This window comes from Desulfosporosinus acididurans, from assembly GCF_001029285.1.
Taxonomy (GTDB): Bacteria; Bacillota; Desulfitobacteriia; order Desulfitobacteriales; family Desulfitobacteriaceae; genus Desulfosporosinus; species Desulfosporosinus acididurans.
This window is the reverse complement of the sequence record NZ_LDZY01000004.1, coordinates 1-374,595: the sequence shown is the minus strand read 5'-3', so window position 1 is coordinate 374,595 and position 374,595 is coordinate 1. Positions and strand designations below refer to the sequence as shown.

Sequence of the window (374,595 nt, the reverse complement as noted above, 5' to 3'; positions counted from 1 at the left end):
CAAACGCAGTTTGCGAAATTTGGTCAATGAACTCGGCTCAATAACTGCCTCTTCTGGTGCCATATGAAGAAAATACTTAAAAGACATGTCATATTTTGAACGCTCAACTACATCAACATCCGACAAGTCATAGATAGTCTTCAACAATAAATATTTGAACATCCGAATAGGGTCGATGGCATTTCGACCGTTATCAAGACAATATTTATCTTTAAGTTCGTCATACAAAAAAGAGAAGTCAACCAGTTCGTTCATTTTTCTCAATAGATTATCCTTTGGTACGACTATATTATATATATCCATAAATGGACTGAGGATCATTGATTGTTGTTTTTGAATCATAGAACTCACCTACATGAAATTGATACTATAATTATAAAACAAAAAAGGTATAACTTCCTCTATATTATGAGGTGTTATACCTTTTTACTATAAGGACTTTTTCAGTGGCCTCCGTTGATGCTGGGAGTATTTCCGTGTTTAAGTTGTTGTGGAATGGACGATTGTTGCTGAATTTATTCATTGTTTATCACAGTTACCAATCGTTTATAAATAAAACCTGACATAAGCTTATTACCCTTATCATTGAGATAAAGAACGTCTTCAAGCAGTTCACTTAAATTAGAATGAAACTAACCTATTTCTGACACAAGACTAATTCAACGCAAATTCTTAACAAGGATACCACAATCAAGGCAAATTAGTATAAGAAATAATATCAATTTCATCTCACTTCACGTCCCATCACATTATAGCGACACTAATATTGGTAACCTCTATGTTAACATTGCAGCAGCTTACTTATAAAAGAAATACCCCTCACTTGGAGAGGTATAGTAAGAAGGAATAGATTGAATGGATAGACAAGCTGCATGCTGATCCTGATAATAATGGTAAAGCAGACTTGTGATGCTTCTATGATCATTATGTGAAGAATTTATCCAGTTTTTAAGCCCCCCACGCTCTATGTCAATCGCTGCAAAAGCGAAGTGATTTTTGGTTAAGATCCTTTTTTATCTACCTCTACATTTGTTTAATGGAATTGGTGAAATAGGGCATACTAGGACTTGATTTACATAATTACATTACGGACTTGATCTAAGATACAATGATGTTTAAATGTCTCATAAACAGGTGTTTCTCTTTTTGTGTCGAATTTAGTTATATGATCAAAAAAAGATTTTATCATTTATTAAAGGAGAGAAATTATGAGTTATCAAATTACAGGTGCTATTGTTAATGATGAGGGTGTTAAATATGCTATAGTTTTGGTCAATCATGATGTTGTACAGAATATTAACCAAAACGAAGAAGCTATAAATGCATATCTCCATATTTTCCCAGGAATGCCTATCATCCTATTGGGCCGTGATTGGCAGGGAAAATCTACTTATTACGGGCAAAAAGACATTGTCGATTATATTTCTAAAATAGATCCTCAAAGAATTCCCTGGAGACGGTATATAATCTCAGATTAATTGTGTTATCAGTATTCGTTTTAAGTAAACTATATACTTATTTGTCATAAATTAACGTTTTAGAATAAACTCTTTTGCAAAAACTAAATTCAGTTTATGTAAAGGAGATAAGAACATGGCAACCTTAGGTAAAAGCAACAATACAAATTTCTTACCAGAAAAGAACTCTCCCAAACCGGGAATCATAACCCCAAAAACAAAGGTTATAACCAAAAAGACAGATATTCTCACGAACGAGAATACAGATCCGAGTCACGATTAAACGTATGACTCATCTAACAGAGCAGTTTTGTCTGCTCTGTTTTTCATAATTAGCCAAGTTAGGTCTCCCCTGCTTCTGGCAAATATACTAGAACTCCTTAATCAATGAACTTTCTTTGGACATGCTGAATAATCTATATTAAGCATTATGTATCATTATAAACATCCTTTACAAAGGAGCGAACGAGATGATTATTTCAGCTCTACTCATTATAATTTTTTTATTGTCAATAATTATCCAGGAATTTAAGGAAATCAGAAAATTGCTCCTGTCAGCATGTACTCCCTTTAACCAATATCATTTTTAGTTTTTAAATCCTTAGACACCATTCCTAGGCTTCTATCATTAATTTCAAGGCGTACTGAACTCGTCTTACCTTCAGAGTAGCCGCTTACTCTCCCATAGTAAAATAAATATAAGATCTCCGCGTCCGGAGATCTTATTGCGCAATGTCCCATAGCCTTTTTGATTTTTGTCTATAGGACAAAACTTACATTATAAAATTTAAGGTTATTTCCTTTTGTGAATTCTTGAAAATAGAAAAACGCCCCTTTGGGAACGCCTCTGTTCTCAATTGGTAAAAATTACAGTAGCATTATAACACGGTAGGTCATGCATGTAAATATTGCTTTTTATTATCTTTAAAGAAGCTGAAAAACGCTTATTTTTGGCATCTTTAGATTGAATAAAGGAGAACCACTCCTACTTGAAGAGTGAGCCTTACGATTGGATAAAAAACACTATAAATAACATTGTCCCTCCTTAACATAGATGTTTAACTTAACATACAATGCAAAAAAGGAGGGATGGAATTTTGAATCACCGCCATGGTTATGATCATTCACACGATTCTACGTGCTCCGTCTTAAAGGAAGGATCTACAGGTCATGATGTTATAAAATTACAGGAACTCTTACTGGCAAACGGTTATTCCCCAGGAAAAATTGATGGAGTTTTTGGGCCAAAGACAAAATCGGCAGTATTATCGTTTCAAGCGAAAAACAACTTGGTTCAGGATGGAATCGTGGGAAAGCATACATGGAGCGCTCTCGGGGTGCACTGTGGCTCACCGGCAATCGATCACTGTCCCACTCTTTATGAAGGGACTACTGGTCCGGCAGTCATCAATCTTCAAGGGATATTAAAACAAAAGGGATTTTACACAGGAATGATTGACGGAGTTTTTGGGCCAATTACTAAAACAGCAGTACTCGCGTTTCAATCAAGCATGGGATTAGTTCAAGATGGAGTTGTTGGCAGGAAGACATGGAGTGCCCTCGGGGTTCATTGTTTCTAAGATCGCCGGGATATAAAGGAAAGAGAGGAGAATCTAATCTACCTCTCTTTTTCATGATCACACTTGGATTTACCATGTATTTCAGTTGCCAATTCCTCAGAGAATTCAGTGGAAAAATTTCTCTGATAATGACGATCAATTGCTAAGCCCCGTTTTTTTAAAACGCTTTTTTCTGATATCTGAGTTCTAAATATTCTCATCCCTAAATAGATGAGGGAATAGATTATGACCATGACAATACCTGTGACCAGTCCGGCGCTCTGTCCCGGAATAAACGGCATACTAATAAAAACCAAAATCATACTGATTAAAGCAAACCAAGAGGTATAGGGAAAGCCAGGCATCTGGCATTTTCCATGGGGAGGGCATCCTTTCTTTGTCCGGAAACGAATGTGGCAAGCCATAATAACTGCGTAGGTAAAAAGAAGAGCAAAGCCGCCGGAAGTGATTAAGACAAGGTAAACTCTCGGAAACAAGTGGCCAAACCCCAACCCTAAGAGCATAGCCATACCGGAAAATAAGATTCCGCGATAAGGAACTTCAGTCTTATCCCTCAGCCACTTAGGAGCATGTCTTTCGTCGCTTAAAGACCTAATCATGCGGCCTAGGCCAAAGACTGCGGCCAACATTGCAGAAAGGCTTGCAGAAATCAGCACCCCATTAAGCGCAGTGCCAGCCCACAATATTCCTCTCCGATTAAGAGACATAACCATCGGGCTCATATTGTCACTGAGTGCGGCTGTAGGAACTAAAGGCAAGAGGACAGCTGCATAGAGAATATATAACCCAACAAGGGATAAGACAGTATAAGCAATCGCTTTCGGGATTGTTTTTTGTGGATTCTTGACCTCTGAGGCAGCTAAACCTATAATCTCAAAACCGGCATAAGCAAACATAACAATTAGCATACTACCGGCGATTCCTTTCAGTCCTCCGGGCATTAATGGCTCATGTACTAATTCTCCGGCTCCAATCGGCCGTGTTCCTGGGATAATACCTACAATAAGAACAATCCCTAAAATAATGAAAAACACAATAGCTATTAATTTTATTGAGGAGAGACCACTTTCAAGCCTGCTTAGCCAATGTGAACCAAGAAGATTTAAGAGTGTAACGCCTACGATAAGAAAGGTTCCTATTAGTCCTATGGGTAGATTAGGAATCCATTGCCCCAAAAGAATTGGGATAGCCGTAGCCTCACTGGACATAGAGAAAATTGTACCAGTCCAGTATACCCACCCTACGACAAAACCCGTCCCCTCACCCAGCTCTTCCGCTGCAAAGGTGCTAAAGGATCCGCCGTAAGGATTAGCTACCGTCATTTCTGACAAAGCGAAGAGGATAAAATAAACTAGAATTCCGGCGAAAATAAAGGATAGTAAAATAGAAGGCCCTGCGGCATTCATTGCAACCGATGTTCCCAAGAAAAACGAACCCCCGATAACGCTTCCTAAAGCCATCATAGTCAGATGCCCCGCAGACATACCTCTATCTTTATTCTCCATAATATTCTCCCCTAATTTCATAGATTTTGATTTTTTCGAATCTGTTATCACTCAAAGTCAAAGAAAATCATTCTTCTTAAGCAATAAACCGAAAAGCAATAGTTATTATTCCCGTAAATTTATAATGTATTTTCAAAAGAAAAGCCGGCAAAGGTGTCAATCACCCAGCCGGCTTCTATACTCCGCTCCATCTCATTAATTCTCATGTATTTCCCGATTTACTGTGATAGATTATTGCTAGTTTTCATACCTACGTCCCCCCAAAAAAAGGGACTGTCCCGAAAAACAGCCCCAGGTAAATAACTCGTCAAAATAATGTCTTTCCTCTTATTCTTCCTCAGGTGTATGATAAGGAACACTTGTTACTAAAATGTTCTTGTGCAATAAAAGCAATAGCTTCATCAGTTGTCCCGTCTGATTGTGCAAGAAATTCTGCCATATCTTAGGCGGGACAAATTCCGGAATGACCAATGTTACTGTTGTAAAGTTAGGGTCTTTTTCGAGAGTGTCCAAGTAACCTAACAAATCATGAACCGTAGCTCTATATGGAGAATCTACAATATCTAAATCGATTTGAATATTGTTTTGTTTCCAATGTCTTTGGAGTTTCTCAGCCCTTTCCTTATCCGAAGCTATGTGTACAGCCGATATTAAGGGCGTTAGCTCATAGCCGTATTGAAGAGCCTTAAGAACAATTCTGTTTAAATCAAATACAGGAATAACGATCTTGCTCCGATATTCAGAAAGCTCAACATTAGAACGACGATTGGCAATTCTGGCAATCTCCTTATTAAATGCTTCGATGTCTTCTTTAGTTGGTTTAATAAGGGTAATTTCACGTTTGTAAACTTTCGAAACAACATGGAAGAAGAACATAAGTAAAGGAATGATTATGGCAACTAACCATGCACCTTCCATAAATTTAGTAATCAAGAAGATAATAAAGACCAAAAATGATATTAGTCCGCCGAATAAAAAGATTATCAAATCTTTGTAGTAACCCTTCGGTCTAGTCTCAATACAATGTTTAGCTAAACCAAAGCCTGTCAGTGAAAAGCTGATAAAAACGCCAATAGCATATAAGGGCAGCATGCTGTGGGTATCACCATCAAAGATAACGATTAATATAATTCCAATAATACTCAAGGTCCAAATTCCTGCACTATAAACCAAACGATCGCCTAAGTTTTTGAAATAACGGGGAGCATACCCGTCACGAGCCATGAGACTTAAGAGAATTGGCAAACCCACGAAAGGCGTATTGGCTGCGATGACCAAAATAATTCCGATACCTGCCATTAAAATATAATACATAATTGTTCTGCCGAAAATTAACAGTCCGAGTTGATTAATGATTGTATTGTCATCACTGGGGACTAAATGATATTTACTCGCCAGAAATACCAAGCCTATTAGACCGACTGCGACGATAGAACCAAGGATAAATAAGGTATGAATGGCTCGTTTCTGGGCAGGAGCTTTGAAAGCGGTTACACCATTACTTACTGCCTCTGTTCCCGTTAAAGCCGTTGTACCGGCTGCCATGGCTTTAAGAAAGAGAAATAAGGTCAAACTCTGAGTATTTGCCGCAATGATAGCATGAGAATAGGGCATAGGAGTAATTCCATAAATAAAATACTTAATTAAGCCAAACCCAACCAGGCTAAAAATGCTGATGATATACATATATACAGGTATAGCAAAAAGTTTCGCTGATTCTTTAAGGCCCCGTAAGTTGACCACGGTCATAAAAATAATAATAATACAATCTGCTAAAACTTTATGGGGGGTCGGTTCCAACCAACGGAAGATTCCGGTCAGATTCTCAACGGCCGAACTAACGCTAACTGCAACTGTAAGAATATAATCAATGCTCAGACTCGCACCGGCCAGCAAACCTGCTTTTTCCCCCAAATAGGCATTGGCAACAGTGTAGGAGCCTCCTCCTTGGGCATATTTTTGAATAGTACGCCGGTAGAGCATTAAAATGCTTGCAAGAAGCAATACAATAGCACCTGTGACCTTCATGGACGCTGCATAACCAGCAGTTCCAGCTAAGATTAGCACGTATAATATTGCATCCGGAGCATAGCCCTGAGAAGAAATGACATCAGATCCGAAGACCGGAATCCCGCCGAAAACTCCAATTTTATGACTTTCCGCACTCTGTGTTTCAAGAGGATGCCCGAATATTAATGTCCTTAGCTTTAACCAAAATAACTTTTTACTGGCAGAAGCCATACTATTCCCCTCCGATCTTTTCCTTTATTGTGTCTTTCTTTTTTATAGTGTCTCTCTTTTTTCATTTTTACCCATGCAGCTGCTAGAAAAAAACTAAAATAATTTTTATAATAATCGGTACCCTACCCCTGGTTCGGTGATAATATGGCGGGGGCGTGAGGGGTCAATTTCAATTTTACGGCGAATTTGCCCCATAAATACTCTTAAATACTGAGTATCATTTTCGTATGCCGGCCCCCAGACAGTTCGCAATAGAAATTTATGGGTCAAAACTTTACCTGCATTTAATCCCAGATTTTTCATAAGCTCATATTCCGTCGGAGTCAGCTTAATTTCGCTCTCAGATACTCTGACCTGGCGATGAGATAAATCAAGCACTAAATCATTGAATTTTAAGATCGGTTCTTCTTCAACTCTTTCCGAATGACGTAAGGCTGCTCGCATTCGGGCCAGCAATTCACCCATACTGAAAGGCTTTGTTACATAATCATCCGCTCCATTGTCCAGGGCAGTGATCTTATCCGCCTCCTGTTCTTTAACGGATAAAATGATGATTGGAACCTTTGACCACTCTCTTATTTTATTGAGAACGTCAATTCCATTAATATCTGGCAGCCCTAAATCCAAAATCACAAGATCTGTACTGTTTAAGGCAACTTCGTCTATACCGGCCTGGCCCGTTCCTACTTCTCTCACCACATACCCATGACTGGTTAAACTGACCCTCAGAAATCTGCGAATCTGTGTTTCATCATCGATGATTAAGATCCGATGTCCTTTCGTATCTATGTTAATCTCCTCCTTCGACTTGAACTTGATCGGAGAGATCATAATCTAAGGGTAAATTAAAGATAATGGTTACGCCGCCGAGTTCATTATTTTCGGCCCAGATATCCCCATTATGAGCATCAATAATTCCTTTGCAAATCGACAAACCTAAACCTGAACCACTGACTTGAAGCGGAGAGCTTAGTCGATAGAACTTGTCAAATACCTTACTCAAATCTGTTTCAGGAATAGGATTTCCCCGATTGGCTACAGCAATTTCTAAGGTTTGTCCAACTTGCTTGACACGAATGAGGATTTTGCTTGCCGGCTCCGAATACTTAACCGCATTGTCCAGCAAGTTGACTAATACTTGCTCTATCAACGCATAATCCGCTTGGACTAAGGGCAACCCTGCTGGAATCTTTATATCAAGGAATCGTTTAGCCAGAACGATATCTAAACGGTTAATAGCCACACCAATAATATCCTGGATATCGCACCAATCTTTATGCAGTTTGAGCATTCCGCTTTCCAGCCGGGCCATATCCAAAAGATTATTGACAAAGCGATTCATTCTTTCAGCACCTTGCAAAATCGTCTGTAATAAATCATTTCTTGCATCCGGCGAATAGACAGAATCATGGTCCTCCAAGAGTCCTGTGGCTGCACCGATAATTGAGGATAGCGGTGTCCTTAAGTCATGGGATAAAGAATTGAATAAAGCCGTGCGCAGGCGTTCAGATTCAGCTAAAGTATGAGCTTGTCTTGCTTCGTCAGCTAACTTTATGCGATTGATTGCCAGGGCAGCCAAACCGGCAAAAGCATCTAAAAAACGGATTTGTTGAGGATTAACGATTTCTTTTTGCTGAAAAAAACAAATTCCCAATACTCCTTGGGTGCCTTGCTCAGTAACTAAAGGGAGATACAATCCTTTGGCCGTCCCTAAAGTCTCGGTTCCTTTTCCAGCTTTTTGTCCTCTCTCATAGACCCAAGTGGCCACTGTCATTTCACTTTCAGTCATAAAATGATCCGTCGTTGAACATTGGCCCATAACTAAATTATTTCGTTCATTAGGCAGCAAAATAACAACCTGACCATCTAACGTTTCGCCAATCTTGCGGGCAATACTGTCCAAAACTCTCTCTAACTTATCAACTGCTGTTAGATCACGGCTAAGAGAATATAACGCAGAAGATTGTTGCTCACGCTGCCGGGAATAATTAATCTGATCTGTTAAACGACCGGAGAGAGTTCCAGTAACAAAACCGGCAAACATTAAAATAGCAAAACTTATAACATAACGAAAATCATAGACCCCAAAGGTATAGAAAGGCGGCACAAAGAAATAATCGAAGCTAACTACACCCATCCCTGCGGTAATAACAGCAGGTAACTTACCCCAGCGGGCCGCGATAAGAAGAACAGGCAGCAAATAAAGCATGAGAATATTAACCGTACCCAGAAAAGATTCGATAGGCGCCACTGCAACTGTCAAAGCTATCATCATTACAATGGACATCAAATAAGGTACTGTTGCCCAAGGCCATCGAGGGGAGATGCGACTTTTAGAAGGATTGTCATCCGTTTCAATTGTTTTAAGCTTCAGTTCTCGTTCTGATACTTCCTTTCGCCCAGATATAACGTGGACACTGATACCATGACTCTTGCGAATAACTTTATCAACTATAGAACCATGCAATAATTCCCGAAAACGAGTTCGTTCCGGTTTCCCGACAATAACTTGAGAAACATTACGCTTACGAGCCAATTTCAGAAGTTCTTCAACGATGTCATCACCATAAGGAGTAACAATTTCTGCGCCCAATTTTTCAGCCATACGCAGGTTTTGTTCAATACTATCATTTTCAGCTTCATTCTGGGGCATTTTACCTGGGAGAGCCACATGGACAGCCAACCATTCTGCGTTTTGCCGTGCTGCCATTCTTTTCGCAGTTCGAATCAGTTTGACAGAAAAAGGATTGCCACTTACACATACCATGACCTTTTCTCCTGATGGCCAGGGACCTGCAATACCATGATTCCGCATATATAATTCCATCTGGCAGTCCACTCGTTTGGCAGTATAACGCAAAGACATTTCCCGCAAAGCATTAATATTTCCGGGACGAAAGAATTTCTGAATCGCTTCTGCAGCTTCTCCGGGGACATAAACTTTGCCCTCTTTAAGTCTCTGCATCAGCTCACCAGGTGTAATATCCACCATCTGAATTTGCGAAGCCATTTCCAGAATGCGATCAGGCACGGTCTCCTTTACTGTAACTCCTGTTATTTGAGCTACAACATCGTTAAGACTCTCTAGGTGCTGAATATTCAATGTGGTATAGACATCAATTCCTGAAATCAATAACTCTTCGATATCCTGATAGCGTTTCTTATGACGCAATCCGGGGATATTTGTGTGGGCTAATTCATCAACGACTACCAGTTGAGGTCGATGCGCTAAAAGGATGTCTAAATCTACTTCTTCAGAGTGGTTGCCCAGATATTCTTGGGTTTTAGCGATCACGGGAATGCCTTTAAGCAAAGCCTCAGTTTCCGCCTGCCCATGAGTTTCAACGAAACCAACAACCACATCCACACCTGCGGTTAATCGTTCCCTTGCTGCTTCTAACATGGCATACGTCTTGCCCACTCCGGCAGCCGCACCCAGAAATACAGTCAGTTTTCCCTGGTCTTTCATGATTGAATCACCTGCACACAAAACTTTCGCGTAAAAGGCAAATTATATAAAGAATAGCAAAATTCAAATGCTGACTTATTATAGCCTAAAACTCCATAAAAATTGTCTAAATATCAACCTGCAAAGCATAAAGAATATATAAAGATCCCCAGAACATTTAAGCAATTATTCTATCAATTTTCTCGTAATTTTTATTGTTTCTCCCCTTGTTCCTTCATTATCTGATCCATAAAATTTAATCCTTTCTCGCGGGGAGCTCTTAGTATAATACCTGTTTTCTCAATATTTGACAATATCCCTAACCAATAAACTAATTGTACTTCCAATAGTATAGTAATTGAACCGAGAGTATTCACCTGCCAAAAGATTGTGTAAGAAAATACATGGACTCAATTCAGAATATAAGGTAAAATATTCGTTGGAGTCAGTTTACTGCATTATGTACGTCAGAATATGGAGGGCCATAATATGTTGAAAGATAATCCTAATAAAATATGGGTCGTTGCAAAACCATTCCAAGCGAATAATCCTGAATATACCCAATATAACGAAGTTGCAGAGGCACTATCCGATTTTGACGATTGGACAGATGATACTGAAAATATTGCGGGTTGCGAAGTATTGTTCCGGGGAATTACTTTAATGCAATCGTTTAAAGGTAACGTTAATGGTGGACTTTGCGAGCAAATTCACCCCGATTGCTCTGTCAGAAAGAATTTACCTAATTCTGAAGAAATCCTTAATTGCGAGGAATGCGTTACAAAGTTAATATTAGACCACGTTGAATAGGACTTAATTTATACCCAAGGCTCTCAGACGAGAGCTTTTCTTTTTTCTGTTGTCTTTTTTTCATAAGTTGAAGTGGAAGTCTTACGATTGGATAAAAAGACAGGGCTGCTACAATATAAATCTATAATAGTAATTTGCCCAAGTGTTTTTTGGGGGAGATAAGCAGAAAAGGCCCGAAAGGCGTCAGCACGTCCTCTCAGGCTAATTTTTTATGCTTATATTATCTATAACTATTTATCAAAACTCCTAATTGTTCAGATCCTCTTAATAGTTATTTGTTGGTACTATGCTGTTTATTGGGCAGCTTTCGATCAGGATTTCCTTTTCCCTGATGTTTCTTATTTTGCTCAGCCTTCTCCTGAGCTTGAAGTATTTTATCTAAATTATCCATGGTTAACCCCTCCTTGAAATTTGAACCCTTCTTACTTTAACCAAACCACAGAATTAAAATGCTTGGGAGCAAAAATTTATCGAAGAAGGCTAACCAACAAGATTAAAGATAAAATAGTACTTTTACTTCATTTTTTGCTTCAAATTCTAAGCAGACGTCTTCTTGTTTGGGATTATAATTGACATTGATGATATCATCAAGTTTTATCCAAAAAACACTCGAATCAGCTCCCCATACAGAAACTTTATCATCAGCAAAATCAATGTTGGTCACTATTCCGAAATCCATGGTACATTCTACAACACATAAAACCTCTAAACACTTTAAGTTCTGACCCAAAAATTTTTGCTTAAGAAATTTTACGAATTCTATTTTAGAGGATAAGGTCAACAATCACTATTCCCCCTTATAACTATACATTTTCGTTATGACTTGTTATCCCTCTACAAATCATCATACAACAACTCGGAGCGATAATCCAAGATATAATTTGAATTTCATTCTCCTTTAACCGATCGCAAAAAAAAATCCCCTCTTCAGGGGGGAATAAGGAGGAGGAAAGAAAAATGAAAAAACCTTTATGTTAACCGCTTAAGAGCGAGGAGTTTTCTGTTTGCTATGTTGTAACTATCATAAAATATAATTGTTACTCTTCCGTGATCTTTATATGAAGAATCTGTTAAGAATTAAAAAATTTTATTACAAAGCCCAATGTAAAATACAACCAGACAATTCTGTTCATCGAAGAGCTTATTCACATTTTAGGACAATCACACGTACTATAATCTGAAAACAGATTCCTAAGGGAATTCGTTACAGAATATTTAGCGAGTGAGGAAAACCTATGGCAAAAAAAGTGTATAAGCTCAAACAAGATAAGGCTGACGAGAGGGATAAACTATTTTACACTTCCCTCTATAAGCAAATGCCCCTTCCCCACGTTGTAGATCTGCGCAGCGGATGTTCCCCTGTTGTTGATCAAGGTGAATTAGGCAGTTGTACTGCTAACGCAATTGCCTCTGGATTACGCGAATACCTGGAACTTCGCAGCGGAAAATTGACACCACTGAGCCGCTTATGGCTTTATTGGGGGGAACGCAAACTGGAAGGAACAGTGGCTGACGATTCGGGAGCTAGTATTCGGGATGGTATGAAGGTTCTGCATAAGTTCGGCTGTTCTCCGGAAAGTGATTGGCCCTATGATATTACAAAATTCAAAGAAACCCCGCCCATTATTTCATTTATTGATGCTCTTCATTTTAGAATTAGTGAATATCACAGGGTGCAGAACTTATCTGACCTCAAATCTGCTTTAGCAAAAGGGTACCCCGTCGTCATCGGCATCAAAATCTATGAAAGTTTTGAATCACAAGCGGTTGCCGAAAACGGAATTGTACCACTCCCTCAAAAAGACGAACAATACCTTGGTGGGCATGCAGTATTAGCTGTAGGATATAGAGACGATAATGATAATTCAGGGATAGTTATCTGCCGCAATTCCTGGGGGGAAAATTGGGGAGCTAATGGCTATTTTTTTCTTCCCTACGGCTATTTCGCTGAAAATGTTTTAGATATGTGGACTGGAAAATGATCCGTTATTAGTGAATTCTATCGCGCTGAAGGTATGGGAACCAAATGGCCCAAATGCCAAAACAGATCCCCGGCTGCATATACCGGGGATCTGTTTAATCTTAAAGTACTAAATTTGGGCTATATCAATAGTATCTGCCCAATTAGCGAGTTCTCCTCGAAAGTTCTTTGTTAGGGATACTATCTTACAATAGGGTTGACCTCTAAAATGCTCCATATAGGGAACAAAACCGCTCTTTGAGCTAGGAATATCAGTTTGCCCTGAATGACCAATGCAAATTACCTTGCAGGAATCGTGTACTCGGGTAAATATTTTTCGCAGTTCAATCGCTGTGAAATTCTGGCATTCATCAATGATAATTACCATATCTTTAAGGTTGGTCCCTCGTAAAAATAAGGGGCTTTTAGGATAACACCATATACCATCCATAACCCGCTTAACGCTGACCTTTCTGCGAATAGCCTCATTAGCCAAGACTTCTTCATTATAAATACACTGAACCGGGTTTTCATTGATTTCCAAAAGAGCATCAATCAGGGGCTGATGATAGATACTCTCCTTTTCCGATTGAGTTCCCGGTCTGAAACCCATAATAGATTCTTGAACCGGATTAAAGATATAAGTAAGCGGCTTTTTCAAAATCTTAGCACAAGCAACAGCCAAGGTTGTTTTCCCAGTTCCGGCTTTCGCATTAACCATTACTAATTGATAATCAAAGATGGCATCCACGTATTCACGCTGTTCAGATGTTAATCTCGGGGCCAGACCAAACAATAGATTATTTTCCGGAAGCGGCATAATTCTCACCTAATCCTTGTAGAATTAATTTCAAAAACTAAAAGTGCAGCTCTAAGTGTAGCAAACTATTTTTTCCTAAGAAAGAATATCAGAATCGAAGTGTTTATAGATAACTTCAACATAGTTTCGAAATTTTCCTTCTCCGAAGTTTTAGTGTCGTTTATATCTTTTTAGATTTTGTCAACTTCGTTTGTTTTATTCTAACACTCACTCAAAATGTGTGGGCGCTTTCTTTGGTCAAGTTATAGTTCTTCGCAATATAAAACAAAAGGTTGCAACAACCATTTTCATGGGGTTTGTTGCAACCTAGGATCCCTTAACATAATTATTTTATCCATATGAACAAACCATTTATTGAATATGGCTTAATTTGCCAATTCAAAAACTCCTTTTAAGGCATTATATATGAAAACTTCCCCAGATTCAATAGTATAGTACATACCAATGATATCAATTTCCCGCTTATTATACTTTTCAACAATAAAAGGATACGTTAATAAGTGTTTAATTTGTTCTACGATATTGATTTGCTCTGTTAACCATTCTCTCTTCATTATATCGTCTGGATCGTCCAATTCTTTTAAAACTCTCGTTTTAACTGTTTGGGCAAGCTCAAGCCACTTTTTAGTAACAGGCAATTCGGTAAGTTCTTCATCTGAAAGATAGATCGAGCCGCATCCTCCGCAATTCGAATGACCGCAAATGATGATCTGTTCGACCTTCAAAACATTTACTGCGTATTCGATACAAGCGGTGGTGGCTGACATTGGAGCCTCTTGTTCCAGGACATGATGATATTGAGGAACGATATTGGCGATATTCCTGACAACAAATAATTCCCCCGGTAAAGACTTGGTAATTAGTTCCGGGACAACTCGAGAATCAGAGCAGCCAATAAATAAAGTGTGAGGCTGTTGACTTCGCTTTAAGCGACAAAATAAGTTTTTATGCTCCTCATAATCTTGAGTTCGAAATTTTATTAAACCAGCAATTAAATTATTCATATTAGCACCTCCCAAAATCAAGGCTTCAATTCTTCATCACACCTGCAGATTAGCATTCAAGTTGTTATTAGTCAATCTCCGATATTATAAAGCAAAATGATCATGATCAGGTATTTTTATATCATTGCCGTTATTGCCGCTCCCAAATTCAAGTCCTGTTTAAAAAACCCTAGTTTTAAGCAGAAGGCTCTAAATTCATAATTGAAAAATTCGTTAATGATCCTAAGAGAAAAACCAACGACAACTTGTCGCTGGCTTCAAAAAATATGTGAAAATTTGTCGTTAATTTTTTCATTTACATTTATAAGAAGAAACCATTTCTTTTGCCGCAGCTTTGATGGTCTCAAGCTTATAGCTTTTATTTTTTTGAGTGACTCCAATTAAGTCAAATTTTTCAGCTTTCACTGCCAGAAAAAGTCGTTCGAGGGAAGTAAGGCATGAGGTAAGTCCATTTCCGCTTCCCCCCGCAGCTGCTATTTCTATGATCGGTTTGCCTTCCAAGTAAGACTTCTCTCTAAAGGCTTCACAGCGGCGAAGACGATCCGTAAAGGCTTTAGCTGATTCGCTCATCTCGCCAAAATATACAGGGGTCACGAAGACAAAAGCGTCAAAACCAGCTAAAGAAGCGTGCAGTGCTTGAAATTCATCTTGGACTTGACATTCATGGTCATTACGACAGGGTCCCCATCCACTGCCACAAGCATGACAATGACCGATCTTTTGCCGGTTTAGATTGACTAACTTCGCATTTCCTCCGGCTTCGAGGACACCCTCCTTGGCGGCATTCCCACAGGCTGCCGTTAATCCATCTTGATTAGGACTACTCGTAAAAATTATAACATTCATCAAATCATCCTTAACCTTTCAATTACCATGTTACTTTATTGTATCAAGAAAATAATGTCTTTAAAAGTGTATTTTCTAGCATAACTTTGTACTTTTTATGTTTTATTAAAAAGTATGTATCTTTGTTCTTCTAGATCCAATATTCGGTATATTGAACGGCGCTGTCATTGTTTGAACCTTGATTAGGACTCTAAATTTAGATAATAGAAACATTTAAAAGTAAATATTGTACACATAATAAACAAGCGCAATACTTGCTGGAATTGTAATTGCCAAAAGGTAAGCTACAATGGTTGGCTTAATTAGCTCCTCCCAAACAGTCTTCTGTCTCATTACACCATACTCCTTATTGTTTCTCCTGTGATTCTTCAGCTGCTTCGGTGGGGGTAGAGTCTCCCACCGAAGTCTCGATGTTCAGCTTTAGCTGAACGAGTTCACTCTTTTAACTGAGTCCCTTCCATAATTCCACGATTATGAAATACCTCATCAACTTCGAGGGTAAGCTGACCTCCTTTTGCGTTTTTCCGACCATTTGTCCCGTATTTCGGTGTCTGATCATCATCGACTACGCTAACTACACCTGCAGGCTCCCATGGTTGACGATTTAATTGCGAAGCATGCTCTTTGTCATTTTCATTGCCCACTGCTATACCTCCTCAGCGTCCTTATTTCAAGTTAAAATCATAAATCACCGTCAATTTATGATTTCCCTCATAATTTAAAATTAGTCACTTTTTTTGTTTTAGATATCTCGTGAATTTATAGTATCCAAAAATGCCCTTTCAGGCATAATATAAAGGCGTTTGTATTTTAAATAGAGGGCTGAGGCTGATGCTATGAGTATTCAACAACAATTGCATGACTCCCAAAAGACAACGTTAGACTCTTTAAGATTTCCCGAATTGCTATTTGTAGAGGATCAACTCCATGAAATACTTAATAAAGCTGATGGTTTAATTCAAAAAACTTGTGTTACTTTATTAAAATCAGGCGGTAAACGAGTACGTCCTTTACTGACGCTTTACAGTGGAATGTGTTTTGGCCCCCTCAACTCTTTAATGATTAAAGCTTCAGTTTCCGCCGAAATGATTCACATGGCCTCTTTAATTCATGATGATATCATTGATAAATCTGAAACAAGACGTGGTAAACCGACAATAAATTCAATCTATGGTGACCATGCAGCCATTCTCACGGGAGATTACCTCTTTGCCGAAGCGTTCAATATACTCTCTACAGAACAGTTATTAAAAACTATGCGCTTCTTTATCGAGGCAATTCAATCCATGTGTGCGGGAGAAGTGAATCAAGCCGCAGCACAATTCTCCGATACTATTGAAAAGGAACAATATTTTAAGCGAATCGCTCAAAAAACAGGAATTCTTTTGGCTGCCTGCTGCCAATCAGGTGCCCTATTAGCAGATGCTGGTGCCGAGGAAATCGAAGCCTTTCGCGAATTCGGACTAAACATTGGATATGCGTATCAAATCACTGATGATATTCTCGATCTGAGCGGCAGCACGGAATCTTTAGGTAAACCTGTGGGAAGCGATCTACTTAATGGCAATATAACACTGCCCCTCATCTATCTTATGGATAACCCGGTTTACGGTAATTGGCTGCGGGAGATTTTGATCTCTCATAAAATTAACTGTCAAGGACTCCATAGTATCTATGAAGCCTTAATAAGTTCCCGCTCTCTTGAGAAAGCCCAACTCACAGCTACACAGTGTATTGACAAAGCAAAAGCCTGTTTAGGCAAAATTCCTGCGAGTCCGTATCGAACAGCGCTCATAAATCTCTCTGACTCCATTTTGCTGCGAACATCTTAAAGACGCTTATGCTTTCGTAACTGACAACACAGCCAAAAAAGAACCCTTACACCTACACCATTACTCTTGAGCAATTGTTTAGTTATTACGCGTATTTCCCGATCCTGACTTTTGCCGTCCGATAAGTACATCGCAAGAAGGCCTTGAACGACAGCTCGTTCAAATTTTACAAACCGAAGTGATGCTGCCTGTTCAAGGGACTTTCTGACAAAAAGTTTCAGGCGAGCAGCTACCCTCTCCGAACCGGCATAATAAGCCACAAAATTTAACTGGCCGGTTTCATGATCTTCACGAAGATCGATGAAATAGTCCAATAAAATATGCAAGCCGCAGATCCACGGAAAGTAAGCTTGATGAATTTCAGTAACGTCCTCTTCCCGCAAGTGAGGATCCTGAGAAGCCGCATACAAACAGAAAATTCCTAAGGTTGAACCTGTTGCGGCCGCAAATTCCCAGGCGGTAATTGCCGGATACAGTTTCGTATAAGGCTCAATCCATTGAAGCATGACAGATTCTCGTTGGGCGGCGGCTAAATGTTTATAGGTTTGCAGCTTTGAATAAAGCCGAGCCAAATCTAAAACTGTCTCTTGAACGAGATCATAGGATGGCAAGTCTTTTAGGCTTGCTTGACAAGTCCTGACTAATTGCTCGAGATACCCTCCATCCTCCTGATAAGGATAATACCTGTAATAATCTGATAAATCGGACTTTGGCAGCAACGCTTCCTCCATAGCCAGATGTAATTGGGCAAAGGCCATTTCATTCTCTACATCTAAGCTATCTACTAAATTATCCAGATAGTCGCTTATAGTCTGATAAGCGACTATAAACCGTACTGTCGCTCTCAGATTCGCACCGGGATATAAGGCATAGATACTGCCTCCTTGACAGTGAAACGCTTTGAGACGAATACTTTCCTGAGCCTGACTGCAAAGACGAGAATCAGGAATAAGTTCGGCTCGCTGCAGCCAGGTCATAAGTTCTTCTTTAACTACGGGAAAAACCTTTGTTACAAAATTATAAATTAAGGCTGCCCGATTGACAGATCTTTTTTTGACTATGCTCATTCCTCGTTCTCCTTGTTTTGTTTAAGGTGTTGACTTCAGATATAGTCTTGCCAAATATCTGCCTTTCTCAACCTTCTTCCCGCCTGCTGCCCCTTGATACTTTGCTCAGTCCAATATTTAGAAAACATATTCCTAAAGGGAAGGGGCATACTAAAATCATTATGACAGAGGGGAGGTTGACTATGAACACAACAAAACCTGAACTGACAGCCAAAAACCTGGCCATTTTAAATGATCAACTTGGTGCTGAAGCATTGCTTGTTCACAAGTTCGCTCAGGCATCCCAAACCGTTCAAGACCCGGCAGTCAGCTCGCAGCTATCTTCAATTTCTGAGCTGCATCGTAAACACTATGATACCCTGCTCAATTATCTAAATTCTCATCAATAAATGAAACTAACGTTTAAACGAATTGACGAGAGCAGAAACCTTACCAGAAAGGGGTGATTTAATTGGCCACACAGACCACAATGTCAGAACAAGAAATCATCACTGACCTGCTGACAAGTGAAAAACATGTTACATCAACTGTAAATACCTTCATCACGGAATCTACCTGTGCCAATTTAAGACAAAACCTTAAGACGATTCTCGATGAAGAGCATAACATTCATGAAAATCTTTACAACATCATGAATTCAAAAGGCTGGTATCCAGCGACTGACGCTGAAGCTCAAGAGGTTCAAAAAGCAAAGGATAAATTCAAACCCCTTCAGTAATTAGATAAAACATACCTATTTATGCCAATATAACTGAAGGCGACACTTAGAGTCCTACTTTCTAAACGTATAAAGAAAACTTGGCTGGCGCCAAGCCTTGCGCAGGCGGCTGCCTAGTTGCCCTTATGCTTAGAAAGTATATAACGCAAGTTTATACTTTCTGATAGTACAAAAAAGACGGGGTGCAGTTAACCCCGTCTTTTTATAGTCTCTATCCAATCGGAAGACTCCCGCTTCTACAAGTGGGAGTGGTTGTTGTTTACTCAGCTTTATCCAGATTAACTGCTTTATTTTCCGGAGGATTCGGCACGCTCTCGTCACCTTGACTCGCTGTCTTAAATTCTTTAATCCCCTTACCTAAAGCTTTCCCCACATCCGGCAATTTTCCTGGACCAAAAATAACTAAGGCAATAACTAGAAAAATACCTGCCTCCAAAGGGGACACTAAACCAAACGTTGTCAGCATCTGATCCACCTCCATAAAATTTTGACTATAATACACTAGAAAACTATAACGGCTTGAAATTAGAACATAGTACAAGTTAATCCTATCGTATTACGAAACAACAAGCAATATGTTTTTTGTGGAAAGTTAGAAAAAGACTGCATTAAAGCAAGTCTTTTTCTAAAGTTTCTCCATTATAACCATCTCTTCGAGTTATAACTTGCCTTATCAGGTAATTTACTTTTCGTTAAAGATTTCTTCATAAGCGAGATATAAGTTCCAAATGACCTCCCATAATTCACCTTGAGCCACAGTAACATTCAAGCCAAGTTCCTTGGCTTCTTGATGACCTATGGGATATCCATGGGAAAAATAACCCTCAGTTAATGCCCGAGCCACCCTTTCAATACGTTCCGGAGAATCCTTGAACATGTAGTTTGACATCAATATTTCCGCATATTGACGTGAAGCCTTAATTGTTTTTTCATAATCACCAATAAGCCAAGGGTCAAGCTTATTGAGCATTGGCGTAGCCAAAAATGAAACAACTTCAGGATCACCGCTGGTAGTAATTGATCGCTGCAAATAATCAAAGCAATGCCAAACGGCTTGAACCGGTACAAGAATATCCTTATACACGGGATGTTTAACGAGAGGATCAATAGGTCCCAATTCAGAAAGAGGACCCATGATGACCTCATCAGCCCCGAGAACCATCATCGATGCGGCGGATTTAGCCGCAAAAGGGACAATAATAGAAAATTCCTGGCAAAACTCGCGAATTAACATAACCACTTTATAAGGAGTATCTACAGTTCCGCCATAACTATGCAAGATCAAATCAATTTTTGGAGTCGGTCCAATCTTCTTCAGTTGTTTATACAGTGGTACTAAAATAGAATCATCCAGTGGAGAATATGAAAAATAGACTAAGACTTTGGAATTCCTCAACCCTTCTAAACGTTCAAGCAGATTAACACGTTCTTCTTCGTTCAAACCAAGTCCCCTCCCAGCCATCCTCACGTACCATATTATTCCAATATGTGTTTGGTCGTGAATGTCCCGAGATCAGGAATAACGAAATGACAATTAGGAGGGTTTCTTGGGCAAGGTTACATTAACCTTTGATTTTTCATGACAGCTTTGGCAAAAATCTTCCCCGCCAAGACCCTTTTTTTCATGACAAGGGTAACATTGTTTCCAAGGCTGCTGATTATTATCGACCGCATAGCCATGACCATGTGGTCCGTTAATCCAAACATCTTTAGGAATTGAAGCGTGTGGATTAGAAGGATCATGGTTTTGCGAAACAATGATAACAGCAACTAAAGCCCCAAACAAAGCCACGGTAATGATCGTTCTTAATATGCGTTTTCTGTCCATAGATTTAAAACACCCCTGTCGAATCACACTTCCCGGCATTTATAAAAGTATCGTTACGCTGGCAGCCCAGTTGGCACCGACACTCTGGCCTTTCTAGAGGGTTTTTATGACTAAGCGGGCTTGTTCAAGAGTATTATCGATATCGGCATCAGTGTGTGCCGTCGATAAGAAAACTGCCTCAAACTGGCTCGGGGCTAAGTAAATCCCCTTTTCAAGCATGCCACTGAAGTACTTGGCAAACCGTTCAACGTCTGATGTACAAGCACTTGCATAATCTTTAACAGGTCCCTCAGTAAAAAAGACAGAAAACATGGCCCCGAGAGCATTGACCCATACGGGGAGCCCAGCCTCTTGGGCAATACGTTTTAAGCCTTCCGCCAGGCGAGACGTCTTACGATTAAGATCCTCATAAACACCGGGATGTTGTAATAATTTAAGAGTGGTCAATCCGGCATTCATGGCCAAGGGATTTCCTGATAACGTCCCCGCTTGATAAATAGGGCCACTGGGCGCTATTTGCTCCATGTAACGTTTTTTTCCGCCGTAAGCCCCTACCGGCAGACCCCCGCCAATAACTTTGCCCAAACAGGTTAAATCCGGATCAATTCCGAAATATGCTTGAGCGCCGCCATAACTGATGCGAAAACCCGTCATGACTTCATCAAAGATCAGCAATGAGCCATACTCTTCCGTCAAACGGCGGACACCCTGCAGGAAGCCTTCTTCCGGCAAGACCACACCCATATTGCCTGTAACCGGCTCGAGAATTACCCCGGCAATCTCTTCCCCTTCACGTTGGAAAATTTCCCGAAGTCCTTCCAGATCATTATACTTTGCCGAAATGGTTGTCGCTGCAGTTTGCGGCGGGACACCGGGAGATGTCGGCACACCGAAAGTCAGGGCACCGCTCCCAGCCTTGATTAAAAGCTGATCAGAATGTCCATGATAACAGCCTTCAAATTTGACAATCTTGGTTCTGCCGGTAACACCTCTGGCCAGACGCAATGCACTCATCGTGGCTTCCGTCCCGGAGTTAACCATGCGAATCATTTCCATTGAGGGATATGCTTTCAGCACTTCCTCAGCCAGATCAGTTTCGACTTCCGTCGGCGCACCGTAACTTGTTCCTCGTTCAGCCACTCGTTTAATCACTGCCACGACCTCAGGATGAGCATGACCAACTATGAGCGGTCCCCAGGAACCTACATAATCCAGATAACGATTGCCGTCAATATCCCAGAGATAAGCACCCTCAGCCCGATCAATAAATACAGGATCTCTACCTACCGATTTAAAGGCTCTTACCGGGGAATTGACACCGCCGGGAATAACTCTTTTGGCTTTAGCAAAGGCTTGGCTGCTTTTTTCATCAACAAACGGCAAGTGAATGACCCCCTTTTACGAATCTAAAACGACTCTTCTTCAAGAAAATACTGCATGCTGCTCTTTTTCAATTCAGCTGTACTAAAAAGCATAGAATATTCTGTAACGCCGGTTGCTTGAGAAATTCTCTTCATAACCTCATCACAATCCTCAATGGTCTTCCCATGAATCATCGTGAAGACATTATACGGCCAATCAGGCAAAGTTGGTCTTTCATAACAATGACTCACTTCTTTAAATTGAGCCATTATTTTACCGACCTCTTCTGCGCGGGCAGGTTCAACCTGCCAAACGCCCATTGAATTGGCGACAAAACCGGCTTTTTGGTGCCGCAATACCGCACCAAAACGACGCAAAACCTTAGCTTCCAATAAGCTCTTGGCACGGGAAATCAGCTTTTCTACCGTCCAGTTAAGCCTTTCAGCCAAGACAGTAAACGGAGTTGAAGAATCCGGTAAATCCCCTTGAATAATTTGAATTAGAGCTACATCATCATGTGTTAAATCATAGGGTTGACGGCTTCCACTATGAGTTACAGCTTGATCTCCGTTTTCCGCAGAAATTAACGGTTCTTCCTGAGTATCCTCTTCGTCGCTAAAATCAAAGTTTACATTAATTTTGAACAAGTGCGTCGCAGGTAGGTTATAGACCTCAGAAATATCCAAATCCTTGCGTATTTTGTGAATAATCTGCTCTGCAGCTTCTTCTGAACGGGCTATCAACGTAAACCATACATTATAGTCATGATTGCGAACATAATTATGCGTTATACCTGGGATTTTATTAATCAATTTGGCTAGAGCCGGAATTTTCTCTTCCGGAACTTTTGCTGTGCACAAGGTACTAAAATAACCTAACTTCCGAGAATCAAAAACCCCGCCCAGACGACGGATAATTCCTTCCCGGCGAAGTTTTTGAATTCGCAAGAAGGCATCCTCTTCTGTCGTACCTACAATTTGACCAAGAACTTTGTAGGGATGAACATCGATAGGAAATTGTTTCTGGATCTCGTTAAGTAAAGCACGATCGGCAGAATCCATACTAAACCCCCTTCCTTCCCTGATCCGGGCACCACGGCTCCTCAGCCATATAGTCCCCATCATTATGGCAAGCATTTGTTGTATGCCAAGATACTATCACAAACGCCCCTCCTCATTTAACCAACGTGCAACATCAAGAGCATGATAAGTGATCAGCAAATCAGCTCCCGCGCGTTTCATACTGACCAAAGCTTCCATTACGATACGTTTCTCATCAATCCACCCATTGGCAGCTGCGGCTTTTACCATAGAATACTCCCCGCTGACATTATAAGCAGCAACAGGCAGTCCAAATCTTTCTTTGGTGCGATAAATGATATCGCCATAGGCCAAAGCGGGCTTAACGATAATTAAATCCGCACCTTCCTCAATATCTAATGCTGTCTCCAGCATGGCTTCATTGCCGTTAGGCGGATCCATTTGATAGGTACGACGATCCCCAAATTGAGGCGTTGAACCTGCCGCTTCGCGAAAGGGTCCATAAAACCCTGAAGCAAATTTTGCCGAATAGGCCATGATGGGTATATGGGCATAACCCTCCTTATCCAGCAAATCACGAATGGCGGCAACTCTTCCATCCATCATGTCGGAAGGGGCTACCATATCCGCCCCGGCACGGGCATGAGAAAGAGCAGTTTGAGCTAAAAGGTCTAACGTCGGATCGTTCAAAATCTCGCCTTGTTCAATCAAGCCGCAATGTCCATGGTCGGTATATTCACATAGACATACATCCGTAATAACATACAGCTCAGGATAATGTTTTTTGGCGATACGCACAGCCTCTTGGACAATACCATGCTCCGCATAGGCCCCTGAACCAACACTGTCTTTGCTCTCGGGTATGCCAAACAGCAAGATCGCAGGTATCCCTAATTTCACCACTTCATCCAAAGCTTTTACAAATTCGTCCAGTGAAAAATTATATACGCCCGGCATTGCAGAAACTTCCACTCTCGTCTTCTCACCCGGCATAACAAACATCGGATAAATCAAATCATCAATACGAAGATGATTTTCCCTAACCATCTTCCGAATTGTCTCACTTGCCCGTAAGCGCCGCGGGCGTCGTTTCAGATCCATGCCACTTACCTCCCAAAAATACTTTATCCTAATACTAGGCATTTTCCTGCTCCGAAAATTTATCGTCCTCAAAGGGAAATGGCCTCGCCCACAAGAGTAACCCATCGCATGAAAAGGAGTCTTTCTGTTCTCCAGTGAACTCGTTCAGCTACAGCTGAACATCGGAGCCGCTCCCACTTGTAGAAGTGGGAGTCTCACGAGTCATTTCATTCTCTTAGTTTTCTCTTACCCCAATCTCCTCGTCTGTCAGATAGCAAGCTGGGTCAGATTCCCAGAAGTCTCCTGTCACGGCCTCTGCTCGAGTCCGGAAGTTACCGTTACACATATCCAAGTACTTGCAGGCAGCACAGCGGCCTTTCAGCAAGGGCTTCCTATCTTTAAGCCCGGCAAGAATCGGCTGCGAAACATCTGTCCAAATATCGCCGAATTTACGTTCCCGAACATTGCCGAAGGTAATATGCTGGGTAAATTGGTCAGGATGCACATACCCCATAGGGTCAACTTCGCCGAAGGCAATTCCTGAACGGTTTCCTCCGTTAAGGCCAATCAGGCCCTTAATCCTTTCAGCCTTCTCCGGGTCATCTTTAAGCGCTTGGACGTACATGTACACTCCATCACAGTGATTGTCAACGGTTAAAATTTCCTTTTTTAATCCTCGTTCTTCAAAATCCCGCGTACGGCGAATGATTGTCTCCATAGCCCGGCGAGATTCTTCCGGAGTGACATCATCACTGATCATTTTGCTGCCGCGTCCTGAATAAACCAAATGGTAAAAGCAGACTCTGTCTATATTTTCGGCTTCGATAAAATCAAAAATGCTATCTAATTCCTGCAGATTATGATGATTAATTGTAAAACGAAGCCCTACGCGCTGGCCAACGGCAACACAGTTTTGAATGCCCTCCATGGCTGCCTTAAACGCGCCTTCTTTACCCCGAAACTTATCGTTAACATCTTGAAGTCCATCTAAGGAGATCCCCACATAGGACACGCCAATTTTTTTCAGCCGTTTGGCAACCTCAGGGGTGATTAGTGTCCCATTGGTTGATAAGGTTGCCCGTAATCCTTTGGAAATCGCATACTCTGCCAGTTCGAAAAAATCGGGACGAATTAAGGGTTCTCCGCCTGAAAATAGAATAACCGGGCATTTAAAGTCCGCCAAGTCATCAATAAAATGCTTGCCCTCTTCGGTCGTCAATTCTCCTGTATATTTTTGAGCGTCAGATTCCATATAGCAGTGAGCACATTTTAAATTGCAGGTACGTGTCGTGTTCCAAACGACGACAGGACCGGAGCCCGTCGTTGTGCCATGTTTTGCTCCCTGGGAACTCTGACTATAGCGCAAGGAATCTCCGAAATACTCAGTATCAAATAGAAGCTTAGTAACACTAATCATGTTTTTTTCCCTCCAGTAAGGCTTCAACAAGTCCTTGAATGGTATATTCTGAAGCTTCTCGATGGATTGTCAGGCCCATTTCCCGAGCGGTAGCACTCGTTATCGGTCCAATTGAATAAAGCAAAACATTCTGCAATAACTCTGTTTTTCCGTCGAGTAATTTAATAAAGTTCTTCACAGTTGATGAACTTGTAAACGTCACCCTATCAATTTCCTTACTTTGCAGCATCTGTTGCAGATCTGCCCGATTGGCACCGCCGAGAATTGTTTTATAGGCAGGAACATCCCAAACTTCAACGCCCATGGCTTTAAGGGAATCAGGAAGAATAGTTCTGGCTTCTTCAGCCCTGGCCAGTAAGACCTTATCCCCTGATTTAACGAGATGCCTTAAACCTTCGGCGACCTTTTCGGCCCGATACTCTTCAGGTACGAAGGCCACTCGCAGTCCTCGTTTCTCCAGGGCCGCTTTTGTCGCCGGGCCGATAGCGACTAGCTCTAAGCCCGCTAAATCCCGGACATCTCCTTGTTGTTCCAAAAGTTCGGCAAAAAACGCTTCAACTCCGTTGACACTCGTGAAAATAAGCCATTGAAAACTCTGCAAATCTTTGAGAGCTTTCAATAACAAAGACGCGTCTGTTGGCGGGGCAATCTCGATCGTCGGAAACTCCCAGGCCTCTCCGCCCAGACTCTCTATTGCTTGAGATAACTCACTAGCTTGATGACGAGCGCGGGTGACAATAATTCTCTGGCCAAATAATGGCTTCTTCTCAAACCATTGCAGTTTTTCCCGCAAAGAAACGACCTCGCCAACAATAATAATCGAAGGATTGGTAAATCCTTCTTCCTTAACTTTTTCGGCAATGGTCCTTAACGATCCCACCAGGGTGCGCTGTTCCGGCCTTGTTCCCCATTGAATGATACCGACAGGAGTAGTCGGTTCTTTGCCGTTCTCCATAAGTTTTTGGGCAATTAACGGGAGATTCTCCATTCCCATGAGAAATACAAGCGTCCCGTGGGATCGGGCAATATGATTCCACTGAATCGCGGTTTCATTTTTGGTCGGATCTTCGTGACCTGTTATGACGGCAAAGGATGAGGTTAAGTCACGATGAGTGACGGGAATTCCTGCATAAGCCGGAACTGAAATAGCCGACGTAATCCCCGGAACTACTTCGAAGGGAATCCCTGCATCCAATAAAGCTTCGGCCTCTTCTCCCCCTCGGCCAAAGACAAAAGGATCCCCGCCTTTAAGACGGGTAACAATTTTCCCTTCAAGTCCTTTAGTTACAAGCAGCTGATTAATCTCATCCTGCTTAAGAGTATGACGATCCGGCGATTTTCCAACATAGATAAGTTCACAATCCGGGCGTGTCAGATTCAAAAGCCTCCGGGATGCCAAACGGTCATAAACTAAAACATCCGCTTTGGCAATACATTCAGAGCCTTTAAGGGTAATTAGCTTTGGATCTCCCGGACCGGCACCGACTAAATATACATATCCTTTATTCAAAACAGAACACTCCTATCTATGCTGAAAATGCTTTCGTTCTTAACGAATTTCCGCTAAAATTTCTGCGGCTCCTAAGCTAAGCAATTGACCTGCAACTTCGACTCCAACCTTCTCAGGATCAGTCCCTTTTCCCTGTGCTTTGAGCAAACGATTGCCATCGAGACTAGCAACCATTGCTTTTAGGTGAATCTCTCCACTCTTATTCTGTCCCAAAGCACCAATGGGAACTTGACAGCCGCCTTCAAGCCTGCGCATTAACGCTCGTTCCGCGCAAACGGCTTTTTCGGTCTCAGGGTGATTAAGATGAGCTAACAAGTCACGAATATCGTTTCTGTCTTCAGCAATTTCAACAGCTATGGATCCTTGACCCACTGCCGAAAGCATTATATCTTCAGCTAAAATTTGGGTGATCCGCTCTTCCCATCCTAATCGTTTTACCCCTGCCGCAGCCAGTACTATCCCATCCATTTCCGACTCCTGCAGTTTGCGCCAGCGTGTTTGCAGGTTCCCCCGCAAATCTGTAAAGCGCAGATCAGGTCGGTAATGTTTAAGCTGAGACTTCCGGCGCAGACTGCTAGTTCCCACCAAAGCTCCTTCAGGCAGTTCTTCCAGAAGTGTTCCACTCTTGCTTAAAAAAACATCCCTTGGTTCTTCTCGTTCGCAAAAAGCGCAAATATCTAAGCCTTGCGGCAAAATCGTCGGTAAATCCTTAAGGCTGTGAATGGCCATATCTAATTGATTACTTAACAATCCGTGTTCCAATTCTTTCGTGAATAACCCTTTATCTCCGATCTTTGCCAGGGGTACATCTAATATTTTATCACCTTTAGTCTTCATCGGCACAAGCTCAAAACTAAGGTGAGGATAGAGCAGCTCGAGTTGGTGCTTCACCCACTCCGCTTGCCACATGGCTAATTGACTGTCCCGAGTTCCGATTCGAATGTTCTTCATTCTGCCCTCCCATGACGCACAGGCCCAAGATGCTGATTCACGATGGTCATTTGCCGTTTCGTTTCCTCCTCAACATCTAGGTCAAAAAGATTTTGCAAAATTTCTGTATACAGATGTCCCTGAGATGTGGATGCATACTCTTTAAGATTGGTAATTGGTAAATGTAAGAGCTGATTGACAATGGAGTTAGCCATTGACCTGACAATCTTCTCTTGTTTCGGCGTTAATCCACCTAACCGATCTAAGGTACGTTCGAGTTGGATATCTTTTATTTGTTGACCTTTTTGCTGTAAAGCAACTATAGTTGGAACAACAAACAATGAATTGTGCCATTTCACGAAACGATTCATTTCCTCATCAATAATCTTTTCGGCTTTAAGAGCAGCTAGTTCGCGTTCCTGATGATGATGGTCGATCACTCCCCGTAAATCATCGATATCGAACAAAGTAATATTCTCAAGCTCTCTGACCGCAGGATGGATATCACGCGGAACAGCTATATCAATGAGCAATAAAGGACGGCCATCACGTTTTTTCATGATCGTCTCCATCCGCTCAGGCTGAATCACAAAATGAGTCGCTGCTGTGGCCGAAATCACTATATCCACAGTCTCCAGATATTTATCCATTTCATCAAAGCGTACAGCTTGTCCCGCAAATTCATTAGCTAAGGAGAGCGCTTTCTCATAAGATCGATTGGAAACCATGACTGTCGATGCTCCGGCCGCTACTAAATTTCTAATGGTCAAGGTGCTCATTTCGCCGGCACCCAGAATTAAAATTCCTTTGCCTTGCAGCTCACCATACTGCTGCTTGGCAAGTTCAACCGCCGTATAGCTGATGGACACAGGATGTTGATCAATTTGAGTCTCCGTACGAATTCGTTTGCCCACGGAAAGGGCTGTTTGAAAGAAGACATTAATGGCCTTGTTCGTAACCTCTGCGTCATTAGCTTGCTGATAGGCATTGGCAACCTGTCCAATGATCTGAGTTTCTCCTCGAACCATTGAGTCTAAGCCTGCCGTCACCCGAAAAAGATGGCGGATAGCATCATAAAGGGTATGAACATAGAGGTATTGACTTAAAACTTTCTCATCAATACCGTGATGAACCGACAAAAATTTTTTAATCGAGGCGATACCGATCTCAACATCTGTTGTTGCAGCATATACCTCAGTACGATTACAGGTACTGAGGATTAATACTCCCTCAAGCCCCGGATAACTCTTGAGCGTTTTTAAGGCCTCCTGAATTTGGGAGGGATGAAAACTCATTTTTTCTCTGATTTCCACAGGTGTACTTTGATGGTTTAATCCAACAGCGACAGGAAACACTGTTTAATCACTCCTTCCGCTTCGGATAGACGATCCTCTTGAATAAGTTTTCTAACTTCGCCGTCCGTTATACGATCCCAAAAAACGCTCCGTTTTTCGGGAGGTAAGCTTGTTTTTACTTTGGTACGCCAGACTTTCAATAAGGACAGATACTCCTTCATCTCCGAGCCATAAAGCGCTTCTAATTCTTGACGAATTTGCCGAGCTACAATGGGACTGCTTCCTCCTGTCGAAACGGCAATATTTAAATCGCCCCGTTCCATGATGGAAGGAACAATAAAGCTGCATTTTTCAGGATCATCCACAACGTTTACCGGACGATAATGAGTTTTGGCATCAAGTGATACTTGTTGATTAACCTCTTCATTCTCTGTACAAGAAAAAACAAGGCAGGCTTCTCCAATATCTTCTGGGGAATACTCTTTTTCCAGCCAATAACATGTTCTGTCATCAACTAAGGTTCTCAATTCCGGCAAAACTTTCGGGGAAACAATACGAACAACAGCACCATGACTCAAGAGGGTTTGAACCTTCCGCAGAGCAACGTTGCCTCCTCCGACGACCAAGACAGACTGATCTTTCAAATCCATAAAAATCGGATAATACTGCGGCATAAAACACTGTCACCTTCTCCAACTTTCTCTAGATATAATTCGCCCTATTTAGACATTTCCCCTGCCCAACCTTAAGATTTCTCATAGTAACTAAATACTTTTCCTATTGAGCATAAGAGTGTAATCCAGGTAAGAAGTAGTTAACGCCAAAAAAAGTAAAGAGTACGGCTGCAAAACCCAAAACCGCCATCCAAGCCGCACGTTTGCCTTTCCAGCCATACATCAAGCGGGCATGTAAATAAGCTGCATAAATAATCCAAGTAATCAGGGACCAAGTTTCTTTGGGGTCCCAGGACCAATAGGTGCCCCACGCATAATTTGCCCAAATTGCTCCGGTAATAATGCACAAGGACAAAAGCGGAAAAGCAAACCCAACAACTTTATAGGACAATTCATCCAGAGTCTCCAAATCCGGAAAACGTGCTATGATTCCCTGAGGTTTTGCTTCCCATCCCTTGCCTTCTTCTTTCAGCTTAAGAAGGTACATAACCCCTAAGCCAAAGGAAATAGCAAAAGCTCCATAGGCCAACATAGCTGTCACAACATGGAAGGTGAGCCATTGGCTCTTTAAAGCAGGAGGAATTGCCTGGGCTACCCGTTCTTCAGGGCCCATGCTCATGATAATAAACATCAGGAGCATAACAGGAATAGGCATTACGAAAGCGCCCAAAGACCTTAACTTATAGCGGAACTCAATATACAAATAAACTGCCATGATTCCCCAAACAAACGTCATCAGGAATTCATAGCCGTTGGACAGCGGCGGATGTCCTGAAATCACCATGCGAATAATAATCGCTGCAGTATTAGCAATTAAGCCAAGGCAGGCAACGGAGGTTGCCAAAGTACCAATCAGGTCTTTTTTCAAGCCAATCCAAACCCAATATAATATCATACAAAGAATATAAGCCATGACCATAACATCAAAAGCAGACGATTCGAGATTTTGTAATCCCAGATTCACGATTCAATCCTCCCTTTCACGGACAAAAATAGCCACTATTTTGCTCGAATTTCTCGAACCAAGCGATCAAATACCTCTTTAACGCCTCCGACGACCTTTCCCGTTGAAACACCCATCGTTATCTCGCCTTGATTACCCTGTTCTGCCTGAAAAATCCCCGTTACAAGGATTGAGCGCCAATAAAAGGACAATATTAAACCCAGGAGCAATAAAGCACATCCTAACCAAATGACCATAACCCCAGGATCTTGTTTTACTTGTAAGCCGGTAAAGCCGGAGTTTCCATCGAGGGTGAGCTTATAGGCACCTTGAATATCAATAGTTTGTCCAAAATCAAGTTGTCCGGATTGTACCGCATTTTCCGACATGCCTTTAAACACTTCGAAAAGCATGGAAGGTTTTTGAGGATCGCTGGTTATAGCCGATGCAACAAGATAGAGATCTGTCCCCGGCGCTTGGAAATAATTACCACCTCGATCTTCCAAGATAACAGGTACCTTTTGCCCTTTAATGTCCGCTGTTAAATGAACGCCATTTATAAAACTAGATTGATAGAAGGTTACTCCTTGGTAGGTAAAAGGATGATTCACGGATATAGTATGGCGGGCCATGACCTTGCCATTTTCCAAAATACTCAGATCTGTGTACCAATTATCCCTCTGACCATTGGCTAAGAAACGATCTTCTGCTGAATTAATCAGAACATCAAAGTTTTCTTTAACTGTTCCATGGGATACTTGTATCGAATGAATAGGAACGGTTGTCCCAACCCCAGCCATTAAGAATCCTTTAAAGCCCATTGAAGAGCCTATAAAGGCTCCAACCACCAAAACGACAAAAGACAAGTGAGTAATAAAAGACCCCCAATTTCCCCAGCGCCGCTTTATAGCGATATAACTCCATTGCTTATCGTTTTCCTCAAAGATAACTTTAAATCCTCTGCTCCGTAAAACCTTTTGCACGGAATTTCGAAGGGATTCACTATCCCCTTTCCAAGTCTCTTGAATCTTCTTAGGTATGTTCGTTCTGTTTTTAGGGGGCTGAAGTTTGAAGGTACGATTATAAATTCCTTGAAACCTTTGAATACTGCAAACGATCAGATTAATACACAGGAAGCCTAATATCAGACGAAACCAATATGTACTATAAAGATGGGTAAATCCTAAATCCTGCCATATCTTCCCCACCGCTTGGGCCTTATCGGGATCAACATCTGCTTGAGGAAATAAGGTTCCTACACCTGAAAAAAAAGCAATAACTCCCAACAAAACCAGCCCTAATTTCATGGAACTGAAGATGCGCCATATTTTGTCCACGGCACCCTCTTGATGTTCCTTCATTTGATTTCCTCCTTATCAAGCCTCTGCTGCCGCCAGTGAACTCATTCAGCTAAAGTATCACACAAAAGCCGGGTCTATCGAACCTTACTTAAATGAAAGGCTTTATAAACCCGACTTATTAGCTCTCCACTACGAGGCCATAGATCCAATGTAACCCTCATTTGTACTAGTTTATCATTTCCAAAACCGGAATTCAAGCAAGCGCAACCGCCAGGGGGCTTGAGAGAAGGCGGCCTCATCATATGACTTATATATTATGTCATATGTAATTTAAAGCCTTCCACAGTAACCATGCGGAAGGCTAATTTGCTAAAACATTTAAAATTTACGAATGGCAATGAACTCGGCTAAATCTTCTAAAGCCTTGCGAGATGAAACCTTCGGAAGATCTTGAAGGTGTTTTTTGGCTTTGTTAATATAGGCATCGACAATCCTCATGGACTGATCAATTGCGCCTGTCCCTTTAATCAATTCAATTGTTTCCGCGACTTCAGCGTCAGTTTTATCAGCCTTCCTCAACAACTCATGAAGAGGCGAACCGCTGGGAAATGATTGCAGGGCCAGAATCATGGGTAAGGTCATTATTCCCTGGCGAAGATCTCCGCCAATCGGTTTCCCAAACTCTGACGGTTTAGCCGTAATATCCAACACATCATCAACAATTTGAAAGGCCATACCCAGAGAATGTCCGTAAGCTCCTAAAGCCCAGACCTGGTGTCTTGGAGCCTCAGAAACAAGAGCCCCCAACTTGCAGCAAGCGGAAATCAACAAGGCTGTTTTCCGTTTGATCCGAAAATAGTACTGCTTTAAGTTCTGCTCCACATCAAAGGAAGCTTTAATCTGTTGGATCTCACCTTGGCACATTTCCACACTTACCTCGGCCAAAATGCGGGAAACCTCGGGATGATTTATTTGCGAGATAAGAATTAAAGCTTTAGCCAGCAAATAGTCCCCTGTTTCCACAGAAACTATATTTCCCCAATTGGCTTTAACCGTTGGCCTGCTCCTTCTCGTCAGGGAAGCATCCACAACATCGTCATGGACTAAGGTAGCCATATGAATAAGCTCTAAAGCCATGGCCACAGGTATAAGCTTATCCAAAGAATAAGCATAAAATTTTCCGGCTAAGAGAGTAAAAGCCGGACGTAATCGTTTGCCTCCGGCAGTTAACAAATGAATACCGGAATCCTGAAGAATCGGATAGTCCGTCTCCACAAATTTGGTAAGTTCCTTTTCAACCCGCTGAAGATCTGAATTTATCTGATTAAAGAGCCAGAGTTGTTTCAAAACCGATTCACCTGCTCGCACCCTTTTCTTCATAAGATACCATATCTGATGGCAGTTCCGCTAGCGGATCTGCTGGATTTTCATCCTCAAACGTCAACAATTCTTCATCAGTTTCAGGCTTTTCTTTTTCCTTTTCACGTTGTGCCTGAGGTGATTTGTCCCCAGGTTTATAGTCTGAGAAATTCAACGCTTTATTCAAAGTATTACTGGGGGTATCCATTGTATTCTGAATTTCCTTGGTAACATCTTGAGTCGCTTTGCGAACCTCATAGACTATTTTGCCGATTGTTCGGGCAATTTCCGGTAGGTCCTCTGGCCCAAACAAAATCAATGCAATACCCATAATTAGGAGGATTTCTGTAAAGCCCATTTTTCTGCCCCCTTTATCCCATAACCTAACTTTCTTTAATGGCTTTTCCTGTTCTCTCAAGATTATTAAATCTCAACTATCATCATTGAAGTCATAATTCCTTTTCTTTAATTTTCACTGGCTGCGAGGGCTTTTGCTCTCTTCCGGGCAACAATGTATCCCAGCCAAATACTGATTTCAAAGAGCAAATACATAGGAGCCGCCATCAAAAACTGTGTAAATAAATCCGGTGTCGGGGAAATGATTGCTGCCAAAATAATAATGATCAAAAGGGCCCAGCGTCTTTTCTTTGCTAAGGTTCTAGGTGATAACAAGCCTATGCGGATTAAGATTAAGAGAACGATCGGGAGCTGAAAGACAAGCCCGAAGGTTCCCAGAAAGGTTATAAGGAAACCTAAGTAGGAAGTTTTCGTCACAAAAGGTGTTGATTGCACCGCACCGCCGCCAGCATAAAGCAGAAACTTAATCCCCACCGGCAAAACAACAAAGAAGCAGAGAGCCGCACCACAAATAAAGAGAAGGAGAGAACTGGGAACAACCAAATAGAGATATTTTCTTTCGTTTTGCTTTAAGGCCGGCAGTATAAACGCCCAAACCTGCCATAAAATAACGGGAAGAGCTAAGGTAACCCCCACCAAAAGAGAAACCTTCAGCTTGACTAACATGGGTTCCATCGGCGTTGTGGTAATAAAGGTGATATTTTTCAGTCGGGTGACGGGGTGAGCCAAATAGGCAAAGGTCTGATCACTGAAAAACCATCCCAAAACAGTTCCTATAGCTATAGCATATGCGGCAATAACAAGTACTTTACGAAGAGCGAGAACATGTTCCAAGAGCGGCATATTGCCATCTCCACGTGATCGCCTGCGCATCAGACTACACTTCCTTCCCGTAGACCTTTAACCGCTCATAATGAGTATTGCGTTGAATAGCCTGGTATCCCGCATCTTCAATGCAGCGAATAATTTCCCGTAAAGGAACGCGAGTTTGCACTCCGGCCGCGCGCACAACATTCTCTTCGAGCATAGTGCTGCCAAAATCATTGGCTCCAAAACGCAAGGCTACTTGGGCCATCTTGGCCCCTTGGGTAACCCAGGAGGCTTGAAGATTAGGAACATTATCCAACATTAAGCGCGCCACCGCAAGAGTTCGCAAATACTCTACGCCGGTACTGCCTTCTCCGCCCAATTCCGTATTCGAGGGCGCGAAACTCCAGGGGATAAAGGCGGTAAACCCTCCCGTAAGGTCCTGAGCCTCTCGCGTGTGGAGCATATGCAAGATACGTTCCTCATAGGTCTCAACATGGCCGAACATCATGGTTACCGTAGATTTCATACCCAGCCGGTGAGCCGTGGTCATCACATCCATCCACTGCTGCCATTTTATTTTGTTCGGACTAATGATTTGCCTGACGCGATCGTCGAGGATTTCTGCTCCCCCTCCGGGAATGGAATCCAGTCCGGCAGCTCTGAGGCGGCCAATAACCTCCTCTAGACTTAACTTTGACTTTTCTGCCAAATCCCAGATCTCCGGCGGACTGAAAGAATGAATATGAATATTAAAATGAGCTTTAATATCACGCAGCATCTCTTCAAAGTACTCCAGCCCTAAATCAGGATGCAATCCACCCTGAATAAGAAGCTGCGTTCCGCCCACCGCTACTGTTTCTTTTATCTTAGCATGTAAATCTTCTCTTGACAAAATAAATCCTTTAGGATCACCCGGTTTACAATAAAAAGCGCAAAACTTGCATTGGCAGGAACAGATATTAGTGTAATTAATATTTCGGTCGATAACAAAGGTAACAGCTTTATCCGGATGCATTTGATGGCGGATGAGATCGGCTCCCTGCCCCAAGGATAGAAGATCGGCGTCTTGTAACAAGCGAACACCATCAGAAAGGGATAAACGTTCTCCGGCTATACGTTTCTCAATAATCTTTAAAGTCTCTAAATTCATGCCTGCTCACCCTCTCTATCCTAGTTGGTCTTCAAGACACGATAAAGAGTATCCCTTTCCACAGCATCTCTTCCGGCCTTTTGAATCATAGTAATGAGAGCGCGTTTGCTCATAACTTGACTTGTCTGCGCTCCAGCTGAATGAATGATTCGCTCTTCAACAACTGTTCCGTCAAGATCATCGACCCCAAAAGCCAGGGAAACTTGGGCCAACTTAGGCCCCAGCATAATCCAAAATGACTTAATATGATCAAAATTGTCCAAGAGAATCCTAGATACGGCTAACATTTTAAGGTCTTCAAAGCCGGTAGTGCTTTCGACTCCCAATTGCCCTTCTAATTTTGTGTTTTTCGGATAAAAGGGCATTGGAATAAAGGTTAGAAAGCCATGAGTACGATCCTGTAAGTCCCGAAGCTGGAGAAGATGATCAATTCGTTCCTCGGCAGTCTCAACGTGACCGTAAAGCATGGTGGCGTTTGTGCGCATCCCTAAACTATGAGCTGTTTCTTGAATTTCCAGCCAGCGCTGCCCGGAAACTTTTTTCTCGCATATTTTAGCACGGACCCGCGGTGCAAAGACTTCTGCCCCCCCTCCCGGCAGTGAATCAAGGCCCGCTGCCATCAGCTTCTGCAGAACTTCCTTGACTGAAAATCCAGTGATTTGGGTGAAATAATCCACCTCTACGGCGGTAAATGCTTGGATACAAGCCTGGGGCAAAATCCTCTTTACCCTCTGCAGCATCTCCAAATAATACTCAAAGGGGAGATCCGGGTTTAAGCCCCCGAGGATGTGAATTTCCGAAACCCCTTCTTGAGTTGCTTCTAAAGCTGCTTTTTCGATATCTTCAAGAGATAACGTAAAGGCCTGAGGATCTTCCTTTTTAACTCCATAAGCACAAAAATGGCAAAGATTCGTACAGACATTCGTGTGATTAATATGCCGGTTGACGATAAAATACGTTTTGTTGCCATTTTTTTGCTCACGTATCAGGTTGGCCATATATCCGAGAGCCAAAATGTCTCGGCTTTTCATTAGGCGGACGCCGTCTTCAAAATCCAGGCGCTTACCTTCTTCAACTTTTTGGATTAGATCATATAATTCGCTTTGCTTAAATAATGAAGTCAGTTCCTTCCCCTCCGTTTCTTAATGCAAAATAATTAAATCCAGAACTGAAAACACAAAGAGCATTACGCTCAAATAACCATTCAAATTAAAAAAAGCTACTCCGACCTTAGAGAGATCGCTGGCCGAGACAATTCGATGCTGGCGAAAGAGCAGAAACACCGCAATCCCTACACCTAAATAATAAAGCCAACTCATGGACATCACAACTCCCACCGCTATAAAGAGCAAAGGAGCCAGAACATGTAAGAATGCTGAAATTTCCAACCCTCTCTGAACCCCAAAAATCGCCGGTATTGAATTCAACCCTTCCTTACGGTCAAAGTCTACATCCTGACATGCGTAGACAATGTCAAAGCCCGCTACCCAAGTGACGACTCCCAATCCTAAAAGAATTGGCGTCAAAGCCCAATGTCCCGTCACCCCGATCCAGGCTCCCGCAGGAGCTAATCCCAGAGAAATCCCGAGGACGAAATGACAGGCCCAAGTAAATCGCTTGGTATAGGAATACAGGACTAAAAAAAAGACAGCGATGGGCATTAACCACAAGGCCAGCAAATTGAGTTTATAGGCAGAGTATCCCAGCAATAAAAAAGATAGCACAGTATAGCTATAGACTTCCACAACATTAAGCTGTCCGGCAGGGATCGCACGTTGAGCAGTTCTGGGATTTCGCGCATCGATGTGACGATCGATCAGGCGATTAAGAGACATTGCCGCTGTCCTCGCCCCGACCATAGCTAACGTAATCCAAAACAATTTAAGACCTGAGGGAATTCCTCCGGAGGCTAAAAAAGCACCTAAATAGGCAAAAGGTAAGGCAAATAACGTATGCTCAAACTTAATCATTTCCAAAAAAACTTTTAATTTATGCATTGTCTACTCCATCCCTGCAATTAAACCTTAAATCTCTGGGAGAGGTCTTCTTGCCGATAACTGTTTAACCATGAAATTATAAAGCTCACGAAGAGGCTGCAATTGAAGTTGTGTTCCCGTGGAAATTTCTGTAAGGATATCATTGGCCTTCTGAAGAATTGACTGAATAACAGGCTCTTCAAGGTGCTGCTTTGAAGCTCCCCAAGCCATACCCAACTGTAAACCAAAAGCTTCAATCTGCTGTTGCAGCGGAAGAGAAACTGCGGCTAATTCAGCACTTAAGCGGGCTGCGCTTGCTGTCAGGGACGCACATTCCTTTTCAATAATTTTCAGCCATTCGTCTTTTGATAGCTTCTTGTCACGCGAAAGCCAGCGAGAAATCCCGCCTTCACTCATAGTTCCAATCACTTGAGCCAAGGGAGCAAGAAATTGCAGCAGCTTTTCTTGACAAAGATGCAAAAAAAACTCCCCATATAATAAATCCCCAACCAAGACCGGAAACTGACGAAGTTCTTCAGCAAGATCACTATCATCTTTCATCAACTTGTGAACTTGATTCGCCATATAAATAAACTGGATGATCTCTGCTAAGGCATCTGATTTTTCACCTTGATCTCCGCAGGATCGGCTGACTGCTAAGACGATAGCCGGGCAAACAGTTTTATCCAATTCATTCATATCTAAATGAACCAATTCTTCAAAACTTGCAGGTTTAAAATTAATTTCTTGGCGCAATCGCGCCTGTACCAAGTTCAGCTTCTCCACGAAACTGAATTCTAGCGGCATCATGTTATCGCTCCTTGTTCTCCATTCAGACATTAACCTATTACTTATTCTAGATATTTAGTAAAAGTCCTGCCCAGTTATTTATTCTTACAGATAATATGACATTATTATTCTTATTGTATGTAAAACGCCACTCGAAATATAATAGACCTTGCAACTTCTTCAGTTACAAGGTCTATCTAGTACCCTTCAGAAAGTCAAACTTTTGCTTGATATAAGTCAGAATTTCTTTATCCGCACTCGTTTTAGTCCGGAGTAAAATAAATATCCCTCCTAAATATTTACCGCTTTCTTAGGATCCTCTACAATTCCTCGCTTAATTTCTGTTGCTGTCATATGACCCGCTTTGAAATGATCCGTCAGATAATTACATGCATCCCAGGGATTGACACGGTCCCCGCAAGTAAAGACGTCAACTGCCGCATATCCAAGTTCCGGCCAAGTGTGGATGGCTAAGTGAGATTCTGATATAACAACTACCCCACTTACTCCTTGAGGACTAAACTTATGAAACGCTACCTCACGCACCTCAGCACCTGCCTCCAGGGCTGCGTCGACCATTAATGCTTCGACTTTTTCCCTATCGTTTAAAATGTCGAAACTACACCCATAAATTTCAGCCAACACATGACGTCCAAGAGAATTTGCCAATTGTGATCTTTGCCCCCTTTTCTACTAAAAACATGAAGGAATCTGAGCAAACCACATTCTTAAAATGGGTCCTCCCAAATTTCCATCAGGTTAAATTTTAGCACAAAGTTTGGTGTTGTCAATAAAAATTTATACATATTCGTGATATCCTTGAATAGTCTATAATTTTCTCGGGATAAAGTTAGTTAATGTCTATTTTCCTTCGAATTACTCTAATATTCATTACTTATCATATGTAAGGCAATTAATCTGCGCACATCGTCCACACCACTGTTTCGACAAAAACTTTTCAGACATTGTTAAACCCCTTTTTGAACTTTTATTAATTCTGCGAGAATGCAGACTGCAATCTCTTCAGGAGTTTCAGCTCCAATATTCAGGCCAATGGGGGAATAGAGTTTTTGCAGAAACGCCTTAGGTATGCCTTCCTCTTCTAATTCAGTTTTCAAAGCCTTAACTCTCCTGCGGCTGCCGATCATACCGACGTAAGCAGCCTGTTGCGTAATCACCTTTTTTAAACATACCTTATCATAACGATGACCTCGAGTAACGATAACAACATAGGTTTCCGGTGTAATCGTCAGGGAATCCAGAACTGCTGCAAAATCGTCACAAACAATACGGTCTGCCATAGTAAACCGCACCGAATTAGCAAAACTTGGCCGATCATCAACAACAGTTATCTCATAACCGAGGATTTTGGCCATGGCTGCCAGAGGTAAAGCAATATGCCCAGCCCCTAAAATCAACAATTCTACCGAAGAAGACGGTGGTTCAAGCAACAAGCGATAAGCGGCCTTTGACCTTGTACCATCGATAAAAGTCAACTCAGAATCTAAATTCATAAGAACCGCTTTGGAATATTTGATTGTGCTTTGAGCATAAGCTAACCCTGCTTGATTAAGATTTTCCTGGCCAAGATCACCAACAACCTCTCCGGTATTACTTAGAAACAACTTTTTCCCGATCAACTGTTTCACGGGGGCTTCCAGAACCGTCATTAAGAGCGGGAAATTTTGCTTTTCTAAAGCATTAAGATAGTCCTGGTAAAACTGAATTTGTTCATTGGGACACTGGGAACCCAAATATTCAATTAAGAGTCCCATCACGCCTCCGCAGACCATCCCCTCTTCTTGGGCAATATCTGCGGTCATATTCAAAGTATGTAATTTCGTTGAACGAGATTTCAATACATTAAGGGCTTCCCGCCGAGCTTCAGCCTCCCCGCATCCGCCGCCAATAGTTCCCACCGTTGTTCCATCAGCATAAACCAACATTTTCACTCCAGGCTTACGCGGAGTTGAGCCTAAAACACTGCAAATTGTAACCAATGCCGCCTCAATATTTTGTTCTAATACCCTCTTTAATCCCTGGAAAACCTCTTGCTCCATTAGCTCCCCTCCCTGATCAACTTGTTATTCGTTTAAGAGCATTTTATTATTATATCAATAAATCCTTTGCTATACACTCACTTATTCATCCCATCGTGAAACTCTCACTTCTTGACCTCTTCACAAGAATAGGATACCATGCAGGATAGAGACAAACATGATTAAATATTTAGTAAAAACACTTTTTAATCACTAATGTAATGTATTGGAGGCTATCCTATGGAAAAAATCAAAGTTCAGGATGCTGTCGGTGCAGTCTTAATTCACGACATGACGGAAATCATTCCCGGAGTTGTCAAGGGTCCGCGTTTTCGCAAAGGACATATCATCCGCAAAGAAGATATCCCCGTTCTTCTCGGAATGGGGAAAGAACATATCTATGTCTGGGATCAAACACCAGGGCTCATCCATGAAAACGAAGCGGCTGAGCGCCTTGCCCGATCGGTTAGAGGCCCGGGCCTAAATCTCGATGAACCCAAAGAAGGAAAGATCAACCTTACAGCTGCCTTCGACGGACTTCTTTACGCTTCCGAAGACGGTATCTTAGCTTTAAATACCCTTGAAGACGTAGTCTTGGCCACTATCCATAATTATCAGCCGGTAAAAAAAGGAGATAAAATTGCCGGAACTCGTGTTGTTCCACTGATGATCGATGAAAAGGTGATCCTTGAAGCAGAACGAATTGCCCAAACTTTTCCTAATCCGATTCTTGAAGTTCGCCCTTTGAAGACCTTCAAGGTTGGAATTGTCACAACAGGAAGTGAAGTCTTCCACGGACGGATAAAAGATAAATTTGGTCCCGTGCTAAGAAGAAAAATCGAAAACTGGGGATCAATCGCCCTTGAACAAACATTTGCCAGCGACGATGTATCTATGATCCAAAGCGCAATCCGGGATCAACTTAAGCATGGTGCAGAGATGATTCTGGTTAGCGGGGGAATGTCTGTTGATCCTGACGATGTCACCCCCACTGCCATCAAGGAAATGGGAGCTCAGCTGATCACTTATGGCGCTCCTGTTTTACCCGGCGCCATGTTCTTACTCGCTTATTTAGAAGATGTCCCTATTATGGGCTTACCCGGCTGCGTTATGTACTCTAAAACTACCGTATTTGATTTAGTTGCTCCCCGTATCCTTACTGGAGAACATCTTACCCGCCTGGATATTGTTAAGCTTGGTCATGGAGGTCTTTGCCTGGAATGCCCGACCTGCACCTACCCTCGCTGCTCCTTCGGCAAGTAAGTGGTTCTTCTTAAGCTGTACAACTGTTTCCCAACTATTGATATGCACTATAATCAAAAATAATGGCCGAGGGCTGAGAAGTTCTAAGCCATTTTTTTATGTTGAATTACAATTACATACAGCGAATTATACGAATTGGCAAATTGTCTATATAGGATAACTATGGATAATAATTTATCAATTTTGATTTTGCCTCATGCCAGTTGAAAAGCTCTTTGATTTTAACTGATATACGTTTTTAGTAGCAATTCAGAGGCAGGATGAATATCCTAAATTACTTAACATCTCTTTAAGGAGGATTGGGTATGAGGATAAAAAGCTTCCTGCAATTCTACATAAAAACTTTTCTGGCCCTTGCAGCCCCTTTTATGATTCTTACGTTCTGTCGCTTGCTTCTGCAAATAGAGACGAAACTACTCATTTATGGATTTACCTTTGCCGTAATTGCCAGTTTCTTTCTCACGCTTAATTTAAGAGAAGTACCTTTCGTCGTTGAATTCGAAAAACGTCGAGAGTACCTAACTAACCTAGAAACAAAATTGGCAAAACTCGGCTTTACTAAAAAATGCACTGAAGGATTCCTAACAATCTTTGAAAACAAAGACTCCTCATTTCTTAACCGAGAAATTAAAGTCTATCTATTCCGCGACACAGCTCTCATCATAACCCCTAAGAAATATCAGCCTTTTTTAGACAGAGATCATAGAACAAAGCTTTCCTTACTCTTTCGGTACTTTGCCTGATAGTGACTTCCTTGTATCCCAAAGAATGACTTAATTGTTTTCTCTCCTTCAGTTGACTTTTTGGCCTTAGCCTGAAAAAGCCGAAGCAAAGTTCCCTAACCTCGCTTCGGCTTTTAGTATGGATTTATCAATCGTTAACACACTACGGCATCAGCCTGCTTGCAAGCCATAATTTGCGCACAAGGCTGCAAGTCCTCCGGAGAATCCGCTCCCGATCGCATTAAATTTCCATTCTCCCTGATGGCGGTAGAGTTCACAGACCACTAGAGCAGTCTCAACGGAAAAATCCTCTCCTAAGTCGTATCTCATGATTTCCTGGTCGTTAACCTCATTAATAACACGAACATAGGCGTTGGAAACTTGACCAAAGTTCTGACCGCGGGCAATCGCCTCGTGAATCGTTACGGTAAAGGCTATCTTCTCCACATGACTGGGCACGCTTGCCAAATCAATTTTAATTTGTTCATCATCACCCTCACCTTCTCCGGTGAGGTTATCTCCTGTGTGCTGTACAGAGCCGTCTCCGCCTACGAGATTATTGTAAAATATGAAGTCTTCAATTCCCCCGGCACGACCATTTTGGTCAAGCAAAAAGGCCGAGGCATCAAGGTCAAAATCTGCTCTGCCTGAATATTTATTGGTATCCCAGCCCAGCCCCACAATAATCTTCGAAAGCCCTGGATTTCCTTTTGTTAAATCAATTTTTTGTCCTTTTTGCAAACTAATCATGCTAAACACCTCATTATTTTAGTGAATCAAACATCCAATCCAAAGTCTTTGCATAATCCAGCGAGTCCATTTTGATATCCACTGCCGATTGCGTTAAATTTCCACTCTGCACTGTTACGATAGAGTTCTCCTACTACAATGGCTGTCTCAACTGAGAAATCTTCACCAAGATCATAGCGGATGATCTCTTCGCCTGTCTCCTCGTTAAGAACACGGACATAAGAATTGGAAACTTGTCCAAAGTTCTGGCGGCGTTCCGTGGCTTCATGAATCGTAATGCCAAAGGAGATCTTAGCCACACTGCTTGGTACTGCAGAGAGGTCGACTTTAATTTGCTCATCATCACCCTCTCCAACTCCGGAACGGTTATCTCCCGTATGAACTACAGAACCTTCAGGGCTTGAGGTATTATTAAAGAAAATAAAATTTTTGTCCTCGGCCACTTTTCCCTCAGCATTTAACATAAACGCAGAAGCATCGAGATCGAAATCATTGCCGCCATCATACTTATTAACGTCCCAGCCAAGACCAACCACAATCTTTTTCAAACCAGGATTTCCTTTAGTTAAATCTACTTTCTGACCCTTTTGTAAACTGATAGCCATAGTAATATCCCCTTTCAACTATACTTATTGATAACGGCGAATAATTTCGCTTAAAGATGCGTCTCTAGTCGCTTCGCCAATAGCTGCGAATTTCCATTCTCCTGAATGGCGATAAACCTCAGCCACAATTAAACTAGTTTTCCCAGAATAGTCTTCTGTTAAATTAAAACGGCAAAGCTCTTGTTCATTACTGGAATTCACCACTCGAATGAAAGCATTGGCGATGTGCCCAAAATCCTGTCTCCGTCTGACACAGTCATAGATATTAACAACAAAAACAATTTTGTGAACTTCGCCAGGCACTCTGGATAAATCCACATGGATTTGCTCATCATCCCCTTCTCCGCCACCTGTGAGATTATCCCCGCTATGTTTAACACTTTTATCCACACTTTGAAGATTCCCAAAATAAACCAAGCGGTCTTTAGATGTGAGCTTATCGTTGGCATCCAGCAGCAGGGCTGAAGCGTCGCAATCAATCTCCGCAGGCTTGCTTCCTAAGAGATTACCTAAAAAGCCTCCCGACTTTGTCTTTGCGACTTCATCCCATCCCAAACCAACCATGATTTTCGCCAATCCCGGATTTCCTTTTGTCAGATCAATCTTTTGTCCTTTTTGTAAGTTTATAACAGCCACGACTCATCCTCCATTCCAAATTTAGGATATTTTACTTTCCTTATCATTGTCTTTAGGATTATTTTTGCCAGCCAGCGACTTGATGAAATGTAAGAGAAATGTGCTAAAAAATACGACAACTAAAATCACAAAAAATAGCGAATCAGGGACAATATAACCGAACACAGAGGCCATCATTTTTACACCGATGAGACAGATCAAAATATAGGCCGTTGTTTCAAGTTCAGGGAACTTCTCAATTAAAATGAGGAAGATTCGGGCAACTCCCCGCATCATTAGAATCCCGAAAACAGCCCCGAGAAATAGTACCCAAACCTTCCCGCTTACTCCAAAAGCAGCTAAAACACTATCAACACTAAAAGCAATATCCATCATTTCTACCTGAAGGACAGTTCCCCAAAAGCTTTTTGACTTTCCTTCAACAGGAGCGTCTTCTTCCTCACTGTTAAAGAAGAAATACTTCGCCGACATCCAGAGCAAGTAAAGAGCTCCTATCATCTTAATCCAACGGATCTGAACCAGATAGACTCCAAAACCAATAGCTAAAAAGCGAAAGAGATAAGCACCCCATATGCCATAGAAGAGAGCTTTCTTTTGCTGTCGCTTGGGTAATTCCCGCACGATAACAGCTAAGACGAGAGCATTATCGGCCGATAATAATCCTTCCAAAATAATTAAGGAACCGATAATCCCGAGGCTTACAGGGTCTGAGATAGTCGCCAGTAAAGCGTGGAGTGAGAAAAATTGAGCATAACTTTGCGATATCCCCTGAAAAAACGTTGAAACCGAATCCAATTCGAACCACTCCTATTGTCACAAGTTAATTATCGTTTAAAAATTTGTTTTTTAAATTCAATTAGCGTTTTCAATACCTTTGATTTCATTTTGATAATATCACAAGAAAGAGGCGCAAAACAAAGAGTTTAGGATGTTCACATAACTTTCACATTTTTCCTCCATTATGTTATTTTAACCATTACTTTAACACAAGAATACATTTTAATCTATATTCTTACAATGTTTACCACATCTTATTGTACTTTATATGAATACATTATACAACTTCCCATTAAACAAGTATCCTCTGAACGACGTTTTGCAAAATTTCTTCCGCAGCACTTATTCCGCTTGTCGTAGTAAATTGGATTCCTTTTGTGTCAATTCTTTTTGTTGCAACCCCCCCGGTTTGAGATTGCAAATACAGTTCGCCGTGAGACGGTGCATAAGCTGCATCAGCTTTTTGCAGCAATTCAAGATCTAAGAGGGAATCTCCGGCTGCCACAAGAGTACTTAGGCCTTCTTTTTCCTGAAGATATTGAATGGCAGACTTTTTACTGACATGGCGCGGAATGAGATAAAGCTTTCTCCCTTGGAGCGAAAGATTCCAATGCATCTTGCCGGCCCAAAGTGTAAATTCCTCCAATTCAGGAAAAGGGATTTTGCTGCGATCAACAATACAATAATAGAAAAGGTCATCAGCCAGTTTGTCTGAGTCTTTGAGTACCCAGGAAGGATGAGATATTTCCCGGAACCTTCTGAGCAAATCCCGGGCCTCAGCACAATAATCCCATCCTGCTAGTACCTGTTTTTCCCAGCCTTTATCTTCGCGACCTTCTTTAATTATGGTTCCGCCATTACTCGTCACTGCATAACGGGGATATATTCCATAACCTTGGAAATTAACCCGAGAATATTGTAGCTTCGTCCTCGTGGTAACAGGTACGAAGAGAATCTGCCGGGATATTTCTTTTAAAAGCTTGAGAGCGCTTGGAGACATATATGAAATATCTTGATTATCTAACTGTTCAACGGATAAAAAAGTATCGGCCTGGAGAGAAGGAATTATGGAACGGCGAGAATAAATTAAAGTTTGGTCAAGATCGCTGGCAAATAAAACAGATTTCGTCATGGCAATTGTTTAATGATGCCGCAGCAGGCATAGGTCAATCCCGGAAATACTTCAACAGAAACTTGTCTATCCTTGGCCAGCAGTTGAATATGTTTCAAGTTTGGATTATCGGGATTGTTGACCAAGATTCTTTCAGGCAGCCGTCGTAAAAGCACCCGCGTTGTTTCCCCAAGGCCGGGTTTAATCAAATTGATATCTCCGATTCCATAGGTTTTTTGGATCAACTCCAAATCCTTCTGACCTTTCCAGGTTACCTCAGGTTTCTCCGGACGCAGATTCCATAAGTCTTCACTGTCGAGTCGTTTAAATTGTTCTGAGACGGTATCGACAAAAAGACTTGAAACATTTTCGGCCTCCAGTTCTCGATAATATCTCGCTCCATGGAAATCCCGTTCTCCTATTAAATCCTTTCTTAATACTGTTCTGCTGATCAGACCAGAGACCGTAGCGTTTAAGCAGGCACTCGGAATGAGAAAGTCTTCTCGAGTCCCGAAAGTTTTTACGCAATGCCCTGGGTCTGTGAGAACGGCTAAATCACTATCGAGCTTATATCCATACTTTTGTTCAAAGTCCAAACAAGCTTCCTGGAGGGTCTTGGTTATGGCTCCTTTTCCAGTCCACCCGTCGATAAACTGAAGTTTATAGTTAGGGTGTTGTTGGAGTATATAGGCAAGTGCATTCTCATCCATACCCCTCCCGCGGATAATTGAAATACTGTAGTGCGGAAGGGTTAAATTACGTTTTTCAAGCAGATAACGTTTAATTAACACCCCAATCGGCGTTCCGGCACGTGCTAAGGACACAAGGACCGTTTGAGGACCATTTCTGTGCAGAATTTGTTCAGAAACAATCCCCACTGCTTCAGCAACTTTAGAGGAGCTCTCGCGCAATGATTGATGGAAAAGCCGGAGATAGTCTTCTCCGGGTTGGTATTCAATAGGCAGCATTTCCGAATAATGTCCCCCAGATTGAATCAAACGCTCCCGGGTCTTTAAATCTGTTTCTCGAATCAGACCATTGAGGTTTTTTAAGAGAAAAATGACATCCTGTGGACTATAACTTCCCATAGGCAAAGGATCAGGGATTGGCTGCCGGGGGATTCTTATGGTCACTCAAAAATCTCCTTTCTGGCGAAGAAATACCAATAACGAATACAGCGCGGAAAATACCCTTAGCTTGAGCTATTTGCTGGAGAGGGTATAACCTTTCAGGACGAACTTCCCTTTCCATAAAAAAATAGACTTCATCATAATAATTTTCCGGCAAATTATAGATATAATTGATAATTCCCGGATCCTCAGGGCATGGGAAGCTGCATCCGTTTTGAATTGCGTAATCGGTTCCGGCTTGAGAATAAATAGGGCTTCTCGTCGTAGAATGGAAGCTTACGCCCTCTCCCATGTAAGTAGAGATCAACATCGGAAAATACATAAATTCTCCGGTTCCCAAACAAAGTGTCTTTGTTCCTTGGCGCATAAGTTTAAGCTTTCCGCCGATTTTACGCGCCAAGGAGATACACTTCAGATGGTTACTCCACGACAGGCCGAACCTTCCCGTCAGTCTGAGATAAGGCGTTTTATTCAGCCAGCCGCTGGAATCCTGAGAGTAAACAGCTGCAAGCTCCGACTCAGCAAACGGATAGTATTGTGAGATAAAGTGACGTTCAAGCAATGGTTTTCCCTCTTCTTGTGACAGCTGACCAAAAATCCGAGGTTCCCAAGAAGGATTAACATTAGCACTTTGTCCTTTTGTCGAATCGCTATACTTAAATTCCCCTCCCATTAGGGATAAGGCTTGGATTTTTGTACCCAGTTCTAATTCCACCTGTTTAAACCTTGCCCGATGTTCCGCTGATCTCCAGTCCAATAAAGAAAGAATTACATAATTCTTCTTCGGGTATTGACGATGAATAGCCCGAATAATATTAAGGACAGTATTTCCTGTCGTCAGCTCGTCATCAATAAAGACGATTCTAGAGGCCGTTTTTAGGTCAGTGCTGTTCATGAAGTAACAGCGGTGATTAACTGCATGGGAATGCTCTTCACGAAAATCGAGCTCAGATTTCAGGCAAGGGATTTCTTCCCGTGTCGTATGTAGGTAACAAGCATTGTCAAAGAGACTGAAAACAGACTGTCCCAAAGCTGTTGCCGTTTCCGCAAAGCCGATAAACAAGGTTTTCTCAGGAGAGGCCATAAGAGGTTTTTGGATTAATAGTTCAAAAACCTCAAACATCTGTTGTTTAGTCTTTAGGGCCTGAATTATCCCCGCGTAGCAAGGGTGCTCGATACTTAAAAGCACCTTAGCGTATTGAACAGCCAGAGCAGCGCCCGTCAGCAGCGGCAATAAGGGATTAACAGGAATATGTTTGCCGAGGACCTTACTGACAAATAAAAACCTTCGCCGCCTATTTTTTCTCAACGCTAAGGCAAACAAAGCGTCTGGGTTCAAATCAAATGGGTTGCTTTGAAGACAGATTTCTAAACTAAGCTCTTCTGCCTTATATTGATACGTCTTGGGTAAGTAAGCCGACAAAATTCTGTTGTTCATGAAATACTCCATAATTTTTTGCTCGAAGTAAAATTTTCTGTGCCCACTGATAATGCGGCTTGGGTTCATTCATTTTATTGGTATAGTGGCTCTTGATGACACCTTGCTGACCATAGGCCTGTTCTAAAATAGCCAAGGCATCCAGATACTCTTCATGACCTACCACATATAGTGATTGAACAGGGATCAGATGACTGGGATGAATAATTGTTTTACCGATAATTCCGTTTTCCTTATCTAAAATAACCTCACGCATTAAGCCGTCCACATACTTGTTTAAGAGCTGACCGCGAACCTTAGTGCCAGGGATGCCTTGATGTGTCTTTTGAAACTCTTCAAAAGGGCTTTTACGCAGCAGAGGTTTTAAAACTCGGCCTTCGCCTGTAAAGTATTCCCACACAGGCCCGGAAACTACATAACCGCTCTCTGCACGGCCGAAAAAATTGAGAATATCGGCAATACAATCACGAATGACTGTGATATCGTAAATGGTTACATCAGGCCCCCGCCGAATCCCAAAAAGGCCGGAAAAGTCTGTTGCTCCTATCCGCACATTTAAAATATAATCCTGATACAAATCAAGAAGCCTTTTGATTTCTAACAATTCGCGGCTCCGAGTTTCGCGATAAATAGCTTGAGGAGTTTCGATAATCGGCATCCCATAGAACCGGTCAGAAGATTGATGGTTCAGGTCTCGAAGAATTTCGAGGTAACGAAAGCTATCGGAAGAGAATTTCGGAAAAACAAAACCAGTTATCAATTTTGAAAACTCTTCCAGCTTATTAAAAAGTCTAAGCATCTGATCAGGATCACGAACTCGAATAAAAATCAAAGGAAGATCTTCGCTGGATAACTCCCCTTCTTCAAGCGCCAAAGCAAGTCTCTGCACTTGAGCAGTCAGGTTTTCTTCGGCAAAAGGTACTTCCGCGTCTCCTATGGAATCTTCCAAACAAAATACGGTTGAAGCCAAACCAAGATTCTTTTTTATAATAATATCCTGAGCGATGGTTTCTCGCGTCCCAGGCATATAAAGCGTCCCGCCAAGAGCAAATGCAAGGGCAGAACGCGGGGTGTATTTATCGAAAGACTCCGGCGCTTTGAAAAACGTCATATCCAGACTCTCGCGTGCTAGATAATTAAAATGTCTCACCTTGTCCCCCTAACTAACTATCTCTAATCCTTCCTTCATAACCCAGAGTATCTGACCCGAAGGATCGGTTTTCATCCTTGCCAATGATGCCGCATCAGCGACACGGATATCTTATTAATGAATTCTAGCTCACTATTTTAAATCCCTTCTTTTGGCAAGCTCAATTTTTCCTCTTCTCAAGTATAAATTCCTAATTTCTATCCAGTGAACTCGATTTCTCCTACTCAATTTGAAGAATTAAGTTCATGAAATTCGCATAAAAAGTCGCCAATTGATGAATTCTTATTAACAATTGATAAATTGCCTTTGCAAAGATTGCAGATCGCGTAATTCCGGAAGTAAAATAAGAAAACATAGGAGATACTATGGACCCAAAATTACTGACTCGGTTTAAGGAATTTTATACCCTGGAAACGTTTCAAGTTGCCTATTATCAAGAACAAATTAATGCCTCAACCGATGAATACTATTGCTATGCCTTTGAAAAGATGGCCCAAATTGAGAGCGGTCATGTCGCATTTTTTGCCGAAGAGCTTGACAAGGCAAATGTGGAATTACCCGTGATCAAGGGGCCAGTGTTTAAACTTGCAGGCACTCTTCTGGGAGACGTAGTTCGTGCATCAGGTTCACATAACACCTGCAAGTTTGGAGTAGCTTTAGAGAATAAAGCCGTAGAAACATATCAAGCGTTTATTCATGAGTGTATTGATAAGAAGTATGCAATTCTGCGCCGAAATCTCATGGAATATCGCCTCGATGAAGAATTCCATAGTCTTTGGCTCCAGAGTTATATGAAAAATCATCCGAATTAATTGGTCTTGTAAATGATCTGGCCGCTTTCACTTCCGCTAAAATACAAGAGCTTCCGACAAGCTGCCTCTGGAAAATCGCTTGGAAAAGAGTAGGACACTATCAACTTCTGCAGAACTTCCTTTAAGAATTTGATCTGCTAAAATACGCCCAATCGCCGGGGCATGCATAAACCCATGACCACTTAACCCACTGGCTGCGAAAAAGCCTCTAAGTTCAGGGACTTCGCCGAGAATCGGATGGAAATCGCCAGTTTGTTCGCGAATTCCTGTATAGGTCCGCAGCCATTTAATATTCAGGGCAGAAGGAATTGCCTCCATTGCCGCCAAAAAAAAGTCTTCTGCCAAGGATTTATCGATAGTCTCCTTCATGCCTGGCCGTGTATCGTTATCGGTTCCCCCCAGTAATATTGTCTTCCCGCTGGCTTCCTGATGGAGATAAAAGCCGGAGGCCAAATCAACAATCAATGGAGCCGCTGGCGGCACGTCCTTAGGATTAGTACAAACGTATACTTGGCGGCGAAAGGGCTGAACGGGCAGCTTTATTCCGGCAGTCGCGGCCAGCCCAGCTGCAAAAGGACCGGAGGCATTCACAACCTTAGGACTGCAAATCGTGCCTTTTGTAGTTTCAACACCTTGAATTGAATCACCTTGAGTAATAATTTTGGTAACTTCCTGTTCAAAACTGACGGTAACTCCTCGTCGGCGCACCCAAGCATAGAGAGCAACCAAGACGGCATAGGGGTCTGCATAGGCGTCCCACTTGCCAAGTGTTCCCCCCAGATAGCGGCCTTGCTGCAAATATGGGAAATTTTTCTCCAAGTCTGCTTGAGAAAACAAGTTAACCGGAATCCCCTCTATTTTTGCTTGTTCTGCAGTATTTTTCAGCTCACTCCAAATCGATTCCTGAGAAGCCAACATTAAGTATCCTCGTTCCCGGTACCAACAAGGGACATCAAATACCGTTTCGAAATTGAGGAAAAAATCCCGGCTTTGGAGACTCAGGTTCCGGAGAAGCGGGCTCGTGAATTGATAACGAATGCCTCCGGTACAGGTACCGGTTGAACCCAAGCCCAGTAATTTTTCTTTTTCTAAAACAATAATTGAACATTGCGGATCAAGCTTTAAAATGTGATAAGCAATGCTTAAGCCGATAATGCCGGCACCAATTATAATCACGTCCGGGTTCGGCTGTTTGCTGTTTTGGTTCATTGATATCTCAACCACCTTTAACATATATTAAGTGTTTTTAGTTCATTTTTATCCAATCGTAAGACTCCTACTTCAATACGTGGGAGTAAATCGCATATCTTGCTTCGGTGGGGGTAGCGCTCACTCTATCTTCAAAATTATTAGCGCACTTTTTTCAGACGGTTCTTATAGATATAGTTCGGCAAGTGAACCCTCTCTTCCTGCGACAAAGATGCTGAATTTTTCGAATCATCATGATAAATCATTTCTAGTTTCTGAATCAGTACGGATGGCGCGGACAAAAAAATATAAGCCCTGTCCGCAGACAGAGGCTTATAAAGAGCATACAGTGATCTACCTTGCACCTTTATAGATAGCTTAATACCTAAAAATGATCTTCCGACCATCATCAAGCAGGTCACAACCTATAAAAATGGTTCGTTCGACTATACAAGATATCTACCCAACCCTATACAACCTTACGGCTGCATATGACCAGTCAATTCATAGCTAAGCAAGTTTCCTTGTATATCTATGAAAAAAAGTCAACACCCAGTATAATCTTAGCTCGACCTTTTATAATAAGTTGGAACCCTATAACAATCAATAATAAGCAAGTAAAATCGACTGCCATAAAGCTTTTCCCCGCCATAAAAGATCTTCCCGCCGACAATAGACAAGCGTTTTATCACCTGAAAATTATCTTTGGCCGACCCATATAAATCCGTAGAGAACCTATATGAATCTTGGCTCGACCACTGTATACCCTTGATACTATAGTGCTCAATTCCAAAATAACTATACATAAATTTGTCTTTATTTTAATCTTTATTTTAATCTTTATTTTAATCTTTATTTCAAAGTTTATGTTCCTTCAAGAGTGTATAAAATCCGTGCCTCAGATGATAAGCATCATCTCAGGACAATCGTTAGATGATTTATCCAGTTTTATCTTTAAGGTTCATACACTTTCCGAACGTTATAAAAGGTATCTCGTTCAACAGCTGTTAAACCAACTTCATTAATCATACGAATCAGTTCTTGTTCAGTTTGTTCTTGCGGACTTGAGGAACCGGCAGTGTGGTAAATTTTTTCCTCCCGAACTACTCCATCCAGATCGTTGGCGCCAAAATTGAGGCACATCTGCGCAAGCTGTAAACCGGAAGATACCCAATAGGCTTTAATATATTTAAAGTTATCCAGGATTAGGCGTGCTGCGGCAATAACCTTTAACGTCCGCACAGCACTGGCCTGAGGCAAATAGTCAAACTTTGTATTTTGGGGATGGAAGGCCGTAGGAATTAAGGCGTAAAAGCCGCCGGTTTCATCCTGCAGCTCACGTAGAGCCAGAAGGTGATCAATTAACTCTTCATCCGTTTCAATTATTCCAAAGAGCATATTCGCATTTGTGGGTATCCCTAATTGATGAGCAACCCGATGAATCTCTAACCAACGCTCAGCGCTTAATTTACCTGGGCAGATAATATCACGCACACGCTGACTAAAGTTTTCGGCTCCCCCGCCGGTAACAAAACGGAGACCAACCTGTGCTAAGGTTTTAAGAATTGTTTCTACGGGAACTCCCTCTATTTGAGCGAAGTAATCATATTCGGCGGCAGTAAATGCCTTGATGCTGACTTGGGGTACGCTTTCCTGGACTTTTTTCAGCATTTCTACATAATAAGAGAAAGGCAGCTCAGGATGAATTCCTCCTACCATATGAATTTCGTTAGCACCTAAGGCAGCAAAATGTTTGGCACGCTCCACAACCTGTTCAATACTCATGGTATAAGCACCTTTTTCATCTAAATCTTTACCAAAGGCACAGAAACCGCAGCGCACTTTACAAACGTTGCTATAGTTAATATGGGCATTGTTATTGAAATAAACTTGATCGCCAACTTTAGCATGACGTACCTCATTCGCTAAGTAACCTAACCCGGTGAGGTTGTTTGTTTGCAATAGACTTACACCATCAACGCGATCCAAACGTTTTCCCTCATTCAGTTTTTTGTATATATCGTCCAATCCGGACAGAACAGAGCGAAATTGCACTTAAATTCCTTCTTTCAATACTCTACTAGACCAACAAAAAAAGCAGGTTAAAGAAAAAATTAATCGAGCTTATTACCACCCGATCAAAATTATCATAGAACCATTATAATTGTATCGCTTATAGAATTGTATTGTCAAATCATGCATTTTACCTATGCCAGATATAACCCTGTTAAACCATAACTATTAAATTTAAAAATTTATTCCAGTCAGTATCTCTTTAAGCTTTTCAAGTTCCTCTTTATTCAATGTAACACCCTTTCCCATCTTCGTATGGTCCGGCGACCATTCTCGCAGATCATACTTTGGGGTCTTATCGTTCCAGCTAACAAGATTGAGTTCTTTTTTCCAGCCTTTCGGTGATTCCGCTAGAACCCCGATTATCTCTTTGATTTCGAATTTGATATCCGCCATTTCATTACCTCCATCTCAACAAATGATAATACTTAACTTATCCAACCCTAAGACTTCCACTTCTAGCGTCCATCCTTCAGCACGATAGCATTTGTTATAGGCTTGGCGCTTTGGCTAAACGAATTCACTTCCATTATCTGAATTACCCAGTATTTTTACATTATACCTGACGCACATCATTTATAGAAGAAAAAAGAGCCTTTTAAGGCTCTAGAATTGTTTTAGTAAACACTTATCATCACTCATTCGTTGACAATAATTAAACATCTTTCTGCCATTGGTATTAGGAATTTCGACATAACATTCGCTACATTTATGAACTGTTTTTAATATTTTATCCTTATCCCTTTCGTCTCTAATTTCTTTCCAAACGTCAATAAGGACATCTTTATCTACTAGTTCGCAGTGCATTAGTAAATCCCTCCTTTCCTCATAATTATTTCGGCAAGAGGAAAGAAATTCCTTTATTTATCTTGGAAATTTTTAAATAATCACCCGATTACTTGCAGTTCTTTGGGATAATGATTAAGAACCTCACAGCCGTCCTTAGTGACCATCACAAGGTCTTCAATTCTAACGCCAAACTCCCCTGGTAAGTAAATTCCCGGTTCAACGGAAAAAATCATCCCAACCTCAAGGGGGATCTCTGAGGCAAGACTTACATCAGGAGGCTCGTGACATTCAAGTCCGATTCCATGACCAAGACGATGGGTAAAGTACTTACCATAACCGCCCTTAATAATTATATCTCTCGCTGTTTTATCGATTTCCGAGAGCAATACTCCTGGCTTTATTCTGGAAATAGCAGTTTCATTGGCAAGTCTCACAAGATCATAAACCTGACGTTGCTGATCGGAAACTGTTTTATAAAAAACCGTCCTTGTCATATCACACCAATAGTGGCTTAAAGGGGTAAATATATCAAAAATCACACTGTCGCCTGCTTGGAGTACCGTACTGTCACTATTATGGTGGGGGTCCGCACCATTTGCGCCAAAACAAACGATTTGAGTCCCTTCACAATCCGCCCCATTTTTTAGAAAATACTTATTTACTTGCGAAGCAAGATAGTTCTCTGTCACTCTATCGTCGAGCAGAGAAATAATCGATCCCATAACTTGATCATTGATGCGGGAATTATTACGCATGAGCACAATTTCAGGTTCATCTTTCATCATTCTCGCCAGATCTACAGGTGCGGAGCCGTGAACAGGCATAATATCCTTCCTCAGCTCCATTAACCCGATTAAGAACTTGCTGTACCAGAACTTGTCAATTCCCAATTTTCCCGGTTTGACTGTTTTGGCAAGATCTCTGACAGGATTATCGCTGTCAGTATGACAAACCAAAGGTAAATCGGGCATGCTCTTCAGCCCAAAAATTTCATTGCCAAACAGGACAGCTTTGCCTGAATCATCCAGATATAGGGCAATCATACGTTCATGAGGCTCAACCCAATAGCCTGTCAAATAATAGAGGGAGGCTGTCGACGACACAATGATCTGTGTAATACCCTCTTTTTTCATGTTGCTGATAACACCATCAATACGTTGCTTTTTCATCTTTCTCGTCTCTCCAGTTCTATTTTTGTTTCTTAGGCTTCTTTAATCTTACATATTAAATGTCCCATCCTACTGAAAGAAAAATAGGACAGGCAGCCTGTCCAACAGCAAAAACCCTCGTCTAAACCAAAAAATGTTGGATATTCATAAACGCCATTGCTAACATCCGGAAATACGCTAGGCTTTACTAAAGCTTTTAGTCAATCGTAATGGTAGAATCCGCCCCTTCAGCGATAGATTTGTTGTGGAATTCACAACTCTCTATTCCTCGAATAGTTTCCGGAGATAAAGTTCTCGATTAGTCATAAAACCTTTCGTTATTTGATAATGAGACGTATTTTCATAGTCTGTCTCGGTGATCGGTGAGGTGTCGAAATCGAGAATTTGTGCTCCCGGGTAAGCTAAGATTATTGGAGAATGGGTAGCAATTATAAACTGCGATTGGCCGTCTCGTTCTAATTCTTTGATGATACTCAAAAAACTCAATTGACGAATCGGGGAAAGAGCCGCCTCAGGTTCATCCAATAAATATATACCTCTTTTACCAAACCTATTAGAAAATACAGACAGGAATGACTCCCCGTGTGATTGGGCGTGGAGAGATTTGCCTCCGTAAGGTTCATATGCCTCTGGACCGAGACTATCAATATGTGAGGCAAAATTATACAAACTTTCCGCTCTGAGAAAAAAACCATTTGCGATTTTCGGTGCCCAGGAAAGTCTGATAAAGTCGCCTAAGGCCGTTTCCGAAGCCGCCATCTCATAAACGTTATTTCTGCCTCCCCCAGCTGTGTTAAATTCACATTTATAAGCGATGGCTTCCATTAACGTCGATTTGCCCGTACCATTCTCACCAACAAAAAACGTCACATTGCTTTTAAAATCAATAGATTCTAATCCTCTAAGTGCAGGTATGGAAAATGGATATGTCTTGTCATCTGATATTCGATCATTTAAGAACGTTAATTTTCTCAAGAACATCCTTCAATCTCCTAACTCCATGGCACTGATACTTCAAAGCAAAGCTCCGCTGTCTAATATTGCTTCATACTCAAGGGCCCTCGCAGCTAAAAACAATTTTACTACTTGTTGCTGGTAATTAACAGTATAACAATCCCTAATTTATAGTATCCGATTGACAATTCACTGTAAACAAAACCACTCTCTTAATTGATTAATTACAGTTATGATTGTAGCTTCCATAAAAAATATATCACTATGTAATGCACCTTCAATATAGTTAAGTTTCGTATCTGTATGAGATAATTCCTGGCATGCTTCCCTGATCTCAGGAACATCCCGTGAGCCAAAAATTATTGACGATCGCTGTCTACTGTTTGGTTCCCATACAGGAAGCCCTTTCAGAATATCAAAGACCTTTTCAGGAGAATCCAACCGTACTCTATAATTCCTTAAATCTTTGAGTACTTTTCGAGTTGTTTCACTATAGTCTTGACTAAGCGCCGGTGAAATTCCAATCGCAAAATCTGCCCTGCTTAATAGGGATAGACGACCGCCTAAGGAATGCCCGATAGCGGCCACTTTTCCAAAGCGACGGCAATGATCGACTGCTGCTTCTACATCCAAAAAAATTCCCTGCTCTAAATTGAGCACATTCTCTCCATGTCCATGCAGATCAATAGCACAAGTTACTAACCCTAGTTCTGCAGCTCGCCAGGCAAGTCCTAATTGTTCCTCCTTACATCCGCCATAACCGTGAACAATTACTGCTGCACCGGAGGGATTGGAGGGAATATTTATGATACTAGGAATGTTAATTCCGTTGTATTGAATTGTTTGTCGTTCGGTGAACATTTCTTGACCACCTTTCTTAAAACCTTTTTAGCCAGTCCAGAATTCTATCGACTGTCTCCATATACCTTTGCCCGATTAATAAGCCTGTGTGAGTTTTATTACAAAGGCCTGTATACTCGGCCTTGATCTGCTCAGCAGTCGCCCTGCCTCTTTTCTCATCATCATCACTATTCACTGCTTTAATCACAAGGCTGGGGCAAGTAATCAAACTGCCGTTTATCGAAATTCCTCCATTCGCAGTGAAAGGAAATATAGCATTTCTCGCCTTTGAGGATTCCATCGCCAAATATTTCTTTTGAAAAGCAATGTCATCAGCTGACTCATCAATACTAAAATACTCTTCACGGGCTGGGGCAGGTTCAACAATTTCCGATATAATACTGAGCGGTTCTGTGTAGGGTGCTATTTCATAGACTTCTTTACTTATGCTTGTATCTATTAACACTAAACCGGCAAAGGTTATTGTTTCGGCTAACTTTTGACAAAGGATTCCTCCCATGCTGAATCCAATGATTATTGGAGGTTCGGCACATTGAGCAGTTATCTCTTTAATATCATCCATATAATCCCTGTAGGTTACCTTCGTCAAATCCAACACCCTGCTCTTATAGTGACTCCTCATGTTCATCATATAACATTTCCACCCTTCTTTAACAAAATGCGGAATGAATTTGCTCCACATCCAGCTTCCGGTGTATGCACCATGAACAAAAAGTAGAGGGGGCCTTTTTGTAGTAAATGAAAGTGCTTCACCTTCATAAATCTCTAAGAATAAGTCATTTTCTCCAACATATTTTTCGCTATGATTAGGTAATGTTTTAATAAAATCTACCATCATTCATCACTCCATTTTAGTTTGATATCAAACTATTTTCTTAAAAAAATTTATAAGTTCTTATGAATTTTGTTCAAAATTCTTACTAGCTCCTCCTTTTCATTTTCTGAAATGTCAAAATATAAGGTGTTTAATACCTCCCTTGATATTGCATTGAATATGGGTTTCAATTCACTCCCTTTTGATGTTAAAGTCACATAAACAACCCTTGTATCTACTGTGTCTCTTTCTTTTGTCACATAGCCAAATCTGACCAGCTTATCAACAAGTGTCGTAACTGTAGACTTGTCCCTGCCAATCTTCCCCGCAATCTCCGCCATAGTTAATCTAGGGTTCTTAAATAGGGCATTGATGATATCACCATGTGAAGTTACGATACCTTCAACCCCATATTTTGTCATCTCTGATACAATAAACCTGTTTGCCTTTTCCCTGATCTTGGAGATTAAGGATACAACATCGTTTGTATTCATACGCATATTATAGTTTGATATCAAACTAATGTCAAGGAACTGCAAAATTAATGCTTATTATTCATTCCAATACTTCCGGTGGAATTTTAATTAGTATAATGCCTTAACGCTCAATTAACTTTGCCAATTGGGCAAGTTTAGAAATCGTTTTCCAGTTCCGTGTAGTAGTCAAGACATTAAGTTTATATAGATTATTAGCAAGCTTAGAGTTACGAATACTATTATAAAACAGAAGATAAACATCTCGGCCAATAATCTTGAATTGATCAGTTTGGCTTTTATAATCATTCAATTGCTGGATTCCTTCTTCCGAAGGAGGCTGAATTAGTAAACCGATATAAAGGCTCTCAGCCTTTGATGCCGACTGAGCTTCCCTTGCTTCTTCCTCCGAGAAGGGACAGTTATTGATAATCTCTTCTAATTCCATTGACGTTCTTAAAATAACCGGAATAGAAAAACCGAATTCCTCTTCAAGCTTGTCTTCAATCAGCTGACGTAACTGTTTCTCTTCTTGATTAGACTCAAATAAGACATTCCCACTTTGAATATAAGTCTGTATCTTTTTAAGGCCCATATTCTCAAAAGTAAGTTTCAAATCAGCCATCTTTATTCTATTTTTCCCACCTACGTTAATACCGCGCAATAATGCGACGTAGATAGTCATTTTGTCACTCTTCTTTCAAAATGAATTATCTGTTCCATCCCTACTTACTCTCAAAAGATCAACAACTACTCTACCTTCTGCTATATAATCATCAGAAATACCTGTTAAACATTCGATACTTAGCAGCAGCAAACAAAGAAGTATGACTGCTGCTAAGCAGCTTTAAACCTTGGTTATAATTGACAATTTGGCAACAGTTTTCTAATCCTGTTCTGTTAAAACCAGAGGACCGTTTTTAGTAATAGCAATTGTATGCTCATACTGAGCCGATAAACTACCGTCGGCTGTCCGTGCTGTCCATCCGTTTTCATCGATTGTCAGATTATAGGCGCCAATATTAATCATCGGTTCGATGGTGAAAACCATCCCTTCTGAAAGCTTAACGCCTCTGTTGGGGTTTCCGTAATGGAGCACTTGCGGATCTTCATGCATTTTTTGGCCTATACCATGCCCTGTAAAATCACGCACTACAGAAAAACTATAAGACTCGGCATGAGCTTGAATCGCGTGTGAAATATCACCAAGCCGGTTACCAATAACAGCTTTCTCTATTCCAATATAAAGGCACTCTTTCGTCACATTAAGAAGCTTGTCAGCTTTTTCGGAAATTTGCCCTACCGGATAAGACCATGCGGAATCAGCTAACCATCCATTGAGATTAACTACCATATCAATAGTGACAATATCGCCTTCCTGGAGAGGAGTTTGAGTTGGAAACCCGTGGCAAATTTCATCGTTGACCGAAGCACAAGTCGCGAAAGGATATCCCTTGTACCCCTTTTGCTCAGCCTTCGCCCCGTGAGAATTAATAAAGTGATCTGCAAAGTGATCGATTTCCATAGTAGTTATACCCGGACGAATAATCTCCCGGAGCTCCCTGTGACAGGCAGTCAATATTTTACCCGCTTGAGCCATCAGCTCAATTTGCTGCGGGGTTTTCATGATAATCAATTTAATACTCCTCCTAATTCATCACACATTTACTAGTTTCTTTTGAGCCAACTCAATCTGCTCCGTATATAGTTTACAACGGTTCGCCATTTTTCGTAACCCATTATTTGCACAACCCTTTATTACCACCTCAACCAATCGTTAATACCTCGCCGAGAGAAACCACAATGTCTCTCAGATAAGGGCAGCAAATAGTCAGTCACAAAGTTCCGTTAGAGTAAAGCATTTAATAACGTCTTAGGCATAGATTCCAAGGAGACTTGTTTCTCTACCGCCCCAATTTCCCAGGCAATTTTAGGCATTCCGTAAACTACCGACGTTCGTTCGTCCTGACCGATAGTTCTAGCTCCTTTTCTTCTCATTTGAAGAAGGCCCTTAGCGCCATCGTAACCCATACCCGTTAGAATAATACCTATTGAATTTTTGCCGCATTCCTTAGCCACTGACTCAAATAAAATATCGACTGATGGACAGTGTCCATTGACTTTATTCCCCTGAAAGATTTCAATTTTATATCTTTCGCCGATTTTTTTAATCCTCATATGTGAATCCCCAGGAGCTATAAATACCTTACGGGGTTCTAAATAATCACCATTTTCAGCTTCCTTAACGTGGAAAGGGGTCTGGACATTAAGCCGTTCGGCAAACATTCGCGAGAACACCGGAGGAATATGTTGAACAGCTAAAATCCCCGGCATTGCTGCCGGTAAGTTTTTCAGTAAGTTATATAACGCTTCGGTCCCGCCAGTCGAAGCCCCAATGGCAATAACTTTATTATAGTCAACTTTCAGGTTTCTATTTACCTCATTATGAGAAATCAGTTTTTCAGGTTCATGAGTAACTTTTGCTTTGGCTGCAACTTTTATTTTCGCAATGAGTTCATAAAGGAAACTTTCAATATCTTTAGGCGACCGAATATCCGGTTTGGTGACAAAATCTACCGCACCAGCATTTAAAGCATCCAGAACAGCTTCACTAACCGAACTAATTACAATTACAGGTAAGGAATACTGAGGAAGCAGCCGCCTGATAAACTCAATTCCATCCATTTTGGGCATTTGTACATCACAAGTCATCACATCAGGGTTGAAGGCCAAAATCTTATCACGGGCATCAAAAGGATCAACAGCCCGGGCAACAACTTCAATTTGTGGGTCCGAGGTGATTCCTTTAGCTAACACTTCACGGAATAATAAACTGTCATCGACTATTAAAACTCTAATCTTCTTACCTATTGTCATATATACCTCGCTTAAATTTGTAAAGTCTATTCTTTGCGATAAACGGCGGGCATAATATATTTAAAACGTGTCAAATCACGATTAAGGGATTCCGAATGCCCTATGAAGAGATAACCTCCATATTCCATGTTAGCATAAAACTTATCCACTAATTCATTTTTTGTGCGTTGATCAAAATAAATCATAACATTACGGCAGAATATCGTATTAAATTTCCGCTTAAATGGAAACACGGGCTCCATCAAATTGAATTTTCGATATATGACTTCTTTTCTGATTTTATCAGTTAGAATATAATGATCAGTATCGTAGTTATTAAAATAGTTCATTCGCCAATTTGCCGGTAAACTAGCTATCCCTTCATGAGGATATATTCCTTTTCTGGCGATATTCAATACTTTATCTGATATATCGGTAGCTAAGACTTTACTGTCCCAAAATGCCTTCTCTTTGCCAAAAAACTCATCTAAAATCATAGCTAATGTATAGGCTTCTTCGCCGGAGGAACAAGCTGCACTCCAGATGCGGAGGTCTTTATCCCGAACGGTTTTTCTTAGATAAGGAAGTACTTGATCCCTAAAAAAGTGAAAATGATCAGCTTCTCGCATGAAGAAGGTGTGATTTGTTGTGATTTTTTCAATTAGGGTAGCCATTGCTTTCCCACTTGTATCATTTTTAAGATATCGGAAATAATCTGTAAAGTTGTTAAATCCCTTCTCCAGTAGAACATTGTGAAGTCTTCCTGTCACTAAGGATTGTTTTTCTGCCTTAAGATGAATCCCATAATTCTCTTTGATATAACCGGCCAACCGCCAAAATTCGTCATCCGTGATTTCAATCATATGATCCACCTAACCCATAATTTCAGGAGAGCCTCACAACTTTCCTGATAATACACTTCCAGCAAAGGTTCATTTGTAGAGTCCTGATTCAATAGCTTGCCATCCTTAAACTAAAAAAGCCTTTTCGCATAGCGATAAAGGCAGATGAAAACGTTCGGCGGCTTGGCGGTCTTCAGGTTTATCTGTTAAGACCCATAGCTTTGCGTCCTTATCTTTCGATAAGTTTGCCTTTTGCATACGAATATTAAACTACTAGATCATTTAGTCAAAAAAAGTACAATAATATCGTACTTTATAGGTCTATCGCAAAATTATAGATTATTTGCGTTTTTTTGTATAATTACTATATCAAATTATCGATATATGTCAATCGGTCTACAATATTGATCCATAGATCGATCCTATTCTATTATAGATATAATTATGATATTCTGTTGCCAAGCGTATATAAGATAAAAAGCAAATACTTAACTTATTTGTAGTATTTGCTTTTTATCTTTTTTTACTTTTTGAATCTTTTCTTTACGTTCCTTGCTTTCAGGTTGTAAGTGCTCAAGACCAACCTCAGCTAAAATAGTTTCGAGAGTTTTAATTTCCTGTGCTGTCATAGTTTCTAAGTTTTCCTCCTATGCTTAGCATATGCCAAATTAATAAACAATTTCGTTGTTTATTAATAGTATAACTCCCGAATATGAAGTAACTGTTAAAAGAAGCTAAGTTTTTGTTTAAATTTATCAATTTTTGACAAACTCCTGGTCAGTTAGTGAAATTCTTGGAAAACCATTGTTGGTAGCTGCCGCTTCTGAGTGGGCTTGCTCAAAAGAAAAGGATATGCCATTTTGCAACGATTTGCCCGTTTTCATATATTTACTTTGCATATACACAGTTATCGTGGCACAACAATTAAATCCTTATTTCATTATAAAATTACTTTCTTTGACATTATTCTGTTTAAACATAATTAAGTCTCTCCCACCCTTATTGTAGTTGCTTAAATATTTATTTTAATTCAGTTAAAATTCAGATTAATAATTAATAATATTATAAGACATTTAGATATAGTTCTTTCCCGAACGGCTTGGGACAATGTTCTATGCCCAAATTGAAGTAGATTGGAGGCGTTACTTTGCAAAACAACAACATAAGATTAGCATTGGATACTATTATGTTTATTAACCTAGTCCTTGTTATGACAGTTTCTAGAGGAGCATTTCATGAAGTAGCCGGTATCGGAATGGGATGTCTTGTATTAACTCATAGTTTAATCAATCTACAATGGGTCAAAAAGGTTTCTGCACGATTATTTGATGCGCAACTTCCAAGCAAAACACGTTTCACCTACTTGATGAACCTTTTGCTATTGGGATCAATGCTGCTGACGATAGTAGGCGGTATATCAATGTCGCAAGTATTATTTCCCGGAATTGGTCTTCGTCATTTCAGGCAAATTCATTCACTAACAGCCAATATCTTACTCGTTTTAGTCGGTATTCACATGGGACTTCATGGGCAAAGGCTTTTGTCAAATATCAAACGGATATTTAATACAACCTTTCAAAAAATGATTGGAAACATTGCAGTATTTCTATTAGTTTCCTTTCTCTTGTTCGGCGGATATAAATTAATTTCAGATCACGTCCCAAATGTTGAGTTACAACAGCAGGCCCCTAATAATCCAAATTTAGGCTTAGATTCCGGAGCTGGCCGCCGACACAACACCGGCAATACTAGAGGACCTCATAAACTGCAACCCCAAAGTGATGGCAGGTTCAAAAATGAGCATAGAAATTCCAGCCCTATTGGTTTCATTCTTAACTCCGTAATAATTTTAGCAATTGCTGTAATGACACATACATTTAACACTAGGCATTCTAATAAATAGTTAACCAGGGCCCGCCCCCACTTATAAGAAGTGGGGGTCTTAAAAACTGGATAAACTAATAATCTAGCTGCAACTGAAAAAAGTCGAACTTTAGGCTAGGTGAAATGAAACTTGTGATCAAGTACACTATTATAACAAATATGAACTGCGAGGCAACCAGATAGTAACACAGGTACCTTTTCCCCGCTCACTTTGAATCTCAATGGTACCTTCGTGGTTCTTAACAATGGACTGGCAAATTGATAATCCTAAGCCACTGCCTCCGCCATCACGTCTGCGGGCCCCATCAGACCTATAAAAACGGTCAAAAATATGGGGCAAATCCTGAGGATGAATGCCAATTCCTGTATCTTTGATGACTAACTCTACTCCTTCATCCCCTCCCAAACTGACTTTATCTCGTAAAATCAATTCTATTAGTCCTCCGGCAGGTGTATAACGAATGCTATTATGCAAAAGATTTTTCAATAACCGTTCTATAGCCAAGGGGTTACAGTCTACTCGTATGTCTTTTTCTAAACTAATAATTATGGAGACTTGAGTTTTTTCTGCAAAATCCCCAAGTTCACTGTTCACCCTTTGCAGAATCGGTCCTAAGGCTACAGATTCTTCAAATTGCATGTGCAACCCGCTGTCAAATCTAGCCAATGCTAACAGATTGTCTGTTAATGAACTCATATAGTCCACCTCTGTCAGGCATCCCTTTAAAGCCTGTACGTATTCCTTCTCGCTGCGCTTCTGACGCAGGGTGATTTCCAACTCAGAACGAAGTGCACTTAATGGAGTTCGCAAATCATGCGCAGCGTCATTGACAAACCTGGTTTGAGTCGTAAAAGCAGCTTCTAACCGTTTTAACATTGCATTTAAGACGTCCACCAAATGGTTCAAAGTGGCATCTCGTATAGGAACATCGATCCTCGATGTTAACGTATTGGCATCAATTTTCTTAGCCACAACAATTATCTTGCGTAATGGTTTAAAGGTACTCCACACCAAATAAGCGGAAATAACAGCAACAACCATGACAGCGCCAAAGGAAATCATAAGTAAGATTTTTCGCAGGTTATAAAGCATATCGGCATTATTTGTCACAGGCGAGGCGACTTGAAGTACATAATTTCCATCTTTGCCATTAGGCAAAGGCCAGTATAAAATACGCATTCCACCTTCTTCGGGCCAAAAAGGACGCATCCAAATAGGCAGCGAGGGTGCGTTCAAATGCTCGCGATGCCCATGAGACCCGTGACGCCCATGTGAAGGCTCATATGCAGAATTAGAGAAAGACCCGAGGGAGTCAGTAAAACTTTCTCTCCCTTTTAATGCTAACTGCAACAAATCATCGTCTACAGGAAGAACCCCTTGAGTCGAAGAATATACAATCTTGTCTTGGTTATCAATCACTTGGATATATAGTTGTTGCTGCGCTTCCTTACTAGTTGATAATTCTTGAGTCCAACCTTTTTCAGACCAATTGCTAGCAATTGATTGAGCCAAAGAAGTTAGTGATGAGTCAAGGCTGCTTTTCAATAAATAATCCGTTGTCATATAGGAAGCAAAGAGTGCAGCAAAAAGTACCGTAATAAACACACTGCCGGTGATTACAGCAAGACGCAAAGGTAAGCTGTTTTGCCACAAACGCAATCATTCTACCTCCAAACGATAGCCAACACCACGCATGGTTTTGATCCATGCGCGATTGTCAATTAATCTTAGTTTCTTTCTCAAATTTTTTATCTGAGCCTCGATCGTATTATCTGAAGCATCCCAAGGATCCTGCCAGCATTGTTCTGCCAAAGTTTCCTTACTCAGTATCTGACCTGAATGACGGATAAAGACGTCCATCAGTTCATATTCCAGCCTATTCAGCATTACTGAACGCTCACGATAAGTAAGAAGCCTGGTCTGAGGATTAAGTTCCAACGTTCCTGCTTTTAAAAGAGGAGTAATGTTGAGACTTCCACGACGTTGCAAAACTTCTATCCTGGCTAATAACTCAGCGAAGGCAAACGGTTTACAAAGATAATCATCTGCACCAGCCTTTAGCCCAGTTACTCGATCGGATACAGCATCCATAGCTGTTAACATAAGTATAGGAACGGTGCAATTATTTTGCCTCCATTTTTGCAGCAAATCTTCGCCCCGCATATCAGGTAACATACGATCCAAGATAATTACACTATAATCACGATGGAGATAAAATAGCTCTGCTTCGTTCCCATCCACCGCACGATCAACATGATAACCTTCCTCAAATAAACCACGCACTAAAATTTCCCCTAAATGAATATCGTCCTCCACCAGCAAGATTCTCATCATCGCCCTCCCACATAGCCAATACCTCTCCGTTTTCTCCCCCATCGAAGCAAGGTATGAGAACCATTCCCACATTTATTTGTATAATCATCATAACTCAAATCCAAAGTATGGAAAATAGTTAATTTCTCCTGACCATTAAATGTTTTGAGTTACATATCTTTACTATAGGCTGCTAAACTGAAATTAAGCTGAAGTGAACTCGTTCAGCTAAAGCTGAACATCGAGACTTCGGTGGCCCACACCGAAGCAGAATACGGGAGACCCACTCCCACTTATAGAAGTGGGAGCCGAAACAACGGGGCCGTGAGAAACTAAGTTTCAACACGGCCCCGTTTTACGATTGGGTAAATTGTCAACAATCAGCCTAACCGCTTGTTTTGTAGAATACTATTACATATATGGCCTATGAATTCGCAAAAAACTAAGGGGTATCGCAAGGCGATACCCCTTAGTTTTTTGCAAGGCGCTGCTCTTCCTTATGTACTATCCAAGTTTGTTGTCAGGCAATAAATCTTTAAAATTCTCGGCAAACTGCATGGCAACTGTTTGTACTTCCGCCAGCTTTTCCGGTTTTAGCAAAGCAATCATTCTAGGAATAAACTGCATAATATCATCCTGTGTCAAATTGCCTTCCGCCAGCTTCTTAAAGTTTTCGGCAAGTAAAACTTTTGCTTCTTCTACCTTTTCAGCTTGAACTCTTTCTAAAATAAAACTCAAAAATTGTTCCTGTCCGTTATTCATAGTAACCTCCATCAAGTTTATAACATTCCATAGTATACCACAATTTAATCATGTAAAACTTATCATGCTGCAATATTGAGCAGGCACCTTCCTTATTTTAATCTGGGATATTTTACAATTTTGCTTCTTTTACGGATATAGTCATTATTTTATGAGGCCAAGCAGCTAAAACAGCTCCTAATAAGACACAGGCGGCGCCAATACTTTGAGTAAAATTCAAATATTCACCCAAGAAAATATAAGCTAAACCCACAGTTAACACTGGCTCTAGCGTACTGACAATTGAGGCTGTTGTCGGTCCAACTTTCTGAAGTCCCCAAAAAAACGTTAAGATTGCTATAATGGTTGATAAAATTGCGATCCCCAAAATGTCCATCCACGTTATAGCAGCGATATTCCATGTAAATCCCTGAATCAAACCCGTTATCCCATAAGTTACACACGCTGCACTTGTAATGATTGCAGAGCTGAGCAACGGGCTAACCGAATTTATTATGCGATTACTTGTTAGAATATAGATCGAATAAATTGCCGCCGCACCCAAAGAACAGAAGATTCCGAGTAAATTCAAGCCTTCAAAGCTTACTCCTAAAACAAGAATTAAACCCAAAATGGAAAAAAGTAAACCGCTGACTTTACTAATAGATAGTCTTTCCTGTTTAGTTGCTAAAGCCAAGATTGTCACCAAAACAGGATATACATAAAAAATAAGAGAAGCCATGGAACTTGGTATGAATTTTACCGCTGAAATATATAACCCGGCTTGCCCTGCATAAACGACACCACCAAGTAACCAAAGTCTAAAGAAATCGCGTTTAGTTAAATGCTTTATACTTTTTCCCAAAATAACTAAACTCCAAAAGGCTATCGCTCCAATAAAAAACCGAACAAACAGAACCGTTGCCAAATTTGCTCCGCCTGCAAAAACAAATTTACCAAAAATTGGATAGAAAGCAAAGCCTAATGCTGAAATAATAATTGCAGCAATTCCACCACCGTGCCCTTTACCCCTCACGTTATTCATTTTGCCACCTCAGTATTTAGTTTTCATCAAATTATACTACCATATATTATTGGGTGATGACAATTTAATATCTAAAAAATCCGAGAATACACACGTTTTCTTAAACTTCTGATCGTCCAAAATGAATTAATCACCCATACTGCCCGCCCTGTAAGGGTTCTTCTTTATCAGCCGAAATGATAGGGTCTAAGTAGACAAGGCCTCCCCATATTGCCAGATCACAAAAAAGGAGTGGGGCTAATCCAGGAGCACCATAAAATACTCTTCTCCAACTAAATCCTCCTGACACATCTGCCGAAAGGTGAAGAATAAAACCCAATAAACCAATTAACATACTCAGTACCATGGTTATAGCCAAAAGCCTTGAAGTCATTTTATCTGTGGAAGAAAACGCCTGAAGGAAAACAACACTTGCAGCAAAAAATCCTATATAAACAGGAAACCATGTGTAGAAATTGCCGAATCGAGTACTGGCATGATCGAAAAAGGCTACTAGGGCCGTAGCAAAAAACCAGAAGCCTGTGGCCATGAGCAGCCAACGTGTTTTTTGCGTCAGTCCATATCTTTTTAATCTTGGGCGATCATCCATCCCAGTAATAGCACCAATAATCCCCAGAGCTATGAAGGCCAAAGGGGCGAAAACAGGATTACCACCTACCAATTTAGTTAGGCTAAAGGAATTACCACCTATTACACCCGTGAAATGAAAGATAAACCCCAGTACTCCAATACAAATACCAAGCAAATTAAGCCCCATATGCAGACTATTTATAATGCCTGGCTTTGGTTTAAACAAGAGAAGAAGAGCTGCAATAGCTGCAAGCGGACAAAATACAACTGGAATCCATTCGTAAACTGGCGAAAAAGCATCCGCTGCATGGGCAATCGTAACATCTAAAAATACAATCAAATAATTCAGTACAAGAAAAAGTAAAATTAAACGAGTTTTTGCAATCGAAAGCTTAATTGGCTCTTTAGTTATCCATTTGTAAGAGAAGACTGATGCTATATTTGATTTCAAAACTCATTCTTCCTTTCAACTTTTCTACATTCCAGCTATGTTCAACTACACACATTTTTACTTTTTAAGTGCAGCTACATAATCGCCAATAGCTTTAATTTGAGGATCACTTAATTGTCCTTGAAAACCTGGCATACCTCCCTTACCCGATTTAACGATAGTCTGAACCTTGGCTGAGTCGGACCAACTACCTATATTAAGGGCAGGTCCGCTCGCCCCGGAACCGTTAGAGCCATGACAGGCTGAGCAATAAGTGTTATATAAATTTACACCGCTTACTTGAGTCGTGCTGGAAGACGTGGAAGATGTATTTGAGGAAGGAGTTTGATTCGACTGGTTAGACGGGGGAGTTTCAGCGGGCTGAATTGACCGTGTTAATACTACTACAGCAATAATTGTTACCGCGATGGAAATAATTAAGTTTCTCCAGGCTTTTGTTTGAAGCATTTCTTCACCAACCCTTTTTAAAGTTCTTCTCTATAAAATTAGATCATCTCCCTAGGTGCTTGCCCGCTAGCTCATAATTATGCATCATCAATACATCAATAACGATCCAAATACTTTATTTATATAAATTGCACCAAATTAATCCAGATTATGCTATAAAATTCAAAAGTTGTAGGATGGGGAATTAGAATAAAAGTCTAATACTTTTGAAACACTTAATACTATGATGAAAATAATACGATTGAGCGAGGGGGTTAACAAATGCAATTAGCAGCCCATGAGGCCCATGACCTACATGAATTAACACTCAGCTGTGTAAACTCAATTACGAATATGGCTTTTTTTCTTAGTCAACCCTCCAGGTTCCTCCCTTAAACAATACCCTGCCAAATTATACTCAATCACAAGCAGACGACCAATCTGTGACTCCAAGGACTCAGGTAAGTTCGCTAAATGACAGGGAGATAGCGACGTCTTATATGTTAACGTTAAAAAGAGCTGGCCGTGTGAATATGCTTGGTCTGCAATGGAAACGAGTAATCCGGGGGTACGTGCCTTTTTAGAGGATGCATTTAAAATGTCATCCCATCATGCCTATGACGTTTGGCAATGGATGGTCAAAAAAGGATATTATCCTTTGGAGGCTGCCGATCAAACCGTAATGCATACCCTTGGACAAATGTATAATGTTGTCCAAGGTCCGGCAGCAACTTTACAGTGAACTCGTTCGGCTAAAGCTGAACATTTTGGATAAAACAAAAACACGAATAAGCACTCTCATTTGAGAGTGCTTAAAGTTTACTACCATCTTTTGGATCTTCGAACCATACCTCTTTTTGCTAGGCAATGCGCCTTGTCTCGATTCTTGTCCCTTTTGTTAATTAGCGAACTCTAATTTTTTCGCCAGGGTAGATCCGGTTAGGATTACAAATTTGAGGATTTAATGCCATTAATCGATGAACGTGTGTCCCATAATTCTTAGCAATTATATGAAGCGTTTCGCCTCTGCGTACATAATGATACATTTCAAATTCCCTCCTCATAATGATTACGCTCCATAATATTCCATCAGCAATTTGTTCGGTGTTTGACCGGGTTTGCCCTTTTTTTCTTATTTCCTGCATATGTCTTACTTAGTAGTCGTATGCTCATTAATATGTTCAAGCCCTTGGCTATACAAACCTAAAACGTGTTCATCGTCCAAAGCATAATAAACCATTTTTCCCTCACGACGAAATTTTACCAGCTTATTGCCACGCAACACACGTAATTGATGCGAGGTTGCCGATGGACTTAGGTTTAAGAGTTCTGCTAAATCGCAGACGCATAATTCTGCTTCGGCAAGAGCATCAATAATTCTTACTCGCGTCGGATCAGCCAAAGTTTTAAACAATTCGGCTAAATCTTCTGCCTGCACATGAAGAATGAGTTTATTGTCCGAATTCAATCCTATTCACTCCTAATGATCAAAAATATCTGCTTAATAATTATAGCATTTACAAGCAAGTTGATTTGCAACGATACGTCAACGATAACTATATGGCTAAAAAAAGAGCATATTAATGTACAAAAAAAGCTGTGTATGGACACAGCTTGCAATTATTAACGTACCATCATAATATCAATTTTATCAGCCGGCACTATTATAAATTTAGACTAGTACGCTTTCTTGATTCCTGTTAATTGACTGGAAAAGTCGTCAAGGGCGACTAAATCTTTAGGGCTCAGGTCATGAAGAGATGTTTTGCCCAAGCTGCGCAAAACTTGTTCCATTTCTACAACCATCGAACGCAAAACATTAGCAACCCTCTCAGCACTTACCCCTATATCCAACTTATGGTTATATTTTGACACATAGCTTACAAGAGTTGTCGGGGGTTCCCAGGGTAAAACCTTCTTATGTTGTTTATTGACCATAGCGTATAAAGGGAGGGTCCCAAGATAAATAGCATCAGCGCCCAGTGCGATGGCTTTAAGACAACTTCCGGGATTGAAATATCCGCCTGCTACAATCAGGCTAACTTGGTTTCTTACTCTTTGATCGTTCAAATATCTAACTGCCCGAACTAAGGCATGCAGGCTTGGAATTCCAAAGTCATCTTGAATCGTCGGATTTGAGGTTAATGCACCACCCTGCGCACCGTCAATTGCAATAACATCAACCCCATATTCCAAAGCCTTTGCCAACTCTTCTTCTATTTTTTCAGTTGCCATCATTTTAATTCCAATAGGAATACCCTGAGCTCTTTGACGAATCTTACTAAAAAAAGTTGACCAATCATTTTTACTCCGTATGCCAGGAGGTGCCGGCATTCGACTTATACCTTCATTCCGAGATAACCCCATGAGTCTTCGAGCCTTTCCTTTGATTTCCTCCGGAGCAACATAATAGGCTCCCATTTGTGCCCCTTGTCCAACTTGGATTTCTAACATGTCTGCAGCCAAAATTTCCTCGTCTTTTCGTAACCCCCATGGCCAATTGGAAATTTGCAGAATATATTTACCTGCTTCCCGCCGCTCTTCTTCTAAGTACGGACCTTCACCGGAACAGATTGCAGTACCGACCGTTTTTGCTCCTCTGGCCAGGGCCCTTTTGGCTTTTTCACTTAAAGCTATACCGTATGCCATCCCAGAAATAATCAACGGAATTGGCAATATTAACGGTTTACTGGCCTTCTTACCAATCACAACCTCCATATCGATCTTTGTATTACCGGGCTTAGAAAGATCAGTAAGCTGTGGTGGTATGAACATTATATTATCGTAACCATCAAACTTTTTAGGCGTTCCTATTGGTCTTGTAATAGCAGTCCCCTGAGTCGCTCTAAGGTTGATTTCCATGATGTTATGGATATCTGCACGTTTAATAGCTGTCCACAACTCCATAATATTTTGGTTATATTCATCTGTTGTTATTGTGGTAACCGCATCCGCAATCTTTTTCTGAATCCGCTTACGTAAAAGAGGCTGCACAGATAAAGCCGCTAGTGGTAATGCAGCTAACATTATTCTCCGATTTCTAGTTTTTGTTTTTCTTGTTTCGTTTCGATGTTCTATTGCATACCCAGTCGCTATTAACGCCGACAAGGAACCCAAAACCTTAAGTCTATTAGCTTTCATTTTTAGTACCTCCTTGAAAGTAAAAATTCAGCGAGCCAAATATTAAAACACCAAAGCGGCTTTACTATTTCTTATGATCGCAGCACTCTCTTAGCCAGCAATAGTTTTATTTTGCATTTGACTAAACCAGCCATTAAATTGAACGATTACTGTTAGAGTTTGCCCCCAATCAGTTGTCCTATTCGTCTTAGTTTCTTTCCAGGCAACAGAAACGGCGATATGATTTTAATCATATCGCCGCTAACCTGGAACAGTTCCCTTCGTTGTTCGGGTTCTGTTTGATAATCGAAGGAGCATGCTAATCGCCTTATTCTTGTTTACTTCCATATTTATGAACCTGGATATCTAAAGAAAAAACTAAACCTTTCGGAACGATTGAACATATTTGAGGAATTAGAGGATCAATTTTCTCAGCTAAGTCAACAATTTCCAAGATAATGGGCAGATCAGAAGACAATTCCAAGAGGCGTGCAGTATGAAGTACCTTATCCTGTCCATAACCTTCGATTCCTCGACTGACCGTGACACCTCCAACCCCTTTTTCTTTGAGCCAAAGGACTAAATACTGATAGAGAGGTTTGTTCTTATATCGTTCACTTTCTCCCAAATATACTTTCAGCAATTTCGCTTTCCCCAACATATTTAGAGTCCCTCCTTTTGTATGAAATTTATAAAATCCGAGCTAAGCCAACTCCTAAGGCGGCCGCAGCGAATCCAACAGTTACAGTTAAAAGAGTATAAAGCGCTGCTGTGAGTAAACTACCTCCTTCCAGTAACATAATCGCTTCATAACTAAATGTTGAAAAAGTCGTGTAGGCACCAAGAAACCCAACGCCAATACCAAGGCGCAATAATGGACTTAGGGTTAATCTTTCAATGAATAAAATATTCAAGAATCCCAATAAAAACGCACCAGTTACGTTGATAATAAACGTACCTAATGGAAAACCATGACTCCACTTAGTAGATACCCATAAGCCGAGACTATAGCGCGACAATGCCCCTAGAGCGCCTCCTAAAGCTATGACAAAAATATTCAACAGTTTTGCTCCTTCCTTAAAAACCAAAAAGACTCCTACTGAAAAAGTTTCAGTAGGAGCCATCAGCGTTATGCAATAGCGAGCCCCATCGCAAGTAAGGTTAATCAAACCCAACTCATTGTCTATGATAACCGAAAATGCCCATTTAAGCAAGTGAAGATATTTCCGCCAAGCCAGCCAGAAAAAAAGGTCGGCTAAATGCTGCCATATCCCTTTGACAAAACGTATCTCCTCGTTATTTGTCATCATACTATTTGTAAGCTTGCTCCAACATTTTCTTATCTTAAAGTCAGTAAACCTTACCCAACAGTATTAGCGGCATTTTTCACGACGGTTACCAATTCCTCCCTTTTCGTGCCGCTAACGCAAACATCATAAAAGCCCATGTCCTTAAGAATTTTAACATCATTTGGCGGAATGACTCCCCCAATGACAAAGGCAATACTTTTATCAATGCCTTTGTGTTTCGCTAATTCCAAGAGGTGTTTTCCTGTACGCAAATGAGCGCCCGATAGTGAGCTGACACCAATAATTTGTACATCTTCTTCTATCGCTGCTCTGAGTGCATTTTCTGCAGTGGTGTTGCCCATATAGACAACTTCCATACCTTCTTCCTTTAAAATGGTACTCACGACGATGATTCCGCGATTATGTGTCTCGGGTCCGAGGCAACACATTAAAACTTTAATTTTCCTATCTTCCAACGATTGTCCACCCCTTTCACTTAAAATACACTGGGTCGTTTCCAAAGGCCAAATACTTCTTTGAAAATCTTCCATTGTTCACCAACCGTACAACCTGCTCGAGCACAATTCACAGTATATTCCATGACGTTCTTACCCTCTCTGCAAGCGATCCTTAATTCATTAAGAGCCTTTTCAACCTCATCACTATTTCTATTCTTTCTGTGATCCTCAAGACGTTGTAATTGTCTGGCCTCACATTCCTCAGGATAATGGAAGGCTTCAAAATCTTCTCCTTCACCACTTTTTTGGTAATTATGACCGACAATTTTAATTTCACCTTTTTCGATTCGCATTTGCTCTTTATACATATAATTGTATATTTTCCGGCTGAGATAGCCGTTGGCAATAGCTTCCACATAGCCCCCTTGGTTTTCAATCTCTGTGATCTCGGCTAAGATTTTCTCTTCCATCTGATTGGTCAAAGCCTCTACGTAATAAGAACCTCCCAATGGATCAACAACAGCGGTAACTCCTGTTTCATGTTCAATAATTTGTTGTGTCCGTAAAGAAAGCAGGGATGCTTCCTCGGAAGGAACCGAAATTGCCTCGTCATACGAATCGACATGCAAAGACTGGACTCCGCCAAGAACAGCAGCCAGCGCCTCAAAAGCCGATCGAATAGCATTGTTATAGGGCTCTTCCCTGACTAAGCTTATACCGGAAGTCTGTAGATGACACCTCATCCAGGTTGAGCGATCGTTCTTAGCATTATACTTATACTTAAGGATTCTGTACCATAGTCTCCTCATCGCCCGTAGTCTGGAGACCTCCTCGAAGATATCCATCCCTCCAGACCAGAAGAAGGCTAATCTCTCAGCTGCCCAATCCACTTCATAACCGCGGCGGATCATTTCATCCAAGATTGCCATCCCGTGAGTTGCTGCTACAGCCATCTCTGTAACGCCGGATGTCCCAAATTCTCGGAAATTGTAACCATTAAGCGTAATGAAATTCCATTTTGGCACATTCTTACGGATGAATTCAATATTGTCACACTCAATCCGGAAACAATCTTTAGGTGGAATATATTCAGAAGAATTACGAACGAGTTCTTCCAGCGTCAGATCATTTTGTGAACTGCCTTTAAGTTGATCCCAAGGTACCCCTCTTTTTTCGGCCATGACCAAATACATCGGAAAGAGGCAGGCAGTATTGGAAGGGTAGTGCGTAACGATGGAGGAGGTTTCTTTCGCAATATCAATCCCTTCATAAAGCAATTCCCAGTCATGAACATGGTTGACACTGACTCCACAGGATCCAACGGAACCTTGTGCCATTGGGTCGTCACAATCATACATTTGAATCGTTGGCATATCAAAAAGAAGATTAATTCCTGTAGCTCCGTGATTCAGCAAATACCTTATTCGGGCGTTCGTGTCCTCTGGACCGCCGAAACCGACCAATTGACGTTGGGTAAAGGTCCGGCCGCGATACATATTACTGTGAATTCCCCGAGTAAACGGAGCTTCGCCCGGATTTCCCAGTTGTTCACCGTAATCCGTATTGGCAATATTCAATGGAGTATAGATCATTTCCCGTGGAATTTCAGAACCCAGAACTGTAAGAGGAATATTACTCCAATTTTCAAGATCCTTAGGTTTAACCCTTTCCTTTTTCCATTGATTAAGACTTTCTTGAACTTTGGCGAGATAAGTTGGGTCATAGACTTGACAATTATCAGTTTCCTTCATAGTCTCTTTAAGTATCTCTAACGTTGTTTTCTGTTGCTTACTTTGCATAATTATTCACCTTCCTCAATGTGTATTGGTAAAAAGCAATTGCAGAATTTCATCCGCGGCATGATAAGGATTTAAATTCTCCTCTCGAACTCTTTTTAAAATAGCTTTAACTTCGTCAACTTCTAGAAAACTTTTATGCAAGTGGTTCTTCAAGCCTTCTTCTATAGCACCATAGCAGGCATGTTCACGCTGCAGATAGATCTGTTGTTCTTTTAATCCCGATTGACATAAAAATGTTCTGTGTCTGTGAATGGCTTCATAGAGGTCTGAAATCCCTCGGTCATTAAGTGCTTCCGTCAAGACAATTTCCGGAGTCCAGTCACTTTCTTTCTTTAAATAGAGCATCATTTGCAGGTCATCAACAACATCTCGAGCACCTGGAAGATCAGCTTTATTAACGACTAACACATCGGCAATTTCTAAGATCCCAGCTTTTAAAGCCTGCATCTGATCGCCCAGTCCCGGAACAGAAACAACAATCTTTGTGTCAGCATAACGAATGATATCTGCTTCCATTTGACCCACTCCTACGGTTTCGACGATTATAATCTCTTCCCCATAGGCATCCATCAGTTTAATAATTTCACTTAACCTAGGGGCCAAACCGCCTAGAGCACCACGGGTGGCTAAACTCCGCAAGTATACACCGTCATCTTTATAAGCCCACTCCATTCGCACTCGATCCCCCAAAAAGGCTCCTCCGCTAAAAATACTGCTAGGGTCTACACAGAGCACACCAACACTATAATCTTCACTTCGAAAATTACGAATCAATTTATCAACTAAGGTGCTTTTTCCAGCGCCGGGAGGACCAGTAACCCCGAGAACATAAGCTTTGCCGGTCAGGGGATAAATTGCCTTCATAATATCGAGCGATTTAGGGCTATCGTTCTCGACCATCGTGATTAGCTTACTAAGAGCTATGCGATCTTTTTGGATTAAGCGTCCAATAAGTTTTTCCATCTCTGCATCTCCAATAACATAACTTTGCAAATAGGCGTTTGCATGATCTCTAAATAAAATACCCGCCATTGATATCGATAACTGCACCTGTCATGTAGGATGCAGAATCAGCCGCGACAAAGGCAACGACATCAGCAATTTCAGCCGGTTCCGCCAAACGGCCGGCAGGAATCTTGGCAATGAGTGCCTGAAGTTGTTCTTCAGGATATTTCATCATCATGTCCGTTTTAATATAGCCAGGGGCCAGTGCATTACAGGTAATTCCTTGGGACATATTCTCAACAGCTGTAACTTTAGTTAAGCCGATTAAACCCGATTTTGTTGACGCATAATACCCTGTTCCAAAGATACCTAGTCTAGCCGTAAGCGATGAGATATTGACAATTCGGCCATAATTATTTTGTCTCATACTAGGCAATACAGCTTTAGTACAGATGAAAGGCCCGGTAAGATTTACATTCATTACTGCATTCCAATTCTGTATATTGCCTTTATGGATCAAACCATCTCGATTAATACCGGCATTGTTAACAAGGATATCGATCCGTCCGAAACGTGTTATGATTTCCCCAACCATCTCATTGACTTCACTTTCTTGAGTCACGTCCGCAAGAAAAACCTCAGCGTCTGTTCCCATTTTACGAAGTTCTAAGACAGTCTCATGGGCTTTTACCTCATTCAGGGAGATTTCGTTAATTGCGAGTTTAGCCCCCTCATTTGCTAAGGCGAAAGCAATTGCTTTTCCTAATCCCTGACCGCTGCCTGTTACTAGAGCAACTCTATCTTTAATTTTCATAGATTACCTTCCTTTCAACTATTTCAAATTACCTCGAATAATTCACGAGTCCCTTAATCCACAACTTGTTTTCCGGAAACAAAGAACGCACACACGAAGATTCCAATAATCGATAAGATGATCGCGACACTCAAGGCATAGACCCAAGATCCTGTTGCATTAACGATAAATCCTGTAACGATCGGCGCAATAATGCCGGCAATAGTCCCAAAGGTATTCATTATGCCGGATATTAAGCCTGCATTTTTGGGCCCAAGATCAATAGGGAGCGCCCAGAAAGATGAAAAATTCATAGATAGGAAGGAGACTGCGAGGGTAATCCACAAAACAGCCATTCCTCCGGTTGCTGCCATCGCCCCAAGGTAAAGGAATAAAGCGCTCCCTCCAAAGGCAGCGTACATAATATACTTGCGAGCACGGGTTACACCGATTTTAGGTATCATGCGATCTGAAATATACCCAGCCAAGTTTGTTATTATGAAGGCTCCAAGATATGGCATCATTCCGTAAATACCCATTTTTAAGATGCTAAAATGACGGGCCATAACAAGATATCCTGGAAGCCAGGTTAAATAAAGATACCAAGAATAGTTCTGAAAAAAGTAATTGATAGCTAAAGCCCAAACAGGACCTGATCTCAGGACAGCACTCATGTTGTTAGAATGCTCTTTCTTAGCCCCATGCCCCGCCCCAATTAGCTCTAATTCCTCTTGATTGACTTTAGGGTGATCTGCCGGACGATCTTTGGCATACCATAACCAGAAAAAAGTCCAGATAAGGCCTAACAGACCTGCAAAATAAAAGACTGCCGGCCAGCCGAAAGTGTTAATTATCCAGGCACTAATTGGCACTGAAACGGCTAGGCTTAAAGCCATTCCTGATAAATTCCAAGCTTGCGAACGTGCTCTTTCTTTAACAGGCACCCAATTGGAAGCCATAGCCGTTTCCGCAGGAAATGTCACAGCTTCGCCAAACCCCATAAATGCTCTGACGATCCATAAGCTGTTTAGACCTCTAGCAAAGGGTGTAGCTGCAGTAAATATTGACCACCAGGCTACACCCGCTGCTAATACTCGTTTGCCGCCAATTTTATCCGCTATCCATCCAGCAGGGATTTGCAAAACTAGATAACCTACAAAAAAAGCTGAAAGAATCGAGCCCCATTGGGCAGTATTCCAACCATGTTCCTTCATAATCGTTACAGAAGCTACGGAAAGGTTGGCTCTATCCATATAGGCAATGACAATACTTAAAAAGGTTAGGATTACAATGTTAGTACGAACTCTAGTGGGTTTTGTTTCCTTGGCTTTAGACGCAGCATCCTTCGGATATGGTTTTAATGGCAGTTCATTCAAGTAGTTTCACCCCCAAAAAATTTTCATCTTTAGAGCGCGCTCAGCAAAATCTATTGCAAAAAGCGCGCCAGTATATTCTTAATATTCAGATAATAAATAGTGCACTTATTGCTGCATTTTCCCGGCAATTGAAACAAACAAAAAAAATTAGCGATGCCTCATTGCATCGCTTTAGCTCTTTTTACAGGAAAATTCCTGATGCTCTGACTAATCAGTGATGCTTCTTGGCATCACTGAACTTTGGTTTTCATAAAATTTCAGCTTTCGAACAACGGTAGATTGATTAATACCTAACATCGAAGCAGCTTTCCTTGTACTCTTGGTCAAATGATAGGCTTGTAAGATCATTTTCTTCTCTGTTTCGGCTAAGGCATCTTTTAAAAGACTAAGCGGAGGCGAATCTAAAGCAGTTGTTTCTTTGGAACCATTAAATAAGGAAGGTTCGATCCATTCATCAGGGCTTAAAATCACCATTCGTTCAATGCTATTTTCTAGTTCCCGAATGTTTCCCGGCCAATCGTGCTCAGTAAAAGCTTGCATGAGTTCAGGAGGAATTTTACGATTAAGGTTATATTTCTTAGAAAATTTTCGAATGAAGTACTCCACTAACATAGGAATATCAGTTACACGTTCACGGAGAGGCGGAACATAAATATTTACAACATTTAAGCGATAGAAAAGATCCTGCCGAAACGTTCCCTCTTTAACCATTTGTTCTAAATTTCGGTTTGTCGCTGTGATCAGCCGTACATCAACAGGAATGCTCCGCGTCCCACCCAGGCGGGTAATCTCCTTCTCTTGGATCACTCTTAATAACTTAACTTGAAGGTCAAGAGGAAGTTCACCTACTTCATCGAGGAATAAGGTTCCATTTAAAGCAAGTTCAAAGATTCCAGGTTTTCCCTTCTTTGAGGCCCCTGTGAAGGCTCCTTCTTCATAGCCAAATAGTTCAGACTCTATCAGACTTGGTGAGAGAGCTCCACAATTGATTTTAATGAAAGGTCCAGTAGATCGTTTGCTTGCTTCACGAATCATCCGTGTTATAATTTCCTTGCCTACGCCCGATTCCCCAGTAATTAATACATTTGTATCCACTCGCGCCACGCGAATGGATAATTCCACTACTTTTCGGATTTCAGGGCTATTAAAGATAAAGCCGTCCTCAAGTGCTTTTATTTTTAAGCGGGATAGTTCAGAGCGATAGGTATCCATCTCTTGAGAAAATTTATGAAGATTTCGTCTTAAGGAATTTAGTTCAGTGAGGTCTCGTATATTGGCAATTACACGTACTACCTTGCCATTAGTATTTAAAACGGGGGTCCCTGTAAACAGAATTTCTCTACCATTAATTTCTTGAATCATAGTAGAAGAGTGAAGGGTTTGGAGTACTTTGGATGTGACAAGTTCCGATAAGTAACCATTTGTTACAAGTTCTGTTACAGATCGTCCTGTAAAATTCTCTTCAAGGGGAATACCAAGCATTAATCGGTAGGCCTTGTTCATGCGGATTATGCAGCCTTTACCATCTGTAATTACTAAACCATCAGCCGAAGAATCGATCAAGGCGCTGAGTTCGCTATTCAGCTCTTGAACAGAATGTAATTGGTGAGAGACCAATTCTAGGTCAGTAATATCTATAAAAGAGCCTACTGCTCCGGTTATTTGTCGATTAATTATAATAGGAGTGCGATTGGTTAATACTGTTTTATCTCCAATCTGCATCTTAACTCCATATTGGGGCTTAGCACTATATAAAACATCTTTGATCTTAGACAAAGGAATAAGTTCATTAACATCACGCCCAATAATTTCTTCCCCGCATACCATAAATTTCTTGGCAGTTTCGTTGATAAACGTTATTTTCCCATTTATATCAACAGCGATGATTCCACTATGGATTGAGTCAAGCACAGCTCGAAGTTCATTCATAAGAATTCTTAGATTCTTACCCTCAGTACTTTCATAGCCCATTAAAGTTCCCCCAATCATAAAGTATAGAATCCCGTGCCTCCAATGATGAAGAAGCCATCACCTTGTAACGTTTACAAGGGATGGCTTTCTGTTTTTATCATCATTTTTCCTGCATTATCTCGTTATTTATTCTCGCTTTATTATCCTATAGAATTAGAATTCTTAGACCCTTATCTACCCGTTCCCAAGAATCCAAGAAAGTTTATCTACTTTAAGGCCCGCTCCAAGAATGGATCAGGTGGATTTGAATCTGATATCTACCTTTTATATATTCTAAGTGTAACTCGCTGATATGAGTATCCTATGAAAAAGTTACAAATATAGAACTTCCCTTACCATTATATGTCTCGATCCTTGAATTTTTAATAATCCAACTTCATTCGTTCCTGACCCTTCTCTAAGAAATACATTTCAACTATCTAATTGAAAGATTATATTAGAGTTTGCCCTCAATTAGTTGTCCTATTCGTCTTTGTTTCTAAGCCTGTAACTTTGATTTTGGAGAAGAAATCGCCTCATCTGTCCATGCCTGATTCTTACTTGAGACAATGGGGTTAACTCCTTTCCTGATAGATTATAATTATCCTTTTCCAGGCAACAAAAACGGCAATATGATTCTAATCACATCGCCGCTTAACCTTAAACCATACAAAATAACATCATGGAGTTGAAATATTTCCCCTTCTATGTAAATCCGCAATAACTTCACCTTGCGAATTTACCGCTAAATATAATACATCCTCAAATGAGTTAGCGCCTATTTTGTTAATTTGTTCCTGTATCCATGCCTCATCATGCTTTGTACTCTTTAATTTATCATGATCAATTTCTCCATCGACGATAATTTCCACAAAGGGGCCTTGTCCTTCCGGCGAAAGATCAGGCCCCTCTACTAGATCGATTTTTGACACTGATTGATATTCCTGTTTTGGGAGAATGCTTAAATTTCCTGTTGGTTCCAAAATAGCATATTCAATATCCGAATAAGAAAAATAGCCCTTTTCCCGCAATAGCATCATGAGGACATCTAGATTAACCTTTGTTTTTCTCAAGTTTTTTCGAAACATAATTCCTTTACGGATAAGCACAATCGGTTCACCATTAGCAATTCTGCGGAATAGCCGGTATTTAAGAGCAAGTATTGCTGCTAAGACAGAGACTATTGCAAAGAGAATAAGGGTATAACAAGAGAAAAACCAATCCTGAATAGTTCGGGCCGCAATCATATTAGCTGCAAGATTTCCCATAGCTGCTCCTGCTACCCAATTAAAAAAAGTCAACTGCGTCAATTGTGTGCTTCCAATAAAACGCACTAAAATTAACAACACCAAAAATGTGACTATCGTACTAATTGATAAAAGTCCCCACAATAGTATCATACTTTTTATAGGCGTCCTTCCCTGCGTAACATGTTTAACCTTATGAAGCTTTTTGCACGGAATACTCAACATTTACCGATCCCCACAGATTAGGATTGGTCAAGTAAACTTTATCTAATTCACTATGACTCTCATTAATCTTAACATCATAGATGTGAGGAGTTTCTCCATTGACTCTACTATTCTCATAAGAAGAATTTATTATGCAACAAAGCTATGGTGAATGGCGCATGGGGCTTAGCCCATTCTTACTTAGAATAAGAGCTCTTCATTAAAGGTAGAAAAGCTAATTACATGTGTTCTAATTCATCTAAACTGGAACCGCTGCGAATCTTTTGTCCATGGATATGTATTGGTTCTGCTACTGGGTATTTTGATCCAGTGATGAATACATCAATATCTCGGTATTTCCCTGCAAACTCCTTTTCGATACCTTCATAAAACATCTGATGCATTGTGAGGATATCTATTTCGGTTATAGTTCTATTGTTAAGCAGCGTGAACATTCGCAATGTTTGGGCTGCCAAGCCACATGATGCTTTTTTCGGCACTACCAAAACTCAAGAGGTTGATACTTCCATACCACACAATCCTTTGGTCAATCACTACATATTTCTGCACTCGCGTTCTTGTCGTTGAAATCTCCAATCGTCCGGGTTATCACGATTACTCTCACTTTATCTTTCTGCGGCGAGAAGACTCCCAGTATGCGTTACAAATATAAAAGACCCTCTTCAGGTCTCTTATTATCTCTTATAAACTTCTCCACGAGGAGCAATTTTGATAATACTAATTAATATGTTTTCATCATCTTTGCTAAATACTACTCTGTAATTACCTACTCTCAATCTGTAGTCATCAATATTTCCTTGCAGTTTTTTCACATCCCCAAACGGAAGTTGGTTTATTGCATTAATGATTCTAACTTGAGTATTTCTATCTAATTTTTTTAAGTATTTAAGACAATCTTTTTCATACCTAATTTTGTATTTCATCTTTGGTTATCCCCAATTCTTGTAGAAGTTCATCTTGGTCAATAAATTGACCTTTTGCTTTTACTTCATCAAGATGGGACTGTTCTTCCGCTGTGATAAATTCATGTTCGGACTCATTAATTTCATCCCATTTCTTTTGGCTTTCTCTATCCTTTAAAAACTCCGCTAAATCGATAATTGTTTTAATATTTTCAGGTTTTAACTCATCTTTTAAAATCTGCTCAATCTTTTGCGCTAAAGTCATACCGAATCCCTCCTTAAATTTTACTTTCGTTCCATTTACAATTACTTACATATTATATCATAAATAAATTGAAGATCTATTAAGAATACTCATTATTAATTCGTTAGCAATGTTTGGGCTATCAAGTCGCATGATACTTTCTTCAGCACTACCAAAACTCAAAAGATTGATACTCCATTCTCCGATCGTCAAGCCGTTTTGGACTCTTTCTTTTATTCGCTGTTCCCAGAGCTGCAGAGTTTTAGCTGTGGATTTCAACCTAAAAACCTCCCATCTGATCACTTGTCCTTAGTGTATCAGATGGGAGGTTGGGCTACACGACGGTGTTTGTTCCATCGCTTACATTCTTAAATCTATTTACCAGCATAAACAACTTGAGATAGATGACAACATCAGGAATATACACAAAGAAAATGACGCAAAAAAGAGACCCGCCTAACTTCCGATTAGACGAGCCACTATGTTTTAAAAGGTTTGTTGGGCATTTGTTGGGCATACAAACCAGTTATTTCAGCTATTTCATCAATACTCGTGCCTTTAAGCAGTAGCTTCTTGGCAGTTGCCATTTTTCCTCGAGCATATGACCGACGAAGGAGGGAATTCGCGTGCACAGGACCCGCAGTTATTTTTCGCGAAGCATGAGCGATAAAATAACTAACAGACCGCATTCCTGCGATTGAGGGGCCACCGTGTGCTTATGCCCTCGTACTTCGGTTCGGTACCACAGCATACCCCCCCGCTCGGATATATTGCCGGAGAGGTCCCCACCCGTAACTGCGGGCTTAGCGCAGTTAGCTAGCCGAGGCTACGTGGTAAGACCCTCTGCGCGGAGATAATAATTAGTGGACGACGGTTCAAAAGGTCCACCACAATCCCTGCTATCCTGTGTGATATACCCCATATTGATTAAAGCTTTCAATATTCCCTAAGCTTTTTCAACCTAAGTCCTAACCTATCCATGATTTTCTTTACATTTTGTCTGTGCATACTTGTCTGAATGAAATGTAGAGCAGTTAACAACTTTATTTTTTCTGCCTCTTGTTCACCGGTCGGAAATATTGCTGACCCTCGCGAAATATTATTAATGACCCACTGGATACATGTCCGCCATCGTTCGCTTGTTAAAGGGGGACTGTAGCAACAATGATTCCCATCATCATTACCTTTGATATTTTTGTATGTTTACTAATATTGCTGTTACATTAATGGAGTTATCTTATGTTAAAATAACAATTCACAAAAACAGTAGAGAATGACTAGCTTTTGCTCCGGGGACCATTCTACGTTCCACAAACTGCAATAAAGAGCGTCCTCTTTTTCGAAATCCCTATGTATATATATTATTAGCAACACAAATCAGTCATGCAAAATAGAATTAGAAAGGATGATCATATTGTCAGAAGAACCAAGGTAAACACCTAAGCAGGAACCCTCTGGTTTATGACGAAAATATCAAATAAATACCACAATATGTATAGGAGTGGTCTCATGGAGCAAACAACGGTTGCATCTAGTTCGAAAAAAGGTAGAATGCTCGAAATGTTTATGTCAACCGCTTATACCGGCGAACAAAACCCTTACGACAAAAAGGACTTATTCAATTAAGCAAAGCTTCTAAAATAATTGCGACATGGGACATTAAGCTTGGTGAATTTAAAGTGTCCGAAAAACTTTCTCCTTCAGAAAAACAAATGGCAAGGAAATTTTCCGAACTACCAAACTTAGCTGAACAACAACACCAAGTTAGAGCAAAGAGCACGACCACCCGAATTGATCCTAAAAGGATCATTATTCGGGAAGAGGTAGAGAAAGTGTTAAGTAAAATCTCGAATTCCAAATTGACAAAAGAGCTGTTAGAGGAATGGATAAGTACGCTGGGCGATAGGTATGTTGCATTATTGTATGACACTGGGAAACCCTGATCATTTTGCTGATGACTTTTATGGTTATACATTTTAGCCATAAGCTATGTTAAGGACATTATGCTAGATTTAAACGACCAACGGGTTCTAGACCTGCTGCTGGAACCACACCATAAGGCTTATTGGGATCGATATGATGATCATACACTTCTTAGAATGCTCAAAATTGTGCCATTGAAGGCACAAAGAGAGGGGAATCTTGTTACCATCACTCAATCTAATCAAGTGGTGTTTGAACATTTGTGCGATGAGGCATATTTATTCGCTCAAAAGTATTTTACTTACAGCTTCATAATTCAGCCTCGTACCGAGCTACTTAACGTAAAAATGATAATGAACTATAAAAAAACACCTTACTGAATTGATTTCAATAAGATGTTTTAACCTTCATTTGACCGCCACTTGACCGACTACTTAGAGAAACTTAGGGTATTTTACGGGTTTTTAATTAATTTTTGTCCAACCCCCAAATAATAAAAAACCCGCAAAATCCGCTTGCTGTGCGGTTTTCACAGATTTCACTAAATCTTAAATTGGTCGGAGCGACACGATTTGAACGTGCGACCTCTACCACCCCAAGGTAATTTCTTGCGTTACGCAATATAGCATAAGAGTTGCCAGTGTGTCGGGATTTCCTTCATTGTCACTACGGCCCTTATTTATTGCGTTTAGATAAACATACACATACATATACATATCCTACAAATGAATTATGATAAACTGTTGGGCATTTTGTTGGGCATACTTCCATGCTCAAGCCCAAGATTATAAGCTACTTCTATCTTTATTCTTTTAGCCAAGCAAGTTGATGCCTCGTATTCTAAAAATAGCTTTTTACCCTCCGGACCAAGAAAGTCCATTATTCTTTGTCCGAGTTTGATTGCCTTATTTAGATGTTCTTGGTATTCGGTATATTCCTTAGAATTTTCAAGAGCTATCTCATAAAGGTTTTCTTCTGTGTTAGACTCACCCATTTGCTTTATCCTCCCTTTACCAAATAGGACTTTAGTCCCGAGCCGCTATTTACTTCGCTAATTGAAGCAAGTTTACCATTTTCGATAGGTCGAAATCCACAAAACGATGTCGAGAGAGTTGTTAAGTTTTATTAGTATATACCCATATTTTAAGACAAAAGGACCATGTTTTTATCCAGAAGGAATTCAAAGGAAAGATGTGGAAGAATTCTTTTGGTGATGTGATGGGAGCGAATCGAATAAAGCAAATACGTAAGAAACAAAAGGTTACCCAAAAAGAACTTTCAGAGATGAGCGGGATAGCCCAAAGTGAGTTGAGTTTGATCGAGAACAACAAAAAGACCTGTAATGTAGAGACTGCTAAGAAAATAGCTAAAGCCTTGGGGTTCTCAGTGGAACATGTTTGGCCAGACTAATTAAGAAAATATTAGTTCTGGCCAAAATTTTTTTTGCTCTTTTTTAGTCATAAATATTAGTCTTCACTAATATTCTATACCACACAGTAACACACCAAGCGCCCTAAAAACACCTAGTATCATACAGTGTACTACGCGCCATGGACAAAACTTTGTGGAGGTGAAGTTATGAATATTATGCAGAGAAATTCAGAACTCTGTCCAATTGTACGAAGAAGGAGAACATTTTGGGACGACCCCGGCATAGCTAAAAAACTGGATGCGATCCCTGAAGGCGAACGGGGCGTGGTCATCAGGATGGCCCTAAGGAGTTATTTCAACATTAATCCTGGAGCAACCCCTCCCCCTGATTCGGCGCAGGGAAATGCCGAACAGCTTCGAGCGATTTTTCAGCAGATTCTCGCTACCGATGTTAGCAATCGGTCTCAGTCGTAACAGCGGTTCCCTTGTTTCTCCTTTAACCCTCTTCTTCTGATTATTTTTAGTAGTATTTATGCATGTTTGAGAGCTTGTTTTGGTCAAATCTATTTGACCAGTTGTTTGACTAGTCAGTTGACCAGTTAGTTGACCATCCTGAAGGCGGTGAATAACTTGGACCTGGGACTCGGCAAGGTTATCTCTGAGACGCGAGAACAAATCCTCTATGCCGTAAATCATTTACCAAAAAACTCAATTCCGGCTGCATTCGAGGACTCAATAAAGATTATCTGGCGACACGAGGACATGGTTCCTATGATTATCGAGAAGAAACTACTTACCATAAATGGAATGCCATATCTAGAACAAAAATTAAGTAAGCGCGAAAAACTTCGTCAATCTACCGAGTTTATTAAAAAATTCTTTGGAAATGAACCATTAGAAACCGAGAGAAACGAAGGTTGGTTTTTTATTATTCACATTCCGCCGGGAATTAGGTATACGGATTTTCTCAAGGAACAACAGAGATTTGCGGATGCGGTAATGGGTTCTTGTCTCATCGAGCGAGAGGGAAAGGCAATCAAAGTATGGCTTTCCAATCTGCAGCTTAAGACGATGTACCATTATCAATTCGATCCCAATGAGTACCAAGATCATTATCTGCCTGTACCTTTCGGCATCAGCTCTAGGGGTCCAATTATCAAGGATATAGCTGATACTCACTGGTTCTTTGCAGGTGAAACTCGTTACGGTAAATCAAACCTAATTCATTGCATTGTTTATAGCCTTCTTTTGGCCAGCTCAAAGAATAAGCAAAAATCCTATATCTGCATCGTTGACTTAAAAAGAATTGAATTTCCGGAGTTTGATGAATGGGCTTGGAGGGTAACGGATATTAAGGGAGCCGTATTTATGCTCTTAAAGATTACCGAAGAAATTAAAAGGAGAGAAGGTTTATTCGCTAAGGCTCGCGTTAGAAAAATTCAGGACTATATTTACAAAGGTTATGAGTTGCCGTTTATCGTCTTGGTTATAGACGAACTTCATAGGCTTCAAGATACTGCAAGTCAAGAAATGCTTAAAACCATCCTTGCTGTAGGTGCTGGATTTGGGGTAATTGTAATCGGATCTACCCAGAGACCCAGCAGCACTATATTTGAAAAAGTAAAATTCGGTGATCTAAAGGCTAACTTTGACGGTAAAGTATCTTTCAGGGCATCAACTTCTACTGACTCACAAATAATACTCGACAACCCTTCGGCCTCTTATCTACCCAATATCAAAGGCAGAGCAATATTTCAATGGGATTGCGAGGTCGAAATGCAAACATTCTATTTTCCATTAAGCCCAAAAGAAGAGCCTCAGCTTAATAAACTTCTTGCCGAATTAGGACAACCGCGTTTTGTAGTAAAAAGGAGTGAGCCAAGCGATGTTAAACCACAAAAAGGGTTATTACCGGGACCAAAAAATACTCGCGCTCCTGGAGGACCGTTACTGCTTGACGACAGATCAAATTCGTATTTCGGTTTTTAAAATGCAAAAAAATGATGATATGTGTTATCGTCGTCTACGAGTCTTATCCGGAAATGGCATTAAGAAGAAGCAGAAAACACCTAGAATTAAACGAGATAGATTTTCCAAATATGAACCTTACTTCTACTGGCCTGCTGACATGAAGCGCCCCGATCAAATAGAGCATCGAATAGGGGTTAACTGGCTATATGTATGGTTTGAGAACTGGGCTACAAGAACTGGCGCAGAATTAAAATTTAAAGGCGAGCCAAAGGAATACGAGCCATTTGTCCGGCCTGATGCATTTGTGTCTCTACGCTCTTCAGTTAAACCTCATTTATTCTTCGGAGAGTTCCACCGACACGAAAGTGGTAATGAATTCGATAAGATGCCCAAGTACACATCTCTTTTCCAAAATATCATAGAGTTGAAAGCTCAAGGAATTAGGCCCTACTGGTGGGTAGAGTTGCGAGATCAGAAAATACCCACGCTAACAGTAATTACTACCGGACCCAAGAAACCCATACTTAAGCGATTAGTCAACGAAAATCCACTCGGCATTCCTTACGAATTATTAACCCTTGATGAATTGAAAGAGAGGTGTGTGCAATGGGCGCAGCCGTAGTTGAAGTCTTTGGACCAGGTAAACCAGGTTTTATTGTAACACTACTTCTAGCCCTAACCATTGGAGAGTTCTTGGTTGAGCAAACATTCCATTCCACAAATCGTAATGATCGAATACCGTTCCTCAAGGCCGGATCGGGAATAGCAGCAGTATTAATACTCCTTACTTATCTAGGAATTCTAATTGGCAAGTATGTAACATGGTCAACTAAAGGCACCTTAAACTAGGAGGTGACGATCATGGCCTGGCTGACTGAGATTTTCATAATAATCATCGGTGGAATGTTTGGATATTACACCCTTATTGCCTTGGGTAATAAACATCGAGCCCAAATGGTGAAGGTTTTCTTAATTCTTATGGTATCTATATCAACTCTGCAACACGCAGGTCCTGCTGTCGCCAGAATGGGTGTACATTATAACGAAGTACGAGACGATGTCCAAAGCCTAACTAATGCCATCAATTCTGTAGGTGATGCACGAAATAAATTAAACGAAGTAACTGGCAACATAGGAAATTCCTCTATTGTAAACTTTGGCTCAAATCCAAAACTACCAGCAAAATCCTTAGCCGAAATGTTTACTGGCGGACATCTTGAATGGCCCATATCCGGGAAAGTTGTGATATCACAAAGCTTTAGCCCTCCCGATCATCATGGGATCGATATAGCGACGCCCGAAAGGACTTCCGTTATGGCAGCCCGTGACGGTTGGGTACGAGAGACCGGGGTAGATCCATCCGGGATTTATGGAAACTATGTAATGATTGACCACGGTGGCGGTTGGCAAACGCTTTATGCCCATTGCTCGGAACTTAAAACAAAACAAGGCAAGAATGTTTTTGCCAAAGATGTAATCGCATTATCCGGAGATACTGGAAACTCCACCGGCCCGCATCTACATTTTGAGGTCCGCTTTGGTGGTAAGACAGTTGATCCAATGGCGTATTTGAAGTAGCGAGGAGGATTGAATATGCGAGTGAAAATTAACAGCGTTCCTATAATTGATGAACAAGAGAGGTTGTTCCTTGAGATCAAGAAGAATTTTGCCCGGATCATTGAAGAGTACAGAAGAAAGCACTGGTTCAAGGAGTTAATTTCCGAGTTCACTGGCGGCGAGAATCTAATAGATATGGACAGGATTAGGGCTCTGCTTTGGTACTGGAAGCTCATATTTCTGCTCAAATCCTTACGAATATCCCTCATTTTCTTGAAGCCAGATCTAGAAACCGCCGAAAGACTAATATATGTATTAGAAGAATTGCGGGATAGATTGGAGGCTGAATGATGGAAATCGACATGGATGAAATGATTTTCTATATAGCTAAAATAACCGGCATTCACTTCATCTTGGTCGCTTCCGTTCTGGATGCAGAGGAAATGTTCCTGCAGTCAAAAGGTTTATTAGAAGGAGGTCGATAATATGTTCTTAGTCCTCAAAAAGTCCTCTATCAAGCGTACTCTTGCCCTCTCTATTCTGATGATCATTGCAGGCTTCGCCCTAGCTAACCCTCTCCAAGCAAGTGCAGCCTCTCAAGTAGTTTACCTCTACCCCTACCAAACAAATAACCCCGTTCAACCAAGCGGACTCTTATGGTGGGAATCACATCCAGAACTCGGAGCGTACACAATGGCCCAGTGGGATAGATTGCTAGGTGCGCAACTAAAAGTGATTGCAGTACCAGAAGATCACGGTTATATCCTAGCCAAGAACTTTCAAAGTGGTATGCTTGGCAATAATATCGGTAATTGGGTTGTTTACAAACTACGGAAGAGGATTCAGGACAAAATGAAGCCTGGGGAAACGCCTAAGCAACAGCCGGTAACAGATGATCCCTTTGTCTATAAGCGCAAGGTCGGGAATACAACTGAAGAGATTAAGATCCCAAAGTCAATTATCAATGATCACTTCAAAGATAATGACAACTTTGATAAGTTCATGGATACCGTAAAACGGCACTTAACCGATAACGAACTGATTAGGGATGTTAATAAGAAAGAGGCACCGTTGCCCGAGGATAAGATAACAGTTCCGGATCAGCCCCATGATCAGCAGCAATTGCATGCGGCAGGAAATGCACTTATGCTCGGTGGAGTCCTCTTGATGATTCTGAAATTAGCGCCCTTATTGGCCTTGTAAAGTCGAAAAACCATTAAGAATGTCACAAAGCAGGAAAATGATAGATAACATGGAAAGCTAAAACAATTATTTTGATTGGAGGAACTTTTTAAATGAGCAGGAAGAAAAATAACGACCAAAAAGCAAAAGAGTCAATCATGAACCTTTGTACTTCAGCAGGCATGAATACGTGGTTTATTGCAAAAGTGCTAGGTTCACCAGGAATTCATTATGGAGCTTTTCATGCAGAGGGTGTAAACATCTATAAGTTCGACAAGGTTCAACCAGTATTACAACAGACCAATCAATGGGGAAATTTCTCGGAGGCATCTGTAGATTTTTATGCCCAGAAAACAGTATTGGCCCTTAAGGGAGTTTCTAATGGCTGCACAATCACTATTTTGGAAAAAGGAAAGGACTTAGTTCCATTATTACAATCAAATACGAATATTTCAGTTCAGATCATTGAAAGACCTTGGTGGAGGAAGATTCTTGGATTTCGGTCTAAGACTAAATGGAAAATGGCTGTGGCCACAATAGTCTATATCTTACTTATTGGTAAAGTGGTCGGTACCTTTACAGGCAGCGGATCTTCCGCATCGACGACAAGTGCATCATCTACAGTTTCAGAACCTGCAAAAACTCCGGAGCAAATAGCAAAAGAAAAAGCCGACGCATTAAAAATTACAGATTCAGATAAAGAATTATTGAAAAAGTCTTATGCTTCATTTGATACCCAACAGAGAGATCAATTTGATAAAATAAAGGAGAAGTATAAAAATCTATCTAATTCCGAAGTAGCAGACATCAGCACTGATTTTGCAAGACTTTCGACAGAAGAAGCTGCAGTAAAGAAGAAAGAGGCCGAAGAGAAGGCCGCTGCAGATGCTAAGGCCGCTTATAAGAAATGGGTTGATAGTCAGTTTAGTGCTTGGGATGGATCGAATAGATATTTGGTAGATTTGCTAAAGAAAAACTTAAACGATCCCAAAAGCTTTGAGCATGTCGAGACAAAATATTGGGACAGAGGAGATTATTTAATAATCAAAATGTCCTATCGGGCAAAAAATGCTTTCGGAGGATTGATTCTGCAAAATGTAACCGCCAAATCAGATTATAAGACAGATACAATTAGCATAATATCGCAGAATGATTAAAATATGCCGTTATTATAAGCCTTCAGCTTGCGAGCTGGGGGGCTATTTTTTATGCCACTCCTTCCTTGACGTTACTGAATTTCCATGCTATTATTCATGTATACATTATGTAAACACGTTAACCAATGTAAACATAGCATGAATAAAGGATTAAATGTATACATTAATTTTAAGGAGGCATCAATTATGTCTGACGAAGCGAAAAATAAGCCACCGCTATACTCCGTTCGTACCAACGATGAGGTCATGGCAGACGTTTCCGCATTAGTGGAGCGCACCGGGTTAAGCCAAAAGGATCTCTTCTCGGCCATGGTCACTCAATTCAAGGCTAATTTGCTGTCCGGAAGTGAAATCGAGCAGACCGAAGACATGCAGCAGCTGCGTTATCACCTATCTCACGCCGAGTCGATTTTCAGTAACATGGTGCAAAAGCTCCGTGACCTGAAAAACAGCTACACTCAAGGACTCGAGCAAGAGAAGAGAGTACATCAAAGCGTTGTCGACCAGGTAGAGAATGGCCGACTTCAAGCTGAAGAAGAACGCGATAAGTCCCGGTTGGAACTAGCTGAAATCCAAGAGCAAATGAAAGAACTGGCCGAAAGAAACAACGAGCTCGAAGCGGTCAACAAGTCGAATCGAATTACCATTGATCTTCTGACTAGCCAGAACGAATCCCTTGAACATAGGATCAAGGCTGTAGATGAGCTTGAGGCCGAAGTCCAGAGACTCCGCTATCTCCATGAAGAATCTCAGCGTCAAATTGAGAAGCTCCGCTCCGAGGCCATTCAACACCATCATGCAATCGAAATTAAAGAGCAGTCCATTGTATCCCTGGAAAAGAGCCATGCTAACGAATTAGCTTCCGTCCAGAAGATGGCCGATCTGCAGATCCATGCGGCTAGTATGGAAGCCAATAATCGCGTACTTGAAGCCACGACCAAATTGAAGGATGAATATACCGCCAAATTAGATGCCCTCCAGGAGAAGAATCAATCATTAACGGCTCGGGTCCACGAACTGGAACTCGGTAAAACAAAACGCAATTAAACGCAAAAAAATCCCTCCCCCGCAATAAAAGCGAGAGAGGGATTTCTTGTTAATGCGGCAACCGGCATTGTCGCTTTTATTATGCGGTTTATGCAGTCTATTGAGTTGGAGCCTGTGCTTGCTGATCCATCTGAGCTGGTTGAACGGGTTGCGGAGATAGAGCCCCTTGCGCCGCCTGAGCGACTTGGGTTATTGCTTGATTAACGGCATCACTGGCCGCTTGTTGAGCAATAGGTATAACTGCCTGGGTGACTGCATTAGTTACGGCAACCTGGACAGCCTGGTCAGGAGGAACTGCGGAAGCTACTGCAGCTACCTGTTCTTCTTGCTTGGGTGTCGTATTCCAATATGCATTATTAACAGCGAATTTACCAGCTTCGATCGCGCCCTTAACAGCATCCTCCAGCTCCGGAGTTGGTGTGAATCCTTCAAGTTTCAATAAATTCATAGCAATATCAAAGGCTTGTTATCAAAGGCTTGTTGCTTACGCTGGTCCTCTGTTAATTGGCCACTATCACATAATTGTTGTGCTGCGTGAACACCGGCCTGAGCGGTTTTAAGGATCTTATCAATAAATGATTCGGCGGGAGCCGGAATTATCAGCTTTCCAAATGCGTCGTTGGCTGTTTTTACTCCATCAATAACAGTGTCGGCAGTGTTTAAAATTGACTGAGGGTTTTTTCCCTTGGATGTTACATATCCAATACCCCAGCTTACACCGGCAACACCAACCAAGGCTAAAATGGCTATTAGAAACATGATTAGATTAGTATTCGAAAACATGGTTTTCCCTCCTCAATAATTTTGGCGAATGAGAAAGCAGGCCATTTCTGACCTGCTCGTTTTATTTATCCTGCCTGCCGGGACAGGAAAGTTTGCATTTTTGCTTTGAAATTATTTTTTTAGTAATAACCTGAAAGTTTCTCTTCCTCTCGGGGTGATAAAGGTTTGGGTTCCGGCCCATTTATCCCTTTGCTTTTCTTTAATTTCGAATAATGCAGGTACATAATCGGCATAGGGCTTCAGATGGCCTTTGGTATCCCTATATACATAACCCTTACCTAAAAGCCAGTTGATAAAAATATGTTCCTTGATTTTCAATTCTTTAGCAGTATCTCGGAAATTCGTAAGCAGATTTTTGTCGACAAGAGCATCGAAGTATTCTGCTTTTGGCCGCATAAGTTGATTTTGGTCCCATAAATCCGCCGCAAGTCTAAGTGCCTGACCAAATGTTTGGGGAACATTAAATTGGGGTACAAATTCTCTCGACTTAAAATAGGTTTCTTCAAGCAGATCAAATTGTTCCCATGCTCTGTCGGTGTCGAGGATCTTGCAATGACGATTTGCTCCTCGTTCGGTCCAAAGATACAAACTCCTTACTTTGCTCGGATTTTGTACAACGCTTTCAGCGTATTGCAAAAATGCTTTCAATTCTTCACCTTGAACAAGATGATAGTGCCTTCCTATTGTGAAATGCGCCTGATTTCTTTGAAAGTTTTCGGTTATCCTTCTTGGTTCGGTCTCATAAACTTCCGCCAACTGCTCAGTTATTAAAATCCTTTGGCCTTTATACTCAATAGGAATCAGCTCATTCACGTGTCTCATCCTCTCTTTTGCACATTAAAAGAGGACCAGATTAAATCTGATCCTCAAGAGAGGTTAGAGGTGTGTCTCACGACATGACATAACCCCAAAATTTACAAATTGGCAAGCGCTTGCGAATTCCTAGCCCAAATACTTACCGACCGCTTGGGCAGTATCATACTTTGTTTTCCCGGATAACAATATTTCATTTGGATGTCCCGTAGTAGGTCCGCCAACAACAATCAGCTTTTGGGCGCTCATCGCTTCCTTAGGCACCGAATGATCGTCAGGACGAATAAATATAGCACAATCACCATTCTTGACTGCAACATCTGCGCCGGACCAGTAATCCTCTTTGGTATAAAGTAAAACTGCAACATCTAACACTTTGCCAACCCCATCCTTCTTTGTTTCGCCATACGCTACACCCAAGGCTCTGGAAAAACCTTTACAAATCGCTTCTGCTACCGTTTCATTCCATGAGTCTTTATGCATTAATGCCTCTTCAACTGGGTTTGAAATAAAGGCTATCTCGGTCAATACTGCCGGATAGCCTATAGTCTTACCAAGCACCCAATAGTTCGCGAATTTTACTCCCCGATCCGTAAGCCCCGTCGCCAAAACAAGTTCCTTTTGAATTTCCCGGGCAATCTTTTCGCCCACTCCGCCTGGCGCTAAGGCGTATGTTTCAATCCCGTGAGCTTCAGGAGCGGCAGAATTGGCGTGGATCGAAAGAAAAGCATCCGGCTTAAATGAGTTTGCTTGATCCGTGATATCTTTAAGATCGCCATCCTGAATAGCAAGTATGTCCCATCCATTATTTTGTAATTTCTGGGCTATCTTTGTTCCAATAATGCAAGTCTCTGCGGCCTCTTGATATCCATCCGGTCCGACAGCTCCGGGATCATAGGTTCCATCGTTCTTCGGTCCGTGGCCATAGTTAATTACTCCTCTTGGCATAATCTTCCCCCTCCTATTCGGCAGAATTTTTATCCTGAAGGACTGCAAGAGCCTTATAGAACACCTTAGGTATTTTAACGCCCATGCGCCCTCCGTTTTCTAAAATACTGAATGTCTCGTTGACGATGAGCGCCCAGAGCACTGCATTACGCCAGAAGTCTGAGCCGCCGAGCATGAAGTCGATCTTATCCGCCACAACAACCAGGGTTATGATAAATGTTTTCTTAGCAATTCCTCGCAGGCCTCGAGAACTGCTAAGTTCTCCCCCAATCCATGCAGCTGCTACCCCGCTTGCATAATCGATTACGATAAAAATCACGAGAGTCTGAAATAAATAATCCAGTCCACCAACAAGCCAAGACAATATCGCTCCGACCGTTACGGCTATTCTTTTTGTGTTTTCCATCCTGGGATCCATCGCCTCCTTTACGGGCATAAATTAAACCCCGTTAGGAGCGGGGATTACAGTTGCTCACTGGCAGTCGGGACAATGTCCGCCTTTGCCTTTATTGTACCACTGGAGAAGACTCTGAACATTTTCCGACTCGTGACCGTTATTTTGATCTCGCTAACGGTAGGTGTAGCAGCTAGATTAGTGGTATTAAGCCTTGCGCGATATTTCAATTTATACCCGGTAAGATCCATGCCTGCGGATATCCCAGGGATATTTGAATCGAGAACATTTACCGCCTGCCAAGCCCCCCAAGTTGTACCGCCATCAGGTGATAATGCCGTTTCAATGACAAGGCTTGTGCCTGTGCCTCCATTTTCAGTCCGTGTCAGCTTTGCCGACTGAACTTCTCCGCAAGGAGAGAGATCAACCGGTTGAGACTCGTATATTCCTCCGCCTTCATAATAAGCTGTTGCATGAGCGGCATTCAGTAAGTAGTCAATGGACTGATTTCCATCTAATGTGTCATCCCAAATAGTGGTATCATCAAGGCTTCTTGTCTCGTCGGCCACAGCGTTCACATCATCCCATGATGAATATAATGCTATTGCCAGGTTGGGCATTCTAATCCTCCTCTCTAATTCAAATTATCCCTAACAAATGTGAGGGACCGTAATAACTTAGTCTTAAGATTATGGCTATTGCAATGCTTCAGGATGCCAAGGTAAGATTGGACGCTGTTGTTTACTTCCTGCATGCCTATCTCTCCTCTGGCATACGAACGTTGCAGATATCGCAACCTACGTTTCATCTTAAGAGCACTCTTTTTCCGGAGCTTCTTATGAGTTGGCCAGACGCGAAATCCAACAAACTCGATACCTTGCGAGACGCTGCGAACCATAGTTTTATTGTTTAGCTGAAGGTGGAGTTGGTGCACCACGAATTCATCGATTTGCTCCTTAAGTGCCCAGAGATACTTTTTGTTCCCATGAAGTACTACAATATCGTCCATGTAGCGAAGATAAAACTTAACGTGAAGGGTTTGCTTAGCGTACTGGTCCAGCTCATTGAGATACAGATTCGCAAACATTTGGCTCGTCAGGTTGCCGATCGGCATCCCAACCCCGCCAACTCGATCTGACTCAAATTGATGATCTCCAAGCGGAACACCAAACTTCGTATGTTCACATCGAGCGATAGTTTCTAATAACCAGAGTAGATCTTCGTCGCCAATGCGTCTGCGGAGGATTGCCATAAGTACGTTATGGTCAACTCGATAAAAATACTTAGATATATCTAGTTTGAGCGCATAGAATTGCGAGTGCCGACGGTGCATGTAGCGCAACCAGTACTGCAGCCTATTCACGGCTCTATGCGTCCCTTTATCGACTCGGCAGGCATATGAGTCCTGAATAAAACCCTTTTCGAAATACGGATTCAACACTTGGTAGATTGCCCATTGCACCACCCTATCCTTAAAGGGCAATGCCATGATAAGACGCTTTTTGGGCTCATTGACAAAGAATTCTCGATATTTACCAACTTCATAGGTCTTCCAGATAAGTTCGTTCTGAATTTGAATCAAGTTTTCCTCGAGGTGATTCGTGAATTTCATAACCTCGATGCGGTACCTCTTTCCCTTACGAGCCTCAAGGTAAGCCTGATGTAGATTTTCAAAATCATAAATTTTCTCATATAGGCCGCGAATCTTATGCAATAATTTCAGGTCCTTCCTTTTTGTGTCGACGCCATGCGTGGCCTCTTTCGAATTCTACTCGCGACGGTCATGGCAATTAAATATTTTTCCTTGCGGAAGGGAAATGGACCCCTTTGTCCTCATTGCTCTGGATTGAATTCCATAGAATGCAAACTTCTGGCTAAGTTGAGGGTAAAGCGGAGCGAAACCCGATGTTCGTGTTCACGTTCGACCGGGGGTTGTTCAGGTTCAAATTGAACACGCCAGCGTTGGAGCCGTTGTTCCAGTTGCCGCCACGATACGGGAGCTTATATGGCCCATTCCCCATAGAGTGTGATAACTGTTTTATTGTTTAACGGATTTCATCCAACCACCGAGCATCTTGCCTATCTCGGCAAGCATTCGACTCCAGTTTTCATATTTGCGGAGCGGTAAAAACATGAACTCTTTGTCTGCCGATAAACGTATTAGCGTGCGCAAGGTATCGATTTCAACGTCAATGTCCTGGAGGGTTGTTTTCTTGTAATAACGTTTGTTGGCCGTGATGATGAGTCGAAGCAACGCATACATAGATTCTTTAATATCCGATGCGAGCGCATACTTTTCGCTCTTTGGAAATTGCCTAAGGCATATGTTGCCGTAAAGGATCATGTCGTAAGTTTTTTGCAAAATTTTAAGTTCTTCCAATGCTGCAGGCTCCTTTTGCCATTCTTTGGGGTCGAAAGAGGGCGCTCTATCGAGCGCCCAACAGATTACAGGGTTTTAGATTCCAGATTTACAGGACGAAAGCGGAGCGAAACCCGAGGCTCGTGTACACGTTCGACCGGGGGTTGTTCAGGATCAAATAGAACACGCCAGCGTTGGAGCCGTAGCCCCAGTTGCCGCCACGATACGGGAGGCGTTCGCCGTTATTTCGGAATTGAAAAAGGTCACCACCATGGGCAGAATCAATCGGGAATAGACCAAGAGCTTTTGCTATATCAGGAACAGTGACGCCAGCATGAGCCGTTAAGGCTTCAAAAGCTTTTGACCCATACGGAGTATCATCCACTTGTGCGTTCACAATTGATGTAGCTAGTTCGATGCTTGCGGAATTGGCTGTAGGGGCAGCGGTATAATCGTATTTGAGTGTGCTATCTGTTCCAAGGGCAACGAGCGACCCATCTTGCAGAATCGCTTTCCACTCTGCACTTGCAGCGGATTGGTCCTTTGTGTTATCCGCAGCATTATTATCGACGAGAATTTGGATCTCACCATTATTAAGGCGCAAGCCTCCGACCCATTCCCAAACATTGCCGTTCAAGTCATAGATCCCAAAGGGACTACCGTCATGAGCCCAGGAAATTGGCCCAGATCCAGTAAGCACTCGCCCAGTCTTAGCTGGAGTTGGATCTAAATAACTGGCAATGCCCTTTTCCGATGCAACACTGGTGTCCGTTCCATAGCTATTATTTCCTCGAGGCATAAAGCCCTGCTTCTTTGTGGAAAGAGCGATAGCGGACCATTCTGCATTAGTCATTAAATGCCAACCAGCACCCTTTTGTTTACAGGCTAGAAGAGCATTATCGAAATTGATACTATTGCCCGGATCCATGCGTTTAAGGCTTAGTGCCCGTAACGTGGCTCCAGCTCCAACAGTGATATTTTGATATTTTGAAATGTGAAGAATCGGTTTTGTAGAGTTATTAACGGTAAACGCCGGATGAAACTTTTGGGAAGTTCCAACTCCGAGATCGGCGAGAGTCTGTACTGGAAATACAACCATCACTGATGGATTACCTTGATCGTCATACATAACGGTATTTCTAGCAAGGCTCGCGTCCTGCACGCGTTCGCGCCAGGAACGCTGCTCTGCCGCATCAGTTATTACGCCGCTCCGCTGGAATCTCTCGGTAAGTGCAATCTCAATATCATTGATCTCTTTTAATAACTGCCCTTGCGTATAAGGTCCACTAATGTATTTCATTAAATCATTCCTCCATTTTCTGCCGGAATTTCAGGTACCGGAAACTTCTCTGCAAAGTTTCTTCGCAAGTCAGACTCAAACACCGGGAGATAAGCAACCGCTGCAGATTCATCACCTTTTACCGAAGTCTCGCCGCTCAGCTCGACACCCTCATCTGAAAAGTTGACTTTAATTATGGTCGTGTCTCCATCATTTATAAATTCATAGGTCATACTTCCCACACCTCCACTTTAATACTCGCACCTTCACTAATAGCGAAAATAGGGACATAAATCCCTGGATCAAACTTAATTTCAACCGCTGCTCCAGGCTCAAGAGAAGTACCCGTTTGTTGGCTGACTCCGGAGGCTCCGACCTTGCAGCGGAGTACTGGATCCGTGTTCTTAATGAACAGCATTCGACGATTAGACTTAGCTGACGCTCCCGCGAAGACCTCGGCAGCCGTGGCAATGACTGTTTTTAAACCGGTAAGCGGGGGAGCGTTTGTCGTCTCCAGGTCCGTTAAGGACACAGAATTTATTTCTGTAACGACAGGTATTTTACCCCCGACCGCTGCGGCCCCGATGTCAACCTTCAGCCTGCCTCCTACGGCTTCCAGCTCTGCTATTTGTTCGTTTCCCTCTGAGTCTAGAATTGCATTTCCGCTAGAATCTACAAGCAAGGCGTAGACTTGTGATTTACCGACCAATTGGCGTGCGGCTGTCGAAAGCATATTAGCGCGTGTTTTGGGCAACCTGCTTCACCTCCTCTCTTAAATAAGGACACATTATACTTCCCAAACGGATACTTGAATACTGGCCCCTTCGCTAATGGCATAAGTCGGGACGCTGACCAAGGGGTCAAATTGAAGCTCTACCGCCGCACCCGGCTCAACCGGGTACCCACCCTGTTGGGTAACGCTGGATGATCCTATCCTAAAGCGGAGAGCAGGGTCCTCGTTCTTGATAACCATCCGGGATCTTCCGCTCTTGGCAGAAGCGCCGGCAAAGACCTCAGCTGCTGTCGCCGTGACCGTCTTAGTCCCAGTTAACGGTGTAGCAATCGTTGTCTCTCCGACCTGGATGGATGAGACCTTTGGCTTTGACGTGGTATCTACTCCCTTGACCCAATCTGATACGTTTTCCCATAGATCCCTCAGTGTTCCAAGCGTAATTGTTGCCATGCGTTTAATTCACTCCTTTTACACAACTTCAACGTCTGTTCGAGTTCCCACAAACGTGGTATCGGATTTAAGATAGGGAATTCCGCTTCCCGAAAACTCAATATCTACACTGGAATCTCGAGCGTTGTATCGACATTTGAACCCTCCGCCGATGGGGATGACCACAGATCCGTTAGGTTGATTCTGTGCCTCGATTTTTAGGGCTAAGGCTGCCTCAATCTCATCGAAAGCGGCATTGATTTTCAAGGCTCCAGTATAGAGGCTATCCCCCGGCATATTCAGGTCGATTCTTTCCACTTATTTCACCGCCCCTACTGTTTATTGGCCACAAGGGCTTCTAATTGTTCAATCCTCTGCCGAAGTTCAGCGTTTTCCTCTTTTATGGAAGCCACGTCTTCAATGGTCTTTTTCAAGACCTTCTCATCTTCCGTGGGATCAAAAATTAAAGCTCCGCTATGTGGGCATCGTCGTTGACTAGGCAAACCTAGCACCTCCCTCCCATAAGAGGATACAAAAGGCAGGTCTATTGACCTGCCTTACTTGATGATATTTAGGAACCGCTTCGCTCTTGGCCTAGTAAGTTGACTTGTGCTCGTAAGTTCTACCTGAGCCCTGAAGGTCGTTGCGGGAGCACCTAACGTTTCGGAGAATGAATATCTCGTAAAGACTTGATCCAGCTGTTCTGTGGTAACTGAAGAGGGAGTGACCCATGTTGCACCGTCATCCGTGCTGAATTTGACGACGACATTGGAGCCTGATGGAGATGTAATATCAAGCACCTGCCTGACCGTTGTGTATTCCTGCGAAAGAGTTACTAATCGACTCACATACTTGGCATATAGCGCATTCTCAAACCCGATAATATATGGCGAGGAGGTGCTCACAACAGGTGTCAAGTATTTACTGCTGAGCAGCGTCGCCCTTACTTTTACCTTTGTAGCTAGGAAGGATAGCTCTCGTTCGACATAAGGACTGATCGGAACATAGTCTCCGTCGTTGAGAGAAATCTCCCATATTGCATCAGTTCCTTGTGAAAGGAAATCATTCACGACTAACAGAACGCGATCGAATTGAGTTCCGGCTGGCGCTGTCCATGGGGCAAAATCAAGCACGCTGCTCGCTTGGAACGCACAGGCATAAACTTTGAATTTCAAGTCTTTTGTTTGATGGTCTGTCCATGTTAACGCATTGGATGAGCTGAAAAGCACTCCAATTACATAGGGTTGACGTGTAACCCAGGCGGCTGTTTTCAGATCTTGTTTCCCGAGCTCCGCAACACCTAAGGCATACACATTGCTATGGGAAAGGATCACAACGCAATACTGCTCTTCAGCGCGACAAAAAGCTGGTTTCGGGAACGATACAACCGTCTCAATGTCTGCAGTGGCAGAGGCGGTAATTTGAGATGGATCAAGAAGTTGTTGGGTCAAAACGTCCTTTCCAGGGAAGCCGTTGACCATATTACGGATCTGAACTATCACCTGAGTCGATAAATCTTTGGCAGTAAAGTATAATCCTACTTTTGATACAAAACAGCTTTGCGGTACCGAAAAACTCTGAGCCAAAGGGTCGACCGGTTGGATATGAACCTCTCTGGTCAAAACTGTCGTTTCGGTAATCTCCTTACGTCCTTCTGCCTGGTAAGTACAATTGCCCTCGTTGTTAATGTTGGCAATCGTAATGAGTCGAGTCCCGGTGCGGGTACCTTCTGGGATTACAAAGCTACATTTAAACTTCCCGGAGGCATCAGCTCTAATGGATCCGGATGTAGTACCAGCTAATGTTCCTTCAAGTGGCTGAAGAACCACCGGCTGACCATCAAAGTATCCCAGTAAATTATCCGCATTAGGCTCATAATTTGAACCAGTGATGATGAGTTCTTTCTGCCTCATATACATGATAGTTTCATCAAGTATTTTATCTGTTACAACCTGTTGTTGGGTTCCGCTGTAATCCCCCCAGCCTCGAAGATCACCGGCACCAAGTTCTTCATATCGTCTGCGTTCTTCTTCTGCCCAGCTTTCTCCCTGATGGTACCACCAACGACGCAGCGTAGTATTTACCACCTCTTTTTCCTCAACGACGATAGTTCCTTGCTCAATCCAGTTATCTACAGGAGGGTTAACATTCGTTAAGGTGATTCGGTTGAAGACAGCATAGGGATTAATTAAGAGGCTATCGGTGGCAAACTCCTGGCTAACGACAACATCATGCCCAAGAACCTTTCCCGTGGCTATGCTATCCCATAATTGGGCTGTCGTAGATGCGGGAGCAATCATTATCTCTTGAGGGGTGTCAGCAGCGCTCAATGTAATCTCGCTTCGATCTAGATCATAGCCAAGTGTGAAGCCCGGAAAAGTTGTATCTGCTTTTCCCAGTGTAGCAAAGCTATCCGTAAAAACTCCTTTAAGATCTGTCGGAGACTCACCCTGCATTGCTTCATTGTCCAATCCTTCGACCGCTTGATTATATTCGATATCTTCAATTCGCTTAACCAACTTCTGAATATCTTCCATAGAATAACGAACAATAGAAAAGGGGTTAACTACGGCATTTCCGCTATTCGCCGGGAGTGTCATCGTTCCCAGGGGAAGCATCTCCTTGGTTGATGCTTTCGGAGGTACTACGAATTGCTCGAGGTCACTCTGCCCTTTGATAATGGTAATTGTCCCATCCTTATCCATCGCCACAAGATCCTTGCGGGCAAGATAGAAATCATAGTCAATCTGGAATGTCGTTCCGTTCACGGGATTATCACCTGCAGGAGAGAAGTCTGCGTAATAATCTTCAGCGCTATTTGTGAGCTTGTAGTCCGTATTAAGCAACATCTGCTTGTTATAGCGCCAGGTCACGCTGTACGTGGTTCCTATGGCTGGTTCTCCGCCGTTAAGTGACCAATCAACGCTATTATTAGTTAGCTGATAGTCGGAGCCCTGTTGGTACGTTGTTCCACCTTGAGAAACAGACACGATGGACACAACAGGAGTTTTTGGCAAAAGGTCTGATCCTCCCGAAACATTACCCCTGGTAATATTCTGGGTGACTTCGACCACCCCTACCAACCGAGTAATCTGCTTAACCGGCTTATTGTTGAGCTTATAAAGGTTTGTTCCGTTTGCGTACACTTTTGGCTCATTGAGTACAGTACGTGTTTCCAGGGCTTTATCTACGAGCATTTTAAGAGCTGACACAAGCGCCCGCTCAAAACCTAAGACATAGCCCTTTCCTGGTTCTATGGTAAGCTCCACTCGAGTCTCATCGTAGTCTTTGGACCACATTCCAAAACCGCTCACCTTGTAGTTTCCGGATTCATCATAAGTTCTCCGAGCAAGGATAGGATTAATTCCATCCAGCTCAGGCGGGGCGACTTGAGTCACCGGTTGGCCATCGTTTAGGCGGATGATCTTAATTGCCGAGCTGTCATTAACTACCCAACTTGGAGCGATAACTTTTCTGTCCATGCCAGGTAAGCCAAAATTATCATACCCAACTGCAGGGTCAAGCAAGGTCGGGTCTTGTTCATAGGTCACAATCTGTTCATTAAGCTTAAGGCCAATGTACTCCTCGCCCGCTCCGACGATTGTTAGCGTAGTTTCTGAAGTATCGTGAATGATACCATCGGCATAGACAGAGCCTGAAGTGATTCGGGCACTCTTTTTGTCTTCTGAAATATAGAGTTGGCATCCGTCAAGAATATGGCCGGAACCAAATATTGCATCCCCAAGACGCTTGTCTCGGTCCATCGACATAGATTGAATTTCGTTCACTTCCGCACACTGCAGCCTTCTGCCTGGTTGGGCTAGTAGGGAGGCCCATTTCTTTGCCGGATCAAACCGGTTAGGGTAGTTGCCCACACGTTTTCACCTCACTTAAAATTCAATGATGAATTCCACAAGCTCTTTTTGATCTTCTGCTCGTGGAATTGGTGAACGATTATTAACTGCAGCTAAAAATCCAAGGTCTGACACCTCGGTCGGCAAGAGAACCAACTTACCAGCATCAACATTAGCGTTTCTGGTAACCCCTAAGAACGCACCGGTTTGCCGATAGGTTACAACCGGAACTTCATCATAGCGCAGCCAGGCGGCTGCATAGACCCATCTTGCCTGTTTTGTCCTAGCGTCGGCAACTGTCACTGGCATCCATTTTTGACCGAGATGCTCGATAGTACCATTCGGATCAGGAACAACGAGCGTAAGCGTCTCTGCTTTTTTGAGGGCTATTAGCCCGTCAAGCGCTGTCGTACTCGGGTCCACTTGCGGCGGTGTATCGGTATCGCCCCAAGATGAGTTTTTCCCAATACCTACCCAGGCGTTGGCCGCTTGAACAACTTGAGCTGCCTGCCAGATCCGCATTCCGATAACTGAACCTGTATAACTTGGCATGTTTTAGCCCACCTCCACTTTAATGCTGCTGTATTGAGCCTTCATATTAGTCTCCAAGAAAGAAACTCCAGGCTCTAAAAAACTAACCGCTCGCGACCATTCATTTCTGATGGGCTCTGCGGCCACTGTTATCCCGACTTGATTTTGCTCGATGCTTAAGGACTGGGGTACCTTTGACTTAAAGCTATATCCGTTCCAGATATTATTAATTGCCGGAGAGCTAACCGGACCGGTTTCAAAAAGAGCAGAGAACAATTCAGTCCCATCAGCTTCCTCGTCCAGACTGGCATCGTCGACGAGGAGATCATCAACGTTTTGAATAATATCCAAAGCGCCGAACTCGGTAAACTTTAGGAGCAGGCCATCATATGCAACCACGGGAGCTGTCTTCGGGCTTGCCCCTATAACAGTAAGCTTATCCTGCCGGTTGAGACTTAGGACCACCTTGCGCCTTATTTCCGAGCCCGATAACATCCCATCATCACTCGGAAAGATTATTCCAGGGTATAGAGCTTGGCTGCCGGTTAATCCACCAATCTCATGACCAATATACTCCGAAACCTTTACCGAAAACCAATAGAGAAACCCAGAGGCGCTCATAATATCGATCATTCGTCTTGTAACTTGGATATCCTCAGGCTTAATGATGACATCGGTAATCAAGGGCGCATAATGAACTCCATCAGGGAATACCGCGTCACTTCCCGATAATGTATATCCGGCTTCAGGCGATGCTCGATAGGTTTCAAAGAGATCGATGCCCATATCTTCGGCTAATTCTCTATTAAGAACTCTGGTTCCGCGCAATTTCGCAAACATGTCATCTCTTGATTGAGCCCCGAGTTCATTTTGCCAGAGATATAAATATTCATCAGGGCAAGTTGAGAGAAAAAACACTTGCCAAAGATAGCTAATGCCATCGGGTATGGCGGGACCTATAGCCCTTTGAATTGCCTGCATAGTTGTAGATTTTCGATAGAATTCAGGAAGATACTTTGTTAAATCGATCATATAATGTTCACCACCGGATCAAGGACACTATCTTCTTCCAGGTTAACATTTTCACTGGGTAATAATACCTTGGCTCCTATCGCTCCAGCAGCGTTTAGTAATGATACGATTTCATCTAAGTCAGCCGTTCCTCCTTTACCGATAGAAGTTAAATATTTATTAGCCACATCAATGGCAGCTTCTTGAGTAATTCCGCCGACTATCAAGATAACAAAACGAGTCGTGACAAGATTTACTGGTCGAACAATTACGTCTGTTCCAGAAACCTTTTTCTTGTCGATCGCTCCTGTTACTTCTTGAACCAATGCTGTTAGTTCATTCGGGTCTCCGGCAATATAGACGTCCGTAGTACCAAGTCCTCGGGCTTTATCGAAGGCCTTGGCCCATTGAACACCTGGGACCTGAAGCGCCCACCGCTCATAATCCGTATAATTCCCGCCTTTTTCCGGGTTTTGTTTAAGGAAGAGTGCCGCCTTTCGTAACGTTTCATCATCTTCTTCTGGAGCAGGATTAATTCCTAGATCACCAGCTGCGAGTTTCAGGTATTTACCCGAGGCTGTGCTAATGAAAGCTTGCTCAATCATGCTTTCGAAGATAGCATACTGCTGCGCTAATTCAAGGGCAGCAGGGGAGAGAGCGTCCCAAATAATAGAGCCCTCCGACTTGTTGACGTCAGAGGGCACGTTGCTTAGTAGTCTTGACATTATCGATTCATACGTTTGGGTCTCATACATCGACTGTCACCTCCCCGTATACGGTCATTACGGTAGCCTGTGCCTTGATGATATCCTCAAACGTAATGGATATTGCTTTAATATCAGTGATATAGGGGCTTATTAACAGGGTTTCTTTGATAGTTCTCTCTAGTTCGCTTTTAACACTTTCACGACTTAACCCTTTGTTAATAATTGATTCAAATTCTTGGCCATAGTTCCAAGAATAGATCAAATACTTATAGCGTACGGTCTTTAACGCTTTCCAGGCCCAAACCTTAACGGCTTCTTTGCCCGTAACAACGACATTCTTACCGTCAACCAGCACAAAGTCTTCGTTCTCGTAGTCCCACGCATATTCTTTAAGAAGGGGAAGGTACGTCGTCGAAGCATCAATTGTAGCCTGCACTATAGCGTCAACCTGAATAGTTTCAGAAGGAAAAATACTCGTGCTCATAGGCTGACTAACCTCGCTAAAATAATATAAGTTTGTTCATCCAGTGTGGGTATCAAGGCCACGGTATCATCTTTTTTAAGCCCATCAGTTAGAGTCAAATCTCCGCTTTGCTTGTGATCGGTATCAATATTGATTCCCGTTAACGTGTGACTATGAGAGCCATGGTCCCCAACTGAAGCTGAGTCCGTCGGCCCCAGGCTTCCATTTTCGCTAAATTGAAGATTTCCGCTTGCGCTATATTTTCGTTTGTAATCCGGCAATAAATAATCAGCTACCAGAAGATTGTCCTTGCTTATCTGTAAATCTCCAAGCTTAACCGTTAACGGATCCTCCGAAACAACAATACCGATCTGGACATAAGGGGTATTGTATTTGGCTCCTTGCTCTCTCATATGGTTAATAAGCTTACTGTATGGGTTTTTCACTAAGAATCACCCCTTGCTATCCATCTGATTTTTGTAGCTGAGATTGAGGGACATCGTATATTTTCCGGTTGCTGGTTCCCATGTATGGGTATCGCCATCGACATACATCACAGCGTTTTGTAGATTGCTGATGTAGAATATCTTGGTATTCACGGCATAACCAGTCCTACATTCCCAGTTCCCTAAGGCTTGAATAGTTACATCTTGCTGTATGTCACTCAGCATTCCGGTTGCAACCACATTGCTGTCTTTATCTGCTTCTTTAACGTAATTTTCTTGAATTAATCCATACTCATTTCTCCAACTGTCGTTTCCGACTTCACCGACATAGTTATTCTTATCATCATAGATTTTAACTTTATTAACCATGCCATCGAGTGTATCTCGGTAATTTGTGCCTATCATGTTATTGGTGGGATCGTCGATCTGAGAGATTAGAGTGTAATTGGCTATAACCTTTCCCTTTTCAATGACGCAGAGTTTAGTCCCATCCATAACAGGGATGTACTGTTTTCCGTTCTGCTTTGATGCTTGAGTATACATTTCCATGATTGCTTCATAGCCGGTTTTCTGGGCAATAAGTCGTTTTACCTTTATTCCTGTACCGGCAAGATCGCCAACCTCAACCCCAAGTTCTTCGCAAATCTTTCTCGTGGCATCTTCTGGTGTAATATCAACAAAATTAAAGGTCACCTTTGATTTTGTTAAGTAAATTAAGTAATCATAAGCCATGAAGGGGAGGCTTTCGGAGGCCGAATCTATCTCCCGGTTCCATGTAACACCCCTGAATATTTCTTTACCGTCTAATACTACCCAAACCTTTGAGCCTGGCCTAATTTGTGTTCGGGGTTGATTTCTGTCCCAAATAGGGTAGGTAAATGTGACATCCAATTTTCGCGCCGCTTGTGCCTTGTCACCAGTATTACTAATGCTTTTAACCACATTGGTGATATCTGTAACTTTGTTATCGTAGAGCACGAAAATCTTTATCATAACTGGAGCACCTGCCCCGGATAAATTAAATTAGGATTTTTAATGCTATTTTTAGTGGCGAGATACGAATATTGAGATCCGTCACCCAATTCTTTCTTGGCTATCCCCCACAGCGTATCTCCGGATTTTACGGTATAGGTTTTAGGAGTAACCTTTTCGACAGGCCTTATGACTTGAGGAGTAGAAACTTCCATAATGGACATCGTATTTGTACTAACGGATGTTGTTTTCGTGCTAATTACCTTGTATTCTTTTAATTCCAGGCTAAAATACACATCACCCGTTCCATCACGCGTTCCATACTGAAAGCTCTCAATCGTGCATTCCGTATTGATGGCCCCTGTTACGATATAGCGGATCGGCTTTCCGCTAAGCATCCATTTGTCGATGAGATCTGTACATTCTTTTGGAGAGGGGAAGGGGTTGTACTGGCAAAATGGGTATGAATGGTTCGGGAAAAATGATTCTATCGGAGGTATCTCTGCCAATTTGGGCTTTCCTATAAAGCTAACTTCTCCCAGACCTTCAACGATGGCCGTGCTGTTGTTTAGTGACTTTTTAATATCATATTTCGGAGGCGGTACAGGCAGGCGAAGTTTTTCATTATCCTGAATCAACCAAAATTCCACAACTTCGCCTCCTTACATATTTTCGGCCACAGCATCAAGCTCTATCAACAGTTTATTGACAATCTTATCAATGTCCGCTTCTTCTCTCACAATTAAAGTCTTAGCCAAGCTTTCGATTACTATGGATTTAGCTTTGCTCAATGCGCTACTTCTAGTAGTTCCGCTAGGGTTTTCGCTAGAAGGATGTTGATCTTTACGGCTTTTCCGGAGGGATGCAATATATCCATCATAAGCATTTCCCTCATTGCTCTGTTCTGTCCTTGCTGGTATCAGACTACGCCTGATACTTTGTGTCTGATTCAACGCCTTATGATTAGGTATTATCTGGCTACCCCTTGGTAAATTAAGTATTTCCGGACCGCGTTCCCCAACCCATAGCGGTCCACCTCTCCAGTTGTCGGTTCCGTCAGCTGCACCGCTAATCCTTTGATTGCTCCCAACCCCGGTGTTATTGCTTGGTTTAGCACTCAATGCAATATGGGCAATGCTAGGTATCTTTACGCCGATTATGCCTAGAACTCCGTTAAGCTTATCAGACAACCAGTTAATAGCGTCAATAGCTATGTTTACGCCTGATTTGAATGCATTCCCAATTACTCTTCCTACCTCGCTGGCTTTTGCACTAACTGTATCCCAATTCTTATAGAGCAATATCCCGGCTCCAATCAATAAGCCGATACCCGTGATGATGAGTCCTATTGGGTTTAAATTCATTGCAAGATTTAGGGCTAATTGCGCAGCTGTTAGTGCAATTGTTACTCCTTCTGATGCAAGCATAACTGCCTTATACACGCCAAAAGCAATAGCTATTCCCTCGACAAGTGGCCCTAATGTTGACCAGTTATTCTTGAAAAAGTTATAAACCCCGGTCGCTTTATCGAGCACTGACCCCAATATATCCCTTATCTTTGGTATTCCGGTATCAGATACCCAGGTTATAACCGGTTTAGCGTCTTCAAAGGCTTCCTTCAGATATTTCTTTAGGGTCGGCAATTTGCTCACTACAAAGCCTATTCCGTCAGCGATTTTTAACCCAAGCTTGTCCATCTGAGGGCTGTATTTATCGATCAACTCAATGACAGAGGTTAATGTTGGCTTAAGCCTTTCAAGCATTCCAAGGCCAACATCCTGGACCTTTGAGCCTAATTTTCCTTTAATTGTGCTTAGTAGACCGGTTCCACTGTTGGCCTGTTCTGAAGCTCCGCCTTTAAAGAATGGGTCTAGTTTTTTACTAAGGAGCATTTGATAGGCTTTTGTTGTTTCATCACTGGTTAAGCTATCATTTTTACCCTTACCAACAAAGCCTTTAAATTCATCTGCGGAGATCTTGAACCCGAATTCTTTCATCCGTTCAAATTCGCCGTTCTTAGCATCAGCCAGGGCTTCCATAGCGTCAGAAATAGTTTTGCCGGGGTTTAAGGCAGCCATGTCTTCAGAAAGCTTTACAAGGCCCATTGACGCCTTGGTATCTCCGCCCATGATATTAACAGCCCGCGCTCCAGCGCCTACAACATCAGAGGTAGTGAAGGGGGTTGCATTCGCGTTATCCCTAAGCTCCTTGATATAGCTATCACGCATGCTGGTAATCTCAGCATCGCTTTTTCCTTGATTACTAACCCCGATAAAATGCTTCATGGCGATCTGTTGTTGCTCTAATTCGGCACCGCTTTTTATCGCAATACCAGCTGCAGCCCCAATGCCAACTCCTCCGATTGCTATCCCTGTTGCCAATCCTTTTAGTGCCGAAAGCTTACTACCGATACTACTTATTACGCTACTGGCAGAGTCTCGGATCCTGACTACTGGCGCGACAGCTCTACGGCCCAATGCATTAAGTTCATTCTGGATTCTACGTCTTTCACGAGCCGCATTATCCCTTATAGCAACCTGAGTCACTATTCTGCTCCTCAAGGGATTAAGCGCAGTTCTTACCTGAGCAATGGTTCTAGTGGCTGCCGTGGCGTTGACGCGTACTTGCATTTGTTGCCGCAATTGTCGTTGGGTTGCCGCTACATCTTGCCTAAAGGCTGATTGTTCGCGCCTAACACCTTGTAAGGTGGCGCTCATATTATCCCTAAGAGTTAGAACGGCTCCTATTTGATGGGTTGCCATTTGTTCTCACCTCACATGAAAAGGTCACTTGCCGAGATAGACTAAGTGACCTTGTTTCCACGCTTCTGCCCTTTCCTCAAACGCCAAATTCATGCTGGCCTTGAGGAAAATCTTTTCTTGGTTCGTTAAGTTCAAAAGGTAATCCAAAGCAAATCCTTTCTGGAGATAGTAGTGTACAAAACTCAGCTCTGAATCACCTTTGATTAGTTTTTTACCGCTTCAACAATACTGACATGGCCGGATCCATAACCTGCAAATTCAATAATTTCTTTCGCAAGCGTGTCAATTTCTCCGGAATCCAAGATTTGATCCAGAACTTCATATCCTGTGGCCCCGTATGCAGTTTGTAAGTCCTTATCCTTAAAATTCGGCTCAACCACGCACTCGTACACCAGGAAGTTGTTTCCTTCTCCTTCGCTTAGCTCATAGCTGTCAAGGATAATTGAGCGACTTGGCTTTACAATGGTTACTGTAGCATCAAGGGACTGAACGTATAGCTCTCTGGTTTCGGACTTTTTAGATTTTATCTTGTCAGCATTAGCTATTAAATCACTAATGCTGAGCTTTTTCTTTGGCTCGTTCAAGCCCTTTCTTTTATTTTTCATAATTGACGTTTTCCTTTCTTACAGAACTTCAATTGTGTCAATAAAATCAGCATCACTCGGGGTGAAACCAAATTTATATTCTTCCTCTAGCTTTTTCGCCTTTTCGAATTGCATTAACGTCAATTCAGTAAACCAAATATTGCCGATAGAGACCCGCTCGGATTGCTTCCCAACAGTATCGGGGTCCTTAATTTTTCCCACGAGTGTACTGCGAGGATCTTCGCCTTTTTTCCAGGCATCCAGCATCTTTTTCTTACCGCGACTGAATACCTTCTTCACCTTCATAGTTCCCTCGCCCTTGAGGCTGACAAGCTTAGAGTCCTCATCCATGTCGATGATAACACTTTCCCTATTCGGGGTTACCTTGGCCTCAAAGCTTTCTAGTTCAAATACAAGTTCACCGTCCCACCAAATCTGCCCCCAGGACCCATTAATTTGGTTATTTCCTCGAATTTTTGCCATAGCCAATCCCTCCTTACACTATTAGCATTGAGAAGTCTAGGTCTTCCATGGCATCTAAGGGGCTCCCGCTCGCTTTAACGAAGACATGACTTCCAGTGTTATATTCTTTAATCTGGGCAGCAGTTAATGCGCTTGTATCCAGACCAGTTGACTGAAGATATAACGCCTGGGCGTCAACATCAATCTCGGCCAATGCCGTGAAGCTCGGATCCAATACCTCATCCCTCTGGAGAAGCTTGAAATAAGCATTTATGGCAGTTATGAACAGTACTTTGTTGTCATAGAAGTTATTGACTTGTCCGACATACTCGGAATCAAAGGTATCACGAATATCATCGCGCATAAGGTCAATAGCCTCCATGATTTTGATCTTTTGGAACTTGGCACCCTTGGAGACTGTTGTCGTGGTTAAGCTATTTACACCACGGCCAATCTTAATATTCTCACCGTCATTGATCAAAATCAGCTTTCCGGCATCAATATCGGCATCTGGAGTTTCTGTTTCGGTAATGCTATCGACCTCCGGGAGGGCATAATACGTTGAACTTCGAGTGAATGGAAGCCCGGCCAAAATACCCGCTATCCTGCAGCAGTATTCCGCTGTCGTATAGGTTTTTCCATCAACTACAATGTCATCGGTGGAAAAATTAATGATTCCCTCATGGTCGGAAACGCTATTCGGCAAAACGGCCTTAAACGTCTTTCTGTCTACGTCACGACGCGACTTAATCCACGACGAGATATTCGCTACATCTGCTATAACAATTCCCGGAACAGCAAGGTAATTCCATTTCTTATTAGCCAGCCTGGATAAGGCAGCATTATAATCTACGGCATCGGCTGCCACTCTTTCAACGATAACCTTGGATGGCGTTCCGAGAAAGGTTTTTTGAATGTAATCCAAATTAGCTGCAGTCCAATCGGCAGAGGCTACTTCAGATACATCCGCATAAATCTTCGTGTCGAAAGTCGTCTTTGTGGAGTCTTTTAGGATCAAGGCGACGATGCCTCTTGCGCTCCTGGTAATTGCGGTTACTGCTAGTGTCTGAAACCGAATAGTGATCTGTGGCAGGCCCATCATTATACCTCCTTAATTTCTATATCTTGAACAAGCTGCACGGTGTCCTCCGTATAGCCAAGGCTGTCATCGAGACGCGTGATAAGGACCCATTCGCCATTAATTTGCACAACGTCGACATCGTTAAGGAATTCTAGGTCAAACTTAAACTGTAAAACATTGTCGATTATTTGATGCCTCTTGTGCTGAAGGGTAATTGTCCGTTCTCCAATTCTAATGAGATTGAAGAACGTCAGATTAAGTTGATCCAGCATCTTTAGATTGGCCAAATCCGTCTTTTCTGCCGAGAAATAATGTATGTTTACGGTTAATAATTTCTCTTCATAGTCTAGATAAGGCGTGTCAGTAACAGGGATAATTTGGACAAAAAAAGCAGGTGGTTTAAACCCGCTCAGCTCTTCATTGGCTAGTACGCTGATATTTTTTACTTTGGCATTCATCTGATCAATGACAGCCTTTTTGATGTCCACATACCCAATCATAATCTTAATTCCTCCAATGCCTTACCGACAAAAGCGCTTAATTCGTTATCGAATTCAGACTCCTTCTTGTCGACAGCTTTTTCCAGCATATGGACACCAGGATAAAAACCGAATTCACCGTATTGATTTTTTATCATGTGCCCGTTTTCGAGTAAGTGGGATAGCTCGGCATCATTGGTCACTTTTGATTCAATAAAATTTGCGGTAGCCCTCTTTTTCCCCTTGGTAGAGGTTTTCCATTGTTTTTTTGTGTAACCGGTATCTTCCGGAGTATCGTTCTTGGCCTGACTTTTCACGTCATTGGCCTGCTTGCGCATAAATTTCTTAGCTTCACTTGGATATTCTCGTTCAATAACCCTAAGAAGATCCCTCTCAAATTCGGTTAAACCGCTAATTTCAAAACTACTCATTATAAACACCTTCTTCAATGAGCGTGCAATATAAGTGAGTTTCAATGTTTAATTCTTTGTCGTTATCAACATGGTCAATGTTGTAAGTTTTCCCGCCATATACAACTCGCATGGTCGTATCAATGTCCGAGCGAAACCTAATAACGATTTTATAAAAAATTTTTGCCGTTTTTTTCTCTGCCGCTTGCTCTAATTGCCCTCGTATGTTGGCATTAGCAAACTTTGCCCAAATCTTTTTATAGAGTTGCCATTCCTTTGTTTCTTCTCCAACTTCATTCTTTACCCGGACATATTTTTGGACCTCAATCTTGTGGCGCAATTCTCCCGCTTTAATCATACGACTAACATCCCCAATGCTTTAGCGTGAAGCTGGCCAATAAGACTTTTGACCCCTATGTCATTGCCTGGGATATTCCCCATCTGGGCAGGATCATCGAACCATCTCACGGCTAAAGTTGCCGCCAACATTTTGGCTGTTGGATCGATTGTCAAATCTGAAGCCCAGTCATGGCCGGTTGCCGTTTTAATGAAGTCTTCAACAAAAGGCAGTAGAATGTTGAGCTGGGGGTAATCTGCCGGGTCGGGCAATCGCAGCATATCCGCTGCTTCCTGCGGGGTAAGAAGGCCCACTTAAATCACCTGCTCTTAACTATTCAACCTTGTTGTCACTTTCCTGAATATCGACAGAATAAGGAATCACAAGAATTTTCATTCCGATTCGTTTCTCTTGTTCTTCCATTCTTTTTATCAATAAATCATTTTCGTCTTGGGTCAAACGCCTATTTGCCTTAACAATAATCACATTGTCTTTTTGGGTGAGCTCAGTTGCTAATTGATCCTTAACCGGCGTTGGTGATTTTGCTTCAGCCTCTTTTGTTCCTGCCAAAGAATTTACCTCCCCTAAACAACTGAGCGCGGATCCTAATCCACGCTCAGTCTCAATCGAATAACTAAATTATACTGCCGCTACCTTCTTAATACGGGTAAACCCTCGATACTTAACAACATTGCCTCCAGCCCAAACAGAGCTCCGGAAGGCTAGTTGCCCAGATTTAAACTTATAGTCGAGAGATTCCAGAACCTCAATTTGTGAGAACACTGGCAGCTCATAGATAGAAGGAGAACCGTAAGTCATAGTATAGGCGTCAACTGCTGTATTAGCTTCGCTCAAGGCAGCACACGCACTATTGATGATGAAATTCACGGCATAACTGCGATCAGAAGAAATGGTTCCTACATTTCCATTAAGAGTAATGTTGTAGAGTTTCTGACCTGTCGATGCTCGAATAGCAGCAAAGGCGGCCAAGTCCTTCTTGTTGAGGAATAAATATTGGCCTCCTTCAACATTCTCATCTCCGCCATAGGCAAAGACAATTTTGTCCAAGGTGGTTTCATCGATTTCAGAAATACCCAAATCAACATCTGCAACCGGCATAACATTAACCGGAGCTTTATAGATTCCTACCAATTGATTCGCTCCACCAGCCCCAACAATAATTTGTGCAGCCAACTTTTTACGAATTGCAACAATCATGTTTGCGGCTACGCGAGATTGGTAATCCGCATTGGGGAGCTTTTTAGCCTCATCGGTCAGTTCGCTGTAGGCAGTAATTTTGGCCTTCTGGATACTGACGTAATCAAATGTCGGATCTGCATCCGCATAGTCTCCGGTCTCAGTTGTGTAATCTCCCGTTCCGGAAGACACTTCGAAACCCTGAGTATAACTCTCGCCACCAGCCATAGGGATAGCATTGACGACATCAACGACTCCGGAAACTTCATTGAATTTTGGGATTAGGATATTGCTATACTTTGCTTGTGTCACTAAATTACTTGCCCCTATGGTTACGGCACGAAGTTCCGGGAAATCCTCAGCTGTAAAAATAACCGGCTTCCGATCCTTCAGGTCTTGACCACGTTGCTCGCATTTCTGTAAGTATTCTTTCGCCCTTTGTTCCTCGCTAACGCCAGGCGCTAGGTTGTACGCAAATTTACCAAAGGATCGAGTTTCTCCTTGTGGTTGAGGCTGAGGAGGTTGACCTTGCCCGGAACCAAAGTTTGCCCCTACAATCGGGTCTGCGGAACCGCGTTGCTCTCCCTCTAAAGGCCTGGAAGAATCGAATTGCGGGTTTTGTTGGGACCTTTCCTCATCCTCAATCTTTTGAAGCTGCGATTCAATATCACGTATTTCGGCATCTAAGGCCTCGACTTGCGTGCTAATGCCGCGTACTTCGTCCAGACTTTCGCTTTTTAAGCCTTTTTCTTTTAAGGCCGCGCGGACATCTTGTTTTTGTTTTAATAATTTTTTGAGCCAATCTTTCATTTCTTAATTACACCTCTCCTAAATTAAATTTAGTTTTGCTTTCATAAGTTCAAGCTCGCTCTTTTCGTTCTCCAACGTCGACCGGGCATTCTCCAATGCCTTTTTCGCATTCTCCAATGCGGATTGGTCATTACGAGCATTTATATCAGTGCCGGTATATGCTGGATAATTTACGGCACTAACTTCACGTACCTTTGCGATCTTTAAGATATGCCTCGTTGGCATGTCGGTATCAAGATCTTCCCACCGTTCCTCGGAGACATAAAAAATAAAGCTCATTCCCGTTATGTCCTCGCGGTTCACTGCGGAATATAAGCTTTTTGCTTCAGCATTATTTTCTATATCAAGGTTTGCTCTGATAAAAAGGCCCTGATCATCCAGATTCAGCTGCAGGGTTGATTTACTATTATTCCTGCGGCTCCTTGCCAAGGGGATATCCCATAGCTCGTGGTTTGCAGTGAATAGAACATCGTCGAAATCGCATCCGTCGAACGCGCCGCGTTCAATAATTTCATTAAACCAGTCACCGATAGATGTTTTCTGGTCATAAACTGCGGCATGGCCTTCAATAACTCCTCCTTCGCCAACCGCCCGAATATCTGGTATCCCGAAACTTCGGATCACCATTTCGTCCTTTCTAGGCAAATCTTTTTTCTTACCCATTATTTTTCCCTCCGTTTCCATTCTTCGATTGGTTCATCTGGTATTCGTTAGCCAAGCTTGCGTCGATATGATTAAGGCTTTGTGTTCTAACGTCTCCGCCCTCGATCGGCGGGTATCCAAGAATCTCAAGTTTCTGATTAATGGTAAGCAACCCTTGATCGCCCGCTACTTTGATCAGTTCAATTTTAGAAGCAGTGCTTAGATACGAAAGATTCTTTTGGTAAAAAACAATCTCATTTCCCGCCGCTAATTCTCGGGCAGAAAAAAGAACCCGGCTGAAATTTCGTCCAAGGCTCATGATTATAGGTTCAATTGTTGTTTGAAAGAATGCTTCGTATTGGGTATCCGTATAATCGCCGGTTAAGATCGGCATCGATACTCCATAATAATTTAAGACTTTTTGTTGAACAAATGACAAGGTATCCTTGTCTGTCACCTTTGGGTCCCGCTGAATCGGAATGTATTCGCCTTTTAAATCCATGGCGACAATGCCTGATTCATTATTCTTGATAGCATTTTCAAAGCGCTGCCGCTCTGCTTCCTGTTTCTCATCGTCGAGCATAGTTTTAATACTTACTATCCCACGAATAGAAAGGCTTTCCCTGATGGCTTTTTCTAAGCCCTGGATTATTACGTCGTTTACATCTAAGGTTTTCTGAATCGCATCATTGTCCGGTTGGCCGTTGATGCCACCGCCCATTGATGCATTAATACTAAATTTTTTACGAACATGAATAATGTTCTCATAGGGTAGGGTGTAGTCTTCTCCATTGCGAAAGGTCAATCGGATAAACATCTTTCCCGTTATATCCTGGATGAATTCAACAATCATCGGTTGCAATGGGTAGAGTCCAGTATAAGTGCGATTGATCATCCCATTTGCCTCTATTGCGTCGAACGTCGGATAAATAAACGCATTGTAGTTTAAGAACAGCAACCAGATTATTTTCTCCAGGAAACTGCCGGTATCCATAATTTCATTGGGTCCATATTTTAACAATCGATTAATATTACTATTTACCACGTTTCTCATTCCGTAAGCATCGGTCCGTATGTGCTTTGGTTCTAACTTGCTAACTTCAGTCGCAACGCGATCTATGCAATTTTGGACAAGGTCATGCGAATAGATGTTTTGCCCAAACAAACCAAAAATAGGGACCTGGCCTTCAAGAAAATTAAAATAATCTTTTTGACCAGTATCTCTTTGCTTTCCGGCAAACAAGCTTTTAATTACATCAATAAAAGCCACGGCCCCGCCCCCTATTTTAGAAGATTAATAAAATCGTTACGATAACGAGTGTATGTTGCATAAGCGATAATCTTGGCCACGCCACCGTCGATTCTCTTATCTGTCTTAATCTTTACCGGCATTATAAATTCCCGGCTATCCACGCTAAATCCCATATTTCCCAAGCACCACATATCGACTGGGTTGGCATTATAATTAACCAGGCCGCCTCTTAGATCTTGCCCCAAGAGTTTCATCGGGCTCGACATGTGATGACGTTCCTGGGGAATGCGTTCTAAGTCAAATCCCATGTCTTCCATCTCTTTGGCCCAGTATTTTGCCAGCGCATTATCATAGCCGACCTTGTAGGGTCGAATCCCAAACTGCTTGTAAATGCGGATGAACCATTTCGTGATTAGGCTAAAATCGTTCTCGTTGCCAGGGCTGACCTCAACCAAGCCATCGGCTACCCATTTTTGATAATCCGACCCTTCGTCTTTTTCCTTGGCCTTCAATTTGGCCTCGGGAATAAAATATTTGCTTAAGAAATATTTTTTAGCGCTGCCTTTACGCATAAGCATGATCTTTGCGCTCGCCAAGTCGGTAGTTTCAGCAAGGTCAACTCCAGCCATACCGAAATGTCCTCGAAAATCTTCCGGGTTAAATATATCAAGGTTCATATATTCGTTTTCCATTAACCATGCTGCAGCTGTGTTTTGCTTCAGATTAAAATCCTTAGCCAGCACAAAGGCTCGTGTTTCAGTATTAGTTTTTGCCAAATCAACCCACTTGCGAAGATAACTCCACTTTTTGATAACGCCAAGTCCCGGATTACTTTTGTGCCAGGATTGTTCATTCTGCCAAACCTCTGCTTCGTTGTCTTGTGTATATATCCAGATAAGCCAACGTGGTTGTTCGGCTTCACCGGCCAAGACGCTTCTGGCTTCTTTCATTCTTTTGTCCAGGTACCCGTCATTCGTGAATCCTTCTGTTGTGAGTTCAAAATAAAGGGGTTCTTCCTGAGTTGAAAGAGCCTGCTGAATTGGCATAACAAGTTCGTTGTTTTTCATTTCATGAACTTCGTCAACCGCACCGACAGCAATATTTCGTCCTTCCTTAGATCCTGTTCGAGCCGTTAACTTTCGGATACTGCCTTTATTTTGATAACTGAACTTTCCAGTTTTTATTGGCTTTCGTGGATTACCAAAATAAATGCCGGTTAAATTCTTTCGAGTCTTACGTTCTAACGATTTGCTTTCCTCGCGCATGGAATTAATCGCCTGGAACATCAAATCCGCTTGCTGATCGTCATTGCTCGCGCAAAGTACTTTGCATCCTTTAGGCCCACAAAAAAACTCAGCTAAGATAAGAGCTGAGACAAAGGGGGTTTTACCGTTTTTCCGTCCAACGACATAAAGTATGTCTTGGTATAACCGGATCCAGCGGCCTGCTTCTTCATCGAAGATTTTAAATCCATAAATCGCTTCAGCAACAGCCTTCTGGAATAGTTCCAAAATGAAAGGCTTTCCGGCAAATGGTGCCTCGAAGTGCTTACAGTGGGTTTCGATAAACTTAATTCGCTTATGGGGATCCTCAAGCTCGAAACGAATATCCGGATTACCAAAATGCGATTGAAGGATATCCAGCATCTGTATGAGCTCATGGCCGACGATAATTTCTCCTGATTTACATTTACCAATGTATTCCTTGAGAAAAGAATGAATTCCATTTGAGCTGTCGCTAAGCGCGTTAAACATGTTCTCTAATTCTTTTCTGGCCATCCTTGCGGATAGTCTCTTTGCAATATTCTCATGCCAATAATCTGCTGGCATTGGTGAATGCAACTTAGAAAATCAAGAACATCCGATGGGTGCTGGACTTTCAGCTTTGCGAATTCATTCCACGCAGTAATAAGGGCATCCATTACTTTTCCTTCTTGATCTGTTAGCCCATCGACCCTTTCTGGCATTTACATTCACCTCTTCTATTCAAACTCATCTAAGCCATCGTCAGGCTCAAGAACATTTTTACTCAACACGCCATTTAGGGTTTTGATGATCACTGCGTAGCTATTAACGTTTTTAAGAAACTGTTTGGCTGCCTCCGTTTGTTTCTGGCGATCCCTGAATTGAGGGTGAATTTTGATCATCCCGGTTTCGGCCATCAGCTCACGCAGCTCTCGATTTTCGGCATAAAGAAAGGCCGCATCATCTATGAGGCCTGACACCAATTGCGCTTTCCCGGGCTCAACATCTTTGAAGATTTCGATCAACTTAGCCCGTTCTCTTTGAAGTAATTCTAATTTATCCATATTTCCCAAAACCTCTTAGGATTTTCAATTTTTTTGGTCTGTGCCTTTCCTATATCCCCTATGCGGTCCCGTTCGGGACCCCCAAAACGGCTTGGTGGGGGGGTGCAAATAATACCTAAGGTGAATAATCGTTGAACCATTTCTCAATATATCCTTTCCATTCATCCCTTCTATAGCGTCTGTCTTCATCCATTTCTAATCTCCTTAAACACTCATCCTTTTCGGTGTCACAGAAGATAAGTTCTGCTCCAAGGTCCTCTGCAAGCCGCTCCCGCTTGAATTTATCTGCATAGCCGCCAATAATCCAGGCATCATTCCATTTGCCAAACCTTGTCTTGATGTTATCAATAAGTAAGTTATGAGCGCCAATTACATTGGCAAAGAGATTGTCAGGCTTATCATAGGCAGGCAGCATTGATATGGAAGAATAGAGTCTATCCATATCAATAACGATATCACCACGAAGCATGTTCTCGCGTACATACGAATGCTTCCCTGATAAAGGCGCTCCATAAACAATGTAAATACTTCGCCCTTGCTTAGATCCAAAACGATGATGCCGCTTATTATGGCAATCATGATCTCGTACTTTTACGTTGTCAGGATTAAGCGAGATGTTTGCATCATTAACATTCTCCGGTGTAAGTTCTATTGGACAATGGTCTACTTCGCACTCTTTTGGATTAGCGATGATTTTACCACACGATTCACACACTGCACCCCGCTCAGAAATAATAGTGGCCCTAAACCTTTGCCACTTATCCGATGCATAAAAGCTTTTAAGTATAGCATATTTAGCCATGCAACAACTCAGCTTTCTTTCCGGTGAGCTCTTCCCAGCGTTTAACAATCACGTCACAATATTTAGGATCAAGCTCTAGTGAATAACAAATCCGATTTGTTTGTTCACAGGCTATTAGTGTGGAACCGCTTCCTCCAAACGGGTCAAGGATAATGTCATCTTCTTTACTGGAATTTCCAATAAAGTATCCGCATAAACCAATCGGCTTCATGGTCGGATGCTCACCATTTCTGAGCGGCTTATCAAACTTAATTAAAGTAGTTTGCTTCCGATCTGAATACCAGGCATGGCCCGCTCCATCTTTCCATCCATAAAGAATCGGCTCATGCTGCCATTGATAATCCTGTCGACCAAGAACCATTGAGTTCTTTACCCATATCAAGCATTGGCGTAAGCAGTAACCGGCCAACTTAAATGCACATCTAAAGTTATAACCTTCGCTATCTGCATGAAAGACATAGATAGCCGCTCCCTTCTTAGAATATTCATGCATTTGGGTAAAGGCATCAACTAAGAACTGTAAGAACTGATCGTCTGTCATTTTGTCGTTTTGGATCTTAAGCTTATCCTTGGTAGCTCCCTCATAATCAACATTATACGGAGGATCAGTAAGTATAAGATCCGCTTGTTGGCCGCTCATTAGGCGAGAGACATCTTCGTTAGAAGTGGAATCCCCACACATTAGCCGATGCTTTCCAAGTGACCAAATATCGCCACGATGAGTAACGGGTTCTTTAATATCGGCTACCGCTTGATCAACATCAAATTCATCTTCCTCAATTTCAGAGGATTGATTTAATTCAAACCCAAAATCAGCCATCGAAAAATCCAGGTCAAGTTTTCCGAGTTCTTCAAGTTCAACTCCGAGTAAATCAAAATCCCAATCTGCAAGTTCTGCAGTTTTGTTATCAGCTAACCTGAAGGCTCTGATTTGCTCATCGGTTAGATCGTCGGCAATAATACACGGTACCGTGTTAAGCCCTAGTTGTATAGCGGCTTTGTATCTTGTATGACCGCATACAATTTCATTATCTTTATCAATTACCAGAGGAACCTTAAAGCCAAATTGTCGAATGGAGTTTGCCACAACATCGACCGCTTGATCATTTTTTCGAGGGTTATTTTTATAGGGCTTAATGCCGCTTATATCTAAATCACGAACAATCAAAACAGTTTCTCCTCTTCAATTTTCTTTCTAAGCTCTAATAATTCTCTCTCGATCTCAATTTTCATGGGGTTATCCGACCAGTTGCCCTTATCTTTATTTTTTAGCAAAATACTGCATGCTGCTACATCTGGTGGCATATGCTTTCTGGTCTTCTCAGTAAACTTGGTCTCTTTTCCATCGACCATTCTAATAGAAGTCTTGATCTCTTCATAATCGTAGCCCAACGCTCGTTTAAATAACGCGTTTTCAAGTTCGGTTATTGCAAATTCTTTGCCCTTTTTTAGGGCATTCAAAAACTCCGGATATCGTTGTTTGTACTCGTTCATCGTACTTTTGCTAATTCTTAAGTTTTTAGCTATTTGTTCTTCAGTCAAACCGTCCCGTGCCCATTTTTCAATAAGCATTAACTTTTCTTTGACTTGCGGCCACTTGCTGTTCGCCATGGATGTTACCACGCCTTTGTATCTGGGTGTAGTTCTTTCATTTCAAAAAATAATTTGATCGCTTGAACATTTCCGCGCTTGCATTGATTGATTAATGCCCGCCATACCTCGGCTAATTCACCATTCGTATATCGATCAAGTTGGCTATTTACAAAGTCAACGTACCTCGCGTCATTCATCCATTTCCAAAGAGTTTTAGGGGTAATTCCTACCTCTGCGCATTTCTCTTTTTTTGTTCTCCTATCCTCGGGATCTAATAGCAGTTCGGCCATTTTTATTTGTTTCGCGTGAGGTTGCCATTCATTACTTTTTCTTACCTTTTCCCTTGGTTTTTTTGACACTATCACCACCCGCCAATAAAATATCTGGCACCTCTTGATCAAAGCCGCTCCAATCGATGCCGAATCTATCCAGGATGCTCTTGAAATCTTCTACATCATGGTTTTCAAGCCTTAACCCTCTTTCGCCGATACCAATATGCCTCAATTCGTGAAGCATTAAAATCTTTTTTTGGTTATCACTCATGTAATAAATATTAGGTTCAAAGAAAGTGACGATAAAATCAAAAGGAAGGTAAGCGGTGTATGTACCATTAACCTTCCTGCAATTTGCATTAACTTGCCTTCCTTTGTCTCGCTTGGCTTCGTAGCTGCGGACATAGCCGATCCTTACTCCATATTCCTTAATGAAGCTTAGCTCAGGCATGGCATTTATAACCTTTTCGCCCATGGTCTTTAAATCATCCGCAACTTCGTAATCAATAAGGCTAAGATCTTTTCTAAGATTTCTAATAATCTCTGATTTTTCTTCTGTCCTTAAGTCTTTATATAACTTTGTTAGCGCCTCTAGCGCTGCACAAGAATCTCCACATTTAATAATGCACTTTTGGCATAATAATTGATCATCCAAATACAACACCTACTTAAAGGAGTCTGATTTGCGTCAAAGTTAACCGCGCCTTATTTGCCTAATGCCACCGCGACGACGATCGTAAGCATCATGACGCATGAGCTTCTCAGTCTCCCTAAAAGAGGTCTCGATGTCTTGTTTCTTGTCCTCGGAGGTATACGTGAGCATAAGCTGCCGATATACTTCCGGTTGTTTGCATCTAATAGCTTCCCCGACCTTGACCATAGAGGTGTTCCCCCTTTCCGTAACGAAACATAAAGTTTTCGAATAGCCGCTCCCAAGACTAAAAGGATGATTGCTAAGAAGATTATTAATCGCATAAAGCCGCTCCTTAAATAGAAAAAGCGCCCCCTTCGGAACGCTTTTAATAAACATTTTTCGCATTGTAGAAATCATAACACATTAAAAAGGTACTGTACAGGACATGGTTTCGGGCATCATTCGGGCACAAATCGGACATTTTCACTTAATGCATCGGCTCCAAAAAGCATAATCTTAAGTTTATTGACCATTCGACTTTTGTTTCTTCTAACGGTTTTTTCATCGCATCCAAGGCTTAGTGCAATATCTTCGATGGTCATTCCATCAAAATATTTCATCGGAATTATGTCATGATACTTATCGCCCTTAATAACCTCGAGCGCCCGATCAATCCTTAATACTTCCTGTCTGGTTCGCATCATACTCGACTTAACGCCCTGGGTGTATTTGTCTAGATCTAGGCCATGGCTGCCGGTGCTCCTGGTCGAATATATAACAATATCCTTTGAGCGGCCACTTGGTGGAGCGGCAGAGGCTTCCGGATCATAAAGGAATTCTTCGTCCTGCTCGACCTTTAATTTTAATGCTTGATAATTATAAAGCAGGATCTCCGTTTCTCTAAAATAATTTCGTTCGACAGGCGGATCTTGCATGATTGCCTTGGCGCTCTCCTTGGCCGCTTTGTTAACGGCTGTTTCAATTATTTTAAGAACTTCATTATTCAATTTCAATACCGCTCACTCCCTCAGTGCTATCACTATCAGGGCTTAATTCTGCCAATTTTCTATGACTTTCTCTCTGACGCCATCGGCATCTTTGTCTAAGCTTCCGGATCATAGGCATTCGGTGAATCTTGCGATAGTTATTATCCATATTGAACCTGTACCATTTCGGCTTAGTAATAATATCCTTGAAATTCTCCAAAAACTCTTTAAGTTGTTTAGCTATCTTTTCAAGCCCTGGGGTAATAGCATTCATGATGTTGGCTACGGCCTCTTTGTAAGCTTCTCCCCATTGATATCCGATATAATCAAGGATAAAATCCCGGATCGTTATGAATCTAGTTGCCTCATTCAGTATTGGAGATACCAAGCGCTTATCGGCATCACAAAGCAAAATAATTCTCTCTGTCGTTTCCGTCCCGACCGTCTCCTATCTGTCAATATTTAATACACAAGTTTTCCACAGAGTTATCCACAAGAGTATACACACATCTGATCATTGAGTTCTTTCCCAATATCATAAAGCAATTGCCAGAAGTGATGATATTCGCCTTTATTAGAGTAACCGCCATGAAGCGTATAGGTCCGTGGTTTTTTCAGGTTATGTGATTGATAATCCATATAGCGTTTAGCTTCCTCAAGGATGAAGAAATAAGCAATATCTTTCCAATCTTCAAGTTCCCAGGCCATAGCTATCCATTCTATTCCATAAGCCTTGAAGTAATCCTTATAATCAAGAATTTGAACCTCTTGGCCGGTTACATCTTCTATTTCTTCAAATTCAAGTTGACTAAAAGGCTCTATCGGAATTGGGCACTCTTCATTATGATAATCATACCAGCCTTTAATGGCCTCAATATCACTTTTAAACCACATGCCATATTCACTATCCCAACAAAACCGTAGGTCATCGCTGTCGTAATATTCTGCTGTATCTTCACCAAAAGGAACATAGCTGGGATTATATGATTGAACAACGTGAATTGGCTGAGGAGTGCATACATTGTCATGGGCTCCAGGGTAATGATTTTTAGAAAATAGTTTCAGGAACTTCTCTTGTTCGTCCGTAAGGTTAATTGTAATTTTAGCCATCTATTTTTTACCCCCGATCCGCTCCCACCGGCACTCATCGATCTTTGGATATCCACATGTCTTCTTTTCTGTACACTTATTACATTGGCAACTCCCTGTTTGAGTTTTGCCTTTGCAATTGCGGCAATTACACAACTTTCAGCACCTCAATCCTTTTAAGTTCGATCTCTCCGGACATAAACCACCCAATAATTGTTTGTATGAGATACCGTAACCGTCTTTCATCGATGGCCACGGCGTTTGATCGGCCTTCTTTGAAAACAAGCTTGTTTTCAGCGGCATTTTCACCGGAATAATATTGGCCGTTTAGAACCAATAAATGTTTCATTATTTCCCTCCTTAAGGATTCAAATTGGCAAGCGCTTGCTAATTTGAAATCATGCTGGTCTTTTCCAATCCCAGAATCCCTGTGCTCCTTTGGCCGGAAAAGGCGATTGGAAAGATTGAATATCTTCAAAGATCCAGGCATAACGGCCAAGCGTGTAATCCCCGAGCGGCAATTCCTTTTCACTTAAGGTCTCCAGAAACGCATCGTCGATCAATTTACAATCGACAAGATTACCTGTAGCCAGGACACAACCAACCGGCAGCCGCTCCAAGGCGAAAGGAAATAGGAGGTTGTTAATAGTTCTTAAAGTTTTGGGAGCCATAAGTTTCATCGTCTCAATGACTGGCTTCCTGGCAGCGTGAATAGCCACTTCTCCTCGTATCTTCGTACTCCAGCCTCGTGTCTCGATCTTCTTATGCTTCTCGGCCATTAAGGATGCCCAAGGCTGCCATAATGTTAACGCTCTCAATTAACCATCCTCCTCTTTTAGGGATAATATTTACCTTGTAAACCTCCGCTCAAAAAGAATGTCTGCCTGCTTACCTCTTCGACTTCTCCTTTTTTTTGGTGCTTTTGCTCACAAGTCCTTGCTTGTTTCGCAGCTCCTTTTTCGCCCCAGTGAGCATCAGGGTTCCATCCCGCACCACAAACTCCGCATGTATACCATTGCTTTTTAATTGCTGGATGCTGATTCCTGCAAATAATCGCTTTACTTTCAGTCTCCCATGCCTTTTGACATACCGGGCATTGATAGTAGGTATCTATCCTCATGTCGGCTCCTTTAGGCAATTCCGCTCAGAAGCAATATCATTTGGCTTGTTGCCTTAACTCGATAGTTTTCAAGTTCTTCAGCCTTAACATATTTGCGTCCATAAATTTCTTTCATATCTCTCCAAATATCCCAGGGGATTCTGAAGTAGTCTTTAAATTCAAAAGAAACCAAGACAAACGCTAATGCTCCTAATCGATAATGCTTTTCTAACCCCTCGAGTTGTTCCTGGGTTAACCGGCTCCGCTCAATACGATCGTGATCCGTATGTTTTGCCTCAAAGACAATTGCCCTGCCACCTTTAACGGTTCCTTTGTAATCCGGTTGAGCTGCTTTTTCAAAGCAAGCGATAAATCTCCCCGGCTGCTTCACTATTGGCCTTAAGACCTTCATGGGTTCTGGAGTTTTTTCTATACGAGCTAATCCTTGCTCATTATAAAAATCACAAGCCGCAGAAATAAGATTCTCAAAGTATTCACCAACAACCTTTGACCGCTTGCCCTGGAGCTGCCTTTTTGGATCCTTACAACGCTTTATGGCTTCATAAGCAGTTGGATCATGGTAAAACTCAGCGTTCTTGCGCGGGTCTATATTCACTTAACTCACTCCCCAGGAAGGTCGAGATTCTGCGACCGCTCAAAAACGATGTCCGCAATATCCCGAACAGGTATTCCTAATTCATTGGCAAGCTCGATCTCGGCCTTCATACCTTCGCTCGGGTTCTGGAGGCCGAATACCCATACTTCGTCGCACTTCTTTAATAGTTCAATGCCAAGTTCCATCCCTATTTCGCGTTCTTTGGGAATGAGATCGTTTAGAAATTGAGTAAAATAAACATGCGGTGCGATAGGCACGACATTATAATTAATGGCATCGCGGCAGTATCCTTGAGCCTTGATGATATTCCGCTCTATGTCTCCGCGAAGAGGGCTGCAGATATAGACCAATTGTTTCTTGGATTTATTCATCAATTCCCATCCTCTCATCCGCATCTTTAGCCATCACCATTAACGAGCAGGTCACTATCCCAACAAGCGTCCCAATAAACCCGCCAAGGAATAAACCAAATCCAAACATCATCAGCGCTTCCTCTCTTTCTCGAAATCAAAAGGGGATATCATCGTTTAAATTAACTTCATGTCCATAAGGATAATCAGACGATGTGGTTGACCCACCCGCTTGTCCTTCTTTCGGGCTTAGGAACCGCACGTTCTCTGCAATTACCTCGGTCACCCATCGACGTTGTCCGTCTTGAGCGGTATATGAGCGGATCTGAATCCTACCGTCTACTGCCGCTAGTTTTCCTTTAGCTAGGTGATTCGCACACAACTCTCCAAGCTGCCGATAGGCAACGCATGGGATAAAATCTGTTTCGCGCTCTCCTTGGGAATTTTTAAAATTACGATCAATGGCCAGAGTAAAATTTGATACGGCAACTCCGGATGGAGTGTATCGTAATTCGGGATCTTTCGTTAGGCGGCCAATTAATACGACTCTGTTTAACACAACCTTGCTCCTCCAAACATCTGAGCTTTTCGCGCCTCAAACTCTTTCTCGGCCTTCTCCATGTACAATCCAAGAAGTATATTCAAGTCACTCTCGACAACCTTCCACATGGATTCAATGTTGTCAGAACTTTCGTAAACAGCTTCAATTTTATTAACATCTTCATCCAAAGCTGCATTTTCGCTGGAGCATTCCGGGCATAAACAATTTTCTGTTGGCGGAACAATTAGCTCTCCGCATTCCCTGCAGAATGTCACTGATGTTATCTCTTTTTGCCCGCCCAAATTTTCCTCATGATCGTTCCGCTTACCATCTTTAGCACAATCACTCTCAGGAATATGCTCCAATTGATTATCAGCCTCGTTTTTCTTCTCTGCGAGGTTTTTGTGATATTCTTCATCCCGTTTTAGTCCATAATCGCAAAGATAACGCGCGATAGTCGATCTACCCATGTTGTACTTTTTGGCAATTTCTTCATTGCCCATGGTTTTGATATCTTCTGCTAACTGCTCTTTTGTTGGCTTATTAATCACTGCGTTTTTATTACCTTTCAAACTCTCCGCCGCCTTCCAATAATCTTGGTGGTTCATAATTGGAGAACGTTCAGGAACATATTCCTCGGGTTGGGTTATGGGATTTCCGTCCTTGTCCACAAAATAGCGAACACACGGTGATGCTTCAGTTTTGGTTTTATCACGAACTAGGTTGTCGATTAGGACAGTTCCGTAAGATCTGCCTTTGTGGTTGGCCATGGTTTTTCACCTCACAAATAAAATTTCTCGTACTTGTCTGATGGCACCCGTGGCGATCCTGAAGGCATGTTCCCCGGATCCTTGTTACGCTTGTGTTCTTTTTGGCTTTTACGCTCCGCTTCACGGGCTTCAACTTGAGATACTGATAAGACCCCAGCTTCTCTCCAGTCCGTCAATACCGCTCGAAGATATTTCATATTGCGGACGCTAGCATAATCACACTGCTTCAGCGCCTCGACCACTAAATCATCAGGATGCTGGCTACCTCGAGTCGAGAACTCATCACACCAGGTCATGATTTCTCTAGACTCCCCAGGAGAAAGCATACGTCCCCAATTCTTCTCAGCCCAGATAAGAGCTCTAGTTCCTACGGCCATGTTTCCTTCGTTTGGCTCTGTATTCTCACTTTTTTCCGTGGCGTTGTTGTTCTCGTCCGCGGATTCGTTTTGAGGCAAACAACAATCATCATTCATGATAGGGGATTCAACATTCAATAAGAGGGATTCAGCCGGGCTCGTACTAACATTTAAATTGCTGGTTTGTGTCTCTAAATTTTTAGGTATGTCCTTGCCGTTTATTTTCGCGGCTTGTTCACACCTAGTTACGGCTTGGTTATCTTCAGGCATATTAGGAAGATTGGACTCCGCTTCTTTCGGATGGGGTTTCTGATGTTTTAAGAAGTTTACGATCTGAATGCACGAAATACCATCAACTGTATAACGGACTATGAATTCAGGTTCTAATAAGTTCAAAAGTTCATTGACATCGCAGTCATCATAAGGCAGAACTTCCGCTTTTATTCGCTTGGGTCGATCTTCTAGCTTGCCTCTGCGATCAGCTAATCCCCATAATCCTATAAATAGGAGACGGGCCAGAGGGGGAAGCTCTCCTAGTTGATCGTTAGCGAAGAAACTCGGTTTTATATTTCTTGCTCTGGCCATTTTTACACCTCACTTGAATCATCACAACCGCTCCGACATTTTACCTAGCAGCCCTTTTACAGCGTTCTTGTATTTATCATGCTCACCAGCATCGATTTCCTCCAGAGTCCTTAGCAAGTCCCCAAATCCCTTTACTAAGGAATCGAAATGAAGTTTAAACCTAATAGGAGCGGTGCCGATCGGCTGGGATGCCTTAGCTTCGAGTTCTTTGTTTCTCTCCCTTAGTTCCTCGAGCTCACGCTCTACGTCTTCAGGGACCTTTTCAATGACCTCGGCAGCTGTTACTTCAACCGGTTCATCCAGTTCCTTTGTCAGTTTATCAACTAAGTTCCTGGCCTCTTTAAGCTCAGCCTGTAGGCGACTTACCATTTCATCAGAAGCGCCGCTATCCTTAGCCTCTTGAAGTAGCCCGGCCAAGCGTTCTGCCTCGTCCTTTGAATGCCGTCGCTCTTTCTCGAGGGTTTCTTGAAGGGTTTTAACATCAGATTTAAGACTTTGTTTTTCCTCGAGTAATTCTCTGACTTCCTCGGCCTTTTCATCAGCGATGCGTTTTGAGCTTTCGGCATTGCTTCTATCCTTGATCCAGTTAGACTCAACCTCTCTAAGCCTTTCCTCCAGCTCTTGCTTTTCTTTAATGGCTTGCTGCAGTTCACGAGTAGACATGTCGTCAATGTTATGCTCCTCTATGAACGCTTCTCGATCTTCCGGAGGGATCCCCAGGAGTGCAACGGCCTGCGTATAACTCAAATTGGCAAGCGCTTGCGATTTTGCGTTGTCGCAGAAGAAAGTAATTTGGTTGGACCCATACTCTTCGAAGATTCTCATCAAGTTACTGGCGGTTCTCTGGGAGTAGTCGACGGACTTTTCGAGCCATTCTCCCCATTCACCATGACCAATCATAGTTTTGGCTTCAACTAGGCGTCGTCCAATTTCAATACTGTTAAAGAGAACCATCTTTCGAGTCTGTTCTTTAATGCTGTTGATCTCAGCTGCAATGATAGATGGTGATCTCTCGAGGGAAAGTTCGTTCATGGAATTTCCTCCTTCTTAGGCTGGTATGGTGACAAGACCTGTTTTTTCTGACTTTTTCTTGTCGGGTACCTTTACATCTTGAGTTTCAATCTTGAGACCGGACTCTTTTGCCCAGGCTAAAATCTCGCTGTTAAGCTTGGAATCAGTCCTGACAGAAGCATTTCTGTCGATCTTGGCTTGAACTAATTGATTATCCTTAATCTCAAGGCAAGCGGCCAGCTTCCCCTTATCGTCGGCCACCAAAACAATCCATTTAGAGTTGTCTTTCATGGCTTGCCCATAGGAAGCAACGCAGTTATGCAATTTATGTCCGGCTTCTAGCAGCTCCATCGATTCCTTAGGCATAAAGAACTTTAACCGCTCCTTTTGCATCGACAGGCGCTTAATGATGTGATCCGGTACATTAAACGTAAGATTCTTATGGGTTTGCTTTTTGTGCCTCAGTGACATCCAGTTATGAAGTTCCCGGAGTCTCACGGATTCAGCCATTAAGGCTTCCCGATTTTCCTTGTTTAATTGCTGGTATAAATTGATGCAATCCCACAGCTCCATCTCTACGCAGTTTTCAACCATGCGTACAATTCCTGTTTCTTGATAAATAGGTTTCATTTCCTTAAGGAAATTGGTTAAGTCGCTACTTAAAACAAACCGGACTCGAGTATCATTGCCAATGTTTCTAAGGGACTCGAATAATCGCATGGCATAATCATGGTTTTCACAAATCTCAAATGACTTGGCCAGAATGTTTATATTAAACGGGTCTTCATTGAGTGATCGCCGAACAGAAGGGAGATTTGGGAGACCTGAAGCTATTATCAAAGCTGTAACCATGTTTTTCTTCTGACGTGTTAACGATAAGACGTTGTCCATAAAGTAAGTATTAAATGTGTCACCAGTGAGCATTTTTTTCTTCCAGAAACCCTCGATATTTTGAGTTGGCTCACGGTACTCAACGGGCAAGTTTGGGGCATCTGGGCAGGCTGATCGATAGGCAATGTTTAAGAGTGGGAGTAAAAAGGTTCCGTGGAATTGCCCAGGGCTGACATACATGGATGGAATTTTATAACCAAGGTGCTTTTCAAGCTTGTTTTGGATGGTCGTTCTCAGGACTTTTAGGATATTATTTAGTTCTTTCTTTTGATTTGTATTGGCAAGACTGCAGGGTAAAAAGAACTTTAGAATACTATCAAATATTTCAGACTTAAAAGGATTACCGAGTTCAATTGGGTCGTCTTTATTAATCACAAGTGTTGCCCTCTGCTTAGCGATATCAAACCTAAAAACTTCTTTATGATCCCCCTCATGGAGGTGTAAATAGTCACTAAAATAGACTGTTTTACTTGATACCTCGAACGTGACTATTTTTTTAAATTCCTTCACGGATAGACGTATTTTGTTCGGTGCTCGCTCGCTGCGCTTGAGGTAAACTACATTCTTTTGATGGTGATGGCCACAAGATGGGCAAGTGAAGTAATTACCACGTTCATACCAACTCATACTTCCGGGTATTTTTCCCCAAGCTGAACTAAAGACCTGATCGCATTCTTCGCAGAAATATTGAAAATGATGTAATCCATTTTTCAGGTAGTCTAAGTCTTCAGCATAGGAGGAAAACATTTGAGGTATTACTAATTCCGCTATTAGCACCTTTACCACCTCCTATAGCAAATCCTCAAGCTTGATATCGAAATCGGCAGCCGCTGTAACACTTTTAGGCTTTTCCGTAACGTTTTGAGCGGGTTTAGTAACGATTACGGTAGGCTTTGCATCAATTCCGAAGTATTTCAAAACAACCTCGAAGCCTTCCTGATCCGTGAGCACTGCACAGTTTCCGTTCTTTTTCTTTTCGGCCACCTTGCGCATTTCCTCGAGGCTTTTGGCTACGGTCTTATCCGTGTTTATTATCTTTTCCGCATCGGTTGGGTTATCGTTCAAATGCTGAAGTAGGAATGAACCAACAACTTGGATATAAGAGTTATTGTTGTTTTTAGTCATTTCCGACTGCAGCTTTTCAATGGCTTTTGTCAGCATGATCTATTAGCTCCTTTCCTCAAAGTTTGGGTATTTCGTTCCACGTCCGGCCATCTAATTCGCGGCCAGCTTTTTTCTTTCCGACCTTTTTTAAATAGACAACTCTGTCTCCGTGAAATCCATGTCCTCCAGCAAAATTCAAGCGACGAATATTTGGTTTTTCCTCGGGTATGTTCTGCCAATCGGGATCATCTTGATCACGGTCATAGAAAGTTTTCCACTCTCCCCATTGTTTAAAGAAATACGGTATGCCAGCTGCTTGGCATTGATCCCTTAGCCCGCTTGCCCAATCAGGATGCATTGGTCGCGCTCCAGGACCTGATTCTCCACCCGCAATAACCCAGTCTAGTTTTGGCCTGTTATCTAGTATGGTAAAGGGAACTGACACGGTACCTGATAATGAGTGAATGAAGGCATCGACTCCCATTGGTTCTATCCGTTCCAAATTAATCGGTCCTAATAATGGTTCACAGCTAACAAACCTAACAAGTACGGGAGCCCGTAGTAGAAGAGGAATTCTTTTATTCGCTGCACCTTGGTTCTCTGCCGAAACACCAAGCCAGACATTGGAACGAAATGTTTCAACCCTAAATTCCTGACTATCCATCCAAATAAAGAACTCCAACATTCTTTCAGGCCTTTTAGTCAAAATCATAAAGGTATGTTGGGGAAGAGTGACCATTCGTGCCCATACTGCCCTAATAAATTCGAACGGCACATCCTCGTGAAACAAATCGCTCATGGAATTTACAAATATTCTTCTGGGTTTCTTCCACTTCGATGGTTCATCTAGCTTCTCGGGATGAAGGACCACTCTAAAAGGATTATCTGCTGGGTACCCACAACGCCCGGCTAGACGTTTGCTCATTCTCTCGGCGTAACAATTACGGCAACCTTCAGATACTTTGGTGCAGCCCGTAACCGGGTTCCAAACAGTATCCGTCCATTCAATACTTGTCTTAGCCATTTCTTCTCCGCCTCCCTCGGCTACCAAGCCACTTCCAATAACGAAGGCTTACAAGAAGACTTGCGTCAGCGATTCTAAAAGCTTTCTCCTCGTTTCCTGATCGCATTTCTTCAATTGCCCACTTTCTCAATTCGTGATAGAGGGGAGGATGAATACTTTCCTCCATGTAACTCGACCTCCGTTTAAGAACTTTTAGAGTAAGGCGCTCTATCGAGCGCCCATCAGATTACAGGTTATTAGATTTCAGGGATCTGGACAAAAGCGGAGCGAAACCCGATGTTCGTGTTCACGATCGACCGGGGGTTGTACAGGAACAAAGAGAACACGCCAGCGCTGGAGCCGTAGCCCCAGTTGCCGCCACGATACGGGAGGCGTTCGCCATCGGCATCGGCGAAGATATATTCTGTCAGGTCAGCGTTGTCCGAGGGGTACAAAGCAAGTTCCTTTAATACATCCGGTATTTCAACATCTGCTCCCAGGTTGGAAAACTTGCATCCATTCCAGCCCTCTGGTTTTTCTGTGGTGACCTTTAATCCGTTTTCATCCTCGGTGTATTTAAACGTTTTTCCATCTACTTTTATAGGCTGCCATTCATGGCTCGTTTTCGACTGGTCTATATGTTTGGCGGCATTGTTGTCAGGTATTATTTGGATTTCACCGTCTAAAAGCCTTAAGCCACCGACCCATTCCCAGACGTTTCCGTTCAGGTCAAAGATTCCATCCGGTGTGTGGTCATGGGACCAAGTATCTGGGCCGCTCCCTGTGAGAACCTTACAATCGTCAAAGCAAATGCCTTTCTCGTCTCGATGGGAATAATCCGATCCTCCGTAATTGTTGCCGCGAGGAAGCGTACCGTTTTTCTTGCACCACAATGCGATCGCAGCCCATTCGGCATTTGTTATAAGGTGCCATCCTTTGCCCTTAGACTCACAGGCCTCCTTGGCTTGATCAAAGGTTAAGCTGACAGTTGGTTTCTGAAAGGGTAGGCTATACGCTTTGCCGTTTACGATAATGTTCTGGAATTTTGAAATGAAGATCTCCGGCACTTCAACCCCATCGATAATAAATGCCGAACAGGTAACTTCTCTGCCTCCAGAAATAACATCAGAATATTTAAACTTTGGCACTCGCACCATCATACCCGGTTTTCCGGAGTTATCGAAAATTACAGTCGTGTTCATAAAAATCCTTCTTTCCATTTTTAATTTTGGGTTTGAGGAAATTATTTATGTCTTGAATGACCCTTTTTCTTCCGTCGACTCTTAGGATAATTGCGATACTTTTCAGCCCTAGATTTAACCCCTTTTTTCACTTTTAGTTTCGGCAAAATAGGAGTGAAGGCAAGTCTGGTTTTTCCGTAAGCCCAATATCCCTCTGGGCATTTTTCGAGAACCACACCGCAGCCAGGAGCCTTACAAAATGACCTTGTTTTACCAGGTTCGAATTCCATGGCTCTACCGCACACACAGGTTGGGATTAACATAAGAATCACACTCCCTGCGTAGCAATCGCCTTTAATTTCCGGCAGATAACCGTTTGGTCTATGCCATAGATCTCGCCGATGTCCTTAAGAGATAATCCTTTCTCTCGAAGTTTTGCCATATCTTGAATGTCATCATCAGTAATCTTATTGCGAACTTTACTTGGCCTGTCGCTTTGAATTTTTTCGAAAGCTGTTTCCGGCATACAGTTTCCGAAGATAGAAACTACAAGGGCATAATAGTTTAGTCTTACAGTTTCTGTGCAGGAAAGCGCATACAACTCTTTTCAACCCCTTTCTTGTCACTGGGGAGAATAAAAGGTACAATAGTCTTGATTAATTTTCTTGTGGAGCCGTTTTACGGCTCTTTTTTATTTTCCGGAAAAGCGATGCAGGGTATTGGTCAAAGCGCTCATTCCTTTCTACCGCAGCCTGCCGCCAGAACGCAATAACATCTGCCAGCGTTGATGATGCCGCTGCTTCTTTTTCCTCCATTGATAATCGGAAACTATGCGTTTAATGCGGTCGGACCTAAGGAGTAATTGGCGGAGCGTTTTCATGACTTCACCTCCCTCGTTAGGGTGTAAACATTGATATGTCCTTGAATCAAGAAGGTATCAAGCGATTTTTCCTCTCTGGAGGGCTAAATAACACCGCTCCGCGATATCAACCGCTTCACGAAGGCTTGTCCTCTTGCCAAAGATGGAGCGGTTGATTCTTATGTCAGAGGACGCTAGTTCAAGGATAAGACGGAATTCCGAGTCGGTTAGAGTTCCCAGGGTTGATTCAAGTATTGTTCTTAGCAATAATCTCGCCCCTTTCTCATGCCACGTTTAGTTCCGCTTTTGCCTCTTCCTCGGAGTCAAAACACCCGGCAAATTCTCCATCAATCCAGAGTTCGACGTAGCCCCGCTTCTGGATGATCGTGTATGACATGGCATCACCTCCTTGAAAATATTTACAGGATTCTCCACCCTTATGTCGAAATGGTTGTTGTCCAGACTTCCAAATTCAGAAGAGAGGAGGTGTTAGATATGGGATTTGATATCAACCTCAAGGATGTTCAGGAATCGATTTTAGCTAAGGTACGTCAAAATGTTGGAGAAGAAACCGGCCCACAAAATATGGTTAATTCAATAGCTTTAATAGCCTCTAATGTATGTCGTGACTTTTTGGAGGAAAATAACAGATTAATTTGGGAAGAACTTAAAAATCTTAAAGTTGTTGAGTAGACCGGTTAATTTTAGCGGTAATATTTTTGATTAACTCATCAATGTCAGCTTCATGCCGAACTGAAACTTGCCCTTTCAGTTCGGCTATTTCTTTTTCTAAAGATGATAATCGTTTGTCAAACTCCCGTTCTTTCTGATCCTCTCTTATACCTAAAAGATAGTCTGCTGAAACATCAAAGAAGTCTGCAAATTTCAGTAATATTTCTGCATCCGGAGTACGCGCCCCGGTCTCATAGTTACCGATAGAACCACGCGCAATACTGATTTTCTCAGCCAACTCATCTTGTTTTAAACCCTTTGCTAATCTAAGACCTCTTAAGCGCTTTCCAAGGTCAATTCGAAAATCATTTGCTTTTATAGTTTCCACCTCCCTTAATGGAATACCAAGGTTTTCGCAAACTACCTGTTCTCCTACTCTCGATAAACCTAAACGCCTTGCTTAGATTGGACCGTTTCAGATCCCATTAACTATGTTAACTTACACAACTTTTTTCTTTGATAAGTACTCTTTCAATGTTGAGCCACTCAACTTATGAGGAAAAAAATATCGGTTTAATTCAGTTTGTTTAATGTCAAGTAGATCGGAAAGAGTGTCTACTTCTTTTACATCAAATAATTGAAACCCATTGATTTTGTCGCAGAAATTATTAGTTGTAATACCTAACTCGGTACTAAGTTTATCGTATGAGGATTTCTTCTCGCGAATCAAACCCTTAAGGGCCGACAATTCCAAATATTTTTGTTGTTTCTTTTTTGTCATAAATTCACCCCCTAATGAGTATAATGTTTAGTTACTCAACCTCTTGGAAATACTATAAATCTTTATGTTGAGCGTGTCAACCATTTTATCAATATATATAATAAAAAATATTATATTAATGTTGATAAAATCAACACAGTTGCATATAATGTACGTTAAGGAAATAACATTATGGATGGGGAGTGTCATGAATAACAAGGCCTTCGATCAAGAGAAATTTGCGGAGCGATTGATAAAGCTAATGACCGAAAATAACGACACAATATACAGTCTAGCCGAGTATTTACACCTTAGTCCAAGTGCCATTAGTCGATATACATCAGGAAGTATGAAACCTAAGATTCTTACCATTGATGCTATATCCACAAAATACAGGGTTAACCCAACTTGGTTAATGGGATGTGATGTAGATAAATACTTGGAAACTGACAAGTCAACCAGGACATTTAAACGTGTCCCTTTGGTTGGAACTATAGCTGCAGGAATACCAATTTTAGCTCAACAAAATATCGAAGGATTTGAATTCGTTCCAGAAGACATTAATGTTGATTTTTGCCTTCGTGTTAAAGGCGATAGTATGACGGGGGCAAGGATCTTGGACGGAGATATTGTTTTTATTAGGCAGCAATCGGAAGTTGAAACGGGCGAGATTGCTGCCGTGATGATAGATGGAGAAGCAACTCTTAAGCGAGTCTATAAGATCAATAGCAGTATAATACTTCGACCCGAGAATCCGAATTATCCCGAACAAGTATATTCCAAAAGGGATATGAAGGATGTTTCTATATTGGGTAAGGCAATTCGTTTTCAATCGGAGGTGAGATAATATGGCTAGTTTTACTCATAGATCAAATGGAAGGTGGCAAGCAAGAATTGTTATTGGTAAGGATGAGAATGGAAAGACATTAACTAAATATCTTACTCGAGACTCTTTAAGAGAATGCAAGCAAGCCGTTTCAGAAATTGAGCAAAGGAAAGTGACAATGTAAATGGCAAGCATAAAAAAACGCCCAAACGGATCGTATCAGGCTACAATCTATGTGGGAAGGGATGATGATGGCAAGCAACTTTTCAAGTACGTTACTAAGTCCACGATGAAAGAATGCAAGGCCGCAGCCAGGGAGATTGAGCAGCAATTAATTGATGGGTCATTATCTCAAGTTGATAACATTAGAATTGCCGAATGGATTAAAAATTGGATCGATATCCATAACAAGCAATATAGCCCAAGCGTTATTGTTTTGTATAAGGGATATTTGAAAAATCATTTTCGCCCGTTCTTTAAGCAAATGAAATTCAAGGATCTGAGAGAAATTCACATCAAAAAATTGCAAAACGAACTCCTGGGAAAAATGTCTTCCACTAGCGCACGAAGAGTAATGTCTTGTTTAAGGCCAATATTATACGATGCGCTAAAGAATCGAAATCCAATGAAAGACGTCAAGTTGCCAAAGGAGGAAAAAGTTGATTATTCTGATGTCCCAACAACTGAAAAATTCCGAGCGATCCATAGCGCAGTCAAGGGTACCAGAGATGAACCAATTATTCTTCTAGCCGGTTGGTGTGGATTGAGACGTGAAGAGATATTCGCGCTAAAACCTAACGACTTGAATTTCGATAATTGTACGATCAGAATTGATGAAGCATATGTCATTAATGATCAAGGTAAATATGAAATTAAAACTACTAAGTCAGAAAATGGACTTAGAACCGTTGCCGCCCCCCCTTATCTTATGAATCTGATAAACGATGTAATTAAGAATGGGTTTACGCTCACCAAGAAAGAGCGAAAAGTTATTGAAATCACTGAGATAAAAAACAAGGAAGAAAAGCTTATCTTTCCGATGCGTCCAGATTCCTATACCAGTTATCTAGCCAAACTCGTAAAAGACAAAAAAATACCGAAGACAAGATTGCACTTCCTCCGGCATTATCATGCCACTTGGCTTTATGAAAATGATGTACTAGATCATTTAGCAGCCGAGCGACTGGGACACGATATTAAGGTTTTAAAAGCGATATATCAACATCTTGGAGTTCAAAAGAAAGAAACAATTAACAAAAAAATTATAGAACTCCAACAACAGGAAATCAATTAAATTATACAAAATGAGACCATTTCTCCAAATGGTCTCTCTTTATTTTCAGTTGGGCATTTGTTGGGCATTCCCATTTTCCTTGCCTAACAAAATGGCCGACGATCCGCATAAATTATGGTCGGAGCGACACGATTTGAACGTGCGACCTCTACCACCCCAAGGTAGCGCTCTACCAAGCTGAGCCACGCCCCGATTGTTTCTCCAAAAGAAGACTTATACAGATTAACATATTAAAGAAAGAAATGCAACCCCAAGCCAAACTCATTTTATCCTTTTTTTCTATTAAACAAGCAAATTATCAAGCAATCCTCTCTCTGCCTCTAGGTTTGACCAATTATCTCAATTTTTCGGACCCCGGTGATTTTACCAAGTCCGTTCAAGAGATCTTCAGGGATGTCATCCATTCCTGCTGTTTCCAAGGAAATTGAAACATTGGCAATGCCCTGAAGGGGAATTCCCTGATTGATGGTTAAGACATTTCCTTTTAAGGAAGCAATAAAATTCAGGACATGAGAAAGCACTCCGGCTTTGTTTTCCAAAATCAGAGAAATGGTTAAGATTTTTTCGCGGCTGGCTTCATAAAACGGAAACACGCCGTCTTTATACTTATAGTAGGCGCTTCTGCTTAAACCTACTCGTTCAACTGCTTCATTAATCGTATAGACATCTCCTTTTACCAGGAGTTCCTTTGCCTTTGCAGTCTTCAAAATGGCTTCAGGCAGTATGTCTTTACTAACTATTAAAAAATCGTTCGTCTTGCCAACCACCAAATCTCACCTATCTCTCGATCATCCTAAATGTCCAGGATTATTATAAGCTAATTAGTACAAGTTTTGCAAGAACTCAAACTTATTAACGCACCGTCTAAACCTTTTGTCCTGATAGGACAAGAGGTCAATTCTCAAAAAAGTCAGCCAGCCATAGAAAACAGGAACGTCAGACACAGCCTTCAGGCGCTCTAACGTTCCTGTTTTGCACTTCAGCATCAACAAATGATAACCGATAAATACCTAATGAATATCCACGTTTTGGGGTTAGATTCTCGTGGTTAAATAATGATGCAGATCAGCCCGCCGTTGCCATCATTAACTATCCGCTGTAATGTATCTTGCAGTTTGTGCTGGGCATTTTCCGGCATCTTGTAGAGTTTATTTTGGATTCCTTCCCTGACTAAATCATGCAGTGATTTGCCGAAGATATTAGAACTCCAAACCTTTTTAGGATCGCTTTCAAATTCATCGAGAATGTATTTCACCAGTTCCTCTGCTTGTTTTTCAGTACCAATCAACGGGGTGATTTCAGTCGTGACATCTGCCCTGATGATATGGAGGGAAGGAGCACTCGCTTTGAGCTTGATGCCATAATGCCCTCCTTGCTTAACAAGTTCAGGTTCTTCCAAGAACATTTCTTCTAATTGGGGAGTTACAACGCCATAGCCATTGACCCGAACTTCTTCGATGGCGACGGACATTTTATCCCATTCCCTCTTAGCTTTGCTGTAATCCTGAACTATACGCAGCAAGGAGTGATCCCCTTCTATTTCCAGCCCTGTAAGCTCCTGTAAGACTGATTTAAAGAGGCCCTCGACAGCAGTCATTTCGATATTGGCTACGCCTGTACCTAGGTTCATTTCCTTTAAAAGAACATCTTGAGCATACTCGCATTCTGCTAAAGCATCCAAAGCTTGATCAATATCCCGCAAGCGGCGAACACCTTCGATAGCTTTGCGGACGGTATCTTCAAAAGCCGACCGTACCGGATGGGAACTTTCAAGTTCTTCAACCCATTTCGGCAGATCAATATTAACCTCAGCCACCGGGAACTCATAAAGTACTTCTTCGAGAATCTGAGTGATATCCTCTTGGGTCATATCCAAGCAGTTCACTGCGAGAACCGGAATACTGTATTTTTCTTCCAAATCACGACATAATTCCATGGTATTGTCCGCATAAGGACGAGTCGTATTCAATAGTACAACAAAGGGTTTTCCAAGTTGACGAAGCTCGTAGATGACTCTCTCCTCGGCATCTAAGTAAGCTTCCCGAGGAAGATCGGTGATCGAACCATCGGTTGTAATGACAACCCCAATGGTCGCATGGTCGGTAATAACTTTGCGAGTGCCTAATTCCGCTGCCTCCTGGAAAGACATGGGTTCATCGCTCCAAGAGGTCTTCATCATACGTGGTTCTTCTCCATCTTCGGCCTCATAACCTATAGCGCCCTCAACGCCGTAACCCACACAATCCACTAAACGTACATTCATATGGATGGAGTCTTTGACGACGATTTCCACGGATTCCGAGGGAATAAACTTCGGTTCTGTCGTCGTAATCATTCGACCTGTCCCGCTTTGAGGAAGCTCATCTTTAGCCCGTTCCCGCTCAAAGGCATCTTGAATGTTGGGTAGGACCAGGAGGTCCATGAAACGTTTGATGAAGGTGGACTTACCTGTGCGGACTGGCCCGACGACACCGAGGTAAATATCGCCCCCCGTACGTTCTGCGATATCCCTAAAAATGTCTAGTTTTTCCATTAGAAATTTCCCTCCCTTTTGAGTGCTGTCCCAAAAATTGGGGAAGGGCCTCCACCTTATCTCCCCTTCCACCTCCCTGTAACTCGTGGATACCCGATAACTGGACTAGCACATTAAGCAATATAATTATATTGAGGTTTTTCCGGAAATATGACAGTAGAAAAAAACACAGGGCAGGATTTTTATCCTGCCCTGTGCTGTAAGCAAATTGTTTTCACTTACTTAAACCAACTCATTTCTACGACTTCCTCAAGTTCATGCTTCTTCCCGCGCATCATCAAATCTGTAACAGCAATTTTTGGATCAGCGCCTTCGAACAAGACCTTGTAGGCTTGTTGAGTGATCGGCATGGAAATATTCTTTTCTAGACTGAGTTGATAGGCTACTCGAGTATTTCTAACCCCCTCAACAACCATACCTACGTCATGAAGAACAGTATCCAGAGGTTTCCCCTGTCCAAGAGCAACGCCCGCTCGCCGGTTGCGGCTATGTTGGCTCGTACACGTCACAATTAGGTCACCAACACCGGACAGCCCGGCAAAGGTAAGAGGATGCCCACCCATGGCTACTCCCAAACGAGCAATTTCTGCCAGCCCTCGGGTCATTAAAGCAGCCTTTGTGTTATCCCCAAAACCTAACCCTTCGGCAATGCCTGTACATAAGGCAATGACGTTTTTTAAGGCTCCCCCAAGTTCCACGCCGATGACATCGGGATTGGTATATACTCTGAATTTTGGGGTCATCATTAAATCCTGAACTTTTTCAGCAATCTCAACATCGGAAGCCACCACCACGGTTGTCGGAATATCTCTGCCGACTTCCTCCGCATGACTAGGCCCTGATAAAACAGCAATAGCCTGCTCGGTCAGTTCTTGTTTCAATACTTCCGAAAGACGATTATGTGTTTCTTCTTCCAATCCTTTAGCCGTATTAACCACAATTCCGCCCGGTCTTAAGTTAGGTTTTATAAACTGAGCAGCCTCGCGAATATTGTGGGAGGGGACACTCAAAATCACGAGATCAGCGTTCAGTTCTGTGACATCTGTGGTGGGTGTGAGTCCTGAAGGCAAGACAACTCCCGGTAGATAGCGCACATTTTCACGGAGCTTGCTCATTTGTGCCATTTCATCAGCCTTCCGGCCAATCAATGAGACTTGATGACCCGCTTTGCTCAAGAGAACAGCCAAGGCACTTCCCCAGCTCCCAGCTCCATAAACCGCAACTTTCGACATTAACCTACCTCCTAATTCGATGTTAAGTACTCGATATTCGAGGTTCGATTAGGTGGGTCCTGAACGAGTTCACTTCCTAATCAACTCTTCTTATTCCCAAATTTATTTTCAGTCCCGTGTAGTAGCCGTTTGATATTCGAGCGATGAAGAACTATCACAATTGAAGCCCCAACTAAACCAAAAATCCGATAAGCCAGGGGCTCTCGAAAGAGGAACACTGATATGGCCACTGTAAGAGCCGCAACAATCGATCCCAAGGAAACGTAGCGTGTTGCCCAAACAACGAGAATAAACAACCCGACAGCCAGCAGCATAACCTTGGGCATCAAGACTGTGATAATTCCAAATCCTGCAGCTACTCCTTTACCGCTTGGCCGAAAAGCAAAAAAAGGATTCCAACTATGACCGGCCATAGCCAATAATCCTCCTGCAATGCCGCCCCAGGCACCAAAAGCCCAATAACCCAAAGCCGCCGCTGAAGCTCCTTTCATAAAATCGCCGAACAGCACAGCAATTCCCAATTTTACGCCTAAAAGGCGAAAGGCATTGGTGGTACCAACATTTCCGCTGCCATGCCGCCGGACGTCAATTCCTTTAAGGAGACCTGCGAAATAAGCAAAAGGTATTGCTCCAAGAAAATACGCTAAGATAAATATCAAGTAGCGTAACATCACTTACTCCTTCTCTTCATCTTTTTGACGAATTATAATTCGGATCGGTGTTCCTTCAAATCCGAAATGTTTCCGCATTTGATTCTCTAAATAACGTTTATAAGAAAAATGCATCAATTCCGGATCATTGACAAAGAAAACAAACGTAGGTGGTTTTACACTTGCCTGGGTAAGATAAAGCACCTTTAATCTCCGCCCTTTATCTGTTGGAGGGGGATTGAGATGAAGCCATTCGCGCACCAAAGTGTTTAAGGTCGCAGTTGTTACTCGCGTAGAATTCTGCTCGGTTACAAAATCAACGAGCTCTAATATTTTATGCACACGCTGCCCGGTTTTTGCAGAAATGAACATAGTAGGCGCATATTGCAAAAACCCCAATTCTTCGCGAATCGTCTTTTCAAATTTGTTAATCGTCTTATCGTCTTTTTCCACGAGGTCCCATTTATTGACCACGATAACGATGGCTTTACCGGCATCATGGGCATAGCCTGCTATTTTTTTATCTTGTTCTGTGACACCTTCTGTGGCATCAAGGAGCATAAGAATCACATCGGAACGATCAACGGCATGTAAGGAACGCACGACGCTGTATTGTTCAGTTAGTTCCTCGATACGACCTTTGCGGCGCATACCGGCAGTATCAATAAGAATATAATGTTTTCCTTCATACTCAAAGGGAGTATCGATAGCATCTCGGGTCGTTCCAGGGATGTTGCTGACGATAACTCGTTCTCTCCCCAGCATATTATTGACTAAGGATGATTTTCCCACATTAGGACGTCCGATAACTGAAATTCGAATAACGTCAGGGTCATAATCCTCCCCAGCATTTTCCGGCAAATTGGAAACAACCATATCCAACAGGTCACCCATATTCATGCCATGAACCGCTGAAATAGGAATCGCTTCCCCAAGCCCCAAGGCCAGAAAGTCGTAGAGTTGTCCCTCAGCCTTTTCAAAGTCTTCAACTTTATTTGCCGCCAACAACACTGGTTTACCTGAACGCCGCAGAGTACGCGCAATCAAATCGTCATCAGGCGTGGGCGCCAATTGGGCATCTACAACTAAAATTACCACATCAGCCTCTTCCACAGCAATCTCTGCCTGTTTGCGCATCTGTGAAGCGATAGGCGTCCCTTCAGCTTTAAACTCGATCCCTCCGGTATCAATCAAGGCAAACTTGCGGCCCAACCACTCAGCATCCCGATAGAGACGATCCCTCGTTACTCCAGGTTTATTTTCGACAATGGCTACAAGCCCTCCGGCTATACGATTAAAAAGAGTTGATTTGCCAACATTAGGACGTCCGACAATTGCTACCACTGGCTTACTCAAACTGTTTTCCCCCCCAAGCTATATCCAATGACCTGTTCTAAAAACGCTGTTCCATGATTTTCAACAATTTTAGCCCGGCCGTTAACCTTTTCTTCTAACCATTGAACACTGTAATCATCGAGAAAGATCGGCTCATCCGCTTTCAGCATAACCCGCGGAATAAGAAAGTCATCCCCCGCCAAATCACCCAGTTGAAGGGCAATATCTTGAGCAGTCAGTAAACCGGCTACTGTCACCGAGGATCCGAAAAAGTCATTGCGAATGGCATGAACGGATATCGTTAAGCCCCTCACGTGATCCATTAATTTCCGAGACCATTTCTCAAAAAGCCCCTGGGCCGAAGTTCCGGTGACAAGATGCACATGTCTTTGAGAAATTGAATTTGGCAAATAGGGCCACCCTATTTCCAGTTCCGAAATAAACGTTCGAGCCATACCCACTCCGTTTTCTAATTGGGGAAAATCGTCATAAACTGAAGTTTCAGGAAACTCCCGTCCTGCTAAAACATAAAACTCATCGGCAAAATAAACCAAATGCTGTCCTGTTCGCTTATAAAAATCCTGCTGCCACAGTTCAGCCTGATCCAATATATGAGCTGCTTCTGCGGGAGTAAATCCACGCAGGGACGTTAAATGTTCCCGATAGCGGGTTAATCCCACGGGAACTACGGCGATTGACTGCACTGACGGATAATGTTCCCCCAGCTTCATAATTGTCTCCGTCAGCACCTCTCCATCGTTATGCTCAGGAACTAAGACAATTTGAGCATGAATAGCTATGCCTGCCTCCGTTAGGCGTTGAATTTGCTGAGGCAGTTTCCCGGCTTGTGGATTCTTCATTAGCTTGACACGTATTTCCGGATTCCAAGCATGAACAGAAATATAGAGCGGGCTAAGATGAAAGTCAATAATCCTCTTGATTTCTTCGTCACTCAAATTCGAGAGTGTAATGAAACTCCCTTGAGTCATAGAAAGCCGATAATCATCATCTTTATCATAAAGTGTAGCCCGCATCCCCTTTGGCATTTGAGCTACAAAGCAAAAGGTACAATTATTACAACAGAGTTTCGTTCCTTCTGAGCTAATAGTTTCGACGTCTATACCTAGAAATTCCCCTGGAGCCTTCTCGATTTCCAATTCCCATTCTTCGCCATTACCTTTTTCGATAAGTAACGTGAATTCCTCATCAGAAATGCCATACTGGAAATCAATAACATCTCTCAATTCCTCACCATTTACAGCCAGAACTCGATCCCCGACCTGAATTTCCATTTCTTCTGCGATACTGCCTGGGCTAACCCCCGCAATCACCAGACCTTTAACCAAACGTTCCATCCTCCTAAGCAATCAGAGCAGGGAATATTATCCCAGTTCTTTACTGCCTTACAGTATACTATATTTAGATTGCACATGCTACCTGAGATCTTGCTCCTTTGAAAGGTCAAAAGTTCCTTCATCACGGGCAGATATTAGACTATCAGAAGCTGGAATTGCCCTTACTTCACGTGAATCAGCCTTCCATTTTAAACCTAAGAGCAAACCCGCCCAAACAGTCAAGAAAAGCGTACCAAAGTTCCAAATAAAAGGGTCCGGCAAATCTACGTGCCTTAGAATCCCCTCATAGACAAATCGTTCTAAGCCTTGATCCCATAGAACGCTCCCAACTAAGGCTAAAACTGTTCCCCAGTACGTTTTCGCGGTTAACCAGGCAACTGACACGAGAGCTAGGGCGAAAAGCCAAGAACTGAATGGAAGAACTCCAGGATCATTGACTAGGAATAAGGTTTCTATACTTATGACAAAACTTGTTGAAACCAAAGGCCAAACTCTGCGCCGAGCACGTTTCCAAGCATATCCGCCCACGAAGAGGATAACAGCCAGCCGAGCATAATGGTAATGCCAAACACTTGATGAACCGAGGATTAGCTCAAAAACCTTTCCTCCAAGCCAGATCGCCAATAATTTCAAAAAAAACCAACGTGATCGTTGCTTTTCCACAAAGGTTACAAGGGTTATACCTAAGAGAATCCATTCTCCATAAGGAAAATTCACTGAGAACTCCTCCTCTAATGGGAAAACCTATACTTATTATTCCCACTTAGAAAGAGATTACACCGGGACGTTGGATATACCTGGGTTGTTGCTTTTATTGTTGTTTTGGGATTTTTGGCAATAACGAGTGACGTTTAAAATCATGCCTAGTTCTGTCAAAGTGATAACCAAGGAGCTCCCGCCGTAAGAAATTAAGGGCAAGGTTATTCCGGTAACGGGTAAAACACCTGTTACAACGGAGAGGTTAATTGCTGTCTGAATGGCCAAAGAAGAGATAAGTCCAAAACCTAAAAGACGGCCAAAACGATCCGGACATTTCCGTATAACATAGAAGGCGCGGGCGAAAAGAGCCGCAAAGAGAGCAATTAAGAAAAATGTTCCAATAAGCCCCAATTCTTCTCCAACCATAGCAAAAATCATGTCCGTATGGTTTTCAGGAAGAAAACCATATTTCTGCAGACTCCTTCCCAAGCCTACTCCAAACACGCCTCCTGAACCGAAGGATATCTCGGCGTTCGTAATTTGATAACCAATGTCGCTGGCATATTTCCACGGATTAAGCCAAACTAAAATTCGCTGCCATTGGTAACCATGAATAAAATACATCAAGGGAATTCCGAGAGCGGGAACTGCAGATACAAACCACAGAGTCGGGATCTCTGTCTGCAGCAGCATAACGGCGCTTGTCAAACCCAAGACCATAACCGTTCCAAGGTCCGGCTGTTTGTATACGAGAGCCAAAACCACACCGGTAAGGGGCAAAAGTATTCCTAAAGGCACACGCCAGTCTTTCCCCTTTTTAATTGGATAACGATCCAGAATATGAGCGTAAAAAACTACAAGCGTCAATTTTGTGATTTCTGAAGGCTGAATTCGCAAACCGGCAAATGAGATCCAACGGGCTGAACCTTTAGCTGCGATCCCTGCTCCTGTAAAGAGAACAGCAACAAGCAGCAATACGCTCACGATAATTCCCAGGCCTGCAAAGCGGCGCCAGAACGTGTAAGGCAATTTGATGGCAATAGCCGCAAAGACGGCGCCAATACAAACCCATTTAAGCTGCTGCAAAACGTAATAATAGGAATTTTGATTGGTATTAAAGCCAAGAACCGCTCCGGCACTCAAAACCATAATCAAGCCAAAAGCGAGAAGCACCAGGGTTAAAAATAAAATGGGAAAATCAATAGGTGAAATCGGTTGCCGTTTAACCAGTTTAATCACCTTCCTGTCCTCTTTCTACCCGTATTAGCTGCATGGGGGTTTAGAAGGAAATGACTCCCTGCATTAATGAGCAAGAAGTCATTTCGAAACCAAAATTTTTATACCAACGAACACTATTAGTCGTTATTATTTTCTGAGGAAAGCTTTTCACCTACTGCGTCTCCAATGGTCATGGCTTTAACCTCCGGTTGTTCAGCCATAGCCTGTTGATCTTGGGCTTTGTCAGCGTCTGCAGCTGCTTCACGAATACTAAGGCTGATTCGTTTTGCTTCAGGGTTAGATTCAATAACCTTAGCATTGACCATATCTCCCGCTTTAAGTACCTCTTCAACTTTATTGATATGCTTGTTGGAAATTTGGGAGATATGAATCAATCCGTCCACACCATCCTCAAGCTGTACAAAGGCACCAAAGGTCACAATACGAACAACTTTTCCCGTTACCGTCGATCCCACGGGATATTTTTGTGCAGCTTGGGCCCAAGGGCTTTCTTTAAGTTGTTTCAATCCTAACGATATCTTGCCGGTTGCCTGATCAAGCTTTAACACTTGAACTTCGACCTTATCCCCAACATTCAATATCTCTGATGGATGCTTTATCCTCGAATATGCCATATCTGAGATGTGAAGGAGTCCATCAAGCCCGCCGATATCAATAAAGACGCCAAAATCGGCCATTCTGCGAACTTCTCCCGTAACAATGTCACCTTCTTGGAGAGTCTCCAACAGATGTTTTCGTTTTTCTGCTTTTTCTTCTTCCAAAATACTCTTCTGGGAAAGAATAACTTTTCGTTTAGCAGGTTCAAACTCCAACATTCGCAAACGCAAGGTTTGCCCTAAGAATTGATTTAAGTCTTCAACATAGCCTAATTGTATCTGGGATGCCGGAACAAATCCGCGCATTCCCACATCAACAACCAAACCACCTTTAACCACTTCAATAACTTTAGCCTGGATTTCTTCCTTACTTTCTGCTAATTTCTTGAGGTGTTCCTGAGCATTTGCTTCATCAGCTTTACGTTTTGACAGGACGGTATGCCCTTCTGAGTTCTCCACACGGATAACAACCGCCGTTATTTCATCGCCAATGGAAACCACATCTTCGGGGTTTGTTTGGCGGGTTACCTTTAGCTCTGACAAAGGGATTACTCCCTCAGACTTCCAGCCAATATCCACGAAGACCTCATCATTCGTAATTTTTACAACCTTCCCCGTGACATGAGCTCCAAGATGAAGTTCCTGAAAACCCTCGTCCCAACTGGCCATGTCCATTCCGTCATCATTCATTTCCGACATTTTCTTAAAAACCTCCTCAATTATCCAATCTGGAGTCGAAGCTCCGGCGGTTAAGCCCGCACTCTTGGCTTCGGCAAACCAGTCAGGTTCTAATTCATCCGCTGTTTCGATAAGATAGGTTTTTGTGCTTTCGGCACAGATGCTTGCCAATTTTCGTGTATTGGCACTGTTACGCCCACCGACAACAACCATAATGTCTACAAGCCCCGCCAACTCACGGGCGGCCTTCTGACGTTCTGCAGTAGCATTGCAAATTGTATCATGAACGGTTAAATGCTCCGAATGGTGTTTTAATTCCTCGACAATCTTGCTAAAACTTTCCGCCAGCTGTGTCGTTTGAGCTAAAACTGCTAACTGAGAGTAAACAGGAAGCTCACGAGCCTCCTCCACTGTCTGGATTGGGATGGCTTGTTCACCTGCCCAGCCCAGAATTCCCTGCACCTCCGGATGGAGTTTGTCTCCAATGACAATGACCTGCTGTCCCTTTTGAGCCGATTCAGCCGCTAAGCGCTGAGCTTTTTGCACAAAAGGACAGGTAGCATCGACGATCTTGACACCTTTTTTCTCCGCCTCCAGATAGACACAAGGAGCTACGCCATGGGACCGAATAATTAAAGCCTGGGCGGCTTTTGTTTCTTCCAGCCCATTAATAACTCGGATTCCTCGCTCTTCTAATCGTTTCACAACCTGTTGGTTGTGAATCAATGGTCCAAGTGATACTGCCGATGATATTTCAACGGTTCGTTCTGCCATATCTAAAGCACGTTTTACGCCAAAACAAAACCCGGCTTTATCTGCCCGTTTGACTTTCAAAACAAGACCCTCCCACAAAATTATAAGAACTTGTCCCTTACTCTTTCTCTACTCTTGCTCAAAAATCCTGCTATATGAACGAGTTTTATGTATAATGACACTTTTCGATTCTGTCTAAGGTTCTTTCGAAATTAGCCTGCCCTATCTGCTAAAAAAGATGCGACAAAATAAGCGGCGTTCCTATTCATAGCCGCTTATTCTGTTCGCATCCCCTATCAGAAGCAAATGTTTGTTTACTGGGCTTTGGGCAGCTGCAGGTCCAAGACAGCCTGCATAATGCGGTCGGCAATCCATTCTCGCCGATTGTCAATCCCTGCCGGGGCCTTAAGCATTTCAGAGGTTAAAGGCTTGCCAATAACAACAGAAATCTTTCCCCAGCCTTTTGTGAACATATGTTTCGTTCCATTGACCTTTATAGGAACGATGGAGGCCTTACTTTTTTCCATTAAAAGGACCATCCCGGGCATCCCTTTTTGTATTGTCCCGGTTTTTGAACGTTTTCCTTCGGGGAACAAGCCCAACACTTGCCCTTCCTTCAGAATTGCCAAGGATTGTCTGATGGCATTCATATCACCCTGTCCTCTTTTCACCGGGAAAGCTCCCAAAGTACGAAACAGCTTTCCTAATATAGGTAAAGAAAACAACTCCTCCTTAGCCATAAAACGAACAGGACGCGGCAGACTGGAGGCCGCCACAACAGGATCCCACATACTGACATGATTAATCGCCAAAATCACCGGGCCTTCAAGAGGCAGATTCTCAACCCCCTGAATTTTCCACCCCATTAGTTTGAATTGCAGGCGAAACATTCCTTTAGCAACGTTGTATAACGTCATTACTATCCCTCCTGTGCTAAACGAAGGATTTTTGTGACAATATCCTCCACCTTTAAGCCAGTGGTATCCAGAATTTTCGCGTCTCGGGCAGGCTTTAAGGGAGACACTTCCCGCTCCATGTCCTGACGATCACGTCGCTGCATATCTTGGAACACTTCTTCAAAGGAGACATTTCGGCCGGAATTCTGGAGCTCAATCCACCGGCGCCTAGCTCGTTCGTCAGCTGAAGCCGTTAAAAAAATTTTGAGATCCGCCTCGGGCAGTACATGAGTGCCGATATCCCGGCCATCCATAACTACTCCGCCTCGAGCCGCCTCCATACGTTGAAGCTCTACTAACCGTTCTCTCACCTTTGCATATGCAGCTACAGTAGCAACAGCTCGGGAAACTTCCGGATTTCTAATGGCTTGGGTTACATTTTGACCATCACACCATACGAGACGTTCATCGGAATGGTCTAACATCACCTCAGTTCTTTGAGCAATTTGACTGACTTTTTCTTCATCGTTAATAGAAATTCCGCTTGACAAGGCTTTATAAGCTATGGCCCGGTACATGGCACCAGTATCGACATAAAATAAATCCAACCCTTTGGCCACGAGTTTGGCAACCGTACTTTTCCCTGCTCCGGCAGGGCCATCAATAGCAATTTGCAGGTCACTTTGTTTTCTATGTACCACAATTATACTCCTGTCTGTTCAAAGAATATTCATAGTCTTATAAAATCAGGACGATCTTGATGTATCCTATTAAAGACCTATTTTTTAAAATACTATTAAACAGATTATAACATACGACTTTGAGGCCAAACAATCCTTCGTTTTTAATGAAGAAATGGAGTCTTTCGATTGGATAAAACGAGAAAACAGAACTGAGACCACTTTCTTTCGCGGCCTCAGTTCTGTATGCATTTTTGGGGTCTGCCCTAGATTCTCCTAAACTATCAGGGCCTGGCTTTCTTATTATTTTGGGAAGATAGTTCAAATTTATAGCCATTAATCATTGAAGAAATCGTTCCGTCGTCATCTAAAATGTCTTGACGGAAAACCATATACAAGTGTCCGATTAAGAAAACAGCGAATCCCCAGGCCAAAAAATGGTGTAAATTGCGCACCTGATACTCATTTCGCAAAAGAGGAACCACCCAGCCAAAAAGGGTCTGAATTGTTCCGTTCGGATCACTTCCCCCACGCATCGCCAAACCCGTCAACATTATGAGCAAACCGCCGAGCCATACAAAAAAGAAATACATTAACTGAGCAAGGGCATTATGGCCCACGTGCTCCGCGTGTTCTCGAGTCATGAATGTATAATATTTAAACGTTGTAACAGCATCCCGCCAAAACTCTTTCTTCCAAAGTCTCATTTTAGAATACTCATTGCCTGCCCAAAACCAATACAAGCGAAAAAGCATGTTGGCCATGAAAATAAAGGCAAATATGCCATGCCAATAACGGACTCTTCCCATAAAGAAATGTCCAACAGCTTCGCCCGGAGTATCTAATATAGGATGTCCAATGTACATTCCCGTTAAAAAAAGAATCGTGATGGCCAGAGCATTAACCCAATGAAAAAAGCGCACAGGAAATTCCCAAACATAAACCTGGCTGCGAAGAATACTCATCTTAAGAATCCTCCTTAAATCACTCGAACTTTGAGAACTTCATTCCCTTGAGGATTTAACAAATGAGTGGCACAAGCTAAACATGGGTCAAAGGAGTGAATCGTTCGCAACAATTCTAAAGGCTGATCTTGTCGGGCAAGGGGGGTATCCAATAATGATGCTTCATAAGGCCCCTTTTGACCGGATGCATCTCGAGGAGAGGCATTCCAGGTTGTCGGTACAACCGCTTGATAACTACTAACCTTACCTTGGTTGATCTTGACCCAATGCCCTAAGGCCCCGCGAGGAGCCTCAGCAAAGCCGACGCCTTGAGCTTGAGAAGGCCACTTTTCCGGCTCCCATTTTTCACCGTTGAAGGTCTGACTATCACCGGCTTTAATATTGGCTACTAGATCATTGTAAAAACCGGCAAGATGATTTACCAGAAATTTAGACTCTAAAGCCCTGGCCAAAGTCCTTCCCAAGGTCGAATAAAGAGCCGTAACCGGCAAATTCAAGCGATGAAGGGCATCATCAACCAAACCCTTGATTTCTTGATTACCTTTGGCATAGGCTACAACAAAGCGGGCCAAGGGGCCCACTTCTACCGGACGCCCCTTCCAGCGAGGTGTTTTTATCCAGCTATACCCTTTACTCTCGTCTAAATTGCTATATGGCGGAAGCGGCCCATTATAAGCGACTTCAGTTTTTCCTTGCCAGGGATGCAGTCCAGCTTTAGGATCATCATAACGATACCAGGAATGGGGAACAAATTCTTGAATTTGCAGAGGATCTTTGAGATTAACCTCCTCTACTTTACTTAAATTACGATCGAGAACAACTCCCCCGGGAAATAGAAAACTATCCGGTTCGCGAATATCAACCGTTGGAATACCACCATAAGCCAGATAATTTCCCACGCCTCCGCCATAAAGATCCTGTTTATAAAAGTTTGCGATGGCAAAAATGTCCGGTATAAGTACCTGGTCAACAAAAACCTGAGCTTCATCAATTTTAGTTTTTACTAAATCCAAACGTTCCATATTAATAACGTCATTATCATTCATATTAAGAGTACTGGCCATCCCTCCAACCAAGTAGTTGGGATGGGGGTTTTTTCCGCCGAAAATGGTATGAATCTTCGCTATTTCTTTTTGCCAGGACAAAGCGTCGAGATAATGGGCAACGCCAACTAAATTAGCCTCCGGAGGAAGCCGATAAGCCGGGTGCCCCCAGTAGGCATTGGCAAATATGCCGAGCTGCCCGCTTTCCACAAACGTTTTAACCTTATTCTGTACATCTCGGAAATAGCCATCTGAGGACCTTGGCCAATCAGAAATAGAACGAGCTAAAGCACTTGCTTGAGCAGGATCAGCCTTGAGAGCACTTAGGACGTCGATCCAGTCGAAACCATGCAAATGGTAAAAATGGATCACGTGATCTTGGACAAACTGGGTTGTTGTCATAATATTCCTGATTAAGTTGGCATTTTTGGGAATACGTATATCTAATGCATCTTCAACCGCCCGAATTGAAGCTAAAGCATGAATATGAGTACATACTCCGCAAATTCTTTGCACAAAGGCCCATACATCACGCGGGTCTCTGTTTTCAACAATTTTTTCGATTCCTCGAAAGACTGTACCGGCACTGATTGCATCGGTAATCCGATTACCATCAACTACTGCCTCAATTCGTAAATGTCCTTCAATTCGGGTAATTGGGTCAACGACGATTCTTGTGGTCATGGTTTGCTTCCTTCCTTAGCCTTTTTTTCGCCATGTTTCACAACTGCTGTCATTCCAGCATGAGCTACCACTGCAAGACCGGCGACACCGACCACATCCATCCCAACCTGATCGACATCCTTGCCAAGGGCATTGTTCGGTATTTTCGCCAAATGCGTATAGAAGGGAGTATTGTCAAAAAAGTTGTTTTCCGAACATCCTATACAAGGATGCCCCGATTTTATGGGATAGCTTACACCATCATTCCATTCAGTGATGGCACAAGCATTATAGGTCGTGGGACCTTTGCAGCCCATTTTATAGAGACACCACCCTTGTTTTGCTCCGGCATCATCAAAGGACTCAACAAACTGACCCGCGTCAAAAAATGCTCTCCGCACACAATTGTCGTGGACGCGATGTTCGTAGAATGCCTTAGGCCGTCCTTGATTAGTCAGCTCCGGGATTTCTCCGTAAGTAAGATAGTGTACAATGGTTCCCGTGATTACTTCAGCAATGGGAGGGCAGCCGGGAACGTCAATAACTGGCTTGTTTTTTATAACTCGCCGTATCGGCACAGCTTCTGTAGGGTTAGGATAGGCCCCTTGAACACAAGCGTTTGTAGCACAAGAGCCATAGGCGATAACGGCAGCCGCTCCCTCAGCGGTTTGCTTAAGTATATCCGTTGTAGATACACCGCCAATAGTGCAAAAGACTCCTCCGTTCCCTAAAGTTACGCTGCCTTCAACAACCAAAATATAACCGCCAGGATGATCCTTCATCGTTTTCAAACGTACTTCTTCAGCTTGCTTACCCGCGGCTGCCTGAAGAACTTCCATATAGTCAAGTGAAATCATATTAAAGATCAGATCAGAGACTAATGGATGCGATGAGCGCAAAAACGATTCTCCACAACAGGTACATTCCTGCAAGTTTAGATAAATAACCGGCAAGCGAGGTTTCGACTGTAACGCCGAAACGATTTTTGGAAACTCTGTGGCCTCTAAACCCAGCATCGCTCCCATAAGAGTGCAGAATTTAAAGAAGTCTCTCCTAGATACTCCTTTGCGGCGAGCCCATTGGTAATAGGTTTCAGATTTCGACAAATAGTCTCCCTCCCTCAGTCTAAGCATAGTGGTCTTGGATTTATGTTCATTAGTGTTTGCCATGAAAAGAAAATTATTCCAAAGAACTAGGAACTAGGAACTAGGCAGTGAAATAATAAAGGCGTTCTCGCACCACTAGTATGACAGTGGAGTGAGAACGCCTTTATTTAACGGATAAACTCTTACAACCTGGTTAAACAAATTTAGCAGCAATTAAGGTTGCAATAATATTGTTTAAGGAGTGTAGTGCAACATTAGGATAAAGAGATTTGTATTTATCGTAAAGATAAACTAAAGCGATCCCAAGAATAAAGCGCGGGATGAAACCGTAAGCCTGAAAATGGAGTCCCGAAAAGATTGCTGCGCTAATAACAGCAGCTGTCCATTTACCGCAATAAGTTCTTAGACTTCCAAAAATAAGTCCCCGGAACATGGTTTCTTCCACCAAAGGAGCTAAAACGCCTGCCAGAATTAGATTTAAAAACAAGGTAACTCCCGAAGATTGTCCCAGAAGTTTAGTATAGACATCTGTCGTGGGCGGAGACATTCCTTGTTTATATAAGAAAATAGCATAGGCAATATTAAAAAGCCAGCTAATCCCATAAATCCCCAAAATATTCGGCAGGGCCTTCCGCAGAAAAACCGGCCGCCGCCAGCCAAAGTCGGACCATTCCCAATGTCGTAGTTTTTTAAGCAGCCAAATCAAAAGAAAAAAGGAAAACTGAGTTAGAAAAGCATTTAAATACATCAATACCCGTTCATTAGGCCACCACTTCATCAACCAAACTGTTCCCAGAGCCAGGATAATATAAATCACGGCAATTCCAATCATAACTGTCAGTAAGTCGACCCAGTTTAAGGTGCGTTTTCGCTCAGGAGGTTCAGAGCACTCAGAGTGTTCGTGATTTTCAAGTCCTTCGTCCATATACACTCTCCCTTTTATGGTTTTGACACATAGTTTATTGGCAAATATCTCAGACTAACTCTCAAGGGAGGAATAGATATGCATTCCAATGAAACAACACTACAAGTTTACCATCGTTATTTTAAAATTCCCGTAGAACACTATTTAAATACCGTTACTGATTTTTTAGATCCCTGGGACGAACGCGCATACCAGCACTTTGTTCAGCAATACCTTAAAACAACCGATGATCATGGCATCGTAGGCATGGTTCGTCAAGATAAGGATGAAAACTATATTTATCTTGATGCAGCAGTACGGTACCCTATAATCCAGCAGGCAACCATCGAAAAGGTGTCGGATTAAATGCTCTAACTTAAAAGAAGCTGTTTCAAGTCTTGGACACTGGAAACAAAATAATCCGGAGCTGCAGCTTCCAACTCATCAAGAGTCCCGTAGCCATAGCCGACAGATATAACCTTAATATTGTTTGCTCTGGCACCCTTAACATCATAGAGACGGTCACCGATCATTACCGTTTTCGACCGTGCTTGGGGAGAAACACTTTTTAAAACTTCACGGATTAAATCTTCCTTTTCCACAAAGTTCCCACTCAATTCGCTGCCCATGATTTCAGAAAAACTATTGTTCAAAGAGAAATGCTGCAGAATTTTTTCGGCAAAGACCTTCGGTTTTGAAGTAGCCAAAAGGTGTTGACAACCTTTTTCCTTTAACAAGTCCAATAATTCAGGAATACCGGAGTAAACCATATTTTCATACATTCCAATCTCTTGGAAACGCTCTCGGTAGAAGGTGACAGCCTTTGTTATTAAGTCCTCATTCTTTGACTGAAGGAGAACTTGAAAACTCGCTTTTAAAGGCGGCCCAATAACCCACTCTAACTCGTCTTCATGGGGATAGGCAAAACCGAGTTTTTGAAGCGCATACTGTACAGAGCGAGTTATTCCTGGTTTAGGGTCAGTTAACGTCCCATCAAGATCCCAGAGCAAATAATCAAAACGCACAATTGGACCTCCTCGTTTTTTCCTTATATTACCCGGATGAAATTCCTCAAAATGGCTAATCTAAAATGTAAGAAAGGAGGATAAACTATGTTCTGGCAAAGACAACACTACCATTCGCATGGATTACTCTTTATCCTTAGCCTCATTGCAGCCTTTATGTTAGGCCGCAAATCCGAACAATATGGATACACCATTGTTTCACGAGGAAGTAATTACTCAGATTCGGATGACAACGATAATGAGATGGGGATGATGAATGATTCCCAAGCAGAGACTAACTATCAAAGTTAATTAGCAAGGGAACTAAACCTTAAGCCCGCCACATAACCTTACTATACTAAAACTATCAAGCAAGCGAATATAACCCATGACTTTTACTATACCTAACTTAACACTAATTTACCAGCCAAAATCAAAAACTCCGAGTCATTCTCGGAGTTTTCATCTTTTTTTAGCAGCAGCAATGTGCCAATGTGTCAATTCTTTCGGCACAGTATCATAGAACAACCTTCTTGATAATTTCTAAAAAATCAGGAAATGAGACATCTGCCGCAGTCATGTTTTCCACACTGACTCCTTCCTGAGAAAGCATACCGGCTACAGCCCAAGCCATGGCTAAGCGATGATCGCCAAAACTGCTCGCTTCTCCGCCTCGCAGCGTTCTTTGACCGTGGATTCTCATTCCGTCAGGCAATTCCTCTATCTTGGCACCTAAAGCATTCAAGCCTTCTGCAACTCGTGCGATACGATCGGTTTCCTTGACCCTTAATTCCGATGCATCCCGAATGACTGTCTCTCCCTCCGCCAGACTTGCGGCTAAGGCTAAAATTGGAATTTCATCAATCAGACGTGGAATCAGATCTCCCCCAAGCTCAATTCCTTTCAAATGTGACGGCCTAACTCGTAAAGTCGCTCTTGGTTCACCACATATTTCCGAACTCTTCAGAAATTCAATGTCTGCTCCCATGGCTTTTAGAACATCGATAATTCCAGTGCGTGTCGGGTTTATTCCAACTTCCGGAAGAAGAAGCTCGCCTTTTTCAACCAAACTTCCTAAAACAAGAAAAAAAGCTGCAGAGGATATATCTCCCGGGACAGAAACCTCCTGACCCGTTAATCTTCCGCCGCCCTGAAGTTTCACTAAGTTACCGCTGCTGTGAACTTCCACACCAAAACCTCTGAGCATCCGTTCTGTATGATCTCGTGAACGAGAGGGCTCCTGTACACTCGTCTCACCCTTTGCTCTTAAGCCAGCTAAAAGCAGAGCGGATTTGACTTGGGCCGAAGCAACCTCGGTCTGAAATGATTGCCCCTGCAGATAACCGCCTTGCATCGTGATTGGTGCCAAATTTCCTTCTCTTCGTCCCAAAATACGGGCGCCCATTTGCTTTAGAGGCTCTGTAACACGCCGCATGGGGCGTGAACGCAGAGAATCGTCTCCTGTCAAGGTAACAGAAAAGGGACTACCTGCCAACACGCCCAACATGAGCCTGAACGTCGTCCCAGAATTACCCGCATCTAAAATATTGGTCGGTTCTCGCCACTCGTCCATACCTTGACCATGAAGCCAAACTTCAGTTCCTTGTCTTTCCCAAGCTACGCCTAGTTCTCTTAAACATTTTAGGGTGCTTAAACAATCTTGACCCAGTAAGAAATCCGTAACATGGGTTTCCCCAAAGGCCATTCCGCCCAAAAGCGCTGCCCGATGAGAGATGGATTTATCTCCGGGGACTCGTATTTCACCCTTAACGCCGGTGATCGGCTTAACAAAAACGCCTCCCATTGGAATTCCCCTTTCCACTGCAGCATATCGCAGAACTATTATTACGTTAACGTTAAGAATTATAATTATATCTATCCAATCGTAAGACTTCCACTTCTACAAGGAGAGTGGTTCCCATATCAAAGAGCCGCTCGAATCGTGTGGGCAATCCGAAAGACGTCAGCTATTTTCTCCCCATCTCCTTGCTCAAGGTATTCCCGGAATTCTTGAAGCCTCTTTTCCCAAAGGGTCAGACCCTCGAGAATCGTCTCGGAATTTCTAACCATGATTTCCTTCCACATCTCAGGGGAGCTGTCTGCAACACGTGTCATATCCCGAAAACTTCGTCCTGCTAAAGATAACAACGATTCCCCGTCAGAGGAAGCATCTTTAGCCGCTAGAGACAAAGTAACTGCTAAGATATGGGGAATATGACTCACCATAGCAACTTCACGGTCATGATCCAAAGGCTCTCTGAATTCTACCCTGGCCCCAAATCCCTGAACAAGTTGAACAATTTTATCCACAACGATTTCCGGGCAATCCGCTGAGGGAGTTAAAACGTAAGGATAACCGCGGAAAAGATCTTGATTGGCCGCTTCAAAACCAGACTGTTCAGAACCCGTCATGGGGTGACCGCCAACATAATAAACCTCAGACCCGCTTAAACCTTCTTGATATTTTTGACAAACCTCAGACTTTATACTCCCGACATCTGTGACAATGGCTCCTTGAGGAAGTTTTAAGGCGAAATGATTAAAGCCTCCAACTAATTCTTTAAGCGGAAGGGCTAAAACAACAAGATCAACATCCAGCTGCTCCGGTAGTTCTGCCCAGCCTTCTTGGATCCAGCCTCGACGAATCGCTTCAATAATACTTGATTTTTCAGGATCAACGGCAACAACCTGCCAGCCGAGCTGGTGTAACGCACCGGCCCAGGAACCGCCGATTAGTCCTAAGCCAAAGATGCAGGCCTTCGGAATCCGAAGGCCTGACCATCCGGGTGTCAACATGACCGCTGCAGGTTTCAGCACAAACTCACATCCCCTAGTGAACGACCAAGGGCTTTGCTTAATCCGATTAGATCATCCATCATCAGTTTAAACGTTTCCGGAGTTAACGACTGCTTCCCATCAGATACTGCCTTCTCCGGCTGAGGGTGAACTTCAACGATCAGGCCATCGGCACCGGCTGCCAAGGCTGCTTTAGCCATCGGATGAACTAATTGCCAGCGGCCTGTTCCATGGCTGGGGTCAACGATAACCGGTAAGTGAGACAGAGAATGCAGTGCCGGGACCATAGTCAAATCAAGAGTATTGCGAGTATACGTCTCAAAGGTGCGAATTCCGCGTTCACAGAACATGACTTGGTAATTGCCGCCATCCATAATATACTCTGCCGCCATCATCCACTCTTCTAAAGTTGCTGAAGGACCTCGTTTCAAAAGAACAGCTTTACCGCATTTGGCAACTTCTTTAAGCAGATTGAAATTTTGCATATTCCGGGCACCAATTTGCAGAATATCGGAGTAATGGGCGACCAGAGAAACGTCTCGGGCATCGATAACCTCCGTCACGACCAGAAGTCCTGTTTCTTCCCGAGCATCTGCTAAATAGCGCAGTCCTTCTTCTTCCAACCCCTGGAAGGAATAAGGAGATGTTCGCGGCTTGAACGCTCCGCCGCGCAAAAAGGTTGCCCCCGCTGCGCGGACAGCATGAGCCGTTTCGATGATCTGCTCTCTGCTTTCCACGGCACAGGGTCCAGCCATCATATGAACGTGATGGCCACCAATTTCATGGTCACCAATGCGAATAATACTGTCTGCGGGATGAAACTCGCGGCTGACTAATTTATAAGGCGCTAAAATGGGCACAACCTTCTCGACCCAAGGCAAAGCTTCTAAGTCAAGAGCCTTAAGTCGAGTGCGATCTCCAACCGCACCCATAATTGTCTTCTCGACTCCTTCAGATAGATGAATTTTAAAGCCCTCTTCCGTCAATCTTGTGGAGACTTCTTCGACCTGCTCAGGTGTAGCACCCTTTTTTAAAACAATAATCATTTGCGACCTACCCCTTTCAACCATACTACTTTTTTACTCGTTTATTCACTTACTACCATCCTGCTTAACCTAAGTTTAACCTAAACTGTTTGATATCTCTCGAAAAAGTTCTTATCCTACCTCCTTTGACACAGGCAGCTGCCAAGCTGCTGCACTTATGCTTAAAAAATATATCGCATAGCATCATGGGAGGCTGATGATAGTTACAAAAAAACACCCCAAATGAAGAGGGTGCTTTTACTCCGTTTATAACTGCGCCCATCCTACTATCCTACGATCCTTTATTTGTCCTTTAAGGATTCCCCATTTAATAAATACCATCCTACCTAAGCTTTGCCTAACAAAGCCAATTCATTCATCACTAGAGTAATAAATTGAAATCATCTTACCACATAAGAGGCTGCCCCTACAACCCCTTGAGAAAAATTAGATTATTCAATCGTTTCCAAAAGATCCTTTCGTAAGCTTGCAGCTTCTCTGAGAAAAATATGCCGAATTTCCTTTTGCGTACAGGATGTATTAACATGAAGCAAGACACGAATGCAGCGAGGCAGAGAACCGGGCACCGGTATTTCGGTGGCACAAAGCAAAGGAACTAACTGCCAGCCGATCTCCCTGGCGCTGGACGCGGGAAAATCCGCATTTAAGTCTGACGTCACGGTAAAAATCGCACTAACCAGATCTTCAGTGTTCAGTTTATTTTCTTTAAGGATCAACTGCAAGAGTTCCTTCGTTGCCTCTCGAATCTCTCCTGAATCGTTGTTCATAACGGTGGTTGCACCGCGTATTCCACGTACCATTTCTGTTCCTCCTTTAATCCTTGGGAGCAACGCGGTGCCCCAGCCCTACAGCTACTTCATCTAAATGAAGAAGCCCAATACCAAAGAAGACAGCAACACTCAAATGGTCGTCTTGACGTGCAATTCCGATTTTACCACCAATATTTAAACCCATAGCTTTATTCATAATTTGGCTTAAGGCCTCACGTGTGGCACCTGCCACAGCACCTTCGTCTCCATGGGTTTCGTGAATAGCCCCTTCGCGTTTAGCCGCTACGATAGCTCGTTCTACAATCTTGCGTACTGAATTAATATACTCGCCGCCATAATCAACAGCAGCAGTTTTAACACCCTGTTTGTGATAGAGCTCCTTAAGGTGAGTTTCCTCGTCTCTGCTCTCTGTCATGGCCATTTTTAAAGCGGCAAGGGCGATTTTCTTACTTTGTGCCATCATTCCGTCCTTCCTTTCTTATCATGCTTTAATAACTCCTACCATCCTGCCCTCCTTCTTCTTCAAGGCAAATTCATCGCCTAATGATTGCATTATAGTCCACCGATTGCGGATTTGCAATATTACGGGCTAACCTGGAAGGTCTGAACAGATCCTGGTAAGACAATCACTTGAGTCTGATGCGGCTCTTTTAATCCGCCGTCGTTCTTAATAATCTGAACCCGTATTATCTGGGATAAGCCCGTGCCATCCAGCTGAATTTGGCCCCTTTGAGCAAGTACCTTCTGTTCTCCCTTCGTCAGAGTCCCTATTTCCTTGCCATTTTGCAAGACACGAATGGACGCTGCAGGAATTGACTTTAAAGTTAATTGCCATAATTTTGTCGACTTACCGGCAGCTAGAGAAGTCAAATCCAAAGGGGGGGACTCTACTTTCGAGGCGACAGATATGTAGAATTGCAGGGGATCACGAGCAACACTTAACTGCATAACAACAAGTATTACGGAGGCCAGGACCATGACCCGGATAATTCGCCGTTCTCCATTTTGAACATTGCTCCAAAGCTGTTCCATCATTGATACTTTTCTACGCACAAACACCACCTCAAAAAAAGTTTATGCGTCAAGTATCTTTATCAGACCAGAGAACAGACTTCTTCACCAGCTGCGCGTCCGGCGCGAAAACCCATGGCGAAAGCAGCCTGTAAATTATAACCGCCGGTTATTCCATCAACATCAACCACTTCCCCTGCCCAGTACAGCCCCTCGATTCGTTTGGAAGCCATGGTTTTAGGATTAATTTCTTTAACATCGATCCCGCCGGCCGTGACAATTGCGGTCTCAAGAGAGAGGGTATCAGTTATAGTGAGAGTTAACCCTTGCAGTAAAGCAAGCAACGTTTTTCGTTCTTCTCGATTGATTTGATGGACAACTCGTTCAGAATTAATTCCGCTTAACTGAATCATCACCGGGATCAAGCTTTGGGGCAGAAGGTCTTCAAGAGCATTTTTAAATTGTTTATTGCTGTACTTTTGAAAGTCCCTTTGCAGACGCAGATCGAGTTGTTCCCTGCTCAAAGCCGGTTTTAAATTAATCCGCAGCTGAACAGTCTCCCCCTTACGTATTTCTTCGCCTGCTTGCCGGCTTAAGGTTAAGATAATGGGGCCAGATACTCCGAAATGTGTAAAGAGCATTTCCCCAAACTCAGTAATTTTTTTCTTTCCTCCGATCCACAAAGAAGCTTCAACATTCCTTAGTGACAAACCTTGCAATTCCTTGACCCAGGTCTCGGCCGTTTTGAGGGGGACTAAAGCCGGTCGCGGAGTAATCACGTGGTGTCCCAGCTTACGGGCAAAGCGAAAGCCATCACCTGTTGATCCCGTTGCCGGATAGGAAGCTCCTCCTGTACAGATAATCACACTCCGGGCTAAAAACCGCTTTTGACCCGTTCCTTGGACACCGATAACACGGTCATTCTCAACCAGAATATCCTCGATAGTAATGCCGGTAAGAATCGTAACTCCCATTTCAGTCAAATACGCAGTCAAAGCCTTGTTGACACTTTCTGCATCATCAGAAACAGGAAAAACACGCCCTCCGCGTTCAACTTTAGTCTCTACTCCATAGCGAGCAAGAAAATGTCGTAAGGCTGCATTATCGAAATCCCGGAGGATTCCATGCAAAAACCGCCCGTTGCCTGGATAGTTACGAATAAAATCCGAGACATTCTCTTCATTAGTGACATTACAGCGTCCTTTACCTGAAATGGCAATTTTTCTGCCCAAGCGTTCTTTTTTCTCAAGCAAAAGAACCTTTGCACCGTTTTTCGCGGCTTGACCAGCCGCCATCATGCCGGCAGCGCCTCCGCCGACAACAATTACCTGATAGTCCTTCATCCTAATTTCCTTTCATTCACTTGTCATTAGATTATCTGTATCTCTTGATCCGTTTATTTAAATTAACATATACTTTAATTAGTACGGTTTTTCTTCCCTATCTTAATAGAAGGTCCGAGTTTTGCCCTTAAAACCTGACTGTGCTAAAATTATCCCTACTCAAACTATTTACATAAAAGGTCTTCTTTATAAACAATTCAGGAAAACCTTTTGCGCTTCACTGAGTAGGCCATAAAAATTGAACAAAACTAAATATTTAGGAGGAATGTTTCATGAGTCTTGACAACCGCACCGCTATTTTAGCCCGAATTTCCGCTTCAGTTGCCTGTAATGCCCTTGCTTCTCTTCGTGTAGCGATTATGGAGGCTTTAGAAATGGGTATCAATAAGGCAGACATTAACGAGGCCATAAACTTAGCCTTAGAAATTCAGCAGCAACCCATTAACCATGTAACTCATCTTACTGAACAGCTTTTACGCGAACCCATGAAAAAGCCCCACGAACACGATGCTCATTGCACTTGCGGATGCGGCGGTCACCATGTGTAAGCAGGGGCGCAAGGTATGGTAAGCTTTTATCAAGCAATTCAATCCATTCATACTCCGCTGATTGATTATTTCTTTATTCTGCTTAGCTTTTTAGGCAGCGAGCCAAGTTATATTTTTCTAATTACCGTCATCTATTGGAATATTGATAAGCGTTTTGGTTTTAGACTGGCTATTTTATTTCTGACGTCTATGGGTTTAAACGGATTTTTTAAGGGTATATTTAATGCCCCTCGTCCCATTGGGCAACCTGGTATTCGCTCTCTCTATCTTTCTTCGGCAACAGGCAGTTCTTTCCCAAGCGGACACAGCCAAGGAGCGGCTACCTTTTACCCCTATGTTTGGAACCGTTGGCGGTCCCGCAAAATCTATCTGGGTATTGGTACCTTCATGATCCTTGGAATTGGCTTTTCCCGCCTTTATCTTGGCGTACACTGGCCTCAAGATGTCTTAGGGGCCTATTTGCTGGGGGCTGTGGTGGTTATCGGGTTTCAAAAGATTGATGAACGATTTTTAAAACTTCAAATGTCCCTAGGTTTAAAACTCTTCATATCCTTCTTAGTCCCCCTGCTGTTTCTCTTGCTGTATCATACCCATCAGGGGCTGCAAATGGTCGGTTTTGTTATCGGTTTCACCTGCGGACATTTTTTAGAAGATTATTATCTTGACTACCGTGAACGTACCCCTCTAGTCCCCTCGATCTTCAAAACTTTTCTTGGCCTTTGCATTTTAGGACTCTGGGTCTGGATCTGGCATCCGCTTACCCGCATGTATCCTTGGATCTATCTTCCCGTCCTTACCGTCGGCGGATTATGGACGTCCTTCGGGGCTCCCTCCCTCTTCCGGCACTTCAAATGGGAAAACCCGTTAAAGGAAGAAAGAACTTCGTCCCTTGGGGTCACTCGTTGAACAGACCAGACATAACTCCGAATTGTCAAAAATACGTTTTCCACATTGTTTACAATACAATGGGCTGCCTTCATGAATCAGTACCTTACCCGTTAAAAACCGATAATTTAACATTTTAGTAGAATAGGACAAAGCTTCAATGCGGCAGACCTCGAGACAACGATTACAATGGACGCATTTCTGAGGCTCAAGGATAAGCCGCTGGGATACTATTTTATCTTCCAGCGGCGACTCCTTGGCCGCCGGATCAGGATCCCATTCCTCTGTTTTTTGCAGAGCACCCTGAGGACAAATCGAGGCACAAACGCCGCAATTCGTACACATCTTAGAAACGGATAAAACTCTGAATGGTATCTTGTCATCTTCGTCTTTTTCCAGAGCCCGCAGCAAACTCTGTCGACTCTTAGGAATTGGATAGGTCTGATCGGCCGTTAAATTCGGTAACCAATGTTCAACCTGTTTCATGCTTTTTTGGCGCCAATTATCCAAGGAAAAATTTCGTTCAAACGATTTAGACGCTCCCATACCCTTAGGACCTTTGTTTACTTCGCTATCATCCGGCCGTACTTGAATATAAACCTGAGGATGATCCGGCCAGAACGAATGCACTTGCTTAAAGGCCTGGACACTGACGGAACAGGCTGTACGATCCTCGCAAGCTGAACAAACTCCTGTAAGCATGGTTACAGGTTTTTTCTTCGCCCAAAGAATTAAGGTCATCCAACCATCTATATCAAACATCCCTAAACAAGGAATCTCAAAACCTCCGGGAAGAGCCTTGGGGCAATTTAAACGGATTTCATTGGTTTCTTCTAGATACTCATAGAACTTATCAATTTGAACATCAACAAAACCATCACTTGGACAAACGGCCATACAAGCCCCACATTCAGAACATTTCTGGGCATCGAGCTGCCGGTATTCAGAAATAGCTTGGTAGGGACAAACTTCAATACATAACCGGCAAGTATTCGTATAAGCCTTTTTAGTATTAAGACAATTTCCGTTGTGATAAACAACTTGGCAAGTCATATTTAGGCCTCACTGTTCTATACTTTTTCGTTCCAAACAACAGTCTGTTCTAAAACGCTCTGAAGTAAAAGAGGCGGGAAACACATCATCTAGTGTTTCCGCCTCTGTTATTTGTACTTACGAAGCAAATCTTTTGCCAATTCATTCTCCACACCAACTAAGTGATCCAGCATCAATTTCTGAGCTTGTTCAATATCGTGCAATCGTATCGCTTCGTAGATGGCAAAATGTTCATCATACAATCTCTGCGGCTTGTTTCTATCAGATGCAAGTATATCACGGCTGGTTTTTAAAGTTATGCGCATGGTATCTGAAATCGTGTTCATTAGACGTATCAAGATCTTATTGTGGGTAGCTTTAGCGATGCAATAATGAAAATTGTGGTCAGCTTCTTCTCCGGTTCGTTCTAATTGAAGATCAGTTCGCATAAGTTCCAGATGTTTGTGCATCTCGGCGATCTCATCCTCTTCTGCTCTCTCCGCCGCTAATCCGGCAGCTTGCACCTCAAGAACCTTTCGAGCTTCATAAAGTTCTAAATCCGAATCTTTTTCAATAAACAGCATCCATGCTAAAGGAGCTACTACGGAATCAACGTTAACCTGTCTGATATACATCCCTTCTCCGGAACGAACCTCGATAAGTCCCATTAATTCCAGGGCACTTACAGCTTCACGGATTGAGGATCGACTAACTTTAAATCGGTCAACTAACTCACGTTCCGATGGCAAACGATCGCCGGGTTTTAGATGACCATCGATGACAAGTTGACTAATTTGATCAACAATTTGCTCATAAATTTTTTGGGTTTTTATGGGTTTTAAAATCACCCTATTCACTCCTTGTTAACACTTTCTCCGCCAATAGCTGACAACTCACAATTTTATAGTCATATTCTATCATACTTTTTAGTTTAGCATGAGTATCGGCGAAAATCCAATATCTTCTATAATAAAAGAGGAAACACTAAGTCAATTAGTGTTTCCATTTAGTTTACCGTCCTCTAAATAATATCAAACCATAATAGTTTTAGTTAGTGGTTAAAATTACTTAGATCCTTTTTTACCGGCACGATACGATTCAGCCAGGATTTGAACCGTATGCATAACTTGTTCCTGAATACCTGCATTTTCGACCCCGCTCTGCAGCTGTAATCGACAAGCAGGGCAGCCGGTAGCTACAGTATTCGTTTGAGTTTGAGAAATATCGGCAATTTTACGATCCGAAATCTTAACCGAAAGATCCGGGTGAACCAGACTAAACGATCCAGCCATACCGCAGCAACGTCCAGGCTCTTTCATTTCAATCAATTCTACTCCGGGAATACTTTTAAGAATCTCTCGTGGTTCTTTATTAATACCTTGTCCACGATTTAAATGGCAGGGATCATGATAAGTCACTTTACGGTCAACGCGGCCTAAGCCTTCTTTCTTAAAGGGTACTTTGTGGATCAGAAACTCCGAAATGTCATAAGATTTTTCCGACCACTTCTTGGCCAAAGCGCTGAATTCCGGATCATTCTCCAAAAGCTCCATAAATACATGTTTCCAAGCTGTTCCTCCTGAAGAACAAGCAACAACTAAGGCATCTGCACCCAATCGTTCAAAAGCTCGTAAGTTTCGTCGTGCAAGCGCTCGGGCTGACACAGTGTCTCCATTTACTGATGCTGGTATCCCACAACAGCCTTGTCCTCGAGGAATAACAACTTCAATATTATTTTCTGTCAAAACTTCAACGACTGCTTTACCGATATCCGTGTAAAAATAGTTAATCATACATCCTGTAAAGAAAGCGACCCTCATTTTGGGATTTTTAACCTTGACAACTTCGGGCAGCTCAGAGCGCAAAGGACGTTTAGCGAGCATAGGGAATACTTTTTCTGTTCCTATGCCAATGTCAAAACGCATCCGGGCAAGGCGGTCACTTTTGTGAGGTAAATGTTTCAAAGCGACCCCTTGAAAAACGCTGCCTGTTTTCATGCCAAAATCAAAAAGGCGCTGCATTTTCAAGGCTGTAAAGGCGATCTTTTTCACAGGATGCAGTCCCTTTTTACGAACCGCTTCTGCCCTAGCCGCTAAAATAATTTTGTCAAAACGAACTCCACATGGACAATTTTGATTACAAGCCATGCATGTGGTACAAAGAGAAAAACGCTCAGCCATGCCTTCAGTCATTTCTGCCTCGCCTGAAAGAATAAATTCTGCCAGGCTTATTTTCCCTCGTGCAACTCCAACTTCCTGGCGCGTCTCCTTATAAATTGGGCAAACGGCCTGACAGTTACCACATTTCATGCATTTATGGAGTTCCTCGTTAATCGAATCCAAAGAATCATATACGGACACGATTAATCCCTCCTTACAATTTTGCCAGGGTTCAACATATAGTTAGGATCCAAGGCTTCTTTGAGCGCCTTCAAGGCTTCTACTCCCGCTTCACCAAATTCCAAACTCAAGAAGTCCATTTTGGCAACTCCGATTCCATGCTCACCCGAAAGAGTACCGCCCAGCGCAATAGCCCCATGGAAAATTTCGTCGACGGCGAGATGAACCCGCTTCATTTCGTCCTCATCACGTACATCCGTTAAAATCGTTGGGTGCAGGTTTCCATCTCCTGCGTGCCCAAAGGTTGCTATTTGAAGGTTATACTTATCAGCAACTTTACGGACTATTTTAAGCATTTCAGGAATCTTACTCCGCGGAACAGTAGCGTCCTCGAGAACAGTCGTCGGGCGTTTCTGTGCCAGAGCAGGAAGGGCACTGCGGCGTGCAAGCCAGAGAAGGTCACGTTCCTGATCGTTTTTAGCCACTTTAACTTCAACGGCGCCTTCTTCTTTTAATATACGTTCCACTAATACGGACTCACGTTCCACAACTTCTTTGTAACCATCCACCTCACATAAGAGTACGGCTTCAGCAGTCAGAGGAAGTCCGGCATGAACGAAATGCTCTACAGTTTGAATGGTCACGTTATCCATGATTTCCAGGGTCGCTGGAATGATCTTATTGCGAATAATTGCTGCTATGGCATTGCCTGCCTTATCAAGGTTATCAAAAACACCTAAAACGCTTTTTCTTGTCTCGGGAGCCGGAATCAATTTGACGATCATTTCAGTAATAATTCCCAAAGTTCCCTCTGCACCGGTGAAAAGAGCCACTAAATCATAGCCCGTAACATTCTTGACAGTTTTTCCGCCCCAGCGAATGACCTTTCCATTGGCCAGAACAATCGTTAACCCCATGATATAATGCTTGGTAACACCATATTTAAGGCCTCGTAATCCTCCGGAACATTCGGACACCGATCCGCCCATAGTGGCTGTAGTGACGGTTCCCGGATCAGGGGGATAAATCAGGCCATGTTTGGCTGCTTCGTCATTTAAGGTCTGTATAATAACACCCGGTTGCACGGTAGCTGTTAAATTATCCTGATCAAATTCAAGAATCTTATTCAAGTTGAGCATTGAAAGAACAATGCCCCCCTGAATGGGAACAGTTCCCCCGCTAAGGTTAGTTCCTGACCCCCGGGGGTAAATTGGAACTTGATGACGCTGAGCAATTTTCACGACCTCTGCAACCTGTTCTGTAGATATGGGCGAAACTACAACATCCGGCTTTTGATGTTTCAAAGCCGCAGTTGCATCGTAGGCATAGGTCAGTAAATCTTCCTGTTCTGTAAGAACATTTTCTCGACCGAGCACTTGCACAAGTTCTTCGACAACTTCACGAGCTAACATTTTTTTGTTTCCCCCTTTTAATGTCTGATTGTCAGACCACACAAAAGCTAAATATAAAAAAATCTTCATATCTTTGATATATATAATAATAATCTAACTGTATTGAAATTTCAATATGAGAATTTTAGATAAATAAGTTGACAAATTTATATAGTAACATTGTTAGGAAACTTGCTTATTGCCGGCATTAAAAAGTGGGAAAGGGTTAACTTTACCCCTTCCCACGTTCTGTTAAATTAATAACACTTAGTGTAAGACAGGCATCATACCAGGCAAGAAGTAAGCCTGAATATAAGTCATACACATAATAATTACCAACATGAACACCGAGTGTTTAATTGTAAAGCGGAAGAGATCTGATTCTCGTCCAACCAAATCGGTAGCTGCGGCAGCAACGGCGATGGATTGCGGAGAGATCATTTTTCCTACGACACCACCAGAGCTGTTGGCAGCAACGGTAAGGATAGGATTGATTCCCACTTGAGTAGCAGTAACACGCTGCAATTGTCCGAAAAGAGCATTGGCTGATGTATCGGATCCAGTTAAGAAAACGCCGAGCCATCCTAAGATTGGAGCGAAGAACGGGAAAGCATGTCCAGTAAGAGAGAAGAATAAGCCAAGAGTGTAAGAAAGTCCGGAATAGTTAGCAATATAAGCGAAACCAAGTACCGAACCAATGGTGATAATTGGATAGATAAGGCTCTTAATAGTAGTTCCGGCAACCTTACTAGCTCGGGCAGGACTGATTTTGAGAATGATCATGGTGATGATAGAAGCGAATAAAATGACTGTTCCAGTTGCCAGGAAGAAATCCCATTTATAATTGGCACCATAAATAGTCGGCTTATTGACAATCGGTGCAGCTTTATAAACTAAGCCATCGAGACCAGGCCAATGAGGAATCATGATAAACCATTTAAGCTGCTTCGTAACAAAATCTTTGAAAGGATTAGAACCCCAGATTCCAACCATAACTGTAAGGACAATGAATGGAGACCAAGCCTTTAAAACCTGACCACCGGTGTATTTTTTGTGTTGCTCGATTTTGGCATTCTTTTCGTTCGGGAAGCGCCAAATATTCTTGGGTTTCCAGAATTTCAGCAGGGTAGCCGTACAGATTAGAGAGAAGATTGAGGCAATAATATCAGGAAGCATAGCTCCGAGATAGTTAGAGGACCACCATTGCGCAACGGCAAAGGTAATACCGGAAACGGCAATTCCAGGGAGTACTTCTTTAGCGCCTTTCCAACCAGCCATGAGAATGATCAAATAAAGAGGAACAAACACGGAGAGAAATGGTAATTGTCGCCCAATTGCGGCTGCGATGATATTTTGATCAAATCCTGAAGCAGCTTGAGCTGCAATGATAGGAGAACCAATTCCTCCAAAAGCAACCGGGGCAGTATTAGCAACTAAGCAAATGCCTGCAGCATAAACTGGTTCAAAACCCAATCCCACCAAGATGGAAGCGGTAATAGCCACTGGAGTACCAAATCCTGCAGCCCCTTCGAGGAAGGCGCCGAAAGAAAATGCAATCAAAAGAGCTTGAAGACGACGGTCATCAGATAAAGAGGCGATTGAACTTTTAATAATATCGAACTGACCTGCTTCAACTGTCAAGTTATATAGAAAAACTGCGGCTACAATAATCCAGGCGATCGGGAACCATCCATTGATTACACCGAGTATACTTGCTGAAATAGCAAGGCCAACTGGCATTTTGTAAACGAGAATAACATCAATAATCGTAAATAAGAGCGTAGTAGTACCTGCAATATGCCCTTTCATTCGCTTAATAGCAAGAGCCCAAAATAGATAAAAAATAGGCAGAGAAACAGCAAGCGCAGTTAATGGAATGCTATTTCCAAGGGCAGCGTAATTCTGTGTCCATGGCATTTGTTTAATTCCACCTTTCATTTAATTATGTCTAGAGCGTTTCCAATTAAGAATTAACTTATACTACGTCACCCTCCTTCATAAGCTGAGATTATAGGAAATGGCTGACTGTTTGACTGTCAGACCATTAACCCGTTAATATACTACCTCTAAAGAACGAAAATTTCAATATGCTAATAAATTCTTTGTTTAACTTATTATCTAATTTTAATAGTTTTGGATGCCTATTCCGAATTTTTAGAATATATGATAAAAAAATATACAAGAGTTATATTCGGAAAAATACCCTTTCTCATATATCTTGTATCTTGTTTTATTATTTAAATTTACAGAGCTGAAAGTAAATATTAAAAAGGTTTTATTTAATATTTACTTTCAGAACTATTTCAATATTCAAAACTCTGTTTCATATCCAATATGTACATTCAAGAAATGTGTTATTCTTTACCTCCCCCTTAGAATAATATAATATTGAAAAAATTACAATATGTTGGGATCTTTGTGAATAAATTATTTAATAAATTATCTAATTATTTTTAATTTTTAATATTGTTTAAATTGTAAGACATTGTTTAAATCTAATAATCTTTAGCGCAAGTATTTTTGTTCTATAGCTTTAAGTTCCTGTTGAAAAGATTGACTTAAGCGAAATAACAAGCGCTCCATGTCCAAGCGATGCAAAGAAATACTTTCGGGACTTAAAAATTCAATCTTACGAAATTCCGGTTTGATTAATAATGGCAATAAATCATCGAGATCTTCTACCCTAAGCGTAAGAATAATAGGGGCAAATGCTGACTCTTGGGTTCTTCGTCCCGAACCTTCAGTAACTGTGTAGACATCTAGACTCAAATCAACATCCTCTATCATAATTCCCTGTAGTGGGACATTTCGTAAAACGGCAACTTGCTGTTCCCTCGTTGCTTCAGCTACTTGTTCTTTACTTTTGCTTCCGAAAAAAAAGCGTCCGCTGTGTGCCTCACCACGATAATCTAAACGAATCCTCACACGGACATGTTCCGTTAGAAGTTCCTCTCCGATCCGTATTTTCATCTCTGATCTCTCCGTTCTATCTAAAGCTACATTTTTTTAATCTTTTAAGCAAAATATTCTCCATAGGGATTATTTTCTCCTGCCTAATTTGCTATATGCTCACACTTTGTGGACATACTAAACTTATTATTAGGAAAAGGAAATGCTGTCAAAGGAGATTAGGATATGCGAAAAACTGTAGTTGCAATATTTAAAGGCCCTCAACAAACAAAAGAAGCAATTGAAGAGATCCAAGGAGAATCCTTAGCCAATAGTAAAATCTCTGTTGTTGTTCTAAGCGATTATCTGCATCAAGGAGAATTTAAAGAAGAAATTGCTAATGAACTTGCCTACTATCCGAGCGAAATTAATCTTGACAAATTTAATGCTTGGCTTGTTCAAGCTCCCCCTTTTAACGTTCCCAATCTTGGCGAGGTGGCAGCAGCCGGACCTATAGCCAACCTGTTGATGCATCAACCCCAGGGACGTGGATTGACAGAAGCCCTCTTAGTCTATGGTATCTCTGCAGAACGGGCTCGTCATTATGAGCACGAAGTTAGAACCGGACACTGGCTTGTCCTTATCACAACCAATCATGAAAAGCAGAATTCAGTCGCCAATGCTTTAGGAGCTTATGGAGGAAAAGACATTGAAAAATGGAATACCTCCATAGATCATCCTCTATATCCTATTGGTTAAGACAGCCCAACTAATAAGCGGAGCCTTTTTACTTCCTCAATGGTTAAAGATCGATAGTTTCCTGCTGAAAAATGCTCCCTATCCAGGGTTAAGGGTCCATAAGCTATACGCTCTAATTGAACTACAGGATAGCCGACAGATTCAAACATTCTCCGTACCTGCCTATTTTTCCCTTCATGAATCGTGACTTCGAGAATTTCAGGAAAATGTTGTTTATGATCCATCGGCTTGCCTTGTCTGAAACCGCTCCTGCTGATAACTTTAGCCGGAGCGGTTTTGCCGTCTTCAAGCTCAACCCCTTTTCTTAACTGTTCCAGAGCTTCCCGTTCCATCGGACCCTTAACCCAAACCCTATAGGTCTTATTTACTCCGTAGGAGGGATGCATTAGGCGATGAGCTAATTCTCCATCGTTTGTCATAATCAGCAAACCTGAAGTATCATAATCTAACCGACCCACTGGATAAACTCTAACTGGAACATTTTTCATTAAATCAACAACAGTTGCTCTTCCCCGAGGATCTCGAGCACTCGAAATTACTCCTGCCGGTTTATTAAGCAAATAATAATGCAGTTCCTCAGCCTTTTTAACGGGAACTCCATCCACAATAATCTCATCTTCGGCACAGACCTTAGTACCTAAAACAGCTACTGTAAAACCATTGACTTTCACTCGACCTTCTTGAATTAATTTTTCAACTTGGCGGCGCGAGGCAACTCCAGCTTGAGCCAACACTTTTTGCAGCCGTTCGCCTGATTCTGGTTTTTTTTCATGTTTGGATTTAACCTCCATGAAGCATCTCATTCCTTTTCACTATTATCCTCTTTAAATGCTTTTACCCAGTTTTAAAACCCTCAAGTTCACTTAGTCTTTCTTAAATTTTGGTTGTTTGAGAGCAAAAACCCCAGGTCCGATTTCAGGGTAAGCTTCTTCAACCTTTTTCCAAAAAAGTTCATGTTGTTGGGTTTTGGGAAGTCGAATAAAAAAATCTCCCGGAAATTGCGAGAGCACTCTGACCGGAGATTTCTCATCACTTATATCCAACACCTCGGAAAGGCGAAAACCCACACGATGGGCATAATAAAATGTCATAGGTTCCGGGTCGCTTAACACCAGAACACTAGAAGAAGGTGTGTGATCCTTTATCCACTCTGCCTGGGTCAAGTATTCCGGATCCCATTGATATTTGGGCTTTAAATATGAATAAGATCCTCGGTTGAGTACAATTAAGAGCAGAAGAACAAAAACGAGTTGGAACCTTTTACATCCTTCTAAGGCGTAAGCACCTAATAAAGCAGCCAGAGGCATAATAGGAACAAGATAATAATCCAAGGGAATACGAACACAGATTATGCCAAGATAAAGCAAGGCTATGATTAACCATGCCAAAAGGGCTATACGTCCATAAAATCGCTGAAAAAATAACCTTAACAAACCCATTCCCGAAAGAAAAAGAACGCTGTCTGTTAAACCAAGATGTAAATTTTTCAGAAGTGGTTTCCAATTCAAATGTTTAGAACCTGCAACTTGATTGGTTATTATTCCGGATACAAATTGGCTTGAGGAGCTGACATTCATATGTACCCATAAATAATATACCATAGGGAAACCAAGTGCAATCAAGCTATAGCTGATAAATTTCCTCCGATCCGCTTGCCTCCAAGGATAAAAACCGAACAGCAGAGCAACAGGAAACAACATCAACTGAGGCAGCTTGGCTAATATTGCCCCTGCCATCATAACTCCAATCATCCAGACTCCTTGTTTCTCAAGCGACTTCCTCCAACGAATAATAAGAGCCAAAGCCCAAATACTTAAAGCTTGAGCCATTGGCTCGGGCATTACCACCCTTCCGTAATAAATTGAAAGAGGCAATAAAGTATAAATCGCTGCCGCTAAAAAACCTGCTCTCTCGGAAATCAAATGTTTCCCCAAATCATATAATCCGTAAATTGCCAGCAAGGATAAAGCTACAGCCCAAAGCCGCCCCCAGATATCCGCCCAGCCAAATAATTTCCATGTCCACGATAATAAATAGGGGAATAAGGGGAATTCTAATTCAACATTTTGAGGTACTACACCGTCATAATTCAGCTGAGGTATCAGGACATTAGGGAAATTCGTCAGATGGCTGAGCATATGAACTGCGATACTGGCCGTATCAGCCTGCCGCCATCCTTGATTATCCAGTAAGGGATTTGTAATCCCCTTGAGGCGAAGGAGTAAAGCAACCCCTAGGATGGATCCCGACAAACACCACCTTACTCTTCGACCCATTCGACAAGACTCCACCTTTGCCGTTTAATCTGGTAGATTAACTGAACATAGCCCCAAATCGTAGCCCAAATTTTCATTTTGCTTGCACCTTGTTTTAATTCGTAATGAAGTTTTAGCGGAACTTCTGTCACACGATCTGCAAAGGGGGCTATTTTCAAGAGCAGTTCCACCATTCCGGAAAAATTACGGCTCTGAATTATGTTCGGTCCGTATTGCCTTGTTCCTTCTGCCAATAAGGAAAGCCGATATGCACGGTAACCACAGGAATAATCATGGACACCTCTGATTGGAAGGAAAAAATTCATAACTTTTCCTGCTCCCCAAGAAAGTAATTTTCTCAGCCAGGAAAGGCCATATTGCTCTCCGCCCTTAGTAAATCTTGAAGCGATGGCTAAGTCTGCACCGGACCGAATCGCCTCCAATAGCAAGGGAATGCGGTCAGCTGGTTGTGTGTTATCAGCATCCATCGTTATAACCAAGTCAGGAAAATCATCCGGAGCATTTATCAAGGAAAGCTGATGAGTTGTATTGTAGTTTAAAACGTATTGAAATCCACTGTTTAAAGCTGCTCCTAAGCCTTGATTTTGAACATGGTTAACTTGGTGCACCGTTGAATAAATCCGAGTATACCTCGCAATTACCTCCGGTGTCGTGTCAGTACTTCCATCATTAACTACGATAATTAAATGAGGAAGATCAGCACAGGTCTCTTCAATATTATCAAGCAGCACCGGAAGAGAACCGGCTTCGTTATAGGCTGGTAAAAGAATATAAAGCATACTAACAAATTCCTCCTTTCGGATATTGTTAGTATGCGCAAAAATTACTCATTAAAACGTTTTTGTAACAATCCAAATCGAAGCAATTAAGCCTATAAAATCGGCCAATAATCCCAATTTAAGAGCATAGCGATACTTTCGTATGCCTACCGATCCAAAATAGATCGTTAACACAAAAAATGTTGTGTCTGTGCTTCCTTGAAGGGTAGACGCTAAACGTCCTATATAAGAGTCAGGACCATATTGGTTTATCAGTTGAGTCGCTACTCCAAGGGCACCCGATCCGCTTAAAGGACGCATTATTGCTAAAGGAATAATTGCCGCGACGTTGGAATCCAATCCGAAATAAGCAAATATCGGCTGCAGCCAATGGGCCAGGATGTTCAAAGCTCCCGAATCAACAAAGATTCGAATTGATACCAACATGCCAATTAAAAACGGAAGTATGCGAACACCGGTATTAAACCCTTCCTCGGCTCCTGCCACAAAGGATTCATAAACAGGTACTTTACGTAAAAAGGCAATCACCGGGATAAACAAAAGAAGCAGCGGAATCGCCCAACGTGAAATTTCAGCAATTGCCTTCATTTGGCTGCCCTCCTACGTAAAAGATAATCCACAATAATAGCCGAGGTCATAGCACACCCCGTTGCAACAATAGTTGTTCCGATAATTTCTGTTGGATTAGCCGAATTAGCCTTCAGCCTTACCCCAATAATTGTCGCGGGTATTAGAGTTATACACGAGGTGTTTAGGGCGAGAAATGTTATCATCGCAGGACTTGCCGTTTCCGGCGTGGGATTTTCCTTTTGCAATTCCTGCATAGCTTTTAGTCCAAAAGGAGTCGCTGCATTTCCCAATCCCAAAATGTTGGCGCTTAAGTTCATAATTATGGCTCCAAGAGCCGGACTATCCGGTTTTAGGGTGGGGAATAAGAGGCGAACGACGGGCCCAAAAAGACGAGCGATTCCCTTTACAATTCCCGCTTCTTCGGCTAAACGCATCAACCCTAACCATAAACTCATTACTCCGATAAGTTCAATGGCTACCTCTACCCCTAATTCGGCAGCTTTCATAGCCGAAACTGTGACAATTTCTATCTGTCCATTAATTGCTGAAATCAAAATGCCAATGACTAACATAATCAGCCAGATGAGGTTAACCATAGCCCACCCCCCTTGAAAAAATCTATGAAAAGGGCGGACAAAAAAGAACGAGATCTTCTCGTTCTTTTATTGAATATTGCCTATGTATTTGGGCGGCTAGAACTTATTCTCTGGCCAGTATAATTTCATCTGAAGTCTTCTTCTTTTTGTGAAGCATTCCTGACAGTTTGTCTAAAAGATCTGGAACCGTATCTAAGATACGATCGATGACGACATTGCTGTCGACAGGCAGCAGGCGGATGGTTCCATTGCCAACGACTAAGAAACCGACGGGTTGTACGGATACTCCGGCACCTGCGCCGCCTCCAAAAGGAAGTTGGTTTGCCGAATCCCCTGAATTATTTCCGTTCTCTTTTTGCTGATCGGGCGGGGAAAATTCGCTGCCCCCTGCTGCAAAACCACACGCTACCCGTGATATTGGAATAATAACGGATCCATCATGGGTTTCTACCGGGTCACCAATAATGGTATTAACGTCAACAATTTGCTGGATACTTTCCATGGCTGTTTTCATCAATAATTCTATAGGATGATTACCCATGCTACTACCCCCTTCTAGCCCGCTTGAAACTACGCACAGCTTTAAATCCAACAAAAATAATATGACCGATTCTTAATTGGAATATGCATTGGATATCACATAAAAATCCTTCTTTTTTAAATTGTGGAACGACCACAAGTTCAGGATTCTTAGCCTCCACGATAACTTGTTTGTAGAGACGGGCCAGGGCAAATCCAAACAGGCTCCAAAAAGCTCCCGCAGCCATCGCTGTTTGAGCCGCATCCTTGAAGCCAATCTCAATTCGCCATTTAATAGTTTTGCAATGGATTCCGCCATAAAACTTGTTCTTTAGCCAAACTAATCGATGAACATAAATTTGCAGCTTAGGCCAAAGCCGATAGATCCATCCTCCGCGGAAATATCGAAAACGTACGCTTGATTTTGCTTTTCGCCTGCCGCCCTTTCCTTCAGCGACTTGATCTACTTCTAATTCCGGACCTTTTTCCCATTCCAATTGGAGTGTTGGAATTTGATATTGAGTATGCCAAATCCCATGTAATGCTCGAAAATCAATTTCCAGATGATCTTTTTCCTCCACTCGCCGATAGCGAAAATCAACCTCCGCTTTTATTGCTAAGCTTAAAAGAAAAAGAATCGTTAACGCGAGTAAAAAGGCTAAAACTCGCACAGTAACCCCTCCGAACCAAACACTATCGTCTAAATAATTCTCTAAATAACTAAGATGTCCGAAGGAAGGTCATATTATGCTAAAGATTCCTTCTCGTAACAATTATTTCCTATAAGAGCTCTAAAAATTCTAAGGGATGGTTAATTAAAGATTGGGCACCGTTTTGGCTTAACTCCTCTCTCCTGCGATAGCCCCAAAGAGCTCCCACCGCGTACATCTTGGCAGTAGCTGCCGTTTGCATATCAACGCCTGAATCTCCCAGATAAATAATCTCAGCCTGAGGGATATTTAATTGCTTGCTGATATAGAAAGCGCCTGTGGGATCAGGCTTCCTAGGAATATCTTCCCTAGGTCCCAAAACAACTTCAAACTTCCAATTCGCAAGAAGAGCTGACACAACTTTTTGAGTCAGTTCATCGACCTTATTAGACAGAACGCAAAGCTTGAGTTTACGTCTTGTCAATTCATCAAGCAGCTCAGGGATACCCTCATAAGGTCTTGTTTTTTCAAGGCATCTCTCGCGATATTCCTTCATCATCAGATCGAAACATTCTGTAATGAAGGTTTCTTCTCTGGATTGTTCAGGCAAAGCTCGACTAACCAGATTTCTGATCCCATTTCCAATAAAGTATTTATAATCTTCCAGGTTGTGCACTTTCATGTCTAAGGTTTTCAAAACCAGGTTCATTGAATCAGCAATATCCTCAAGGGAGTTAACTAAGGTCCCATCGAGATCAAAAATGACAGCTTTGTAGGTCATGATAGAATTGTCCTCCTTGTTTCATTGAATAATTTAAGCGAACTTATAATTATAGCGTATTTAATACTAACTATGGAATATCCAAGGTGCAATCATGATCTAGACCCTGAGTTAAAGAATAATGCTTAACAAATTGCCAAAATCATCATTGCCTACTAATTGTCTAAAAAACTACGGATAATCGACCACTGACAAATTTTTTCTTCCAGCTTTATAGTGTTGGCAGGACTAGTTGAAGGCAATTGCTTGAAGCTTACATTGGTGAAGTCAAATCCTACCTGTTTTCTAAATGTTGCGTAAGCCTTCGATCCATTAAACACCACCAGCTCCAGGTTTGTATAGGTATTGAATAGCTGATGGAAATCATTCGCTTTTTCACCCTTGATCTTGGAATCTAAACTTCCTTCTCTGTGACAGGTAGCAATAACATCCCACAAGGCAATTCTCTTACTCCTAATAAACTCGATTCTCCGGATATAATCAGACTCCAGAGACGCGGAAAAAATAGTATATATAATCCTCCAGAACTGATTCCGAGGATTGGCATAATATTGTTGTTCCCTTAGAGACTGTACACTGGGCATTGAACCGAGAACTAAAATGCGGGACGTATAATCAATTATCGGCAGAAATGATTGGAGAGACGTCTTTGTCAAATGATCCCCCATCTTTCTAACTAAAATTCAGGAAACCAATAAAGAAGAGAGTCCTTTCCATTTCCAGAAAGTCTCCCTTATCATAAATCTTTCTAATCACTTATTACTTAGCTATCGTTCCAAACCGCTGCAAGGGCCAATATCTTAAAACTGCTTTTCCTTCGACCTCTTTGGCGGGCAAAGCTCCCCAATAATGACTGTCGAGACTATGATTGCGATTATCGCCAAGTAAAAAATATGAATCTTTGGGAACAATTACAGGACCGTAATTATAATCAGGAGCTTCCATTTCGAAGGGTTCTGTCAAAGGCTGACCATTAAGATAGACCTTTCCGCCCGTAATTTGAACTTTATCTCCCGGCAAGCCAATAACTCGCTTGATCCAATAGTCGCCACTGGAATCCAAGTTCTTGGGAGGGTTAAAAACAATGATGTCGTCCCTTTGTATTCCAGTGAATTTATAAAACAACTTGTCTACAATCACTCTATCCTGTTCATGAATGGTAGGCATCATCGATGGCGTCGGTATTGTTGCCGCTTCCACCACATTACTTCGTAAACCCCACGATAATATAAAGGCAAATATCAGAATTTCTGCAGTTTCCATTATTGCCCTGGTTAAACTTCGCTTTTTCGCCAAAAAAAATTCCTCCTTTCAAAGATCTCCACCAAGTTAATTCGCTGTCTTTAAAAAATCCCCTCTAATTTTAATGTTGTTGTTTTAAGCCATATTATTGTTTCTTCTCATGCAGACTCTTTCTTAGATTGCATTAACTCTTCAAGATATTGGGCAAAATAATAAGGAGGTGATTGTATGAAATGTAATGTTGGGAAAACTGAGCAAATTGTTAGAATTATCATAGGAACAATTATTATACTTTTAGGTTTGGCCTTCAAAAGCTGGTGGGGGATTATCGGACTCCTGGGAATAGCAACAGGATTACTGCGATATTGTCCGGTAAGCGCTATTTTGGGAATCTCGACCTGTGAAGTCCGAGACAAGAATTAATGTTTTAATAAAATAAAGGCTACCCTAGAACTGTAAATTCTGTTATACTTTCATTAATTGAATTTGATCCTTCGGGGCAGGGTGAGATTCCCTACCGGCGGTGACGATTGCATGTGCAATTCAGCCCGCGACTCGATGCGTCTTTGACGATGCATCGACTGACTTGGTGAAATTCCAAGGCCGACGGTAAAGTCCGGACGAGAGAAGGTTAAAACTAGGTTTAGCCAAGCTGCTATCCTGGTTCCTCGTATATGCCTCGTGAAAAGAATTGTTTCTCGGGGTATTTTTCATGCACAATTTTCTCTTTGTGACATGTGAAGGTTCAATTCAAATACATGCAAAAGATATGGAGGGTTTGAATTTGATACAAAAAAAGCAATCATCTCCTTGGGCCATTTGGTGGATCGCCCTTGGAGCAGCCATGTGGGGACTTGACGGTGTCTTTATTGTTACATTGCTCCACTATGTGACGTCCTCTCAAATTGTCTGGATGGAACATTTATTATTGTTCCTCTTCGCTGCTCCGGTGCTTATTTGGAAACGTCAGGAACTGCGCCAATTAAAGCTCGCTGACTGGTTAGCCGTCATATTCATCAGCTGGGGCGGATCTGCTATAGCTTCGATCCTGTTTACTGCCGGATTTACTTACGGCAACCCGAATGTTGTTCTCATTCTGCAAAAACTGCAGCCTATTTTTGCCGTCCTGCTTGCCGCCTGGGTACTTAAGGAGCAACTGCGGAAAAACTATTGGAAATTATTTATTGCTGCACTCATCGGTGCCTACTTACTCACCTTTGGCCTGCACATTCCAACTACCGCTGCTAATACCTCACAGCTAATTGGGTCCTTATTTGCCATCGGTGCTGCCGCACTTTGGGGGGGATCTACAGTGATGGGTAAACATCTCGTTGGCAAATTGTCGTTTACTACTTTAACGGCACTTCGCTTCGCTGTTGCTCTGCCTTTGTTGACAGTAATTATCTTAGTCCAACATCCAAACTGGCTTATCATCGGTCAAGCCCTTAGTCTGGCACCTGTTTGGGCAAACCTTTTGTTTCAAACGCTCGTACCAAGCCTTGTAAGTTTACTTCTTTACTACCGTGGGTTAGATGGCGTCAAGGCCTCTCATGCCACCATCGCGGAACTTGCCTTTCCTGCAACTGGCTTACTTCTTAACTGGCTGATTTTACATCAGACTATTGATCTGGGACAATGGGTTGGTTTTGCCATAGTTTGGATAGCCGTGCTTCTGTTATCCCGGATGAGCCGCGAACCGGAAGCAATAGGACTAAACCTTGAATCATCTGCTCAGCAAGCAGATTTAGCAAGCAAATGAGAGTTGGGAATATATGAAGTGAAGATTGGCGATTACTGAGTCCGTTGCATAATGAAAATCTATCCTTTTTATAAACAAGACCCTGCATATAAGTGGAGGATTTAAGCCACTATTTATGCAGGGTTTTGTTAACTTCCTTTGCTTATCCAGTTTTTAAGACCCACACTTCTATAAGTGGTGGTAGGTCCTTCGATAACTTCAGGTGGGGTAGAGTCCTCCTTCGCCGCTAAGTATTCCTATTGGGAAAGGCAGCTCGGCAATAATGTCCACTGGACATTATTGTATCTGAAGCCCCGATGTTCAGCTTTAGCGTAAACGAGTTCACTAAGAGTTTATATTTATTATGCGAAACATGTTTATTAAAAATTTAATATGAAGGAAAAATACGGATATTAAACCAACAACCTTTACTTTTCACATGAGTTTTTAGATGCTAAGATTTAAACCATAACTTGTCCATGAACATTGCAGCGGAAAACCTAAAAAGTGATAAAATTCATTAGGAGGCAAAAATGCAGCAGAATTATTCATCTAAAAAATGGAGTCAAACACTTAAGCTTTTAGCAGCCAGTACATTTATCTTTACAAGCCTGGTAACTTTCACACCGACAGTTCAGGCAGCAACCCTTATGAGATTTGGCTCAACTGGTAATAATGTCGTAACCTTGCAAAAGGAATTAGTTAATTTGGGATATACTGTTGGCCCAATCGACGGAATTTTCGGTTCCAAAACATTTTCAGCTGTCGAGAATTTCCAACAAAATGATCATCTCCAAGTAGATGGAATCGTTGGCCCGCTGACTCAAAGCGCCTTAGATAAGGATCTAACTACCCAAGCTCCTGCCACAAATTCCTCTCAAATTGATGGGATCATTGCCAAAGCCAAAAGTCTGCTTGGAACACCGTATTTATGGGGAGGCACTACTTCTAGTGGTTTTGACTGTTCCGGTTTTACTCAATATGTTTTCGCTTCCCAGGGGATTAATCTGCCTCGTACCAGTCAGGATCAGGCAAAGGTCGGAACTTCAGTATCCTATGGAGACCTGAAACCTGGTGATTTAGTCTTTTTCTCCACAGCTGGAAACGGAACCATTGACCATGTAGGTATTTATCTCGGTAACTCACAATTCATTAGTGCTACAACTCACAAAGGTGTGGCCATTTACCCACTGACTTCATCCTATTGGCTAAACGCCTATAAAGGGGCTCAAAGGGTTTTATAATTTTACACAGAACAAAGTGAACTCATTCAGCTATAGCTGAACATCAGGGCTTCGGTGACGAAAGTGTCCTGTGGGCACTGGATAATATTCACAAAGGACCGGGTATCCGGTCCTTTTAAATTAGTAATTATAATCCAGAACAGATGCCGCCCTTTCAAGGATGATGGATCAGTCGTTTCTATCCTATGGTTCCAAGCTTATGATTCCAAGAAGCTGGGCGAAGCAGTGAGTATGGCAACAGGGTGCTGTTATCACCTTTGGCGGCGTTTATTTGTCCTTGTGTAAGAAAAATGCTCTTACTTAAATCAGCTCCTCTTATGTCTGTGTCACGAAAATCAGCACCGATAAAATCTGTACCGCTGAGGTCGGCTCCTCTCAGGTCTGCAGCAATAAGAAAAGCTCCCCTTAAATTAGCCCCTCTAAGATCAAACTTCCTTAAATCTTTGCCAATAAGATCAGCTCCCCGTGAAAATGTCTTTCGCCGCCCTGCATGAACTTTTTGCTCCAGGCAGGCATCAGTGCGTAGAAGTTCGCTGGCTTTTAGGAGCAATACATTGGCATCAGCTCGAAGGGCAGCAACGTCAAGTCCCAGAACTAAATCCGGTCTCAGCTGCGTCAAGGTCTCTATCTCTTCAAGCATAGTGCTGATTCCGCCATGAATAGGAAAGGCAGCCTTTAAAGTCAGCGCTTCAGTTAAATACCAAAGTAATTCATGAAGCTGCCGCATAATTAGAAATACCTCAAACATTTGTTTTGCCGATTCCGAGGCTGTTCGCCAATCCTTTCCGGCATAGCTGACCTGGGAAACCTTCTGACCGGCGCCAGAGCAGTCAAAAGCAAGACATCCTTTTAAGCCGCGTTCCTGAAGATCTTTATGAATGCGGCAACGAAAATCAGATTGCAGGTTAAGACAAGGCTGACCAGCCTTTTTGTCGATCGGAAAACCTTCTGAAGCCGAAAAATAGAGTGCAACACAGCACAAACCAAAGCAATTTTCACAGTCGGCTCGAAGTTTAGGGAGAATTATATCTGTAAATGTGGATGGATATTCCCGATTGAAAGATATTTTGTTAGTATTTTGGGGGCCAATTTGCTTTTCCATTGTGCATACCTCGTACTTACCTCAGATTTTCATCGATAACTTACCCACTAAAAACAGCCCTTCAAAACGGGCTGATTAGATGTTACCGCTGAGTAATGTTACTTCTGGCATTTTGGACAATAGACCGTTGTACGACCAGCCAAACGCAGGCGTTCTAAAGTTTTACCACAAATACGACAGGGCTTTCCCCCTCTGCCATAAACCTGGAGAGCCTGTTCAAACTGTCCCTTTTCTCCATTGGCATCTCGGTAATCTCTAAAAGAAGTCCCTCGGGCATCAATACCCGCTTGTAAGACGTCTTGTATTGACTTATGCAGCTGCTTGATTTCCTCTTCCGAAAGAGTATTGGCCTGCCGCTGCGGAGATATTCCCGCTCGAAATAAAGATTCATCTACATAAATGTTCCCTAATCCGGCAAGGACACACTGATCCAACAAGGCAGCCTTAAGGGCAACTCTTTTCTTGGCTAAATGATCCTTGAGCACGATTGGTGTAAATTCAGGTTCCAAGGGTTCCGGGCCAAGCTTACTTAGTGAGGACTCTTGGATACAGAGTGACGTTGGAATAGCTTGTATTCTGCCAAATTTTCGGACATCCGAAAAATGCACTTCGCCATGCTCCAAGGTAAAAACTACATGAGTATGCTTTTCCGGTTCTCTATGATCCGGATAATAATTTAGCCGCCCCGTCATACGCATATGGGCAATTAAGGTCATCTCCTCATCCAAGCGGATGAGGAGATATTTTCCCCGCCGGTCAAGACGTGTTATACGTCGTCCCAGGACTAGTTCTTTAAAACCTTTATCCTTCCAGCCGCAGACAGCGGAGGGCCAAATGAGAGATATGTCTTTTATCCTTGAATCTTTAATGTGTGCTGCTAAAGTTCGTCGAATAGTTTCAACTTCTGGTAATTCTGGCATGATTACTCCTTGTTATCATTAGGCTGATATGGTTTCATATCATACCAATTTGGTCCGACTTTGCAATCGACAGTCATGGGAACTGATAAAGGAAAAGCATTTTCCATAGTTTCTTTTAAAATCAGAGCTACCTTCTTCAAATCTTCCGGAGCAACTTGGAGCAGCAGTTCGTCATGGACCTGCAGGAGAACAGCAGCTCGATAGGGTTTTATTCCTTCTGCGACTTGAATCATCGCCAATTTCATAATATCTGCCGCTGTTCCCTGAACCGGCGTATTCATAGCAATCCTTTCTCCAAGCTGCCTTTGGACTCTGTTAGCATGATATAATTCGGGAATCCGGCGCAGGCGATTAAATAAAGTACGGACTTGTCCATCTTGTTTAGCTTGAGCGACTATACTTTCCAAATAGTATTTTACGCCGCTGTAACGTTTAAAATATTGTTCTATATAAAACTTAGACTCTTTGCGGGGAATTCCCAAATCCCTGGACAAGCCGAACTCGGTTAAACCATAAACGAGCCCAAAATTGACAGCCTTGGCGCTTCTGCGCATATCTGAGGTAACTGCTTCCAGGGAAACTCCAAAAACTTCGGCAGCAGTTCTCGTATGAACATCTTGACCTAAGGCAAAAGACTCGCAGAGCAGGGGATCTTGCGAATAGTGGGCCAAAATACGCAGTTCAATCTGAGAATAATCTGCCGAAAGAAGGAGATAGCCCGGTTCAGTTGCATGGAAGATTTTTCTTAACTGCCGCCCTTGTTCCAAGCGAATAGGGATGTTTTGCAAGTTCGGCTCCGTACTGGACAGTCGTCCCGTTGCCGTAACGGTCTGCTGAAAGGTCGTATGAATTCTGCCCTCTTTCTCTTGGGCAAGTAGCCCATTGACATAGGTTGACATAAGTTTATTCAGCTGGCGATAATCTAAAATTTTCTCGATAACCGGATGGGCCGAGCGAAGCTCTTCCAACGTCTCAGCATCTGTGGAATATCCCGTTTTAGTCTTTTTAGCGGCGACTAATCCGAGTTTTTCAAACAATATCGTTCCTAACTGTTTCGGAGAATTAATGTTAAAGGACGATTCGGCTAAATCATAGATGTCTTGTTCCAACTGTTTTAAGGTAATACTGATTCCTTCACCGAAATGTTTCAATTGCTCAATATCAATGCCAATCCCTTGACGCTCCATTTGAGCCAAGACCAGACTTAAAGGCTCTTCAATCGTATGCAGCAAATCTTCCAAGCCCAAATTTTCGATGTCCTTTTGATATTTCGGAGCAACTTGAGCCAGGGCTGCAGCCTCCTCTGCGATACTATCAAAAGCGTCTAGCATAGGAACATATTCTTTGACTAAATCCAGGGGAGTAAACTTCGTGCGGGACGCTTGAATCAAATAGGATGCTAAGCCAAGGTCAAAGGACACTCCCTTTAAGCACTTATTCTCGTTCCCAAGTAATAAGTCCACCGTTTTTGAATCAGCCAAAATCTTGGGAACTTGTTCATTTGCCAACAGCTCCAGCCATGCCTCAGAAACCTTTGAGGATACTTCTTCGCGGGACAGTTTAAAAGACTCCCCTGAAACAGCAACTCCCCACTCAAGCCAACGTCCTCCTTGCAGCCCAGTTCTCTCATAACGGCAAGTCAACGTAAGGGCGGTTTTTGAGTTTTGCCATTGTTTAATCTGAGTTAGCCAGCCTTCTTCAGAAAGTTCACGGACCGGCCAGGTCGCTAGAGACATTTCTGCAGTATCCTGCCTTGCCTCTTCATCCTTGGAATGACGTTCCTGCCATATACGTGTGACATTTCTTAGATCGTATTTATTTAACGCGGGAAGAACTTTATTGGCTTGAGGCCGCCGATAAATAAAGTCCTCCAAGGAAAATTCCAGAGGAATCTCCGTTAACATCGTTGCTAAGGTTTTACTTAATCTTGCTTGGTCTGCATATTCCTTTAAACTGCTTTGCAGTTTTTTCCCGGAGACCTTCTCAGCGTTCGCTAAAACGCCCTCGACTGTTTCATATTCCCAAAGCAATTTTAGGGCAGTTTTCTCCCCAACACCTGGAACACCGGGAATATTATCGGAAGTATCTCCCATCAAGCCTTTTAAATCAATAATTTGGTGAGGACGCAGCTGATAACGCTCCCATAAAGCATGCTCATCATAGCATTCAACCTCGCTGATTCCCTTCTTCGTTAAATAAATATGAGTCTTAGGCGAGATCAGTTGTAAAGCATCTCTATCACCGGTGTAGACCTGAATCTGCATCCCCTGCGCTTCAGCTTGCTTTGTCACGGCCGCGATGAGATCATCAGCTTCGTAGCCTGCAAGTTCCAGCATCGGCACGTCCAATTCGGCGAGAATTTCTTTGAGATAGTCAAATTGCGGACGCAAACCTTCCGGAGTAGCTTTTCTTTGGGCTTTATACCCTGCGTACTGCTCTATACGCACCGTTGCCTTGGTTTTATCGAAAGCCACCACCCAGTAGTCCGGATGTTGTTCTTGTTCTAGACGAAATAACATCGTCAGAAAACCCTGCAGCACATTGGTCGGGCGTCCATCGGATGTTGTTAGTAAAGGTAAAGCATAGAAAGCGCGATTCGCTAAGCTGTTTCCGTCTAATATCAGCATTTTCGGCATCGTGAAAACCCCTTTCTCTTCGCACTTTACTATATCATACCCACTTGTTTCTAACAAACACTACTACCCTTCCCGAAGTTCTCAACTTCCTGTTGATTTTTTTTGTTGTTTTTTGCTCTAGGATCAAGTGCAGTGCTACAATAAAGTTAACATTAGTTCACAAAAACTACTTCTTACATTCATCAGAGCCATTTAAAATTTCGACACCGAAAGGAAACCTAGCGTGAAATATAAGAATATGTATCTTTTGTTCAGTGTGCTTATTACTTTTTTCCTTCTCCTCTTTAGTACCCTCAAAGGCATATTTATAGGTTTTCCCCTGATTCTATGTTTTTTAAACTTTGCCTGCATTGCACATCAACGCGGATATCCCCTTCGAGAGATTATGGGAATGTCATACCGGGGCGGCAAAAAATCTCTCCTTGTTTTACGTATTCTTGTTCTGGTAGGTGCTATTACCTCTCTCTGGATAGCCTCCGGAACGACCCCGGCCATTCTTTATTATGGAATGCTCCGGATGAATCCCCACTTATTCATTCTGTACACCTTTCTGATCAGCTCTGCAGTTTCCTTTTTGCTGGGAACCTCCTTCGGCACCGTCAGCACGGTTGGCTTAGCTTTGATGATCATGGCGAAAGGCGGTCACATTAACAGCAACATTGCGGCAGGAGCCATTATTGCCGGATCCTATTTTGGTGACCGCTGCTCCCCCATGTCCTCAAGTGCAAATTTAGTTGCTCATTTAACTCATTCTGACCTGTATGCTAATATTAAAGGCATGTTTCGCACAGGGATGTTACCCTTTCTTCTCTCTGTTCTAGCCTATCTTGGATTATCAATCTCCCAGCCATTACGATTCACCGGGACTACGATGATTAACGAGATTTCTCTTCTATTTACTCTTCACTGGATTGTTTTGCTGCCTGCCCTGGCGATCTTGGTGCTTGCTGTTTTTCGAGTTGACGTTCAAATCTCTATGGTTGTCAGTATTTTGCTGGCCATTTTTATTAGTTTAGAAGTACAACATTATCAAATTCTTGAAATACTGAAATTTATTCTATTTGGCTTCACTCTTCACGCTGGCAGCCCTCTTTCCGCAATTCTCCAGGGCGGTGGTATCCTATCGATGTGGAAAGTATCTGTGGTTATTTACGTATCCTGCTGTTGGGCCGGTCTATTTGCTGAAACAGACATTTTAAAGGATTTAAATGAATTTCTTAGGACGATAAATTCACCGTCCGCAAGATTTCTGATGACGACACTCATGAGTCTTCTCACCTCAATTCTCGGCTGCAGTCAAACGATCTCTATCGTTTTAACCCATTCCTTGATGAACGACGTTTATACCAATGGTCAATCATCAAGGACTCAATTAGCTCTTGACTTAGAAAATACGTCAGTCCCCTTAGCAGCTGTCATCCCCTGGAACACTGCAGCCTTTGTTCCTACTGCCACACTTAATGTTAGTTTGATGGGATTCATCCCCTATGCCTTTTATCTTTATCTGTTGCCACTGACTCAAATAATCTTTTCTAGCCTAATCAAATCTCTATCATCACCAGTACATCGTTTGAGGAGCGAAACAAGGTATGGGAACCGCTCCCACTTGTAGAAGTGTGAGTCTTATGATTGAATAACCTTAGTCAACAAGTCAAGACACTGTTGTCTCGCGACTCAAAGCAAGGTTAATCGTTAATATGGATACTTAAAGTTTTTAGGCGAGGAATATTTGGAGAAAACAATAAGGACTCTGTATACATCACTGTGTTCAGAGTCCTTTACAATGGCCATTATTCAGATGTTTCTGTAAGGGGGAGCCAAACGCAAAACGCAGTTCCTTCGTCAACAACACTATCGACCCTTATTGTACCGCCGTGAAGTTCCACAATTGATTTTGTAATTGCTAAGCCAAGCCCTGAACCCCCGTATTTTCGAGTTCTGGAAGAATCGCTGCGGTAAAAACGATCAAACAATTTTGGTAAATGTCTCTCAGAGATCCCTGAACCATTATCACGGATAGACAGTTCCACGCCGCCTTTGACATTAATTAACGAAACTATAAGTTCACCTTTTGCAGAGTCGGTGTGTTGAACCGCATTATGAAAGAGATTTAAGATAACTTGTTTAAGACGGTCAACATCAAACCAGCCTCTTAAATCAGACGCCAGTTCTAAGATAACCTTCCGGTCTCCGGCCAATAATCTTAGCTGAGGCGCCATTTCCTTAATAACATCGTCTAAGACAACTTCTTTTCTCTGAATATTGGGTGAGCGATCAAGTTTAGCCAATAAAAGAAGGTCTTCGACCAACTTCTTCATACGTTCCGATTCTACGTACATACTCTTTAAAGAACGATCAAGCATATCTGGTTGATTTACGGCACCGCGCAATAGCACCTCTAAAAAGCCATGAATAGCCGTCAAGGGAGTTCGCAGTTCATGAGAAGCGTCAGCAACAAAGCGGCGCATTTGCTCTTTGGACTCTATTTCCGCATCGAAGGATGACTCGATCCGCTGCAGCATCCCATTAAAGGAATTAGCCAAATGATCGATCTCAACTTGACCTTGATCAACCGGTATACGTTCAGCAAGATTTCCGGCATCAATTTGTTCCACCTTGTCAACCATGTTTGATAGAGGGACAAGTGTTTTTCTCAGCACCGGAATAAAGGTTAATATCCCAATGACAAGAGCGATTAGAGAAACCCCAAGGAAAACAAGCAGTTGATGCAACATCATATTCTTTAGAGGTTTTGTACTGATACTCACCTGAATTAATTCCTGAGTATGATTTTTTGTGCGAATTGTCTGGAGAACGATAAGCTGCTCATTTTCCCCTGTTGGATTGACAATTTGATAGGATAAATGATGCTCATTGCTTTGCAAAGCATTCTTATAATCTTCCTCTGCTAAACGAGGGGATGTTCCCCCATCCCCGGAGCCATTCGTAAGCTCTGTTAATGTCCCCTTCTGATCGATAAGGGCAATGTGGGCGTCTTGAAGCAAAAAGAAAGGCCCATGACGATGAGGCCCCAACGAACTTGAATCTGGAACATCTATGGTATCATGAACACTTTTGGCCATCATCATCCAAGCATCAGGGGGCAGGGACTGAATCTGGCTCTGAATGCTTTTGGCCTGATTCTGATAAATAAATCCCTGCATAAAAATGTATTGCAAGAACCCAATAACGATTAATAATCCAGCCAAGAGCATAAGGGAACTGGACAAGAGCTGAAAGCGCAGGGAATTAGGAACTATATAACGTCTCAGCCGAGTTTTTATGGTCATGATATGTCAACTCTGTATCCCGCTCCGCGTAACGTTCGAATTAGGCGGTGTTCTTTGTCATTAAGTTTATCTCGCAAAGACCGAATATAAACCTCCACAATATTTTCGTCTCCCCCGAAATCATAACCCCATACTTTGTCTAAAATTTTCGCTTTACTTAAGACGATACCTTGATTCAGCACCATAAATTTGAGCAGCTCATATTCTGTAGTTGAAAGCTCCAGTACGCGCTGTTGATAGAGAATTTCTTTACGCCGGTCATCGATTCGAAAGTCTCCGATGACTACCTCTCCCATAAGATTTGGGAATTGATTGCGTATTCGCGCTTGTATACGCGCCAAAAGCTCCTCAAAACTAAATGGTTTCATCATATAATCGTCCGCGCCCAAAGTCAGTCCCTTTACACGATCGTCAACTTCATCTTTAGCAGTGAGCATAATGATCGCTACATTTTCGGTTTTTTTAAGCATTCGGCATACTTCAAAACCATCCATGCCCGGCATCATAACATCCAGGATAATAATGTGAGGTTGAAACTCTTTAGCAAGGGTAACCGCTGTCATTCCATCTTGAGCCGTTTGGACCTCTAAGCCTTCATTCAGAAGTCCCATTTCTAAAAACTGCAAAATATTAGGTTCATCATCTACAAGAAGTATTTTTATACCTTTTAAGCTCTGCATTCCTAAGTCCTCCCAATCATAGAACCTTTATTCAGACATCATTCTCAAAGTTTTTAATTTATTTTCCTATATGCAGCTGAATTAGTACTGAAGAGTTCCTGAAAGTTTGCTGAAGAAATAGTGTATAAAGTATATATATATAATAAAATAGAGCCCCTAAAGGCTCTTGAAAATTTCATTTTGGTGGGCGAGGGGGGACTTGAACCCCCACATACTCACGTATATCGGATTTTGAGACCGACGCGTCTGCCATTCCGCCACTCGCCCAAATCATATTCGCAATGAATTAATACGACTTAACTATAATAACTTATTTGAACACTTAAGTCAAGCTTTTTTTAGGAATTAAATCGATTTTTCTTGGAACGGACCAATAGCCCGAAGCTTCTGATACCGTTTCTCCTGCAGGGCTTCAGGAGACTCTGTCCGCAGACGGACGAGGTACTTGGCAATAACCGCTGACAATTCATCAGCTGTCTGTCTTGAATTATAATGAGCTCCGCCTTGAGGTTCCCTGATTACTTCGTCAGCGACTCCCAATTTCAACAGATCTTGAGCTGTGAACTTCAGGGCCGCCGCAGCTTCTTTAGCCTTTGAGGTATCTTTCCAAAGAATAGATGCGCAGCTTTCCGGAGCAATGACAGAGTAAAAGGAATTCTCCAGCATTAAAATAACATTTCCTACCCCAAGTGCCAGTGCACCGCCGCTTCCACCCTCTCCGATAACCGTACTGATCACAGGAACATGGTACCCGGACATAGCCAACAAACATCTTGCAATAGCTTCACCTTGTCCCCGTTCTTCAGCTGCTAAATCGCAGGCTGCACCAGGTGTATCAATAAAGGTCAAAATCGGTCGTCCGAACTTCTCGGCCTGATCCATTAAGCGCAAGGCTTTGCGATACCCTTCAGGATGGGGCATACCGAAATTGCGCTTAATGTTTTCCTTGGTGTCTTTTCCTTTAACTTGAGCGACCACCGTCACAGGTACACCACGGAAAAGGGCCATTCCGCCGGCAATAGCCTGATCGTCAGCATACAGCCGGTCTCCCTTGAGTTCAATAAAATCGTCAAATAAGAGCGGCGCATAATCGTAAAAGTTTGGTCGCTCTGGATGTCGGGCAATCTGGACTTTTTGCCACGGTTCAAGATTGCCGTAAATTTCTTTCTTAAGAAGAGAGACTTTTTTCTCTAAGGTCTCTACTTCACGGGAAAGATCAATATCTTTTTCAGCAGAAAACTTTTGCAGTTCCGCTATTTTCCGTTCAAGCTCTATAATAGGCTTTTCAAATTCAAACAGTTGCGCCATGCTGAACCCCTTCCTGATGGTACCGCAACAAACGTGCCAGTGTAGACCGCATTTGAGCACGTTCTACAATGAGATCGATCAAACCGTGCATTTGGTTAAACTCTGCCGTTTGGGCTCCCGCCGGCAATTCTTGCCTCATTGTCTGCTTGATGACTCTTGGTCCGGTAAATCCTATTAAAGCATTCGGTTCAGCAATTAAAATATCACCAAGAGAAGCATAGCTGGCCGTAACCCCTCCAAAAGTTGGATCTGTAAGTACCGAAATATATAACAAATGATTGGCAGCTAAACGTCCCAAAGCTGCACTTGTCTTAGCCATCTGATAGAGTGAAAGGATTCCCTCCTGCATTCGGGCACCGCCGGAAGTAGAGAAAATAACAACGGGCAGGCGTAAATCAATCGCCCGTTCAACTGCCCGAGCAATCTTTTCCCCAACTACAGAACCCATACTGCCCATCATGAAATTAGCTTCATTAAAAGCTAAAACAACAGGAACTCCCTCAATCATAGCCCGGCCTGTAAGAACCCCTTCAATCATTCCCGCCTTTTCCTGAGCCTCAAGAAGTTTCTCTTCATAACCGGGAAACTCTAAGGGATCAAGAGTAAGTATTTCCGAATCCCATTCTTCAAAGCTGTTTTCATCAGCTAGCAGCGCTAAACGAGCTCGACCGGAAATCCGAAAATGATAGAAACAAGTTGTACAAACTCGTGCATTTTCCTCAAGATCTTTAATGAAAAGTACTTCACCGCATTTTGGACATTTTACCCACAGCCCGTCAGGCAGTTCTTTCTTGACAGTTTTAGGTTCTTGGCGTGTACCTACAGCCGTCGTACGCTTGGGAGCAGGAGCCGATTGAATCGTAACGTATTTCGTTCTTCGGAAGATATCTTTGAACATAGTTAGCTCCCTATTGCGCCGGTAATAATTTCATAGGCTTCATCGGCTTCAGATTCAGGTACAAGAATTTCCACAGAAGCATGATCCCCCAAATGAGCAGAACCAATGGGTCTTAATTGAACAAGCATTCCTTCGTCTGTGAGAATTGTTTTATATTTTTCCGCAATTAACTTGTTGGGTGCAATATAAATGACGGTCCACACAGTAATAGCCCCCTTATTAAATCCGTATTATGATACCATAGCCCAATTAATTGTGCAACAAAGGGCCCAATTATAAATCCTCATCATGAACTTCTGAGCGAAGATTAGAGAATTTGGCCATTAAAGCTTTTTCCACATTAGGTGTTACAAAATCTGATACTCCGGCATGTAAGCTGGAAGCCCATTTTATAGCACTTGAACTAATAAATGAATATTTGCTTTGCGTCATTAAGAAAACAGTTTCGATATCAGGAGCAATTTTTTTATTCATCAGGGCCAATTGAAACTCATATTCAAAGTCAGATAAAGCGCGCAGACCTCTCAAAATTGCCACAGCACCACATTTACGGGCAAATTCCACTGTTAAGCCTTCAAAAACACGAACATTTACATTGGGCATATCTTTTGTAGCTTCAATAAGCAGCTCCATTCTCTCGCCAAGAGTAAACAGGGGCGTCTTTTTACTGTCAGCTGCTATGGCAATCGTTACCCCTTCGAAGAGTTCCTTGCCACGAATTAAAATATCAAGATGTCCATTCGTAACCGGATCAAAGGTTCCCGGATAAATCGCTGTTCGCACATTCAATCTCCTTTATTTCAGGATACCAAGATATCAGGATATTTTCATGGGTTTCGCCTTAAAACACAGAAATCCTGCTAACAAAATTATTTCGGTGAAATTTTTCCTGGTTTCCAGACAACATTACTTTTACCCAGAACCCTAAGCAAAGCATTTCGTAATTCCTCATCATCAGTTACCCAAAACTCACGATTACCCTCAATAACCTTCTGATTATCCGCAAAATAAAAATAAACTGGCTGATTCCCTGGATAACGTCTCAAAATTTCCAAAACGTCCGCCATGTGGTTGCTTTCATTGCTGGAAAATCTTAAAAAAAGCCGCTGCCCCGCATCTTGAGCCGAGGAATTTGGAGATTTAGTCTCATATACAAGTTCTGCAGAGGGTTTAAGTTCTTCTAGGCGGGTAATCCTCTCGGCAAAGATCTTCTTTTCATCATCGCGAATATTGTACCTGCCGGCTACAACAACCACTTGGTCATTATTCAAGGACCGAGTGAAGGCAAAGACTCGCGGGAACACTAAGACTTCAATTCCGCTGGTCAAATCTTCTAAAATAAAGCTCGCCATCATTTCGCCCTTTTTAGTTACTGTTTGCCGTAAGCTGGTCACTAGACCTCCAAGAACAACTTTTTTTTCTTCTTCGCTTTCAAGGCAAGTCAAAATATCCGAAGAGACAAAAGGCTTTAGTTGTGGAATAACCGTCGAAAGGGGATGACCGCTTAAATAAAGGCCCAAATATTCGCGTTCCATCTCCAGAATTTCTCGTTCATTAAACTCGGGCAGTTCAGGCAGGGTAATTCCTTGGTCCATATCTTCGGTTAGATCAAAAAGGGAGAATTGACCATTATTCCGATCTTTTTGCCGCCGCTGAGCAGTGTCCAGAACCTGATCGAGAACTGCCAAGGCCTGAACCCGAGTGCCAAAGGAACTCATGGCTCCCGACCGAATTAAGCTTTCCAGAACACGTCGGTTTAAGACCTTTTGATCCACGCGCATACAGAAATCATAAAGAGATTTGAAGGGGCCGTCTTGTCTGACTTCCAAGATTTTTTCCAGCACATTGACTCCAACATTGCGGATGGCCCCCAGTCCAAAACGAATGGCCCTTTTTTCTGTGGAAAATCCTATTTGACTGTACTGCACATCCGGCGGAAGAACTTCAATTCCATTTTGTTTGGCATCCTGTATATAGAACGATATTTTATCGGGAGAACCCATGACACTGCTTAAAAGAGCTGCCATAAATTCTAAGGGATAGTTTGCCTTTAAATAAGCTGTCTGATACGAGATCACAGCATAAGCAGTAGCATGCCCTTTATTAAAACCGTATTCCGCAAACTTGGCCATTAAATCAAAAATTTCTTCAGCCTTTTCACTGGTTAAACCGAGGCGAAGGGCCCCCGGAATAAGCCACTGTCCCTTTTCATCCTGCAGGCCGTAAATAAAGTTCTGACGTTCCTCAGCCATAATCTCCTTTTTCTTTTTTCCCATAGCCCGTCTTAACAAATCTGCCCGCCCTAAAGAATAACCTGCCAAATCTCTGGCAATCTGCATAACCTGTTCCTGATAAACGATAATTCCGTAGGTTGATCTAAGTATGGGTTCTAATTTGGGGTGTAAGTAGGTGATTTGGCCCCCATGCTTGCGGCGAATAAACTCGGGGATCTGATCCATAGGACCCGGCCGATATAATGCTCCCACTGCAATAATATCCTCGAAACAGGTTGGTTTTACTTCTTTGAGGACGGCTCTCATCCCACCGGACTCAAACTGAAAGATCCCAGTGCTGTTTCCTGAGGCAAGCAGTTGATAAGTTTTACGATCATCTAAAGACAGCGCCCGCAAATCAAGTTTGATCCCCTGAGTTTCCTCTACCCGTTTCACTGCCTCTTGGATGATAGTTAAATTTCTCAAGCCGAGAAAGTCCATCTTTAACAACCCAATTTCTTCAACTATTTTCATAGGAAATTGAGTCATTACAAAATCCTCTGAAGTTCTCTGCAGAGGCAAATGATTCATCAAGGGATCTTTAGAAATCACGACCCCTGCGGCATGGGTAGATGCGTGCCTCGTCATACCTTCAAGGGATTGGGCCAGCTTATAAAGCCTCCTAATTTCTTCATCCTCTTCGACCATTTGAGCTAAATCCGGAGACACCTGCAGAGCCTTTTCCAAAGTTATACCCGGATCTGAAGGAATGGCCTTGGCAACTTTATCCACACGGGCCAAAGGAATCGCCAACACCCTCCCCCCGTCTCGAATAGCTGCTTTGGCCCCCATGGTTCCAAAGGTAATAATCTGGCAAACCTTGTCTGAACCGTATTTTTCCGTCACATAGCGAATAACTCGCTCACGGCCCTCCGGGTCAAAATCTATATCAATATCCGGCATAGAAATTCGCTCCGGATTTAAAAAACGTTCGAACAACAAATCATGACTAAGTGGTTCAACGGAAGTGATTCCAAGCAAGTACGCGACCATGCTGGCAGCAGCAGAGCCCCGTCCCGGACCGACAGCTACCCCGTTCTCTCTGGCAAATCGGCAAAAGTCAGCAACAATCAGGAAATATCCCGAAAAGCCGGTCTGAGAAATAATTCGAAGCTCATAGTCTAAACGATCACATTCATTTTTAGTCATTTGGGGATAGAAGCGCGGAAAAGCCTCTTGGCATTGAGCTTCCAGATATCCGTCTAAGGTGTATCCGGGGGGAACGTCAAAAACCGGCAAGAAATTTTCGCCAAACTTAAAATCTACCTGACAACGTTCGGCAATTTTAACAGTATTGTCTAAAACCTCAGGATGTTCTCCAAACAGCAGGGCCATTTCTTGTTCTGATTTAAGAAAAAGTTCCTGACTTGAAAACCTCATTCTCGAGGTATCTGTTAAGGTCTTGCCGGTTTGGATACTCAGCAGTGCATCTTGGACAAGAGCATCGTCACGATTTACATAATGCACGTCATTAGTTGCTGCAATAGGAATTCCCGTGAGTTCATGAATCTTCCATATTCCCTGCATAACCTTTAGCTGTTTGTCAATTCCATGGTCCTGAATTTCAAGATAAAAATTACCTTTGCCAAAAATCCTTTCATAATCCAGCGCGCTTTGAACTGCCATTTCTAATTGATCATTAAGGAGAAAATCTGCCACTTCACCGGCCAAACAGGCACTAAGGGCAATAATTCCGCGGGAATAGTTGTGCAGAATTTCTTTATCTACTCTAGGCTTATAGTAAAAGCCTTCAATATGAGCCATGGATACTAAGCGGATCAAGTTACGATATCCTTCTTCATTCTCCGCGAGAAGAACTAGATGGTAGTTTTTATCATCTCTTCCCGGAACTTTATCCGTCCGCTTATTGGGCGCAACATAAACTTCACATCCGATAATCGGCTTAATGCCCATTTTGCGGCACGCTTTGTAGAAATCAACGACTCCATACATTACCCCATGATCGGTAATTGCCAGTGCCGGCATATTCAATTCAGCAGCACGCTTGACTAAATTATTAATGCGGGCAGCTCCGTCAAGCAGACTGTACTCCGTATGGTTGTGGAGGTGAACAAACATCACATATCTCTCCTCAAGATATTAGCAAAGGCCTTGAAAAATTCAAGACCCGTCATTTAATAATTGTTGATTCATTTGTAACTTGTAACTTTGTCAAGGGATAAATTCATCTTCAATTAAATTAATGAACTGCTTTCATTCACCAGTTTTTTATCTCCGATACGTGCTGTCATCAGACCTTTAGCAACTATTTCATTTTCAACCCCACCTTAACTTCTACTTCAATATTACAATGTTTCTTAGCTACCAAGAGAAGTTTAGCAGTAACGGTAATTTCCGTCCCTACGGGTATGGGCTGAAGCTGATAGAGGGTAAAGTTTTCGGTAATTGCGTTGAGTTTGTATTTCTTGCGAAGCCCGATATATCCAGCCATGTTCATGACTGTAACTATAACACCACAACTGGCTGATCCGTAGTCATCCACCATGGCATTGGTAATTTCACCTTCAATGGAAAGATGTTCGGAATCATCAACAAACCGAAATCCGCTTAACACTAGATTATCAACGGTCTCTCCGAACTGAGGCTGTTTCTGGACTTGCTGATAAGCTTCAATGACATCTTGTAAACTAACAATGCCTATTAACTTACCCTGATCCGCTACGACCGCAATTTCCCATCCTTCCCAAACCATAATTCGCGAAATATGGGTTACAGGATCATCGCGGCCAACCATAAAGGGATTGCCGTTCATAACGTCCTTGATCGGAGCTTTGAGATCCTCCCCGGCAACATCAACCGCCGTGACAATTCCCACAAGATTCATGTCATTATCAACGACTGGAAAACGGCTATGGTCTGTACTTTGGGAAAGATTCCGCCAATCTTCTACGGTAGCATCAACATTCAAATACTTAACATCTTTGACCATAATATCTTCGACTAAAATGAGTTCTTTTTGAATTAACCGATCATAGAGAGCGCGATTAATCATCGAAGTCACGGCAAAGGTATCATAGGGTGATTGAATAATGACTAACTCACGCTGCCGCGCCAAAGCTACAACGTCTTCGTCAGGTTCTAAGCCTCCTGTAATTAATAAGGAAGCATTATGTTCTAAAGCCAGAATCTGAGCATCATGACGATTGCCCATAATGCACAAAGCATTTTCTTCCAAATAACGCCCCATTGCATCAAGCTCCATAGATGCAATAACAAATTTATGAGGGGAGCGATCGAGATGCTCAAAGCCACAGATAACAACACCTTCGGCGATCTGAGACACTTCGCGCAACGTTAAATCCTCGATCTGGCGTTCCTTAACCCCTTCAATTCGTATGGTACCAACTTTGGGAATTGAGCGAACTAACCCCTTAGCCTCAGCTTCTTTAATGGCACGATAAGCTGTCCCTTCACTGACGTCTAAGGCTTTAGCAATAAAACGGACAGAAACCTTACTTCCGATAGCTAAATCTTCAATGAATGTTAATATTTGTTGATGTTTTGTCAAGTGATAACGCTCCCCACCTATTACTATACAATCATTGATTATACCATATGATTGAAGATCGAACTAGCTTATTCGTTTCTATCTTTAAGATTTTCCCGTCTCCGCCGTTGGGTCATTAACCCGCCGATCTTGCCGGCATCTTTGGCGTTTAAGGAGTGCCATCCTTTGGTCTTAACTTGCTCTAAAAGTCCCAATTCTGCGGCTATTTCCATTTTCAATGGCTCTAAGGGGTCTGTTCGCCTTACTCTTGGTTTTGCTGATTTCATCTTATATTCTCCCCCTGCTCATGGTAAATGCATCTTCTTCATAATGCGGACAATTTGGTCCTCTATCTCCTAGCAAATGTTCTAAGCGGCAACGTCCGTCAACTCCGTAAAGGCAACGAAGCGCACACATTTTTCTGGTCATGTTCTCATCTCCTTTTCTAAAAGTTTTACCCTTTTTAAATAAAAATATCCCGCCTGATCTACAAGCGGAATATTTCAGCAAAATTATTGTTCAGTATTTATTTTATTTAATATGTTCTATGTATATGGACTAAGCTATTTCAAAAGATTCCCCTGCTTTAAGTACTATGCCCTTCGTCTCAGGTACTCTGCGCTGCAGCATGCGCAGGAACTCGTTAACATCTTGGTTGATAAGGGGAAAAGTATTGTAATGCATGGGGATAACTACTTTGGAACGCAGTAATTGGGATGCGTGGGCCGCTTCTTCGACGCCCATGACAAAGTTATCACCAATAGGCAGCATGGCGACTTCCAAAGGATGCCGCAAACCAATCAGCTCCATGTCTCCAAATAACCCGGTATCTCCGGCATGGTAAATCCATTTCCCTTCTATTTGAAGAAGAAAACCGCAGGGCGGGCCGCCATAAATCATAGGCCCTCCTGCTGTTTCTTCAATCCCTGAACCATGAAGTGCCAATGTAAGCTTAACCCATCCGAAAGGAAAAAGATATTTCCCTCCAATATGCATACCATGAGTTGCTGCACCTTGACTTTGGCAATAGGCTGCCAGCTCATAGACTGCAATAACTGGAGCACCTGTTTGTTGCGACAATTCTACAGCATCGCCTAAATGATCGTGATGACCGTGGGTAACCAAAATAGCATCAAGCTGTTTAAAGTCTTCAGGTTTCGCTGTAGTACTTGGGTTCCCTCTCAGATAGGGATCAATGATGATTTTTCCCGCCTCGCTCTCAATTTCAAAACACGAATGTCCGTGGAAACGAATATTCATTCTTTAACCTCCATCTGATCGCTTTAACGCGCTGAATATACTTGAAGTACTTCCCACACTGCAGGATAACTTAAATTCATTTCCCAAAGGGCTACTCCTCGAATGCCCTTACTTAAAGCAAGATCCAGCTTATCCTTCAAGCTGCGAGGATCTTCAAAATAAACAGTATGTTTAACACCCATAGTTTCATAGCGAAAATGCAAGCCGTGTTGTCTTGAATCCCAAAGGATGGGGGCGCCATAACGTTTAGCAAGGTCTACTGCCCTTTGGTAACTGATGCTCTGCGCCCCGCCTCGTTCTGACCAATCATAGCCATAAAGAGGAATACCCATATAGATTTTACGGGCCGGGATATTTGCTAAAGCATAGTTTAAACTCTCATTGACCCAAGGCAAGGAAGCTACTGATCCCGGAGGACTTGCCGGCCAATGCTCTTCATAAGTCATGATGATAACCTCATCAACAACCTGGCCGAGAGCCTGATAGTCAAAGACACCTTTCCACGGATCAAGAGGTTCACTCGAGGACTTTGCCGGAACATCAATAGTAACAATATAGTTCGCTTGATGAAACAAAGTTGACCATCTTTGGATAAGCTGAGTGAAAAGATATCGGTCCCCAGGACTCGTCTTTTCCAAATCTAGATTGACTCCATCAAACTGATACTGTGCCAGAAGATTCCGTATGTTCCCCCAAGTATAATCGGCGAATTGTCGGTCCCGCACCAACTGGGTCATTAAATCTGTCGAAAAGAGTCCCCTCTGTGTCAAGTTGCTGACGGTTAAAAAAACCTTGATCCCCTTGGCATGGGCTTCGGTTATTATTTTTTGACTGGGTCGGCCCTGAAGTGTTCCATCATTCTGAATGGATACTTGAAAAATATCCAACTGATCGATAGTATTTCCGTAACGTGCTAAATATGGGTAACCCTTTACTTGTTCCGTCAGACCATTGTAAAAGGCAAAAACATTCAATGGCATACTTATACCCCCTTTCCGATCATCATATGCATCGCGGGGGGTATAAGTGTGAAGAAAACTATAAAGAACAGATTCGGGATAATCAAGATTTTATTTTGAGTGACGTCTGCCAAAAACCGCCAGCATCGCAGTTCTGCGCATTAAAATAATCACCAGGAGCGCAAAGACAAGGATGAGAATGGCTAAAGCCATAATCCATTGTCCTTTAGCTCCTAAGACTGCAGAAATCCCGAAACAAGCACTGATTCCATACATTGACAAAACCGCCTGACGCTGGGTAAGTCCCGCGTCAAGCAGGCGATGATGCAAATGTCCCCGATCGGCGGTGGCCACGGATTGACCTCTAAGTTTACGGCGAATAATAGCAAAGGTTAAGTCCGTTACCGGCATGCCCATAACGAGAAGCGGAAAAACCACGCCTAAAATTGTCGCGGTTTTAAGCAATCCGTAAATGGAAAGGCCACCAATAATATAGCCAAGAAACATACTACCGGAATCCCCCATAAATACCTTTGCCGGGGGAAAATTAAACAATAAAAATCCCAGCAGTGATCCAGCTAAAGCCAAGGTCAGATGCGCTGCAGGACTACTGATTCGATTAGCCGACCAGAACAATAGCAGTGCCGCCATAAAACATATCCCTGCGGCAAGACCGTCTAAACCATCAGAGATATTGACCGTATTAACCAGGCCAACGATCCAAAAGAGCATTAAAGCAAAACCTATAGTACTAAGCCAAAAACCTGTGAAATTAATCTGCCCGATTATAGGCAGGGAAATAAAATCCATGGAAAAATTAAAGCCAAAGAGCAACGCCGCTGAAACAATTTGCCAAAAGAGCTTTACGAGCGGACGAATTTCCCATATGTCATCACATACACCGACCACCATAATTAACGTACTGCCTAAAAATAACCCCCAGAATGATAGATCCCATTTTTGAGTTAATGCAGCCGCCAGCCAAAAACCGGCGTACAAGGCCAATCCGCCTAAGCGGGGAATAGGCTTTTTATGAACGTGACGCCCTCCCGGATAAGCAATAGCCCCCCATTTTTGGGCCAGTTTCATCGTCAGCGGTGTACAAACAACTGCAATTACTAAGGCCAAGGCAAAGGTTATTATATAGGCCATGATTATTCCTCCGCAGTCTTAGGCTCAAGCTTATCACGCAGCATTGTCGGTTGGCGCAGTTCCAAACAAGAACAGGAAAAGGTTTGAGGAAGCATAGCCATCGCGCTTAACAAAATTCTGCCGGCGAAATTGGACTGATTATAAAAAATATCAGCTAATTCCTCGTGTTCCCAATCCTTGATGATACCTTCAGCATAGTTAACAACAAGCTGGACCGTAGCGTAATGGGCTCCGATTTCTCGGGCCAGATATACTTCCGGACACATGGATTGTCCGATGATATCACCGCCCATCTGTTTAAACATCTGAACTTCAGATGGACTTTCAAAATGACGCCCGTCCGTACAAACATAAACCCCTCGTTCAAAGACATAGCGCGGTGGCTGGTTTTGTAAAACGGTCTCATGTAAGAGCTTAATCAAGTCCGGGCAAACTGCATTGCGCATGGTTAACAGATAGGGAAGTCCGATGGATACATCTTTCCGCATTGAAAAATCCAAATAATCGTGAGGAATAACAATATCACGAGGTTTTAGCAGATGATTAATTCCCCCGACCCCGCCCTCAGTTAAAACCACGTGGACCCCTGCTTGATGAAAAACCCAAAAAATTTGCTGAGAAGCCTGAGTTCTGGTGACTCCCTGTCTCCAGCCATGCATCCGGCATGTTAAAGCCTCTTTGCCTGCATAAGAAAAATGGGTAAATTCCGGCGACGGCCCATAAGGAGTATCAAAAATCAAGGCCTCACCCAGCACCTTTGTTCCGGGTATTTTTAAATCTTTAGGAAAGGAAATCGAATTAGTACTTGAACCACATATTAACCCTACGTCAACGTTGGGTATCATAGTTTCTCCCCCTTTTTAAACAAGATTCGGAAAGCCCCATTGACGCAATACTTCATAAACAACAACAGCTACTGAATTGGATAGATTTAGGGAACGCGCTTCCGCACGCATCGGCAGTCTTATAGTCTTGTCCGGGTAACGGCCCAAAATTTCGGGTGATAATCCTTTCGTTTCCTTACCGAAAATTAAATATCCCCCCGGTTCATAAACCATGTCAGTGTAGGAACGGCCACCTTTTGTCGTTGCTAAGTAACGGAGTCCGTCAGGGTTTTTTTCTTCAAAATCGTTAAAATTGTCATAATAGTAGATATCAAGAAGGTGCCAATAATCTAAGCCGGCACGCTTTAAATGCTTATCGTCAATGCTAAAACCCAATGGTTTAACCAGATGGAGTGCAGCTCCTGTTGCAGCGCAAAGCCGAGCCACATTCCCCGTATTAGGCGGGATTTCCGGCTCAACCATTACTATATTAAGTCGATTGTTCAAAACCTGGTTCCCCTTTCAATGACACCCGGAACAATTTCCATGGCACCCGGGTGAACACGTTCCGCCGCTGTTTCCTTTAGTCACTCCGGGACTTGAAAATTTGGATAATTGTTTGAAAAGTCCTTTATGTCCGCAGCTCGGGCATGCTAGGGACTCTCCATTTTCGCCTAATCTGCATAATTCTGTGGTAAGCAAGCCACAGCTTGGACACTTGAATTCATACATGGGCAATTTAATGCAGCCTCCCACTACTTAAAGCTTATTTCAGATCTTATAAAAGGTTTTGCTTATGATTACCTATTATAACCTGAAATTATTGCAAACCCAAACTTTTGTCTGTTTTTTTCCCCTTTATTTCCCCTTTATTAGAGAATTAAATATTGACCATATAAACTTTACTAAATATATCGTCTATCTATCCCCCGCAGGACAGATATTTTATATAATTACACCAGAATATTACAAAACAAGGTATCTGTTATATAAAACTTCCTTGTAATTATTGTTGTTCTAAGTTATGATAATGTTTATCGACCTTATTAGATTGTTTAAAGAGGTGTAAAAGGATGCTCACTCCAGAAGATCGCAAATTACTTAAAATTATAGCTAAAGACTGCCGCTATACACCGGAAGAACTTTCACTGCAAACCGGCTTATCTGCGGAATACATCAAAAAGCGGATCAAGGACTGGGATAAAGAAAAAATTATTGCCGGTTATCAACCTGTAATCAATTGGGAGCGAACGGGCGAAGAAAAAGTTTCCGCTCTTATCGAAGTAAGAGTTCTCCCTCAACGCGGTTATGGTTTTGACAAAATTGCTAAACGGCTGCAAAAATTCCCGGAAATCAAATCATTAATGCTTATGTCCGGCGGATATGATTTGGCGTTACTTATTGAAGGCAAGACGATGCAAGATGTTGCTCTTTTTGTTGCAGAAAAACTAGCCCCCCTTGAGCATATCCAGAGTACGGCCACTCATTTTGTGCTGCGCCGCTATAAACAGGACGGTGTAGAACTTATGGGTGAGGAAGAGACACTTCAACGTCTCGTGATCTCACCGTGAAGCGTTATCTAGCGAACCATGTTGCCAATATGCCGCCTTCAGGAATCCGCAAATTTTTTGATCTTGTTGCCACGATGAAAGACGTAATATCTCTAGGAGTCGGCGAACCTGACTTTGTAACTCCCTGGACTGTGCGGGAAAGCGGTATATTTTCCCTTGAGCAGGGGCAGACGATGTATACCAGCAACGCGGGACTTTTTGAACTGCGGGAAGAGCTGGCCCATCATTTAAACGTTACTATGGGCCTTTCCTATGACCCCCTTAAAGAAATTTTGATTACAACCGGTGCCAGTGAGGCTGTTGATCTCGTTATGCGCGCTGTCCTTGAACCGGGAAATATTGTTTTAGTGCCAGACCCCTCTTACGTATCTTACGGACCCTGCGCAACTTTAGCGGGAGCCAATGTTCGCTATGTTCCGACCCACGCTGAAGAAAATTTCCGTTTGCGGGTTAAGGACCTGACCCAAGCCTACTCACCCGAAGTCAAGCTCTTAGTATTATCCTACCCTAATAACCCGACAGGGGCTATTATGCAGCGCGAAGACCTCCTGCCCATAGCCGAATTTGTCAAAGAGCATGATTTGCTCGTGCTGGCCGATGATATTTATTCCGATCTTACCTATGAAGGCACTCATACTTCATTTGCCAGTTTACCGGATATGCACGACAGAACACTCTTCGTCAGCGGTTTCTCCAAATCATACGCCATGACAGGCTGGCGAATCGGCTACGTTGCCGGGCACCCTGACCTAATCAGCGGAATGACCAAAATTCATCAATATACCATGCTCTGTGCCCCAATCACTGGCCAAATTGCCGCTCTTGAGGCTTTGCGCTCTGCTTCCGAAGCTAAAGACGAAATGGTCGCCGCCTATGATCGTCGACGCCGGCTTATGGTCCATGGTTTTCGATCCATGGGTCTGGATTGTTTTGAGCCCCTGGGTGCCTTTTATGTCTTTCCCGATATATCGAAAACGAAATTATCCTCGGAGGCCTTTGCCGAAGAACTCTTAAAAGAGGAAAAAGTCGCTGTCGTCCCCGGGACCGCCTTCGGGCCATCCGGTGAAGGATTCATTCGCTGTTCCTACGCTTATTCTCTGGAACAGCTTGAAGAAGCATTACAGCGAATCGGTCGGTTTGTTGAACGGAGATTCTCCCTTTGAACGTCATCTTCCATTACTTCTTCCAGATATGGAGTCAATATTGGTGGAAGGGCTCTTTCTTTATCTACCAGCCAAGATTTAAGTCTAGGATCCTGCAGGTTACGCAAAGCGAGAAAGGCATTTCGCTGCAGGATACCTTTACCACGCCATCCGGCTGCCGTATGAAGAAAACGCTCTCGAAACTCCCCTTTGGTTAAATTCAATGTATCCACTAAATCGACACCGCGCTTTTTCCCCGCTGCCGATACCATCCGCGTCTCTTCCTGAAGCCGTTGTTGATTATGAGGGCAAGCTTCCTGACAAGTGTCGCAGCCAAAAATTCGATTTCCTAAACCTATTCTCTCGCCTGGCGTTAGCACTTCTTTGCTCTGAGTGAGATAAGAATAACAACGTTTAGCTGCAAAGATCTCCTTACCAAGAATTTGGGCAGGGCAAGCTTGAATACATTTACGACAAGAACCGCACTTGTCTAAAATCATTTCATCGCTGGGAAGTTCATGATTCAGCAGCAACAACGCTAACCCCACAAAGGAACCGTAACCAGGTATAATCAGTTGCTGATTTCGGCCGATCCAACCGAGCCCTGCCCGAACCGCAAAGGCTCTTTCAACTAAAGGTCCCGTGTCGACCTGCCAGCGAATAGCTCCGGGCCAATGGTTTTCTGCCATTATCTCAGCGAGCTCTTTTAATTTCTGATTAATTACCCGGTGGTAGTCCTCCCCGATGGCCGAGCGGGCTAAAATGCCCTCTCCCTTCTCGGGAGCGACCGTAAGAGGAAGCTCATAACCTAACGCAACAACGCCCCGACAATCCTGCCACACAGCCTTGGGATCAACCCTCTGCTGAATTATTTGACTCTCAAAAGGGGTGGACACACCTTGTTCAAGGCGATCCTGTAATAAACCATTAAGCCCCTTAATCGGTTGGGCAGTGGTAAACCCAACTGCTATAAACCCTAAATCTAAAGCCCATTTCCTAAGCTTCTTTTTCCAATCTTGCCATTCCTCCAAGCTCAATAAACCATCCTCCCTAACAAGGCAAAATGTGATCTTGCATCAGTATTTACATTTTAACTCACTTTTCTCAAACTAAACATCCTTGATATTTCTAATGCTAAAGTGGCTCTGTCAATTAAACTGTGGAATGAAAAGGAATGACATGTCTGCTTTCCCGCCTAATATTATAAAAAAAGGCGCAGCGTTGTGAACTAATAATTTCACAACGCTGCGCCCTTTTAGAAGTATTTCATTAAGAAAACACAAGCGGAGCGTGATCCGTTTTGGCAGAGTCAACTGTAACAACCTTCGATTCATGTAGTCTATCCTCGCCTGCCGCTGGAATGTGACCTGACCAGCTAAGCTAACGACGACAAGCTCGTGGAACAATACCTAGATGTCGATGACGACCTTGCCGTGCACGTGCCGGCCGGCTTGAAGCTCGACCGCCGCGCGGATCTGCTCCATCGGGAAACTTGCTGCGATGGGCACATGGAGCTGGTCCGCCGCGACCAGGCGAGCAATCTCTTCTATGGCGCCGGGGGCGGCGTTAGCACCGTTTGCCGGCGTGATCCCGTCGACCTGTGCAGCGATGGTGGTGATGCGCTCGTCCGGAACGCCAAGTTCCCGTGCCGCCTGCATCGTATCTGTCCCGTATAGATCGATCGCCGCAGTGACGCCGGCAGGAGCCATGGCGCGAAGCCGGTTGACCATGCCGTCGCCATAAGTGACCGGCTCGGCCCCGAGGGCACGCAGGGCATCGGCAGATGTCGACGATCCCGTTCCGATCACTCGCGCGCCCGCGAGCCGAGCGAGCTGGACGGCGAACACGCCGACCCCGCCTCCCGCGCCGCCAATAAGTACCGTGTCGTCCGGGCCAAGGTTGACCACGGCGAGGGCGGCAGAGGCCGTGCAGCCCGCGATAGTAAGGGTGGCGGCGGTACGGTCATCGACCCCGTCGGGGGTGTGGTACGCGACAACGCCCGCCGCGATGGTTCCTACCACCTCTACTACTACGTAGTCGGCTACCGCGCGGGAGAAGGCGCCGCCGAACACTCGGTCGCCGACCGCGAACTCGGTCACGCCTTCACCGACCTGGTCCACGATCCCGGCATAGTCGGTTCCGAACCCGGACGGCAGGCTCAAGCCGAATCGAGCGGCGGTGTCTGCGTCGGAGGTCATGAACCAGTCCATCGGATTCAGTCCGGCCGCGGTGACGCGCACGCGAATCTGCCCCAATCCGGCCTGCGGCACGGGTACTTCGCGGACGTTGAGGACATCAGGACCACCGAATGACTCGAGCTGGACCGCTCTGCTTACAAAATTACACATAAAAATTCTCCTTTAAACTTCAAAATTAACGCTATAAGTTACATGTTTTAATTATCGTAATTTGTTAAATTTATAATATCACATCACACTATAAAAACACAATATATTTAACCTGTAACTTGTCACAAAAAAAATACAAAGGAGCATTGCTTCCGCTCTCAATTTGACCCTGTTTTTATAAAGTATGGTCAAATTCTTGAAATACCAATAACTAACGCCCTCAACAATCCTATTAGGAAAGCCAAGGGCGAAAAAATGTTAACTTATTTTTTGGAGCTTTGTCAAACTTCGATTCATTTATTAGGATTTTTAAGTCCTCTTATCAGAAGATTTATAACAGATTCTATGTTCTGTTTCCGATTTGGATCTTCAAATGTGTTTGGATTGATAAAAACACCGGTTGCAAAATATACGGTTCTTGCCGCTTGACCAGGAGATTCCGTGAAAAATATACCTTCCGAAATTCCTTGAACTATGATCTCTTTGATACGATCAATACCTTCTTCTATACTTTTTTCTATTACTTCCATTGAGCTGTGTGCTAGTTTGATGTAATTTGCAAACATTTCCGGGTCATTAACGCTACTTCGACGTTTAGCTTCCGCAAAGTCTTCGAGTAAATGAAAAAGTTTAATATCAGCAGGATTATCTTCTTTCAAAATATCATTTGAATGGGCATGCAAACTTGTGAGCCAACGTTCTGTAACAGCATTCCAAAGGTCAGTTTTTCCATTATAATATCTATAAAGGGCAGCATGGCTAACCTTTAATAGCTTTGCTACGTCAGTGATATTCGCTTTGTCTGGTCCGAAACGGCGAATAACTTCTTCTGTTGCATTGAGGATTATTTCTTTATCTAACGAGACCTTATCCAAATTCATCACCTCTTATATTATACAGTAGTAGTTTTTAGTGTCCCTCTCCAAGGGCATTTGTTTTTGAAGCACCGGTAAAACCACTCAAACGATGTTGAAAAACACCCCTGCACAATACAAAACTACGTTTCCTTGACTCAAAGAGGTCGATAGTTTGGCCTTAGCCAACGCTCAGCTTAATCTTGAGAAGGCTTATAAGAACTTCTTCCACTTCAACGTTCGCAGAACGTAAGTGGTGGGAGCATGTTCACTAGTTTGTTCCTCTTATTTACTTTTCAAGTATACCATTTATAGTTCCAAGTTTCAAATTACACAAACTGTAATTATATTATATTTAAAAATTAATAAATATTAGTCACTTGCAGTCTGGACTTCCTTAATTGTCCTGCTGTCTAATGCCCTACAGCAAGTAATTTTTAGGCATATACCTTCCTTTCTCAATCCATGTACTGCGTACATAGAGTTGTACATAAAAAAGCTCATATAACCCTTTATTTATAAAGGGTTGTATGAGCTTTGTGAGCCGCCAAAGTTTATGTGGCCGGTTTATTTGAAATATCTGTCTAATAATCCTTTGAAAGCTTTACCATGTCTAGCTTCATCCTTGCACATTTCATGAACCGTATCATGGATAGCATCGTAGTTCAGTTGTTTTGCTTTGGTGGCGATTTCTTTTTTGCCTTGGCAAGCTCCATATTCGGCTTCCACTCTAGCTTCTAAATTCTTTTTAGTGTCGGCAAACACTACTTCGCCAAGCAGCTCGGCAAATTTAGCAGCATGTTCTGCTTCTTCAAAAGCAATTCTCTTATAAGCTTCTGCAACTTCAGGATAACCTTCTCGGTCTGCTTGACGGCTCATAGCTAGGTACATACCAACTTCAGTACATTCTCCGGTAAAATTAGCTCTTAAACCTTCAAGAATTTCTGGATCAACACCCTGGGCTACTCCAATTTTATGCTCATCAGCCCATTGCAGAAGGCCGTCTTTTTTCTCGGAGAATTTGTCTTTAGAAGCTCCACATTGCGGACATTTTTCCGGAGCCTCATTCCCTTCAAAAACATAACCACATACTGAACATACAAACTTCTTAATCATTTAAATTAACCCCCTCAAAGTTGTTATCAATTAATTTATGTTCTTATTTTACAATTACTTTAAATAAAAATCAAGGGGTTTTGAAAAATTTTTTTACATTTTAACCTCTAAGACTTTTACTTCTTCAAGTAGGAGCGGGTCCCCTACCAAGTTCACTCGCCCCCTCGCACATCCACTTTAACATCATAAAGTGTGCTTGCCGAAGCTCGATCAGTCAAACGTTGAGAAGTAAGAGCATTAACCGATGATGTTCTAGAATTCCCATTCCAAAACAGCCCTTCGGTAACAACAACTCCGCGGGGAACCTTAGTCGTTGTTTTAAGAATGAAGTTAACTTCACCACGTTCATTAAAGGCAAGCACCTGCTGAAGATCCTTTAAATTCTTTGCCAGAGCATCCTCCACATTCATTAAAAGATAGGCTGTTTTCTTCTTCTTTAATAAATCTTCTCGCTCATTAGACGATGAATTCAAAGAATACAAATTAGGACTACTCATCAGGAAAAATGGAGTTTTATCTCCATGAGGTTCGATATAGCGGGGCAGAGGGGCTGGTTCCTGGGGATTATAAAGTTCGATTTTTCCCGAAGGAGTCCGGCTATCAGTTCGACCCTAAGCCCACAAGTGTCAGGACAATCATAAGGACAAACTGATCTCTTAACCTCTGAATGCATAATGATCCCCCTAACACCTAATTTATCCACTGATCCACTACCAAAAACCTTTATGGATTTGTGAATAGAATCAGGCTAATTCTGTTTTACACGAATTAGCCTGATCACTTTTTTCTATAGATTCCTGCAGCCTTTATTTGCTGGCTCTAAAAAAGGCATAGGTCATCGGTTCTCCCTCTTGAAGGATCTCAGCCGCAATAACATCCGCCAAAAAGAGGGTATGAGTTCCCGCATCGAGTTGGCCTACCACTTTAGCTTCCATTGTAGCAAGTACATCATCAAGCAGCAAAACACCCGATTCCCCGCGATGAACTGCTACTCCTTCAAACTTATCCGCGTCACGCCCTGAACGATATCCGAACTTACGAGCATAGTCCTGACCTGTTTGGCTTAAAACGGATACTCCAAATCTCCCGCTTTTTTGGATTAGTTCATGCGTAAAATTTGATTTATTAATGCCAATCGCTAATCTCGCCGGATCCGATGTCACTTGAAAACATGTATTGGCACATTGTCCATTATCTCTTCCATCGGCTTCAGCCGTAATAATATAAAGGCCATAAGAAATCTTATAAAGTGCTTGGCGAATGACCTGGGGACCGTCCGATTGAGACGAGGCAATCTTCGCTGCCGATTTGACATTTGAGGTTGCGTTCAATTCAGGGTCACCTGTTACCAGCTCAAAATTACTAGCATCAACACTACAAACAGGGCAAACTTCAGGCGGATTATCGCCCGTATGTATATAACCACATACGTTGCATCGCCAACGCTTCTCCATAAAAGCACCTCTTTTTTAGCAGTAATTATAAACTTATCGTCGCTACCGGTCAAGACATATTTTTCCTTTTAGAGCTCAATCTTCACTCTATTCAGATAAGATATTTAATTGTCTCACAAGGTTAAATTCCTTATAGCTGCCCCAAACGCTGAGCATCTCTCAGTAAATAAGTCTGGTATTCTGCTTCCAGAAAGGTGGTATCATTCAAACAATACTCTGGGCATCGTATAAGGACTCTGCGCACCTGTTCTTTAAATCGTCCATAGCTCTTACCTCTTAAGCCTTTTTCCTGAACAAATTGAGTGAATACCTTCCAATCCAGAGTCTTTATTCGCTCAGTTATCCATAACGAAGCAGCCCTTACCTCACTTTGAATTCTTGTATACCGTTCAAAATTATCCCAGTATACTTGCCTTCCGCCTTGAAGATCCGCCAGCCACAGTTTTAGTAAATTTTCGACTCTAAGAGGATCAAAAAACTGGCCGTTCCAGCCAATCTTCCAAGCGAAACAGCGTGCTTTAAAGGATACCTTCCGCCAATCAGCTTCTCCTCTCAATTCCTTTCTAAAGGTACGAGACCCCAGACTATGATGCCTTACGAGATATTCAACTTCTTGTTCCCCATGAGCCCCCCCGGGAAGAACCATACTCCAACGAAAGCGGGAAAAAATTTCCCGCGAAAGCCGGGCACTTTCTTTATCGTGAGGAAAATAATGTCCTTTCTCTCTGCCGACGGTTTGCCATCTTCCCAGATCATGAAATAAAGCTGCTAAACGTAAAGTTATCTGCTCTGGGCTATACTGAACCACCTTCAAAGTGTGATCCCACACATCTTTAGTATAAAAGCGATTTTGGGCCAATCCTTTAAGCCTGAATAGTTCAGGAATATATAGTTGGAAAAATCCAATCCGATCTAATAGTGAAAGGCTCTGAGCAATATTCTCTAAAACCAAGATTTTTCCCAATTCTTCAGTAACTCGTTCTTTGGAAACCTCTGAAAGTTGAGGGACAAAGATAACTGCCGACTGCCAGGTCTCATTCTCTATACTTAAGCCGTATTTAACAGCAAAGCGTATCATTCGCAAAACCCTTAAAGGATCTTCCTCAAATCGCTCGGAAGGATTGCCGCAAGTTCGTAAATACCGATTTCTCAAGTCACTCAGACCCTGAAAAGGATCCTCTATTTCCCCTGTGTTAACATCTTGATAGATGGCATTAATCGTAAAATCACGACGCAGAGCATCCCTTTCAAGCTCACCGGGGAAGGAGACTAAGTCTAAGCGATCCGACTCCTGAAACAAACTTATCGTTTGTAGTTTTGCGCCCAGCAAATGAGGTGTATAGCCCCAATGGGTTAAAAGGTTAAAGATTTCTTCAGGGGGCAGGGCAGCGACAGCATCCACATCTTTGTTAGGTATTCCCAGTTCTGCATCTCGCACTGCACCGCCGACACAATAAACAGGACAAATTAGGCTTAGACGTTTTAAAACTTCCTGTTGAAAGGATGAGCCAAGCATCAAGTCCCCCCCATTTAACCTTTAAAATCACTGTCAAGCCTCAAGGCCAAAATTAACAAAACACAGAAATTTTGGGGCCAACACAGATATGCCAAGGGCTTTCCGGGCCATGTTCCCCGTCAAGATCCGAGGTTATGAGCCGATCAGTATGAATCGTTAGTTCTGAGATCTGAAATTCTTTCATTTTGGGGGTACTTACCTGTTCTCCGCGTAAAACTCTCAGAAGAATTCGAAGAGTTTCCGGCCAACCAACAAGTGGGACCATTAAAATATCCAACTTTCCGTCAGACAAAGACGCTCTGGGCATTAGTTGCCTAATTCCCCCAACGGAAAGACCATTAACAGCTAGAAAAAGAATAATTTCTTCACTATAATGCTTTCCATCAAGATCATACTCTACTCCGAAAGGCCGGTATGAAGGAAGCGTCTCAATCCCTTTCAGAAAATAGGCTAACTGACCCAAAGAGTTTTTTACTCTCAGGTCCACTTTTTGCGAAACATCTGTTAAAAGTCCTGCACTGGCAACATTAACAAAATAACGATTATTGACCATACCCGTATCTATATTGTAAATATTTCCTCGTCCAATTACCTTACAGGCTTCAGGAACACTTTTAGGCAGATGGAGAGCATAAGCCAAATCATTGGCTGTTCCTACAGGCAAAATTCCTAAGGCTGGACGTTGGGATGCCGGAATTTCTACCAAACCATTAACCACTTGGTGAATACTCCCGTCTCCTCCGGCAATTACCAGACAATCAACATCACTGCTTTGTAAAGCAGTCTCTTCAATGTCTTCCGGAGAACAGGCTCGATGAATACATACATCATGTCCGCTTTCTTGAAAAATACGTATCACCGAATCTAATTGACCTGTTAACTTACACCGTCCAGCGTAAGGATTATAGATTAAACGCAAGCGTTTATTCGACATTGTTATAAATCCGACTCCTCTTCCATAGTTAAACCACTTACTTTTTTATTCCCATACGCCAGCGGCGAATCTTCGTGTTCAATAAATGCGCATTAAAGAAAAATACTCCTGCTAAAATAACAGCAATTAGGCCGCTTTCAATTAACACGGCTCTCGTTTCCTCAAAAGGAAAACCTTTTGCCAGCAAATAAACCATCGCCAAATTGGCCAGGGGAAAAAGAAGCGATTCTACAGCTAAGCCTCTGAGAATAATAATCCATAAATCTATACTTGTCTTTTCTTCTGACAAAGCTTTAGTGGCTAAAAACCCCAGAGCAAGAAGTACTCCCGCCAAAAAAGCCGGCAATCCGTACTTGGCGATGGCAACAACAATATTAATGTAAGTACCCAGACCCCATAAAACCGCACCTAAGATAATGGATAGCAACTTATTAACCATCGAACCGCCTCCATTTGAATTCAGTAAGCCCCCGCTCAATTCCTAAATGCGGCTTACGACCAAGGTCATAGACAACGTTATTTCAGATTTTCCGGATTCAACACTTCCAGTTCCGGTAAAACAAAACGGCCATCTTTGCGAATTAACTTTTCATCAAAATAAATCTCACCACCGCCATAATCCGGTCTTTGTATACACACCAAGTCCCAGTGAACGGCTGATTTGTTGCCGTTGTAACAGTCATCGTAGCAGGAACCGGGGGTGAAATGAAAACTTCCATCGATCTTCTCGTCAAAAAGGGTGTCCAGCATTGGGTTTAAGATGTATGGATTTATTCCGAGGGCAAATTCCCCCACATACCGTGCCCCTTCATCGGTATTGAAGACATCTTCAATCCGCTGCGTATCATTGGCGACGGCCTTAATGATTTTACCGTTTTTAAAATCCAAGACAATTTTTTCATAGGTAAATCCTTGAAACAAAGAAGGGGTATTATAACTGATCCGCCCGTTTACCGATTCCTTAACAGGCGCTGTATAGATTTCCCCGTCAGGAATATTCATGCGTCCGTCACATTTAATCGCCGGCATTCCTTTAATCGAGAAGACTAAATCAGTACCCGGTCCAACAATTCGTACTTGATCGGTTTTCTCCATCAAGTCCTTGAGCAGGTTCATCGCCAAGGACATTTTACCATAATCTAGGTTACAGACGTCAAAGTAGAAATTTTCAAATCCTTCCAGACTCATGGATGCTAACTGTGCCATAGAAGCGTTGGGATACCGTAAGACACACCAACGAGTGTGGGGAACGCGCTGTTCAGTATGCACCTTCTTTTGATAAAAGGATGAATATGATTTCAGAGATTCACCGGGAACGTCTGCCCACTCGTTAGCGTTTTCTCCCGCCCGAATTCCTATATAGGCCTGCATTTCTTTCATTCTTGCAAGGTCCCAGCGGGCCATGGCCTCAGCTTGCTCGACCGTGAATTCTTTTAATAAGTCTCGCATTAGAGTATGATTAATGACAGATACAAAAGGCACCCCTCCAGCTTGATAAGCATGCCGTACAAGAGCCTGGGCAAGTGGAATACCTGTTCCAATGACTTCAATAAGAATTTTTTCTCCAGGTTTCAGGGCGATAGAATAATTAATTAAAGAATCGGCTAGTTTTTCAAAACGCGGATCTTTCACGATAGGGCCTCCTTAGACTAAAATCATAGTTATAATGGTTTTTGATGTCAATCGCTTTGTTCTACTGACATGATATCCTTAAATTGCTCATTGCTGTGCACAATGATCTCAATAACAGAAATGATTTTAAGGTCATTTACCAGTAAATAGTTTGTATGTATATTCTTCATACCTTAGCATTTTCCTTTTTATTAACGCATTATGTCCGAAATGAACCTTTAATACACTTCAATTTATGTTGATGAAGATGGAGGCCGCTATGAACTCAGTCAATACCTTATGGGAATATCGTTTACAACCGGAGGATGCCGGTCAAAAATATCTTTCTATCTTAAAACATAAATTTCATTTTTCGCTTAAAGTTTTACAACATTTGAAACAAGGAGAACGGGTCTGGGTAGACGGATGTTTCACTTACTTAACTGCACGGGGCAAAGAAGGTCAACTTCTCACTATCCAGCTTTTTGCGGAAGAAGAATCGCCAATTCAGGGCGAAGATCTGCCCTTAAGTATTCTCTATGAGGATGATTATCTTTTAGCTGTCAACAAACCTGTTGGACAAGTTGTCCACCCCAATCGACGTTACCCTAATAATACCCTGGGGAATGCAGTCATGGGTTACTGGGAGCGCAAAGGAGAGCAGAGACTTTTTCGCCCCATTCACAGAATTGACCGCAATACTTCCGGGGTCGTGATCATTGCCAAAAATCAATTTGCCCATCAGCAACTTGCTTGGCAGCTAGAGCGCGGTCACATTCACAAGCGTTACTATGGCTTTGTCCACGGGTACCTGCGCGCAGACAGCGGGACTATTAATTCTCCAATTGGTCTTGCTCCCAATAGTTTTATCAAGCGCCAAATTCAAGAAACTGGAGAACCATCACGAACAGATTATCGAGTCATTCGCCGTTATTCTGAAGCGTGCTTGCTTGAATTTATCCTAGAGACTGGGAGGACGCATCAAATTAGAGTCCATTGTGAAAGCATAGGTCATCCCCTGCTGGGAGATGACCTTTATGGTGGAGACACCTCACTCATAAACCGTCAGGCCTTACATTCTTCAGTTTACGCCTTTCTGCATCCAGTCACCGGACTTCCTCTCGTTATTCGCGCCCCTTTCCCCGAAGATCTTAGACATTTGCTCAAGGCACTAAACAAGGCTAAGGAATAGGTTTAAACTCTTTAAATCCCTTAGGTTGTCCTTTAAGGCAAATGCAAACTAAAAAATGATCCGAATTTATTAAAAAGAGTGGATAACTTCTCCCATAGAAGCATATCCACTCTTTTACAAAATCATATTTTTATTCGATTTTTAAGCCCCGATGTTCAGCTTTAGCTGAACAAGTTCACTGTTTTCTTTGTTACTGTTCTAAGTTGATGTCTAAAACTAAACTATGCTCGCGAAAGCACTCTTTAAGCTTAAGGAAAGTTCTTTAATACACTCTGGCCCCAATTCCGGACACCCTAACTCTACCGGTTTTTCACTATAAAAACCGTGAAAATCCGAACCGCCTGTAATCACTAAGTTATGCTTCTGTGCATAATGCAGGGATTGGCGTCGGTCAGTGTCATTATGGCTGGGATGAAAAACTTCGATCCCGCCAAGTCCTTCTTCTGCCCACTCATCAATGGCATCAAAATTATCCAGTTGTCCCGGATGGGCAAGAATAGGGATTCCTCCTGCTTCTCTAACAGCCTGAATCGCCTCTCGAACATCAACGTATTCTAACGGAACAAAGGCTTCACCTTGGGGGTGCGTACTACTTCCACGGTGAAAAAGTTTTTTATATAGGTCATCATAAATGGCCTCACAATACCCCTTATCCAATAAGGCATGCATTAAATGCTGTTTATAAACGCCAGTCCCCCCAGCATACTTCAGAACATCCTCCCAGGTTATTTCATACCCCGCCGCAAGAATCTTAAGGAACATATCGTAGGATGCTTGCTTCCTGCTTTCAATTAAAGGCGTACAAAGACGATCCAGAGAAGAATGGCCCGGTTCGATATATAAACCCAGAATATGAGCTCTCTTGTTCCTCTCGTAATCGTAAGCTGATATTTCTATGCCCGGAACGATGGTAACACCTAAATCGGCTCCCAGGCACAAAGCATCGTTTAACCCCTTTGTGGTATCATGATCTGTAATGGCAAGATGAGTAATTCCCTTTTCTTTTGCCTGTCTGATGACTTCATCAATACTTAAGGAATTATCAGAAATTTTCGTATGAACATGTAAGTCAATCATAGTTTCTAATCATCCTTTATAATCATTTTTTCTCAATAACTGTTAACTTTTAATTCCTTAAAAATACGGTTAATGAGATGCTCGTTCCAACAAAGTTACAAAAAGCTACTATAAGTGATCAGTGTCCGGCTGCACAGCCGTCTATCATTTAGCTAGCTTATTGTTAACGCTAAAAGAATCGCAGCAGAAAAAAATAATGAAATGCTAATGCTGCAAGAATCAATACCACGGTCCGAACAATCGTAATAGCCCTTTTTAAGAACGAATTTTGATTGTTACCAAAGTTCTCCTTCAATAAAACAACGTCTTCAGAAAAAACCGAAGCCTCATTCTCTGTCATATAGGACGTTAATACTCGACAAATGCTCTTTGACTCTTCTCTTATTATTTCTTCATATTGAAGCATAAAATCACCCTTTTATCCATTCGTGAGACTCCCATTTTAAATAGGAACCGATGTTTTTTATCTGCAAATTACGCGTCAAACTTATCTCTCAGGCAAAGGGGAAGATATTCGCGAGCCTCTGTCCATATTAACGGCGAGCGAAAAGCAGCTACTAATAATTTACCAAAAGGTGATCTGTCCTCATTGTTTCTTCGAATAAGAACTTCTCCCCCACGTTGTTCGAGAAAAATCCTGGCGGCGGCAATGTCCCATTGATGGACATTAGACGAAATAAACAAATCATATTCACCGTTGGCAACTTTACATATTTCCAGAGAGGCGCAGCCCAAATATCTATAGGCCTGGGCCTGGGACAACATCCCCATGACATCCATACCCAAACTTGCGAATTCTCTCATAGTTCTCAAACTAATACCAACAACCGCCTTGCTCAGCTTATCATGGGAATCCGGCAGAGCGTCTAAAGGGAGTCCATTGATGATTGCTCCTTCACCATGACCTGCGCTAAACATCTCGCTATTGGCGACATCATAAACTAAACCAAAAATCGGATTTTCATTTTTATATAAAGCGAGGGATATGGCATAATCCTTGCCAAACCTATAATAATTGACCGTACCGTCAATAGGGTCGATAACCCACGCATAATCATCATTATGCTTCGAACAAATCTGTTCCCTGCTTTCCTCAGCAAGGATATTATGATCTGGATAGTTACTTAGAATAGCATCAATGAGGTATTTCTCAATAAGTAAATCATGTTCTGTGACCAGGTCCATCTGAGACGTCTTTTCCTTAACCTTAATGACGGATTGTCGGCGCTCTTGTTTCAGCTTCGACCCCGCAGAATACATTAAGAGTTTAGCGAAGTCATACATTTCTCGTTCTTCGACGTTCATAAACACTTAATTCCTTTCACCATGGAGATAGCTACAACCTGAAAACAGGCCAATGATCATGGCGGTTAAACTCCGAAAAGTTATCGAATTTTCTAACTTCAGCCTGTTTAATCCTAAAGGGTAAGGGAGCATTGAAAAATCTCCTGTTTGTTTCTGAGACAGCATCAGCCATTATGCGTCTTTCTTTTCCTGATAACTCTTCCTCTAGATAAAACAAACTGATATGTCCCTGAAACCGTCGTTTTCTCTCAACACCTAGTTGTTTAAGATTGTTATCATCGTAAAGATAGTCTCTGACTGCCTGCAGCCCTGAATAATCACCTTCGTTCAGCGGCGAAACGATAGCGGCTATGACACCTTGGGGAAAAACAGATAAGCCCTTAATTTCATAGCTTAACGATCCGGTACTAGACATATGAGAAAACATCTGATGACAGGCCAGCAGAAATTCGTCTTCACGAGAATCTCTAATCCTCTGCTTAAAAACATCGCCGGATATCAACCGGCCTATGGTCATATGAAGGGCAATCGTAGGAGCCCAGACTATCCCTGGAAAGGGGATATTCCAAAATAATTCTTCTCGAATATCGCTAAGAAATCTATAGGAATCAACATTTTCCTCGTCATCTAAATATGTTGGCGTGATTAAAGTATAGCCTGAATAAGGAACCGGCTCCCAAAGGCCCTCCGTAGACTCTTTGAATTTTCCCAGAGTCTTCATTTGGCGAGCATATTCTCTAATCGCTTTTTCCGCAAGTACCATTTCAACATATTCGAGATACTCGGTATAATTCATTTCCATAAATCGCACCTCGTCTTGCTAAACATCATTTGTGCGCCTCCATGACTCTTACCACAATCGGAAGTGCCCCACTGCTTTTAAAAAAAACCGATCTCACAAGCTCCATGAACTAGTATTGATTAAGTTCAACAGCAAAACTAATCCCATGTTGTTGAAAGCCCAGCTTCTGATAAAACGCATGGGCTTGCAGCCTTTTCTTATTGCTGGAAAGCATAAGCTTGTAACAATTTCCCTCCTTAGCTTCATCCATAATAAAGTGCATCAGCATACTGCCTATACCAGAGCCTCTGTAATTCGCAGCGACAATCACACTTTCGGCAAGGGCAAGCTTAGTTCCTCTATGGCCCAAATTTTCCAAGATGATCAAACTGCAGGCAGCGATTATCTGGTCGCTGTCTTCAACTACAAATACTTTGTAATAGGGATACTCCTTCATTTTCTGCCATATGGTTACGGCTTCGCCGTAATCGATCTTCTCCTCGCCGTCCATGGCTTGTAAAAGATTTACTATACTTGACAGATCTTGCTCCCTAGCTTGTCGGATTAACATACATTATCAACTCTTTCACTATAGGCCTTATAATCTGATTGAAATACTGTGCTCCCGCCCACAAGGGTTTTCCGAAGGATCGGATAGTCCTGATGCATTTCCACAACAATTAAATCTGCACATTTACCGACTTCAATGGTACCGACCTCAGCGTCAATTTTTAAAGCCTTAGCGGGATTTAAGGTTACCATCTTAACCGCCTCATTCAGCGCGATTCCTTCCTGCGTTAAAGAAAAAACTGCCGGAAGCATAGCACTTGGCAGGTAATCGGAACAAATGATATCTGCCGCATGATTGAGAATAGCATCTATCGCTCTCATATTGTTGCTGTGGGATTTTCCGCGAATAATATTAGGAGCTCCCACAGAGACGTGAATTCCTTTTGATGCCGCATAGACTGCTGTTTCCAAATTAATAGGAAATTCACTGACGATCCCTTCACATTCCAGGAGGGTATCAATTTTCTCTTGAGTATCATCGTCATGAAAAGCTAAAGGAATCCCCTGATGTTTGGCAATCTTGGATAGTTCCGTAAGTTTGGCCCAATTAATTCGTGATTGGTTTTTGATGGTTTTATCGACAAAATCGTCAAATTCCCGCTCTTTTTTGCCATAAGATTGGAGAGTAAAAATTTCAAGTGCTTCAGCATCTCTAAACTGTCCCTGCCCCGGCGTATGATCCATATACGACATTAAATCAATGCTCTTGTTTTTAATAAGACCTTCCAAGGCTTTAAGCCCGGCAAGAAACGTCAATTCGTAGCGCAGATGAATCTTATGATTAATCATAGAACGAGCATTTTTAAGGGTGTTGATGCTATTTATTACACCGACAACCATCTCTTGATTTCTTACTCCCCATTCGTCACTTAAGCTAAGAGAATGAAACATAGTTGTAATACCGCTGACCGTAAGTTTCTTCTCTAACTCATAAAAGGCCATATGAATGGGGAATAAAGTATTGGGCCGTGGCTGGATTTCCTTTTCGATAGCATCGCTGTGAAGATCAATCATCCCCGGCATAACAAAACATTCTTCGGCATCAATCATCGTCAGGTCTGAATAACACTTCACTCTGGAAAAATCACTTTCCGCTACCTCGATGATTCTATTTCCTTCTAAAATTATGTGCCCTTTGCTAACCTTCTCAGGCAGAATCATTTTGGCATTGTAAATGCAAATCTTTTTTGTTCTCACGTCAAATTTACTCCCTTTTAAATCCTTATTTCCAAACCTCTTAATTTACGACTTCATCCTTCTTTATGTCATTTTTGAGGGAACATCAAGGCCTAGCCAGTGATCTGTAATCAATAATTTATGATTCATGATTTGCTCTCTGTACTTGTTCGGGCTAAGCCTTTTTCAATAATATCTTACTTTTCAAATTGGTGGAGATCGTTTCGAGTACTAGAGCGAAAGCTATAATAAAATAGGTAACCAGTCCTATTTCCCTCAGATCAAAATAAAAGCCGCTGTCCATAAACAAATCAAAGCCGATTCCAGCTGCCCCGGCAGCAGCGCCCATGGCAACAGCATTGGCGAAGTTGATTTCAAATCTCATAAACGTCCAGGACAGCAAGGAAGAAACGGAGGAAGGTATAACCGCTTGAAAAATGATCTGCCACCAATTCGCCCCGCTGGCCATCAAGGCTTCAATAACGCTTCTGTCCAATTCTTCAAAAGACTCGGAATAAGCCTTCGTCAAATAGCTGACAGAGTGAAAGGTTAAACCAATAACGGCAGCCACACTGCCCAGGCCCGCCGCCACGGCAAAGATCAAAACCCATAAGATGCTGGGAACTGCACGAATAAAAGCGACAAAACCCTTGATAATATTGGTAACTTGTTTTGGCGCCAAATTCTGGGCGGCCAACAATCCCAGGAGCATAGCAATGATACCGCCAAACAAGGTCGTTAAAAATGCCAAGCCCATGGTTATTAAAACTTCGTAAAATGCGTCCCACAAGCTAAGCCGGTGAGCTGCAGGATGGAAAAATATAGTTTTGAAATTATTGAGAGTATCAGCCATTGCCTTTCCCATATCCACACTCGTGTAATCAATGGTGGCCAGGGCATAGATAGTCAACAGGGATAAAACAAGCAATAATATCCACATGGTAAAAGACTCCCTAGTCAAGGGTTTCGAGGGTATAATTGCTTCCTCAATCTTCTTCACATAATCACCCTTCTGATAGTATTGGAAACCATTTCAATAAGAATTACAGTAATGACAATTAAAATCACGACAAGGCTTGCGGCATGAAAATTAAAACTCTTATAGTACAAATCAAAGGAAAACCCGATTCCTGTGCCTGTTAGAAGACCAACTAAGGTGGCATCACGAATATTCGTGTCAATCATAAATAATATCCAACTGATCATCTGGGGGAGACTGGACGGCAAAACTGATTGAAAAATTATATGGGAATAGCTGGCCCCGGTAGCTGACAAGGCTTCAACGGAGTCGTTGGACACTTCGTCAATGGTTTCAATAAAGGCTCTTGACAGAAACCCAAACGATCCTAAAAAAAGAGCCAAGTAGCCTGTAATTGAGCTTTGACTAAAAGCTAACATTAAGACCATGGCCCAAGCGACGAGAGGAATGTTGCGAAAGAGTGAGGCAATGCCCCGGGCAACCAGACTAAACACTCTGTTCATCCTTGTGGTTCGGGAACCAACCAAAGCCAAAAGCGTTGCGAAAACCGTGGCAACTGTCGTTGCCGCAATAGACATCAGGATCGTATCCCATAATTTTCGCAGTACATCAGGCAATATGGTCAGTGACTTACCATCGGGATAAAAATTGGAACCTCCCCAGATAAAAGCCTTAAGAAGACTGGTAAACCCTTTCGACACATCATACTGGGTAATGACGACCGAGCCAACGGTAACCACTATTAATAAGGAAAAAAATATCAGACTGTCCTTTTTGCGTTTAGCAAAAATATCAGATTGCATAGCGTTCTCCTAATTCAACCATGAGATCATTGGACTCCGACCCATAAATTTCTGCGATTTTTTCGGCAGTTAAAGCACTTGGGGAGCCGTCGAAAACGATTTTTCCCTGATTGACACCGATAATGCGATCCGAATATTTGAGAGCAGCACTGACTTGATGCAAATTAACAATAACTGTTATGCCCATCTGAGCAGAAACATCTCTGAGGTGATCCATAATAATTTTGGCTGAATTGGGATCTAAGGATGCAATGGGCTCATCACATAAAATCAGCTTGGGATCTTGAATTAAAGCCCTGGCAATACCAACCCGCTGCTTCTGACCGCCGCTTAGTTGGTCACAGCGTTTATAGACCTGGTCATGCAAACCTAATAAGTCAATAATCCTCATCGCTTGTTGTTTTTCTTCTGGGCTATACCGTCCCATTACCCCGGCAAGGGTGGATTTGTAACCTAACCTGCCATGAAGAACATTCTCAATGACTGATAACTTATCAACTAAATTATAATGCTGAAATATCATGCCGATCCTTGTTCTCAGCTTTCTCAGGTCTCGTTTCTTCAGTTTCGAAATAAGGACTCCATCAAAGGAAATCTCGCCGCTGGTCGCTTCAATCATCCGGTTAATACAACGGAGAAGGGTGGATTTCCCGGCACCGGATGGGCCTATAACAGAGATAAACTCTCCCTCCGCAACCGAAAAATTGATGTCTTCCAGGGCCGGTGCCGCACCATGATAATACTTGGTGACATGTTTTAACTCCAACAAAGGTTCACAAAATTCTCGGTTCACACCTAGTTCCAGTTTCATTCATAGTCCCCCTTTCTTATTGGGAGAGAGGCGTCAAGGCAACGCCCCTCTCCCCCAAACCTTAACTACTTAATTGAAAAACAATAATTACTAGTTACTTAAACTATTGCTTCTATTTTGAATAGCCAAGAACTTTTCTCATGGGATCGTACCAGGAATCATCAACTTTCAAGAAGCGGTGGGGCTGGACAAAGACAGATCCTTGAGAACCTTTCGGAGCAAATATCTTGGTATCCTTTGTTGTCTCATCAGAGGTAAGTGCCTGAGTTATTTCGTCCAGGGTTTTTTGACTCAGCACTGCGCTGTTGGCTTCAAGGGGTGTGTTAAAGACCGGTATGGATTTAATGATCTCAAATTGAGCGCCGGCAAGAGTGTTAAATGGAGCATCGGCACCCTGTTTAACTGTATATACAGCCCCAGTCTCATTGTCTTTTCCTGAGCTGAGAGTTACATATTGGGCTACATCAAGATCATCAACTGCTGAAACATCAGATTTGCCCGTAAGTACATTTACTAAGGACAATTGGTGTGAGCCGGCAAAGAGAACTTGGCTGAAAAATTTTCCGCTCCCGCCTTGGGCCAGGTCATCTTTGGTAAGACTTTTCCACTTGTCCTGACTGTTGAATTTCCCCAGTATTGCTGCGGCAGGCATATTAAAACCGGATGTCGAGCTGGTGGAAACGAAGGACATTTTTTTTCCTGCTATGTTATCAATGTCGTAACTGTCACCCGATTTGTACTGATCTTCATTGCCTTTTTTTACGAGAAAACGGCTGTGGTAAAGGGCATCGTTCAAAGTCCCTGAATCTCCGCTTTCCACCACCAAAGGTATGACCTTGGGATCTTTAGCATGTGAGACAATGTATTCATTCGGTCCGAAATACCCTAATTGAGCGTCTCCACTTTCCAAGGCTGAAATGGCTATAGCATAATCAGTAGTCAATTTATTTTCAACTTTTTTTCCTGTTGCTTTTGCGATGATCTGGTCAAATTCCTCACGAAAAGCCTTTTCATTATCTCCTGAATTATTAGGCAGCCAGGCGATGGTAATTGTTGCAGGCTCTTTAACACCTGAACCTGAACCAGAATTTGCAGATGAGCTTGAAGAAGCGGCAGTGCCGCATCCCGCCAGCAGGGAAGACATTAGAAGAACTGCCATGACCGATAAAGTGGCTTTTTTCACGTTTTTTATTCTCCTCTCGATGTTTAAAATATGATTGCGATGTCCATAAGCCTTATCTGTATTTTACCTAACAATAATTATGTTCCCATTAAACAATTGTAATATTTAGGTTAAATTTGAAGATCATGTAATATCCCATTACTCATTGTATAAACCCGAGTACAGAGGTTTTCCATAAATTCCAGGTCATGAAAGATTCCCATCATCGTTGTTCCTTCTCGTTTCAATTGCTCAATCAGTTCCCGCACTTTTATTTTTGAAGCATGATCCAAACTGGCAGTAGGTTCATCCAGAAGCAGTAACCTAGGACGCTTGACCATAGCCCTGGCAATATTTAAGCGCAGCTTTTCACCGCCGGAAAAGGTTCCGGGATAACAATCCCATAATTCTTTGTCCAATTCAAAATGTTCCAGCATTCGCTGAGCTTCCATATTGGCATAATCTTCACCAGATCCCATTTCTAAAACGGCTTGTTTTACCAGTTCCCGTGCGGTTGTCCGCGGCATTATATTTAGAAACTGTGATACGTAACCGATTTCATGTTTCCGAAGATAGATCATTTGTCGTTCTGAGAGTTCTGCTAAATTTACAAAGCCATATTTTTGCGAGTTATACCAAATTTGTCCATTCTGGGGTACATAAGTACGATATATGCACTTAAAGACCGTTGATTTTCCGCTGCCGCTTTTCCCTGTAATCCCGACGAATTCACCTCCTTTTAGGTTAAGGGAAATATCATGAAGCGCTTCGATGTGCTTAGCTAAATTGTGAATGATAAAGGATTTGGTTAAATCCTGGACAACTAATATTTCTTCCATTTACGCACCTGCTTTTTTATACTTCTCTAGAAATTCATGGATAGGAAGATAAAAATCATTAAGCCTTTCTTTAATCATTTCATAGGACCAGTCCCACCACTTAATCTCCTCAAGTATTTGAACAGACTCTTCAGAAAATCGTTTCTTGATGGGTTTAGCCTCCACTCCGACTACAACAGTATAGGGATCCACATCCTTCGTAACCACTGCACCACTGCCTACCACCGCTCCATTGCCGATTTTCACACCAGGCATAATGATGGCAGCATGTCCAATCCAAGTATCATGGCCAATTACGAGCCTCTGCTCCTTCCTCCATTGAAAGAACTGTTCATCATCGGATTCTGCCAAACCATACTTCCTGCGGCGGTAGGTAAAATGATGCAGGGTAGGCCTATCCATGGGATGATCGGTAGGTCCGATTCTTACCATCGCCGCAATATTGGCAAATTTGCCGATTTCGGCGTTTTGGGCAATGCAAAAGGGCCCTGTATAGGAAAAATCAGCCAATTTGACATTTTCCAAGACGTTATAAATCCCTACTTCTGTATACTGACCCAATTCAACATTGTCCAGCTGGCAGTTCTCATGAATACAAGGTTTCTGACTAAGCCTTTCGATCATAATTATTTCATCCGACCTTTCCCAACTTACTCAACCTTCATGCTGAATACGATGTTGTTTGCTTTAACTTCCCGTCAATGATTACCGCGGTAATAACTGGATAATTCTCTTCAATCATTTGTATAATCAAGAGGTCTGCTTTTTTTCCTTCTCTGATGGAGCCGATTTCCTGATCCAGAGAGACTGCTTTGGCCGGATTTAGGGTTACTAATTTGAAAGCATCGACAAGACCAAATTTATGCGTTTCATGAAGCATGAACACAGCATGCAGCATCCCAGGCGGATAATAATCACTGCAGAGGATGTCAATAGCGTTCGCTAGGATTGCTTCAGCTGCAGATAAATTTCCACTGTGGGAACCTCCCAAGAGAATATTGGGGGCACCTGCCATGGTGAATAATCCTTTCTTTTTGGCTTTTTGAGCTATTGCCAAAGAGATGGGAAATTCACTGATTGTCACTCCCCAGCTTTGTACCAAGTCTAATTTTCCGACAGTGTCATCATCATGGGACGCAATAGCGATACCCTTTTCCCGAGCCAGTTCTGCGATTTGCCGAATCCCATCAATCGTTACTTTTTCCTTCCTTTGATGACGGTCAATAATTTGATCAATCACCTGATCCTCTAAATCGTTATAGCTTTTGACCATATTCCTATAAACCTCTAAATCCCGGTATTGTCCCTGGCCAGGTGAATGGTCCATGAAGGAAACAAGTTGAACCTTTTTCTCCTCGATATACTCCTTTAATTCCTCCACGTCGTTAACATTGTCTATTTCAAACCGGGCGTGAAATTTATGTCGTATCAAGTAATGGTTGGTTCCAGTTCCGGCAACTAAATCGATGAATTTCCGAACATTTTCAGGATTGCGGATGGGTTTGCGCTTATACTCAGTGTCTTTAAAAAGGGATAAAGAATGGAACATAGTGGTAATTCCATGAGAGACTAACTGTCTCTCAGTTTCGCGAAGACTCATTTGAAAATCCATTAGGCAGGTCGGTCTTGGTGCTGCCATTGTCTCAATATAGTCCGAGTGAATATCAATAAACCCCGGTGCGACATAGCCGCCTGCCCCGTCAATAACTTGAATGTCTTCTTGAAGTTCCTCGGTTAGAGCGTCTTCACCTTGGGCCACGATCTTGAAAATTCGATCGTCTTTGATCAGAAGGTCATACCCTGTCAAGATTGACTCTTCCGTAATGATCTGAGCATTAGTGATTATAAACATATGCTATCTCCTTCATCTGCTAGCACTTATAACAAGGATTGGACAAGTTTCTGAGTATAACCATGCTGGGGATCTTCTAAAATTTGATCCGTTAAACCTTGTTCAATTACCTGTCCGTCAAGCATAACAAGAGTTCGATCAGCCAACATTCTGATAACACCTAAATCATGAGACACGATAATCATAGAAATCTTTAACTGTCTCTGAATGCTCTTGATTAAATCCAGGACACTGGCTTGAACGGATAAGTCCAATCCTGTCGTGACCTCATCGAGGAGCAGCAGCGGCGGATTGTTCGACAAAGCTTTAGCAATTTGAACCCTCTGCTGCATCCCTCCCGAGAAGTTCTTAGGAGCTTCTTTCATACGGTAGACAGGGATATTAACGTGCTCCAACAGTTCTTCCCCGCGGACCTTCATCTGTCCCACATTCCTGTTTCCGGCTGAAATCAGCTTCTCGGCGATATTTCCAATGGAGGAGAAATTCATCTTGAGACTCATGAGGGGGTTTTGATACACCTTTCCCATGAGATGATTCCTTATATAGCGTTTCTGCTGTGAAGATTCCTCGAAGACATTTGTTTCACCGCCTTTATAGGAGGCAATATAAGCTTCGCCGCTGCTTACTTCCTGGTCAAAATAAAGGCACTCCATCATCGTCGACTTACCGCTGCCGCTTTCTCCCACGATTCCTAAAATCTCTCCCGCATAAACTTCAAAGGAGATATCCCTGCAGGCATATACCGTACCACAAACGGGACAATAATTTTTCAGCAAACCCTCCCCTTTTGCCCCACGGCAATTGACACATCCTTGACCATATTGTTTATTAATATTTCGCACCGCTAAAACAGGCCGTTCGGAATCATCCATATTGCAATCCCTCATTCTTTTGAAATTCCATTCATTCTTTGCAGGCAATAGCTGGTGTCATTGCATTGATATAAGGCTTCACCCGTAATATCATTCAATAGTTCATCCAGAAATACGTCCTTAGCTCCACATAATCTGCAGCACTTATCCTGAAACGTTTCAACCCTAAAGGGATAGTCCGCAAAATCCAGAGACGCAACCTTTGTGTAGGGAGGTACTGCATAAACCTTCTTTTCACGTCCGGCGCCCAAAAGAATCAAGGCTTTATTCTGATTCAGCTTGGGGTTATCGAATCTCGGAATAGGGCTGGGTGCCATCACATATCTGCTGTGAACCATAACAGGATGATCTGCTCCTGTGGACATGGCCCCATAGTTCACGATCTGCTCAAAGAGCATGAGCCAAGCACCACTGTATTCATGTTCCGCATGAAGTTTTTTAGTTTCATATTCACTCGGTTCATAATACCTAAGAGGTTCTGGTATCGGTACTTGGAGAACGAGGATCTGATCTTCTTGCAGGGGGGTTTCGGGGATCCGATGTCTCGATTGGATGATGGTCGCTTCAGTCGTTTCGTCTGTAACAACAATTCCTGTTGTAAGGGCAATTAGTTTCTTAATATTGACGGCATTTACCGATTCATCAGAGCCTTGATCAATAACTTTCAGAATATCTTCTTTTCCCACCAGGGAAAGGGTTAATTGAAGTCCTCCCGTTCCCCATCCTCTGGCGATGGGCATTTCCCTGGAAGCAAAAGGCACCTGATAACCGGGGATGGCAATAGCTTTTAAGGTTGCCCTTCTAATTTCCCGTTTAGACCCTTCATCAAAAAAAGCGAAATTATATTCAATCTTCATGAATGCAGCTCCTCATTCTTTCCCTTGGTTTAGGGCAGGTTCTTTTTTCGATTGTCGCACGCTGTCCAACTTGGACTGAAACGTTACATAGTGGGGCAATTTCAGATGTGAGATAAAACCCGGAGACTCGACGGAATCGATATGCAGCAGGACAAACTCCTCGTCATTAATGGCATGCTCTGATTCACCCACTTCTAAACAGTGGTCAAGAATACTCATGGCAATTGCTTTTGTCTCATTTTGGCCATAACAAAGTCCATAGCCGAGCTTAAATTCAATCTCTTTTTCCCCATTAATGTTCTGAATATCTTCTGGAAACAATGTCTCGACTTCCGTGACTTTAATTTCACCGATGTAGTAACCATCGTCTTTTTCATTTTGTTCATTAAAGGGATTATCCACATAAAGGGGCAGGTTTCCCATTCGCAGTTCCCCCACCGTAGGATGAAGGGCCCCGAAACTGCGTAAGGCTACATACCCCAGAGACGTAACAGCTCCTGTCTGCCCTCGGGTTAAAATCTGCAGCCGTTCACTTCGGCTTGCCGGAAACTGGAGACTCTCTTTTGTAACATCATCCGGTTCGTGGTTATCATTATCACAAACTGACATCAAACCATTTTCCCGCAGATAATCCACCACCTTAGGTAAATTAGCCAAATCTGTTCTATCGTTACCTTCTCCGCCTTCCAGGACATAATCACATACCCAATTGATCGCCTCTTCATCGCTTTCCTCACTTAAGTTAAAGTCAAGCAAACGATGAGTATAATCATTAGCAGCACCTAAAATCTGTCCGCCGGGTATATCTTTAAAACTTGCAGATATTCTGCGTTCGACCATCATGTCCTCAGGCTCAACAACGCGGGAATAATGATTGCGTGGCAGAGTTGAACGGTAGGCTCTCATTAAAAAGACAGCTTCTTCAGGACTTCCTTCCGCTTGCTTTATGGCCAAAGCTGCCAACGTTTCATTATATAGACTGCTTTCCGACATAACTTGGTCAATTAAGCAGCGCATTCCGCTTTCAATTCTCTGACAATCAACAACGACTCCCTTTTTTAACCGCTCATATTTTAGTCGTTTCAGCGATTCTTCAATGGCAAGAGTCCCGCCTTTAACAGCAACATACCCCATCTATCCAACCACCTGTTTTATAATTTGAGTTGTCCGCGGGAGGCACAAAATGTTATCTTCCCGATCTGTAAAGATTAAATCAATTCCCAGAGGATATTCAGAGTTTTTTTCTTCCCGCCAATCAACCCACTGGCCGTTCAGCGTTACATCCATATAGTTTTCTTTTTCGATTCCGGGCCCTTTCAGAGTGAGGTTCCGTTCATTACTCACGACGTCTGTTTCAATGATCAAGGTTGCTCCTTTGTGAGGGTCCAGCAAATCTCCGCTGCGGGCTATTTGAAAAGCCTCCTCCAAATCCCCCGGTTTCGAGTCATGTAAGATCAGAATATAATCGGCACTCTCCAGTTCTGTTGCTTTGGCGTACGTTAACTGATTAATAAGTTTGGCCATCTCAGCTTCATGTTCCGAGCATATTTTAAAGGTTACTTCTGTATCGAAAAGCATCAGGGCCAATACTAGAGTTGAGTTAAAACATCCAATCTCCATAGCCACCTTATCTGCCTGATCACGAAGGTTTTTGATTAAGCCCGGCCGAGACATGGAAGCAAGCGTTTTGCGATAAGCTGTTTGGATATCATGAACGAGATCTAGTTTCATCTACTTATCCCCCCTCTTATTGAACATCCATGGTGTTAAAGTTAACTTTTGTTTTTAAGACTTGCTTCTTTAGGGCCTCATAGTTTTCGTTAATGTGAAATTGTTCTTGCAATAAGGCCTTAGTCCATGCTTTGGTTTCTGGCAAATCCCCATTATAGGCCGCATCAATAATTGCCAGGTTATAGGCTAAGTTTGGTTCATGCCCTTTGACCATACCAATTCCCAAAAAACCGTTGATCATCACCTTACATTCGGTAACAAGTACCTCACCTAAGTAAAATAAGCTTCGCTGAGCGCCCTCCCGAACTTTTACCATGACTAAACTATTCTTGCTTTCTTCAATGGTCCTAACGTCATAAATCTGGAGTATTTCATGGGCTAATTTTGCAGAAACTTCCGCAGAACCTTTAATTAAGATCTCTGTTCGCTGTTTTCTAATCATGACCCAGCCATCCTTTGCAAGCGTTTATCGTTTACATATTGAGCATAACTTGTTGCCAAGTTGGCTGTGTTAAAGCTCTGTATGGGCTCCGTTAAATCTTCGTAAATAAAATGCACTGAAGGATGGGCTCTACCCCGTCGGAAATAGTTCAATTAAAAAACGGCATTTCCAGGGTTATTCGCTGTCAGTTCAGCAAATAACCCTTGGAAATGCCGTTTTTTGTAATACAATTAACTTATTAAGTTAGGATTCAGGGCGAGAGCGTAAAAGTTGGTCTTGTTCCTTAACATAGAACATAAGAAAAGCAATCGCTTCGATAATAAATTTTGAGATACTCCAATACCTTACCCGTTTTCTTATCCATGCAACCCGATTCCAAAACTAAGAGAGGAATCAAATGAGGACAATTAAACAATGTTCTCTGAGACGCCGTGGGAAAAGAAACACTTAAGACGCTGGGTTTAGAGTCAAATTGTGTATACCCTTTACTGTGATAATACTGAAACATTGAGGTTATATCCCTGCCGACGTCATCAATATCCTCAAAGACCGATTTTGCAAGATAAGAGACATGCAGCGCTATTGGTTGACGATCAATATACCTTAACCTGCCGACTTTGAAGATCTTATCCTCTTTAGTAGTTTCTAAGTAATTATAAATTTTCTTGTTGTACTTAATTTCTTGGCAAAAGATCGTTTTCGATTGGAAGTCATACCCTTTCTCGATCATTTTTTGACTGAAACTCACATCTCCTGTCAGAACAAGTTCAATTTGCTGATATCGGTCTTTGACATAGCTCCCTTTTCCCTGCTTTTTATAGATATATCCCATTTCTTCAAGTCTTTCGTAAGCTTTCCGCGCTGTAATTCGAGGAACCTCGTAAGTATCGGCAATTTCATTTTCAGAGGGCAGTCTATCATGGGCGTTATATTTTCCTGAGGACATTAAAGAAATTAACTTATCGACTATATCTAGATCATGAGACATTTTTGGCACCCACTTTCAAGCTTATTATACTAAAAGACACACCCTTGAACGTTAAGGTTTTGTAAACATTTGTATAATAAGCTAGGCGAGCCTTAGGCCATGGATCGCCGAATCTCACAAACCATAGACGGCAAGAGGGGAGAGTCTACTATTATTGGCAAGGCTCCTCCCTTGAAGCTATTGCTTTTCCAGAAAGTTTAAAGGAAACAGTAAAGGAGTATCCTTGTGAATGGATACTCCTGCTGAACTATAATGATAAACGTAAACATCCTATTCAGTAAATCGATCCTAGTGAACTCGTTCAGCTAAAGCCGAACATCGAGGCTTCAGTGATGAAAGTGTCCTATGGACACTTTCGCTAAAAGCGCCTAGCCCATAACAAATTCTTTCAGGATAGAAACAAAAACTATAAGTTATTAATCTTAACGAACTTTTGCCCAACTCTCATAATAAGTTTTAAAAATTCACTGAACACAACGATACTAAACGTAAATCCAAGCATTCTTAACCATAGATAAGGTTCAAGAGGAACTGTTTTAAATACCTGCCCGCCAAATTGGGTAACCATAATTTGAATTAAAAAGGTTAGAAATACGACGCCGAGCATAGTTTTATTTTTATGAATATAAGGGAAGATGCTCTTTTCTCCAAATTCTCTGCAGTTAAAGGCATTCCATAACTGGAAGAGTACAAACGACGTAAAGACAATGGTCGATTGCTGTGCTTCACTTCCCCCAAGAATTTGAGTTCTCAGAAGGAAAATTAAGGCAGCCACGATAAACAAACCGTTGGCTATGATTTTTAATAACATATCTTTAGTAACAATAGAGGCATTCCGTTTAATCGGCCGTTTTTCAAGCAAATGTTCTCTGGGAGGTTCTAAACCTAAAGTTAAGGCCGGCGGTCCGTCCATAATAATATTTACCCACAGCAATTGCAGGGTTGTAAACGGCATTTTATAACCTATGATTTCTGCCAAAATAACTGTGATGAAGGCTACAATATTAACAGTCAACTGAAACTGAATGAAGCGCTGAAAGTTTTCATAAATGCCTCGCCCCCACTTTATAGCTTTGACGATGCTGGAAAATGAATCATCCAACAAGACAATATCCGAAGCCTCCTTGGTAACTTCAGTTCCGGTGATTCCCATAGCAACTCCAACATCAGCCGCTTTCAAAGCAGGAGCATCGTTGATGCCATCGCCGGTAACAACTACGGAAGCATTGTTTTCACGCAGCAATTTAACAACTCTCATTTTAGCCGTAGGATTTGAACGCGCTATGACAACAATGTTACTGAGTTTGCTTTTCAGCTCCTCATCACTCATGGCATCAATATCTGTAACCTCGAGAGCCAGAGAATCCTTGCGGATAATTTCCAGTTGATCGGCGATAGCTTTAGCAGTGTTAATGTTATCCCCGGTTAAAATTTTAACCGCAATACCAGCCCGACGACACTGATCAATAGCCTCCTTGACGTCCTTGCGCAAAGGATCTTCAATTCCAACAAAGCCTGTAAAAATAAGATTTTTTTCCACATTGTAGATATCTTCCCATTGAGGCTCTGCTCTAAAATCGGTGTAAGCAAAGGCTAATACTCTCCGTGCATGATCCTGAAGTTCTTTAATTCCAGCTTCAATTCTATCTTTGTGTTCCTGAGTTAAGGGAACAATCTCATTATTTACCAAGACTCTATCACTAATCTTAAGGACTTTTTCCGGGGAGCCCTTGGTATAAATACGGTAGCCATCTGCCGTTTCATAAGCCGTGGACATCATTTTTCTTGCTGACGTAAAATTGTATTCGGCAACTGGCTCGCCAAACCGTTTGCGATGGTCCCGATAGTTAATTTGTTTCGTATCAGCATAGACAAGAAGCGAACATTCCGTTGGATTTCCCAGAAACGTATATTGACCATCCTTTTTCGTGATATCTGCTGTCGTATTAAGACAGAAATTCTCTAATAATGCAGGACAATTCAGGCTCTCAGCGGATGCCTCTTGACCATTACACCAAGCCTCTACCACAGTCATCTTGTTTTCTGTTAACGTTCCTGTTTTATCGGAACATATGACGTTCACAGAACCAATTGTTTCACAGGCAATTAACTTACGGACTAAAGCATTATTTTTAGCCATTTTCTGCATGTTAAATGCAAGGGTAATTGCCACCATAGTCGGTAAGCCTTCCGGAACCGCAGCCACGATAAGAGCTACGGAAGTGATAAAAGCGTCTTTAACTCCCGGCAAGGCCGAAGCGATATTACCCGGAACAAACAACCCTTGTCGATACATGATAAACAACTCGAAAAGAAAAATTGCAGCTGCTACTATCGATCCAATAATTGAGATTTTTTTGCCAAGATCCGCTAATTTCTCCTGCAGGGGAGTTTGAGCCGTCGTCTCCCCCTTTAACTCTTCAGCAATTTTACCCATTTCTGTTTGATCGCCAACAGCAGTTACTATAGCAATAGCCCGTCCTTCGATGGCCATGGTGCCTGAAAACAGCATATTGGTTTGTTCAGCCAGGGGACAATTTTCCCGCTCAATAGGCTTGGATTTTTTGGTGACAGATTCTGCTTCACCAGTCAGCAGAGATTCATCAATTCCGAGGTTTGAACAATGGATAACTCTGGCATCTGCCGGAACTTTTTCCCCTGTTTCTAAATGGATAATATCACCGATAGTAAGCTCACTTTGCGGTATATGAATTATCTGGCGATCTCTCACTGCTTTCACCAGAACATCATCACTCAGCTTAGCCAAGGCTTCGAAGGCTTTATCCGATTTGCCTTCCTGAATTACGGAAATAGTTGTGGCTATAAGAACGGCTGCGAAGATTCCCAGCCCATCCGGCAGGTGCCCCATGAGCAATGATATTACCCCTGATATTAAAAGAATTATAATTAAAGGTTCTTTTAAGCTTTCCATAATTTTGACCAAAAGGCTCTCTTTGGGCTTAGGAGTAAAAACATTTTTCCCATAACGCTGAATTCTGGCTCTAACTTCAGAAAAAGATAATCCACTGTCTTCGTCGCTCTTTAATTCGGCAATAACCGCCTGGGCTTCTTTTTGATAATAATTCACATAGATCCTCCTTTTGCTTTCCTATTATCCCCTACCCCCTATTAAATTTCGATTTACTTAATGAATATAACCACTCCTCACTTCAAATATAAACCTTGAGGTAAATAAAAAAGACTTTTGACATAGTCATTTAAGACCATGTCAAAAGTCTTGTTACCACTTGGGCTTACAAAGCCAGGCAAGAGTTCTTGCCGGGTATGTTGACTTTGTAATTTAAAACTACTCCCTTTTAACTCTCTCAGTATAATTGAAAACCACCTGCTTGTCAAGTGAGTAAACTCGTTCAGCTAAAGCTGGGCCCTATCCCCACCGAAGCAAGGAATTATGCTGAGTAATTTTCTACGTCATGAAGAAAAATCTCTACTAACTGAGGATCAAACTGAACTCCAGCGTTAATTTTCAATTCCCGCAAGGCAATGGTTTCAGGCAAAGCCTTGCGATAGCTTCGTTCACTGGTCATAGCATCATAAGTATCAGCAATGGCAATAATTCTAGACTGCAGTGGGATCGCTATACCCTTTAGCCCTTTAGGATATCCCTTCCCATCCCAACGTTCATGATGAGATAAAACATAATCCGCCATTTCAGACATATCATTGACCGTGCTAAGGATGCGATAACCTATTTCCGGGTGCTTTTTTATTTCTTCCCATTCATCATCGGTTAATTTGCCAGGCTTGTTTAAGATTGCTTCTTCAACGGCGATTTTACCGATATCATGAAGCAAGCCAACAGTTTTTAGTTCTTCAATTTGCCCTTCGGGAAGGTCCAGAGCTTTGCCAATTCGTTCACAAAGTGCTGATACTCGATGAGAATGCTGCTCTTCACGTTTATTTTTCTCATGCAGAGTGCTAATTATCGCCTTAATGGTTTTTCCTCTCATGCTCGGGCTTTCAAAGAGCTTTTTCTTATACATATAATCTTCGGCCTTTTTTAAAATCTCATAAATATTTTCACCTTTATGTGTCTTTGTCTCATATCCGAAAGAGACCGATAAAGCAATGGACCCTACTTTCTCTTCTAAGGCCCGAGTTTTAATGCGCTTAAGAATTTGATCTGTTTCACTGGCACTGGTTTTAGGCAGAAGAAGAACGAATTCATCCCCGCCTAGGCGGGCAATAATGTCGTCGGATCGGCAGGAACCTTTTATAACCTCGGCCACTGTTTTTAGAAGTTGATCCCCCATACTGTGACCAAAAGAATCGTTAATAAGCTTAAGACCGTTAACATCGACAAAAACAACAGTTAAAGGATAGTTTCTCTGCACATCTAAACGTTTAAGCTCTTCTTCAAAAAATCGGCGATTATATAATCCTGTCAAAAAATCACGATAACTCAAAAACTCAAACCGTCGTTCCATTTTTTTACGTTCGCTGATATCTCGCCATAAGACATGAAACACTCTTTTTTCATTAATTAGGATGGACGTCAGCATGACTTCTCCGGGAATAATTGTCCCATCCTTCTTTTTCAAAAGCCACTCAAACTTCTTATTCCTACGAGTAGTCTTAATGATTTCCATAGCTTTCTCCTGAGAAGAAACTCCTTTGGCTTGGAATGGCGGTGAAAGCTCCCAAAAACTTTTGCCGATAATACTCCCTTTAGAATCATATCCTAATAGTCCTATCGTCGCAGGATTACAGTCTATAAATTTGTTATCATCCAGGATCAAAATTGCATCAGAGGAACCTTCAAAGAGAGTTCTAAACGTATGTTCACTTGCTTTTAAAGCCTCTTCAGCCCTTTTTTGCTCCGTAATATCTTTGTAAATTCCGAACAGGCCAATACGTTTATCTTCAAATATTAAAGGGTAGCCGAGTATATGTACATGAACAAAACTCCCATCCTTACGCGATCTGAGAGTATCATATTCAACGATATTTCCCTTGATAACCTTTTTGGAAAGCTCAGTGGCTTTGTCGATCTGCTCTAAGGCAACAATTTTATCGTTAATTGTCGAGCCAATCAGTTCCTCTTTTGAGTATCCAAACACTTTTTCAAAGGCACAGTTCACATCTATAAACTTATCTTCAGTATCCAAGATGCAAATAGCCTCCGGGGAGTTTTCAAAAAGCTTGCGGAAATATACTTTTTGCAATTCCAAATCTTTTAGAGAGCTCTTTGTATTAGCAAGATCGTTCAAAAGTATACAGATTCTGGTTTCGCCTGGTTCGATTTTCAAAGGGAACGCCATCATTCGAACCTGAATAGGAGATCCATCTTTGCGAAAACATGATATATCAGAAATTACTGTTCTTCCTTCCAAAATTTCATTATAAATTTTCCGAAATTCCTCTTTATCCGTGACAATCATGACATCACTAACAACCGAACCCATAATTTCTAAGTTTTCAACATCAAACATTCTTCTTAATGATTCATTAACATTAAGTATCTGCCCTTTTTGATTAATAATTAGAATACCATCTTGAGTATTCTTGAACACTTCGGTAAAAAATTCATTTCTCAAATGCAAATAACTGTTTAAAACTTTCAGTTCTTTATTCTTCTTTCTTATTAAATGAATAAGAATTAAAAAAAACAATATTATAAGAACTATGAGAGCTATGCTCAGCCATAAATTTAGCATATAAACCCTTCTTTCGATTAACAGACCTATTATATGACAATACTAAAATTTTTTCTATATCGTAATTTTAAGACGATGCAGAGTGAACTGCCATTACACTTCTTTTTTACTGAGAGAATTTAACTTATGATTATATGTTTCGAATTCATACCAGCTTTTGTTTTTAGTTATAATACTTAAAGCATACTGAGAAAGGGTGATATGGATTGAAATTTTTAGAACTCGCTAAAAAACGCTTTTCGGTTCGCAAATACCAAACCAAGGAAGTTGAGGAAGAAAAACTGCTAAAGATTCTCGAAGCCGGCAGAGTTGCCCCAACGGGGGCAAATACACAGCCCCAAAGAATCCTCGCCATTTGCTCAAAGGAGGGGTTAGAAAAGATATCCAAATGTGCGAACATCTATAAAGCACCTGTCGCTTTAATTGTCTGTGTTGATCACAGTGTTACCTGGAAAAGGCCTCTCGATGGCAAAGATATTGGAGAAATTGATGTCAGCATTGTGACGGATCATATGATGCTTCAGGCAACCGAACTTGAATTAGGAACATGTTGGATCTGCTACTTTGATGAAACAACTCTACGCCAAGAATTCAACATTCCCGACAACTATGAACCCTTAACTATTTTAGTAATCGGTTATTCCGCAGCTGAACCGGCATCCAGCGATCGGCATGGTACCTTGCGTAAGAGCTTGGATAATACCGTCCGATATGAATCTTTCTGAAACTTCCAAAACAAACGTTTAAACTTCAAACTCCTTACCTATTACGTCTTAAGTAGTCAAGGAGTTTGAAGAAACAATACCCCATTATATCCAAGATTAAAAAATAATCATCACTTTTTTCACATGAATATTTTATCAATCCTTCCTCTAAGCTATAATATCTATAAAACAGTATTGAGAGGAACGAAATAATGATCCGGACATTTATTTGGTTTATCTACTTTTGGCTCTACCTTATCGCTATCGAACCCGCCCTAATGAAGATTAATCGTCTGTCCAAGCTGGGACGAATTTCCGAACGTGACAAAATCACTGCTGAAATGGCTAAAAACTGGGCTCGATCCTTAATAAAGTGTGCAGGAGTAACAGTTACAATCTCCGGAGAGGAGAAAATCCCTTCCGGCCCCGTCCTTTTTGTGAGCAACCATCAAGGTAACTTTGACATCCCTTTACTCTTGGGATACATAGAAAAACCCAAGGCCTTTATAGCTAAAATTGAGCTGCTTAAAATACCCTTTATTCGTACTTGGATGACACATATGCAATGTGTCTTTATGGACCGTTCCGATATCCGCCAATCACTCAAAGTTATTAATCAGGCCGCAGATCATCTTAAAAAGGGCTATTCCATGGTTATCTTCCCCGAAGGGACGAGAAGTAAGAGTGAAACGTTAGGTGAATTTAAGCCTGGAAGCTTAAAATTGGGAATAAAGGCCGGAGTTCCTATTGTTCCCATTGCAATTCGCGGTTCTTATAAGATTATGGAACAAAATGGCTTTCTGATTAAGCCGACCCATGTTGAAATTATTATTTCAGATCCCATCCCCACCGACAGTCTCACAAAAGATCAGGCCAATGAATTGTCGGACAGAATATATAACGTAATAAAAGATTGTCTAACCGAGACAAATTCTATTGTGGCCTAAACAATCGTGGCCAAGCACAGCTATAGGTGCTGCCCGTTGCGCAGACTGCGTTCACTAGCTGAATTAATGTCTATTAGCTTCATGCAAAAAAAAACCGCTTTCAAAGCGGTTTTTTATATCTAAATCTATTCCATATCTAATGAAATTCAGACACATCAATTAATCCAAATATTAAGTTCATGCTCATGTTCAATGATTCTCTCAGCAATCTTTGTTCCAACATCCTTAAAGTAATTTTCACAAACTTCCCAAGAAGAATCGTAGTCTTCCATTAACTTACCCCTTGTCATAACTCGACGAGGCAGAGGGATCCTATTTGTGCTGTTGATATCAAAGTTTGCAATAGATTTTTCGAATTCGTATTCTAAATTTGCGCTGTTCCAATACTTAGTTTCTCTTTCTGATCCCGATTCACAGATACGATTTACTAATTCATATGTTAGAGTACCAAAGGTAACTAATAGTTTGGGCCGATATTCGAGAATACTTTCCTTGAACGATATAATATCATCTGCAATTTCAGATGTTGACCATAAATGGGAAGCATTAGAAACTAAGCCAATATCGCTGACCATACTTTTTATATAGATATTTCTAGTCTCAATTCTTTTTTTGAGTTTTCGGTATACTTGATCCTGGATCACTTCAAGAACCGGTACCCAGATGTCATTACGGACAGCCGGATACTTAGGATTAACTAAAAGCCAAAAATGGGAAGATCGATCTCCGGACTCTGTTTCTATTTTATCAACTAAAGGTGAATACTTATTAAGTACTAAGCTAGACAAAGGTAATTCCACCTTTCGTATTTGAATTAATGCGCCATAGGAACAATATCACGCTTTACTTTGAGATTGTGGTATAATTTTATATACCTAAGTTACATAGCAAAAAGCGTGCCAGACTCTAAAAGGCCATAGATCAAGATCTTCGCCAATTAAATAATTAAAAAGTGTAGCAAATGCTACACCTTACCACAGGGATTCTATGCTCATTTGAGCTATTTATCCAGTTTTTAAGCCCCCCACTTTTTTAAATAACAACTGTAGCATATACTACAGTTATAACAACGGAAGTGATTATATGCTGAGAAAAAACAAATTATTCTCTACTTTTAAAAGCAGCAGTTTACGAAATCAGATCGTAATTATAATAGCCATTATCATGCTTGTACCATCCGTTGCTCTAATGTATGACATTTTTTTCGCTTCAAAGACAGATGAAGTTGTTTTCCTAGACAAAGAACAACGGCTTGAAGCCCTGGTCAACAGTATCAATAAGGACTTTTCGAAAAATCTTCAATCATTGTCCTTAGGATCACATAAAATTTCTTCATCCTTGCTTCAAGACGAATTCACTCAAGTTGTGAACCCACAGATACAGGCTAATTTAGGAATTCGCTTTGGCTTGTATATTCCCCAAACGGAAAAGATCACCGTACTTGGTTTCCTGCATAACTATCGTAACCTCTCACAAGAAGAAGAAGCTCAAAGGGAAAAGGATATCTTTGACAATACAAAACCGGGATTAGTTGCGACTCAGATGAGCAATACTCCGCTCTTTCGCATATCCGGTTCATGGAATGATCAAGTCGTTGAATATATATCCCCTGTAGTTTTAGATAAGAAAGTCGTCGCCGTAATGTGGGTCGAAGAGCGGCTTAATCCTTTCTTTTATCAGAGCAGCTTCTTTCGAAAACTCGAAAGGTATTTTATTCTTGCAGTCTTGGCCATTGTTATGATTGGTGCCCTTATTGTTATCAGAAACTTAATGACCGGAGTTAACCGCTTAAAGCAGGGGTTAAACCGCATGGAAAATGATATTCATCTTTTGCTTCCTGAAATGCCTGGAGAACTTGGTCAGGTAGCTCAAGCAGTTAACCGCTTGGCCGTTGGCCTCAGCGAAAAGGAACGATTGGAAGATCAGTTGAGACAATCAGAGCACCTGATTGCTCTTGGCCGTCTGGCAACCGGTGTAGCTCATGAATTACGCAATCCAATTGCTATCATTAAAACCTTGGTTGAATTGATGAAAGAGGAATATTCTCAAGTGACCGGTATTGAAGAATTTACGCGGGCAATAGAAGAACAAATCGACCGCCAAGATTTTGAGATTCAGGAACTTTTAGATTTCGGACGTCCTACTAAAGTTGCCTCTAAAGAATGTTCCATTAATGATCTTATCAAAGGTGTCCTCTCTTTCTCCGCCGCAATGCTGCGCAAGCAAAAGGTCCACGTAAAATTAGATCTGGCAAATAACCTCTCTCAAATCTTAGCTGATACCGAAAAGCTTAAACAAGTTTTTGTAAACATCATTGTTAATGCGTCAGAAGCGATGCCCGAAGGCGGCGAACTGGCAATAACCACGGAAGAAAAGGAGAACATCATTGCCATAAGCTTTGCGGATACTGGAGAGGGAATCCCTCTAAACGATAAATCAAGAATATTTGATCCCTTTTATACAACAAAAAAGGCCGGTACCGGCCTTGGATTGTCAATTTCCTATCAAAGTATAAAATTGCACGGCGGAACCATTGACGTTGACAGCAAAATGGGAAAAGGAACTACTTTCCGGATTAATCTTCCTGTACTGCCTAAAATTCTAAGACAGGAGTGATCTTCTTGACACCAAAAATTCTGGTCATTGACGATGAGGAAAGAATGTGCTGGGCCCTCGAGAGGGCACTCAGCCATGAAGGATATCAGGTGATGACTGCCACAAGGGGGTTAGAGGGCATTCGATTGGCCAAAGAAAATGAACCCTCGCTGGTAATTTTAGACTTAAAAATGCCTGATCTCGATGGCATCGAAGTATTAAAAGAGCTAAAATCTTTATACCCTAATGTACCTGTCATCATGATTACCGCCCATGGGACTATTGATACGGCCATAGAGGCGATGAAAATTGGTGCTATGGACTATATCACAAAGCCGTTCAAGCTTGAAAAAATCAAAGTCCAGGTTCAACAAGCGCTTCATCTTTCCAATCTGGAAAATCAAGTTGATTTTTTACGTCAGGAATTGGGAAAACAATATGGTAAACTTATTGGGCAGAGTGAACCGATGAAAGAAGTTTCACTCTTAATCCGTCAGGTTGCCAAAACCGGTACAACAGTACTGATTACCGGTGAAAGCGGAACGGGAAAAGAAGTTGCTGCTTTAGAAATTCACAAAGCCAGCAATCGTTTCAACAAACCCTTCGTGGCAGTAAACTGTGCCGCTCTTCCGGAACACCTCTTAGAAAGTGAATTATTCGGCCACGAGAAAGGGGCCTTTACCGGCGCAACCAGCAGAAAAAAAGGGCGCTTTGAGGTCGCCGATAAGGGATCAATCCTCCTTGATGAAATTGGAGAAATGCCTATTAACATGCAAGCAAAGTTGTTAAGAGTATTACAAGAACGCTGTTTTCAAAGAGTTGGCGGAACCGAAACAATCCACGTTGATGTTCGAGTCATCGCCACAACGAATCGGGACCTTGCCGCGGCTATATCCAGCGGAACCTTTCGAGAAGATCTTTACTATCGCTTAAATGTCATGGGCATTGTCATGCCTCCCCTTCGATCACGAAAAGAGGATATTCCTCTTCTTGTTAATCATTTTTTAGAAAAATTCGACCCTACTAAAAGTAAAAAAATTTCCTCAGAAGCTATGAAAACCTTAACCCAATACAACTGGCCCGGAAACATCAGAGAGCTGCAAAATGTTATTGAAAGAGCCCTTATTGTTTGTCAGGGTTCGGAAATCAAATCGGTACATTTTCCTAAAGAGTTGCTCAATCATCTCGAAGAATTGACAACGCCGGAGATACAGCTTACTGAAAGTGGTTTCTCTTTAGGAGAATTAGAGAAACATCTTATCATTAAGGCTCTGGAAAAACACAACTATAATCAGACCAAGGTAGCAAAATATTTAGGAATTACCCGCCCAACATTGCTTTATCGCCTACAAAAATATGGTATAAAATATGACCACAATTAAAGCCATTGACTTTTCCCAATGGCTTATCCGCGACTTATTTTAGATATGATCACTTCCGTAATCAACCATTTTCTGATTCAATTCTGCAAATTCTCGGCTAATTTCCGGTGCTTTAAGCCATTGACTTTGGGGAGAACAGCGATCAAAGTAATTTAAAAACTCCTGAAAATGATCGCCGCTATAAGCATCTCGAAACCCTTCCAGAGTAAAATGGGAAGAAAAATTACAGTTTAGGTTTAAATGATTAAATAAGTCCTCACCGATTAGTTCTGGATTTCGCGTGTCCACAACTTTATGAAAAGAATCAAGGACTTTTTTCTGCTGCATAGAATTAAGTCTGTACACAACACGCCCCCCCTTATTAAAGTTCCCTAAATATTGAGAGTTATTTTGCTGTTAGTATGCCCGTTAAGTCCTAGAGTTTGCACTCATTTAAACGGGAAATAGCAAGTTTTTTAGAGTGAGTTTAAAACTTCACAAGTATTTCATAAATAAATTTAGAGGACATTTGCATATAGTGTCGAATAATTAATGATATGTTTAATGAAAGGAGAAGGAATGCCGAATCTAGAGTCGTCTAGAACGGGGGATTTTATTTATGGGGTTAATCGCGTATAATACGCGAAGGGCTTACACCTTCCTGCCCGAATCCGTCAACTAACCTCGTAGGCAATTGTGAAAGGTGAAAAATATGCAATGGTCTCGTAAACTGTCTCAGATTCAAGGCGAAGTACTTAGCCGAATCAAACATTTCGATTGGACTCAAAGGAAACTGGTTATCCAACAGTTTTCGCGCAATACGTTACAAAAGATTTCTTGGAAATCGCCAAAAATTATCGTTACCTTATCGATTTCTCTCATTTTAATAGGTGGGGTCACCTACAACCTTACAACGACGACTTCTGCGGCAGCAGTTCTTGTTAACGGTCATCAGATTGGCCTGGCAAAAAATTCAGCGACAGCTGAAAACCTTGTAAAAACAGTTTTGCAACAGGAAGGCAAACCTTATGGTGTAGTTGCCAAAACTCACGACGTTATAACTTATGAGAACGTCAGAATTAGTCCAGCTGTCTATCTGGAATCTTCTTTAAATGAAGAAAAACTAAAAAATGACATATCATGTTATTTTGATGGTTATAGCTTAAAAGCAAATGGATCTGTTGTCGCTGTTTTGCCAAATAAAGAAGACGTGAATCAGGTTCTTAAAAAATACCAAGATTATTATGCAAAACCCAGTTCTGAAAATAAGATCGAATCAATAAGTTTTGCTGAGAATGTTAGTGTCGAAAAAGCTGAAGTCTCACCGGATCAAGTAAAATCAGCTGATCAAGCTTTTAAGGTATTGATGGGTGGCAAGATAACGACGAAAAACTATACCGTTCAGCCTAATGATTCTTGGTGGCTTATCGCCCGCAAAAACGATATGTTAACCGATGATGTATTAGCCGGTAATCCGGGGTCAACTAAAAATACCATGCTGAAACCCGGTGAAACTATAAAGCTTGTTGATTCCACACCTTATCTTACCGTTGTTAGTAAAGGAACTTATTCAGGGTCGGAAACAATACCCTACGATGTTGTAACGAAAATTGATCCGAGTTTGGCCTTTGACAATTCAAAAATTGAAACCCAAGGAAGTAATGGCGCAAAATTAGTTACTTATTCTTATGTGCGCAAAAATGGTATCGACGTAACTAAAAAAGTATTAGCTGAAAAAGTCACTCAAAATCCTGTAAATCAAGTCATTGCTAAAGGGCCTGGCAATGTGACGGTTGCTTATGGTATTTCCAGAGGAAGCAGTAATAATTCCTCCATTGTGGGTCGAGCTCTTAGCTTACAGGGTACGCCCTATGTCTTCGGTGGAACCACTCGCAGTGGTTTCGACTGTTCGGGCTTTACAAAATATGTTTATGCTAATTCCGGAATATCCCTGCCGCGTACTTCCTATGCTCAATTTGCTTCAGGACGTTCTGTCAGCAAAAATGACCTTCAGCCTGGTGATTTAGTGTTTTTCACTACATACACTAGTGGTGCATCTCACGTAGGCATTTATATGGGGGGGGGACGATTTATTCATGCCAGTAACCCTAACAGTGGTATTGAAGTCTCCAGTCTCAGTGACAGTTTTTATGCTTCCCGTTATTTAGGAGCGCGCAGGTATAATTAGTAACGGTAATCCCACTTGAAAAAGGGGCTGTGAGAAAACACAGCCCCTTTCATTTTTTAGGAAAGCAATTATTCAATCTCATCGCAAGGTCTGGGAAAACGAACAAAAAAAGTAGTTCCGTCTGGACCAGTATCAACGTCTATATGAGCATGATATCTATTGGCAATTGTGAAGCACATGGGCAGACCCAAGCCGGTTCCGTTTTCTTTGGTAGTAAAAAAAGGATCGCCAAGCTTTTTTAGATTCTCTTCATCAATTCCTTTTCCTTCATCCTTTACACTAAGGACAACACTATCTTCTTCCATAAAAGTTTCAATCGTAAGACAGCCATTGGGCTGCATTGCTTCAAGACCGTTTCGGGCCAAGTTTAAGACTAGTTGTGTAATTTCATTGGAATCAATATCAATTTCCTTAATTTTACCCGGTTGAAAAATACACTTCTTATCTTGACTATAAGCATCAGCAATTAATAACGGAAATAGGTTTTCCAGCAACTTATTGAGATTCACGCGTTTAATTTCAGTCGGTTTATTTTTGGCAAGAGATAAGAAATTTGTAATAATTAGATTGGCCCTATCCAACTCCTCGATCATTAATTCAAAATAGTTTTGAAAGACGAGTAAATCCGTTTTACTTTGTAACATTTGAAGAAACCCTCGAATAGTTGTCATAGGATTTCGAATTTCGTGTCCAAGACCTGCCGCCAACTGACCTATAATATTTAAACGCCCCAGTTTTGCTATTTCACCTTCTAGGTATTCTCTATTCTCAATTTCTTTTTTTAGGGATTTTTTTAGCGAAAAAACCTCTGATTGAAGATTAACTCGTTCTTCCCTAAGCTGAATTATCTCTTTTTTAAAATCAACAAATACTTCCCAATCTTTAATTGTTCGAAACGTTGCAGCCATAGATATTAAAATCCTCCGATAATTCATAATCATCTGATATTTATATCTATCTGATTTTCTAGTCACTCTAAGTCTTATAGCGGGTTATATAAAAAAAGGTAAATAACTGATCGTTATGTTATTTCGAGAATAAAAAGGAAAATCCTTCAAAAATTGTTTTTTTATTATTAAATTTATTATTTACAAGAAAATGAAAACGGCTGCTAAATTTCGATTGCCAGAACGTCCTATCCGCTCTGGCAACCTTTTGTTGGACTGCTTATCTACTTGTTTCCTCTTTCTGCTAACACTTTGCTAAGTAATTTACCCCCTGTACCCCAATTATCCATCTCATTCTCTTTAATTAATACTATAAAGGCTTCTTCTGAAATTCCAAGAATGTCACTGGCAACTCTAGTAAACTCATTAATTAGTTTTTCTTTTTTCTCCTTATCAATTTTCCCGGCTTCAAGTTTGATAAATGGCATTTAGACAGCCTCCTTTAATAATTTATTAATGCCTGAAACCTTGTATCTCAATCTCTTAATTATCCTAGAATATCTCCGAGGATCAATATTTATTCTGATTCTGATTCTGATTATCTTCCAGGGGGGTATCAACTTCTATTGATGCCTTATGGCAAGCAGCATATTGCAATATGATTGTACTTTTTGCATATTTACTTTATTTTAACAGATTGACAATACGTCTTTTACGTTCATGCTTTAGAATAAGGTTGAAGCTAAAGATAGTTCGAATCTGAAAGGAGTTAACTCAGCAAAGCCTTTCTGGGAAGATTAAAATGAAGAGGTGATAAACTCATGAACGTCAGTGTATATACATACACTCTGGGGAAAATGACCAAAATGATCTTAGCCCCTGTAGGACCTTTGCAGTATTTACTTAATTCTCCGGGCCTTCCTCACATCTATAGCTTAGAACAAGCTTACCGCCTCTTAGAACAAGACAACAAGTCCAGAGCAGCCAACTTTTTCAAGGACTATCATACATATCTTAAAAAAGGCCTGTTATGGGCAGACCGTGGCTGGAAAAATGTTTGTCATTATTATAATTGGAACAGCGATCAAAACCGCGTCCAATGGCCAGATGCAAGCGCTGAGTGTCAATATTATTTCAACAAAGCCATGTCCCTCTTTTCTAAAGAAATGGTCAAAGGAATGTTCTATCTTGGAGCGGCCTTGCACTTAGTACAAGATATGTGTGTACCCCATCATTCAACAGGAGTCGTTTTTGATGGGCACTTAGAATTTGAGAAATGGGCAGCGAGCAACTGGTACAGCTTCCCTGCCAAAACCGGTTTATACTCTTCCTTTACACATCCAGTACAGTGGATTAAGCAAAACGCTAAGCTATCAGCGCAGCTTTATCCCCTAGTATCAATTGAAAATGGCTGTTCAACTAAAAGCTATTCCAAAGCTGCAGAAACCCTTATTCCTCTATCAATTGCCACAACTGCCGGCTTTTTAGATTTTGCGTACCAAAAATTTACAGATATTTTCCCTCAGCAAAACTTGGTGAAAATTATGTCATAACGCAACTGCAGCAAAATGAAGAAGCAATAGTAATTTCTTTAAGTATTTTTGCAGATAAGGTAAGAAAAAAAGCCCGAAAGAAGATCAAAAAATATCTTCTCTCGGGCTTTTTTTCTGTGCATATTTCCTTTCGATAGCTCTGCCTCGATGTTCAGCTTTCGCTGAACGAGTTCACTGTTCTTTTATAAATTATTGATACATGTACTTTCTGGTTAAAGGAAGATTATTGTTTACACCTTTGGTAAAAAGGAATTGATGAACGTCTATGTTGCCGCAATGAAATGACGCAGCGCAAGAATTTAAATATAAACGCCACATGCGCATAAAGGTATCGTCTTTCATTTTTCGAATTTCCGGAAGTGCCTTTTCAAAATTTCGGGTCCAATGTTCTAAAGTCCTTGTGTAGTGCTCGCGCAAACTCTCGAGGTCAATAAGACAGAATTTATTTTCAACAATTAGGGATACGAGTTCGTTGACTGCCGGAATATATCCTCCGGGAAAAATATATTTGTCAATCCAGCTGTTTGTGCCTGAGTCTTCATCATAGCCTGTTATACAATGCAGCAGGGATATTCCCCCTTCATTAAGAAAGGATTTTACAGCGGAGAAATACCCATCAAGATTTTCTCTGCCAACGTGCTCAATCATCCCTACACTTACTACTCGATCAAAGGTTCTTGCGTTCAATTCCCGAAAATCGATTTGCTGAACTTCAACAAGCTCTTCTAATCCTTCTTCTTTAATTCTCTCCGAAACTCGGGAGTATTGTTCTGAACTAAGAGTTACCCCCATAGCTTTAACTTGATAGTTCTTCGCAGCTGTAAGGATTAATTCTCCCCACCCACAACCAATATCTAATAAGGTTTGTCCAGGCCGCAAATTAAGTTTACGCAGAATATGATTTACTTTGTTTTTTTGAGCCTGATAAAGACTATCTTCCGGTGATTCAAAATAAGCACAAGAATAAGTCATGCTCTCATCCAGCCAAAGTCGATAAAAATCATTGCCAATATCATAATGATATTGAACATCATCTTTACTTTTCCTTAGGGTATTGGAAAGCATCTTAGCGAATTTAACATAAGGTTTTTTATCATACAGAAAGCTGTTCTGCTTATTATAAATCGACTCGATGACTTTTTGTACAGCTCCATCGATATCTATTTTTTTACGCATATAGCCTTCGCCGAAGGCCAGGGAAGGATCACGGATAATTTCTGATTTAGGTATGGGCACACTGAAATTAATTCGGAATTGAATCTCTCCTTCGCCATATTTTTTAACGTCCCCATCCCAATATTTAACCTCGCAGGGATCAGCGAACATATTTTTAAGGACGTTGTTGTAGAACGTTTTATCAATACTCATTCCATTTACCTCCTTCGGAATTGATAAAACCATAGAGGTAATACTTTATTTAACTTCCTCTAAGTTAATTTTCTCAATTACCGCTTGAGCTCGTTTCTTCAGATTGGTTAAATCTTCTTTAACCCGTTCAATTTTTAAGATTTTCTGTTCGATTAAGATAAGTTCTTCATCTAAGGTGTCTATTATACTCAACAGTTTTTCCCTTTGCTCTCTGCGCTCAGCAGTTTGTTTAAAGCTTACTTTTTGTGACTCAATGAGATTGCTAAGCGCAATAAAATGCTGTAGTTCCTCCAGCGATAAGCCTAAGGCGTCTTTAGTATACTTAATTCTTTTAAGCAATTCTATGTGCTCTTCATTATAGTACCTAGTCCCTCCTTCACTGCGTTTAGGCGGCGGTAATATCCCTATCTCTTCATAATATCGGATTGTTCGTTTGGTCAAGCCGCTTTGGAGAGCAACTTGGTCAATTTTATAGTTATCCACAATATCCTCCCTTACTGTTGCTAAGATTATATTAGCACTAATATAACATTAACGTCAACGTTCATCTCTCCTTAAAACTCAACAATCTTACAAATAAATACTTTTTTTGCATATTATATAATATCCATTGAACATAACTTTTATAATCCGTAATTGCTACACAAAAAAAGCGAGGACCTGAATTAGGTACTCACTTTTAGCATATGTTTTACAGAATATGGAGACCGTTTTTTCTTATCTGTCCTCGGCTTCTAAATATCAACGATAGAACAGATATGGTCTTTAGGAAAGGAGGGTGAACAGTGAAACGTCCGCGGTTAATCAGAACTTCTGCTAACAAGCAGAGAAAACTTACCAGCCTGGGAATAACGATTATTGTAATCATTATTGCCATTGCTGCTCTGAAATTAGCGTTCAACCAAAGAGTATCTGCCTGGCAGGATTTTTCAGATACTGTACCGACAATTGCCAATCCTTCTATGACTCCCACAGAAATAGAAAATTCTCTGGTAGACATCTTAAAACAATATCAAGAGATAACTGCTTCAAAGGAAATGGGTAAAAAGCAAATAACAGCCTCATTAGATAAATTATATAAGCTTGCCGCCAATGATTACCTGAATTGTAATGCTCTAAAACAATTATCCCAGAACAGCCAAATGATCATTGATTTAACCGAAGCGTCCAGATTATTAACGGCATCCCTATTTGAACTCAACGATAGTTTGAGTAGTGCCGGTGATCTGAGCAAGTGTCAATTAAAAAGCAGCAAAGAAGACCTTGTCTCAGCGACTACTAAAATTGAGCAGGTCCGTCAGAAATTAAAGCATTAGCTCAAACAGAAAATGATTATAAACTTTTGGCGAGATTGCTTAATTCCATAGACATGGAAGTAATTTCTTCGATACTTGCAGAAATCTCTTCCGAGGCGGCCGCTTGCCCTTGACTGGCGTCTAAGGAGATATTGCTTTTTCGGCTCGCTTCTTCAACTTTTCCCTTTATTGTATCAGTTAATTGTTTAATTCTGGGGACTGTGCTCTTTGATTGAGCAGACAGTTTTCTTATCTCCTCAGCAACTACACCAAAACCGCGGCCAGCATCTCCAGCTCTGGCTGCTTCGATAGCTGCATTCAATCCTAACATTTTCGTTTCATCAGCGATCTCTTTAATAAAAGCCGATACCTCATTTATCTCTTCTGAAATATTTATTATCCCTTTAATATCCGTATTAAGTTTCCCTTCATTGGTGTGTATTTCCGTCGCAGATGCTGAAAGCTCCTCTATGGCGGCGGCTATACCTTCAAGACTGCTTTCTAAGTTAATCGACATTTCACGCAGGGTTACTGCCGTTTTTTTCGGTGTCACAATTCCCAGAGTGGCGACGAGATTTTTATGTTCATCATCATACAAGGGAAAATTAGCAATAGTTAATGGCTGCCCGTATTTAGAAGCGTCAATTTCTTCAATAATAGGCTTTTTTGTTTGCAGCGCCCGATAAGCAATATCTGTTTCCTTTAGGTCATAGCCTACGGCTATTGACGGCATGTCAAATTTATCGGAGGCCTGTGCATAAGCAATCTTTGTTAAGTCTGACATATATATATAAGCCCCTTCAGGGAACATCTCGGCTAAAATAGGGGCAAAATCTCCAAAGGCGGCAGCTACAGGGTGTAACTTAGGAAATGCTATAGTAAATGCACCCCAGATGTCTCCTTTATCATCGATGATAGGGATTGAGACGATAACTACTCTCAAACCATAAACCGTACGGGGAATATTTTGCGTTAGAACCTTCTTATTCTGTATTGCTTGCATCGTCGTTGTATCTTCATTTAACCTCTTGCCAACCTGAAAGATGTCTAATGAAAAGGACTCAGAGGATTTTACCCAAACAAAGGTGTCATGTTCAACAACTCCGAACAATATTCCGCCCGGTATTAAATCAGCCATAAATTCTGCCATAAACTTACACGACTCAACGCCCGCTAAAGCTATCATCTTTAAACCACTCCCATTGCTATCTACTCGTTAAAACTTCAGCCTTAAAATTCAGCCCGTTCAACAAAAGAATTAAACGCTCGTCAATCCGAACAACACCTTGCACTCTGTTACTTCCGAGACCTGATAGTTCTGCATTAAGCCTTTCAATCGATTGTTCTTCGACCTTTATAACTTCTGAGACATCATCCACAATTATCCCAATTCCTACATTCTCTATGTTCAAAATAAGCAAACGGCTGTCAACACTTCTCTCAGATTGTTCAACACCACCAAATCGCTTTTTTAAATCAATAATCGGAATCGCCTTACCTCTTAAGTCAATCATTCCTTCTATGTAGGAAGGCAGATAAGGCATTTTAGTTATTCTTTCCGGAATTCGAATGATCTCCTGAGCAAACGTAATTTCGAGGGCATATTCTTCATCACCCAATCTAAATACAACTAACTGCATATAACTCAATTAATTCGCTCCTTTCTGAATTTTTAAACTTCTATTATCACTCCTTTGCTAAGAAAGCAAAATCGCCAAGACAGCTCTTCTTGACGACAAAGACATTTCTTACTTTATGATGCAACCCGGCTATCTTCCTCAAATAGAAAGACCCGTGGCTTTGCGTCCTTGGCTTTCACCAAGTTTGCCTTTGTCTTTTGTTGTATATTATAACATAACAATGTAGTTAAAAGTTGAAATTAATAAAAATATAGCGAATATTTCACCCCAGATGCTTATAATTTTCAAGGTTACGAATCAATTTCAAAAAATGTTATTCTTCTAAGTACCTAATATATAGTAGCGTTCTAAAGAAATTAAATATATAACGTACAAATCTTACGTTCTTAGGCATTATATAATTGGATTGTTTTATCTATCTAAATTAAAATTTGAAAGTTAAAGGAAAAATGGTCTGTTAAGGCGAATTTTCCTTTTTACGGAGGTGAATTGGCATGTTTTTAGCGCCACTGTTTGAAAATGATGTTCCCGATGCCCTTTTATCCTGACGGATCGAAGGGTACATCTTCCGTCTGGAATAAGGACTTAATTTGATTGACGACGGAGGGAACTTAAATGTCCAAAAATAAACTAGGCTCTATCTATTTGGCTTTGGCTGCGACAATTTGGGGAGGTATGTATGTCATTAGCAAAGTGGTTCTTACCGTCATACCACCTTTAGAGTTAGTTTGGCTGCGCTATATAATCGCGCTCCTCGTCCTTTCAGCCATGGCAGTCCTAACCCATCAATCTTGGCGAATACGTAAGCGAGACATCCCTTTAATTCTGACGATCGGCATAACAGGCTATGCCCTATCGATCTGGACTCAATTTCTGGGGACAAAACTGGCGACGGCTCAGATGGGAGCTATTATTACCTCGGCAACCCCGGCCTTCATGGTTATTTTCGCCCGCCTCTTGCTAAAGGAAACAATGACCCTGCGCAAAGGACTCTCGGTGATCTTAGCAACCATTGGCGTCTTGTGCATTGTTGGTATCGGAGATATTAGTACAACTTATCAGCTTGGAGGACTGATCTTAGGCGTTGCAGCAGTAACTTGGGCCTTAATGTCTGTACTCATCAAACGAGTTCCCAGCACTTACTCTCAACTTGTTGTTACGACCTATGCAATTTTTACAGCAACTATATTTATTACCCCTTTTGCAGCTTCTCAGGCCAGCCAAATTCCAGTCGCCGTCATGGCCCAGCCTGCTATTTGGGGTGGAATCTTGTATCTTGGCATTGTTTCTACTGCCCTTGCTTTCTTTTTGTGGAACAAAGGCCTGCAAATGGTCGAGGCCGCCAGCGGAAGTCTGTTTTTCTTCTTCCAGCCCCTATCAGGAACTTTGCTTGGCTGGCTTTTTCTCGGCGAACACGTAGGACTCCCATTTGGGATAGGTTCAGTCTTAATACTTGCCGGAGTCTTATTAGTTATTAGAGAACCATAACTCTGTTCGAAAATGCGTTAGATAACCTGGAAAAATCGAGGAGGCTCTTGAGCAATCAAAAGCCTCCTTTAATATTAATCAATTAATCTCGAATTAAACATACCATAGGAAGTTATAAACTCATCAGCCTGCTTCAGCAGCCTCAAACTGGCTATTATAAAGGTTAGCGTAAAAGCCGCCTTTTGCCAGAAGTTCATTGTGGTGCCCCTGCTCTATGATATCACCATGATTCATGACAAGGATCAAATCAGCATCGCGGATCGTGGATAAACGATGAGCAATAATAAAACTCGTTCTGTTCTCCATAAGGTGATCCATAGCCTTTTGAATTTCAACTTCCGTCCGGGTGTCGACAGAACTGGTGGCTTCATCGAGAATAAGTATTTTTGGGTCAGCCAAGATGGCTCGAGCAATAGTCAAGAGTTGTTTTTGCCCTTGCGAGACATTTGAAGCCTCCTCGTTTAGTACCATATTATAACCCTTCGGCAGTGTATGAACGAAACTATCGACGCGTGCGGCTTTCGCCGCTTCCATTACTTCATGATCACTTGCCTCGAGACGACCGTAACGGATATTGTCCATAATGGTTCCATTATAAAGCCATGTGTCCTGAAGAACCATACCAAATAAAGAACGCAGATCATGCCTGCTGAAGTCGCGGATGTCATGTCCATCAACCAAAATTGCACCATCATTAACATCATAAAAACGCATCAAAAGCTTAACGATCGTAGTCTTACCCGCTCCCGTCGGTCCAACAATAGCAACCTTTTGTCCAGGTTTTATGTAAGCGGAAAATTTGTTGATAATAATCTTATCTGCTTCGTAGCCGAAATGTACATCTCTAAACTCCACACACCCCTGCACACTCTCCAGTTTAACTGGATTGGTGCTCTCCGGAACTTCATTTTCCTCGGCTAGAAACTCAAAAACACGTTCGGCTGAAGCTGCTGTTTGCTGAAGTATATTCGAGATGTTGGCCAATTGAGTAATCGGCTGAGTAAATGATCGTACATATTGAATAAATGCCTGAATGTCTCCAACCTGCATAGATTTTTGGATGACAAGCCAACCGCCTAAAACGCTAACGAGAACGAAACTTAAGTTTCCAACAAAACTCATAATAGGCATAATCAGGCCTGACAAAAACTGCGATTTCCAAGCCACCCTATATAATTTGCTATTAAAGCCTTCAAACTTTGCAATACTTTTCTCCTCGCCATTAAAGGCTTTCATAATCACATGACCGCTATACATTTCTTCTACATGACCATTTACATTTCCCAAATAATCTTGCTGCAGCTTGAAGTATTTCTGTGAATATTTAATGATAACCATAATAATGATCATGGACAAGGGGATCACCATGAAAGCCACCAAGGTTAAGAGCCAGCTTATACTGAGCATCATGACCAGCACACCAAGAACCGTCGTTACAGAGGTAATAATCTGCGTTAAACTCTGATTTAGTGTTTGGCTGAGGGTATCTACATCATTCGTAACTCGAGACAACACTTCACCATGATTTGTTCGTTCAAAATAACCCAAGGGCATACGATTAATTTTTTCTGAAATATCCTTGCGAAACTGGTAACTGACTTTCATAGCCACACCTGACATAACCCAGCCCTGGACATAACTGAAAAGAGCACTTAAAAAATATAAGCCTGCCAAAAGGAGAATCGTATTCCCAATATAATTGAAATCTATTCCGCTGCCACTGCCGGAAAGCTTGCTTAAAGCGCCTTCGAAAAGGTGTGTGGTGACATTTCCTAATATTTTGGGACCAACAATAGAAAAGACTGAGCTGGCAGCGGCAAAAATAAATACGAAGATCATGGCCGTCCGATAGGGACGCAAATAATTTAATAGTTTCTTCATGGTGCCCCTGAAGTCTCGAGCCTTTTCGCCCCCCTGCATCATACCACCGGGACCGCCGCCCATACCACCACCCATGGGACCCCGCGGAGATGACTTCTTCCTGGTCTCCACGCTCATGCTAATTCCTCCTTCGAGAACTGAGACAAGGCTATTTCTTGATAAGCCTCGCAAGTTTTCATTAATTCATCATGGGTCCCGATTCCCGCCACTTTCCCTTCCTCAAGGACTATAATTTGCTCAGCGTTCATAATCGTGGAAATGCGCTGGGCAACGATAAGGACCGTACTTCCTCCTGTTTCAGACTTCAGGGCTTTACGGAGGGCCGCATCTGTTTTAAAATCCAAGGCAGAAAAACTATCATCAAAAATATAAAGTTCCGGTTTCTTAACCAAAGCTCGGGCAATCGATAATCGTTGTTTCTGTCCGCCTGAAACGTTTGTTCCGCCTTGGGCAATACCTGTCAATAATCCTTCCGGCTTTTCCTTAATAAACTCAGTGGCTTGAGCAATATCTGCAGCTTTGATGAGATCCTCCCGGGAGGCAGATTCATCTGCATACTGCAAGTTAGATTCAATAGTTCCGCTGAATAAAATACCCTTTTGAGGCACATATCCAATCTTGTCATGAAGATCATGCAGCGTTACGTCACGGATATCTATTCCATCGAAGAAGATAGAACCGCCTGTAACATCATAATAACGAGGAATCAGGTTAATTAGAGTTGTTTTGCCTGCGCCTGTCGAGCCAATAATCGCTGTTGTCTGATTTGGCAGGGCTTTAAAACTTATACCTTGCAAAGCATCTTCCTCGGCGCCGGGATACCTGAAGGAAACATTCCTGAATTCTAATTCGCCCTTAATTTTAGGATCGAAGTCTTTAGGAGTCTGCGGATCAACGATAACAAGTTTAACCGCCAAAACATCGGCAATCCGCTGAGCTGATACTGATGCTCTTGGGATCATAATAAACATCACCGACAACATTAAAAAGGCCATAATAATTTGTATGGCATACTGCATAAAAGCCATCATATCTCCAACCTGCATCCCTGCATTGGCTATTTGAGAAGCGCCAATCCAAACAATGAGCAGTGTAACTCCATTCATAATCACGGTCATCGCCGGCATCATGACTACCATAACCCTATTGACAAATAGGTTGGTTTTTGTCAGATCAGAATTAGCCCGATCAAAACGACTTTCTTCGAATCTCTGGGTGTTGAAGGCCCTAATGACCATCATCCCGGAGAGATTTTCACGAGTGACTAAATTTAGTCGATCGATAAGTTTCTGAATTAATTTGAACTTGGGCATAGCTACCGAAAAAACGATGGAGATCAAACCTAAAAGCACAATTACGGCAACAGCAATAATCCAAGACATAGAAGTGCTCTTACCCAGAGCTCTGATCACTCCACCGACACCCATCATTGGCGCATAAAAAAACATTCTGATCAGAATGACAATCAGAGTCTGTATTTGGGTAATGTCATTGGTAGTTCGCGTGATCAGTGATGCAGTAGAAAATTGATCAAACTCTGAATTAGAAAAACTCTCTACCTTTGAAAATACACCTTTACGCAAATCCCGTGCCAGTCCTGCGGCTATGACTGCTGAGGTAAGCCCTACCATGATAGTACAGGCTGCACTGACTAAAGCGATTAAGACCATCACCATACCCGTATTGTTAATATAATTATTTTGTATTTTGTTTGTGTTCATGCCTAATGCAGCATATTCTGCTTTAACGGAACTGACAGCTGTTTGAATAATCATACTGTCACTTAAGGCAGAGAATTGCTGATTAATTTTTCCGTTTAGTTGAGCTAGTTGAGCTGGAGAAAGTCTGGAAATAAGGGCATATAAGTCTGTATTCGCTGGAACTTTCATTCCGTTAAAAGAAATTACGCCCCCATTAGCGGTAGATTTCATTTTTTCAATACCTGAAACTGCTAGAAATGCCCTGCCAAATACTGGGTTCAGCTTATTTATTTCCGCTTGATCGATAGATTTTAGAACCTCAATTGATTCCCTCTGTAAAATCGGATACGTCTGGACATATCTTTCATAGTCCTGACTTGATTTGTCGATTAAGGTATAATCTTTTAAAACCTCCGCCTTATCGGCAGGAGTCATAAAAAGAGTAAGCTTGCTCATCTGACTTTGTCTCACGGCCACAGGAACAGCATTAAGGACTCCCCCCTGTTGAATTCCCTGATTGACAATATTGGCCATATAGTCCGGCAGGGAAAGGTCTGCCATAGCCTGACAAAAAATCAAAATTACAGCTGTGATAATTAACAACGTATAGGGTTTTAAATATCTCCATAGTCTCAGCATCAGCCAATACAGCTCCTTAAATTTTAATTCTTAACCCATTAACCTTAAGTCTTAAACCTTCAGTCGTAACATTGATCCTTACTCTTATGTCAGTTATACAAATAAACTCTGTAAATGTTCCCAGTGCAGGTATTAGTATGTATTTGATTGCATTTCTATATGCTTAATTTTTAATTCTATTTTTTCAGCGTAAAGATACTTATCTGGCGCGAAGGACACTTGGATTTGTTAAGCTCCAATTGCATAAAAAAAGAGGTGCCCGCGCACTACGTTTAAAGTCGTATGCGCTGCTCCCCTTGCATGAAGTTTCCTTACTCATGTTTATTTATCCAGCCTGGCTTCAATAGACTCCAGAATTTTCCTGATTTGTGAAAACTCAGTTTTAACTTGCTCCATATTTTTCTTACCGTCTGTTTCAATACGATGCAAATGACTTTGCATATCATCAATCTCCAGCTCAGCCTTATAGTTAATAGCAAAATCAATCACCGATTCATGTTTGTCACGGGCGGCTTGTCGGTTTTGACTCATCATGATAACTGGGGCTTGAAAAGCTGCCAGAAACGATAAACATAAGTTTAGGAGAATAAATGGTGGTTCATCAAAATGGAATGACTTTGTCCAAAGAAGTCCATTCCAGACTATCCAAGCAGCCAAAAACAGTCCAAAATAAATAATAAACTTCCAGCTTCCGCCAAATTGAGCAATACGATCGGCTAAGCGGTCAGGATATGTAGTTCTGCTGGTATAGTCTTCTTCCAGCCGATTCAAAATGCTCTTTTCGTAATCATCTACCAATCTGTCAATTCGCTGAATGTCTCTTTTTTGAATTGCAATATCAAACCCTTCAAATAGAGATGCCTCTTCAGGGTTGTCCAAAGCGCCTTCAATATTATTAACTTCATTCATATTCTAACTCCCATATCTGATACTAACTCCATATCTGCTTTTTAGAATTATTCCCGTTTGTTTTTCGTTAATACATGTTCAGTGGACATTATCGCCGAGACGCCTTTCCCAATAGGAATATTTAGCGGCGAAGGCGGACTCTACCCCACTGAAATTAACGAAGGCCCCCCCACTTATAGAAATAGTGAACTAAAAACTGGATAAAACCGGAAGTAATCCCGGTTTTATTTATCATAATACTTTATTTAGATAATCGATTAGCAACGCTGGACGCCATGTAGGAATCCGGTTTGATGACACATTGAAAGCCACAAGATCTGACCCAACCCATTATTTCAGCAATATACTTAGCCGTCGGGCCATTATATCCGGCATCAACATGAATTGCTATCTTATTGGGAATGTTATCATTAATAAATTTTCCCTTTAATCTTTCGGCGAGTTCCAAACTTAGATTTGTTTCATAATAAATCTTTTGGCGTATATTGCTTATTTTATTAACTCTTCTAATTTCCGAGAAGAAAATTCCTCCTTTACCGACTTTATTTTCAATTTTATGAATGCCAACGGTTATCGGTATTTTAGTATCATTAAAGTTTTGGCTGTCTGAACCAATTGAGACTTTGTACTCTCCTTTCTTATCTTGCGATAAATAAGCTTTGATTATTGAGTACATTTCTTCGAAAGAGATTTCACCATACATCATACTGTACACAGTACCATCTCCGTTCCACTTATCGCTTCTGTTAAAGGATGATAATAAGTAATACTCAATAATAGTAAAACTATACCTTACTCCACTAAAACTCGTTTCTTGTAGAGTAAGGTAACCATTGAAAGGAATTAACTAACTCTGAATTCTTGGATTGAAGTGAGAAGTTTTTGGGCGGTTGCGGCTAATTCTTGACTTGCCCTAGTCAAACGACTAGTGGTTGCCACTTGTTCTTGAATATTACCTGTCACAGATTGAACACGTTGTGCTGTAACCTCACTAAACCTTCGTATATTAAAAATCGAATCCACGATCTGTTGATTGCCGACAGCAGCTTGCTGGATCGATGTGGATATTTCCCTGACCTGAGTCGATACCTCTTCAATATGACCATTGTTCACGGCAAATGCTTCTCCGGCGATCTCAACAACTTGAATCCCCTCTTCGACATCATTTAAAGCGTCCGTCATGACTGAAACCACCGAGGTAATATTGTCATGATTATTACTAATCAAGGAGCTAATCTGCTTCGAGGCTTCCTGAGCCTGTTCTGCCAGCTTCCGCACTTCTTCAGCAACCACAGCAAACCCTCGTCCATGTTCACCAGCCCTCGCTGCTTCGATGGCAGCATTAAGAGCCAGCAGATTGGTTTGCGCAGCAATATCACCGATAGATTTCGTAAAATCCTTAATTTGACGATTACTTGCGGTAAGGTTATTAATGTTGTTTTGTATTTGTTTAGTTCTGTTCCCTATGACAGACATTTGTCGAACAACTCTGTCAATTGCTTCCTGGCCTGATTTTGTTGTTTTTGAGGTCTTCTCGGTGAGATCTGCAACAAAAATACTGGTAGCTGCGATTTGCTGGGCACTTGCAGATACCTGCTGGATAGCAGCGGAAGCCTCATTAACTGTAACCGCTTGCTTTTCAGTATCAGAGGCAGTTGATGTCATAGTCCCGGCAATTTGTTCTGAAACAAGAGAATTTTCTTCAGTGATCGCTTGTATTACCTGAGCACATTCTGACACAAGTTGACTGGATCGTGAAACTTCACCGACTAAATTACGCAGGGTAGTTCGCATTGCATCAAAAGCAAGACCCAATTGACCTGTTTCATCCCTTGAGAGAATAAGCCCTTCATTACCCACTAAGTTCCCATGTTCAACTTCCTGCACACTTTTTAACATTTCCTTGATGGGGTCTGCTAAAAGTCTCGCCACAAATAAGCCTAAAAGCAAGCTTAGAAGAACCGCAGCAATTGGAAAAATGAGCAAAACTTTGCCGGCGAAAAGAAAATCTTGGTTATTTTGGGCAAGAGTTTTATCCATAGACTCTTGATTATAAGAAATCAGGTTCGAAAGCAGAATATGTATACTATCAACATAAGTTAATGCATTATTGGTATAATCGAAATAGGCTTCTTGTTTTGTTCCTTGATCACTGAGGTCGAAAGCCTTTTGCCTTTCATTTCTGTAGTCAGTAAGGGCTTTTTTTAAGCCGGTTAACTTTGCGTTTTCCCCCGAGCTTTTGCGGATTGAAGCAAAGTCCTTAAGAGATGCATCTATGGTAGTATCAGCATTTTTTAGATCCTTAAGAATTTCTTGTCTGCGGATTTCGTCAATAGGAGCTAAAATCATCTCCATGGACAAAGCCTCTGCCACTCCCGTATTAGCCCTAACTTCATTTAAGACCTTAACGGCTGATAAAGAGCTGGCATACATTTTATTAAATTCGCTATTTTGTCTTTGATAGTAAGCATAACCTATGTAGCCGATAAATCCCATCAAGACGGCCATAATAAGAACTAAACTATTAATTTTATAGGCTATCTTGAAGTTGCGAAAACTTCTAAGGAATTTCGTTATCGACTTATTTTTTGTAACATTTTTCTTCTTTAACGTTAAGCTTTTTAATTTGCTAGAAATAGCTTTAAAAATATTTTTTATATTCATATTTGCATTTGATAAATTTCTGATTTTATTATTCAACAATAATTCCTCCATTATCTTCGATTTAGTGAATCGTATGTATTAAATTAGCTTTGATTTTAGTTTTATACCATTAATTATTTAGCGCAATATGAAAGAGTTGCCTCCTAAAGCCTTTACTTCTTTTTTAATTCGGGCAGCCCGCTCGGAGACCAATAAAGGAGTCCAATTTTGCTCAGCATTATTAATGACGAGCCCGGCCAAAGCAACGCTTAAGTTCTCTTGACCCGGTAACTGTTTACAAGATTGCTCAAATTGTTTAATAATTTCAGCCGCTAAAGTTTCCAGATTTTCGGGGGACGCGATTGCAATAAAATCATCACCACCTATGTGTCCGACAAAGGTCTCGTCGTTCAAAGAATCTCTCACATTCAGCAAGACCTCGCTTAACATTTTGATTACTAAGTCGCCCTGTTGAAAACCGTATAAATCATTGTAGTATTTGAATTTATTAAGATCTATGTAGAGAAGGCCAAAGGTAAGATCCCGTTCTATATGCTGCCGTATTTCCTGATCAATACGCAGGTTACCAGGCAACCCTGTCAGGGGATTGGCTCCTTGGGCCAACTGAATCTGTCTCTCTGACATAGCTTTCATGAGATTTGCAACAGATACCATACCGATGGGCTTTCGTTGATTAGCAACAATAATTCCGTCATAAAGCTGGGAATCAGAACGCTGCATTGCTAGACTAGAGACAACTTCCAAAGGCGTAGTATCTTCAACCATCAACGGATTGGTATCCATCAAAATAGGAACTGTACGTTCTAAATAAAGAGGAACCCCATAACGGGTACCCAGAGCCGCAAATAGTCTATCCCGCTGCATAACTCCAACGATTCGCGAATCCTCAGTAATCCCGACAAGCCATTGATGAGGATGGTCACGAAAATAGGTTTCTACAACACTGACAAGGACATTGGTTGCAAAAAGGGGCAAGGGTTCTATCATGGAATTGATAGGTTTATTTTCCGTATATTTAAATCGGCGCTCAGGATTGAGAATTTCCCTAACCGCGGGGTTAATACTCCTTCGGAAGAAATCGGGTTTGGCGACAAAAAAACCTTGGACATAATCAACACCCAGCTGGACTACGGTTCGCATTTCTTCATCTGTTTCAACCCCTTCGGCGATAATACTGCAGCCGATACGCTTGGAAAAGGTAACAAAGGTCTCCAGTAAAGCCCATTTTGTGGGATCAGCGTGAACTCCCGAAATTAAAGACCGATCAACTTTGAGAAAGTCCGGATGAAGTTCGGCGACGGATTGCAGAGAAGAATAGCCGGCCCCTAAATCATCTAAGGCAATTAAGTAGCCCTGACCGCGATAATGATCTAAGGCATCGCGAAAGGCGGCGTAGTTTTCAATAGCACTTCGCTCGGTAATTTCAAGCACAACATTGGCAGGTGTAATTCCCATTTCACTAAGCAATTTTCTCGTTTGGCCAGAGGCAAATTCAGGGTCAAGCAAGATTTGAGGGTTAATGTTCAGAAATAGAAATTCTTTATCGTTTAAAACATTGGGATAAGCTTTAATTGCTTGCCGGCGGCAAAGAGTTTCTATAGGATAAAGTTGACCTATTTTTTCAGCAAAGGGAAAGAGATCTGAAATATCGCTGAAACAAATTGAACCCGGTATACGGGTCAGTGCTTCAAAACCAAAAATATCACCATTTCGTGTTTCGATGATTGGTTGAAAAGCTGTTCTCAGGTACTTCTCCGGTTCTTCAATTAAATGAGTGATCTCTTCGCGCCGGGCGAAAAATTGAGGATCTGGTTCGGATTTATTGAGAAGAAAAGCCTCTTTCACCACCGCATAAAGTAAATAATCAGCACTTCTGCTGTCTATATTTACACACCGGGCAATTCCGGTGCGCAAGCGGATCTTTTCTTTCACAAGTTTGCTCAACCTGCGATTAAACCGTTCTTCCATAGGAAGAACCCATTGTTCAAGAAGATCAGACATTTCCCAATGTGTGTTCTCTCCGGGAACAAAATAAACAACGAAATCATCTCCCCCTCTGCTTTCCAAATGTGAGAACAGGAAAAGACTACGTTGTTTTTTAAGAGTGAAATATATCTCATTTTCAATCTCAGTCAAAATTTCCTGACAAATTTTATATCCATAACGAAACTCAACTTCATGAAAATTAATGATGTCAAGATAAACTACCCAGATTGTTTTATTGTCTTTTAGTAGTTGGTATAGTTTTGGTAAGCCTTTAACTTTAGACGCAAACATCTAAAAACCCCTTCTTCAGGCATTCACTATGCTGTCGAATTTGCGAGAAATTAATCCTCATTTACATCTTAATTGCTTTCTGTAAAAATCTAATGAATCAAATGTTAATTCAATGTTAAAACTGGATAAATTAGCATTGAGTCATAGTTTCAAAACACTTTTGAAAAAATAACAGGTTAAATTCCTCTTACAAAAAAAAGCTTTCTAGAGGCCAGGTCCTTATCCTTAGCCGCAAGAAAGCTTCTCTGCAATTAAAATCAAGATTTGCGAATGACACCGCCCATTTATGATTTGGAAACACCTCAAAAGATATTAAGCAATTTGATTATTATTAAATAATTCGTCTAGACACAAATTCCTCGTTTAGTTTTAAAATAGTTTCAATAACCGTTTGCAAATCGCCTCGTCTTGAGGCCAGTTCGACTTTAAAGGCTAAAATCTTTAACTCTTCTGCGTCATGTTTATTGGCCAGTTTTTTCAATTGGTGAGCCGTTCTCTCAATAGCTGGTAAATCGTTATTGGCTATTAAATCTAGTAACTGGGTGATTAAAGCCACTAATTGGCTGGAAATCCGTATTCCCTGCATATCACCCGGAAATTTAACTACTTTGGGTACAGCAGTATTGGTAACGTTTTGAACAGCATCCAATAAGTCTTCCATCAAGACCGGTTTAGATAGATATTCATCCATACCCTGAGCAAGAAAACGTTCTCTGTCTCCTTGCAAGGCGTAAGCCGTCAGCGCAATTACCGGTGTATATTTTAGGTTATATTTTTTTTCTCTTTCTCGTATTAGCTTTGTCGTGTCAATTCCATTCATTTCAGGCATATAGATATCCATGAGTATAACGTCAAATTCCTGTTGTTTAAGAACCTCTAAAGCTTCCAAGCCATTACAGACTTTATGAACGTTGTGGCTTCCCATCTGCAGCATCTTCGTGAGAACATCCTGGTTTACTAAGTTGTCTTCTACCAGAAGGATATTTAAGGGGTATTGTCCCTTTGTAATTTTCTTCGCCGCCGACAATTGTTCATCAGTGCTCTGCCCCAAGGGAAACTCAAGGGTAAAGAAGAACGTGCTTCCTTCTCCTTTTCGACTTTCAACCCACATTCTTCCTCCCATTAACTCCGTTAATTGCTTGGAAATAATTAGCCCTAAACCTGTACCGCCATATTTTCGAGTATGGGAACTGTCTACTTGACTAAAGCTCTTAAACAACCTTTCCATTTCGTCTTCTGCTATCCCGACTCCGCTGTCGGAAACGGAAAATTCCAACGCGTATCTCGTTTTCAATATATCCGCAGCTTTGGTGTCACGAACTTGGACAGTCGCATGTCCCTGAGATGTAAATTTTATAGCATTGCTAATTAAATTATTAAGGATTTGCCTAAGCCGATTGGGATCTCCTTTCAAATACGTTGGTATAGAGGGAGAAATCGAACTGGTTAACTCCAAACCTTTGCCTACGGCACTGGGATTATGTGCTTTAACTAGTTCTTCCAAAAGTGTTTTGAGGTTAAAGTCAATGCTTTCAGTCTGCATTTTACCTGCCTCCATTTTGGAAAAATCTAAAATATCATTGATGATATTTAAGAGGGAATAGGCACAGCTCTTAGCAACTTCCAAACAGTCATACTGCTCTGGAGTCAGAGGTGATTGAAGAACTAAATCAATCATACCTACCGTACCGTTAAGGGGAGTCCTGATTTCATGGCTCATATTTGCTAAAAACTCACTTTTAGCCACACTGGCCTTTTCTGCTTCCTCCTTGGCCTCCCTGAGTTCAATTTCATATTTTTTAGGTTTGGTGATATCTGTAATAATTGCTGCAAAGCATTCGCTGCCTATGCAATAAAGGGACCTATAATACCAATGTTTTGATTTTTCATTGAAGAACTCACCTTCGTACTTTGACTCGCCTGATTTAAGAAAATCGCTAATTTGTTTCAGCAAAAGTTTTTGATCATGATGATTCATGTTGTTTACTTCCGAAAATCTTGTTCCAATGAGTTCAGTTCTATCTCTGCCTATTAGCCGAGCATAGTGATCATTAACTTCTCTGAATTGGTAATCTTCAAGATCGCCATTCTTATCCCAAATTGCTTCACAATAGGCAAAAGAACTTGTCATGTTCATAAATAGAGACCTATATTTATGTTCACTCTCACGCAGGGCAAGTTCGGACAATTCCTGTTGGGTTATAATAACGCTTTCAGCTTGCAAACGTCCACTTAAAATAGCAATACTCCTGTCTTTGCCCATTCTTCTTACAACTTGGGTATTAATTTCAACAGGGGTGAGTCTACACTTATGGGGTACTCTATCTCCATCAGTTCTTAACATTTTTTTCACTTCCGTGTTTGTTAATCAATTATAAATCATTTTCCAATCTTGTATGCTTTTTGATCATTGTAGAAAGTTTCCGGATATCGATAGGTTTACTGATATAATCGTCCATTCCCATGCTTAAGCACTTTTCTTTGTCACTGCTCATGGCATAAGCCGTAGTTGCTATGATGGGAGTATGATCCGCTGTTATTGATTCTCTTTTTCTGATAGCCTTAGTGACCTCATATCCGCTCATTCGCGGCATCTGAATATCCATTAAAATCAAATCAAAGCTATTGCTTTCATAGAATTCTATAGCTTCTATGCCATTAGAAGCCACTGTTAAATGCCAGCCTTTTAATTTGCTTATTTGTTTAATAATTAACTGACTGACAAAATCATCTTCAACCAAAAGAATATTTAAGGGCAGCATTGATTTTTCTTCAATTGATTTATCGCAAATAATATCAAACTTTGATTGATGTTCAGGTACCTCGACTAAGCAAGTAAAATAAAAAGTGCTTCCTTTGCCGAAATTACTCTCAACAAAGATCTCTCCCCCCATAAGCTCGACCAATCGTTTAGATATTGCAAGGCCAAGGCCTGTCCCTTGAAAACGTTTGGAAAAAGACGTGTCTAGCTGGGTAAAATAATTAAAGAGTTTCGGTATATCTTCTTCCTTTATTCCAATCCCCGTATCTGAAACAGAGGTCATCAAAAGGACTTTATTCTTGATCGATTTAATCATCTTAAAGGAAAGACTGATCTTCCCTGTTTCTGTAAACTTAATGGCATTTCCTAAAAGGTTGTTAATAACTTGGATCAGCCTAGTCTTATCCACAATTATTTCTTTTGGTACATTCTCTCCAAGGCTGACTTCAAAATCCAGTCCCTTGGTCTTGGAAACTGCTCTCAGCAAATTGAATTTATTTTGGATTAAGTTCTTAACATCGACATATTCAGGGCAGAGTTCAATTTTTCCGGCATCAATTTTTGATAGATCAAGGATATCATTAATAATATTGAGCAATAGAGTTGAAGATGACTTTATTGTTGCCAGCATATGTTTCTGTTCATCCGTCAAGCTCGTAAATTTCAGTAAGTCTGTCATCCCTATGATCCCATTCATAGGAGTTCTTATTTCATGACTCATATTGGCAAGAAATTGGCTTTTGGCTTTGTTCGCAGAATCAGCTTCTTCTTTTGCCTTAAGCAACTGAGCTTCAACCTCATAATGTTCCTGAATTTCTTCTTCCAGCAAAGTATTTGTCTCTTCCAGTCTGGCATTCGTTGTAAGCAGCTGCGCGTTGAGGTTTCGAATAGAATCCTCAGCTTGCTTCCGATGCGTAATGTCCTCAAAACTCACGAGACTGGCTACTATTTGTCCGGCGGTGTTGGCTACGGGCGTTCCAAAAACCTCCAGCAACATACTTCTCCCATCCGGGCGAACAATTACCATATCATCGACATGCCGCCGTTCTCCCCGCATCCCCCCGATTATCGGCATTTCTTCTCTAGGGTAAGGTTCATTCGTATTAGATTTATAAACCGAATAGTCATCCAATAACTCTCCAATACGGATATTATCTAAGTCGCAGCCTAATAATTGTTTCGCTCGTTTATTCGTAAAAATTGTTTTCCCAGACGAAATCTCAATCATTAATACACCAACATTTAAATTGTTTAAGAGCGTATCCATAATCTGGTTCTTGTTGGCCAGATCATTTTCAATCCTGTTTCGTTCAGCGATTTCCTCCTCCAAAATTGCATTCGTTTCTTCGAGGCTATAGGTTCTGTAGGCTACGATTTCTTCAAGTTCACTGTTTAATTGCTTGAGTTTATTCTCAGCTTCTTTCCTTTGGGAAATGTCATAGACACTAGAACGACTCATAAGGTAAGTTCCATGTTCATCGCAGACGGCGGAGCCGCTTACTAAAACAGGAAACAATGAATTATCTTTACGAATAAGTGTAAATTCTAAATCTTTGACCCAGCCCCGCTTAATATATTCGGGATAGTTCATTTCGAAAATCAGCTTGCTCTCGGGTGTGATAAAATCACTATATTTTTGGCCGATAACTTCTTCTCTAGTGTAGCCCAGCCATTTTAACTCCGTATCATTAATTCGAATGATCTTCCCATTCCTATCTAAAGAGTGATAGCCACAGGGTGCATTTTCATAGAGATCTCGGATTTCCTGCATAGATTGATGCAAGGCTTCCTCAACTTTCATTCTTTCAGAGATTTCCTCTTCTAAACTGATATTTGTTTCTTCAAGCATGCCATTGGTTTCTTGTAGCTCCCGCGTTCTTTCAAGCACTGTATTTTCTAGTGTTCTATTAAGCTTGATGATTTCTTCCTCAGCCTTAACTTGCTCGGTAATATCATGAATAATGGAATAGAGTAAATTTTTATTATTTAAAGAAATGGGGCCGCTATAAACTTCCACATGTCGAAACTCCCCATTCTTTAATCGATGCTTAAATCGAAACTTGCCTTTCTTCTTACGATTAGCCTCTTGCATTTCGCCTAAAACTTCTTTGATAGTTAGTGTATTTATTTGACCAATATGCATGGCCAAAAACTCACGCAAACAATAACCGTAAAAATTACATGCGGCATCGTTGGCATCAATAAAATTTCCTGTTTCCCAATCAACTAAAAACATAATCGAATGACTATTTCTAAATAGACTGTTATACAGAGAATCATAGTTTAAGGTATTTGCATCAATGTCATTCATATAATGAAGTTCTCCTTTTCCAGAAAATGAATTTGGTAATACTAAGTCCTTTATATTAAAAATAAGTGCGGGAAGGATAATTCATAATAGTTAGACATTTTTGAGTGAACTCGTATTAATATTCGCCACAAAGTTAAGTTATTATTATTTTAATTTAATCTACAATTCTTTATTATTCTACACTATCTTCCTTATTCCTTTAATAATTCGCAAAAAAACAACGGATTTTGCTAAAATCCGTTGTAAATATCGTTTAGTTTGGCTATATTCAACGCGCTCTTTTTTAACTGTTCATTTATCTTTCCCAGCCTAACTCTCCACCGTATCGGATAGTCTTAAAGTCAATTTTTGCCATCTCGGCATTTTTAACTGCTCCCTCAAAATTCTCCCGCCTTGCTGCTAGCTCAATTTTGAAGGCTAGGGTTTTAAGGTTATCCGCTTCGAGCTTTTCAGAGCTGGTTTTAATTTTGTGTGCAGCTTGTTCTATAAGCGGTAAGTCATGTAAGGCTATGGCTGTTTCAAGGTCTTTAATATGACCGGAAATTTCCCGAATTACTAATAGGTCATCCTCACATCTGATAAATGTCTCCGATTTGAAGTTTATGAGTTTTCCCTCTTCACTAATCTCGATTTCAAGCCCTGCCTCATTAGACCGGATTTTTCCCTGGTCACGCTTTACTACTGAATTTAAAACCCGAAATAACTCGTCCATCTTAATGGGTTTAGGAATATATTCATCTAATCCATAAGATAGGAATTTCTCCCGATCTCCAACAAGAGCGTAGGCAGTTAAAGCAATGATAGGAGTATGCTGATTATCACCTTCTCTTGATCTGATTTCCTTAGTCGCCTCGATTCCATCCATAACGGGCATTTGAATATCCATAAAAATCGCATCATACTGATTCCGAGCATGGCATTCAAGAGCTTCCGCCCCATTTGTGGCAGCCTCAACATAATGTCCTTTTTCTTTAAGCATTAAAGTCAAGACCATCAGATTAACGCTATCATCTTCAACGATTAGAAATCTAAGAGGTTTCACAGCATCGCAGATAGACATAATCTCATTTGACGCGGGATCGTTTAATTCTCCTTTGGCGCCAAATTTTATACTGAAGCTAAAGGTACTTCCTTTTCCTTTCTTGCTTTCTAGCTTTATATCTCCTCCCATTATTTGTACCAATTTCTTGGAGATTGCCAATCCCAGCCCCGTACCACCATGCTTTCGTCGAATAGAACCGTCCACTTGACTAAAATTTTTAAAGAGCTTTGCCTGTTCATGCTCAGATATTCCGATACCCGTATCGGAAATTGAGAACCTCACTTCGACAGTCTCATTAGTTTTGCTAAGCTCTCTGACTGTCAGGATAACTTCTCCAAGATCTGTGAATTTTAGAGCATTATTCAAGAGATTATTTAACACTTGCATAAGCCGGTTTGGATCACCGTACAAATTTGGGGGCAGAGAGGAAAAGCAGCGGTAATCTAACTTTAAATTCTTTTTCCGAGCCATAGGCAAGTGTGCTTTGATAATTGAATTCAAAAGTTCCTGGAGATCAAATCTTAGATTTTCAATGACTAATTTTCCGGCTTCAATTTTCGAAAAATCCAAAATATCATTAATGATTTTCAGTAGGGAATCAGCACAGGTTTTAGCAATCTCCAAATTTTCTCTTTGCTTAGAACTCATCGTAGTCATCAAGGTTAAATCGATCATCCCTATCATCCCATTAATTGGGGTGCGGATTTCGTGACTCATATTAGCTAGGAATTCGCTTTTCGCCTGATTGGCAGCCTCAGCATTTTCTTTAGCAAGATTTAATTCATGTTCTGCATTTATACGTTCAGTCATATCCGTTAGAATAGAGACAAAATAACCAGGCTCAGGGCTATACAACTTTACAGAAAACCAACGCTTACTCCACTTGGAATAGTAAATCGGGGAATTGAGCTCAATTCCTGATGAAGCAACCTCTCCGTATTCCGCCATCCTTTGCCTAAAGAATTCTTGATCATCGCCGGAAAAAAGTTCCGAATACTTTTTGCCGATAATTTTTTGACGTGATACATTAAAAATTTTTTCATAAGCTTCGTTAATTTCTAGAACCTCATAGTCTATGGGGTTCCCCGCTTTATCGAAGATAACTTTATTATAAGCAAAGCTATCCGGCATATTCATAATTAGCGAACGATAGCGTTCATACAAGACTCTTTGGCTCTTTTCACTTTTGAATAATTCAATCTCAGCCCTTTTTCGTTCTGATATATCCCGGATAAAATTAACTAAAACCTGTCGATCCTCAATCATTGTAATATATGCGCTAACCTCAACAGGAAATCTGCTTCCATCTTTTCGCAAATGATTAGTCTCGAATAAAATTCCCTGTTCCCCGACCTCATTTATCGGCTTCGATTTCCAATCGTCTGTGTCGCGAAGATTAAATATCTTGAGACTTACCAATTCTCCTTTAGCATAGCCATAGGCAAGTACTGCTGCTTTATTAGCTTCTAAGATATTCCCTTCCATATCGATAATCAGAATAATATCACGGGCGTTTTCTAAAAGAACTTGATATTTTTTCGCTGAAACCTCAACTAATCTTCTATCTGTGATATCGTTGAGCATGACTGCCACTTTCCGTTTGCCATGAACCGTAATTGGAGTAATACTTGCCTCAAACCAAGATCTCTTCTTTTCTTCCTCGCCAATCAGTATCTTGCTGTACTCAAGGCGTGTTGTTACTTCCCCTGCCTTCATAGCAGAATCTACAGCCAAGCGTAATTTGCACGAGGGACATTGTTGCCCAAAACCACATCCCAAAGCGGTTTCAAAACTGCCCTGACAGCGAATCCCGTCTCCCAAAGGTTTGCCAAAAACACTCTCAGGATTGAGATTAAGATAATTAATGGCAGCATCATTTATTTTTTCAACCTTTGAGCTTTCGTTGAGCAAAAACATACCTATGGGACTAGTATTAAAAATTATTTCGAAATCACTAAACTCTGTCATACTCTTCCGGTTCCCGGTCATACCAGTACCCCCTGAAGTAAAATGCGATAACCAACCCCGCTGCTAAATACCTAGGGCTTTGCTAAGTGTCTGCAGTAGAAATTCTTCTGTAAATGGTTTAACGATAAAGGTTTTGGCACCGTTAACGATAGCTTCTTTAACCTTACTCTCTTGTCCCATGGAGGAAATCATAATGACCAGGGCTTGAGGGTCAAAAACTCGAATTTCTTTCAAAGCCTCAATTCCCGTCATCTCAGGCATCGTAATATCCATAGTCACTATATCAGGACGTAATTCCTTATACATTTCAACAGCAATTGCCCCATTGGCCGCTTCACCAACGACTTCAATTTGAGATTTTTGCAACATACTTTTAATAGAAAGTCGCATAAAAGCCGCGTCATCAACGATAAGTAATTTTTTCATCGTACCCGCTCCTCTATTTACTTAAAATGATCAATTCTTATTCTTTTGGAAAACATTTAATGTTTGTTTTAAGGTTTTCAACGTATAATCTTTTAAGGAAAAATTATAGTTTTCCAACCGCCAGCGCAGAATAGATACCCGTTCTAATCCCATAATAAGGTCTGCTAAACCATTTGAATCAACTTCAGTGTCAATTTCCTTTTGCCGCTTAGCGTCATTAATTAATGATCGAATTATATTTAATCTATCCGCGAAAATCCTATAAACGACGTCAGCCAATTTTGCTTCACGCGATAAAGCTTCATACGAAAGAGTAATCGCTGTTATTTCCGGATAATTCTCATAATATGTAACATAGGATTCTATAAAAAATATAATGGCTTGGATGGGATCAAGTTTTTTAAGCCATAAGGATTCAGCAATGGCCCTGTCATATTGGGAAAAATGATTGAGCACTGCAAGTATTAATTCATCTTTAGTTTTATAATGTTTAAAAATCGCTGATTCAGAAATACCTTGTTTTTTCGCTACCTCTCTCGTGGTAAGTCTTTGCAGCCCAAATTCACTAATCACCGCAATGGTGGACAAAATCAAATTTTCCTTAGTTGGCAATAATTTTTCAGACACATCTTTTCTTCTTTCTCTGAGTAATCATTTACTTACATTTATCTTAACACATGAGTGTTCGTTCGACAATATTCTGGCAATTGCTTGATCTGTATGTAAAATTCTCTCTATTTTAGCGTTACTTCTACATTTTGCATTAATATTGCTTCTACCTAACCACTTCAGAAAACCGACCGAATATTCCTTGGCGGTTGCTTGCCGTCTCAATTTGTATCGTTAAACCAGAATAGGAATATTATGTTATATATTAGTAATAAGGAGGGGCAAATATAATGATACTTTGTGGGGTCGGTGTGGCAATTGTCGTAATTGCTATTCTTACACTAATTGCAATGGGCATAGTATTTTAGGAAAATTTCTTTTGCTAATTGCTATATTTTTAAGGCCAGGCAATAGTAGCCTGGCCGTTACTGTAATAGTATAAAAACTATAGTTAAGTTCAAATAATACTCCTAATGCGAAATAACGAAACTAACTATTAACCTTAAACTATATTGGGGGCATGGGAATTTGGGAAACACTGTTACGTTAAGCGAAATCTTTACAACTGAATTTATGAAGCTCTACACTCAGTTTGAATCCATCGAAGAACTTTTCTCTGCAGGTGGATTTAATGTAACAACAGAAGAAGATTATGATGCAATTCCGGACAAAACAATTGATACCTTTGTTGCAAACACCACAAATTTTCCCACCTGGAAGGAAATGTTAACCGAAGCTGCGGACAATTACCTAAGGAGGCCCTAAATGGTTCCTTAGGTGACTCTATATTCTTGAGGAACGCCTTATTTCTAATCTTTGATATCTACTAGCGTAACAGTTACAGTTTTTGTAGACCCGTTACGGAAATAAGTTATTTTAACACTATCACCGGCCTTATATTTAAATAGTTCATGAGTAAGTTCAGCATAACCCGAAATAGTAACATCATTAACCTTGGTTAAAATATCACCCTGTTGTAAACCCGCTTTGTCTGCCGGACCGCCGCTGACAACCTGTGTGATATAAGCTCCTGCCGGCCAACCTCTTTGGGCGGCATATTCTGGAGTGTACTGGTTGGTAATTTGAACTTTTAAGCCTGCGTGACTGGCATAGCCTTTTTGGATTAATTGTTGGATTGTTGGCATTGCATCTGTAATTGGTATCGCAAAGCCCATTCCTTCAAATCCGGATTGAGCATATTTTGCAGAATTGATTCCAATGACTTGACCAAGATAATTTACTAAAGGTCCTCCGCTATTCCCTGGGTTAATTGCTGCATCTGTCTGAATCAAGTTAAAGCTTGATTCACCTTGAATATCTAAAATTCGATTAGTCGCAGACACTACTCCGGTAGTTACAGAACCAGCGAATTGTTCACCTCCGGGGTTGCCGATTGCCACTACCGGTTCGCCGACCTGGAGCTTTGAAGAATCCCCAATGGCTGCAGCTGTTAAGTTATTGGTATCACTAATTTTTATGACAGCTAGGTCTGTACGTGTGTCTGCCCCTATTACTTTGGCATCAACATTCCTGCCATCGGACAAACTCACAACTAATTTTTTAGCTCCATCAATAACATGGTTGTTTGTTACAATATATCCATTTTTAGCGTCAATGATAAATCCAGATCCGCTTCCCGTTTCAACTAAGCCATTTCCACCGATTCCAGAATTATCAGTTCCCCAAGTAAATATGTCATTCCCGTTGTTGCTCTGAAAGTTAGCGATATTAACAACTGCGGGCCCGACATCCTTGGCAATTTGTACCACCGGAAAAGATGATTGATTATAGTTATAATCCAGCTTTACAGCTTTTGAAGCCGCTTTGTTCGAAATCTGAGGCGCCGTTGTTTGGTTTGACGGCCGGTTTACGTATAAAGATGGAGCGATGCCAATTGACAATAGTCCCCCTACCATTGCACTGACTAAACACATAATAATCGGGGAAAGGAAACGGGAACGTTTTGGGGTAAGTAAAGAGTTAGAATAGCTGGGTTGATTGAATTTGTCATTGTCATAATAACTCATTCTTAATAACCTCCATTCTTTGATATAGTAATAAGTATTTTGACGAGATTCAGAGACAGCTTCGTTCTTAACTAAGTTATCCCTCGTCTATAGCAATGATTTTACAAAAAAAATTCCTGACATTTGTGAAAAAATCTTGAAGATTTTTTTATTTTTTTCGAAATCTTACTTGTTTTTAAATATAAGGCTCGCCTGGTACTTTTCTTGCTTTATTAAATTGTATAGTTATAATGATATTGAAAATGAATACTACGGTGCCGACCCTTCGCAAACCACGGTTCCCAAAAACTTGAATGTGAGTTGATGCATTTGATTAAGTATTATAATCGAACCAAAAAATCTTATGAGATAGAAAAAGTAGCCGGCGAAAAAGTTTTAAATTGGACCTACTCATCTCCCATCGGTGTGGGTCTCTTAGAACTTATTATAAAAAGGAGACTATGTTCAAGCCTCTATGGCTGGTATTTGAACAGGAGAATGAGCAGGAAGAAAATTAATACTTTTGTTACCAATTTCAATATAGATTTGACTCAAACCGAAAAAAAGCTTAACGATTTTTCATCGTTTAATGACTTCTTTTATCGTAAATTAAATTCTCAGGCTCGTCCAATCGATACAAATAACCTATCGCTGATTTCCTTCGGAGATGGGAGACTTTACGCTTATGACAACATAGACTTAAATAGGTTGGTTCAGGTTAAAGGCTTTACCTATAGTCTTAAAGAATTGATTAATGATGATCACATCGCTGAGAAGTTCAATAATGGAACCTGTTTAATTTTAAGGCTTTGCCCTACTGATTATCACCGGTTTCATTTTATAGACAGTGGGATCTGTGAAAAATCCGCAAAAATTAAAGGATCTTATTACTCTGTTAATCCAATTGCTCTTCAAAAAGTTAAGAAACTTTTTTGTGAAAATAAAAGAGAATGGACTATCTTCCATTCAAATAATTTTGGCGATGTATTATATGTAGAAGTTGGAGCAACCTGCGTAGGTTCAATTGTCCAAACCTATCCCCCTCATAAACCCATAAACCGGGGTGATGAAAAAGGCTATTTCAAATTTGGCGGTTCCACAGTAATTCTTTTTTTCGAAGCGAATAAAGTTAAAATCGACGAGGATATCCTTAGGCAAACTAGTCTGGGGTATGAATGTTACGTTTTGCTAGGGGAGAAAATAGGAAAAAGCAATATCGAAAGATAGTAAAAAAAATCCCCCTCGGAGGAGGGGGGAGAAGAGGGAGAGGAAATGAAAGACGCCGTTACGCAATCGTAACCAACGAATTCATATAATTCATTATAAACTTTATCTACCGAGGCTTCTATAAACGAATATGAAGAATTTGTTAAACAATATTCTAGTTTATTTTACAAGAAAACCGTCTCTATACTTTTTTAGGAAATAACTAATTTTACAGCTTGAAAAAGTACATCAATAGGGTCTTTTTCCATATATATTTTTTGATCATTTTTTACTTGTATCTCTAGATGCCACAAACCATTACTTTCAAAGCTAAGTTTAGGATTATAGGGCGCTAATAAACTCAAACATTGCCCCACTGACAGTAACGGAAGACTGAATGGTTTAATTTTCGCATTAAAAAAATTTATGTTGATCTCATCTTCTGTATCGAATAAATTCTCATCACAATAGTCTTCAAAAACAAATAAATCCCCAAATGATGGCATCCACCATTCTTTTAGTTTGTCTCGCTGTTGCGCAGTCAGTTGTTGGATTTGATCAGTACTAATTCGTTGTTTCATTTTACACCTTCCCCATAAGTGCTATTGTGCGTTAGCCACTGAGAATCATTTTTTGTACTATTAAGCCAACCACTTTCCACCATATACTAAATAATTCACACAAGTCAAGATTATCACAATATTTAAATATAGTACAGAGGAAATTATGTTCTTCTTTTCTCATGAACCTCTTTATTTCGAATCTCCATCTGCAGGAGAAGATTTATACCTGACAAAACTTAAAAATCTTGTTCCTTGAAAACAAAGTTTTCCAAGGTCATTATCTGCTATTAATCCGAATTCACGACCATCAACTCTAAATTCCATCCGATCTCCGCTTTCGACTTCAAAGGTTATATAATATGATGTTGATTCAACATGATGCATTCCCATGTCACCGGCATTATGCTGAATACTGCTTGACGTATGAGTTCTCTTCGAGGTAACTTTTGCGGAGACAGTTAATTTCGGTTGTGAGTTATTATATCTCCACTGTCCAATACTTTTTACGATGCCAAAAATTATGGTGCCTAAGACCAAGAAAAAAATCACAAAGAATATAATTGGAATTGCCGAAAACATTATGTCTGGGGGACTGTGAAACATAAACACGTTAACACCTCCTAATCTGGTTCTTTTTAATTTGATGGGATTGCTACTTTCGCTCTACCATAGGATATAGTTATATAGTTCACTTCAAAAATGTTAATTCCTTTATTTTCCTAATTTTCTATATAATCTCCTTTGTTTAAAATCTCCCTTTATATTGTAATAATTACCCTTTTGTTGATAGATAAAAGAACCTATAGAAATAGACTCATATTTGGAGCTCTACTCTATAGGTTCTTTTATTCCCATATTTCTATATTTTTTATTTCTATATTCCTGTATTCCTTACAGCAATTTGATGTTTGATGTATTCGTCTACTGCCTCTAAACATAGCCTAATTGAAATACTTTGTTTATAAGGTCACTAATCCGATCGAATTTAAGCAAATTTCAAAATCCCCTAGATTATCTTTTAGGTTAGTGAACTCGTTCAGCTAATGCTGAATATCGGGACTTCAGATGGGGACTTATAGAAGTGGGGCCTTAAAAACTGAATAAACAACGAGATCGGACATAATATGTGAAGATGATATAAATTCTAATGATAAACGACTCCGCGAATTGTTCTAAATCCAAGACCAGGTGCATCTCCTATAGTTATTTGATGGTTTTTAAAGATTGCACCACCCTCTATAGGGTCCTCTTTACATAAAACAGGACCATCAAGATCAACTTTGGTAATAATACCTTTTGCCAATGCTAAATGTACCGCAGCTGTAACACTTATTTTGCTTTCTAACATACAACCAATCATACATTCTACTCCATACATTTCAGCTAATGAACAAATCTTTAAGGCATTATGAATACCTCCTGTTTTCATTAATTTAATATTGATGAGATCTGCCGCGCGCATTTGAATTATTTTTAAAGCATCCATCGGGGAAAATACGCTTTCATCAGCAAGTACAGGAATAGATACATGATCTGTAACAAGTTTAAGTCCTTCAAAATCATGAGCAGGCACAGGTTGTTCCACCAACTCAATATTCAACCCTGCATCTTCCATTTTCCTTAATGTATATATCGCCTCTTTTGCACCCCACCCTTGATTCGCATCAATTCTAAGATTTACAGCAAATCCTGCTGCTTCACGGATTGCCTTCATCCGTTGGATATCCAAATTTGTATTTTTCCCCACTTTAATTTTTAAGGTTTTATAGCCTTCCTCAATAGCTGCCCTGCTATCCTCTGCCATTTCTTCCGGAGTATTGACACTGATCGTAATATCTGTAGTAATTTCTTTTCGATAGCCACCTAGAAGTTTGTAAAGAGGAGCATTATACAATTGTCCATAAAGATCATAGAGCGCAATATCTACTGCTGCTTTGGCACTGGTATTTTTCACTATGGCTTTATCCAATTTAAGCATAATCTCTTCAAAATTATTAATATCCAAGCCAATTAAATGTTTCTTTATATGATCTTCTATAGCTCCAATGATCGCTCCCGTAGTATCCCCTGTTATCACTCCCGTTGGCGGCGCTTCTCCATAACCTATATGCCCAGTATCGGTTATTACTTTTACAACAACATCTTCTACACTATTTACCTCTCTTAAAGCGGTTTTAAAAGGTCTTTTCAAAGGAATAGAGATATGGCCAATCTTGATATCTGTAATTTTCATCATTGGTACCTCCGTCCAGGAATTTGGAATCTAAGAGACTCTACCGACTCTATTTTATAAGATTTCGCTTATTAATTGATATATCCTCCTTAAGGTTCTTACCCTTATGCATTTTACTAGTATCTGACCAATTAAAATAATTTCCTCCTCGACTATATCATAGTCCTCTTTCTCCACTGCCGCCAGTTCTGATTCCCACAGCATCTTCAACAGTGGCTATTAATATTTTGCCATCACCAATCATACCTGTTCTGCTCATTTCGGTAATTATTTTCACAACCTTTTCAACGTCTTCGTCTTTGACGACAATCTCAACTTTCATTTTTGGAATAAAATAAGCGTCAAACTCTACATTCCTGTAAACTTTAATATACCCTTGTTGCTTCCCACTTCCAAAAACATAACTATTCGTTAGGCGATTAATCCAATTTTTACTGAGTGCTTCTTTTACATCATCGAGTTTCTCGGGCCGAATTATTGCCTCTATTTTTTTCACCGTTATTACCTCTAACTTTTCTTAATTTCACGCAAGTTTGGTGCCGAATCCTTTATTGATTATGTTTTACTCAAATTTAAAAGGTGCTTGGAGAGAAACTTCCCTCAAAGCACCTTTGCTTTGTTTTAACGGTATTCGTTATGTTCTACTTAGCATATTAACGAATTATATACGTTAAGTAAATGTATCTTACACATGCATACAATATTCTTGATTCTTGCTCACTCTGTCTCAACACTTACTACTCTATGCTATGCTCATTCTTCAGGACCGTTATCATCATCGAATTCTTTTTCATATTTATAAGCTCTGCTTTGATGATATTTTGTTGCCATGAAAAAAACGCCGATAAACAGAACGATAAATATGAATAAGAAAACTATTGAGCCTTGTGAAAGGTTCACGGTTGATCCTTTCGTCGAAGAAAAGACAGAGACAGCAGCAACTACAAAAAATAATATGACGAATACAATGAAAGTCTTTAATTGTTTATGCCTATACTTAGGGTAAACACTATAGATACTAACCTTCATCATATTCATGCGTATGACTTCATAAACCGGGAAAAATATTAAAATCAAATATTCTGTCATGCATTCCCGCAGGTTCATCTTAAAGAGCAACGTTTTAACTGCAAAAGATATGGCTATGCCCACATATATGATAACAGCTATTTCACTTCTTATTTTATTTTTGGCTTGTTCAATTCTCTCATCTTTCATGATTCTTCCTCCCAAAAAATATCATTTAATGTTTTACCAAGCACTTTACAAAGCGCAATACACAACTGTAACGATGGATTAAACTTCCCAGCCTCAATCATGCCGATTGTCTGCCTCGTAACACCAACAGCTTCGGCCAGCTGCTCCTGGGACATATCCAGTCTTGCCCTAGCGGACTTTAATTTAAGGTTCTTCAATCTCCATCCCCCTCTACATTGCATATTATATAATATATTAATCTATACGTAAATTATATTTTGCATATTGTTAAAAATAAAATCCAGACCTTATTTAATCTTGATAAAGGTCTAGATAAAGCCGGATAAAACCAACTACGCTAAAGCATAACATTTTGAAACCAAATTATTAAGGCGATTCATTGTAAACCGCATCATCTCATTTATGATAGTCACTATCTTTAATAACCACCGCCGCTTTTTGTTGGTTAATAAGCTTAGAGGCTTTGAGAATAAATGCCTCCGGATTTATACGGAACTGCTCGAACGTTTGAATATTTATGCCTTGCAAAATGCTGCAGACATCATTTCGCGTTAAACCTGTTGCCTCAACAATCTTTCCAATTAAATCGTACTTGATATTTATATTAACAGCAGAATGGGCCTTTTCTGTTCTGCCTGCAATCTTTCTGATGGCCTGCCCCCTATGCAGAGTTCCTTTTGATTTAATGGTATCCATGTCACCGTACTCGATCTTAATGGCAATCTGAGGTACGTTAAGCTCTCTATCCAAAGCCTGGATCGACTTTTGGATCAATTCATCATTTTCAAATTCAACCCTGTTGGATAACTTGGCACTGATTTTTTCCCCAAAAGTATTAAAAGTCCTCATTTCAGCAGTTTGCTTATGAAGTTTCATGCCGGTACTGTTACTTCGCGCATCCTCGGGTGCCATTATTTGAGGATCGTAAATTGTACCATCAGCCACAGACTCTGCTAGCTCTAACTGAAGCTGTTTGGCAAAGCTGTCATAACTCTCATTGGCAATGATCGTTAAGACATTGACGTTATGAACATCACTGCCGAGGACATTTGCGTCCATTCTCTCACCATTGCTGTTGACACAGAGGCGAAGACCCCGGCCTACCTCTTGGCGTTTCCTTATATTTGAGGAGCTCCGCTTGAGTGTACATATCTGAAAAACGTTAGGATTATCCCATCCTTCTCGCAGGGCTGAGTGGGAAAAAATAAAGCGCACCGGCTCTTTGAGATCTAAGAGTCTTTCTTTATCCCTCATGATTAAATTGTAGGCACCTTCGTCATCTGAAATTAATGATTCCCTATCGACGATTTTACTGTTAGTCATTCGTTTATTTCGTTTATCAATGGAGAAATAACCAGCATGTGTTTTTTCAGGCTTTATTTCCTTGAGGAATTGAAGGTAATCACAGTCCCTACAAATTGATTCCCATTCTTTAAGCGCTTCCCGATACTCCTCTTCAAAAATATCTGCATAGTTACCGTTCAATGCTTTTCCGGTTTGATCATATCGTTTATAGTTTGCAACCTCATCGATAAAGAAAAGCGATAAAACTTTTATGCCTCTGTGAAACAATTGATGTTCTCGTTCCAAATGTGATTTAATCGTTTCTCTGATTTGAAGCCGACGTATCTGTTCTTCATTAACTGAACCGAAAATATTGCCGGCCGTTATGACAACACCATTCGTAAATTCAACGGTATTTTTCAAACCGTCTATTTTAGAAACAATATAGCCCCTATATTCCTCCAACCCACCGGAATGAGTATAAAAATTATACCTTTCTTCAATCATTCTTCTTACCGTTCTCACACGATTCCTGCTTTTTACTTCAAACTCAAAAACTGCGGCAGGAGGGCGATCGACATACAAATTAATTTTCTCAAGATATAAATACCCTTCTGATGCTGTAGTTCCAGTAATTGAAATTCCCTTGACGGCAATTTTTTTTACCAGTCGCCTATTATAGGCTTCCAAAGCATCAAGTCGGTATACCAAGTTATAGAGAGAATCTTTTTTATGTGTTGCAGAATAACGCAGTGTTAATAAGGAATTAAATTGTTTAAGCCGTTCTTTCGTGGCAATTCCTTCCACCGATTGGGGTTCATCGATGATGAGTATTGGATTGGTCGCTGCAATAACATCAATAGGCCTGCGTGAAGAAAAACTATCCAAATTCATATAAATACGTCTGGCATCTTTTTCTCGGGAGTTAAAGGCTTGCGAATTTATAATCATAACATTAATCCCGCTATCATAGGCAAACTGAGCGATTTTAGCTAAGTCCTTGGAATTATACACAAAATTACGAATCTTTTTCCCGTATTCTTCGGCAAAATGGTTTTTTGTAATATCAAAAGACTTATAAACACCTTCACGGATGGCCACAGAGGGAACGATAATAACGAACTTGCTCCAGCCGTAATGCTTATTCAGTTCGAACAGAGTCTTAATATAAGTGTATGTTTTACCTACACCTGTCTCCATTTCAATGGTTAAATTGTATCTTCCATCCAGCATTGGTGATGGCTTTATTCGATTTGTGCTTTGGAGTCTCTGGAGATTTGACTTTATCAGTTCCTCAGAAATCAAAAGCTTTTGGTTAGCATATCCCGGAAAATCAAATTCCTCGTTTATTGGAATTAAAGCAAAATTAGGTTGACCGTCAAAAACTTCACAAACTGCTGCTGCCGCATCAGCTTGAAATTTTTGATAAGTAAACTTAAGCTTCAAAATCTGCCCCCCCTTATATAACTTTAATGGTTGTATTAGGGGCCAGTAGTTTAAAGATTGCTTCAACATTAATCTTAGCGGCACTACCGGCAAAGCAGCTATCTCTAAAGACTACTCTCTGAAAGTTCCGCTTTGCTAATTCACGTATAACCGGTTCAGAGATACGGTTTTCGAAACAAGCTGCGAGAGAACCTTGAGCAATAATATGCACAGTAACCCCTTCTATTGTTTCACTTCGATGACTAAAGGATAAAGGCAAGCCCCAATCAAGAATAAGGCCATAAAGCAAATCCAGATCTGTTCTGTCCTTTTTAATATTTGACTCTAATTCTGAAAGCATAGATTGATGATAATCACTGGCTGCATAATACACGTCGTTCATATTCGTGCTGTCAACCTTTAAGACCCTAAACCCTACGTCTTGCCTGTTAACCTCTTCTTTATCACTCTTATCAGCTAATAGTTTTTCCCCAACCCTGCGTATTCGTTCTTTACCAATCTCACAAATATTTTTGTAGCCGGCTTTAAAAGCTTCACTATTTTGGGCACAAGGCTCCTGCAATTGGACCATAATAAACTTGCGATTTCCCTTATCCTCGCTATTTAGTTCCATAACGGCATGAGCAGTAGTAGCCGATCCTGAAAAAAAATCAAGAATAATAGAGTCTTCATCTGGATCAGTTGCTAATTGCAGAAAACGTTTTATTAATTCTACGGGCTTGGGATTATCAAAGACATCTAAGCCAGCAAATAGCTTTTTAATTAACTGGGTTCCGTTCGTTGTCGTTTCAATATCATCCCAAATAGTTTTCGCAACTTTCCCCCTTGTTTCTGCTTCCCAAATATAACGCTTTCTAAGCGGACCACCTTCACCGGTTTTACCAAATATTATTCTCTGATCCTTAAGTAATTCCTGAAACTTTCGATAGTCATTTTTCCAACTGCAATTAGCATTGGGTTTATAAACAACACCCGTATTAGGGTTAACAATTTCGTATTGTTGATTAGGCCTCCACCCACCGACCTGAAAAGGGTCCGCCTTCCACTTGCCACGAGGGTCATTGTCGGGATTATCAAAGCCCTCCCCATTTTCGGGAAATCTGAAACGTTCTCGATGTTTGACGAAATAATCCAAGGATTTAAAGTAAACCAGATTATGGGTATGAGAAACTGAAATTATCGCTGTGTTGGTCACGGATTTCGTGGAGTTCCAAATTATGTCAGCTAAAAAATTCTCTTCACCAAATACTTCATTACATATTTTTTTCAAATTATCTATCTCTTGATCACTGATGCTAATAAACAACACTCCATCTTCCTTCAGCATATTACGCGCTAGCCGAAGACGTGGATAGATCATGCTGCACCAATCACTATGAAATCTTCCATTAGTTTTAGTGTTTGAGAATAATCTCCTGCCTTCATTATCACACACAGCAATTCGCTCGTTATAATGGTTTTTATCGATTTTAAAGTCATCATTATAGATGAAATCTTTTCCTGTATTATAGGGCGGATCAATATAAATCATCTTAATGCCATTTAAATAACTTTCCTGCAGCAACTTTAAAACGTCAAGATTGTCCCCTTCAATATACAGGTTACCTGTAGTTTCCCAATCCTTGCTCTCCTCAATACAAGGCCGAAGAGTTTTCCTAATAGGCTTATTGGCTTCGACAAGAGCTGCTCTTTTTCCAACCCAATTAAACTCATAAGATTCTTCTCCGCCAATAACATCTCCTGAAAGTTCCTGCTTAAGCAATTCAAAGTTAATACCTTTTTTAATAATTCCCTTATCATCTCTTGCTTCGGTTATAACATTTGGAAACAATGACCCGATTATTTCAATATTTTTCCGAACAATATCAACGCTTTCTAACTTCAGTTTCTTCAATGCAAGGCCTCCAACTATCTCGAAACATTTAAAGAGATTAATACCATGAGTATTATTGATGAATATTAAACTGGTTTAAAGAATTTTGCTCTCTATTACCTTTCAAACTCATTTTTAGTATTAGTTCAGTATTATTTTTGTCTTGTTCAAGCCATTCCTTACATCGATGTTCTTTGCAAATTACAGGACGTTTTTCCCATGCAATAATACAACCGCTTCCTCTAGTCCAATAAGCACAATACCCCATACTGATTCCACGGTCTTTCAGTTCACTAAGAAATTTTAGGGCTTCAATCTTTCTAGCCGAAAAATCATCATAGATGTAAGAATCAATCCAAGCACAAAAAGCTTTCAGTACGTCATAGAGTGGTTCAACCTCAAACTTATCTTTTTCTAAATACCAAACACTGTGCTTGAAATAATATTCGAAGTTTTGAGTTTGATCGACAATATTGTCATTAGCATACTGAATATCGTCGGGCAATTGTCCACCTTCACACCTCTTTAGATAAAGCCTACAACACTTTCCCCCGCATGATGCACAACGAGCTACATCTCTATGTTCCAATCCGGCACACTCCATTACTTCCAAATTTATAATTAAATTCCACCTATTTACTTTCCACAATTTTCATACATTTCCTTCTCTTTGGGTAAATAATTAATAAATCTGTTCCCGAAGCAAGGTATGTGAACCACCCTCACCATAGAAACGGGAGTCTTGCGCTTCGATAAAAATAGAAGGGCCGTGGAGAAACTTTATTCTCTCACGGCCCAAATATCTTCGAATCTTTATTCAATCATAAAACTCCCACTTCTGAAGTGGGAGTGGGTCCCCATACTCTGCTAATTTTAAATCATTCAATATCCGATCGCCTGACAAACCGGCTTAGCTTCTCGTCCCACATCCATGAAACTTTATCTTTCGGATTGCTTAACAGATTTGTCAATACATCAAATTCTGAAGCTTTTAAGGCAGATTCAAACCATTCTTCAAGGGATACATTCAATGATTTGCAAACTGCATCAAGCCTTTCTTTAAGTTTTTCATCCGCAGGAAAAACTAAGTACATTTTAAAACACCTCTATTTACCCTAATTTACCTCTGATTTCCCTTCTTTAAATTGCCATCAAATCAAATTCTCTCTCTATTTAACATTAGAAGTAGTTTTTATCCAGTTTTTAAGGCCCCACTTCTATAGGTGGGGGTGGGTTCTTTGTTAACTTTCTCCATCTTTTGAATCTATAAATGGTTAAATAGTTCGTTTTAAAGCCTCATCTCTTCTCATAGTAATATCAATGCTCTTACCCACCTTTTTTATTATTCTACTTTATATAATAATTTTCAATATTGGTTAATATTTTTGCAATACTAAACTTTAATTACAATTTGAGAATTTCTTCTCAGTAGTCAAAATTAAAAACTTGCAAAAATACAACGGAAAACTCCATTCCAACTCTTTGAGGACTACATTGGAATGGAGTGTAATTTAATGAAGTATAGATCTAAGCACATTAAAAAGCTACAAAGATATAAAACTATAAATCAACAAAAGACAATTATTAGCTTTTTTGTCCTATACTATTATTATAGGCCATTCTGACAAATTGTACAACAAATGCTTCAAACTAGAGCTCATAATCGCTGCTCAAATTATTAATTAATTACACTATGTAATGTATTTACCAAATTGCCCTTGGGCAAGCTTCTTTAACTCTTCTGCTAGGTATACTCCAAGATCAATACTTATTCCAGTATCTAATATTTGTCCTATGGAAAAATCATAGAGTATAGTGGCATTAGGATTAACTTCCTCATCCCCTTCCCAGATTACAACACACAAGGGTATTTCGGGAAATGCTCTCAAAATTACCGAAGCGTCTCCGAAAGGACCTGGCTTACCATCTAAGACGTGAGATACTTCCATTAATCGGCTGGACTGATGTCCAAAGGATTCAATTAACACGGATATAACTGTTTTGTGAAATGCAGAATAAAATATCATACCACCAGGCAGTTCTTTAATGCTTACCCAATTCACGTCTGATCCCCGGAAAGGCCTGGCATTGGCCAAATAATTGAGAATAATGATCGTCGCCAACACTTCTGGAACATATCCATCTCTTCTCCGTCGGATGATCTCTTGATCACTATCCACAACATACTCTTCATTAAAAAAAAGCACAATGAATTGACGGGTATCACTATTGTAGGATACAGTTCGTACCGCTGTTATCTCTGTAGGATCACTTTTTTTAATATCCCGCCAGAATTTTTGACATGTATTACGGTAATTTGATTCTATTTCCACTCTTTCAGAACTTATTTTCCTTCACACCCTTACTCCTTAAGATGAATTTAATGAATTTATCTAACCGTAAGACTCCCACTTTAAGTGGGAGTGACTCTCGTGCAATAATCTAAATATTCTAATTTCAACAATAGCCATTTAATCTATTCTTGTCAACTAGTTTTGCAAATAAATACTCCCCTTTTGGCAGTCATTTAAACTAATCTGCCTAAGGGGAGCTTTATCGAATGTATCTTTTTTGAATTAATTACCGACTGCATGGTTCTCTTGATTGCTGGCTGAGAGATTTAGGTCTCAACCAGATTCGGCTTTGAACTATCTATTTCTTACGTCTGGTCTAAATTAACCGGCTCAAACAGAAGGTATGACGAAGCTTTGAGACGTTCCAAAAGCATAACCATTATAATTAGCCGTTAACGTATAGGTTTGACCAACATTCAAAGCAGCGCTAATTGTATAAGTTGTTCCGCCGTCAGAGGTTGTAACGCTGGAAATCGCGATACGGTTTCCGGAACTATCCAGGAGAGTGAAGTTACCTATGGTTAAACCATTCAGGGCAGTACTCAATCCTACTTTAAAGCCGGTTGTCGATAGGTTATTAACTGTATACGTTACATTACTCGTGTTATATGGAATCGTAAAGCTCTGGGCTGTACTCATGGTATAGCCTGCATAGTTAGCTGTTAAAGTATAAGTTTGGCCCGCACTTAAGGCTGCACTAATCGTATAAGTGGCCCCTCCATTAAGTGTAGTCACACCTGTTATCGGTATAGAATATCCGGAACTGTTAAGAAGCGTAAAGTTGTTAATGGTTAAACCATTCAGGGCTGAACTCAGACCTACTGTGAATCCTGTTAATGAAGGAGTGCTTACAGTGAGTGTTTCGCTGTTGACATTAGTATAGGGCACCGTGAAACTCTGAGATGTTCCCAGGGTATAACCGGCATAGTTAGCCGTTAGAGTATAGGTTTGACCCGCACTTAAGGCTGCACTAACGGTATAAGTGGCTCCTCCGTTTAGAGTCGTCACACCTGTTATAGGAACAGTATAGCCGTAACTATTTTTAAGTGTAAAATTGCCGGCCGTCAGACCATTAAGTAACGAACTGAGCCCCACGGTAAATCCTGATGTTGATGGATTGCTGACAGTAACAGTTTGATTGCTTGTAACGTAAGGAACAGTGAAGGTCTGGACTGTTCCAACACTATTACCATTATAGTTTACCCTTAACGTATAGGTTTGACCGGCACTTAAAGGTGCATTAACGGTGTAAGCAGCTCCTCCGTTAGAAGTTGTCGCACCTGTCACACCGATCGAATTCCCCGAACTATTTAGAAGCGTAAAGTTGTTGGCAGTTAAACCATTAAGGGCCGGATTTAATCCTACAGTAATCCCTGTCGTCGACGGGTTGCTTACCGTTACTGGAATAACTCCTGAAGAGCTGGTTGAATCCCCAAAAATTCCGCTGACCAGATTAACTGCCCAGTCAGGGACACCAACCGATCCGCCAAGTACGTTTATTTGAGGATTGCTGCCCGTATTCCGAATGGTAATGAGATAGTCTTTAATCGATGGGGGTAACTGCCTCGATTTGGGATCAATTAACAAAATCGGTGCATTGTTTTGAGCTGCTAATGTGCTTCCAGAAAGCGCGTCGGCATAATCATATCCATTAGCGAGATAAATCTGAGTCGGGTTTGGATAAAATTTCGTTAAGATTTGTGATAAGGTTTCGAAACGATCTTGACCGCCGAACCGTTGTATCTGGGCGTTAGGAACTAAACTTTGAAGTGTTGTTTGCAGCGAACCGTTGATAACGGCTTTACCCCCAACAATATAGATATTGGAAGGTTGATCTTTGGAGATAAAATCTTTAACATTATCAGGCAATTTTGTGGGACTGCTGAGGAGAATCGGCCATCCTTTGCTGGCCGCTAGTGAAGCAACACCTAAGGCATCCGGAAATTCATTACCGCTGGCAACAATAACCGGTGTTCCAGGACTCACGTTAAGATTGTTGACAATGATTGAATTCGTGGCAAAACGATCAAAGCCACCCATTCGCCTGACATGATAGCCCGCTTTATGTAACCATTGCTCAACTTTTTCGTTAATTACCCCAACTCCACCAATAATCGTGACATTTCCCCCGGCTATTAAATGATTCTTGACAAAGTTCAAACTGTCTTGTGAATCATTAACGTCAGAACCTACAAGAATAATCGATGCATTAAGTTTTGTGGCCAAGGTGCTTGCTGACAAAGCATCAGGAAAACTATAAGCAGAGGCCAGAACTACATTTTGCATTTGTTGTCCCCGAAGTTCCTTCTGAGCTATAGCCGTAGACGTTTGAAAACGGTCTTGACCTGAGTAACGATTAAAATGGGGCTTATAATAAGGCTTAGCTTGGACACTTCCAACCAGAGTAACTAATAGTAAAGTACTTGTCACGGCCACAGATGTCAATTTTGCTTTTTTGTTCATGAATTTTCCCTCCTAAACAACGTTACGTTCAAAATAAATCCTCTAAATGCATATACGTTTATTGCCTAAGTTTTTAGTGGGGGTTCAAAAAAATTTTTATAAATTTCCTTGGTTAATTTTCTCTCCTTAGTTTCTTGGCTCACAATAACTGCAGATATTGATTCACGTTAAGTAACGTTATACAATACTATTGCTAATAGTACTTTATCTAATAGTACTTTCAGCTAAAATAATCATTTGAGAAATTGGAGAAGAAAATGAATAACACTTTCGCCGTGACCAGAAAGCTTGGTCAAACCTTTCCAGCCTTAACTCATAAAAATTTTCGCTATTTTTGGTTCGGCCAGTGCATTTCGCTAATGGGAACCTGGATGCAGACAACTGCTCAACAATGGTTAGTATATACCCTAACGAAATCAGCGTTTCTGCTCGGAATTCTGGGGGTAGCCCAGTTTGGTCCTATGCTTGCTTTTTCCCTTTTTGCCGGTGTTTTAGCGGATAAATTTCCCAAGAAAGCTATCCTGATATTTACCCAGTCCGCCCTTATGCTCCAGGCTTTAATACTGGCATCACTTGTTTTATCAGGACACATTCGTTATTGGCAAGTATTACTTCTCGCTGCCACCCTGGGATTAGTCAATACATTGGATATGCCTACCCGTCAAGCATTTATGGTTGAATTGGTGGGCAGAAACGATTTGACCAATGCCATAGCCCTTAATTCTACGATCGTTAATTTAGCACGCATTATTGGTCCAACAATCGCCGCTTTATTGATGTCAAGTATTGGTGCCGGATTTTGCTTTCTCTTGAACGCTATAAGCTTCATTCCGGTAATTATAGGGTTATCACTCATTCATCCTCAGGTAATTACTCGTCCTCCCAAAACAGACAATATGCTTAAAAGCGTTATTGATGGGCTTAACTATATTTTCACGAAACCAATTTTAGCCTGCGCTGTTCTTGCTGTCTTAGATATTGGGACGTTTATAATGAATACCAATGTCCTTTTCCCCGTGTTTGCCGATCAGGTACTTCACCAAGGTGTTAACGGCTATGGCTTTCTCCTTTCTGCTATGGGCATTGGCTCATTAATCGGGGCAATGATAGTTGCCACAAAAGCTCGGACAAACCCCAATCGGCGCATTATGTTTACCTCTTCACTCATTTTGTCCGTCTTAATGGCAATTATATTCTTTATCCATTCATCTTCATTAGCCATGTTTTTAGTCGCTGGAATTGGCCTTTTTAATATTATTTTTATGAATACAGTAAACTCAACCTTACAACTTAATTCTACAGACGAATACAGAGGCCGCGTTATGAGTGTCTACGCACTTGCTCTTGGTGGGACAACTCCAATCGGCAACTTATTTGCCGGAGGGTTTACTGAAAAATATGGTTCTTCTGTTGGGTTTTTGATGTGTGGTATCACCGCTGGTATTCTACTAGTGTTAATTATGGTCCGAACATTTAGAAAGGAAAAACATCAAGTGAACTCGTTCAACTAAAACTGAACAGCGAGGCTTCAGATACAATAATGTCCAGTGGACATTATTGCCGAGCCGCCTTTCCCAATAGGAATAAAAACCCCACCCCAACTTATAGAAGTGGGGGTGGGGTCTTAAAAAAGCGGATAATATTTTATTAGTTTGTACTAATCTTTGTTCAATTAAAATACATTAAGGTTGTGGTAGTTTATTCTCTAAATTTGAAAGGAGAAGACCTATGCCTTACCAAAGGTGGCGTCAACCTAACGGCGACTTTAGGCAAGATTTAGGGACATTAGCTGTAGGCATATTAGTAATTGTTGTCATTGGCTACTTTCTCTTTCACGGCTATTTAGAAACCAGCAATAATCAGAGTGTGCCAGCTTCAAATTCGAATGATGTAAACCTACCCAATACAAATGACCTTAATAATAACCCCAATGATCCCAATTCACCCAATTATTCCTCTCAAATCTCACCAAGTGGAAATATTACAATGAATATTGGAAGTGAAAATAATGCCTTAACATCAGGGTATTGGATATTATATGTCTCAGATGGAACTTCTCAACAGCTTTCCGTTACTGCACAAGATTATGCCTTTTTGCAAACTTTGATTCAAAATGATAGTAAAGGAAGTTCTTCAGTTACCATATTTCTAATTGATAATGGTCTTATTCATCAATACAATATCAGCAAGGAAATTTATTCAATCATAACTAATATTGCCGCTGTCAAAGCCCGATCATCTAATGCATCGTCAAATAATTCTTCCTCTACTCCCGATTCTTCTGCTAATTCTTCTGCTAATTCTTCTGCTAATTCTTCTGCTAATTCTTCTTCTAGTCTCTCTTCAGATAAGCCTGCTAATTCCTCTGCTGATCCTTCTTCCGATTCCTCTTCCTCAACTCCTAATACCGCTCCAGCTAAGACATCGATCAGTGAAACTATGAAAATTAGTAACCTGTCGACATCTGGATTTATAGTCACATTGAACCCTGCACTAAATGGTTTGGCACCTAATAACTTTACGCTTCAAAATAGTTCAGGAAACCCTGTATCGATTTCTAATGCGACAACATCAGACAATGGAACAACTTATACAATCAGCGCAGTCTTAAGCACCGGTCAAACTTATACCTTTACGGCTGCCTATCCTGGTTATACATTTGGGACACCCCAAAACATAGAAATAAAATAAAATTTATACCGTTCACAGGAATAAAGCAAAAGGAGCACCTATTGTACCTGAGGTGCTCCTTTTGCCTTATATAAATATGATCTAGCATAATTGTGACTTTAGTTTATCCTTATCCAAAACACAGGTAAGGCGTTTGATCTCTTTTCCTTTTTCCAAAACAATAACTGCTGGTGCAGTCTTTATATCATACTTTTGAGCAAGGTTTTTCTTCGTTGCCATATCAACCTTAACAATTTTGTAATTTTCGGCGGATTCGCTGTTAACCTCTTCTAATAAGGTCCCAAACTCTAAGCTCTCATTGATTTGGGCATTTTCAAATAATAATAAGACCTTTTTCTCGCTCTGAAGAACATTGCTGTTAAACACATTAAGTTCTTCGATATAACGTTCAGCGGCAACAGCAGCAGTTGCACCATCACCTGCAGCCGATACTACTTGTCTTAAATATTTTATACGATTATCCCCTACAGCATAAACGCCTTCGAGATTAGTTTCCATTAGGTCATTTACGGGGATATATCCTCTTTTGTCTATTTCAATTCCACAGTCTATTAGGTATTTCGTTGAAGGAACCATCCCCACGAAGAAAAAGACGCCTTGACAGGTTAATTCTGAGGAACTGCCGGTTTTCAGATTCTTAAGTTTTACACCTTCTACGTTTTCTTCCCCAAGTACTTCCTCAATGGTAGCGTTCCAAACAAACTCAATTTTAGGATTGTTAAAGGCTCTTTCAGCGCTTACTTTATTGCAATCGAGAATTCCTTCATCATGTAAAACAATAACAGTTACTTTACGGGCAAATTTAGTGATGTACATGCCCTCTTCAATAGCCTGGTCGCCGCTGCCTACGACGACAACATCTTCACCTTCAAAGAACTCAGCGTCGCAAGTCGCACAATAGGCCACTCCACTTCCCCGAAGTCTTTTTTCCCCAGGAATATTCAAAAGCCTAGGTTCACTGCCACAAGCAATGATAACTGCTTTAGCGGAAAATTCTTTTCCTTTTTTAGTTTTAATTGTTTTCTCTTCCTGAGATAGATCTACGCTGACGACCTCTTCTTTTAAGAATTCAACGCCAAAACTTTGAGCATGTTTATGAAAATCTTTCATAAGGTCCGGTCCGCTAACCTGAGTATATCCAGGATAATTTACGATTTCACGAGTTGTGTTAACTAAACCCCCGATAGTCCCTTTATTGATAACCAAAGTCTTAAGCCTTGCCCGGCCTCCATAAATAGCAGCCGATAATCCGGCAGGTCCGCCGCCAATAATTATCAAGTCATACGTATTTGCCATGACTTTTACTCCTTTTCTTTACTTCCTAAAACGCATTCAAAACGATTAAGCATTGAGTACTTCTGCAATTTTTTCTTCGACAGCTTCTTCTTCAACCTTGCCGGCGAGTTTCCCTTGATATTCACCGTTCGCAAAAAAGAGAATCTGCGGAACACCTTTCAAAGAAAAGCGCTGAAATAAATTCTTATCTTCTTCTACATCAACATAAAAGAACCCAAACTTACCTTCATACTGTGGTTTTAGTTCATCAAGCATAGGGACGACTTCTTTACACACATGGCAATCTTTCCTAGAAAAGATAACCAAGCAGGATTCGCAATCGTCATAGATGATTTCCTCGAAACTGTTTGAGTTTAATTGTTGTAATGACATATTAACACTCCTTAATTAACATTAGTTTAATCATTATAATCAATTCAGTGATACTTAATCATTTAGAAAATTAGGTTATCCAGTTTTTAAGACCTCCACTTCTATAAGTGGGGTGAGGCCCGAGTTCACTAATTCCTCGATATTTCAGTTAAAAAGCAGCTATCAGTGTGCTACGTTCTGATAGCTGCATAAATCATTTTTCTAAATTCACTAATACTAAACTTCTTCAGAGAAGATCTGATAAATCGGTGCTCCTTCGCATTGTGCGGGGAAACGTAAACCGAGCAATACGGCAACTGAAGGTGCAACATCAACTTGACGAATTGTCCGCTCGGTTGTAAATCCGGACTTAATACCGGAACCAGCCGCTACGAAAACTGGGGAAACTGAGGTATCAAAATATCCTTCTGAGGTTGAAATGCTGTCACCATGCAATCTGTTATAGCCTTCTTCTACTGAGAAGAAGATATCACCACATTCTGGCCCGTTTGTACCAATTAACACAGCATCTTTGTTTCTGAGGCAAATTCCGATAACACGTTTGCCCGTTCTCTCATCTCTATAATTATATAAGTCAGAGATGATTTGTTCTTCTAAATCATATTTATCTTTCGGGTCTACAATACCGTATTTGTCGCGGCCTTTAAGATTAATGTAGATATAGTTACTGCGGATTTGAACGGCTCTCGTCTTTTCCCAATCTACTTCACGGATAGAATTTCCGTTCTCGTCTTTTTTCATCACAGTATAGCCGAGTTTTTCCATAACTTTGGTATTGAGACCACCGTATTCCCCGATAATTGGCGGTACATTTTCGCCAACGATAAGGCCATGGTCGCTGAGGATAAATACTGTCCAACCTTCATCCAGTAAATGGAGGAATTCACCAAAATACTTATCGGTCTGAATATAGAACTTTTCAATGAACCCTTGATACGTTTTTTCGTCAGTATAATTCCAGGGCTCCAAAGTCTTGCCAAGATGCCATAATTGATGGCCAGCACAGTCAATGTTGTGAAGATGTGAAAATACAACTTCATAACCTTTTTCTTTGATGGCATAATTCAGGCAGTCAGCTTGCCATTTGTTATAAAGATCCCAAGAAGGTTCGAAGATTTCACGGACTAATTCAGCATCTTCCCCGCCAATTAAGCTAACAGGCGGAACCTCTCCTACGTTGCTCTTAATTTCTTGATAAAGAGATTTGGGATGCCACAATTGGTCATTGGAAATATCAAGTGCATTACTGATCCATAGTCTCACTCGATTTCCTGCTGGGTCAAGTTCGAGAATCTTCATTGAACGGCAGGCCGGTTTGGTAACTTCTTTTTTGGTTACATCATCAATAATACCGGTTACCATTTTATCACGTTCCAGGACAACAATTGGAGTTTCTGCTTTCTTATTCTTGTAAATAGCCACACGATCATATTCACCGGCTGCATTTTTCAGAATAAGCGCAGGACGTCTCATCACACCGCCAGAAGTTAAGACAGTAAATTCTTTGGAACCTTCGGGAGCATTAGCCCAACCGGCAGCCTCTTTAAGGGGAGAATTCACAATGTCGTAGGCAACCTTACTGCCAATAACAACTTCGGTATCTTCATCATCCATGACGTAAGTGCGGATTTCTCCACCCTGACGAGCGGTGTCACCCCACCAAAGTTCCATCATTTCGTCATCAACATCATTGTCCAATGTGTCTTCCAAATCGGTAATGATACAGCCTACACCTGCCGGCTTGTCTACTCTTGGGGCATAACGCACTTCTTTGATTTCAGGTGTAGCCACGATAACCTTTTCCCAGTCAAGCTGGGCAACGCCCATGTTCACAGAACCAGGCTGCGTACCATCAACTACACTAAGGTTTTCGCTGTGAGAGGTTGGCGGCCATGAACTCCCCGGCCAGTGCCATACTAATGTTTTCATTCCTGCTTCAGCACTAACATTCCAAACTTGTTCTGCAAGACAGTTGCGTGAATCCATATTATAGACAACAGCATCGAGACTTTCAGGCGATTGTCTCCAATAACATGTGATACCATGAGTTCCTGGATAGGCGCCTGTGGCAAGGGTTGTCCAACATGGCGGAGTAATTGTAGGAATTGCCCCCAGCAGACGGATATCTTCTCTAGCAGCTCCTCGATCAATGAATTTTTGTAAGTTAGGCATTTTCCCTTCTGCCAAGAACTTTTTACTGATTCTTGGGTCCATTCCATCAACGCCCAAAACCAATAACTTATTGGTAAGTGCTGTTCTTTTCATAACCCCAACTCCTTAAAATTCTTTATTATTATCATCTTAAGAATATAGATGAAAAAAATATCTAAGCCTCAAGCTCATCCAAGGAACGACCAGCGGTCTTCTCGCCCCAGAGTCCAGTGGTAACAGCGACTAAGAGGAACATAACACCGATTATGCCGAACAACACTGTATATCCAAAGCCTTTGTAGATCATTGGTACAACGACCATAGCTACAGCAGTCAAAAGTCTGCCTGTACTGTAAATAAAGCCTGTACCGCTAGTTCTTATATGAGTTGGATAAGCTTCAGCTAAATAAGACCACATGACTACGAAAACACCATCCATGAGTACCCTGATAAAGAAACCTATGCCAACAATAACCATGGGGATCTTAAGGGTACCAAAGACAATTGTCAGAACTCCAACTAAGAGACTGTAGATAACGATCGGAATCTTTCTTCCGCCTTTGTCCGTAAAGGCAGCAGCCAGATAGTTTCCGATTGGACTTCCAAACGATACGAGAGCAGACATCCACAAAGCGTCATCCAAGGAAAAACCATAATCATTTAGTAATGTGGGCATCCAGCCAAAGAACATAAAGTAACCGACAGTAATACAGCAGACCATGATGACCAGGACGCTGGTTTTTCGTGCATATTTCTTGCTGAAGATTTCTTTAAGAGTCTCTATGGTTCCAGCCTCTTTGGGAGCAGTATTGTCGGGATTAATACTCGCTTCATTGTTAATGTCAACTTTTTCATCCTTAATAAATCTTTGGATAACTTTTTCGGCCTCTGAATAACGACCCTTTGCGATAAGCCAACGCGGAGATTCCTTTAGCCAGCTTAGAGCTAAGATAAAGATAATAAAACCAGTTCCGCCGATGAAGAAAATATATCTCCAACCATTAGGACTGCTTGGTACGATTTTTTCAGCAATTTGTCCAATTAAAGGCACGCTCAGCAAACCCGTTGCCAGCGATATGGCCTGCCATTTTCCCCTTGAAGCAGCCGGTAATATTTCAGTAATATACACCATAGCCACAACAACCATTGATAAGATACCAAAACCGGTTAACGTTCTAAAAACTAAGAAGATTGCTGGAGTAGGTGCCACTCCGTTTAAGATAGAAAAGACCGAGAAAAAGAACACGGAAAACAAAAATGCTTTTCTGCGTCCAATTACGTCAGACAACCAGCCGCCAAACCAACAGCCAAACAACATACCTACAAAAGTACACGAATTGACTATTCCGATCCACTCCATGGAAGCACCCCAGTGCTTAGTTAAGGCAGGTGCTACGAAAGAAAACGTAAATAAATCCATTTGGTCAAACGCATAGGCTAGAGCAAGAATTATTAAAAATTTGTAATGTTCCATACACATACGTGCATCATCGAGGTAATGTCTTTTACCACCCGTTTTAACTGTTGTATCCAAATTTGAATCTGTCACTACGGCCATATACCCACTCTCCCGTATTTTTGATTTTGATAATACTCAGTTACTATGAAACAATACCCTTATACCTTTTTACCCCTACTTTTATATCTTATACTTTATCCCGCGTCCTATTAGCTTCCTCGTCCCTCCTCTTTTCTCTAGTGATTTTTGGTTATCTTTTGTGATAATAAGCACTTGCGCTTATTATAGGTGATTCGACATTTTCTGTGAAATACTTAGTAGTTATATCCCATATAACTAAATCGGTTGTTCCTACGGGATACTTAGTAGTTATATCCTATATAACTAAAATCATTCTCGTTTAGGCAAGATATTTCTTTCTTTTATATTGTAATTTAAATTACAAATAGTATAATTATAGCCGAGATTCGACTACGTTATTAAGGAAGGTTATGAACTATGCGACTTGAACAATTAGCCTTTTTAGTTGCAGTCCAGGAATCCAAGTCCATCTCGCTAGCAGCTGAACGAGCTCATATTTCCCAGCCCGCACTCAGTTCAGCCATTAGTAAACTGGAGGATGAACTCGGTGTCGTACTTTTGACTCGAACAAGGTCTGGTGCTCAACTAACCGAGATAGCGGAATTGATTATTGTCAAAGCAAAAGAAGTACTCGACATCATCGATGATATACGATCCATAGGTAAAGCTAATTCGATCGAGCTTAATGGAAATATCTCAGTTGCCTCAGATCCTAGTGTAAATATCACTATTATGCCCGATATTTTAACAACGTTTAAACATAATCATCCCAAAGTTAATACCTTATTAAAAGTCGGAGAATCAAATAATATTTTACAGGACGTAAAAACGGGCAAAGCAAACTTTGGTATTATTTTTAATACCGAAGCGTTTTGCCAGGCCAAAGATATCAGCTGTAAAGAGTTATTTACGGATGAATTTGTAATTATAACCGGGACAAACTCAATAATTAGTCAAAATTCAATACCTCTTAATCAAGCACTTACCTTGCCTATACTTTTGTACAACACTGAGTATATCACCAATTGTGGCGTATCTAGTTTGCTGCGTAAATATGGTGATATTAATGTCTCTTACCGCGTAGATAATTTAGAAATGATGGAGAAAATTTTATCTCAAGGTGAAAGTATCGCATTTGTTCCTAAATTTATGGCTGATGAATTCGCAAAATCCAATAAAATTAAGAAAATCTCGATTGACGATGCTCACTTAGAAGTATCTATTCTCTTAATTTGGTCGAATCGCCACCATCTTTCCTTGGTGGAAAAAGAATTTATCAGGGTTATCAAAGATACTTGTACCAAAAAACGACAGGCAGCTCAAGCTGCCCAAGTTGTCCAAGCTGTGTAGGTTGTATCAGTTGCGTCAATGCGGTTTGGAATCTATCTAACTTAAGGAGTTATTGGACTAATGGAACAACAAGCACAATCACTTTTACAGAAAAGGGACTTAGCGTTTGCTAAAAAAGGTGTTGGAAGTGGATTATTGTCAGGTGCGGCTTGGGGGCTAGACGGGGTACTCATGGGAATGGTGCTTGGTTTAGCCCCCTTTACAAATAATATGAGTATTTTCGCTGCTCCTTTAGTCGGTGCTTGTATTCATGATGGGTTCGCCGCGCTTTGGCTCTTTTTTTATAATGTTATAAATGGAAAATGGCGCGATTATGCTCGTACCTTAAAAACACGACCGGCTAGAATAATTATGTTAGCCGCTATTTTAGGCGGACCAATCGGAATGTCCGGTAATCTGCTTGGAATTTATTTCGCAGGAGCCTCCTATACTGCTGCAATTACGGCAGGATATCCTGCAATCGGCGCTGTTCTTGGGGCTATTTTTCTTAAAGAAAAGATATCACCTCGTGTATGGGCCGGTATTCTATTAGCAATTACTGGCTCATTTATTGTAGGTTTTGTCCCGCCTGACGGTTCTAATTATCCTCATTTTTATCTTGGCATTACCTTTGCCGTTATTTCTGCCATTGGCTGGGCTATAGAAGGTGTGCTCTCAACTTATGGGATGGATTTGGTTGATTCGGATATCGCTATCGGCATAAGAGAAGCTACTTCTTTTTTCGTTTATCTTTTTGCCATACTCCCATTGGCAGGAGGTGTTTCCTACCAGATCCTTACGAAAAGTTTCTCGGCGCCCACTGGTTGGTACATTGCTGTCATCGGCCTTATCGGAGGTACTTCTTTTTTGTCTTGGTATCGGGCAATGAATATGACCGGAGTAGCCAGAACCATGGGCTTGAGTGTGACCTTTGCCATATGGTCTGTTTTCTTCGGTTGGTTGTTGAATAACCTGCAGCTCACACCAAACTTAATTATCGGAGTTGTTGTCTTATCTTTGGGGACGATCCTTACCATCGGAAATCCTAAGGATCTGCTCAATCTAAAAATTCGCTAAGGAGGTTTCTTTTATGGGGCAGTTGCCTGTCAAATTTAGACTACTACAAGTGATCTCCGAGAACGAAAACCTCTCAAATCAAGAACTATTAGAAATCCTGAGAAATGAATATCCTCTTGATAGAAGTGTTAATAAGAGAGGCATTGAAGATTATCTTCTTACGCTGACAGCTACTGGTCTTATTGACTTAAAGAATGCTGCTCTCGATGATAACGGGAATCTTCAACTAAGTTATAAAATTACGGATTATGGTAAACGCCTCATGAAATATGTAGGTTAAGGTTTTAAGCAAAGGCTAAAAATTCAGTATTTGCTAATATGATAAACAGAACTACCGAAATCTAATATTATTTTGGATTTCGGTAGTTCTGTTTCTATAACATTCAGTCCAAGACAAAGTTCAAACAGTGAAGAGACCGAAGGCCAAAACCTCTTGTTAAGAAGTTTTGGCCTCCATTTGTTCACTGTTGGGAATAAATTTCAAATGATTATGCTTCCTTCTTCACTGAAGGGAGGATCAATTCTACGTCACCATGTGGGCGTGGAATAACATGTACGGAGATCAGTTCTCCAACTCGTTGAGCAGCGGCAGCACCGGCATCGGTAGCAGCTTTAACAGCGCCGACATCTCCTCTGACCATAACTGTAACCAAACCACCGCCAACAAGCTCGCGGCCAATCAAATAGACATTAGCTGCTTTGACCATGGCATCAGCCGCCTCAATTGCTCCAACCAGACCTTTAGTTTCAATTAATCCTAATGCTTCAGTTTTGTTCATTGTTAATTGCCTCCTCTAATTTCTTTCATTTTACGATCTTAATTTTTGACGTTGATTTAAGACACATAGCATTGGCTTCTTCAGTATCAAGATGACATTCCAGACTTGAGTTATCGTTGGCCCTTACCATAACATTCGTGTAAGTACCCCCTCGAAGTCCAGTCGTTTGGATAGTTACCTCTTCGCCATCTGTAACGCAAAAATGTTTGGCATCTGCCAGGGACATATGAATATGCCTTTGAGCAATGATCAGTCCTTTTGTCAGCAAGATACTTCCTTTAGGACCAACCAGAGTTATCCCCGGAGTACCTTCCAAGTCTCCAGACAATCTTACGGGTGCTGTAATCCCCAGTTTGAAACAATCTGCCAATAAGATTTCGATCTGCGATTCACGTCTCACCGGCCCCAGAATGCGGACCTTTTCGATGGCCCCTTTAGGCCCGCAGATGGTTAATGTCTCCTGACAGGCGTATTGCCCCGGCTGAGACAGATCTTTAGTTTTTGTTAAGGTGTACCCCGCTCCGAACAAAACATCTGCGTCAGATTGGGATAAATGAATATGGCGATTAGAGATTCCCACAGGTATGGAGTTGTCTTTCTCTTTTATCTCTCCCCCCTCTTTGACCACTTCGAGTAAAAGTTCTACTAAAGTGTCGTACTTTCCCACTTTAGTAGTCACCTCTTTTTTTCAGGAGCGAAAGCACTTCTTCCACGAGGTTTTGAATCTGATCTTCACTGATACTGCCGGAAACACCGGCTTTCTGTGCCTCACAGGAGAAGGAGGGGGAGTTATTGACATTTTCAGTGAAGTCTTTGATTCCATAGGCAATACGTTTGATATTGATCAAGTGCATCGGTGTTACATTATCGGAGGTTGCACTGCCGCCCCAAGTGCCGCAGCCTAAGGTAAAGGCCGGTGCAAGCCCTGTACTTGCTCCCACTCCGCCTTGGCTTGATGACGTATTAACTAAAATCCTAAAAACAGGTTTTTCGGAGAACTTCCTGGCTATTTCAGGATTTTCTGTATGGATAGAGATGCTATGACCGACTCCGCCATTATGCAATAATCTAATGCTTAAGTCACAAGCTTCTTGCCAATCTTTTACACAATAAAAAGCTAATACTGTCGTTAACTTTTCATACGACAGCGGGTATCCTTCACCCACTCCCTGTTGTTCTCCCAACAGCACTTTTGTTCCCGGAGGAATCGATATACCAGCATTATTGGCGATGACTTCCGCAGATCTCCCTACCATTTTGGCATTCATCGCATGTCCTTTAACAAATAACTTCTTGCTTACCTGCTCTGTTTCCGCAGGTGTCATGAAATAACCGCCTTGGCGTTTGAACTCCTCCACAACTTGATCACGAATACATTCTTCCACAATAACGGATTGTTCAGATGCACAGATGGTTCCGTTGTCAAAGGTTTTACTGGCTATAATATTTTTAACAGCTTTCGCTACATTAGCAGTTCTTTCGATAAAGGCTGGAACGTTTCCCGGCCCGACACCCAAAGCAGGTTTACCTGCACTATACGCTGCCTTTACCATGGCAGAACCACCAGTCGCAATGATCATTGCAACCTCGTCACACTTCATAAGTTCATTCGTTGCATCCATCGATGGTTTGGAGATACAGCCAATAATATTTACAGGAGCACCTGCTGCAACCGCCGCATCATGCATCAATTTTGCTGCTTGATTTGTACATTTTAGTGCCGAAGGATGCGGGGAAAACACAATCCCGTTACGTGCTTTAATGGCAATAATGGACTTATAGATCGTGGTTGAGGTAGGGTTCGTTGAGGGAACGATTCCCATGAGCAATCCTACCGGTTCGGCGATTTCCGTAACTTTATTGACCGTATCTTCACGAATGACTCCTATAGTCGGCATTGTTTTAATGAATTCATAAAGTTCTGTGGAGGCAAAGCGATTCTTAAACGTTTTATCCTCAACCTTGCCAAAACCTGTTTCCTCTACGGCCATTTTAGCCAATGATACGGCATTTTCCTCCGCAGCTTTAACCATATTTCGAACGATTTTATCAATCTGTTCACTATTGAATTTTGCAAGTTCAGCTTGTGCCAATTTAGCCTGACGGGCAAGATTCCTAGTTTCCTGTACAGACTGCAAATCATAATCAAAGCTTTCCAATTCAACAATTCCTCCTTCCGCAGGTATGCACCTTTTTCAGGGTATACCTGACCTATTGCACAATTCGACAACCTTGCGCAGAATCTAGTCTTATTTCTTTCTCTCGTAATAACCTTTAAACTTTTGCAAAAGTAGATCTTTATTTGCCTTTGCTATTACACGATCTGCAACATCAAGGTCTTTATATCCTTTGGCTAATTTGCGGAGTTTGGCTACTGAAAGAGCCTTTAAAGCATCCAAGCCATTTTTAAGCCCAAATTGATGGACAAAAGTATCGACTTCCTCTTTGCTGGAAAACGTCAATTGCGGCTGCGAAGAGTCCGAAGATTCTTTTGCAGTTTCATTGGATTCAAAGAGTTGTTTGGAGATTTCCTGTTTTGGAAGCGATTCCTTCATAGGGGTTTTTAAATCTGAACTTGGTGGGATGTTTGAAATAAGCAAATGCTCGATATGGCTATCTGGTCTGGGAATTACATGTTGTGAAACTAGTGATGTGTTTCTTATCTGCTTAGCCGCTGCTGCACCGGCTTCCACTGAAGCTTGAACGGCTCCCACGTCACCGGTTACTGCAATCATGACAAGACCGCCGCCGACAAAGGTTCTCCCTACAAGTTCCACTTGCGCCGCTTTGAGCATGACGTCTGCGCATTCAACCGCAGCGAGAAATCCCCGTGTCTCAATTAAGCCAAGCGCTTGCATAACATTCTCTCCTATTCTGCCTTAAGGTCAGGCCAGTTTGCCGGATAGGTTACATAGAAGAGTTTGACATACCCGGTAGAACTCCAAGTTACCTTCGAACCTTTCGGTATAAAAAGAACATCACCCTGGCAGGCCTCATAGGTTTTATTATTTATAGTGAGGGACAGGCTTCCTTCGAGAATAATATCAATCTCTTCATAACATAATTCCCAATCAAAACTGGACTTTTCAATCGTTAAAAAACCCGCACTCATTTGAGAATCATGTTGACTGACAACTTCTCGGTACGCCACGTTGGAACTTGAATTTCCTGTATCAAACTTTTCAAAATTTACTGTTCTGCCCCGCACAATTTTTAGTCCGCTTTTCGGTTCACTCTCTGACAAAAACGGTGTTACAGGAACAGACAATGAGCTATTTTGCAAAACCTTATTCATCAAAACGGCCTTGACCACTTGATAGATCAAATCTCTGTCTATCTCTGTTCCTCGGATTGTATCCTTCTGCATTTCACTTACATTGCAACTATGGTCTACTGCAGGAACCGAACCTTCAGTGAATTCTATCCCCAAATCTTTAGCCATATCCCTGGCTGAAGGTGTAATAATCGCATTGCCCTCAACACAGAATATTTTTTGTCCCTTTGCTGCTGCTGCTTTCACCTCATCGGCGCAAACAAGTTTTTTCAAGATCACACCTCCTTTCACTGAATCTTTAAAATGCATACATTATATAGGAAGAAAAAATTCAGCTTTACAATAAAGAGCTCCATAATCGCTCAGATGGCGAAGGAATTACTTCCGTATCAACGAGCAATCCTTTTTCCAGAGCAATGGCTTTCCCAGCTTCAATACCGGCTTCTACTGCGGCAACATCTCCGGTGAAGGTGAAGTACGCTTTGCCGCCAAGTCCCCTGCCCAGGCGAAGTTCCAGAGCCTGAATATCGGCGGCTTTTAGGGCTGCATCAGCAGCGGTAATCATGGTTGCCATGGAAAATGACTCTATAATTCCAAGCGCACCAGTACCTTCCGGTACCGTTGTTGCCGTAATAGCCGGGAAAACCCCTTGATGAACATTGGGAAGAACAAAGCTATCAGCCAAATATTCTCCTGCTACAGCAACACCTGCACTAACAGAGCTTTCAACCGCTGCTACATCTCCGTGAACGATCGTGATATATTTGCCAGGACAGACAGAAGTAGCACTGGCCACGTCAACATAAGCAGTTTTGAGCATCTGGTCAGCTGCGAAAATTCCTCTTGCAATACTAGTAACCTCAATCATTCCAATTGCTCTAAACATACTAACCCACCTTTATTACAATAGCGTTATCGGTAATTTCCCTAACAGTACCTGCCAGGCTGGCATGAACTGAAGCCCCAAGACTGTTGTCGGGGATTTTCCCGATCATCTGACCGGCTTGAACTTGTTCACCTGCAGCAACTACTGGGATTGCCGGGGCTCCAATGTGCTGACGCAAAGCAATCGTCAGATAATGGGGCTGAAAATTGACGTTAGTCAGCGGAGCCGGTTTGTCAAACTCTGTTAAGCCAATTCTGGCAATGAGTCGTTTGGTTGGAATTAGGCGATAGTCTCTAGCCTCTCTCGGCTGAAATTCCATGGTTGTCGGTTGATATTTAATCCCCTGTTCTGCCAGCTTGCCTTTGAAATAACGATTAATAGACCTGGGGTGGAGATTTGCCGGACAGGAGAATAATTCGCAGGCATTGCATTCACAACACAATAAAGCAATTTGTTGTTCTTTAACATCTTCGAGATTGTAGTTCAAAGCCCGCATAACTTTATGAGGCTGAAGATTATGACCTAAGAGATAACGCGGGCACAAGTCGGTACACATTCTACATTGCTCACAAGCCGTTTTGCTGATAACCCGTGCTTGATCGAGATTGACTGACTTCTTGCGCATGAGAAAATGATCTTTTTTCAGCAAAACATAGCCTTTACTTTTCTTGGTGACATGACCATCCAAGGTCTTAAGAATAGACCCCATCATGGGGCCTCCATCAATAACAGCATAGTCTTCTAAATTGTCTATGCCGCATTGATTGAAGAGCTCACGGATTGGCAAACCGACGGGTACTTTGACAGTCAGACGCTGAGGTATATCCCCTGCGACTGTGATATAGGTTTCCGTCACAGGTTTTCCGGACATGGCATTAAATACGTTGAGTGCGGTTTCAGCATTGATTACAACACACCCAACTTTCAAAGGGATAGACGTTTCCGGAACAATTCGCCGGGTTAACTCATGAACCAAAACCTGTTCATCTCCGGCGGGATAAATATCCCGAAGTTCCATAACTTCCAGGTAACTTTCAAGGCCCTGAGCAGCGATTCTTGCACGCATGTGGGCGATAACTTCTTTATGTTTGCCTTTAATCCCGATAATAGCCTTTCTGGCCTCAATATATCTTCCTGCTGCAGCTAATCCCATGATGATTTCATCGGCGCACTGAACCATCAGTTGTTGATCCACCCGCAAAAGAGGTTCACATTCAGCACCATTGAGCAAGATATACTCTGCTTTCGAAGTTAGCTTGGCATGAGTTGGAAATCCAGCTCCTCCTGCCCCTATAACTCCTGCATCCCTAATCATGTCCAGAAGATCCAACGTTCTCCACCTCCGAATTATTTGTTAAAATGTACAATCTTCATCTATAATTCCTGTAATAACGGCGTCAATAGGCGTATCGTCACGGTCCAGCATTTTACGCGCAGAACTGCCTGTACAAACCAGTACACGTTCACCAATTCCGGCACCGATAGTATCGGCGGCGATCAGGAGTCGACCGGCATCAATTCCTCCCAGAACTTCAACCAGCATAAATTTCAATCCACGGAGCGAATCGGCTTTTCGAGTCGCCCATATGTTATCAATTACTTTTGCTGCTATCACTGCATTTCACCTGTTTTATTTAGTTTGTCTCGTATTTCTTGAATGGCTGCTTCCACTGATGCCGTATCCCCGAAAAGGGCAATCATGATCAGATGCTGCGGACAATGCCCCTTGATATCTTCCACGACAACTCCTGCAGCTTTTTCTGCGATATCGGCAGCATACACCATATCAATGAGTCGTCCCTGAACTAAGCCTACAGCATCGTAATTCTCAATCGTGACAGATGAGGCAGAGCCTTTGCGTCGAAAAAGCATCTCCAGAGTTCCTTGAGAAGGAGATTTAATAATCCGATAGTCCATAGAGAAACCGCTCCTGTCTATTGAATTTCCTGTGTGCAGTTCAGAGCAATTCCCAAGGGGGTGACAAACATAGGATTTTGCGGTTTGTAGGTTGGAAGCTTTGTTTGTTTGGCAATAATCGTTTCGATTCCTGCCAAACAGCAGGTTCCGCCAACCAGATAGATTTCTTTGACCGAATATTCCTGGACATGACGATTAATAATGGAAGAGACTTTTTCAATAACCGGCCTTAAGACCGGAATCAATTCCCGGTGATTTTGCGGATTCCGTTTATACTGTTCCGCCTCGTCAAAGCTTAGTTTATAAGCCCCGGCAATAACCAAGGAAAAATGGGTGCCGCCCGTAGGTTCATCGGCTACATAGATCACTTCACCGTCTTTTAAAATAGCAATCCCTGTCGTTCCACCGCCAATATCAACAATTGCCCCATTTTTAATCTTTAGTACTGCATTGGCCGCAGTCGGTTCATCTAATAATTTGGTGATCTCAAAACCGGCACCTTGGACAACATGCTTAATGGCCCCTGAATCTAAAGTAAAGGTTCCCGGTGGCAGGGCCGCCGAAGCAAAAATCAGTTCAGTTCCCAGCTTTTCTTCGAGTTCTTGCTTTAATTCTTTAACGATACGAATCGCACCAATATAATCAACAATCATCCCGTCTTTAACCACATTGGCAAAGCGGTACGCCCCGGCAACAGGCTGATAATTCTCATTCAAAACTGCTAAGACGATATAGGCAGTTCCCAAATCAATCCCTGTATAATAGACGTTAGATTTCTTAATCAAAGGCTTGGCAATGACTTTCTCAAAATCACGAACAAGTTGATCGCATTCTTGAAACGCAGAATTTACGGTTTGCATTTCTGTCCTCCCAGACATTTCCACATCATTATGCAGAGTATGTTAATGATCACACTGACAGTTTCAATCAGATCTTGACGCGAACAAACTTCTTGCTCTTCAAGCCAATATGCTTCTAAAATGGCTGGTTCAAGCTCACTGAGTGAAGCGCGTAAATAATTTAACAAAGTAACCGTTTTGCCATTGGCCAACCGAGAGTGAAATTCATTAATCTCCAATAATTTCACTAAATTGTCGGCGCAATTTTTAATTTCCTCTTCCGACCAGTCCCAGAATTTTATCGGATCTGGGGGAAAGCCTTGAAGTTCAGCATTTTTTACATTGCGGAAACACTTTTCCAGTTCTATAACTTCCTCGGCCAACATGGCGTCGCCGGACATTAGCTCGGCTGCAACCAGTAGGAAAAGAGATTCGAGGGTGTCCATCGTACTCCGTAATCTCTGTATACAGCAGCTTTTCAGTCCTTGATCTCCCATCCCTTTGTTACGTCTCACACTTATCCCATCATTACTTTGAGCCTCTTGATGCTGTACCAACTTGATACCTCTGTCCACCAAAAACTGACGAGCACCTGGAGTGATCTTTATAGACGATTCCAAAGAGTAGGTGGTAAAAGGCTCTTTTTGATATAAATCGCGTAATTCCATCTCAGTTATAAATTTCATGGCCTCACCCACTTTCAGAAATCTCAATTCGGCACCCGATCCATTGTTGCACTACAGACACTGCTCATTATCACCTAAAATTTATTTCTTCTGATCAACAAGCCGCAAATGTGTTTTTAAGGCCGCTGCCCCCGTATTATCATTCAGCGAAACCAAGAAATACGGTTCGGAAACTCCAATACCTGATAGCTTCTGTGTGCACAAATTAACATTTTCCAGGCCCAAGTCTTTCTTGGTAATCACGCCAACAACAGGACAAGTAAAGGTCTTGGCGAATCCAGGCGGATAAACATCAACAGGTCTTGATGAATCAAGCAGAATAAGCACATGGGATGCCGTTTGAGCAGTGGCAATCAAATATTTATACATAGAAGCGTTTTCAATATAGGAACCAGGTGTATCGATGGTGTTTTTTCCATAAATAACATCCTGGGTTTTTCTTAAGGGTCTATCAGTGTCATTCAAGAGATTAGCCAGAGTAGATTTGCCTGCTTGAGTCGGTCCAACGACCATAATGCGTTTCTTCATGTACGTGTAATCCTCGCAGGAGTAAAGCCCAACAACTTTTCCAGCGTCTCATTAATGGCAGTCATAGCTGCTTCAACACTAGCCACATCGCCGGATATAACCAAGGAGCCGGTGAAACGATCCAAAAAACCGATCTCTACGTCAGACGTCTTGGTCGCAATATCTCCGGCAATAATTGCTGTCTCACTAGGAGTAAGAGTCGCAATTCCGATGGCTCCCCGCTCTTCAATTCCCAGACGTTCGTATAATTCCTGAACGGGAGAAGCTATAATATGAGCCAGCGTAACTTGCTTGCCAGGCACATATTCCTGAATTATACGTTTTCGCTCAAACTCGTCTGCACTCATAACATCCCTCTGTCCTGACGGCCTAAACACTCTAAGCCCTTTTAATGCTTCACTATTTTAGCCTCTAGGTCGTAATCTTTTATCACAGCAGCTATTGACTCTAATTCTTCTTCTTTAAAACTCAAGTCTTCAGTAATAGGGTAATTCATCGCCAATTGCTTGTATTTGTTAATGCCCAATTTATGATAGGGCAGCAAATCAATACCTCGAAAATTTTTACGTTTATTAAAGGGCTGTAAGAATTTCATAGTTCGCTGAATTGTATCTAGACTATCGTTCATTCCGCGAATCAGCGGCATTCTGATTTTTACATTAAAGCCGCGGCGCAGGAGCTCACCTAAGTTTTCTAGAATGCGTTCATTGCGTACTCCTGTCAGCTCATAATGTTTTTCAGAGTCAATATGCTTAATATCAAAGAGAATCAAATCTGTAAATTGGGCCACTTTGAGCAGCGAATCCAGTTTGGCATAACCGCAGGTTTCAATCGCCGTATCAATTCCCATATTCTTACATTCCATGAGGAGATTGGCGGCAAATTCAGGCTGCATTGTAACCTCGCCGCCCCCAAGAGTGACGCCTCCCCCAGAACTTAGGTAAAAGAGAGAATCTTGCTGAATAACTTCTAAAATTTCGGAGATTGATTTATCCGCGCCGGCGATTGACAACGCTTTTTGCGGACATATGGTCTCACACTTGCGGCAGCCTCTGCAAGTAAGGCTTCTGTTGACGTCATGCCTCGGCCTCTCGTTGTGGAATTGCGGCTCATCCTCTGCCTTAATGAAATAATGGATATTCTCCGGACAAACTGAGACACAACTTCCGCAATGCACGCACAAATCTTCCATGTACATGACCTGAAATTTTCGTTCGAGTCCCTCCGGATTTGAACACCATTGGCATCTTAGGGGACAGCCTTGGAAAAAGATTAAGGTTCGAATGCCTGGCCCGTCATAGATGGAATACTTCTGAACATTGAAGATCCTCGCTTTGCGCTCTAAGATGCCGGTTGATTCTGTACTCATAATTTTATAGTTCCTTTAAACTGTTCTTAAAAATGATCCAAAACGGTCCTGCTGATAATCTCATCCTGTACTTCTTTGCACAGTTCGACAAAGTAGGCGCTGTACCCGGCAACACGAATGATTAAGTCTCTGTATTTCTCAGGTTCCAATTGAGCTTTCTTCAACACTTCATTGTCGACATAGCTGAATTGCATCTCTCCGTTGCCGAGAATCGAGGCTGTCCTGAGCAGCGTAATCAGGCCGTTTTCTCCTTCCGGGGTTTCCAGAATGCCGCGTAAAAGTTTAAAGTTATGGACCATGCCAATGTTCATAGCATCATTATTCAGCTTGCTAACGGATTTAATAATGGCTGTGGGACCTAATTTATCCGCTCCTTGGGTCGGGCTGATTCCATCAGACAATGGGGTCCAAGCTAATCGGCCGTTAGGAGTTGCGCCTGTAATTTCTCCGATGGGAGTATTGTTAGAAATTGAAAGAGTACCATGACTTAAGAAGGAATATAACATTTTAAAGGAATTGTGAACCCGTTCTGTCCAAGAGATAATATCCGAGGCAATATTGTCTGCGTAGTCGTCGTCATTCCCGTATTTCGGCGCATTCAGGCAATCCGTACGCAAGGCTTCATACCCATTAAAATTGGAATTTAGGGCATCACGAATCTGTTTTAGGGTATATTTCTTCTCGTCATAGACGAGTTTTTTAATGGCTGCCATTGAATCTGCGTAGGTTCCTAACCCAGAGAAAATCAAACCAGGTCCATAGTTAACCAACGCTCCACCATTGGTCACATCGGTGCCTTTTTCCATGCAGCCTTCTACAAGCAGGGACATCAACGGTTTAGGAACAAGTTCTCTATGAACACGTTGACTGATAACTGTACCGATAGCTGATAAGCGGATAATATGCTCAATTTGCTTTTTACAGGCAGCATCAAATTCTTCGTAGGTGCTAAAACTATCGAGGTCTCCTGTGTCAAGCCCTTCCATTGTTCCATGCCATTTCATCATGCCGCGGTTCAAGACAAATTCGATCGCGATCGGCCATTGAGTATACCCGGTAGACGTCCATTGATAGATTCGGCCCGACTTTTGTGGTTCAACACACCCCATCAAACAGTAGTCACGAGCATCTTCAATATTGAAACCCTTAGCAAGCATCATCTTGATATGGGTATCATCAAAGTGACAGGCAGGAAAGCCAAGGCCTGCTTTAACAACGTCCACAATTTTCTTTAAATACTCATGGGGTGATTTATTGTGAATCCGACAGGCAAGAGCCGGTTGATACATCCTGGTAATCCGAACAGCATCCATGATCAGATAGGTTAAATCATTCGTCGCATCACCGCCGGTTCTTTTCTGACCGCCCACGGTACAGTTAATAAAGGGTTGATAGCCTGCGAAGTATTTCGCACCCATTTCACTGGACAGCCACATAACTTCAGCACACTTAATAATGAAACAGCTTACTAATTCAAAGGCTTGTAATTTGTTCAGGCGTCCTTCTTCCATATCGGCTTTGTACATAGGGTAAATATATTGATCCAAACGTCCAAGAGAAATTCCTGTCTGGTTTTCTTCCACCATAAAGAGGGATTCCAGCGTCCAGACCGACTGAAGTGCTTCCTGGAAGGTTCGCGGCGGATTAGCAGGCACATAGGTCAAAACCTCAGAGATCTTATAAAGTTCTTTTTTACGTTCTAAATCTTCTTCCCTGTCAGCCAGTTCCCGGGCATGGTCTGAGAGACGTTTGGCGTAGGCTAATATTCCGTCACAAGTTTCAATTTCCGCTTTGTAGAAATAAATTTTATCAATGTCATCAGGATTTTCCATGGACAATTTATTTAATTGATCAACGGCCTCTTGCCTTGCACCATTAATTCCCTTTTTAATAAGGATAATATCGTAACCGGGACAGGTATCTCCCCCACCGTTAAGTTGATGATAGGAAAGGTCGCTAACATAGGCTTCGCCGGAAAACGACCAGACACCGGCCTCTTCATACTGCGTCTGGCAAATTTCATCAACACTTTTACCTTCCCAGAAAGGAAAAATTTCCTCCCGTAAAACACGCTTATCCTCTTCACTGATTTGAAAAGGATCCTGCGGTCTCGTCGCCATTGTATCCAGCTCATCCCGAACCCATCGCCAAGCAATATCCGGAGAAATGGCACCTGTGCGAGGTTTTCCGCAAGGATGCCCAACAATCAGCTCATCCTTTTGAATTAATAAAGGAGCTGTCTCACAAGCTCTTCGAAAGCATTTAGCCCTCAGCAAAATTTTAGGCATGCCCGGATTTTCTTTGGCTACTTGCGTAAAAGCTCTGGCACGATAAATGCTGACACTGGGTTTTGCTTTTAGATAAGCATCGCGCAACCGTTTCAAACGCGGCGTTAAGCTAGTAATTTCTCCTGCAAATACAGGCGATTTTGGTTCACTTGCCAAAAAAGGCTTAGGTTTGTTGACAGTTAATTCCTTGGAAATCCCCTCAAACAGTTTCATGATGGCCGCCTTTTCATCCGAAGACAAGTTTTTGGTGGCATCGGCAAATTTGGTTGAAAAGTCTTTTGGATTCAAACTATGGTCCTCCCTTATACTTACTTAAACCTTTAACGGGCAGCAAGCTGCTCCAGCAATTTTTCCAGCAGAGCTTTCAAATCCTGTGAAGGGTCCCTAGAACTCTTCACAGGGAAACAATGTCCGCTGATCGTCTCTGAATTTTCCCTCTCTATTGCACCCCTGGCGATATCTTCCAAAGCCCTAACGCCGTAACCGACCTTGCGGATATTAATCAAGTTCATTGGCGAAACATTATCAGAAGTGAAACCGCCGCCGGCTGTACCGCAGCCCAATGTCATGGCCGGAAAAAGATTGGTTGTCGCTCCAATCCCCCCCAATGTGGCAGGCGTATTGACCAAGAGTCTGGAAACCGGTTTTTTCAGAGCAAACTCTCGAATCACAGTCACATTGCGAGAATGGATAACAAGAGTATGACCCTTTCCTTCATTTAGCAACAATTCAATACATTTTTCACAGGCATTAAGCCAATCCTTTTCAACGTAAAAAGCCAGCACCGGGCAGAGTTTTTCTTTCGAGTAGGGATTGGAATCCGAGACATATTTCTGTTCGGAAATTAAGACTTTTGTTTCTTCAGGAACACACATTCCGATTTTCTCTGCTATCTCGACAGCTGATTTACCGACAATTTCCGGATTAATACTGCCATCCGGGCACAGGAAAAGCTTGCTGAGCTCTTCTGACTCTCCTTCGGAGAGAAAACAAGCCCCATTATTTCTCAGCTCTTGTCTAACTTCCCCTGCGATACATTCCTCGACCACAATTGATTGTTCTGAGGCAGAGATGATGCCATTGTCAAAGGTTCTGCTGGCAATAATATCTGATACCGCTTGCTTAATATCGGCAGTACGCTCAATAAATGCCGGCCCATTGCCCGGTCCTCCGTAAATAACGGGTTTTCCCGAAGAATAGGCAGCAGCAACCATTTTAGGTACACCTGTAACCAGAATCAAAGCGGTATCTTTATGATTCATCATTTCAACTGTGCCCGATACAGTAACCGTCCTTAAATATCCGATTGCTCCCGAGGGCAAACCGTTAGCTTCAGCCGTCCGTATCAGTATTTCAAGAGTTTTGGAAATGGTCTTTTGGGCCCTGGGATGAGGTGAAAAGACAATCGAATTACCCGATTTGACGGCAATCAAGGCTTTATAGACCGTTGTTGATACCGGATTTGTCGAAGGAGGCAAGGCAGCAATAACACCCATGGGAACGCCAATATCCATGGTCTTGTTGACTTTGTCTTCTGCAATGATACCAACGACGTTCATATCTCTGATTTTCTTAAAAAGATAGTCGCTGGCGAAGACATTTTTAAGATACTTATCCTGCCATTTACCAAACCCCGTTTCCTCGGAGGACATCACCGCAAGTTCCCGGGCACAGTTTAAAACTTCCGCAGCCATAGCTCCCACAATTTTGTCCAGTTTTTCCTGTGGGAATGCTGCCAAAGATTTCTGTGCCTCTCGCGCACTTTCCACCAGTATTCGGGCTTCCTGGATGGAAAGTAAATCCTGGTCGATCCGCTCCATATCCTCGCCTCCTTTCTCTATCCAAGTAAAAAGCAACGGTCATCCGTTCACCAATCTATAACGTGCTTAGCGACAATTTTTTCAACATCCGGATGAGGGTTGGCAATAACATTAGTACTATAAATCTTACCTACTTTTTCGGCTGCTTTAACGCCAGCCTCAACCGCGGTTCTCACAGCCCCAACATCACCACGTACTACCACAGAAATTAATCCGGAAGCTACATTCTCATATCCAACCAGTTCTACGTCTGCTGCCTTGCACATCGCATCTGCAGCCTCAAGTATCGATACAAGTCCATAGGTCTCTATAAATCCCAAGGCATCATTTCTCTCCATGCAATTCCCCTTTTTCAAGTAATTCATGTCAGTTATCAATATCATGCCGGGAAACAATTTTCCCTACTCGGCTTATGGGGCGCGGGATAACGTGTGCAGCAACCATTTCACCAATGGCAGCTGCCGCTGCTGCCCCTTGTTCCACTGCAGACCTTACTGCGGCAACATCACCTTTCACCATGACTGTGACAAGACCTGAACCCATATTTTCATAAGAAACAAGAACAACATCGGCAGTTTTACACATGACATCTACGGCTTGAATGGCTGGGACCATCCCTCTTGTTTCGACAAGACCCAAGGCTTCTTCTCCGAAATATTCCATGGAACTACTCCTCATTTAAATATGCAGAAAACTTACAAAGGTTATCTGCTTTCGTTAATACATTAGTTCAAAAATACATTAGCTCTAATTGCAATTTGCTTTTAAATTTAATAATGGGTTTAGAGTATTAAGCGATTTTGATAGGCCTAGAATGTACTATTTCTAAGACTTTAAAGACTTTAAAAACTTTGGATTCGACAATATTCTTTGCAGATAATTATATTACCTCCGGATAAAACTGTAATATACCAAACAGCTATAGGGGATATAAGGAAGACGTAATACGCTATACCCTTTTCAGCCGCCCGACGACATGCTCACTAAGATGTTTATCCAATTTTTAAGGCCCCACTTCTATAAGTGGGGGTGTCTTCGTTAAATTCAGGTGGGGTAGAGTCCTCCTTCGCCGCTAAGTAATCCTATTGGGAAAGGCGGCTCGGCAATAATGTCCAGTGGACATTATTGTATCTGAAGCCCCGATGCTCAGCTTTAGCGTAAGCGAGTTCACTAGCTCTTATCTGTGGTTCAAATCATGAAATATAAGGTATAGGTAACTTCGAATTAACCCAGAATTAACTCAAAATCAAGAAATTTATATTGAATTTTGCCGAAAATTAAGGTATTGTGTTTGATAAACGTAAAACTACATAATTCTTTATAAAATAATATAGAAAGAGGGTTCATGGATGAAATTAAAAAGTATCCAATCTAGGTTTCTAGTGATCTCTTTATCAATTATTATTATCGCCCTGGCAACGGTTGGCTCTATTGCCAGTTACGAAGTAACAACCCAAGCAAAAAGTGATTATTTTAACAATTCCAACGAACAGATGAAAATTGCTGCCAATTCAATTCAAATTTTTTATGACCGGATCGATAAAGATATCAATATGATGGCCTCCAATCCCTTAGTCATGGAAGCAAATGAAGGAAATATAACCTCATATGCTAATAACAATCAGTCGGTTAACATGACACCTTCCAAAAACGGAGGTTTGGAACAACAAATTTATGAAGTTTTTGATCAGTATGCTAAAAGTCATCCCGGAACAATGTATGTGTATTTCGGTACGAAAAATGGTGCTTATCTCCAATGGCCTGAAACAAGCATCTCGGCCAAATTTAATCCTCCTGAAAAAGACTGGTATAAAACCGGTTTAAGCGGCAATGGGGCTATCGTTAGAACGGCTCCCTATGTGGATGGCATTTCTCATCAAATGATTACCAGCAACGTTAGGTCCTTTACCGATGCTAAGGGAAACCTCATCGGAACAATCGGAATTGATGTTCAGCAATCTGTGATCAGCAGCATGTTAAGTTCTATGAAACCTGGCAAGACAGGCTATTACATGATAGTTCATAACACTGGTGTTATCTTAGCTGATGGCAATAATGCCAAAAATAATTTCAAAAAATTATCTGATGTTAAGATACCGGGCTTGGAAAATCTCCTTGCCAAAGACTTAAAGCCCTTTGATGTCAATATCAATGGCACAATGTACATAGTTAATCCCTACAAAGTTACCGGCACAGACTGGATTTTAGCGTCATTTATGGCTGAAAGCGAATTAAATCAAGGCGCTAAAAAAATATCGTTTATGGTTTTAAGTATTTCCGTTATTATGCTGCTGATTACAATATTGTTAATCACTATAACTACTAAACGAATAACTACTCCTATCATAAAGTCCGCGGAGTATTTAGAAATTGTTGCCAGCGGAGACTTTACTCGGGATATTGATCCTAAATACCTGGCTCGATCCGATGAAATTGGCTCAATCACAAACGCTATAAATGATATGAAAAATTCCATCAAACATTTGATCAATAGTATTCGAGATGAATCGGCTGTGATTGAACAAGAAGTTCAGGATGTAATGAATAACGTTATTGTCTTAGCTGAAAACTTCGAAGAAATATCGTCTACAACAGAAGAGTTAGCAGCAAGTATGGAAGAAACATCAGCATCTTCAGAGGAGATGGCTGCAACTTCACAAGAAATACAAAAATCCGTACAGTTAATTGCTCAGAAATCTCACGAAGGTGCCCTTTCAGCGGGGAAAATTGCAGAAAGAGCAGAAGATACTAAGAGAAATGTTGATACCGCCCAACAGAAAGCCTATAATGTATTTTTAGGAACTAAGGAAACGTTAGAACAGGCAATCGTCGAATCAAAAGTTGTTGATCAAATTAACCTCTTAACCCAATCGATTATGCAAATAACTGAGCAAACAAACTTGCTTGCCTTAAATGCTGCGATTGAAGCTGCCAGGGCTGGTGAAGCGGGCAGAGGTTTCTCTGTGGTATCTGACGAAATAAGAAAACTTGCTGAGCAGTCAAAAGGCGCTGTCATGGAAATACAAGAGGTTACCACAAAAGTCACAAACTCTGTTAATAATCTCTCGAGTAATTCCGATAATTTACTTTCCTTTGTTTCTGACGACGTAACTAATGATTATAAGGTTATGCTCAATGTAGCTGGAAAATATAGAGAAGATGCCAACTTTGTCGATGAACTTGTTGCTGAATTCAGTGCAACATCTAAGGAGCTTATGAATTCGATCCAAAATATCTTGGCTGCAATAGATGGAATTGCTAATGCTGCTAATGAAGGGGCTATCGGAATCACCAACATTGCAAATCGAGCCGCTGAAGTAAAAAGCAAGTCTGATGAAGTCAAACAACAAGTAGTTAGGACTAAAGAAAGTACAAATAAATTAAAAGAAGAAATTAAGAAATTCCAATTCTAGGAATTAAAATTACCCCATATCAATTCCTCCCATTCAAGTTTTCCCTTTTCGAACCCTCAAGACAAATGATCTCCCCCCTCTTCTCCCTAGTTATACCATTTTCCGAAAACGACAAAAAACCGCCAGATATCTTACGATTTCTGGCGGTTTACTGTTTACACAATTCCTATTTTTTAATAACTGATAATCTAATAACTAATATATTGAAGATTAATGACTGGAATCCTGACCACAGATTGAATGCCATCGATTGGGTTGCCTACATTGGAAAACAGTTGAGCATTCGTTAAGAATAATACTCCATCAATAACTCCGCCATAATTTCCAACCCATTCACTTGATCCAAGTCCAACTACGACTCTTGCTCCGATAGGAAGAGTGTCAAATAATATACATACATTCGGATATGGCGGAGTTCCGACTGGCGGATAAGGAACATGAGACCAGCGAACTGTTGGCGGCAGCGGAGTATGCGGAACATAAGGCGGATAAGGCGGCAGTTTTAACATTTAGATCCCCTCCTCTAAAGATAGGCCTAAAATGGCCTGCATAAGAGGATTAGGAGGGGGGCCGGGAATTTGATCAGATTAAGAGTTTTTGGGATTAAGGACTTTTTCTTGTTTCCTTTCTTGTATTAGTATATAGTATGAATCTTGTCCAAAAGGTGTCAAACTTTATAACAATAACCTCAAAAATAATCAAAATCACTCATTGAAAAGCAATGAGTGATTTTGATTATTCTAATCCTTTCTTACGCATCGTTCTTTGTTTTTCAAAAACGCTGCGGATGATCCGATCTCGACTCCGCTCCGATATTTCTATAAATTCCGCCGAGACACAATATCGTTGTAGATTTCTTTCCTCAGTCTCTTCAATTCGGAGAACCTGAACCTTAGTTTGCACACGTCCATCGGTTAAGTCTAAAGAAACATTGAGTATAGCTTGATCCTCCACAAGTTCTTCCGTTAAAAAGCGTATCCCGCCGCCGCTAAAATCTAGCATGGTTCCTTTGAAGTCATCGCTAAACCCTTCAAGTGTTACTATTTGAAAGATGAAAGGGTAGATAGCTGTAACTCGAACATAATTACGCCGCTGAACCTTTACAATAGTTTCCGGCAACTCTAAAAGAAGCATATGAATCGGAACTGCTATTTTTTGTTTGATCTTCGTTGCAAAGGAATAGGCAGATACTTCATCCCAAAATATTAGTTTTAAGTTCGTCCCAATACGCAAGGGAACAATGTTACTCTTTTCAAAAGGTGTCCCTACTGCTATGATTGTTTCTCCCACTTCTTCAATGCGAGTCCGATATTTTCCGGCGTACTCCCCTTCAGGTACAACAATATCAACTCGAAGTCCCGGCAAAAGTTTCATCTTAAATTGGCTAATTTTCAAATCGTCACCTTCTTATAATTGTCCCCTCACGAGAACCTTTTTAATAAGTATTCCACATATTTACTATATTTCCTCTGTAAGGTTGATAATTGTGATAAAAAATTAAAGCGTTTAAATCTGACACTTTCTGTTCCTGCTAATAATAGGAGAAGTGGGAGTATTACAATTGTATAAAAACTGGTGATTTAATTCACAAAAATATTTTGTTTGCAGCTCATTAATAAAAGCCGCTAATATGAATGCGGCTTATATCTTTATGAACGTATAATCAATCGATTCTGTTTTAACTTAGGGGCTTGTTCATGCTGTTATTCTGAGTTACATAGGCTAAACGCCCTCTAAGTTGTGTAACATGACGCTGCATGTCACTCGACATCTCCTTAAACATTTGTTTAGCTGACTCATCCAAAGTTGAGGTGGAGAAGGTTTCGTAGGTTCCTAGTGCCGATTGTGCCGCAGCTACAGCCTTTTCTAAATCTGCTTGAACAGTCATAGGTTAATCCCTCCTAATCATTTGAAATTATTATGTACAGTAGTTCTTTTATTTACTCAAAAAACTTATGGCAGAAATTGTTTCTCTTGAAACTTTCTTTCACTCTGATCAGATTCAAACGGCATCAAGGCGTAAAATTGCACATTTTCTTTTAAATTATTAAATATTTTATAGGTTTATAATTTAATAAAAAGCAATTAACTTCTTATTTGTGAATTTTTTTCATATTAATATCCTAGAACTCCTTTATAATAAATTGATAGTCAAATGTAGGTTGTATCTAATTGTATAATTTTGTTTTTTATGCAATAAATAATGTATTGATAGGGTTTTAATTTTATGTTAGTATGGTCAAGTTAGATTTTAAGTTTTTAATCAAGGAGGCCTTCATAAAATGAACTCATACGTTGATACTGTTAAAAATGAAATGCGTGATTGGAAAAAGGCTGTTTTTGTTATTATCTTCACAGTTGCTCGAATTATTTATGGTTTTGCTTGGGTTCAAGCTGGTTGGGAAAAAGCCACTTCAGGCTGGCTTAACTTTGCCGGAGGCCATGCAAAGGGGCTTATAGCGGGGATGGCTGCCAACATGCTGCCACCTAAAGCTCATGGTTTTGATCCTCTTTATATCAATAAATTATGGGCATGGGTTGCAGTTCACATCTTTAATGGCATGCCTGGTGTAACTGATTTCTTAGTCCCTCTCTGTGAAATAGCCGTTGGTATTGGGATGATCATCGGCTTCAGGCTCTTATGGGTTGCACTTCTTGGACTCTTTCTCAATGTACAGTTTATTACCGCTGGTTCCGGTAACAACTTCGGCTATATTTGGACAAATATTATTGTCATGAATTTTGCCAAATATTTTGAGTTAATTGGTTTAAGCGGATATCTCAAGTCTAAAAAAGAGCAAAGATCATAGGTGGCGACCGAAGAATCTGTCTTTGCTGTTATCAGCTTGAACAAGCAATGGCAAAAGGGATCATCAAAAACTTTAAAAAAGTTTCTGATGATCCCTACTTTTTCAGTCTTCATAATACAATGTTCCTGGCAATTTTCCTTTTCATTAAAGGGAAGATATCAAGGGATTTTAAACCAACTGATCAAGCCACTGAAAATATTCATTCTCTAATTGACCAAGCGTATACTCATTTCTCGCATCTCTGAGTTGTTTATTAAGGCTGCATTTATCCGCATCGCGAAGTAAAACGATTCTCATTGGTGCATCCACAAGTACTCCCCCTTATTATATATTTAGGATTAACATGTCAGCCGTAATCCAAAGGAAAACACGAGTAGTATCCATACCGCTGTAGAATCTCCTTAATCTACAGGCTGTTGTAAATATTAAGTAATGAATCAAGACCCCAACACAAATGCTATTATATTCCAAATGCGGATCAGAATCAATTAAATCGCTTAAAAATTTTAGTCGTTCTCTGTTTTTTCATCACTTGTTTTCTACAACTATTCTCTAGTTCTCTGTTTCAACATGAGGGTTGAGTCCAAGTGAACTCGCTTACGCTAAAGCTGAACATCGGGGCTTCAAATACAATAATGTCCAGTGGACATTATTGCCGAGGCGCTTTTCCAATAGGGTTACTTAGCGGCGAAGGAGGAGTCTACCCCGCCGAAGTTAACGAAGGATCCACCCCCACTTACAAGAAGTGGGGGTCTTAAAAACTAGATAAAATATAAAAATCGGCAAGATAAAATCCATAAACTTACAGTTCAAATGAGCAGAATGCTCATTGACAAGAGGGCTTATCCCAGTTACGATACTTAAGGATCAATTTTAATTCCATAGAACCATAATTTCAGGGTAGAGGCGCGGTCCTCAAGAGTAAAGTCATTTTTAATTTGGGCAATATTATGGCTTGAAAGGGAGCATCGCCGAAGTGTGTGAGATAATTCCCAAAAACTCACATGCTGGTTATGTATTTGAAAGGAACATAACTGTCACAAGCGTCTTGTGGAGAGCTACCTCCTTCGGAGATATACCTTCTAAACAGGGTAAGCCCTTACGCAGCACATAGATCGCTTCGAGGGCTTACTTTTATTTTGCCTTAAGAAAAAGTATGGAGGATTAATATGAGTGACAAAAAGCTAGGGTTTTGGTTATTAACCGCACTTGTTACCGGAAACATGGTTGGATCGGCAATATTTATGCTCCCACAATCTCTCTCCAACGTCGGCTCCCCCGCAGGTGTGTTGCTTGCCTGGCTATTCACCGGCCTCGGGGTTTTAATGCTGGCCCATGTATATGGCCAGCTGTCAGATTTTAAGTCTGAATTAATCGGCGGTCCACCCAGTTATACACGAGAATTATTTGGCAGCAAAAGCAAGCTGGGACAAATCATGGGATTCGAAATCTCATGGGGATATTGGACCTCAAACTCACCTGGAAATGCTGCAATTCTTATTACACTTGTTGGATATCTAACGTATTTCCTGCCTGTTTTACAATCTAAAACAATTCTCTTTTCCCTAGGCAGCTTTAATATTCAGACAGGTAATTTTTTCTCTTTTGTTATTGCTTCGGCGGTACTTTGGTTTGTTCATTATCTTATGTTCAAAGGAACCTATGCTGCCAGCAAAATTAACTTTTTTGCTACTGTGACTAAAATCCTAGGATTTATCTTTTTTATAATAATTGCTCTTTCCATCTTCGATGTTACGTATCTCCATCCGTTTATTGCAGAAAAGACGCTTAAATCAGGTGAAACAATCGGACTTTTTCAGCAAATGAATCAAGGAGCTATTCTTACACTCTGGGCCTTCGTCGGTGTTGAATCTGCAGTATGGCTATCCGGACGTGCCAAGAACCAACAAGATGTTAAATGGGCAACACTAACAGGTTTGGTAATTGCCCTAGCCATTTACCTTCTCATTACATTTTTGGCAATGGGGGCATTGCCGGCTAAAGAATTGATGGTTGCCGACAAACCTTTAGTTGACGTTCTTACGAGAATTATTGGGTCAAAGGGTTCTTTGATTATGGCGGCTCTCGGTGTTCTTTCCATGCTCGGTGCAACAGTTGGTTGGATATTACTAAGTGTTGAGGTCCCCTACCAATCCGCTCGCCTTAATCTCTTCCCTCACTGGTTCGTTAAAGAAAACAAAAATGGGGCACCCTACCGAGCTGCCTGGATAACAAACGGTCTTACCCAATTATTCCTGCTCTCAATGATTTCGGATACTATTGCCAATGCGTTTAACGAAATGATTGTTATTGCCACCCTTGCAAATTTAGTTCCTTACCTTTTCTCCGGCATTTATTCTTTGGTAGTCGTTTTAAAAGGAGAGAACTACGAAAAAATTAATCTTTGGAAACGTTTATTGGATGGAACAATGGCTTTGGGAGCCTCTCTTTACTCTTTCTGGGTTTTGAAATCAGGCTTAAGCGATTTAAAAACTTTAGCCCTTGGCATGTTGCTCATCGTATCCGGATTAGTTCTTGTCCCCTTGCTGCCGAAACAGTTGAGCGCCTAAGAAGCAGCGATAATTCTGCTTCTTAATCGGCTGTTGCTTGCTTTAAATATGGCCTGCTGGAAAGATATAGCCAAACTGCTCCGCATATCAATCCCAAAATAATATTCAAAACTCCAATAACAGCAATTTGATTATTCGAGCTCAGAGAAACAATGCCCATGCCAACGCTTCCCATAACTGTGGCAAAGGAACCCATAAGTGATGAGACGGAACCTGTGTCTCCCTGTTGCTGTTCCAACATCAAAAATGCGCTCGGCGGACGCATTGCGCTCCCGGAAACAGTAGAGAGCACCAAAGTAACAGCAAACAACGGTGGTGAATAGCTGCCAACGAGACTGATAAGTAACCCGCTTATGATTGTTAGGGCAAAACAAGTGTTGATAATTGTAGTACGCTTATAATAGTTTGATAAACGGATATAAATGAGTGGGCCAAACAGCATCCCCAAGGCATTAAAAGCAAAGTAGTAACTATAAACCTGACTGCTTAAATGAAAATTTTCCTGATAGATATAGGAAGATGCTGTGATAAAAGCTAAGGCAGGTATGCTCATGGTTGAAAAGATGAGAAGAAGTGACGTGAATCTCATGTTCTTAAGAACTACACCGAGTCTGCCAATGGTCCTCATCACACTAGCAGAACTTTTCTCAACAATTGTTTCCTGTAAAGCTAAAGAACCGGCTAGAGCGGAAATACCTATTAAGGCTTGAGCCACAAAAACTCCCCGCCAAGAAGTTACGTTCAACAAGAATGATCCAACAACAGGAGCCACAGCAGGAGAAATTACAACCATCGACTGAACCACTGCCAAAACAGATTCTCGTTTTCTGCCGCTATAAACATCCTTGACAAGCGCTGTTGCCACACTAGAAGCGGCTCCTCCTCCAAATGCCTGTAAAGCCCTAAAAGCGATCAGTAAATATACACTTGATGATAAGGAACATAGAAAACTGGCAACAGTGTAAATGGAGAGACCAATTAATACTATCGGTTTTCGGCCATGCTTATCGCTTAACGGTCCCCAGAACAGGGTGCCAAAGCCAAAGAAAATAAAGAACATTATTAATGTGAGATTAATGATTGACTGAGATGCCCGAAAATATTCTGTCATAGTAGGCAAGGCTGGAAGATAAACATCCATAGAAAGGGGGATGAAAGCACTAAGAACCGCAATTAGCACAATCATTCCTTTATCACCAAGATATTTTTGCTTTTTTAGATCATTAATTTCCATCGTTCGTACCATGCTCCTTTTTAAATTGAGCTGGAGGTTTTGCCCCCAAAGATTCAAGGTTGCTAATCATACGACAATAAAATTGTTTCATTTGTTCGCGTTCAGTTTCTGTGAACCCCATAAGCATCGCTCTATCCACTTTGTTAAAAGCGCTCTCGCATTCTTCTATGTAGGCCAATCCCTTTTCAGAAAGCTTTATGAGATTGCGTCTAGAATCTTTTTCATCCGGGTACTGATAGATAAGCCCGGATTTTTTCATCCGCTTGATAGATATTGCAATAGTTGGTGGACTAATTCCGATTATTTCTGCCAATTCCTTCTGCGATGCTGACATATTATTCATTTCATTTTTAAGCACAAACAAAATTTGTGGGTTACTTACTTCGCCTAACCCCCTCTTTACAATTTCTTCTTTTAAACAATTATGATGCATGCGGTCAAATACAGGGAATAACCATTCAAGTGAATTGAATTCAAATCCCAAAAAAATTCGCTCCAGTACATATAGTTTTACGACTAATAGTTAGTCGACTAACTATTATAATAGTTATTTTTTCTATTACTGTCAATATTGTTTACAGGTTCTGAGCAAAGCGAACTCGTTCAGCTAAAGCTGAACATCAAGGCTTCAGATACAATAATGTCCAGTGAACATTATTGCCGAGCCGCCTTTCCCAATAGGAATACTTAGCGGCGAAGGAGGACTCTACCTCACCTGAAGTTAACGAAGGACCTCCCCCCACTTACAAGGAGTGCGGGTCTTAAAAACTGGATAAAGCCCAAGAAGCACTCCGCATTCGGAAGATTCTTGGGCAGCAAATTTTATTTATAACGTCTTGGTTCCTGATTCTTGTTAACCTGTCTTCGTTTCAGACATGCAGCCTAACATCTTTTTCCTTGTAATATAATCCTCCGTATCAATTTCTCCGCGGGCATAGCGCTCATTCAGCAATTCAAGAGCTTTATCACTCTGTTTATTAACTGAAAGGAGAAGTTTGCTTAAGTGTTTAACAGTATAGAATATTAGCAGAAGAACAGCGATTACGAGAATAAAATGCAACCCCATGTTAATTAAGGCGTAAACGTTTAAACCGTTACCTATTACATTGCTGCCGCCACTATTGGGGACAGAAAAATTCGAACCAGGAGCATTGGGAATAGGCGAAATATGCCCCTGACCACTTCCAAAACTAAAGCCTCCGCTGTAGGAATTCATGGTTCAACTCACCTCCTTTTTGTCCTAACGTTACTCTAAACCAGACATTTGGTATTTTCGTGACTAAAGTGTGATTGTTCTATCAAGGTTTTGCTTCAATTGTTGATAACGCTTAATCTTAAAGGAAAACAAGGAATATAAATGATGGAGTTATAACACCATTTTGAATGATACGATGCTATAGTTTAATGAATTTTGATAAAGTCATTAAGATACTGTCAACATCAACATTCGAGAAATTAAAGGTAGTATTATAACTATACGAAAGAGTTCTGTACAAAAAATTATGGGATGGACGATAAAGGCAAACTTGGCGAAAGCCAAGGACGCAAAGCTATGGGTCTTCCAGTTAAGCTGATGACTGCCAAGCTTCCGAAACGCTCAAATCGCCATACCGCAAAGGTGTGGCGATTTGTATTTCCACTTAAAATCCTAATAAAAGGAGGGCTCAAAACCTCAGCAACAGATGCTGCGCTTAAAGCGAATGATGAAAAAAACGTATGAAGTAAAAAACTGTAAAAGTGCTAGACGAGATAACTCAACTAATTTTGCCAAATACCAATAATCTGGAGGCGCTATGTATGAGTTGGTTTAGAAATTGGGAAATTCGGAAAAAGATTTTAGCCTTGGTCGTAATCATGGTATTGTTCATCTGCGCAGTGGGTTTTGTTGGTTACCACTTTAGTGCCGTCGACAATTCTCAAATGGACGATATCTATGAAAATTACCTTCTGTCTGTCAAATACATAAATGATGCGCGAGCTTTGTCCAGGGCTGATGAAGCAGATACCTTTCATTATTTTTTAGTCAAAGATAAAACCACTCAAAAAAAGTTGCAAGACGAGATCATTTCTCTCTCTGATGCCTTTGATAAAAGTTATGCTTCCTACTTGAAATTAGCTAATAACTCCTATGAAAAAGAAAGATTATCGAAAATTAATCAGGAGCTAACCGCCTTTAGAACTGAACAGCAAAAAGCAATAGCGCTGGCCAACCAGGGAAATCCAACGGCTTATGAATATTTCGCTAATAACGCTCAAGCACATCTCGATATAATAAACACGACCCTGCAAGAACTTGCTGATTTCTGTGCCCAAAAAGCAGATACTATCTATACTCAAAATGACTCAACAAATAGCAATGCCCAAAGAGTCATCATTGTTTTAACCCTCATCGCGGCTCTTTTGGGCCTTCTAATCAGTTATCTAATTGCGAATTTAATTACCATTAACCTTAAGAAAGTCTTAGCAGGGGTAGAACGAGTTTCGAATGGTGATTTAACGGTTGAAGATGTTATAGTCAAGGGAAACGATGAGTCAGGTAAGTTAGCCCAGAGTTTTAACCTCATGAAAAAACATCTCCTTGAACTAGTTAACCAGGTTAGTCATACCTCACAACAAGTTACTGCATCATCTGAAGAACTTAGTGCCATAATTGAAGAAAACACACAAGCTGCCAATGAAATTGCTTCATCCATGGAGCTTGTTGCCAACGAGACAGAAAAAGAGGCAATGGCTGTTAATGACGTAACTTCTTCTATTGAACAAATTTCTGCCAGCACACAGGAAGTTGCGGCCAGCAGCAGTGAAATTTCCGACTCGATGACAAAAACATTGATGACAACTCAAGCCGGCCAAAAGGCTTTGAATGAAGTAACCTTCCAGATGACTAACATCAGTGATGGGACAAATATCATTCAAGAACGTATTGAAGGGCTTTCAATCAGCTCCAAAAAAATCAGCACCATCATTCAGTTTATAACTCAAATTTCGGAACAAACCAATTTACTAGCTTTAAACGCCGCAATTGAGGCAGCAAGAGCAGGAGAAAATGGCCGTGGATTTGCAGTGGTGGCCGAAGAAGTACGAAAACTTGCTGAGCAGTCACGAAAATCGACAACAGAAATCACTTCTCTTATTGAGCAAAATAATGAAAACATCGATTTAACAGTTACAGCAATGGACCATGAAGTTAAAAATGTAAAAGAAGGCCTTGATGTCGTAAATGTCGCTGAACAATCATTTAAGGAGATCAGCAAACTTGTGGAGTCTGTTACAACTCAAATCGAAGAAATAACAGCAACGGTTCAACAAGTGTCAGTTGGTGCTCAGCAGCTGGCAACTTCAGCCAAAAAAATCGATACCTATAGTAAGGAGACTGCTTCTCAAGCCCAAACGGTATCAGCAGGCATCGAGGAACAAGCAGCATCAATGGAACAAATAGCCTCATCTGCCAATATACTGGCTTCCTTAGCCACAGAACTTCAAAGTGTCATTGGCAAATTTATTGTTTAGAACCTTGCATCACAAGAAAGGAAGTGCCTTAGCAAAAGCGAAAGGCACTTCCTTTTTTACGGATTTTTGGTTTCCTTGGCTGTGGCTGAAGCATCCGGATCATCCGAGACATCTGAGGCATTGGTCACAGCGCCAACTGGGTTTGCAAAATAGCTTTCAACACCGGTACTTTTCTCAGAACTAATTTTATAAAAATATTTGGTACCTGGATTAAGTCCTGTATCCAGATACTCTGGGTTCTTCACGTTGGCAATCTTACGATAACCTCGCTCCTGATTCGTCGAGCGATAAACGTTATAAGTTGACGCATACGGAGCAGGATCCCAGCCTAATTTGATACTAGAATTGCTCAGAGGGACAGTCGCTAGCCCTTGGGGTATGCCTGGATAAAGTAATTTCGTCGTTGTATCTGTTGTTGGTTTTATTTCACTGCTTACAGGGTTTATTGATTCCGATTTTGGAACTGGAGCTGGGTCCTTTTCATCTCCCTTGGTAGTATTTTGCAGGAAGTATGCGTGCCAAAAATTATCTAAGGAATTCTGGATCGTCTGTTGCTCCGAGTTTGGCAGCGGCGCGAGATAACGAACCGATGTATAATTTTGGGGAACCGACCTCTGTTTCCAAAGTACCAGAACCAAAGAAACAGCTATAATTGCTAATACTATAAAAACTATAAGAATCGCTTTGCCCTTTCCCATTATTTTCATAGTCTGCCCACCCTATCCCTTCTTCGAATCAGCCATAAACCGCCAAGGGTGAGCAGCAACACTGCTCCTACAACCACCGCGTATCCGAGAACAGGTCTTTGTTGAATAATGTTGGGCTGATTTCTTTGATTTTCCACTGTCGGGGATAAGGAAGTAATGGTTCCATCAGCGGAAATAATACTTAGTTGTCCGGTTACTTGATCCGCTAATTTACTGTTGGTAAGAACCTCACTCACTTTACTGAGGGAATCAGCTTTCGTTCCAAGGACTACAAAAAGAGGCTGCTGTTTATTCCAAGGCAATGTGGCCGCCTCAAGAAGAGCTGCTGTATTATTTTGAGTTGGAATGAAGCTGACAAAAGGTGCAACTTCATAACTGCCATTTTGCTCAGGCCAGGCAGGAATATATTTTTTTAACGCTTCTAAACGTTCTTTCTCCTGAGTATATCCTACCATTATTACAGGGCCGTTATCTTCCATTTGCTTCGTCCTTGCCCCCAACACAACATTCCAATTAACCTGTTGCCCTTTTTGAGCTGCCCTGGCAGCAATTATCGCGGCCAAGGTCAATTCTTCTTGATCCGGTTGTTGAGATAACCACATCGTGGCTTGTATAGAAGGCTGACCGGGACGGGAAATCGTGGGGAATTCCTTCAGTCCCCATGAATTATCAATTGGGCCTGGAGCCAGATAAATTTCTGTATCCGCAGAAAGAACCGACCAAGCGACTTCATCATAACGCATCGCGCTGCCATTAACATTGAGATAGTTCATAAAAGCAAAGTTGACGGTCCATGAAGGTTTATTTAATTCTGATGCCGGAATCTGAACACGAAGTTCACCCTGATCGGAATTATTGGCATCTAAAGGAGTGCTTTTTACCGGAATCCCGTTTATGTAAACTGTGAGAGCGGACTTGGCAGGATCCAATTGTACAGCATGCCTAAAATGCACATTGATATAACTGGAACTTCCGGGCTGCCAATTTAAGGGGCGGTTAAGGACGATACTGGTTTGCTGGTGAAATGCCCCACCCAAGACGATATCCGAGTAGCCTAAATCAGATAAAGTATAGGAACCGGCTAAACCGATGGTTTGTTTTTGCGGCCGGTTGGCAGCGGGATCATTTTGAACAATCAGTGTATTGCCCTTGATCTGTTTAACCGTATCAGGACTGCTCAGAGACGCCGCTGCCTTGGCTAAGCCTGAAGAGTCAGTTCCTGAGACAAGCAGAGTATCTCCGTTCCCGTTTGAGCTTTGGTTGAAGGAAAGCACGCCTACCTGAGCCGGTAAATCAGAGTTCCCGGTACCGGGCAATTCCTTGAGCTGCCCGAAAAGGATCTTGTCACCGTCTCCAGAATTATCTTTTCCAACTTTAACATTAAATTTGAGCTGCTGATAGGGTTCTTTAGAACCCCAATCAGCAGCTGTCGCCAACATGGATTTTATATCATCGACATTAGTATTGTTTGGTAAATACCACGTACTTTGCACCGGCTTCTGAGCAAGAGGATTTAAAAAAGGATACGGATATGTGGACAAACCGATTGAATTTGCCGTCAATTCGAGGTGTAAGTTCGAATGGGGCGAAAGAACAACCCAATTACCCAGATTGTCAATGTCCTGATCGTTTGATCCGGAAGTACTCTGTTTGGTTGCAATCTGAATTTGATTGATTCCTTGAGCGAAGCTCCGAGCCGGCAAATCCACCCGCCATGATCCATTTTTTGTGTCTTCCTGCGAAAACCTTCGACTGGCAATAGGTATCCCATTGAGGAGAACGCTAATGTTGGAAGCTTCATAATCAAGAATATCGGAATGAGTATAAAATAAGTCCAAAAAGCAATGTCCGCTGACTTGAAAATAGGGCTGTAAGGTAAAGTAATACGTTGCCTGATTGAAAGGCGCTTTAAATACTTGCTCAGTGGAAAATAAGGTGAGATTAGATAGTTCTTGCCTAGGCACTTCAGCGGCCCTAACACCAGACGGAAATAGAAGTAAGATTAGCACCAATGCTAGTGTGATAAGTTTCTTAGACACCGTTTCCTAACCTCCTGACCGTTCGGTCTTATACCAACGTGCATTGGTCCCCGAAATCCGATCGCTAATTGCTGAAATTGTTGCCTTTACGACGACAAAAAGCCACAACTGACAATAGGTAAAATACATAAGGCAAATAAGAAGAAGATTGAGGAATGTTCCCTCACCCGATTCGAAGTTTACAGAAATGAACGATTCGAAGATAAACATGGCATAGGCCATAAACCAGATAATCGTAAATGGTCCTGTGAGGGTTAAATTGCTTCTTCCCAATAAACCGAGAAGAAAAATCGCATCTGAAACTAGAATCGAAAAGAAGAAAATACCATAGGTAAAAAAGAAATAAATAATGTCCCCGGCGATACGTTTGTTTCTTAACTTAAAGATGTTACGAATATAGTAATTAATAACGCCTAAGTTTCCGCGAGCCCAACGAGTTCGCTGCTTGATCCAGATCCTCCATTTCTCCGGTTCTTGCTCCCAGGTTACAGAATCAGGCACCCAAGTAATGTAGTAACCCTCGTCATATAACCGAACGGTCAACTCAGTGTCCTCGGTTAATGCTTTGATATTCCAGCCTTCAATTTTTTCTAAGATGCTGCGCCTAATTAAAAAGTTTGTTCCCGTAATTGTTGTCAGGCCAAATAGACTGCAGCGACCCGCTTGAACAGTCCATTGGAAATTTAGAGTTTCAATGTTAACAAAGCGGGTAAGGATATTAGCGTTCTTGTTGCGCGTGCGAAACTTCCCAACGACAGCGCCGAGTTCAGGATCGTTTACAATCCTCTCCACCAATCTGCGAACCGCTCGCCTTTCAGGAGTATTATCCGCATCATAGATAACAATATACTCACCGCTTGAAGCAAGAAAACCTTGGTTAAGGGCGTTAGACTTACCTTTGGCTCCTAAAGGAGGGTTAATCGTAACAATTTTTAAAAACGGATACACTTTCTGTTTTTCGGCCAGTACATTACCAGTTCCATCTGTGGAACTATCATTGACAACAATGATTTCAATACGGTCTTTAGGATATTCCAATCTTGCTAAAGCTTCTACAGTACGGCCAATTACTTGTTCTTCATTATGAGCAGGAACAAGAACCGATACTGTCGGGTAAGACTCTAAACTAATGCCCGGAGAATTTTCTTCTTCTGAAAATGATGCCACAAACCGGCGATATCCGGCAAACGTTAGAATCACATGGTAAAAGAGGAGCACCCAAATGGCCAAAACCGTTGAAATAAATAACCAATCCGTCAAAGTAAGGCTTCTCACTTTAACTCCTCCTTTTTTCGTACAAAATGCTTTTGCTCCGACGGATTCGAGACAGGATCAAGAGAAATAGTGACAGAATGATTAAAAGTAACGAAGCCAGTACATAAAACCAATTACGTACTGATAATCTCAAACCACTTAGGGATTGGTCAATGGATATGACTGGAATATCCGATTTTATTCGGCGGTGCCCATTCTCACTTGTAATCGAGACATGAGGAGTAGTTACCCGGTAAGTTGTAGTTCGCAGATCCACAAACCGGTATTTCAGTTGGCTCAAACCCTTTATAATAGGCAACAGCTTTTCAGGCGGCAAGTAGCTATGAAAAAAAAGGCCGGCAGTGCAATCAGAAACCACCGATAATTGACGAGCTTGTTCCAGAATCGTTCCGGTAGGGTCTAACAGTTTCGGATCATAATAGCCAAGATTGTTGGGATACACCAACATCCCTGCCCGTTTTGATTGATATGTAAAAGGAACGTTAACAGATACAGAGGATGAGGTATCAGAAAGCTGAACCTGACCGGACAACGTCGTAAAATTCTGGGCTAAAGTCTTATAGCCACGGGGAGACATGGCTGAACCCGGCACTTCAAAGGCCAGCGGATACAAATCTAACCCTGCTAAGAGTTCAATGCCTTGTCTTATCTTGCTTAGAGCAAGAGTTTCTTTGTCCTCTGCAAGAGGTTTATCGTCAGCAGTATTCCAATACTCCAATTCATTGTCATTCGTGGCCTCATATCCTTTGAGAATTAGGCATCCCCCATTTGCTTCAGCGGTTTTAAGGACTTTAACTAATTGCGGATAGTCTGCCAAAGTAACCGTTTTTCCCCCTACGTTTACGGCAGGAGTCACAGTCAGGGCGAAAGGAACTCGCGCGGCCGCTAAAGTGGTTATTAACTTAGCCACGGCAGCGGAGGGAGTGAGGGGCTGAACGTCCTCAATTCTCAATAATACTTGACGACTCTCAACGAGATTCCCGCTTAAGGTATCTTCTAAAATTCCGCCCAAAATTAAGTTCAAAGGCGTCTGAAAATCCAGTCTGCTTACATATACAACATTATCCATTTTCCAAACAAAAGGAACAGTATGTTGTAAATTATCGGCAGTGACTAGGTTTTTCGCACCAGCTGGATAGGCAACATTGAATTTTGCAGCGGGATCAATGGGAAGATCCTCTCCTCGATAATGAAGCGATACAAAATCACTTTGTTGACCTAGACTTTGAAAGCCGACCCATTTCTTATAGTTTGAGTACTGTTGAATATTCTGCTCGAACCAAAACAATTTACGTGCTTTGCTCATTTCTGAAAGCATACTTTTCGGCAGATTCGCCTTATTGTCACCTAAATAAAAGATATAGTCAAATCCCTTTAAACTGCCGGGAGTCCATTTTGAACGTTCTAATTCTTCAACTTGAACATTAAAGTGTCCTAAATATTCTTCTAAGGCACTAACAAGAGGAAAACTTTCACCAAACCTTATCCTGCTTTCATAAAGAATCACAGCTTTCGGCCGAAGCTGTGACATCAGATCGTTTTCGGCGGTATCCCCTTGGGCTGTGGGAACAAAAACAGTTATAAGAAATAGCAAAAGACTAGCCAAGATCATACTTAGTTTCTTCCACGGCACGGTCATAAAGAGCAAAAATATCGTCCTCACCTTTCCTAACTTCTGCTTTTCCCAATCGAACCCTTAGTTTTATAATTTTGTGTTTCCCATTTATGTTGACGCTAATTCTATCTAAGGAATTATTAAGCTTTTCAATTACAACTGCAGCCCCTTCACCAGGAGTGCCCGGAAGAATTATGGCAGTAGTTTTTTCATCGATACAACCCTTAACATCTATGATGCGAGTATGTTCCTCGATGACTCTAGCCATTTCAAGAGTAATTTGGCTCATTCCATCTCGGCCGTAAACTGTGCGCATTTCTGTCTCATTGACGAGAACGATTATAATAAGGGTTAAAGGTTGCTCAAATCGCCGGGAGCGGGACATTTCCTCTTCCAGCTTAGCAAAAAAAGCCTTGTGATTAAGAAATTTAGTTTGTGCATCGATGGTGATAAACTCTTCAAGATCTGACTTTCTTTCCAACTGCCAGAAAAGGCCAGTTACATAAGCACTCATCTGTCCCGCTAAATAGGAACCCAAAGGAACGACGAACAGCCAAACGACATATTGCACTTTAAGCTCAGTTATACTGCCGCTCACCAACACATTGTAAATTAAATATGATCCATAGACAAAGACAAACACTAAGGAAGTAATAAGCCCAGTCATGGAGCCAAAAATATAACCAATTAATAAGGCGGCTACGGTACAACCCATTAGCACGAATGTGGAAAGATTAGCCCCTGGAATTGTGGACATATTAATGGCTAATAAAACTAACCAAAGAAGAAAAATCTCTGCAAAAAAAAAGTAATCTTTGCGAATTGCTTTATTTTTATGTTCTAACATTTTATTACTTTATAGTCTTCCCTTCTTGATGCAGTGTTAACAAAGCTTCCATTTGATCAAAAGCAAACGCTGATTTGGCCGTCTCATAACCAAAGGCCCCCTGCAATTCAGGTTGATCTGAAATGCGATAGGCGAGCATTCGTTCATAACACCATTGCTCATCCTTATTATCCCCAGCCTGATGAAAAATCCGTGCCGCTAACGCATAAACCGCTGCTGAATCATCAAGACCGTCTGGACTGCCATCTGCATGATAGGTACTGAAAATCTTACCGTTCGCCTGAATACTTTTATGCAGAAAATCCAAGAACGTATTAACATTCATCCCGGCTTTCTGAGCGTAATCAATCGTGTATAATTGTTCGACAGTTGTGAACTTTTCCGGCCAGACATAACTTCCAGTCTGCAAATTATAATTGGACGGGAAAAAGCCCTGATTATTACGGGGGGCATTTTTAAGAATATCTAAAGTTCTGCGAACCGATTGTTTAGCTGGAGGAAAATCGTCGGATAAGGTTTGCAATCCCACCGGATCGATATAGAATAAAGAAATTTTTTGTTCTGCTTTTCCTATTCTGCCATCGTAGCTGTCGCAAAATACATTTTCGTACCGATTATATCTAAAGAGATTAAAGGCCATGAAAAAAGCTTTGATTTTATAAGTTGGCTCGCCAAAGTCAGTACTTGCTTCGTCTAGACTCCTCAATACTCTAAGTTGATCAACCAAGGCTGTTGCATTGTCCGGTTGTTTCTCCTGCAAATTTAGCCGCCAGTAATAATATCCTTTGGGGGCTTCAAAATACGCTTGCAGATTATTAAGAACAGATTCAAATAGATTTTTATCCTTAACAAGCAGAGCATACTCTATAAGTTGACCTTGGGATTCTAAAAGAATATACCTATCACTTTCTGTTCCAACACCCTGACAGCTTGTCAGCAGCCCCTCACTCGTAATGAAGCGCTGAGATAATAATTGATCAATTTTCTTTTCAGTGCTATTTGAGGTGTCAACATTAAGCAAATATTTGCCAGCATAATTACCCGGTTCCAAATGGTTTATTTTATAGTTGTAGTATGTAAACGATCCAAAAAACAATCCGGCAAAAGGAATTAGGAAGATAGCAAATAATTTTATTTTCTTTTTAATTTTAAGATCCACTCCTCTTTTGCGAAGTAATCCAAACGACTTATTAAATGTCATAACTTATATGCTTAATTCTACATCAACTCGTATGCTTTAATTCTACATATTTCATCAATTTCCTCTGAATTATTGTCAAACATTTAAATTCGAAGAAAATTAAATATTGCACGAACTAGTTCAATTTAGGCACTCATTTATCTCCTGTTAACCAATTATTTATGATCCTTTAACATATTCAGTAACCGAGTCTACAAAAAGAATACCATCTAAATGATCTATTTCATGGCAAAAACATTTTGCTAAATCTCCTGTCCCGGGTAATACTATTTCCTTCCCATTTTCGTTTAAAGCCTTTACCCTTACTTTAGCAGGCCTGTTAAGTTTGCCCCAAATATTAGGAATACTTAAACATCCCTCAATAACCTTTTGATTCCCTTCGCGTTCAATAATTTCCGGATTTACTAGCTTTAGAAGCCCTTGTCCCATATCAATGACAACCAATCTTTTAAGCAATCCAATCTGAGGGGCAGCCAATCCACCGCCATTTTCTTTATACATTGTCTCTGCCATATCATCGAGTATTTGTCTTATTTTGTCATCGATTACTTCAACGGGTTTGCTCTTTTTTCGTAAAAGTTCATCATCAAAAAACCTAAGCTGCCTCAAGGCCATTTAAATAACACCTCTTCTATTCTCCGTCTTAATTTTAAAGTTACTTTACTTATCACCCTTCACTAGCTCCATTTTAACTCCAATTTCTTTCCTAACACAGTGCCATACAAAACAACTTTTTTCTCGGCAGTCAATGAAACCAGATCCCTTTCGGATTTTTTCAAGGCCACCTCAAACCATTCTTGTTGAGTCATTCCAGTTAAATCACAGATACGTCTGATACGTTGTTTTTCATAATTTGTAACAGGAAACCAAATTATATCATCCATGAAAAGCACCTCTCTTTTAGAAAACATTAATTTTTGCTGCAAAAAAAAATATCTCCTCTAACATGAAGAGATATTTATAACTCTCATCTGTTAGGAATACTCCTACAGGATTTAGCACCATGCTTACGCTGGTTGCTGGGTTTCATCGGGCCAGTCCCTCCACCACTCTCGATAAGAGATTTATTCAGTTTTTAAGACCCTCCACTTCTATAAGTAGAGGTGGGTCCTTCGTTAACTTCAGGTGGGGTAGAGTCCTCCTTCGCCGCTAAGTATTCCTATTGGAAAAGGCGGCTCGACAATAATGTTCACTGGACATTATTGTATCTGAAGCCCCGATGTTCAGCTTTAGCTGAACGAGTTCACTCAATTGATAATGATTAATATACTAGTTGCAAACTTCGCTTTTGTCAATTCTAATTTAAAAAACCTAATGCTTAGAATTAATTTTACAGGCAACAGCTTGATCAACCATATCCTTTGATAAGATATCCGCATACCCTTCTTCGTGTCTTTTCAGCCAGCTATTAGCATAGCTACAAGTAGCCGAAGCCTTAAGACCCTTTTCTCTTAAATAATCGGCTACAACCTGCATCATCTTTCCAGCCATACCTTGCCCTCTCAAGCTTGGATTTACATAAGTATGGTCTATATCTAAATCGCCGTTTTCCTTAGAAACAAATGTTGCTTCACACATAAGTTCGCCTTTTTCATCGGTTGCATATATCCGTCGATCTTCGTACTTCCAGTTCATAACTACTTCCTCCTTGCCTAATTTTGCGATAGATTCATTTGGCCTTTTTATCCAATCGTAAGACTCCCACTTCTTAAGTGGGAATGGGTCTCCCGTACTCTGCTTCGGTGGGGGTAGAGTCCCCCACCGAAGTCTCGATGTTCAGCTTTAGCTGAACGAGTTCACTCAGAACATCCTTTTTACTTTCTTGATTTCCTCTGCGCAATTCTTTCCCCCTCACCATTTGTAAATTGATATAGAGAAAACTATGCGGATTATAAGGCCTCGGTCTTATTTTTATCACATACTATTGAACTCTTCTAAATTCACCTATAGTATTCTTTATTGAACTTTTGTTGATACAATTTTATCAAGAAACTAAGAATTTTTCACTATTAATTGTTAGCTGACCCCAAGGAACCACCTGTTATTACCAATAGCTATTCCTGTTTATCATGATATAATACATTCAAGGGGTAAGTCCCTTAGTCTTTTTCATGGTACTTATATTTGCCCTCCGGGGACAGCAATTCGGAGGGACTTTTTTCCAAGAGCTCGTCTAACATCAAGTTAGGCATGTCTCTTTTCGTAAGATTGGGGGGTGATGTCAATCAGGTTGGTTTGGCATCACCCTTTTTAGGATGTCGCATCTTATAATTTAGTTAATCACATTATTCGGCAGTCTTCGAGGCTGCTTTTTTGTATATGCAGATAAAACCTGCATTCATCTTCCATTCGCAGCCCCTTTAACTCTCTGGATAACTTAGTCACCGCCGGCACCATTACTTAAGATCAGGAAACAGCTATTAAACTGCTCTTAAAGATGCCGCTCCTACTGACGGTCCAGACAGCGGGCACATGAAAATGGTAATACAATTTTTCTTGTTCGAAAAACAGCTAAATGATATACTAATTCTCCCAACTTAGAATTAGGAGGATGTGAGAAAATGGGGTTTTTAAATCAGCTTCAATTAGAAACTGAACGACTAATACTAATGGTTCTGAATGAATCCTTTGCCGATTTAATTTTGGATTATTATAAGCGTAATGATAAGTTTCTCCAGGAATGGGAAGCTAAAAAGGAACCTGAATTTTATACGATTCGTTATCATCGAGAAGCGTTGCACAAAGAATTGTCCAAAATTAATGATGGGGATACATTTAGGGTCTGGCTTTTTAAAAAAGATGAGGCGTTGTCTAAAACAATTGGATCAATTGGCTTAAACAATATCGTTCATGGGGCCTTCCTTTCATGCCATTTAGGCTACAAATTGGATCATACTGAAATCAACCAAGGCTACATGACGGAGGCCTTAAAAAAAGTTATTGAATTCGCCTTTACAAAATTAGGGCTTCATCGAATTGAGGCCAATATTTTGCCGCGGAATGCACGATCGATGCGAGTAGTAGAAAAACTCGGTTTTTATAACGAAGGCCTGGCCAAGAACTATTTGCGAATTAACGGCAAATGGCAAGATCATATTCATATGGTTCTGCTCAATGAGGCTATGGAGTAAACCCTAATTCATTGCAACTCTTCAACAAGCCATTCTTTTTCGCCGTAATTAATAAAGTACTGTCCATCACGCTCGATCAAGTTTTTACACAACTCGCAATAGGAAGAACGGGACAGTTTCGTATCACGCGGCCAAAACAAAGAAATATAAGGGATCTGGTTCTTGATTAAAATATTGCCTGAAGGCAGGGGGAATTTTCGCCCATCATAAAGTTGTAATATTATCTGACCAGCCTGTACAGTTACCGATTGAACAAAAAAGGGGACGTCTTCTACCTTTACAGGGTACAATTGATTCTGCCATTCTATATTAAAGTTATTAAGATCATCTTTTTTGAGATTAGAAGCAAATAAGTTGACAATTTCTTTCCTGATCATTACCAAGCCATCAGCGAACCATAAACCATTCTTATCAATAAAGAGTTCTGGGGCACGTAAATTACTCAAGATATTGCCTCCTTGCCATTAAAATAATAATTAACTATCGATAAGATATCGTCTTATATCATCTATCATTCCACGATTATTCGTTATTTCCTCCTTGTCATAGTATTTTGCTCCTGAAATCGCTATCAAAATTATAATTACTCTTCTCTTTATTGCACACCATTTGATGCGGCCTTTCGTTTTTTTTCATCGCGGAGTACAATTAGATCGCAGAAAATATTCAAGTTAAGGAGGAAAACGCCATGATCCAGGGTAAAAGCTTGTCCCATTCGGAGCTTAGCGAAGTTGCCCGGCGAATGCGCCGTCATATTCTGAAGATGACCCACAAAGCCAAGGGAGGACACCCAGGGGGCTGCTTGTCGGCAACAGATCTCCTTGACGTTTTATATATGAACGTTCTCCGAGTCGATCCGCAAAACCCTCACTGGGATAAACGGGATTTTTTCTTTTTGTCTAAGGGACATGCGGCACCGGCACTATATGCAGCCTTATGCGAACGGGGTTTTTTCCCGGAAGAAGAGCTTTTCACTTTTCGTGAAGCTGAGAGTAGGCTTCCTGCTTATCCAAGCTGTGAATCTACCCCAGGTGTTGATATGGCATCAGGCTCGCTGGGCCAAGGTCTATCTATTGCCAATGGAGCAGCACTAGCGGCGAAACTTAAAGGCTCCGATCAACGTGCCTATGTGATGCTGGGTGACGGAGAATTGCATGAGGGACAGGTCTGGGAGGCTATGTTAACAACTGCTCATTACCATTTAGATAATGTTTGCGCTATAGTCGACTACAACAAATTACAGCTTGACGGTCGTCTCGACGAGGTAAAATCGTTAGGAGATCTGCCGGGAAAGTGGAGAGCTTTTGACTGGAATGTCCTCGAAATCGACGGACATGACCTCCCCCAGATTGAAAAGGCTTTTGCTCAAGCTCAAGCAGTCAAACTGCAGCCAAGCGTGATCATCGCTCATACGATTAAGGGAAAAGGTGTATCTTTCATGGAAGATCAAGTCGACTGGCATGCGGCCGCTCCCAGTGATGCAGAATTAAAAATTGCACTAGAGGAGTTGAAGTAAATGACAAAGATTGCACCACGTCAAGCTTACGGGGAAGAACTTGTTCGCTTGGGACAAGAGAATCCTGATATCGTTGTCCTCGATGCAGACGTCGCCAAAGCCTCAATGACATATTTGTTTAAAGAAAAATTTCCTGAACGATTTTTCGACTTAGGAATTTCAGAGTCCGATATCGTAGGAACAGGTGCCGGCTTCGCCGTTGCTGGGAAAATTCCATTTATAAATGCCTATGCTAATTTTCTACTTGGAAACGGCTGGGAGCAAATCCACATTTCGGTGGCTTATGCAAATCAAAATGTAAAAATTGTTGGGCACAATATTGGCGCCTCTTCCGGCAAAGATGGCCCAACCCATTTGCCCTTTGAAGATATTGCTCTAATGCGTGTCTTGCCGGGCATCATGATTGTAGAGCCGGCCGATGCCATTGAAATGCGCAAAGCGGTGCGAGCGGCGGCCCAGCACCAAGGGCCGATTTATCTGCGAGTCGGGCGCTTGCCGGTTCCCCTTGTCACCTGTGAAGAGGATCCTTTTGAACTGGGAAAAGCTCGTATCTTAAGGGAAGGACAAGATGTAACCATCATAGCCACCGGGGCAATGGTTGCCAAAGGGCTGGAGGCGGCCGAGGAGCTTGCCTCATTGGGAATTTCAGCTGAAGTCATTAATCTTCATACCATAAAGCCTTTAGACGAGGAGACACTACTGCGCTCAGTTCAAAAAACCGGTGCCGTGGTCACTGCTGAAGAACACACGATCCTCGGCGGAATGGGAAGCGCTGTAGCAGAACTTTTGGTTGAGGAATTTCCCGTTCCCTTGCAAAGAGTTGGCGTTAAAGATCGTTTTGCCGTTTGTGCTCCCTATGATGAATTGCATAATATCCTGGGCTTAACGGCAAAGGCGATTACACAATCCGTTCAACGTGTAATTCGTAAAAATCGTCAGTAGTCAATTCTAGCGCAAGATAAATTGGATCACTAAATCTTCTCTTACTCCCTCTACCTTTTGTATATGCCTTAATGTATATACTAGAAGTGAGAAGCAACACTCTATTTACTCAACTCTTTTAACTCAAAGCCAAAAAATGCCCCCACCAATCCTGATGGGGGCTAATCGAGATAAGACTAGTAATTTTAAGGATGAATCGGTCTATTAAGGTATTTTAAGACCTTTAAGGCCAAACATAACGCTATGGTTGCCCAGAGCGAAAACCTTAGTAAAAGGCAGATGGAGAATTAATAGTATGACTAGGATCTGCTTCACCATAATATACATGATTATCAGTTATTAACCCGGCAGCCTCATAGGAACACCTTTCAAGAACACTGGAATAGCTATTGGCTTTTTCAACAAAGAATTCAGCCATTTTGGCCGCATCTTCTAACGAGTCAAAAATTAAAAGTGTATAGCTATAGAGCACCTTGTTTTTCACACGGAATATTGTATGTGGTATATTACTCTTCTGAGCCAGTGAAATTAACACTGGCTTTCTGCCTATTCTCATTAAAATGCTCAATGCCTCTAATGACACACAATTATTTGTCATTGATATTGATATAGCTTTCTGCATATTACATTTATTGTTAACTTTAAGATCAATATTGTATTCTTTAGCCCACTCCTTGGTCATTTTGTTGTATAAATCGCGAACGCCCAAAACTGCGAGAGTATACTTGCCAATTAATGAATCTGGCATATTATCGAATTCTACTGGGGTAACTCCAATAACGATATTTCTTTTTCCCATCTAACATCACTCCTATCATAATTTTTCTTTATAGATAAATCTTTAAGCATATTGAATATAATTATTAAAATTTAAATTTTTGCGTTTTTTAGATATATATTTGACTAAAATCGAATTTTTAATTGATTTATTTTTCGCAATAATTTAATTTATTTAAGTATAGCACTTTATTTTACAGGAATAAAATTGCTATTTCGAATTCTGTGATAATATAATTTAATTCTGAAATTTTCTCCTAATCACATATCCAGATAAAACGAATACCTAATATCGCCAGTGCAGTCAATTTGGTATTGAAAAGAACGTTGAAAAAGAGGCCACACTTAAGTAGAGTGGCCTCTTGCGCTAAATTCATTTCTATTTAATGTTAGTGTCATTGCCTATAGCAAATGCCTGGGCAATTTGTTTACCCACAACATGATAACTTCTGCTTTCAGGCGCAAATATTAATGGTTTTATTTGTTCTATAAGCGGATGATCTCCTTTTTCCTGAAGGGTATCATCAATCTTTGCATCCAAAACCTCACCAATAAACTGCGTATGCAGGCCAATTTCAAGAATGTTTATGATTTTACATTCTAAATTAATCGGAAATTCCTTGATATAAGGTGCATCAACCAGATCACTTTTTACCGCTGTTAGACCGGTATGAGCAAATTTGTTTTCCTTTTTTCCAGATACTAAGCCAAAATAATCGGCTTCTTTAATAAAGTTTTCTGACGGAATATTTAGAGTGAAGGCCTTTTTAGCTAGAAGGCTGCCGTAAGTATAAGTAGCTTTGCGTAGTGAAACCGCGACACAGGGCGGAGATGAACAACAAATACCTCCCCAGGCTGCAGTCATGGCATTTGGATTACCTTCATCATCATAAGTACAATAACAAAAACCGGTGTTGGATAAACTAAGGCTTTTGCTCCCATACTTTTTTTCATCTATTTCACCTCTTATGTTATTTGCCAAACCATTTGGCAAGGTTCCTATTCTTAAGCATAAAAAGCTCAACTGCTCTCTTAGGTTTTCAAGCTATGCTTTGATATGTATAATATCAGCCCAATCAGGGGCTGTTCCGTCTCCGAACAATATTACAATGACTTTCATCCTTTGCGGAGGATGATCGGGCCATGGGGTTTGTCCATCAGTAATGACAATTCCTAGTTGAGGTAAAGGCTTTAATCTTGCCGCGGCTTCTAAGCCGACTCTCATATCTGTTCCGCCGCCACCCGTAAGTCGAATCTGTTCTGGACGAAACACTCGGCGACAAAACTCAACTGTCTGATCTACAGCCAAAACACAGATTTTCTCCTTCTGTGCCAAGAACCTTAAAATACCGGATATTTCAGCCAAAGCCTGAGAAAGCATTTTCTCAGACATACTTCCACTGGTATCCGCCACCACCGCCACTGAAGGAAGGGGACAGCGCAGGGACGGAAATATAACATTTTCTTTTCCGATCTGTCGATGCCGGCGCGAGGGACGGCAGTATGAATAATCGGTGGCCCCGGTTGTATCTGCAGCAGCAAAGCGGATAGCCGCAGCAAGCCGTTTTCGCCAGTCAACTTTAGGTTGAAGCTTGTCTCCTGCCCAACGAAACCAATGCCCCGGAACACTGCCCTGACTTCTGGCATGTTCTCTGATTTGTTGAGCAACATTGCGGCGAATTAATTCTCCCTCAGTTAGACCGACTCCAGACGGAGACCCATTGCTGGGCGGTTGATCCCCCCAAGACGCCATTTGACCGGTTGCACAAGAACCGGACAAACCGGAACCCGGCCTGGGAGAAAAATTCAGAACCGGTGAACCTGAAGTTTGATTCTTCTTTTGATAAACTAACGGCAACTGTTCCTGTTTCTCCAAAGCAGCATAGTATTCCTCTGCCAAAAGGCTTTCCGGTTGTCCAATATGATCGGGAGTTACAGGTTGAGCCGGAAATTTTACACCTTCACGAATAAGGTCATCATTGATTTCCGCATCTGTTGCTATATTACTTAAACGTGGATTAAAATCCTTCATCCTTTCGGAGTGGTTACGGAGAAGATGACAAATTTCATGGTACAAAGCACCCTCGATAACTTCTACCGGCCATTGGGATAATCCTGAAGGGTCATAGTAGAGCCTCCAATACATATCAACCGCCATTGTTTTCAAACCGCGTTTGGGAACCGGACGGAGAGCCCAGGCAGCTGAGGCTAAATAGGGACGTTCTTTAACTAGGCGGATGCGGGCTGCCTGCAGCTCCAGGGGAAAAATCATGCCCGCAACACCTCCAAACATTTTATAGCCTCAATTGTTTCTAAAATGCCAGACTTTTCACCGGCTTCGAAGGTTCCAGATTCAAAAATATCCTGAGCGACGCACCTCAATATAGGTCGAAGCTGCGCCGTTATCGTACTGCAGTACCCCAGCCTGACCCTTATTATTTAATTAAATCCTTTCCATTTCACCTTGATAATATAACTGAATTTTCTACATCATCTTTTGCCCTCCTAGAAAGAAGATAAATCGAAGAAACTGCCCTATAGGCAGTCTGTTGTTTGCGTCTAAAATTTTTCCTAAGCTATTATCACTGGATTACTATTTTGTCCATCTATGTTAAAAGTATATCCAGACCAAGTATAAATATTTTAGCACTATTATAAATGAATGGAACCCCAAGGTTCAATTATGGAGGATAAAACTTAAAAGAAGATGAGTAATATCTGAAAGTTCAGGGTTAAATAGCCTGCTGCCTAAGCAGCAGGCTATTTGCATATTCTTACCTATTAGGCAGATACTCAGACACGTTGGAATGTCTTATTATCTAAAGTTCCTTCAGTATAACCGATGTGCCAAACTTTCTTCTTTGAACAAGCTGAATACCAGATACGTAATTTCGTTGTATTCCCGTGCTCTATAACAAAACTGCTCCGATAAATGTATCCATTATCCCACCTGGGCCCTGAGCTGGGTTCAATTAAGGCCCTCTCAAAGGGGATACTAAGTTCTTTGGGTTGTGCCATTGGTGCAGTTGCATAAAATAATTGACAACTATTAATAGTTTCTCTTTTAGGCCAACCCGCAATTAAGAACTCAATCCTTTGTTCGGGATAATTGGGTTTAGCTGCTATATGCCAAGGAATATATCCACCATTCCATGTATCCCAGGGAGAACTGCAAGGTTGACCTTCACTCCATGTCAAGCCGTTTTTCGAAGTATACAGATACATTGTAAATCGCGAATCAGTAGTCCACATATACCATTCTTGAGCACTTTTACGCCAAATGGTAGGAGATAAAACTAAACCTGTTTTTGTAAAGTCCCACGCTTTTTGAAAACAAAGGACTTTATTACTTAACTCATGGGTTGGACTTATTTTTCTTGCCCATATTTTCTCAAAAGCGTTGTTACTATATTCACGCCAATATAAAATCAGTGTATTATCACCTGGATCATAGACTAATTCAGGGTCAGAATTATAATTTTTTTCCAAAATCCCGAAGGGTTTTGGAGCTAAAGGGTTCTTTATACCTGGTGGATTAACCCAGTTGATCCCATCCATACTCACCAGGAGACTTGGATTTTCGCACGCACTATTAAAATTCGGATACGGTGTAAGAGCCATCCAATAACGAAAGTTCCCCCAAGCCTCCATTCCATATTCTGTTTTAAAATCAATGACACTTGGATGAACAGCTTGGCCAGAATGATCATATGTCGGGGTTACAATATAGTTAAATGCGTTAATTAGGGACTTGTTCAGTACTTTTTGGGGTAAATAATGTGGCTTCGGTTCTGAAGCAATTACTGAAACAGATTTCTGAGTAATAGATTTCTGAGTGAGAACTTCAAGTGGGCCATTCTTGAATGAAAATAACCCAAAAGAGTAAATACCTGCGGCTGTCCCCGCGATCATTTTAATGAAAGTTCTTCGTGACGTCATAATTTAACCCCATTATTTATTATTATGAACTTGTTTGAGGCCAGGACATTTACAGATATCATTATATAAACAGTATATAGTTAAATAAAAACCCGATCCATACTCCAATTTTTGGCTTTATGTCAGGGAAATGTTTTAGTGAATAATCTGAATATTTTTACCCCAACAAAAAATGCGTTGGCGAGAAGCACTTACCAACGCATAAACTATTTGCCATAGTCATTTGGTCTTATTCGAAAATAGAGCTAAAGCTGAACCATCGAGACTTCGGTGGGGGACTCTACCCCACCGAAGCAGAGTACGGGAGACCCACTTCCACTTAAGAAGTGGGAGTCGAAACTCATTACTCCTGTCCCAACCCTTTGAGCTGCACTAATACTTGCAATTCCGGCACGATCTACTCTAAACACTGGACTCTTTCCCAAAGTAAAACCAGCATAGAAATCGTTAGAATCAAGCCAGAACTAATCAAAATCTGGCACTTCCTTTCAATAATAGCTAACAGGCAAAGAAAGCGAAACTGGTTTTTCGCCTAGTGAATATAGTTGTTCAAGGAAACTTAAACGTCAGATGTTCCAAAAATCTGGAACTTATTGACCATTTGATTTAGCTCCTCAACTAAATAACTTTGTTCCTGGGCGATCTTGGAAATACTTTCAATAGCTTTTGCTGTATCATTCATGCTTATTGAGATTTGTCCTGAGTTGGAAGCGCTTTGCTCTGTCGATGCAGCAACTGATTCAATAGTCCTTAAAACTTCCTCGATTGAAATAGAAATTTCCTCAGTGTTTGATTTGAATTTCCGGATTAACTCATATACAAAGTCCATATCCTCATCATATTGCCTGCTCGTTTCAATCATCTTTACATAGTCACTAGTTACAGGCCCATTAATGTAATCCAACAAATCCCGTGCATATTCCGAGAGATTTCCAAATACTGTTTTGACCTCCTTAGTAACTGTTTGAATGCTTGAAACTGTTTTCGCCGATTGTTCCGCAAGTTTACGAACTTCTTCTGCTACAACAGCAAAACCCTTGCCGCTCTCTCCTGCCCTAGCAGCTTCAATTGCAGCATTCAGAGCCAATAAATTAGTTTGGCTTGCAATATTAGAAATAATATCAGCCATATTTGTAATTTCGTTAACGATTTGGCCACTTTCAATGGCCCTTAAGATATGCTCTTGTTTCTGTATGTAAATTTCTTTGCTAAGATTAGCTGAATTTACAGTATCAGTTTTTAGATTTTGAACTCGTTCCTTGATTTCGCGTGTGTGTTCTGTACTTTTATCGGCCATATTAAGGAGTTGCTTGGTAGAATCTAATATAGCCTGGCTTGATGCACTCACTTCTTCAGTTGCTGCAGTATTTTCTTCCATGCCTGCAGCAATTTCTTGAGTCGATGCATTGACCATCTGAGTTTGGGCAGAAATTTCTCTTATAGACGATGAAATAGTTTTACTTTCTGTATTCAATTGATTCGAGTCCTGCAGTATTTTTGTAAGCAAGCCTCTGATACTTTCTATAAATTGATTAAAGCTTTCAGTTAGCTGACCTAATTCATCGTTTCTGTAGATCTCGCCCCTTATAGTGAGGTCCCCGCCCCCAGCTTTATCCATAAGCGTATTGAGTTGTCCGATAGATTTTACTATTCCCCGGTAAGTGGAAAATAGTAGAACTGATAGGACAATAGTTAAGAATACGCCAAATCCAGCTATAACCATTAAATTTTTTCTAAAATTGTTAGCATTAATATCCGTCTGCTCAACCATGGTTTCATTTTCTGAATTCGTTTTATCGACAATTTGATTCACCAATGAATCCATATCGTCCGTTGGTTTTCGATCAATACCTTTCACAAGCCCATCAACAATATGTAAACTTTCCCTGTTATTCATATCATAGTTTTTAATAGCTGAAGTGTATTTTTCAAAAAGCTCTTTATGATTGGTTATTAAAGAATCAACTGAAACGGTACTCATCCCTTGTTTAGCCATATCTTCTTTAAGCTTTTTCAAAAGAGTTTGAACAGTATTATTCTCTTGTTGAAACTGAGTGTAGTAATTCTGGAAAGATTTCGGGTCATTACCTCTTATCAACGTATCCTTCCAATTTTGTACTTGCTTTTTGAACTCAACTTGAGCTTGTCTTGATTCATTAACCATATTGGTAAATGCCATTGTTTTTTGTACATTCTCTCGATTTAGCTTATTCAGGCTTTCAAAGTTAGCAAAAGATAAAATACTAGAGCCTAGGATATAAATTAAAACAAATCCTAGCAATAGAGATAATCTGACACCAATCCCTTTACTACTCTTGCTACGGCTATTTTTCAATTTTTTCCTCCTATAATCTAACATTATGTTATTTTTAGATCTGCCATAAAAAACAGGTCCTATGGTTTTGCAGGTCAATATCAATATTCGACATATTTCGTTATATTCCTCTGCAATATATAATTAACTAATATTCGCCTCGCATACTTTTTAGCCGACACCAAAAGATCTCTCCAATTTAAGGAGAGATCCTTTTTATCACTATTAAAGCATCCGACAAATTGTTGCCGCCATTCTTTTTACTAACTTCATCTGTAATCAATGGTTTAGAAATGTTTATCGCCTCAATAATCTTCTGAAAGCGCTTGTATAGAGGAGCTTCCACAATGCGAAAATGAAATTTCAGGCAAGGAGCAAGTGACGTAAGGATTTAGTCATGGATGAATTAGACAATTAACCGAGATTTATTAAGAAAGGAAGAATAAAATTCTGCTTAAGGGAAAACTTAATTTATGAGGTGAGCTTATGAAAACCCTGATTCTTGGTGGCGGAGTTGGTGGAATAGTTGCTGCTAATGCTTTAAAAAATACTATGGGTTCTTCAATGAAGGTAACTTTGGTTGACCGGGAACCAAATCACTATTTTACTCCTTCTTTTCCTCGCTTAATGATCGGAGAAACGAAGCCCTCAAAAATAACCAAGCAGCTAAACATTTTAGAAAAAAGGAAAATCGAAGTTTTACATAGAGAAATTGAAAATATCGATCTTATTGAACATTTGGTAACTACTAACCGGGAACAACTAGAATATGATTATCTCATAATATCCCTAGGGGTTGAGTACCATCCGGAAACTGTACCAGGCTTTAGCGAATTCGTTTTCAATGCTTACGATTTTTACGACGTGGTGAAATTAAGCCAAAGATTAAAGAATTTCACTTCCGGCCAGATCGTATTCTTTATTTCCAGCTTACCCTATAAATGCCCCCCGGCACCTTATGAAATGATGTTTCTTCTTGATCAGTTCTTCCGTCAACGTGGGCTTCGCCATAAAATCAAACTCACTATAGTTACCCCAGATTATTCACCCGAACCTATAGCTCCACCAAAAGTTGGTCAAAGCGTTAGAAAAATGTTAGACGATAAGGATATTGAATTGATTACTGAGGCCAAAGTTATAAAGGTTGAAAGGAACATATTAATGTTAGATCACGATACAAAGGTTCCCTCAGACCTTTTGCTTGGTATAGCTTCTCATTGGACCCCCGAAGTAATACGTAATACAGACTTGGTAGACAAAAGCGGATACATTGAAGTAGATCAATTAACTCTGGAAACAAGGTATCCCGGTGTTTATGCAATTGGAGATGCAACAGCGATCAGATTACCTGTCTTAGGTGCCTATGCTCCGAAAGCAGGATCTTTTGCACATGCCCAAGCAGTTGTCGTAGCAAAAAACATTCGTCTATTATCTCGAGGGTTGAAACCCAAATTTCGTTATGATGGGAAAGGCTTGTGCATCATGAATACCGGGTTCGGTCGAGCCCGGTATTCAACAGTTCATTATTATAAGAAACCTCAACCTTATGTTACCTTATTACACCCTTCAAAATTATCTTATTATGCAAAATTAGCTTTTGAAAAGTATTGGTTTAAACGATGGTTTTAGTTTGGCCATACAAGTACCAGCACTTAACCAGCAGCTAGGCTTTATCACGGCTACTTTTCAAATTTAAATTTAACCAATTACTCATTTAATATATGAGTATATATTAAAGTAGCAAAGCAGTTACCATATCAATCACGTCATTTATTTTAGTACAGATTTAATAACATAATAGTATAGCCGCTTTAGCAGGGCGCAAGTTAGCTACTCTGCTGCTAATACAGCTTTTTTAAATTCCTCAATTCCTATGCGCTGCATAAATCGAGCAGTTCTCTCATTAGGTTTCGCATTTCCCCGATAATATTCCAAGCATTTTTTAGTCAATTCGACGACCTGATCATCGCTTAAATTTTCAGCGATGACATCCCCAATACGAGGAATTCTGCCTGAATTCCCCCCAAACACAAAAGTCCAACCCGTTCGCTTTCCAAAAATGCCAAAATCACGTACAAAACTCTCAGCGCAACATAGAGGGCAACCGGATACACCTATTTTCCCTTTTGCGGGGAGTTCTTCTCCCACTAAAAGTTCCTCTAACCGCATTCCCAGACCAAGAGAATCAAGAATTCCAAATTTGCAAACGGTAGTACCTGGGCAAGCCTGAACATAATGAACACATTTCTCAACTGCTGGTCCAATACCGGTTCCTAACTCTTCCCACACAGAATTGACAATCTCAGGTTTCATTCCCACTAAAGCAATCCTCTGAGCGGAAGTAATCTTAATGATTGGAATTTCGTATTTCTTGGCAACACTCGCGATCTTTTCCAATAATTCAGGAGTAACTACCCCGACAGGGATTCGTGGAACAATGGCATACGTTTCTTTATCCCTTTGAATAAAAGCTCCTTTTGGTGCATTCTGATCTGACATAGTAAACCCTCCAAATCTGGTTGTATCAAATACTTCTAATTCGGTATAAATACGACCAATCCTTCTAAAACCAAAAATAATGTAAGACTACTAGAATCATTAATAGCAGTAAAGTTTTCATTAATAAGAGGCTATACTTCTCAGAATATGAAAGCATAGCCTCTGGACATTTTGCTATATGATGAATTTATTTACACCCTTAAAATATCAACATTGCCACAACACCGCTAATTATACCTATAAGCATTACAGCGCCTGTTACAAAAAGAAGAACCTTCTTTGGGAAGACCCGCTTGACCATAATTAGAGATGGCAAACTAACTGCCGGCAACGTCATGAGTAAAGCGACCCCTGGACCAATACCTAAACCAAAGGCCATCAGTGATTGTACAATAGGAACTTCCCCTGCAGTTGGTATGATAAACAAAGTTCCAGCTATGGCAAGTCCAATTACTGCCAAGACACTGTCAGCCCACTCTGTGCCTATTGCCGGAAATAACCAGGCACGAATAGCCCCTAGAATAACAACAACGATGAAGTAAGCAGGAAGGGTATCTCGCATTAGAGGCAACAGAGCCTTAATCCATTGTCTAAAAAGATTCCCTTGCGCTTCGCCTGTTAAATCATCTGTTATGAAATGCTCCATAGTCTCCTTATCATTTACAAAATGGTTAGCGAAGTATCCGATCCCAAAAACCATAATAATTCCAACCACGATTCTAAAAAGAGCTAATTTCCAAGAAAGTACAAAGCCCATAAAGATAATCGTTGCCGGGTTAAGCACAGGATTACCAAGCCAGTATGCCAGAGCCGCTCCAACAGAAGCTTTCCTCTGGCGCAGACCAACGACGACCGGGGCCGAGCAGCATGTACACATCATGGATGGAATTCCTGCAACCCCTGCAAGCACTGTGCTCTTAACATTAGTTTCCCCAAAGATTTTATAAATCCAATTCCTTGGTAATAATACCTGCACTAGAGATCCTAACAAGAGTCCTAAAATAATGGCTTGCCACACTGCCTTAAAATAGGTAATCGTATAATTCCAAGCTGCTGTCCAGGAGGGGGCTGGAGGAGCTGCGGCTTTACCCGAAACAATAGAATCTCCAATGGAATGTTTGGCAGCCGCCAAAAAAGCTTTGTGATAATAAGGATTCCATTTTACATACCATACACCCACTAAAAATATAATTGCTAATAACAGAACATAAGGTAAATAATTTCGGGTTTTCTGATTCATCTGTACTTCAATGTCTCCTCCCATTTATGATTCTCTGATGATGCTTTTTCTCTCCAATAATATTTTAATCATATATAAGCATCACTGAAGCATTATATAATATTACTCATTAATTTCCTAGCTTATAATTTTTAACAATTTAACGACAAAGCGGCAGTTCATTCACTACTGCTTTGTCATTATAAATATCAGTTCCAATAGAGTTATTCAAGCAAAAACATCCATATAAATATAGAAAGCTGTGCAAAATACCCTTAGTAAAGAAATCTACTAAATAGTTAGGAAGGTGTTTGAGATTGCCTAATCAAAATGTAAACCTCCCCATTTTTGATTTTCGTGGACCTAGTCCTCTATCTATGTTATTAGGATTTATTTTTCTTTTAGCCGGTGGCTTGATTTGGTTTATAACTGGGTGGCTGGGCTGGATAATAATTGGTGTTATCTTAGCCCTTTTGGTTGGGTATGGCGTAAAAGTCGCAAATCAATGGGAGAAAGCGGTCATTCTCCGTCTTGGTAAATTTAGCCACTTAGCTGGGCCAGGCATGTTCTTTGTAATTCCAATAATAGATTCTGTAAGTAACTGGATTGACCACCGGACGATCACCACGACTTTTAAGGCTGAACAAACTCTGACAAAAGATACAGTGCCCGTTGACGTTGATGCTGTGTTGTTTTGGACCGTAGTAGATGCCAAGAAAGCTTCATTAGAAGTAGCTCAGTATAGAGACGCAATTTTTTGGGCAGCGCAAACAGCTTTAAGAGATGTTATCGGCCGAACAAATTTAGCTGAAATGCTTTCCGACAGGGAAAGAATTGATCGTGAACTAAAAGAGGTAATTGATAGACGGACTGAACCCTGGGGTATTGTTGTTAACGCCGTCGAGATACGGGATGTCGTATTGCCCTCAGGACTACAAGATGCCATGAGCCGGGAAGCTCAAGCTGAACGGGAGCGTCGGGCCAGAATAATCTTAGGGACTGCTGAGACAGAAATTGCGGCCAAATTCTCCGAAGCCGCCAAATCTTATGAGAATAATCCCGTTGCTTTACATCTGCGGGCAATGAATATCTTATATGAGGGTATCAAGGAAAAAGGAGCTATGGTCATAGTACCCTCTTCTATTGTAGAAACGATGGGACTTGGTGCGGTCTCTGGTTTAACAAGCCTGGCTTCAACGGTTAAACCTTCTAATGATTAAAAAATCGAAAGGCTCTCCTTCTACTAAAAGGGAGCCTTTCGTTCGTCACATCTGCCACAGATAAAAAATCAGCTTATCCTAATTTCTTATTGGGTGAACACGACAGTCAAGATCATTTTGAATTTCTTAACCGCCAGCAACGCGTGTGGGACTCCAGCTGGCATAACTATTGTCTCTCCCTTTTTCAAAGAAAATTTCTCTTCCCCAATCGTAATTTCCGCTTCTCCGTCAAGAAGATAGACCAAAGCGTCTCCGCTTGAAGAATGTGCACTAATTTCTTCCCCCTCAGCAAAAGCAAATAACGTAATACTTAGGGATTTCCCTTGGGTCAGAGTTCTGCTCACAACCTGCCCCTCAGTGTATTGAACCAAAGTTTCCATCGACAAAGCCTTGGAAAAATCAATATTTTTAATAAAATGTTGTGTCATCGGCTTAACCCTCCGCCTAAAATTAATTGATAAACTACTTAAATAGTAGTATGAATCATAAAATATATTCTAAACGAACATTTCATCATTTTCTGGCAGCAGGCTTAGTCCACCCAGAAATGCAAGATTAGAAAATAGCAAGGGACCAAGTAATGGATTTCGATACATGATCCTTGCCCAGACAATACTCTGAGTTCCTGCTAAATCACCCCAGACGTGGAACCCAAATCCCAATAACCCTACGAATAGGTTAAGTGTTACAATGCTTAAATAAATACAACTTTCCATAGTGTTTACTTGATAATAAGCCGCATAGAAACAGGCAATTGTGGCAAGTGAGCCAGAAACGATAGGAATTAGGGTATAGACCGGAATAAAAGCCAAGCGTGCATGATCCAAAAATGCTGCAACAACCGCACCTAAGAAGCCAAGAGCGACCAGCATCAGTAATTTTGATCGTCTCTCTGTTCCTCGATAATGTTCACTCACCAAAGCATAACTGGAAATTCCTGCAAAAGCGATCGGAGCAGCTACCGGAGAGCCCTCGACTAATAGTCGAAACAAGCTCTCACGGCTGAATGTAGCATTTCCCGACAAGTGGAAAAATGTCCCTAATACACCGACAACAACACCTAACCACATAACTCCCTGAAAGACTCTCTTTACTCCTTTATTAGTTCCAAGAAAGAGTTGGCCAAGAATAGCTAGAACGGCAAGCGGGGTATAAATCAAGGGAATTAGTTCCCAACGAAAAAAATTGTTTTGCGAATGGGCAATGAAGACGTCAACACCCGTTAGCAGAAAGTTTATTCCCATCATACCGAGCAATAGAGAGGTTTTATAGCGAATAGCTATTTGATAGAACCGACGGATCATATCTTCAATCCTCCCCTAATGCTTCGCTTTCAAAGCATCGGCCTTTGATTGCATGTCAACTAATGCTTTTTCTTGCTCATAAATCCCATTCCAATTCACGTAATCTGCTCCCCCCATGACTGCTCCGAACCGTGCTCTACGGCCTTCATGATGCCATAGCTCAAAATATTCAAAGTCGATTGGGGTTCCAAAAGGTTTCGTGCCTAGCAAACCAGAATTGCGCAGATCTTGGACAATCGATTTACCCTTTAGCACATTTTGATTGGTAAGAGCAATAGTTTTGTCTGCTTTGCTCATGACATTATTGATAAACGACTGGACATGACAATTAAGGCAAATTGAATTCATCGTTTGCTGGTGAACATCCCCATCCTTGCGCAGTGAAGCAATTTCAGGAGTTAGGTTATCTTTTAGACGCTGCCCTACATCGTGAGTTCCTTGAACGCTCCCAAAGGCCGACATATGACAAGTGGCACAAGTTGGAGCCGGGAAGTCTTTGACAGTCAATGTTCCTGGAGGCGCGTCCATATTATATTTTGATTGATTGGCTTGATAATAAGTTCCGTGAGCCGATTCGTTATATATTTCTGCCTGCGGATGATCGGGGCCTAGATGGCATTGGGCACATGTTTCGGGTTTACGTGCTTGTGCTACATCAAAAGTATGCCTTAAATGACACTTTGTGCAATCTCCGAAACTGCCATCACCATTCTTTTGACCAATAGCATGACAAACCTCGCAAGATTGAGCGCTGGCATCTTTACCGATGAGATTGTAAACAGCATTAGCATTACCCCCATTGAGAGGCTTGCCATTAGCATCGAGCAAATGATATTTAGCCAGTTCTTCCGATGTGAAATTTTCAGCTCCTTGAACCGCATACCATGATCTTGCGGAATGATTGCTTGCCTCGAACTGTTTGACCTCGGTTGCGTGGCATTGGGCACAATTGTTAGGAGTCGGTTTAGAGATAATTGCAACATTGTAATGCTGTGTCGTTAACGTGTCTTGCCCTTTCACTGCTTTGTGGCAATCGAGACATTGAACTCCACGGCTGGAATGTTCGCTGTCATGATATTGCTGGATAATTCCCGGATTTTCTTTCTGGTGACATTCTACACAAGCCTTATTATCCCCAGTTGCAACCGCACTCAAAGATGGTACACTCGTACTTAGTCCTCCAGGGCCAATGATGTAGTGGTAAGATAAGAATAATAGAGCACATACAAAAACAGTTCCCAACCCTAACAGAGTAATCATACGTTTTGAAGTCGACTTCATTGTTAGGACAATCCCCTCCTCATAAGTAATTTCCCATTAATAGTGGGTGTTTTTTGGTAATAACTATGTGTTTTTAATAAGAATAAGTACGAATATACTCTAATTCTTTAAGTTATTGTTAATTCCTGCCTCCCTTTAATCATAATTTTTCGTCAATTTTCGACAGTAAGAAATTATCGCATATCCCATCTCCTTTTTTCCATAAGTTTAGACTTTTTTACTGTTGCTGACCTCCTTAACATAAAACTCTCTCAACTATTCTGGTTTACCCATTAATTAATCATAAACTAAATGCAATTATTGATATGTGATTTAGATCACATAAGGGCTGAATGAAAACTTATCATCCAGCCCTTTCCAGAAGAGTTGTCCTTGTATGAGTGAACTCGTTCAGCTAAAGCTGAACATCGAGACTTCGGTGGGGGACTCTACCCCGAAGCAGAGTACGGGAGATCCACTCCCACTTAAAAAGTGGGAGTCTTACGATTGGATCATAAACGTACTTAAATTATATGGAAGACCTTCGTTACGATTGTAAAATATACAAGTGCAACCGACGCCATGATAACTGTCAAAGGGAGCCCTATTTTAAGATAGGTCACAAAATTTATCTCCACCTTTTCTTTTTTTGCGAGCTCCACAACAATCAAATTGGCAATTGAACCAGTCAGCGTAAGATTCCCTGCAAACGTACTGAAAACAGCCAATGAAGCCCACCAAATATGCCCCATATGGAGCGGAACTAGATATTTCAGCAGCATGACAGCTGGTACATTGCTAATAATATTGGAAAGTATCACAGTCAATATTGAAAACACCCATAAACTTTGGATACTTTTCATCCATGGCGTATTAATAAGTAACATGAGCAAGCCACTATGCTCAACTCCACCAATAATTACAAATAATCCTATAAATATGACTAAAAGATTAAAGTCGATGCCGCTATATATTTTATTCGGTTTAATTCGACGAGTTATAAGCAAATATGCTGCTCCTAGACTGGCAACAAGCGCCGGATCAAATCCCATTAAAAATCCTACCAAAATTAAAAATACAACGACTAAACCTTTTTTAACTAAATATCCATGCACTACCCCTATCATCGGCCGAACCTCTGGAAGTTGCCCGCTTAATTCCACTTTGTACATCCAGCTTATCATAACGTAAATAAGCCCAAGTCCTAAGAGTGTCAGTGGAATTGCCAGCGCCATATACCAAGCGAAATTAATATGTGAAAGGCTGCCAATTAGGATGTTTTGAGGATTACCAATTAAGGTGGCAGCGCTGCCTATATTCGAAGCGGTCGCTACTCCTAGTAAGTAAGGTGTGGGATTTAACTTTGCCTGCCTAGTAATCATGATTACAATCGGGGTTAAGATTAAACAGATAATATCGTTAATAAAGAAGGCAGACAAAATACCTGTTATAAGAATGACCATTAACATTAATTGACTTTTGCTATGCAAACGATTTAGAAACTGATTTCCGGCTAGTTGAAAGAATCCTGACATATTTAAGTAGGATGTAATAATCATCATTGAGAATAAAAGGACTATCGTCCGGTAATCTACAGCCTGTACTGCCCGATCGAAACTCATTACTCCTGTCCCAACCGTTAGAGCAGCACCAATAATTGCAATTCCAGCACGATCTACTCTAAACACCGGACTTTTTCCCAAGGCAAAAACCAGCATAGAAATCGTTAGAATCAATCCAGAAATAATCAAAATTCGGCACTTTCTTTCTATAATAGCTAACAGGCACAGAAACCGAAACTGGTTTTTTCGCCTAGTGAGTATAGTTGTCCAAGGAAACTTAAAGGTCAGATGTTCTAAAAATCCGGAACTTATTGACCATTTGATTTAGCTTATTAAGGCTTTCAAACTAGCAAAAGAAAAATAATCTGACACCAATCCCTTTACTGCTCTTGCGGTTAGCCTTATTTTTTCTCCTATTTATCTAACATTATGCTGTTTTTAAGCTCATTGTAGCATATATCTATGTTGAACATATATCTGAGTTTAAAGAGAACCTCTCAAAGACTTCAAACAGATTTTGCTAATCATATCGCTATGGCGCCCCATTAGTGTAACACAAAGAGAAAGACCGTTAAAAATAGTCTTTCTCTTCAAGTTTCTGGACATTTCCAAATCAGTGATCGCATTATTAGTTTGCGAATTTATCACACTTGATGGCTGACCCAATGACTTGCATTATTGGGTAGAATTAAGTCGCGGTTAATACTTCTGCATCCTCGGAATGATAGGGTACACTTGTTACCAAAATATTCTCTCGATACAAAAGCATTAACTTTAACAATTGCCCTGTTTGGTTGTGTAAGAAATTATAACGTATCTTAGTCGGTATATATTCCGGTATAGCTACGGTAATCGTATCAAAATTTGTTCTATCCTCTAAATCATCAAGATATTTCATAAAGTCATGAACTATTGCTCGGTAAGGCGATTCAACAATTACGAGCGGAATTTCTATCTTGGCTTCTGACCAGTGTCGTAATAGTTTATCTTTTCTCTCGGGGTCAGAAGCGACGTGCACAGCGGTAACTTGAGGTGTGAACGCATAGGCATATTTTAACGTTTTTAAGACCATTAGATTTAAGTCATAAACAGGTACAATAATTTTATTACGATATTCAGTTATTTGGGTATGAGCACGCCGCTGAGTTACATTGTCGTAATGTCGACGAAAATCAGTCAAAGCCTCAGAAGTCGGATGCAATACTTTAATTTCGTTTCTATAGATCCGATGCACTGTGTGAAAGAAAAATATCAATAGCGGTAAAATTATGAGGACTATCCAAGCACCTTCTGTGAATTTGGTAGTAATAAACACTAAAAATACCAGGAAAGAAACAACCCCTCCAAATATGAAAACGACAGCATCCTTTACCCAACCCTTTCCTCGCTCACTTAACGTATGACGGGCAAGTCCCAGTCCTGTTAGGGCAAAAGATAGCAATACTCCTATCGCATAAAGAGGTAACATCATATGAGTATCACCATGGAATACTAAGATCAAAATGATTGAGATAATAAATAAAGTCCAAATACCGGCACTGTATACTAATCGATCGCCAAGGTTTTTAAAGTAGCGCGGTGCATTTCCATCTCTAGCCATCAGGCTAAGAAGAATGGGCAAACCCGCGAAAGGCGTATTTGCTGCAATAACTAAGATCGCCGCAACACTTCCCATTAGAGCAAAATATGGAATCGTGTGCCCAAAAACAATTAAACCGAGTTGGTTAAGTGTTGTGTTTTCGTCAGATGGCACCAAGTGATAAGCCCCTGCCATATAAACGAGACCAATAAGGCCAAAAGCCACAATAAATCCTAATATAATTAACGTAGTTATTGCCTTTTTTTGACTAGGTGCTTTAAAAGCCGTTACTCCATTGCTTACAGCTTCAATTCCTGTCAATGCAGTCGTTCCACCGGCTACAGCTCTTGCAAATAAGAAAGCTGTCATGGTTATTCCAGTAGTAGCAGGAAGTTGAAGATGACTTGTCGTATGTTGGGTTATCCCGTGGACCATTATTTCAACAATACCGGTTCCAACCAGACATACCAAACAAATAATATACAAATATACGGGTAGGGCAAATATACGTGCCGATTCTTTAAGACCACGTAAATTAATCCAAGCAACAAAAGCGATGACTAAGCAATCGGCTAATACTTTATGTCCTGTGGGAGCCAACCAGGGAAACATCCCAGTTAAATTTTCAATTGCAGAACTAACACTTACTGCTACTGTAAGCACATAATCCAAGGACAGGCTGGCTCCGGCCACTAAGCCCGCGTTTTCACCCAGATAGGCTCTAGCAATAGTGTACGAACCACCCCCTTGAGGATATTTTTGAATTGCCTTACGATAGACTAGCAAAATACTAGCGAGCAGCAATACAATAACCAAAGAAACTTGCATCACATAGGCATATCCCAGGGCACCAGCCGCGAGTAAAACATATAGGATTGCATCCGGGGCATACCCTTCGGACGATATGATGTCTGAGCCAAAAATTGGTATACCGCCCCAAACCCCAACACGGGCATGTTCAGCATATTGAGTAGACAGTGGTTGACCAAAAATCACTGTCCTTAAGCGTAGCCAGAAAATCTTATTACTTTTAGATACCATTTGGATTACCCCCATAATAACTTCGAAGTCAATATAAAACCGTTCTTGTACAGATCAAGTGACCCAGAAACTCTAAATATGTAGATAAATTATTATCACCCAATGAAATATGTTTTATTATAGCCTATCTATAAATAAATAAAGCATAAATAATACAACGAAGGGTATAAAGAAAATATAATTATAACGTTCGGAATAATCTTACATTTTTCTTTTTCTTAATATAAGGTCCATAACATCATTGATAATAACTATTCCAAGAATTTTTTTGTTTTTATCTACTACTGGAACAGAAAGCAAATTATACTTGGTTATAATTTCGTTTAGTTTTTCAGGTTTCTCATAATCATAAACATAAAAAATGTCTCTATGCATTATCTCTTTGAGTTTTACCTCAAGTTCTGAAATCACGATATCGCGCAAGGAAACTGCCGCAACAAGCCTTTCGTTATTATCAACAATATAGAGATAATAGACAGTGTCCGGTTCAGGTTTTAACTTTCTTAGCGCTATTAAGGTTTGGTTAATGGTCATATTCTCATTGAGAGAAATATAATCTGTGATCATTAGACTTCCTACCGTGTCGTCCGGGTATTCCATCAATTCCCGAACTTCAAGAGATACTTCTTGTTCCATCTCATTTAACAGTTTCTCGGCGTCTTCATCTCTCATCTCATCAAGAATATCTGCTACTTCATCTGCTGGCATTTTCTCAAGAACATCGGCCGCTTTTTCTATTGAAAGATTTCTCAGAACGTTTAGTTGAGCGTCAGTTTCGAGTTCCTCCAGTACGTCGGCAGCCTTCTCTTCGTCAAGAGAATTAAAGATGGCGACCTGAGTATGCCTGTCATAATCTTCAATAATATCCGCTAGATCCGATGGATGAAGTGTTAAAAGTTTATCATGTTCTTTAGTAAGCTTTATCCCAACATGGGAGTAGTCTACGGAAGCTACCTCATCCCATAAAATCATCTTACTCGGCACGTGAATTCCAAATGGCTTACAGATAATTTTTATGGGTTTAGCAACTCCAATTCGTCTCAAAAGTCCATCGACACCCACATCGACTGCAACGGTAAAAGTACCGCTTTTGAGTATTGCTAACCTTAAATCGTTAACTCTGACAACTTTCCGGCCATCCATGTCCACTATTTGCTTATCCAGAACATGCTTTTTGAGGAACATAATATTCTCTTTTGCAACTTCCACATCGTTTAACTCTTCACACTGAAGAATATACTGCCCTGTCCGTTTAAACACGGATATACCCGAATAGTTGATAACTCTCACTTGTCTGTCAACCTTAATTTTAGCAGCGATAACTTTTGGTCTGATCTCATTTACATCAACGATTAAATCCAAGAGCCTGCCAATTTCTTTCTGCTTGCTTGAAATAACTTTGTTTCCCAGCACTCGACTTAGGTAAAACGTTGATACTGTCAACATAAAAATCACTCCATTTAGGAAAAATATGTCTCGACTATAAGTAATGTTTCAGACACTATTGCATTTACATTATAGGGCGATTTTCGGAGAATGTGATTATCTCACCTTCTAAACGCAAAAAACAAAGCCTTTCAAATAGCGGAAAGCTTTGTTATACACTCAAATAAAAGTAAGTGCAACTCACTTTCCCCACACGTTTAAGCTTTGGCACTAGATTCTATTTAATATTATCTACAGAAACGTAATTTATAGTTATCTTATGTTAGCTTTAACTACTCTATCGGTTCATATAAATTGAATCAACTCAGCCGCGTCATTTTATTCAGAGCCCCAATGACTTTCCAGCAAGAAAAAATCATGGCCTCGCTTCAAGGTGCATTTTTCCCTCGAAAGCAAGGCCATTTTTTAAGTAAAAATAAATTTGGTTCTTTTTCTTTATCTCAAATTAAGCCAAGTACTGTCTCAATTTGAGCAAATGCATAAGACTCTTTCCCTTTCTATTTAATACCACAACTTACCAGAGATCCTCAACAGTATCTACAACATCCCTTATAACATTAAAGCAGATCTTCTCTGCTATATTCTGTTCTTTAAACAACTTAGATCCTTCTGAGGTAAAGTCAATTCCAGTTAGGCCTTTGCACGTATAACAGCCGTGTTTAACCTTAATTCTTTCTATTAGTTCCTGTACTAAGGGAAAAGTCTTATTTCCAGGATCAAAAACAGTGTTTTCGTCGTTGCCGTGCTTTAAGCCTAAAGCCATGATTCCCCCACTTACTGCGCCGCAAATTTCACCCATTCCGGAAACCCCAGCTCCAAATCCGGTGGCCAATTTAATGGCCTGGCTGCGCTCCATTCCAAGCTGTTCACCCAGGGTGAAAAAAACTGCCTGACTACATAAAAAACCATTCTTCATCATGGCTACCGCTTTATCGGAACCCTTCACTTTACATTCCTCCCACAGTCTTAATACATATTTAGTTTCACAGAGACATTATGAATAAATACATACATGAACGCGTTCACTTTATTTTATCCCGCGAAATATTTTTTGTCAATAAAAAATGAACGTATTCATTTTAGAATGCGTTCATTTTCAACTCTTCCATTACATTACAGAAACGTAGCCAAAAGCCCACGGTTTTAATCGTGGGATGAAGGCGGCTTCGTAATTTCATGTACATGTAAATGTCTTAGCACTATGATAAACTAGTATTAGTTTGATCTTTGAAAACTGGATAGAGTAAGAGGTTCTGATAGCTAATGCGTCTATCAGGTAAAACTCTATGTGTCGTCAAGAAAAAAGACGTTAAAACGATCGTTTTCAAAGAAACTGTGGTAGCTGGTAACAGGCTATCAGCCTAGAGTACCATTGTGTACTGCTCTAGGACGGGCTAATGGCATAGCCCTGAACTTGGGGTCATACTCCGATAGCAGAAATGTACTTCGGTTTAATCACCCAAGAATCCCATCGGCTTTAGCCGTGGGAGTGTCAATCAGGTCATCAGGTCTATTGCTTTACTCCAAGCCCTTCCAGGAATAAATACAGCTTTTGTTTCAGGTTATCCATAAACGGCATTTCCATGTTGCTATTCATGGTGGATTGTAGTAAGCCCATGAACATTTCGATAATTATTCCCACAGGGATATCCTTACGGAATACGCCTTTTCCCTGCCCCTCGCGCACAATATCAACCAGTATCTCCCAAAAAGTAGAGCCATGGGGGGACTCCCGTCGGGCACCCGAGGCCTGGCGTCGAAACTGCATAAACATGCTTATAAGCTGACTGTTCTCTTCAAAATTCTTACCGGCGGTTAAAAGAATTTCCGACAATTTTTGTGACGGCTCTAAAGAGGATTTTTGTATCTCTTCAACTGTATGCCGGACTTCATTTATTTTTTCCCCGAGGCAATATTTGAGTACATCTTCCTTTGAATCAAAGTAGTTATAAAAGGTGCCGGTTCCTAAGTCAGCTTCTTCCATTATTTCCGCTACCGTGGTATTCATAAAGCCTTTTGTCAGAAAGAGCCTTAAGGCGTTTTCTGATATAGATTTTTTTGCCTGCATTTTTTTTCGTTCACGCCGAGTGTTCATGGTAACAATGATTTACCTCCACATTCATTTATGAATGTGTTCATTTTATCATTGCCATATTCTGAATGCAATAGAGGGTTAATATACCTTGCTCCTTTTTCCAGTGTTTCTCCGTCCAGGTTATAGATGGCATCGATAATTCTGTTCCGGTATGTGGAAGGGAATTAGTTCAGTCTTTCTAGTTCTTGCAAAAAAAGACACAGCTCAGCCCCAATTTTTTCACCGGTTGCACTCTGAAAAACGACGTGTCCTCCAGTAGGATAAGTTTTTAAGACCCTCAGTCCAGCAATTCTAGAATTCAGATAATTAGCACTCTCTGGCTTAACTGTGTCATCGTCAAGGGTTTGAATGATCATTGAAGTACATTTAATGTTTGCTAAGAGAGATTTAGTTTTATTAAGTAAAATCACAAATTGGATTAAAGCCGGAAAAGGGGGGACCTTGGCACTTGAGCTTAGATATTTCCTAGCATAAAATCTAAAATCGCATCTCAAATTGAAAATTACTTGTTTCATATTCCCATAAAATATTGGCGTATTGATTAGAACCAATGCTTGGATCTTATGTACTTGGCAAAGTTGAATTCCAAGCAAGCCACCCATTGAAAATCCGATAACCACCACATTATGGCAACGCTTTTCTAAATCAGCATAAGCAGCCACGACAGATTGAATCCAATCAGTATATTTCGCTCTGGCTAGGTCCCTGCGACTTGATTCGTGTCCTGCAAGCAGAGGCACTGCTGTTGGAAACCCAGATTCATTGAGTTTAGTAACAAGAGAATCAATCTCACGACGACTTCCTGCAAAACCGTGAATTAATAAGCATCCTGTATTAAATTTCTCCATGACGAGTAAGCTCCTCAAAGCGTTTTTTTATATGGTCAAATTCAAAGGAAGAACAAATCCGCCTTTCCTGGGTGTCAAGGATTCGATAATGCTGGGAGATTAGGTTTTTTTGCATCTTATAGCCAAAAGAAGCCTCAAGCTCCTCCCACCATATTTTACCACCAAGAGTTTTAGGATAGTCCCGTTCGGTGCTGTCAAAGGCAAGAGCCATAATCACTTCCTTGGGCTGACCGCCAAACGTTATTGATAAAATTTCGCTCTTCCCAAAAATTGTGCAAAGTGTTACTGCACCCATCCAACCGAGTGTCGATCTGCCTTTTTCAATCTGTACAAGCGTTTTTTTAGACATGCCAAGTACTTCTGCCATTTTATCCTGTGAATAATCAAACTCTGTACGAACTAATTTTAATTTTTGGTCCAGTTTTTTTACAAATTCATCTTTAGTCATTAAAACAACTCCCATATGGTGTAATATTACACCATATGGGAGTTGCGGTCAATGCATGTAGTCCCTAAATTCCCTGAACCCCTACAAAAATAGATTATAGATTCACTAAAAATTCAACACACATTTTCAAAATTCTTTCCTAATATAAAATCTTCTATATGTTTGATAGAGTTATACCGAAAGATATAAAATAAAACAAAGGGATGGTTTCTAAGTACTTGCGATACTAAAAACAAGATAACAAAATAGTTGGAGGTATATTGAAATGGATTTTGGTGAGGTTTTTAAAGATATTTCTGCGGGACTCTTGGTTACAGATGCAGATTTTAATGTGATTTGGGCCAATAAATTTGAGGAACAGTTCTACGGAAAACCCGTTGTAGGTTTGCGTGCTATAGACTGTCACAGGGAAGAAAATCGTCAAAAAATTGCCGGCTTTGTAGAGCGGTTTAAAACCGGGGAATTAAAATCCTTTACCAAAATAGCCTTTGGGATGGTTATTACCTATAGCAGTTATTTCAAGGATGGGGAGTTCGCCGGAATGATTCGAACAAGAATTTATTTGCCCAAGGGGGCGGAGGCAAAGGAGACTGCTCATTATCCAGAGTGAAAATTAGAATTAGCGTATTATGTCGGACGTGTACTTAACAAATTAGAGACGAAGAGACACCCAAAGGGTGTCTCTAAAAGTATACTTTTTGATACATTAGTTAAGAATCATAGAATTTTATTCATCAGTCTCATCGGGCACATTTCTCCACACATTGTACAGCTATCTTCGTGAGTTGGAGATGATTCTCTCCGATAACGTTCAGCTTTTTCCCGATCAATCGCTAATTCAAACATAGTAGACCAATCCAACGCTTGTCTTGCTTTACTCATTTTAAGGTCCCAATCAGCAGCACCTGGGATTCCTTTGGCAATATCTGCCGCATGGGCCGCTATTTTAGTAGCTATTATTCCTTCTTTCATATCTTCGAGGGATGGAAGGCGAAGATGTTCTGCCGGGGTTACATAACATAAGAAGTCCGCTCCCGATGCGGCAGCTATGGCACCGCCTATGGCACTGGTAATGTGATCATATCCCGGAGCGATATCTGTCACTACTGGGCCCAATACATAGAAAGGTGCGTTATGGCATAATTTCTTCTCTAATAACATATTGGCTTGGATTTCATTGAGAGGGATATGACCAGGACCTTCGATCATAACTTGAACGTTCTTTTCCCAAGCGCGCAAGGTTAATTCACCTAACACGATAAGTTCCTCAATCTGTGCAGGATCAGTAGCATCCGCAAGGGATCCCGGGCGACAGCCATCCCCCAAGCTCAGGGTTACATCGTACTTGGCGCAAATATCCAACAGATCGTCAAAATACTCGTAAAATGGATTCTCGCGATCATTTAATTCCATCCAGGCGAACAAAAGCGAACCTCCACGTGAAACAATATTTGTGACGCGTTTATTTTTTTTAAAATGAGCCACTGTTTGACGGTTAAGTCCAGCGTGTATCGTCATAAAATCGACACCATCTTGGGCATGCTTTTCTACAACCGCTAGAAACTCTTCTACAGTGATATCTTCAAGTTTTTTATCCAAAAAACCAATTGCATCATACATAGGAACTGTACCGATCATTGCCGTTGACATGTTAATTAGACGCGAACGAAATTCAGCAGTTTTTCCATAGTTGCTCAAATCCATAATAGCTTCAGCCTTCATATTAATGGCTGTTTGTACCTTCTCCAGTTCTAGATTAATATTCGCACAATCTTTGGAAATTCCTAAGTTGACATTGATTTTCGTTTTAAGGCCTTGCCCAACGCCTTCAGGGCTTAAAGTTAAGTGATTAATATTTGCCGGAATGACCACAGTTCCTCGGGCAACACGTGCACATATATCTTCAGGGGACTGATTCTCTTTTTGAGCAACAATTCTCATTGCTTCGGTAATTTCGCCTCGTTTGGCCGCCGCCATTTGTGTTGTCATAGCTAATTCCCTCCCTATAATATCTTGATATTTTCTTTAGATATCTCGTATTTTCATAGAATTCCTAGCTAACCAAATTAGCTCACCACGGATAGAATTCGCATAAAATGTCTAATTCGGAGAAATTGGATATGGCAAAGCCAACGTCTACTATTTGTGGATATGTTGGCCGTTGTAAACCCATGATTCTCACGGTGGTAAACCTCCCATGTCTAACAGGGTCAAGATTATAAATCTGCCCTAAATTCCTTCGTTCCACCTATCCATGATTGGGTGTCAGTTATGCTCCTCTACCGAGTCCTTGCTCTAATGGAAAAATATGCGACTGACTACCAGCTCTTTTGTTTTGCTAGGTTACCTGGATTGCTCGCTTCTGTGGTGACGCTTTAACCCACAGATCGTTTGTTTCTTATGGTTTCGCTGCTATTCTAATTACGCTGCTAAATGCTCAACTGGACGATGAATGTCCTTAATTAGCTTTTCTGGATCGTATTCTGTACCTTTTGTTAATATTGCATAGAACACCCGAATTAGTTTACAGCTTAAGGCAATTAGTGATTGTTTCTTCTTCAGGGGATTCTTGATCCTTGTTGTGTAGTAGTTGTGTATCTCTGCAAACTCTGCGTTTTTTGCGACTAGCGGCATCACTG

The 374,595-nt window shown here is 41.4% G+C and carries 389 protein-coding genes, 2 tRNA genes, 4 pseudogenes and 7 riboswitches; of the genes and pseudogenes, 69 read left to right on the top strand and 326 right to left on the bottom strand.

The window, feature by feature from the left end:
* Window positions 1-342, bottom strand: a 342-nt coding sequence (locus DEAC_RS07585; RefSeq protein WP_047809401.1) for a transposase, incomplete at its 3' end; no start/stop codon positions are given.
* Window positions 343-1,208: 866 nt separating this feature from the next.
* Here DEAC_RS07585 and DEAC_RS07580 point away from each other — a divergent pair.
* From DEAC_RS07580 to DEAC_RS07575, 3 genes are all read left to right on the top strand, one after another.
* On the top strand, window positions 1,209-1,478 hold the full coding sequence (locus tag DEAC_RS07580) for a hypothetical protein (protein WP_047809400.1): 270 nt from the start codon (window positions 1,209-1,211) through the stop codon (window positions 1,476-1,478).
* A gap of 115 nt (window positions 1,479-1,593) precedes the next feature.
* The gene (locus tag DEAC_RS23825) at window positions 1,594-1,740 is read left to right on the top strand and encodes a hypothetical protein (protein WP_200903105.1); all 147 of its coding nucleotides are present in this window, start codon (window positions 1,594-1,596) and stop codon (window positions 1,738-1,740) included.
* 814 nt (window positions 1,741-2,554) lie between these two features.
* Complete coding sequence (locus tag DEAC_RS07575) at window positions 2,555-3,037, top strand: peptidoglycan-binding domain-containing protein (protein ID WP_083995963.1); 483 nt, start codon at window positions 2,555-2,557, stop codon at window positions 3,035-3,037.
* Between the two features lie 38 nt (window positions 3,038-3,075).
* Here the strand turns inward: DEAC_RS07575 and DEAC_RS07570 are convergent, their stop codons facing one another.
* The 4 genes from DEAC_RS07570 to DEAC_RS07555 form a co-directional block, all read right to left on the bottom strand.
* Window positions 3,076-4,542: an amino acid permease gene (locus DEAC_RS07570; protein WP_047809398.1), complete on the bottom strand. Its 1,467-nt coding sequence runs from the start codon at window positions 4,540-4,542 to the stop codon at window positions 3,076-3,078.
* A 327-nt stretch (window positions 4,543-4,869) separates the two neighbouring features.
* Window positions 4,870-6,783, bottom strand: a complete 1,914-nt coding sequence (locus DEAC_RS07565) for an APC family permease (RefSeq protein ID WP_047809397.1) — start codon at window positions 6,781-6,783, stop codon at window positions 4,870-4,872.
* Window positions 6,784-6,888: 105 nt separating this feature from the next.
* Window positions 6,889-7,614: a response regulator gene (locus DEAC_RS07560; protein WP_047809396.1), complete on the bottom strand. Its 726-nt coding sequence runs from the start codon at window positions 7,612-7,614 to the stop codon at window positions 6,889-6,891.
* Window positions 7,574-10,252, bottom strand: coding sequence for a sensor histidine kinase (locus tag DEAC_RS07555; RefSeq protein ID WP_047809395.1), 2,679 nt, complete (start codon window positions 10,250-10,252; stop codon window positions 7,574-7,576). Before DEAC_RS07555 ends, DEAC_RS07560 begins: the two co-directional genes overlap by 41 nt.
* A gap of 468 nt (window positions 10,253-10,720) precedes the next feature.
* Here DEAC_RS07555 and DEAC_RS07550 point away from each other — a divergent pair, with 468 nt between their 5' ends.
* Window positions 10,721-11,041 (top strand): hypothetical protein, encoded by a 321-nt coding sequence (locus DEAC_RS07550; protein ID WP_083995961.1) that lies wholly within the window; start codon window positions 10,721-10,723, stop codon window positions 11,039-11,041.
* 271 nt (window positions 11,042-11,312) lie between these two features.
* On the opposite strand, the gene DEAC_RS07545 is transcribed toward DEAC_RS07550, so the two are convergent.
* Together DEAC_RS07545 and DEAC_RS07540 are read right to left on the bottom strand one after the other, a co-directional pair.
* Window positions 11,313-11,432, bottom strand: coding sequence for a DUF4023 family protein (locus DEAC_RS07545; RefSeq protein WP_047809394.1), 120 nt, complete (start codon window positions 11,430-11,432; stop codon window positions 11,313-11,315).
* 102 nt (window positions 11,433-11,534) lie between these two features.
* A complete protein-coding gene (locus DEAC_RS07540) occupies window positions 11,535-11,825 on the bottom strand; it encodes a hypothetical protein (RefSeq protein WP_047809393.1) in 291 nt (96 codons plus the stop codon).
* A gap of 451 nt (window positions 11,826-12,276) precedes the next feature.
* On the opposite strand from DEAC_RS07540, the gene DEAC_RS07535 reads away from it, so the two are divergent.
* Entirely contained in the window at window positions 12,277-13,023 is a 747-nt protein-coding gene (locus tag DEAC_RS07535; RefSeq protein WP_047809392.1) for a C1 family peptidase, read from the top strand.
* A 108-nt stretch (window positions 13,024-13,131) separates the two neighbouring features.
* Here the strand turns inward: DEAC_RS07535 and DEAC_RS07530 are convergent, their stop codons facing one another.
* From DEAC_RS07530 to DEAC_RS07515, 4 genes are all read right to left on the bottom strand, one after another.
* Window positions 13,132-13,821: a PhoH family protein gene (locus tag DEAC_RS07530; protein ID WP_047809391.1), complete on the bottom strand. Its 690-nt coding sequence runs from the start codon at window positions 13,819-13,821 to the stop codon at window positions 13,132-13,134.
* Between the two features lie 365 nt (window positions 13,822-14,186).
* Window positions 14,187-14,825, bottom strand: coding sequence for a carbonic anhydrase (locus DEAC_RS07525; protein WP_047809390.1), 639 nt, complete (start codon window positions 14,823-14,825; stop codon window positions 14,187-14,189).
* A gap of 291 nt (window positions 14,826-15,116) precedes the next feature.
* Window positions 15,117-15,671: a flavodoxin family protein gene (locus DEAC_RS07520; RefSeq protein WP_047809389.1), complete on the bottom strand. Its 555-nt coding sequence runs from the start codon at window positions 15,669-15,671 to the stop codon at window positions 15,117-15,119.
* 434 nt (window positions 15,672-16,105) lie between these two features.
* Entirely contained in the window at window positions 16,106-16,315 is a 210-nt protein-coding gene (locus DEAC_RS07515) for a hypothetical protein (RefSeq protein ID WP_047809388.1), read from the bottom strand.
* A gap of 192 nt (window positions 16,316-16,507) precedes the next feature.
* On the opposite strand from DEAC_RS07515, the gene DEAC_RS07510 reads away from it, so the two are divergent.
* A complete protein-coding gene (locus DEAC_RS07510) occupies window positions 16,508-17,503 on the top strand; it encodes a polyprenyl synthetase family protein (RefSeq protein ID WP_047809387.1) in 996 nt (331 codons plus the stop codon).
* Here the strand turns inward: DEAC_RS07510 and DEAC_RS07505 are convergent.
* Window positions 17,500-18,570 carry a tetraprenyl-beta-curcumene synthase family protein gene (locus DEAC_RS07505; protein ID WP_047809386.1) on the bottom strand — a complete coding sequence of 357 codons (1,071 nt, stop codon included), beginning with the start codon at window positions 18,568-18,570 and terminating at the stop codon, window positions 17,500-17,502. The two genes, DEAC_RS07510 and DEAC_RS07505, sit on opposite strands and share 4 nt — an antisense overlap.
* Window positions 18,571-18,752: 182 nt before the next feature.
* On the opposite strand from DEAC_RS07505, the gene DEAC_RS07500 reads away from it, so the two are divergent.
* Both DEAC_RS07500 and DEAC_RS07495 read left to right on the top strand, forming a co-directional pair.
* Entirely contained in the window at window positions 18,753-18,959 is a 207-nt protein-coding gene (locus tag DEAC_RS07500) for a hypothetical protein (protein WP_047809385.1), read from the top strand.
* Window positions 18,960-19,039: 80 nt separating this feature from the next.
* Complete coding sequence (locus DEAC_RS07495; RefSeq protein ID WP_047809458.1) at window positions 19,040-19,288, top strand: spore coat protein; 249 nt, start codon at window positions 19,040-19,042, stop codon at window positions 19,286-19,288.
* A gap of 259 nt (window positions 19,289-19,547) precedes the next feature.
* On the opposite strand, the gene DEAC_RS07490 is transcribed toward DEAC_RS07495, so the two are convergent.
* The 22 genes from DEAC_RS07490 to DEAC_RS07385 all read right to left on the bottom strand — a co-directional run bounded on the left by DEAC_RS07490 (window position 19,548) and on the right by DEAC_RS07385 (window position 41,169).
* Window positions 19,548-19,754 (bottom strand): twin-arginine translocase TatA/TatE family subunit, encoded by a 207-nt coding sequence (locus DEAC_RS07490; RefSeq protein WP_047809384.1) that lies wholly within the window; start codon window positions 19,752-19,754, stop codon window positions 19,548-19,550.
* A 216-nt stretch (window positions 19,755-19,970) separates the two neighbouring features.
* Entirely contained in the window at window positions 19,971-20,729 is a 759-nt protein-coding gene (locus tag DEAC_RS07485; protein ID WP_047809383.1) for an SDH family Clp fold serine proteinase, read from the bottom strand.
* A gap of 93 nt (window positions 20,730-20,822) precedes the next feature.
* Window positions 20,823-21,116, bottom strand: coding sequence for a hypothetical protein (locus DEAC_RS07480; RefSeq protein ID WP_047809382.1), 294 nt, complete (start codon window positions 21,114-21,116; stop codon window positions 20,823-20,825).
* Window positions 21,117-21,209: 93 nt separating this feature from the next.
* Window positions 21,210-22,499 carry a glutamate-1-semialdehyde 2,1-aminomutase gene (gene hemL / locus DEAC_RS07475; RefSeq protein ID WP_047809381.1) on the bottom strand — a complete coding sequence of 430 codons (1,290 nt, stop codon included), beginning with the start codon at window positions 22,497-22,499 and terminating at the stop codon, window positions 21,210-21,212.
* A gap of 23 nt (window positions 22,500-22,522) precedes the next feature.
* Window positions 22,523-23,539 carry a siroheme decarboxylase subunit beta gene (gene ahbB / locus DEAC_RS07470; protein ID WP_047809380.1) on the bottom strand — a complete coding sequence of 339 codons (1,017 nt, stop codon included), beginning with the start codon at window positions 23,537-23,539 and terminating at the stop codon, window positions 22,523-22,525.
* 96 nt (window positions 23,540-23,635) lie between these two features.
* Entirely contained in the window at window positions 23,636-24,619 is a 984-nt protein-coding gene (gene hemB / locus DEAC_RS07465; RefSeq protein WP_047809379.1) for a porphobilinogen synthase, read from the bottom strand.
* A gap of 214 nt (window positions 24,620-24,833) precedes the next feature.
* The gene (gene nirJ1, locus DEAC_RS07460; RefSeq protein WP_047809378.1) at window positions 24,834-26,015 is read right to left on the bottom strand and encodes a putative heme d1 biosynthesis radical SAM protein NirJ1; all 1,182 of its coding nucleotides are present in this window, start codon (window positions 26,013-26,015) and stop codon (window positions 24,834-24,836) included.
* Entirely contained in the window at window positions 26,008-27,525 is a 1,518-nt protein-coding gene (gene cobA / locus DEAC_RS07455; RefSeq protein WP_047809377.1) for a uroporphyrinogen-III C-methyltransferase, read from the bottom strand. Before cobA ends, nirJ1 begins: the two co-directional genes overlap by 8 nt.
* Before the next feature lie 39 nt (window positions 27,526-27,564).
* The gene (gene hemC, locus DEAC_RS07450) at window positions 27,565-28,476 is read right to left on the bottom strand and encodes a hydroxymethylbilane synthase (protein ID WP_047809376.1); all 912 of its coding nucleotides are present in this window, start codon (window positions 28,474-28,476) and stop codon (window positions 27,565-27,567) included.
* Entirely contained in the window at window positions 28,473-29,810 is a 1,338-nt protein-coding gene (gene hemA / locus DEAC_RS07445) for a glutamyl-tRNA reductase (protein WP_047809375.1), read from the bottom strand. Before hemA ends, hemC begins: the two co-directional genes overlap by 4 nt.
* Complete coding sequence (locus DEAC_RS07440; RefSeq protein WP_047809374.1) at window positions 29,786-30,424, bottom strand: precorrin-2 dehydrogenase/sirohydrochlorin ferrochelatase family protein; 639 nt, start codon at window positions 30,422-30,424, stop codon at window positions 29,786-29,788. Before DEAC_RS07440 ends, hemA begins: the two co-directional genes overlap by 25 nt.
* A gap of 103 nt (window positions 30,425-30,527) precedes the next feature.
* Window positions 30,528-31,388 carry a c-type cytochrome biogenesis protein CcsB gene (ccsB, locus tag DEAC_RS07435; RefSeq protein WP_152671364.1) on the bottom strand — a complete coding sequence of 287 codons (861 nt, stop codon included), beginning with the start codon at window positions 31,386-31,388 and terminating at the stop codon, window positions 30,528-30,530.
* Window positions 31,389-31,423: 35 nt separating this feature from the next.
* On the bottom strand, window positions 31,424-32,728 hold the full coding sequence (locus DEAC_RS07430; protein WP_047809373.1) for a cytochrome c biogenesis ResB family protein: 1,305 nt from the start codon (window positions 32,726-32,728) through the stop codon (window positions 31,424-31,426).
* Window positions 32,729-33,046: 318 nt separating this feature from the next.
* Window positions 33,047-34,015: a polyprenyl synthetase family protein gene (locus tag DEAC_RS07425; protein ID WP_047809372.1), complete on the bottom strand. Its 969-nt coding sequence runs from the start codon at window positions 34,013-34,015 to the stop codon at window positions 33,047-33,049.
* Between the two features lie 7 nt (window positions 34,016-34,022).
* Window positions 34,023-34,385, bottom strand: a complete 363-nt coding sequence (locus DEAC_RS07420) for a Sec-independent protein translocase subunit TatA/TatB (protein ID WP_047809371.1) — start codon at window positions 34,383-34,385, stop codon at window positions 34,023-34,025.
* A gap of 107 nt (window positions 34,386-34,492) precedes the next feature.
* Window positions 34,493-35,257: a twin-arginine translocase subunit TatC gene (gene tatC / locus DEAC_RS07415; protein WP_047809370.1), complete on the bottom strand. Its 765-nt coding sequence runs from the start codon at window positions 35,255-35,257 to the stop codon at window positions 34,493-34,495.
* Window positions 35,258-35,261: 4 nt separating this feature from the next.
* Window positions 35,262-36,344 carry a cyclic dehypoxanthinyl futalosine synthase gene (gene mqnC / locus DEAC_RS07410; RefSeq protein ID WP_047809369.1) on the bottom strand — a complete coding sequence of 361 codons (1,083 nt, stop codon included), beginning with the start codon at window positions 36,342-36,344 and terminating at the stop codon, window positions 35,262-35,264.
* 20 nt (window positions 36,345-36,364) lie between these two features.
* The gene (gene mqnE / locus DEAC_RS07405; protein ID WP_047809368.1) at window positions 36,365-37,468 is read right to left on the bottom strand and encodes an aminofutalosine synthase MqnE; all 1,104 of its coding nucleotides are present in this window, start codon (window positions 37,466-37,468) and stop codon (window positions 36,365-36,367) included.
* 18 nt (window positions 37,469-37,486) lie between these two features.
* On the bottom strand, window positions 37,487-38,341 hold the full coding sequence (locus DEAC_RS07400; RefSeq protein ID WP_047809367.1) for a UbiA-like polyprenyltransferase: 855 nt from the start codon (window positions 38,339-38,341) through the stop codon (window positions 37,487-37,489).
* 27 nt (window positions 38,342-38,368) lie between these two features.
* Window positions 38,369-39,130: a polyprenyl synthetase family protein gene (locus tag DEAC_RS07395; protein WP_047809366.1), complete on the bottom strand. Its 762-nt coding sequence runs from the start codon at window positions 39,128-39,130 to the stop codon at window positions 38,369-38,371.
* A 270-nt stretch (window positions 39,131-39,400) separates the two neighbouring features.
* Window positions 39,401-39,778, bottom strand: coding sequence for an adenosylmethionine decarboxylase (speD, locus tag DEAC_RS07390; RefSeq protein WP_047809365.1), 378 nt, complete (start codon window positions 39,776-39,778; stop codon window positions 39,401-39,403).
* A 299-nt stretch (window positions 39,779-40,077) separates the two neighbouring features.
* Window positions 40,078-41,169: an XdhC family protein gene (locus DEAC_RS07385; RefSeq protein ID WP_047809364.1), complete on the bottom strand. Its 1,092-nt coding sequence runs from the start codon at window positions 41,167-41,169 to the stop codon at window positions 40,078-40,080.
* Window positions 41,170-41,388: 219 nt separating this feature from the next.
* Between DEAC_RS07385 and DEAC_RS07380 the strand changes: the two genes are divergently transcribed.
* The gene (locus DEAC_RS07380) at window positions 41,389-42,411 is read left to right on the top strand and encodes a molybdopterin-binding protein (RefSeq protein ID WP_047809363.1); all 1,023 of its coding nucleotides are present in this window, start codon (window positions 41,389-41,391) and stop codon (window positions 42,409-42,411) included.
* A 305-nt stretch (window positions 42,412-42,716) separates the two neighbouring features.
* Window positions 42,717-43,154, top strand: a complete 438-nt coding sequence (locus DEAC_RS07375; RefSeq protein ID WP_047809362.1) for a hypothetical protein — start codon at window positions 42,717-42,719, stop codon at window positions 43,152-43,154.
* Window positions 43,155-43,304: 150 nt separating this feature from the next.
* On the opposite strand, the gene DEAC_RS07370 is transcribed toward DEAC_RS07375, so the two are convergent.
* The 8 genes from DEAC_RS07370 to DEAC_RS07335 form a co-directional block, all read right to left on the bottom strand.
* A complete protein-coding gene (locus tag DEAC_RS07370) occupies window positions 43,305-43,883 on the bottom strand; it encodes a TerD family protein (RefSeq protein WP_047809361.1) in 579 nt (192 codons plus the stop codon).
* A 26-nt stretch (window positions 43,884-43,909) separates the two neighbouring features.
* A complete protein-coding gene (locus DEAC_RS07365; protein ID WP_047809360.1) occupies window positions 43,910-44,488 on the bottom strand; it encodes a TerD family protein in 579 nt (192 codons plus the stop codon).
* A 24-nt stretch (window positions 44,489-44,512) separates the two neighbouring features.
* On the bottom strand, window positions 44,513-45,124 hold the full coding sequence (locus tag DEAC_RS07360) for a TerD family protein (RefSeq protein ID WP_047809359.1): 612 nt from the start codon (window positions 45,122-45,124) through the stop codon (window positions 44,513-44,515).
* 21 nt (window positions 45,125-45,145) lie between these two features.
* Window positions 45,146-45,919: a TerC family protein gene (locus tag DEAC_RS07355; protein WP_047809358.1), complete on the bottom strand. Its 774-nt coding sequence runs from the start codon at window positions 45,917-45,919 to the stop codon at window positions 45,146-45,148.
* A 274-nt stretch (window positions 45,920-46,193) separates the two neighbouring features.
* A complete protein-coding gene (locus DEAC_RS07350; protein WP_047809357.1) occupies window positions 46,194-47,033 on the bottom strand; it encodes an HAD family hydrolase in 840 nt (279 codons plus the stop codon).
* Window positions 47,030-48,145, bottom strand: a complete 1,116-nt coding sequence (locus tag DEAC_RS07345) for a cysteine protease StiP family protein (protein ID WP_242847096.1) — start codon at window positions 48,143-48,145, stop codon at window positions 47,030-47,032. The genes DEAC_RS07350 and DEAC_RS07345 overlap by 4 nt, the downstream gene beginning before the upstream one ends.
* Window positions 48,111-49,580, bottom strand: coding sequence for a phosphoribosyltransferase family protein (locus DEAC_RS07340; RefSeq protein WP_047809356.1), 1,470 nt, complete (start codon window positions 49,578-49,580; stop codon window positions 48,111-48,113). Before DEAC_RS07340 ends, DEAC_RS07345 begins: the two co-directional genes overlap by 35 nt.
* Entirely contained in the window at window positions 49,531-50,730 is a 1,200-nt protein-coding gene (locus tag DEAC_RS07335; protein ID WP_047809355.1) for an HpcH/HpaI aldolase/citrate lyase family protein, read from the bottom strand. The genes DEAC_RS07340 and DEAC_RS07335 overlap by 50 nt, the downstream gene beginning before the upstream one ends.
* Before the next feature lie 365 nt (window positions 50,731-51,095).
* Here DEAC_RS07335 and DEAC_RS07330 point away from each other — a divergent pair, with 365 nt between their 5' ends.
* The gene (locus DEAC_RS07330; RefSeq protein WP_047809354.1) at window positions 51,096-51,542 is read left to right on the top strand and encodes a demethoxyubiquinone hydroxylase family protein; all 447 of its coding nucleotides are present in this window, start codon (window positions 51,096-51,098) and stop codon (window positions 51,540-51,542) included.
* Between the two features lie 36 nt (window positions 51,543-51,578).
* Here the strand turns inward: DEAC_RS07330 and DEAC_RS07325 are convergent, their stop codons facing one another.
* The 14 genes from DEAC_RS07325 to DEAC_RS23500 form a co-directional block, all read right to left on the bottom strand.
* Window positions 51,579-52,751: an NAD(P)/FAD-dependent oxidoreductase gene (locus tag DEAC_RS07325; RefSeq protein WP_047809353.1), complete on the bottom strand. Its 1,173-nt coding sequence runs from the start codon at window positions 52,749-52,751 to the stop codon at window positions 51,579-51,581.
* A 933-nt stretch (window positions 52,752-53,684) separates the two neighbouring features.
* Window positions 53,685-54,785 carry an aminofutalosine synthase MqnE gene (mqnE, locus tag DEAC_RS07320; RefSeq protein WP_047809352.1) on the bottom strand — a complete coding sequence of 367 codons (1,101 nt, stop codon included), beginning with the start codon at window positions 54,783-54,785 and terminating at the stop codon, window positions 53,685-53,687.
* A gap of 192 nt (window positions 54,786-54,977) precedes the next feature.
* Complete coding sequence (locus DEAC_RS07315) at window positions 54,978-55,199, bottom strand: YdbC family protein (RefSeq protein WP_047809351.1); 222 nt, start codon at window positions 55,197-55,199, stop codon at window positions 54,978-54,980.
* A gap of 210 nt (window positions 55,200-55,409) precedes the next feature.
* Window positions 55,410-55,610, bottom strand: a complete 201-nt coding sequence (locus DEAC_RS07310; RefSeq protein ID WP_047809350.1) for a hypothetical protein — start codon at window positions 55,608-55,610, stop codon at window positions 55,410-55,412.
* An 80-nt stretch (window positions 55,611-55,690) separates the two neighbouring features.
* On the bottom strand, window positions 55,691-56,761 hold the full coding sequence (locus DEAC_RS07305; protein WP_047809349.1) for a M24 family metallopeptidase: 1,071 nt from the start codon (window positions 56,759-56,761) through the stop codon (window positions 55,691-55,693).
* Window positions 56,762-57,022: 261 nt separating this feature from the next.
* Window positions 57,023-57,742: an AAA family ATPase gene (locus DEAC_RS07300; protein WP_047809348.1), complete on the bottom strand. Its 720-nt coding sequence runs from the start codon at window positions 57,740-57,742 to the stop codon at window positions 57,023-57,025.
* Window positions 57,743-57,904: 162 nt separating this feature from the next.
* Window positions 57,905-58,576, bottom strand: coding sequence for an alpha/beta hydrolase (locus DEAC_RS07295; protein WP_047809347.1), 672 nt, complete (start codon window positions 58,574-58,576; stop codon window positions 57,905-57,907).
* Window positions 58,577-58,592: 16 nt separating this feature from the next.
* The gene (locus tag DEAC_RS07290; protein ID WP_047809346.1) at window positions 58,593-59,411 is read right to left on the bottom strand and encodes an alpha/beta hydrolase; all 819 of its coding nucleotides are present in this window, start codon (window positions 59,409-59,411) and stop codon (window positions 58,593-58,595) included.
* Window positions 59,412-59,461: 50 nt separating this feature from the next.
* The gene (locus tag DEAC_RS07285; protein ID WP_242847095.1) at window positions 59,462-59,890 is read right to left on the bottom strand and encodes a MarR family winged helix-turn-helix transcriptional regulator; all 429 of its coding nucleotides are present in this window, start codon (window positions 59,888-59,890) and stop codon (window positions 59,462-59,464) included.
* Window positions 59,891-59,987: 97 nt separating this feature from the next.
* Complete coding sequence (locus DEAC_RS07280; RefSeq protein WP_047809345.1) at window positions 59,988-60,548, bottom strand: DUF1697 domain-containing protein; 561 nt, start codon at window positions 60,546-60,548, stop codon at window positions 59,988-59,990.
* Window positions 60,549-60,749: 201 nt separating this feature from the next.
* Window positions 60,750-61,499, bottom strand: a complete 750-nt coding sequence (gene map, locus DEAC_RS07275) for a type I methionyl aminopeptidase (RefSeq protein WP_047809344.1) — start codon at window positions 61,497-61,499, stop codon at window positions 60,750-60,752.
* Window positions 61,500-61,711: 212 nt separating this feature from the next.
* On the bottom strand, window positions 61,712-62,740 hold the full coding sequence (locus tag DEAC_RS07270) for a protein-glutamate methylesterase/protein-glutamine glutaminase (protein WP_047809343.1): 1,029 nt from the start codon (window positions 62,738-62,740) through the stop codon (window positions 61,712-61,714).
* A gap of 26 nt (window positions 62,741-62,766) precedes the next feature.
* Entirely contained in the window at window positions 62,767-63,582 is an 816-nt protein-coding gene (locus DEAC_RS07265; RefSeq protein WP_047809342.1) for a CheR family methyltransferase, read from the bottom strand.
* A 153-nt stretch (window positions 63,583-63,735) separates the two neighbouring features.
* A riboswitch (cyclic di-GMP riboswitch) is annotated at window positions 63,736-63,821 on the bottom strand.
* Window positions 63,822-64,049: 228 nt separating this feature from the next.
* Window positions 64,050-64,190 carry a hypothetical protein gene (locus tag DEAC_RS23500; protein ID WP_161796425.1) on the bottom strand — a complete coding sequence of 47 codons (141 nt, stop codon included), beginning with the start codon at window positions 64,188-64,190 and terminating at the stop codon, window positions 64,050-64,052.
* Window positions 64,191-64,708: 518 nt separating this feature from the next.
* Between DEAC_RS23500 and DEAC_RS22110 the strand changes: the two genes are divergently transcribed.
* Window positions 64,709-65,464, top strand: a complete 756-nt coding sequence (locus DEAC_RS22110) for a DUF4405 domain-containing protein (protein WP_053006320.1) — start codon at window positions 64,709-64,711, stop codon at window positions 65,462-65,464.
* Between the two features lie 129 nt (window positions 65,465-65,593).
* Here the strand turns inward: DEAC_RS22110 and DEAC_RS07255 are convergent, their stop codons facing one another.
* The 6 genes from DEAC_RS07255 to DEAC_RS07230 form a co-directional block, all read right to left on the bottom strand.
* On the bottom strand, window positions 65,594-67,105 hold the full coding sequence (locus DEAC_RS07255; RefSeq protein ID WP_047809341.1) for an ATP-binding protein: 1,512 nt from the start codon (window positions 67,103-67,105) through the stop codon (window positions 65,594-65,596).
* A complete protein-coding gene (locus DEAC_RS07250) occupies window positions 67,106-67,777 on the bottom strand; it encodes a response regulator transcription factor (protein WP_047809340.1) in 672 nt (223 codons plus the stop codon).
* Between the two features lie 486 nt (window positions 67,778-68,263).
* Window positions 68,264-68,521, bottom strand: a complete 258-nt coding sequence (locus DEAC_RS07245) for a hypothetical protein (protein WP_083995957.1) — start codon at window positions 68,519-68,521, stop codon at window positions 68,264-68,266.
* 112 nt (window positions 68,522-68,633) lie between these two features.
* A complete protein-coding gene (locus tag DEAC_RS07240; protein ID WP_047809338.1) occupies window positions 68,634-69,545 on the bottom strand; it encodes a DMT family transporter in 912 nt (303 codons plus the stop codon).
* A gap of 130 nt (window positions 69,546-69,675) precedes the next feature.
* Window positions 69,676-70,566 carry a hypothetical protein gene (locus DEAC_RS07235; RefSeq protein WP_047809337.1) on the bottom strand — a complete coding sequence of 297 codons (891 nt, stop codon included), beginning with the start codon at window positions 70,564-70,566 and terminating at the stop codon, window positions 69,676-69,678.
* A gap of 57 nt (window positions 70,567-70,623) precedes the next feature.
* Complete coding sequence (locus tag DEAC_RS07230; protein WP_047809336.1) at window positions 70,624-71,013, bottom strand: c-type cytochrome; 390 nt, start codon at window positions 71,011-71,013, stop codon at window positions 70,624-70,626.
* 261 nt (window positions 71,014-71,274) lie between these two features.
* Between DEAC_RS07230 and DEAC_RS07225 the strand changes: the two are divergent.
* Window positions 71,275-71,734 (top strand): annotated as a pseudogene (locus DEAC_RS07225) (spore coat protein).
* A 160-nt stretch (window positions 71,735-71,894) separates the two neighbouring features.
* Here DEAC_RS07225 and DEAC_RS07220 read toward each other — a convergent pair.
* The 10 genes from DEAC_RS07220 to DEAC_RS07175 form a co-directional block, all read right to left on the bottom strand.
* Window positions 71,895-72,038 (bottom strand): LysM peptidoglycan-binding domain-containing protein, encoded by a 144-nt coding sequence (locus DEAC_RS07220; protein ID WP_047809335.1) that lies wholly within the window; start codon window positions 72,036-72,038, stop codon window positions 71,895-71,897.
* A 104-nt stretch (window positions 72,039-72,142) separates the two neighbouring features.
* Complete coding sequence (locus DEAC_RS07215) at window positions 72,143-72,460, bottom strand: ArsR/SmtB family transcription factor (protein WP_242847094.1); 318 nt, start codon at window positions 72,458-72,460, stop codon at window positions 72,143-72,145.
* A gap of 209 nt (window positions 72,461-72,669) precedes the next feature.
* Window positions 72,670-74,133, bottom strand: coding sequence for an FMN-binding glutamate synthase family protein (locus DEAC_RS07210; RefSeq protein ID WP_047809334.1), 1,464 nt, complete (start codon window positions 74,131-74,133; stop codon window positions 72,670-72,672).
* A gap of 307 nt (window positions 74,134-74,440) precedes the next feature.
* On the bottom strand, window positions 74,441-74,773 hold the full coding sequence (locus DEAC_RS07205) for a DUF190 domain-containing protein (protein WP_047809333.1): 333 nt from the start codon (window positions 74,771-74,773) through the stop codon (window positions 74,441-74,443).
* A gap of 28 nt (window positions 74,774-74,801) precedes the next feature.
* Complete coding sequence (gene crcB / locus DEAC_RS07200; protein ID WP_047809452.1) at window positions 74,802-75,173, bottom strand: fluoride efflux transporter CrcB; 372 nt, start codon at window positions 75,171-75,173, stop codon at window positions 74,802-74,804.
* Between the two features lie 299 nt (window positions 75,174-75,472).
* Window positions 75,473-75,877, bottom strand: coding sequence for a cobalamin B12-binding domain-containing protein (locus DEAC_RS07195; protein ID WP_242847093.1), 405 nt, complete (start codon window positions 75,875-75,877; stop codon window positions 75,473-75,475).
* Window positions 75,878-75,897: 20 nt separating this feature from the next.
* Entirely contained in the window at window positions 75,898-77,658 is a 1,761-nt protein-coding gene (locus DEAC_RS07190) for an acyl-CoA mutase large subunit family protein (protein WP_047809332.1), read from the bottom strand.
* A 15-nt stretch (window positions 77,659-77,673) separates the two neighbouring features.
* On the bottom strand, window positions 77,674-78,621 hold the full coding sequence (gene meaB, locus DEAC_RS07185) for a methylmalonyl Co-A mutase-associated GTPase MeaB (protein WP_047809450.1): 948 nt from the start codon (window positions 78,619-78,621) through the stop codon (window positions 77,674-77,676).
* A 49-nt stretch (window positions 78,622-78,670) separates the two neighbouring features.
* Window positions 78,671-79,417 carry a 3-oxoacyl-ACP reductase FabG gene (fabG, locus tag DEAC_RS07180; RefSeq protein WP_047809331.1) on the bottom strand — a complete coding sequence of 249 codons (747 nt, stop codon included), beginning with the start codon at window positions 79,415-79,417 and terminating at the stop codon, window positions 78,671-78,673.
* 53 nt (window positions 79,418-79,470) lie between these two features.
* Window positions 79,471-80,772 carry an MFS transporter gene (locus tag DEAC_RS07175; protein ID WP_047809330.1) on the bottom strand — a complete coding sequence of 434 codons (1,302 nt, stop codon included), beginning with the start codon at window positions 80,770-80,772 and terminating at the stop codon, window positions 79,471-79,473.
* On the opposite strand from DEAC_RS07175, the gene DEAC_RS07170 reads away from it, so the two are divergent.
* Window positions 80,757-80,990, top strand: a complete 234-nt coding sequence (locus tag DEAC_RS07170; protein ID WP_047809329.1) for a hypothetical protein — start codon at window positions 80,757-80,759, stop codon at window positions 80,988-80,990. The two genes, DEAC_RS07175 and DEAC_RS07170, sit on opposite strands and share 16 nt — an antisense overlap.
* Here the strand turns inward: DEAC_RS07170 and DEAC_RS07165 are convergent.
* The 7 genes from DEAC_RS07165 to DEAC_RS07135 all read right to left on the bottom strand — a co-directional run bounded on the left by DEAC_RS07165 (window position 80,980) and on the right by DEAC_RS07135 (window position 86,029).
* Window positions 80,980-82,743, bottom strand: coding sequence for a sigma-54 interaction domain-containing protein (locus DEAC_RS07165; protein WP_047809328.1), 1,764 nt, complete (start codon window positions 82,741-82,743; stop codon window positions 80,980-80,982). The genes DEAC_RS07170 and DEAC_RS07165 overlap by 11 nt on opposite strands.
* 659 nt (window positions 82,744-83,402) lie before the next feature.
* The gene (locus tag DEAC_RS07160) at window positions 83,403-84,122 is read right to left on the bottom strand and encodes a DUF421 domain-containing protein (RefSeq protein ID WP_207642579.1); all 720 of its coding nucleotides are present in this window, start codon (window positions 84,120-84,122) and stop codon (window positions 83,403-83,405) included.
* A gap of 290 nt (window positions 84,123-84,412) precedes the next feature.
* On the bottom strand, window positions 84,413-84,673 hold the full coding sequence (locus tag DEAC_RS23820) for a hypothetical protein (protein ID WP_047809327.1): 261 nt from the start codon (window positions 84,671-84,673) through the stop codon (window positions 84,413-84,415).
* 195 nt (window positions 84,674-84,868) lie between these two features.
* Window positions 84,869-85,117: a type II toxin-antitoxin system RelE family toxin gene (locus DEAC_RS07150; protein ID WP_047809326.1), complete on the bottom strand. Its 249-nt coding sequence runs from the start codon at window positions 85,115-85,117 to the stop codon at window positions 84,869-84,871.
* Window positions 85,101-85,361, bottom strand: a complete 261-nt coding sequence (locus DEAC_RS07145; protein ID WP_047809325.1) for a hypothetical protein — start codon at window positions 85,359-85,361, stop codon at window positions 85,101-85,103. Before DEAC_RS07145 ends, DEAC_RS07150 begins: the two co-directional genes overlap by 17 nt.
* 57 nt (window positions 85,362-85,418) lie before the next feature.
* The gene (locus DEAC_RS23735; RefSeq protein ID WP_047809324.1) at window positions 85,419-85,619 is read right to left on the bottom strand and encodes a phospholipase D-like domain-containing protein; all 201 of its coding nucleotides are present in this window, start codon (window positions 85,617-85,619) and stop codon (window positions 85,419-85,421) included.
* Between the two features lie 200 nt (window positions 85,620-85,819).
* A complete protein-coding gene (locus DEAC_RS07135; RefSeq protein WP_047809323.1) occupies window positions 85,820-86,029 on the bottom strand; it encodes a hypothetical protein in 210 nt (69 codons plus the stop codon).
* Between the two features lie 990 nt (window positions 86,030-87,019).
* Between DEAC_RS07135 and DEAC_RS07130 the strand changes: the two genes are divergently transcribed.
* Entirely contained in the window at window positions 87,020-87,283 is a 264-nt protein-coding gene (locus DEAC_RS07130; RefSeq protein WP_047809322.1) for a hypothetical protein, read from the top strand.
* Window positions 87,284-87,993: 710 nt separating this feature from the next.
* Here the strand turns inward: DEAC_RS07130 and DEAC_RS07120 are convergent.
* Entirely contained in the window at window positions 87,994-88,257 is a 264-nt protein-coding gene (locus DEAC_RS07120; protein WP_047809320.1) for a hypothetical protein, read from the bottom strand.
* Between the two features lie 197 nt (window positions 88,258-88,454).
* Here DEAC_RS07120 and DEAC_RS07115 point away from each other — a divergent pair, with 197 nt between their 5' ends.
* The 11 genes from DEAC_RS07115 (at window position 88,455) to DEAC_RS07070 (ending at window position 95,548) form a co-directional block, all read left to right on the top strand.
* Window positions 88,455-88,673: a helix-turn-helix transcriptional regulator gene (locus DEAC_RS07115; RefSeq protein WP_053006318.1), complete on the top strand. Its 219-nt coding sequence runs from the start codon at window positions 88,455-88,457 to the stop codon at window positions 88,671-88,673.
* Window positions 88,674-88,850: 177 nt separating this feature from the next.
* On the top strand, window positions 88,851-89,108 hold the full coding sequence (locus DEAC_RS07110; RefSeq protein WP_152671363.1) for a hypothetical protein: 258 nt from the start codon (window positions 88,851-88,853) through the stop codon (window positions 89,106-89,108).
* Window positions 89,109-89,264: 156 nt separating this feature from the next.
* Window positions 89,265-90,623, top strand: coding sequence for an FtsK/SpoIIIE domain-containing protein (locus DEAC_RS07105; RefSeq protein ID WP_053006317.1), 1,359 nt, complete (start codon window positions 89,265-89,267; stop codon window positions 90,621-90,623).
* Window positions 90,589-91,227: a hypothetical protein gene (locus tag DEAC_RS07100; RefSeq protein ID WP_047809318.1), complete on the top strand. Its 639-nt coding sequence runs from the start codon at window positions 90,589-90,591 to the stop codon at window positions 91,225-91,227. Before DEAC_RS07105 ends, DEAC_RS07100 begins: the two co-directional genes overlap by 35 nt.
* The gene (locus tag DEAC_RS07095; RefSeq protein ID WP_047809317.1) at window positions 91,212-91,454 is read left to right on the top strand and encodes a hypothetical protein; all 243 of its coding nucleotides are present in this window, start codon (window positions 91,212-91,214) and stop codon (window positions 91,452-91,454) included. The genes DEAC_RS07100 and DEAC_RS07095 overlap by 16 nt, the downstream gene beginning before the upstream one ends.
* A 12-nt stretch (window positions 91,455-91,466) precedes the next feature.
* Window positions 91,467-92,183 (top strand): M23 family metallopeptidase, encoded by a 717-nt coding sequence (locus DEAC_RS22105; RefSeq protein ID WP_053006316.1) that lies wholly within the window; start codon window positions 91,467-91,469, stop codon window positions 92,181-92,183.
* A 15-nt stretch (window positions 92,184-92,198) separates the two neighbouring features.
* Window positions 92,199-92,513 carry a hypothetical protein gene (locus DEAC_RS07085; RefSeq protein WP_047809316.1) on the top strand — a complete coding sequence of 105 codons (315 nt, stop codon included), beginning with the start codon at window positions 92,199-92,201 and terminating at the stop codon, window positions 92,511-92,513.
* On the top strand, window positions 92,513-92,647 hold the full coding sequence (locus DEAC_RS24510; protein WP_282434439.1) for a hypothetical protein: 135 nt from the start codon (window positions 92,513-92,515) through the stop codon (window positions 92,645-92,647). Before DEAC_RS07085 ends, DEAC_RS24510 begins: the two co-directional genes overlap by 1 nt.
* A gap of 1 nt (window position 92,648) precedes the next feature.
* Window positions 92,649-93,365: a hypothetical protein gene (locus DEAC_RS07080; protein ID WP_047809315.1), complete on the top strand. Its 717-nt coding sequence runs from the start codon at window positions 92,649-92,651 to the stop codon at window positions 93,363-93,365.
* 92 nt (window positions 93,366-93,457) lie between these two features.
* Complete coding sequence (locus DEAC_RS07075; protein WP_047809314.1) at window positions 93,458-94,501, top strand: hypothetical protein; 1,044 nt, start codon at window positions 93,458-93,460, stop codon at window positions 94,499-94,501.
* A 186-nt stretch (window positions 94,502-94,687) separates the two neighbouring features.
* Entirely contained in the window at window positions 94,688-95,548 is an 861-nt protein-coding gene (locus DEAC_RS07070) for a hypothetical protein (RefSeq protein WP_047809313.1), read from the top strand.
* Between the two features lie 97 nt (window positions 95,549-95,645).
* Here the strand turns inward: DEAC_RS07070 and DEAC_RS07065 are convergent, their stop codons facing one another.
* The 61 genes from DEAC_RS07065 to DEAC_RS23490 all read right to left on the bottom strand — a co-directional run bounded on the left by DEAC_RS07065 (window position 95,646) and on the right by DEAC_RS23490 (window position 139,357).
* Window positions 95,646-95,996 carry a hypothetical protein gene (locus DEAC_RS07065; RefSeq protein WP_047809312.1) on the bottom strand — a complete coding sequence of 117 codons (351 nt, stop codon included), beginning with the start codon at window positions 95,994-95,996 and terminating at the stop codon, window positions 95,646-95,648.
* On the bottom strand, window positions 95,993-96,331 hold the full coding sequence (locus DEAC_RS07060; RefSeq protein ID WP_047809311.1) for a hypothetical protein: 339 nt from the start codon (window positions 96,329-96,331) through the stop codon (window positions 95,993-95,995). The genes DEAC_RS07065 and DEAC_RS07060 overlap by 4 nt, the downstream gene beginning before the upstream one ends.
* A gap of 111 nt (window positions 96,332-96,442) precedes the next feature.
* Window positions 96,443-97,144 (bottom strand): phage antirepressor KilAC domain-containing protein, encoded by a 702-nt coding sequence (locus DEAC_RS24130; RefSeq protein WP_242847092.1) that lies wholly within the window; start codon window positions 97,142-97,144, stop codon window positions 96,443-96,445.
* Window positions 97,145-97,273: 129 nt separating this feature from the next.
* Window positions 97,274-98,092: an N-acetylmuramoyl-L-alanine amidase family protein gene (locus DEAC_RS22620; protein ID WP_047809309.1), complete on the bottom strand. Its 819-nt coding sequence runs from the start codon at window positions 98,090-98,092 to the stop codon at window positions 97,274-97,276.
* Window positions 98,093-98,105: 13 nt separating this feature from the next.
* Entirely contained in the window at window positions 98,106-98,498 is a 393-nt protein-coding gene (locus tag DEAC_RS07045; protein WP_047809308.1) for a phage holin family protein, read from the bottom strand.
* Between the two features lie 56 nt (window positions 98,499-98,554).
* Window positions 98,555-99,106 carry a hypothetical protein gene (locus DEAC_RS07040; RefSeq protein ID WP_047809307.1) on the bottom strand — a complete coding sequence of 184 codons (552 nt, stop codon included), beginning with the start codon at window positions 99,104-99,106 and terminating at the stop codon, window positions 98,555-98,557.
* 14 nt (window positions 99,107-99,120) lie between these two features.
* Window positions 99,121-100,200 (bottom strand): reverse transcriptase/maturase family protein, encoded by a 1,080-nt coding sequence (locus DEAC_RS07035; RefSeq protein WP_047809306.1) that lies wholly within the window; start codon window positions 100,198-100,200, stop codon window positions 99,121-99,123.
* A 324-nt stretch (window positions 100,201-100,524) separates the two neighbouring features.
* Window positions 100,525-100,866, bottom strand: coding sequence for a diversity-generating retroelement protein Avd (avd, locus tag DEAC_RS07030; RefSeq protein WP_047809305.1), 342 nt, complete (start codon window positions 100,864-100,866; stop codon window positions 100,525-100,527).
* Window positions 100,867-100,954: 88 nt separating this feature from the next.
* Entirely contained in the window at window positions 100,955-102,007 is a 1,053-nt protein-coding gene (locus tag DEAC_RS07025; RefSeq protein ID WP_242847091.1) for an SUMF1/EgtB/PvdO family nonheme iron enzyme, read from the bottom strand.
* Window positions 102,008-102,144: 137 nt separating this feature from the next.
* Window positions 102,145-102,357: a hypothetical protein gene (locus tag DEAC_RS07020; RefSeq protein ID WP_047809304.1), complete on the bottom strand. Its 213-nt coding sequence runs from the start codon at window positions 102,355-102,357 to the stop codon at window positions 102,145-102,147.
* On the bottom strand, window positions 102,354-102,878 hold the full coding sequence (locus DEAC_RS07015; RefSeq protein ID WP_047809303.1) for a hypothetical protein: 525 nt from the start codon (window positions 102,876-102,878) through the stop codon (window positions 102,354-102,356). Before DEAC_RS07015 ends, DEAC_RS07020 begins: the two co-directional genes overlap by 4 nt.
* 33 nt (window positions 102,879-102,911) lie before the next feature.
* On the bottom strand, window positions 102,912-103,307 hold the full coding sequence (locus tag DEAC_RS07010) for a hypothetical protein (protein ID WP_047809302.1): 396 nt from the start codon (window positions 103,305-103,307) through the stop codon (window positions 102,912-102,914).
* An 18-nt stretch (window positions 103,308-103,325) separates the two neighbouring features.
* A complete protein-coding gene (locus tag DEAC_RS07005) occupies window positions 103,326-103,604 on the bottom strand; it encodes a hypothetical protein (protein WP_047809301.1) in 279 nt (92 codons plus the stop codon).
* Window positions 103,605-103,618: 14 nt separating this feature from the next.
* Window positions 103,619-103,789 (bottom strand): hypothetical protein, encoded by a 171-nt coding sequence (locus DEAC_RS23495; RefSeq protein ID WP_161796422.1) that lies wholly within the window; start codon window positions 103,787-103,789, stop codon window positions 103,619-103,621.
* A gap of 54 nt (window positions 103,790-103,843) precedes the next feature.
* Entirely contained in the window at window positions 103,844-107,161 is a 3,318-nt protein-coding gene (locus tag DEAC_RS07000; protein WP_047809300.1) for a DUF4815 domain-containing protein, read from the bottom strand.
* 15 nt (window positions 107,162-107,176) lie between these two features.
* A complete protein-coding gene (locus DEAC_RS06995) occupies window positions 107,177-107,692 on the bottom strand; it encodes a hypothetical protein (protein ID WP_053006315.1) in 516 nt (171 codons plus the stop codon).
* Window positions 107,693-107,695: 3 nt separating this feature from the next.
* A complete protein-coding gene (locus tag DEAC_RS06990; RefSeq protein ID WP_047809299.1) occupies window positions 107,696-108,703 on the bottom strand; it encodes a hypothetical protein in 1,008 nt (335 codons plus the stop codon).
* Window positions 108,700-109,437, bottom strand: coding sequence for a baseplate J/gp47 family protein (locus tag DEAC_RS06985; RefSeq protein WP_047809298.1), 738 nt, complete (start codon window positions 109,435-109,437; stop codon window positions 108,700-108,702). The genes DEAC_RS06990 and DEAC_RS06985 overlap by 4 nt, the downstream gene beginning before the upstream one ends.
* The gene (locus tag DEAC_RS06980) at window positions 109,430-109,873 is read right to left on the bottom strand and encodes a DUF2634 domain-containing protein (RefSeq protein ID WP_053006314.1); all 444 of its coding nucleotides are present in this window, start codon (window positions 109,871-109,873) and stop codon (window positions 109,430-109,432) included. Before DEAC_RS06980 ends, DEAC_RS06985 begins: the two co-directional genes overlap by 8 nt.
* Window positions 109,870-110,298 (bottom strand): DUF2577 domain-containing protein, encoded by a 429-nt coding sequence (locus tag DEAC_RS06975; RefSeq protein WP_047809297.1) that lies wholly within the window; start codon window positions 110,296-110,298, stop codon window positions 109,870-109,872. The genes DEAC_RS06980 and DEAC_RS06975 overlap by 4 nt, the downstream gene beginning before the upstream one ends.
* A 6-nt stretch (window positions 110,299-110,304) precedes the next feature.
* Window positions 110,305-111,291, bottom strand: a complete 987-nt coding sequence (locus DEAC_RS06970) for an XkdQ/YqbQ family protein (protein WP_047809296.1) — start codon at window positions 111,289-111,291, stop codon at window positions 110,305-110,307.
* Window positions 111,288-111,920 carry a LysM peptidoglycan-binding domain-containing protein gene (locus DEAC_RS06965; protein WP_047809295.1) on the bottom strand — a complete coding sequence of 211 codons (633 nt, stop codon included), beginning with the start codon at window positions 111,918-111,920 and terminating at the stop codon, window positions 111,288-111,290. Before DEAC_RS06965 ends, DEAC_RS06970 begins: the two co-directional genes overlap by 4 nt.
* Before the next feature lie 12 nt (window positions 111,921-111,932).
* On the bottom strand, window positions 111,933-114,032 hold the full coding sequence (locus DEAC_RS22090; protein ID WP_053006313.1) for a phage tail tape measure protein: 2,100 nt from the start codon (window positions 114,030-114,032) through the stop codon (window positions 111,933-111,935).
* Between the two features lie 203 nt (window positions 114,033-114,235).
* Window positions 114,236-114,637 carry a phage tail assembly chaperone gene (locus tag DEAC_RS06955; RefSeq protein ID WP_047809294.1) on the bottom strand — a complete coding sequence of 134 codons (402 nt, stop codon included), beginning with the start codon at window positions 114,635-114,637 and terminating at the stop codon, window positions 114,236-114,238.
* An 18-nt stretch (window positions 114,638-114,655) separates the two neighbouring features.
* On the bottom strand, window positions 114,656-115,099 hold the full coding sequence (locus DEAC_RS06950; protein WP_047809293.1) for a phage tail tube protein: 444 nt from the start codon (window positions 115,097-115,099) through the stop codon (window positions 114,656-114,658).
* A gap of 13 nt (window positions 115,100-115,112) precedes the next feature.
* Entirely contained in the window at window positions 115,113-116,177 is a 1,065-nt protein-coding gene (locus tag DEAC_RS06945; RefSeq protein WP_047809292.1) for a phage tail sheath subtilisin-like domain-containing protein, read from the bottom strand.
* A gap of 2 nt (window positions 116,178-116,179) precedes the next feature.
* On the bottom strand, window positions 116,180-116,659 hold the full coding sequence (locus tag DEAC_RS06940) for a phage tail terminator family protein (RefSeq protein WP_047809291.1): 480 nt from the start codon (window positions 116,657-116,659) through the stop codon (window positions 116,180-116,182).
* A complete protein-coding gene (locus DEAC_RS06935) occupies window positions 116,656-117,069 on the bottom strand; it encodes an HK97 gp10 family phage protein (RefSeq protein WP_047809290.1) in 414 nt (137 codons plus the stop codon). Before DEAC_RS06935 ends, DEAC_RS06940 begins: the two co-directional genes overlap by 4 nt.
* Window positions 117,062-117,406: a phage head closure protein gene (locus tag DEAC_RS06930; RefSeq protein WP_047809289.1), complete on the bottom strand. Its 345-nt coding sequence runs from the start codon at window positions 117,404-117,406 to the stop codon at window positions 117,062-117,064. The genes DEAC_RS06935 and DEAC_RS06930 overlap by 8 nt, the downstream gene beginning before the upstream one ends.
* The gene (locus DEAC_RS06925; protein WP_047809288.1) at window positions 117,403-117,699 is read right to left on the bottom strand and encodes a hypothetical protein; all 297 of its coding nucleotides are present in this window, start codon (window positions 117,697-117,699) and stop codon (window positions 117,403-117,405) included. The genes DEAC_RS06930 and DEAC_RS06925 overlap by 4 nt, the downstream gene beginning before the upstream one ends.
* Window positions 117,700-117,718: 19 nt before the next feature.
* Window positions 117,719-117,955, bottom strand: a complete 237-nt coding sequence (locus DEAC_RS06920; RefSeq protein WP_047809287.1) for a hypothetical protein — start codon at window positions 117,953-117,955, stop codon at window positions 117,719-117,721.
* A gap of 69 nt (window positions 117,956-118,024) precedes the next feature.
* Window positions 118,025-119,392, bottom strand: coding sequence for a phage major capsid protein (locus tag DEAC_RS06915; protein WP_053006312.1), 1,368 nt, complete (start codon window positions 119,390-119,392; stop codon window positions 118,025-118,027).
* An 18-nt stretch (window positions 119,393-119,410) separates the two neighbouring features.
* Window positions 119,411-120,055 carry an HK97 family phage prohead protease gene (locus tag DEAC_RS06910; protein ID WP_053006311.1) on the bottom strand — a complete coding sequence of 215 codons (645 nt, stop codon included), beginning with the start codon at window positions 120,053-120,055 and terminating at the stop codon, window positions 119,411-119,413.
* Window positions 120,048-121,304: a phage portal protein gene (locus tag DEAC_RS06905; RefSeq protein ID WP_242847090.1), complete on the bottom strand. Its 1,257-nt coding sequence runs from the start codon at window positions 121,302-121,304 to the stop codon at window positions 120,048-120,050. Before DEAC_RS06905 ends, DEAC_RS06910 begins: the two co-directional genes overlap by 8 nt.
* 11 nt (window positions 121,305-121,315) lie before the next feature.
* The gene (locus tag DEAC_RS06900; RefSeq protein WP_047809286.1) at window positions 121,316-123,064 is read right to left on the bottom strand and encodes a terminase large subunit; all 1,749 of its coding nucleotides are present in this window, start codon (window positions 123,062-123,064) and stop codon (window positions 121,316-121,318) included.
* On the bottom strand, window positions 123,046-123,252 hold the full coding sequence (locus tag DEAC_RS06895) for a hypothetical protein (protein WP_047809285.1): 207 nt from the start codon (window positions 123,250-123,252) through the stop codon (window positions 123,046-123,048). The genes DEAC_RS06900 and DEAC_RS06895 overlap by 19 nt, the downstream gene beginning before the upstream one ends.
* A gap of 15 nt (window positions 123,253-123,267) precedes the next feature.
* Entirely contained in the window at window positions 123,268-123,594 is a 327-nt protein-coding gene (locus DEAC_RS06890) for a hypothetical protein (RefSeq protein ID WP_047809284.1), read from the bottom strand.
* A gap of 115 nt (window positions 123,595-123,709) precedes the next feature.
* Complete coding sequence (locus tag DEAC_RS06885; protein ID WP_047809283.1) at window positions 123,710-124,396, bottom strand: hypothetical protein; 687 nt, start codon at window positions 124,394-124,396, stop codon at window positions 123,710-123,712.
* Window positions 124,389-125,564: a DNA modification methylase gene (locus DEAC_RS06880; RefSeq protein WP_047809282.1), complete on the bottom strand. Its 1,176-nt coding sequence runs from the start codon at window positions 125,562-125,564 to the stop codon at window positions 124,389-124,391. The genes DEAC_RS06885 and DEAC_RS06880 overlap by 8 nt, the downstream gene beginning before the upstream one ends.
* Complete coding sequence (locus DEAC_RS06875; protein WP_047809281.1) at window positions 125,561-126,007, bottom strand: hypothetical protein; 447 nt, start codon at window positions 126,005-126,007, stop codon at window positions 125,561-125,563. The genes DEAC_RS06880 and DEAC_RS06875 overlap by 4 nt, the downstream gene beginning before the upstream one ends.
* 5 nt (window positions 126,008-126,012) lie before the next feature.
* Window positions 126,013-126,348: a phBC6A51 family helix-turn-helix protein gene (locus DEAC_RS06870; protein ID WP_047809280.1), complete on the bottom strand. Its 336-nt coding sequence runs from the start codon at window positions 126,346-126,348 to the stop codon at window positions 126,013-126,015.
* Window positions 126,311-126,916 carry a putative metallopeptidase gene (locus tag DEAC_RS06865; protein WP_047809279.1) on the bottom strand — a complete coding sequence of 202 codons (606 nt, stop codon included), beginning with the start codon at window positions 126,914-126,916 and terminating at the stop codon, window positions 126,311-126,313. Before DEAC_RS06865 ends, DEAC_RS06870 begins: the two co-directional genes overlap by 38 nt.
* 39 nt (window positions 126,917-126,955) lie before the next feature.
* A complete protein-coding gene (locus DEAC_RS06860) occupies window positions 126,956-127,141 on the bottom strand; it encodes a hypothetical protein (protein ID WP_047809278.1) in 186 nt (61 codons plus the stop codon).
* A 212-nt stretch (window positions 127,142-127,353) separates the two neighbouring features.
* Window positions 127,354-127,908, bottom strand: a complete 555-nt coding sequence (locus DEAC_RS06855; protein ID WP_047809277.1) for a sigma factor-like helix-turn-helix DNA-binding protein — start codon at window positions 127,906-127,908, stop codon at window positions 127,354-127,356.
* Window positions 127,895-128,293, bottom strand: coding sequence for a hypothetical protein (locus DEAC_RS06850; RefSeq protein ID WP_047809276.1), 399 nt, complete (start codon window positions 128,291-128,293; stop codon window positions 127,895-127,897). Before DEAC_RS06850 ends, DEAC_RS06855 begins: the two co-directional genes overlap by 14 nt.
* A gap of 74 nt (window positions 128,294-128,367) precedes the next feature.
* Complete coding sequence (locus DEAC_RS06845) at window positions 128,368-128,991, bottom strand: hypothetical protein (protein ID WP_047809275.1); 624 nt, start codon at window positions 128,989-128,991, stop codon at window positions 128,368-128,370.
* A 127-nt stretch (window positions 128,992-129,118) separates the two neighbouring features.
* Window positions 129,119-129,319, bottom strand: a complete 201-nt coding sequence (locus DEAC_RS06840; protein WP_047809274.1) for a hypothetical protein — start codon at window positions 129,317-129,319, stop codon at window positions 129,119-129,121.
* A 49-nt stretch (window positions 129,320-129,368) separates the two neighbouring features.
* Window positions 129,369-129,788, bottom strand: a complete 420-nt coding sequence (locus DEAC_RS06835) for an ASCH domain-containing protein (RefSeq protein ID WP_047809273.1) — start codon at window positions 129,786-129,788, stop codon at window positions 129,369-129,371.
* 17 nt (window positions 129,789-129,805) lie between these two features.
* Complete coding sequence (locus DEAC_RS06830) at window positions 129,806-130,090, bottom strand: hypothetical protein (protein ID WP_047809272.1); 285 nt, start codon at window positions 130,088-130,090, stop codon at window positions 129,806-129,808.
* Between the two features lie 10 nt (window positions 130,091-130,100).
* Entirely contained in the window at window positions 130,101-130,685 is a 585-nt protein-coding gene (locus DEAC_RS06825) for a Holliday junction resolvase RecU (RefSeq protein ID WP_047809271.1), read from the bottom strand.
* A 5-nt stretch (window positions 130,686-130,690) separates the two neighbouring features.
* Window positions 130,691-131,056, bottom strand: a complete 366-nt coding sequence (locus DEAC_RS06820; protein ID WP_053006310.1) for a DUF7768 domain-containing protein — start codon at window positions 131,054-131,056, stop codon at window positions 130,691-130,693.
* A gap of 136 nt (window positions 131,057-131,192) precedes the next feature.
* Window positions 131,193-131,594, bottom strand: a complete 402-nt coding sequence (locus DEAC_RS06815; RefSeq protein ID WP_047809269.1) for a single-stranded DNA-binding protein — start codon at window positions 131,592-131,594, stop codon at window positions 131,193-131,195.
* Window positions 131,588-132,346: a hypothetical protein gene (locus DEAC_RS06810; RefSeq protein ID WP_047809268.1), complete on the bottom strand. Its 759-nt coding sequence runs from the start codon at window positions 132,344-132,346 to the stop codon at window positions 131,588-131,590. Before DEAC_RS06810 ends, DEAC_RS06815 begins: the two co-directional genes overlap by 7 nt.
* A gap of 11 nt (window positions 132,347-132,357) precedes the next feature.
* Window positions 132,358-133,287, bottom strand: a complete 930-nt coding sequence (locus tag DEAC_RS22085) for a DnaD domain-containing protein (RefSeq protein ID WP_053006309.1) — start codon at window positions 133,285-133,287, stop codon at window positions 132,358-132,360.
* A gap of 21 nt (window positions 133,288-133,308) precedes the next feature.
* Window positions 133,309-134,319, bottom strand: coding sequence for a DUF3102 domain-containing protein (locus DEAC_RS06800; RefSeq protein WP_047809267.1), 1,011 nt, complete (start codon window positions 134,317-134,319; stop codon window positions 133,309-133,311).
* A 15-nt stretch (window positions 134,320-134,334) separates the two neighbouring features.
* Window positions 134,335-135,966 (bottom strand): PcfJ domain-containing protein, encoded by a 1,632-nt coding sequence (locus DEAC_RS06795; RefSeq protein ID WP_047809266.1) that lies wholly within the window; start codon window positions 135,964-135,966, stop codon window positions 134,335-134,337.
* A gap of 12 nt (window positions 135,967-135,978) precedes the next feature.
* The gene (locus tag DEAC_RS06790; RefSeq protein WP_047809265.1) at window positions 135,979-136,350 is read right to left on the bottom strand and encodes a hypothetical protein; all 372 of its coding nucleotides are present in this window, start codon (window positions 136,348-136,350) and stop codon (window positions 135,979-135,981) included.
* Window positions 136,351-136,369: 19 nt separating this feature from the next.
* Window positions 136,370-137,317 carry a phage Gp37/Gp68 family protein gene (locus tag DEAC_RS06785; protein ID WP_047809264.1) on the bottom strand — a complete coding sequence of 316 codons (948 nt, stop codon included), beginning with the start codon at window positions 137,315-137,317 and terminating at the stop codon, window positions 136,370-136,372.
* A gap of 236 nt (window positions 137,318-137,553) precedes the next feature.
* Window positions 137,554-138,498 carry an SUMF1/EgtB/PvdO family nonheme iron enzyme gene (locus tag DEAC_RS06780; RefSeq protein ID WP_152671359.1) on the bottom strand — a complete coding sequence of 315 codons (945 nt, stop codon included), beginning with the start codon at window positions 138,496-138,498 and terminating at the stop codon, window positions 137,554-137,556.
* A 307-nt stretch (window positions 138,499-138,805) separates the two neighbouring features.
* Window positions 138,806-139,078, bottom strand: coding sequence for a helix-turn-helix domain-containing protein (locus DEAC_RS06770; RefSeq protein WP_047809261.1), 273 nt, complete (start codon window positions 139,076-139,078; stop codon window positions 138,806-138,808).
* A gap of 141 nt (window positions 139,079-139,219) precedes the next feature.
* Window positions 139,220-139,357 carry a hypothetical protein gene (locus DEAC_RS23490; RefSeq protein ID WP_161796421.1) on the bottom strand — a complete coding sequence of 46 codons (138 nt, stop codon included), beginning with the start codon at window positions 139,355-139,357 and terminating at the stop codon, window positions 139,220-139,222.
* A 474-nt stretch (window positions 139,358-139,831) separates the two neighbouring features.
* On the opposite strand from DEAC_RS23490, the gene DEAC_RS06765 reads away from it, so the two are divergent.
* Window positions 139,832-140,029, top strand: a complete 198-nt coding sequence (locus DEAC_RS06765; RefSeq protein WP_047809260.1) for a hypothetical protein — start codon at window positions 139,832-139,834, stop codon at window positions 140,027-140,029.
* Here the strand turns inward: DEAC_RS06765 and DEAC_RS06760 are convergent.
* Window positions 140,013-140,396 (bottom strand): helix-turn-helix domain-containing protein, encoded by a 384-nt coding sequence (locus DEAC_RS06760; RefSeq protein WP_053006308.1) that lies wholly within the window; start codon window positions 140,394-140,396, stop codon window positions 140,013-140,015. The two genes, DEAC_RS06765 and DEAC_RS06760, sit on opposite strands and share 17 nt — an antisense overlap.
* Before the next feature lie 111 nt (window positions 140,397-140,507).
* Window positions 140,508-140,789, bottom strand: coding sequence for a hypothetical protein (locus tag DEAC_RS06755; protein ID WP_047809259.1), 282 nt, complete (start codon window positions 140,787-140,789; stop codon window positions 140,508-140,510).
* Between the two features lie 187 nt (window positions 140,790-140,976).
* On the opposite strand from DEAC_RS06755, the gene lexA reads away from it, so the two are divergent.
* From lexA to DEAC_RS06745, 3 genes are read left to right on the top strand one after another with little or no spacing between them, the layout of a single operon-like run.
* Window positions 140,977-141,615, top strand: a complete 639-nt coding sequence (lexA, locus tag DEAC_RS06750; RefSeq protein WP_047809258.1) for a transcriptional repressor LexA — start codon at window positions 140,977-140,979, stop codon at window positions 141,613-141,615.
* A gap of 1 nt (window position 141,616) precedes the next feature.
* Entirely contained in the window at window positions 141,617-141,778 is a 162-nt protein-coding gene (locus DEAC_RS23485) for a hypothetical protein (RefSeq protein ID WP_161796420.1), read from the top strand.
* The gene (locus DEAC_RS06745) at window positions 141,779-142,888 is read left to right on the top strand and encodes a tyrosine-type recombinase/integrase (RefSeq protein WP_047809257.1); all 1,110 of its coding nucleotides are present in this window, start codon (window positions 141,779-141,781) and stop codon (window positions 142,886-142,888) included.
* Window positions 142,889-143,003: 115 nt separating this feature from the next.
* Here DEAC_RS06745 and DEAC_RS06740 read toward each other — a convergent pair.
* The 16 genes from DEAC_RS06740 to DEAC_RS06665 form a co-directional block, all read right to left on the bottom strand.
* A tRNA-Pro gene (locus tag DEAC_RS06740) sits at window positions 143,004-143,080 on the bottom strand.
* Between the two features lie 128 nt (window positions 143,081-143,208).
* The gene (locus DEAC_RS06735; RefSeq protein ID WP_047809256.1) at window positions 143,209-143,655 is read right to left on the bottom strand and encodes an ACT domain-containing protein; all 447 of its coding nucleotides are present in this window, start codon (window positions 143,653-143,655) and stop codon (window positions 143,209-143,211) included.
* Between the two features lie 281 nt (window positions 143,656-143,936).
* Window positions 143,937-145,421, bottom strand: a complete 1,485-nt coding sequence (spoIVA, locus tag DEAC_RS06730; protein ID WP_047809255.1) for a stage IV sporulation protein A — start codon at window positions 145,419-145,421, stop codon at window positions 143,937-143,939.
* A 218-nt stretch (window positions 145,422-145,639) separates the two neighbouring features.
* Window positions 145,640-146,653 (bottom strand): NAD(P)H-dependent glycerol-3-phosphate dehydrogenase, encoded by a 1,014-nt coding sequence (locus DEAC_RS06725; RefSeq protein WP_047809254.1) that lies wholly within the window; start codon window positions 146,651-146,653, stop codon window positions 145,640-145,642.
* Between the two features lie 80 nt (window positions 146,654-146,733).
* The gene (gene plsY / locus DEAC_RS06720; RefSeq protein ID WP_047809253.1) at window positions 146,734-147,324 is read right to left on the bottom strand and encodes a glycerol-3-phosphate 1-O-acyltransferase PlsY; all 591 of its coding nucleotides are present in this window, start codon (window positions 147,322-147,324) and stop codon (window positions 146,734-146,736) included.
* Window positions 147,325-147,327: 3 nt separating this feature from the next.
* A complete protein-coding gene (gene der / locus DEAC_RS06715; RefSeq protein ID WP_047809252.1) occupies window positions 147,328-148,659 on the bottom strand; it encodes a ribosome biogenesis GTPase Der in 1,332 nt (443 codons plus the stop codon).
* Window positions 148,656-149,984, bottom strand: a complete 1,329-nt coding sequence (locus tag DEAC_RS06710) for a DUF512 domain-containing protein (RefSeq protein ID WP_200903106.1) — start codon at window positions 149,982-149,984, stop codon at window positions 148,656-148,658. Before DEAC_RS06710 ends, der begins: the two co-directional genes overlap by 4 nt.
* An 87-nt stretch (window positions 149,985-150,071) precedes the next feature.
* Window positions 150,072-150,710, bottom strand: a complete 639-nt coding sequence (locus DEAC_RS06705; protein ID WP_047809250.1) for a hypothetical protein — start codon at window positions 150,708-150,710, stop codon at window positions 150,072-150,074.
* A gap of 57 nt (window positions 150,711-150,767) precedes the next feature.
* The gene (ftsW, locus tag DEAC_RS06700) at window positions 150,768-151,922 is read right to left on the bottom strand and encodes a putative lipid II flippase FtsW (protein ID WP_047809436.1); all 1,155 of its coding nucleotides are present in this window, start codon (window positions 151,920-151,922) and stop codon (window positions 150,768-150,770) included.
* A gap of 125 nt (window positions 151,923-152,047) precedes the next feature.
* A complete protein-coding gene (locus DEAC_RS06695) occupies window positions 152,048-154,039 on the bottom strand; it encodes a bifunctional 4-hydroxy-3-methylbut-2-enyl diphosphate reductase/30S ribosomal protein S1 (RefSeq protein WP_047809249.1) in 1,992 nt (663 codons plus the stop codon).
* A 233-nt stretch (window positions 154,040-154,272) separates the two neighbouring features.
* Window positions 154,273-154,875 (bottom strand): lysophospholipid acyltransferase family protein, encoded by a 603-nt coding sequence (locus tag DEAC_RS06690; RefSeq protein ID WP_047809248.1) that lies wholly within the window; start codon window positions 154,873-154,875, stop codon window positions 154,273-154,275.
* A gap of 2 nt (window positions 154,876-154,877) precedes the next feature.
* Window positions 154,878-155,555, bottom strand: coding sequence for a (d)CMP kinase (gene cmk / locus DEAC_RS06685; RefSeq protein WP_083995948.1), 678 nt, complete (start codon window positions 155,553-155,555; stop codon window positions 154,878-154,880).
* 263 nt (window positions 155,556-155,818) lie between these two features.
* Window positions 155,819-156,499, bottom strand: a complete 681-nt coding sequence (gene cybH / locus DEAC_RS06680; RefSeq protein WP_047809246.1) for a Ni/Fe-hydrogenase, b-type cytochrome subunit — start codon at window positions 156,497-156,499, stop codon at window positions 155,819-155,821.
* Window positions 156,500-156,513: 14 nt separating this feature from the next.
* The gene (locus DEAC_RS06675; protein WP_047809245.1) at window positions 156,514-158,226 is read right to left on the bottom strand and encodes a nickel-dependent hydrogenase large subunit; all 1,713 of its coding nucleotides are present in this window, start codon (window positions 158,224-158,226) and stop codon (window positions 156,514-156,516) included.
* Window positions 158,223-159,311 (bottom strand): hydrogenase small subunit, encoded by a 1,089-nt coding sequence (locus tag DEAC_RS06670; protein WP_242847089.1) that lies wholly within the window; start codon window positions 159,309-159,311, stop codon window positions 158,223-158,225. Before DEAC_RS06670 ends, DEAC_RS06675 begins: the two co-directional genes overlap by 4 nt.
* 193 nt (window positions 159,312-159,504) lie before the next feature.
* Window positions 159,505-160,236: a CPBP family intramembrane glutamic endopeptidase gene (locus tag DEAC_RS06665; protein ID WP_047809244.1), complete on the bottom strand. Its 732-nt coding sequence runs from the start codon at window positions 160,234-160,236 to the stop codon at window positions 159,505-159,507.
* A 78-nt stretch (window positions 160,237-160,314) separates the two neighbouring features.
* On the opposite strand from DEAC_RS06665, the gene DEAC_RS06660 reads away from it, so the two are divergent.
* Window positions 160,315-160,581, top strand: coding sequence for a hypothetical protein (locus tag DEAC_RS06660; protein ID WP_047809243.1), 267 nt, complete (start codon window positions 160,315-160,317; stop codon window positions 160,579-160,581).
* Between the two features lie 5 nt (window positions 160,582-160,586).
* Here DEAC_RS06660 and DEAC_RS06655 read toward each other — a convergent pair whose 3' ends face one another.
* On the bottom strand, window positions 160,587-161,240 hold the full coding sequence (locus DEAC_RS06655) for an HAD hydrolase-like protein (RefSeq protein WP_053006307.1): 654 nt from the start codon (window positions 161,238-161,240) through the stop codon (window positions 160,587-160,589).
* Window positions 161,241-161,327: 87 nt separating this feature from the next.
* Between DEAC_RS06655 and DEAC_RS06650 the strand changes: the two genes are divergently transcribed.
* Window positions 161,328-161,531 carry a hypothetical protein gene (locus DEAC_RS06650; RefSeq protein WP_047809241.1) on the top strand — a complete coding sequence of 68 codons (204 nt, stop codon included), beginning with the start codon at window positions 161,328-161,330 and terminating at the stop codon, window positions 161,529-161,531.
* Window positions 161,532-161,736: 205 nt separating this feature from the next.
* On the opposite strand, the gene aroA is transcribed toward DEAC_RS06650, so the two are convergent.
* From aroA to DEAC_RS06615, 7 genes are all read right to left on the bottom strand, one after another.
* Window positions 161,737-163,023 carry a 3-phosphoshikimate 1-carboxyvinyltransferase gene (aroA, locus tag DEAC_RS06645; protein WP_047809240.1) on the bottom strand — a complete coding sequence of 429 codons (1,287 nt, stop codon included), beginning with the start codon at window positions 163,021-163,023 and terminating at the stop codon, window positions 161,737-161,739.
* Window positions 163,024-163,142: 119 nt separating this feature from the next.
* Window positions 163,143-164,036, bottom strand: a complete 894-nt coding sequence (locus DEAC_RS06640) for a prephenate dehydrogenase (protein ID WP_345788153.1) — start codon at window positions 164,034-164,036, stop codon at window positions 163,143-163,145.
* Window positions 164,030-165,061 (bottom strand): 3-deoxy-7-phosphoheptulonate synthase, encoded by a 1,032-nt coding sequence (gene aroF / locus DEAC_RS06635; protein WP_047809239.1) that lies wholly within the window; start codon window positions 165,059-165,061, stop codon window positions 164,030-164,032. Before aroF ends, DEAC_RS06640 begins: the two co-directional genes overlap by 7 nt.
* Before the next feature lie 431 nt (window positions 165,062-165,492).
* A complete protein-coding gene (gene aroH / locus DEAC_RS06630; RefSeq protein ID WP_047809238.1) occupies window positions 165,493-165,861 on the bottom strand; it encodes a chorismate mutase in 369 nt (122 codons plus the stop codon).
* A 13-nt stretch (window positions 165,862-165,874) separates the two neighbouring features.
* Window positions 165,875-166,294 (bottom strand): HutP family protein, encoded by a 420-nt coding sequence (locus DEAC_RS06625; RefSeq protein ID WP_172408349.1) that lies wholly within the window; start codon window positions 166,292-166,294, stop codon window positions 165,875-165,877.
* Window positions 166,295-166,413: 119 nt separating this feature from the next.
* Window positions 166,414-166,884, bottom strand: a complete 471-nt coding sequence (locus tag DEAC_RS06620; RefSeq protein WP_047809237.1) for a hypothetical protein — start codon at window positions 166,882-166,884, stop codon at window positions 166,414-166,416.
* 41 nt (window positions 166,885-166,925) lie between these two features.
* Window positions 166,926-168,185, bottom strand: coding sequence for a BaiN/RdsA family NAD(P)/FAD-dependent oxidoreductase (locus tag DEAC_RS06615; RefSeq protein WP_047809236.1), 1,260 nt, complete (start codon window positions 168,183-168,185; stop codon window positions 166,926-166,928).
* 272 nt (window positions 168,186-168,457) lie between these two features.
* Between DEAC_RS06615 and DEAC_RS06610 the strand changes: the two genes are divergently transcribed.
* Together DEAC_RS06610 and DEAC_RS06605 are read left to right on the top strand one after the other, a co-directional pair.
* Window positions 168,458-168,733 carry a carboxymuconolactone decarboxylase family protein gene (locus DEAC_RS06610; protein WP_047809235.1) on the top strand — a complete coding sequence of 92 codons (276 nt, stop codon included), beginning with the start codon at window positions 168,458-168,460 and terminating at the stop codon, window positions 168,731-168,733.
* Window positions 168,734-168,748: 15 nt separating this feature from the next.
* Window positions 168,749-169,639, top strand: a complete 891-nt coding sequence (locus DEAC_RS06605) for a phosphatase PAP2 family protein (RefSeq protein WP_047809234.1) — start codon at window positions 168,749-168,751, stop codon at window positions 169,637-169,639.
* On the opposite strand, the gene DEAC_RS06600 is transcribed toward DEAC_RS06605, so the two are convergent.
* The 6 genes from DEAC_RS06600 to DEAC_RS06575 form a co-directional block, all read right to left on the bottom strand.
* Window positions 169,598-170,671, bottom strand: coding sequence for a 4Fe-4S binding protein (locus DEAC_RS06600; RefSeq protein ID WP_047809233.1), 1,074 nt, complete (start codon window positions 170,669-170,671; stop codon window positions 169,598-169,600). The two genes, DEAC_RS06605 and DEAC_RS06600, sit on opposite strands and share 42 nt — an antisense overlap.
* A gap of 107 nt (window positions 170,672-170,778) precedes the next feature.
* Window positions 170,779-171,498 carry a FadR/GntR family transcriptional regulator gene (locus DEAC_RS06595; RefSeq protein WP_047809232.1) on the bottom strand — a complete coding sequence of 240 codons (720 nt, stop codon included), beginning with the start codon at window positions 171,496-171,498 and terminating at the stop codon, window positions 170,779-170,781.
* Between the two features lie 216 nt (window positions 171,499-171,714).
* On the bottom strand, window positions 171,715-173,010 hold the full coding sequence (locus tag DEAC_RS06590; RefSeq protein ID WP_047809231.1) for a (Fe-S)-binding protein: 1,296 nt from the start codon (window positions 173,008-173,010) through the stop codon (window positions 171,715-171,717).
* Window positions 173,011-173,012: 2 nt separating this feature from the next.
* Window positions 173,013-174,401, bottom strand: coding sequence for an FAD-binding oxidoreductase (locus DEAC_RS06585; protein WP_047809230.1), 1,389 nt, complete (start codon window positions 174,399-174,401; stop codon window positions 173,013-173,015).
* Between the two features lie 246 nt (window positions 174,402-174,647).
* Complete coding sequence (locus DEAC_RS06580; RefSeq protein WP_047809229.1) at window positions 174,648-176,297, bottom strand: L-lactate permease; 1,650 nt, start codon at window positions 176,295-176,297, stop codon at window positions 174,648-174,650.
* A 588-nt stretch (window positions 176,298-176,885) separates the two neighbouring features.
* Window positions 176,886-177,350, bottom strand: coding sequence for a hypothetical protein (locus DEAC_RS06575; protein WP_047809228.1), 465 nt, complete (start codon window positions 177,348-177,350; stop codon window positions 176,886-176,888).
* A 165-nt stretch (window positions 177,351-177,515) separates the two neighbouring features.
* Between DEAC_RS06575 and DEAC_RS06570 the strand changes: the two genes are divergently transcribed.
* On the top strand, window positions 177,516-178,028 hold the full coding sequence (locus DEAC_RS06570) for a hypothetical protein (protein ID WP_047809227.1): 513 nt from the start codon (window positions 177,516-177,518) through the stop codon (window positions 178,026-178,028).
* On the opposite strand, the gene DEAC_RS06565 is transcribed toward DEAC_RS06570, so the two are convergent.
* The 10 genes from DEAC_RS06565 to lepB form a co-directional block, all read right to left on the bottom strand.
* Window positions 178,025-178,819, bottom strand: coding sequence for a pseudouridine synthase (locus DEAC_RS06565; RefSeq protein WP_047809226.1), 795 nt, complete (start codon window positions 178,817-178,819; stop codon window positions 178,025-178,027). The two genes, DEAC_RS06570 and DEAC_RS06565, sit on opposite strands and share 4 nt — an antisense overlap.
* A 72-nt stretch (window positions 178,820-178,891) precedes the next feature.
* Window positions 178,892-180,304: an ArnT family glycosyltransferase gene (locus DEAC_RS06560; protein WP_047809225.1), complete on the bottom strand. Its 1,413-nt coding sequence runs from the start codon at window positions 180,302-180,304 to the stop codon at window positions 178,892-178,894.
* Window positions 180,289-181,083: a glycosyltransferase gene (locus tag DEAC_RS06555; RefSeq protein ID WP_047809224.1), complete on the bottom strand. Its 795-nt coding sequence runs from the start codon at window positions 181,081-181,083 to the stop codon at window positions 180,289-180,291. The genes DEAC_RS06560 and DEAC_RS06555 overlap by 16 nt, the downstream gene beginning before the upstream one ends.
* Window positions 181,084-181,134: 51 nt before the next feature.
* On the bottom strand, window positions 181,135-181,671 hold the full coding sequence (locus DEAC_RS06550) for a spore maturation protein (RefSeq protein WP_047809223.1): 537 nt from the start codon (window positions 181,669-181,671) through the stop codon (window positions 181,135-181,137).
* On the bottom strand, window positions 181,668-182,249 hold the full coding sequence (locus DEAC_RS06545) for a nucleoside recognition domain-containing protein (protein ID WP_047809222.1): 582 nt from the start codon (window positions 182,247-182,249) through the stop codon (window positions 181,668-181,670). Before DEAC_RS06545 ends, DEAC_RS06550 begins: the two co-directional genes overlap by 4 nt.
* Before the next feature lie 103 nt (window positions 182,250-182,352).
* Window positions 182,353-182,790, bottom strand: coding sequence for a GerW family sporulation protein (ytfJ, locus tag DEAC_RS06540; RefSeq protein ID WP_047809221.1), 438 nt, complete (start codon window positions 182,788-182,790; stop codon window positions 182,353-182,355).
* Window positions 182,791-182,794: 4 nt separating this feature from the next.
* Complete coding sequence (locus DEAC_RS06535; protein WP_047809220.1) at window positions 182,795-183,439, bottom strand: DUF2953 domain-containing protein; 645 nt, start codon at window positions 183,437-183,439, stop codon at window positions 182,795-182,797.
* 109 nt (window positions 183,440-183,548) lie between these two features.
* Window positions 183,549-184,199 (bottom strand): HAD family hydrolase, encoded by a 651-nt coding sequence (locus DEAC_RS06530; RefSeq protein WP_047809219.1) that lies wholly within the window; start codon window positions 184,197-184,199, stop codon window positions 183,549-183,551.
* Window positions 184,200-184,354: 155 nt separating this feature from the next.
* On the bottom strand, window positions 184,355-184,855 hold the full coding sequence (locus DEAC_RS06525; protein ID WP_242847088.1) for a DNA-deoxyinosine glycosylase: 501 nt from the start codon (window positions 184,853-184,855) through the stop codon (window positions 184,355-184,357).
* A gap of 103 nt (window positions 184,856-184,958) precedes the next feature.
* Window positions 184,959-185,495 carry a signal peptidase I gene (gene lepB / locus DEAC_RS06520; protein ID WP_083995946.1) on the bottom strand — a complete coding sequence of 179 codons (537 nt, stop codon included), beginning with the start codon at window positions 185,493-185,495 and terminating at the stop codon, window positions 184,959-184,961.
* 174 nt (window positions 185,496-185,669) lie between these two features.
* On the opposite strand from lepB, the gene DEAC_RS06515 reads away from it, so the two are divergent.
* The 3 genes from DEAC_RS06515 to DEAC_RS06505 all read left to right on the top strand — a co-directional run bounded on the left by DEAC_RS06515 (window position 185,670) and on the right by DEAC_RS06505 (window position 188,423).
* Complete coding sequence (locus DEAC_RS06515) at window positions 185,670-185,864, top strand: YgaP family membrane protein (RefSeq protein WP_047809217.1); 195 nt, start codon at window positions 185,670-185,672, stop codon at window positions 185,862-185,864.
* Window positions 185,865-185,927: 63 nt separating this feature from the next.
* Window positions 185,928-186,077, top strand: a riboswitch (FMN riboswitch).
* 133 nt (window positions 186,078-186,210) lie between these two features.
* Entirely contained in the window at window positions 186,211-187,200 is a 990-nt protein-coding gene (locus tag DEAC_RS06510; RefSeq protein ID WP_427846258.1) for a DMT family transporter, read from the top strand.
* Window positions 187,201-187,712: 512 nt separating this feature from the next.
* Window positions 187,713-188,423 carry a C40 family peptidase gene (locus DEAC_RS06505; RefSeq protein ID WP_047809216.1) on the top strand — a complete coding sequence of 237 codons (711 nt, stop codon included), beginning with the start codon at window positions 187,713-187,715 and terminating at the stop codon, window positions 188,421-188,423.
* Between the two features lie 178 nt (window positions 188,424-188,601).
* Here DEAC_RS06505 and DEAC_RS06500 read toward each other — a convergent pair whose 3' ends face one another.
* From DEAC_RS06500 to polA, 3 genes are all read right to left on the bottom strand, one after another.
* On the bottom strand, window positions 188,602-189,525 hold the full coding sequence (locus tag DEAC_RS06500; protein ID WP_083995944.1) for a pentapeptide repeat-containing protein: 924 nt from the start codon (window positions 189,523-189,525) through the stop codon (window positions 188,602-188,604).
* A 98-nt stretch (window positions 189,526-189,623) separates the two neighbouring features.
* Window positions 189,624-190,445, bottom strand: coding sequence for a bifunctional DNA-formamidopyrimidine glycosylase/DNA-(apurinic or apyrimidinic site) lyase (gene mutM / locus DEAC_RS06495; protein WP_047809215.1), 822 nt, complete (start codon window positions 190,443-190,445; stop codon window positions 189,624-189,626).
* A 2-nt stretch (window positions 190,446-190,447) separates the two neighbouring features.
* On the bottom strand, window positions 190,448-193,081 hold the full coding sequence (gene polA / locus DEAC_RS06490; protein ID WP_047809214.1) for a DNA polymerase I: 2,634 nt from the start codon (window positions 193,079-193,081) through the stop codon (window positions 190,448-190,450).
* A 391-nt stretch (window positions 193,082-193,472) separates the two neighbouring features.
* On the opposite strand from polA, the gene DEAC_RS06485 reads away from it, so the two are divergent.
* On the top strand, window positions 193,473-194,693 hold the full coding sequence (locus DEAC_RS06485) for a Na+/H+ antiporter NhaC family protein (protein ID WP_345788152.1): 1,221 nt from the start codon (window positions 193,473-193,475) through the stop codon (window positions 194,691-194,693).
* 178 nt (window positions 194,694-194,871) lie between these two features.
* Here DEAC_RS06485 and DEAC_RS06480 read toward each other — a convergent pair whose 3' ends face one another.
* From DEAC_RS06480 to DEAC_RS22610, 17 genes and pseudogenes are all read right to left on the bottom strand, one after another.
* The gene (locus DEAC_RS06480; protein ID WP_047809213.1) at window positions 194,872-196,371 is read right to left on the bottom strand and encodes a sensor histidine kinase; all 1,500 of its coding nucleotides are present in this window, start codon (window positions 196,369-196,371) and stop codon (window positions 194,872-194,874) included.
* The gene (locus DEAC_RS06475; RefSeq protein WP_047809212.1) at window positions 196,368-197,051 is read right to left on the bottom strand and encodes a response regulator transcription factor; all 684 of its coding nucleotides are present in this window, start codon (window positions 197,049-197,051) and stop codon (window positions 196,368-196,370) included. The genes DEAC_RS06480 and DEAC_RS06475 overlap by 4 nt, the downstream gene beginning before the upstream one ends.
* A 181-nt stretch (window positions 197,052-197,232) precedes the next feature.
* Window positions 197,233-197,318 (bottom strand) — tRNA-Leu (locus tag DEAC_RS06470).
* Between the two features lie 78 nt (window positions 197,319-197,396).
* The gene (locus DEAC_RS06465) at window positions 197,397-198,359 is read right to left on the bottom strand and encodes an acetyl-CoA carboxylase carboxyltransferase subunit alpha (protein WP_047809211.1); all 963 of its coding nucleotides are present in this window, start codon (window positions 198,357-198,359) and stop codon (window positions 197,397-197,399) included.
* On the bottom strand, window positions 198,343-199,257 hold the full coding sequence (gene accD / locus DEAC_RS06460; RefSeq protein ID WP_047809210.1) for an acetyl-CoA carboxylase, carboxyltransferase subunit beta: 915 nt from the start codon (window positions 199,255-199,257) through the stop codon (window positions 198,343-198,345). Before accD ends, DEAC_RS06465 begins: the two co-directional genes overlap by 17 nt.
* A gap of 2 nt (window positions 199,258-199,259) precedes the next feature.
* Window positions 199,260-199,460 carry a putative signal transducing protein gene (locus DEAC_RS06455; protein ID WP_047809209.1) on the bottom strand — a complete coding sequence of 67 codons (201 nt, stop codon included), beginning with the start codon at window positions 199,458-199,460 and terminating at the stop codon, window positions 199,260-199,262.
* A 70-nt stretch (window positions 199,461-199,530) separates the two neighbouring features.
* Window positions 199,531-200,040, bottom strand: a complete 510-nt coding sequence (gene coaD / locus DEAC_RS06450; protein WP_047809208.1) for a pantetheine-phosphate adenylyltransferase — start codon at window positions 200,038-200,040, stop codon at window positions 199,531-199,533.
* Between the two features lie 86 nt (window positions 200,041-200,126).
* On the bottom strand, window positions 200,127-203,609 hold the full coding sequence (locus DEAC_RS06445) for a DNA polymerase III subunit alpha (RefSeq protein ID WP_242847087.1): 3,483 nt from the start codon (window positions 203,607-203,609) through the stop codon (window positions 200,127-200,129).
* Window positions 203,610-203,725: 116 nt separating this feature from the next.
* Window positions 203,726-205,059 (bottom strand): annotated as a pseudogene (locus DEAC_RS06440) (DRTGG domain-containing protein).
* A gap of 68 nt (window positions 205,060-205,127) precedes the next feature.
* Window positions 205,128-205,325 (bottom strand): alpha/beta-type small acid-soluble spore protein, encoded by a 198-nt coding sequence (locus tag DEAC_RS06435; protein WP_047809206.1) that lies wholly within the window; start codon window positions 205,323-205,325, stop codon window positions 205,128-205,130.
* 1 nt (window position 205,326) lies between these two features.
* Window positions 205,327-205,467, bottom strand: a complete 141-nt coding sequence (locus DEAC_RS22615) for a cleavage protein (protein ID WP_083995942.1) — start codon at window positions 205,465-205,467, stop codon at window positions 205,327-205,329.
* Window positions 205,468-205,596: 129 nt separating this feature from the next.
* Window positions 205,597-206,298 carry a metal-dependent hydrolase gene (locus DEAC_RS06430; protein ID WP_047809205.1) on the bottom strand — a complete coding sequence of 234 codons (702 nt, stop codon included), beginning with the start codon at window positions 206,296-206,298 and terminating at the stop codon, window positions 205,597-205,599.
* Window positions 206,299-206,321: 23 nt separating this feature from the next.
* Window positions 206,322-207,278 (bottom strand): glycosyl hydrolase family 18 protein, encoded by a 957-nt coding sequence (locus tag DEAC_RS06425; RefSeq protein ID WP_047809204.1) that lies wholly within the window; start codon window positions 207,276-207,278, stop codon window positions 206,322-206,324.
* Between the two features lie 90 nt (window positions 207,279-207,368).
* Window positions 207,369-208,409 carry a glycosyltransferase family 4 protein gene (locus DEAC_RS06420; RefSeq protein WP_047809203.1) on the bottom strand — a complete coding sequence of 347 codons (1,041 nt, stop codon included), beginning with the start codon at window positions 208,407-208,409 and terminating at the stop codon, window positions 207,369-207,371.
* A 2-nt stretch (window positions 208,410-208,411) separates the two neighbouring features.
* On the bottom strand, window positions 208,412-209,254 hold the full coding sequence (locus tag DEAC_RS06415) for an MTAP family purine nucleoside phosphorylase (protein ID WP_047809202.1): 843 nt from the start codon (window positions 209,252-209,254) through the stop codon (window positions 208,412-208,414).
* A gap of 15 nt (window positions 209,255-209,269) precedes the next feature.
* Window positions 209,270-209,716: a tRNA (cytidine(34)-2'-O)-methyltransferase gene (locus DEAC_RS06410; protein WP_047809428.1), complete on the bottom strand. Its 447-nt coding sequence runs from the start codon at window positions 209,714-209,716 to the stop codon at window positions 209,270-209,272.
* Window positions 209,717-209,755: 39 nt separating this feature from the next.
* Window positions 209,756-209,965, bottom strand: a complete 210-nt coding sequence (locus tag DEAC_RS22610) for an FmdB family zinc ribbon protein (protein ID WP_242847098.1) — start codon at window positions 209,963-209,965, stop codon at window positions 209,756-209,758.
* Between the two features lie 341 nt (window positions 209,966-210,306).
* Between DEAC_RS22610 and DEAC_RS06400 the strand changes: the two genes are divergently transcribed.
* Window positions 210,307-210,804 carry an Lrp/AsnC family transcriptional regulator gene (locus DEAC_RS06400; RefSeq protein ID WP_047809200.1) on the top strand — a complete coding sequence of 166 codons (498 nt, stop codon included), beginning with the start codon at window positions 210,307-210,309 and terminating at the stop codon, window positions 210,802-210,804.
* A complete protein-coding gene (locus DEAC_RS06395; RefSeq protein ID WP_047809199.1) occupies window positions 210,801-211,967 on the top strand; it encodes an aminotransferase class I/II-fold pyridoxal phosphate-dependent enzyme in 1,167 nt (388 codons plus the stop codon). The genes DEAC_RS06400 and DEAC_RS06395 overlap by 4 nt, the downstream gene beginning before the upstream one ends.
* Here the strand turns inward: DEAC_RS06395 and queG are convergent.
* From queG to DEAC_RS06380, 3 genes are all read right to left on the bottom strand, one after another.
* Window positions 211,895-212,983 (bottom strand): tRNA epoxyqueuosine(34) reductase QueG, encoded by a 1,089-nt coding sequence (gene queG, locus DEAC_RS06390; protein ID WP_053006306.1) that lies wholly within the window; start codon window positions 212,981-212,983, stop codon window positions 211,895-211,897. The two genes, DEAC_RS06395 and queG, sit on opposite strands and share 73 nt — an antisense overlap.
* A 372-nt stretch (window positions 212,984-213,355) precedes the next feature.
* Window positions 213,356-214,294, bottom strand: a complete 939-nt coding sequence (locus tag DEAC_RS06385; RefSeq protein ID WP_047809197.1) for an NADP-dependent oxidoreductase — start codon at window positions 214,292-214,294, stop codon at window positions 213,356-213,358.
* A gap of 293 nt (window positions 214,295-214,587) precedes the next feature.
* A complete protein-coding gene (locus tag DEAC_RS06380; RefSeq protein ID WP_053006305.1) occupies window positions 214,588-215,175 on the bottom strand; it encodes a TetR/AcrR family transcriptional regulator in 588 nt (195 codons plus the stop codon).
* A gap of 85 nt (window positions 215,176-215,260) precedes the next feature.
* Between DEAC_RS06380 and DEAC_RS24125 the strand changes: the two are divergent.
* A pseudogene (locus tag DEAC_RS24125) lies at window positions 215,261-215,377 on the top strand (RNA-guided endonuclease TnpB family protein); the annotation flags it as partial.
* Between the two features lie 338 nt (window positions 215,378-215,715).
* On the opposite strand, the gene DEAC_RS06375 reads toward DEAC_RS24125, so the two are convergent.
* The 8 genes from DEAC_RS06375 to DEAC_RS24505 form a co-directional block, all read right to left on the bottom strand.
* A complete protein-coding gene (locus DEAC_RS06375; protein WP_047809427.1) occupies window positions 215,716-216,261 on the bottom strand; it encodes an NADH peroxidase in 546 nt (181 codons plus the stop codon).
* Between the two features lie 155 nt (window positions 216,262-216,416).
* On the bottom strand, window positions 216,417-216,761 hold the full coding sequence (locus DEAC_RS06370) for a molybdopterin dinucleotide binding domain-containing protein (RefSeq protein WP_242847086.1): 345 nt from the start codon (window positions 216,759-216,761) through the stop codon (window positions 216,417-216,419).
* A 309-nt stretch (window positions 216,762-217,070) separates the two neighbouring features.
* Window positions 217,071-217,718 carry a flavin reductase gene (locus DEAC_RS06365; protein ID WP_047809194.1) on the bottom strand — a complete coding sequence of 216 codons (648 nt, stop codon included), beginning with the start codon at window positions 217,716-217,718 and terminating at the stop codon, window positions 217,071-217,073.
* 130 nt (window positions 217,719-217,848) lie between these two features.
* Window positions 217,849-219,234 (bottom strand): tRNA nucleotidyltransferase/poly(A) polymerase-related protein, encoded by a 1,386-nt coding sequence (locus tag DEAC_RS06360; RefSeq protein WP_047809193.1) that lies wholly within the window; start codon window positions 219,232-219,234, stop codon window positions 217,849-217,851.
* A 52-nt stretch (window positions 219,235-219,286) separates the two neighbouring features.
* Window positions 219,287-220,168, bottom strand: a complete 882-nt coding sequence (locus DEAC_RS06355) for a diacylglycerol/lipid kinase family protein (RefSeq protein ID WP_047809192.1) — start codon at window positions 220,166-220,168, stop codon at window positions 219,287-219,289.
* Window positions 220,169-220,205: 37 nt separating this feature from the next.
* Window positions 220,206-220,607, bottom strand: a complete 402-nt coding sequence (locus tag DEAC_RS06350) for a hypothetical protein (RefSeq protein WP_047809191.1) — start codon at window positions 220,605-220,607, stop codon at window positions 220,206-220,208.
* A 77-nt stretch (window positions 220,608-220,684) separates the two neighbouring features.
* Window positions 220,685-221,800: an aminopeptidase gene (locus DEAC_RS06345; protein ID WP_047809190.1), complete on the bottom strand. Its 1,116-nt coding sequence runs from the start codon at window positions 221,798-221,800 to the stop codon at window positions 220,685-220,687.
* A 47-nt stretch (window positions 221,801-221,847) separates the two neighbouring features.
* Window positions 221,848-221,970 carry a hypothetical protein gene (locus DEAC_RS24505; RefSeq protein ID WP_282434438.1) on the bottom strand — a complete coding sequence of 41 codons (123 nt, stop codon included), beginning with the start codon at window positions 221,968-221,970 and terminating at the stop codon, window positions 221,848-221,850.
* 89 nt (window positions 221,971-222,059) lie between these two features.
* On the opposite strand from DEAC_RS24505, the gene DEAC_RS06340 reads away from it, so the two are divergent.
* Window positions 222,060-222,971 carry an RluA family pseudouridine synthase gene (locus DEAC_RS06340; RefSeq protein WP_047809189.1) on the top strand — a complete coding sequence of 304 codons (912 nt, stop codon included), beginning with the start codon at window positions 222,060-222,062 and terminating at the stop codon, window positions 222,969-222,971.
* A gap of 216 nt (window positions 222,972-223,187) precedes the next feature.
* On the opposite strand, the gene DEAC_RS06335 is transcribed toward DEAC_RS06340, so the two are convergent.
* From DEAC_RS06335 to DEAC_RS06235, 21 genes are all read right to left on the bottom strand, one after another.
* Window positions 223,188-224,048: a PHP domain-containing protein gene (locus DEAC_RS06335; RefSeq protein WP_047809188.1), complete on the bottom strand. Its 861-nt coding sequence runs from the start codon at window positions 224,046-224,048 to the stop codon at window positions 223,188-223,190.
* A 169-nt stretch (window positions 224,049-224,217) separates the two neighbouring features.
* On the bottom strand, window positions 224,218-224,388 hold the full coding sequence (locus DEAC_RS06330) for a hypothetical protein (protein WP_207642578.1): 171 nt from the start codon (window positions 224,386-224,388) through the stop codon (window positions 224,218-224,220).
* 134 nt (window positions 224,389-224,522) lie between these two features.
* Complete coding sequence (locus DEAC_RS06325; protein WP_047809186.1) at window positions 224,523-225,353, bottom strand: inositol monophosphatase family protein; 831 nt, start codon at window positions 225,351-225,353, stop codon at window positions 224,523-224,525.
* Window positions 225,354-225,384: 31 nt separating this feature from the next.
* Complete coding sequence (locus tag DEAC_RS06320; RefSeq protein ID WP_047809185.1) at window positions 225,385-226,155, bottom strand: hypothetical protein; 771 nt, start codon at window positions 226,153-226,155, stop codon at window positions 225,385-225,387.
* A gap of 109 nt (window positions 226,156-226,264) precedes the next feature.
* On the bottom strand, window positions 226,265-226,705 hold the full coding sequence (locus DEAC_RS06315; protein ID WP_047809184.1) for a GNAT family N-acetyltransferase: 441 nt from the start codon (window positions 226,703-226,705) through the stop codon (window positions 226,265-226,267).
* The gene (locus DEAC_RS06310) at window positions 226,699-227,901 is read right to left on the bottom strand and encodes an alpha-D-ribose 1-methylphosphonate 5-triphosphate diphosphatase (RefSeq protein WP_053006304.1); all 1,203 of its coding nucleotides are present in this window, start codon (window positions 227,899-227,901) and stop codon (window positions 226,699-226,701) included. Before DEAC_RS06310 ends, DEAC_RS06315 begins: the two co-directional genes overlap by 7 nt.
* Window positions 227,902-228,055: 154 nt before the next feature.
* On the bottom strand, window positions 228,056-228,880 hold the full coding sequence (locus tag DEAC_RS06305) for a PhnE/PtxC family ABC transporter permease (RefSeq protein ID WP_047809183.1): 825 nt from the start codon (window positions 228,878-228,880) through the stop codon (window positions 228,056-228,058).
* Window positions 228,877-229,662 (bottom strand): PhnE/PtxC family ABC transporter permease, encoded by a 786-nt coding sequence (locus DEAC_RS06300; protein WP_047809182.1) that lies wholly within the window; start codon window positions 229,660-229,662, stop codon window positions 228,877-228,879. The genes DEAC_RS06305 and DEAC_RS06300 overlap by 4 nt, the downstream gene beginning before the upstream one ends.
* On the bottom strand, window positions 229,652-230,473 hold the full coding sequence (gene phnC, locus DEAC_RS06295) for a phosphonate ABC transporter ATP-binding protein (RefSeq protein ID WP_047809181.1): 822 nt from the start codon (window positions 230,471-230,473) through the stop codon (window positions 229,652-229,654). The genes DEAC_RS06300 and phnC overlap by 11 nt, the downstream gene beginning before the upstream one ends.
* A 112-nt stretch (window positions 230,474-230,585) precedes the next feature.
* Entirely contained in the window at window positions 230,586-231,656 is a 1,071-nt protein-coding gene (locus DEAC_RS06290; protein WP_047809180.1) for a phosphate/phosphite/phosphonate ABC transporter substrate-binding protein, read from the bottom strand.
* Between the two features lie 110 nt (window positions 231,657-231,766).
* Entirely contained in the window at window positions 231,767-232,474 is a 708-nt protein-coding gene (gene phnL, locus DEAC_RS06285; RefSeq protein ID WP_047809179.1) for a phosphonate C-P lyase system protein PhnL, read from the bottom strand.
* Complete coding sequence (locus tag DEAC_RS06280) at window positions 232,475-233,098, bottom strand: DapH/DapD/GlmU-related protein (protein WP_047809178.1); 624 nt, start codon at window positions 233,096-233,098, stop codon at window positions 232,475-232,477.
* Between the two features lie 37 nt (window positions 233,099-233,135).
* Window positions 233,136-234,326: a phosphonate metabolism protein PhnM gene (gene phnM / locus DEAC_RS06275; protein WP_047809177.1), complete on the bottom strand. Its 1,191-nt coding sequence runs from the start codon at window positions 234,324-234,326 to the stop codon at window positions 233,136-233,138.
* Between the two features lie 26 nt (window positions 234,327-234,352).
* Window positions 234,353-235,198: an ATP-binding cassette domain-containing protein gene (locus DEAC_RS06270; protein WP_047809176.1), complete on the bottom strand. Its 846-nt coding sequence runs from the start codon at window positions 235,196-235,198 to the stop codon at window positions 234,353-234,355.
* An 11-nt stretch (window positions 235,199-235,209) separates the two neighbouring features.
* Window positions 235,210-236,055 (bottom strand): alpha-D-ribose 1-methylphosphonate 5-phosphate C-P-lyase PhnJ, encoded by an 846-nt coding sequence (locus DEAC_RS06265; protein WP_047809175.1) that lies wholly within the window; start codon window positions 236,053-236,055, stop codon window positions 235,210-235,212.
* 12 nt (window positions 236,056-236,067) lie between these two features.
* On the bottom strand, window positions 236,068-237,189 hold the full coding sequence (locus DEAC_RS06260) for a carbon-phosphorus lyase complex subunit PhnI (protein WP_047809174.1): 1,122 nt from the start codon (window positions 237,187-237,189) through the stop codon (window positions 236,068-236,070).
* On the bottom strand, window positions 237,190-237,786 hold the full coding sequence (phnH, locus tag DEAC_RS06255; RefSeq protein ID WP_047809173.1) for a phosphonate C-P lyase system protein PhnH: 597 nt from the start codon (window positions 237,784-237,786) through the stop codon (window positions 237,190-237,192). It lies immediately after the preceding gene.
* A gap of 16 nt (window positions 237,787-237,802) precedes the next feature.
* Window positions 237,803-238,228, bottom strand: a complete 426-nt coding sequence (gene phnG / locus DEAC_RS06250) for a phosphonate C-P lyase system protein PhnG (RefSeq protein WP_047809172.1) — start codon at window positions 238,226-238,228, stop codon at window positions 237,803-237,805.
* A gap of 283 nt (window positions 238,229-238,511) precedes the next feature.
* The gene (locus DEAC_RS06245; RefSeq protein ID WP_047809171.1) at window positions 238,512-239,216 is read right to left on the bottom strand and encodes a GntR family transcriptional regulator; all 705 of its coding nucleotides are present in this window, start codon (window positions 239,214-239,216) and stop codon (window positions 238,512-238,514) included.
* Between the two features lie 406 nt (window positions 239,217-239,622).
* The gene (locus DEAC_RS06240) at window positions 239,623-242,304 is read right to left on the bottom strand and encodes a calcium-translocating P-type ATPase, PMCA-type (RefSeq protein ID WP_053006303.1); all 2,682 of its coding nucleotides are present in this window, start codon (window positions 242,302-242,304) and stop codon (window positions 239,623-239,625) included.
* Window positions 242,305-242,626: 322 nt separating this feature from the next.
* Window positions 242,627-244,894: a PAS domain S-box protein gene (locus DEAC_RS06235; RefSeq protein ID WP_083995938.1), complete on the bottom strand. Its 2,268-nt coding sequence runs from the start codon at window positions 244,892-244,894 to the stop codon at window positions 242,627-242,629.
* Between the two features lie 206 nt (window positions 244,895-245,100).
* On the opposite strand from DEAC_RS06235, the gene DEAC_RS06230 reads away from it, so the two are divergent.
* Both DEAC_RS06230 and DEAC_RS06225 read left to right on the top strand, forming a co-directional pair.
* Window positions 245,101-245,619 (top strand): nitroreductase family protein, encoded by a 519-nt coding sequence (locus tag DEAC_RS06230; protein WP_047809170.1) that lies wholly within the window; start codon window positions 245,101-245,103, stop codon window positions 245,617-245,619.
* A 191-nt stretch (window positions 245,620-245,810) separates the two neighbouring features.
* Window positions 245,811-246,545, top strand: coding sequence for a lysophospholipid acyltransferase family protein (locus DEAC_RS06225; RefSeq protein WP_047809169.1), 735 nt, complete (start codon window positions 245,811-245,813; stop codon window positions 246,543-246,545).
* Window positions 246,546-246,700: 155 nt separating this feature from the next.
* On the opposite strand, the gene DEAC_RS06220 is transcribed toward DEAC_RS06225, so the two are convergent.
* Window positions 246,701-247,333, bottom strand: coding sequence for a hypothetical protein (locus DEAC_RS06220; RefSeq protein ID WP_047809168.1), 633 nt, complete (start codon window positions 247,331-247,333; stop codon window positions 246,701-246,703).
* Between the two features lie 295 nt (window positions 247,334-247,628).
* Between DEAC_RS06220 and DEAC_RS06215 the strand changes: the two genes are divergently transcribed.
* Together DEAC_RS06215 and DEAC_RS06210 are read left to right on the top strand one after the other, a co-directional pair.
* Complete coding sequence (locus tag DEAC_RS06215; protein ID WP_047809167.1) at window positions 247,629-249,161, top strand: ATP-binding protein; 1,533 nt, start codon at window positions 247,629-247,631, stop codon at window positions 249,159-249,161.
* Window positions 249,162-249,166: 5 nt separating this feature from the next.
* Entirely contained in the window at window positions 249,167-250,522 is a 1,356-nt protein-coding gene (locus DEAC_RS06210) for a sigma-54-dependent transcriptional regulator (protein ID WP_047809166.1), read from the top strand.
* A gap of 39 nt (window positions 250,523-250,561) precedes the next feature.
* Here DEAC_RS06210 and DEAC_RS06205 read toward each other — a convergent pair whose 3' ends face one another.
* On the bottom strand, window positions 250,562-250,867 hold the full coding sequence (locus tag DEAC_RS06205; protein ID WP_047809165.1) for a hypothetical protein: 306 nt from the start codon (window positions 250,865-250,867) through the stop codon (window positions 250,562-250,564).
* A 204-nt stretch (window positions 250,868-251,071) separates the two neighbouring features.
* A riboswitch (cyclic di-AMP (ydaO/yuaA leader) is annotated at window positions 251,072-251,209 on the top strand.
* Window positions 251,210-251,213: 4 nt separating this feature from the next.
* Here DEAC_RS06205 and DEAC_RS06200 point away from each other — a divergent pair.
* A complete protein-coding gene (locus DEAC_RS06200; protein ID WP_083995936.1) occupies window positions 251,214-252,689 on the top strand; it encodes a C40 family peptidase in 1,476 nt (491 codons plus the stop codon).
* A gap of 68 nt (window positions 252,690-252,757) precedes the next feature.
* Here DEAC_RS06200 and DEAC_RS06195 read toward each other — a convergent pair whose 3' ends face one another.
* Together DEAC_RS06195 and dmpI are read right to left on the bottom strand one after the other, a co-directional pair.
* Window positions 252,758-253,597: an ATP-binding protein gene (locus tag DEAC_RS06195; protein ID WP_053006302.1), complete on the bottom strand. Its 840-nt coding sequence runs from the start codon at window positions 253,595-253,597 to the stop codon at window positions 252,758-252,760.
* Between the two features lie 263 nt (window positions 253,598-253,860).
* Window positions 253,861-254,064, bottom strand: a complete 204-nt coding sequence (gene dmpI / locus DEAC_RS06190; protein WP_047809164.1) for a 4-oxalocrotonate tautomerase DmpI — start codon at window positions 254,062-254,064, stop codon at window positions 253,861-253,863.
* A gap of 333 nt (window positions 254,065-254,397) precedes the next feature.
* On the opposite strand from dmpI, the gene DEAC_RS06185 reads away from it, so the two are divergent.
* Complete coding sequence (locus tag DEAC_RS06185; protein WP_047809163.1) at window positions 254,398-255,129, top strand: zinc dependent phospholipase C family protein; 732 nt, start codon at window positions 254,398-254,400, stop codon at window positions 255,127-255,129.
* A 189-nt stretch (window positions 255,130-255,318) separates the two neighbouring features.
* Here DEAC_RS06185 and DEAC_RS06180 read toward each other — a convergent pair whose 3' ends face one another.
* Window positions 255,319-256,497: an SAM-dependent methyltransferase gene (locus DEAC_RS06180; RefSeq protein WP_047809162.1), complete on the bottom strand. Its 1,179-nt coding sequence runs from the start codon at window positions 256,495-256,497 to the stop codon at window positions 255,319-255,321.
* A gap of 45 nt (window positions 256,498-256,542) precedes the next feature.
* The gene (locus tag DEAC_RS06175; protein ID WP_047809161.1) at window positions 256,543-256,980 is read right to left on the bottom strand and encodes a MerR family transcriptional regulator; all 438 of its coding nucleotides are present in this window, start codon (window positions 256,978-256,980) and stop codon (window positions 256,543-256,545) included.
* Between the two features lie 302 nt (window positions 256,981-257,282).
* Between DEAC_RS06175 and DEAC_RS06170 the strand changes: the two genes are divergently transcribed.
* Entirely contained in the window at window positions 257,283-257,813 is a 531-nt protein-coding gene (locus DEAC_RS06170; RefSeq protein WP_047809160.1) for a hypothetical protein, read from the top strand.
* A 16-nt stretch (window positions 257,814-257,829) separates the two neighbouring features.
* On the opposite strand, the gene DEAC_RS06165 is transcribed toward DEAC_RS06170, so the two are convergent.
* Both DEAC_RS06165 and DEAC_RS06160 read right to left on the bottom strand, forming a co-directional pair.
* Entirely contained in the window at window positions 257,830-258,978 is a 1,149-nt protein-coding gene (locus DEAC_RS06165; RefSeq protein ID WP_047809159.1) for a methyl-accepting chemotaxis protein, read from the bottom strand.
* Between the two features lie 19 nt (window positions 258,979-258,997).
* A complete protein-coding gene (locus tag DEAC_RS06160; RefSeq protein WP_047809421.1) occupies window positions 258,998-259,432 on the bottom strand; it encodes a chemotaxis protein CheW in 435 nt (144 codons plus the stop codon).
* 116 nt (window positions 259,433-259,548) lie between these two features.
* Window positions 259,549-259,631, bottom strand: a riboswitch (cyclic di-GMP riboswitch).
* 416 nt (window positions 259,632-260,047) lie between these two features.
* Between DEAC_RS06160 and DEAC_RS06155 the strand changes: the two genes are divergently transcribed.
* On the top strand, window positions 260,048-260,920 hold the full coding sequence (locus DEAC_RS06155) for a DMT family transporter (protein WP_047809158.1): 873 nt from the start codon (window positions 260,048-260,050) through the stop codon (window positions 260,918-260,920).
* A gap of 123 nt (window positions 260,921-261,043) precedes the next feature.
* Here DEAC_RS06155 and DEAC_RS06150 read toward each other — a convergent pair whose 3' ends face one another.
* The 11 genes from DEAC_RS06150 to DEAC_RS06100 all read right to left on the bottom strand — a co-directional run bounded on the left by DEAC_RS06150 (window position 261,044) and on the right by DEAC_RS06100 (window position 280,125).
* Window positions 261,044-262,918: an ABC transporter ATP-binding protein gene (locus DEAC_RS06150; protein ID WP_047809157.1), complete on the bottom strand. Its 1,875-nt coding sequence runs from the start codon at window positions 262,916-262,918 to the stop codon at window positions 261,044-261,046.
* Entirely contained in the window at window positions 262,915-265,140 is a 2,226-nt protein-coding gene (locus DEAC_RS06145) for an ABC transporter ATP-binding protein (protein ID WP_047809156.1), read from the bottom strand. Before DEAC_RS06145 ends, DEAC_RS06150 begins: the two co-directional genes overlap by 4 nt.
* Window positions 265,141-265,461: 321 nt before the next feature.
* On the bottom strand, window positions 265,462-266,049 hold the full coding sequence (locus tag DEAC_RS06140) for a DUF1003 domain-containing protein (RefSeq protein ID WP_047809155.1): 588 nt from the start codon (window positions 266,047-266,049) through the stop codon (window positions 265,462-265,464).
* 241 nt (window positions 266,050-266,290) lie between these two features.
* A complete protein-coding gene (locus DEAC_RS06135; protein WP_047809154.1) occupies window positions 266,291-266,764 on the bottom strand; it encodes a ribonuclease H-like YkuK family protein in 474 nt (157 codons plus the stop codon).
* A 128-nt stretch (window positions 266,765-266,892) separates the two neighbouring features.
* Complete coding sequence (locus DEAC_RS06130) at window positions 266,893-268,749, bottom strand: methyl-accepting chemotaxis protein (RefSeq protein WP_053006301.1); 1,857 nt, start codon at window positions 268,747-268,749, stop codon at window positions 266,893-266,895.
* An 81-nt stretch (window positions 268,750-268,830) separates the two neighbouring features.
* Window positions 268,831-270,990 (bottom strand): GGDEF domain-containing protein, encoded by a 2,160-nt coding sequence (locus DEAC_RS06125; RefSeq protein ID WP_047809153.1) that lies wholly within the window; start codon window positions 270,988-270,990, stop codon window positions 268,831-268,833.
* Window positions 270,991-271,321: 331 nt separating this feature from the next.
* Window positions 271,322-273,334: an ATP-binding protein gene (locus DEAC_RS06120; protein WP_053006300.1), complete on the bottom strand. Its 2,013-nt coding sequence runs from the start codon at window positions 273,332-273,334 to the stop codon at window positions 271,322-271,324.
* Window positions 273,335-273,362: 28 nt separating this feature from the next.
* On the bottom strand, window positions 273,363-276,062 hold the full coding sequence (locus DEAC_RS22080) for a PAS domain S-box protein (RefSeq protein ID WP_053006299.1): 2,700 nt from the start codon (window positions 276,060-276,062) through the stop codon (window positions 273,363-273,365).
* 295 nt (window positions 276,063-276,357) lie between these two features.
* Complete coding sequence (locus DEAC_RS06110; RefSeq protein WP_053006298.1) at window positions 276,358-279,093, bottom strand: PAS domain S-box protein; 2,736 nt, start codon at window positions 279,091-279,093, stop codon at window positions 276,358-276,360.
* A 42-nt stretch (window positions 279,094-279,135) separates the two neighbouring features.
* The gene (locus DEAC_RS06105; RefSeq protein ID WP_047809152.1) at window positions 279,136-279,498 is read right to left on the bottom strand and encodes a response regulator; all 363 of its coding nucleotides are present in this window, start codon (window positions 279,496-279,498) and stop codon (window positions 279,136-279,138) included.
* A 30-nt stretch (window positions 279,499-279,528) separates the two neighbouring features.
* Entirely contained in the window at window positions 279,529-280,125 is a 597-nt protein-coding gene (locus tag DEAC_RS06100; protein WP_047809151.1) for a TetR/AcrR family transcriptional regulator, read from the bottom strand.
* Between the two features lie 510 nt (window positions 280,126-280,635).
* Here DEAC_RS06100 and DEAC_RS06095 point away from each other — a divergent pair.
* The gene (locus DEAC_RS06095) at window positions 280,636-280,872 is read left to right on the top strand and encodes a class I SAM-dependent methyltransferase (RefSeq protein ID WP_242847085.1); all 237 of its coding nucleotides are present in this window, start codon (window positions 280,636-280,638) and stop codon (window positions 280,870-280,872) included.
* 44 nt (window positions 280,873-280,916) lie between these two features.
* On the opposite strand, the gene DEAC_RS06090 is transcribed toward DEAC_RS06095, so the two are convergent.
* On the bottom strand, window positions 280,917-282,134 hold the full coding sequence (locus DEAC_RS06090; protein WP_047809149.1) for a S1C family serine protease: 1,218 nt from the start codon (window positions 282,132-282,134) through the stop codon (window positions 280,917-280,919).
* A 309-nt stretch (window positions 282,135-282,443) separates the two neighbouring features.
* Between DEAC_RS06090 and DEAC_RS06085 the strand changes: the two genes are divergently transcribed.
* Window positions 282,444-283,340, top strand: a complete 897-nt coding sequence (locus tag DEAC_RS06085; protein ID WP_047809148.1) for a phosphatidylserine decarboxylase — start codon at window positions 282,444-282,446, stop codon at window positions 283,338-283,340.
* A 191-nt stretch (window positions 283,341-283,531) separates the two neighbouring features.
* On the opposite strand, the gene DEAC_RS06080 is transcribed toward DEAC_RS06085, so the two are convergent.
* The 12 genes from DEAC_RS06080 to DEAC_RS22075 form a co-directional block, all read right to left on the bottom strand.
* Complete coding sequence (locus DEAC_RS06080) at window positions 283,532-283,900, bottom strand: hypothetical protein (RefSeq protein WP_047809147.1); 369 nt, start codon at window positions 283,898-283,900, stop codon at window positions 283,532-283,534.
* Window positions 283,901-284,071: 171 nt separating this feature from the next.
* Window positions 284,072-284,485 carry a DUF2500 domain-containing protein gene (locus DEAC_RS06075; RefSeq protein WP_047809416.1) on the bottom strand — a complete coding sequence of 138 codons (414 nt, stop codon included), beginning with the start codon at window positions 284,483-284,485 and terminating at the stop codon, window positions 284,072-284,074.
* Between the two features lie 541 nt (window positions 284,486-285,026).
* Entirely contained in the window at window positions 285,027-286,115 is a 1,089-nt protein-coding gene (locus DEAC_RS06070; protein ID WP_047809146.1) for a dipeptide epimerase, read from the bottom strand.
* Between the two features lie 157 nt (window positions 286,116-286,272).
* Window positions 286,273-286,611, bottom strand: a complete 339-nt coding sequence (locus DEAC_RS06065; RefSeq protein WP_047809145.1) for a P-II family nitrogen regulator — start codon at window positions 286,609-286,611, stop codon at window positions 286,273-286,275.
* 257 nt (window positions 286,612-286,868) lie between these two features.
* Entirely contained in the window at window positions 286,869-287,333 is a 465-nt protein-coding gene (locus DEAC_RS06060; RefSeq protein ID WP_047809144.1) for a DUF6773 family protein, read from the bottom strand.
* Window positions 287,330-287,530, bottom strand: coding sequence for a helix-turn-helix transcriptional regulator (locus DEAC_RS06055; protein ID WP_047809143.1), 201 nt, complete (start codon window positions 287,528-287,530; stop codon window positions 287,330-287,332). The genes DEAC_RS06060 and DEAC_RS06055 overlap by 4 nt, the downstream gene beginning before the upstream one ends.
* 199 nt (window positions 287,531-287,729) lie before the next feature.
* Window positions 287,730-290,063, bottom strand: coding sequence for a DEAD/DEAH box helicase family protein (locus tag DEAC_RS06050; protein WP_047809142.1), 2,334 nt, complete (start codon window positions 290,061-290,063; stop codon window positions 287,730-287,732).
* 13 nt (window positions 290,064-290,076) lie between these two features.
* Window positions 290,077-291,957: a site-specific DNA-methyltransferase gene (locus DEAC_RS06045; protein WP_047809141.1), complete on the bottom strand. Its 1,881-nt coding sequence runs from the start codon at window positions 291,955-291,957 to the stop codon at window positions 290,077-290,079.
* A 52-nt stretch (window positions 291,958-292,009) separates the two neighbouring features.
* Window positions 292,010-292,441 (bottom strand): hypothetical protein, encoded by a 432-nt coding sequence (locus DEAC_RS06040; RefSeq protein ID WP_152671357.1) that lies wholly within the window; start codon window positions 292,439-292,441, stop codon window positions 292,010-292,012.
* Window positions 292,442-292,814: 373 nt separating this feature from the next.
* Window positions 292,815-293,030 (bottom strand): hypothetical protein, encoded by a 216-nt coding sequence (locus tag DEAC_RS06035; RefSeq protein WP_047809139.1) that lies wholly within the window; start codon window positions 293,028-293,030, stop codon window positions 292,815-292,817.
* Between the two features lie 597 nt (window positions 293,031-293,627).
* Window positions 293,628-294,269, bottom strand: coding sequence for a DUF3786 domain-containing protein (locus tag DEAC_RS06030; RefSeq protein ID WP_345788151.1), 642 nt, complete (start codon window positions 294,267-294,269; stop codon window positions 293,628-293,630).
* Window positions 294,270-294,620: 351 nt separating this feature from the next.
* The gene (locus tag DEAC_RS22075) at window positions 294,621-296,753 is read right to left on the bottom strand and encodes a cell wall-binding repeat-containing protein (protein ID WP_053006297.1); all 2,133 of its coding nucleotides are present in this window, start codon (window positions 296,751-296,753) and stop codon (window positions 294,621-294,623) included.
* Window positions 296,754-297,028: 275 nt separating this feature from the next.
* Here DEAC_RS22075 and DEAC_RS06020 point away from each other — a divergent pair, with 275 nt between their 5' ends.
* Complete coding sequence (locus DEAC_RS06020; RefSeq protein ID WP_345788150.1) at window positions 297,029-298,264, top strand: MFS transporter; 1,236 nt, start codon at window positions 297,029-297,031, stop codon at window positions 298,262-298,264.
* 217 nt (window positions 298,265-298,481) lie between these two features.
* A complete protein-coding gene (locus DEAC_RS22070; RefSeq protein ID WP_053006296.1) occupies window positions 298,482-299,444 on the top strand; it encodes a hypothetical protein in 963 nt (320 codons plus the stop codon).
* Window positions 299,445-299,525: 81 nt separating this feature from the next.
* On the opposite strand, the gene trxB is transcribed toward DEAC_RS22070, so the two are convergent.
* The 4 genes from trxB to DEAC_RS05995 all read right to left on the bottom strand — a co-directional run bounded on the left by trxB (window position 299,526) and on the right by DEAC_RS05995 (window position 304,821).
* On the bottom strand, window positions 299,526-300,740 hold the full coding sequence (trxB, locus tag DEAC_RS06010) for a thioredoxin-disulfide reductase (RefSeq protein ID WP_047809137.1): 1,215 nt from the start codon (window positions 300,738-300,740) through the stop codon (window positions 299,526-299,528).
* Between the two features lie 45 nt (window positions 300,741-300,785).
* Window positions 300,786-301,112: a thioredoxin family protein gene (locus DEAC_RS06005; protein ID WP_047809136.1), complete on the bottom strand. Its 327-nt coding sequence runs from the start codon at window positions 301,110-301,112 to the stop codon at window positions 300,786-300,788.
* Between the two features lie 216 nt (window positions 301,113-301,328).
* Window positions 301,329-303,377: an alkaline phosphatase family protein gene (locus DEAC_RS06000; protein ID WP_047809135.1), complete on the bottom strand. Its 2,049-nt coding sequence runs from the start codon at window positions 303,375-303,377 to the stop codon at window positions 301,329-301,331.
* A 61-nt stretch (window positions 303,378-303,438) separates the two neighbouring features.
* Complete coding sequence (locus DEAC_RS05995; protein WP_047809134.1) at window positions 303,439-304,821, bottom strand: MFS transporter; 1,383 nt, start codon at window positions 304,819-304,821, stop codon at window positions 303,439-303,441.
* A gap of 399 nt (window positions 304,822-305,220) precedes the next feature.
* Between DEAC_RS05995 and DEAC_RS05990 the strand changes: the two genes are divergently transcribed.
* Genes DEAC_RS05990 through DEAC_RS05980 form a run of 3 tightly spaced genes read left to right on the top strand, consistent with a single transcriptional unit; the run spans window position 305,221 to window position 307,489 of the window.
* Window positions 305,221-306,153: a LysR family transcriptional regulator gene (locus tag DEAC_RS05990; RefSeq protein ID WP_047809133.1), complete on the top strand. Its 933-nt coding sequence runs from the start codon at window positions 305,221-305,223 to the stop codon at window positions 306,151-306,153.
* Window positions 306,154-306,213: 60 nt separating this feature from the next.
* Window positions 306,214-307,209, top strand: a complete 996-nt coding sequence (locus DEAC_RS05985) for a DMT family transporter (protein ID WP_047809132.1) — start codon at window positions 306,214-306,216, stop codon at window positions 307,207-307,209.
* A gap of 13 nt (window positions 307,210-307,222) precedes the next feature.
* A complete protein-coding gene (locus DEAC_RS05980) occupies window positions 307,223-307,489 on the top strand; it encodes a hypothetical protein (RefSeq protein ID WP_047809131.1) in 267 nt (88 codons plus the stop codon).
* 208 nt (window positions 307,490-307,697) lie between these two features.
* Here DEAC_RS05980 and eutM read toward each other — a convergent pair whose 3' ends face one another.
* The 18 genes from eutM to DEAC_RS05890 all read right to left on the bottom strand — a co-directional run bounded on the left by eutM (window position 307,698) and on the right by DEAC_RS05890 (window position 322,258).
* Window positions 307,698-307,988, bottom strand: coding sequence for an ethanolamine utilization microcompartment protein EutM (eutM, locus tag DEAC_RS05975; RefSeq protein ID WP_047809130.1), 291 nt, complete (start codon window positions 307,986-307,988; stop codon window positions 307,698-307,700).
* A gap of 25 nt (window positions 307,989-308,013) precedes the next feature.
* Window positions 308,014-308,655 carry a phosphate propanoyltransferase gene (locus tag DEAC_RS05970; protein ID WP_047809129.1) on the bottom strand — a complete coding sequence of 214 codons (642 nt, stop codon included), beginning with the start codon at window positions 308,653-308,655 and terminating at the stop codon, window positions 308,014-308,016.
* Window position 308,656: 1 nt separating this feature from the next.
* The gene (locus tag DEAC_RS05965; RefSeq protein ID WP_047809128.1) at window positions 308,657-310,147 is read right to left on the bottom strand and encodes an acetaldehyde dehydrogenase (acetylating); all 1,491 of its coding nucleotides are present in this window, start codon (window positions 310,145-310,147) and stop codon (window positions 308,657-308,659) included.
* A 90-nt stretch (window positions 310,148-310,237) separates the two neighbouring features.
* On the bottom strand, window positions 310,238-310,846 hold the full coding sequence (locus tag DEAC_RS05960; protein WP_047809127.1) for a BMC domain-containing protein: 609 nt from the start codon (window positions 310,844-310,846) through the stop codon (window positions 310,238-310,240).
* An 11-nt stretch (window positions 310,847-310,857) separates the two neighbouring features.
* Complete coding sequence (locus DEAC_RS05955; protein ID WP_047809126.1) at window positions 310,858-311,535, bottom strand: cupin domain-containing protein; 678 nt, start codon at window positions 311,533-311,535, stop codon at window positions 310,858-310,860.
* A 64-nt stretch (window positions 311,536-311,599) separates the two neighbouring features.
* On the bottom strand, window positions 311,600-312,148 hold the full coding sequence (locus DEAC_RS05950; protein ID WP_047809125.1) for a BMC domain-containing protein: 549 nt from the start codon (window positions 312,146-312,148) through the stop codon (window positions 311,600-311,602).
* A gap of 1 nt (window position 312,149) precedes the next feature.
* Window positions 312,150-313,478: a 4Fe-4S dicluster domain-containing protein gene (locus DEAC_RS05945; protein ID WP_047809124.1), complete on the bottom strand. Its 1,329-nt coding sequence runs from the start codon at window positions 313,476-313,478 to the stop codon at window positions 312,150-312,152.
* A 24-nt stretch (window positions 313,479-313,502) separates the two neighbouring features.
* On the bottom strand, window positions 313,503-313,763 hold the full coding sequence (locus DEAC_RS05940) for a EutN/CcmL family microcompartment protein (protein WP_047809123.1): 261 nt from the start codon (window positions 313,761-313,763) through the stop codon (window positions 313,503-313,505).
* Complete coding sequence (locus DEAC_RS05935; RefSeq protein WP_047809122.1) at window positions 313,760-314,065, bottom strand: BMC domain-containing protein; 306 nt, start codon at window positions 314,063-314,065, stop codon at window positions 313,760-313,762. Before DEAC_RS05935 ends, DEAC_RS05940 begins: the two co-directional genes overlap by 4 nt.
* A gap of 17 nt (window positions 314,066-314,082) precedes the next feature.
* Window positions 314,083-314,925: an ethanolamine utilization protein EutJ gene (eutJ, locus tag DEAC_RS05930; protein ID WP_047809121.1), complete on the bottom strand. Its 843-nt coding sequence runs from the start codon at window positions 314,923-314,925 to the stop codon at window positions 314,083-314,085.
* Window positions 314,913-315,590, bottom strand: a complete 678-nt coding sequence (locus tag DEAC_RS05925) for an ethanolamine utilization cobalamin adenosyltransferase (RefSeq protein ID WP_047809120.1) — start codon at window positions 315,588-315,590, stop codon at window positions 314,913-314,915. The genes eutJ and DEAC_RS05925 overlap by 13 nt, the downstream gene beginning before the upstream one ends.
* An 81-nt stretch (window positions 315,591-315,671) precedes the next feature.
* Window positions 315,672-316,118, bottom strand: coding sequence for a EutP/PduV family microcompartment system protein (locus tag DEAC_RS05920; RefSeq protein WP_047809119.1), 447 nt, complete (start codon window positions 316,116-316,118; stop codon window positions 315,672-315,674).
* Window positions 316,115-316,465 (bottom strand): ethanolamine utilization microcompartment protein EutS, encoded by a 351-nt coding sequence (gene eutS / locus DEAC_RS05915; protein WP_047809118.1) that lies wholly within the window; start codon window positions 316,463-316,465, stop codon window positions 316,115-316,117. The genes DEAC_RS05920 and eutS overlap by 4 nt, the downstream gene beginning before the upstream one ends.
* Before the next feature lie 41 nt (window positions 316,466-316,506).
* Window positions 316,507-317,487 (bottom strand): choline TMA-lyase-activating enzyme, encoded by a 981-nt coding sequence (gene cutD / locus DEAC_RS05910; RefSeq protein ID WP_047809117.1) that lies wholly within the window; start codon window positions 317,485-317,487, stop codon window positions 316,507-316,509.
* Between the two features lie 26 nt (window positions 317,488-317,513).
* A complete protein-coding gene (gene cutC / locus DEAC_RS05905) occupies window positions 317,514-320,063 on the bottom strand; it encodes a choline trimethylamine-lyase (protein WP_047809116.1) in 2,550 nt (849 codons plus the stop codon).
* 32 nt (window positions 320,064-320,095) lie between these two features.
* Window positions 320,096-321,595, bottom strand: a complete 1,500-nt coding sequence (locus DEAC_RS05900; RefSeq protein ID WP_053006295.1) for an acetaldehyde dehydrogenase (acetylating) — start codon at window positions 321,593-321,595, stop codon at window positions 320,096-320,098.
* A 47-nt stretch (window positions 321,596-321,642) separates the two neighbouring features.
* Window positions 321,643-321,933, bottom strand: coding sequence for a BMC domain-containing protein (locus DEAC_RS05895; RefSeq protein ID WP_047809115.1), 291 nt, complete (start codon window positions 321,931-321,933; stop codon window positions 321,643-321,645).
* A gap of 28 nt (window positions 321,934-321,961) precedes the next feature.
* Complete coding sequence (locus DEAC_RS05890; RefSeq protein ID WP_047809114.1) at window positions 321,962-322,258, bottom strand: BMC domain-containing protein; 297 nt, start codon at window positions 322,256-322,258, stop codon at window positions 321,962-321,964.
* A gap of 686 nt (window positions 322,259-322,944) precedes the next feature.
* Here DEAC_RS05890 and DEAC_RS05885 point away from each other — a divergent pair.
* A complete protein-coding gene (locus tag DEAC_RS05885) occupies window positions 322,945-325,008 on the top strand; it encodes a methyl-accepting chemotaxis protein (RefSeq protein WP_047809113.1) in 2,064 nt (687 codons plus the stop codon).
* Between the two features lie 188 nt (window positions 325,009-325,196).
* Here the strand turns inward: DEAC_RS05885 and DEAC_RS24120 are convergent, their stop codons facing one another.
* The 3 genes from DEAC_RS24120 to DEAC_RS05870 form a co-directional block, all read right to left on the bottom strand.
* On the bottom strand, window positions 325,197-325,517 hold the full coding sequence (locus DEAC_RS24120) for a hypothetical protein (protein ID WP_242847084.1): 321 nt from the start codon (window positions 325,515-325,517) through the stop codon (window positions 325,197-325,199).
* A gap of 226 nt (window positions 325,518-325,743) precedes the next feature.
* Complete coding sequence (locus tag DEAC_RS05875) at window positions 325,744-326,403, bottom strand: flagellar brake protein (protein ID WP_242847083.1); 660 nt, start codon at window positions 326,401-326,403, stop codon at window positions 325,744-325,746.
* 283 nt (window positions 326,404-326,686) lie between these two features.
* The gene (locus DEAC_RS05870; protein WP_047809112.1) at window positions 326,687-326,896 is read right to left on the bottom strand and encodes a DUF1657 domain-containing protein; all 210 of its coding nucleotides are present in this window, start codon (window positions 326,894-326,896) and stop codon (window positions 326,687-326,689) included.
* Window positions 326,897-327,290: 394 nt separating this feature from the next.
* On the opposite strand from DEAC_RS05870, the gene DEAC_RS05865 reads away from it, so the two are divergent.
* Window positions 327,291-327,818 carry a DoxX family protein gene (locus DEAC_RS05865; RefSeq protein WP_047809111.1) on the top strand — a complete coding sequence of 176 codons (528 nt, stop codon included), beginning with the start codon at window positions 327,291-327,293 and terminating at the stop codon, window positions 327,816-327,818.
* A gap of 168 nt (window positions 327,819-327,986) precedes the next feature.
* Here DEAC_RS05865 and DEAC_RS23815 read toward each other — a convergent pair whose 3' ends face one another.
* A complete protein-coding gene (locus DEAC_RS23815; protein ID WP_172408352.1) occupies window positions 327,987-328,127 on the bottom strand; it encodes a hypothetical protein in 141 nt (46 codons plus the stop codon).
* 584 nt (window positions 328,128-328,711) lie between these two features.
* Window positions 328,712-328,887: riboswitch (Lysine riboswitch) on the top strand.
* 100 nt (window positions 328,888-328,987) lie between these two features.
* Between DEAC_RS23815 and DEAC_RS05860 the strand changes: the two genes are divergently transcribed.
* Window positions 328,988-330,388 (top strand): amino acid permease, encoded by a 1,401-nt coding sequence (locus DEAC_RS05860; RefSeq protein WP_047809110.1) that lies wholly within the window; start codon window positions 328,988-328,990, stop codon window positions 330,386-330,388.
* Between the two features lie 22 nt (window positions 330,389-330,410).
* On the opposite strand, the gene DEAC_RS05855 is transcribed toward DEAC_RS05860, so the two are convergent.
* The 3 genes from DEAC_RS05855 to DEAC_RS05845 form a co-directional block, all read right to left on the bottom strand.
* Window positions 330,411-331,622 carry a multidrug effflux MFS transporter gene (locus DEAC_RS05855; protein WP_047809109.1) on the bottom strand — a complete coding sequence of 404 codons (1,212 nt, stop codon included), beginning with the start codon at window positions 331,620-331,622 and terminating at the stop codon, window positions 330,411-330,413.
* Window positions 331,612-332,106, bottom strand: a complete 495-nt coding sequence (locus tag DEAC_RS22065) for a MarR family winged helix-turn-helix transcriptional regulator (RefSeq protein WP_053006294.1) — start codon at window positions 332,104-332,106, stop codon at window positions 331,612-331,614. Before DEAC_RS22065 ends, DEAC_RS05855 begins: the two co-directional genes overlap by 11 nt.
* 369 nt (window positions 332,107-332,475) lie before the next feature.
* Complete coding sequence (locus tag DEAC_RS05845) at window positions 332,476-332,838, bottom strand: SHOCT domain-containing protein (RefSeq protein WP_053006293.1); 363 nt, start codon at window positions 332,836-332,838, stop codon at window positions 332,476-332,478.
* 293 nt (window positions 332,839-333,131) lie between these two features.
* Window positions 333,132-333,215, top strand: a riboswitch (cyclic di-GMP riboswitch).
* Here DEAC_RS05845 and DEAC_RS23480 point away from each other — a divergent pair.
* Window positions 333,175-333,342 (top strand): hypothetical protein, encoded by a 168-nt coding sequence (locus DEAC_RS23480; protein WP_161796419.1) that lies wholly within the window; start codon window positions 333,175-333,177, stop codon window positions 333,340-333,342. Its footprint overlaps the riboswitch before it by 41 nt.
* Window positions 333,343-333,419: 77 nt before the next feature.
* Window positions 333,420-335,132 carry a methyl-accepting chemotaxis protein gene (locus DEAC_RS05835; protein WP_047809107.1) on the top strand — a complete coding sequence of 571 codons (1,713 nt, stop codon included), beginning with the start codon at window positions 333,420-333,422 and terminating at the stop codon, window positions 335,130-335,132.
* A gap of 56 nt (window positions 335,133-335,188) precedes the next feature.
* Here the strand turns inward: DEAC_RS05835 and DEAC_RS05830 are convergent, their stop codons facing one another.
* The 10 genes from DEAC_RS05830 to DEAC_RS24500 form a co-directional block, all read right to left on the bottom strand.
* Complete coding sequence (locus DEAC_RS05830; RefSeq protein WP_047809106.1) at window positions 335,189-335,839, bottom strand: hypothetical protein; 651 nt, start codon at window positions 335,837-335,839, stop codon at window positions 335,189-335,191.
* Window positions 335,836-337,878: a cellulose biosynthesis cyclic di-GMP-binding regulatory protein BcsB gene (locus DEAC_RS05825; RefSeq protein ID WP_047809105.1), complete on the bottom strand. Its 2,043-nt coding sequence runs from the start codon at window positions 337,876-337,878 to the stop codon at window positions 335,836-335,838. The genes DEAC_RS05830 and DEAC_RS05825 overlap by 4 nt, the downstream gene beginning before the upstream one ends.
* Before the next feature lie 6 nt (window positions 337,879-337,884).
* Window positions 337,885-339,153, bottom strand: a complete 1,269-nt coding sequence (locus DEAC_RS05820; protein ID WP_047809104.1) for a glycosyltransferase family 2 protein — start codon at window positions 339,151-339,153, stop codon at window positions 337,885-337,887.
* Between the two features lies 1 nt (window position 339,154).
* Window positions 339,155-340,786, bottom strand: coding sequence for a DUF2334 domain-containing protein (locus tag DEAC_RS05815; protein WP_207642577.1), 1,632 nt, complete (start codon window positions 340,784-340,786; stop codon window positions 339,155-339,157).
* The gene (locus tag DEAC_RS05810; RefSeq protein WP_047809102.1) at window positions 340,752-341,615 is read right to left on the bottom strand and encodes a GGDEF domain-containing protein; all 864 of its coding nucleotides are present in this window, start codon (window positions 341,613-341,615) and stop codon (window positions 340,752-340,754) included. The genes DEAC_RS05815 and DEAC_RS05810 overlap by 35 nt, the downstream gene beginning before the upstream one ends.
* A gap of 4 nt (window positions 341,616-341,619) precedes the next feature.
* Window positions 341,620-342,816, bottom strand: a complete 1,197-nt coding sequence (locus tag DEAC_RS05805; protein WP_152671354.1) for a hypothetical protein — start codon at window positions 342,814-342,816, stop codon at window positions 341,620-341,622.
* 159 nt (window positions 342,817-342,975) lie between these two features.
* On the bottom strand, window positions 342,976-343,431 hold the full coding sequence (gene def, locus DEAC_RS05800; RefSeq protein WP_047809100.1) for a peptide deformylase: 456 nt from the start codon (window positions 343,429-343,431) through the stop codon (window positions 342,976-342,978).
* 62 nt (window positions 343,432-343,493) lie between these two features.
* The gene (locus DEAC_RS05795; protein ID WP_047809099.1) at window positions 343,494-343,742 is read right to left on the bottom strand and encodes a hypothetical protein; all 249 of its coding nucleotides are present in this window, start codon (window positions 343,740-343,742) and stop codon (window positions 343,494-343,496) included.
* Between the two features lie 38 nt (window positions 343,743-343,780).
* Window positions 343,781-343,878, bottom strand: a riboswitch (SAM riboswitch).
* 249 nt (window positions 343,879-344,127) lie between these two features.
* Window positions 344,128-344,451, bottom strand: coding sequence for a GNAT family N-acetyltransferase (locus DEAC_RS05790; protein ID WP_047809098.1), 324 nt, complete (start codon window positions 344,449-344,451; stop codon window positions 344,128-344,130).
* Window positions 344,452-344,524: 73 nt separating this feature from the next.
* Complete coding sequence (locus DEAC_RS24500) at window positions 344,525-344,656, bottom strand: hypothetical protein (protein WP_282434437.1); 132 nt, start codon at window positions 344,654-344,656, stop codon at window positions 344,525-344,527.
* Window positions 344,657-345,377: 721 nt separating this feature from the next.
* On the opposite strand from DEAC_RS24500, the gene DEAC_RS05785 reads away from it, so the two are divergent.
* A complete protein-coding gene (locus DEAC_RS05785) occupies window positions 345,378-345,947 on the top strand; it encodes a GNAT family N-acetyltransferase (protein WP_047809097.1) in 570 nt (189 codons plus the stop codon).
* Window positions 345,948-345,955: 8 nt separating this feature from the next.
* Here the strand turns inward: DEAC_RS05785 and DEAC_RS05780 are convergent, their stop codons facing one another.
* Window positions 345,956-346,393, bottom strand: a complete 438-nt coding sequence (locus tag DEAC_RS05780) for a DUF1285 domain-containing protein (RefSeq protein ID WP_047809096.1) — start codon at window positions 346,391-346,393, stop codon at window positions 345,956-345,958.
* A 242-nt stretch (window positions 346,394-346,635) separates the two neighbouring features.
* Between DEAC_RS05780 and DEAC_RS05775 the strand changes: the two genes are divergently transcribed.
* Window positions 346,636-347,463, top strand: coding sequence for a transketolase (locus DEAC_RS05775; RefSeq protein WP_047809095.1), 828 nt, complete (start codon window positions 346,636-346,638; stop codon window positions 347,461-347,463).
* Window positions 347,464-348,405: a transketolase family protein gene (locus DEAC_RS05770; protein ID WP_047809094.1), complete on the top strand. Its 942-nt coding sequence runs from the start codon at window positions 347,464-347,466 to the stop codon at window positions 348,403-348,405.
* Between the two features lie 265 nt (window positions 348,406-348,670).
* Here DEAC_RS05770 and DEAC_RS05765 read toward each other — a convergent pair whose 3' ends face one another.
* From DEAC_RS05765 to DEAC_RS22605, 5 genes are all read right to left on the bottom strand, one after another.
* Window positions 348,671-349,204 (bottom strand): hypothetical protein, encoded by a 534-nt coding sequence (locus tag DEAC_RS05765; RefSeq protein ID WP_242847082.1) that lies wholly within the window; start codon window positions 349,202-349,204, stop codon window positions 348,671-348,673.
* 357 nt (window positions 349,205-349,561) lie between these two features.
* Window positions 349,562-350,164, bottom strand: a complete 603-nt coding sequence (locus DEAC_RS05760) for a flavin reductase family protein (RefSeq protein WP_242847081.1) — start codon at window positions 350,162-350,164, stop codon at window positions 349,562-349,564.
* Window positions 350,165-350,227: 63 nt separating this feature from the next.
* Complete coding sequence (locus DEAC_RS05755; protein WP_047809093.1) at window positions 350,228-351,475, bottom strand: vWA domain-containing protein; 1,248 nt, start codon at window positions 351,473-351,475, stop codon at window positions 350,228-350,230.
* 500 nt (window positions 351,476-351,975) lie between these two features.
* The gene (locus tag DEAC_RS05750) at window positions 351,976-353,121 is read right to left on the bottom strand and encodes a hypothetical protein (protein ID WP_047809092.1); all 1,146 of its coding nucleotides are present in this window, start codon (window positions 353,119-353,121) and stop codon (window positions 351,976-351,978) included.
* 559 nt (window positions 353,122-353,680) lie between these two features.
* On the bottom strand, window positions 353,681-355,456 hold the full coding sequence (locus DEAC_RS22605) for a methyl-accepting chemotaxis protein (protein ID WP_242847080.1): 1,776 nt from the start codon (window positions 355,454-355,456) through the stop codon (window positions 353,681-353,683).
* 465 nt (window positions 355,457-355,921) lie between these two features.
* Between DEAC_RS22605 and DEAC_RS05740 the strand changes: the two genes are divergently transcribed.
* Window positions 355,922-357,064, top strand: a complete 1,143-nt coding sequence (locus DEAC_RS05740; protein WP_083995926.1) for an NAD(P)/FAD-dependent oxidoreductase — start codon at window positions 355,922-355,924, stop codon at window positions 357,062-357,064.
* Window positions 357,065-357,265: 201 nt separating this feature from the next.
* Here the strand turns inward: DEAC_RS05740 and DEAC_RS05735 are convergent, their stop codons facing one another.
* Both DEAC_RS05735 and DEAC_RS05730 read right to left on the bottom strand, forming a co-directional pair.
* Window positions 357,266-357,934 carry a nitrite/sulfite reductase domain-containing protein gene (locus DEAC_RS05735; protein ID WP_047809091.1) on the bottom strand — a complete coding sequence of 223 codons (669 nt, stop codon included), beginning with the start codon at window positions 357,932-357,934 and terminating at the stop codon, window positions 357,266-357,268.
* Window positions 357,935-358,133: 199 nt separating this feature from the next.
* Window positions 358,134-359,174: a permease gene (locus DEAC_RS05730; RefSeq protein ID WP_047809404.1), complete on the bottom strand. Its 1,041-nt coding sequence runs from the start codon at window positions 359,172-359,174 to the stop codon at window positions 358,134-358,136.
* A gap of 296 nt (window positions 359,175-359,470) precedes the next feature.
* Between DEAC_RS05730 and DEAC_RS05725 the strand changes: the two genes are divergently transcribed.
* Window positions 359,471-360,373, top strand: a complete 903-nt coding sequence (locus tag DEAC_RS05725) for a slipin family protein (RefSeq protein ID WP_047809090.1) — start codon at window positions 359,471-359,473, stop codon at window positions 360,371-360,373.
* An 86-nt stretch (window positions 360,374-360,459) separates the two neighbouring features.
* On the opposite strand, the gene DEAC_RS05720 is transcribed toward DEAC_RS05725, so the two are convergent.
* From DEAC_RS05720 to DEAC_RS05675, 10 genes are all read right to left on the bottom strand, one after another.
* The gene (locus tag DEAC_RS05720) at window positions 360,460-360,801 is read right to left on the bottom strand and encodes a cupin domain-containing protein (protein WP_047809089.1); all 342 of its coding nucleotides are present in this window, start codon (window positions 360,799-360,801) and stop codon (window positions 360,460-360,462) included.
* Between the two features lie 69 nt (window positions 360,802-360,870).
* Window positions 360,871-361,677, bottom strand: coding sequence for a hypothetical protein (locus tag DEAC_RS05715; protein ID WP_047809088.1), 807 nt, complete (start codon window positions 361,675-361,677; stop codon window positions 360,871-360,873).
* 15 nt (window positions 361,678-361,692) lie between these two features.
* Window positions 361,693-362,937 (bottom strand): multiheme c-type cytochrome, encoded by a 1,245-nt coding sequence (locus DEAC_RS05710; protein ID WP_242847079.1) that lies wholly within the window; start codon window positions 362,935-362,937, stop codon window positions 361,693-361,695.
* 524 nt (window positions 362,938-363,461) lie between these two features.
* The gene (locus DEAC_RS05705) at window positions 363,462-364,688 is read right to left on the bottom strand and encodes an anion transporter (RefSeq protein ID WP_053006292.1); all 1,227 of its coding nucleotides are present in this window, start codon (window positions 364,686-364,688) and stop codon (window positions 363,462-363,464) included.
* A 499-nt stretch (window positions 364,689-365,187) separates the two neighbouring features.
* Entirely contained in the window at window positions 365,188-367,119 is a 1,932-nt protein-coding gene (locus DEAC_RS05700; RefSeq protein ID WP_047809085.1) for an APC family permease, read from the bottom strand.
* 201 nt (window positions 367,120-367,320) lie between these two features.
* Window positions 367,321-368,565, bottom strand: a complete 1,245-nt coding sequence (locus DEAC_RS05695) for a magnesium transporter (RefSeq protein WP_047809084.1) — start codon at window positions 368,563-368,565, stop codon at window positions 367,321-367,323.
* 514 nt (window positions 368,566-369,079) lie between these two features.
* Window positions 369,080-369,511, bottom strand: a complete 432-nt coding sequence (locus DEAC_RS05690; protein WP_152671352.1) for a C-GCAxxG-C-C family protein — start codon at window positions 369,509-369,511, stop codon at window positions 369,080-369,082.
* A 564-nt stretch (window positions 369,512-370,075) separates the two neighbouring features.
* Window positions 370,076-370,660 carry a TetR/AcrR family transcriptional regulator gene (locus tag DEAC_RS05685; RefSeq protein ID WP_047809083.1) on the bottom strand — a complete coding sequence of 195 codons (585 nt, stop codon included), beginning with the start codon at window positions 370,658-370,660 and terminating at the stop codon, window positions 370,076-370,078.
* 164 nt (window positions 370,661-370,824) lie between these two features.
* The gene (locus tag DEAC_RS05680) at window positions 370,825-371,508 is read right to left on the bottom strand and encodes an alpha/beta hydrolase (RefSeq protein ID WP_053006291.1); all 684 of its coding nucleotides are present in this window, start codon (window positions 371,506-371,508) and stop codon (window positions 370,825-370,827) included.
* Window positions 371,495-371,956, bottom strand: a complete 462-nt coding sequence (locus DEAC_RS05675) for a helix-turn-helix transcriptional regulator (protein ID WP_047809082.1) — start codon at window positions 371,954-371,956, stop codon at window positions 371,495-371,497. The genes DEAC_RS05680 and DEAC_RS05675 overlap by 14 nt, the downstream gene beginning before the upstream one ends.
* A 265-nt stretch (window positions 371,957-372,221) precedes the next feature.
* Between DEAC_RS05675 and DEAC_RS05670 the strand changes: the two genes are divergently transcribed.
* Window positions 372,222-372,566, top strand: a complete 345-nt coding sequence (locus tag DEAC_RS05670) for a PAS domain-containing protein (RefSeq protein WP_047809081.1) — start codon at window positions 372,222-372,224, stop codon at window positions 372,564-372,566.
* 107 nt (window positions 372,567-372,673) lie between these two features.
* Here the strand turns inward: DEAC_RS05670 and thiC are convergent, their stop codons facing one another.
* Together thiC and DEAC_RS05660 are read right to left on the bottom strand one after the other, a co-directional pair.
* Complete coding sequence (gene thiC, locus DEAC_RS05665; RefSeq protein WP_047809080.1) at window positions 372,674-373,945, bottom strand: phosphomethylpyrimidine synthase ThiC; 1,272 nt, start codon at window positions 373,943-373,945, stop codon at window positions 372,674-372,676.
* Between the two features lie 432 nt (window positions 373,946-374,377).
* Window positions 374,378-374,595 (bottom strand): annotated as a pseudogene (locus tag DEAC_RS05660) (IS110 family RNA-guided transposase); the annotation flags it as partial.

Coding starts and splice junctions, on each gene's coding strand:
- DEAC_RS07330 (WP_047809354.1), top strand. CDS start 51,096: ATGGACCCAAAATTACTGACTCGGTTTAAGGAATTTTATACCCTGGAA.
- DEAC_RS06950 (WP_047809293.1), bottom strand. CDS start 115,099: ATGGCAAAAATTCGAGGAAATAACCAAATTAATGGGTCCTGGGGGCAG.
- DEAC_RS06335 (WP_047809188.1), bottom strand. CDS start 224,048: ATGATTGACTTACATGTTCATACGAAAATTTCTGATAATTCCTTAAGT.
- DEAC_RS06420 (WP_047809203.1), bottom strand. CDS start 208,409: ATGGCCTATATAATAACCTTTGCCTTGGCCTTAGTAATTGCAGTTGTT.
- DEAC_RS07170 (WP_047809329.1), top strand. CDS start 80,757: ATGGCAGTTCATTCAAGTAGTTTCACCCCCAAAAAATTTTCATCTTTA.
- DEAC_RS05765 (WP_242847082.1), bottom strand. CDS start 349,204: ATGGGAAAAAGAAATATCGTTATTGGAGTTACCCCAGTAGAATTCGAT.
- DEAC_RS06745 (WP_047809257.1), top strand. CDS start 141,779: ATGGCAAGCATAAAAAAACGCCCAAACGGATCGTATCAGGCTACAATC.
- DEAC_RS06560 (WP_047809225.1), bottom strand. CDS start 180,304: ATGGGTCGAAGAGTAAGGTGGTGTTTGTCGGGATCCATCCTAGGGGTT.
- DEAC_RS07220 (WP_047809335.1), bottom strand. CDS start 72,038: ATGTATCATTATGTACGCAGAGGCGAAACGCTTCATATAATTGCTAAG.
- DEAC_RS07385 (WP_047809364.1), bottom strand. CDS start 41,169: ATGGAGCAAGAGGTTTTCCAGGGATTAAAGAGGGTATTAGAACAAAAT.
- DEAC_RS05775 (WP_047809095.1), top strand. CDS start 346,636: ATGATCCAGGGTAAAAGCTTGTCCCATTCGGAGCTTAGCGAAGTTGCC.
- DEAC_RS05935 (WP_047809122.1), bottom strand. CDS start 314,065: ATGGACTATCGGATTATTAAATCTCCTTCTCAAGGAACTCTGGAGATG.
- DEAC_RS06160 (WP_047809421.1), bottom strand. CDS start 259,432: ATGCAGTTAGTTGTATTTAGATTGGGTGATGAAGAATATGCCCTCGAA.
- DEAC_RS23485 (WP_161796420.1), top strand. CDS start 141,617: ATGGCTAGTTTTACTCATAGATCAAATGGAAGGTGGCAAGCAAGAATT.
- DEAC_RS06060 (WP_047809144.1), bottom strand. CDS start 287,333: ATGAAAGATGAGAGAATTGAACAAGCCAAAAATAAAATAAGAAGTGAA.
- DEAC_RS06195 (WP_053006302.1), bottom strand. CDS start 253,597: ATGGCTGCAACGTTTCGAACAATTAAAGATTGGGAAGTATTTGTTGAT.
- DEAC_RS24120 (WP_242847084.1), bottom strand. CDS start 325,517: ATGTTAAAACTGCCGCCTTATCCGCCTTATGTTCCGCATACTCCGCTG.
- DEAC_RS07430 (WP_047809373.1), bottom strand. CDS start 32,728: ATGAAGGAACATCAAGAGGGTGCCGTGGACAAAATATGGCGCATCTTC.
- DEAC_RS06660 (WP_047809243.1), top strand. CDS start 160,315: ATGCATTCCAATGAAACAACACTACAAGTTTACCATCGTTATTTTAAA.
- DEAC_RS06910 (WP_053006311.1), bottom strand. CDS start 120,055: ATGGGTAAGAAAAAAGATTTGCCTAGAAAGGACGAAATGGTGATCCGA.
- DEAC_RS07300 (WP_047809348.1), bottom strand. CDS start 57,742: ATGTTCTTGAGAAAATTAACGTTCTTAAATGATCGAATATCAGATGAC.
- phnL (WP_047809179.1), bottom strand. CDS start 232,474: ATGGAAGAAATATTAGTTGTCCAGGATTTAACCAAATCCTTTATCATT.
- DEAC_RS22070 (WP_053006296.1), top strand. CDS start 298,482: ATGCCTTACCAAAGGTGGCGTCAACCTAACGGCGACTTTAGGCAAGAT.
- DEAC_RS06090 (WP_047809149.1), bottom strand. CDS start 282,134: ATGAGTTATTATGACAATGACAAATTCAATCAACCCAGCTATTCTAAC.
- DEAC_RS05870 (WP_047809112.1), bottom strand. CDS start 326,896: ATGACTGTTCAAGCAGATTTAGAAAAGGCTGTAGCTGCGGCACAATCG.
- DEAC_RS06125 (WP_047809153.1), bottom strand. CDS start 270,990: ATGTTTGCGTCTAAAGTTAAAGGCTTACCAAAACTATACCAACTACTA.
- DEAC_RS06425 (WP_047809204.1), bottom strand. CDS start 207,278: ATGCCATTGAATGTTTTTGCCTTTTACAATGGTCTGACGGAACAAGTA.
- DEAC_RS05735 (WP_047809091.1), bottom strand. CDS start 357,934: ATGTCAGATCAGAATGCACCAAAAGGAGCTTTTATTCAAAGGGATAAA.
- DEAC_RS05900 (WP_053006295.1), bottom strand. CDS start 321,595: ATGGAGCGGATCGACCAGGATTTACTTTCCATCCAGGAAGCCCGAATA.
- DEAC_RS06110 (WP_053006298.1), bottom strand. CDS start 279,093: ATGACCGGGAACCGGAAGAGTATGACAGAGTTTAGTGATTTCGAAATA.
- DEAC_RS06765 (WP_047809260.1), top strand. CDS start 139,832: ATGGGATTTGATATCAACCTCAAGGATGTTCAGGAATCGATTTTAGCT.
- DEAC_RS07565 (WP_047809397.1), bottom strand. CDS start 6,783: ATGGCTTCTGCCAGTAAAAAGTTATTTTGGTTAAAGCTAAGGACATTA.
- DEAC_RS07045 (WP_047809308.1), bottom strand. CDS start 98,498: ATGGAAAACACAAAAAGAATAGCCGTAACGGTCGGAGCGATATTGTCT.
- DEAC_RS07240 (WP_047809338.1), bottom strand. CDS start 69,545: ATGAATAACGTGAGGGGTAAAGGGCACGGTGGTGGAATTGCTGCAATT.
- DEAC_RS05785 (WP_047809097.1), top strand. CDS start 345,378: ATGGGGTTTTTAAATCAGCTTCAATTAGAAACTGAACGACTAATACTA.
- DEAC_RS06120 (WP_053006300.1), bottom strand. CDS start 273,334: ATGTTAAGAACTGATGGAGATAGAGTACCCCATAAGTGTAGACTCACC.
- DEAC_RS06355 (WP_047809192.1), bottom strand. CDS start 220,168: ATGTCGAATAAACGCTTGCGTTTAATCTATAATCCTTACGCTGGACGG.
- DEAC_RS07325 (WP_047809353.1), bottom strand. CDS start 52,751: ATGAACCAAAACAGCAAACAGCCGAACCCGGACGTGATTATAATTGGT.
- DEAC_RS06315 (WP_047809184.1), bottom strand. CDS start 226,705: ATGTTAATCCGACAAGCTAGGGAGCAAGATCTGTCAAGTATAGTAAAT.
- tatC (WP_047809370.1), bottom strand. CDS start 35,257: ATGCGCAGGCGATCACGTGGAGATGGCAATATGCCGCTCTTGGAACAT.
- DEAC_RS06415 (WP_047809202.1), bottom strand. CDS start 209,254: ATGATACCCAACGTTGACGTAGGGTTAATATGTGGTTCAAGTACTAAT.
- DEAC_RS06890 (WP_047809284.1), bottom strand. CDS start 123,594: ATGGATAAATTAGAATTACTTCAAAGAGAACGGGCTAAGTTGATCGAA.
- DEAC_RS06940 (WP_047809291.1), bottom strand. CDS start 116,659: ATGATTGGGTATGTGGACATCAAAAAGGCTGTCATTGATCAGATGAAT.
- DEAC_RS07525 (WP_047809390.1), bottom strand. CDS start 14,825: ATGAATAATTTAATTGCTGGTTTAATAAAATTTCGAACTCAAGATTAT.
- DEAC_RS06575 (WP_047809228.1), bottom strand. CDS start 177,350: ATGAAAATACGGATCGGAGAGGAACTTCTAACGGAACATGTCCGTGTG.
- DEAC_RS06005 (WP_047809136.1), bottom strand. CDS start 301,112: ATGTCATTACAACAATTAAACTCAAACAGTTTCGAGGAAATCATCTAT.
- DEAC_RS22080 (WP_053006299.1), bottom strand. CDS start 276,062: ATGAATGACATTGATGCAAATACCTTAAACTATGATTCTCTGTATAAC.
- DEAC_RS06360 (WP_047809193.1), bottom strand. CDS start 219,234: ATGCTTGGCTCATCCTTTCAACAGGAAGTTTTAAAACGTCTAAGCCTA.
- DEAC_RS06035 (WP_047809139.1), bottom strand. CDS start 293,030: ATGTACTTAGTTTTTCCTGCGGATGAAAAACTTAAAGAAAGGCTTGAT.
- DEAC_RS06350 (WP_047809191.1), bottom strand. CDS start 220,607: ATGGTTAATAAGTTGCTATCCATTATCTTAGGTGCGGTTTTATGGGGT.
- DEAC_RS22105 (WP_053006316.1), top strand. CDS start 91,467: ATGGCCTGGCTGACTGAGATTTTCATAATAATCATCGGTGGAATGTTT.
- DEAC_RS07085 (WP_047809316.1), top strand. CDS start 92,199: ATGCGAGTGAAAATTAACAGCGTTCCTATAATTGATGAACAAGAGAGG.
- DEAC_RS07280 (WP_047809345.1), bottom strand. CDS start 60,548: ATGACTATCTACGTCGCATTATTGCGCGGTATTAACGTAGGTGGGAAA.
- DEAC_RS07305 (WP_047809349.1), bottom strand. CDS start 56,761: ATGAAAAAGCAACGTATTGATGGTGTTATCAGCAACATGAAAAAAGAG.
- DEAC_RS06970 (WP_047809296.1), bottom strand. CDS start 111,291: ATGATAAAGATTTTCGTGCTCTACGATAACAAAGTTACAGATATCACC.
- DEAC_RS23825 (WP_200903105.1), top strand. CDS start 1,594: ATGGCAACCTTAGGTAAAAGCAACAATACAAATTTCTTACCAGAAAAG.
- DEAC_RS06565 (WP_047809226.1), bottom strand. CDS start 178,819: ATGGAGGTTAAATCCAAACATGAAAAAAAACCAGAATCAGGCGAACGG.
- accD (WP_047809210.1), bottom strand. CDS start 199,257: ATGTTCAAAGATATCTTCCGAAGAACGAAATACGTTACGATTCAATCG.
- DEAC_RS06145 (WP_047809156.1), bottom strand. CDS start 265,140: ATGCTGAGACTATGGAGATATTTAAAACCCTATACGTTGTTAATTATC.
- DEAC_RS06810 (WP_047809268.1), bottom strand. CDS start 132,346: ATGGCCAACCACAAAGGCAGATCTTACGGAACTGTCCTAATCGACAAC.
- DEAC_RS07295 (WP_047809347.1), bottom strand. CDS start 58,576: ATGTTCACCGAACGACAAACAATTCAATACAACGGAATTAACATTCCT.
- DEAC_RS06605 (WP_047809234.1), top strand. CDS start 168,749: ATGGTAAGCTTTTATCAAGCAATTCAATCCATTCATACTCCGCTGATT.
- DEAC_RS07250 (WP_047809340.1), bottom strand. CDS start 67,777: ATGAGAATCTTGCTGGTGGAGGACGATATTCATTTAGGGGAAATTTTA.
- DEAC_RS06530 (WP_047809219.1), bottom strand. CDS start 184,199: ATGACCTACAAAGCTGTCATTTTTGATCTCGATGGGACCTTAGTTAAC.
- DEAC_RS06140 (WP_047809155.1), bottom strand. CDS start 266,049: ATGAATGAAGTTAATAATATTGAAGGCGCTTTGGACAACCCTGAAGAG.
- DEAC_RS05895 (WP_047809115.1), bottom strand. CDS start 321,933: ATGGAGAGAAATGATGCCTTGGGATTTATAGAGACCTATGGACTTGTA.
- DEAC_RS05730 (WP_047809404.1), bottom strand. CDS start 359,174: ATGAATCAGAAAACCCGAAATTATTTACCTTATGTTCTGTTATTAGCA.
- DEAC_RS24510 (WP_282434439.1), top strand. CDS start 92,513: ATGGAAATCGACATGGATGAAATGATTTTCTATATAGCTAAAATAACC.
- DEAC_RS05950 (WP_047809125.1), bottom strand. CDS start 312,148: ATGTTTAGAGCAATTGGAATGATTGAGGTTACTAGTATTGCAAGAGGA.
- DEAC_RS06235 (WP_083995938.1), bottom strand. CDS start 244,894: ATGCTAAATTTATGGCTGAGCATAGCTCTCATAGTTCTTATAATATTG.
- DEAC_RS05715 (WP_047809088.1), bottom strand. CDS start 361,677: ATGATCCGTCGGTTCTATCAAATAGCTATTCGCTATAAAACCTCTCTA.
- DEAC_RS07545 (WP_047809394.1), bottom strand. CDS start 11,432: ATGGATAATTTAGATAAAATACTTCAAGCTCAGGAGAAGGCTGAGCAA.
- DEAC_RS22620 (WP_047809309.1), bottom strand. CDS start 98,092: ATGCCAAGAGGAGTAATTAACTATGGCCACGGACCGAAGAACGATGGA.
- DEAC_RS07110 (WP_152671363.1), top strand. CDS start 88,851: ATGCAGAGAAATTCAGAACTCTGTCCAATTGTACGAAGAAGGAGAACA.
- DEAC_RS06340 (WP_047809189.1), top strand. CDS start 222,060: ATGAACTCAGTCAATACCTTATGGGAATATCGTTTACAACCGGAGGAT.
- DEAC_RS05985 (WP_047809132.1), top strand. CDS start 306,214: ATGGAACAACAAGCACAATCACTTTTACAGAAAAGGGACTTAGCGTTT.
- DEAC_RS06325 (WP_047809186.1), bottom strand. CDS start 225,353: ATGAACGTCGAAGAACGAGAAATGTATGACTTCGCTAAACTCTTAATG.
- DEAC_RS07375 (WP_047809362.1), top strand. CDS start 42,717: ATGAGGATAAAAAGCTTCCTGCAATTCTACATAAAAACTTTTCTGGCC.
- DEAC_RS06070 (WP_047809146.1), bottom strand. CDS start 286,115: ATGAAAATTACAGATATCAAGATTGGCCATATCTCTATTCCTTTGAAA.
- aroA (WP_047809240.1), bottom strand. CDS start 163,023: ATGGGAGGCGTTTTTGTTAAGCCGATCACCGGCGTTAAGGGTGAAATA.
- DEAC_RS06430 (WP_047809205.1), bottom strand. CDS start 206,298: ATGAATATTCGTTTCCACGGACATTCGTGTTTTGAAATTGAGAGCGAG.
- DEAC_RS07560 (WP_047809396.1), bottom strand. CDS start 7,614: ATGATCTCTCCGATCAAGTTCAAGTCGAAGGAGGAGATTAACATAGAT.
- DEAC_RS07160 (WP_207642579.1), bottom strand. CDS start 84,122: ATGATACTATTGTGGGGACTTTTATCAATTAGTACGATAGTCACATTT.
- DEAC_RS06860 (WP_047809278.1), bottom strand. CDS start 127,141: ATGGTCAAGGTCGGGGAAGCTATTAGATGCAAACAACCGGAAGTATAT.
- DEAC_RS07075 (WP_047809314.1), top strand. CDS start 93,458: ATGAGCAGGAAGAAAAATAACGACCAAAAAGCAAAAGAGTCAATCATG.
- DEAC_RS06480 (WP_047809213.1), bottom strand. CDS start 196,371: ATGACCATAAAAACTCGGCTGAGACGTTATATAGTTCCTAATTCCCTG.
- DEAC_RS06545 (WP_047809222.1), bottom strand. CDS start 182,249: ATGGTTAACCTCATCTGGCTGATTATGTTAGTCATTGGCATTTTGATT.
- dmpI (WP_047809164.1), bottom strand. CDS start 254,064: ATGCCATTTATCAAACTTGAAGCCGGGAAAATTGATAAGGAGAAAAAA.
- DEAC_RS05755 (WP_047809093.1), bottom strand. CDS start 351,475: ATGTTTGGAGGTGTTGCGGGCATGATTTTTCCCCTGGAGCTGCAGGCA.
- DEAC_RS23500 (WP_161796425.1), bottom strand. CDS start 64,190: ATGACAGCACAGGAAATTAAAACTCTCGAAACTATTTTAGCTGAGGTT.
- DEAC_RS07370 (WP_047809361.1), bottom strand. CDS start 43,883: ATGATTAGTTTGCAAAAAGGACAAAAAATTGATTTAACAAAAGGAAAT.
- phnG (WP_047809172.1), bottom strand. CDS start 238,228: ATGATTAGAAAACAGCGAACAGAGATCTTAATTAAAGGTTCTGCGGAA.
- DEAC_RS06105 (WP_047809152.1), bottom strand. CDS start 279,498: ATGAAAAAATTACTTATCGTTGATGACGCGGCTTTTATGCGACTTTCT.
- DEAC_RS05990 (WP_047809133.1), top strand. CDS start 305,221: ATGCGACTTGAACAATTAGCCTTTTTAGTTGCAGTCCAGGAATCCAAG.
- DEAC_RS06300 (WP_047809182.1), bottom strand. CDS start 229,662: ATGCAATCTGATATTTTTGCTAAACGCAAAAAGGACAGTCTGATATTT.
- DEAC_RS06980 (WP_053006314.1), bottom strand. CDS start 109,873: ATGAGCACGAGTATTTTTCCTTCTGAAACTATTCAGGTTGACGCTATA.
- DEAC_RS07440 (WP_047809374.1), bottom strand. CDS start 30,424: ATGCCGCAGTATTATCCGATTTTTATGGATTTGAAAGATCAGTCTGTC.
- polA (WP_047809214.1), bottom strand. CDS start 193,081: ATGCCGAAAATGCTGATATTAGACGGAAACAGCTTAGCGAATCGCGCT.
- DEAC_RS22615 (WP_083995942.1), bottom strand. CDS start 205,467: ATGACCAGAAAAATGTGTGCGCTTCGTTGCCTTTACGGAGTTGACGGA.
- DEAC_RS07340 (WP_047809356.1), bottom strand. CDS start 49,580: ATGAACAACAGAATTTTGTCGGCTTACTTACCCAAGACGTATCAATAT.
- DEAC_RS07570 (WP_047809398.1), bottom strand. CDS start 4,542: ATGGAGAATAAAGATAGAGGTATGTCTGCGGGGCATCTGACTATGATG.
- DEAC_RS06180 (WP_047809162.1), bottom strand. CDS start 256,497: ATGAGTATTGATAAAACGTTCTACAACAACGTCCTTAAAAATATGTTC.
- DEAC_RS06155 (WP_047809158.1), top strand. CDS start 260,048: ATGTCCAAAAATAAACTAGGCTCTATCTATTTGGCTTTGGCTGCGACA.
- DEAC_RS06615 (WP_047809236.1), bottom strand. CDS start 168,185: ATGAAGGACTATCAGGTAATTGTTGTCGGCGGAGGCGCTGCCGGCATG.
- DEAC_RS06955 (WP_047809294.1), bottom strand. CDS start 114,637: ATGAAAAATAAAAGAAAGGGCTTGAACGAGCCAAAGAAAAAGCTCAGC.
- aroH (WP_047809238.1), bottom strand. CDS start 165,861: ATGGTACGTGGAATACGCGGTGCAACCACCGTTATGAACAACGATTCA.
- DEAC_RS06270 (WP_047809176.1), bottom strand. CDS start 235,198: ATGGATGATTCCGAACGGCCTGTTTTAGCGGTGCGAAATATTAATAAA.
- DEAC_RS07285 (WP_242847095.1), bottom strand. CDS start 59,890: ATGCGTATGAATACAAACGATGTTGTATCCTTAATCTCCAAGATCAGG.
- DEAC_RS06320 (WP_047809185.1), bottom strand. CDS start 226,155: ATGGAAATGAATTATACCGAGTATCTCGAATATGTTGAAATGGTACTT.
- DEAC_RS07420 (WP_047809371.1), bottom strand. CDS start 34,385: ATGGGCTTTACAGAAATCCTCCTAATTATGGGTATTGCATTGATTTTG.
- DEAC_RS05920 (WP_047809119.1), bottom strand. CDS start 316,118: ATGAAGAAACGCATTATGGTCGTTGGACCGACTCAAGCAGGCAAATCT.
- DEAC_RS05885 (WP_047809113.1), top strand. CDS start 322,945: ATGAAATTAAAAAGTATCCAATCTAGGTTTCTAGTGATCTCTTTATCA.
- DEAC_RS07270 (WP_047809343.1), bottom strand. CDS start 62,740: ATGACAATAGGTAAGAAGATTAGAGTTTTAATAGTCGATGACAGTTTA.
- DEAC_RS07230 (WP_047809336.1), bottom strand. CDS start 71,013: ATGCTTCAAACAAAAGCCTGGAGAAACTTAATTATTTCCATCGCGGTA.
- plsY (WP_047809253.1), bottom strand. CDS start 147,324: ATGTTACGCTACTTGATATTTATCTTAGCGTATTTTCTTGGAGCAATA.
- DEAC_RS06585 (WP_047809230.1), bottom strand. CDS start 174,401: ATGTTAGCTCGTGAAGTTGTCGAAGAACTTGTGCAAGTGCTCGGTCGA.
- DEAC_RS07115 (WP_053006318.1), top strand. CDS start 88,455: ATGTGGAAGAATTCTTTTGGTGATGTGATGGGAGCGAATCGAATAAAG.
- DEAC_RS06330 (WP_207642578.1), bottom strand. CDS start 224,388: ATGACAGAGAATGAGGCTTCGGTTTTTTCTGAAGACGTTGTTTTATTG.
- DEAC_RS06245 (WP_047809171.1), bottom strand. CDS start 239,216: ATGTCTCATGATCTAGATATAGTCGATAAGTTAATTTCTTTAATGTCC.
- DEAC_RS24505 (WP_282434438.1), bottom strand. CDS start 221,970: ATGAAGAATATACATACAAACTATTTACTGGTAAATGACCTTAAAATC.
- DEAC_RS06675 (WP_047809245.1), bottom strand. CDS start 158,226: ATGACCACAAGAATCGTCGTTGACCCAATTACCCGAATTGAAGGACAT.
- cybH (WP_047809246.1), bottom strand. CDS start 156,499: ATGAGTATTCTTCGCAGCCAGGTTTATGTTTGGGAATTTCCTGTGCGC.
- DEAC_RS06225 (WP_047809169.1), top strand. CDS start 245,811: ATGATCCGGACATTTATTTGGTTTATCTACTTTTGGCTCTACCTTATC.
- DEAC_RS06465 (WP_047809211.1), bottom strand. CDS start 198,359: ATGGCGCAACTGTTTGAATTTGAAAAGCCTATTATAGAGCTTGAACGG.
- ahbB (WP_047809380.1), bottom strand. CDS start 23,539: ATGGATTCTGCCGATCGTGCTTTACTTAACGAGATCCAGAAACAATTT.
- eutS (WP_047809118.1), bottom strand. CDS start 316,465: ATGAGTGCAGACGAGTTTGAGCGAAAACGTATAATTCAGGAATATGTG.
- DEAC_RS06570 (WP_047809227.1), top strand. CDS start 177,516: ATGCGAAAAACTGTAGTTGCAATATTTAAAGGCCCTCAACAAACAAAA.
- DEAC_RS06080 (WP_047809147.1), bottom strand. CDS start 283,900: ATGAAACAACGAATTAGTACTGATCAAATCCAACAACTGACTGCGCAA.
- DEAC_RS07500 (WP_047809385.1), top strand. CDS start 18,753: ATGAACACAACAAAACCTGAACTGACAGCCAAAAACCTGGCCATTTTA.
- DEAC_RS06690 (WP_047809248.1), bottom strand. CDS start 154,875: ATGACGTTATACAACGTTGCTAAAGGAATGTTTCGCCTGCAATTCAAA.
- DEAC_RS06000 (WP_047809135.1), bottom strand. CDS start 303,377: ATGAAAAGAACAGCACTTACCAATAAGTTATTGGTTTTGGGCGTTGAT.
- DEAC_RS07315 (WP_047809351.1), bottom strand. CDS start 55,199: ATGGCGGATATCAAATTCGAAATCAAAGAGATAATCGGGGTTCTAGCG.
- DEAC_RS07400 (WP_047809367.1), bottom strand. CDS start 38,341: ATGCATAAATTAAAAGTTTTTTTGGAAATGATTAAGTTTGAGCATACG.
- DEAC_RS07010 (WP_047809302.1), bottom strand. CDS start 103,307: ATGGCAACAATTACGCTTGGAACACTGAGGGATCTATGGGAAAACGTA.
- DEAC_RS07550 (WP_083995961.1), top strand. CDS start 10,721: ATGTTGAAAGATAATCCTAATAAAATATGGGTCGTTGCAAAACCATTC.
- trxB (WP_047809137.1), bottom strand. CDS start 300,740: ATGGCAAATACGTATGACTTGATAATTATTGGCGGCGGACCTGCCGGA.
- DEAC_RS05770 (WP_047809094.1), top strand. CDS start 347,464: ATGACAAAGATTGCACCACGTCAAGCTTACGGGGAAGAACTTGTTCGC.
- DEAC_RS07245 (WP_083995957.1), bottom strand. CDS start 68,521: ATGAATAACGGACAGGAACAATTTTTGAGTTTTATTTTAGAAAGAGTT.
- DEAC_RS06945 (WP_047809292.1), bottom strand. CDS start 116,177: ATGGGCCTGCCACAGATCACTATTCGGTTTCAGACACTAGCAGTAACC.
- DEAC_RS07095 (WP_047809317.1), top strand. CDS start 91,212: ATGGGCGCAGCCGTAGTTGAAGTCTTTGGACCAGGTAAACCAGGTTTT.
- DEAC_RS05700 (WP_047809085.1), bottom strand. CDS start 367,119: ATGGTATCTAAAAGTAATAAGATTTTCTGGCTACGCTTAAGGACAGTG.
- DEAC_RS05805 (WP_152671354.1), bottom strand. CDS start 342,816: ATGACATTTAATAAGTCGTTTGGATTACTTCGCAAAAGAGGAGTGGAT.
- DEAC_RS05720 (WP_047809089.1), bottom strand. CDS start 360,801: ATGACACAACATTTTATTAAAAATATTGATTTTTCCAAGGCTTTGTCG.
- DEAC_RS06895 (WP_047809285.1), bottom strand. CDS start 123,252: ATGCCAGAAAGGGTCGATGGGCTAACAGATCAAGAAGGAAAAGTAATG.
- DEAC_RS05810 (WP_047809102.1), bottom strand. CDS start 341,615: ATGTTAGAACATAAAAATAAAGCAATTCGCAAAGATTACTTTTTTTTT.
- hemB (WP_047809379.1), bottom strand. CDS start 24,619: ATGGATCTGAAACGACGCCCGCGGCGCTTACGGGCAAGTGAGACAATT.
- DEAC_RS06385 (WP_047809197.1), bottom strand. CDS start 214,294: ATGTGTAATTTTGTAAGCAGAGCGGTCCAGCTCGAGTCATTCGGTGGT.
- DEAC_RS06600 (WP_047809233.1), bottom strand. CDS start 170,671: ATGACTTGCCAAGTTGTTTATCACAACGGAAATTGTCTTAATACTAAA.
- DEAC_RS22075 (WP_053006297.1), bottom strand. CDS start 296,753: ATGAACAAAAAAGCAAAATTGACATCTGTGGCCGTGACAAGTACTTTA.
- DEAC_RS06075 (WP_047809416.1), bottom strand. CDS start 284,485: ATGTTTCACAGTCCCCCAGACATAATGTTTTCGGCAATTCCAATTATA.
- phnC (WP_047809181.1), bottom strand. CDS start 230,473: ATGAAACTGGAACTAGGTGTGAACCGAGAATTTTGTGAACCTTTGTTG.
- DEAC_RS23480 (WP_161796419.1), top strand. CDS start 333,175: ATGGGTCTTCCAGTTAAGCTGATGACTGCCAAGCTTCCGAAACGCTCA.
- DEAC_RS07555 (WP_047809395.1), bottom strand. CDS start 10,252: ATGAAAGACCAGGGAAAACTGACTGTATTTCTGGGTGCGGCTGCCGGA.
- DEAC_RS06790 (WP_047809265.1), bottom strand. CDS start 136,350: ATGCTGACAAAAGCCATTGAAAAGCTGCAGTCGGAAATGACTAAAAAC.
- DEAC_RS05675 (WP_047809082.1), bottom strand. CDS start 371,956: ATGACTAAAGATGAATTTGTAAAAAAACTGGACCAAAAATTAAAATTA.
- DEAC_RS07165 (WP_047809328.1), bottom strand. CDS start 82,743: ATGGGCTATGAAAGTACTGAGGGTAAGAATCTAAGAATTCTTATGAAT.
- DEAC_RS06280 (WP_047809178.1), bottom strand. CDS start 233,098: ATGATCGAAAGGCTTAGTCAGAAACCTTGTATTCATGAGAACTGCCAG.
- DEAC_RS06200 (WP_083995936.1), top strand. CDS start 251,214: ATGCAATGGTCTCGTAAACTGTCTCAGATTCAAGGCGAAGTACTTAGC.
- DEAC_RS05740 (WP_083995926.1), top strand. CDS start 355,922: ATGAAAACCCTGATTCTTGGTGGCGGAGTTGGTGGAATAGTTGCTGCT.
- DEAC_RS05865 (WP_047809111.1), top strand. CDS start 327,291: ATGAACTCATACGTTGATACTGTTAAAAATGAAATGCGTGATTGGAAA.
- fabG (WP_047809331.1), bottom strand. CDS start 79,417: ATGAAAATTAAAGATAGAGTTGCTCTAGTAACAGGCAGCGGTCAGGGA.
- mqnC (WP_047809369.1), bottom strand. CDS start 36,344: ATGAATTTAGAGACTTTAAAGATTATTGAGAAACGTATAGCCGGAGAA.
- DEAC_RS07530 (WP_047809391.1), bottom strand. CDS start 13,821: ATGCCGCTTCCGGAAAATAATCTATTGTTTGGTCTGGCCCCGAGATTA.
- DEAC_RS06840 (WP_047809274.1), bottom strand. CDS start 129,319: ATGAAACATTTATTGGTTCTAAACGGCCAATATTATTCCGGTGAAAAT.
- DEAC_RS06435 (WP_047809206.1), bottom strand. CDS start 205,325: ATGAAATCAGCAAAACCAAGAGTAAGGCGAACAGACCCCTTAGAGCCA.
- DEAC_RS06515 (WP_047809217.1), top strand. CDS start 185,670: ATGAAATGTAATGTTGGGAAAACTGAGCAAATTGTTAGAATTATCATA.
- DEAC_RS05830 (WP_047809106.1), bottom strand. CDS start 335,839: ATGAAAATAATGGGAAAGGGCAAAGCGATTCTTATAGTTTTTATAGTA.
- DEAC_RS07205 (WP_047809333.1), bottom strand. CDS start 74,773: ATGTTGGGGAAAGCGAAATTGCTGAAAGTATATTTGGGAGAAAGTGAA.
- nirJ1 (WP_047809378.1), bottom strand. CDS start 26,015: ATGATTAGTGTTACTAAGCTTCTATTTGATACTGAGTATTTCGGAGAT.
- DEAC_RS06820 (WP_053006310.1), bottom strand. CDS start 131,056: ATGAATAAATCCAAGAAACAATTGGTCTATATCTGCAGCCCTCTTCGC.
- DEAC_RS06650 (WP_047809241.1), top strand. CDS start 161,328: ATGTTCTGGCAAAGACAACACTACCATTCGCATGGATTACTCTTTATC.
- DEAC_RS05710 (WP_242847079.1), bottom strand. CDS start 362,937: ATGATTACTCTGTTAGGGTTGGGAACTGTTTTTGTATGTGCTCTATTA.
- DEAC_RS06830 (WP_047809272.1), bottom strand. CDS start 130,090: ATGAGGATAGATACCTACTATCAATGCCCGGTATGTCAAAAGGCATGG.
- DEAC_RS07495 (WP_047809458.1), top strand. CDS start 19,040: ATGTCAGAACAAGAAATCATCACTGACCTGCTGACAAGTGAAAAACAT.
- DEAC_RS06445 (WP_242847087.1), bottom strand. CDS start 203,609: ATGTTTGTTCACCTCCACAACCATACGGAGTACAGTCTGCTTGACGGA.
- DEAC_RS06485 (WP_345788152.1), top strand. CDS start 193,473: ATGTCATACCGGGGCGGCAAAAAATCTCTCCTTGTTTTACGTATTCTT.
- DEAC_RS06935 (WP_047809290.1), bottom strand. CDS start 117,069: ATGAGTAGTTTTGAAATTAGCGGTTTAACCGAATTTGAGAGGGATCTT.
- aroF (WP_047809239.1), bottom strand. CDS start 165,061: ATGATTATTGTTTTAAAAAAGGGTGCTACACCTGAGCAGGTCGAAGAA.
- DEAC_RS07490 (WP_047809384.1), bottom strand. CDS start 19,754: ATGCTGACAACGTTTGGTTTAGTGTCCCCTTTGGAGGCAGGTATTTTT.
- DEAC_RS22090 (WP_053006313.1), bottom strand. CDS start 114,032: ATGGCAACCCATCAAATAGGAGCCGTTCTAACTCTTAGGGATAATATG.
- DEAC_RS07065 (WP_047809312.1), bottom strand. CDS start 95,996: ATGAATTTATTGAAACTTGAAGGATTCACACCAACTCCGGAGCTGGAG.
- DEAC_RS05995 (WP_047809134.1), bottom strand. CDS start 304,821: ATGGCCGTAGTGACAGATTCAAATTTGGATACAACAGTTAAAACGGGT.
- DEAC_RS07145 (WP_047809325.1), bottom strand. CDS start 85,361: ATGACTTTAGCGCAAAAGATTGAGCAGATTTTAAAAGATGAGTTAAAA.
- DEAC_RS05835 (WP_047809107.1), top strand. CDS start 333,420: ATGAGTTGGTTTAGAAATTGGGAAATTCGGAAAAAGATTTTAGCCTTG.
- DEAC_RS06475 (WP_047809212.1), bottom strand. CDS start 197,051: ATGCAGAGCTTAAAAGGTATAAAAATACTTCTTGTAGATGATGAACCT.
- DEAC_RS06260 (WP_047809174.1), bottom strand. CDS start 237,189: ATGGGGTATGTTGCTGTTAAAGGCGGGACTCTTGCCATTGAAGAATCG.
- DEAC_RS06755 (WP_047809259.1), bottom strand. CDS start 140,789: ATGACAAAAAAGAAACAACAAAAATATTTGGAATTGTCGGCCCTTAAG.
- DEAC_RS07480 (WP_047809382.1), bottom strand. CDS start 21,116: ATGGACAGAAAACGCATATTAAGAACGATCATTACCGTGGCTTTGTTT.
- DEAC_RS06510 (WP_427846258.1), top strand. CDS start 186,211: ATGGAGGGTTTGAATTTGATACAAAAAAAGCAATCATCTCCTTGGGCC.
- DEAC_RS07265 (WP_047809342.1), bottom strand. CDS start 63,582: ATGATTGAAATCACGGATGACGAATTTTGGCGGTTGGCCGGTTATATC.
- DEAC_RS05750 (WP_047809092.1), bottom strand. CDS start 353,121: ATGACGTCACGAAGAACTTTCATTAAAATGATCGCGGGGACAGCCGCA.
- DEAC_RS07505 (WP_047809386.1), bottom strand. CDS start 18,570: ATGAGCATAGTCAAAAAAAGATCTGTCAATCGGGCAGCCTTAATTTAT.
- DEAC_RS07395 (WP_047809366.1), bottom strand. CDS start 39,130: ATGATGCCGCTAGAATTCAGTTTCGTGGAGAAGCTGAACTTGGTACAG.
- def (WP_047809100.1), bottom strand. CDS start 343,431: ATGGCCTTGAGGCAGCTTAGGTTTTTTGATGATGAACTTTTACGAAAA.
- eutM (WP_047809130.1), bottom strand. CDS start 307,988: ATGAACAAAACTGAAGCATTAGGATTAATTGAAACTAAAGGTCTGGTT.
- DEAC_RS05670 (WP_047809081.1), top strand. CDS start 372,222: ATGGATTTTGGTGAGGTTTTTAAAGATATTTCTGCGGGACTCTTGGTT.
- DEAC_RS06365 (WP_047809194.1), bottom strand. CDS start 217,718: ATGGAGAAGCGTTGGCGATGCAACGTATGTGGTTATATACATACGGGC.
- DEAC_RS06500 (WP_083995944.1), bottom strand. CDS start 189,525: ATGGAAAAGCAAATTGGCCCCCAAAATACTAACAAAATATCTTTCAAT.
- cutD (WP_047809117.1), bottom strand. CDS start 317,487: ATGAGTACAGAATCAACCGGCATCTTAGAGCGCAAAGCGAGGATCTTC.
- DEAC_RS06185 (WP_047809163.1), top strand. CDS start 254,398: ATGAACGTCAGTGTATATACATACACTCTGGGGAAAATGACCAAAATG.
- DEAC_RS06875 (WP_047809281.1), bottom strand. CDS start 126,007: ATGGCGAACAGCAAGTGGCCGCAAGTCAAAGAAAAGTTAATGCTTATT.
- DEAC_RS06780 (WP_152671359.1), bottom strand. CDS start 138,498: ATGAACACGACTGTAATTTTCGATAACTCCGGAAAACCGGGTATGATG.
- DEAC_RS06900 (WP_047809286.1), bottom strand. CDS start 123,064: ATGGCCAGAAAAGAATTAGAGAACATGTTTAACGCGCTTAGCGACAGC.
- DEAC_RS07520 (WP_047809389.1), bottom strand. CDS start 15,671: ATGAATGTTATAATTTTTACGAGTAGTCCTAATCAAGATGGATTAACG.
- DEAC_RS06165 (WP_047809159.1), bottom strand. CDS start 258,978: ATGATAGCTTTAGCGGGCGTTGAGTCGTGTAAGTTTATGGCAGAATTT.
- DEAC_RS07380 (WP_047809363.1), top strand. CDS start 41,389: ATGGAAAAAATCAAAGTTCAGGATGCTGTCGGTGCAGTCTTAATTCAC.
- eutJ (WP_047809121.1), bottom strand. CDS start 314,925: ATGCAAACCGTAAATTCTGCGTTTCAAGAATGCGATCAACTTGTTCGT.
- DEAC_RS06785 (WP_047809264.1), bottom strand. CDS start 137,317: ATGGCTAAGACAAGTATTGAATGGACGGATACTGTTTGGAACCCGGTT.
- DEAC_RS06550 (WP_047809223.1), bottom strand. CDS start 181,671: ATGAAGGCAATTGCTGAAATTTCACGTTGGGCGATTCCGCTGCTTCTT.
- DEAC_RS07365 (WP_047809360.1), bottom strand. CDS start 44,488: ATGGCTATCAGTTTACAAAAGGGTCAGAAAGTAGATTTAACTAAAGGA.
- DEAC_RS06985 (WP_047809298.1), bottom strand. CDS start 109,437: ATGTATGAGACCCAAACGTATGAATCGATAATGTCAAGACTACTAAGC.
- DEAC_RS05845 (WP_053006293.1), bottom strand. CDS start 332,838: ATGAATTCCTACAGCGGAGGCTTTAGTTTTGGAAGTGGTCAGGGGCAT.
- DEAC_RS05855 (WP_047809109.1), bottom strand. CDS start 331,622: ATGGAAATTAATGATCTAAAAAAGCAAAAATATCTTGGTGATAAAGGA.
- DEAC_RS07535 (WP_047809392.1), top strand. CDS start 12,277: ATGGCAAAAAAAGTGTATAAGCTCAAACAAGATAAGGCTGACGAGAGG.
- DEAC_RS06505 (WP_047809216.1), top strand. CDS start 187,713: ATGCAGCAGAATTATTCATCTAAAAAATGGAGTCAAACACTTAAGCTT.
- DEAC_RS06380 (WP_053006305.1), bottom strand. CDS start 215,175: ATGAATTTGGATAAGGTCTCGTTAGATAAAGAAATAATCCTCAATGCA.
- DEAC_RS06555 (WP_047809224.1), bottom strand. CDS start 181,083: ATGCTTTATATTCTTTTACCAGCCTATAACGAAGCCGGTTCTCTTCCG.
- DEAC_RS06915 (WP_053006312.1), bottom strand. CDS start 119,392: ATGAAAGATTGGCTCAAAAAATTATTAAAACAAAAACAAGATGTCCGC.
- DEAC_RS07580 (WP_047809400.1), top strand. CDS start 1,209: ATGAGTTATCAAATTACAGGTGCTATTGTTAATGATGAGGGTGTTAAA.
- DEAC_RS06800 (WP_047809267.1), bottom strand. CDS start 134,319: ATGAACGAACTTTCCCTCGAGAGATCACCATCTATCATTGCAGCTGAG.
- spoIVA (WP_047809255.1), bottom strand. CDS start 145,421: ATGGAAAAACTAGACATTTTTAGGGATATCGCAGAACGTACGGGGGGC.
- DEAC_RS07070 (WP_047809313.1), top strand. CDS start 94,688: ATGTCTGACGAAGCGAAAAATAAGCCACCGCTATACTCCGTTCGTACC.
- DEAC_RS06400 (WP_047809200.1), top strand. CDS start 210,307: ATGCTCACTCCAGAAGATCGCAAATTACTTAAAATTATAGCTAAAGAC.
- DEAC_RS05790 (WP_047809098.1), bottom strand. CDS start 344,451: ATGAACTGGAAGTACGAAGATCGACGGATATATGCAACCGATGAAAAA.
- DEAC_RS06625 (WP_172408349.1), bottom strand. CDS start 166,294: ATGATGGCACAAAGTAAGAAAATCGCCCTTGCCGCTTTAAAAATGGCC.
- DEAC_RS07080 (WP_047809315.1), top strand. CDS start 92,649: ATGTTCTTAGTCCTCAAAAAGTCCTCTATCAAGCGTACTCTTGCCCTC.
- lexA (WP_047809258.1), top strand. CDS start 140,977: ATGAATAACAAGGCCTTCGATCAAGAGAAATTTGCGGAGCGATTGATA.
- DEAC_RS22085 (WP_053006309.1), bottom strand. CDS start 133,287: ATGGCCAGAGCAAGAAATATAAAACCGAGTTTCTTCGCTAACGATCAA.
- DEAC_RS06580 (WP_047809229.1), bottom strand. CDS start 176,297: ATGCCATGGACACAGAATTACGCTGCCCTTGGAAATAGCATTCCATTA.
- DEAC_RS23490 (WP_161796421.1), bottom strand. CDS start 139,357: ATGAAAACGCTCCGCCAATTACTCCTTAGGTCCGACCGCATTAAACGC.
- DEAC_RS07150 (WP_047809326.1), bottom strand. CDS start 85,117: ATGAAATACAAAATTAGGTATGAAAAAGATTGTCTTAAATACTTAAAA.
- ytfJ (WP_047809221.1), bottom strand. CDS start 182,790: ATGGGTAATCATCCTATAGAATTATTGATGAAAACAGCCATGGAAAGT.
- DEAC_RS07310 (WP_047809350.1), bottom strand. CDS start 55,610: ATGCACTGCGAACTAGTAGATAAAGATGTCCTTATTGACGTTTGGAAA.
- DEAC_RS06610 (WP_047809235.1), top strand. CDS start 168,458: ATGAGTCTTGACAACCGCACCGCTATTTTAGCCCGAATTTCCGCTTCA.
- DEAC_RS07120 (WP_047809320.1), bottom strand. CDS start 88,257: ATGGGTGAGTCTAACACAGAAGAAAACCTTTATGAGATAGCTCTTGAA.
- phnH (WP_047809173.1), bottom strand. CDS start 237,786: ATGAAACTAGATCTCGTTCATGATATCCAAACAGCTTATCGCAAAACG.
- DEAC_RS07350 (WP_047809357.1), bottom strand. CDS start 47,033: ATGACGAAATCTGTTTTATTTGCCAGCGATCTTGACCAAACTTTAATT.
- DEAC_RS07510 (WP_047809387.1), top strand. CDS start 16,508: ATGAGTATTCAACAACAATTGCATGACTCCCAAAAGACAACGTTAGAC.
- DEAC_RS06215 (WP_047809167.1), top strand. CDS start 247,629: ATGCTGAGAAAAAACAAATTATTCTCTACTTTTAAAAGCAGCAGTTTA.
- DEAC_RS05960 (WP_047809127.1), bottom strand. CDS start 310,846: ATGCAAGCGCTTGGCTTAATTGAGACACGGGGATTTCTCGCTGCGGTT.
- DEAC_RS05890 (WP_047809114.1), bottom strand. CDS start 322,258: ATGGAATATTTCGGAGAAGAAGCCTTGGGTCTTGTCGAAACAAGAGGG.
- meaB (WP_047809450.1), bottom strand. CDS start 78,621: ATGGAAAAACTTATTGGACGCTTAATCCAAAAAGATCGCATAGCTCTT.
- DEAC_RS07040 (WP_047809307.1), bottom strand. CDS start 99,106: ATGCCCAACCTGGCAATAGCATTATATTCATCATGGGATGATGTGAAC.
- DEAC_RS06725 (WP_047809254.1), bottom strand. CDS start 146,653: ATGTCGAAAGTTGCGGTTTATGGAGCTGGGAGCTGGGGAAGTGCCTTG.
- DEAC_RS05680 (WP_053006291.1), bottom strand. CDS start 371,508: ATGGAGAAATTTAATACAGGATGCTTATTAATTCACGGTTTTGCAGGA.
- DEAC_RS06150 (WP_047809157.1), bottom strand. CDS start 262,918: ATGAGCGTGGAGACCAGGAAGAAGTCATCTCCGCGGGGTCCCATGGGT.
- DEAC_RS06265 (WP_047809175.1), bottom strand. CDS start 236,055: ATGAAGATTGAATATAATTTCGCTTTTTTTGATGAAGGGTCTAAACGG.
- DEAC_RS05695 (WP_047809084.1), bottom strand. CDS start 368,565: ATGTTGACAGTATCAACGTTTTACCTAAGTCGAGTGCTGGGAAACAAA.
- DEAC_RS07135 (WP_047809323.1), bottom strand. CDS start 86,029: ATGCGGTCTGTTAGTTATTTTATCGCTCATGCTTCGCGAAAAATAACT.
- DEAC_RS06930 (WP_047809289.1), bottom strand. CDS start 117,406: ATGATTAAAGCGGGAGAATTGCGCCACAAGATTGAGGTCCAAAAATAT.
- DEAC_RS05860 (WP_047809110.1), top strand. CDS start 328,988: ATGAGTGACAAAAAGCTAGGGTTTTGGTTATTAACCGCACTTGTTACC.
- hemC (WP_047809376.1), bottom strand. CDS start 28,476: ATGAAGAACATTCGAATCGGAACTCGGGACAGTCAATTAGCCATGTGG.
- DEAC_RS06845 (WP_047809275.1), bottom strand. CDS start 128,991: ATGGCTAAAATTACAATTAACCTTACGGACGAACAAGAGAAGTTCCTG.
- thiC (WP_047809080.1), bottom strand. CDS start 373,945: ATGACAACACAAATGGCGGCGGCCAAACGAGGCGAAATTACCGAAGCA.
- DEAC_RS05980 (WP_047809131.1), top strand. CDS start 307,223: ATGGGGCAGTTGCCTGTCAAATTTAGACTACTACAAGTGATCTCCGAG.
- DEAC_RS07060 (WP_047809311.1), bottom strand. CDS start 96,331: ATGTTTTCGAATACTAATCTAATCATGTTTCTAATAGCCATTTTAGCC.
- DEAC_RS07020 (WP_047809304.1), bottom strand. CDS start 102,357: ATGACCTATGAATTTATAAATGATGGAGACACGACCATAATTAAAGTC.
- DEAC_RS07290 (WP_047809346.1), bottom strand. CDS start 59,411: ATGGTAGATTTTATTAAAACATTACCTAATCATAGCGAAAAATATGTT.
- DEAC_RS05685 (WP_047809083.1), bottom strand. CDS start 370,660: ATGAACACTCGGCGTGAACGAAAAAAAATGCAGGCAAAAAAATCTATA.
- DEAC_RS06665 (WP_047809244.1), bottom strand. CDS start 160,236: ATGGACGAAGGACTTGAAAATCACGAACACTCTGAGTGCTCTGAACCT.
- DEAC_RS06370 (WP_242847086.1), bottom strand. CDS start 216,761: ATGAGTAGTCCTAATTTGTATTCTTTGAATTCATCGTCTAATGAGCGA.
- DEAC_RS06990 (WP_047809299.1), bottom strand. CDS start 108,703: ATGATCGATTTAACAAAGTATCTTCCTGAATTCTATCGAAAATCTACA.
- mutM (WP_047809215.1), bottom strand. CDS start 190,445: ATGCCAGAATTACCAGAAGTTGAAACTATTCGACGAACTTTAGCAGCA.
- DEAC_RS06410 (WP_047809428.1), bottom strand. CDS start 209,716: ATGGTTGAGCCGGAAATCCCGCCTAATACGGGGAATGTGGCTCGGCTT.
- DEAC_RS05925 (WP_047809120.1), bottom strand. CDS start 315,590: ATGAAATTTATAACTGAGATGGAATTACGCGATTTATATCAAAAAGAG.
- DEAC_RS06885 (WP_047809283.1), bottom strand. CDS start 124,396: ATGGCTAAATATGCTATACTTAAAAGCTTTTATGCATCGGATAAGTGG.
- DEAC_RS22610 (WP_242847098.1), bottom strand. CDS start 209,965: ATGTATGAATTCAAGTGTCCAAGCTGTGGCTTGCTTACCACAGAATTA.
- DEAC_RS07190 (WP_047809332.1), bottom strand. CDS start 77,658: ATGCAAAGTAAGCAACAGAAAACAACGTTAGAGATACTTAAAGAGACT.
- phnM (WP_047809177.1), bottom strand. CDS start 234,326: ATGTTTATAATCACTAATGCTCAGATCATTACGGAAGAGTCAATCTTG.
- DEAC_RS07210 (WP_047809334.1), bottom strand. CDS start 74,133: ATGAAAGCTAATAGACTTAAGGTTTTGGGTTCCTTGTCGGCGTTAATA.
- DEAC_RS06995 (WP_053006315.1), bottom strand. CDS start 107,692: ATGCCAAGTTATACAGGTTCAGTTATCGGAATGCGGATCTGGCAGGCA.